Origin of the sequence: Burkholderia sp. AU33423 (genome assembly GCF_002223135.1) — a bacterium.
In the GTDB taxonomy this organism is placed as follows: Bacteria; Pseudomonadota; Gammaproteobacteria; order Burkholderiales; family Burkholderiaceae; genus Burkholderia; species Burkholderia lata_D.
The window spans coordinates 454,161-903,352 of record NZ_NKFH01000007.1 but is presented as its reverse complement, the minus strand read 5'-3'; the positions used below and the strand labels follow the sequence as shown (position 1 = coordinate 903,352).

The following is a 449,192-nucleotide window of genomic DNA, read 5'->3' as shown; positions in this document are numbered from 1 at the left end:
GAATTCTTCGGCTCGGACGCCGATCTCGACACGGGCAGCTATGCGCACGACGTGCGTGAGCGGCTGATCTGGGGCCGCGATCTCGTCCAGGGGCTCGCCGATCCCGCGCGACAGGCCGGGCTGTCGCTGACCTGCACCGGGCACACACCGGTGCGCGCGCCGCAGCGGATCGGCGCGCAGTGGTTCATCGACACGGGGGCATTCGCGCCGGCCGGGCGGCTCACGCTCGCCGAGCCGCGCACCGGGCGCACCTGGTCGATGACGCAGGCCGAGGCGCGCGAGCGCCACGCAGGCGACTGGCCGCTGCCCTGAGGCGCTGACATGCCCTGACGCCCGCAAGCGGGCGCTAGCCGACCTGGTTCAGTTCGAACACCGCATCGACGGCCGAGCCGTTCCAGTTGTATTCGAGGTAGGCCGCGTGATGGCAGTCGCGCAGCAGCGCGGTGCGGAACGCCGCCAGGCACTCGCCGCGCGGGTCGCGCACCGACGGATACACGATGCCCGCGCCACCCGCATTGCGCACCGCACGACCGAGCGCCTGCCCGGCGCTGTAATCGAGCGGGTGCAGCAGCGCCGGATCGCGTTTCGGCCACACGCGCAGGTCGGCCACTTCGCCCTGCGCGATCACCGTATAGAGCCGCATCTGCTGGCGCATCGGCGGCTCCTTCGTCGCTTCCAGGAACAACGCGCTGTGATAACGCGTTTCGGCGATCGCCGTATCGCGCGAACGCGCGCAGTAGAACACGCCATAGCTGCCGTCGGAAAAGCGGCTGCCCTGCGGATTCAGGTGCGTGAACGCGGCCATGATCGGCCCCCAGCCCTGCCCGTAGCGGCGCTCGGCGGGCGGCACGAGATCGAGTGCGCCGACTTCGTTGCGGATGCGGTCGTTGGTCAGCGATTCGAGTGCGTAAAGCGCGTCGAAATCGTCCGCCGAGGCCACGCGGTCGAACAGGTTGATCGCCGGGAAACGGGTGGGGATCACGCGATAGGCTGGCGCCCACTCGACCGCGGTCGTGGGCCATTGTTGTGCTTGGATCGGCATTGTCACGCCCAGCCACCTCGCATCGCGTCGAGATATTGCCGGACGGCGACCAGATCGCCGACGTTGCCGGCGAGCATCCGGTCGAGTGCGCGCTTGCCGCCGAACGGCGCCGCGTCGTTGGGCCGCTTGACCCACGCATCGGCCGCGGCCGGCTGCGGCAGCAGGATCTGCAGCGCCTTGTAGATGCCGAGCAACAGCGATAGCCGTTCGAGCGTATCGCGCGGCAGCCGCGCCGATTCCGGCGTGGCCTTCCACTTGAAGAACGTCGAACGGCCGGGCGACCCGAGCAGCACGATCTGCTCGTCGATCGTCAGTTCCCAGTCGCGTGCGATGTTGAAAAACGCACGCAGGCCGGCCGCCGACATCTGCGCGACCGAGGCCTGCGGCGGGACGGAGTGCGATTCATAGGCGGGCTGTGACATGATCGTTAGTCTCGAAACGAATTTACTAACAAGATTAGTCCATTTTCGTATTTTTGCAAGGGTCGAGACCCGCCGACCGATTCGGCCGTCCGACAAAACGATATTTTTTGTCCATTCTGGACTCGGATTTTATTTTCTGCGTTAATGGCCGTGCGGACACCGCGCGCAGACGCGGTTCGTATCCGTGAAACCGTGTCGCACAGAAACCGGAAGCACCCCGCCAAGGAACGCACCATGAAGAGACTGATTGCCGCTGTTTCGATCGCCCTGCTGGCGGTATCCGCAGGCCCCGCCGTCGCGAAGGACTGGACCACGATCCGCTTCGGCACCGATGCCAGCTACGCGCCGTTCGAGTCGAAGGCGCCCGACGGCAAGCTCGTCGGCTTCGACATCGACCTCGGCAACGAGATCTGCGCGCGCCTGAAGGCGAAGTGCGTGTGGCTCGAGAACGATTTCGACGGGATGATTCCGGCGCTGAAGGCAAAGAAGTTCGACGCGGTGCTGTCGTCGATGTCGATCACGCCGCAACGCGCGCAGCAGATCGGCTTCACGACGAAGATCTACAACCAGCCGACGCGGCTCGTCGTGAAGAAGGGCTCGCCGCTGCTGCCGACGGCCGAATCGCTGAAGGGCAAATCGATCGGCGTCGAACAGGGCACGACGCAGGAAACGTATGCGAAGGCGTACTGGGGCAAGCAAGGCGCGAACGTCGTGTCGTACCAGAACCAGGACGGCGTGTACGCGGACCTGACCTCGGGCCGCCTCGACGCGGCACTGCAGGATGAAGTGCAGGCGGCCATCGGGTTCCTGAAATCGCCGCGCGGCGCGAACTACACGTTCGTCGGCCCGGAACTCGTCGACGAGAAGGTGCTCGGTATCGGCGCCGGCATCGGGCTGCGCAAGGAGGACACCGACCTGAAGGCGAAGATCGACGGCGCCATCCTCGATATGGTCAAGGACGGCACCTACAAGCGGCTCGCGTCCAAGTACTTCGACTTCGACATCTACGGCGGCTGAAACGGCGTCGCGCGCGTACGGGCGCCACACCCGTCGCGCGCGTCCGACCGCCCCTCCCCTCACCACCGGACGGCACCGGCGTCACGCCGTTTGCCGTCGCATCGAATGCTTCGTCCGTCGCGCACATGGCACGACACTTCGCATTTCATTCGGATTGCAGATTGATCCTTCACGTGGACGATGCCTCGCGCGAACGGATATCGTACGGCTTCAGTCAGTAGGCGAAGACCGGGCGTCGCGGTACCGGCGCCCGTGTGCACATGCCCTTGCGAATCGGGTTCGCGTGCAGGAAAGTGCCGACCCGGCGCGGATGACCGGCAATCAGCCGGATCCGCCTCGCACCGGGCGCGCAGAGATGGCCTGTCGATGCATGCCGGCCGGCTGCAAGAACGACGTTCGACCGGCGATGCCCCGAATCACTGCGATCGCGGCCTGCCGGCCGCGGCGTATGGCGATCGATCATTTTTCTTCCCCGTATCAATCTGATGGTTGTTCCGGCAACCGGACGAGACCGGTGCTCCGACGATCAGGCGACGACACTCCGTGCTCGCCGGAACGCAGCTGTCGTGCCGCGCGCCGCCGCCGCATCCCCGCGGACTGTGTCCTGGCCGGTACTGACAGGGTTCGCTGCCGAACCGGGCGGACCGTGCATCGTCGACTTTCGCACACCCACTACCGCAAGGAGCGGGCCAGCGTCGCGCGAGCCCGTCCGGACAAGGGGTTGGCCGGGCAGCGTGGTGGCCGGAACGGGTGCGGAAGACGGGAAGTTACGAATCTGAAACACGCGGCGCGCGGCATGCGCCGGCCGCGTCGCGGCCCTGCCTTGCCGGATAAGGCTGAACAATGCAGCGCGACATTCTTACCGACGGGTAGCCGGCCGTTCACCCCGATTTGCCGCGCAAATTTGCGTGGCCGCCGACGCGAAAATGTTTCATGCGCTTTACATGGCGCAGGCGGCACGGAAGCCGCAGGTTGTCCCCGCATCCATCGGACCGGCGGCATCGCTATACTGCGAAACCGGTGCGCGTCATGTTGGCGTCGGCGCCCTTCGCCGGCGAGTGCCACACCCGTCGACACCGCTCCACACGCCGCCACATCACCCGAACGACCGCACCCGATGATCCGCACCCTCTATACCGCTGAACGCGCCAGGCTGATTCGCTTCGGGGTGTCGGGCGTCGGATCGACCGCGCTGCATGCGCTGATCGCGGCGGCGATGTTCGCGCTGTTCGACGCGACGCCGGTGAGCGCGAACGCGGTCGCGTTCGCGTGCTCGACCGCGTTCTCGTATCTCGCCAACACGCTGTGGAGTTTTTCGTCGCCGGTGACGTGGGGCAACTTCGTGCGCTTTCTCGCCGTCGCGATGGCCGGCCTCGGCATGACGATGCTGCTGGCGCACGGCACCGAGACGCTCGGCCTCGCCCGCGCGTGGAGCATCGTCGCGGTCGTGCTGTGCGTGCCGCCGGTCACGTTCGTGCTGCACCGGCTCTGGACCTATCGCTGAACCGGCTCACGCGTCATGCGTGCGCCGGTTCAGCCGACCCGCTGATGCCCCGCGTCGCCGGACGGCGTGCTGTCGTTCCCGCCGTTGTTGTCGTGATCGTTCAGCCCGTGCTCGATCATCATCCGGTAGAGCGTCACGCGTGAAATGCCGAGTTCGGCCGCGGCCTTGTTGATGCGGTGATCGTTGCGCAGCAGCGCATTCTCGATCGCGGTGCGCTCGGCGAGCGCCCGCGCCTGTTCGAGCGTCACGGGTTCGGTTTCGCCCGGCGTCTCGAGCCCGAGATCGTGCGGCGTCAGCAGCCGGCTTTCGGCCATCACGATCGCGCGCCGCACGCGGTTGATCAGCTCGCGCACGTTGCCCGGCCACTCGTAGCGGCGCATCGCATCGAGCGCGGCCGACGTGAAGCCGCTGATCTTGCGGCCGCTGTCGGACTTGAATTTCTGCAGCACGTAGTGCGCGAGGATGTCGATATCCTTGCCGCGCGCGCGCAGCGGCGGCTCGTGGATGCGCAGCACGCACAGGCGGTGATAAAGGTCCGCGCGGAAGCGCCCGGCCTCGACCGCGCCGTCGAGATCGACGTGGGTAGCCGAGATGATCCGTACGTCGACCGGAATCGACTCCTGCCCGCCGAGCCGCTCGATCTTCCCTTCCTGCAGGAAACGCAGCAGGCTCGCCTGGCTTTCGACCGGCATGTCGCCGATTTCGTCGAGAAACAGCGTGCCGCCGTTCGCCGATTCGATCCGGCCCGCACGCCGCTGGTTCGCGCCAGTGAACGCGCCGCGCTCGTAGCCGAACAGTTCCGACTGCAGCAGGTGATGCGGAATCGCGCCGCAATTGATCGCGATGAACGGCCCCTTGCCGCGGCCGGAGCGCTCGTGAATCGCCAGCGCCGTCAGCTCCTTGCCGGTGCCCGACTCGCCCGAGATGAACACGCTCGCGTCGGTCTTCGCGACCTTGCGGATCGTGCTGAACAGCTGCTGCATCGCCTCGCAGTTGCCGATCATCCCGTGTTCGCCGATCGACGCCGCATAGGCCGCGCCGTCGACGCGATCGAGCGCGGCCATCCCGCGCGCATGGCCGAGCACGTGCGAAATCCATTCGTAGGGCAACGGAAGGGTCACGTAATCGAAACAATAGCTGCGGATCAGTTCGCGCACCGCGGGGCTGATCGTGATGCCGGCCTGCGCGATGGAAATCCAGCCGATCGACGGCTGGCTCAGGCACGCCTTCAGCGCGGGATAGTCGCGCGACGTGAACCCGGTGAAATCGACCAGACCGGCGGCGACGCTCACGCCGGAGGTCATGTTCTGCGCGGCGCCGGCCGTCTTCGCGACGGAGATTTCCCAGCCGAGCCCGCGCAGTTGCGCAAGCAACGGCTCATCGGGCGAGCGCATGATCACGAACAGCTTGCGTCCGTCCTCGGGCGCGGTGACGGACACATGCGACATCTCGGGCACCGCATGCCCGTTTGCGTCAGGTGACCTAGCAACCATCGTTGTTCCCCGCTTGGCGTTGGTATCGCGCTGGCTCGCCGTCACGCGCGACGGACCTCGATCGAACCGACATATTGGCCGCATTTCCGTCCGAATAAAATCCCCCCGTGCAGGAATCGCGCGTGAGGTGGACATTGTCATGAACGGTATATCGATGCGGCGGACGCGCGGCTAGATGGGTGTTATCCCGGTGGCGTACGCGGCGCCCCCCCTGAACGGGCGGCTGCGCGGCGCGCAAAGCCGCGCCGGTGCTGGCGCATGGCGTTCCCGGGCGATGCCGCGCACGCCGGATCGGCTCGCCAGCGCATGCGTGCACAACCGGTCGACGGGCCCGCAGGGCACCCGTGCTGCCGGTTCGAATTGATTTCAGTCAATCGTCAGAGGTGGACGGCTGATGCACGAACGCAACAGGCGCGGCCCGATGCCGCGCATGCCGACGCAGCGGTGCAGCGGCGGTCTCAGCGGCCCGATGCGAGCGGCGCCGGCGCGTTGGCGCGGCCACGGCCGGCCGTCGTGCCGCCCTGTTCGCCGTAGGCGGCGGCGAGCGCATCGACCCGCGCCAGATGGTGGTGATTGTCGTGATCCCACGGATGGAAGCCCGGCCGGAAGAAGCTCAACCATTCGCCGGCGATGCGCGGGAACAGCCCCCGGCGCGGCCCGTACAGGAACGCGATCATCCGCAGCATGCCGCGCACGTGATGGCCGGCGCCGCGATCGCGCCACAGCAGCGTCGCATGCATCAGGAATACGGTCGGCCAGAACGTCAGCGTTGTCAGCAGATACACGCCGATGCGGATCAGGTAACGGCGCAGGCCCGGTTCCATCGCGGCGTTCCATACGTCGAACGACACGGCCTTGTGCTCGGTTTCCTCGAGCGCGTGCCAGATCCACATCTGGCGGTAGCCCTCGACCGAGCCGTCGAGGCGCGTCGGGTCGCGCAGCAGCCAGTCGGCGAGCATCGCCGTGTAGTGCTCCGCCGCGACCGTATGCGCGAGCTGCACCGAATGCGGCAGCTTGCGCTTCATGTAGCCGAGCACCGTCCAGACGCGCTTGTCGAGCTTGCGCGCGGGCAGGTGGTTCGCCTGCATCAACTCGTTGTACTCGATGTGCTCGCGCGTGTGCATCGCCTCCTGGCCGATGAAGCCGAGCACCTGCTGCTTCAGCACGGGATCGTCGATCCGGTCGCGGTAGTTGCGCACCGAATCCATGAAGAAGCGCTCGCCGGCCGGGAACAGCAGCGACAGCGCGTTGAAGAAATGGGTCACGTGCGACCCGAGGCCATGCCAGTCCTTCGCGCGTTCGACCGGCAGGTCGAAGCGCAGGTCGCGGCGCACCGGCATGATCCCGGCTGCGGTGGCGGAAGCGGCTGACTTCATGTTCATCGTTCTCCTGGTTCCGGAGCGGCCCGGCGCGTCGTCCGACGCAGCCGGCGCAGGCCCGGGCGGCGCGGCGCGCACCGCCAAAATCTTGACATCGACAGCTGTAAAGATAGGCCGCCCGCGGCGGCGCACGCAAGCCGCGCGGTAGATGCGCGCTTCCAAACAGGGCACGGTCGAAAAGGTGGAAAAAACGGCGCTCGAACAGCGTCTGGACGGGGCGGGATTCGAACGCGTACGGTGGCTCGCGAGCGACACGCGCTGCGTCGTGCCGTGTCACGCCGACGGCCTGAAAGCCTCGTGCCGCGGGCGTTTCCCGGAAATCGGAGGCACCACGCGGTACGCTGCGGCACGCCCCGGTAGCGCCGATTCATACACGCGTCGCACTCACGTGGTGCAACCGCGGTCGCGGGGCGTGCGAAAAATTCAAACGCGCGTTCCATTTGCGTGTCGAACGATAGCGGCCACGGCGGCCCGCCGCTACCCGCGACACGCGTGCGAGCGGCCGACCGCCGCGAGCGCCGGCCCGCTGCGCGCTCGCCTACAATAGCGGTTTTACCCATCCTTTTTCAGGAGAAGTCATGTCTGTCATCACGACCGAATCGGGCCTCAAGTACGAAGACCTGACCGAAGGCACCGGCGCGGAAGCGCAAGCCGGCAAGACCGTCAGCGTCCACTACACGGGCTGGCTGACCGATGGTCAGAAATTCGATTCGAGCAAGGATCGCAACGACCCGTTCGCATTCGTGCTCGGCGGCGGCATGGTCATCAAGGGCTGGGACGAAGGCGTGCAGGGCATGAAGGTCGGCGGCGTGCGTCGCCTGACGATCCCGCCGCAACTCGGCTACGGCCCGCGCGGCGCAGGCGGCGTGATTCCGCCGAATGCCACGCTCGTGTTCGAAGTCGAACTGCTCGACGTCTGATACCGCACGCGAGCCGCCGGCCGACGCCCTGCCCCATGGCCCACCTTTCGTCCCCCACCATCGCACTGCAACGCTACGACACGCTCGAAGCGTCGGACGTGCACGACTTTCACCAGATCGTGCTCGGCATCGACGGTGCGATGGTGATGGCGGTGGACGGCGTCAGCCAGCGGCTCGACCGGCACGGCGCGTGGCTGGTTCCGGCCGGCGCGCGCCACGATTACGCGGGCCTCGGCGAGAACCGCCAGCTCGTGCTCAATCTTCCCCTCGCGTCGCTCGCGGTGCCGCAGCGGCTGTTCGACAGCGCGCGCGCCGTGGCGATCGATCCGGCACTGACGTCGCTGGTCGCGCAGATCGCGGCCGTCGCCGCGCAACTCGAAGCCCCCGCCGACGACGCGCGGCACGCGGCCGCGCACCGTTTCCAGTGGCAGGCCGCCGCGCGGCTGTGTGGCGCGCTGCTCGACGAACGCGCCATCTCCGCGCCCGCCTCGGGCCTCGATTTCGCGCGCATCGACCGCTGGCTGCGCGCACGGCTCGAGGAGCCGCTGCGTATCGCCGACCTCGCCGCGCACTGCGGCTACGGAATGCGCCGCTTTCATCAACTGTTCGTCGACGCATTCGGTGAAACGCCGCATCGCTACCTGCAGCGGCTGCGGCTCGACGCAGCGGTCGTGCTGCTCGCCGACGGCCGGCATTCGCTCGTCGACATCGCGGGCAGCGTCGGCTTCGCGGATCAAAGCACGTTCACGCATGCGTTCACGAAGCGCTTCGGCGTGGCGCCGGGACGCTGGCGCGGCGAACGGCACTGAACGCCACGCGTCGCCGGTTTTTCCGCGACAGCGGCTACGCCGCGCGCTCGCGCGGTGGCATTACGGCCGGACGGGCTTCGACAACCGTTGTCCGTCCCGCACGAAGCCGTGCCGCGCGTAAAAGCGGTGCGCATCGAGCCGAAGGTCGCCGCTCGTCACCTCCAGTTTCACGCACCCCGTCGACTCGAACCAGATGTGCGCCGCCGCGATCAGTGCGCCGCCGACACCCTGCCCGCGACAGCCTTCGTCGACGACCAGACTGGTGATGCGCCCGAGATTGCCGTGCGCGTGAAATAGCGCAAGCGCATGCAGGCTGATGCAGCCCACCACGCGGCCCGCGACCGTCGCGACCAGGATACGGTCGACCGCGCTCGGCAGCAGGGTTGCCAGCTTGTCGCGGATCATCGCGGGGGTCGCATCGTAGCCAAGCTGGGGCATCAGTCTTGCGATGTCGGCGTGATCTGCGATCTGCGCGTCGCGCGTCATCAGGTTCGAGGAAGTCATCCGGATGGGCCTGTCGAAAGTCGATGTGTGCGGTGTCAGGCATGAGCCGCCGCCGTGCCATGTTAATCGCCGCGCACCGGCACGTATCGGCGCTTCACGTTCCGCTGAAACATTGCATGTCCGTCGCGCCTACGATGGACGCATGGATACGACCCCACCGCCCCTCGCTTTCCCGCCCGCGCTCGCCCGCGTCGTCGCCACCGTCAGCATCGGCTTCGTCGTTACGCAGCTCGACGTGACGATCGTCAACATCGCGCTCGCGCATCTTGCCGGCGACCTGCACTTGCCGGTCGCCGGCCTGCAATGGGTCGTCGATGCGTACACGCTCGCGTTCGCGGTGCTGATGCTGTCGGGCGGCGCGCTCGGCGACCGCTTCGGCGCGCGGCGCCTGTACATCGGCGGCCTCGTGCTGTTCGCGCTGGCGTCGCTCGCGTGCGGCGCCGCGAGCGCGCCCGCGATGCTGATCGCGGCGCGCGCGCTGCAGGGCATCGGCGCCGCGGCGATGCTGCCCAATTCGCTCGCGCTGCTCAACGACGCGTGCCGGCACGACCCGCGCCTGCGCGCCCGCGCGGTCAGCGGGTGGACGGCGGCCGGGTCGATCTCGATCGCGGCCGGCCCGGTCGTCGGCGGGCTGCTGATCGCCGCGCGGGGCTGGCGCGGGATCTTCCTCGTGAACCTGCCGCTGTGTGCGGCCGGACTCGCCGCGACGCTCGCATGGGTGCCTGCGCGCCGCGAGCAGGCCGCGCCGGCCCGCTCACCCGGTTCGCTCGATCTGCGCGGCCAGTTCATCGCAATCGCGATGCTGACCGCGCTGACCGGCGCCGTGATCGAATGGCGGCCGCTCGGCTTCACGCATCCAGTCGTGGCCGGCGGCTTCGTGCTGGCGGCGCTGGCCGCGCTCGCGTTCGTCGCGGTCGAATCGCGCACGGCCACGCCGATGCTGCCGCTGGCGCTGTTCCGCCGCCCTACGTTCAGCGCGGCCGTGCTGTTCGGGATCTGCGTGAACCTCACGTACTACGGCACCGTGTTCGTGCTCGCGCTGTACCTGCAACGCGCACGCGGCGAGTCGGCGTTGCAGGCCGGGCTCGCGTTCCTGCCGCTCACGGGCGGCTTCCTGCTGTCGAATCTCGCGAGCGGACACGCCGTCGCCCGCCACGGCCCGCGCGTGCCGATGGCGGCCGGCGCGCTCGTCGCCGCGCTCGGCTACGGGTCGCTGCATTTCATCGACGCATCGACGCCGCTCGGCGTGCTGCTCGTGCCGTTCCTGCTGATTCCGTCGGGCATGGGGTTCGCGGTGCCCGCGATGACGACGGCCGTGCTCGCATCGGCCGCACCCGGGCGGGCCGGCATCGCGTCGGCCGTGCTGAATACCGCGCGGCAGGCCGGCGGCGCGATGGGCGTGGCTGCGTTCGGCGCGCTCGCCGGCGGCGGCGGCGCGGAGCAGGTCGTGGACGGGTTGCGGATCGAAACGGCCGTGTCGGTCACGCTGCTCATCACCGCCGCGCTGCTCGCGACGCGGGTGCGGCCCGATGCGCATCGTGGCGCGTCGTCCGCGCGTCAGGTCGTGACGGCGGCCGATTGAACAGATGCGGTCATGCGTCGCCGGGGTCGCGCTGGACCAGGTGACGCCACGGAAACACGTTGCCCTTGAAATGCCTCACGTAGCCGCCGCTGCCGGCCTGGATCACCATGAACGACAGTCGTGGATGCAGTGCCTGCAATGCTTCGAGCGCTTCGCGATCGAGACAGGTATTTCTCAGCGTCAGCGTGTGGAGCCGCTGGCCAGCGGGGCTCTTCAGCAAGCGCTCGTAAGCGTCGAACGACGTCACGCTGCCGGCGTCGCGCTCGCGCTTCCACGTCGAATGCAACGCGGTCGATTCAGAGAAATCGAGCCAGCCGAGCGACGACAGGTTGTCGCTGCCGGTCAGATGCTCGATGAACTGCTGCGTGTCATCTCCGCCGCCGATGCACAGTCGCTCGAGATGCGCAAGCGGTAAGTCGAAGAAATGCGCGTCGGGCGCATTCGGCACCGTCAGCTCGGCGAGAAACGGCGCCTTCGCGGCAAAGCGGGCAATCTCGCCGCCCTCCTGCATGATCAGACCGCGGCGCACGATCATCGACTGGTTGTGATCGGCCGGCTCGGTCGGCCGCACATACAGCGAGCGCAGCATCGGGAAACGCGCATCCGAATCGAGCAGCGGACCGAAATCCCATTCGCGCGAGCCGTTGGCGCCTTCGTCCAGACCGCTGAACGCGAGGTCGGTGACGAGATCCGCGACGTCCCGCTCTGCAAGGCATTGCAGCGTCCAGTCGAACGGTTCGTCCCACGCGCCGCCGAAGTACCTGACATGCAGCCCGGCCCGCATCGGCGCGACGGTGACGTGGTTGAAATCGGTCGGCCACAACGGCTCGGCCGGATCGGAATGATCGCGCCCGTCCTCGGCACCCTCGCGCTCACAATAGTCGTGGATACGGCGCTGCAGGTCGAGCAGCCGCCGATAACCGGCAGAATCCAACGGATGGGTCATGGCGATGCGGCTCCGGTCAACGACGATCGCGACAGTCTAGCCGACGGTGCAGCCATCGCGCATGACGCTCAATGGCGCGCCTTGCCGGCTTCGTCGCCGACCTTCCTCACGACCGTCTCGGCCGCCTTCAAAAGCCGCCCATCGTCATGCCGCAGCGCGAGCTTGCGGACCGCGCGCCCCGTGCCGCGGTCGACCAGCACCGAATGCGGCTCGCCGCGCGCGAAGAGGTTCGCCTCGCCCCACTGCCGCAACATCACGATCACCGGAAACAGCCCTTCGCCCTTTTTGGTGAGTGCGTATTCCTGATACGCGGTGCCGTCGGATGCCGGCACGACGTCGAACACGCCGGCGTCCACCAGCATCTTCAGCCGGTCGGACAGGATGTTGCTCGCGACACCGAGGCTCGCGCGGAAATCGCCGAACCGGCGCACGCCGTCGAACGCATCGCGCACGATCAGCAACGCCCAGCGATCGCCGACGATATCGGTCGCCCGCGCCACCGGGCACGGCGAATCCGCAAGACTTTTCTGCCTGGCCATGTTCCTCTCCGCAATCTCGCCGGCCGCCTTCGCGGCAACGCCGGCCATCCATGCGCGGACCTCTCGCCCGCCGCACAACAGGTTGCATTTTAAAACTACTTTTCCTACACTCCACACCAGTTTCAATTTGCAACTACCTTGCACGAGGGAACCCATGGAGTCTTCCTGTCAATCCGGCACCGTTGCATCGAACGTGCCGACACATGCGGCGCATCCGGCCGACGGCGGCCGCCTGTCCGCGGCGCGCGTCACGTTGCTGGCCGTCTGCTGCGCAGCCAGTGTCGCGAACGTCTACTACGCGCAGCCGCTGCTCGATTCGATCGCGCGGGATTTCGGCGTATCGCAGGCGGCCGTCGGCGGCGTCATCACCGCAACGCAGCTCGGCTGTGCGCTCGCGCTGCTGTTCGTCGTGCCGCTCGGCGACCTGCTGAACCGCAAGCGCCTGATCACCGTGCAGCTACTGCTGCTGACGGCGGCCTGCCTCGGTGTCGCCGCCTCGTCGACGCGCGTCGCGCTGCTGGCAGGGATGGTTGCGGTCGGGCTGCTCGGCACCGCGATAACGCAAGGGCTGATCGCGTGCTCGGCCGCGCTCGCGGGCGCCGGCGAACGCGGGCGCGTGGTGGGCGCCGCGCAGGGCGGCGTCGTGGTCGGGTTGCTGGCCGCGCGCTCGCTGGCGGGCGTCGTCACCGACATCGCGGGCTGGCGGGCCGTCTATCTGGTGTCGGGCGCGCTCGCGATCGCGATGCTCGTCGTGCTGTCGCGGCTATTGCCGGACGAGAACGGCCCGCGCGAGCGCATCGGCTACGCGGCGCTGCTGCGATCGATGGTGTCGCTGCTGCGCGATGAACGCGTGCTGCGCGTGCGCGGCGCGATCGCGCTGCTGATGTTCGCGGCCTTCAGCATCTTCTGGAGCGCACTGGTGCTGCCGCTGAGCGCGCCGCCGCACGCGATGTCGCATACGCAGATCGGCGCGTTCGGCCTCGTCGGCGCACTGGGCGCGGCGGCGGCCGCCCGCGCGGGCCGGCTCGCGGATCGCGGACGCGGCGAAGCGACGACCGGCGCAGCGCTCGCGCTGCTCGCGTGCTCGTGGCTGCCGCTCGCATTCGTCGATACGTCGATTGCATGGCTGATCGTCGGCATCGTGCTGCTCGACGTCGGCGGACAGGCCGTCCACGTCGTCAACCAGAGCATGATTCTCGGCACGCGGCCCGATGCGCATGCGCGCCTCGTCGGCTGCTACATGCTGTTCTATTCCGCCGGCAGCGGGCTCGGCGCGATTGCGTCGACGATGATGTATGCACGCGCCGGATGGACGGGTGTCTGCGTGCTCGGCGCGGTCGTGAGCGTGGCGGCGCTCGGCGTCTGGGGCGCGACGCTCGGGCGCGCGTGACGCGTGCCGGCACCGCGTATCGGATGGGAAAGGCCGGCCAGCCCTTCGCGGGCGGCCGGCTTGCGAACCGGCCGCGAACGCGCGCCGGTGCGGCGTTCGGTTCGGCACGCAGGTAGCGTGCCGCGGGGCACTCAACCTGCCGCCTGGATCGCCTCTTCGTACACGCCGGCCACGCGCCGCGCGATCACCGCGTTGTCGAAATGGTCACGTGCATAGCGCTTGCACGCTGCCTCGTCGGGCAGCGTGATCGCGCCCGACAACGCGGCGCCGAGCCCTTCCGCGATCGCATCCGCGCCCGTGGACGGCAGCACGAGATCGTCGGACAGCCCGGCCACCGCCTCCGGCAGCCCGCCCACCGGCGTGACCAGCACGGGCGTGCCGGACGCGAGCGATTCGACGGTGATCAGCCCGAAGCCTTCGAGCGCGACCGTCGGCACGACGCTGACCGTCGCCGCGCGGTACAGCGCCGCCAGATGGTTGTCGGGCACGAAGCCGAGCAGCTTCACGTTGTCCTGCAGCCCGGCCGCATCGATGCGCTGCTGCAGTTCCTCGCCGATCTTGCCCTTGCCGGCGATCAGCAGCAGCACGTCCGGGTGACGGTGCTTGAGGAGGCCGATCGCGTCGATCAGGTCCTCCAGCCCCATGCGTCGCACGAGCCGGCGCACGGCCAGCACGATCGGCCGGTCCTGCGGCAGTTGCAGCTTGTGCCGCGCCTCGGCCGGCGTGAGCGGCGTGTCGAACTGCGCGGTATCGACGCAGCCGGGAATCACGCGCACGCGCGACGGATCGATCCCGTAGCGGTTCGTCAGGATCTGACCGAACGCCTGCGACAGCACGATCAACCGCGACGAGCGCGTATAGACGGCCTGTTCGAGATAGCGCTTCGCGCGCTGGCCGAGCGACGCGGCGCCCTCGACCTGGCTTTCGTCGGCCCACGGCCCCTGGAAATGCGACACCTGCGGAATCCCGCGCGTGACGTCGAGGCCCGGGAACGTGTACAGCGCGAAGTGCGACGAGATCACGTCCGGCCGCTCGCTGCGGATCTCCTCGCGCAGCGCGCGCCGCGCGGCGAGCATCCGGCGCGCCAGCGATTCCGTTGCGGGGCCGAAGCCCTGGATCGCACCATCCGTATCGTCGGCGACTTTCGGCGAGCCGGCGACGAGCCCGCGCACCTCGACGCCCGCGCCCGGCAGCGCGCCGACGAGCGAGTAGTACATCCGGTCGAGGCCGCCCGCGCGCTCGGGGAACCAGTGCATGCCGATCTGCAACGATTTGATCGGCCGGGAAGATTGGGACATCACGTTTGCTCCTGCGTGACTGCATGCTCGGCCCGCTCGAATGCGGACGGCTGCGTGGGTTGGCCGATGCGCCGGTAAAGCGCGACATACTGGGCGCCCATGTGCGCCCAGCCGAAACGGGTCATCAGTTCGCGGGCCGCTTCACCCATCGCGCGACAGGTGTCGCGCGACGCCGCGAGCGAACCGATCGCCTGCGCGAGCGCCGCCGGATCGTCCGGATCCTCCAGCACGATCCCGCATTCGCGCGTGATGATTTCCGCGCCGCCCGCCGTGCGCGCGGTGACGACCGGCAGCCCGGCCGCCATCGCCTCGAGCAGCGACAGGCTCATCGCTTCGTAGCGCGACGGGAACACGTACGCGTCGACCGAGCGCATCAGCGTCGGCATGTTTTTAACCAGGCCGAGGAAATGCACGCGCGAATCGATGCCGAGCGCGCGCGCCTCCTCCGGATACGGGCTGCCGGGCAGATAGCCGGCCACCGCCAGGTGCACGTTCGCCGGCAGCTTCGTCAGCGCCTTCAGCACGGTGCCGAGGTTCTTGCGCGGCGTGCGCAGGTCGCCGACGAACAGCAGCAGGAACGCATCGCCCGGCAGCTTGAACGCCGCGCGGTCGGCCTGCGCACCCGCGAACGCGCCGGCGTCGACACCGTTGTAGATCACGCTGATCTTGCGGCTGTCGATGCCGAGCCCGGCGATCTCGTCGGCCACCTTCTGCGACACGGCCGTGATCGCGCGCGAACGCCGGTACGCCCAGCGCTCGAGCGTGGTGTTCACGCGCGTATAGACGTACTGGTAGGCCGACCACAGCCCCTTCGTCGGCCCGAACGGATAGTACGGACTCTTGAACCAGCCGCCGTGCACGAAGTGCGCGGTATTCACGTCGGCCTTGATCCACGAAATGAAGCCGTTCACGTGCAGCACGTCGTACTCGCTGCGGTGCGCGCGCAGCCAGGCCGCGCTCTTCAGCGCGAACACCTGCTGCTTGACGAGGTTCGACGGCCAGAAGCCGCCGACCTTCACGGGCACCCAGCGCACGCGCGGGTCGGCCAGCAGCTCGGGCGCGACGTGCGACGCGACCAGCGTGACCTCGTAGTTCTCGGCCAGCGCCGCGCGCGCGATTTCGTAATTGACGCGGCCCTGGCCGTCGTTATGTCGCACGACGTGCGTGACGATCGCGATTCTCAATGGTCGCCTCCCCGTAAACGCGCGGCGGCCAGCAGGCGTTGTGCCTTTTGCCAGTGCGCCGCGGAAAGAATCGAAAAAATGGCTGTGAACATCAGCAGGCCGCCCGTGCCGATCAGCGAGTTCGTGAACACGAGCATCGCGAAGGTCGACAGGCACAGGCTCAGGCACGCGCCGACGAACTTGTCCTTGCGCAGCTTGAACGCCGCGCGCAGCGTGCGGCCGAACAGCATCACGACGCCCGAGAGGTACAGCAGCGTGCCGGGCCAGCCGAGCACGAACGGCACGTTCATCACGCCGCTGTCGAAGCTGCCGTACTTGCCGAGCTCGCCGCTGTCGCTCGACAGCTTCGTGGACGCACCCGTCGCGCCCATCCCTTCGCCGGCGACGTCGGTGAACGCCGTCTGCGCGAAGGTGGCGTAGAACTTGTTGCGGTCGTCGTAGCTGCGGTCGTCCTTCAGGTTCGTGATCGACTGCAGACGCGCGCCGAGACGGTCGGCCACCGGCCCGACGGTCAGCAGCGGCACGCACAGGCCGACCAGCACGACGCCGCTGATCAGGATCCGCATCCGCACGCGGTTGTTCGACTGCGCGAGCTGGATCGCGAGCGCGATGACCCAGCCGCCCCACGTCGAGCGCACGAGACACAGCGCGAACGACACGAAGCCGGCCGCCCCGGCGAACCAGCGGATCTTCTGCGGCGCGGCGAACACGAACACCAGCGCGCCCATGATCGCGAACGCGAACGGCCCCGACGAGTTCATCGTGCTGAACACGCGCACGCCGTACGGCACCGGCTCGCCCTGCGAGCCCATGTCGGAGCCGATCATCCACAGCACGTCCCACTGCGGCATCACGAAATACTGCACGACGCCGTACAGGCCCATCACGAGCATGCCCCACATGAAGGTGGACAGCAGCACGTCGCGGTACTCGGGGTAGTCGCGTGCGTTGACCATGATGTGAAAGCCGATCAGCACCGGGTACACCCAGTTCGCGAGGTCGTAGGTCGCGGCCATCACGCCGCTCGACACGATCCCGACGAGGTATGCATACGCGAGCCCGAACAGCATCAGCAGGATCGGAATCCCGCGCCGCTGCGCGAGCACGCGGTAATGCCGGATCAGCCCGAGGCCGGCGATCATCGTCACCGCGAGCGGCGCGACCTGGATCAGGCTCGTCGGCGTGAACGCGCCCTTCGACCAGTCGGCGAGACGCCGCACTTCCGGGCTCAGGAACCACACCCACCACATGAAGCCGACGTAGCGCGCCGGACTCTTGAAATACAGCCAGAGGCCGACCGCGATGGCCAGCACCGGAAACGCGAGCGTCAGCACCTTGCCCTGGTGAATGGCGATCAGCGCGGCCGTGAACGTCCACAGCCCGGCCTGCCCGACCCAGTGCTTCGGTTCCGGAAGCCAGTTGCGTTTGCGCGACGGTGCGCATTCGGCGGCAATCGTACTCATCGATCCGCTCTCACCGCGACGACGGGCGCGAATCCGCGAGCGGCATCGCCACGCCCGCGGCGGCCGGCGTGCGGCGCCGGCGCAGCATGTCGCGCGTGATCCGCACGTGCTGCTCGGCGAACGCCTGCGTGGTCAGGTCGCGGTCGCGCAGGCATGCGGCGGCGGCCTGCGCGCAGGCGAGCGCCGCGACCGGATCGGCCACGAAGCGATCGGCGGCCTGGCGCATCGCCTGCGCGTCGAACGCCGGCACATAGGCGGCCGTATCGTGCGGGAAGTAGTCGCTGAGCCCACCGACGTCGGACACGATCATCGGCTTGCCGACGGCGGCCGCCTCGAGCATCACGGTGATGCCCGACGCATGGAAGTTCGGCCGCAGCGGCACGACGATCACGTCGGCCCACGCGTACAGCTCGTGCTGTTTCGCGAGCCCCGACGCCGAGCCGATCTTCACGTTCGGCGCATGCCACTCGCGCGGCACGCGGCGGCGCGTCGCGAGCCGCACGTCGTAGCGCTCGTCGCCGCCGAACGCGGCGAGGAACGTACGCCAGTCGCGGTCGCGATCGTTGCCGATCGCCGCGATCCGCAGCGGCCGGTTCGGTTGCCATTGCCGCGGCTCGGTGATCGGGAAGTCCTGCGTGTTCAGCCCGTAGTAGACGAACTCGGCGTCGCGCCCGAGATAGCGGCGGCACAGGTCGGCGTTGTCGCGGGCCAGCGTGGTCAGCGCGTCGGCGCGCGCGATCAGCTTGCGATACAGCCAGCGGCGCGGGCCGCCGAAGCTGCCCCACTTGTCGAACAGCCACACGCTCTGCGCGAGCAGCAGCGGGCGCTTGCCCTGCGCGCCGGCGAGCTTCAGGATCAGCGCGGCCGCAAGGTGCTCCTGCTCCGTGTGCGTCCAGATCACGTCGGTGTTCAGCAGCGCGGCGCGATTGCGCCACGCATGCACGACGTCGAAGCCGAGCGCCGCCTTCAGCGCGCGGCGTGCGAGGCTGGCGACGCGGTTCTCGCCGCCGTCCTGCGAATAGGTCAGCCGGAATTCGTCGGATTCGGCATGGTGATAGCCGTACAGGCAGCCGATGTTCTCGCCTTTCCGGTAGGTACGCGGATCGGCGCCGTAAAACAGGTGAACGTGGACGTTCGTTGCAGCTTTCGTTGCAGTCATGCGAGCCCTCCGTGGGTGGCCGCGCGCGAGGCGCGCAGGCCGTTCAAGACGTCACCGGCGGCATCGCCGCACGATGGGGGGCAAGATTCGCGCGGCGGGCATCGCGCGCCCCGCGGCGCACCGCGCGCCAGTGCTCGCGGATCCGCTCGCGCTGCGCCGTATGCAGCGACAGCAGCACGTGCGCGAGGCCCGGGTAGACGCGCGTGCCGACCAGCGTCCACCACCACCACGCGATCTCGCGCCGGACCGGCGGCAGATGCTCGCGCAGGATCAGGTGCATGTTGTACGCGCCGTTGCTGATCGCATTCAGCGACGCGGCATCGCGCCGGTCGTCGTCGAAGCGCTCGGCCGGGAAATGATCGACCGCGATCGCCGGGTCGTAGACGAGCTTCCAGCCGTCGCGCTGCACGCGCATGCTGAAACCCATGTCGTTGTGCACCTGCGCGCCGGCGCCGCGCAGCCGCGTGTCGAAGCGCAGCCGCTCGATCGCGGCGCGGCGGTAGCTCATGTTCGCGCCTTTCAGCATGTCGACTTCGCGCAGGCCGCCGACGCCGAGATGATGGTTGCCGACGATCTTGCCGGACAGCGTGAGCTGGCCGACGCGTTCGCGCGATTCGTCGAGCACGCGGCCCTTCTCGTGCACCCAGTCGCGCCCGCCGACCGCGCCCACGCGCGGATCGGCCTCGAACACCGACTCGACGCGCGCGAGCCAGTCGGGATGCGGCGCCGCGTCGTCGTCGGTGATCGCGACGATGTCGCCGTTCGCCGAGTCGAGCCCCTTGTTCAGCGCGGCGACCTGGCCCGGCACCTCGACCGGCACGATGCGCAGCGGCAGCGCGCCGCCGACCGCCGGATCGGCGAGCCGTTCGTGCGTGGCGTCATCCTCCGGGCGCGCGACGACGATCACCTCGTCGGGCAGCCGATGCTGCCGCTGCAGCGCCAGCAGGCAGCGCGCGAGGTCGGCGGGACGCCGATAGGTCGGAACGAGCACGGAAATTTTCATCGTTGATTCTCCTGTCGGCCGGGCGGGCAACACGCGCTGCCCGCCCGGTTACGTGCGATGCGGATCAGGCGCTCAGGTATTCATGCACGGCCGCATAGCCGCGGCCGTAGCCGCGCGCCTTCGGCGGCACGCCGTTGAAGATCCCGCCTTCCAGATCGACGCCCGCGGTGCGCAGGCGCTTGATCGCGTCGGCGATCTCGCCTTCGGTATGCATGCCCGAGCGCAGCACGAGGAACGTCGAGCCGGCCATGCGGCCGATGATGGTCGCGTCGGTCACCGCCAGTACCGGCGGCGAGTCGATCAGCACGACGTCGTAGCGCTTGCCGAGCCCTTCGAGGTATTGCGGCAGGCGCGTCGACATCAGCAGCTCCGACGGGTTCGGCGGGCGCGTGCCGGCCGAGATGAACGACAGGCCCTGCACCGGCGTCTCGCGCACGGCGTCCTCGAGCGCCGACTGGTCGCTCAGCAGCTCGGACAGGCCTGGCTGCGACGTGAGGCCGAAGTAGCGGTCGAGCAGGCCGCGGCGCATGTCGGCGTCGATCAGCAGCACGCGCTTGCCCGAATGGGCGAGCAGCACCGCGAGGTTGACCGTCAGGAAGCTCTTGCCGATGCCGGGCGTCGGGCCCGTCAGCACGATCACGCGGTTCTTCGCATCCATCATCGCGAACTGCATCGCGGTGCGCAGGCTGCGCAGGCTCTCGACGCTGAGATCCTTCGGACGCAGGCTCGCGAGGATCGGCCGGGTACGGCTGCCGCTCTTCTCGGCCTGCGCGTCGAGCTTCACCTGCTCGGCGCTTTGCGGCACCAGCCCGTACAGCGGCAGGTTGAACGCGCGCTCGATGCGGTCGGGATCCTCGATGCCCTGGAACATGTTGCGGCGCAGGAACACGACGCCCGTGCCGAGGATCAGCCCGAGGAACACGGCAGCCGACAGGATCAGCACCTTCTTCGGCTTGACCGGATCGCCCGGACGCAGCGCCGAGTCGACGAGGTGAATGTTGCCGCCCGTGCCGGCCTTCTGCACCGACAGCTCCTGCACGCGGTTCAGCAGCAGCACGTAGATGTCCTCGGCAACCTTCGCGTCGCGCTGCAGCTGGACGGCCTTCACTTCGGTGGCCGGCAGGCTGCGGAAGCGGTTGCTGAACTTGTCCTTCTCGCCCTGCAGCTCCGCGAGCTGCTGCTTCGCGGCGATCACCATCGGGTGCGAATCGGTGAAGCGCTGCGCGAGCGACGCGAGCTGCAGGCGCTGCGCGGCGATCTGCTGCTCGTACTGCACGCTGCCCTCGAGGTAGACCTTCGCCTCGTCGCTCGCGTTGATCGAGCCCGACGTGCGCTGGTACTGCGTCAGCGCGGCTTCCGCGCGTTCGAGGTCGGCCTTCAGGCGCGGCTCCTCGCCCTTCAGGAAGTCGAGCATCTTGGTCGCTTCGGCCTGCTTCGCGACCACGTGCTGGTTCAGGTACGAGTGAGCAAGTGCGTTCGCGATCGCGGCGGTCTGGTCCGGGTCCTTGCCTTCGAGCGAGATCTGCACGACGCCCGTCTGCTTGCCCTGCTCGGTCACCTGGATGCCGGTCTGGAAGCCGCTGATCGCGTCGAGATCGTTGTAGCGGACCACCGTGAACTGCGTGCCGGGGCGCGCGACGAGCTTCGACACGAGCAGCGTCACGCCGCCGCCCTGCGCCGATTCGCCGACATGGCCCGACAGCAGCCGCATGCCGTTCTGGTCGACGATCGAATAGGTGCCGTTCGGGCCGGCAGTCAGCGTCAGCTTCTTGCCTTCGAGCGCGGGCACGACGTTGATCGAATCGACGTCGGCGATTTCGCCGCCCCACGCGTACGACTTCAGGCCGAGCCACGGCCGCCCCGGTTCACCCGGCGTCGCGACGCGCGCCGCGAGGCTGCCGATCACCGGCAGCGTCTTCGGCACGACCGAGAAATTCAGCTTGAACTGCTCGACCACCGGCGCGACCACGCCGCGGCTCTTGATGATCTCGATTTCCGCGTCGGTCGGCGCCTGCTGCGGGCCGCTGTTGATCATCGCGCCCGTCTGCGTCTGCGTGAGCGCCTGCGACGTGTTGTCGTTGCCCTCGACCCGCACGTGCACGTCGGCCTGGTAGACCGGCTTCGCGATGTAGCAGTAGAGGCCGGCGAGCGCGACGACCGTGACCGCGATGCCGAGCAGCAGCCAGATGTCGTCCATGATCACCTGGAGCAGCTGGCCGAGGACGACGTCCTCTTCCTCGGTTTTCATGGACAGATCCGCGTAGGAGTGTTTCGCTTGCGTGTTCACCATTCGTTCCCGCTTGAGTGGTGCCGGGGCGGAGGCGCCGCCCCGGCGGGCTATCAGCGCGTGATTTGCCGCATGTAGAAGATCGTCTGGATCGTCGGCAGCACCTGCTGCAGCACACGGTTGAACTGCACCGAGCTGGCCGTGCTGACGTAGACGACGTCGAGCGGTTGAAGCGGGAAGCGGCTCGACAGCATCAGCGCATCCGGCTGCGTCATGTCGAGGCGGAACACTTCAGGCTTCGTCGGGTTGTCGCGCATCCCGCGCATCACGTAGATCTTGCGCGGGTTCGCGTCGGTGTCGAGGATGCCGCCGCCCGCGGTCAGCGCGTCGGCGATGGTCAACTTGCCCTTGAGCATCGGCACCGTGACCGGCGTCTTGACCTCGCCCATGATGAATACGCGGCTGTCGCTGCGGTCCGGCACGTTGACGATGTCGCCCGGCTGCAGCATCACGTTCTGCTTCACCTCGCCGCGATCGAGCACGCCGTTCGCGTCGAGCGTGTAGAGCTTGCCGTCGCGCGTCAGGCGCACGCGCTGCAGGTCGGCCTCGTTGGTCGAGCCGCCCGAGCGCGAGATCGCGTCGACGAGCGTCAGCGGCACGTCGCTCACCGCGAGCGGGCCCGGCTGCTTCACCTCGCCCGTCACCTGCACCTTCTGGCTGCGGAACGACAGCACGCGCACGTCGAGCTGCGGATTCTTCACGTAGCGCGACAGCGTGGTGGCCATCTGCTCGCGGATCTGCGCGACCGTCTTGCCGGCCACCTTGATGCGGCCGACGAACGGGAAGAAGATCGTGCCGTCCGAGGCCACCGTCTGGCCGTACGGATCGGCCTGGCCCGGCAGCGCGGTCGTATACGGCTGCTGCAACGCACCCGCGACCGACTGCGTCGTGTTGCCGCCACTCGAGAACGACTGGCCCTGCGGCGTCGTCAGCTCGGGGTGGTCCCACACGGTGACGCCGAGGATGTCCTGCGGGCCGACGCGGTACACGTATTCCGACGGATCGGTATAACGTCCGGGCGGCAGCGGATGGTCCACCTGTGCTTTCTGCAGCTGGTCCATCACCACTTTGGCGTCGATGTAATGAACCGGATAGGTTTCGGCCGCTTGCTGCCGGCCTTCGTCCTTCAGGTTCGACGAGTCGAGGTAGTTGCCGGGCGCGGTTGCACAGGCTGACAGGAAAGTCGTCAGCGCGACGGCAAGCGCCACCGGGCGCATCGGGCGTTTCAGCATAGTTTCTGTAGCCATCCTTGAACCAGACGTTCGATCAGTGAGTAGCTCTCGCGGTAATCGGCCTCGGGGCCGCCGTGCGGATCGGCAATCTCGGCCCCTTCCCACTTGCCGAGCAGGTGGACCTTGCCGCGCGCGAACGGATCGACCGATTCGACGGCCTTGATCTGTTCGCGCTCGCTGACGAGAATCAGGTCGGCGTCGCGCACGATCCGGCGCGACAGCCGCCGCGAGCGGTGGGTCGTCGCATCGACGCCCCGCTCGGCGAGCAGCTGACGCATCACCGGATCGATGCCGTCGCCGTCGTTCGCATGCACGCCCGCCGAGTGGAACGTCGGGCGCGGGCCGCCGCGCGACGCGGCGTGCGACTTGAACAGCATTTCCGCTGCCGGGCTGCGGCAGACGTTCGCGTGGCAGACGATCAGGATGTTCCGGAACATGGCGTCTCGTAACGAGTGACGGGAAACGGGTTACGCGCTCGCGGGCGCGGTGCCCGGCACACGGGCGGCGACAGCCTGGCGCGAGCCCGGCCGGCCGATCGGGTGGTATTCGATGCCCTGCTCGCTCATCGTCTCCGGCTCGTACAGGTTGCGGCCGTCGAAGATCACCGGCGATTTCCACAGGCGGCCGAGCGCGACGAAATCAGGGCTCTTGAAGATCTTCCATTCGGTGACGATCACGAGCGCGTCGGCATCGCGCGCGGCCTGCGCCTCGTCGTCGACGAAGCTCAGGCGCTCGAGCCAGCTCGGGTGATCGGCGAGATCGAGCGCGATCACGCGGCGCGCTTCCTCCTGCGCAACCGGGTCGTACGCGGCGATGCGCGCCCCGCGCGACAACAGCTCGGCGATCAGCTCGCGGCTCGGCGCTTCGCGCATGTCGTCGGTGTTCGGCTTGAACGCGAGGCCCCAGATGGCGAACGTGCGGCCGGTCAGGTCCTCGCCGAAGCGCGCGACGATCTTCTCGGCGAGCACGCGCTTTTGCGTGGCATTGACCGACGACACCGCCTTCAGGATCTGCAGTGCCTGCCCGTGCTCGTCGGCCGTGCGGATCAACGCCTCGACGTCCTTCGGGAAGCACGAGCCGCCGTAGCCGCAGCCGGCGTACAGGAAGTGATAGCCGATGCGCGGATCGGAGCCGATCCCGCGACGCACGGCCTCGATGTCCGCGCCGAAGCGGTCGGCGAGGTTCGCCAGCTCGTTCATGAACGAGATGCGGGTCGCGAGCATCGCGTTCGCCGCGTATTTCGTGAACTCGGCCGAGCGCACGTCCATGTACAGCGTGCGTTCGTGGTTGCGGTTGAACGGCGCGTAGAGCTTCTTCATCAGCTCGCGGGCGCGCTCGCCCGGCACGTCGTCGTCGCAGCCGATCACGATGCGGTCCGGCCGCGTGAAATCGTCGACCGCCGCGCCTTCCTTCAGGAATTCCGGATTCGACACGACCGAGAACATCTGGTCGCCGCCGCGCTTCGCGAGTTCTTCCGCCACCGCCGCGCGCACGCGCTCGGCCGTGCCGACCGGCACCGTCGACTTGTCGACGATCACCTTGAAGCCCGTCATGTAGCGGCCGATGTTGCGTGCGGCTGCGAGCACGTATTGCAGGTCGGCCGACCCGTCCTCGTCGGGCGGCGTGCCGACCGCGATGAACTGCACGTCGCCGTGCGCGACCGCGGCCTCGATATCGGTCGAGAAGCGCAGGCGGCCCGCCGAGCGGTTGCGCGCGATCACTTCCTTGAGGCCCGGCTCGTGGATCGGCACGCCGCCGTTGTTCAGGATGTCGATCTTTGCCTGGTCGACGTCGAGACAGAACACGTCGTGCCCGATGTCGGCCAGACATGCGCCGGTGACGAGCCCTACGTAACCGCTGCCGATGATAGTCAGATTCATGATGTGTCGGACCTCTTGACCAATGATTCGAAATTCGTAAAACCGGAATGCCTGCGTGGCGCGATCTCGGTGCTCAGTACGCGTTGCTGCCGGTGAAGCCTTTCCAGAGCGTCAGCACGACGATCTTGATGTCGAGCCAGAACGACCAGTTCTGCATGTAATACAGATCGAGCTTCACGCGGCCCATCATCTTCTCGATCTGGTCGGTCTCGCCGCGAAAGCCGTTGATCTGCGCCCACCCGGTGATGCCCGGCTTGATCCGGTAGCGGAACATGTAGCCCTTGACCAGATCCTTGTAGATGTCGTCGTGCGCGAGCGCATGCGGGCGCGGGCCGACGACCGACATCTCGCCCTTCAGCACGTTGATGAACTGCGGCAGCTCGTCGAGGCTCGTGCGGCGCAGGAACCGGCCGACCGGCGTCACGCGCGAATCGTTCTTCTTCGCCTGCGTGACCTGCCCCGCCACTTCCTCGTGCACCTTCATCGAGCGGAACTTGTAGATCTCGAACTCGTGCCCGTCGATGCCCTTGCGCTTCTGGCGGAAGAACACGGGCCCGCGCGACGTCAGTTTGATCAGGCACGCGATCACCAGCATCACCGGTGCGAGGCCCGTGAGCGCCACCAGCGCGAACGCCCGGTCGAACACGAACTTCGGCAGGATCCGCACGTCGGTGATCGGCGACGCCGCGAGGTTGATCGCCGGCACGCCGAGCACCTCGACCACTTCCTGGTTGAAGAACGACAGCGTGCGCACGTCCGGGATGAAGCGGATATTCACGAAGTCGTGGCGGAACACCGTCACGATCTGGTGAATCCGGCGCTCTTCCGTGATCGGCAGCGTGAGCCACAGCTCGCTGATCGCGCGGCTGCGCACCAGCCACACCAGCGATTCGAACTGCCGCTCGATGCGCACGTCGTCGAGCGCGACTTCGCCCGGCGCTTCGCTTTCGTCGTACACGCACACCGGGTTGAAACCGGCTTCCGGCCGCGCCCGCATCTGGGCGATCAGCCGCCGCGCCGCCGGCGTCCCGCCGACGATCGCGACCGCCTTCAGGTTGTAGCCGCCGCGGCGCAGTTGCCGCAGCACGACGTGCACGCAGGCCTTCGAGCCGGCGAGCAGCGCCATCGTCACGAGCGCCCAGTAACCCAGCCACAGCCGCGACAGGTCGCCCGACTGATGAAAGCTGAAGCTCAACAGGATGCCCGCGAGCTCGACCACCAGCCACGCGAACGCGACCCGCCCCACCAGCCCGACGAGACGCTTGCCGCGCCACGACTGGTAAATGCCGAAGGCGGGAAAGCACACGACGACGAGCAGGCAATCGAACAGCATCATCGTGCGCTGCAGGTCGTTGAGCCAGATGCTGCCACCGTGCAGCGCGGCGGCGATCAGCGCCCCCGTCACGACCATCGCAATATCGATGACTCTCGCCAGCACGCTCAACATGTCTGCTTCCTCTTTGAACAGGCGTTTGCCGAACAGCTCCTTGTGCGACCCGTGCCGCACATTCGATTCAAACGTTGCATGACGATATTGAAGCGGTAAGAAATTTTCGCCTCAAGCGTACAAGTATTTCGAAAAATAATCGGAAATTATTGCCACTAAGTTTTTGAATTAATTCGGCACGTTTTCCCGAAACGCCCGGAAACCGGGAATATTTCGGAAACTTTACGATTTCCGCTCACCCTTTGCGGGCGGTCAAGACCAGCCGATTCATCGATTTATTTTTTATTTTTTTATTTGCATCGGATGCCCGCGCGGAAAATTCTTCCCGATGAATGCGTGGCGAATATCCGGCAATGGACCCGGTTTTATTGTCGATTTACTTCATGCTACAACGACAGGCATTGACTTCAACCGTGGAGAGTGTCCTCATGAATGCTCCGGCCGTGGCTGCCGAAACGCGCCATTCTTCTTCCACCGCGCCCGCCGCCGGCACGCGCGTCGCCGTGCAACCGGTGATTCTCGCCGGCGGGTCCGGCACGCGCCTGTGGCCGATGTCGCGCGAACGTTTTCCGAAACAGCTGATCGGCCTGCTCGGCGAATATTCGCTGCTGCAATCCACCGCGCTGCGCCTCGACGGCCTGACGGCCGACCATCCGCTGAACGACGACGTGCTGATCGTATGCGGTGAGGATCACCGCTTCACCACCGCCGAACAGCTGCGCCTGACCGGTAAATCCGCGTCGATCATGCTCGAGCCGATCGGTCGCGACACCGCGCCCGCGCTGACGCTCGCCGCGTTTCGGCTGGTCGCCGGCGGCAACGATGCGGTGATGACCGTGATGCCGGCCGACCACGCGGTCGCCGACCTGCCGCGCTTCCATGCGGCCGTCGCGGCCGGCGTGCACTGCGCGATGCAAGGCAAGATCGCGACGATGGGCATCGTGCCGAAGCACGCGGAAACCGGCTACGGCTACATCCGCGTCGGCGTGCCGCTCGGCGACGCCGCCACGGGCAAACTCGACGTGCGCCGCCTCGACCGTTTCGTCGAGAAACCCCATCTCGAACTCGCTCAGCAGTACGTCGCATCGGGCGAATACTGGTGGAACAGCGGCATCTTCATCGTTCGCGCCTCGGTCTGGCTGAAGGCGATCCGCCAGCTCGAACCGGCAATCTACGCGGCCTGTGAACAGGCCGTCGCCCTGGGCAAGGCCGACGGCGATTTCTTCCGCATCGATCGCGAAGCGTTTGCCGCGTCGCCGTCGAATTCGATCGACTACGCGGTGATGGAGCCGCTCGCGAACCTGCCGCAACTGTGCGAAAGCGTCGTCGTGCCGCTCGACGCGGGCTGGTCGGACGTCGGCTCGTGGGACGCGATCTGGCAGATCTCGCCGAAGGACGAAGCCGAGAACGTCGGCCGCGGCCACGTGCTGTTCGAAGGCGCGGAATCGACGTTCGCGCATTCGGAAAGCCGGCTCGTTGCCTGCGTCGGCACGCAGAACCTCGTCGTCGTCGAAACGCCGGACGCCGTGCTCGTCGCGGACATGTCGCGCGTGCAGGACGTGAAGAAAATCGTCGGGCGCATCAAGGCGCAACGCGGCGCGGAAGCGACCGATCACCGCAAGGTGCATCGTCCGTGGGGCCACTACGACTCGGTCGACACCGGCGAGCGCTTCCAGGTGAAACGCATCGTCGTGAAGCCGGGCGCGCAACTGTCGCTGCAGATGCACCACCACCGCGCCGAGCACTGGATCGTCGTGCGCGGCACCGCGCGCATCACGCGCGGCGACGAAACGTTCCTGCTGTCCGAAAACGAATCGACGTACATTCCGCTCGGCGTATCGCACCGCCTGGAGAACCCGGGCAAGATGCCGCTCGAGCTGATCGAAGTGCAGTCGGGCGCGTATCTCGGTGAGGACGACATCGTCCGCTTCGACGATACCTACGGCCGGCAGTAACGCGTCATGCAACAAAGGGCGCCGCTTCGACAGCGGCGCCCCGGGCAACGCAGGCATGGAAAGACGGAACTTCCGCGCAGGCGTCGTGGCACACGACGGCCCGCGCGTTTCAGCGGGTCGGCGATCAGCCGACGCGGTACCCGTACTCGCGGCGCTCCGGCTGCACCGGATCGTTGCGGCTTTCGGACAGCGCGCCCGCATGGCGCTCGGCGATGAAGCGCTGGATGTCCGACTCGGCACGCGCAAGCGCGGACAGGCCGGCCAGCACCTCGCCTTGCGGCTCGCGCGCCGGTTCGTCGCTCGCGCCATGGCGATCGATCCACTGGCGCGCCCAGTCGAGCGCGAACTGCTCGGCTTCCTCGGCATCGGTGAAGCGCGGGCCGATGAGGCCCGAGCGTTCGACGCGCCGGTCGTCCTGCGTAATCTCGGCCCACGCGCGATACATCAGGTTCTGCACGGGCTGCGCGATGCCGCAGATCGTATAGCCGCGATATCGGTCGACTTGCGGTTCGACCGAGGCGAAGCTCGCCGACGACGCATGCGCATGGCGCAGCGCCGCCGACGGCGCACCGGGCACCGCGAACGACACGGCCGACGGATCGACGACTTCGTCGACCGGCCGCGCGCTCATCGACGCGCCCTCGCCCTCCCAAACGTTTGCCTGAGCGACCGGCAATTGCCACGACTCGGGGTTCTGCCAGAACACGCCGCGCAAGCGATCGTTGTCGGGCACGGGTTCGGCACGGCGCGCGGGCACGACCGGCACCGGTGGCGGCGGGATATACGCGAACGTGCGCCCGCTGAACTGGGTCAGCACGTCGATCATCTTCAGCAGCGTGCCGGACGCGAGCCACTCCTCGTAGCGGCGACGGCACGTCGGCCCGGACGGATAGCGGCCGGGCAGCTTCGACCAGGCTTCACCGGTCGTCAGGATCCAGAGCACCGCGTTGGCAACGACGCGCGGTTCGGCTCGTGGACGCCCACGGCGGTTCAGCCGGATGGGTTCATCGGCGATCAGCGTTGAAAGACGAAACCACTCTTCATCGGTAAGCTCATCGAAGAACATAGTAGATCTCTCCACGCAGCCAGGCCGGGGCTGCGATTGGCGGCGCCGTCGCGACACATCGCATCGCGGGGCGGCCAGGTTGCACATTATGTTTATCCGGAGTTGTGCATGCCGGTACGGCACCGCACTTTCACGGTGCCGACATTCCCGGCAATGACGCACAAATCACGGTCTCACTCCAATGTGGGAATTTTTGTGCACGAAGCATACCATCCCTAGGGTTTATCTCAATATGACAATGACTTAATGTTACGCACTGAAACAACCTGCCACGGATGAGTAATGTATTTACGCTTGAATTTTTTTGCGTGATCTTTATGCCCGTCGCTGCAAAGGCCCGCCTGGCGGGGCTCTGCAGCGTATCAACCATGCCTTTTCATGGGCATTTTCGGGCTGCTCCGCCCCCTGTCGGCAACAATCCCGCGCATTGCTGCCGGACATCGGTAAATCAGGGAAAAAATCGTAACAAGATATTCACGAATCGGTAAATCATTCAAATTCGACCGATTTTAATTATCTCCATGCACAATCTTTTTATTGTTTCTCTGCGAGTGATGAAAGCATGGTGACGTGTGGTGCACATTTTTCGCCACGCGCAAACTCGTGACGTCTGTTACATCTTCGGGGCGGCGGGCGGGCGGTCGCGCCACCGCAGGGGCGGTCATTGCGTTTCGGGTCGGAACGGAAAAAGGGAAACCAGTGGGCAGGCGGTGCCGGCCGTGGCAGCGGACGCGTCAGCGCAGATCGACGGCCAGCGACGCGGTCACGTCCGCGTCCACGCGCTGCGGCGGCATCGCGTAGGCCGGATGATCGCACCCGATCGACAACGCCGCCCCGCCCCTGAGCGCCGCGCGCATCGGCGCGTCGAGCTCGAAGCGCACGAAGTGCACGGCCGACGTCTTCTCGGCGTTGTCGCGGACGAGATCCTCGTCCGCGATCGCGTAGACGCGCGCGTGCCCGTCGACCTGCAGGTACACGCGATCCTCGACACCGATCAGCCGCGCGAGCGCCGCGCGCCGTTCGATCTCGTGCTCGTACTCGATCTGCATCGTCGCCTTCAGGTTCGTGCCGTCGGGCACGAGCGGCAGATACGCGTCCAGCTCCCCTTCGATGCCCGCCTGGTCGAAGATCTTCTCGATATGCAGCATCTCCTGGATCTGATAGCGGATCGTCGTCTCGTCCTCGAACAGGAAGCGCAGGTGGTTGCCGAGCGCCACCGCGCGGCGGCGCTTGTACGCGACGAGCCGCGCGTGTTCGGCCTTGCGGATCTTCGCGTACGCCTCGAGCGTCAGCAGGGAATCGCGGGTCAACGTCATGGGAGGTCCTCGTGGGTCGGCCGGCGGCGGCTCAGATGCCGTACGCGCGGCGCAGCAGCGTAAGCGGATGCGCGAGCGGCGCGGACGGCAGCCCCTTGTCGTCGATGCCCTGCACGATGTGATGGCCGGCCAGCGCGCAGTCCGACGACACGACATCCGGCTGCGGCTCGGCCATCGCCTGGAACACGGGCCCGCCGATCCGCATCGCGTCCGCGTGAAATCCCTTCTTCACGCCGAACGTGCCCGCATGGCCCGAGCAGCGCTCGACGACGTTCACGCGCGTGTCGGGCACGAGCGACAGCGCGTCGGCCGTCTTGCGGCCGATGTTCTGCACGCGCGCATGGCACGGCACGTGATACGACACGGTGCCGAGGCCGGTCTTGAAATCGGTCTTCAGCAGTCCGTCGCGATGCCGCGCGATCACGTATTCGAACGGATCCCAGAACGCTTCGGCCACCGCGCGCACCGCTTCGTCGCCGGGGAACATCAGCGGCAGCTCGCTCTTGTACATCAGCACACAGCTCGGGATCGCGCCGATCAGCGCATAGCCTTCGCGCGCATAGCGTTCGAGCACGGGCAGGTTCACGTCCTTCTTCGCGGCCACGCCGGCGAGATTGCCCTGCTCGAGCAGCGGCATCCCGCAGCAGGCTTCGCGCGTGACGAGTTCGTACGGGATCTCGTTGTGCGCGAGGATCGCGAGCAGGTCGTGGCCGATGCCGGGCTCGTTGAAATTCACGTAGCAGGTTGCGTAGATCGCGACCTTGCCGGGCGTGCGTTCGCCGTCGCGCACGGGCAAGCCGTCCGACGGCTTCGCCGTGCGCCGGAACTTGCGCGGCGCGAATTCCGGCAGCCATGCGTTGCGATCGACGCCGAGCGTCGCTTCGAGCGCATGGCGCGCGGGCGGCGTGCGGTTCACCGCGTTCACCGCCTGCGTGACGATCGGAATGCCGGCGAAGTGGCCCAGCGCGTCGGTGTTCGACAGCACCTTGTCGCGCAGCGTCGCTTCGCCGCGCTTGTAGCGCGCGGCCTTGCTGCGCAGCATCAGGTGCGGGAAATCGACGTTCCATGCGTGCGGCGGCACGTACGGGCATTTCGTCATGTAGCAGAGGTCGCACAGGTAGCACTGGTCGACGACCTTGCCGAATGCCGCCTTCGGCACCTCCTCGATATCGCCCATCGGCGTGTCGTCGACCAGATCGAACAGCGTCGGAAACGCGCCGCACAACGACACGCAGCGCCGGCACCCGGCGCAGATGTCGAACACGCGCGTCATTTCCGCATCGATCGCGGCCTGGTCGTAGAACGCATCGGACTGCCAGTCGAGCGGATGCCGGGTCGGGGCTTCGAGACTGCCTTCCTTGTGGGGCATGGGGCGCTCCATCCAGCGTGGCGCGCATGCGCGCCAGCGCCGCCCGCGCGATGCGGGCAGCGATGAACGAACGGCCGGCCGCTTGCCGGTCGCACGGCCCGCCGTGCGGCCCGCGGCGGCCCGTCAGTCGACGAGACTGTCCAGCGCCTTCGTGTAGCGGTTCGCGTGGCTGCGTTCAGCCTTCGCGAGCGTCTCGAACCAGTTCGCGATTTCGTCGAAGCCTTCGTCGCGCGCCGCCTTCGCCATGCCCGGATACATGTCGGTGTATTCGTGCGTTTCGCCGGCGATCGCCGATTCGAGATTCTGCCGCGACGAACCGAACGGCAAGCCCGTGGCCGGATCGCCGACGGCTTCCAGGTATTCGAGGTGGCCGTGCGCATGGCCGGTTTCGCCTTCGGCGGTCGAGCGGAACAGCGCGGCGATGTCGTTCTGGCCTTCGACGTCAGCCTTCGAAGCGAAATACAGATAACGCCGGTTCGCCTGCGATTCGCCCGCGAATGCGGCCTTCAGGTTCTCTTCGGTTTTGCTGCCCTTGAGTTGAGCCATTTGCGCCTCCGTTCGAGTCGGCGCGGCCGCGTGCGACGCCGGGCCGATCAGGTATGTGGGGAACGATGCGTGTGCCGGGGCGCGCGCACCGTGCTCTTCAATCTAGGCGCTCGCGTTCGCATCCCCCAATAGGCTTTTTCAATCCGGGCGATAGTGCTTGGCGGGACGTGGGGCGCTGCCGGCCGCGTACGGTGCGCGGTGCGCGGTTGCGCGGCATTCGCGCGTGGTGCGTCGGGTCACGCGTCCATCGCGCGCCTGAGCAGCAATTCGCGTTCGCGTTCGTTGCGCGTCAGTTCCGCCGCGCGGCGGAACTCGGCCTTCGCCTCGTCGGCACGGCCCAGCTTCGCCAGCAGGTCGCCGCGCACGCTCGGCAACCAGTGATAGCGCACGAGCGCGGGATCGTCACGCAGCGCGTCGACGAGTTCGAGCGCCGCAGCCGGCCCGAACGCCATCCCGACGGCCACCGCGCGATTCAGCTCGACGACGGGCGACGGCGCGACTTCGGCGAGCGCGTCATACAGCGCGACGATCTGCGCCCAGTCCGTATCCGACGCCTGCCGCGCACGCGCATGGCAGGCCGCCAGCGCGGCCTGCAGCGCATACGGCCCGCGCACGCCGCCGAGCTTCGTCGCGCGTTCGAGCGCCGCGAGGCCGCGCCGGATCAGCAGCGGATCCCAGCGGCTGCGGTCCTGGTCGAGCAGCAGCACGGGCCGGCCCTGCGCGTCGGTGCGCGCATGCATGCGCGACGCCTGCAGCTCCATCAGCGCGACGAGCCCGAGCACCTCGCTCTCGTCCGGCGCCAGCCCGGCCAGCACGCGGCCGAGCCGCAACGCCTCATCGCACAGCGCCGGGCGTGTCCAGTCGTCGCCCGAGGTCGCCGCATGGCCTTCGTTGAACACGAGATAGATCACTTCGAGCACCGACGCGAGCCGCGCGGGCCGTGCATCGGCGGCCGGCACCTCGAACGGCACGTGCGCCGCCGCGAGCGTGCGCTTGGCGCGCACGATCCGTTGCGCGATCGTCGGCTCGGGCGTCAGGAACGCGCGCGCGATCTCGCTTGTCGTCAGCCCGCCGAGCAGCCGCAGCGTGAGCGCGACGCGCGCATCGGTCGACAGCACCGGATGGCACGACGTGAAGATCAACCGCAGCAGGTCGTCGCCGATGTCGTCGTCGCGCGCGTCAGCGAGCGCCTCCGCGATGTCGGGGACGACATGCGCTTCGAGCGCGTCCATCTCGTGGCCGAGCTGGTCGCGCTTCGCCGCGTGGAGCGACTCCTGCCGGACACGATCGAGTGCGCGACGCTTCACGGCCGTCATCAGCCATGCGGCCGGGTTGTCGGGCACGCCGTCGACGGGCCAGTGCTCGAGCGCCGCGACGAGCGTGTCCTGCGCCAGTTCCTCGGCCACGCCGACGTCGCGCACCACGCGCGCGGCGCGCGCGATGATCTTGGGCGCCTCGATCCGCCAGACCGCTTCGATCGCACGGTGAGTCGCCTCACGCGTCACGACGCCTGCCCCTCGGCGGACGCGTCCAGCGGCATGGCCATCAGCTCCCATGCGTGGCCGTCCGGATCGTCGAACCCGTGACCGTACATGTTCGGGTACTCGCGCGGCGCCTGCGGCGCGGACCCGCCGGCCGCCAGCGCCTTCGCGACGATCGCATCGACCTCGGCGCGGCTGTCGCACGACAGGCACGACAGGACCTGCACCTGCGTTGCCGGATCGATGATGGTTTTGCCGGTGAACGTCTGGAAGAACGGCCGCACGAGCAGCATCGCGAAGATCGTGTCGCTGATCTTGATGCAGGCGGCCTGGTCGTTGGTATAGGCCGGCACGACCTCGAAGCCGAGCGCCTGGTAGAACGCCTTCGAGCGCGGCAGGTCGGCCACGGGCAGGTTGATGAAGACCATCTTGTGCATGTCGGATACTCCCGGTGAGGTTGGATTCAGGCGGCAATCAATCAGGCGCCGGCGCGGCCGACGTGGAGTTCGCGGAACCGCTCGACCGCGTCGCTCGGCGTGAGGTCGTCGAGTTCGAACAGCGGCCGCACCTCGATCTCGCAATCCATCTCGGCGCCGAACGGCGCGGGAAACCGGCGCGTCCATTCGAGCGCTTCGTCGCGCGAACGCACCTGGATCAGCGTATAGCCCGCAATCAGTTCCTTCGTTTCGGCGAACGGGCCGTCAACCACGGTGCCCTTGCCGCCCGCGTAGCGCACGCGCCAGCCGCTCGCGCTCGGTCGCAGCCCGTTCGCGTCGAGCAGCACGCCGGCCCTGGCCAGTTCCTCGTGATAGACGGTCATGGCTTCGACCAGCCGGTTGTCCGGCAACGCGTCGGACTCGCTGACGGCGTTCGCCCGGATCATGATCATGAATCGCATCGTTCACTCCTTGTCGTCGGTGGAAGGCAGCGCCCATTCTTCGGCGCCTTATCCGGACGACGGCCGGACGACCGCCGGATCGACATATTCCGCGACATATCAGGGTAAATACCGAGTCTCGACCTTCACAGGAAGCACGGGCCGACCGCCCGCACCTCGACCGTGCACCATTGCGCGGCCGGGCACTGGCGCGCGATCTCGATCGCTTCCTCGCGCGTGTCGACGTCGACGATGAAGAAGCCGCCGACCATCTCCTTCGCCTCCGCGAACGGGCCGTCGAGCAGGCGCGTCTCGCCGTCGCGCACCTGCACGCGCGTGCCGCGCTCGGAGCGCTCCAGCGACTCGACGCCGCGCAGCACGCCGCGCGCCTTCAGCGTCTCGGCGAAATCGACCATCCGCGCGTACAGCGCCTGACCTTCGTCCAGTGTGCGTTCGGCGCGCTGCTCGGTCGGCTCGACAATCAACAGCATGTAAGACATGGATTTCTCCTGTGGGAACGGGGCGTGGCGGCGTTCGCTGCGCGATCGGGATGCGCCGGCCGATGCAAAAGCGTAGCAGCCGCCGCGCGGCTTGCATCGTCGGCCGATCGGCAACTGGCCGGACGGCCAATTCGGCCGCTTCCTGACATTTTGCCGTCAAGATGCCTTCCCGAACCGTCGGATTTTCTTCCTGTGGACCGCCCCATGTCACGCCTGCTTGTGCCGCTTGCCGTTGCACCGTTCATCGCCCTCGCCGCGCTCGCCGCCCTCTGTGCCCGGCCGGCCATGGCCGCGCCGCCGGTGAGTGCCGGCTGCGGCGGCGCAACCACGCCGATTGCCGACTTTCGCGGCGCCGGCGGCCCGTCGCCGCTGGCCGGGCAAACGACCTCGATCGAAGCGGTCGTCACCGCGGCGTTCGGTGGCGCGGACGGCCTCGGCGGCTTCTTCGTCCAGCAAGCCGACGCGCAGCGACGGCACCGGCCGGGCGTCCCGGAAGGCGCGTTCGTGTACGCGCCGAACGCACGCGCGAAGGCCGGCGATCTCGTGCATCTCACGGGCCGCGTCGACGAGCGCTACGGCCGGACGCAATTCACGCTGTCGGGCGGCGTAACCGTCTGCGCCCGCGGGCAAAAGGTCGCGCCTGCCACGCTCACGCTGCCCGTCGCCACCCACGCGGTGCTGGCCGCGCTTGAAGGCATGCGGGTGCGCCTGCCGCAAACACTGACGGTCAGCGATACCCACGAACTCGGCCGCTACGGCAGCGTCGTCCTCAGCAACGGCCGGCTGCGCATCCCGACCCACGTCGCACCGCCGGCCGAGGCCGCCGCGATCGCGACCGCCAACGCACGCAACCGCATCGTGCTCGACGACGGCTCGACCCGCCGCGATCCGGCGACCGTGCGCTATCCGCCGCCCGCGCTGAGTGCCGCCAACACGCTGCGCGCGGGCTACACGGTACGCGGCGTCGAAGGCGTGCTCGAACTGCGCTACGGTGCATGGCGGCTGCAACCGGTGGCCGGTGCGGCGCCGGTGTTCGATGCCGCCGCGAACCCGCGTACCGAGGCCCCGGCCCGGCACCCGGATGCCGACCTGCGCATCGTGTCGTTCAACGTATTCAACTATTTCAACGGCGACGGGCGTGGCGGCGGATTCGATGCCCCGGCCAACCGCGGCGCGAAAACGCCCGCCGCGTTCGCGCGGCAGGAGGCAAAGATCGTCGCGGCGTTGCGCGCGCTGCGTGCCGACGTGATCGGGCTGATGGAAATCGCGAACAACGGCCACGGTGAAACAAGCGCCGTACGCCGTCTCGCCGCGCAACTTGGCGACGGCTGGCGCGCAGTCGAGCCCGGCACCGCGCGCCTCGGCCGCGATGCGATCGCAGTCGCGCTGCTGTACGACAGCCGCACGGTCGAGCCGGCCGGGCGCGCCTCGACCGTCGCACTCGGCGGCCGGCACCGCCCGCCGCTCGCGCAGACATTCCGGCGCATCGGCGGCACGCGCGCCTTCACGGTCGCGGTCAATCACCTGAAATCGAAGAACTGCCCGAACGCGACCGGCGCCGATCGCGACCAGTCGGACGGTCAGGGCTGCTGGAATGCGGCGCGCATGCGAGCCGCCGCGCGCGTCGCCGACTGGCTCGCCGCGTCGCCGACCGGCACCACGGCCGACGGCGTACTGCTGATCGGCGACCTGAACAGCTACGCGAAGGAAGACCCGGTGCGCGCGCTCGAGTCGCGCGGCTACGAGAACCTGGTGCCCCGCTTCGTCGGCGATGCTGCGTACAGCTACGTATTTCGCGGCGAAGCGGGCAGCCTCGACCACGCGCTGGCCACGCCGGCGCTCGCCGCGCGCGTGAGGGCCGTACACGTCTGGCACATCAACGCCGACGAACCGATCGCCCTGCAACCCGTGCCTGATTACAAAACGTCCGCGCAACGGTCGATTTATTACGCACCTGACGCGTACCGGTCATCGGATCACGATCCCGTCGTGATCGACGTCGCGCTTGGCGATGGCGGCACGTTGGCAGCCCCGGGCACGAACCGTGCTCGTCGACCAAGCGTCGATTAGTGCATTTGCATCAGCACAAGGCCTGCAACGGCACTATTTACCGGGGGCCCTGGCGACGCGATATTTACCGCACCTTCACCGCGTACCGCAGCCCGGTACGCCGCTTCGCCCGGAATGCGAATTTTTTTCAATCGCCGCGCCGCCCCGTGCGGCGGGACTGTGCGGCAATCCTGCCGACGAATTGAAAATTTGTCTCGAAACAAAATCGGGCCAAGTGAATCACATAGGTTGCTGGGATTCGCCGTATCTTCAAATTTGCCTTGAATCGAAGGAGGATAAACACCATGGCGCTCACCGACTCGATCGAACACAAGCTGGACCGCGGCCTGTCCGACATTCGTCGCACGGGCCGGCGCGTGGGGCGCACGACGCGCTCGGCCGCCCGCGACCTGCATGCCGACGTCACCGACGATCTGCGCGGGCTGGTCGACGAACTGGAAGATCTGCTGAAAAACGATGGCGACGGCGATATCGCCGCGCTGCGCAAGCGCGTGCAATCCAGGCTCGATGAAGCGCGCAGCGCGCTCGACCATGCATCGGGCAGCGCGGCCGCCCGGCTGCGCGAATCGGCCGAACGCGTGTCGCAGGTCGTGCAAGACAACCCGTGGCAAACCGCCGGCGTCGTCGCCGGCCTCGCGTTCGTTGCGGGCCTGCTCCTTGCCCGCCGTTGAACGGAGCCGGCCGCCGCGCGCCCGCCCCGTCCGTCCTCAATCAGACAAACGAAGGAGAAACGCCATGCAGAAGACCTTTGCCATGAAAGCCGCCGCCGCCGTCCTGCTCGGCAGCCTCGCGCTCGCCGGTTGCACGACCACCCCGGACAAACCGGAAGGCGCCGCGGCCAGCGCGTCGAAGCGCCAGTCGATCGACGCCAGCGTCAACGCGACGCTGTCGCGCCTCTATTCGACGGTGCCGGGTTCGCGTGAACTCGTCGCGAAATCGCGCGGCGTGCTCGTGTTCCCGAACGTGCTGCAAGCCGGCTTCATCGTCGGCGGCCAGTCCGGCAACGGCGCGCTGCGCGTCGGCGGCAGCACGGTCGGCTACTACAACACGTCGTCGCTGTCGGTCGGCCTGCAGGCCGGCGCACAGTCGAAGGCGATCGTGTTCCTGTTCATGACACAGGATGCGCTCGACTCGTTCCGCAAGTCCGAAGGCTGGTCCGCGGGCGCCGACGCCTCGGTCGCGGTCGTGAAGGTCGGCGCGAACGGCGCGGTCGACTCCAATACCGCCACCGCCCCGGTCGAGGTGCTGGTCCTGACCAACGCGGGCCTGATGGGCGACCTGTCGGTGAACGGCACCAAGGTCACGAAGCTCAACATCTGACGATGCGGCACGCGGCGTCGCGCCGCGTTTGCTTCCCGGCAGCGCCGCGGCCCCGGCCGCGGCGTTTTCGCATGTGCCGCGCGCAGCGGCTATGATGGCGGCGCCTTTGCGGGCATACTCCGCTTCGGGCCGCCCTGCGTCGCATTTCGCCGCGAACCCGTGACGATCGAGAACCGATCGCGCGCGGGGCAACGAGATTCAATCAAACCACGCATCAATCTGCGCGAACGTCATCCATGGAAAGCGGACACGACCACCAAAAATTCTTCTATTTCCTGCTGGCCGCGGTCACCGTCGGACTCTGCTGGATCCTCGCGCCGTTTTCCGGAGCCGTGTTCTGGGGCACCATTCTCGCGATCCTGTTCCAGCCCGTGCAGCGCTGGCTCGCCGCGCGCTTCGGCAAGCGGCGCAACCTCGCCGCGCTCGTGACGCTGTCGCTGATCGTCCTGATCGTGATCCTGCCGCTCGTGTTCGTCACGGCCACGCTCGTGCAGGAAATCGCGTATGTGTACCAGGAGCTCAAGGACGCCCAGCCGAACTATTCGCAGTATTTCCACGACATCATTCACGCGCTGCCGAGGTCGATCCAGAACCTGCTGCAGAAATACGGGCTGACCAACATCCCGGGCATCCAGAAGAAGCTGACCGACGGCGCCGCGCAAATCAGCCAGTTCGCAGCCACCCAGGCGCTCAGCATCGGCCAGAACACGTTCCAGTTCGTCGTGAGCTTCGGCGTGATGCTGTACATGGTGTTCTTCCTGCTGCGCGACGGCGGCGAGATCGGCCGCCGCGTGCGCCGCGCGCTGCCGCTCGACGAGGAGCACAAGAACCTGCTGCTCGCGAAGTTCACGACCGTCGTGCGCGCAACGGTGAAGGGCAACATCGCGGTCGCGCTCGTGCAGGGCGCGCTCGGCGGCCTGATCTTCTGGATCCTCGGGATCGAGGGCGTGGTGCTGTGGGGCGCGCTGATGGCGTTCCTGTCGCTGCTGCCCGCGATCGGCGCGAGCCTCGTATGGGTGCCGGCCGCGCTCTACTTCCTGATGATCGGCGCGGTCTGGAAGTGCGTGATCCTCGTCGCGTTCTGTGTCGGCGTGATCGGCCTCGTCGACAACCTGCTGCGCCCGATCCTCGTCGGCAAGGACACGAAGATGCCCGACTGGGTCGTGCTGATCTCGACGCTCGGCGGGATGGCGCTGTTCGGCATCAACGGCTTCGTGATCGGGCCGCTCGTCGCCGCGCTGTTCATGGCGAGCTGGGACATCTACGCGCGCGCCGAACAAGGCGAATGACGCATCGCGTGGCCGCGTGCCACGCACCTGCCGGCACGCGCCGTCACGGATGGCGAATGCGGATCACGACGGGCGCCTCGGCGCCCGTTTCTTCATCCGCCGCCAGCATCATCACGCCGCCATACGGGCCCACGCGATACGTGCGGCCCGATACCAGCGGCACGCTTCGATCGTCGTGCGCATCGCGCCACGTTGCACGCACACGCGAAGCGACATCGGGCGAGAACGGCGCACCGTCGGGCCCGACCAGCGCCACATGGGCGCCCGGCAAACGCCGGCCATGGGCATCGAACCGCAGCGTTGCCGCCGCCCCGCCGTTCGCCACCGCTCGTCCCTCGACCACCTCGCCCGGGCGCGCGTCGAGCGTCACGTCGTAGAGATCGACGAGCGCACCCGCGAACCGCACGATGCCGTTCGACGCGACATGCCCGGCCGCCACCGCATTCGACATCGCGAACGCCACGCCCAGCCCGATCGCGGTCTTCCGCACGGCACCGGCCCACCGCACCGTTCGATTGCGCCTCGCCACCGATGCCGCCCGCTTCGCGTCGTTTCGCATGTTCCCTCTCCTCCGCCGTGACCAGAAAAAGAGGCGGCGTGACGCGTCGGTCACGCCGCCTGTCTGCTGGCAATCACTTTAGGGAGAGACGTCCGGACAAGATATGGGACTAGTCCGAAACTAAAGCCCGGTCGTTCGAACGCACCGCGTTCGACACCCGCTCGCAACAGCGTACGAACGGCATCGCACGCTGCGCGGCGGGCCGGTCACGCGCTAGGATCGACGCGCAGCACGAGCTTGCCGCGATGGTCGCCGTCGAACAGGCGATTCAGCACGTCGGGCGCGTTCTCGAGACCGTCCGCAACCGTCTCCTCGGCCTTGAGCCGGCCGTCGCGCAGCCAGCCCGCGAGCGTCTGCACGGCTTCACGGCTCTTGCGATAGTCGAGGATCAGGAAACCGCGCATCGTCAGCCGCTTCGAGATCAGCACACCGACATCGTCCGCCGCGCGCCCGCTGTTGTAGTTCGAGATCACGCCGCACAGCGCGACACGCCCGCCGATCACCATCCGCGACAGCACCGCGCGCATCACCTCGCCGCCGACATTTTCGAAGTTCACGTGCACGCCGTCCGGCGTCGCCGCCTTCAGTTGCGCGCGGAAATCATCGGCCTTGTAGTCGACGGCCGCGTCGAAGCCGAGCGTCTCGGTCAGGTAGCGGCACTTGTCCGCGCCGCCCGCGATGCCGACCACACGTGCGCCGTGGATCTTGCCGATCTGCCCCGCGATCGAGCCAACCGAGCCGGCCGCCGCCGATACCACGAGCGTCTCGCCCGGTTGCACCGGCGTGATGTCCGTCAGCCCGTAGTACGCGGTCAGCCCGCTCATCCCGCACGCGCCGAGCAGCGTCGGCAGCGGCAGGCCCGACTCCGCGGGCAGCTTCACGAGCTGCGCGGCCTGGTCGGCCGGCACGACCGCGTAGTCCTGCCAGCCGACGAGCCCCTGCACGAGATCGCCTTCCGCGAACCCCGCATGACGCGACGCCACCACGCGCCCGATGCCGAGCGCGCGCATCACCTCGCCGATCGCGACGGGCGGCAGGTACTGCGGGACGTCGCTCATCCACACGCGGTTGGTCGGGTCCATCGACAGGTACAGCACGCGCACGAGCACCTCGCCGTCGGCAAGCGCCGGCACCGGCGTCTCGACGAGCGAAAAGTGTTCGCGGCCGACCCGCCCTTCCGGGCGCGTCTTCAGCAGCAGTTGGCGGTTCACGGGTGTGGACACGATGTTCTCCTCCAATCGTTGTGGTTCGGGATGCGCGTCAGACCGCGCACATGCCGCCGTCGATCACGAGTTCGGCGGCCGTCACGAAGCGGCTCTCGTCGGACGCGAGATACACGGCCGCATGCGCGACGTCGTCCGGCTCGCCGAGCCGGCGCAGCGGAATGCCGCGCGCGAGCTTGCGCGTCGCGTCGCGTTCGCCGAGCGACTGGAACAGCGGCTCGACGATCCCCGTGCGGATGAACGCCGGGTGAATCGAGTTGCAGCGCACGTCAATCTCGCGGCGCGCGCAGTCGATTGCGACCGACTTCGTCAGCGACGCGACCGCCGCCTTCGACGCGTTGTACGCGGTGAAATCCGGCTCGACCTTGAACGCGGCGACCGACGAGATGTTGATGATCGATGCGGGATGGCTTTCGGCCAGATACGACAGCGCATGCTTGCAGCCGAGCACGATGCTCTCGACGTTGATCGCCATCACGCGCCGCCATTCGTCCAGCTCGATCTGCGCGGGCGAGCCGATCGAACCGACGCCCGCGTTGTTGACGAGCACCGACAGCCCGCCCATCGCATCGACCGCCTGCGCGAGCAGCGCCTGCCAGCGCGCTTCGTCGCGCACGTCCTGCGTCGCGGCGAACGCGACCGGCGTCGCGTGGCCCGCGTTGAGCTCCTGCGCGAACGCGTCGAGCACCGCTGCGTCGGCGATGTCGGTCACGAACACGCGTGCGCCCTGCTCGACCATCCGGCGCGCGATCGCACGGCCGAGGCCGCCCGCGGCGCCCGTGATGTATGCGCACTTGCCGGCAAGGCGCGGAGAAACGATTGTCATGTGGCCTGCTCCTGTCTTGAATCGTCGTCGCGGAACGCTGCCGAGACGGGGTGTCCGTGCTTTCCGTGCCTTCAGGGCCGCTGCCGGTCGACGTGCACCGGTGGCGGTACGCCGACATGACGACGCGCCGCACGGTTTCCGCGAGTATATCGAGATGAACCTGACGCGTGCCGGACGCGCCGGGCAGCCTGCCCAAGTTGAACGACAGCCAGCGTACGCGAATGCCGCCAATCGATGAAATGAATAATCGTTATAGCCGGTCATAGGCGCCGTTCATGACCTTCGCGTGTCGGCACGCATGTTCGGGCCGGCCGCACCCGCGGATCATGCAGACCGGCCGGATCGTTGATTCAGGGAATGACGAAGCGCGGCGTTCCGCGCAGACGCGAAAGCAGTCGGGAAGAGGAACGGTGTGGAATCGTGCAACCGCCGGGCGAATGCCGGCGGCAAGAAAGCGGCGCCGGGGCGCCGTGACCAGCTACCGTCAGAACCCGTCGCCCGACGGCGCGCGCACGAACGCGCAGAGTTGCGGCGAATGGGTGTCGATCATCTGCTGGAACGGCGCGCGGTGCCCGTACGCGATGCCCGACACGAGCAGCAGGCAGACGGCCGCGACGCGCGGCGAGAATGCACGCTGCCGCGCACTGTCGTAGCCGCGCAGGAACACCAGCGCGACCAGCGCGCCGAGCATCCAGCCGACGATCACTTCCGGAACGGTGTGCGAATGATCGAACACGCGCGCGACGGCCGTGACCGCGCCGACGGCCAGCCCGGCCGCGATGCCGAGCGCCTTGCCCGGCCGGAACGCCTGCCACAGCATCGACAGCGCGACGGTCCACACAGACGTCGACAGCATCGTATGGCCGCTGATCACGCGGAAATCGAATTGCGGCAGCTCGATGCCGCACCCGGCATACAGGATCTTGGTGGCGCCGACGAGGCCCATGCCGGCGGCGAGCAGCACGCCCCAGCGGACGGCGAGGCGCCAGTCGGTCAGCGCGAGCCACGCCGCGCATGTCAGCGCGATCGGCAAGGTCAGCGCGGCATCGCCGACGTTGCTGATTTCACTCCACATAACGGACTTCGGACGACGATCGAAAGGCCGCAGTTTACCGCATGCGCGCCGCGCGGCTGTGTCAGCCTGTGACAGGCTGTATCAGCCCGCGACACCGGTAATCAGCAGCAGGTTCGTGCCGGTGATGACGGCGAACAACGCCCACGCGGCAATCTGCATCCCGCGCCCGATCGTGTGCTCGCCCATCGTGTTGCGATCGCTAACCGAGCGGATCAGCGGCCACATCGCGAACGGCAGCTGCAGGCTCAGCAGCACCTGGCTCCACACCAGCAGCTGCCCCACCGAGCTGTCGCCAAGCCACAGCACGCCGATCAGCGCCGGCACGAGTGCGAGCCCGCGCGTGATCAGCCGGCGCTGGTAGCACGGGATCTTCGTGCGCAGGAAGCCATCCATGATCACCTGGCCGGCGATCGTGCCGGTCAGCGTCGAGCTCTGCCCCGACGCGAGCAGCGCGATGCCGAACAACAGCGCGGCCGCGCCGCCCGCGATCGGCGTAATCAGCTTGTAGGCCTGCTCGATGTCGGTCACGTTGTGCAGGCCCGTCGCATGGAAGGCCGCGCCCGCGACGACCAGGATCGCCGCGTTGACGAGCATCGCGACGAACAGCGACACGCAGGTATCGATGCGCACCAGCGCGAGCGTGTCGCGAATCATCCCGCGCGTGCCGCCGACCACGTGCCGCGTCTGCACGACCGACGAATGCAGGTACAGGTTGTGCGGCATGATCGTCGCGCCGACGATGCCGAGCGCGAGCACGATCGCGTCCTTGCGGTCGTGGCCCGGGTCGCCCGGCACGAGCCCGCCGACCACCGCGTGCCAGTCGGGCGGCGTAATCGCGACCTGCGCGACGAAGCAGAACGCCATCGTCGCGATCAGCGCGAGCACGATCGCCTCGATCTGCCGGAACCCCTTGCCCTGCAGGCCGAGCACGATCACCGTGTCGAGCGCGGTCAGCACGATCCCCCACGCGAGCGGCACGCCGAGCAGCAGCTTGAACGCGAGCGCGCAGCCGAGGACTTCCGCGATGTCGCACGCGATGATCGACACTTCGGCGGTCACCCACTGCACGATGCGGCCGAACCGGCCGTAGCGGTCGTAGCTGGCCTGCGCGAGATCCCGGCCGGCGACGAGGCCGAGCCGCGCCGCGAGCATCTGCAGGAAGATCGCCGCGAGGCTCGAGAACGCGACGACCCATAGCAGCGAATAGCCGAACTGCGAGCCAGCCTGGATGTCGGTCGCCCAGTTGCCGGGATCCATGTAGCCGATCGCGACCAGCAGGCCGGGGCCGAAGAAGCGCTTGAGCTTCTGCCAGCGCGGCGCGCCGGCATCGATCGTGATGCTGCCCTTTACTTCCGACGGGCAAAAAGGGGCGGTGGCGGTGGTGGGGAGGAAGGACATGGAAACCGGGGCTCGAGATCGGGACAGGACGATTCTACGGGTATCCGCCCGATTTTCTCCCGCGTGGCCTCTCACGCGGCGCGATGCCCCTCGGTGCCGTCGCCGGCCCCCTCGCCCGCATCGGCCTGCCTCACGCCACGGGTGAGGATCCTTTCGCGCTCGGTGACGCGGAATTCGGTCGGCGACATCAGCATGCGCTGGCGAAACAGCTTCGCGAGCCGCTCGCCGCTGCCGAACCCGGTGCGGCGCGCGACTTTATCCGCCGGCAGCGTCGTGTGGACCAGCATGTGGCAGGCGCGCTCGAGCCGCACGTGCTGGACGAACTCGGTCGGCGTCACGCCGATTTCCTTCTTGAAGCGCCGCAGGAAGTTGCGCTCGCTCATCGCGGCGGCCTGGGCCGCGCTCGCGATCGAGATGCGGTTCACGCTCTGCGCGCGCAGCCGCTGCGCCGACATCCGGATCGACGGGCTCGCGCTCAGCTCGCGAAAGGCCCACATCGACTGCGTATAGCGCTGCTCGACCGGCCGCAGCAGGTTGCTGGCGATCTCCTGCGCGGCGATGTCGCCGAGCTCGACGCGGAACATGTCGAGCACGGCGGCGAACACGTCGGTTTCGCCGGCCTGCAGCTCGACCGTCGTGGCGACCCGTCGCCCGCCCCGGCCGGGCCGCCCTTCGATCGCCGTCGACGGACGCTGCATGGCCGCGAGCGTGGGCAGGTCCATCCCGTCGACGATCCAGCGCGCATGGCGGCGAATGTCGGAGAGGCGACGCTGCAATGCGTCGTCCCAGTTGACGGTCGCGCGGTCACCGTGAAGATGAAAGAACGCGAGCGCGCGGCGGCCGTGCTCGTCACCGAGCGGATCGGCCGCGATGCTCACGCCGGAGGACGACTGCAACAGCCCCCCGCTTTCGGATACGTACTTCAACTGGTAGTCGGCACTGTGTGCGTGCAGGCGATTCGCCAGGTTGAAAGCCTCGCCAAGACGCGCGGCCTGGGCCAACGAAAATCCCGTACTCAAATAGATAACGACCCATCTCTGATCTGCTGCATTCACTGGCCAAGCCCCCGACTTGTTCGACTTCTTCTAATACCGTCGAACTGTCAGGCTTATATTTGGTTTGAATGCGTGCGACAGGACGGCTATCCCGAAATATGAAGCGACGGCATCTTAGCCGAACGGGTCGCGCCTTTGGCGCGAAATGGCCGACGTGGACAGCATGATGGCGGATTACTACAGGCTGTCGCGGTTTGCTGGCGGCCCGGTGTGGAATTGCCCGGGCCGATATCGCCCATTATTGCGATTGTGTATGTCGCAATCCGCGCATTTCATTACGACTTATTGCGTCGGATATCCGGATAAATGCACAACCGAATATCGGCACAAACGATATTGATTCTTATCTCGTGCCATCGATCGCCACGGAGGAAAGCCCGCCTATCCAATGCCTGCGCATCCTTTAGAATCGGTCCACCCTTCACCACGCCCCCCCGCGCCCCGTGCCCGCCGATCACCGTCTCGACCTGAACCTGTTTCGCGTGCTCGACGCCGTCTACGTGCATGGCGGCATCGGCGCGGCCGCCCGCGCGCTGCATCTCACGCAGCCGGCCGTCACGCATGCGCTCAACCGGCTGCGCGCGCATTTCGACGACCCACTGTTCGTGCGGCAGGGCAACCGCGTCGTCGCAACCGAACGCACGCGTACGATCATCGCGGACGTCCAGCTGCACCTGAAGGGCCTGCAAGGCACCGCGCGCGCACCGTCGGGATTCGATCCCGCGACGCTCGACCTGAGCATCGCGGTCGGCATTCGCGACGTGCTCGAATCGATCGCGCTGCCGCGGATCGTCGCCGCGTTCGCCGACGAAGCGCCCGGCCTGCGGCTCGTGAGCCGCCGCATCGCGGTGGCCGACATCGAGCGCGAACTCGCATCGGGCAATCTCGATCTCGCCGTCGATCGCCGCGTGCCGACCGGCCCGCGCATCGCCACCGAACACCTGCTCGACGATTCGCTCGTCGTCGCGCTGCGCGGCGATCATCCGCTTGCGCACGAACCGCTACGGCGCGGCGACTATTTCGCGGCGCAGCACGTCGCGGTGTCGTCGCTCGGCGAGCCGCAATCGCTCGACGTGCTGCTCGGCAACGACGGCCGCTTCCGCGACATCCGGCTCACCTGCCAGCACTATTTCGCCGCGTGCCAGATCGCCGCGACCGGCAACCTGCTGGTCACGCTGCCGCACACCTATGCGTTGCGGATGGCCGCGCTGCTGCCGATCGTCGTGCGGCCGCTGCCGTTGCGGCTCAAGCCGTTCCCGCTCCTCGCGTACTGGCACGAATCGCGCGACGCCGATCGCGCGCACCAGTGGGTGCGCGAACGTATCGCCGCGCTCGTGCGCAGCAGCGCCAGCGTCACCGACGCATAGCCGCGCGGCGCACGCCGTCCCGATCGGGGCGGTATGCTGACGGCTGCGCGTCACCCTCTTCCCTTTTCCCCACTTTCCGCTGACCGGAGACTTGCCATGTCGCTCATCCATGCCGCCGCCGTCCTCGACGCCGATGCGCCCGACTACGTCGTCCAGCTGCAGGCCGGCACGCACGCGTTGACCGGCGACGAAGCGCCCCGCGAAGGCGGCCAGGATCGCGGGCCGGCGCCGTACGAGTTCGTGCTGGCCGGCCTCGCGCAATGCACGGCCGCGACGCTGCGCATGTACATGCAGCGCAAGACGTGGCCGGCCGCGCGCATCGACGTGCGCACCGAGCTGCATGCCGATCGCGACGGCACGCAATACGTGCGCCGCGTCGTGACGCTCGACGGCCCGCTCGACGATGCGCAACGCCAGCGCCTCGCCGAAATCTGCGAGAAAACGCCGGTCACGCAGTTCATCAAGCGCGGCACGCGGATCGACACGACGTTGAACTGACACGCCACGCACGAAAGCACGCGGCACACGATCGCCGCGCAAAAAGAAACGGGGGGCCGCGCACGATGCGCGGCCCCCCGTTTCGTCGAACCCGTCAGGCGCTTACAGCCCGAGCGCGGACAGGTCGAGCTTGCCGTCCTTCAGCGGCGGGCACCAGAAATACGCGCCCGTCAGCGGCCGCGTGAAGCGGAACAGGCCGTCGACGATCCCGTCTTCCGCGCCGCTCATCCGGCGCATCTGCACGTCGAATGCGCGGAACGAGCAGCCGAACGCGACGAAATAGAGGCCCGCGCGACGCGCGTCCGACCACGGCGACGAGCGACGCAGCATGAATGCCTCGGGCTCGAAGCTTTCCTGCGCGGTGCGCTTCACGTGCGCGAACTCGGGTGCGTCGTCGAGTTCTTCGTTGTCCGAGCGGCGGCGCCCGATGATGTTGTCCATGTCGCCCGACGGAATGCGCTCCATCTGGTCGAAGTCGTGCAGCCATTGCTGGACCGCGACGAAGCTCGCCCCGTCGAGCCCCGCACCCTGCCCCGTCACGATCGCCGCGGCCACCGCTTCGTCGCCTTCCGGGTTCTCCGTGCCGTCCTCGTAGCCGGACAGGTCGCGATCGTTCGAATAGCGGAAACCGTCCACCGCATCCTGCAACGCAAAAGCCGGCGCCAGCGCGCGTTCGATCGCCCGCGCGCGCAACACGATCTCGCCGCGGTCGTCGCCGCGCAGCCAGACCCACACATCGGCCGGCGTCGCCGGCAGCGTGCGGTCCTTCACCGCGAACGCCGGGTATTCGGTCAGGCCCGGCACCGGGTGCCCGAGGTACGCCGCCAGCGCATGCCCGAACCCGACCACCGTGTCGCGTCCGTCGACGATCTCGCGCAGCGCGGCCAGCGCCGCTGCCACATTGCCGTCATTCGAAATCGTGAAAGTGAGGTATCGGGCCGCCGTATCGATCGGGGTCAGGATGCCTTGCTGAACGTCGCTCATCGTTTCCTCAGGAATGTATCGTGGTGAATCTGCGAGGGCCGCGGCGGCATGCGCCGCAAACGCCGAAGTGTAATCGATGCGCGTGCCGGCCCTTGCGCTGCCGCACTGTGGCTGGCCCGCAAAAGAAGGGCCAAAAACCCGAATACTAACCGTATCGACGCTGCAACGCCGCATTCCTCAGACGTTGCGGCGTGCCCGACACTGCTGATAGAATCTTTTCACGTCTTTTCGGCGTCCTTTCAACCGTTCACTTCAGGGGAGGTGCAGATGTTCCGAATGCCAGCAACCTTCCCGAACGTGGTCCCACGGCGTAGCTGATCCAGCCCGCCGTCCGCGCCGGCTCCCGAGTTTTTCGCTGACCCGTCAGCCGCGCCGTTTCCCGACAGCCCGTTTCGTTTTTCGCCCGCGCGTTTCGCGCGGCCCGGCTGTTGCGTTTTCGATGTTCTCCGAACCGGAAAGTCCCGTCGCGCGATGCGCCGGGCAACGATAAATGACCAGAAAAACCTCCCATCTGGGCGGCCAGGCATTCCAGGCCGTCTTCGGCTTCACCTTCCGTTACTGGCGCAAGCAGCCGGCGCGCACCGCCACGGTCGCGAGCCTTGCGCTGCTCGCCGCGCTCGCCGACGTGCTCACGCCACTGTTCGCCGGCCGCCTCGTCGACGCGCTGTCGACCGGCCTGACCGACCGCGCCGCCGCGTGGCATGCGGCTCTCGTCGCGTTCGGCACGCTCGCCGCGCTCGGGCTCGGCGCGACGGTGCTGCGCCAAGGCGTCTACCTGAACATCATCACGCTCACGTTGAAGATGATGAGCGAGATCGCGGCCGCGTCGTTCCATCGCGTGCAGCGCTTCTCGACCGACTGGCATGCGAACAGCTTCGCGGGCTCGACCGTGCGCAAGATCACGCGCGGGATCTGGGCGCTCGACCTGCTGAACGACACCGTGCTGATCGCGCTGCTGCCGTCGGTCACGATGCTCGTCGGCGCCACCGTGCTGCTCGGCACGCACTGGCCCGTGATGGGGCTCGTCGTCGGCGCGGGTTCGCTGCTGTACATCACGGTGACGGTGGCGGTGTCGCTCGGCATCGTCGCGCCGGCCGCGCGGCTCGGCAACCTGTGGGACACGCGCATGGGCGGCGCGCTCGCCGATGCCGTGAGCTGCAATGCGGTCGTCAAGGCGTTCGGCGCGGAAACGCGCGAGGAAGCGCGGCTCGCACGCGTGATCGGTAAGTGGCGGCAGCGCACGCGCCGCACGTGGGTGCGCGGCACGTTGAACGGCGGGTTGCAGGGCGCGATGCTCGTTGCGATGCAGGCCGCGATGATCGGCGTCGCGCTGCGGCTGTGGGCGAACGACGAGGCGAGCGTCGGCGACATCGCGTTCGCGCTGACGATGTTCTTCATGCTGCAGGGCTACCTGCGCGACGTCGGCATGCACATCCGCAACCTGCAGCGCTCGGTGAACGACATGGAGGAACTCGTCGCGCTCGAACGCCAGCCGCTCGGCATCGACGATCGTCCCGGGGCGCCGGCGATCCGGATCGGGCAAGGCGAGATCCGCTTCGAGCACGTGACGTTCCGCTACGGCAACCATTCGGTGCCGCTGTACGACGACTTCTCGATGCGGATCGCACCCGGCGAGCGCGTGGGCCTCGTCGGCCACTCGGGATCGGGCAAGACGACGTTCATCAAGCTGATCCAGCGCCTGTACGACGTGTCGGGCGGCCGCATCACGATCGACGGCCAGGACATCGCGCAGGTAAGGCAGGATTCGCTGCGCAGCCAGATCGCGATCGTCCAGCAGGAGCCCGTGCTGTTCCACCGCACGCTGGCGGAGAACATCGCGTATGCGCGCCCCGATGCAAGCCGCGCCGACATCGAGCGCGCCGCGCGTCTCGCCAGCGCGCACGACTTCATCGCCGCGCTGCCGGACGGCTATGACACGCTCGTCGGCGAACGCGGGATCAAGCTGTCGGGCGGCGAGCGCCAGCGGGTCGCGATTGCACGCGCGTTCCTCGCCGATGCGCCGATCCTGATCCTCGATGAAGCGACGTCGAGCCTCGACAGCGAAAGCGAGCTGCTGATCCAGCAGGCGATGGAGCGGCTGATGGTCGGTCGCACGACGCTCGTGGTCGCGCACCGGCTGTCGACCGTGCGTGCGCTCGACCGGCTGCTGGTGCTCGATCGCGGCAAGGTGATCGAGGAAGGCAGCCACGACGCGCTGATCCGGATCGACGGCGGTATCTACCGCCGGCTGTTCGAACGGCAGGCGCTGGAGCTGGCGAAGGGGCTCGCCGATTCGCCGCGGCGCACGGCGGACGACGATGCCGGGCCGCTGGGGGAGCCGGCCGAGGTGTGACGCAGGCGTGTCGCAACGCGTGCCGGCGGCGCGGTCATCGCCGCCGGCGCGCGTCAGTAAACGGATCCGGATCGAGGCCGTGCCAGGTGCGCGGCCTTTTTTACGTCCGCGCGTCAGGCCTGCCGCCCCGGCGCCGCATGCCGAGGAGTGCCCTTTTCCGGTATCCCTTATCATGTCGACCAGGAAATTTGCGACTAGGGATCGACCATGTTTACAGGAATTGTCCAGGGCGTTGCCAGCATCAAGCGCATCGCCGATCACGGGGAACTGAGAACCTTCAGCATCGAATTCCCGGAGCGCTTTACCGACGATATCGAGATCGGTGCCAGCGTGTCGGTCGACGGCGTCTGCCTGACGGTGACGACCATCCATTCGCCGCAGCTGATCGACTTCGACGTGATGCTGCCGAGCCTGCGCATCACCACGCTGGCCGACCTGACGACCGGCGCCCGGATCAACGTCGAGCGCGCCGCGAAGGACGGCGCGGAGATCGGCGGTCATCCGTTGTCCGGCCACGTGGATTTCACCGGGACCATCCGGCACATCGCAATGTCCGAACACAACCGGATGGTGCGCATCGGCGTGCCGGAGGCGTTCAAGCGCTACGTGTTCGCGAAGGGCTATATCGCGATCAACGGCTGCAGCCTGACGGTGTCCGACGTCAACCGCGACGAAGGCTGGTTCGATGTCTGGCTGATTCCCGAAACGCGCCGCGCGACGACCTTCGATGCGAAGGGCGTCAACGACACGGTCAACATCGAGATCGAGCGCAGCACGCAGGTGGTCGTCGATACGATCCGGGAAGCGGTCAAGGAAACGCTCGGCGAACTGAACGGCGTCGTCATCGCGTTGCTGGCGGAAAAAGGCATCGATATCGAGGAACTGCTGGCGCGGCATGTCGCGCGGCTGCCGAAGCAGTAACGGAGCGGGGGTTTCAGGTCCGTCGCCGAAGCACCGGGATTGGCCGCCCGCCCGCGACCGGATCCGGACGGCCTTCACTCGATGGCATCGACGCCACGATAAAGCTTTCGATGTCGGCCGCCACGTGTTCGGGTGGGCCGTCGCTCGCAAACCGCCTGCAGTTCAAGCGCATGAACGCGGGGAACCGATCGCGGATCTTGCGCATCTCGTCGGCTTCATTCGCATTCAGATACGGCCGGGACATTTGCCGGCCCACGATCAGTTTCGCGCAGCGTTCGAGATTGAACGAAGGCAACAGGAGCGCGGTGAACCGGTCCTCCTCGATGCAATGGCGAAGCGCGGGATAGACCGGCGCGACATCGGCCGGATACAGCATGAAACCGGACGAAACCGCGCAGATCGTGGGCGCCGACATGTCGCGCTTGAGTTGCTCGTACAGCCGGATGTTGTGCGAAGCGTACTCGACATAGCCGCGGTCCCGGATGAAGTCGGCGATGTTCCCGTGCGCGGCCAGGAAGCATTGATCCACGTCGACGAACCGCCAGCTCAGGCGCGCCGCGACGATCGCCCCGACCGTGGTCTTGCCGGCGCCGCCCGGCCCGATCAGATGTACCAGCAACGACACGCCCCCCGTCCGACATCGCATGCGTCACGTTCCCGGAGGAACCGCGACGAACCTGCCTTCTGCGCCCGCATCACTCCGCTTCGGCCTGCGCACCCTTCCCCACCACCACCCGCTGCGCGCGATAAATCCCCGCGTGCCCCGAGAACAGATACGCGACGACACACGCGACGATCGCATACACGCCGATATCCGCGCCGAACAGTTCGATCGCCATGATCGTCGACGCGATCGGCGTATTGGCCGCGCCAGCGAACACCGCGACGAAACCGAGCCCCGCGAGCACGGGCACCGGCAATGCCAGCACCTGGCCGAGCGCGTTGCCGAGGGTCGCGCCGATATAGAACAGCGGCGTCACTTCGCCGCCCTTGAACCCCGACGCGAGCGTGACGACGGTGAACGCGAACTTGCCCGCGAAATCGTAGAGCGGCAACGGGCCATGAAACGCAGCCTCGATCGTCGGGATGCCGAGGCCGAGATACTGCGGCACGTTCAGCGCGGTAGCGGCCGCGGCGACCAGCAGGCCGCCGAGCACCGGCTGCAGCGGCGCATAGCGGACGGCGCGCCTGAACCACGCGGTCAACGCATGCGTCGCAAACGCGAACAAGCGCCCGACCACGCCGAACGCCATGCCCGCGACGACCGTCACGGCCAGCCCCGTCGCCGACACGGCCGGCACGAACGGAATCGCATAGGCCGTGTGATGCACGCCCCACGCGCGGCAGACGACGTCCGCGACGATCGCCGATGCAACGCAGGTCAGCAGCGCGTCGTACCGCACGCGCCCGATCGCGAGCACCTCGAGCCCGAACACGGCGCCCGCGAGCGGCGTGCCGAACACCGATGCGAAACCGGCCGCGATGCCGCCCATCAGCAGCATGCGGCGATGTTCGCGATCGAGACGGAACACCTGCGTGACGCGATCGGCGAGCGCGCCGCCCATCTGCACGGCCGTGCCCTCGCGGCCGGCCGAGCCGCCGAACAGGTGCGTGACGACGGTCGCGACGAGCACGAGCGGCGCCATCCGCTTCGGCACCAGCGCCTTCGGATCGTGAATCTCGTCGATCAGCAGGTTGTTGCCGCGCGCGACGGACTGGCCGAAGCGATGGTAGATCCAGCCGGTCGCGAAACCGGCGGCCGGCAGCCCCCACAGCAGCCACGGATGCGCGACGCGCGTGCCGGTCGCCCAGTCGAGCGCGATCAGAAACAGGGCGGAAGCCGTGCCGGCCAGCGTGCCGAGCAGGGCCGAGAGCGCGAGCCAGCGGCATACATAGCGCACGGTCGCGAGAAGATCGGCAGAAGTCGTGAAAAACATGATTTCCAGATTCGACGGAACATCAAAACCTGGGCGGCAGAAACCCGCATGGACGGCCTGCGACCTCCTGACGACCCAGGAACACGCAGGCATCATCAGCCGGGCTGACCGGCGGTTGAGGGCCGCACCGAGCGCAACGCGCCGAATACGACCGCTGGGAGGCATGCCATCTCCGCTGGCCGCCATTGTACGCGACGCTGCTCACCGCCCGCAATGCGGCCACGGGACAGCATCGCCCGCCCCCAGGACGCCGTCAGTCGCGCAGGGGGCGCGTGATGCGCGAGATCAGCTGGGGCGCGATCCGCTCGAGCGGCAGGATCGCCGACGCCGCGCCGATCGCCGCGGCCGCCTTCGGCATCCCGTAGACGGCGCTGGTCGCCTCGTCCTGCGCGATCGTGTAGCAGCCCTTCGCGCGCATCGCCTTCAGGCCGAGCGCGCCATCGCGCCCCATGCCCGTCAGCAGCACGCCGAACGCCTCGCCCTGCCAGCCGTCGGCGACGCTGTTGAAGAACACGTCGATCGACGGCCGGTACGGCGTCTCGACCGGATACCGCGTATAGCCGAGCACCCCGCGCGGCGACAGGGCCAGGTGATCGTTGGTCGCCGCGAGCAGCACCTCGCCGGCCTGCGGCATGCTGCCTTGCCGCGCGACGCGCACCGGCAGCCGCGTATAGCCGTCGAGCCATTCGGCCATCCCGTACGCGAAGGCCTGGTCGACGTGCTGGACGATCACGATCGCGGCCGGAAAATCGGCCGGCAGCGCGCGCAGCAGCGCGGTGAGCGCGGTCGGGCCGCCCGCCGACGCACCGATCGCGACGAGCGTCGGCTGTCCGCGCGCGGGCGTCGGCCCCGGCGGCACGAGCGCCGCGCTGCGGCTTTCGAGCAGCCGGCCGATCTGGTCGATCTTCGCGAGCAGCGCCTGCGGCGACGCATCGGTCGACAGCCCGAGCGCGAGCGTCGGCGTATCGACCGCGTCGAGCGCGCCGGCGCCCATCGCCTCGTACACCGACGACGTGTTCGCGCTGACGCTCGCCGTCACGATCAGGATCGCGCACGGCGCGCGCGCCATGATCCGGCGCGTCGCGGCGACGCCGTCGACCTTCGGCATCACGAGATCCATCAGCACCACGTCGGGCGGATGCGCGACGCAGAAATCCACCGCCTCGTCGCCGTCGGTCGCGACCCACAGCACGCGATGGTCCGTGCGCAGCGCGATCACGCGGCGCAGCGCCTCCACGGCCAGCGGCAGGTCGTTGACGATGCCGATGTTCATCAGAATTTGCTCCGAGAAACCCCGCCATTGATGGCGGGAAGGAAAGGAATGCTGTTGACAGGCAGCTTCTTCGACGGGTTAGGATCACCGGCATGATCCTTGTCTACCGCTACCGCGTGAAGTCGCTCAACGGACTGCTCAACAAGCAGAGCCGTGCGGTGAACTACGTCTGGAACTTCTGCAACGACACGCAGAAGCACACGCTCAAGTGGAGCAAGAAGTGGCCGACCGGGTTTGATCTGAACGTGCTGACGACGGGGAGCAGCAAGGAACTCGGCATCCACTCCGGCACGATCAACGCGACGTGCGAGCAATATGCGAAGTCGCGCAGCCAACACCGACGCCCTTACCTGCGCTATCGCGGCAGGAAATCGCTGGGCTGGGTGCCGCTGAAGGGCCGTGACCTGAAGCGCGAAGGCGAAGCGTTTCGCTTTGCCGGCAACACGTTTCGCGTGTTCAACAGTCGACCGCTTCCCGGAGGCAAGATCAAGGACGGAACCAACTTTGCGCAGGATGCACGCGGCAACTGGTTTCTCAACATCGTGATCGAGGTGCCCGATGTTCAGGCTCGAGCGATCCGTTCTGGCGTTGGCATCGATCTCGGCCTGAAAGACTTCGCCACACTTTCGACCGGCGAGAGACTGCCTAACGATCGGTTCGGTCGATGCGCGGCCGAGAAGCTCGCGAAAGCGCAGCAGGCGCGAAAGCACAAAAGGCATATCGCGAAACTGCACGCCAAGGTCGCGAATGCGCGTGCCGATTTCCAGCACAAGCTGGCACTCGATCTGGTGCGGCGTTTCGATTACATCGCGGTCGGCAACGTGTCGGCCGCAAAACTCGCCAGAACCAGGATGGCGAAGAGCGTCTACGACGCGTCCTGGTCGTCCCTCCGAAACAAGCTCCGCTACAAAGCGATCGCGCACGGAGTCACGTTTGAGGAAGTCGACGAAAGCGGTTCGACCCAGTCCCGTTCGGCGTGCGGATCGAAAGACAGCACGGCGCGGCCGAAAGGTATCGCAGGACTGAGAATAAGAGAATGGGCCTGCAGTGACTGTGGTGTCGAGCATGATCGTGATATCAACGCTGCGCTGAACATTCTCCGATGCGGACGTGCATCGCCAGGTGTGGGAATCCGCCGCCTTTAGGCGGTGGAGGACGTCAACCGCGCGCGTCCCCGATCAGGTCGTGCACGGCGTCGAGCAACGCCTCGTCGTGGAAGCTGCTCTTCGCGAGGTAGTAGTCGGCGCCCGCATCGAGCCCGCGACGGCGATCCTCGTCGCGATCCTTGTAGGACACGATCATCACCGGCAAGCGCTTGAGCATCGGATCGCCCTTGATCAGCGTGACGAGCTCGATGCCGTCCATGCGCGGCATGTCGACGTCCGTGACGACGAGATCGAACGCGTCGCTGCGCACCGCGTTCCAGCCTTCCATCCCGTCGACCGCGACCGTCACGTCGTAGCCGCGCTTTTCCAGCAGCTTGCGTTCGAGCTCGCGCACCGTCAGCGAATCGTCGACGACGAGCACGCGGCGGCGCCGGTCGGCGAGCGCGAGTTGTGGATCACGCGTGAGCCGCGCGAGCTGCCCGCCGCGCACGAGCTTGTCGACCGAGCGGATCAGGTCCTCGACGTCGACGATCAGCACCGGGTCGCCGTTCTCGAGCAGCGCGCCGGCCGCGATGTTCTGGATCTTGTGCAGGCGGCTGTCGAGCGGCTGCACGACGAGCATCCGCTCGCCGAGGAAGCGGTCGACCGCGACGCCGTACAACTCGGGCTCCGCGCCGACGACCACGACCGCCGTGCTCGTGCGCGCGACGTCGGGCTCGCCCGCGTCGAGCAGCTGGTGCGCGGCGACGAGGCCCGCGCGCCGGCCGTCGAACGGGAAATGCGGCTGCCCTTCGAGCACGTCGATATCGTCGTGCGCGAGTTCGAGCGTGCGGCGCACGTGCGCGAGCGGAAACGCATACGGCTCGCCGCCCACTTCGACGAGCAGGCTGCGGATCACCGACAGTGTGAGCGGCAACTGCAGCACGAAGCGCATGCCCGCGCCCGGCTCGTTGAAGATCCGCACCGCGCCGCGCACGCCGCGCACCATCTCCTGCACCGCGTCGAGCCCGACGCCGCGGCCCGACACGTCGGTCACCGCATCGCGCATCGAAAAGCCCGGCAGCAGCAGGAATTCGAGCAGTTCGGGATCGGACAGCCGCGCGGCCGTCTCGTCGTCGGTCAGGCGCTGGCGCACGACGGCCGCGCGCAGCGCGTCCATGTCGACGCCGGGCCCGTCGTCGATCACGCTGACCAGCAGCGAGCCGGCGCTGTGGCGCGCCTCCAGCGTCACGCTCGCCTCGGCCGGCTTGCCGCGCGCACGGCGTGCGTCCGGCGAATCGACACCGTGATCGATCGCGTTGCGCAGCAGGTGGCCGAGCGGCGCGTCGAGCAGGTCGAGGATGTCGCGGTCGACCTGCGTGCCCTCGCCGACGATCGAGAAACGTACCTGCTTGCCGAGCGAGCGCGCGAGATCGCGGACGATGCGCGGATACGCGCGTGTCGCGTCGCCGAACGGCCGCATCCGGCACTGCAGCGCTTCGTCGTACAACTGCTCGGCGATATGCGTGCTGCGCCGCTCGAAGCGGTCGAATTCGTCCATGCGCTCGGCGAGCGAACGCTGCAGGTCGTTGAGCATGTGCCGCACTTCGTTCATCGACGCGAGCATGCCCGCGTCGAGATCGTCGGCGAATTGTTCGTACATCAAATCGAGCGAGCGGGCCGCGTCGCGCTGTGCGCGCTTCACGCGCAGCATCGACTCGGCGAACGGCTTGAGCCAGCGCGATTCGACCAGCGATTCGCCGGACAGGCTCAGCAGCCGGTTCAGCGTATCCGCACGCACGCGGCGCATCGCACCGGCGCCGGCCACGCGGCCGGCCTGGGCCGGATTGGGCACGCCGCCCGATACGGCAAGCGGCGGCACCGCGGCGCTGGCCCCGACGGGTTCGTTCGCGGCGCCCTCGTGCTCCCGATACGGCACGACCGACGGCGGCACCGGCGGCGGGACCGCGGCCACCGCCTGCATCGTCTGTGCGCCGTCGGCGCCGGTCAGCGCCGCCGCGAACACGTCGATCTCCGTCTGCGTGACGGGCTGCCCCTGCGGATCGCCGACGCGCACCAGCAGATCGACGCCCGCCAGCAGCACGTCGACGTGCGTGGCCGTCAGCGCGATCGTGCCGGCCTGCGCGGCGACGAAGCACTCTTCCATCCGCCCCGCGATGTCGACGCCGAGCGGCACGCCGACGATACGCGCGGCGCCCTTCAGCGAATGCGCGGCGCGCATGCATGCCTCGAGCGCGACGGAATCGGGTTCGCCCGATTCGAGCGCCAGCAGCCGCTCGGACAGCGCCTGGGTCTGCGTGCGCGTCTCCTCGCGATACAGCTCGAGCAGCGACAGGTGGCTCAGGTCGTCATCGCCGCTCATCGCATGCTCCGTGTGACTGCGTCGAACAGACGGTCGTCGTCGAGCAGGCCCACCGACTTGCCGCGCCACGACAGCACGCCGCGCGACAGGCCGGCGCTCGCGCGCCCGACCGTCGCCGGCACGGGCACCCAGTCGGAGGCGCCGAAGCGCAGCACGCCCTCGACTTCGTCGACCGGAAACACGACCGGCTCGCCCTGGTGCGCCGCCACCAGCAGCCGCGTGAAGCGGCCATCGTCACCGCCGTTGCCGCCCTTGCCGGCATCGAGGCCGAGCAGCGCGCCGATCGAGATCGCGATGCGCAGCGTGCCGCGGATGTTGACCACGCCGCGCACGGCCGAATGGCGGCGATGCGGCAGCGAATGAATCGGGCGCGTGCCGGCGATCTCGCGCAGCACGCCGATCGGCAGCGCGAGCCATTCGTCGGCCACGCGGAACGCCAGCGCCGCGTGGTGCGTATCGGCATCGGCGCCGTGCACGTGCGGCGCGCCGGGTGCGCTCATCCGGCGCGTGGCGTCGGCCATCTCGGCGCCGTCGAGCGGGCGCTCGAGCAGCTTCGCCGCGTGATACGCGTACACCGGGCAATTCAGGCAGCGCAGGCAGTCGTTCAGCCGCTCGCACGAGCGGTCGCCGCGCGTGCCGATCCGGTTCCAGCAATCGTCGACGTCGATCGTCGTCTCGTCAATGGCAGCGGCGGCGCGGTTCATGAAGTCCTCTGGTCATCGCGGTGTCGGTCCCAACCCATCGTCTTGTCAGCCGGCCGAGCGCCGTGCGCGCTCGAGCAGCCATTGCGCGCCCGCACGATCGCCGCCGACGTCGAGCAGCGTCGCGAGATGGGTCAGCGCTTCGTGGTGCGTGGGCCGCAGGTACAGCGCCTTCCGGTAGAAGTCGCCGGCTTCCGCGGCGCGTCCGCGCGCGTCCGCGATCAGCCCGTTCAGGTAGAACGCATCGGCATGCGGCCCAACGCGCGCCGAGAACTGCGCGAGCACGCGCTCGGCCTCGTCGAACGCGCCGGCATTCGCCAGCGCCTGCGCATCTTCCAGTGTCGGTGCAGCGCCCTCCGCAACCGGTGCGAGCGGCGCGGCGGGCTCGGCCGCCGTCACCGGCAGGTCACCCCGTGCGTCGAACGCGGCCGCACTCATGGCCGGCGGCGGCGCCGCGAACGGCTGACGCGTGTCGCCGAGCCACGCCGGCGGCGCGACCGCCAGCACCGAGCGCGTCGCCGCGAGCGGCGCGACCGTGAAGCGGTCCGCGCGCCGATACGGCGCTGCCGCCGACAGCGGCGCCGCCGGCCGGGCCGCGAATACGTCGGTCGCCGCACCGGCAGGCTCGCGATGAAACGCGAACGCCAGCGGCACGCGCGCCGAGCGCATCCCGTGCCGCATCGCGACGCCCGTTTCGGCCGGCCCGACGAACAGCATGCCGTCGTCGGCCAGACGCGCGTCGAGCGAGCGGATCACGCGATCCTGCGCGTCGCGATCGAAGTAGATCAGCACGTTGCGGCAGAACACGAAATCGTAGCGAATGCCGGTATCCACGGCCGGTTCGACGAGGTTCGCCTGACTGAACTGCACGCACGCGCGCACGCGCTCGTCGAGCAGCCAGCCGTCGCGGTGCGGCGTGAAGTGCCGCGCGCGAAACTCCGTCGCGGTGCCGCGGAACGCATTGCGCCCGTAGCAGCCGAGCCGCGCGTGCTCGATCGCGCGCGTGCTGAGGTCGATCGCGTCGATCGTGAAGCTGGCCGGGTCGAGCCCCGCGTCGAGCAGCGCCATCGCCGCCGAATACGGCTCCTCGCCCGTCGAGCACGGCGCGCTCAGCACGCGGATCACCCGGCCGGGCAGCGCGGCGAGCCGCTCCGTCGCGAGCCGCGCGAGCGTCGCGAAGGCCTCGCGGTCGCGGAAGAACCACGTCTCGGGCACGACGAACAGCTCGATCAGCGCACGCCGCTCGTCGGCCGATGCGTTGAGCTGCTGCCAGTAGGCGTCGAGCGCGTCCTCCGTGACGGGCGGCCGCGCCGCCGACGGCAGGCGCTCGCCGTCCGCCTGCAGCGCATGCACGCGTTCCGTCAGCGCGCGGGTCAGGAAATCGTTGCCGAGCGAATCGGGGTCGATGCCGGTCTCGCGCAGCAGCCAGCCGCGAAATCGCGATTCGAACTCTTTCATGCGGACTCTCCCCCGTGGCCCGGCAGGCCGTCGAACAGATACAGGCGCGCGACGTCGTCGACCAGGTCGGACACCGATACCTGCTGCACGACGCCATCGGGCGTATTCGCGACGGGCCCGAGCCAGCGCGTGCGCGCGGTCGAGATGCCGCTCGACCGGAACGCCGCGCGGTCGATCCGCATCGTCTGCGTCGCACGCTCGACGATCAGCCCGATCGTGCGCTCGCCGCCCGCTTCGTCCGCGCGGTAGCGGACCATCACGAGCCGCGTCGAGCGCAGCGCATGCGCGCGGCGCCCGAGCGCCAGCATCGGCACGTCGATCACCGGCACCGGCTGGCCGCCGCGCATCAGCAGCCCGGCGATCCATTCAGGTGCGCCGGGCACGGCCTTCGTGACCGCGAGCGGCAGCACCTCGTCGATGCCGGCTGCGTCGAGCGCATAGCGCCCGCCGTCGAGCTCGAACATCAGGAACAGCGCGTGGGCGCCGTTCTGCGGGTCGGCGCGCGTCACGCGTCGACCTTGAAGCGCGACACGCTGGTGCGCAACTGGTTCGCGACGAGCGTCAGGTCGTCGATCGCCTGCGACGACTGGCGCAGCGATTCGGCCGTCTGCTGCGCGGCCTCCGACAGTTGCGACAGCGCCTGCGTGATCTGCTCGGCGCCGTTCGCCTGCGTCTGCATCCCTTCGTTGACCATCTGGAAGCGCGGCGCGAGCGTCTGCACCTCGGCGATGATCTGCGACAGCTGCCCGCCGACCTGCTGCACGTCGAGCATCCCGCGGCGCACTTCCTCGGAGAACTTGTCCATCCCCATCACGCCCGCCGACACCGCCGACTGGATTTCCTTCACCGTCTGCTCGATATCGTAGGTCGCCACCGCCGTCTGGTCGGCGAGGCGGCGGATCTCGGTCGCGACGACCGCGAAGCCGCGGCCGTATTCGCCGGCCTTCTCGGCCTCGATCGCCGCGTTCAGCGACAACAGGTTGGTCTGGTCGGCCACCTTGGTGATCGTCGCGACCACCTGGTTGATGTTCAGCGCCTTCTCGTTGAGGATCGCGAGCTTCGCGTTCACCGAACCGGCCGCGTCCATCACGCTGCGCATCGTCTCGCCCATCCGCGTGAGCCCGCTCTGGCTCACGCCCGCGAGCGTCGCCGACTGCTCGGCCACGCCGGCCACCTCGTTCATCGTGCGCAGCAGGTCGCGCGACGTCGCGAAGATCTCGCGCGAGGTCGCGCCGATCTCGGTCGTCGTGGCTGCGGTTTCGTTCGCGGTCGCCTGCTGCTCGCGCGACGTCGCCGCGATCTCGGCCACCGACGTCGTCACCTGCAGCGACGATTGCTGTGCGCGTGCGACGAGCTCGGTCAGCTCGTCGGCCATCCGGTTGAAGCCCGTCTCGAGCGTGCCGAATTCGTCGCGGCGGCGCAGGTCGAGGCGGCGCGTCAGGTTGCCGGTGCGCATCACGTCGTGCACCTCGACGAGCCGCGCCATCGGGACGGTGACCGAGCGGTACAGCAGGTAGCCGAGTCCGAGCGCGGACAGCAGCATGATCGTCAGCGCGCCGACGAGCACGACCTCGGTGTCCTGTACGGATTCGCGGATCAGCTTCGCGGACTGCTCCGCGAACTTGCGATTCTCCTGCACCAGCACGTTCGCGTTGCGCACGACCTCGGTCCACGCAGGCTGCACTTTCGCGTACGCGGCCACGGCCTCGTCGCGCGATGCGCGGCTCTTCTGCACCGCTTCGTTCAGCAACGGCACGTAGTGATCGTAGGCGCCGCGGAACGCCATGAAGCGCTGCCGGTCGTCGTCGCGGAACGTCGTGTTCTGGTAGTCCACCGACAGCGACTCGACTTCCTTCAGCGCGTCGGCGATCGTCGCGAGATCGTGCTGCGTGGCGTCGGGCCCGGTGTCGACGAAGATCGCGCGTTGCAGCAGCATGAACGATTCGTTGACCGAACCGCGCAGCGACGACGCGAGGTAGACGCCGGGCAGCGAGTCGCGCTCGATGCTGACGGCTTCGGCGTTGATCGCGCGCAGTCGCTCGTACGACACGCCGGCTGTCACCAGCATCAGCACGAACAGCACGCCGAAGCTGAGCAGGATGCGATTGCCGAGCGTCAGCCGGGCAGCGCCGATCGTCGGATGCAGGCTTTCATTGGTCGCGCGGGGCGTCACGGTGGCCATGTTCGTTATGGGCTTTATAAAATCAGCGTTGAAAAAATCCACGCCCGCCTGCGCGCCGGACGGCGCGCCACGAGCACATCAGGGTCTCTCGGGCAGCGCGGCGCCGGCAGGCCGCGCCGCGACATCACCGCTCCGCTTGCGCCGGCAGCCGAAGCGCGACCATGAAGCCGCGCGCCGTATTGCGCATCAGGATCTGGCCGCGATGCCGCGCCGCCGTCGCGCGGACGAACGCGAGCCCGAGGCCGAAGCCGCCGCGCGCCGCGCCATGCGCGGATTCGAGCTGCACGAACGATTCGGTCGCGGCCGTGCGCTGCTCCGGCGCGATTCCCGCGCCGGTGTCCTCGACACCGATCAGCCAGGCGCCGTCCTCGCTGCCCAGCGTGCAGTGCACGTCCGTGCCGGCCGGGCCGTACTTCAGCCCGTTGTCGATCAGGTTCGCGACCGCGCGCGTCAGCATCATGCGGTCGCCCATCGTCACGCATTCGGTATCGGGCACGTGCGCGGCAACCCGGCTGCCGAGCCCGGCCGCCTTCTCCCACAGCTGGTCGACGGCGTCGAGCACGATCTCGTTGAGACTCACGACCTCGTGCGCGCGGCGCTCGGACTGCGCGCGGGTCAGGTGGATGAAGCCGTCGGCCAGCGCGAGCGCGCGCCGCGCATGGCCGGCAATGCGCTCCATGATCGCCGGCATCTCGCCGTGCTCGGTCCGGTAGACATCGAGCAGCGCCAGGATCGACGTCTGCGGCGAACGCATGTCGTGCGACAGGAAATCGAGCGCCTCGTCGCGCTGCCGGGACATCAGGTAAGAATTCGAGTGATAGCGGATTCGGGCAGCCAGCTCCATCGCGTCGGGAAGCTTCACCAGATAGTCGTTCGCGCCAGCGATGAACGCCTCGCGCTTGACGATCGGCTCCTCCTTCGCGGACAGCACGATGATCGGCACGCGAGCGGTGCCGGCGTCCGCGCGCCACGCGCGGACCAGATCGAGGCCGTCGATCTCCGGCATCACGAGATCCTGCAGGATGACTGTCGGCTTCACGTCGCGCGCGACCGCCATCGCCCGGTGCGCGTCGGTGCACACATGCAGGTCGATGTCATGTTCGCTGCGCAGCGCGCGGCGGATCACCTCGCCGACGAACGGTTGATCGTCGACGAGAAGGACCGATAACCCCGATTCAAGACAATCCGAGGCATTATCACCGCTCGATTCTTTCATAAATACAGTTTCAAACGCCGATTCTCCAATCGATTCTTTCATAGGAGTTGTTTATCAGACTTGGGACGCTATCTTATTCCAGCGGTTGAAAAAACCGCCTGATTCCGCCGAATTGGCCTGTCGGCACCGCCTTGCAGGGTTTTGGACGCCGCTTTCTCCCCGTTGGCGACCGTATTACCTCCGCATCCTTTCTCTCAATAAACATAACCGGCTGATTCTAAATGAAATTAGAACACAGCATCTATCTCAATCCGGTTTAGTTTTGCCAAATATGTAGAAAGAGACGGAAACAGTTAAATCGGATCATTTCCGGATTCGAAAGACGATAACGTTTGCGAGACCGGTGCGATAAGGTTTGCATGCGCTGCAAGGCTCGCCGCCGTCGCATTTGAGGGCCGGATGAATATCCGCCCAATCGGCGGGCGCGCGAAAGAAAAAAGCGCGCCGGGCAACGTTTGGCCCGCGCGCGCTTCGGGCCGGCTGACGCCGGCCGCTCGATGGCGAGGTGACGAAGGGGGCGGCCTTACCCGCGCGCGTGCTGCGCGGACACTTCCTGCAGGTCGAGGTCGCGCTCGAGCGCGTGCAGCATCTCATCGTGGATGCGCCCCGAACGGTGCAGGCGCAACAGTTCCGCGCGACCGGCCCGGATCGCGGCCAGCACGACGTCGTAGTGCGCGGCACGCACTTCAGCCGGATACGTCGGCTCGTTCTTCGCCTTTTCCGTCAATTCCGCGCGATACGTGTATTGCTCGAGCAGGCGCGGATGGATCACGACCCCGTTCTCGTCGCGCACGAGCGGCTGGATCGCCGCGAGCTGCGCCGCCTCGACGTACGCCCACGTCTGCGGCTCGGTCAGGTGGTGCGACGCGCGTTCTTCGCGCTGCGGCAGGCGCAGCAGCCGGATCAGCGGCCCGATCGTCGTGCCCTGCAGCAGCACGGTGACGAGGATCACTGCAAACGACGCGACCAGGATCACGTCGCGGCCGGGCATCGCCTCGGGCAGCGACAACGCAATCGCCAGCGTGACGACGCCGCGCATCCCCGCCCAGCTCATGATCGTCGCGGCCTTCCAGTCGGGCGCTTCGCCGCGCCGCGCGATCCCGCGCACCGGCCACTTCAGCGCCTCGACCGCGTAGATCCACACGAAGCGCGACACGATCACCGCCGCCAGCACCGCGAGCATCGGCGGCACCATCGTCGCGAGCACCTGCTCGAAACCGCCGAGCCGGTGGATCGCGCCGCGCAGCGACAGCCCGATCAGCACGAACACCATCGCTTCGAGCAGGAACACGATGACCTGCCAGAACGCGGTGCCGCGCGTGCGCACCGCCGCCGAGAACACCTCGTGCTGATGCCAGCCGACGATCATGCCGGCCGTGACGGTGGCGATCACGCCGGACACTTCGACCATTTCCCCCGCGATGTACGCGATCCAGCCGGCAATCACCGCGACGGTGATCACGAGATAGTCGTCGTCGAGCAGCTTCAGGAACCACACGACGAGCTTGCCGACCGCGAAGCCGACCACCACGCCGCCGAGCCCGAGCTCCGCGAAACCCACGACCGCGTGGCCGAGGCTGAAGGTGCCCGACAGCGCCGCGACGACCGCGAAACGGAACAGCACGAGGCCGGCCGCATCGTTCAGCAGGCTCTCGCCTTCGAGCAGCACCATCAGCCGGCGCGGCAGCGCGACGCGCTCGAGCACGGCCTTCGCTGCCACGGCGTCGGGCGGCGACACGATCGCGCCGAGTGCGAAGCACGCGGCCCACGGCAGCGACGGCGCCACCCAGTGCACGGCGAAGCCGACCGCGAACGTCGTGAACACGACCGCGCCGATCGCGAGCAGCAGGATGCCGCCGACGTTGCGCTTGAACTCCTCCCACACCGAGAAGTACGCGCCGTCCATCAGCAGCGGCGGCAGGAACACCAGCAGCACCAGTTCCGGATCGAGATTGATCGGCGGCAGGCCGGGAATGAACGCGATGCCGATGCCGCCGATCAGCAGCGCGGCCGCGGGCGGTAACCGCAGCCGCTTGGCGATGCATTCGAGCGCGACGATCGCGAGAAATGACAATAAAACCAGCTTGAATGCCGAGACGGGGGACATGAATCGACCTCGTGAAGAATGAATTCGCGCTTTCCGGTGTCGTACCCCGGTCGGCAGTTTCGCGCGATTACATCACGAGGCGAGGCCCGCAGTCGAGCGCGCTCGGGCCGCCCGCCGGTCGCGGCGGTCGCGGCGGTCACGGTGCGGCCCGGCGCCGGCCCAAGGTGCGCGGCACCATGAAAAACGGCACGCGGGCTGGCCCGATCGCCCGCCCGCGTGCCGTCCGCGGCACCGCGCCGCCTGCCTGCGCGTTACCGGCGCCGCACGACCATCAGCCGCGGCTCGGTCATGTCCTCGATCGCGTAGCGGATCCCTTCGCGGCCGAGGCCCGAATCCTTCACGCCGCCGTACGGCATGTTGTCGACGCGGAACGACGGCACGTCGTTGATCACGACGCCGCCGACCTCCAGCTCGTCCCACGCGCGCTGCGCATGCGCGAGCGAATCGGTGAACACGCCGGCCTGCAGCCCGAAGTCGCTGTCGTTCACGCGCGCGAGCGCATCGTCGAACCGGTCGAACTTCTCGAGGATCGCGACGGGGCCGAATGCCTCCTTCCGGTACAGGTCCTGCTCGTGCCCGACGTTTTCCAGCAGCGTCGCCTCGAACATCGCGCCATCGACCTTGCCGCCCGCGACGATCTTCGCGCCCGCCGCGACGGCCGCGTCCATCCAGCCCGACAGCCGGCGCGATTCGGATTCGGAGATCATCGGGCCGACGAACGTCGACGGATCCTTCGGGTCGCCCATCTTCAGCGAACGCGTCTTCGCGATCAGCTTGTCGCGCAACGCGTCGTACAGGTCGGCATGCACGAGGATCCGCTGCACGCCGATGCAGCTCTGGCCCGACTGGTAATACGCGCCGAACGCAAGACGCTCGACCACGTAGTCGAGCTGGTCGCGCTGGTCCGCATCGACGATCGCGGCCGCGTTGCCGCCGAGCTCCAGCACGACTTTCTTCTTGCCGGCCTTCTCCTTCAGCGCCCAGCCGACGGCCGGCGAACCCGTGAACGACAGCAGCTTGAAACGCTCGTCGGTCGTGAACAGGTCGGCGCCGTCGCGATGCGCGGGCAGCACCGAGAACGCGCCTTTGGGCAAGTCGGTTTCCGCGAGCACCTCGCCGATGATCAGCGCGCCGATCGGCGTGCGGCTCGCCGGCTTCAGCACGAACGGACAGCCGGCCGCGAGCGCGGGCGCGACCTTGTGCGCGGCGAGATTCAGCGGGAAGTTGAACGGCGAGATGAACGAGCACGGGCCGACCGGCACGCGCTTCGTGTAGCCCGTGTAGCCCTGCGCACGCGCGGAGATCTCGAGGTTGATGATTTCGCCGTCGATACGCACCGATTCCTCGGACGCCACGCGGAACGTGTCGATCAGCCGCGTCACTTCGCCCTTCGAATCGTTGATCGGCTTGCCGGCCTCGATGCACAGCGCCTCGGCCAGCTCGTCGAAGCGCTCGCGAAAGCGCGCGACGCAATGATCGAGCACGGCCTGCCGCTTGTAGGCCGGCAGCTCGCGCATCGGCTTCGCGGCATCGACCGCCGCGCCGATCGCCGCGTCGATGGCCTTCGCGTCGGCCAGCGCGACGCGTGTCGCGACCTTGCCGCTGAACTTGTCCGTCACGTCCAGATCGGTGTTCGCGTAGACGGCTTCGTTGGCGAGGTAGTACGGATAGGTTTCCTTCAACATGGAACGACTCCTTCCTGTGAACGTGGCATTCAGAGTTGCGCCGACAGGCGCTTGATCTCGCGGTTCAGCACGCGCTCGTTGTCCGAGTAGTCGATCGGCACGTCGATCACGTGCACGCCCGGCGACGAGAAACACTCGCGCAGCAGCGGCTCGAGATCGTCGGCCGATTCGACGCGATGCCCGTGCGCGCCGTAGCTTTGCGCATATGCGACGAAATCGGGGTTCTGCAGCGTCATCGCGAAATCGGGGAAATTCATGTTCTCCTGCTTCCAGCGGATCATCCCGAACGCGTCGTCGCGCAGGATCATCACGACGAGGTCGAGCTTCAGCCGCACGGCCGTTTCGAGCTCCTGCGAATTCATCATGAAACCGCCGTCGCCGCACACGGCGATCACCTTGCGCTGCGGATGCACGATCTTCGTCGCGATCGCCGACGGCAGCCCCGCCCCCATCGACGCGAGCGCGTTGTCGAGCAGCAGCGAATTCGGCTCGTGCGCGCGCCAGTAGCGCGCGAACCAGATCTTGTACATCCCGTTGTCGAGACAGACGATGCCGTCGACCGGCATCGCGTTGTACAGATCGTTGACGATCCGCACCGGGTACATCGGAAAGCGCGAGTCGTGCTGCCCTTTCTGCAGATGCGCGTCGAAATGCTCCTTGATCATCCGGAAGCGTTCGAAATCCCAGTGCGATTGCGGCGTCACCGCTTCCTTCATCTGCCACACCGCGTTCGCGATGTCGCCGACCACCTCGATCTGCGGGAAATAAACAGGATCGACCTGCGCGCCGAGGAAGTTCACGTGGATCACGGTCTTGTCGTCGGTACGCATGAAGAACGGCGGCTTCTCGATCACGTCGTGGCCGACGTTGATGATGCAGTCCGCGTGCTCGATCGCACGGTGCACGAAATCGCCGTCGGACAGCGTCGCGTTGCCGAGCCACAGCGGGTGCGTCTCGTCGATCACGCCCTTGCCCATCTGCGTCGTGAAGAACGGGATGCCCGTCTTGTCGACGAATTCGAGCAGCATCTTGCAGGTGGTCTTGCGGTTGCCGCCCGCGCCGATCATCAGGAGCGGATGGCGCGCGGCCTGGATCGCGTCGACCGCGTGCGCGACCGCCTTCTCCTCGGCCACCGGCCGCCGGCTGTAGCTGCGCGGGATCGGCTTGCCGTCGCCCTCCTCGTGCGCGATGTCTTCCGGCAGCTCGAGGTGCGCGGCGCCCGGGCGCTCTTCCTCCGCGCGACGGAACGCCTCGCGCACGGCCGACGGGATGTTGCCGATCGACACGATCTGCCGCGTGAACTTCGTGAGCGGCTGCATCATGTCGACCACGTCGACGATCTGGAAGTGGCCCTGCTTGCTGGACTTGATCGGCTTCTGCCCGGTGATCATCAGCATCGGCATGCCGCCGAGCTGCGCATACGCGGCGGCCGTCACGAAGTTCGTCGCGCCGGGCCCGAGCGTGGCGATACACACGCCGGTGCGGCCCGTCAGGCGGCCGTAGGTGGCGGCCATGAACCCGGCCGCCTGCTCGTGCCGGGTCAGCACGAGCTTGATCTTCGATCGCCGCAGCGATTCGAGCAGATCGAGGTTTTCTTCGCCGGGAATGCCGAACACGTACTCGACGCCTTCGGCTTCCAGCGCCTTCACGAACAGATCCGATGCTTTCATGGGGACTCTCGGTTGATGCCGCCTGCCCGGCCTACGGACACGCAGCGTTCAGAACGCGCACCGGCCTACGGCACGCGGACGCTTTACCTACTGGACACAAACCACGGCACTGCCCGCCGCGCAACACGCGCTGCGCGGCGGCGCCTCCGGATACCGGAGGACAAACGGACCCGCCCGCGCGCGGCACGCACGCACGGGCGGCAAGGACGTTTTTGATTGTAGACGGATTCGGAAGATCCCGACTTCGGCCGAACGGCCATTTGGCACACAAGCGAAGCGCACGGCCCTACCGTAGCGGCAATGACACTCCACACCTCAGACATGTGAACCATGGTTGACATACTGCAATCCATGCCCTACAGTGCGCCTACGTTCAGCATCCGGACCACCGACGTCTTCGACGCCTGGTTTGCCGGCCTGCCGGATCGCGTCGCGAAGCGCCGCATCCAGGCACGCATCGACCGCCTCTCGATGGGCAATCCGGGCGACTGGAAGTCCGCCGGCTCGCCGGTCGTCGAGATGCGGATCGACCACGACCACGGCCCGGGCTATCGCGTCTACTACGTCCGGCGCGGAACGATCTGGGTCATCCTGCTCTGCGGCGGCGATAAATCGGCGCAACAGGCCGACATCCGCGCCGCGCACGCGATGCTCGCGCATCTCGACATGGAGTAACCGATGGACAAGATCAGCACCCGGCCGTGGGATTCGGCCGATCATCTGAAAACCGAAGACGACATGGCCGACTACTTCGAAGCGTGCCTGCAGGAAGGCGGCGACGATCCGGCCTTCATCGCACATGCGCTCGGCGTGATCGCACGGGCACGCGGCATGTCGCAGGTCGCGCGCGATGCGGGCCTGTCGCGCGAAGGGCTGTACAAGGCGCTGTCGCACGACGGCAACCCCAGCTTCGGCACGATCCTGAAGGTCATCAAGGCGCTCGGCCTGCAACTGCACGGCTCGAAAGCGCACGCATGATGCGCGGGCGCAGCCCGTCCCGCCCGCCGCGCGATACCTGTGGCCGTGTCAGTGCAGCCAGCCGGCCGCCCAGCGCGGCACCAGCGATACCAGATACAACCCGAGCCCGATCAGCCCGCCGACCAGCGTGCCGTTGATGCGGATGTATTGCAGATCCTTGCCGATGTTCAGCTCGATCTGCCGCGACATCTCGCGCGCATCCCAGTTGCGCACCGTGTCGCGGATGTGACGCATCAGGAAATCCGCGAAATCCGGCGCCATCTCGTGCACGGCCTTCTCGACGTGCTCGTTCAGCGACGCACGCAATGCCGGGCTCTCCGCGAGCCGCGCACCGAGCCAGCCGCCGAGCATCACGGCCTGCCGATGCAGCGCCGAATCGGGGCGCGCGAGATCGGCCTTCAGCCACGCGCGCAACTGATCCCACAGGTCGCGCACATACTCGTTGAACGCATCGCCGTCGCGAATATAGCGCTTGATCTCCTCGCCCTTCTCGATGAACGCGGGATCGTGCTTCAATCGCTCGGTCAGCCGCACGACCGTCCGATCGAAACGTTGCCGCAGCTCGTGCTCGGGGTCGGCCGCGACACCTTCCAGCACGCGACTCACCGCGCTCGCGAGCATTCGCGCGCCGTTCTCGCCGAACCACTGCGTCGGCATGATCTTCTCGACCTTCGGGTACTGCGTCTTCAGCCATTCGACGATGAAACCCGCGATCACCTCGCGGTTCTCCTCCTTGTCGAGCACGTCGACCACCTGTTCGATCGCATCGTCGAGCAGCGCCTGGTGGCGGCCATCCTTCGTCAGCGTGTCGAGGATCGCGCCGGCCGATTGCGACAGGTCGATCCGGTCGATCACCGCGCGAAACGCGTCATGGACGAACGACTGGATCCGCGCGTCGTCGGTCATGTCGAGCGCGAAACTCATCAGCTTCGTCACATAGCCGCCGAGCGCCTCGGTGTTCGCCGGCTCGCCGAGCCACGCGCCGAGCTTCTGCGCGGGATCGTGCTGGCGGATCTGCGCAGCGAGCGCATCGGGACCGAGGAATTTCTCGCGCACGAACACCGCGAGGTTGTCGGCGATCTTGTCCTTGTTCTTCGGAATGATCTCGGTGTGGCGCGACACGAACGGGATCGGCACGCGGCGAAACAGCGCGACGACCGCGAACCAGTCGGCGAGCGCGCCGACCATCGCGGCTTCGGCCACGGCCTTGAAGCCGTCGACCCACGGGCCGCGCGGCAGCAGGATCATCGTGACGAACACCGCGACGGCGGCCAGCAGCAGCCACAGCGCACGGCGCTTGCTGCGTTTCAGTTCGAGGGCTTTGTCTGGCGTCATGGGCAACGGGTCGGGCGAGCGATGCCGCTAATATGCACCGGTTGCGGTGTGGCCGACAAACATTGCGACACGCGTCGAGCGTGTCGGACGCCGCCGGATCGGACCGGCGGATTGCACACGGCGCCGGCCGGCATCGTCACCGCATGCCGGGCCGGACGACCGAGCGCCTGCTACATGAACGTCTTCAGGTTCACCGCCGGGTCCGCAAGCTTCACCGGGTCCGGCACCGCCCCCGCCGCGATCAACCGGCGCGATGCGCCGATGTCGCGCCCCAGGTTCGCCGCGACCACCGCGACGATCCTGCCGTCATCCCCCAGCCCGAACGCCGTGAACGACCCGTTCGCCGGATCGCCGCGCACGACGATCGTGCGCTCGCTGCCGAACAGCCCGAGCATCTGCAGGTTGCAGTCGTACTGATCGGACCAGAGCCACGGCAGCTCGGCGTAGGTCTCGTCGGCGCCGAGCAGGTTCGCGGCCGCGACGGCCGGCTGGTTTTCGGCCACTTGCCACGACTCGATCCGCACGTGACGCCCGAGCAGCGGATTGAAGTGCATCGTCACCTCGCCCGCCGCGAAGATCGCGGGATCGACCGTGCGGCAGCCCGCATCGACGCGTATCCCGTTGTCGACATCGAGCCCCGCCGCCTGCGCCAGCTCGACATTCGGCACCACACCGATGCCGACCACGACGAGGTCGGCCGGCACGTCGCCGCGATCGGTCTCGACGATCGCGCCGCCGCCCGGTGCGCGACGGATCGCGCGCGGCAGCGTCGCCATCTGAAAGACCACGCCACGTGCATCGTGCATCCGCCGCGCATACGCACCGACCACTTCCGGCAACGCACGCTGCAGCAGGCGCGGCGCCGGATCGATCACCGTCACGTCGCACCCGAGCTGGCGCGCCGCCGCCGCGACCTCCAGCCCGATGAACCCGCCGCCGAGCACCGCCACGCGACGGCCCGGCGCAAGCTGCGCGCGCAACGCACGCGCATCGTCGACCGTGCGGACGTAGTGCGGCTCGACACCTTCGTCGATCGTGCCGCCGAACATGCGCACCCGCGAGCCCGGCGCGAGCACGAGCCGCGCATACGGGAGCGTCGCGCCGTCGTCGAGCCGCACGCGCTGCGCATCGCGCTCGATCGCATCGACGCGCGTGCCGAGCCGCAGTTCGATGCGCTGCGTGTCGTACCACGCCGCGTCGCGCACGAACGCGCGCTGCTCGCCGCCGTCCGTCAACAGCGCATCCTTCGACAGCGCGGGCCGGTCGTACGGCAGCTCACGTTCCGCGCCGATCATCACGATGCGCGCCGCGGCATCGCGCTCGCGCAGCGCCTCGGCCGTGCGCCGCGCGGCATGCCCGGCGCCGACGATCACGAACGGATCAGCCGACATTGACTTCCACCTGCCCGTCGACGATCCGGATCGGATAGGTCCGCACCGGCTCCGTGATCGGCGCGCATTTCGGCGCGCCGGTGCGGATGTCGATCAGCCCCTGGTGCAGCGGGCATTCGACGCAGCCGTCCTCCACATAGCCTTCGGACAGCCGCGCGTGGCCATGCGTGCAGAGGTCGTGCATCGCGAACAGTTCGTCGCCGATCCGGAACACCGCGATCGGCTTCTGGCCGGCGACGCGCGCCGCCGGTTCGTCTTCGGAGAATTCGTCGAAAGCGCCGAGCGGATGCCACTCGGCGAGCGTTGCTTCGGTCATGTCTGTTCCTTGCTTCCGTATCAGATCGGGGTGGCGAGCAGCGTCTGCACGCGCGACGTGTCGTAGATCACCCGCTTGGTCTTGTAGCGCAGCCCGTCCGGCGTGCGCACGACCGTGTCGTAGTACTTGCCGGCCTGGTACACGTTCGACTCGCCGTTGCTGCGCGTCTGCACGACCACGTAGTTGCTCTCCGTGTCGATCTCGCCGTCGCGTTCCGCGACGATCGTCAGGCCCGACGTCATGTGCCGGTACGTGTGCTCTTCGTAGATGTTCGCGTGCCGCAGCGACACCACGCGGTCGCGCAGCATCCGCTGGTTCGTGCAGTGGACGATCCCGACCGGCAGCCCGAGGTCGGCGTTCTCCTTCGGCACGATTTCGTACGTGCAGTCCTCGGTGAACATCGTCGGCCATGCTTCGAGCCGGTCGTTGTCGAGGTGCCCGATATAGCGGTTCTGGAGCATGTAAATCTCGAACCACGTCTTCATGTCTTCCGTCAGGTTTTCCATCATTCCGCGCTCCCGCTTCAATAGCCCATCAGCTTCTGATAGCCGACCCAGAACTTGCGGATCAGGCTTTCGGTGATCACCGTGTCCTGCTGGTCCGGATTGCCGCGCGACATCTCGATCACCGACGTCGCGTCGCCGTCGCGCACCGTGCCGCGCTGCACGAGCTCGGTCGCCTCCGTGTCCTCCATCGAGATGTAGCCGGCCGGCCCGACGAGGTTCGCCTGCTTGATGCGCAGCGCGCGCAGCTCGGGCGTATCGTCCGCGTAGCCGAAGAAGTGAAAGATCAGTTCGAAGTTGTCCGGGCCTTTCGGCAGGATCTGCCGTGCGACCAGCGTGTTGTGGATCTGCTGGATCACGAGTTGCGGAAAGATCGGCTGGATATGGTTCGTGCAGTCCTCGTCGTATTCCGACACGAGGTCGAGAATCGATTCGTCTTCCAGATGAAAGCCTTCGTCGAACGAGCGAATGTTCTGCTGCTTGTACGCGGCCGACGTATCGTCGCCCGTCTTCGTCACCGTGATGATGCTGTGCAGCCCGTGGTTCGCGTCCGGAATCGAGCGCGCCTTCATCCCGACGCGGAAGATGTTGAAGGTCGTATGGAACAGGTGCAGCATGCTCGCGTGATACGGGTCCTTCACGTTCTCCATGTACAGCTTCCAGTTCGACTTCGAGTACTGGCGCGTACAGCCGAGATACTCGATCGGCTTGTGGAAGATCCGGTCGATCCACGGCCGCATCTGCTCACCGAGATAGTCGGGCAGCGGCATCACGTCGTCGCTGAAGGTGGCGAACACCAGCCCGCGATAGCTGTCGACGCGCAGCTTGCGCAGCCCGTGCTGCTTCGGGTCGAAGTCGGCCGGCATCCCGGACATCCCCTTCTGGCCGCGCCGGAACGGCACGCCAAGCAGGTTGCCCGAGTTGTCGAAGCTCCACTGGTGATAGACGCACGTGTGCGAGCTCGCGTTGCCGCGCGACTTGCGGCACACCTGCGCGCCGCGGTGCGCGCAGCGGTTCACCCACGCGGACAGCGCGCCGTCCTCGGTACGCGTGACGACCACCGGCGTGTCGCCGACGAACGTGCTCTTGAAGTCGCCGGCGTTCGGGATTTCCGCTTCCAGCGCGACGAAGTTCCACGTCGGGCCGCGAAAGATGCGTTCCTGCTCGCGATCGTAGACCGCGCGCGAGCTGAACACCTTGTATGGCACGCGCGAACCGTCGTCGTGCGGAAAGTTCACGTCGGACGCGTCGTCGCGTGCGGCGAAAACGACGGGCGATTCTGTCTGCTCCATGTCGGACTCCTTGTCGATCCGTTGCGTTGAATGCATGGAGCCGATTTTTGAAAAGCTAATATTCGCCGTCTATCCGGAAAGTGCGATTGCGGCGGTGCAATATCCACTTTCGGCGGATTTCTGCGCTAGCATGACGGCACACACGACCCGGCGCACGATCGCGCCCCATTGATCGGATCGAAGCGCACGCCGTCTACACCAAGGCTGATGCCCATGTCCCCAACGTCGTTCGAGCCGCTCGCGCTGCGCGCGCACCGGCTGTTCGAATCCCGCGATCTCGACGAGACGCGCGAGCGGATCTCGCGCGTGATGCAGCCGCATGCGCTGCTGCCGAACGGCCGCACGCGTGGCGCGTCGCACATGGATTTCGTCAGGCTCGGCGGGCTCGGGATCGGCACGATCGCGTTCGGCGACGCGATGCGCGTGCAGGTCGACGCGGTCGACGGCTACTACCTGCTGATGTTCTGCCTGTCCGGCCAGGCCGAGGTGCGCGCGATGGGGCGGCAGCTCGGCGTCGACGGCCAGACCGGCGTGCTGTGTGCGCCTGGCGAACGCTTCGACGCGGTGCTGTCGGCCGATTGCGAGCAGTTCGTGCTGCGCATCGACGCGGCGACCGTCGGCTCGCTGACCGGCGACCCGCGCGCGACGCTCGATCCCGTGCTGCATGTCAGCGACGCCGCGCTCGCCGCGTGGCGCCAGCAGCTGATGCTCGTCGCGCGCTCGCCCGAACTGCTCGAACGCGCAAACGCGAACCCGCGCGTCGCCTCCCAGCTCGAGCACCTGCTGATCGACCTGCTGATCGAAGGCCACCCGCCGTCCGTGCTGCAGGCGTCGCACCGCGACCCGGCGCCGGGCTTCGTGCGGCGCGCGCAGGAATTCGTGAACGCGCACTACGCGCAGCCGCTGCAGCTCGCCGATATCGTCCAGGCCGCCAACGTGCCGGAACGGACGCTGCGCGACGCGTTCCTGCAGTTCCGCGGGATGAGCCCGATGCAATACCTGCGCGCGACGCGGCTCGACCACGCGCGCGAACTGCTGCGCGGCGCGGTGTCCGACCGACGGATCGCCGACGTCGCGCTCGATTGCGGGTTTACGCACCTGGGGCGGTTCGCGATCGCGTATCGGGAGAAGTTTGGCGAATCGCCGTCGGAAACGCTCGACGGCAAGCGGTAACGTCGTCGCGCATGCTCGCGCGCCCGGCGGCTTGCGTAACGGCCCAAGCGCTCACACGACAGCGCATGACATCGCGGCGCCCTCCCCGCATCTGCAGGTGCCTGCCGAAACAGACCGTTAGTTGCGATTTATAGGGACGATGACGATCGTCACCCTGTCGGCACGATCATCTCCCGCGCAATCGCGCAAAACGCGGCCGTCAACGCGCTTTCGCCGTGCAACCGGCGGCTCATGATGATCGGCGACGTCGCGGCCGGCTCCGGCAACCGCCGGTACACCACGCCCTTCACGCGCACGCCCTCCACGCTCTCCGGCACCAGCGACACGCCGACCTGCGCGGCCACGAGCCCGAGCGCCGTCTGCAGCTCGCGCACCTCGTGAACGGCCGCCGGCACCAGCGCGCCATCGCGCAGCGCGGACAGCTGCTGATCGGCAAAGCTCGGCCGCGGTGTGCTCGGATAGACGATCAGCGTCTCGTTCGCGATATCCGCGAGCGTCAGCGGCCGGGCCGGATCGGCAAGCGGATGCCCGACCGGCAGCGCCGCGATCAGCTTTTCCTCGATCAGCGCCTCGCGCACCAGTTGGTCGTCGTCGAAGCGCAGCCGGCCGAACCCCACGTCGATCCGCCCGCCCTTCAGCGCGCCGAGCTGTTCGAGCGTGAACATTTCGATCAGCGACAGCTCGACGTCCGGCTGCGCCTCGCGAAACGCGCGGATCACGTCCGGCAGCGCGCCGTACAGCGTCGACGGTACGAAGCCGATCACGATCCGCTCCGACAGTTGTGCGAGCCGCCGCGTCAGCGGCCCCAGCTCGTCGGCCTGGTCGACCAGGCGCTTCGCCTGCGCATAGAACACCCGCCCCGCATCGGTCAGCTTCAGCGGCCGCGCGCCGCGCTCGAACAGCGGCAGCCCGATCTCGTCCTCGATCGCCTGGAGCTGGCGGCTGAGCGGCGGCTGCGTCATGTGCAGTCGCTCGGCCGCCCGCGTGATGTTCATTTCCTCGGCGACGGCGATGAAGTAGCGGAGCTGACGCAATTCCATTTCATGCCTCAAAGGTATGGAAGTAGTCGGAAAGAGTGTTGGACGACGCGGGGCGGGAATTCCTACCATGTGCACCAACAGGAGGAATCGCATGATAGCAACTGCCGCCACCATCGAACGCATCGAGACGCTGCTCGTCGACGTGCCGACGATCCGGCCCCACAAATTGTCGGTCGCCACGATGAACTGCCAGACCCTCGTGCTGGTGCGTGTTCGATGCACGGACGGTATCGAAGGCGTCGGCGAGGCGACGACCATCGGCGGTCTCGCGTACGGCGAGGAGAGCCCCGAGAGCATCAAGGTCAACATCGACACCTACTTCGCGCCGCTGCTGCAGGGCATGGATGCGACCCGCCCGGGCGCCGCGCTGGCGCGCGCCCGCAAGCTGTTCCAGGGCAACCGCTTCGCGAAGTGCGCGATCGAGACCGCGCTGTTCGACGCGCAGGCGCGCCGCCTCGGCGTGCCGCTGTCCGAGCTGTTCGGCGGCCGCCGGACGGATGCGGTCGATGTCGCATGGACGCTCGCGAGCGGCGACACGCAGCGCGACATCGCGGAAGCCGAGGCGATGCTCGACGCGCGCCGCCACCGCGCGTTCAAGCTGAAGATCGGCTCGAACGCGGTGGCCGACGACGTCGCGCACGTGATCGCGATCAAGCGCGCGCTCGGCGAACGCGGCGACGTACGCGTCGACGTGAACCAGGCGTGGAGCGAAACCGACGCGATCTGGGCCGGCGCGCGACTCGCCGAAGCCGGCGTGAGCCTGGTCGAGCAGCCGATCGCCGCGACCAACCGCGCGGGCCTGAAACGCCTCACGCAACTGGCGCAGGTGCCGATCATGGCCGACGAAGCGCTGCACGGCCCCGTCGATGCATTCGCGCTCGCGCAGGATCGCGCGGCCGACGTGTTCGCGGTGAAGATCGCACAATCGGGCGGCCTGCAGGGTGCGGCGAGCGTCGCGTCGATCGCGGCGGCAGCCGGCATCGAGCTGTACGGCGGCACGATGCTCGAGGGCGCGGCCGGCACGATGGCGTCCGCGCAACTGTTCAGCACGTTTGACTCGCTGAAATGGGGCACCGAACTGTTCGGCCCGCTGCTGCTCACCGAGGAGATCCTCGTCGAGCCGCTGCGCTACGCGGATTTCAAGCTGCACCTGCCGGCGACGCCCGGCCTCGGCATCACGTTCGACTGGGCCCGCATCGAACGGATGCGACGCGACGCCCGCTGATCCCCACACGACAACCGAAACCGGAGACACAGATGAACAAGCAAGCCATCGACGCACTGCTGAAGACCTTCGACGACGCCGCCGAGAAGCCGGGCAACCCGCGCGTGCGCGCGATCGTCAACCGGATCGTGAAGGACATCTGCTACACGATCGAGGACTTCGACGTGCAGCCGAGCGAATTCTGGACGGCGCTGAACTACCTGAACGAAGCCGGCCGCGAATTCGGGCTGATCGCGGCAGGCCTCGGCCTCGAGCGCTTCCTCGACGTGCGCATGGACGAAGCCGAGGAAAAGGCCGGCATCCAGGGCGGCACGCCGCGCACGATCGAAGGTCCGCTGTATGTCGCCGGTGCGCCGGAATCGGTCGGCCATGCGCGTCTCGACGACGGCACCGATCCGGGCCAGACGCTGATCATGCGCGGCCAGGTGCTCGGCCACGATGGCGCGCCGATCGCGAACGCACTGGTCGAGGTATGGCACGCGAACCATCTCGGCAACTACTCGTACTTCGATCAGTCGCAGCCCGCGTTCAACCTGCGCCGCTCGATCCGCACCGACGCCGAAGGCCGCTACAGCTTCCGCAGCGTGCTGCCGGTCGGCTACAGCGTGCCACCGGGCAGCAAGACCGAGCAACTGCTCGACCAACTCGGCCGCCACGGCCATCGTCCGGCGCACATTCACTTCTTCGTTTCGGCGGACGGTTATCGTAAGCTGACGACGCAGATCAACATCGATGGCGATCCGCATCTGTGGGACGACTTCGCGTTCGCGACGCGCGACGGGTTGATCCCGCCGGTGAAGCAGGCCGAAGGCGCGGAAGGCAAACCGTATGGCGTCGACGGGCAGTTCGCGCTGATCGACTTCGATTTCTCGCTGCTCAAGGAAAAGCCGGACGTGCCGGGCAGCGAAGTCGAGCGGGCCCGCGCCCAGGCGTGAGTGGCCTTCCGATTCGACGAACCGATAACGCAAGGAGTGCAGGATGCTGTTTCATGTGGAAATGACCGTCCGTCTGCCGACGGACATGGATCCAGTCAAGGCAGCCACGCTGAAGGCGGAAGAAAAGGCGATGTGCCAGCGGCTGATGAACGAAGGGACCTGGCGGCATTTGTGGCGGATCGCCGGGCAGTATGCGAACGTCAGTATTTTCGATGTCGAAAGCGTGCAGCAGCTGCATGACCTGCTGAGTCAGCTGCCGTTGTTTCCGTATATGGAGATGGAAGTGCGGGCGCTGTGCCGGCATCCGTCTTCGGTGCGGGAAGACGATCGGTAAGCATATGGTCGAGCACTGACAAGAAAGACGGGCGGCCTGCGATTGCCTCGCAGGCCGCCCGTTTCATTTCGTCATCCGCAGCGGTAGATCAGGTTGCCGCGCGCCCTACTTCTTCGTGTCCATCTTGTCGGCGACGTCGTCGCCATACACCTTCGCGACGCGTCGTGCGACGATCGCCTGCATCAGCGTCTTGTCGAAATCGTCGGCGGTTTTCCAGCCGCTGCCGTCCTTGACGAACGTGAAATCGCCCTTCAACTGCAGCATCGACGGCGCGCCGATCGCACCGAGCAGCCGGTCGCGATAATCGATCAGCAACGGACACGACACGTGGTCGCCGTCGATCTGCTTGCAGTCGGCGGCCGGCATGACACCGAGCACGTTGCTCGTCAGCGTCGTCGGCTTGTCGTCGCCGAACATCGGCTTGCCGTAGCGCGGCATGCGCGCCGACACGTTCTTGTCGAGTTGCGCGACGCCCGCCATGAAAGCCGCGCTGATGACGTCGCGGCCGAGCGGTGCGCCGAGCTTCGGATCGAGACCCTGCGCACTGTAGCGAGCCGTCACGTATTCGGGCGGGAACGTCTGCACGACAAACGCGCTCTTGTCCTTGTCGTCGTGCCGGACCACATAGCCGAGCGTCGCGTGCTCGTCGGCGATACTCACGTCCGCCAGGCAGCCGCGCGCCCGATTGGCCTCGTCGTAGCCGACTTCACGTGGGTTGCTGACGTGCGGAAACGACTTGCTGCCCTGTTCGAGCATCTGCATCGGGTTCTTGAGCATCATGTCCCTGCGCGCGTCGAACAACAGCGAATTCAGCGCCTTGGTGGTGCTCGACGCGCCGCACGCGGGCGCCGATGCGGGCCACAACAGGTAGGCGCCCACCGCGAGCGCGGCAGCCAGGACGCCGAAGCCGATCAGCATCTGCTTCTTCTTTTGCTCGCGCTGCATCGATGCGACCGTTTCTTCCAGATGCTGTTTGAAGCGGGGCGGATCGATCTCCTCCAGCATCGTCAGCAGGATGAGTTTCGCGTTGCCGCTCGCGTAGCGGCCGTCCAGCAGCTCATGCGTGGCTTTCGCTTCGGCGTCCGCCGTCGTATAGCCCTCGGCGATCAGCCAGTCGAGCATTTTGCGCGCGGAATCGGTGTCGGGAAGCTCGGCCGGTGCGTCCCTCAGACACTGGGTGACGCGCGCCGCCTGCTCCTCCGTCAGATAGCCGCCGGCTTCGAGTTCGATCAGCAGGACGGCGCGGTTGTCATCGATCGGTTCTGCGTGGCCCGGTGGTTCGAAAGTCATCGTTGTTGTTCTCCGTCGAGACCGATTCGCTGCACAGACCGTGCCGGCTTATTGTGCAGACGAATCGTGTCGATCACCGGAAACTACTTCATTTGGGCGCAGGTGTCGATATGCCCGCGCGTCGCTTTCTCTCGCGGGCCGCGCCATGCATCATCCATGCTCGTGCGCCAGATGCGCCGCAAATCCCACCTTCCCCGGCACGATTTCGTCCTTCAGCGTCAACGCCGGAATCTCGTAATCGCCCGCGTTCTGCCGGCGGAACGGAATCGGCTGCGTCGTCCACAGTTCGTCCAGGCGCTTGCCGAGCGCCGCGCGCGTTTCGTCGAAGCGCGCTTCGTTCATCTTCCCCGTCCGGTAGATCACGAACGGCGGCAGCACATCGAACCCCGGGTAATACAGCACGCCGTGCTGGATCGGAAACAGCACATCGTCGATCGGCCCGTTGATGCCGCGCGGGCTGTAATGCGACTCCCACCCGCCCGTCGTGACGATCACCATCGCGCGCTTGCCGGCAAACGAACCTTCACCATAGCGATCGCCCCAGTGCGTGTCGGAATGCTCGCCCACGCCGTAAGCGAAGCCGCACGCATACACGCGCTCGAACCAGCCCTTCATGATTGCCGGCATCGAGAACCACCACAGCGGGAACTGCAGGATCACCGCATCGGCCCACCGCAGCTTGTCCTGCTCGCGCACGATGTCTTCGCGCTGCGTACCGGTTGCAAACGCGTGCTTCGAGTCGTTCGACGGATCGAAACGCGCATCCGGCTCACGCCCGGTCAAGTCGTCCGCGTCGAATGCTGCCTTCCAGTTCATCGCATACAGGTCGGTCACCTGCACCGTGTGGCTGGCCGCTTCGAGATGCGCGACGGAAAAGTCGCGCAATGCGCCGTTCAGCGAACGCGGTTCGGGATGGGCATAGACGATCAGCACATTCATGTTCGGTACTCCGTGGATTGAATGACAGCAGGATGCCGCCGCCAACGGTATATTTGAAATGAATTCCTGATATTCCAGGTATAGCCATGAATAATCTCAGACGACTCGATCTCAATCTGCTCGTCACGCTGGACGTGCTGCTCGCCGAGCACAACGTCACGCGCGCGGCCGAAAAACTGAACATGTCGCAGCCGTCGGTGAGCGTGCAATTGCAGAAGCTGCGTGACGTGTTCGGCGATCCGCTGCTGCTGCCGGGGCCGCGTGGAATGCGGCCGACCGCGCGCGCGGAAGCGCTGCGCGAACCGTTGCGCGATGCGCTCGAAGCGGTCGAGCGCGCGGTGATTCCGGCCACGCCGTTCGATCCCGCGACCGCGACGAACACGTGGCGTGTGGCCGCGACCGACTATGGCGAATCGACGATCGTACTGCCCGCGCTGAACACGCTGCGTTCGGCCGCACCCGCGACGCGCCTCGCCGTGGTCGAGCTGGTACCGCCGCGCATCGAGCAGGATACCGAACGAAACGGCATCGATCTCGTCTTTCATATGACCGAAGCGTCGCCGCCCGGCATGCGACGCTTGCCGCTGTTCGCCGAGCGTTACGTGCTCATCGGCCGCGCCGGGCACCCGAAGCTGAAGCGGCGCCCGACCCTCGCGCAGTTCGGCACGCTCGAGCACGTGATCGTGTCGCCCGACGGTGGCGGCTTCATCGGCGTGACGGACGAAGCGCTCGCGAAGGTGGGCGCCACGCGGCGCGTCGTGCTGTCGGTGCCGCATTTCCTGTTCGTGATGTCGGCCGTGGCCAGCACCGATCTCGTCGCGATGGTGCCTGAGCGTCTGGTGCGCGACGTGCCCGCGCTGCGTGTCGTGGAAGCGCCCGTCGACGTGCCCGGCTACGAAATGTCGATGCTGTGGCACGAACGCGTGCATCGCGATCCGGCGCATCGGTGGTTGCGGGAGACGATCGCGGCAGCGGTGTAGAGCGGTCGCCTGCCCGGTGCGGGCGCCCGCTTCGATCGCCATCGCACGAAATCCTTCATCCGGGGCTTGAAACCGCGCCGAACACTGTATATATTTACAGTGCTTTTGCACCATTTGACCCGAATTCCGTCATTCACAGACGAACGGACTTTTGTGAGGCGACCATGTTCCAGGCATCCGCATTCGATCCCGAGCAACCCGGCTTCAACCCCGTCCACTTCGAGCGCGCCGCGCAGCGGGCGGTCGTCGATCTGCAGCGTGTCGCGGGCGGCCCCGCGCAGCGGGCGCTCGGCCTGCGGCGCCGCACCCATCCCGCGGCCGTCCGCACGATGAGCTGGCAGGCGCTGCTGAACGTCGAAGAGCTGGCATTCTCGAATGCCGGCTTCCTGAGCCGCAACGATCCGGCCGTCGTCGACGCGTTCATCCGGCTGCGCGACAGCCGCCTGGTCGCCGCGGATGTCGAGGAGCCGGTCGACTGGCGCCGCGACGATGACGACCTGCCGGCCATCTACCTGATCGTCAAGGCGATGCTGGAAGCGGAAGAGGAAGAACGGGCCGAAGCGGCCTGAGCCGTGTGATGGCCAATCGCCGCCACGGTCTGTCGGGGTAGCGCCGCCACGTTGCGTGGCGACGCGGCCGGCGTGGCGGCTCGTTTCAGTCCTGCGCCGGCGAATCGGTGCAGCAGACGGTGAGCCGCGAACGGCCGCGCAGGCGGTTCATCGCCACGCGGCGTACCTTCTCCGTGGCCGTTGCAGCGACCGCCCGTTACAGCCGCGCGGCGAGCCGTGAGCCCTGATCGATCGCGCGCTTCGCGTCGAGTTCGGCGGCCAGTTCCGCGCCGCCGATCAGGTGCACCGAGCGCCCGGCCGCCTGCAGCGGCACGAGCAACGCGCGCTGAGGCTCCTGCCCCGTACAGAGCACGATCGTGTCGGCTTCGATCAGCTCGTGATCGGTGCGCTGCTCGCCGTATGACACGTGCAGGCCACGCGCATCGATCCGTTCGTAGTTCACGCCGCCGATCATCTTCACCTGCTTCATCTTCAGCGTCGCGCGGTGAATCCAGCCGGTCGTCTTGCCGAGCCCCTTGCCGAGCGGCGCGGCCTTGCGCTGCAGCAGCGTCACTTCGCGCGCGGGCGCGGTCGCCTGCGCACGCGTCACGCCGCCACGCGTCGCGGCCGGGTCGGTCACGCCCCACTCGGCCTTCCACTCTTCCAGGTCGAGCGCCGGCGATTCGCCCTCCTGCACCAGATACTCGGCGACATCGAAGCCGATCCCGCCCGCGCCGACCACCGCAACACGCCGGCCGACCGGCTGCCGGCCCGCGAGCACGTCGATGTAGCTGAGCACGTTCGGCCCGTCCTGCCCCGGGATCTTCGGATCGCGCGGCGCGACGCCGGTTGCGAGCACGATCTCATCGTAGCCGCCCGCGATCAGGTCGCTCGCATCGACGCGGCGGTTCAGGTGCAGGTTCACGCCGGTCAGTTCGACCTGGCGGCCGAAGTAGCTCAGCGCTTCGTGAAACTCTTCCTTGCCCGGAATCCGCTTCGCCATGTTGAACTGGCCGCCGATCTCGGCCGCGCCATCGAACAGGTCGACCTGATGGCCGCGCTGCGCGAGCACGGTCGAGCATGCGAGCCCGGCCGGCCCCGCGCCGACCACCGCGATGCGCTTCGGCTGCGCGGCGGGCGTGTATTTCAGTTCCGTCTCGTGGCACGCGCGCGGATTCAGCAGGCACGACGCGATCTTGTTCTTGAACGCGTGATCGAGGCACGCCTGGTTGCAGCCGATGCACGTATTGATCTCGTCGGCACGGCCCTGCGCGGCCTTGACCACGAACTCCGCATCCGCGAGCAGCGGGCGGGCCATCGACACCATGTCTGCGCAACCGTCCGCGAGAATCTGCTCGGCCACTTCGGGACGGTTGATCCGGTTGGTGGTCACGAGCGGAATGCCGACCTCGCCCTTCATCTTCTTCGTCACCCATGCGAACGCGCCGCGCGGCACCGACGTCGCGATCGTCGGCACACGCGCCTCGTGCCAGCCGATCCCCGTGTTGATGATGGTCGCGCCGGCGCGCTCGACGGCCTTCGCGAGCTGCACGGTTTCGCTCCAGTCGCTGCCGTCCGGAATCAGGTCGAGCATCGACAGCCGGTAGATCAGGATGAAGTCGCGGCCGACCGCTTCGCGCGTGCGCTCGATGATCTCGATCGGCAAACGGATGCGGTTCTCGTACGAACCGCCCCACTGGTCGGTGCGCTTGTTCGTATGCATCGAGATGAACTGGTTGATCAGGTAGCCTTCGGAGCCCATGATCTCGACGCCGTCATACCCGGCTTCACGCGCGAGCTTCGCGCAGCGGACGAACGCGCGAATCTGCCGCTCGACACCGCGTGCGCTCAGTTCGTGCGGCGCGAACGGCGAGATCGGCGACTTGATCTTCGACGGCGCGACCGCGAACGGGTGATAGCCGTAGCGTCCCGTATGCAGGATCTGCAGCGCGATCTTGCCATCCTCCGCATGCACGGCATCCGTGATCTCGCGATGCCGCCGCGCGGCGGCCGACGTCATCAGCGTGCCGCCGAACGGCTTGGTCCAGCCGGCCACGTTCGGCGCGAAACCGCCCGTCACGATCAGGCCGACCCCGCCGCGGGCGCGTTCGGCGAAATATTCGGCAAGCCGCGGCAGCGTCTTGCGGCTGTCCTCGAGGCCCGTATGCATCGAGCCCATCAGCACGCGGTTCTTCAGCGTCGTGAAGCCGAGGTCGAGCGGTGCGAGCAGGTGGGGAAAGGTCGTGGTCATGATGATCGTGCCAATTCGTGCCAGTAAGCGATGCGTGACATCGTAGGCGCGCGCCGCCTTGAACGTGAGGGGGCAAACAGCCATAATGCTTGTCATTTCCGGCCAAGACGACATGACCTCCCCTCTCGCCAAGGATCGCCTCGGGCTGCGCCGGCCGACGATTCCGGTCGCCTATCCGCGCCTGATGCTGCAGGCGCTGGCCGCGCGCGGCGTCGACCTGGCCGCCGTGCGCGCCAGCACCGGCCTGCGCGATGCGGTATTGGCCGAACCGGACGCGCGCGTCGCGCCGTCGCAATGGGGGCGGCTCGTGCTCAATGCGATCGAGATTGGCGGCGATCCGGGCATCGGGCTCGCGTTCGGGCTGCTGCTGAAGCCGACCGTGCACGGCTTTCTCGGCTACGCGACACTGACCGCGCGGGACATCCGGGAAGCGCTCTCCGTCACGCAACGCTACTTCCGGATGCGCAACCGCCAATATCGGCTGACCTATGAAGACGACGAACGTGGCGCGACGCTCGAACTGCACGGCGTACAGGCCAGCCCCGTTCTGCAGCATCACGTGATGTTCGAGTTCGTGTTGACCGGGCTTGCGCAGAACATCTCGCAATGGGCCGGACGTACGTCGCCGCCGATCAAGCTGCAGTTCGCGTGGCCGGAGCCGCCCTATTTCGCGCGCTATCGCGATCAGTTGCCGCCGGTCGAATTCGGCTGCGCCGCCAACGCGCTGTGGATCGCGCGCGACGTACTCGACTGGCCGCTGCCGCTCGCCGACGAAGTCGCGCACCGGCAGGCGCTCGTGCAGGTGGAGCGCGAGTATGCGCAGGTGCGTCAGGAGGAAGGCGATCTCGTCGAACGCGTGCGCGCGGAGCTGGCACGCGGCGCCGGCGACTACCCGGGGCCGGAGACGCTCGCCGACGCGCTGCTCGTGTCGACGCGCACGCTGCGGCGCCGGCTGGAGGAAGCCGGTTCGAGCTATCGGCAATTGCTCGACGAAGCGCGGTTTCGCGACGCGAAACAGTTGCTCGCCGCGTCGGATCTCGACCTGAAGACGATTGCCGAGCGGCTGCAATTCACCGACCCGGCGAATTTCACGCGCGCGTTCCGGCGCTGGGCCGGGCAGACGCCGAGTGCGTATCGTGAAGCGGCTGCCGGGTTGACGGGACAGAAGCCGGAAAGCGCACGCTAATCCGCTTCGATCGTCGCATCCAGGCTCGTCGACGAGCGCGCCGTCAGGACTTCGACGAACATCCCGACGAGCGGCTCGACGACGGGCTGCGTGGCCGCGCCCTCACCGATCACGGCGACTTCGGACGCGGGCAGCGCCGGCCATTGCGCGGACGTCGGCAGGATCTTCATGCCGGGCTGCAGGAACGACTTGCCCAGCGCGGTGACCCCCAACCCACCCGCCACCGCGGCCTGCACGCCGGCGAGATTGCTGGCCGTGCAGCCCACCGACCATTCGCGGCGTGCCGCATCCAGGCTTTCGGTCATCACTTCGCGATAGGCGCAAGGCGGCGGCATCATGACGAGGCGCGCAGGGCGGCCTGGGTCGTTCCGGTAGTTTTTCGCGGCCAGCCACACCAGCGGCTCGCGCCAGATCACGCGGCCGCGCAGGGGCGCGCCTTCCTGCTTCTGCCGCGCGAAGACCACGTCGAGCAGGCCGGCCCGATGCGCGTCGGCGAGTTCCTGGCTCGATCCGGTGACGAGTTCCAGCTGAACGGCCGGGAAGCGCTCGCCGAAGCGCGCCAGGATGAGCGGCAATTGCGCGTGCACGAGATTTTCGGAGACGCCGAGCCGCAGCCGCTCGACTCGCGGCGGCTCCCGCCATTCGCGCATGAACGCGTCGTACTGCGCCAGCAACCGCCGCCCGCCGGCGAGCACGCGCTCACCTTCCTGCGTCAGCCTCAGCGAGCGGCTCGTGCGCTCGAACACGCGCACGCCCAGCGCATCCTCGAGCCGCAACACTTTCTGGCTGACGGCCGATTGCGAACGGCCGACGACGTCGGCAGCCGCCGTGAAACTGCCCGTCTCGGCCACGGCGACGAACGCGTGCAGCAAATCCAGATCCAGCATCGTGCCCCATCCATTCGATAATCTTCTAGATCCGAGAAAGATTATTCGCTTATTTTCTTGTTCGCAAGTTCACACAATGACTGCATGTCAGCCGGACTCGATCGCGAGTCGCGGCCGGCAACGGATCAATGACGCTGTTTCAACGGAGCAGGAAGATGAGCAAACGCAATTCGGTGGAGATCGTCGAGCACTTCTGGCGGGAAGTCTGGCAGGCGCGCAACCCCGACGCGGTGGACGCACTCGTCGCCAAGGATTTCGCGATCACGTCGGGGGGCGTGGTCATCCACTCGCGCGCGGCATTCAAGACGTGGGTCGCGGCGTTCCTCGCGAGCATCGACGACTTCCGGTTCGAAGTCGTCGAAACGTTCCAGAACGAAGCGGGCGACCGCGTCGCGAGCCGCTGGCGCGTGACGGGGAAGAACAACGGGTTCATGGGATCGGCGCCGTGCGGGTCGCCCATCGACATGACGGGCACGGCCGTCTGGCACGTGCGCGACGACGGGCTGCTTCAACACAACTGGGTCGAACGCAATGCGCTCGAAGTGCACCGCAACCTGAAGGGGTCACGGCTGTAGCGCGCGGGTGCGGCGAGCCGGAGCGCTCGCCGTACGCGAATTGGTCAGGCCGAACGCGCCGCGTCGCCCAGATCAATCCGCGCACCGCCGTCCCCCTCACCCGCCTCGATCCGCACCTCCCCCGTCGCGGCGACGATCGCGTCGTACACGTCGTCGGTCACGCACACCACCGGCACCGCGATCGCATACAGTTCGGCCGCCACGATCGCGCCGATCGAGATGATCAGGTCGCGCTCCTTCAGCACGATCGCGACCGGCCCCGTGCCGTTGCGCACGGCTTCCGCCAGCACGCTGCTGCTCGAACTCGAGCCCTTCGCGTGCGGCATCACCATCACCTTGCCGGCGAGGCTCGCACCGGCCTGCGGATGCCCGCGATCGACGATCTTTCCCGCGCCCGAGTCGTAGCCGCCCCAGAAGCTGAGCGGCTTGTCGAGCACGAACGGGCGCGCGCATGCGCTGCCCGGCACGAGCGTGTCGCCCGTCAAACCCTTGCGCGTGGCTTCAGTCATCGAATCGCACCTTTCCTTCGTACGCCGAACGCACGCATTCGCGCATGCTGCCGTACGCGACCGTCACGCCGATGTTCGCGGGCGCATACGATGCCCATTTCCCCGAATTGGTCATCACGAGCCCCGACAGTTGCTTCATCACCGGCGTGATGTACGTGCAGGTATCGACGACGATCTGGATGCCGCGTGCCGCAAATTTCTCCGCGAGGCCGGCTTCATCCAGCTCCCACAGGATGAACCGGCTGGTATTCACGTAGAAATCGCAGGCCGGCTTGCCGTCGAACGCGTCGAGCAAGGTATCGAGCGTGCGGAATTCGGCCAGCGAGAAATGCGGCGTGCCGAGCGCCACCGCGACGAGCGCATCGCCGGCCGCGCCGTGGTTCAACGTGCGGCGAATCTCGTCGAGATCGGCCATCGCAACATCGACCGTCCGTTGCGCTACTTGCCCGTGCAAGGCGGCGTCGAGCGTCGGCGCTTCCGGCGTCACACCGACCGCATGGAACAGCGCGACAGCGCCACTCGACGCGGCAGCCGCACCGAGTGCCTTGAGTTCGTCTTCCGTGGTGTCCGCCGGCAGCCCGACGATCGCCGGCACGACCGCGCCCGCGATCCTGCCGATCAGCAGCCCGAGCGCGGCGAAATAGATGTCGCGCGAGGCCAGGCGGCTGAAATCCGGTGCGTTGAACACGATCCGCGCGGCGCGATTCGCTTCGACATGCAGCCCCGCATACGGCGCACGCCCGGTGATCGCGGCGGCCAGGTCGAGAAAATCGCCGTACCGGCTCGTCCGCGCGCCGAGCACCGAATTCGCAAACACGATCGCGTTCGATTCGGCCCATGCGATCTGCTCGCCTTTCGCGGGACGGTTCTTCAGCTGATAGGGCGCGCACGTGAAGCTGGATTCGCAACCGAGCTGCAGATGCGCGTCCATCAGGCGCTGCGCATCGCGCTGAATCGTGCGGTCGCCGTGGTACAGCTCGGGATGGATCAGGTCGAGCGACCCGACGTTCAGCGTGGTCGGCACCGCGACCTTTGCACCGGTGTCGACGAAATACTCGACGAAGTCGAGGCTGGTCTGGCCGTGATAAAGACAGCCGTCGATATGGGCTGACGTGATGTCGATCAGGTGCGGCGCGGACATCACGTGCGCCGTGCGGGCGACGATCCGCATCGCACGCGCGACGCCCTCGCCGAAATCCCCGCGCAGCATGGCGCTGTCGCGGTCACTCAACTGCAGCATCGGTTGCTCCTCTGACGCGTGCCGGCGGCGCCGGTCGGTGAAATCCGTCAGGGGACTCTACAACTGGAAATAAAAACTGTCCAGATCGCCATCGATCCGGACAGTTTCGAAAACCAATTTATGCTATTGAACGCCAGCGAAGCGATCAATGGCTCGGATTCCGCTCCAGTTTGCCGCCAGCCCGTCGTCTAGCGTTCCGCGGTCACACTGAACAGCTCGTCGCGCAGCGCCTTCGCGCGGTCGCGGCCGAACTGCGTCTCGAATTCGTCCTGCGCGGCCTGCCATGCGACTTTCGCTTCAGCGAACGTGCGCTCGCCCAGCTTCGTGAGGCTCAGCGCATGCGCACGCGTATCGTGCTCGGACGCGGCCGTTGCGACGAACCCGTCGCGCTGCAGCGGCTTCAACGCGCGCAGCAGCGTCGTGCGATCCATCACGAGCGTATCGGCGAGTTCGCTCATCAGCAGGCCGGGCTGACGCGTCAGGTTCGCCATGATCGAAAACTGGGCGGGCGTGACGCCAACCGGGGCCAGATGGCGTTCGTACAGTTGCGTGACGAAGCGCGCCGCCTGACGCAGCGCGAGACAGTTGCACGCGTGGGCAATCGAGGTGTCGTTCATGTTTCGCAATTTATATGTGCATATGCATAAAGTCAATGTACACTCGCCGTAACAAGGCCGGCGGCCGGCCCTCGCGTCAAGGAGACGGACATGGACTACATCGACAAGCTGCGGATTTTCCGGTCGGTGGTGGAGATGCGCAGCTTCACGCGCGCCGCCGACATGCACGGCCTCGCACGGCCGGTCGTGTCGCGCGCGGTCGCGGATCTGGAAGCGCGTTTCGGCAGCCGGCTGCTGCACCGGACCACGCGCCAGGTGTCGCTGACCGAAACGGCCGAGCGCATCTACGAGCGCTGCGCGGCCGTGCTCGACGAACTTGACTCGCTCGAAGCGGAAGCGCAGGCGCCGACGCGCGAACCCGAGGGCCTGCTGCGGCTCGTGGCGCACACGACGGCCACGCTGAACCGGCTGGTGCCGCTGATCGCCGGCTTCAAGGCTGCGCACCCGCAGGTGCGCCTCGACGTGACGCTGACCGAGCGCCCCATCGATCTCGTCGGCGAAGGCTACGACATCGCGATCGTCGTACCGTACATGTTGACGAACGAATCGACCGTCGTGCGGCTGATCGAGCGGATTCCGCTCGTGATCGTCGCGACACCCGCCTACCTGCGCGCCCATTCGCGCCCGGTCACGCCGGCCGATCTTGCCGACCATCAGTTCGTGCCGATGTCACCGTCGCTGCGCCGCCCCGCGCTGTCGTTCCGCGTCGACGGCGACCTGCTGACCGTGCCGTTCCGCTTCGACATCTCGTCGAACAGCCCCGTCTTCAATCGCGAAATGGTGACGCACGACTTCGGCATCGGCGTCGTGCCGAAAACGCTCGTCCAGGCCGAACTCGCGTCGGGCGCGCTCGTGCAACTGCTCCCGGATGCCGATCTCGTCGACAAGTTCGTCGAGATCAAACTGGCTTACGCGAACCGCGCGCTGCTGCCCGCGAAGGTCAAGGCGTTCATCGACTACACGGTCGCCTATTGCGACCACGAAGGCTGGATCGTTCCGGCCGCAGCCTGACGCCGATTGGTACAGCCGTGACAACAATCTGATCGCGCCCCGCCACTCGCCTCGGGCCGCATTGCCTTCTAACATGTGTACATGCACAAGATGACGCTCACCGATGACGATTGCTTCGCGGTCCGGCAAGCCGCCCGCCGGATCTCGCAGTTCTACGAGCGCTATCTGTCGCGGGCGGGCGTGACGCCGTCGCAGTACAGCATTCTCGCGCTGCTGCGCGACCGGCCCGGCCTGACGATGGCAACGCTGTCGACCGTGCTGGTGATCGAACGCACCGCGCTGCTGCGCGCGCTCAAGCCGCTCGTCGGCGCGGCGCTGGTGGCCGGCCGGATCGAGCCGCGATGCCGCCGCCAGACGTTCGCGCTGACCGCGCACGGCGAAACGAAGATCGCCGACGCGCAGGTGCACTGGCTCGCCGCGCAGGAAGCGTTCGAGCAGCGGTTCGGGTCGATGCAGGCGGCCCGCCTGAGAGACGAATTGTTCCGGATCACGCACAACCTGCCGGAACGCTAGCCCCTTCCCCGATCGACGACACGCTGTCGGTCGCTTTGATAAGTGCATATACATAGGTGAATCGATGGAAACGACCCAAGCCGCTGCCTCATCCCGTGAAGCAGCCACACTCGACCAGCCCGCGAAGCAACAGCGCCGCGTGCCGTGGATGCGCATCGCGGTGGGTGCCGTCGTCATCGTCGTCGCCGCCGCCGCGCTCGACTGGCTGTTCGTGCTGCGCTTCCAGGAAAGCACCGACGATGCGTATGTCGGCGGCGACGTGACCGTGCTCGCGCCGAAGGTCAACGGCTTCGTCGACAAGATCCTCGTGACCGACAACCAGCGCGTGAAGGCCGGCGACGTGCTCGTGCAGCTCGATGCGCGCGACTACGACGCGAAGCTCGCGCAGGCCAGCGCCGAAGTCGACAGCGCCCGCTCCGCCGTGGCCGAACTCGAGGCGAAGCAACAACTGCAATATGCGGTGATCGGCCAGCATACGGCCGACAAGAATGCATCGTCGGCCGAGCTGACCCGTGCCGCATCGGATCGCGTGCGCTACCGCGAGCTCGTGAAATCCGACGCCGTGTCGAACCAGATCGTCGAACGCGCGGACGCCGATTACTCGAAGGCGGGCGCCGCCGTCGACCGCAGCGACGCCGCGCTGCTCGCGTCGAAGCGGCAACTCGACGTGCTCGGCGCGCAGCTCGCCGATGCGCGGGCCCGCGTGAACACCGCACTCGCCGCGCAGCGCGTCGCCGCGCTCAACGTCGAATACACGACGATCCGCTCGCCGGTCGACGGCTACGTCGGCAACCGCACGGGCCGCGTCGGGATGCTCGCGAACGTCGGCGTGCCGCTGCTGACGGTCGTGCCGGCATCCGGGCTGTGGATCGACGCGAACTTCAAGGAAGACCAGCTGCGCAAGATGCACGCCGGCGATCGCGTCGACGTGTCGCTCGATGCATCGAACACGAAACTGCACGGCCGCGTCGACAGCCTCGCGCCCGCCACCGGCGCGACCTTCAGCGTGCTGCCGCCCGAGAACGCGACCGGCAACTTCACGAAGATCGTCCAGCGCGTGCCCGTGCGCGTGCATCTCGATCCGCAGCCGGGCCTCGACCACGTGCTGCGCCCCGGCCTGTCCGCGGTCGTGACCGTGCACACCGGCCACGCAAACTGAACGGGAGACGACGATGACCACCGCGTTTTCCGGCGACCCCGCGTCGCAACCAACCAAGCAGCGCGTGTTCGCCTTCGCGCTGATGTGCGTCGGCTTCTTCATGGCAACGCTCGACATCCAGATCGTCGCGTCTTCGCTGCGCGACATCGGCGGCGGACTTTCCGCCAGCCAGGACGAACTGTCGTGGGTGCAAACCGCCTACCTGATCGCCGAGATCATCGTGATCCCGATGTCGGGCTGGCTGTCGAAAGTGATGTCGACGCGCTGGCTGTTCGCCGCATCGGCGGTCGGCTTCACGATCACCAGCATGCTGTGCGGCGTCGCGTGGGACATCAACTCGATGATCCTGTTTCGCGGGCTGCAGGGTGCGCTCGGCGCCGCGATGATCCCGACCGTGTTCACCACCGCGTTCGTGCTGTTCCCCGGCAAGCAGCGGCTGATCGCATCGACGACCATCGGCGCGCTCGCCTCGCTCGCCCCGGCGATCGGCCCCGTGATCGGCGGCTGGATCACCGATCAATGGTCATGGCACTGGCTGTTCTACCTGAACCTCGTGCCGGGCATCGCGGTGGCCGCACTCGTGCCGCGCTACGTGCACATCGACGAACCCGACCTCAGCCTCATCAAGCGCGGCGACTATCTCGGCATCATGCTGATGTCCGGTTTCCTCGGCTGCCTCGAATACGTGCTGGAGGAAGGCCCGCGCAAGAACTGGTTCGGCGACGACGCGATCGTGATCTGCGCATGGATCTCCGGCATCTGCGGTTTTCTGTTCATCGTGCATGCATTGACCGCGAAGGATCCGATCGTCGACCTGCGCGCGCTCGTCGTGCGCAACTTCGGGATCGGCAGCCTGCTGTCGTTCGTGACCGGCATCGGGATCTTCGTGACCGTATTCCTGACGCCGCTGTTTCTGGCGCAGGTGCGCGCGTTCAGCTCGCTGCAGATCGGCATGGCGCTGCTGTCGGTCGGCGCGTTCCAGCTGATTGCGCTTTGTGCGTATGCGTTCGCCGCGCGCTTCTTCAGCCTGCGCGCGCTGCTCGTGTTCGGGCTGATCTGTTTCGGGCTCGGCTGCTACCTGTACACGCCGATCACGCACGACTGGGGCTGGCGCGAGCTGCTGCTGCCGCAGGCGCTGCGCGGCATCGGCCAGCAGTTCAGCGTGCCGCCGATCGTGACGATGGCGCTCGGCTCGCTGCCGCAGTCGCGCCTGAAATCGGCGAGCGGCCTGTTCAACCTGATGCGCAATCTCGGCGGGGCGATCGGCATCGCGGTGAGTGCGACGATGCTCAACGACCGGCTGAACTTTCATTACCTGCGCCTGAACGAGCACGTGAGCGCCGGCCAGCCGCAGATCGCATCGCTGCTCGACCGGCAGGCCGCGTACTGGACGTCGGTGGCCGGCAACACGCTGGACACCGCGCAAGCCGGGCTCGCGAACCTGCATCACCTGATCTATCGCGAGGCGCTCACGCTCACCTATGCGGATGCGTACTACGCGCTGTCGCTGTGCTTCGTCGTCGCGCTGCTCGCGGTCGTCTTCTCCAAACCCATTTCCCTGAACGCGCCGCCGCCGGACGCGCACTGAGGTTGAGGTCATCACCATCATGAAAAAACTTCTCGTCGCCCTCGCCGTCAGCGCACTCGCCGCAGGATGTGCGGTGCAGCCCGCGCAGCATCCGGCGCTTCAGGATTCGGTTCGGACGCTCGCGCCGGATGCATGGGACACCGACGTGCCGCGCGCGGACATCGACGCCGCCGCGTGGTGGGCGCAATTCCACGATCCCGCGCTCGACCGGCTGATCGCCACCGTACTCGACGGCAACCTCGATCTGCAGGCCGCCGCCGAACGCGTGAAGCAGGCGCAGGCGCTGACCGTGCAGAAGCGCGCGGTGCTGCTGCCCGAACTCGACGCGACCGCGCATGCGGCCGACGCACGGCAGAACACGCCGCCGCCGCTCGGCTATGTGCGGCAGGCGGGTGCCGGGCTCGCGTTGAGCTGGTCACCCGATGTGTTCGGCGGTGAACGGCTCGATCTGCTTGCCGCGCAAGCCGAGCTCGTCGGGCAGAAGCATGCGGAGGATGCGATGCGGCTCGCACTCGCGGCCGATGCGGCTTCCGCGTATGTCGATCTGCGCTGGGCGCAGCAGGAGTTGAAGATCCTGCAGGACAACGCGAAGATCCGGCAGCATGCGCTCGAACTCACGCGCAAGCGGCAGGCGTTCGGGCTGTCGACCGAACTCGACGTCACGCGTGCGCAGAACCAGCTCGACGCACTCGAAGCGCGGATTCCGCCGACGCAGGCGCAGATTGCGCATCAGCTCAATCTGATTGCGGTGTATTCGGGGCGGACGCCGGAATCGGTCGACCGGCTCGTGTTGGCGCAGGCGGGGGAGATTCCCGCGCCGCCGGTGGGCTCGCCGGGGACGCTGCCTTCGCAGGCCTTGCTCCGGCGGCCGGATGTGCTGACGGCGTATGCGCAGGTCGAGCGACGGGCGGCGCAAGTCGGTGTGGCCAAGGCCGAACGGTATCCGAAGTTTTCGTTGAACCTGACGGACGGGATTCTGGCGGCTTCTTATCTCGGGTTGCCGACGTTGACCGATAACCTGTTCAGTGCGGCGTTGAATGCGACGAGTCCGATCTTCAACGCGGGGCGGATTACCGCCGACATCTCGCAGAGCGAAAGCCGGATGCGCGAGTCGGAACTCGGGTTGCGGCAGACGATGCTGCAGGCGTTGCGGGAAGTCGAGGATGCGCGGGCGAATCTCGTCAGCTCCGACGAGGCGACGCGCAGGCTGGGTAGTGCGTTGGCTGCTTCGGACAAGGCGCTTGGATTGGCGAATCAGCTCTATAAGGGTGGCGCGACGGATTTTCTGGATGTGCTGTCCGCGCAGGAGGTTTATCTGCGGGATTCGGATTCGCTCAATCAGGTCAAGCGCGAACATGCGCTGGCAGCGGTGGCGCTGTATCGGTCGCTTGGGGGTGGGTGGAGCAGGAATGACGCGGCGGGTGGGCCGCCGACGGAAACGGAGGCTGTGGCGAAAAACTAGGCGGGATCACGACAGGGCGCCGGCTTCCATACTTGCCGGCTCCCCGCTCTTCAGCCGCACGATCCGAGACATTGGACCGTCGTCAACGCAATCGAGTAAGCCACGATCCACGCAATACCCAATCCGACGATCACGGTGACGATACGCGTGATGAGCTTGTGCCAGAACCGGATCGCAACGAACACGCCTGCCGCCAACATGAGCACCATGAGGATCGGCCAGATCACGTTCATAGCGAATTACAGCGGCGGCCGCTTCAGCTTCACCCAGCGCTGCACCGACGGCCGCTCCCACTGCGCACGCGCATAGTCGGCGAGACGCTGCGGCACCGGATCGTCGTTCAGCACCAGACGGTTCAGCATCACCGCCAGGTCGACATCCGCGATGCTCCACTCGCCGAACAGGTTCGCCGCGCCCGGCGCGAGCAGCTTGTCGGCAGCCGTGAACAGCTTCTGCGCGGCGGCCCGCGCCAAGCTCGACAGCGGCTCGCTCGACGGCCCGTAGAACAGCACTTCGGTCGACCGCTCCGTCCGAACCGGCATCAGGTCGCTGCGCAGCCACGCCTGCACCTGCCGTGCACGTGCGCGCTGGCGCGGCTCGACCGGATAGAGCCGCGTGCCCGGGAAAGTCTCGTCGAGATACTCGGTGATCGCCGACGATTCCGACAGCGCGAAATCGTCGTGCACGAGCGTCGGCACGCGTTGCGTCAGCGACGTCGCCGCGTAGTCGGGGGCGAAATGCGCGCGGTTGCCAAGGTCGACGGTCACCAGTTCGTAAGACAGCGATTTTTCCTCGAGCGCAACGAAGACCGACATCGCGCAAGGGCTCGTGTATTGCGTATCCGCGTAGAGACGGAGATGACCGGTTTGCACTGCTGGCTCCTTGTGAGTGCGGAGGCCGGCGGCGGCTCGTTGATGCGCCGGCGGGCTCCGGGTGGGTCGATGCGGTTGCGTGACGGTTAGTAGCAGCAGATGCGGCGGTGATTGCAGTTTTGTGTCCGCTGCCGCGGCGAGATCATCCGGCGTCGGGCCAGCGGTATCCGATCACTTCGGCCAACGGGTACGCGAGCTCGCGGACTTCTTCCAACTGGTTGCCGCCGAAGAGATACACCTGTTCGTCGTCGTGACGCAGGTAGAAACCGACGTGCCCTTTCCAGCTCGCGGGATCGTCACGCGTCAAGATCGCGATGCAGCCGTAGACGGGACGTTCCAGCGGCCTCCCCCATTCAAGCCATGAACGCGCAAGGGCAGAGCCCGTGCCACGAATGCCGGCGTGCGTCATGCACCAGTTGACGAAGGACGAGCACCAGGAAATCTTGTCGTCGTAGCCGACCAGGTTCGTCTGGTTGTTGTATTCGACGATGCGAGGGTTGATGCTGCCGGGCGGATGGCGGCGGATGCCGAGTTCGGCCATCGCGACGGGCATCCACGGCGGATGGACGGCGTCCGGTTTGCGCTCAGGGTTGAATGGGGTCACGTCGTTCTCGGGCGAGTGTGTTGTGCGGTCAATCTTCGCATGAATGCGGTGACTGGGGCACCCTGCTTCCTTGTGCTTTCCTTTCGATCCGCTCGTATCATATCGGCAGCCTCCTTGACCTCCCAAGCTGCCATGCGCATCACGCCCCTGCCGCCCCTTCAGTGCCTCATCGCGTTCGAAGCCGCCGTGCGGCATGCGAGCTTCACGCGCGCGGCCGCCGAGCTGCATCTGACCCAAAGCGCGATCAGCCGGCAAATCCAGCAGCTCGAGGAATTCCTCGGCCGCTCGCTGTTCGTGCGCGAACATCGTTCGCTGCGGCTGACGATCGCCGGCGAGCAATACGCAGCGCAGGTGCACCATCTCCTCACGCAATGCGCGGAAGCCACGCACGATGTGATGAAGCCCTACGGCGACCTCGAACTGACGATTGCGTGCTCGTCCGGTGTGGCGCTGCTGTGGCTCACGCCGCGCCTGCCCGAGTTTCGCGCCGCCTATCCGGACATCAAGCTGCGGCTGATCGTGCGCGACGGGCTCGCGTCGATGTCGCCGGCGGAGTTCGACGTGGGCGTCTACTACGTGCGCCAGCAGGCGCCCGCCGAATACACCGCGCGCCGTCTGTTCGACGAGGAAGTGTTTCCCGTCTGCGCGCCGGGTTACCTGGCCGGCCGCACGCTCGCCGCGGCCGATCTCGCGAACGAGACGCTGCTGCGCCTCGAGGACGGGCAGCGTCAGTGGATGTCGTGGTCCGAATGGTTCGACCAGAACGACATCGACCGGCAGAAGGCGCAGCCGCAGGACATCACCATCAACTCGTATCCGCAGATCGTGCAGATGACGATTCTCGGCCAGGGCGTGTCGCTCGGCTGGCGCTACATGATCGACGCGTGCATCGAGGCCGGGCTGCTCATGCGCGTGACGGAAGCATCCGCGAGCCACGGCGGCGGCTACTACGTGATTTCGCCGAACGACCGCGCGCAGAACCAGGCCGCACGCCTGTTCACACGCTGGCTGTTCGAACAGGCAGAGAAACAGACCGCGCCCTGATCGCGATGCATGCGCGTAGCGCATGCGTGCATGCAAATCTTTCGTTTCAGAAAAAAATCGCGCTGTCCTTAGCATGAGTTCACGCGGGGCAGCCGTCCCGTCTTCTGATTCCGATAGAGGAAGAGACCATGCAAGGAACGCTTTCCCCGCGCGCCGCGCCTGCCGTCGATGCGGCAGTGCAGCAGCGTCGCCGCGCCATCGTCGCGACCGTGATCGGCAACGGTCTCGAATGGTTCGATTTCACCGTCTACAGCTTCTTCGCGGTCATCATCGCGAAACTGTTCTTTCCGACCGGCAACGAACTGACGTCCGTGCTGCTGACCGTCGCGACGTTCGGCGTCGGCTTCTTCATGCGGCCCGTCGGCGGCATCGTGCTCGGCGTCTACGCCGACAAGGTCGGGCGCAAGGCCGCGCTGTCGCTCACCATCCTCATGATGGCCGCCGGCACCGCGCTCATCGGGCTCGCGCCGACCTACGAACAGGCCGGTATCGCCGCGCCGCTGCTGATCGTCGTCGCGCGGCTGCTGCAAGGTTTCTCGGCCGGCGGCGAGATGGGCGGCGCCACCGCGTTCCTCACCGAATACGCGCCGACGGAGAAGCGCGCGTACTACTCGAGCTGGATCCAGTCCAGCATCGGCTTCGCGGTGCTGCTCGGCGCCGCGACCGGCACCTTCGTCACGACGTCGCTCGACGCGCAGGCGCTGCATAGCTGGGGCTGGCGACTGCCGTTCCTGCTCGGGATCATCGTCGGGCCCGTCGGCTACTACATCCGCAGCCATATCGACGAGACGCCCGCATTCAGTGCCGTCGAAGCGCAGGCAAAGGAGAGCTCGCCGCTGAAGGAAGTGCTGTCCACCTACCCGCGCGAGACGTTCGCGAGCTTTTCGATGGTCATTCTGTGGACCGTCTGCACCTACGTGCTGCTCTTCTACATGCCGACGTATTCCGTGCGCACGCTGCATCTGCCGCAATCGACCGGCTTCGCGGCCGGCATGGTCGGCGGGCTGATGATCATGTGCTGCTCGCCGATCGTCGGCCGGCTCGCCGACGTGTGGGGACGACGCGTGTTCCTGTCCGGATCGGCGCTCGCCATTTTCGTGCTCGCGTGGCCGATGTTCGCGTGGATCAACCATGCGCCCGGGTTCACGTCGCTGATCGTGTTCCAGGCCGTGTTCGGCGTGCTGATCGCGATCTACACGGGGCCGATCCTCGCGGCGTTCGCCGAACTGTTTCCGACGAAGGTGCTGTCGACCGGGTTATCCGTTGCCTACAACTTCGCGGTCACGATCTTCGGCGGCTTCGCGCCGTTCCTGATCACGTGGCTCATCGCCCGCACCGGCAGCAACATGGCGCCGGCCTTCTACGTGACGCTCGCGGCGGCCGTCAGCTTCATCGGCACGCGCTTCGTGAAGGACGCCAAGCGGGCCGCTTCCGTCAATCGATAAGGATCTCTCTCCATGACCATTACCGTGCTTCAAGGCGGCAACGTACTCGATCTCGAACGGGGCGTGCTGCTCGAACATCATCATGTCGTGATCGACGGCGACCGGATCGTCGAAGTCACCGATCGGCCGGTGGATTTTCCGAACGCGCATCGGATCGACGTGCGCGGCAAGACCGTGATGCCGGGGTTCATCGATTGCCACGTGCATGTGCTGGCTTCGAATGCGAATCTCGGCGCGAATGCGACGCAGCCGAATATTCTTGCCGCGATTCGGTCGTTGCCGATTCTCGATGCGATGTTGTCGCGTGGGTTCACCAGCGTGCGGGATGCTGGGGGTGCGGACTGGAGCTTGATGCAGGCGGTCGAAACCGGGCTGGTGTCGGGGCCGCGGATTTTTCCGTCGGGCAAGGCGTTATCGCAGACCGGCGGGCATGGGGACTTTCGGCCTCGCGGGGACTTGCTTGAGCCTTGCTCGTGCTGTTTCAGGACGGGCGCGATTGCTCGGGTGGTGGACGGGGTCGAAGGTGTGCGGCTTGCGGTACGTGAAGAAATTCAGAAAGGCGCGACGCAGATCAAGATCATGGCGTCAGGTGGTGTGGCTTCACCGACCGATCCGATTGCGAACACGCAGTATTCGGAGGATGAGATTCGGGCGATCGTGGATGAAGCCGAAGCCGCGAATACTTATGTGATGGCGCATGCGTATACGGGGCGGGCGATTGCACGGGCGGTGCGCTGTGGGGTGAGGACGATCGAGCATGGGAATCTCGTGGATGACGCTGCGGCGAAGCTGATGCGTGAGCATGGCGCGTTTGTCGTGCCCACGCTTGTCACTTATGACGCGCTTGCCAAACACGGTGCGGAGTTCGGGATGCCGCCGGATTCGGTGGCAAAGGTGGCTTCCGTTCAGCAGAAAGGACGCGAATCACTGGAAATCTATGCGAACGCCGGCGTGAAGATGGGGTTCGGATCGGATCTGCTCGGGGAAATGCATGCATTTCAGTGCGGAGAGTTCCGGATCCGGGCCGAGGTGCTGGGGAATCTGGAAGCGCTCAGGTCGGCGACGACCGTGGCGGCGGAGATCGTCAACATGCAGGGGCGGCTCGGGGTGGTGGCGGCGGGAGCGATCGCGGATCTGGTCGTGCTCGATGGGAATCCGCTCGAGGATATTGGGGTGGTGGCCGGTCAGGGGGAGCGCGTCGAATATGTGTTGCAGCGAGGGAAGATCGTGAAAGCGCGCGCTGGTTAGGGTTCGCGGTTGCGCGGGTCCCTCCGCGTACGGCGGTCGTGACAATCGTTAAAGGTGAACATCAACACGGACAGGACCTATCCGTGATTTCGTGGGCGGGGCATATCATGAGGTGTAAAGGCCATGGATATGCCGATGAAGAAGAAAAGACAAACTGTAGCGCGTCAGGCAGCGGCCCGAGGGCCGCTGCCTGAACTGCCCAAGGAACTGCTGGACCAGTTGGTCAAGGGGCCGATGACGCCGGCCGAGGTGCAGGACCTGATGCTGGCGTTCAACAAGGCGGTCATCGAGCGCGCGATGGGTGCCGAGATGAATCTGCATCTGGGCTACCCTCCGGGCCAGCCCAAGCGGCCCGGGCAGGCCAACGAACGCAACGGCGCCAGTGGCAAGACAGTCATCACCGATCGTGGCCCAGTCCGGGTCGACGTGCCTCGTGACCGTGACGGCAGCTTCGAGCCGATCCTGATTCCCAAGCACGAGCGCCGTTTCACCGGTTTCGACGAACGCATCATCGCGATGTACGCCCGCGGCATGAGCGTGCGTGAGATCCAGGGGTTTCTGGCCGAGCACTATGGCACCGAGGTATCGCCCGACTTCATCAGCTCGGTCACCGACGAGGTGATGGCCGAAGCGCTGAGCTGGCAGAGCCGCCCGCTCGAGACGATGTACCCGGTGGTGTTCTTCGATGCGCTGCGGGTCAAGATCCGCGACGATGGCGTGGTCAGCAACAAGGCCGTGTATCTGGCTTTGGGCATTCAGGCCGACGGCCAGCGCGACGTGCTGGGCCTTTGGATCGAGCAGACCGAGGGCGCCAAGTTCTGGCTCAAGGTGTTCAACGAACTGAAGACGCGCGGCTGCCAGGACATCCTGATCGCCGTGGTGGACGGCTTGAAGGGGCTGACCGAGGCTATCAGCGCAGCCTATCCACGGACCACCGTTCAGACCTGCATTGTGCATCTGATCCGCAACAGCCTCGAATACGCCAGCTACAAGGACCGTAAGGTACTCGCCGCCGCGCTGCGCCCAATCTACGCGGCTGCCAGCGAAGAAGCGGCTAGACAGGCGCTGCAAGACTTCGCCGACGGACCTTGGGGCGTGAAGTACCCGACGATCGTGCAGTCGTGGCAGCGGGCATGGGAGCACGTCGTACCGTTCTACGTGTTCCCGCCGGAGATTAGACGGGTCGTGTACACCACGAACGCCATAGAAAGTTTGAACATGCAACTGCGCAAGATCATCAAGACGCGTGGCCACTTCCCGAATGACGAGGCGGCGATCAAGCTGCTCTGGCTGGCGCTGCGCAATGTGCTGGCCAAGACGGTGCGGTCCGCCTTCGACTGGAAATCGGCGATGAACCAGTTTGCTATCCTGTTCGGAGACCGATTTATGCAGGCGCGCGGATAACGTGCTGTTCAACCGCCTCGCCCACAAAAATGCGGACAGGTTCACTGCGGTATATGGTTTCGTGCGACACCTGATAGTCCTTGTTGACCGCATACACGTGCTTAAGCCAACCGGCGATCTGCTCAGGTGACCACTGCAGCCCGAGCTTGCTTGCCACGACCTGGGCGAGTTCCCGGTTCCTGACGAGCTTGCAGACTTGGGGGCGACGGGCTCGCTCCCACGCAAGTTCGTCAGCATTGTTCGCCCGATAACCCTGCATACCGCCGTTCCGCTTGAGCTCGCGGCTAATGGTGGACGGAGCACGTGCGAGCCGAATCGCAATCGCGCGAATCGAATCGCCAGCAACCACTGAGCGCGAGATCTCCTCCCGCTCGGCAAGGGTCAGTGCCAAGCTCGAACGGCGCCGTTGCTTTGGCTGTATGCCGCCCGTTTCGGCCAGAATCCCTTGTACCGAGGAATGGTTCCGATCAAACAGCTGGGCGATCTGCTGCAGCGATTCGCCCCTGCGCCAGCGCTCCCACATTAACGCCTTCTGGCTATCTGTATAGTAGATCCGCCGTCTCTGTTTCATTGCAACACTCCTTGCTGCTATGCAGCCTCAAGTGTGTTGCATCGACGGGTTGAATCCGCAGCCAAAAACGGGCATTCATTCGAATAAACGCGACAAAGACGGCTGCTTCCTATTGAACAACGTCGTTCAGCATTACTTGCGCCTCGGACACAAGCTGCGAATATCGCCTCTGCACCGGCAAACGCTTCGCGAAACATTCCTGTCGCTTCTCCTCATCCCCCCGCCCCACCCCACAAGCCGCAATCCCTGGTACCTTCATCTCCCGCCAGAGGACATAAACCCTCTCTCCTTGCTTGACAGAGACTGCCAACGTATTCGGCCCCTCCGGCACCCCATCCTGGCTTTCCCCAAGCAGCAACGCCTTCACCACCGCATCAGCCGGCTTCCGCTTTACCGGTAACTCGGCAAACCGAAACGCCGCTGCATCATCGGCGAACACATCCGTATAAAAGGCCTCGTTATCGAAGATAACGGCAACATCATCCGTGGACTTGATCCCCGCATCCGCCCTCTTCGCCCAGTCCTTCAAAAGCGGAACCGTCGTGACCAGAAGACTCACCTTCCCGTCATCCGACTTCAAGAACAGCCCATCCGGCCCGGGCGTCATCCCATCATCGGGTACAACGCTTTGCACGTTACTCCCCGCCTTCCCGGAAAACCCTTTCGCCCTAACCGTCCCGACAAGCTTAACCAGCCACGCATTCACCTCAGCCGTGTATTTCTTGTCCAGATCCACCTGATCTTCCATCCGCGCCGCCGTAATCGCGTCGACGGCTTTCTTCCGATAGGCGAGATAAGAATCGGTCGGCGACGCAATCACCTTCGCCCCAACCGCAGCCGCCACAGCGACGAGCACCGCCGCCCCCACCCCGATCTTCCACTTGGAAATGCGTTTCATTTTTATAGACGTGACCGAATCCCGCGCCGACATGCAAAAACGGCTGCCGTGACCCCACGGCAGCCGTCCCTCAGAAACGCCCTATTCTAAATCGCGAATCAGACTTTACTCATCCACCTTGAAAGCCGACACCAGCCGGGTCAATTCCGCCGCCTGCTGCTTCAAGCTCGCCGCGGCCGCCGCGCTTTCTTCCACCAGCGCCGCATTCTGCTGCGTCATCTGATCGAGCGACTGCACCGCGTCGCCGATCTGATCAATCCCGGCACTCTGCTCCAGGCTCGCTTCAGCGATCTCGCTCATCATCGCGCTCACGCCTTGAACCTGCGACACCACATCACGCATCACCTTCCCGGCCTCACTCACCAGCCGCGACCCGGTATTCACCGTGCCCGCGCTATGCTCGATCAGCACCTTGATCTCCTTCGCCGCCTGCGCGCTGCGCTGCGCGAGATTCCGCACTTCCGAAGCCACCACCGCAAACCCGCGCCCCTGCTCCCCGGCGCGCGCCGCTTCCACCGCTGCATTCAGCGCAAGAATGTTCGTCTGGAACGAAATGCTATCGATCATCACGATGATCTCGGAAATCCGCTGCGACGCGTCGCTAATCTCCTGCATCGTGCTCACGACCTCACCCACCACCTGCCCGCCGCGCGCCGCCGCATCGGAAGCGCCGTTGATCATCTTCGCGGCCGTCGTCGCCGTCTCGGTATTGTTCCGCACCACGGCTGTGATCTCTTCCATCGACGAAGCCGTGCGCTCCAGGTTGCTCGACTGCCCTTCGGTGCGTTCGCTGAGATCCGCATTCCCCGTCGCAATCTGCGCCGACCCGGTGGCAATCGACGAGGAAGCCGCACGAATGCTGTGCACCAGCGTCGACAGTGACGACACGAACCGGTTGAACGCATCCGACAACTGCCCGATCTCGTCCTGGCTCTCGACCGTCATCCGGCGCGTGAGGTCACCCTGCCCGCTGGCGATCTCCGACAGCAGCGTCGCCGCGCGACGAATCGGCGCGGCAATCGCACGCCCCACCAGCCAGATCACAAGCAGCGCAACACCCAGCCCCACCACCGCCGCAACTAGCGCCGCGCTGCGAATCGCACGCGTCACAGGCCCGAGCAGTTCCGCCTGCGGCACCTCAACGACAACATACGCATTCAACTCCGGAATGAACGACGTCGCGATGAAACGCGCGCCGCCATCACCGGCGTAGCTCAGATACGCATACGGCTGACCAGCCAGCAACGTCGACGACGCATCACCCGGCAACCCCTGCTGATCCTTCATGAAATGCTTGCCGTCGATCAGCGCCGTATCGCGATGCATCATGATCGCGCCGTCGGGACGCACGAGATACGCAAACCCGGTCTCGCCGATCCGGTAAGCAGCGATACCCTTCGCGAGCGCATCGACGGACAGGCTCATGCACGCAGCGCCAATCGGCACGCCGTCTAGTTCGACGCGGCTGTTGATGAACATCATGTAGCCGCCGACCGTCACCTCGCGGTCCATGTTCACGTCGAACGCCTTGCCGGAGGACAGGAAGCCGGTCAGCCACTGATCCTTGTCGGTCACCTTCCGCTGCAGGCCGGATTCGTTGTAGTAGTTGCCGCTCTTCACGGACACCCACTGCACCGACGCCGCCTTCTGCTCGTCCTTCACGTTCTTCGCGAGCTGGATCCAGTTGCGCGTGCCGGCGTCGGGTTCGCCGTCGGCTTCCCATTGCAGCAGGAACGCGTCGCGCGCGAGAATCCGCGACGCGGCGATCGGCCCGGCCATCTGCCGCTGCACGTCGGCGCGGATGCCGTTCACGGCCGTCGGCAGCTCTTCGCGCACGACGCGATCGCGCACCGCGTTGCCGATCAGGCGGATGCTGAGCCCGCTTGAGATCGCGACGAACACGAGCAGGCAACTCGTCATGCTGAGAATCAGCTTGTTCTGTATGGAAAGCTTGCGCCAGAAATGCATGGGGAACCCTCGATAACCGCTCGGTCTGAGCCAGTTTGGGTTATCGGCATGCAAGCGCAGAACCGCATCGCTGATTTCACATGCTCATCATGCGAGATTCGTTATGTTGTTGTCAGGCGGGCATATGCGGCCGCTTATAGATGCGCGAACAACGAAAATTCAGCGCGAATCAATATGCAACGAAGATCGTGACACGCCGGTTTCGCGCCCGCGCGGCAGTATCGTCCCCCGCGACGAGCGGTTGCGTATCGGCCCGCCCGATCGCCGCGAGCCGGTGCGGGGCGACGCCGCGCTCGGTCAGGTAGCGCACGACACTCCCCGCGCGCGCCGACGACAGCTCCCAGTTCGATTCGTATTTCGCGTTCGCGATCGGCACGCTGTCGGTATGCCCTTCGACGAGAATGTCGCCGGTCGCGTGATCGCTCAGTGCCTGCGCGATCTGGTTCAGCACGGGCGACGAATCAGGCAGCAGGCGCGCATCGCCTACGTTGAACAGGATCTTCGCGTCGATGCCGATCTCGACGCCATGCGGCGCTTTCACGAGCGAGATCCGGCCGTTCGACTTCAACGTATCGAGCAAGGCGAGCCAGGGCGGCGAGTGCTCAAGCGTCACGGCAGTAACGGCTGATGCACTCGCGGCGCTTTCGGCATGCCGCGCGAGCGTCTGGTAACGCGCATCGAGCGCGTTGTATTTCGCGAGCTGGAGCACGTACAACGCGAGAAACAGCACCATCAGCGTCGTGATGAGATCCGCGTACGAAATCAGCCAGCGGCCGGATTGCGCGCCTTCGAGTTCGTCGTCGTCGCGATCGGCGGCGGATGCACCGTCAGTTCGAGCAGTCATGCTGTTGGAAGTCCGGGTTCGTCGTACGACACACGCCCATCACGCGAGCGATTCGACCGCGCGCCCACGCACGTCACCGGTCAGGCGCGTCTCGATCGTATGCGGCGACTCCTTGCGCGAAATCGCCAGCAATCCATCGAGATACAGCTTGCGAAACCGCAGTTCGCTGTCGATCTGCGCGCGCAGCTTGCCGTAAAGCGGCAGGAACACGAGGTTCGCGAGCGCCAGCCCGTATAGCGTCGCGATGAACGCGACCGCGATGCCCGGCCCGAGCTGCGCCGGTTCGAGAATATGGCTCGTCACCTGCACGAGCCCGAGCACCGACCCGAGAATGCCGAACGTCGGCGCATAGCCGCCGGCCTGCTGCCACACGCGCGCGGCGGCGAGGCGGCTGCGTTCGTAGGCATCGAGTTCGCGCTGCAGAGCGTCCTCGAGCACGGCGGTCGACACACCGTTCGCCAGCAGTTCGAGCCCGCGGCGCGCGAACGGATGGATGCCGCTCACGTCCATCGATTCGAACGCGAGCAGCCCGTCGAGCTTCGCGCGGTCGCCCCATTCGAGCAGGTCGGACAGGTTCTTGCGATCGACTTCGCGCGCGCGGACGAACGCGAGCCGCAGTTGTTTCACCGCGTCGAAGAAGCGCGCCCAGGTGTTCTGGATCATCACCGCGCCGAGTGTGCCGCCGAGCACGATGACAAGCGCCTCGAACTGGAACAGCATCGAGAAATGCCCGCCTTCCAGCGCGAAGCCGAACACGATCGCCGCGCCGCCCAACACCACGCCGGCCAGAGTCAACAGATCCATGCGCGCCTCCTCGTCAAGCATCCGATGCCGACGCGACAGGCGCAGTGCCGGCCGCCGGCGCCTTCGCCGCGCGTACGGCATCCAGCACGCGCCGCTCGATGTCCTCGATCTCGACCGGATCGAGCTTGAGCTCGCGGCGCATCACCCACGACACCTCGTTGCGCCGCGCCTCGGTCATCACGGAAAACAGCTTGTCGGCCACCGCGCGATCGTCGAGATTCGCGATCAGCTTCGCGAGATCGTAGGTATCGAACGCGCTGATGACGTCGAACAGCGTGCGCTGGTCGATCGACACGAGATCCTCCAGCGCGCGCACCTCTCCACGTCGCGCATTGCGCCGCGAGAAGTACGTCACCCCCTTCTGTTCGACGTAACTGAGCACCTTCGATTTGCGGAACGCGAACAACTCGTCGGCAATCTCGCCGTTCGACAGCTTGTTGAGCAGCATCGTCTTCTCGACACCGATCAGCGCTTCGAGATCGGCCAGCTCGATGAGTTCGAGTTCGCTGTTGATCGACAGGTCGAGATCGTGATCGGCCACCTGCTGCGCGCGATCGATCACGCGCGCGGCGTCGAACGTGACGACCTGGCGCGCATCCGACGACGCAGAATAGTCGACCGCTCCGCCCGCATGGTCCGCCTGCGCCGCCTCGATCGTGACGAGATTGAGCTTCTCCATGCGTCGCAGCATCGCGAGCACGTGCGGCCGCGAGTGGCCGGCGATCGCGCGGCATTTGCGGATCACGTCGGCGAGCGGCACCGAGGTTTCGGCCGCGTGGGCCTGCATCGGCCGGCGCGTCCACGCGTCGCCGCCATCGCGCGCTTCCGCGCCCGCCATCAGCGCCAGCACATGCGCATACGACAGCACGCCCGGCATGAAGTCGGCATGCGTGTAGGTGGCGAGCTGGTCGTCCTTGCGCTTCACGCGACGGATCATTGTTCGCACGATGTGGCGCAGCAGCGCCGACACGCGCTCGATTTCCTCGTCGAGCATGCCGGCCGGCACGACAGTCAGCTGACAGAATGAAAGGGCCTTCGCGGTATGGGCACGCGGCTCGGCCGCGAGCAGCGCCGATTCACCGAAGAACTCGCCGCGGCCGAGCGTCGCGACGACGACGCGCTTGTCGTCACATCGCGTGGACAGCTCGACCTTGCCGTCGGTGATCAAGAAGATGACGGGCTCACCCGCAAAGCCCTCGGAGTAAATGATTTCCCCGGGCGCCGCTGTACGCGTCCACGATTGCTGACGATTCACGTCGATTCCCCTGCTGCGCTGATTTTTTCGGACTGCGCGTCGCACGTCGAAAGCATGTGATCGCGAGTCATCCCCGTGACTCGTTTACGTCATCGGGCTCAACATCCTTTAGGGAATTCGTCCTCGCTTCGAACCGAAATCAAGGTAAAACGTTTGCGGGTTGCGCAGCCACACCGAAAAGCATTTCGATGCCTGCGCGTGTAGTGCAATTGAAAGCGCCGGGCGGACCCGTGCGTCAGAACTCCATATCGAGTTCGTCGATGTCTTCGTGCTCCGCCTTCGCCGCATCGATCCATTCCATCACGAACGGATGCGCGAGCACCTGCATGCAATACTCGGCGATATCGGGTTCCAGTTTCACGTCGTAGGTCAGGAAGCGCGTGACGACCGGCGCATACATCGCGTCGGCGATGCCGATCTCCGCACCGAACAGCCAGGGGCCGCCGTACGCCGCCAGGCACTCGCGCCAGATCGTCACGATTCGCTCGATGTCGTGCTGCGCGCGCGACCAGATGCGGAAGCCGGGGAAATGCGCGCGCAGGTTCATCGGCAGCGCGGAGCGCAACGCGCTGAAACCGGAATGCATCTCGCCGCAGATCGACCGGCAATGCGCGCGGGCCCTCCGGTCTTCAGGCAGCAGCCGCGCCTGCGGCCGGATTTCGTTCAGGTATTCGGCAATCGCGAGCGTGTCCCACACCGTGTTGCCGTCGTGGGTGAGGCACGGCACGAGAATCGACGGCGACAGCAACAGCAACTCCGCGCGCGACGCGGCGTCGATCGGCACGCTGACCGTCTCGAACACGAGCCCGCTCAGCTTCGCGAGCAGCCAGCCGCGCATCGACCACGACGAGTAATTGCGGCGGCTGATGGTCAGCGTCGTCTGTCCTCCGGTGACGTCCATGTCGCTCCCCTGTTCAAAACCGTTCGTGCCCCTGCACCGAAAACAGACGCCGTGTGGCGTCACCCGCACCATGCCGGTGCCGCGCATTCGCCGAACTGGCGCAGCGCCGCACGCAGTCGCGTCACGTGCCGCACGACAGGCCGGCCGGGCAACGCCTCGCGTGCGGCTGCCGTGTGTCGCATGCAGCCTGCGTCGCCGCGCTCCTGAACCGCGTGCAACGCGCGTGCCAGCCGCAGGCTGGCACATCGCTTGCCTCGTTTAACGCAACGCAGCACAACGAGCGACAGCCATGAATCTGCTTGCCTATCCGTTCTATCAATGGTCTGCAGAATGCACGCGCCCGGCGCGCGCATGGGCCGCCGCCGCACGCGCGACGATGTCGCTATGGCCGCCCTCCACCGCGACACCGACCGGCCGCATGCTCGACGCGCTGTGCGAACTGCTCGAATGCTGCGCGTTCTCGCATCGGCGGCCGCCGTTCGGCATCGCGTCGATCGTCGTCGACGGCGAAACGGTGCCGATCGTCGAGGAAGCCGCCGCAGCCACGCCGTTCGGCACGCTGCTGCATTTCCGCAAGGCGTTGCCGGTCGCACGCCAGCCGCGCGTGCTGATCGTCGCGCCAATGTCCGGGCATTTCGCGACGCTGTTGCGCGGCACGGTACACACGATGCTCGCCGACCACGACATGTACATCACCGATTGGCACAACCCGCGCGACATCCCGCTGACGGCCGGACGGTTCGGCTTCGACGAATACGTCTCGCACGTGATCGACTTCATCCACCAGATCGGCCCGGATGCGCATGTGCTCGCGATCTGCCAGCCGACCGTCGCCGCGCTCGCGGCAGTCGCGTTGATGGCTGCCGGCGGCGATCCGGCGCAGCCCGCGAGCCTGACGCTGATGGCGGGCCCGATCGATTGCCGCGTGAATCCGACGAAGGTCAACGCGCTCGCGACGAGCCAGTCGATCGAATGGTTCGCACGGAACCTGATCAGCGTCGTGCCGGCGGGCTTCGTCGGTGCGCAGCGCTGCGTGTATCCGGGCTTCGTGCAGGTCGGCGCGTTCATGTCGATGAATCCCGATCGCCACGCGGCGTCGTTCGCCGACCTGTATTACGAGCGCGCGAAAGGCGACCCGGCAAAAGCCGACACGCTGCGGCACTTCTACGACGAATACTTCGCCACCGCCGATCTCACCGCGGAGTTCTATCTGGAAACGGTCGAGAAGGTGTTCCAGCAATACGCACTCGCGCGCGGCGAGCTGACGGTCGGCGATCGGCTCGTCGAACCGGCGGCGATTCATCGCACCGCGCTGTTGACGATCGAAGGCGAGAAGGACGATATCTGCGCGGTCGGCCAGACGGTGGCCGCGCAGGAGTTGTGTTCGGGGTTACCGCCGTACCTGAAGACGCATCACGTGCAGACGGGCGCGGGCCACTACGGCGTGTTCAATGGCAGCCGCTGGGAAAAGCAGATCTATCCGATCGTGCGCGCGACGATCCACGACAACGAGCCGTACGATCGCACTGCCGGTGCGGAAGACAACGCGGACGGCACGCACTACGTGACGCTGCGCGCGCTGCTCGACGCCCGCGCAGCCGCGCACGATGCAGCGCCCGACACGCAATCGCAGCTCGCCCACTGAAGCCGGACGGCGCTGAAAATGAAACGCCCCGCCGGGGGTGGCGGGGCGTGAGGTGGTGCAGTGTTCGGACGACGCGCGAGGGAGCGGCTCGCGCGTCAGTCTGCGTTACGAACAGGCCTTGCCGTGCGACGCGTGGTAGCCCTTCGCCTTCGCGTCGGCTTCCGACATGTAGCTGCCGTGCTTCGTCTTGCCGTAGTACTTGTCGGTCGAGCAGTGATAGACCTTCGTGCTGTCGTTCGCCCACACCTTGCCCGCGCCGCCGCCCGGCGCTGCCGCCGCGGTCGTTGCTGCCGCGCTCTTCGCCGGCGCGGTGCCGGATGCAGGGGCTGCGGAGGCTGCCATGGCCGGCGCTGCGGCCGGTGCGCTGGCGGCTGCCGCCGACGATGCGCCGTACCAGGTCTTCACACCCTTATGGCCCGCACATGCGCCCTTCTTCGATGCGCCCGAGTAGAACGAGCCGTCCTTGCACAGACCGGTCGTGCCGGCCGGCGCGCTGGCCGGAACCTGCGCGAACGCACCGATCGACATACCCATGCCGGCGACCAGCGCGGCGATCAACATCGTCTTTTTCATAGTCCTCTCCTGATTTGCCTGAATGATGCATGCGTTCCGGGTTTCCCCGGGAAAGTCGCGGTTACCGCACCCAGCGGCACACGCGATGGTGGTGATGATCGAAATGACACACACGGTGCGAATGCGCTTCGGCCAGTGCCGGAGCAAGAACGGCACATGCCACTGCGGTGGCCGTCAGGATCTTCGCAATGCGCTTCATGAAACTCTCCCGGGTAACCCAACCGGTGATCCGGCTGTACCTCCTTAACGCCGGACGTCGACAGGCCGTGCACCGCATCCACGCACAATTGACGATCTTTGACATCGCGGCGCCGTCAACGCATCGAAGCTGACGAATGTCTTTCTTTTCTTTCCGGATCTTCAGCTTCGCGACCATTCGGAATTCGAAAGAATGTGACGCGGGGAAAGCGGATCGCACGGAAACCTCCGTGGAAGGCGCAACAAAAAACCGCCCGAGGGCGGTTTGTCACAAACAGGCGGACGGATGATGCATGCGGCAACACCGCGCAGCTACGCCCCCGCCTCACCCCACGGCGTCGGCGGCGGCACCGCGCACGGCCCTTCGACGTCGATCGACTTGAAATCGGCAGGCCCGACGATCTCCAGGTACTCCATGTCCGGCGAGTAGTCGAACAGGTAGTGGACGATCCCCGGCGCCTGATGCACGCAGTCGCCGGCCGCCACCAGCGTCTCCTGCTCGCCGTACATGAAACGCGCCCAGCCCTTCAACATGATCACGATATGGAACTCGGCCTCGTGGCGGTGCCAGCCGGTGCCCGTCTCCGGTGCATGATTCGCCCGGACGAGTTGCGCGACGACCTTGCCGTTCGTCGCGGCCGCGATACCGAGATCGCGATAGAGGAAGAAGTCGCGCAGGCCTTCGCCGCGATACGCGGTGTCCTGGGGCTTCACATGGGAAAAGGCGGTGGTGGTGGGTGTGCTCATCGCGGTGCTCCTTCGTCGAAGGGATCACATGCGACAAGCATTTAGCGTTCCAGGGTGCGGCGTCCCGGGCAGTCCGCGACGCCGCCTGCCTGCTTACTTCAGCCGCCCGGACAGAAACTGCCCGAGCCGTTCGCTCTTCGGATTCACGAGAATTTCCTGCGGATCCCCTTCCTCCTCGATCTTCCCCTGATGCAGGAAGATCACGTGATTCGACACGTTGCGCGCGAAGCCCATCTCGTGCGTGACGACGACCATCGTGCGGCCTTCCTCCGCGAGCTTCTGCATCACCTTCAGCACTTCGCCGACGAGCTCCGGATCGAGCGCCGACGTCGGCTCGTCGAACAGCATCACTTCCGGCTCCATCGCGAGTGCTCGTGCAATCGCCACGCGCTGCTGCTGGCCGCCCGACAGGTGCGACGGATACATGCCCTCGACACGCGGCGCGAGGCCGACCTTCTCCAGGTACTTGCGCGCCCGCGCGATCGCTTCGTCCTTGCCGACGCCGAGCACGGCCATCGGCGCTTCGATGATGTTCTCGAGCACCGTCATGTGGGCCCACAGGTTGAAGTGCTGGAACACCATCGACAGCTTGGTGCGCATCCGCTGCAGCTGCTTCTGGTCGGCCACGCGCAGCGAGCCGTTGCGGTCGCGCGTGGTCTGGATCGGCTCGCTGCCGATCGTGATCTGCCCCGAGCACGGCTGCTCGAGGAAGTTGATGCAGCGCAGGAACGTGCTCTTGCCGGAGCCGCTCGAGCCGATGATGCTGATCACGTCGCCGGCCTTCGCCTTCATCGACACGCCCTTCAACACCTCGTTGTCGCCGAACTTCTTGTGCAGGTTGTCAACGGTAAGCTTGTACATGCTGGGTCCTTCCTTGCGAATCTTGCGAATGCGTTAATGGCCGCGCGGCGAGAGGTACGCGAGCCAGCGCGTCTCGAGCTTGCGGAACGCCCAGATGAGCGTGAACACGACGACGGCGTACAGCACGGCCGCGATGCCGTAGGCCTGGAACGACATGTAGGTTGCCGAATTGACGTCGCGCGTGACCTTCAGGATGTCGGGCACGGTCGCGGTGAACGCGAGCGTCGTCGCGTGCAGCATCAGGATCACTTCGTTGCTGTAGCTCGGCAGCGAGCGGCGCAGCGCGGAAGGCAGGATGATCCGCGTATAGAGCTTGAAGCGCGACATCCCGTAGGCCATGCCGGCCTCGATCTCGCCGGCCGACGTCGCCTTGATCGCACCCGCGAAGATCTCGGTGGCATACGCGCATTCGTTCAGCACGAACGCGAGCAGCGTGCAGTTCATCGCGTTGCGGAAGAACGTGTCGAGCAGCACGTGGTTGTGCACGACCTGCAGGCTGTAGATGCCCGTGTAGCACATCAGCAGCTGCACGTAGAGCGGCGTGCCGCGGAACACGTACGTATAGAGCCACACCGGGCCGGAAATCCAGCGGTTCGACGATGCGCGCGCGATCGCGAGCGGCACGGCGAGCGCGAAGCCCAGCGCGATCGACACGACCAGCAGCCACAGCGTGATCGCGAGACCGCTGAAGCGGTAGCCGTCGGTGTAGAGATAGCTTTGCCAGTACTGGCTGACGAGTTCGATCACAGTGCGAGCCTCCGGACGCCGACGGAATAACGCTTCTCGAGGTGATGCAGCACGACGTTGGAGACCGTCGTGATCGCGAGGTAGATCGCGCCTGCAGCCAGCGTGAAGAAGAAGAAATCGAGCGTGCTCTTGCCCGCGTCCTGCGACGCCTTGACGACGTCGGCGAGGCCGATGATCGACACGAGCGCGGTGGCCTTCACGAGCACCTGCCAGTTGTTGCCGATGCCGGGCAGCGCGAAGCGCATCATCTGCGGGAACAGGATGCGGCGGAACACGCGCCAGCCGCTCATCCCGTACGCGAAGCCTGCTTCGAGCTGGCCGCGCGGCACCGCGAGGAATGCGCCGCGGAACGTCTCCGTGAAGTACGCGCCATAGATGAAGCCGAGCGTGATGACACCGGCCACGAACGGGTCGATGTCGATCTGGTCCCAGCCGAGCATGTCGGTGAAGTGGTTCAGCAGGATCTGGATCCCGTAAAACAGCAGCAGCATCAGCACGAGGTCCGGCACCGCGCGGATCAGCGTCGTGTAGAAGGTGCCGATCGACTTGAGCACGCGGTTCGTCGACAGTTTCGCGCTTGCGCCGATGAGGCCCAGCACGAGCGACGCCGCGAGCGACAGCACCGCGAGCTTCACGGTTTCCACCGTGCCGGCCCACAACAGCGGGCCAAATCCTTGGAAGATCATAGGAGGGATCCAGAACGATGTGGCTGGATTGTCAATAGCCATTACCCGGGTATCAAACGATATCTACGCACTACCTGATGCAACCTGCTCATCAAGTCGGACGCGTCACGCGAAGCGGGCCGCACCCACGACAGCCGCGGCGCGCACCGCAACCGATGCGCTCCGCATGGAAGATCAGCCGCCGTAGACGTCGAACGCGAAGTACTTCTTCTCGAGCTTCTTGTACGTGCCGTCCTTGATGATGTCGGCGATCGCGTGGTCGATCTTCGCCTTCAAGTCGGCATCGTCCTTGCGCAACCCGATGCCGGCGCCGTTGCCGAGCGTCTTCGGATCGTCGATGTCCTTGCCGGCGAATTCGAAGTTCGCGCCGCGCGGCGTCTTCAGGAAGCCGATGTCGGCCTGCACCGCGTCCTGCAGCGCCGCGTCGAGACGGCCCGACATCAGGTCCTGGTACACGCCGTCCTGGTTCTGGTAAGGCACGACCTGCACGCCCTTCGGCGCCCAGTAGGCCTTCGCGTAGGTTTCCTGGATGGTGCCCTGCTCGACGCCGACCGACTTGCCCTTCAGCGATTCGGCCGTCGGCTGCAGGTTCGCGCCCTTCTTCGTGACGAGGCGCGTCGGCGTGTTGAACAGCTTGTCGGAGAACGCGATCTGCTCGGCGCGCGCCGGCGTCATCGACATCGACGACAGCACGCCGTCGAATTTCTTCGCCTTCAGCGCGGGAATCATCCCGTCGAAGTCGTTCTCGATCCACACGCATTTCGCCTTCAGGCGGGCGCAGATCTCGTTGCCGAGATCGACGTCGAAGCCGACGACCTTGCCGCTTGCGTCCTTCGATTCGAACGGCGGATAGCTGGCGTCGACGCCGAACCGGATCGTCGACCAATCCTTGGCGTGGGCACCGACCGCGATGCAGGCAAGGGCAATACTGAGCGCGAGTTTCTTCATGGCGTTCCTGTCAAAGGCGAACTGGGCGAGGGTCCCGTCGGGCGGCGCCGCCGCAAACCCTTCCAACCCGGAGACCGCCCTTTCCGGCGACGCCCCAAGTTGTACATACAACTTTGCCCTTTCAGCGGGTGCGCCAGCAATCCGTGTTTATCTCTAGTTGTCGGCGGATTGTTTAACGAATGTGAATTTTCCTTTATCTTCAATTAATTACGAATTACAAAAAACTAAACAACAGCTTTCTCCAGACGGTCGCACGCCGCCGTGAGCCGGCTTTCACTTGTCTAGACCTGGCTACGCCGCACCGCGCGGCCCGTCCGCCATCCCGACCGTTTCCAGACCGACCAGCCGGTAGCCGAACTGCAATTCCGTCAGCAGGTGCCGCGGGCGCGCCGGCACCGGTTCGAGCTTCTGCCGCAGGTTCGTCATGTACACGCGCACGTAATGCGCGCGGTCGGCATCATGGATGCCCCACACCTCCGCCAGCAATTGCCGCGCGGCGATCACGCCGCCCCGCGCGCGAATCAGCGCGGCGAGCAGCCGGAATTCGAGACGCGTCAGGTGGACCGGCTCGCCGCCGCGAGCGACTTCGTGCTTGCCGAGATCGACGGTCACGTCGCCGAACCGCACGATCGACGACGATTGCCCGTCGGCCGACACGAACGCCGCGCGCCGCAACTGCGCGCGTGCCCGCGCGAGCAGTTCGGGCACGCCGAACGGCTTCGGCAGGTAATCGTCCGCGCCCGCATCGAGCGCCGCGACCTTCTCCACTTCCTGCTGCCGCGCCGACAGCACGATCACCGGCACCGTCGACCACTCGCGCAGCTCGCGGATGAAGGTCTTGCCGTCGTCGTCCGGCAGCCCGAGATCGACGATCACGAGATCGGGCTTGCTGCTCGACGCATACATCCGCGCCTCGCGGGCCGTCGACGCCTCGCAGGTGTCGAGCCCCTCCTGTTCCAGCGCCATCCGCACGAAACGGCGGATGTCCGATTCGTCCTCGACGATAAGTACGCGCGATCTGATCATGTCCGGCTCTCGTGTTCGATATCGGGTGGCGCGCCCAGTGGCAGGCGAATCTCGAACCGCGCGCCGTGCGGATCGAGCGGCACCGCGCGGATCGAGCCGCCGTGCGCGTTGACGATGCTGCGGCACAGCGCGAGCCCGAGCCCCACGCCGCTGATCGACGATTCCTTGCGTTCGCGCTCGAACGGCTCGAACAGCGGCTCGGTGTTGCGCGCGATGAAGCCGGGCCCGTCGTCCTCGACGAATACGTACAGCGTTTCGCCGAACACGCGCGCCCGCACCGCCACGACCGCGTCCGTGCCCGCGTACTTCGACGCGTTGTCGAGCAGGTTCATCAGCACGCGCTCGATCAGCAGCGCGTCGACGTCGATCAGCGGCAGGTCGGCCGGCAAGTCGGTGCTCACGTCACGGCCAGCCAGCACGCCGGCCGAATGCGCGAGCGCGCTGCCGACGATCTCGTCGAGCATGTGCCATTCGCGATTCAGCCGCACGCCCTCGCTCTGCATGCGCGCGAGGTCGAGCAGGTTCACGACGAGCCCGTGCAGCGCCTCGGCCTGGTTGCGGATGCCGTGCGCGAGCGCGGCCGGCTGGCCGTCGGCCAGCCGCTCGGGCCGCTCCAGTGTCTCGGCCAGCCCGCGGATCGCGGTCAGCGGCGTCTTCAGATCGTGCGACACCGCCGCAAGCAGCGCGTTGCGCAGCCGCTCGCCTTCGATGCGGACCAGCGTGTGCTGCGCGACGCCGACGTAGTGCACGCGTTCGAGCGCCATCGCGATCGACGAGCACAGCGCGTCGATCAGGCGGCGATCGTCGGGGTCCGTGGGGACCGGCTGCGCGTCGCCGAACAGCACGAGCACGCCGCGCACGCGCATCGGCGCCTTCAGCGGCAGGTACTGCGCGGCCGCGCGCTCGAACGGCGGCAGCCCGCACCCGGCGCCACGCGCATTCTCGTAGACCCAGCGGGCAATCGGTGCTTCGACGAACCGGGCGTGCTGCGCCGGCATCAGCTGGTCGTCCGCATCCGGCAGCACGAGTGCGACGCGCACGCCGAGCAGCGGCGCGATCGTGCCGGTGCAGATCGAAGCGATCTGCTCGGTCTCGATCGCCGCCGACAGGTCATGCGCGACCCGGGCCAGCGCCGCCGAACGCTTCTCGTTCGCGCGTGCGGCCCGCGCCTCCGCACGCAGGCGCGCCGCGAGCTGGCCGATCGCGAGCGCGACGGCCAGCATCAGCGCGAACGTGAACACGTACTGCGTATCGGACACCGCGAACGACAGCCTCGGCTCGACGAAGAAGAAGTCGAAGCAGCCGACGCACACGAACGCGGCCCACGCGCCGGCGAGCCGCCCGAGCCGCAGCGCGATCAGCACGACGGTCATCAGGAACAGCATCACGACGTTCGACAGGTCGAACACGCGCAGCAGCGCGCTGGCCGCCAGCGTCGCCAGCGCGCACACGAGCGTGGCGAGCAGCAGCGGCACCGCGTACCGCGACACCCATACGTGCGTGCGCGGGTGCGCTTCGCGCACGGCCAGTGTCGGCTGTGTGTCGGGCCCGGCGCCCGCGATGCGGTCGGCCAGCATCGCGCACGCGCGCAGCACGCCGCGCCAGCGGTCACGGCGCACGCCGTCCCCGCTGCGGCGGGCGGCGGTGTCCCGCGGCCCCGTTGCGCGTCGATTCGCTTCGCTCACGTTCACATTCACATCCATGATCGCTTCCGGCAATTGAAACGCCGAACGGCCCCGCTCACGCCATGCAGGCGTGAGCGGGGCCGCGACGGCGCGTTCGGTCAGATAAACGGCGTCAACAGCATGTCGATCAGCTTGATGCCGATGAACGGCGCGATGATCCCGCCCACGCCATAGATCAGCAGGTTGCGCCCCAGCAGCTTCTCGGCCGGCTCCGCGCGATACTTCACGCCTTTCAGCGCGAGCGGGATCAACGCAACGATGATCAGCGCATTGAAGATCACCGCCGACAGGATCGCCGACGTCGGGCTGTGCAGCCCCATCACGTTCAGCGCGCCGAGCGCCGGGTACGTCGCGACGAACGCGGCCGGGATGATCGCGAAATACTTCGCGAGATCGTTGGCGACGCTGAACGTGGTCAGCGCGCCGCGCGTCATGATCATCTGCTTCCCGACTTCGACCACCTGCATCAGCTTCGTCGGGTTGCTGTCGAGGTCGACCATGTTGGCCGCCTCCTTCGCCGCCTGCGTGCCGCTGTGCATCGCGACGGCCACGTCGGCCTGCGCGAGCGCGGGCGCGTCGTTGGTGCCGTCGCCCGTCATCGCGACGAGATGGCCCTTCGCCTGGTGCTCGCGGATCAGCCGCAGCTTGTCCTCGGGCGTCGCTTCGGCGAGGTAGTCGTCGACGCCGGCTTCCGCCGCGATCGCGGCCGCGGTGAGCCGGTTGTCGCCGGTGATCATCACCGTCTTCACGCCGACCTTGCGCAGCTCGGCGAAGCGCGCGGCGATCCCGTGCTTGACGATGTCCTTCAGCTCGATCGCACCGAGCACGCGGGAACCGTCGGCCACGACCAGCGGCGTGCCGCCGCGTCGCGCGATATCGTTGACCGCCGTCTCGACCGCTTGAGGAAACACACCACCGAGCGCATCGACGTGTGCGCGGATCGCCGACGCCGCGCCCTTGCGCACCTGACGCTCGCCGATGTCGAGGCCGCTCATCCGCGTACGCGCGCTGAACGGCACCGTGATGCTGCCAGCGGTCGCGACCACGTCCAGCGAGAAGCGCTGCTTCGCGAGCGCGACGATCGAGCGCCCTTCCGGGGTCTCGTCGGCGAGCGACGACAGTTGCGCGGCCTCGGCCAGCGCACGCTCGTCCACGCCCGGCGCCGGCCGGAACTGCACGGCCTCGCGATTGCCGAGCGTGATCGTGCCGGTCTTGTCGAGCAGCAGCACGTCGACGTCACCGGCCGCCTCGATCGCGCGGCCCGACGTCGCGAGCACGTTCGCGCGCATCATGCGGCTCATCCCCGCGATGCCGATCGCCGACAGCAGCGCACCGATCGTCGTCGGGATCAGGCACACGAGCAACGCGATCAGCACGGTCAGGCTCACCGCCGTGCCCGACGCGTTCAGCAGCACGCTGAACTGCGAGAACGGCAGCAGCGTCACGCACACGAGCAGGAAGATGATCGTCAGCGCGACGAGCAGGATCGTCAGTGCGACCTCGTTCGGCGTCTTGCCGCGCTTCGCGCCTTCGACCATCGCGATCATCCGGTCGAGGAACGCTTCGCCAGGTTGCGCGGTGATCTTCACGATGATCCAGTCGGACAGCACGCGCGTGCCGCCCGTCACCGACGAGAAATCGCCGCCCGACTCGCGGATCACCGGCGCGGATTCGCCGGTGATCGCCGATTCGTCGACCGACGCGACGCCGTCGATCACTTCGCCGTCGGCCGGAATCGTGTCGCCGGCTTCGACGAGTACGATGCTGCCGGCCGCGAGCTCGTCGCTCGGCACGCGATGGCTGGTGCTGCCGAATTGCTTCGGCTCGTCGAGCACCTTCGCGTACACGCGCTTGCGCGCCGCGCGCAGCGCGTCGGCCTGTGCCTTGCCGCGCCCTTCGGCCAGTGCCTCGGCCGCGTTCGCGAACAGCACGGTGAACCACAGCCAGCACGCGACCGCGAAGATGAAGCCGGCCGGCGCGTCGCCCGTGCCGGTCAGCGCCTGCAACCACAGCACGGTCGTGACGATGCTGCCGAGATACACGACGAACATCACGGGGTTCTTCAACTGCACGCGCGGCGCGAGCTTGCGGAACGCCTCGCGCAGCATGGCCGTCCAGCGCATCGGCGGCACGCCGCCGACCGGCATCGCCACTGGATTGATCGGGGTTTCGATATGGGACATGAGTGACTCCGTGGTTCCTGCTATTGCTTCGCGCCGGCCACGTGGCCGAATGCGCGGTCCAGCGCGAGGTTCAGGTCGAGCACGCGCACGCGCGGTTCGCCGAGCACGCCGAGCTGGCGCGGCAACGCGATCCGGTCGACCAGCGCCGTGACCTGTGCGGCATCGACGCCGCGCGCCTGCGCGACCCGCGCCGCCTGCAGCCGCGCGTTCGCGACCGAGATCTCGGGATCGAGCCCCGATGCCGACGCGGTCACCGCATCCGCCGGCACCGGCGTGCCGGCGGCGAGCGCGTTCTCCTGCCGGTAGGTGCGCACACGCAGCGCGATATCCGCGAGCAGCTTCTTGCTGGTGGCGCCCTGGTTGCTGGCGCCGCTGCCGGCCGCGTTGTACGGCTGGTCGACCGTCTTCGACGGATCGGCCGGATCGGTGCCGACCGTCGCGCTCGGCCGCCCGTGGAAGTAGCCGGCACGCGTGAACTGCTGCCCGATCACCGCCGAGCCGACCGTCGTGCCGCTCTGCTGCACGAGACTGCCGCGCGCCTGCGACGGGAACAGCACGTTCGCGACGACGGTGGTGAGCAGCGGATACGCGATACCCGTGACGAGCATGAACAGCACCGACGACGCGATCACGGGCCGCACGAGGCCGCGCGTCGCCGCGCCGAACGAAGAACCGGGTGCCGGCGCGGCGGCGGCCGCTGCCTGGCGATTGCCTTGCATCATGATGTTTTCCTCAGAACAGTTGGCCGCCCGACATCATCAGGTGCTCGACGATCGGGCCGAGCGCGAGCGCCGGCAGGAACGTGAGGCCACCGACGACCAGGATCACGAAGACCAGCAGGCCGGCGAACAGGCCCGTCGACGTGGACAGCGTGCCCGCGCTTTCCGGCACGCTCTTCTTCGCGGCGAGACTGCCGGCGACCGCGAGCATCGGCAGCAGCGTCAGGTAGCGGCCGATCAGCATCGCGAAGCCGATCGTCGTGTTGAAGAACGGCGTGTTCGCATTCAGGCCCGCGAACGCGGAGCCGTTGTTGGCCGTGCCCGACGTGTACGCGTACAGCACTTCGCTGAAGCCGTGCGGGCCGAGGTTCGCGAGGCTGTCCATCGTCGCGTGCAGCATCGCCGCCAGCGCGGTGAAGCCGAGGATGCTGAACGGATGCGCAAGCACCGCGAGCATCACGAGCTTCATCTCGCGCGCCTCGATCTTCTTGCCGAGGAATTCCGGCGTGCGCCCGATCATCATCCCGACCAGGAACACCGTGAGGATCGCGAACGTGAACAGGTTGATCAGCCCGACGCCGTCGCCGCCGAACACGTTGTTCAGCATCATCTGCGCGATCGGCACGAGCCCGCCGAGCGGCGTCAGCGAGTCATGCATCGCGTCGACCGACCCGGTGGTCGCGGCGGTCGTCACGGTGGCGAACAGGCTCGTCTGCGCGATGCCGAAGCGCATTTCCTTGCCTTCCATGTTGCCGCCCGGCTGCGTGGCGCTCATCTGCTGGTCGACGCCGAGCCCGGTCACGAGCGGATTGCCGTGCTGCTCGGCCGAATAGATCACGGCCAGGAAGCCGACGAACATCACGACGAACGCGGCGAGGATCACCCAGCCCTGGCGGCGCCGGCCGATCATCGTGCCGAGCGCATAGGTCAGCGCGGACGGAATCAGCAGCATCGACAGCATGTGCAGCGTGTTGGTGAGCGGCGTCGGGTTCTCGAACGGATGCGCGGCGTTCATGCTGAAGAAGCCGCCGCCGTTCGTGCCGATATGCTTGATCGATTCGAGGCTGGCCACGGGCCCCATCACGATCTGCTGGCGCGCGCCTTCGAGCGTGGTCGCCCATGCGTCGGACGCGAGCGTCTGCGGCATGCCCTGCCACACGTACACGAGCGCCATCACGAAGCTGAGCGGCAGCAGCACGCGATAGGTCACGCGCGTGAAATCGACCCAGTAGTTGCCGATGTCCACCGCGCTCTTGCGGCTCAGCCCGCGGATGAAGCCGCCCGCGGCCGCGACGCCGGTGGCCGCGCTGACCACCATCAGGAACGTGATGACGGCCATCTGCGAGAAGTTCGACAGGCTGCTCTCGCCCGCATACGCCTGCCAGTTCGTGTTCGTGATGAACGACGCGGCGGTGTTGAACGCGAGGTCGGGGCTTTGCGACGCGCGCTGCAGCGCGTCGAACGGCAGCGTGTCCTGGATGCGCAGCAGCAGGTAGCCGACCAGCATCATCCCGGCATTGCTGAGCAGCAGCACCATGCCGTAGCGCTGCCACGACATCGCTTCGTCGGGATTCACGCCGAGCAGCGCATAGGTACGGCGTTCGACCCACGCGTGGCGCGGGCTCGTAAAGGCGTGCGCGAGCCATTTCCCGACGACGGGCACCAGCGCCAGCATGATCGCGAGAACGATCGCGAATTGAATGAGATTGTTGAACATGTCGACGCTCGCTCAGATCCGGTCAAGGCCGGTGATGAAACCCGCCGTCAAGGCAAAGAACGCGAGCGTGAACAAGATGAAAAGCAGATCGCTCATGACATTCACCGATATTTTCGAATTCCTGTTGAATCGAGCGGATCAATACCGCTCGGGTTTGATCAACGCATGAAACAGATAGATAAAGAGCGCGAGCGACAACGCGCCGGTGATCCACAACATGGCTTTCCCCTTTTTCATATGCGCGGCAACGCCGCGCGATCGTCGGCGCATCGGGCCTTGCCGTGTCGGCGCGGGCCCGTGTGGCGCCCCCATGCTCATCTGGCGAATGGGATGCGACAGTGTAGAAATCCGCGTATCAAAGCGGTGTTCAATTTCCTTACGCGGAGTAAAAAAGCTGTAAAGACGAAAGCCGGTGGCGATGGCGTTTTTATGCGTTCTTTTCAGGGCCAATACGAGTCTATACACCGTATGTTCACCGCGATTCCTAGAATGGGCGACATGTCCAAGACGAGATCTCCGCGGTGCGGAGCACGATCCGACCCGGGGATGCCAGCATGAAACCGACCAGAACCGAAACCGCCGCCTCACGCGATCTGCCGCCCGTTCGTTCGCGGCGTCGGTGCGCTGCCGACGAACTCGTGCTGCTGTCGATCCGCGTCGAATCGGACAACCTCGCCGTCGTGCGGCGCCTGCTGCACCAGGCGGTCGGCACCGCGCTCAACTTCTATACGGCCGCGATCGACAATCGCACCGGGCGCGCATGCATCGAGCTCGAAGTCGCGCGGTCGCAGGCGTCACCCGCCATCCTGTCGATCCTCCGCCTGCTGCCGGCCGCCGAATTCGGCACGATCCGCCTGCTGCAGCACTAGCCGGCCTCCATTGCGGCCGCGCGTGACACGCGTCACGCGCCCGCTCCCCCTTTCATCGATTCGAACGCGCGTTGCCGACGCGAACGCGTGCGGTTCGTCTTCATCACGAGCCGCACACGCTCGCCGCCGGTGCGTGCGCCGGATCGTCGTTCCCGTCGCTACGGGCCTTTCCAGGAAGCACAATCCATGAAAAAAGCAGTCGCCGGTACCCTCTCCCTCGCGTTCCTCAGCGCCGCCGCGCATGCGCAAAGCAGCGTCACACTCTACGGGATGCTCGACGCGGGTATCATCTATACGAACAACCAGTCGGGTAAAAGCGCGTGGCAGCAAGGCAGCGGCCTGCTGTCGAACACGGTCTTCGGCCTGAGCGGCAACGAGGATCTCGGCGGCGGCCTGCATGCGCTGTTCCGCCTCGAAAACGGCTTCAACCTGAACAACGGCACGCAGTCCTACAAGAACACGATGTTCGGCCGCCGCGCGTACGTCGGCCTGCAAAGCGACCAGTACGGCGCGCTGACGCTAGGCCGCCAATACGACGCCGTGGTCGACTACCTCGGCCCGCTCGCGATGGCAAACAACGGCGACGGCAACAACCTCGCGTCGCATCCGTTCGACAACGACAACATCGACGATTCGTTCTACATCGACAACGCGGTGAAATACACGAGCCCGACGCTCGCCGGCTGGCAGTTCGGTGGCCTGTACGGGTTCAGCAACGCGGCCGGCGGCTTCGCGAACAACCGCGCATACAGCGCGGGCGTGTCGTATGCGAACGGGCCGGTCAGCCTCGGCGCCGCGTACCTGCAGCTCAACCGCGGCGGGCTGACGGCCGGCGGTGCACTGTCGACCAACGACGGGCCGAACTTCCCGGCCGTGCGCCAGCGCGTGATGGGCGCGGGCGGCAGCTACGCGTTCGACCAACTGACGGTCGGCGCGCTGTGGACGCATTCGATGTTCGACGAAACGGCCGCGTCTTCGCTGCCCGGCGCGCTGAATGCGCTGCGCTTCGACAACTTCGAGGTCAACGCGCGCTATGCGCTGACGCCGGCCGTCTCGTTCGCGGGCGCCTATACGTTCACCAACGGCCGCTACGACGACGCAACCGGCAGCCATCGGCCGAAATGGCATCAGGTGACGCTGATGGCCGACTACGCGCTGAGCAAGCGCACCGACGTGTACGCGGAAACCGTCTACCAGCACCAGTTCGGCGTGCCGGCGGGCGCGACGCTCGGCTTCGCGAACGTCACGGGGCTCGCGGCTTCGTCGACCAACACGCAGGTGGTCGGGACGGTGGGCATCCGGCATCGGTTCTGACCGCACGCCAGCCGCCCAAGGCCGGCCGCTCTGTGCAATCCCGCATGGACGCGCGCCGGCCGAACAGGGATCATTCGGGAAATCCGGGCCCGCGCGTCCGCGAAACCGGTACACTCGGCGCCGGGCGCGCGCCGGATCGGCATTCGGCGGCGGGCCGCTGCCGACTCTGGAATCGTGATCCCATGACCACACCGATCTATCAGGAAATCAAGGACTTCATCCTCGCGCGCATTCATGCCGGCGAATGGGCGGAAGGCGACCAGGTGCCGTCGGAGAACGAGCTCGCGCGCGAATTCAACGTCGCGCGGATGACCGTCAACCGCGCGCTGCGCGAGCTGACCGCCGAGCAGGTGCTCACGCGCACGCGCGGCTCCGGCACGTACGTCGCGTCGCCGAAGTACGAATCGACGCTCGTCGCGATCCGCAGCATCTCGGACGAAGTCGCCGCGCGCGGCCACGGCTATCGCGCGCAGGTGCTGCAGGTCGGCGCGGCCGTCGCCGATGCGAAGCTCGCCGACGAGCTGCAGATCGACACGGGCAGCCCGATCTTCCATTCGCGCGTGCTGCACTTCGAGAACGACACGCCGGTGCAGCTCGAGGAGCGCTGGGTCAATCCGGCCTGTGCGCCCGAATACGCGTTGCAGGACTTCACGACGACGACGCCGAACCAGTACCTGACGCGCGTCGCGCCGCTGCAGCGCGTCGAATACCGGATCGAGGCCGCGATGCCCGACGCCGAAACGCGCCGCCACCTGACGATGGACGACCGCGAGCCGTGCCTGCTGCTGCATCGGCGCACGTGGTCGCAGGGGATGGTCGCGTCGGTCGCCAATCTGTGGCACCCGGGCAGCCGTTACCGGTTCACCGGGCATTTCTGAGGTGGATGCGCGGGCTTACCGCGCGCCCGGCTGCCCCCATCGCTCGATTGCACTGACGGCCCGCTTCAACCCTTCTTCTTGCTTAATGCACGCGCAGAGTTCGATCGCGCGCGCCTTCGTTTCGTCCCGTTCGGCAAACGCGATGGCCCGCGCCAGTGCGGCGGCGTCCACGCGTCGCCCCGCCACCGGCGCATCCGCCACGCCGAGCCTGTGCAGCCGGTTCGCCCAGAAGAACTGATCGCCCGCGAACGGCACGACGACCGACGGAACGCCGGCCCGCGCGGCCGAATGCGAAGTGCCCGATCCGCCATGATGGATCGCCGTCGATACGCGCGGGAACAGCCAGTCATGCGGCGTATCGCCGATCGCGTGAACGTTCGCCGGCAGCATCGACGCGTCGATACCGCTCCAGCCCGGATAAAACAGCGCGCGCCGGCCGGCGAGCGCACGCGTCAGCGCATCGACCATCGCGGCGCGATCGAAGCCGGCCATACTGCCAAAACCGATGTACACGGGGCGATCGCCCGCTTCGAGAAAGGTCGAGAGGTCAGACGGCGGCGCCCAGGCATGCGCATCGATCCGCCACTGGCCGCACGCCTGTACATTCGACGGCCAGTCGCCCGGGCCGGACAGCAGCGCCGGCGATACGCCGTACAGCATCGGATGATCGGTCCACACATGCTTGCGCGGCGGCAACCCGCACACGCTCGCTCGTGCCGCATTCGTCGCCTTCCTGAACGCCTGCCACAGCAGCGCGTTCACGAACCGGTGGCTCGCGCGATTCAGCCAGCGCGGCAACTTCCCCGGCGGCAGGAACGGCGACGCGAATTCGGCGGTGGGTGTGATCGGGATCGTGCCCGTGCCGATCGCCGGCACGCCGCGATACTCGGCGACCGACAAGCCGACGAACGATGCGAGCCCCGACACGAGAATCGCGTCGCAGCCTTCCGACGCATCCGCGATTTCGCGCATCCACGCAGCCGTGTTCGCATTGGCGATCGCCGCAAGCGCCTTCGACGTGTCGTTGAAACCGCCGCGCCCGCGCACCGCATCGGCCAATGCGCCATCCGGCGCAATCGCCCTGCGGATATCGCCGGACAACGACGCCGACGGTACGCCCAGCACCGCGGCCGACCCGAGCGTCGCCGCATCGGCCAGCAGCCGGACATCGTGGCCGGCATCGATCAGCGCACGGCCGAGCGCCGCAAGCGGGCGCGTGTCGCCTTCGGTGCCGTAGGTGGCGATGACGAGTTTCATGCGTGACTCCTCGTACCCGGCTGGAACGGGTGGATTCAAAAAAATGCACGTCGTATACTAATGCAACTTGTGCACTTTCAGTCAATCCCCCGCCATGACGACTCCGACCGACGATCCGGGCCGCCGCGCACGCAAGCGCATCCAGATGCTCGCGCATCTCGCCGCCACCGGTGCACGCCTGTTCGACGCGCACGGCTATGAAGCCGTCACGATGGAACAGATCGCCGCGCAGGCCGATGTCGCGAAGCGCACGCTGTACAACCACTTTGCAACGAAGGAAGCCGTGCTCGCGCACTGGCTGGAGGGTGAACTCGCACGCGATCTCGCGCATCTGCAGCGCGACGTCGCGCGGCGCAAGACCTTCGCGTCACGCATCGGCTGCGTGCTCGATGCATCGGCTGCGTGGTGCGAGCAGCATCCCGCTTACCTGCTCGCGTATCTGCGCCATCGCTTCCTGAGCATCGGCGCGGTCGAACCGGCAAGCGGTGGGGAGAACGGCAGCGATATCACGCGCGTGTGGCAGCAACTGATCGCGGCCGGGCAGCAATCCGGCGAACTGAACGGCACGCTGCGGGCCGACCAGCTCGCGACGTGGTTCCATCACCTGTATCTCGCGGCGATGCTGCGCTGGCTGACCGTGCCGGGGCTGTCGCTGAAACGGGAGTTTCAGGCGGTCGCGAAGTTGTTCGTCGAAGGCGCGAAAGCGAAAGGCTGAGCGGCGCCGGTGCGCGGTGAGCGATGGCCAGTGGCCGGTCGGGCGCTCGCCGGGTGCAAGCACCCGGGCACGAGGAGCGAGCGGCACGAAGACGGTCGACGCGGCGTTTCCGGCGAATACGGCACGATAGACGCGTCGCGCGGCACAGATGCATTTTTACGACGAACGCACGCATCGCATGCCAAATTTCCCGTGCAGCAGTATGCTGACGTCGTACGGCCGCGCACGACGCCTCGGGTAATCCCTTCGTTTGCACGTTGTCGCGCCGCCGTCGCGACCGCAATCATGCGTTGCAAGGAGGGTTGTGATGGCTACCACGCATCAGCACTTCCACCTCGAACTACGGCACGCCACCGCGCCGACCTATTTCATCAGCTACCTGTTCCCTGCGTTGTTGTTCGTGTACGAACTGCTGCGCATCGGCCAATGGATCCGCGATCACGGGATGCAATTCGCCGCGTTCAAGCAGATGGGTTACGAGTATCTGCTGATGTTGCTGTTCGTCGGACTGCAGATCGTCGTCGAGGCGATCTTCCTGCTCGGCGCCGCGATGCGTCGCGACAATCGCGACTTCGAGCACCGGCTGCCGAACGTGGTCCTCGGGATCGGCCTCTCGATCGCCGTGCTCGCGATCGACCTCGCCATCCAGCTCGCGTTCTGACGACCGGCGGGCGCCTGCCCGCCGGTGGCTGCAGGGCTCAGGCGAGCGCGTCGCGCAGGAACGTCGTCACGGCGGCCAGCACGTCGTCCGTTCGCTCGCGGTGCGGCATGTGCCCGCACTGGCCGAGCAACAGATACGACGACGGCCCCGCGACGCGCGCGGCGATCCGCTTCGGATGCACGTCGGACCCGTATTCGTCGTCTTCGCCGTGAATCGCGAGCGTCGCGCATTGCACGCGCGGCAAGTCGTCGTCGAGATTCCAGTCGCGAAAAGCCGGCGACAGCCACGTGTCGACCCACGCGCGCAGCACCCACTCGGCCTTGTCGCCGTGATAGCGCGCGAGCCGGTCGAGCTGGCCCGGTTCGTCGAACTGCTGCCCCGCGTCGCGGATGCCGGCCAGCGTGCGATCCTCGACGAATGCCTGCGCGGCGATCGTCACGAGCGCGCGGCAACGCGCCGGATGCGCGGCCGCACACCCGACCGCCATTCCGCCGCCAACGCTGTGCCCGAACGCGACGAACGCATCGACGCCGAGCTGCTCCAGTACCGCGACGAACGCATGATCAGCCTCGTCGCGCACGAATGTCGTGCCGAGTACCTCCGGATGACGATCCGAACGACCGAAGCCGAGTCGATCGTAGGCGATCACGTCGCGCTGCGTGGCGCGCGCAAGCTGCGCGGGAAAGTCGCGCCACAGTTCGACGCAGCCGAGCGAATCGTGCAGCAGGACGATCGGTGCGTGGTGCTTCGACGCCCCCGCCGCCTGTTGCGTTGGCCCCCCGCGCCAGCGTTTCGCGAAGAGGCGCCCTTGCGGCGTCTCGACGGTTGTCTCCTCGATCGGGATATCGGTCATGTGTGTGTCGTCTGCATGAAAGCGGCCGCCCCTCGGCGGCCGTATCGGATACTGCGATGTTGGCCCGCCCCCGCACGCAGCGTCAAGCAAGCCCCCACCGCCCGCGCGTTCATTCGGGCTGCGGCGGCAGATACTCCATCTGCGCCTCGTCGTACAGCCGGTAGATCAGCGCCTGCATCGCGCGGAGATCCTCCGATTCGTCGAGCATCCGCATGCTCATGATGATCGGCGACACGAGGTTCGGGTCGTCGAGCGGCTTGTAGCTGATGTCGTCGCGCTTCAGCCCGTACACGCTTTGCGGCACGACCGACACGCCCTCGCCCATCGCGACGAGGCCGAGCGCGATCTGCAATTCGCGCGTCTCGTAGATCTTGCGCGGCTGCAACGCGCGATCGTGAAAGGCCGCGAGCACCTGGTCCGCATAGCTCGGGCGCGGCGCCTTCGGAAAGATGATCAGCGTGTCGTTCACGAGATCGTGCAGCGACAGCACGGGCTTCGCGCTGTCCAGCACATGGCCGACCGGCAGCGCGACGATCATCCGCTCCTCGCGCAGCACGACGCGCCGCACGCTCGGATCCTCGTGGCGGATGCGCCCGAACCCGACGTCGATGCGCCCTTCCTTCAGCGCCTTGATCTGGTCCATCGTCGACATCTCGTGCAGGCTCAGCTCGACCGCCGGATACTCGCTGCGAAAACGCCGGATGATCTTCGGCAGCATCCCGTACAGCGTCGAACCGACGAAGCCGACCGACATGCTGCGCTCGATCTTGCCGACCCGCTTCGTCATCGATTCGAGTTCGGTCGTCTGCGCGAGCAGCTGCACCGCGTGTGAATAGAAGAAGCGGCCCGCGTCGGTCAGCTTCAGCGGCCGCGCATTGCGCTCGAACAGCGGCACGCCGAGCGCTTCCTCGAGCTGCTGGATCTGCCGGCTCAGCGGCGGCTGCGCGATATGCAGCCGTTCGGCCGCCCGCGTGAAATTCCGCTCTTCGGCGACCGCGACGAAGTAGCGGAGGTGTCTCAACTCCATGTTCGATGCCTCCCGCGCAACGATCCGGCGTTCAACCCGCGCCGGATGATGTCGTCACGATACCGCAGGCGGCGCAAACCGCCACGCGCGCGGCCCCGCGCCGCCCAAAGCAAAACGGGAAGCCCGCGGGCTTCCCGTTGTTCGATCGCCGCCGCGACACGGCGGCGCAACGCGCCGTCCGTCACACCTCGGTCGCGTAGAGCGCGTCGCGCTGCGCATCGCTCAGCGAGTCGAGCGGCACGTCCGGCAATTGGTAGCAGATCATCGTGCCGTACAGCTCGGCGAGGCAATTGCTGCCGGCGTCGAGCGCGTAGCCGTCCTCGCCGTCCGGCGCCGGCGGGTACACTTCGCGCCACGCATTGATCGCGGCTTCGAGTCGCACGATGGAAACGGGTCCGGCCTTCCGCTCGGCGGGTGATGCGCTCATGGATTCCTCTCGGTTGCGCGCTCCGCGGGCCGTATCGGCCCGGATGGAACGATGAAAACGCCGGGCGTTTCGCCGGCCGCCGCATGTCGCGCGCGCCGGATGCCGATCCGCGCGGCGCGCCTCGCGCCGGCCGGGCGGTGGCCCGGTAGGGTCGGGCAATATAACCGGCTTTGACCCCGTGCAGGCAAAAGCCGGGCAAAAAAAAACGGGAAGCGCGAGGCTTCCCGTTTTCGTCGTACGTCACGCGGCCACGTGCCGCGCCCGCGTCAACCCGCGGTTTCGCGGTTCGCCACCGGCTGCCGCTGCGCGCCGCGGCTCGCGGCGATCCACGGCGCGATTTCCATGTCTTCGTAGCGCACGAAGCGGCTCTTCTTCAGGAACCGGAAACCGAGCCACACGACGAGGAACAGCGGAATGCCGACATAGGTCGCGGCGACGCCCGCCCAGTCGATCCGGTTCGCGAGGAACGCCTGATAGTCCTGCCCAAGCGCGATCACGAGGCACAGCACGAACGCGAACAGCGGGCCGAACGGGAACCACTTCGACTGGTACGGCAGCTGGTCGAGCGCGTAGCCCTGCTTCACGTAGCCCTTGCGGAACCGGTAGTGGCTGACCGCGATGCCGAGCCATGCGATGAAGCCGGTCATCCCCGACGTGTTCAGCAGCCACAGATACACGGTCTTGTCGCCGTACAGCGACGTGAAGAAGCACAACGCGCCGACGGCCGTCGTCGCGTACAACGCGTTGCGCGGCACGCCGCCCGCCGATAGCTTCGCGAAGATCTTCGGCGCACGGCCTTCGGTCGCGAGGTTGTAGAGCATCCGCGTGGACGCGTACATGCCCGAGTTGCCGGCCGACAGCACGGCCGTCAGGATCACCGCGTTCATCACGCCGGCCGCGAACGCGAGGCCCGCGTGGCGGAACACGAGCGTGAACGGGCTCACGCCGATGTCGGTCACGTCCGTCTTCAGCAGGTTCGGGTCGGTATACGGAATCAGCACGCCGATCACGAAGATCGCGAACACGTAGAACAGCAGGATGCGCCAGAACACCTGGCGCACCGCGCGCGGGATCGTCGTGCGCGGGTTTTCCGATTCGCCGGCCGCAACGCCGATCAGCTCGGTGCCCTGGAACGAGAAGCCGGCGATCATCGCCACACCCATCAGCGCCGGCAGGCCGCCCGCGAACGGTGCGTCGCCGATCGTCAGGTTGCCCCAGCCATTGCTCGGCGCGCCCTTCAGAATGCCGAAGATCATCAGCAGGCCGACGCCGATGAACGCAACCACGGTGACGACCTTGATCAGCGCGAACCAGTATTCGGCTTCGCCGAAGCCGCGCACGGTCAGCGCATTGAGCAGGAACATCACGCCGAGGAACGCCGCGCTCCACCACACGCCCGGCACGTCCGGAAACCAGTAATGCATCACGAGCTGCGCGGCGACCAGTTCCACCGCGATCGTCACGGCCCAGTTGTACCAGTAGTTCCAGCCGAGCGCGAAACCGAAGCCTTCGTCCACGTATTTCGCGCCGTAGGTCGCGAACGAGCCCGACACCGGCATGAACGCGGCCATTTCGCCGAGGCTCGTCATCAGGAAATAGACCATCAGGCCGATCGCCATGTACGCGACCATCGCGCCGCCGGGGCCGGCCTGCGAGATCGACGCGCCGGACGCGACGAACAGGCCCGTGCCGATCGAGCCGCCGATGGCGATCATCGTCAGGTGGCGCGCCTTCAGCGCGCGATGAAGCTTGGGTGGGTTCGCTGACGAACCGGATGGGTCGGATTTCGGAATTGCGGACATAAACGAGACGAACGTTGAGCGGGCCGGCATCCGTAGCCGGCGCATGCGGAATCGGAGCGCGGTGCGCGTCCTGCGATGCATTCGATGCGGCCCCGATACGCGTTGCGCGGCGGGCGCCTGCGGCGAAGCGCGGATTCTACCTGATTCGTCACGAGGAGAGCTCAGGTGGCGCCGCCCGCCGCCGCCGCGGAGATTTCGCAGAATCAAGGGGTTGGCCGCGTCGAAGCGGGCCGTCGTCGCAGGTCGGCTCAAAAAACCCCGCCCCGTGGATGGTTATTCGATTCTCCGATCCGCCCGGTGTTTCGCCACTGTCCCGTCGCAATCCGCCCGATACCGCGCCGGCATGCATAATCGCCAGGTAATCGCGGGATTATTCAGACAATACAACCGATATCGACGATTGATTCAAATCAAATCACCCGCATGACAAGCGGTAACGATGCGTAATGGTTTGGAATCGTCGGTATCCGCATGCATGTTTTGCATGTGCAGGCGAATGTCCGGAATTCGCGAGATAATGCGGCCCGATTCAAAATAAACAGCCACGGAATCGCCCACGACGCGAAATCCGCCGCCCGCCCCCATCGAGGATGAAGTCATTCACGCTGCCCGCCGCGCTGCGCCGCCATACCGCGTCGATCGTGGCACGCATTCTGTCGCCCCGCGGCGTACTCGTGGCGGGGATCGTGCTGCTGATGTTCAGCTGGGGGCTTTCCACGTCGCTTCTAATCGAGGCGCGGCGCGATGCATACGATCATGCGGTCGAAAATGCACGCAACCTGATGCTGCTGATCGAACGCGATATCGCGCGCAATATCGAGCTCTACGATTTGTCGCTGCAGAACGTCGTCGACGGCATTACCGATCCTGAACTGGCGACGCTGCCCCCGCACCAGCGCCACCGGCTGCTGTTCGACCGCGCGGCGACCGGCGAGTATCTCGGGTCGATCTTCGTGATGGATGCGCACGGCAATATCGTGATCGATTCGAGCGCGTCGCCCGCCCGGCAAGGCAATTTCGGCGACCGCGACTATTTCGCCGTGCATCGCGACCAGCTCGCCCAGGGCCTCTACATCAGCCGGCCGTATGCGTCCCGGCTGCGCGGCGGCGCATTGACGATCGCCCTCAGCCGCCGGATCAACCGGCCCGACGGCGCGTTCGCCGGCATCGTCGTCGGCACGCTCAGCATCGACTACTTCCGCGCGCTACTCGACGGCCTGGCGGTCGGCAAGCACGGCAGCGCGGCGATCGTCGAGGACAACGGCACGCTCGTGTCGCGCCTGCCGTACGACCCGCACGTGGTCGGCCTCGACCTGCACAACTCTCCGCTGTTCATCGAATCGCAGCGCGCCCGCGACGGCGCGCTGACCGGGGTCGGCGCGATCGACGGCATCCGGCGCATCTATGTTTACAAGCATCTCGCCGCCCTGCCGCTGATCGTCGACGTCGCGCCCGCCGAGATCGACATCTACACGTCGTGGCGCCACCGCGCGATCTGGACCGTCGTGCTGATGTGCCTGTTCACCGGATTCATCGCGTGGGGGTCGCTGGCGCTGTCGCGCGAACTGAAGCGCCGCCAGGTCGCCGAATCGAAGCTGTACCGGCTCGCGCACACCGATGCGCTGACGGGGCTCGACAATCGCGGCACGTTCGACACGGTGCTCGCGAAGGAGGCGCAGCGTGCGTCGCGCAGCGGCCGCCCGCTGTCGGTGCTGTTCGTCGACGTCGATCACTTCAAGGCATTCAACGACTATTACGGCCATCCGGCCGGCGACGACGTGCTGCGGCGCGTCGCGCAGACCGCGTCGCGCTGCCTGCGCCGCGACAGCGATCATGTCGCGCGCTACGGCGGCGAGGAATTCGTCGTCACGCTGCCCGACACCGATGCGCCAGGCGCGCTGACCGTCGCCGAGGGCATCCGGCGCGCGATCGCGGCGCTCGACATCGAGCACGCGAAAAGCCCGTACGGGCGCGTCACGGCGAGCATCGGCGCGGCGACCGCCACCGACGGCCGCGTGAACGCCGCGACGCTGCTGCGGCGGGCCGACGAGGCGCTGTACCGCGCGAAGTCCGGCGGCCGCAACCGCGTGCTGGAGGCGCAACCGAGCACCGCCGGCGCATGACATCGACGTGATGTGACTTGAAATCGCGCGGCGGCCGGCCGGGCCGGATGACCGCGCGGTGGACAGGTTTCCCGCGTTCGGTTAGCGTGACTTCTGCTGCGCACGCGGCGCGGCGCCGGCCCGCGCAGGCCGCCGTGCGCATTCCGGCCACTCCCGTTCCGCCATGACCACCCCGCTCCCTACCCGGCTGCCGCCGCTCCTGCGCAACGCGCTCCGCCCGCTGCTCGACCCGTACCGCCGCTACCGGCACGCGAAGCTGATCCATGCGGCGCGCGTCTCGCTCGCGATTCTCGTGTCGATCGCGCTGTCCACCGGCCTGAACGTGCCGCACGGCGAGTGGTCGACGATCACCGTGCTGATCGTCGTCGGCGGGCTGCAGCACCACGGCAACATCCGCAAGAAGGCGGCCGAGCGCGCGCTCGGCACGTCGATCGGGGCGCTAGCCGGGCTCGGGCTGATCCTCCTCTACTCGTTCCTGCACGCGCCGTTCGCGATCTACCTGCTGATGGCGCTCGCGTGCGGTATCTGCGCGTATCACGCGATCGGCAAGGCCGGCTACATCGCGCTGCTGTCGGCGATCACGATGGTGATCGTCGCCGGGCACGGCGACAACGAGATCGTCGACGGCCTGTGGCGCGCCGTGAACGTGCTGGTCGGCATCGCGATCGCGCTGGCGTTCTCGTTCGCGTTGCCGCTCTACGCGACCTATTCGTGGCGCTACAAGCTCGCCGACGCGCTGCGCGCGTGCGCGGCCGTGCATGCGCGGCTCGCGGGCGACCGCCAGGTCAGCGACGACGCGCACCTGAAGGAAATGGCCGCGCTGAGCGCGCTGCTCGTGCAGTTGCGCTCGTTGATGCCGTCGGTGTCGAAGGAATGCGAGACATCGATGCCGCAGCTCGAGGCGATCCAGCGCAGCCTGCGCCTGTGCATCGGCTATCTGGAGATCCTGTCGAGCGCGGTGCCGGCCCGCGACGACGTCGCGGCCCGCGAATACATGCGCGTCGACATGAAGGCCGTGAACCGGCGCATCCGCGACACGCTGGTTGGCGCGAGCCGCGCGCTCAAGTTCGGCACGCCGAGCCGGCTCTCGCCGCGCCGCCGGCCGGCCGACCCACCGCACGTCGCGCCGCCGCCGCAGTTGTCCGGCTACGTGTCGATCACGGCCAAGCTGGCCGGGGAAGTCGACCAGCTACGCGAGAAGCTGCTCGACACCGCGCAGTCGTGGAATATCTGACGTCGGCGGGAATCCGGGCCTTGCGCGCCCGTCTTTCATATACCTTTCGGCTCAGCCGATCGGCATCCTGACGGCGGGCCGCCTCGCCCGTCAGCCGATCCGGCCCCGGAAGCACGGCCCGCGGCCGGGCTCGTCGATGCCTGTTTCTGCCGCGATGTCGCACCGGCGAGCGCGGTGTTCTCCACCCGGTTAACCGCCCGCCAGGCCCGCCGCGACAGGCCCGACGACGGTTCCGCGCGAAAATCAGCCCTTGCCCCAACCTCCCGGACAGCCGATACTCGCATATTCCGCGAAATACGATCCCACCGGCTTCAATCCACGGTAATTCCTATGAGCACGATTCTCGAAAGCCTCCCGACCGGCCAGAAGGTCGGTATCGCCTTCTCCGGCGGCCTGGACACCAGCGCTGCACTGCACTGGATGAAACTCAAGGGCGCCGTCCCGTACGCATACACGGCGAACCTCGGCCAGCCCGACGAAGACGATTACGACGCGATCCCGAAACGCGCGATCGAATACGGCGCAGCCGGCGCCCGCCTGATCGACTGCCGCGCGCAGCTCGTCGCCGAAGGCATCGCGGCGCTGCAAAGCGGCGCATTCCACATCACGACGGCCGGCGTCACGTACTTCAACACCACGCCGATCGGCCGCGCCGTGACGGGCACGATGCTCGTCGCCGCGATGAAGGAAGACGGCGTCAACATCTGGGGCGACGGCAGCACGTACAAGGGCAACGACATCGAGCGCTTCTACCGCTACGGCCTGCTCGTGAACCCGGATCTGAAGATCTACAAGCCGTGGCTCGACCAGACGTTCATCGACGAGCTCGGCGGCCGTGCCGAAATGTCCGAATTCATGAACCAGGCCGGTTTCGCGTACAAGATGTCGGCCGAGAAGGCCTACTCGACCGATTCGAACCTGCTCGGCGCGACGCACGAAGCGAAGGATCTCGAAAGCCTCGAAAGCGGCATCAAGATCGTGAACCCGATCATGGGCGTCGCGTTCTGGCGCGACGACGTGAAGATCGCCGCGGAAGAAGTGACGGTGCGCTTCGAAGCCGGCCAGCCGGTCGCGCTGAACGGCGTCGAGTTCACCGACCCGGTCGAGCTGCTGCTGGAAGCGAACCGCATCGGCGGCCGCCACGGCCTCGGCATGAGCGACCAGATCGAGAACCGCATCATCGAGGCGAAGAGCCGCGGCATCTATGAAGCCCCGGGCCTCGCGCTGCTGTACATCGCGTACGAGCGCCTCGTCACCGGCATCCACAACGAAGACACGATCGAGCAGTACCGCGAGAACGGCCGCCGCCTCGGCCGCCTGCTGTACCAGGGCCGCTGGTTCGACCCGCAGGCGATCATGCTGCGCGAAACCGCACAACGCTGGGTCGCACGCGCGATCACCGGCGAAGTGAAGATCGAACTGCGCCGCGGCAACGACTACTCGATCCTGAGCACGAAGTCGCCGAACCTCACGTACCAGCCGGAACGCCTGTCGATGGAGAAGGTGGCGTCGACGTTCTCGCCGCGCGACCGGATCGGCCAGCTGACGATGCGCAACCTCGACATCACCGATACGCGCGACAAGCTGCGCGTGTATTCGCAAGTCGGGCTGCTGACGCCGGGTGAGGCGTCGGCGCTGCCGCAGATCAAGGGCGACGAGAAGTAAGTCGCTTCGCTCGACGCCGTATCGCATCGATGGATGCGGTACGGCCGGGCAGGCTGCGTGGGCGTATCCGCGTCGCACACGCAACCTGCCGCTTCCCCGCCGCTCCGCCGCCTTTCTGCTTTCCGCAATCGCATCGCGTGACGTACCAACGGCACAGCATCGCCGCACCCGTCATGGCAAGCTGCGAGTCTTCCGATTCCTGCGCTCCCCCATGACCGCCCTTACCATCATCCACCTGAACGGCCCGATCAACAGCGGCAAGACGACGATCGGTCTCGCGCTCGCGCGCGTACTGCCCGACGCCCGCTTCATCGACGGCGACGATCACGATGCGCCCGAGGATGCACCATTCGACGTGCAGTGGGCGATCGCGCTCGAACGTCTCGTCACGCAGATCACGAACGCAGGTGAGCGTCATCTGGTCATCGCGTATCCGATCGGCGAAACGGAATTCGAGCGACTGCGCGCCGCCTGCGACGCGCGCGATGCGCGGCTGTTCGTCGTGACGCTCGCGCCGCCCGAAGCAGTCGCGGCGTCGAATCGCGGCACGCGTGCGCTGACAGACTGGGAGCGCAACCGGATCGCCGAGATGTATCGCGAAGGCTATGCGTCGCGGCCGTTCAGCCAGATGGTGCTCGATACGTCCGATGCGACACCCGATGCTTGTGCGGCGCGTATCGCACAACAAGTCGCGGCGACGGAGTCGTAACCGGCACACCTGCCCGCGCCCTTCACGCCGGCACGCGGATACCTCGCATCAGCCAGCGAAAACAACTTCTCCGGCTCGAATAGGAAAACGTTTACTCTTCCGATACTTCTTGCTAGCATCGTCCTCGATCGGCCTGAGCAGTTTCACGGAAAGCCGATCGCAAGCCTTGAAAATCCCGTAATTCCCGGCATCACTTTTCCAGCCTTCGAGCCTTACCTGCTTTCTGTATTTTGGAGTGCTTTCTACAGGCAACCGATCTCGTTTCGACGATCGCGCGCCTTAAAAGGAAAACGTTATCCACAACGTGGTGCCCAGCCACGGACCATCAGAGAGAGACACCATGAAGAACAGGATCATCCCGTGCGTCGTCGCCGTTCTGTCCGTTGCGTGCCTGTCCGCGTGCGGCGGCGACGATCCGGCCAGCCCGGCCGCCGCCGCACGCCAGCAGGCCACCGCGATGGCGCTCAGCCCGTCGAACCCGCCCGGCTCGAACTTCAACCTCGCGCCGTTCACGCTGCAGTTGCCGACCGGCTCGTCCGGCAAGGTCGACACCGTGAGCGGTTCGTCGCTCGCGGGCGGCTACGTGAACCCGACGTATTTCTATACGGACGGCAGCGACGGATCGATGGTGATGATGGACCCGACGCAGGGCTGGACGACGTCCGGCTCGCTGCATCCGCGCACCGAGTTGCGCGAGAACGCGATCTGGCCCACCTCCGGTACCAACCGGCTGAACGCGTCGGTGGCCGTCACGCAGGTGCCCGACCACACGACGATCGGCCAGATCTTCCAGGGCACCGGCCCGAGCAAGCCACTGTGCGAACTGCAGTTCACGTCCGGCGGCGTCGTGCAATTACTGCTCGAAAGCACCAACCAGGGCGGCAAGTCGACGACCACGCCGATCACCACGGTCGGCGTCGGCAAGAAGTTCAGCTACGCGCTGAGCCTGAGCGGCACGACGATCACCGTCACCGCGAACGGCACGACGAAGACCTTCACGATGGATTCGAGCTTCGACGGCGAAAGCTTCTACTTCAAGGCCGGCGACTACGACCAGACGGCCGTGTCCGGCACGCCGCTGACGACGCCCGGCACGATCGTGAAGTTCTATGCGCTGACGCTCACGCATAGCTGATCGCGCGGCACGACGCATGAACGCCGGGCAGGTTCGCGACGCGCGCCTGCCCGGCTATCCGGTGCTTACGAGTGATGCCGCACCCCCGGCACGACCGCTTCCCTCGCGCCCTTGCGGCTCAACATCAGCGTGACGACCGCCGACACCGCGAGCGTGCCCGCCACCACGTAGAGCCCCGCCGCATACCCGCCGGTCACGTGCTTCAACCAGCCGATCGCGAACGGCCCGACGAACCCGCCGAGATTGCCGATCGAATTGATCATCGCGATGCCCGCCGCCGCGCCGGCGCCGGACAGGAACGCGCTCGGCATCGCCCACAGCGGCGCCTTCGCGGCGCTGATTCCGATGTTGACGACCACCAGCGCGAGCACGGTCAGCAGCGCTGTGCTCGCCTGCCCCGCGAACACGAAGCCGATGCACGCGAGGACGCACGGAATCACGACGTGCCACGTGCGCTCGCCGGTACGATCCGAATGCCGCGCCCACACGATCATCGCGACGACGGCGGCGATGCTCGGGATCCCGGTGAGCAAGCCCGTCTGCAGCGCGGTGAAACCGAACTGCTTGACCATCAGCGGCGCCCACAGGCCGAGCGTGTACAGCCCCGCCGACGTGCCGAAGTAGATCAGCGCGAGCGCCAGCACGCGCGGGTCGCGCAGCGCCTGCCATGCGCCGGCCGTATGCCCGGCATGCGTGTGGCGCGCGTCGGCTTCGGCTTTCAGCTTCGCGACCAGCCAGTCGCGCTCGTCCGCGCGCAGCCACGCGGCCTTCGACGGCGCATCGGTCAGGCACCTGAGCACGACGAAGCCGAGCACGACCGCCGGCAGCGCTTCGACGATGTACAGCATCTGCCAGTCGGCGAGCCCGAACATCGGCGGCATCTGCATGATCGCGCCCGACAGCGGCGAACCGATCGCGGTCGAGATCGGCGCGGCCGCCATGAACCACGCGGCGGCCACCGCGCGCTGCTTCGCGGGAAACCACAGGCTCAGGTACAGGATGATGCCGGGGAAGAACCCGGCTTCGGCCATGCCGAGCAGGAAGCGCAGCACGTAGAAGCTCGTCGGCCCGGCCGCGAATGCGGACACGGCCGACACGATTCCCCACGTGATCATCACGCGCGCGATCCAGATGCGCGCGCCGACGCGATGAAGAATCAGGTTGGACGGCACCTCGAACAGGAAGTAGCCGATGAAGAACAGGCCGCCGCCGAACCCGAACGCGGTCGGCGACAGGCCGATCGCCTTGTTCATCGTCATCGCGGCAAAGCCGACGTTGACGCGATCGAGAAAGCTGACGAAGTAAAGCAGCATCACGAACGGAATGATGCGCCACATCAGTTTCCGCGCGACGCGGGTTTCCAGATCCGCTTGCATGTGTCTCCTCCTTCGAGGTCGAGCCGTCGAGTCGTGCTCGGTGTATGAATGCTCGCCGGCGCCGCGACGAAGCGCGTGGGCCGGCGCGCCCGGCTCGCGTCGGGCGCGCGAGTCGCGGGGCAGGAACATCCAGGGACGATGAACGGCCGACGCCCGGTAACCGGTTGCGCTCGCGCGCCGCCGCGGGTCGCTGGCCGCTATGTCGCGGGCCGCCTGCCCATCGCCGCGCGTGTCGTCAGGCGGCGACCGCCGCGTTCGCGACGCGCTCGCACACAGCCGCCGTCACCTGCGCGGTCGTCGCGCTGCCGCCGAGGTCGCGCGTATGCAGCGACGGGTCGGCCGTCACCGCCTCGATCGCCTGCATCACCCGCGCGGCGGCGGCCGTTTCGCCGAGGTGCTCGAGCAGCATCACGACCGACCAGAACGTGCCGACCGGATTCGCGAGCCCCTTGCCCATGATGTCGAACGCGGAGCCGTGGATCGGCTCGAACATCGACGGATAGCGGCGCTCGGGATCGATGTTGCCGGTGGGAGCGATGCCGAGGCTGCCGGCGAGCGCGGCCGCGAGATCGCTGAGGATGTCCGCATGCAGGTTGGTCGCGACGATCGTGTCGAGCGACGCCGGCCGGTTGACCATGCGCGCGGTCGCCGCATCGACGAGCTCCTTGTCCCACGTCACGTCGGGAAATTCCTGCGCGACCTGCTTCGCGATCTCGTCCCACATCACCATCGCGTGCCGCTGCGCGTTGCTCTTCGTGATCACGGTCAGCAGCTTGCGCGGGCGCGACTGCGCGAGCCGGAACGCGAAGCGCATGATGCGTTCGACGCCGGCACGCGTGAGGATCGACACGTCGGTCGCGGCCTCGATCGGATGGCCCTGGTGCACGCGGCCGCCGACGCCTGCATATTCGCCTTCCGAGTTCTCGCGGACGATCACCCAGTTCAGGTCGTCGGGCCCGCAGCGCTTCAGCGGCGCGTCGATGCCGGGCAGGATGCGCGTCGGGCGCACGTTCGCGTACTGGTCGAAGCCCTGGCAGATCTTCAGGCGCAGCCCCCACAGCGTCACGTGATCGGGCACGTCGGGGTCGCCCGCCGAGCCGAACAGGATCGCGTCCTTGCCGCGCAACGCGTCGAGGCCATCGGCCGGCATCATCGCGCCGTGCTGGCGGTAGTAGTCGGCGCCCCAGTCGAAATCCTCGAACTCGAATGCAAAGCGGTCGCTGCCGCGGGCCAGCGCTTCCAGCACCTGCTTGGCCGCAGGCACCACTTCCTTGCCGATCCCGTCGCCGGGAATCGTTGCGATACGGTAGGTCTTCATGCGCACATCCTCGATTGATCGTCAGCGTGGAGGCACTTTACCGAACCGGAAGTACGGGAACCGGTGCTAGACTCAAAGCATCTTTAACTTTGATTCACGAATCCCGACATGGCGGATACCGTTCAGCCGGCCGATCTCGGCTTCTTCTCGACGCTGGCCGCGTCGGGCAGCCTGAGCGCGGCCGCGCGCGAACTCGGGCTCACCGCGGCGGCCGTCAGCAAGCGGCTCACGCAGATGGAGCGGCGCGCGGGCGTGACGCTCGTGAACCGCACGACGCGGCGAATGATGCTGACGCCCGAAGGCGACGTGTATCTCGACTATGCGCGCCGGATCCTCGACCAGATGGACGAACTCGGCGAACTGCTCGGCAGCGCGAAGCAGCGCCCGAAGGGGCTGCTGCGCGTAAACGCGACGCTCGGCTTCGGGCGTAACCAGGTCGGCCCCGCAATCTCGCGCTTCGTCGCGCGTTATCCGGAGGTGTCGGTACAGCTGCAGTTGTCGGTGATGCCGCCGCCGCTCACCGACGACGCGTTCGACGTATGCATCCGCTTCGGCGAGCCGCCCGATACGCGGGTCGTCGCGCGGCGGCTCGCGCCGAACTGCCGGCTGCTGTGCGCGGCGCCCGCGTATCTCGCGCGGCACGGCACACCCGTCACACCGCACGACCTGACGCGGCACAACTGCATCGGCATCCGGCAGGGAGACGAGGGTTACGGAATCTGGCGCCTGACGAGCGGGCGCGGCGCATCACGCCACACGGAGGCCGTGCGGATCAACGGCAACCTGACGACGAACGATGGCGAGATCGCCGTGAAATGGGCGCTCGACGGGCACGGGATCCTGATGCGTGCGGAATGGGATCTGCGCGACTATCTCGCCGACGGCCGCCTGGTCGTCGTGCTGCCCGACTACGAGACGCCGAGCGCCGACATCTATGCGGTGTATGCGCAGCGCCACCAGATGTCCACGCGGATTCGGGCGTTCGTCGATTTTCTGGCGGACGAGCTGGGGCAGTGATCGGGACGCACGAAACGACGTACGTCGATTCAGGAGAGACCAACGTGCGGCTCGGTCAAAAGAGCCAATATTTCAGCTATTTCGTCAAAAAATCGCCAGAATATTGACACTTTCATATGAGCCGGCAGCGCCCGGCCGCCGCCGTCCGCTTCGCCACGGCAACCCGGCGGGATCATCGATCCGCTTCCGCAATCTCGTCGGTCAAGAGAGCGCACCCACGACGATTGCGAACCGTTGACCGCGCCTGACTCGACACTTGCTGGTCAAGCTGCGGCCATCTGGGCGTCCACCTGATCAACCCTGTCCGCGGCGCCCACCGTCGGCCGCCACACCCGTGCGGTGATCATGCCCGCATGGCCGCTCACCGCCGCCTCGAAACGCTCGCCGATCCAGTCGACGAACGCGCGCACACCGGGCGACACATGCGGCCGCTTCACGTAGACGGCCGACACCGCGATCGCGTCGGGCCGCCAGTGCGGCAGCACTTCCCGCAACCGCCCCGCGTCGATCAGCGGCTGCGCGGCGACGCGCGGCGGCTGGATCAGCCCGAGGCCGTGCATGCCGCACGCCAGATACGCTGGCTCGTCGTCCACGCTGACGATCCCGTCCATCCGCACCTTGCGCACCGCGCCATCGACGAGGAAATCGAGTTCGGCCGTGCGCTGCCCCGGCACGGACGACATGCCAACCGCGCGATGCGAGGCCAGATCGTCGAGCGTGCGCGGCACGCCGTGGCGGTCGAGATACGCGGGGCTCGCGCAGGTCACGCGCTCGAGCGCGCCGAGCCGGCGCGCGACGAGCGATGAATCGGGCAGTTCGCCGAGCCGGACACTGCAGTCGATCGCATCGCCCACGCGATCGGCCGCGCGCCCGGATACACCCAGCGTCAGCATCAGATCGGGATGCCGCGCATGAAACGCGCCAAGCGCCGGCAGCACGATCGCGTCCGCGACCGCCGCCGGCAGCTCGACGCGCAGCGGCCCGCTTGGATGCAGCGCGGCGCCGCGAATGCTGGCTTCGAGTTCGTCGACATCGGCCGTGATGCGCACGCAGCGCCGGTAATACGCATCGCCTTCGGGCGTCGCCCGCAGCGCGCGCGTCGTACGCACCAGCAAAGGCATGCCGAGCGCCGTTTCGAGCTCCTGCACGGTCCGCGTCGCGGTGGCCCGCGAAATGCCGAGCGCCTGCGCCGCACGCGTAAAGCTGTTCATTTCGACGATGCGCGTGAAGATGCGCATCGCGCGGATCGGATTGTCCACCGGACACCCCTGCATGTTTGCCGCATGCCGCGGCGCGCTTGCGCGCCGTGCATGCGTATCGAGGAACGCCGCGCCGCCGGCGCGGCAGAGACGGTTCAGCCGTTCGCCGCCACGGCGCCGCGCGCCGGGTGGTCGAGCAGCCGCTGCGCCAGCGCGAGCGCGTCGTCGCGGGTGGCTGCCGCGTTCAGCGGATAGCCCCACACCTTTTCAAACGCCCCCGAAAATGCGTTGAGCGCCACGCGCCGCGCTGCGTCGGGCTCGATCGCGATCATCGCGGGGATCCACTCACGCGACTGCGCGCGGTTGGCCTTGCTCCACTTCGCGAGCTGCTTGCGCAGTTCGTGATCGTCCCCGCCGCGATCGTCGCCGGACGGCGCATCGTCGGTCAGCAGAACGAACGGTTCGCGACGCGCCAGCAACGCGTCGAGCTCGGCAATCAGGCGGGCGGGATCGGTGTGCGCCGAACCGGTGTAACGCAACCAGACAAACGGGAATTCAGTCGTGACGATTTGCATGTCGGCCTCCAGATGAGAACGATTCTCATTTTATGGATCGAGGCCTGCGGCGTCATTTATCGTCCCGGCCAACCGCTTGCTCAATCCGGCCAATCGCGCATGCACGAAGGCGCGGCCTTCATCGTTCAGCGTTGCCGGTCGGTCAGGAATTGCGTCGGCGACTTGCCGGTCGCCTTGCGGAACATCGTCACGAAGCTGCTCGCGCTCTCGTAGCCGAGATCGATCGCGATCTGGTGCACGCGGCGGCCGGTCGTCAGCATCCGCAGCGACAGCGCGACGTGCAGCCGCCGGCGCCAGTCGCCGAGGCTCATCCCGAGCTCCTTCGCCGCGAGCCGCGTCAGGCTGCGCTCGCTGATACCCACGCGCCGCGCGAGTTCGGCCAGCGGCGACTTGTCGGCCGGATCGTCGAGCAGATGGTCGATCAGCTTGCGCAGGCGGCGATCGGCCGGCATCGGCAGGTACAGATCCTCGACCGGTGCCGCGACGAGTTCGTCGAGCAGCGTCGCCATCAGCCGCCCCTGCGGCCCGTCGACGTCGTACAGGTTCGGGAAGCTCGCCGCCTTCAGCAGCAGCTCGCGCAGCAGCGGCGACACCGACAGCGTGCAGCAGCGCGCTGGGAGGTCTAGCGCGGCGTCGGGTTCGACGAGCACCGCGTAGAACGTCGCGCCGGCCGAGCCGCGTGCCGCGTGCGGAACGTCGCCGGGAATCCACACCGTGCATTGCGGCGGCGCGCTCCACACGCCGCCGTCGATCTCGCAGTAGATGACGCCGCTCAACGTGTAGAGCAGCTGCGCCTGCGGATGGCTGTGCCGCTCCAGCCGCCATTCGGGCTCGACGACCGAGCCGCCGAACACGACGAGCGGACGCGGCACGTGGAAGACTTCGTCATCCGCTGCGGGATCGGTGGTCGGTGGAAGCTTGCGCATGAAACGGTGGACGATGGAGGAAGCCGGACGCGCTGCCCGCGCGTCCTTTCGTGCTTATACCAGAAAGGGGCCGGTGCGGCCCTGCCGCCGGGCCGCTGCCCGAGCTGCGTCTGCAGTCGGGCGGCGAAACGAATACAATGCCCCGATCCCCCGCCGCTGCGCCCACCTGCCGGAGCCGCCATGTTCGACCTGACCATGCTGACCACCTTCACGGCCGTCGTCCTGGGCCTGTTCCTGATTCCCGGCCCCGCCGTGCTGCTCGTGCTGAGCCGCACCGTGCAGGGCGGCCGCAAGACCGGCATCCTGACCGGCCTCGGCATCGCCAGCGGCGACTTCGTGCATACGCTGTTCGCGGCGGTCGGCCTGTCGGCACTGCTGATGACGTCGGCGCTCGCGTTCAACGTCGTGAAGGTGGTTGGCGCCGCGTACCTGATCTATCTCGGCGTGCGCGCGCTGATCGAGAAGCCGTCCGATCCGTCGCTGCCGAGCGTGTCGCCGGTCACGCCGCTCAAGGCGTACCTGCAAGCGATTCCCGCCGAAGTGCTGAATCCGAAGACCGCGCTGTTCTTCCTCGCGTTCATGCCGCAGTTCGTGCATCCGGAACGCGGCTCGACGTTCGTGCAGTTCGCGGTGCTCGGGCTGATCTTCGTCGTGCTCAGCTCGCTCTACACGACGCTGATCGCGTGCTCGATCCGCCCGCTCGGCCGCATCGTGAAGCGGCTCACGTGGCTCACGCGCTGGCAGGGCAAGATCATCGGCTCGATCTTCATCGCGCTCGGGCTGCGCGTGGCGGTGCAGCAGCGCTGACGCGCGCGGCCGCATGACGCCTGCCGCCGCGCCCGCCGGCGAAGCGCTCTACACCGACCCGCGCCTCGTCGCGGTCTACGACCTGTTCAACGCGGGCGACCAGGACTTCGCGTTCTACGCCTGCGTGATCGGCGCCGCACGGCAACGCATCCTCGATCTCGGCTGCGGCACCGGCACGTTCGCGCGCCGGCTCGCGGCAGCCGGGCATGATGTCACCGCGATCGATCCCGCAGCGGCGATGATCGAATACGCCCGACGCCAGCCCGGCGCCGACGCCGTGCACTGGCTCGCATGCGGGCTCGACAGCCTGCCGCCCGGCGCACCACCGTTCGATGCGGTCGTGATGACCGGGCATGCGTTCCAGTGCCTGCTGACCGACACGGAAATCGACGCGACGCTGCGCGGCGTGCGACGCGTGCTCGCCGACGGCGGCCGCTTCCTGTTCGACACCCGCAATCCGCGCATCCAGCCGTGGCGTAAATGGACACCGGAACATTCGGCACGCAACGTCGAGTCACGTGAAGCGGGCATCGTCGATCTTCATCATGCGGCGCGCTCGGTGGGGGGTGCGATCGTGACGTTCGACACGCACTACGGCTTCCGTCGCGACGGCACGGTGCTGACGAACACGAGCCGGCTGCGTTTCATCACGCAACCCGACCTGCAGGCACGCATAATCGCAGCCGGATTCTCGTCCGCCGATTGGTACGGCGACTGGCAGCACGCGCCGTTCGACGATGCGACCAGCGCGGAGATCGTCGCGATCTGCCGCGCCTGAGTGCGTGCGCGTGCTGCTACTGCGTCAGCCCGCCACGGGCAGCGTATCCACCGCATACGCATGCCGCAGCGTGCGGCCCAGCACCGGATCTTCCAGCTCGACCTCGAACCGCTCGGCCGGCCGGATGCCGCCGATCGCAGCAAGCGTGCCGCACAGCATCGCGGTGCCGTCGACGAAGCGGCCGTCATGGCGCGCGAACTGCGCGAGCAGATCGTCCGGCGCACGCATCGCGGTCACCTTGCCTTCCTGATACAGCACGCGCTCGCCGTCGATCGTCGCGTATGCGCGCAGCACGAGCTGATCCCAGTGCCCGGACACGTCGTCGAATTTCCACAGCGTGTTCGCGCACGGCTTGCCGCACATCTGCTTCGACACGGTGATCCCGTAAGTCTCGACTTCCCGGTCGGTATGGTCGGACGCGATGCCCACGAAAGTCTCGCCGCCGTCGCGCACCAGCACGAATTCCGCTTCGCCGCTGCTCTGCCCGCCCGATACCTGGATCGCGGGCGACGGATCGAGGCGATCGGCCGCGACGCGGTAGAACACCGGCGTCGTCGCCGGGCGCTTGACGCCGAGTGCCTCCAGCTCGCGGATGTGCTTCTCCATGGCGACCGTGTCGCGGCCGGTCCAGCCCGCGATCACGAGCGTGTCGATCGCGATCGCACGCTCGGTGCGGCCGTCGCGACCGTCGATCGCGAACGTGATGGTTTTCATCGAATGCTCCTCGTGGCGGGCAGCGCACGCGCTGCGCGCTGCCGCCCGCCGTGTGTCGTTATCGGCCGTGCTTACGCCGGGTCGTAGTAGTGGATCTCCAGCAGCACGCAGCCGCCGTTCGACTTGAACGGGCCGTGCCACGCGCCGGGCGGACGCACCGCGTACGTGTAGCCCTTGAACGGCGTGCCGCCGTTGCCGTGCTCGTCGTTGCCGACGGTCAGGTCGCCCTCGACGAGAAACACCTCTTCCCAGTAGTCGTGCACGAACGGCTTCGTCGTATGCAGCCCGGCCGGCAGGCGCAGCAGGCGCGTGCGGCTGCCGCGCTTGCGCTCGGTGTCGAGCGCGCCGGACAGGATCAGTTCCTGCGCGCCGGACGCCGGGTCATAGCCTTCCGGCAGCCGCCAATCGCGCTGCATGTCCAGCGTATGGAATTCGTCGTGAAGCTTGTCGATGGCCATCTGTCTCTCCTGTGGCGATAGCGGGTGAGTCGGACGCACGGCGACGCATCAGGCGGCATGCGGCGTCGACAGTTCCTGGTTCAGCGAATAGCTGCCGAGCATCGAATCGACGAGATGCGACGCACGCTGCCAGTCGTACGTGCGATACGCGTGCCCCTTCGTGACGAACGATGCGCCGGCATAGAACAGCTCGTACTGGTTGTGGCGCGATGCGAATTCGGAGCCGACCGCATCCCACGCGAGCTTGAAGAACTTCACGCGTTCCTCGGACGAACACACGGGCGACTTCTGCGTTTTCTCGATGATGCGCAGCAAGTCGGGGTTCTCGAAGTCGCGCACGCTGGACGGCAGCATGATCATTCCGCCGCCGGCGAGCTCGCGCAGCGTGTTGAGCACCTTCGAATAGAGCTGCTGCGTGACGACCTGCGAGCCGTACAGCATGGTGCGGTCGGGCACGTAGAAGCCGTTGACGACGGTACCCTTCGCTTCCATCCCGTAGACCCATGCCTCGACCATCGACGCTTCGGCCGCGAGCTGGCCCAGCGTTTCGCGCACCTGCGGGAACGTATTCGTGCCGTTGACCTCGGAGATCTTCAACCCGAGCCCGACGAGGAAGCGCAGCTTCGTCATCAGCCGCACCTGGCATTGGTAGTTCTGGTACACGTGCGCGGGCGTCGCGTGGAACTGCTTCGCGCACATCGCCGTGTTGCCGGCGACGAAGATCCGCTCCCACGGCACCTTCACGTCGTCGAAATACAGCACCGCGTCGTTCTCGTCGAAGCGGCTCGACAGCGGGTTGTCGAACACCGACGTCGCGTTCTCCTCGTACGACTTGCGCGACAGGATCTTCATGCCCTTCGCGTTCATCGGCACCGCGAACGACAGCGCGTACATCTCGTCGCCTTCGCGCAGCGGCTGGATGCAGCTGCAGAACACCTCGTTCGCCATGATCCCGCTCGTCGCGAGCATCTTCGCGCCGCGTACCGTGATGCCTTCGGCATCCTGATCGACGATGCCGACCGCGAGGTACTTGTCCTCCTGCTCGTGCGCGGACTTCGACTGGTTCGCCTGCGGATTCACGATCACGTAAGTCAGGAACAGGTCGTTGTCGCGCGCATAGCGGTAGTAGTCGCGCAGTGCGCCCGCGCGTGCCGGATCGTATTGCTCGAACACGTCGGCGCCCATATACATACCCGCCAGGCACGACGCGACATGGTCAGGCGAGCGGCCCATGAAGCCGTAATGCAGCTCCGACCACGCTTCCAGCGCGGCACGGCGTTCGACGAGTTCGTCATAGGACGTCGGCAGTTGCCAGATCCGGCTGACGCGGTTGCCCGAGTCGGGCGAGACGAACGTCATCTTCTCGACGTTCTCGTCGCGCGCCTGATAGTCGTACAGGCTCGCGTAGCTGCGAATCGAATTGCGGAATGCCGCATGCGCGGTCACGTCGCCGACCGGCTGGCCGTTCAAGTAGACCTGCCGCCCGTCGCGCAGCGACGCGATGTGCCGAGTCCCGTTCTTGATCATGGTGTCCTCCAGGGTGGAATGAAGCGTGGGTTGCATTCAGGCCGACGGCGCGTGCATGCCGTCGAGCGTGCGGTAGCGGCCGCCGAAGAAGATCAGCGGGCGCCCTTCCGAACGCGCGCAGTGCCGCGTCACGCGGCCGACGAAGATCACGTGGTCACCGCCGTCGTACTGCGCATAGGGTTCGCATTCGAATGTCGCGAGCGCGTCGGGCAGCAGCACCGCGCCATCGTCATCGGCCGCGTCGGCACGCCAGCCCCACTTGTCGCCGTTCGCCTTCGCGAAACAGTTCGACAGGTGCTGCTGCGTCTCGTCGAGCACGTTGACCGCATAGCCGCCCGCGCCGGCCAGGTCGCCGAGGCTCAGGCTGCGACGGTCGACCGAGAACAGGATCAGCGGCGGATCCAGCGACACCGAATTGAACGATGCGACCGTGATGCCGATCGGCATCCCCTCCTTGCGCGGGGCGGTAATCACCGCGACGCCCGTCGCGAACATCGACAGCGCCGTGCGAAAGCGCCGCTGCGCGTCGGCGCCCGCGCCTGTTCCAGCCTGGTTCTCGCTCATCTCGTCCTCCTTGGGTTGCATCGCCGGATTCCGCAGTGGAATCCGGCCCAACAAGGCACCGTTATTTAGCTTTGTTATTTAGCTTTTATTAAATGTAAACACAAAGGCGGGTTCAAGCTGTCGTAAACCCTGACCTTGAAAGCTTTGTTTGAAAGACAACCCTACTGGCGGGATGGATGTTGCGCGGCGTCCGGGAATGTCCACGTACACTGCGGCTACCCTGTTCCCCGGTGCATTCGGGCACCGCGGGAGACACCGTTTTCCGGAGCCGCATCGATGCAACCCCGTCCGATCTACATGGACTACAGCGCGACGACGCCCGTCGATCCGCGCGTGGTCGACAAAATGGTGCCGTTCCTGCACGAGCAGTTCGGCAACCCGGCTTCACGCAGCCACAGTTACGGCTGGGAGGCCGAGCAGGCCGTCGAGGAAGCGCGCGCACACGTCGCCGCATTGCTCGGCGCCGATCCGCGCGAAATCGTGTGGACGTCCGGCGCGACCGAGGGCAACAACCTCGCGATCAAGGGTGCGGCGCACTTCTACCAGGGCAAGGGCAAGCATCTCGTCACCGTGAAGACCGAGCACAAGGCCGTACTCGATACGTGCCGCGAACTCGAACGCCAGGGCTTCGACGTCACGTATCTCGACGTGCGCGAAGACGGCCTGCTCGATCTCGATACGGTGCAGCAGGCGCTGCGCGCCGACACGATCCTGGTGTCGGTGATGCTCGCGAACAATGAAACGGGCGTGATCCAGCCGGTGGCCGAGATCGGTGCGCTGTGCCGCGCGCACGGCATCGTGTTCCATTGCGACGCGGTGCAGGCGGCCGGCAAGATTCCGGTCGACGTGAATGCGCTGAACGTCGACCTGCTGACGGTGACCGCACACAAGGTCTACGGCCCGAAGGGAATCGGCGCGCTGTACGTGCGCCGCAAGCCGCGCGTGCGGATCGAGGCGCAGATGCACGGCGGCGGCCATGAGCGCGGGATGCGCTCGGGCACGCTGCCCACGCACCAGATCGTCGGGATGGGCGAGGCGTTCCGGCTCGCGAAGGAAGAGATGGAGGAAGAAAGCCGCCGCGTCGGCGCCTTGCGCGACCGGTTGCTGGCCGGCCTGTCGACGCTCGACGAGGTCTACGTGAACGGCGATCTCGCCCGCCGGATTCCGCACAACCTGAACGTCAGCTTCAATTTCGTCGAAGGCGAATCGCTGATCATGGGGATCAAGGGTGTCGCGGTATCGTCAGGCTCCGCGTGCACGTCGGCATCGCTGGAGCCGTCGTACGTGCTGCGCGCGCTGGGCCGCAGCGACGAGCTTGCGCACAGCTCGATCCGCTTCACGCTCGGCCGCTTCACGACCGAAGCCGAAGTCGATAGCGTGATCGCGCAGGTGCGCGACACGGTCGGCAAGCTGCGTGAGCTGAGCCCGCTGTGGGACATGCATCTCGAAGGGGTCGACCTGAATACGATCGAGTGGGCCGCGCACTGAGCACAGCCGAAGCGTCGGGCCGGCCGGCGATCGCGAGCAGGCCTGACGCTCGCGCGCGTCAGCCTTTTTCCTGGCGCGCGATCAGGTGGGCGAGATCGAGCGTCGCGCGATCGCCGTTGGTGACGAGGCGGTCGATCACCGAGCAGAGCGCCTTGAATTCGGTCTTCGTCACACCCTCGAACAGCACGTTGTTGATGCGCTGCTGCGTATCGGCGAACGCCTTCAGCAGCTTCGAGCCGGCCGGCGTGACCGTGAGCCGCATCTTGCGCTTGTCGTCGGGGTCCGAGCGTTTGTCGATCAGGCCGAGCTTCTTCAGCTTGCCGGTCTCGATCGTGACGAATGCGCCGCTCAGGTGCAGGTGATCGGCGAGACGGTTGACGGTCACGACATCGTCGTGCGACAGATGCGAAACCGAGACGAGCAGCGAATACTGGATGCCGGTGAGGCCGATCAGCGAGCCGAAGCCGTCGCGCACCGACAGCAGGCGGGCCGCGAACGGCAGCAGCCCGTTGATCAGATGGCGAAATTCCGTGTCCGTGCCGTCGATCAGGCAGGCCGGGTTGGTAATGGTCAGAACGGACTCCTCTTGCTGCTTGGCCATGACTTCGACGCTCCGTACGGTCATGCGAATTTAGCTTTGAAACGAAATTATACGGCAAAGGCACATCCGCCCCTGGCCCGGCCCGGCCGGTGAATGTGTCCCGATTTCCCGATACAGGAGGCGCGTCCATGCCCTTTCCACTTCATCCCGCATCGGTTCGCGCGCTGCTCGAATGCTATCTGCGCGCGAAGGACCTGAACCGGCCCGCGCTGATCGCCGACTGCTTCGCGGCCGATGCCGAGCTGAGCTTTTCGCTCGCGAACGACGATATCGATTTTCCGCCGCGCGTGACGGGTGCGGCCGCGATTGCACGCACGCTGGTGGAGGAATTCGGCGAGCGGTTCGAGCGCTGCCGGACGTATTACGTTTGCACGGAACCCGAAGTCGACTCACAGGGCGCCAGCGGGATGTCGTGGCTCGTCGTGATGCGGCAGAAGGACAACGGCGCGTTGCGGATCGGGCATGGCACGTACCGCTGGCAGTTCGCGGGCAACGGCGAGAGCGAACACGCCGTGCGGATTGCCGCGGTGCATATTCATATCGCACGGATGGATACGATCGACGATCCGCAGTCGGCGAAACTCGATGCGCTGCACGCGACGTTCGGGTATCCGTGGCTGCCGGCGCACGCGTTCGCGCGCGGGCTCGCGGATGTCGCGGCAGCGCAACCGGAATGGACATTCCTGGCGCCATTCCGGCAGGCAGCCGCGGCCGGTTGAAGCGCGGCCGGGCACGCAACCGCATCACGGCGCGGGCGCTAACTGTCGCGCCCGGCCAGGAGCTGCGCGGCCGTCATCACGCGCGGATCGTCGCTCGTCAGATCCTCGCCGTAATAAGCGATCGTCGCCTGATCGTCGAGCAATAGCGGAATCGCGACCCGCCCGCACAACGTCCGCTCGACTGCTTCGCCGAACGTGAATCCGCACAGATACACGCCGTCGACCACGCAGTTCGTCGCGAACACACGCCCCTGCGCATCGACATAAAACTCGGCGTACCCGAGATCGTCCTCGGCAACACCGATCATCGTCGTCCCGAGTGCCTGTTCCCACGCGGCAATCTGATGATTCTGGTTCGCCAGCGCATGAAACGCGAGCCCCATCCGCGCGCAGGTTTCCCCGCGGCGATCGGCGCGATCCGTTCCCACGATCAACCCGTCGAACGCACGCAGGATCGTATCGCCCGGATGCTCTCCATCGTGCGACGACACCCGGCCCTCTGCATCGCCGCGCCAACCGGCTGCGACAAATAGCGGCCTGACAGCCGAAGGAATTTCGATCAAGACAACGCTCCTGAAGTTTTCACACACGAAACGGCGCGCATCGACGGCCGCCGCCGATGAGGCATCGCACCTACCGGCCCTTCACTGCACCCCGTCGAGCGCCTGCCGCACCCCGTCCCAATCCAGCCCGAACCGCGCGAGATACTTGCGCAGCCGGTCCGCATCGTTCGGCTGCTTCTTGCTCTGCCGCGACACCGCGAACAGCGTGCGTCCCGCCTCCGACAGGCTGGCCGACACGCGGCACACGTCGAGCACGCGTTCGAGCTGCGCACGGTCGAACAGGTCGAGTTCCGCCGCACGCGCACCGAACACCGCGTCGACGCAGGCATCGGACGCACCCGCGCCGCCCGGCGACGACCACGTGCGCGTCAGCCGTTCGACTTCCTGCTCGGCGAGCGCTTCGGTGATCCGCCCGGCATCGGCCAGCGTCGCCATCCGTGTGACCGACGCGGACAGCTCGCGGAAGTTGCCGGCCCACACCGCGCGTGGCGACGCGGCGAACGCGAGATAGCGCCGCTTCGCCTCGACGTTGAACCGCACCTGCTCGCCCTGCTCGCGGCCGAAACGGTCGAGTTCGAATTCGAGGTTCGGCTCGATGTCCTCGCGCCGCTCGGCCAGCCCCGGCAATTCGTATGTCCACAGGTTGATCCGCGCGTAGAGATCTTCGCGGAACGTGCCGGCCGCCACCATCTGCCGCAGGTCGCGGTGCGTGCCCGCGATCAGCTCGAAATCGCTGGTCGCCTCGACGTCCGCGCCGACCGGCAGGAAACGCTTCTCCTCGATCGCCTTCAGCAGCATCGCCTGCTCGTCGAGCCCGAGCTCGCCGATCTCGTCGAGAAACAGCAGGCCGCCGTCCGCCGCGCGCAGCAGCCCGGCCCGCGCCGACTGCGCGCCCGTGAACGCGCCCTTCACGTGACCGAACAGCGTCGACATCGCCGCGTCGCCGCGCAGCGTCGCGCAGTTGATCTCGATGAACGGCCCCGCGAGCCGATGACGGCCGCGCTTCAGCTCGTACACGCGCTTCGCGAGAAACGACTTGCCGGCACCCGTCGGCCCGACCAGCAGCATCGGCGCGCGCGAACGCACGGCCACGCGTTCCAGTTGCTCGATCAGCGCGTTGAAGCGCGCGTTGCGCGTCGCAATGCCGGCCTTCAGGAACGACACCGTTTCGTCGCGCTCGCGCGTGAAGCGCTGCGCGATGCGGTTGTAGCGCGACAGGTCGAGATCGATCACCGACATCGTGCCGGGCCCGCTCAGTCCTTCGTCGGTCTTCTGCGGCGGCGCCGTCTGCGCGAGACGCGCAGGCAGGTAGCGCGCCTCCGCCAGCAGGAACCAGCAGATCTGCGCGACGTGCGTGCCCGTCGTGATGTGGATCAGGTAGTCCTCGCGGTCGAGATCGAACGGATAGGCGCGCGCGAAATCGTGCAGCGTGGCGTAGACCTCCTCGAAATCCCACGGATCGCGAATCTCCATCGGGATGAGCCGCACGTCAGTGTGCGGCGACACACGCTCGAGATCCTGCTTCACGCGGTTCGCGAGACGCGCGTAGTTTGGCGCGTGCAACAGTTCGAGCCGGTCGATCGGCGTGTCGCGCTGCTCGCACAGCGAAATCGTCGGCCGCCAGTTGCGCCAGCGGCGCTGCGAGCCGCCGCCCTGGTCGAGCACGGTACCGAGAAACCCGATCGCAACAGTCTTTCGCATGTTTATCTCATAGGATAAGAAGCGATCCGATTGTATCGAATTTTTCTGATCAAGCCACCGCCGGAGATTCAGATCCATTCCGGACTAAAAATAATTTTCCCTTTTACTTCAATGGCTTGAGATTTTTATCGAGCACCGAGTCACCCGCTGGCACGCTCCTCGCTAAATAGAAAGCGCCGGATGTCCCGCTGGCCCACGAGTCAGGGTTCACCAAGCCCTGCTGGTGCGCCGCCGCCGAACCTGGTTCGTCGCGGCAGCGCATGTCGCCATGGGCAGACGAAGGCAAACGGGCGCGTACTGGAACTTCGCCCGGGTTCGAGTCCCGGGGCGCCCTCCGTTCGGTAGCTCATTTGGGTAGAGCAGCCGGCGCAAGCCGGTGTGTAGCGGGTTCGAATCCCGCTCGAACACTGTCCACAAGGACAGTCTCTTGATAGAAGCAGTACCCGCCGGTGCGGGCCGCAAGGCCCGCCGCGCGTCGGACCGGTTGCGGTTCCGCGCGATCGGCCGGACGGCCGCACGGCCCGCGCGAAGGCGCACAACGACGCGATGCAGGATGCGTCGCCGTGCACTTCGACGCGGGGCCAGCGCGCCGCCCGCCCGGTTGCGTCGCCCCGCGATCCGCACGATGCGTGTCACCCGGCGGTCATTGAAGAAAAGGACAAGAATATGTGGATGCGACATGTCGTGAAAAAGAACGAACGCGCGCTGCTGATGAATGAGGGCGATTTCGTGAAGGTGCTGGAACCGGGCGTGTTCAAGGCCTTCGACCCGCTCAAGCGTTTGTCGGTGCAGACCGCGCGTCTCGACGCGCCGCTCGCCGACGCGGCACTGGCCGATTACCTGCGTCACGACGCGCCCGACGTGCTCGCGCAGCACTTCGTCGCGATGGATCTCGCCGATGATGAAGCGGGCCTGCGCTACGAAAACGACGTGCTCGTCGAGATCCTGGCGCCGGGCACGCGCCGGCTGTACTGGCGCGGCCTGACCGCGCATCGTCTCGAACGCGTCGATCTCGCGCAGGACAGCATGCTGCCGGCCGCGCTCGTGAAGCGCATCGCGCAACCGGCGCTGCGTGCACGCGGCGTGGCGGGCCTGACGGGCGTGCTGCTGGCGCAGGTGCCGGCGTACCACGTCGGCGTGCTGAAGATCGACGGCAAGATCGAGCGGTTGCTGGACGCTGGCGTAGCGGCGTTCTGGCGCTTCAACCGTGACGTCGCGGTCGAACTCGTCGACCTGCGTTTGCAGGCGATCGAAGTCGGCGGACAGGAAATCCTGACGCGCGACAAGGTCGCGCTGCGGCTGAACCTGTCGGCGACGTGGTGCTACGCGGACGTGCTGCATGCGTTCGGCCAGCTGCAGAAGCCGGTCGAGCACCTGTATCGCGAGCTGCAGTTCGCACTGCGATCGGCGGTCGGCACGCGCTCGCTCGACGAGCTGCTGGAAGACAAGCAGTCGATCGACGACGTCGTGATCGCGCAGGTGCGTGCCCGTCTCGGCCATTCCGGCGTGGATGTGCGCAGCGTCGGCGTGAAGGATATCGTGCTGCCGGGCGACATGAAGACGATCCTCGCGCAGGTGGTCGAGGCAGAGAAATCCGCGCAGGCGAACGTGATTCGCCGCCGCGAGGAAACGGCGGCCACGCGTTCGCTGTTGAACACCGCGAAGGTGATGGAAGAAAACCCGACCGCGCTGCGGCTCAAGGAGCTGGAAACGCTCGAGCGCGTCGCGGAACGGATCGACCGCATCTCGGTGTTCGGCGGTCTCGACCAGGTGCTGAACGGACTCGTCAGCATCAAGGGCGCGCAATGAATGGACAGGCACGGCGCACGCGCGCCGTGCCTCGTGAACAAAGTAGCAAGGTGATGAACATGAGTGAAATGGATTACCAGGTCATGGAACTGGCCAACGGCAAGCCGGTGAAGATGTGGACGCAAGGCGTCGCCGTTGAAGACGAAGCACGCGCGCAACTGCGCAATACCGCGCAGATGCCGTTCATCTTCAGCCACGTCGCGGTGATGCCGGACGTCCACCTCGGCAAGGGCTCGACGATCGGCAGCGTGATCCCGACGAAGGGCGCGATCATTCCGGCCGCGGTCGGCGTCGACATCGGCTGCGGGATGATGGCCGCGCGCACGACGCTGACGGCGTCCGACCTGCCGGATTCGCTCGCGGGCCTGCGCAGCGCGATCGAACGCGCGGTGCCGCACGGCCGCGCGCCGGGCCGCCGCGATCCGGGCGCGTGGGGCGACCGCACGCCGGCCGCCGTGACCGAATCGTGGAAGTCGCTGCAACCGGGCTTCCAGCGGATCGTCGACAAGTATCCGAAGCTGGAAAAGACGAACCACTACGCGCATCTCGGCACGCTCGGCACCGGCAACCACTTCATCGAAGTGTGCGTCGACGAAGCGGACCACGTGTGGTTCATGCTGCACAGCGGCTCGCGCGGCGTCGGCAATGCGATCGGCAGCCTGTTCATCGAACTCGCGCAGGCCGACATGCGGCAGCACATCGCGAACCTGCCAGATCGCAACCTCGCGTATTTCACCGAGGGCAGCCGGCACTTCGACGACTACGTCGAGGCGGTCGGCTGGGCGCAGGACTACGCGCGCCGCAACCGGCAGGCCATGATGGATGCAGTGATCGGTGCAGCACGCGGCGTGATCGCCAAGCCGTTCGCGGTCGACGAACACGCGGTGAACTGCCACCACAACTACGTGCAGCGCGAACGCCACTTCGGCGAAGACGTGCTCGTGACGCGCAAGGGTGCGGTGTCGGCGCAGAAGGGGCAGCTCGGGATCATTCCGGGCTCGATGGGGGCGAAGAGCTTCATCGTGCGCGGGCTCGGCAACCCGGACAGCTTCTGTTCGTGCAGCCACGGCGCGGGCCGGACGATGAGCCGCACCGAAGCGAAGCGCCGCTTCACCGTCGACGACCAGGTGAAGGCAACCCAGGGCGTCGAATGCCGGAAGGACGCGGGCGTCGTCGACGAAATCCCGATGGCCTACAAGGACATCGACGCGGTGATGGCGGCCCAGCGCAGCCTCGTCGAAGTGGTGCATACGCTGCGCCAGGTGGTGTGCGTGAAAGGATAGCGCGGTGCGCGGCCGATGGCCGGCGGCCGCGCACAACGAAAGGGAAACGACAACAATGAAAACGGAAAAAATGACGACCGTGCGCAGCGCGCATCCGGTCGATCCGACCGTGCGGGCGCGTGTGATGGCGGAGCTCGCGGAAGTCGAGCGCCGCCACGACGTGAGCGTGCTGTTCGCGTGCGAATCGGGCAGCCGCGGCTGGGGGTTCGCATCACCGGACAGTGACTACGACGTGCGCTTCGTGTATGCGCACCGGCGCGACTGGTACCTGAGCGTCGAACCGCAACGCGACGTGATCGAGCGGCCGCTCGACGACGAGCTCGACGTCAGCGGCTGGGAGTTGCGCAAGGCGCTGCAACTGCTGCGCCGCTCGAACCCGACGCTGCTCGAATGGCTCGACTCGCCCGTCGTGTATCGCGAAGACGCGCGCTGGGCGCCGCGGCTCAGGTCGCTCGCGTCGGCGTTCTTCTCGCCGGTGCGCGGGCGTCACCACTACCTTGCGATGGCGAAGAAGAACTTTCGCGGCTATCTCCAAGGCGACACGGTACGTTACAAGAAGTACCTGTACGTGCTGCGGCCGCTGCTCGCGGTGCGCTGGATCGACATGGGGCTCGGAATGCCGCCGATGCGCTTCGCGGATCTCGTCGACGGCACCGTGCACGAGCCGGCGGTGCGCGCGGAACTCGACGCATTGCTCGCGCTGAAGATGAGCGCGAACGAAAGCGAGTACGGGCCGCGCCGGCCGGCGATCCACGCGCTCGTCGAGACGATGCTCGCCGATGCCGAACACGATCGCGAATACAAGCGGCCGTGGGGCGACGTGGCGATGCTCGATGCGTTCCTGCGCGACGTGGTCGACGGTCGATGAAACGTGAACGGCGCGATGCCTCTGGGTGTCGCGCCGTTTTCCGCATCCGCACTTGTCCGATCAATGCAGGCCAGCAATGAACGTGCCCACACTCTACACATCGTCGTCACGATCGCAGCCCATTGCGGCGGTATACTCGATGCCGTTCGCCAAAGCGCGCCGCCGCATGCGCCGCAGCCTTCGACCTGCCCCGCTTGCTGACGATGCGCTTGCAGCCCGACGTCTTCCGCCCGCCCATCCACAGTCGATACGAACCGTCATGTCGCACCGCCTTTCGCTCGCCATCGCCGCCCTCCTCGCCGTTTCCCCGATCGTTGCCCAGGCTCGCCCGCTCGCGCGGCCGCCGGTCGAACGCGATTTCAAGAACTGGTCGGTCGTCTGCGACAACGGCAACCGTTGCATTGCCGAAAACCACGCCGACGATATCGACGACGCACGCACCCGCCTCATCCTGCGCGTGACGCGCGATGCCGGCCCGGACGCGCAAGCCTCGCTCGACCTCTACGCGTCGGCGCCGCTGGACCTGCGCACTGCACGCGTGGATGGCCGCCCGTTCGATGTAATGGCGGCCCAATGGCATGCGTTCGGCGGCAAGCCGGACGACGACGAAGCCCATCCGTTCCGGGTTCGGACCACCGATCCGGCAACGGTTGCCGCATGGCTCACCGCGTCGCGCAATGCGCAACTGCTGAGCTTCGGCGATCCGGCGTCGGCCCAAACTGCCCGCACGCCGTTGACGGGATTGAATGCCGCGCTGCTGTTGATCGACGACACGCAGGGCCGTGTCGGCACCGTCACCGCGCTGCTGCGCCCGGGCACCCGGCCCGCGTCGTCGGTGCCGGCCGCGCCGGCACTGCCGCCCGCCGTCACGCCGGCACCGGCCGTCGCGAACCTGTCGGCCGCCGAGCAACGCCCGCTCGTCGACGCGGTGTTCGCGAAGTTCGGTGGCGACGTGAAGCAATGTGCGGCCAATGTCGAAGACGAAATGTCGGCGAGCGATCGCCGGAAGGCGTCGCGCGCCGTGGCGATTTCCGCCGACGAAGCGCTGGTCGCGATACCGTGCCAGACCAGCAGCATGTATAACCACACCGACCTGTGGTATCGCGTGCGACGGACGGCACCGTTCACGCCGACGGCGATGAATTTCGGCGAGAACGCGAACGCGGGACTCGATTCGGCATCGTTCACGAACGAACTGACCGAGGCCGGCTACGATCCCGCCAGCGCGACGCTGTCGAGCAAGGTGAGGCTGCGCAGCGCCGGTGATTGCGGTTCGACTGCATCGTGGATCTTCGACGGCCGGCGCTTCATGCTCGGCGATATCGCCACGCACGGCACGTGCAACGGCCTGTTCGACGATCAGTGGCCACGCCTGTATCGACGGGCCGATGCGGCAGGAAACCACTGACGCACACATCGCACCGAAACACACCGGCAGAGATAACGCATAACAAACCGAGGGGCCGAACCATGCATCACCCGTTCATCGGCGCGTCGCGCCACGCGAGCGCGACGCGGCACACGCGCGGCTGGCGCGGCGCGCTTGCGTTCGCGCTGATCGCCATCACCGCATTCGTGTCCGCGCCGGTACGTGCGGCAAACGCCGACGATTCGGTCGAAATCCCGTTCTGGTCGCGGAACTGGACCGGCACGATCGGCAACCGGCATGTCGAAGTCACGTTGTCGCGCGTGGCCGACACGGTATCGGGCTCGTACTGCTACGCGCCCTGCACGTCCGACAAACGCTATCGGCTCGCATTGAAGGGAACGCTCGACGCGCACGGTGTCACGCTGTCGGAACGCGACAGCGGCGCGAAAGCCAACGCCGATCGCGTGACGGGTACGTGGCGCACTGCATCCCTCGACAACGCCGTGACCGGTACGTGGGCATCGCCGGACGGCAAACGCACGCTGCCCGTCTCGCTCGCACCGAAACAGGACGGCAGGCCGTTCCCTTACGACATCCGCCTCGTCGCGGACAAGCTGCCGGACGACAGCGGTTCGTGCAACGACCCGCCGCACGTTTCCGCGATTCGCCTGTACGATCGCGGCCGCCTCGTGCAGACACTGCGGACCGATTCGCAAGGCACCTGCGGCCTGCCCACGCCCGAATTCGCCGACGTGAACTTCGACGGCTGGCCCGACCTGATGCTTGCGCAAGGGATGGGGGCGAGCCCGAACATTCCGTACCAGACGTGGATATACGATCCGAAGACGCGGCATTTCGTCGATGCGCCGCAAGGGCTGCAGGGCATCACGTCGCCGGACTTCGATCCCGCGCACCGGATCATCTGGACGAGCTGGCGCGCGAGCTGCTGCGAGCATGGCGTGACGACCTACCGCTGGCAAGGCAACGACGTGAAGGAAGTCGACACGGCCAGCAGCTACCTGCTGCCCGTGCTCGACGGGAACACGCGTCGTTATTGCTACGTCGTGCCCGGCTACGGCGACGGTTACATCGAGTTTCCGCAGCGCATCGAGCAGACCGACACCGGGCTGCGCTCGACGCTGGGCAACCCGAAGGAGTGCGAGGCGAACGCATCCCCGTGGATGTCGCGCGTGTACATCGATATCTGGAAGCCGGGTGCACCCAGCCACGCGCCGACGCTGGTACGCACCGAAAAGGTCACGTGGAAGCGCACGCAAACCCGCACCGGCATGAAGTTCTGCCCCGATGTTCCGTTCTACGACAACGGCCGCATCCGCCGCATCGTGTTGCGCGACGATCCCGACCAGTGCGAAGAGAAGCATCCCGACAAGAACTAGCGTGCGGTACGACCGCACGCGTGTACCGCCATCACATTACGCGCCGACGATCGAGATCGAGAACCCGTCCCAGCCCTTCTGCCCGACCGTCTGCACGGCGGTCGTCGTGAGGTTCGGCGCGGCCACGAGACGCGCGAACCCGTCGCGCACGCCGACCACGTCGGGCTCGCGATTGTCCGGATCGGCCACGCGCCCGCCGCGCACGACGTTGTCGACGACGATCACCGTGCCGGGCCGCGACAGCTTCAGCGCCGCGTCGAGATAGACAGGGTTGTTGTCCTTGTCGGCATCGATGAAGATGAAATCGAACGGCGCTTCACCCGCGTCGATGAGCCGCGCGAGGCTGTCCTTCGCGCTGCCGACCACCACCGTCACGACTTCCGCGAACCCGGCACGCGCGATGTTCCGCGTCGCGACCTTTGCATGCTCCGGGTTCAGTTCGAGCGTCACGAGCGTGCCGCCCGGCGGCAACGCGCGCGCGAGCCAGATCGTGCTGTAGCCGCCGAGCGTGCCGACCTCGAGAATCCGCCGTGCGCCGCGGATCGTCGCGAGCAGTTGCAGCAGCTTGCCCTGGTTCGGCGCGACGTTGATCGCGGGCAGCCCCGCTGCGTCGCTCGCCGCGAGCGCGGCGTCGAGCGCATCGTCGGACGGCACGAGCGTCGCGGAGAAATACGCATCCACCTGGTTCCAATGATCCTGATTCATCGAGCACCCCTTGTTTGCGGAACATGCATTTTATGCGCCGCATTGCCATAAGCAACAAACCATTCGTTCTAAGAACAGTTGCGCACGTGCTCCTATAATCGCTCGACCATCACAACAACAGACGGAGCACCCATGACCGATCAGGCTGCATCGAACTGGCGCCTCGAAACCATCGCCGTACACGGCGGTTATCGTCCCGACCCGACCACGCGCGCGGTCGCCGTACCGATCTACCAGACCGTTGCGTACGCATTCGACGACACGCAGCACGGCGCCGACCTCTTCGACCTGAAGGTCCAGGGCAACATCTACACGCGGATCATGAACCCGACGACGGACGTGCTCGAGCAGCGCATCGCCGCGCTCGAGGGCGGCATCGGCGCGCTGGCGCTTGCATCGGGGCAATCGGCCGTTACGTACGCAATCCAGACGATCGCCGAAGCCGGCGACAACATCGTGTCCGCGAGTTCGCTGTATGGCGGCACCTACAACCTGTTCGCGCATACGCTGCCGCAATACGGAATCACGACGCGCTTCGCCGATCCGCGCGACCCCGCGTCGTTCGAGCCGCTGATCGACGCGCGCACGAAGGCGATCTTCGCGGAATCGGTCGGCAACCCGCTCGGCAACGTCACCGACATCGCCGCGCTCGCGGAAGTCGCGCATCGCCACGGCATCCCGCTGATCGTCGACAACACGGTGCCGTCGCCGTATCTGCTGCGCCCGTTCGAGCACGGTGCGGATATCGTCGTGCATTCGCTGACGAAGTATCTCGGCGGGCACGGCACGAGCCTCGGCGGCGCGATCGTCGATTCGGGCAAGTTCCCGTGGGCCGAGCATGCGGACCGCTTCAAGCGGCTGAACGAGCCCGACGTCAGCTATCACGGTGTTGTCTATACGGAAGCGTTCGGGCCGGCCGCCTATATCGGCCGCGCACGCGTGGTGCCGCTGCGCAACATGGGCGCGGCCATTTCACCGTTCAATGCGTTCCAGATCCTGCAGGGCATCGAAACGCTGGCGCTGCGCGTCGAGCGCATCAGCGACAACGCACTGAAGATCGCGCAGCACCTCGCACGCCACGAAAACGTCGAATGGGTGAACTATGCGGGCCTGCCCGATCACCCCGACCATCCGCTCGTCGCGCGCTACCTGTCGGGCCGCGCGCCGGGCATCCTGACGTTCGGCGTGAAGGGCGGACGTGACGGCGGCGCGAAGTTCCAGGACGCGCTGAAGCTGTTCACGCGGCTCGTCAACATCGGCGACACGAAGTCGCTCGCGACGCACCCGGCATCGACGACGCACCGGCAACTGTCGCCGGCCGAACTCGCGAAGGCCGGCGTGAAGGAGGAAACGGTGCGGCTGTCGATCGGCATCGAGCATATCGACGACCTGCTCGCCGACCTCGACCAGGCGCTCGCGCAGCTTTGACGGAAACGGGCGTGCCGGCTTGCCGGTGCGCCCTGCATCGACAGTATTGACCTTGAAGCGGCTTCAAGGTGTTCAATCCCCGGTTGATGCCGGGGTAACGCCCGGCGTGTACGAACACCCGTATCGTGCAGCGGGCCGCCAGACGCTGAGCCCGCTGCGGTACGCCAACTGTCCGAGAGGCCTCATGACACCGACTGCGAAGCTCGCGCTGCTCACGTTACCGCCCTTGCTGGCGGCCTGCTTCGGCGCCCTCGCGGCTGCGTGGCGCGCCCCCGGCCCGAAAACGTCGAGCGTCATCCAGCATTTCACCGGCGGCATCGTGTTCGCGGCCGCTGCGCTCGAACTGCTGCCGCAGGACCGCGCGCATGCGCTGTTTCCGGTCGTCGTCGGCTTCGTGCTCGGTATCGCGCTGATGCTCGCGATCCGTGCGCTGTCGGGCGCGATCGAGACGCGCTTCGAGGAGGCGCGGCTGCCGATGAGCCTGATCATCGTCACCGCGATCGACCTCGTCATCGACGGCCTCGTGCTCGGCATCGCGTTCTCCGCCAGCGACGAAAGCGGCATCATCCTGACCGTCGCGCTGACGCTCGAGGTGCTGTTCCTCGCGCTGTCGGTCAGCGCGGCGCTCGCGGCCGCCGGCATCGGCCGCCTGCTGTCGATCGTCGTACCGGTCGCGCTCGCGGCGCTGCTGAGCATCGCGGCCGTGGCCGGCAACGCGGCGTTCGCAGGACTTCCCTCCAATATCTACGCCGCGCTGCTCGGGCTGGGCACCGTCGCGCTGCTGTACCTCGTTACCGAAGAACTGCTGGTCGAAGCGCACGAGGTACCTGAGACGCCGTTCGCGACGGCCGCGTTCTTCATCGGCTTCATCGTGTTCTTCCTGATCGAAGGATCGGTGAAGGCCGGATAAGCCGGGCGCGACGGCGCGTCGGCTACCACGTCGTCGCGCCCGTCGGATACGTATCGACGATGCGCGTGCCGTTGACGGGCGTCACGCCTTCGTTGCGCAGCGCCGCCCACAGGTCGATCGCATGTTCGCGCGACTTGCGGCTGCCGTCGTCGGTCAGCACGTTCAGCGCGATCACTTCGTCGCGTGTCGTCAGTTGCAGCTGCTCCTTCAGCTTGCGTGACTGATGCGATGCGGTGCGGACGTCGCCGAGCACGATCCGCTTCTCGGCCAGAGTCGAGTCGCCGCCCGCATTCGCCGGCACCAACGTCAGCCGGCCGTTGTCGACTTCGCATTGCCCGCGCGTGAACGTCGCGCTCCACTCGCCGGGCGGCACGGCCGCGAACTCGCAGCGCATCCGCTCGTTCGCGCGCCGGCCCACGTCATGCGCCGACGCGTGCGACAACGCTCGCTCCGGCCAGCCGGCCGCCATCGCGGACGTCGACATCAGGCACGCCGCGAGCACGATTCCTTTCGCGAAATGGCGCATGGCACTCTCCTCTTGGTACGGGGGTGCGGCTGACTGGCACCGCGCCGGTCGGCCGCGAATGAACGGTCAACGAACCGCAAAGCGGTTGTCGTGCGCATCGACCAGCGGCGCCATCTCCCCGCGATGCACCGTCGCGCGTTGGATCTCCTGGTTGCGCGCGATGGCGGCCGGGCTCGCCGGGTAGTCGTGATTCGGGCTCGGGATCACGCCGTCATGGCGCGCCTTCACCAGTTCCTGGCGAACCTCCTGCCGAGTCTTCTGCTGTGCGGCCACTGCTTGAGAAAAGGCCGCCATCGACAGTGCGGCAGCGGCGATGACGATCATCGGTCGCGGAATGTTCATGTGGTTCGCTCCTTGCTTGGAAAGCCGTGACAGGAGCGTTCACTTTGAGCCGTCGGCGGTGCGGAATCGTGATCGCAGCATGACGGTTTCGTCACACGCGAACGGCGAACAGCGCACGCTCGACGGCGGCACGCAAACGGCGCAGGCGTCGATCGGCTCGTATGGCTATGGCGGAACGCGCACGCAGGGCATCGTCAATCTCGGGTTGCGCCACCGGTTCTGATCACGGCGGCATGACGCGCGCCGCGTGACAAAAATTTCATGTTCCGATCAGGTTCGCGAAGCGTCGCATCGCTACGATCGGAAACGTAACGGGCAGCGCCCGTTCCAGACCACGCAAGCGGGTCGCTGCCGCACGGCACGTCACGCGTTGGGCCCGGACACGTCGAGTGCCGGGCCTTTTTTTGGGGCCGCGCCCCCGGTGATCAGGGCGTCGAATTTCGCTGCGGAAACAGGCACGTATGCGTCTTCACATACAGGTTCGGATTGCCGCAGCGATGCCCGGCGTAGTCGATCTGCTCGCCGGGCATGAGGTCGGCCGGCACCGGCTTTTTCGCCGTGGCGGGCGCGGTCTGCGCAGTTTGCGCGGTGCCGGAATGTGTCGATGCGCAGCCCGCGAACAACGGGACGATCAGGACTGCGATCAAGGCTAGGCGGATGGCGGGGCGAGGCACTTTTCGGTCCTGTGTGAAAGTCAGAACAGGGCCGCACGCTCTCCATACAGCTATCGCGAACGGCGTGAATGCCGCCAGCCGCGTCGGCCATCGGCAGGCTTCATGTTCCGCTTCCCGCTCATCGCGCCGATGACGCGAACATGACGAATGCGTCATGCCGGTCGCGTCCGAACGGCGCCTCTTCACATCACGCAATCTGACGCATTTTTCATCTCGCGATCACGATCACGCACGGCTGCTTTCGCATACTGGGTCCATGGTTCGCCACCCGGCGGCCCTGATCAAGGAGAGCACTCGATGAAAACCGCAAAACTCGCCGCACTGTTCGTCACCGCCACGCTGTCGCTCGGCATGGCCACACAGGGCGCATTCGCGCAGACGCAAACGCAGGGCAAGACCCGCACGCAGGTCGTCAATGAACTGAAGCAGGCGCAGCACGACGGCGTCGTGCCGGTGAGCAAGACGCAGTACCCGCCGACCGGCGAGCTCGTCGCGCGCAACAAGGAACTGCATGGGATTTCGGTGCATGGCGGCGAGAAAAAGCCGCAGACCGACAACCACGACAACCTGACCGCGCAGAAATGACGCTCGGTCATACGACCACGGGCAGCGCGCCGCGCGCGGCCGCCTCATGGCGAACGCGCGGGCGTGCCCGCCGGCGGTGTCAGGTATGGATGGCCGCCGGCTGGTTCAGCTCGGCCGGCCGCCGCGGAAAGCGCAGCCAGAACGTCGTGCGCCGGCCCGGGTCGCTGTCGACGCCGCATTCGCCGCCGTGATTGTCCATGATCGACCGGACGATCGCGAGCCCCAACCCCGTACCCTGCGCCGAATTGTGCCGAGACGGATCGACGCGATAGAAGCGCTCGAAGATCCGCCCGACGTGCTGGGCCTCGATGCCGGGCCCCGTATCCGACACCGCGATCGTCGTCGCACCGCCCTGCTCCACGCAATCGATCGTCACGATGCTGCCGCGCGGCGCGTAGGCCAGCGCATTCGACAGCAGGTTGCTCAGCGCACGCTGGTACAGCGTCAGATCCGCATCGACCCACGCATGGCCGTCGACCTTCACCGTCACGCCGGCATCCTCCGCCAGCGGCTCGTAGTAGCCCGCGACGCGTCCCGCCTCTTCCGATGCATCCAGGCGCCGCACGCTGATCGACGTGCCGGCCTGTTCCGAACGCGCCAGGAACAGCATGTCCTCGATCATGCGCGACAACCGCTGGTATTCGTCGATGCTCGACTCGATCACGTTCCGGTATTCATCCGCGCTGCGCGGCTGCGACAGCACGACCTGCGCGGCGGCCTGCAGGTTCGTGAGCGGCGTGCGCATGTCGTGCGCGAGATTCGACGAGAACTGGCTGAGCCGCGTGAACGATTCGTTCAGCCGCTCGAGCATGCCGTTGAACGCGTGCTCGAGCTCCTTCAGCTCGCCGGCCGTATCGAGCGCCGGCAGCGGATGGGCGAGCCGGCTGGTCGACATCTGTTCGGCGCGCGCCGCGAACCGCCGCAGCGGGCTCAGCCCGAGCGCCGCGATGCCGTATGCGATCGCGGCCGCGAGCACCACGCCGAACACCTCGATCACGACGATCGTATAAGCGTGCGTGCGCAGCAGCAGCACGTCGGCGCTGCGGTCGTACTGCACCGCGACGCGCACCACAGGCGCACTTGCGCCCGCGCCGGCCAGCGGCACCTTCGTCACCAGATACTGGTGCCGCGCGCCGGGCGGCGCGACGCCGACCGGCACGCGTCCCGCATCCAGCGACATCAGCGGCCCATACGGGCGGAAACCGGGCGTGCCGACCAGGCGCGTTCCCGTGGCATCGAAGATCGCGAGATCCATGTTCGGATGACCATGCAACTGGTCGATCCAGATGTCGGTGTTGCGCGCGACGTCGGCCGTCGAGCGCGCTTCGGCAAGGTGCGCACCCAACGCGGCGGATATGCCGGCCATCTGCTCGGCCGCCGTCGTGTCGACGCGATTGCTCAGCGCCTCGTACAGCGCGACGCCGCTCGACGCGAGGATCACCGACGTCGACAGGATGATCAGCGCGGTCAGGCGTCCGCGCAGCGTGCGCGGCAGCAGGCGCGCGATCATGCCGCGCTGCCGCCGCGCGCCTCGAGCACGTAGCCCATGCCGCGCACCGTATGGATCAGCTTCGGGTCGTACGCGTCGTCGATCTTCGAGCGCAGGCGCCGGATCGCCGAATCGACGACGTTCGTGTCGCTGTTGAAATTCATGTCCCACACCTGCGACGCGATCGTCGCGCGCGGCAGGATCTCGCCCTCGCGGCGCATCAGCAGCCACAGCAGCGCGAACTCCTTCGCGGTCAGCAGGATCGTGTCGCCCTGCCGGGTGGCCTTGCGGCGCGTCAGGTCAAGTTCGAGGTCGGCCACGCGCAGCGTGTTCGAATCGCGCGGCTGGCCGCGCCGCAGGATCGACTTGATGCGCGCGGTCAGCTCGACGAAGTCGAACGGCTTCGCGAGATAGTCGTCGGCGCCGAGTTCGAGCCCTTTCACGCGATCGCCGACGTCGTCGCGCGCGGTCAGGAACAGCACGGGCGTCGACTTGCTGCGCCGCAGGTTCTGCAGCAGCGTCCAGCCGTCCTGCCCGGGCAGCATCACGTCGAGCACGAGCAGGTCGTACTCCTCGGTCTCGGCCTGATGCTGGCCCGTGATGCCGTCCTCGACCCAGTCGACGACATAACCGGCTTCCGTCAGCCCCTTGCGCAGGTACGCGCCCGTCTTCGGTTCATCCTCGACAATCAGAATTCGCATCACGCATTACCCTTGAAGAAACCCAGCCGGCGCAGCACGCCCGAGCCGAAGCCGCCGCGCAACGCCGCGCGCCACGACACCGCATGGCTGACGCGGTACAGCACCGGCAGCACCAGCAGCGTCAGCGCCGTGGACGACAGGATACCGCCGATCACGACCGTCGCGAGCGGGCGCTGCACCTCGGCGCCGGTGCCGGTCGCGAACGCCATCGGCAGGAAGCCGAGCGACGCGACGAGCGCGGTCATCAGCACCGGCCGCAGCCGCGTGAGCGCGCCTTCGCGCACGGCGGCCTCGAGCGGCATCCCTTCGTCGCGCAGGTTGCGGATGAACGAGATCATCACGAGCCCGTTGAGCACGGCCACGCCCGATAGCGCGATGAAGCCGACCGCCGCCGTGATCGACAGCGGAATCCCGCGCAGCCACAGCGACACGACGCCGCCGCTCAATGCGAACGGAATGCCGGTGAACACGAGCAGCCCGTCCTTCACGTTGTTGAACATCACGAACAGCAGCACGAACACCATGAACAGCGCGAGGGGCACGACCAGCTTCAGGCGCTCGCTCGCGCTTTGCAGCTGCTCGAACTGCCCGCCCCACGACACCCAGTAGCCGGCCGGCACGCGCACGTCCTGCTGCAGTTGCTCGCGCGCGTCGGCGACGAACGAACCGACGTCGCGCCCGCGCACGTTCGCGCTGACGACCACCCGCCGTTTGCCGTCCTCGCGGCTGATCTGGTTCGGGCCCGGCGCGACGTCGATCGTCGCCAGTTCCGCGAGCGGCACGTACGGCGCCGCCGCGAGCGGCGCGCTGGCGCCGGCCGCCGGTGCGGGCAGCGCGATCGGCAGCCGCTTGATCGCCTCGATGTCCGAGCGCAGCTCGTCGGGCAGCCGCACGACGATGTCGAAGCGGCGGTCGCCCTGGAACAGCGTGCCGGCCTTCTGCCCGCCGACGGCCGCGGCCACCGAGTCCTGCAGGTCGGCAACGCTCACGCCGTAGCGCGCGAGCTTGTCGCGATCGAGGTTGACGGTCAGCACCGGCAGGCCGGTGGTCTGCTCGACCTTCACTTCGGACGCGCCCGGCACCTTCTGCAGCGCGGCCGCGATCTGCTCGCCGGTCTGGTTCAGCACGGCCATGTCGTCGCCGAAGATCTTCACCGCGACGTCGCTGCGCACGCCCGAGATCAGTTCGTTGAAACGCAGCTGGATCGGCTGCGAGAACTCGTACGCGTTGCCCGGCAGCTCGGCGAGCGCTGCCTCGATCTCGCGCACGAGCTGGTCGCGCGGCTTCTTCGGGTCGGGCCACTGGTCGGCCGGCTTCAGCATGATGTAGCCGTCCGACAGGTTCGGCGGCATCGGGTCGGCCGCGATCTCGGCCGTGCCGATGCGCGCGAACACGCGCCCGATCTCGGGGAAGCGCGCCTTCAGCGTCTTCTCGATCGACTTCTGCATCTCGACCGACTGCGACAGGCTCGTGCCGGGAATCCGCAAGGCGGCAACGGCCAGGTCACCTTCGTTGAGGCTCGGGATGAACTCGCTGCCGAGCCGCGTGGCCAGCACGAGCGTGGCCAGCACGATCACGCCCGCACCGATCATCACGCGCGCCGGGCGCGTCATGAATGCGGCGAGCGCCGGCTCGTACACGCGACGCGCCCAGCCCATCAGCCGGTTCTCCTTCTCCTCGACACGCTCGCCGATGAACAGTGCGACAGCCGCCGGAATGAACGTGACGGTCAGCACCATCGCGGCCGCGAGCGCCATCACGACGGTAATGGCCATCGGGTGGAACATCTTGCCTTCGACGCCGGTCAGCGCAAAGATCGGCAGGTACACGACCATGATGATCAGTTGCCCGAAGATCAGCGCGCGACGCGCTTCCTGCGACGCGCCGAACACTTCCGCGAAGCGCTCGTCGCGTGTGAGCGGCCGGCCTGCGGCGGCCTGCGCATGCGCGAGCCGCCTCACGCAGTTCTCGACGATCACCACCGCGCCGTCGACGATGATCCCGAAGTCGAGCGCGCCGAGGCTCATCAGGTTCGCGCTCACCTTCGCGTTCACCATGCCGGTGAAGGTCATCAGCATCGACAGCGGGATCACGAGCGCGGTGATCAGCGCCGCGCGCATGTTGCCGAGGAACAGGAACAGCACGGCGATCACGAGGATCGCGCCTTCGAGCAGGTTCTTCTTCACCGTCGCGACGGCCTTCTCGACGAGCACCGTGCGGTCGTACACGGGAATCGCCTTCACGCCGGGCGGCAGCGTGCGGTTGACGTCCTCCATCTTCGCGGCGACGGCCTTCGCGACCGTGCGGCTGTTCTCGCCCATCAGCATGAAGACCGTGCCGAGCACGACCTCCTCGCCGTTCGACGTCGCCGCGCCGGTGCGCAGCTCGCGGCCGATGTCGACCAGCCCGACGTCCTTCATCCGCACCGGCACGCCGCCGACGTTGGTCAGCACGATGCTGGCGATATCGTCGACGGTGCGCGCCTGGCCCGGCACGCGCACCAGATACTGCTCGCCGCGCTTCTCGATGTAGCCGGCGCCGACGTTGTCGTTGTTGCGCTCCAGCGCGCGCACGACGTCGGCGAGCGTCAGCCCGTACGACATCAGCTTTGCCGGATTCGGCGCGACGCGGTATTCCTTCACGTAGCCGCCGATCGAGTTGACCTCGGTCACGCCGCGCACGTTGCGGAGCTGCGGTCTAACGACCCAGTCCTGCAGTTCGCGCAGGTCGGCCGCCGTATAGCGCGTGCCGTCGGGCTTGCGCGCATTGGCGTCGGCTTCGACGGTCCACAGGTAGATCTCGCCGAGGCCCGTCGACGTCGGCCCCATTGCAGGCGCGATACCGGCCGGCAGCTTGTCTTTCGCTTCCTGGATGCGCTCGTTGACGAGTTGCCGCGCGAAGTAGATATCGGTGCCGTCCTTGAAGATCACCGTGACCTGCGACAGCCCGTAGCGCGAGATCGAGCGCGTCTGCTCGAGGCCCGGCAGGCCGGCCATCACGGTCTCGACCGGATAGGTGATGCGCTGTTCGGCCTCCAGCGGCGAGTAGCCGGGCGCAGCCGTGTTGATCTGGACCTGTACGTTGGTGATGTCGGGCACCGCGTCGATCGGCAGTTTCTGGTAGCTGAACACGCCGAGCGCGGCCACGGCCGCGACCGCCAGCATCACGAGCCAGCGGTGTGCAATCGCAAAGCGGATCAGGCGCTCAAACATGACGGGACTCCTTGAAACGGGGCACGGTCACCCTCGACGGCCGGGCCGCCCGGCCGGTCATCCGGCGGGCCGGAAAGCGGACCGCATAGTGGGCCGCATAGCGGGCCGCGAGTCGTGCAACGGCGCACAAGTAACGCTCATTCATGCTCCGCGCTCCCCTTGCCGAGTTCGGCCTTCAGCACGAAGCTGTTCGAAGCCGCGTATTCCTGGCCCGGCTTGAGCCCCTTCAGCACTTCGGTCGCCCGTTCGTCGCGCCGCCCCGTTTCGACGGCCTGGGCGACGAAACCCTTCGACGAGCGTACGAAGACGGACGGTGCGCCGTCGACGTCCTGCAGCGCGTCGCTCGCGACCGCGAGCGGCACGCCCTGCTTGCCCGCGTCGACCGACACGTTCACGAACATCCCGGGCCGCCACACGCCGTCCGGGTTCGGCAGCACGACGCGCGCCGGCGCGGTGCGCGTCTGTTCGCCGAGCAGCGACCCCACGTACGCGATCGGGCCGCTCGAACGCGATTCGAACGCGGTCGCGATGACGGTCGCATCGCGACCGACGCGCACGTCGTTCAACCGTTGCGCCGGCACGGCCATCTCGGCCCATACCGTCGACAGGTCGGAGATCACGAACATGCTGGCGTCGGCGGCGATCGCTTCGCCCGGCGTCGCGTGCTTCTCGACGATCGTGCCCGCGAACGGCGCGCGCAGTTCATAGCGGTTCAGCGCGCCCCCGCCGACCGGCGCATTCAGCGCGGCGAGCTTCTGCCGCGCGTTCTGCACGGCGATCTCGGCTTCACGCAACTGCACCTGCGCCTGCTGGTAGTCCTGCTCGGCCGAGATACGCTCTTTCCACAGCGTGCGTTCGCGCTCGTAGGTCGCGCGGGCGCCCGACAGCCGACGCTCGGCCGTCAGCAGCTCGCTGCGCCGGTCGGCGAGATCGGTGCTCGCGATCACGGCCAGCACCTGTCCCTTCGCAACGTTCTGCCCGAGCGACACCGACACCTGCTCGACGATGCCGGCCACGCGTGGCACCACGTGCGCGGTGCGATCCTCGTTGAACTTGATCTCGCCAGGGAGCTGGAACGGCGTCGCGATCTGCGCGGGGCCGGCCTTCGCGAGCGCGATCTTCGAGGTCGCCAGCTGCGCGTCGGTCAGCGCGATCGCGCCGTCGGCGCGCGCAAACGGGAACGATGCCGATTCATTGCCCGCCTTCACGTCGATCGTCGCGTCGAACACGTGCGGCTTGCCGATCGACTGCGCGGATACGAACTTCTGGCCGGCCGCGTCGAAACGCAACGGCTCGTGCGTGCGGTCGTAACGGACCAGCGTGCCGGACACGGTGACGCCCTTGTCGGCCGGCTTGCCGTCGACGAACGGATAGACGATGAGGCGCGCATCGCCAGGCTTCTCCGTCATCACGATTTCAACGGACAGCCTGCCGCGCTTGAGCACGACGCCGCCGCGCTCGCCGGCGGCTTCGGCGGACGAAGCGGCTGCAGCCGCCGATGCGGTCGCGCCGTTGCCGCCGCCGTTGCGCGTGACGCCGAGTGCGCCGATGACGATCCCGGCACTGCCGAGCACGACTGCCGCGATGATCAGGATTCTGCTGCGTGACATGGTGATCCTTCAGGTAAAAGAGGCGTCCGTTGCGCTATTGCGCGACCGGTGCAAGCGACGCGAGCGGCGTACCGACGAGCCGGCCGATGTCGGCGCGAGCCGTATGGGCATCGGCGAGCGCACGCACGTATTGCGACTGGCCCTGGAACAGCGTGCGCTGCGCATCGAGCACGTCGAGGAAGCTGAACTTCCCGAGCTCGTAGCCGCGCGACATCGCATCGAGTGCGAGGCGCGCGGCCGGCAGGATGTCGGCCTTCAGCCGCTGCGCTTCCTGCGCGGCGGCTTCGAAATTCGCGTACGCCTGCGTGAGGTCCAGCCGCAGGCGCGTGCGTTCGCGATCGAGATCGGCATTCGCGCGTTCGGCCTTGTGCGTCGCCTCGAGCAGCGCGCCCTTGTTCGTGTTGAACAGCGGGATCGGGATCGACACGCCGACCACCGCCTGGTTGTCCGGCACGCCGCCCGTGGTCACGCGCTTCACGCCCGCGCTGATCGTCACGTCCGGAATGCGCCGCGCGCGTTCGAGCGACACGGCCGCGTTCGAGCGCAGCATCTCGGCTCGCGCGATCCGCGCAAGCGGCGCATCATCGAGCTGCGCGGTCAGCGCGGACAGCGGCTCGACCGGCGGCACGGCTTCGAGATCGCCCTGTACCGCCAGCCGGCCGTCGCGTGCTTCGCCCATCACCGCGTTCAGCTTCTCGCGCGCGACCTCGACACGGCCGCGCGCGGTCACGACTTCGATCTGCACGCCGGCCGCCGCCACGTGCGCCTTGGTCGCCTCGACCGGCGACACCTTGCCGGCCTGTGCCCGGCGGCTCGCGAGATCCGCAGAGCGCGCGGCGATCGCGGCCGATTCCTCGGTCACCTGAAGCTGGCGCTGCGCGGCGAGCAGCCCGTAGAACGCGGCGATCACGTCGGCGCGCACGATGGCGCCCTGCTCGTCAAGCGATGCATTGGCCGCTTCCCTGCCGTACGACGCGACATCGAGCCGCGCACTGCGCTTGCCGCCGAGTTCGATCGTCTGGTTGATCAGCGCGGTCGACGTGCGTTCGGCGCGACGAAACCCTTCCTGCAGGAACGACACTTCGGGATTGGAACGCGCGCCGGCCTGCATCAGCGCACCGGCCGACGCATCGACGTCAGCGCGCGCGCCGCGCAGCGCCGGATTGTTCCGGGCCGCGACCGATAGCGCATCGGCAAGCGTCAACGCGTTGGAAGGGGGAGCGTCGGGGGGCGGTGCGCCGATCGGCGCGGCGCTGCCGGAGGTGGCCGGCGCGAGCCCCGGCGACAGCGACGGCTGCGCATGCGCCGTCGCGGCCATCGCGAAGACGATGGCCACGGCGAGGTTGAGCTTGAGCATGTTCGGTTCTGCGGTAACGGTTCGCGACCGATGCTACGGTCCGGCCGCAGTGCGAACATGAGGCGAAGATGATATTTCCGTCATGTTGGGGGCGGCCGCGTGCGCGCGTGCGGCGCCCTGCGAGAGCCATGCCCCGCTTCGTCGATCAGGCGGATTCGATGAACGTGCGGCGCGACGGCCGCACGGAGGATGACGGTGACACGGAGAATCGGCACACGTGCGCGGCGATTCCCCGCCGGCGAATCAAACAGCCCCTTGCTTCACCCGCCGGCGCTGCACGAGCCAATCAAGCAATTGCCGTCCGTCGCGCTCGCCGAACCAGCGCGCGTGGCCGATCAGGTAACCGTCGTACGCGATGTCGACGATGGCTGGCGCATCGATGATGCCGCCGAAATAAGCGACTTCCGACAGCGCGAACTCCGTATGCACGATCGGCAGCAGCGCGACCAGCGCCGCGTAGGCTTCGTCGCTCAGCGGTTCGAGCGATTCGTACCCGTCGAGCAGCGCATCGATCTGCGCATACTCGACGCGGCGCGCATCGGCCGGCGCCATCCAGTCGACCGTATTGCGCTCGATCGCGAGCGCGAGGTCCGTCACCGCACAGGTACGATCCGACAACCCGAAATCCAGCACGGTCCGCACCTGCGCGCCGGGCCCCGCCTCGGTCCACAGCAGGTTCGACGCATGCCAGTCGCCATGTGTCCACAACGGGGTAAGCGCGGGCAGCAAAGGCACGAGGCGTGCGTGATACGGGCCGATCGCGTCGGCCACGTCGCCGCGCCAGTCACGCGCACCGAGCGCGCGCACGAGCAGCGGCTGCGTGTCGACCCAGCGTTCGAGTGCGCCCGCCAGATCGGCGGACGACAGCACGCGAAAGCTCGACAGCAGCGTCCGCACGGGCCGCGCCGGCGCATCGTAGCCGGCCGACGCGCGATGCAGCTCGGCCAGCGCGCGGCCGGCCGCGTATGCGTGCGAAGCATGCGTGAAAGGCTGCCACGACATCACGCCGCGATACGGGTCGACGCCGGGCGCCCGTACGTGCACTTCGTAGGTCCAGTCTCCGGATGCGAACGCGGTCGCACCGTCGCGATCGGCAAGAATGTCGACCACCGGCATCCCGCGCTCGCGCAGATGCGCGATGAAGCGATGCTCTTCCTCGAGCCCTTCGACATCGCGCAGGCTCACGTGATGACGCTTGACGAACAGCCCGCGCCCGTCCGTCATCTGCACCAGGACGGCCGCCGCGAACTGCCGCGGGCTGTGCCATGTGAGCCGCGCCGGCTCGCCGGCGCCGTCGATCCGTGCGAGCACCGCCGCCACCTCGTCGTGCGTCATCAGCGGCCAGTCGCGCTCGGCCTGCTCGCCGTCCACACCGAATTGCGGCGGCGCGACGTCACGCGACAGGGATCCGTCCGGCTCGAGGGGGAATGACATGAACGACGTTGCTCCGTAGTTGAATCCGAATCGGCGCGTGGATCAGCGCGCGCCGCCGCCGGTTGCCAGCGCGCCGCCGGCCGCTGCACGCAGCGCCGCGGCCGTGCGGCTCCAGTCGCGCCAGCCGACGACGGCCAGCCCGATGAACAGCGCATAGAGCCCGGCCGTCAGATACAGTTCCTTGAACACGAACATCCCGACGTACACGACGTTCACGATAATCCACAGCCCCCACGACGCGATGTAGCGCCGCGCGGTCCAGTATTGCGCGACGAGGCTGAACGCGGTCAGCGATGCATCGACGAACGGCAGCGCCGCATCGGTCCAGCGCGCCATCATGCCGCCGAGCAGCGCGCTGCCGACGACGGCCGCGATCAGGTCGGGCAGCATCTGCATCGGCCGCACGCCCGTGACGGGTGCGACATCACCGGCCGGCGCCGCGCTGCCGTCGGCCTCGCTCGCCCGCTGGGCGAGCCAGCGTTGCCAGCCGTACACCTGCAGCACCGCGAACGCGCCCTGCAACAGCATGTCCGAGTACAGCTTCGCGTCGAAGAAGATCCAGCCGTACAGCGCGACCGACACGAGCCCGACCGGCCAGCACAGCATGCGCCGCTTCGCGGTCAGCCAGATCGCGAGCGCGCTGACGATCACGCCGGCGATTTCGAGTGGGGACATCGTCTGTGCTCTCCAGGTTGGCTGCCGGGGCCGCGCATCACGCGGCCGGTTCCGGACCGTCAGAAATCATAGGTCAACGACACGCGCGCGGTGCGCGGTGCACCCGGAAACAGGTACGCATCGCCCTGCTGCTCGCCCGCGTCGCGCCAGTAGAACTTGTTGAACAGGTTGTCGACCGACACGCGCAGCACCGTGCGATGGCCGCCGATCTTCGTCGTATAGCGTGCGCCGAGATTGAACACGAACCACGACGGCACGCGCGCGGTGCCCTCCTCGTTCGCATTGCGGGCCGCGCTGTACTCGACGCCGCCCAGCACGTTCAGCCCCGCGACGCCCGGCACCGCGTAGTCCGCATACAGCGACGCGCGCAGCGCCGGCACGTTGATGATCTGGTGCCCTTCGTACGCCGGCGACCCCGAATCGTACGCACGGGCGCGAATCGCCGCGACGCTGGCCGTCAGCCCCAGGCGCTCGGTCACGCGCCCGGCTGCGCCGAGCTCGATCCCCTGGTGCCGCTGCGTGCCGCGCTGCACGAACGTGTAACTTGTGCCCGATGCGTCCGGGTCGGCAAACTGGAACGGCTTGCTGATCGAGAACACGGCGGCCGTGAGGCTCAGCCGGTCGAGCCAGTCGTATTTTGCGCCGACCTCGAACTGGTGCGATTCGACCGGCGGCAGGAACGCATACGCGTTGGTCGCGCGCACGGGCGCCTGGTCGCCGAGCGACAGCGCCTTGCTGTACGACGCGTACAGCGACAGCACGTTCACCGGCTTGTAGACGAGCGCCACTTGCGGCAGGAACACCGAGCGGTCGGTATGCGTCGTGTCGCCGTCGAGGCTGCTCCAGCTGCGCTGGCGCAGCAGCACTTCCTTGCCGCCCGCGAGCACCTGCCAGTGTTCGCCGATGCTGATGCGGTCGAGCCCGAACACGCCGTACTGCCACGCATCGAGGCGCGGATACGACGGGCCGGGCGAATTCGGCGACGGAGAGAACGTCGTGTCGGGCCCGTAGATGTTCTCGCTGCCCACGTAGTCGTACACGGCGTCGGCCATGCTCACGACGCGACGCTGCACGCTCACGCCGAGCGTCAGCTCGTGCCGCAGCGGCCCCGTCGCGAATTTGCCGGTCGTGACCGCACGCAGGTCGTCATTGCGACGATATTCGCCGGGGCTGCGGAAGTCGTAGACGTCGTAGTCGCCGTTCGCGCCGAAGAAGAACGGCGACGTCGCGCCGGCCGTGCAGCTCGCCGCATACGAGCAGCCGTACGCGAACGCGCTGTTGTCGTCGATCATCGTGCGGCTGCGGCCGGCGGCGATGTAGGCCTTCCAGTCGTCGTTGAACTGGTAGTCGAAGCGCGCATTCAGGTTCAGCGCGTCGGTCGTCAGCGGTTTCGCCCACGGTTGCGTGCCGAGCGCCTTCGACGTCGTCTTGACCGACGGCACGACGGTGCCGCCGAGCAGCTGATAACCGGGTGCGGAACGCTGGATCCACTGCTGGAATTCGGCGTTGAGCTGCAGGCTCGCACGCGGGCTGATGTCCCAGTCGGCGGCGATCGAGCCGAACGTACGCCGTCCGTTCGTGCCGTCGATGTAAGAGTGCATGTTCTCCTTCGCGGCATTGATCCGGAAGCCGAACTGATTGTCGGGGCCGAAGCGGCGGCCGAGATCGACGGCCGCCGACGTCGAGCCGCGGCTGTCGACGCCGCCCGTCACGCTCGCGACGTTCGCCGAGCGCTTCGTCACGAAGTTGATCACGCCGCCCGGCGCGACGACGCCGCTGTCGATGCCGGCGAGCCCCTTCAGGATCTCGACCCGCTCCTTGTTCTCGAGCGGCACGTTCTGCTCGCCGGACACCGTCAGCCCGTCGATCCGGATCGCGCTCGCGAGATCGACCGGGAAGCCGCGGATCGCAAAGCCTTCGAAATACCCGACCGGCGCATAGTCGTTGACGACCGATGCGTCATTGCGCACGACGTCGCTCAACCGCTTCGCCTGCTGGTCGTCGAGCTGCGCACGCGTGACGACGCTCACCGACGCCGGCGTGTCGCGCAGCGGCGTGTCGTCGAGCCCCGCGACCGATGCGTTGCGGACGTGCAGCGCATTGCCGCGCTCGCCGCTCACCGTGATCGTCGGCAGCGTCGCGCTGCCGGCTGCGTCGGCGTCCGGCGCCGGCGTGTCGCCCTGCGCCGCGGCGGCCTGGGCCGCGAAAAGCGTGATGCCGAGACCGACGCCAAGCCCGACTTTCGCGCGCCGCCGCCGTGCGGGCGACGCTGTTGTTCTATTCACCGTCATTGTTCTGGATGGAAAACTCGCCACTCGACCCTGTCGAAACCCGTTACGAAGCTGCGAAGCGTGCCCGTGCGCGACATTCATCAGACGAACCGGACGATACGGCACGCAAGCGGGCCGCTCGGTCGGGAAGACGCAGGATGGGACATCGGATTCAGGTGATGCACCGGGAACCGACGCGGCCGTCGACGGTTCGTCGGGGGCGTGTCGGGTGGCCGGCTGCATCGCGCGGTCTTGTCGTGCGGGGGGACGCTTCGAACGCCTCGGTGCGGGCGCGACGCACTTGCGCGCACCGTTCGCTGGAACGGCGGCGTGCCCGTCGCGCGCGACATCGCGGCGCGGCGCGCATTTTACCCCGGGCGGGGCTGACTGACCTGGAATCGGGCGAAACGGAAGGCGGGGAAGGCGGGGAATGGGGACAGCGTGATTCGCGCGGCACGACGACGGTGCCGATGGACGCGTGACTTGCGTCGTGCGCGCCCGCCTCGGTGACCGGCGCCGTTACGCGCCGGCCATACGGCCGGAAACCGGAGCGGGAACGCTCGCCCGCTCGCGATTCATCGGCCGTCCGCTCAGAACCCCTGCATCGTCACGGTCGGATCGACGACCAGGTGCACGACACCGTAGATGACCGCGCCGACGAGCACCGCGAGGATGATCGCCACGAACGGCAGCATCGTGAAGTTGGCGTTCGCGAGATCGGTCGCGTGCGCCTTGCTGTTGCGTACGCCGAAGAAACTCCACAGGACCAGTTTGATCATGCCGAGCAGTTTCATGATTGCGCTCCTTTCATCTATCGGTTGACGCTATCGTCGATCCGACAGGCATCCGAAAAAAGAAGCAGTTGTGCGCGCTTTTCGCGCAGCAGGCCGTCTGCGGCGGCATGTCGCAGGGTGCGTCAGCGGTCGAGCACGAGCGGTTCCGTCCCTTGCGCGGGCCGCGCGACGCACAGCAGCGCGCAACCGGGTTCGACCGGTGCATCGGGCGCCTGCTCGTAGTCGACCTCGCCGGACAGCACGCGCGTCGCGCATGTGCCGCATGAGCCGGAGCGGCATTCGGACGGCACGTCCACGCGCTGCCCTTCCGCGAATTCGAGCAAGGAGCCGTCGGCGGGCGTCCACGCGGCTTCGCGGCCGGTGCGCCGGAAGACGACCGGCACGCTCGCCGCGGCCGGCGTGGCGGACGTGCGCGTCGCGCTGCGTGCCACGCTCGACGGCCCGAATGCCTCGAAACGGATGCGTTCGTCCGGCACATTCAGCGCGCGCAATCCGTCGTACAAGTCGCGCATGAACGCCGACGGCCCGCAGAGGTAGAAATCGTAATCGTCGAACGAAAGGATCCGTTTCAGTTGCGCGATGTCGATGCGGCCGGCATGTGCTGCCGAGCCCTCGTGAGGATGACTGTCGAACCAGTGGAGCGACAAGCGCGCGTCGACGGCCGCGACGCGTGCCAGTTCCTCGGCGAACGGTCGATCGGCTGCTTCACGCGCACCGTGCACGAACACCACGCGGCGCGACGGTTGAGCGTCGGCCAGCGCGCGGCGTAGCATCGCGACCATCGGCGTGATGCCGATGCCGGCCGACACGAGCACGGCCGGACGCGGGCTCGCGAGATCGAACGTGAAGCGGCCGCGCGGCATCTGCGCGTCGAGCGTCATGCCCGCCTGCGCGTGATCGTGCAGCCACGCCGAGACGCGCCCTTCGCGCTTCACGGTGATCCGGTAATGCGTACCGCCCGATGCATCGGAGAGCGTGTAGCTGCGAATCGCCGGCGAATCACTGCCCGGCAACGCGACGCGCAGCGTCAGGTGCTGTCCGGCTTCGTAGGCGGGCAGCACGCCGCCGTCCACCGGTTCGAAATGGAACGAGCGGATCGCGCGCGCTTCGTCGACGATCCTTGCGATGCGCAGTGAGCGCCATGCAGGTGCCGGTGCGATCGCCGATGCCGATGCCGATGCCGATGCCGATGCCGATGCCGATGCCGATTCTGACGCAGATGCAGATGCTGCTTCGGATGCCGATTCGGGTACGGATGCGGACGGCACCACCATCACCACGCCTGCGTTTGCGTTTGCGTTTGCACCGACACCCGCCTCCACCGCCGCGAACTGCGGCGCACGCTCGACCGCCGACCACCGGAACGGCAGCACCGTGCGCATGCGCCGCACTTCCCGCACATGGAACCGCACGACCCGCTGCGCGCCGTCGAACGACGCGACGAGCGGCCCGTCCCACACGATCTCGGCGCGCGCGGCCACATACAGCAGGTCGCCGCGGTCGAAATCGATGAACAGCAGCCCCGCGCGCGGATCTTGCTGCAGGTTCCCGAGCGTATTGAAGAAGCGGTTGCCGCTGAAATCTGGCGTCGTCAGCGTGCGCGCATCATCGACGCGCACGAAGCCCGGCATCCCGCCGCGATGCGACACGTCCGCGCCGCGCGCGGCGCCCGCGTCCGCCGACGTGTTCGCACTCGCGACGAAGAACGTATCGGCCTGCGCCAGCAGCGCGCGATCGGCATCGCTCAATGCATCCGACACGTCCGGCTCGGCGGATGCATCGGCTTCCCGTGCGACGAACGTCGGCTTGCGCCCCTGGATGTACTTCGCACAGTTGCCGAAGCTCTGCTCGACCGCGATCGTCAGCGCGTCACCGTCGACCGCGCGCACGACGCCGTTGACGCGATTGCGCCGCCGCGTATCGAATTCGATCCCGAGGCCGCCGAGCGGCGCACCCGGCTGCCATGCGCCGGCCAGCGGATCGCCCGGCAGCGCGCGCGACGCGATGCGCAGCGTGCGCGCATCGGGCGACGTCACGAACCCCGGCGCGCCGGCCCGCAGCGTCGCCCAGGGCTGGCCGTGCGCATCGACGCCGCCGAGCACGAAGAACGGCAGTTGCACGAAAAACGTCCGGTGCTGGTCCGGCATGAAGCGCCGGATCCCGCGCCGGCCGGCCGAACCCGCGGCCTCCGTCACACCCGCGCGCTGCTGCACGGCGAGCTCGCCCGCGTGAAACGGCGCGGTGTCGAGTTCCCAGCCCGGTACGACGGCGGTCGGTACAGTCGGGGCATTCATCGCGTTCTCCCTGAGCAGGCTCGGCTTCAGTCGGTATTACGCGGCGAGCAGGCCCACGCGCGTCGTCGGCATCGCGACGAAGCCCGGCAGCGCCTCGATGCGCGCCAGCCACGCACGCACGTGCGGATACGGTTCGAGCGACACGCCGCCCTCCGGCGCGTGCGCGATGTACGAATACGCGGCGATATCGGCGATCGTCGGCTGCGCGCCGGCGGCAAACGGCTTGCCGGCCAGTTCGCGGTCGATCACGTCGAGCACTTTGGCGGCCGTGCGCTTGGCGGCCTCCGGGTCGAGCTGCGCGCCGAACACGGTCACGAGCCGCGCGGCGGCCGGCCCCGATGCGATCGGCCCCGCCGCATACGACAGCCAGCGCTGCACGACCGCCGCGCCAGCCGGATCGTCGGGCAGCCAGTGCGCGTCGCCGTAGCGCTTCGCGAGGTAGACGAGGATCGCGTTCGAATCGGCGATCACCGTGCCGCCATCGTCGATCACGGGCACCTGCCCGAGCGGATTGAGCGCGAGAAACGCCGGTTCGCGCTGCGCGCCGGCGGCCAGATCGACGTCGACGGTCTCGGACGGCAGGCCGAGCAGCGACAGGAACAGCCGCACGCGATGCGCGTGCCCGGACAGCAGGAACGAATAGACGCGGATCGGTGCAGCAGGCTTGTTGGCGGCAGACATGGAAACGCTCCGGAATCTCGCGCCGCCGGGAATCGGCGACGCACAACCGCAGCGTAGCGCTCGCCGTTCGTCACCAGAAGACGGATAATCGCGGAAACATTATCCTTTTCTACAGGACAATCCACGATGGCCGATCTGCGCGACGTGAACCTGAACCGGCTGGCGATCTTCGTCGCGGTGGTCGACGCCGGGTCGCTGACAGCCGCGGCCGAGCGGCTCGGCCTGGCGAAGACGGTCGTCAGCATGCACATGCAGCGCCTCGAATCCGAGGTCGGCGCGAACCTGCTGGTGCGCACCACCCGGCGGCTGAGCGTGACCGATGCGGGGCGGGCGTTCTACGACGCGTGCCGCGACATCGTGCGCGCCGCCGAAAGCGCGCTCGATGCGGTGTCGTCCGACGCGGGGCCGCTACGCGGCACACTGCGCGTGAGCGTGCCGATCGACTACGGCGCGCTGGTCGTCGCGCCTGCCGTCGTCGCGTTGCGCGACCGGCATCCGGGGCTCGACGTCGAACTCGTCGCGAACGACCGCGTCGTCGATCTCGTCGCGGATAACCTCGACGTCGCGATCCGCATCGGCCGCCTCGCCGATTCGAACTATCGGGCGGTGCAGCTCGGCACGTACGAGAAATGGCTGGTCGCGAGCCCCACGTTCGTTGCGCGCCATGGGCGGCCGCACGATCCGGATGCGATCGCCGCGCTGCCGTTCGTGATGCTGTCGTCGCTGCCGCACGCGCATACGGTCAAACTGGAAGACGCGAACGGCAACACCGCTTCCGTGCGCTGCGTCGCGCCGATCGTGTCGAACACCGCCACCGCGTGCCGCGCGATCGTGCTCGCGGGCGGCGGCTTCGGGCTGCTGACGGATTTCTCGACCGCCGACGACGTCGCGGCGGGCCGGCTCGTGCGGCTGCTGCCCGCATGGCGCTCGGCGCCGGCCGGGATTCACGCGGTGTATCCGTCGACGCGGCTGCCTTCGCCGAAGGTACGGGCGTTCGTCGACGCGATGAAGGCGAGGATCGGGGAGGCGGCGGGGGCGCCGGTGGGTGCGACGCGAGCGAAACACACGAGCCGCTGATTCCGGATAGCCGGCCGGTCCGGCATGCCCGCCTGCGATCCCGTCCCTTTAACTCACCCCCAATATCCTTTCCACGGGCTTTCTCATTCAAAACGAATGCGCCCTTTATTTTTCCAAAAATCAGTTATTGCATTTCCCGTTTTTCTACTAATCTTGCTCCCAGCAATACACTGATTTGCGTTGACCGAAACGCTTCAATTCCCTGCTTTATTCAATCAAGGAGTCTGGAATGCAAGCCGCCGCAATTTCGTGGCGAACCACGCCGGTGATCCGCGTCTAGACGGCCAACGGCAACAGATCAAGCGTGCCTGGGGCGCGATGATGTTCGCGCCACGATCGGCGCAATGCGAACTGAAATTCGCATTGCGTCGCTTTTTATTCCATCGACATCGTTTTCATCAATTCATCGACACATGAAATCAGAATTGAAAACAATGAAGTTTATTTAAATTGGCTTCCCCAAAAAAATCGCCAGCCATTTATTTATGTAACAGTCGATTAAATCAAGCAGGAAAACGACACGACACCCGGCGCGCTATCGCTTCATTTTTCATTTTCAACCGGCGTCACGAAAGCGCAATGCCTTCCGGTTACCCGATCTCCCGCAGCGTCCCCAGCAGCACCTTCCTGCAACTCGCGACCATCTGCGCCTCCGGATCGCGATAGTCGGTGAGCAGCCACGCCGCGCCGACGTTCGTCATTGCGCCGACGAGCGCGAGCCCGATCAACCGCTGCTCGGTGCGCTCCGCCGGCGTCGCCGCTTCGCGCGGCACGCCGATCGCCGTGATCAGCTTGCCGAAGTCGATCAGCATGCGCTGGTAGGTCATGTCGGTGTCCGCGCTCACGCCCATCACCTCGAGCAGCAACACGCGCGCCGCGCACGGGTCGCGCAGGAACGCGAAGAACGCGGCGAGCCCCGCATCGACGCTCTCGTGCAAATCGCCGCCGCGCTCGGCCACCGCCCGCGCGACCGCTTCGTGCAACTGCTGCGCATGATGCAGATAGGTGTGGCGCAGCAAATCCTCGGTGCTGTCGAACGCCGCATAAAAATAGCGATCGTTCAGCTTCGCTTCCTGGCAGATCGACCGCACGGTCGCCTTGCGGAACCCGACCGTGCCGAACACGCGCGTCGCCGCGCGGATCAGCGCGTCACGCCGCTCCGCGGCCCGCACCTCGGGCGCCACGCCACCATACGACCGGCCCCTTTTTTCCGTTTTTTCCGTTTCGAGTGCTTTCTCCATTCCGCTATTTGACATCAGGACACCCGAAAACTAAAGTGGTGACGAACAACACCACAATAGATGCGCCGCCGGTACAGCGCAAGCGGAACGGGAGGAACGACGGATGAAGGGGTTTTCCGGCAAGGTCGCCGCGATCACGGGCGCCGGTTCGGGCATGGGCCGCAGCCTCGCGGTCGAGCTCGCGCGGCGCGGCTGCGAGGTCGCACTCGCCGACGTCAACGACGTCGGGCTCGCCGGCACGGCGGCCGCCTGCGCGCAGCACGGCGTGCGCGTGAGCACGCGGCGGCTTGACGTCGCCGACCGCGACGCGGTGTTCGCGTGGGCCGATTTCGTGCGCGCCGAGCACGGCAAGGTCAACCTGGTCTTCAACAACGCGGGCGTGTCGCTGGCCGCGAGCGCCGAGACCGCGCGCATCGCCGATCTCGAATGGATCGTCGGCATCAACTTCTGGGGCGTCGTGCACGGCACGCAGGCGTTCCTGCCGCATCTGCGCGCGTCGGGCGACGGGCACATCGTCAACACGTCGAGCCTGTTCGGCCTCGTCGCGATGCCCACCCAAAGCGCGTACAACTCGACCAAGTTCGCGGTGCGCGGCTTCACCGAGGCGCTGCGGATGGAGCTCGAACTCGACGGCGCGCCGGTGAGCGCGACCTGCGTGCATCCGGGCGGCGTCGCGACGAGCATCGTCGACGCGAGCCGCGTCGACACCAGCATCCATGCGCTGACGGGCCAGGACGAAGCGACCCATCGCCGCCAGGCAAACCGCCTGATCAACGCGACGACGGCCGACGACGCCGCGCGGCAGATCCTCGCGGGTGTCGAGCGCAATGCGCGCCGCGTGCTCGTCGGCGCCGACGCGCGCCGGCTCGACCGGATCGCGCGCCTGCTCGGCGCCGGCTACCAGTGGCTGATGCTGCGCCACGTGCGCCGCGCCCGTGCCCGCAACCTCGAACGCGCGCATGCCCCGGCCGCGCTCCCGACCACGCCGACCAAGGACCCCGCATGACCTCGACGACGACCGACCGGCGCGCCGCGCCGCCCACCCCCGGCGCCCGCCAGGACGGTAACGACCTCGACGTGCTGATCGTCGGCGCCGGCCTGTCCGGCATCGGCGCGGCCTATCACCTGAGGCAGCGCTGCCCGTATGCGAGCGTGGCGATCGTCGAGGCGCGCGACGCGATCGGCGGCACCTGGGACCTGTTCCGTTATCCGGGCGTCCGTTCGGATTCCGACATGTTCACGCTCGGCTACAGCTTCCGGCCGTGGCACAGCGACAAGGCGATCTCGGACGGCCAGACGATCCTCGACTACATCCGCGACACCGCACACGCATACGGCATCGACAAAACGATCCGCTACGGCCAGAAGGTGGTTGCAGCCGACTGGGACTCGAACCGCGCACGCTGGACGGTGCGCATCGAGCGCACGCGGGACGGCGCGACCGACACGCTCGTGTACACCTGCCGCTTCCTGTTCATGTGCAGCGGCTATTACGACTACGACGCCGGCTACCTGCCCGACTGGGCCGGGATGGACACGTTCGAAGGCAAGCTCGTGCATCCGCAGCACTGGCCGAAGGACCTGTCGTACGCGAACCGGCGCGTGGTCGTGATCGGCAGCGGCGCGACGGCCGTCACGCTGGTGCCGTCGATGGCGGCCGACGCGCAGCACGTGACGATGCTGCAGCGCTCGCCGACCTACATCGTGTCGCTGCCCGCGCGCGACAAGATCGCGAACGCGCTGCGCCGCGTGCTGCCGTCGCGGCTCGCACACCGGCTCGTGCGCGTGAAGAACGTGCTGCTGACGATGTACCTGTACAACGTGTCGCGCCGCAAGCCCGACCGGACGAAGCAGTTCATCATCCGCGCGGCCGCCAAGCAGGTCGGCCCCGGCTTCGACGTCGCGAAGCACCTGACGCCGCGCTACATGCCGTGGGACCAGCGCGTGTGCCTCGTGCCGAACGGCGACCTGTTCAAGGCGATCCGCTCGGGCCGCGCGTCGATCGTCACCGACGAGATCGAGCGCTTCACGCCGACCGGCCTCAAGCTGAAGAGCGGCCAGCAGCTCGACGCGGACGTGATCGTCACCGCGACCGGGCTGAAGGTGAAGATGCTCGGCGGCGCGCGCGTCACCGTCGACGGCCGCGCGGTCGACCTGCCGGATACCGTGTCGTACAAGGGCATGATGTACAGCAACGTGCCGAACCTCGCATCGTCGTTCGGCTACACGAATGCATCGTGGACGCTGAAGGCCGAGCTGATCGCGCGCTACGTGTGCCGGCTGCTCAACCACATGCGCGCGAACGGCTACGACACGTGCGTGCCGCGGCTCGGCGCCGGCGATCTCGGCAACGTGCCGGCCGTCAACCTGAGCTCGGGCTACATCCAGCGCGCGGCCGGCATCCTGCCGAAGCAGGGGCACAGCAAGCCGTGGAAATTCCACCAGAACTACGTGCTCGATCTCGCATCGCTGAAGTTCAGCGGACTCGCCGATTCGGCGATGCAGTTCGAACGCCGCGCGAAAGCCGGCCCGGCCGCCACGGCGCCGGTTGCCGAACCCGCACTCGAAACCCGCTGAGGCCGACATGACCCCTACGCTCCATCTGATCCAGAACGTGCTGCTCGGCGTCGTCGCGGCGCTCGCCGCGCTCGCGCTGTTTACCGGTTACGTGGCCCGCCGCGTGACGCGCGCGTTTCCGCCCGAAGGCCGCTTCGTCGACATCGGCGGCGACCGCATCCACTACGTCGAATACGGCAACGGCCCGCCGATCGTGTTCGTCCACGGGCTCGCGGGGCAACTGCGCAATTTCGCGTACCTGCCGCTCGCGCGGCTCGCGCAGCAGCATCGCGTGATCCTCATCGACCGGCCGGGCGCCGGCCGCTCGCTCCGCGGCGCGGGTTCGCAAGCGAACGTGTTCGCGCAGGCCCGCACCGTCGCCGCGTTCATCGACGCGCTGAAGCTCGACAAGCCGGTGCTCGTCGGCCACTCGCTCGGCGGCGCGATCGCGCTCGCGGTCGGCCTCAATCATGCGGACCGCGTGAGCCGCCTCGCGCTGATCGCGCCGCTGTCGCACGAGCAGAGCGAGCCGCCGGCGCCGTTCAAGCCGCTGATGCTGCCGTCGCCGCTGGTGCGCCGCTTCGTGTCGTGGACCTTCGCGATTCCGCTGACGATCCTGACCGGCCGCAAGGCCGTACGCCAGGTGTTCGCGCCGGAAGACGTGCCGCGCGACTTCCCGGTCAAGGGCGGCGGCCTGCTCGGGATGCGCCCGCACGTGTTTTACGCGACCGCGACCGACCTGCTGTCGGCGCCGGTCGACCTGCCCGCGATGGAACGTCGCTACCCGGACCTCGCGCTGCCGGTCGACGTGCTGTACGGCCGCGCCGATCCGATCCTGAACTGGCGCGACCACGGCGAAGCGCTCGCGAAGAAATCGGCGCGCGTGCGGCTGAAGGTCGTCGAGGGCGGGCACATGCTGCCGGTCACGATTCCGGAAGCAACGGCCGACTGGCTGCTCGAAGTCGCCGCCGCGCCGGCCGAGGTGGCCGCGCCATCGGCACGCATCGCGTAAGCCTAGACCGCGTAACAGGGCCTGATTCCGTGCCGTGCCGCCGGCGCCGGCGCGAAATCAGGCTTCGTCGTCGGGCACCGACAGTCCGAGCTCCGATATCACCTCCCGCGCGGTGCGGAATGCCTCGACCGCGGCCGGCGCGCCCGCGTACAGCGCGCTGTGCAGCAACACCTCGCGAATCTCGACGAGGCTCGCGCCGTTGTTGAGCGCGCCGCGAATGTGACCCTTCAGTTCCGTGCTGCGGCCGAGCGCCGCCAGCATCGCGCATGTGCACAGACTGCGCGTCTTCAGGTCGATTCCGCCCCGCTGCCACGTGCTGCCCCACGCGTGCTCGTTCAGCCAGTTCTGCAGCGGCCGCGAAAACCCGTCGAGGTCGCGCATCGCGCGATCGACGAACGCCGGGCCCATCACGTCGATCCGCCGCGCCTTGCCGAATTCCCTGTCCTGTTCGCTCATGTCGGTGTCCTGGTGGTTGGAGTCGTGGCCGCTGCCGCGCCGCCGGCGACCGGGGGATTTCGCGCCATGTTCAGCGGGACGGCGCATTTCGTCAAAGACGCGGCCCTCGGTTCGCGGCCGTTCGCGTAACGGGCGGTCGAACGCTACGTAACATCCCGTCGCGCGTTACGGCGCCTGACGGGAACATCGCGGCTCCGACGTTGGCGCACCGTGGGCCCCTGTCGCGCGAAACCGCTCTAATTGCGTTTAAATCGCATCGATATTCCCAATTCCCGCAACAAAGCGCGATGCCGTTTCACGGAACCTGTCATGGCGCGGAATTTGCAGAGATGGCCTGGGACACACTTCCAATGTCGAGGGCAACATGCACAATCTCTTCAAGAAGACGACGGTAACGATGGCCGTCTCATCGCTGCTCGCGCTGTACGGCTGCGGCTCGGTCGACGGACCGACGACCCCGCCGACCATCAAGCCGAGCACGTCAGGGACGGGCGGCAGTTCGGGGACTTCGGGGACTTCGGGGACTTCGGGTACGTCGGGGAGCTCCGGGACTTCGGGATCGTCCGGCACGTCGGGCAGTTCCAGTTCTGGTACTTCCAGCTCGGGTACTTCCAGCTCGGGTACGTCTAGCTCCGGTACGTCCAGCTCGGGCACCTCCAGCTCGGGTACGTCTAGCTCCGGTACGTCCAGCTCCGGTACTTCCAGCTCCGGCACCTCCAGCTCCGGTACTTCCAGCTCGGGTACTTCCAGCTCCGGTACTTCCAGCTCGGGTACTTCCAGCTCGGGCACCTCCAGCTCCGGTACCTCCAGCTCGGGTACTTCCAGCTCCGGTACATCCAGCTCGGGCACCTCCAGCTCGGGTACGTCTAGCTCTGGCACCTCCAGCTCCGGTACTTCCAGCTCGGGTACGTCCAGCTCCGGCACCTCCAGCTCGGGTACCTCCAGCTCCGGCACCTCCAGCTCCGGCACCTCCAGCTCGGGTACGTCCAGCTCCGGCACCTCCAGCTCCGGTACGTCCAGCTCCGGTACGTCCAGCTCCGGTACGTCCAGCTCCGGTACGTCCAGCTCGGGCACCTCCAGCTCCGGTACTTCCAGCTCAGGCACCTCCAGCTCAGGCACCTCCAGCTCGGGCACCTCCAGCTCCGGTACGTCCAGCTCCGGTACGTCCAGCTCCGGTACGTCCAGCTCGGGTACCTCCAGCTCCGGCACCTCCAGCTCCGGCACCTCCAGCTCGGGTACCTCCAGCTCCGGCACCGGCGTCACCCCGCTCGGCAACGTCCTGCAGAAATCCGGCAACCTCGTGACGGCGCTCGGCACGACGGTCGTGAACGGCGGCGCTCAGATCGGCGGCGTGCAGATCCCCGGCACGAACCCGACGACGGCCACCAGTGTCGGCAACGCGGTCGGCAGCCTCGGCAACGGCGTGCAGTCGCTCGGCAACGGCATCGCGGCCGGCCTGGGCTCGATCGGCGTGTCAGCGAACCCGCTCGGGCCGACGCTCACGTCGACCACCGGCCTGTTGACCGGTGCCGGTGGTGCGGTCAACAACCTCGGCAATGCAGTGACGAGCCTCGGCACCGGTCCGCTGTCGCCGCTCGCACCGGCGACGACGCTGGTCGGCAGTCTCGTCAACACGGTCGGCACGGCGGTCAATTCCACCGCATCGGCGCTGAACACGGCACTGAACAGCTCGCCGGTCCAGCAGCTCGAAACACAGCTCGGCAAGGCGATCAACCCGATCACGAATACGCTGACCGGCGGCGTCACGACGCCGGGCGTCACCCAAACGCTCGGCAACGCGACGCTGCTCGGCGCACCGCTCAGCGGCCTCCTCGGCACGCTCGGCAGCGGCCTGGGCCTCGCCGGCACGAAGGTCGGCGGCGCGACCGGCAACCCGGTCGGCGACGGTGTCGGCGGCAGCGTCAACCAGCTCGGCAACACGGTGACCTCGACGGGCGGTCTCCTGTACAGCGGCAGCAGCAGCTCCAGCAGCGGCACCAACCCGCTCGCCCCGATCACCGGCCTGCTCGGCACGTTGACGGGCGGCGTCGGCGGCGGCAGCTCGAGCGGTTCAGGCGGCACCAGCGGCACGAGCGGCACCAGCAGCGGCGGCCCGCTCGCGCCGATCACCGGCCTGCTCGGGACGGTGACGGGCGCACTCGGCGGCATCGGTTCGAGCGGCACCGGCGGGACCAGCGGCACGGGCGGAACGAGCGGGACCGGCGGCACCAGCGGCACGGGTGGCGCAGGTCTCGGCGCTCTGCTCGCACCGGTCACCAACCTCGTCAACTCGCTGACGCCGCTCGGCGCGAGCCTGACCGGCACCGTCACGACGCCGGGCGGCAACGTGTCGGGCACGCTCGGCGGGGTGCTGACGAACGGCCCGGTCGGCACGGTCACGGGTGCGCTGGGGACGCCGTCCGGTTCGGCGGGTGCCACTGGCGGTGCAGGCGGCACGGCGACGACGCCGGGCGGCGGCTCCGTGGTGACCGGCCTGACCGGCGGCTCCACCGGCGCCGGCGCGGGCGGCAGCGGCAACCTGCTGTCGCCGGTGACCAACCTGCTCGGCGGACTGCTGGGCGGCGGCACCAAGAAGTAAGGTTCGACGCATCACGTATCAGAACGACAGGCCAGTGGCCGGGCGCGCATCCATACATAGCCCGGCCGACGGCCGGCGTCACCCGCCAAGCGGGGGCGCCGGCCCTCATCCCGACGAGGACTCGATCATGAACTCCACCATCGACGGCATCGCCGCGGTCCAGGACCGCCCGCCCCGTTCCGCCACGCCGTTGCGGGCCGGCCTGCTCGGCATCACGGCAGGCCTCTTCGCGCTGTGGATCACGCGCGACCAGCCGGGTCTCGACGCGGCCGCGCGCGCGGTCATCGCGAGCCTCGCGATCATCGGCACGATCGCGCTGCACGAACTCTTCATCTCGCGCGCCTACCTGCGCCCGAGCGCGGGGCTGTCGAGACAGGCCGTCCGGCCGCTCGGCATCGCGCGCGTCGCGACGCGGCTCGGCGCGCTCGCGTCGGTCTACGCGGGCATCGGCATCATTTATTGGCTGCTGCCCGAATACCACGGCGCGTTCTATCTGCCGTTCTGGTCGTTGCTGCGCTCGCTCGCGCCGTACGTGATCTTCGCCGCGCCGTTCTACTTCGCGTGGATGGACCGCCACCAGCGCGAGACCGACGACGCGTACCTGCTGTGGGGCCGCTTCCTGTTCCGCCGCGAGCAGCCCGCGAGCTGGAAGCCGGTGCGCGAGATGCTGGCCGGCTGGGGCGTGAAGGCGTTCTTCCTGCCGCTGATGACCGTCTATCTGTCGAAGGACGCCGATCACCTGAGCGCGTCGCTCGCGAACGCGATGCACGCGCCGATGACGATCGCGACGTTCATGTTCATGTACGACCTGTCGTTCACGATGGACCTGATGTTCGGCACTGTCGGCTACCTGTGCACGTTCCGCATCCTCGACAGCCACGTGCGCACCGTCGAACCGACGACGCTCGGCTGGGTGGCCGCGCTGATGTGCTACCAGCCGTTCTGGTCGCTGTTCTCGAACAACTACATCCGCTACCAGGGCTCGATGTTCTGGGACACCTGGCTGCTGTCGGCGCCGACGCTGCGCGTGATCTGGGGCGCGGTGATCATCCTGCTGCTGCTCACGTACGCGCTGTGCACGATCTCGTTCGGGCTGCGTTTCTCGAACCTCACCAACCGCGGGATCATCACGTCGGGCCCGTACCGCTTCACGAAGCATCCGGCGTACATCACGAAGAACCTGTCGTACTGGATGGTGTCGGTGCCGTTCGTCGAGCCGCTCGGCTGGCAGGTCGGGCTCATGCACTGCGCGGGGCTCGTCGCGGTCAACCTGATCTACTACACGCGGGCGAAGACGGAAGAGCGCCACCTGATGCGCGATCCCGACTATCGCGCGTATGCCGAATGGATCGAGCAACACGGGCTGTTCGCGCGGATCAGGCAGGCCTTCGGGCAGCGCGCGCCGGCCTGATACCGTGGCAAAAGGCGGGGCTAGCCGCCCCGCCACTTCATCGAAGCGCCGCGCGGCCCGACACCACAGCGCGTCGCTGCGCGCATGCTCAGTCGAACGAGACGCTGCTGTCGCGCCCGTCACGCGTGCGACCGGTCGCACGCGTCAGCCCCTGGATCGCGACGAAGCTCGCGAGGCCCATACCGAAGCAGCAGGCCGCCAGCGGCCATGCGGTAGCACCGTCGAAGACCAGCGTCGCGAGCGTGCCCACGCCGGTGACGATCACGCCCTGCACCGCGTAGTAGAGCGCAACCGCCTTGCCGGCGGCATCGCCGAAATCGCGCAGCGCGCCGTTCGCGGACACCGACGACATCAGCACGATACCGACCGCTACCAGCCACATCGGCATCACGAACGTCGCGAACGACGGCTTCGCCAGGACCGTGCAGACGGCCAGCACGATCGCGCCCGTCATCATCGTGAGCGCCCCTCGCGCAACGCAGCCGGCCTCGCCCCACCTCGACACGAACGTCCCTGCGAAGCGCGACGCGACGACCATCACGATCGCGACGGTCGCAAAGGCCACGCTGAACGCCACGCGGGAATAGCCCGCCCCGCCGACCAGCACGCGCGGCGCGCTGGAGAAGAACACGAAGAACGCCCCCATCGCGGCGGCAAACGCGAGCGTATGAACCTGAAAGGGCCGGCTGCCGAGAATCGATGCGACGGACGGCCCCTGCCGGTTCGCCGTCCGCGGCCGCGTTTCGTGCCAGCGTGGCCACGCACGGCCGCACGCGAGCAGCCCCAGCAGGCCGAGCGTCGCGAAGATCGCGCGCCATCCACAGGCCGTCGCGATGGCCGCGCCGAGCAGCGGGCCCAGTGCGGGCACGAACGCCAGCATCGCGCCGAACTGGCTGTAGATCATGCGGCCTTCAGGACGATCGGCGTAGACATCGCGAACGGTCGCGAACGTGGCGACGAGCGCGGCAGACGCGCCCAGCGCCTGCAGCACGCGCAGTGCGACGAACAGACCGCCGCCGGTGGCCATCGCAAGTGCCAGCGAAGCCGCCGCAAAACACAGCGCACCGCCGAGCACCATCGGCCGTCTGCCGACGCGGTCCGACAACGGGCCGAAGAGCATCTGGCCCAGGCCGAGGACGACCATGTAGACGCTCAGCGTCAACTGGACGATGGCCGGCGACGTGCCCAGCGCGGACGGCATCTCCGGGATCACCGGCAGGTAAACGTCCATCGCCAGCGAAGCGAGGAGATCGAAAGGCGCCATCAGCAGCAGCGCCGACGGCAACGAATAAGCCCAGACGGGCGTGGATTGTTCAGGCATGACGAGGCATCCGCTCAGAAAAGGGAATCTGGCGGCGATCTGCCTGGTCAGCGAGGGACAACGGGAGATCGCCGCAACGACCGGTTGACGAAGGTCGTTGCGGCTTAGCGATCCGTGGACGGGCCGGCTCCCATGGAGGAATCCTTGCGGTGTGCGTTGACTGCGCAGTGTAGTCGGTTCGACCGGGCGGCACCAGCCGCGTGGGCACGGCCCGGCGGCGGCTGTCAGGCCGGCCCGCGTCGCCCTCCGCTCAGGCGGCGGCACACGCTCATGCGGCCAATTGTCGCTAAACGACGCGATTCCCCGCCTTTCGTCGCTTTTCTCACCCAGTCCGATTGCCCGCCGTAATCACGTCGCGTATGGTGCTGCCCGTCCGCGTGCGATACAGCGCCCGACCCGCGCGCTGCCGCCCGGACCTTCGACCGTCGTCCCGCACGACGGCCGCGCGGGCCGTGCCCGCCGCTCACCGTCTCCGCGATGCCGCCCGTCGGCGCCGCGCATTCATGAGGAGAGAGACGTGATCCACAAAGTCCTGATCCTGTTCGCACTCTGCATCGCGGGCCTCGCCGCGATCGCCGCCGGTTCCAGCACATCCCCAGCTGATTCGCGGCCCCGGCTCGCTTCGCCGAGCCCGGGGGCCGCAGCCATTCCTTTCCCCGTTTGCGATGAACCACTTTCTCGGACCGCCCGGGACGGGCGACCTTTGCCATGCGTATCGACGTACAGCATTCCCAGCACGACATCGACGATGAACTCGACACGCTCTACGCGCGTCTCCACCAGCCAGGCCATCGCCTGTACGGCCTGCCGGCCGTCGCGCTCGGCCGCTCCGGCCTGATCGTCCGCCACCGCGAGGCGGACGGCGAGTACTTCCTGTATGTCGAAGATCCGGCCGCGCGCCAGCTCGCCGGCTATACGGTGTTCAACCGCCTGCCCGAAATCCCGCGCCGCGCCGACCGCTACCTGCGCGCGCCGCATACGCGGCTGCGCGGGTCCGCGCAACGCAAGGGGCTGGCGACGACGCTGTATCGCTGGGGGCTCGACGCGGGCCTGTGCCTGATCAGCGGCGCGCGCCAGTCGGTCGGCGCCGCGCAGTTGTGGACGGCGCTCGCGCAGGATTACCGGCACGGCTTCGTCGATATCGACGGGCGTGCGCTGCGTTATCTCGGCGAAACCGTCGCCGACGACGTGCATGGCGCGCTGCATACGCGGCGGCTGATGCTCGGTCATGGATGGGAGATCGGGGCATTCGCGCGCGTGGCGGGGATGGCCGGTGCCGCCCGAACACCGGTGCGATAATCCGTGCGACCCGCGCGACGCTCACTGCCGCGCCACGCGCCAACCGACACGCCCATCGATGACCACTGATTCCCGAACCGACTCCGACCGCCACATCGACATCATCGCGCTGTGCGGTAGCCTCCGCGCGCAGTCGTACAACGCCGCGCTGCTCGATGCAGCCGCGCTCGTCGCGCCAAGCGGCATGCGCATCATGCGCTTCGATCGTCTCGGCGAATTCCCGCTGTTCAATCCCGATACCGAATATCCGTCGCCCGCCGCGGTGCGCGACCTGATCGACCGCGTGAATGCCGCCGACGGCCTGCTGATCGCAAGCCCGGAATACGCGCACGGCGTTACGGGCGTGATGAAGAATGCGCTGGACTGGATCGTGGGATGCGAGGCCGTCGTGTACAAGCCGGTCGCCGTGCTGAATGCGTCGCCGCGCGCGACGCATGCGGACGCGGCGCTGCGGGAAACGCTGTCGGTGATGTCGGCGAACATCGTCGAGCGTGCGTCGATCACGCTGCCGATCCTCGGGAGCCAGCTCGACGCGGCGGGGATCGCCGCGCATCCGCCGTTCGCGTCGGCGCTGGCCGATGCGTTGCACGCGCTGCGCACGGCAATCCATGAGGCAGAACCGGGCCGGTAGCCGCCCGCGTTCGTCTGTGAACGCGCGCGGCGTTACCGCGCCTTGGCGCGCGTCACCTTCTTCGCCGGTTTGGCCGTCTTCGCGCGCGGCGCTTCCTTCTCGGGCTGCGCGCCGCCGCCGGCGAGATCCTCGAGCCAAGCGAGCGCGTCGACATACGACAGGAACTGCTGCAGATAAGCCGGCGACAGCTCGCGCATCGTCGCGAGCGACCGGTGCACGAGGCTGTTCGAATTGAGCGGCCCGGCGTTGCGCGGCACCTGGTCGAGCGACTGACGGTACTGCTGCTCCGTGCGGACCTTCGACCATATCGTGCGGAAGTAGTCGACCAGCTCGGGATCGAGGCCGCGCCGGTCGGCCTGCGCATCGCGCGCGAGCCGCTCGACGAGTTCCGCCAGCGCGCCGCGCATGGGCGCACCTGCCGCGCCGCTTGCCGTTGCCGTTTTACCGGCGCGCGCCACGACCTCGGCAAAGCCTTCGAGCAACGTCGCCAACCGTGCGTCGAGCAACGCGCGCGCATCGCCTTCTAGCGCGGCCGCGCGCCGTTCGAGCGCGTCGATCCGGTGAAAGCGCACCGGATCGAGCCGGTCGGCGCCCTGCTCGCGCCATGCGTCGAGCGTCGCGCGAACGTGCGTCGCGTCGCCGGTCACTTCGCCTTCCCTCCGTTCGAAGCCGACTTGCGCGGTACCGGCGCGATCTCCACGCGACGGTTCTTCGCGCGGCCTTCATCGTCCGCATTCGAGCTGACCGGCTGCTCGGAGCCGAACGCAGCCGCGAACACCGACGACGCCGGCACGCCGGCGTCGATCAGCGCACGCGTGACCGTCAATGCGCGCTTGGCCGACAGCTCCCAGTTGTCCGCGAACTGGCGGTTGCCCGCATGCACCTGCTGGTCGTCGGCGAAGCCGCTGATCATCAGGATCTCGTCACGCGTCTTCAGGTACGCGCCCAGCGGCGCGGCCAGCGTCTTCAGCAGGTCGCGGCCCGCGGGCTGCAACTGGTCGGAATTCAATGCGAACAGCACGTTGCCGCTGATGCCGATGCGGCCGTTCACGAGCGTCACGCGGCCGGCCGCGAGCGGCCCGGCAAGCGCCTGCTCGAGCGACTTGCGCTGCTGCGCCTCCTGCTGGCGCGCGCGCACGGCTTCCTCGAGCTTCGACGTGAGCTGAAGCTGCATGCCGATCACGCCGACGAGGATCAGTACGAACGCGCCGAGCAGCACCGACATCAGGTCGGCGAACGCGGGCCATACCGGCGCGGAGGACGCGCCGCCGTCGATTTCGTCGTGCATGCGTTACGCTCCGACGCTCGCCCGCCGGCCGGCGAGCTGCTGCAGGTCTTCGACGATCTGCTTCTGCGACATCATGCTCAGGTCGATCACCTCGCGCGCCTGCGCGACGTAGTACTCGAGCTGCTCGTCGCTGCGCGCGAGCGACTTCTCCAGCGCGGCCTCGATGCGTTGCAGATGCGTCAGCAGCTTGTCGTTCGACTCGCCGAATACCTGCACGGCCATCCCGAACGCATCGCCGAGGCTCGCGACCTCGACCGCGCCCGCCGTGACTTGCGCGGCCACCGAGTCGAGCTTGCGCGTTTCGGCATCGACGGTGTCGTTGAAGCGCGCGCCGACGCGGTCGAGCAGGTCGGCCGACGTGCTGACGAGCGCGTCGATCGCGGTGCGCTGTTCGGTCGATGCGTGGTTGACTGCGCCGAGCAGCGTTTCGAGCGTCGCGAGCAGGCGGCTGCGCTCCTCGAGCATCGCGGTGTCGTGCACCAGGCTGTCGGACAGGCGCTGGCGCAGCTCGGCGACGACGTCGGCCGCGGCCTTCGGCGCCTCCGAGGCAGCCTGCACGAGACGCGCGATCTCGTTGATCGTGTCGCTCGCGTGCACCTGCGCCTGCGCGGTGATGTCCTTCGCGGTGCGGGCCAGCGTGTCGCAGATGTCCTGCTGGCGCGTCGCGGCCTGCGCGGTCGTCTGCGCCCATTCGTCGCGCAGCGCGGCAGCCATCGCGGCGAGCGAGTCGTTCCATGCCGCGAGGCGCTGTTCGTCGCGCGCGGCCAGCTGCGTCTGCAGGCCGGCATGCGAATCGCGGATCGTCGACAGCAACTCGTTCGAGCGTTGTTCGAACGTCGATGCCTGTGCGGTCAGGTCGCGCGTCGTTTGTGCGAGTGCATCGCAGATTTCCTGCTGGCGGCCCGCGCTGTGCACGCCTGCGCGCTGCCATTCGTCGCCGAGCTTCGTGGCCATCGCGGCCAGCGAGTCGTTCCACGCAGTGAGGCGCTCTTCGTCGCGTGCAGCCAGTTGCGTCTGCAGGCCCGTGTGCGAATCGCGGATCGTCGACAGCAGTTCGTTCGAGCGTTGTTCGAACGTCGATGCCTGTGCGGTCAGGTCGCGCGTCGTTTGTGCGAGTGCATCGCAGATTTCCTGCTGGCGGCCTGCACTGTGCACGCCGGCGCGCTGCCATTCGTCACCGAGCTTCGTGGCCATCGCGGCCAGCGAGGCGTTCCATGCGGCGAGGCGTTCCTCGTCGCGCGCAGCCAGTTGCGTCTGCAAGCCCGTGTGCGAATCGCGGATCGTCGACAGCAACTCGTTCGAGCGTTGTTCGAACGTCGATGCCTGCGTGGTGAGATCGCGCGTCGTTTGTGCGAGTGCGTCGCAGATTTCCTGCTGACGGCCCGCACTGTGCACGCCTGCACGCTGCCATTCGTCGCCGAGCTTTGTGGCCATCGCGGCCAGCGAATCGTTCCATGCTGACAGGCGTTCTTCGTCGCGCGCAGCCAGTTGCGTCTGCAGGCCCGTGTGCGAATCGCGGATCGTCGACAGCAACTCGTTCGAGCGTCGTTCGAACGTCGAAGCCTGCGCCGTGAGATCGCGCGTCGTTTGCGCCAGTGCATCGCAGATTTCCTGCTGGCGGCCTGCGCTGTGCGCGCCGGCGCGCTGCCATTCGTCGCCGAGCTTAGCGGCCAGCGCGGCCATCGAATCGTTCCACGCGGCGATGCGCTGTTCGTCGCGCGCCGCCAGGTCGGCCTGCAGCCCGGCGTGCGACTCGCGCATCGCGGCAAGCGCCGCGCTCGAATGGCGTTCGAACGTCGCGGCAGCCTCCCCCAGCGCGCGCGCATGCTGGCCGGCCAGCGTCTCGCCGACTTGCTCCTGGCGCGACAGCGCATCGCGCCACGCATCCGACAGGCGGCTTTCAGTCGATTCGAGGCGCGTCGCCACGCCGTCGAGCAGGTCCGTCGAACGCTGCGAGAACGTGTCGGTGAACTGGCCGAGCGTCGTCTGCAGCTGCTGCGCGACGGCATCGCCCGCGCGGCGCTGTTCGTCGAGCGCGCGGTTCCAGACGGCCGTCACGTTGCCGGTGGTCTTCTCGAAGCCGTCCGTCAGCCCGTCGAGCTGACGCTGCACGGCGCCCGTCACGGTATCGCGCAGCGCGGCCATCTCCTGCGCGAGCCCCGTCATCGTCGCGGCGACGACCGGCTGCAGCGCGGCACCGGCCACGCGCGCGCTTTCGGCGGCGCTTTCCTTCAGCGCGTCGCCGACATTCGACGCGAGGCCCGCATACGCGCGCTCGGTCCGGTCGAAAAACGCCTGCTGGCTTTCGATCTGGCGATCGTGCAGTGCGACGCTGCGCGCCTCGAGCGTCGTCATCATCGTCTGCAGCCGGTCGACCAGCGCCGGCATCACGTCGGCCTGGCGCTGCAGCAGCCGGAACGATTCGTCGCGCTGGTGTGCGGACGAATGCACGCGCAGCGTCGTCGCGATCTTCGCGTCGAGCTGCTGGGCCGCGTCGATCCGCTCGCGGCGCACCAGTGCGGACAGCAGCCCGAGCATCGCGGACGTCGCGACGCCGGCAATCGACGTGCCGAATGCGAACCCGAGGCCCTTCACCGGCGCGATCAGCGATGCGCGGATCGCGTCGAGGTCGGTCGCGCTTTCGAGCGCGGCGCCCGTGCCCTTCAGCGTGACGACCATCCCGAGCAGCGTGCCGAGCATGCCGAGCAGCACGAGCAGGCCGACGAGGTAAGGCGTGAGCGACGGGCCCGGCAGCGCGACGCGCGCGCCTTCGACCCGCGCGCGCACGGCGCCGCGCAGGCCCGGGTGCAGCGTGTCGAGCCACGTGTCGAGCGTCGCGGGCGGCTCGGTCAGGCCGGCGACCGCGCGCGACAGCGTGGCGGTGGCCTGCCGGTAGCGCAGCAGTTCCCATGCGCCGGCGACGTAGCACGCGGCGATCAGCAGCGTGACGGCCGCCGCCAGCGGGTTCGACGCGACATAGCCGACGCCGATCCAGCCCACAGCGAGCAGACCGGCGACGAAGACAACGAGATCAAGGCGAATTCTGGACATAGCGTGTTGATTAGCTGGTGCGAAGGGCCGCGAGCAGCCCGTCTACCGTTTGAAACCGGACTTCGAGTTCGGCGAGCAGGACGCTTTGCATCTCGTCGCGAAACGTATCGAGCCATGCACCGGGCACGATCGCCGCGACGGCCGTGCCATCGGCCACCACCGCGCCGTCATCGGCCGGATCGGCCGTGGCCGTGGCCGTGGCCGTGGCCGTGGCTGCGGCTGCGGCTGCGGCCGCGGATTCGGCGTCGGCCAGCGCCTGCCGCTCCGCGTCGCGCAGCCGCCCGAAACGGGTGCCGAGCAGCGCGGGGATGGGCGACAGCAGGCTGCGCTCGCGCGCGCCGAGCACTCGCTCCATGATCGCGTCGAGCGTCGCGAGCCGCGCCATCCCGGACGAGCGCGCGGCGACCGCAACCCGCAGGCGGCCGCGCAACTGGCCGATCGCCGTTTCCATGTCCTGCTGCAGGGACAGATAACGCTGGCGGAAGTCCGCGAAATCGGCCGTGTCGGCGGCCGGCGGCGGCGGATCGCCGGGCCGGCGCCGCGCACGCGGCCGGTTGGTGGCCGTGATCGCCTGCGCGAGCTCGTGGCGCACGCGCGCGCAGTCGCGCTCCGCGTCGTAGCCGCGCACGCCTGCCGCGACGCCGGGCGGGCTCGCGTTCAGCGCGGACGACAGCGTGATCGCGTCGGTCCAGCCGAGCCACTGGCTCAGCCGGTCGGACAGCGTCTGCCGGGATTCCGCGACGTCGGCATCGGCCAGGCGCGCGAGCAGCCGGACGAGCGTCGGGCCGCTCAGCGCCGGGCGCGGAGGTGCTTGCACCATGCTGCAAACCGTCAAAAAAGGCAGCAGTTTACACGCCGCCGGGCGGTCGGCCGCCAGAATCGGGGAAGCGGCGCCGATCGGCGCGGCGCGCGATACACGCGAACGCCCGCCGCGCAAGGCTCGGCGGGCGACCGGGGGCTGCTGCGGCGACGGTCCTGCCGGGCCCTTGCCCTTGCCCTTGCCCTTGCCCTTGCCCTTGCCCTTGCCCTTGCCCTTGCCCTGGCCCTTGACCTCGCCCTCGCCCTCGCCCTTGGCCTCGCCCTTGACCTCGCCCGTCGCCCGTCCCCCGTCCCCCGTCCCCCGTCCCCCGTCGCCCGTCGCCCGCCGCCCGCCCATCGCAAAATATCGTCCGACGATACCGGCCGCGTTGCACTAACATCAAAGCACCCGTCGAGCCACGCGTGCCGGCCGCGGGCGGCGCCGCCGAGACCTGGCGCCACCGACCCACGAACAACAGACGGGCCCGGCCCGAACGCACACGATGCTTGCCAATCTCGTCACGCGCCTGCGCGACCTTTTCGGCAAACCGCCGACCCCGCAGGCCTTCGCCGAACGCCTGATCGCCACGCTGCGCGCGTCGGGCGACACACGCACCTGGCGCCATGAGGACGAGAAGGGCTGCCTCGTCCAGTCGGATGTGCCGTCGAACATCATCAACCTGCACAACCTGTTCCACGACTACGCGGCCGCGAAGCCGTCCGAGCGGGACACCGTGCTGAAGCGCCAGGCGAACGCGATGCTGCAGCACGAGATCCCGACGAATTTCGCCGCCGCGCGCGCGAAGCTGCGCCCCGTGATCCGCAGCGCGACCGAGCGCTACGTGACGGCGCTGCAAACGGCCGGGCAGTTCGGCATAACGGAGCTGGCGTTCCGGCCGCTGTGCGAGAACATCGAAATCGGCATCGCATACGATGGCGAGCTCAACATCGCGCGCCTGCCGACCGCGACGCTCGACCAATGGGGCGTCTCGTTCGACGAAGCCTGCGACATCGCGATCGGCAACCTGCGGGCCGAATCGTCGACGCCATGGGCCGCGCTGCCGAACGGGGTATTCCTGTCGCAATTCGACGACTCGTACGACGCGGCGCGGCTGCTGCTGACCGACCTGCTCCACCGGCAGCCGATCGCCGGCGCGCCGGTCGTGATGGCGCCGAACCGCGCGGTGCTGCTGCTCACCGGCGACCGCAACCCGGCCGGGCTCGCCGCCATGGTCGACCTCGCCGAACAGGCGCAGGCGCAGCCGCGCCCGCTGCCGCCGCTGATGCTGCGCTGGGACGGCGCCGCCTGGCGGCGCTTCGTGCCGGCAGGGCTCGAAGCGAAGCTGCATGCGCTGCGCATCGGCGAGCTCGCGGGCGACTACCAGGATCAGCGGATGCTGCTCAGCGACGTGCATGAGCGCGACGGCACCAATATCTTCGTGGCGACCTATTCGGTGTACAAGCGCCAGGACGGCAGCCTGTTCAGCGTCGGCGTGTGGAGCGAAGGCGTGCCTTCCCTGCTGCCCGAGACGGACATCGTCGCGCTCCATCGCGGCTCGACGGGGCAGTCCGCCTACGTGCCGATGGCCGAACTGCTGCGCACCTGCGGTGACCTGATGACGGCCACCGGGCATCGCCCCGTGCGGTATGAAGTGAAGGAATTTCCGGACGACACGCGGTTCGCGGCGCTGCTGGCGCGGTTCAGCGAAACCTGACGCCGATGCGCGTTCGCGCGGCGCGCGCGGACGGCCGGCCACGGGAATGGCCGGCCGCCGTGCGATGCAGATCGGGAATGGAAGCGGTCAGATGCGGTCAGATGCCCGCTTTCGGGGCATTCAGGATCAGTCGCAGCCCGAGCAGCGTGATCGCGCCGGCGGCAATGCGGTCGACCCACTTCTTCGCGCGCAGGTAGAGCTCGCGCGGCCGGCGCGTGGAGAAGCACAGCGCGACGATCGTGTACCAGCCGAACTCGACGCCGAACACGAGCGGCGGCAGCGCCAGATAGCACCACAGCGGCGGATGCTGCGGAAGCAGCGCCGCGAAGATGCTGCCGTACCAGATCGCCGTCTTCGGGTTGCTGAGCTGGGTCGTCAGGCCCGTCCAGAACGACTTGCGCGCGCTGCCGCCGGCCATCGCCTGCGGATCGTCCATCGCGATCGGCCGGTCGGCGCCGCGCCAGATCTTCGACGCCATGTAGATCAGGTACGCGCCGCCCGCCACCTTGAGGCCCACGTACAGCCATTCGACGGCCTGCAGCAGCGTATAGAGCCCGGCCAGCGCGACGCCGCCGAACACGATGCCGCCGATGCCCATGCCGAGCGCGGTGGCGAGCCCGTCGCGGCGCGACAGCCCGATCGAATTGCGGGCAACCAGCACGAAGCTCGGGCCCGGAATCATCGCGCCGAGAAACAGCGCAGCCAGGATGGCGAGTACGGCAGCCGATGCAGTCATCGAAGTCTCCTTGGTGAGCGACGCCGAATCGCCAGCGCCTGCGTGTCGTGTCCGATGGTCGAGCCGATGATTCTGGCACGCTTCGCGCATGGCCGAAAGCGGCTTTGCGCTGCTATGCTGGCCCTCTTTCCCGTCATTCGCGCCGCCCCCCATGATCGAGATTCGCGCCGCACGCTATCCCGACGATGCCCGTGTCGTCGAGGCGATCTTCCGCGAGTACATCGCCAGCCCGACCGTCAGCCTCGAATTCCAGGACTACGAGCCCGAGATCGCCGCGCTGCCCGGCAAGTACGCGGCGCCGCGCGGGCTGCTGCTGCTCGCGTGGCAAGGTGAGCGCGCGGTGGGCTGTGCGGCGTTTCGCGAGATCGACGCGACGACGTGCGAGATGAAGCGCGTCTATGTGCGCCCCGAAGCGCGCGGGCTGAACCTCGGCCGCCAGCTCGTCGAACGGCTGCTGCACGACGCGAAGGCGGCCGGCTATGCGCGCATGTGCCTCGACGTGCTGCCCGAATTCGTCGCCGCCCGGCAACTGTATGCGTCGCTCGGCTTCACGCCCGCGCCGCCCGTCGCGTTCAACCCGGTGCCGGGCACCGAGTTTCTCGGGCGGGACTTGTAACCTCCACGCCATCGGCACCGCTTCCTTCCTTTCGACCGGACACCCCGTGATGCGCGTTTCCCGCCTGCCCTTCGTGCTCCTCCCGCTGCTCGCCGCACTTTCGTTCAACGCCCGCGCCGGCGACCTGCCGAAATCGGTCGCCGCGCAGTTGCCGCCCGGCTACCAGCCGCTGCTCGCGCATGCCGGGCCGGATCTCGACAACGGGCGGCACAGCTTCCTCGTCGTCGTGCATCGGGCGGTCGATACGCGCGAGCAGCCGTCGCCGCGTCCGCTGCTGATCTTCGAGGAACAACCGGATCACGCATTCCGGCTCGTCGCGCGCAACGACCAGGTCGTGCTGCGCGCGAACGAAGGCGGCCAGTGCGACCCGTTCGATCCCGACGATGCCGCCGACAACGGCTTCGCGATCAAGGGCCGCTATTTCACCGTGCAGAACGTCGTCGCGTGCGGGCAGCACTGGAGCGACTACGTGACGTTCCGCTACGACCCGCGCACGCACGGGTGGCTGTTTTCGAACCGGATCGTCACCCAATCGTTTCCGCTCGACGACCAGCCCGACCACGTCACCGTCACGCGCGCCGACGAGCACCGGCCGGTGTCGTTCAGTCAGTGGCAACGCAAGAACTGACGTGGCCGGTGCAACGCGCGGAGCGCGGTTGCATCGCACGCCGGCCGGCGCGGGTACGGCCGGACGCAGTCACCTCCCGCTTCTCCCGCACTCGCGAGCACACCCCAACAGGGCTACCATAAGCGCTCGCCGTCGCGCGACCATGCGCCGGCCTCGCACGCGGCTCGCCCGCACGCGTTCCCTCGCTGCACCCGCACTGGAGGACGACATGACGCAACACTTCGACGCGATCGTCATCGGCACCGGTCAGGCCGGGCCCCCACTCGCCGCGCGGCTGTCCGCCGCCGGGATGAAGGTCGCGATCATCGAGCGCGGCCGCTTCGGCGGCACCTGCGTGAACACCGGCTGCATCCCGACCAAGACGCTGATCGCGAGCGCATACGCCGCGCAGCTCGCACGGCGCGCCGGCGAATACGGCGTGTTGGTCGGCGGCCCCGTCACCGTCGACATGAAAGCCGTGAAGGCGCGCAAGGACCAGATCTCCGGCCGCTCGAACCACGGCGTCGAGCAATGGGTGCGCGGCCTCGCGAACACCACCGTGTTTCAGGGTCACGCCCGCTTCGAGCAGGCCAACACGGTGCGCGTGGGCGACGACGTGCTCGAAGCCGGGCGCATCTTCATCAACGTCGGCGGGCGCGCGCAGGTGCCGGCCATGCCGGGCCTCGACACGGTGCCGTACCTGACCAACTCGACGATGATGGACGTCGACTTCCTGCCCGAGCATCTCGTGATCGTCGGCGGCAGCTACATCGGGCTCGAGTTCGGCCAGATGTATCGCCGCTTCGGGTCGAAGGTCACGATCGTCGAGAAGGGCTCGCACCTGATCCGGCGCGAGGACGAAGACGTGTCGCAGGCGGTGCGCGAGATCCTCGAGAAGGAAGGGATCGACGTGCAGCTCGACGCGACCTGCCTGAGCGCGCGGCGCGACGGCAGCGGTATCGCGGTCGGCCTCGACTGCGCGGGCGGCGGCCGCGAGGTCGCGGGCTCGCACCTGCTGCTCGCGGTCGGACGCGTGCCGAACACCGACGATCTCGGGCTCGACCGCGCGGGCGTCTCGACCGACGCGCGCGGCTATATCGAGGTCGACGAACAATTGCGCACGAACGTGCCCGGCATCTGGGCGCTCGGCGACTGCAACGGGCGCGGCGCGTTCACGCACACCGCGTACAACGACTACGAGATCGTCGCGGCCAACCTGCTCGACAACGATCCGCGCAAGGTGTCCGATCGCATCGCGGCGTACGCGCTGTACGTCGATCCGCCGCTCGGCCGCGTCGGCATGACGCTCGCGGAAGCGAAGCAGACGGGCCGCCGGCTGCTCGTCGGCACGCGCCCGATGACACGCGTCGGCCGCGCGGTGGAAAAAGGCGAGAGCCTGGGCTTCATGAAGGTGATCGTCGACGCGGACAGCCACGCGATCCTCGGCGCATCGATCCTCGGCGTGACGGGCGACGAAGTCGTGCACGGGATGCTCGACGTGATGGCCGCCGGCGCGCCGTACACGACGATCAGCCGCGCGATGCACATCCACCCGACCGTGTCGGAGCTCGTGCCGACGCTGCTGCAGGATCTGCATCCGGTCGAATGACGGCACGGGCGGCGGGCTGCGGCGCATCGGCGTCGCACGGGGGGCGAGCGCGCGAAGCGCTTCATCGTCGACGGGCTCGCGGCCGGCGCGCTGAAGCCGCTGATCGATCGCACGTTCGCGTTCGACGACATCGCGGAAGCGCATCGCTACATGGAAGCCGGTGCGCAGGTCGGGAAGATCGTCGTCACGGTCTGAACGGTGTGAGGCGGGCGGGCCGCTTGTCTGTAAACAGCGGTACGCCCGCCCCCCGTTCAGCTTTCGAAATACCGCGGCCGGTCGATATCGGCCAGCAGCCCCGGCTGCGTCGGCGCCCAGTCGAGCGATGCACGCGTGCGCTCGCTCGTGGCCGGCGCATCCAGCCCCGCGAACATCGCGAACCAGCCGAAGTGTTCGCCGGCTTCAGCCGCCGTCTTCGCGACGACCGGCACGTTCAGCCGCCGGCCGATCACTTCCGCGATGTCCCGGAACCGCACGCCGGTATCGTCGACCGCGTGATAGCGCGCGCCGGCCGCACCGCGTTCGATCGCGAGCCGATAGACGCGCGCCGCATCGAGCCGGTGCACGCCCGGCCAGCGGTTGCCGCCATCGCCGAGATAGGCTGATACCCCCTTCTCCCGCGCGAACGCGATCAGGCGCGGCACGAAACCGTGATCGCCGTCGCCATGCACCGACGGCGGCAGGCGCACGACCGACGCGTGCACGCCGCGCGCTTCCAGCGCGACCGCGGTCGCTTCGGACGCACGCGGATAGGTCGACGACACCGGCACGTGCGGATCGTCCTCCGTCGCCGCGCGCCCGGGTGCGACGAGCGCGAGGCCCGACGTGACGACCAGCGGCCGCGCCGAGCCCGCGAGCACCGCACCGATCGTCTCGATCGCGCGGCGATCGAGCTCGCAGTTCTGCGCGAAGCGCGAGAAGTCGTGATTGAATCCCGTATGGATCACCGCATCGGCGGCTTCGGCTCCGCGCGTGAGGCTGTCGAGATCCTCCAGCGACCCGCGATGGACATCGGCGCCCGCCGCCGCGACCGACGACGCGGCCGCATCGGACCGCGCGAGACCGAGCACCGAGTGCCCGGCAGCAACGAGTTCGGCCACGACGGCAGCGCCGACGAAGCCCGACGCTCCAGTAACAAAGACACGCATGTTCAATACCTCCGGATGGCAGGGAGGCTTACTATCTGTCGATCGCCGCGCACCGTGAAGTCGTGACGGTTTACCGGTAAACGAACTAACAGGCTATGGCTGACGCCCCTGACAACCTGCTCGGCGCATACCTTCGGGCCCGCCGCGAGAAACTCGACCCGGCCGCGCTCGGCCTCCCGGCCACGCGCCGCCGCACGCCGGGCCTGCGGCGCGAGGAAGTCGCCCAGCGCGCGCACGTGAGCACCGCGTGGTACACGTGGCTCGAACAGGGGCGCGGCGGGGCGCCGTCGGCCGACGTGCTCGACCGGCTCGCCCGCGCGCTGCTGCTGAACGACGCCGAGCGCGAGCACCTGTTCCTGATCGGCGTCGGCCACCTGCCGGAAGTGCGCTATCACGCAGCCGACCATGTGTCGCCGCGCGTGCAGCACGTGCTCGATTCGCTCGACGCGAGCCCGGCGATCGTGCGCTCGGCGACGTGGGACGTCGTCGCGTGGAACGACGCGGCAGCCGCGACGCTGACCGACTACACGACGCTGTCGCCGGAACGGCGCAACATCCTGCGGCTCATCTTCGTCGATCCGCACGTGCGCGGCGTGCAGGCGAACTGGGAACGCGTCGCGCGGTTCGCGGTGGGCGCGTTTCGCGCCGACGTCGCGCGCGGCGGTGCGACACAGGCCGTTCAGGCATTCGTCGACGAGATGCGCGCGGCGAGCGCGGAGTTCGACGCGCTGTGGCGCGACCACGATGTCCGCTCGCACGAAGAAGGAACCAAGGAGATCCACCATCCTGCCGTCGGGCGCATCGCGCTCGAATACTCGGCGTTCGCGGTGAGCGGCCGGCCCGACCAGACGCTCGTGATCTTTACGCCGGAAACGGCGGCCGATCGCGCGCTCGTCCGGTCGCTGGTGGCCGCGCGCGCGCAAGCGCTGGCCGAGCAGATGCCCGTCGCATGACGGCGCGCGCTTCATCTGACGAATGTGCCGTCGCGCCGTATCCCCCGCCGCCGCCAGCGCCCCCGTCGCCCCGCTGCACCCCATCGCATTCCGCACTGATTCCCAGTCGAATATTTAATTTTCACCTGGCGTAGCGCGCGCTTACCCTTTCGGCATCGCATCACAGGGCCACCGGCCCCTCCCTGGAGCATTCCGATGTCCGACCCCGGCACCGCGCAAGCCGTCCACCGCCCGCATGCGGCTTCCGTGTCCTATGGCGCGCTCGCGCTGCTGGTGCTGGCCGGCCTCAACCTGCGTCCGTTCCTGACCGCGTTCGGCCCCGTGCTCGACGTCGTGCGCGCCGACACGGGCCTCGGCTTTCGCGCGGCCGCGCTGCTGACCACGCTGCCGTTCGTGCTGATGGGTGTCGTCGCCGGGGTCGGCGTCGGGCTCGCGCGGCGCGTCGGCGAGCCGCGCGCGCTGACAGTCGCGCTGGCGCTGATCGCCGCAGGCTGCACGGCGCGCCTGTGGACCGGCGGCAGCGCCGGCCTGATCGGCACCGCGATCGTCGCGGGCGCCGGCGTCGCCGTGATCCAGGCGCTCGTGCCCGGCCTCGCGAAACGCTGGTTCGTCGACCGGCTGCCGCTCGCGATGGGCCTCTACTCGGCCGCGCTGGTCGGCGGCGGCGCCTTCGGCGCGGTCGCGAGCCCGTGGCTCGCCGCGCAGGGCGGCTGGCATCTCGCGCTCGCCGTGTGGGCCGTGCCCGCGCTCGTCACGCTCGCGCTGTGGCGGGCGAAGGCGCCGCGCGACGCCGTGCGCGCGACGGCCGTATCCGTTCCGCTCACCGCGTTCGCCCGCATTCCGCGCGCGTGGCAGCTCGCGCTGTTCTTCGGGCTCAGCAACAGCGGCTACGCCAGCCTCGTCGCGTGGCTGCCCGCGTTCTACCGCGGCATCGGCATGAGTCCGCAAGCGAGCGGCAACCTGCTCGCGTGGATGGCGCTGTTCCAGGCGACCGGCGCGCTCGCGATGCCGATGCTCGCAAAGCGCTCGCCCGACCGCCGCGCCGCGCTGTGGCTCACGCTCGCGCTGCAGGCGGCCGGCTTCGTCGGGTTCGCGACGCTGCCCGCGGTCGCGCCGTGGCTCTGGGTCGCGAGCGTCGGCCTCGGTCTCGGCGGCTTCTTCTCGATGAGCCTGATCGTCACGCTCGACCACCTGCCCGATGCCCGGCTCGCCGGCGCGCTCGCCGCCTTCGTGCAGGGCATCGGCTTCCTGACCGTCGCGGCGAGCCCCTGGCTGATCGGCTGGCTGCGCGACGCGGGCGGCGGCTTCGCGATCGCATGGTGGATGCATCTCGGCGTGATCGCCGCGATGGCCGCGCTGAATGCCGCGTTCGCGCCCGCCGGCTACCGGCACAGCATGGTGCGCATCACCGGCGCCGCCCGCTAAAGCCTCCCTTCGAATCCGGACGTTTCGCCGGCCGCTTACGGCGCGACGTCCAGCCGTCCGCGCATGGCCGGGCGCGGGCAGTCACGCCCATCGGCCGCTGGTTCGCTGCACGACAAACAACATCAATCGGTATTGGAGACAGACATGAAAAAACTCGTTCTGGCCGTTGCGCTCGCGCTGACGGCCGGCGCCGCCGCCGCGAAAGACCCGGCGGTGCTGCGCCTCGGCGTCGACCCCAGCTATGCGCCGTTCGAATCGCTCGCGCCCGACGGCAAGCTCGTCGGCTTCGACATCGATCTCGGCAATGCGATCTGTGAACGGATGAAGGTGCGCTGCGTGTGGGTCGAGAACGCGTTCGACGGGATGATCCCCGCGCTGAGGGCGCGCAAGTTCGACGGCGTGCTGTCGTCGATGAGCGTGACCGAGAAGCGCCTCGCGCAGATCGCGTTCACCGACAAGATCGACAACGTGCCGCCCCGGCTCGTCGCGCGGCGCGGCTCGAACCTGCAACCGACGCCCGAATCGCTGCAGGGCAGGAGCGTCGGCGTCGAGCAGGGTTCGACGCAGGAGACTTATGCGCGCACGTACTGGGAGCCGAAGGGCGTGATCGTCCGCACGTACCAGACGCAGGATCTCGTCTACCAGGACCTGCTGTCGGGGCGGCTCGATGCGTCGCTGCAATCGTCGGTGCAGGCCGACCTCGGTTTCCTGAAAACGGCCAAGGGAGCGAACTTCGAATTCGCGGGGCCGGCGCTGCATGACCCGAAAACGCTCGGCGTGGGTTCGGCGATCGGCGTACGCAAGGATGACGACGCGCTGCGCACGCAAATCAACCAGGCGCTTGCGAGCCTGATTCAGGACGGGACGTACCAGCGGATCGCGAAGAAGTATTTCTCGTTCGACATCTACAACTGACGGGAACGAACGGACAATGCAAAGCGGTGTCACGCATGCGTGCGCGACACCACTTCTTCGTTGACCGAATGATATCGACTACGCCGCTCGCTGCAACAGGTCGGTGGCGAACGACTTCGCATGCGCGACGGCTTCCTGCGCGTCGCCGAACACACCGAGTTCATCCCAGTGTTCTTCGGCCGCGTACGTTCCCTTCACGGCGAGCGCCCGCTGAACGCTCAACTGCGCGGCGTATTTGCCATCCTGCAACGGCCGGGCCGTTGCAACCACCTTGTGCGGCGGGCTGGCCCGCTCCGGCTGAACCAGTTCGACGGCGCCACCGGCCACGTCGACATACATCAACTCGTTCCTGGTGTTGCAGTCCGGGCAGTAGAAGCACCACCCTGCACCCTCTTGGTGGGGCCTGACCTGCCCGCGAGCCAGCACGGCGCGGCATGCAACGTTTTCGCAGATGAACGGCATGGCAGTCTCCGAAGTTGTTTGTCGGAAATCCTAGCATGTCCGTCCGCCGTCAACCACCGGCATCGGCGAGATTGCCTTGCGGTCGATCAGGTTCGGGCTTATACGCCCCTGGCGCGGCTCGCACGCAGGTCGACCGGGCGCTCGCAAGCTGCTCGTCAGCCGGGATACACTGTCTGCCCGACCCACGAACCAAGCCCTCCTCCATGTTGATCCGCGTTGCCACGCCGTCCGATGCCATCCCGCTTGCCGAACTGAAACGCGACACGTTTCGCGAAACCTTTCTGCAAGAAGGATTCAATATCGACTACCCGCCGCACGATCTGGCTGCATACGAGACTCAAGCCTACTCGGTGGAAACGGTCACGGGCCAGCTCAACGATCCCCAGTGCCGCACGTGGGTCGCCGAAAGCGACGACGGCCGGCTGGTGGGGTATGCACACGCGGGGCCGTGCAAACTCCCGCACCCGGAGGTTGCCGACGGTTCGGGGGAGATCCATCAGATCTACCTTCGGCGCGGTACGCAAGGGACCGGCGCCGGACGCGCGTTGTTCGATTCCGCACTGGATTATCTGGCCACGGAACGCCCCGGCCCGGTGTGGCTTGGCGTGTGGTCCGGCAACGCGAAGGCCATCGCCTTCTATGAGAAAGCCGGTTTCAGGAAGGTCGGCACGTACGATTTCAAGGTCGGTGAAGCGACCGATCTGGAGTTCATCTACCGTCGTTGACGCCATGGATCGAGAACCGGTGCGATTGACACGCTCCGGCCGATCGCGCTACCTTGCGTTCATGCAGCGCGATCCGATTCCCCTCGCAAGCGTCACGACCACGACGACCATCGCCAACGGCGGGTCGTCCGGAATGCGCGCGCGGTAATCGTCGCGGTTGCATGCACCAGGAGCCCCGCCGGCAAGCGACGGGGCTTCTCGCGTTTACGGCGCCCCGCTAGTTCGTCGGCATCACGTACACCAGCCAGGAGTCGCCATGAACGAAGTCGATCGTCAAAGCCACAGCCACGCACGCGAGGTGCTGCTCGTCATCTCGATTCAAACCCTTCCGGGCAAGCGTCACGAGCAGATTGCCGCCTATGAGCGGCTGGCACCCACGGTTCGGGCAGAACCAGGGTGCCTCCAGTACGACCTGCATCCCGTCGTCGGCGACGAGAACGGCTTTGTGCTGATCGAGCGCTGGGCATCGGCGGACGCGTTGGCCGCGCACGACGTGACGCCTCACATGATCGCCAACGATGCGCAAAGCCCGACGTTCCGGGCTGCGCCGGCGAAGGTGGTGCGGCTGGCACCCGGCAGTCTCGCTTGAGCGGAACACGAGCCGGCCCGAACCGGGCCGGCGTTGCGGAACGGTCGCCGTACGCCGGCTGCCGCGTGCCCGCTCAGTAGCGGCTGCGCCCCCACAGCGTCTCCGGCTCGTCGAGCAAATGACGCAACCCGCTGCGCTCCAGCATCGTTTCCGACACCTCCACGACGCGCTCGAGAATCGCCTCCTCATCGACCGACAACACGCGCCGCCCCTCCATCAGCACCCTTCCGCCGACCATCGTCATGCACACGTCGGCCGCGTTCGCGAAGCACGTCACGCGATACACCGGCATGTTCATCGGCATCATGTGTGGCCGGAACAGGTCGACGAGGATGATGTCGGCGAGCTTGCCGGCTTCGAGCGAACCGACTTCGTGATCGACCGACAGCGCCTTCGCCGCGTCGATCGTCACCATCTCCAGCACCTTGCCGTGCGGCAGCACGTCCGGGTCGCGGAAATGCCGGCGGTGGTAATGCATGCACTGCCACATATGGCGGAACATGTCGTAGCCGCGATCGGGCGCCGCGCCGTCCGACGCGATCGCCACCGTCACGCCCGCATCGATCAGCTCGGGCACCGGGCAGCGCCCGATGATCGACATGATCGCGCTCGGGTTGTGGACGATCGCGGTGCCGGTCTCGACGCATGCAGCGATGTCGTCGTCGGTCAGGTCGATGCTGTGCGACATGAACGACGTCGGGCCGAGCAAGCCGAGCTCGCGATGCGCGAACGCGAGCGTGCCCGCGCGGTGGCCGTCCTGCGTGAACGTCAGCCCGCGCTCGCGCGCCAATGCGCCGTAGCGCGCGGCCTGGTCGCGGAAGTCGCGCTCGTACTGCGCGAGTTCCGGGTCGTGCTCGGGCCCGTACACAGGCAGCGTGAGCGCGATGCGGATCCGGCCGCCGGCATCGCCGTGGCATTCGTCGATGATGCTGTTGCACACTGCGTACATCGTGTCGAAGTCGATGTCGCGCGTGTCGCTGCCGTCCGGCGTGTGGCGCGTATAAGCACGCGGCGCGGGCGGACGCGACGGGCCGACCGCGACGATCGAGCGCGTGCCGGTGCGCACGACCGCATCGCAATGGCGCCGTGCATAGACCGGATCGTCGACGCGCATGATCGAGTTGCCGCCGCCGAGCAGCGACACGCCCGTCGTCACGCCGGCCTTCAGCCGCTCGAGCGCGGCAAGGTGCGATTCGGTTTCCCAGAACGCCTCGTCCGATGCGCGCGTGTAGATCGTCTCGGCCGCGGCCGACCACGCGTCGCCGTCCGCGCCGCCGATCGTGCGCAGCATCGCGTGGCCCGCATGCGCGTGGGCATCGATCAGGCCCGGCAGCACGGCCTTGCGACGCGCGTCGATCGTGCGTGCGGCGCGGTAGCGGGCCTGCAGTTCATCGGTGCCGCCCACGGCGACGATACGATCGCCTTTCACGGCAACCGCGCCATGCTCGATCACGCGCCGCTGCGGGTCCATTGTGATCACGCAGCCATTCGCGATCAGCGTGTCGATCGCTTCGCGGCTGTCCGCTCGGTTGTCCTCGATAGTCATCGCACAGTGTCCTGTTGTCGTTCGATTGATTTCATTGCCGTCCAGCCGTCACGCGGAACCGACCGGCGCTGCAACCCGCGCCTTCAGCCTGCGCTGCCCCGCGCTGATCACGATGAACACCACCGCATTCACCGCAAGCGCGACGAGCCCGGGATTGATCGACGTCAGCGTGGTCGACGCGCCGGGGAACAGCGACGCGAGCGTCACGCCATAGTAGTTCGTCATCGCGATCACCATCGCGCCGGCGGCGATCCCCGCGAACGCGCCTTCGCGCGTGCCGAACGGCCGCTTCAGGAAGCTCGAAGCAAGCATCGGCACGAGCTGCGTGAGCAGGCTCGACGAGAAGATCGCGAGCGTGACGAACGTCGCGCCGCCGCGCAGCACGAAGTAGACGACCACCAGCGTGAAGATCGGCAGCGCGATCCGCGCGACGCGCGTCACCTCGCGGTCGGTCGCGTTCGGCGCGAAACCTTCGCGGTAGATGTTGCGCGCGATCGTCGTCGACGCGTTCAGCATGATCAGCGAACCCGGCACCAGCGCGGTCAGCAGGCCCGTGCCGCCGACGATGCCGACGAACCACGCGGGGAACGTCTGCTTCACGAGGCGCAGCAACGCAAGATCGGCCTGCGCGCCTTCGAGCCCGTGCACGGTCATCACGGCCGCGAAGCCGACGAGGAACAGGAACGCGATGAGCACCTGGTACAGCGGCATCAGGATCACGTTGCGGCGCAGCGCGCGCTCGTCCTTCGCGACGTAGATCGCGGTGAACCCGTGCGGATACAGGTAGTAGCCAAGCGACGTGAGCAGGATCGTCGAGTTGTACCAGCTCAGGTTGAAGCCGTGCGCGGGCATGCGCAGCAGTTCGGGATGCGCGGCGTCGATCTTCGCGAACATCGCGCCGAGGCCGCCGTAGTAATGCATCGGCAGGTACAGGCCGAGGAAGATCGCGATCGCGAGGATCAGCACGTCCTTGAAGATCGCGATGCTCGCCGAGCCGTGGATGCCCGACACGACCATGTACACGGCCATCAGCGTCGCGGCGATCCAGATCGCGGCCGCCTGCGGAATCAGCCCGTACGACATCTCCGACACGATCACGCCGAGGCCGCGCAACTGGATCATCAGCAGCGACACCATCGCGAACACCGCGACGACCGACACCAGCACGCCGATCGCGCGGCTGTCGTACTTCGCCGCGAAGTAATCGGCGAACGACACGAGCCCGCGCGCCTTCGCGTAACGCCAGACGGCCGGCAGCATCCAGTAGCCGATCACGAACGCGAGGCAGCCGTACGACAGGATGTAGAACGCGGGCACGCCCTTGCTGTAGGTCCAGCCGCTCGCGCCGAGGAACGAGAACGTCGAGAACGCCTCGCCGGCCATCAGCAGGAACGTGAGCAGCGAGCCGAAGCCGCGCCCGCCGACCGCCCACTGCTCGAGCGTGAGCTTGCGGCCGCGACGCGCCATCACGCCGATCGCCAGCGCGAACACGGCGAACGCCGCGATGATGAGGATCGATGCGTTCATCGCGCGTCTCCCGAGCGGCCGGCGCGGGCCGCGTCGCGCTCGTCGAGATGGAACAGGATCGCGAGGATCGCGGCGGTCGCGGCCATCCAGACCAGGTTCCAGACGAGCAGGAACGGCAGCCCGAACAGCAGCGGCCGCACCTCGGCGAGCGAGCCGCCCGTATACATCCCGACGAACGGCAACGCCGCCAGCAACAGTTTGAGTTTCATGAGTGCCTCCTCCGGAAGACGCGCGTATGCGTCAGAACATCAGAACTTCTGGCGGATGCCGACCACCACCGCCACCTGCGACGTCGTCGTCGACGCGCTGTCGGTGCCGTCGATCCACGCCTGGCCGGCACCCGACGACGCCTTCTGGTAGAAGCCGTTCACGTACACGTCGGTGCGCTTGGACAGCAGGTACTGCACGCCGGCCGATACCTGGTGGTAGTGGCCGCTGTCGCTGGCGCGCGCGACCTGCGTATAGGTGTAGCCGGCCGCGGCCATCAGCGCCGGCGTGATCATGTAGCGCAGGCTGCCTTCGTAGTTGTTGAAGCGCAGCGCGCCGCCCGTCGCCTGCCCGAAGTTCGAGCCCGTGTACAGCAGGCCGAGCGTGGCCGGCCCGATCGCGTAGCTGCCGCCCGCGCCCCAGATCTGCTGGCGGATCGCGTTCCCGAGGCTCGCACCGAACACCGATTCCGACGCCGGATAGTAGTTATCCGAAGCAACGGCGCCGCTCGTGCTGACCGCGGGATGGTTCACGCGCGCATACGCGGCGCCCGCGTTGAGCGGCCCGTTCACGTACGTGACGCCCGCGCTCCAGCTGTTGTCGTTCGCGAAGCCGGTCGAGTTCGAGAAGCCGTACACGAGGTTCGCCTGCAGGCCCGCGATCGTCGGCGACACGTACTTCACCGCGTTGTTGGTGCGGAACGTGTTGTTGATGTCGTCGTTGTCGAACGGGTGCGTCGAGTACTGCGCGAGGAAGCTGCTCATCTGCAGCGAGCCGAGGATGTCCTGCGTCGAGTTGTACTGGCGGCCGAGCGTCACCGCGCCCCAGTTCGCGCCGCTCAGGCCGACCCACGCCGAACGCCCGAACATCCGGCCGCCCTGCCCGAGCGCGCCGTTCGCGACGTTGAAGCCGTTCTCGAGACGGAAGTTAGCCTTCAGGCCGCCGCCGAGATCCTCGGTGCCGATCAAGCCCCAGCGCGGTCCCGATTCGTTGCCGCCCGTGAATTGCCACAGAGCGTGGCCCTTCGCGTTGTTCGTGTAGGTCACGCCCGCGTCGACGATCCCGTACAGCGTCACCGTCGACTGCGCGTGCGCGGCGCCGGCAAACAGCATGGCAACGGCTGCGCCCACGCCTGCGGCGCCCGTCTTCCCACCCTTCCTTCGCACCATCTCCGTCTTCTCCTTCTCCAAACCTGTTCATCGATGTGTTGTGTTTTTTTGATCCCGCCCATACGCGCCGACCGGGTTGTATAGACAGTCGCTGGATGGTATCCAGCCGCAATCACATCAAGAAATGAAATGTTCAACTGAGCGGCAGTTGAAAATCGAATGGCGGGGAGATGAGCGGAGGCGGTGCGCCGCTGCAAGAGAAACGAAAGCGCGCATGTCCGCTGGACGCGGCGCGCTTTGCTCAGACGTGAATGGCCTGCGTAAGCAAGCTGACGAAACGGCGACGCGTGATGCGCCTATGCGGTTTTCCCTGACAGCCCGTGCATCGCACTATCGCAGTGCGAAGCGGGCCGATAGCCGACGCGATCGAGGCGCGGCGACGCAACGCCGCCCCCTCTCGTCGGGCACGCCCGGTTGCAGCGCGCTAGCGCAGCCGGTCGACGACCGCGCGCGCCACCTTGCTCAACGCATCGCCACGTTCGAGCGCCGCACGCGGCCGTGTCGCGGCGCCTTGCGCGTCGAGCGCGCGCGGCGCGAAGTCCGGCGACGACGAGAACTTGACGATCGTCAGCGCGTGCTTCGGATCGACGAGGATCGACTGGCCGAACCGCCCCGCCGCCGCGACCGAGCCGTCGCCGTCGTTCACCTGGTACCAGTAGTCGCGATACGCATAGCCGTCCTTGCCCGCGATCACGTTGCCCTGTGCGAACAGCGCCGCGTTGTGCGCGGGCTGCAGTGCCGCGCGAATCGTCGCGGCGGGCAGCGCACCGCGTGCCCCGCCGAGCCCCGTGCGCACGCGCTCGGCGAAGCGTGCGGCATCGCGCAGCGTCGTGTACAGGCCGCCGCTCGCCATCGCCATCGCATTGCGGTCGACAACGACGTACGCATCGTCTTCCGCGAAATCGCGCCACAGCCACCGCTCGACCAGCGCGCTCCACGACTGCCCCGTCGCGCGCTGCATCGCCCACGCGACGGCTTCCGGCGAACCGTTCTGGTAAAACCACGTGCTGCCGGGCGCCACGTCCGGCACACGCTGCACGGTCAGCAGGAAGTCGGCGATGCTGGCCGGCGCGCCTTCACGGTGCGGCACCAGCCCGACCGCGCCGAACAGCCCGAGATCGGGCGGGATGCCCGGTGCGTACGCGGTCGGCACTTCCATGTCCAGGTTCTGCTGCAGCGTCGCGCCGCCGAACGGCGTGTCGGCGAGTTCCGGCACCGTGCGCGCGAGCGGCGCGCCCGCGTCGAGCACGCCGGATTCGATCATCTGCGCGGCCAGCAGGCCCGTCACCGATTTCGTCATCGACGCCCACGCGTGCGGCTGGTCGGGCCGGAAGCCGTCGAAGTAGCGCTCGTAGACGATCCGGCCACGCTGCACGACGATGAAGCCGTCGGTATGCGTTGCGCGCAGGTAGGCGTCGAGCGTCAGCGTCTCGCCGCCGATCGTCACGGGCAGCGTGTCGAGGCCGGATGCCGGCTGCTCGGGCAACGGCATCGGCGAAGCCGCGTGCCGGATGCCGGCCGTCGGCGCGAGCAGCCGCGTATTGCCCAACGCCCAGCGCAGGCGCGCCGGCGTGAATGCGTTCGCCTTGTTGACGACCTGGTCGGCCGGCGGCGGGAAGCCCTGCATCATGCCCGGTGTGACGGCGTCGATTGCAGCGGGCGCAGCGGGCGCGATCGCGGCGAGCGCGAGCCCGCCGGCCAGCACGACGGTGTCGGCCAGCCGGCGAGCGCGCCGGGTAGCGGTAAAGCATCGATGAATTCGCATCGAATCATGTCTCGTAGTGGAAAGAAAGCGACCTTGTGCCTGGCAATCACGGCTGCTGGCCGTCGATGCGCAGCAGGTTCGACACCGACGCGACCCCGTCGACACGCCGTGCGACCTCTGCCGCGAGATTCACCTGGTTCGTATCCGTGACCGAGCCGCTGAGCGTCACGCTGCCGTCGCGCACCCGCACGAGGATGCGCGTGACGTTCAGGTTCCTGGTGCGCGCGAGCGCCGTGCTGACGCGGCGTTTCAGCTTGCGGTCGGCCGCCTTGCGTTGTGCCGGCGACAGGTCGGCCGGCGCAGGCACCTGCGCCGATGCCTGCACGGCCGCTTCCGCCGATGCCTGAATCGCCGCGCTCGCGGCGGCGGGTTGCGCGTGGACGGCGACGGTCCAGCATGCCGCCGTCAGCAGCGCCGCGGTCAGTCGGGATGAAGTCCGCATGATCGATTCACACTCCTGAAAAATCGTTGAAAAAACTCAGAACTGCGTCATCAGCCCGATCGACACACCGGTCGTCGCGCTCGCCCCGCGCCGCAGGTTCAGCGCCGCGATCGTCGCCGGATCGCGCATGTACGCACCGGTCATCCCGTTGCGATCGACCTCGACATACAACTCGGTGCGCTTCGACAGGAAGTACTCGGCGATCGCGTAGGTCGTCAGCTTGTGACCGTCCGCGCCCGACACGTTGCCGAGATTGCGTGCGCGGTCGTAGACCGCGGCCGCGCTCAGCTGCACCGACGGCAGCGGCTGCACGACGATGCCGAACGACGGGATATCGTCGCGCCGCGACCGCGCACCGGCCTTGTTCGCGCTGACGTTCAGCGACGCGTAGCTCAGGTAGAAGCGCGCACGGCCGAGCTGCAGCGTGCCGCCTGCCTGGATCGTCTGCGCCGACTGCGAGCCGTCGGGGCTGTACGTCTTCGCATACGACACGCCGCCCATCAGGTCCGAATACGTGTACATCGCCGCAGTCGAATAGCTGGTGCCCGCATGCGAACTGCCCGCGACGCCGCCGGGCGAATAGTTCGCACCGAACCGCAGGCCGCCCACCTGCCCGAGATACTTGATCGTGTTGTTGAAACGCGAGTCGAGCGTGAAGAAGTTGCCGTCGAACTGCACACCCGGCTCGACCGCGAGCGATTGCCCGCGCCCGCCGAGCGGATCGAGCGCGATGCCGAGGTCTTCCGCGACGTTGAACTGGCGGCCGAGCGTCAGGCGGCCGAAATCGCCGGCCAGGCCGACATACGCGGCCTGAGAAAACAGCGTGCCGGACGTTTTTAGCGCACCGGTGCCGCTGTTGAACGCGCCGTCGAGCACGAACAGCGCCTTCAGCCCGCCGCCCAGATCCTCCCTGCCGCGAATGCCGAACTCGTTGCCCGCGATGATGTTGTTGTTGAACCCGACCTGGCTGCCGCCCGGCAGCCCGTTGACCCAGCGCACGCCGCCGCCGATCCGGCCGAACAGCGTCACGCTCGACTGCGCGTGCGCGCTCCCCCACAGCGCGCCGATCAGCGCCGCCGCGATCATCTTCTTCATGTCTCCTCCTGCCGCGTCGTCGCGCGGCGTATCGTGGTACTGCTCCTGTCGAAAGGCGCAGCGGCCCGGCTGGCGGGCCGCACGCCGAATGCGATGCAATGCGAAGCGATGTGCGCGGCAGGCGCTAGCGGCCGCACGCGCCGACCGGCGGCGCAGCGCACTCCGTGTCGCCCGCGAGGCGCCGCAGCGAACGCTGCGGATCGAGGCACCAGGCGCCGAGCAGGCCGCACGCGATCAGCACGACGCCGCACACGACGCTCGCCTGTTCGAAGCCGCGCGCGACCGACGCGCCGCTCGCCTCGATCAGCATCCCGGTGACGACCGGCGCACCGAGGCCCGCGAGCGACGCGAAGCCGTTGCTGAGCGCGAGCACGCCGCCGCGCTGCGCGTCCGGCGTCACCTCGGCGAGCATCGCGGGGCCGATCGAGTACATCGTCAGCGTCAGGCCGCTGCCGACCGTCAGCAGCACGAGCTTCGCCGCGCGCGGCAGCTCGGGCACCGGCAGCATGGCCAGCATGGCGCCGGCGATGGCGAGCGTGACGGCGATGAACGTGCCGCGTCCGTGCCGCGACGGCATGCCGCGCGCAAGCAAGGTTTGCGACAGCCAGGCCAGCGCGAGACTGAGCGGCGACGTGACCGCGACGAACAGCGCGAACATGCGCCCCGCCTCGTGCGGCCCGAAGCCGAGCCCGAGCTGCAGGTAGGTCGGCATCCACGTGAGCGTCATCGCGAGAATCCAGTTCGCCGCGAAATGGCCGAGGAAGTTGCCGAGCACCGTGCGGTCGGTCAGCAGCCGCCCGTACGGCACGCGTTCGCCGCCGGCCGCGCGCGGGCCGCGCGACAGCGTGCCCTCCTCGCCGGCCACCGCCCACGCGAGGCACCACACGGCCCCGAGCACCGCCAGCACCGCGAAGTTCGCGCGCCAGCCCCAGTGCGACGTGACGACCGGAATCGCGAGCCCCGCGATCAGCAGCCCGAGCGCGCTGCCCTGGTGCAGCAGCGCGACCGGGAGATTACGCCGCGTATCGGGAAACCATTTGTAGATCGCGTGCGTCGCGACCGGCGACGCCGGCCCTTCGCCGATGCCGAGCAGCACGCGGCACGCGATGACGACCCAGATCGAGCTCGCGGCGAGCATCGGCAGCTGCAGCAGCGCCCATGCGGCCGCCATCGCGAACAGCAGCCATTTCGCGGGCCAGCGGTTCGCGGCGATGCCGCCCGCGACCGCCGCGACCGCGAACAGCCAGTTGAGGCTGCCGCCGATCACGCCGAACTGCGTCGGGCTCAGATGCAGGTCGCGCATCATCGGCACCGACACGAGGCCGAGCACGACCTTGTCGAGAAAATTCACCAGCATCATCAGCGCGAGCATCGTCGCGATGGACCACGCCCGTCCGGGGCGGTACTGCGCACCATTCGTCATGGCTGTCTCCTGTTTGTTTATCGTCGGCGGCCGGTGGCGTCGCGCTATCCGCCGCCGTGCTCGCCGGGCGCCGGCACCCGGTCGTCACCGTCCGGCAGGCCGAGCGAGAACTTCACCGGGAAGCGCACCGCGAGCGACCGGTCGGCCGCCACCTCGCGGGCGACGCCGCGGGCGCGCACGTGCGGATCGTCGAACACCGCGCCCGCGTCAGGCACGCACGACACCGGCAGCCCGAGTGCGCCGAGCACGCGCATCCAGTCGTCCTGCGTGCGGGTCGCGAAGGTCTCGCGCAGCAGCGCGCCCAGCGCGTGCCGATGCCGCTGCCGGCCCGCGCGCTGCGCGAAGCGCGGTTCCCGCAGCGCCGGATACGCGTCGCCGAGCGCATCGGCAAACACGGCCCAGAACTTGTCCTCGAGCGTCGCGAGCACGATGTGCCGGCCATCGGCGGTCTCGAACAGGTCGTTGTCGGGCATCACCCAGCGCGCCGCGTCGGGCGTGTCGCGGCCGGTGCGCAGCGCCCACGCGGCCGGTGCGGTCCACGCGAAGATCGCGTCGTGGATCGACACGTCGAGATGCTGGCCGACACCGCTCGCGCGGGCGCTCATCACGGCGACCGCCAGCGCGAGCGCGGCGTGCAGCGCGGCCGCGTGATCGGCCAGCCGCACGCGTGGCCGCGAGACGGTGTCGTGCAGCTGCGCGGGCACCGACCAGTAGCCGGCATCGGCAAGGAAGTTCAGGTCGTGGCCGGGACGGTTCGCATACGGGCCGTCCTGCCCGTAGCCGGTGATCGAGCACAGCACGACGCGCGGGTTCACGTGCGCCAGCTCGTCGTAGCCGAGCCCGAGCCGCGCCATCACGCCGGGCCGGTTGCCTTCGACCACCGCATCGGCGTCGCGCACGAGATCGAGAAAGCGTGCGCGGCCGTCGGGCGTCTTCAGGTCGAGCACGATCGAGCGCTTGCCGCGGTTGAACTGCGCGAACGTGTCGGCGCCGAACTGCCGCAACGCGTCGCCGCCCGGCGGCTCGACCTTGATCACGTCCGCGCCGAGCTGGCGCAGCAACGCGCACGCATGCGGCCCGGGCAGCAGCTGGCCGGCATCGACGATCCGCACACCGCGCAGGCACGACCAGGCCGGCGCGTCGCCATCTGCGGCGGGCCAGGCGTCGTCGCGCGCCGTCATGCGCCGCCTCCCGCGCCGGCCGGTTCGAGAATCGCCTTCGCGATCGTGTTGCGCTGGATCTCGCTGGTGCCGGTCAGGATCCGGAACATCCGCAGCTTGCGGAACGTCTGCTCGACCGGATGGCCGCGCGTGACGCCGACGTTGCCGTGGATCTGCACGGCCTTGTCCGCGACCTCGAAGCAGCGCTCCGACACGTAGAGCTTGCAGGCGGCAGCCGTCATCCGCAGGTCGGCGCCCGCATCGGCGAGCGCGGCCGTATGCGCGATCATGCTTTCGCACGCCCACAACGCGGCGGCCATGTCGGCGAGCATGTGCTGGATCGCCTGGAACCGCGCGATCGGGCCGCCGAACTGCCGGCGCGTGCGCGCGTAATCGAGCGACGCCCGGTACGCCGACATCGCGAGGCCGAGCATCGTCGGGCAATGCAGCAGCCGGTTCACGTTGATGCGCGACATGCCGAGCCGGAAGCCGTTGCCGACGCCGCCGAACACGTTCTCGCGCGGCACGCGCACGCCGGAGAAGCGGATGTCCGCGTCGATATGCTGGCCGGACATCGGCACGTACTCGTGCTGAACGCTCACGCCGGGCAGGTCGAGATCGACCAGCACGGCCGTGATCTGCGGCGGCGTCGCGGTGGCGTCGGTCACGCACATCACGATCGCGAAATCGGCGAACGGCGCACCGCTGATGTAGTGCTTCGTGCCGTTGATGACGAGCGAATCACCGTCCTCGATCGCCGTCGTGCAGATGCTCATCGCGTCCGAGCCCGAATGCGGCTCGGTCAGCGCGAAGCACGTCGATTTCTCGCCGCGCATCACCGGCTTGAAATAGCGGTCGAGCTGCGCGGGCGTCGCGTACTTCAGCATGTTGCCGACGCGCGGCGGCCCGCCGAGTTCGCCGAGCACGTGCGGCGCGAGCGCGGCGCCGCTCGCGGCGAGGTCGGCCTTCAGCGCGCACACCTCGGCGATCGACAGCCCCTGTCCGCCGATCTCGACGGGCAGGCTCGCGGTATAGAAGCCGAGCGCGGCCGAGCGTTGCCAGACGCGACGCAACACGTCGCGCGGCCACACGTCTTCGGAGTCGAGCTTGAGCTCGCGCTCGATCGGACGCAGTTCGTCGTCGACGAAGCGCAGCACGGCCGCGCGCAGCGCGACGAATTCAGGGCGTTGCAGATGATCGAACATGGCGAATTCCTTCAGTTGACGCGGCGCGCGACACCGCGCCAGTACTGCTCGCGCACGAGCTTGCGGGCGACCTTGCCGTTCGCGTTCTTCGGCAGCTCGGCGACGAAATCGATGGAGCGCGGCAGCTTGTAGTCGGCCAACTGCGCGCGGCAGTGCGCGACGAGATCGTTCGCCTGCGCGTCACGGCCGGCACGCAGCACGACCACGGCCTTCACGGCCTCGCCCCACTTGTCGTCGGGCACGCCGACGACGCAGGCCTCGAGCACGCCTTCGTGCCGGTAGAGCGCCGCTTCGACTTCGGTCGGATACACGTTGAAGCCGCCCGAGATGATCATGTCGTGCTTGCGGTCGACCAGATAGATGAAGCCGTCGCGATCGGTGCGCGCGAGGTCGCCCGTGTGCAGCCATCCGTCGACCAGCACCTCGCGCGTCAGCTCCGGCGCATTCCAGTAGCCCTGGAACACGTCCGCGCCGCGAATCACGATCTCGCCGATCGCGTCACCCTCGACTTCGCGCCCGTCGGCATCGACCACGCGCACCTCGGTTTCGCCGAGCGGCCGGCCGCACGACGCGAGCCGCTCGCGGTCGTGCAGCAGCGCGTACGCGTGATCGGCGATACCGAGCCGCGTGACGCCCGACGTCGATTCGCTCGCGCCATAGCCTTGCGACAGCACGGGGCCGATGCGCGCCCACGCTTCCTCGATGCGCGCCGGCGCCATCGGCGCCGCGCCGTAGCCGAGCACCTTCAGGCTGCGCAGGTCGGCCTGCGCAAGCTCGGGCGCGTTCAGCAGCATGTTGACCATCGCCGGCACCATGAACGTGTGCGTGATGCGCTGGCGCGCGACCTCGGCGAGGAAATGCGCGGGCTCGAACGCGTCGAACAGCACGAGCGTCGCGCCGCAGAACAGGTACGGCTGCATCAGCATCCCGGACGCATGCGTGATCGGGCCGATCAGCGCAAGGCGATCGCCGGGCTGCGCGGGGCGGTCCATCCCCAGCACGATCTTGCGCAGCGACGCGAGCCGGTTGCCATAGCTCTGCATCGCGGCCTTGATGCGCCCCGTCGAGCCGGACGAGAAGTGCAGCACGGCGAGATCGTCCGGCGCCGGCAGATGGTCGGGCGGCGTATCGCTGCCTTTCGCGACCAGCGTGTCGTAGTCGAGATAGCCGGCCACCGCGCCGCCGATCGACACGAACCGCTCGACCGACGCAAAGCCCGGCGAGTCGGGCGTGTAATCCGTGTAGCCGCGCCCGCCGATGAACGCGGCCGGTGCGCAGTTACCGACGACGTCGGCGGCCTCGGCCGCCGTGAAGCGCGGATTCAGCGCGGCTTTCACGAGGCCGGCCTTGTACAGCGCGCATTCGATCTCGACGAGTTCGATGCAGTTGCGCGCCTGGACGGCGATGCGGGTGCCGGGCGCGAAGCCGAGGCCGCGCAGCGCATTCGCGAGCCGCGTCGAGCGCTCGTCGAGCTGGCGGTACGTGACGGCGCGGTCGCGGTGGATCACGGCGGACTGGCTGCCCCAGTAACGGGCCGCGCGCCGCAGGAAGTAGGCGAAGCTCAAAACGATTCTCCTGGTCGAACAGTGCCGTCAGTCTGTAAGATGCCCAGGCATCACCACAATGCATCACCGGATATAAAGTCATAACCGACAGGAATCCCCCGATGGACACGCGCGATCTGGAGTACCTGCTGGCCGTCGAGCGGCACGGCAGCATCGGCAAGGCCGCCGAGGCGCTGGGGCTGTCGCAGCCGGCGCTCACGAAAGCCGTGCAGCGGCTGGAGGCGCAAGTCGGCGTGACGCTGTTCGAGCGCACCGCGAACGGGATGACGCCGACGCCGGCCGGCGCACGCTTCGTCGCGCGTGCGCAGCGGATCGCACTCGAATTCGACGACGCGATGCAGGAGATGCGCGCGATCCGCGGCGGCGAGCAGGGCGTGGTGCGGATCGGCTACTCGCCGACCGTGCCCAATGCGTTCGTGCTCGGTGCGTGCCGGCAACTGATCCGCGAACGGCCGGCCGCGCGACTGCGGCTGCGCTGCCGGCTCGCGCGCGAACTGCTCGACCTGCTCGCGGCCGGCGAGCTCGATCTCGTCGTCGCGCCCGAACCGCAGCAGCAGGACGACGGGCTCGACACCATCGCGCTGTTCGACGACCGGCTGACCGTGCTCGCCGATGCCGCCCACCCGCTGCAGCGCAAGCGCGGGCTCACGCTCGCGGATCTCGCCGATCAGGAATGGCTGCTGCCGGAAGCGACGATTCCGGTGCGGCACCGGATCGACGACGCGTTCCGCGCACGCGGCCTGCCCGCGCCGCGGCTGCGCATCGAGACCGATTTCGGCAATACGTCGCTGCTGCAGCTGTTGCGCGGCACGCCGCTGCTGTGCGTCGGCGGCGCGGATGCGCTCGACCAGGTGACCGGATTGCGCGCACTCGACCTGCGTGCCGGTGAACTCGAACTGGACCGCCGCATCGGCGCGATGCACCGCGCGGGCGCGTACGTGCCGCCGCTGGCGCAGCGGATGATCGCGCTGCTGCGGGAAAGCGTGGGGTAGGCACGGGAAAGCGCCGCGACCATCATCAGCGGGAGTGATGTCACTCCCCTTTTTCTGCGGATTTGACCGGGGGCACGGTGCCGACAACACTAGCCCGCAGTGCTGCACAGACGGCACGCGCCTGCCTCCCCCTTCAGAGTCCGCCATGGTCCCGACCGACATCATGCAATCCCCGAGCGCCGCCCGGCCGCTCGCCGACCGGCAGTTGCGCCGGATCGTCATCGCCTCCGTCGCCGGCAACGCGATGGAGTGGTACGACTTTTTCGTGTACGGCACGGCCGCGGCGCTCGTGTTCGGCCATGTGTTCTTCCCGCCCGGCGCGTCGCCGCTCGCGGGCAGCCTCGCCGCGTTCGCGGCCTTCGCGCTCGGCTTCGTCGCGCGGCCGCTCGGCGGGATCGTGTTCGGCCACGTCGGCGATCGCTACGGGCGCAAGGCGTCGCTCGTGTGGACGCTGCTGATCATGGGCGCGTCGACCTTCGCGATCGGCCTGCTGCCGACCTATGCGCAGGTCGGCGTGTGGGCGCCGGCCGCGCTCGTCGTGCTGCGCCTGCTGCAGGGCATCGCGTCCGGCGGCGAATGGGGTGGCGGCGTGCTGATGATCAGCGAGAACGCGCCGCCGGAACAGCGCGGCTACTACGCCGCGTGGAGCCAGCTCGGCGTGGGCGGCGGCTTCGTGCTGTCGTCGGCCGCGTTTCTCGCCGCGCAGGCGCTGCCGGACGACGCGTTCCGCACCTGGGGCTGGCGGCTGCCATTCCTCGCGAGCATCGCGATCTTCGCGATCGGCATCTATATCCGCCGCCATCTGCCGGAAAGCCGCGACTTCGAACAGGCCGGCAAGCGCGGCGCGCACACGCACCTGCCGATCGTCGAATGCCTCCGTCGCCATCCGAAGGAAATCCTGCTCGCGATGGGGCTGCGCGTGGCCGAGAACGGCGGCGCGTACATCTTCCTCGCGTTCTCGCTCGTCTATGGCAAATACGTCGGCATCCCGAACGGCGTGATGCTGACCGGCGTGATGATCGCGATGATCGTCGAGATGGGCGCGATGCTCGCGTGGGGCCGGCTGTCCGACCGGATCGGCCGCAAGCCCGTGTACCTGATCGGCGCGCTGAGCCTCGTCGCGTGCGCGTTCCCGTTCTTCTGGCTGCTCGATACGCGCGTGACGCCGCTCGTGTGGCTCGCGCTCACGGTCGGCACGGCGGTGAGCCATGGCGCGATGATCGGCACGCTGCCCGCGCTCGTCGGCGAGCTGTTCAGCACCGAGGTGCGTTACTCCGGTGTCGCGCTCGGGCATGAGGTCGCATCGATCTTCGCGGGCGGGATGTCACCGCTGATCGCGACTGCGCTGCTCGCGCGCTATCACGCGTCGTGGCCCGTCTCGCTGTTTCTCATCGCGCTCGGCCTCGTGACCGTCGCGACGCTGTGCGTGATGCGCGAGACGCATGTCACGCCTGACGCCGGCACGCGCGGCGATACGGTGTGAGCGTGCTGCACGCGCCGGCCGCACCCGTGCCGTTGCCCTTTCCGCTGGGTGAGCGACTCAACGGCTCGCGGTGCCACGTGCGCGCTTTCGTGGCACCGCGAACGCGCGCGGCCGCGACGTCCGGGCTAATCGCGCAGGTGGAGCCGCCCGCCGTCGAACACCGGCGCCAATCCCAGGTGATCGAGCAGTCGCGCGAATTCACCGAGCCGCTGCCGCATGTACGCGGGCACGTCCACGTCCGCATAGTCGTGGAAGCCCGCACCCGTGCGCACGCCATCACGCCCGGTTTCCATGTTGCGCACGACGCTCTCGGCCGGCGCGAAGCGCGGGCCGATCTCGCCGGCCAGGTACTTCGACGCGTAGTACAGGATGTCGCAGCCGCCCCAGTCGATGAATTCGAGCAGCCCGAGCACCGCGAAGCGTGGGCCGAAACCGGTGCGGATGGCCGTGTCGATGTCCTCCGCGCTCGCGACGCCTTCCTCGACCATCCGCGCGGCCTCGTTCATCGCGAGCGCCTGGATGCGCGGCACGATATAGCCGGGCGCCGGCCCGCAGATCACCGGCTTCTTGCCGACGCGTTCGAGCAGCGCGGCGAGCGCATCGACCACCGACTGGCCGGTTGCGTCGCTGCGGCTGATCTCGACGAGCGGCATCAGCAATGCAGGGTTCAGCCAGTGCGCGTTCAGCATCCGTTCGGGGTGCACGACATGGCGCTGCAATTCGGTGACGACGAACGTCGACGTGGTCGATGCAATCGTTGCGCACGCATCGACACGCTCGCCAAGCCAGCGCAACGCGTCGGCCTTCGCGTCGAGCACTTCGGGCAGTGCCTCGAACACGACGTCTGCATCATGCATGGAATCGGCAGCGCCATCCCGAGAAACGATCGCGATGCGCGCGACAACCGCGTCGGCCTGTGCGGCATCGATACGGCCGAGCGCGAGCTGCGCGTGCAGCGGCCTGGCGATCTCGTCGCGCGTGCGATCGTCGAAGGCGCGTTGGCCAGCCGCATCGCGCCGCTTGAAGTCGATCAGCGTCACATCGATTCCGGCAAAGGCAAACACGAGCGCGATCCCCTGCCCCATGCGTCCCGCGCCGAGCACGTGTACACGCGTCACATCGGCGGCCGCGCTCATGCTGATACTCCCGCGACTCCGTTGTCGAGCAGCGCACGCATCGCGTCCTTCGACAGCGCCGCGATCCCGAGCCGCTCCAGCGTGCGCCCTTCCGCATACAGGTCGCGCACCGCGACCGCACTCGCGATGCTCAGCAGGCCCTGCGCAACCGGCGTCGGCACGCCGGCCCAGCGCCCGCACGACACGATGAACGACAGCCCGAGCCGGGTGTCTTCGAGCACGTAGCGATGGGACCGCAGATCGATCTTCTCGCGCCAGTCGCCGCTATCGGTCAGCTTGCCGTGCGCGCCGCGCCCGTACATCCATTCGTCACCCTCGGCCGCGTAGTGATCCGCGAGCGGGAAATGCGGCGCGCGATAGCCGAGCGCTTCGCGCACCGCGATGCGTTCGGCATCCAGCGCGTTCGTCACGCGGCGGATCGACGGCTGTGTGCCTTCGTTGTGAATGTCCCATGCGTCGAAGTGTTCGAGCGGCCCGGCGTTCATCAGGATCAGCGGCGGATGGATCACCGGCCCCGCATTCATCAACGCACCGGACAACGCATCCTCGACCGGCTCGACCGACGGATAGCCCGCGCGCAGCACGTCGAATGCCCAGCCGGCCGCATTCGCGGGAAATACACCGGTCGGCAGACGCGTCGCGTACGCGCTGATCACGACGTCGTTGTCGCCATGCTTGCGCACGAGGTACGGCAGCGTGCCCGTCTCGGCGAATGCGACGCGCGAACGGTTGCCGGCATCGGCCGCCGCCTGTGCGAACACGAAGCTGCCGAACGTGCCGGGCGGCAGGAACACGACCTGGCCGTCCTCCAGCAGCGGCGCGACCTGCGCGGCGAGCGCGTCGTGCGACGTGGCAGGCAGCGGCACCACGACGAGTTGCGCCCCGCGCAGCGCGACCGCGAGATCGCCAGTCAGGCGGATCGCACCCGGCGCATCGCCGAGCGGCACCGCACGCGTGCCGCGATAGTCGGTCACGTTCAGCACGCCGAGCTCGCGCAGCCGCGCATGCGGCTCGCGGTCGCGCCGCCACCACGTCACGTCGTGGCCCTTCTCGAGCAGGTCGATCGCCGCCGCATGGCAGCCGTGGCCGCCGCCCAGAACACATACCTTCATCGTCCTCTCCCGGTGATTGAGTGTTTCCGAGACTACGCGGCCGCCCCCGCCGTGTCGCTTCAGAACGCGCAACGGCACGCCCGTTCGCGCAACGCAATCGCGGCGATGCGCATGCCGCCGCGCCCGCCGCATCCGCTACGAGGTCCGTGAATGGATATCGCCCTGTCCCGCCATGCGCCGAACCGGCTCGGCACGCTGCACGCCCCCGACGAAGTCGAACGCGCGGTCGCGCACCGGCTCGGGCCGCACCGGATGGCTGCACGCGGCCGCGACCCGTTTCATGCGGAGCTGTACGAAGTGCCGCTGCATCACGGCGCGCTGCTCGAGCTCTGCTACGGCCGCGAAACGCGCATCGATTTCGGCGACGATGCCGAACACTTCCTGTTCAGGCTGACGCTCGCCGGCGCATGCGAGCTGCAGGCCGGCAGCGTCATTGCGCGCGCCGGCCCCGGCGATCTGACCGTGTCGTCACCGGCACTCGCGAGCCGCCTGAGCACGAGCCCCGATTGCCGCAACCTCGTGCTGCGGCTCGAACGCGGCGCGCTCGAACGCAAGCTGCAGGACATGCTGCAGGCGACGCTCAAGCGCCCGCTGCAGTTCGATCTCGCGGCCGGCGGTGCCGGCGCGGGCGCCGCGCTGCTGCTGCCGACCTTCGAATACCTGTGCCGGCTCGGCGCGCAGCCCGGCATCGGCACGGTCGCGACGACCTTCGGCGCCGACCTCACCACGTGGCTGATGTCGTTGCTGCTCACGCACCTGCCGCATTCGTACAGCGATGCGCTCACGCGCGGCACGCCGCCGCTGCCGGCGCACGTGCGTCGCGCGTGCGATCACGTCAACGCGCACCTCGGCGAACCGCTCGCACTCGCCGCACTGGCGGCCGTCGCGGGCGTCGCGCCGCGCACGCTGCAGCACGCGTTCCGCGCGTTCCTGCACACCACGCCGGCCGCCTACGTACGCGAATGCCGGCTCGCCGCCGTGCACGCGGCGCTGCAGCGCGGCGACGCACGCAGCGTGACCGACGTGCTGATCGCACACGGCATCCATGGCTTCGGCCATTTCGCGAAGGCGTATGCGCGGCGTTACGGCCACGTGCCTTCCGTCACCGCGAGGCAACCCCGATGACGCACGCCGCACCCGGCCGCCCAGCGGCCCCGGCCCGCGCCGAATCCGCACCGCACGACAACGACCCGTCCGAACTGCGCGTGCAGGATCTCGATCTCAACCTGCTGAAGACGTTTCGCGCCGTGTACGAAGAGCGGCACGTCGGCCGCGCGGCGCTGCGGCTCGGCGTCACGCAGCCGTCCGTCAGCTACGCGCTCGGCCGGCTGCGGCTGATGTTCCGCGACGCGCTGTTCGTGCGCACCGGCACCGGCGTCGAGCCGACGCCGCGCGCGCAGCGGCTCGCGCTGTCGGTCGACAAGGCGCTCGCGATCCTGCAGGACGTGCTCGACGAAGGCTCACGCTTCACGCCCGACAACACGCAGCGCGTGTTCCGCCTGCACATGAGCGATTTCGCGGCGAGCGCGTTCCTGCCGACGCTGCTCGCCGCCTTCGACCGCCGCGCGCCGGGTGCGGTGATCGAGACGCTGCACGTCGACGAATGCCAGCTCAATGTCGCACTCGAATCGGGGCGTATCGACTTCGCGCTCGGGCATTTCGCCGATGCATCGAGCCACTTCCAGCGCACCGCGCTGCTGCACGAGCGCTGCGTGCTGCTGATGCCGCGCCGCACCGCGCAGCGCGTCGCGCTGCCCGACGACTACGTGCTCGATGGCGACGCGCCCGATACGCTGCGCTTCGTCGCGGTCACATCGCATCCGCAATCGATGCAGTTGCTGGAACGGCACGGGCTGATGCCGCGCGTGCGCGCGGCGCTACCCGATTTCATGGTGGTGCCCGCGCTGCTGCGGGACGGCGACTATGCGCTGATCCTGCCGGAGACGATCGCGATCACGTTCGCAGCGCGGCAACCGTGCGTGCTGTACGAGATCGCCGGTGCGAGCGAATGGGCCGTCAACGCGTACTGGCACAGGCGCTTCGACGCCGACCCCGGCCATCGCTGGCTGCGTGCGCTGCTGCTCGAACTGTTCAACATCGGCGAGCTGGCGCCGTTCGACGCATGGCTCGCGCCGCAGCCGCCCGCCTGCGCATAGGAGAGCGAACGGCTCGAGCCGAGCAAGCGCGCACCGGCGCGGGCCGGTCAGAACGCCGTGAGAATGCCCGCGACGATCGAAGTCGCGGTCGCGCCCGGCTTCGCGACCGCGACGCCGCCACCCGCCGCGCCGTTCACGACGAAGCGTGCATGCGCGCCGTTGCGCACCATCGCGGCGCCCGTGTACAGCACCGTGCGCTTCGACAGCGGATAGTCGAGGCGGATGCCGTACGAATCGGCGTTGCCGTCGCTGTCCGCGACCTTGCGGTAGTGGCCGACGCTCAGCAGCAGCGACGCGCGCCCGATCGGCACCGTCGCGCTCAGTTCCATGATGTCGCTGTGCGGATACGCGCTCTGGCTATCGATCGCGGTCGCAACGTCGGGGCCGCCGCGATGGCGCATGTACAGCGCGGCCACCTTCACGACGCTGAAATCGTACGAAATCGCGCCCAGCGTGTAGTTGCCGTTCGCGGCCGGGCTCGTGGCGCCGAGCGCGGACGCAGCCACCGGGCTGAACTTCTGCTGCATATAGTCGACGTCGACCGACAGGCCGCCGCGCACGTAGTTGAGCCCCGCGCCGTACGTATCGCCGAGCGTCGCCGGCTGTCCGGCCGCGCCGTTGGTGCCGCGCGCGGCCATCGCGCGCAGCATGAAGCCCGCATAGCGCGGCGACGTGTAGCGCATCGAGTTGCGCACGCGCAGGAACGCGGGCCCGACGAAGTTGTTCGTCGCGTTGCCCCACGCGAGCCCCGCGCCGAGGCCCGGCAGGCTGTACGTGACGAGCGTCGTGTGCAGAATCGTGTAAAGCTCGCCGAACTGCACGCCGCCGAACGGCCCCGTGATGCCGACCCACGCCTCGCGGCCGAACAGTGCGCTGCTATTCGACAGTGCGCCGCTTGCCGCGTTGAAGCCATCTTCCAGCTTGAAGATCGTCGTGTAGCCGCCGCCGAGATCCTCGACGCCCTTCAGCCCCCACTGCGACGCCCACAGGTTGCCGCTGCCCATGCGCGTCACGTGGTTCGGTCCGGCGTTCGCGTATTCGATCGCGGTGTCGACGCGGCCGTAGAGCGTCACGCTCGATTGCGCGAAGGCGGGCAGCGCCGCGCAGGCAAGCAGCGCGGCAAGCGGTACGGCAAGCCGGTCGGCCCGCCCGTTCGGTTGGTTCATCGTCGTCGTCCCGTAGAGTTTTCGGCGCTGGTCGGCGTCGCGCCGCGTGGCATGAAGCGCGTTCGCCGCGAAGGGCCAACGCTGCCGATCAAAAACGGGCCGAGTCTAGAAACGACAATTTCGGACGTCGACGCAATGCGCTCTATAACGCTTATAGATGCGCCGCATGACGCATGCGCGCCCCGCCGCAGGCGCGCCGCGCGGCGGCCGGCGCGCGCGACCCTGGTGTTTTCTTTATCCGGGTCGGTAAATGCCCGTGTGGTGCGGCTGTCACTCCGGCTATGGCGGCCGAATTTGGCCGACTACGCTGCGTCTCCGACACGTGCCCACGCACGCTCTCGCGCCGCGACGGCGCCCGGCCCGCCAGGCCGCTGCCGCGCGTTTCCACCGCCCGCTCCTGGAGAATCCGCATGTCCGCATCCACGGCCCGCGCTGCCGACGGCAAGCGCTATACGTACGAATGGTATGTCGTCGTCATCTGCATGCTCGCGTACGTCTTTTCGTTCGTCGACCGCCAGGTCCTCGTGCTGATGATCGAGCCGATCAAGCGCGACCTGCACTTGTCCGACACGCAGTTCAGTCTGCTGAACGGCTTCGCGTTCTCGCTGTTCTATGCGGTGATGGGGCTGCCCGTCGCCTATCTCGCCGACCGTTACGCGCGGCCGCGGATCATCTCCCTCGGCATCGCGCTGTGGAGCGTCGCGACCGCCGCGTGCGGGCTCAGCCAGCATTTCGTGCAGATGTTCATCGCGCGGATGGGCGTCGGTGTCGGCGAAGCCGCGCTGTCGCCCGGCGCGTATTCGATGCTCGCCGACTACTTCCCGAAGGAGAAGCTCGGGCGCGCGATCGCCGTGTATTCGCTCGGCTCGTTCATCGGCGGCGGCGTCGCGTTCCTGATCGGCGGCTACGTGATCGCGCTGCTCAAGCATGCGAGCGCGTTCACGCTGCCGGTGGTCGGGCAGGTGCATGCGTGGCAGGTCACGTTCCTGATCGTCGGACTGCCGGGGATCATCGTCGCGCTGCTGTTCGCCGCGACCGTGCGCGACCCGCAGCGCAAGGGGCTCGCGCAGGATCGCTCGGGCGCCGTGCGGCGCGTGTCGATGCGCGATTCGCTGCGCTTCGTCGGCACGCATCGCGCGACCTTCTCGTGCCACTACCTCGGCTTCTCGTTCTACGCGATGACGCTGTACTGCCTGCTGAGCTGGACGCCCGCGTTCTATATCCGACACTTCGGGATGACGGCCGTCGAAGCCGGCTATACGCTCGGCATCGTGCTGCTGGTGGCGAACACGGCCGGCGTGTTCTGCGGCGGCTGGCTCAACGACTGGCTGCTGCGGCGCGGCCGCGAGGATGCACCGATGCGCGCCGGTGCAATCGGCGCCGCGTGCATGGTGATCCCCGCGACGCTGTTCACGCAGCTCGACTCGCTGCCTGCGTCGCTCGCGATGCTCGTCGTCGCGATGTTCTTCGCGTCGTTCCCGATGCCGACGTCCACCGCCGCGATGCAGACGCTCGCGCCGAACCAGATGCGCGCGCAGATCTCCGCGCTGTTCCTGCTCGTGTCGAACCTGATCGCGCTCGGGATCGGCACGACCGTCGTCGCACTGTTCACCGACCGCGTGTTCGGCGCGCCGGCGGCGGTCGGCCATTCGATGTCGATCGTCAACGTCGCGGCAGCCACGCTGGCTGCGGTGCTGCTCGCCGCCGGGTGCCGGCACTATCGCCGCAGCCTCGACCGCGAACGCGGCCATGCGTCGGCAGCCACGCCGCACACGGCCGAGACGGGCAGCGCGATCGCCGCGCGCTGAATATCGGACGCAATCGGTCGCAATCGGCCACCCGACCATCATCCATCCCGCTGATTCAGGCATCGCTTTTTAATCGATTTGATTTATGCGATGCCCGTCCCTATTCTCGATCGCATGACGGCGTGGTATCTGCCGCGCCGCGTTTCCCCTACCCCACGGATTGACCCATGCAAGCGAACCGCCACCAAGTCCGGATCGACGCGCTGATCGACGCGGCCCAGGACATCCGCTGTTTCCGGGTTTCGCGTGTCGATGGCCAGCCATTCGACACGTACGAACCGGGCGCCCATATCGATGTGACCGCGCCGTCCGGCATCACGCGGCAATACTCGCTGTGCGGCGACCCCGACGAGCGCGGCAGCTACCTGTTCGCGGTGAAGAAGGAAGCGCAGTCGCGCGGCGGCTCGCGTTCGCTGCACGACGACGTGCAAGTCGGCGCCGAGCTGTCGATCGGCGCGCCGCGCAACCTGTTTCGTCTGACGGATGAAGCGAGCGAGCACGTGCTGATCGCGGCCGGCATCGGCATCACGCCGCTGCTGTCGATGGCGTATGCGCTACGCCAGCGCGGCGCGCGCTACCGGTTGCACTACTTCGCGCGCAGCCGCGAGCACGCGGCCTTCGTCGCCGAACTGTCGGCCGAGCCGTTCGCGTCGCACGTGACGTTCCACTACGGCGTCGAGCCCGACGCGCTCGCGGCCGAGCTGGGCCGCTGCGTCGAATCGGTCGACGCGCACGCTCACGTCTACACGTGCGGCCCGGGGCCGTTCATGGATGCGGTCGTTGCGGCAGCCGCGACACGCTTGCCTGAAGATTCGATCCATCTCGAACGCTTCGCGGCGGAACCGGCCGCCGCCGGTACGGGCAACGCCGATGCCGGCACCGGCCCGGCCGCCGACGGTTTCGAGGTGCGCCTGCAGCGCAGCGGGCAATCGGTACGCGTCACGCCCGACACGTCGATCGTCGACGCGCTCGCGCGTATCGGCATCGAAGTCGACACGTCATGCGGCGAAGGTGTGTGCGGCACCTGCATGGTGCCCGTGATCGACGGCGAGCCCGATCATCGCGACCATTGCCTCAGCAAGGCCGAGCGCGCGAGCAACACGGTGATCTGCTGCTGCGTGTCGCGTGCGCGCTCCGCGGTGCTCGTGCTCGATCTTTGATGCGCGCGGTACGCGCGGCGTCCGTTCAAAACGCCGCACGTCGTCGAATCGCTCGACGACCTCGGGCAGCAATGCACGCATCCAGCGCGCTGCCCTCGTCCCCATGAATCACACGTCGTCGAACCGCTCGACAAGCTCGGCCAGCAACGTGCGCATCCACGCATTGCCTTCGTCTTCGTGAAAATGCTCGTGCCAGTGCATCGTCACCGGCGCGGGCGGGAGCGTGACGGGCAGCTCGTACAGGCGGAACGCATTGTCGCGGTTCAGGATCTGCGCGAGCCGCTTCGGCAGCGTCGCATACAGATCGGTGACCGACAGCACGCTCGGCAGCGCGACGAAGTGCGGCACTTCGAGCGCGATGTTGCGGCCCACGCCCTGCGCGCGCAGCGCATCGTCGAGCGCATGGTGGCTGTGCTCGACCGATTTCACGTTGACGTGCGCGGCGCGCACGAACTGCTCGAGGCTCAGCGCGGCGCCGCTCGGTACCCCGCGCCGGCGGCCCGTCATGCACACGTAGGTTTCCTCGAACAGCACCTGGTGGCGCGTGCGCGGCATCAGCTCCGGCAGGTTGCCGATTGCGAAATCCAGCCGGCTCGCGCGCAGCGCTTCCTCGATCTCCTCCACCGGCAGCGGCTGCACGCTCAGCGTCACGCGCGGCGCGCGCTCGCGCAGCGCCTGGCAGATCGCCGGCAGGTACGCCATCTCGCCCGCATCCGACAACGACAGCCGGAACGTGCGCGTGCTGGTGGCCGGGTCGAAGCGCTCCGCATAGCGCAGCGCCACGCGCACCATGTCGAGCGCCTTGCCGACGATGCCCGCGAGTTCGAGCGCGACCGGCGTCGGCTGCATGCCCGAGCGCGTGCGCACGAACAGCGGATCGTCGAACAGCGTGCGCAACCGGCCGAGCGAGTAGCTGACGGCCGGCTGCGACAGCGCGAGCCGCTCGCCGGCCTTCGTCAGGCTGCGCTCCTCGACGATCGCCTGGAACACACGCAACAGGTTCAGATCGAGATGATCGACCGATGTCATCGTAGCCTCCATCATTTGCCGTATTTATTGACTGGCCAATTTTAGATCAATTTGACGGATATGTAGTGGAAGACGAGACTGGGTACTCGACACCGCGCGCGACGCGGCCCGATTTCGCGACTCTTTCCCCACGACAACGATGAGCGACATTTCCTATCAGACGATCGACACCAGCGCGTTGCATGGCCTCGCGCAACCCGACCGCATCGCGCCCGCGATGTATCACGATCCCGCGCTGTTCGAAGCCGAGCTCGACCGCATCTTCTACCGCACCTGGATCTGGGTCGCGCACGAAAGCGAGCTGCCGAACCCGGGCGACTTCATCACGACGACGATCGGCCGCCAGCCGGTGATCGTCGTGCGCGACAAGACCGGTGAAATCAACGTGCTGCAGAACCGCTGCCGCCATCGCGGCGCGACCGTGTGCGAATCGCACAAGGGCAACGCGAAGGGCTTCACGTGCCCGTATCACAGCTGGTCCTACGCGCTCGACGGCACGCTGCGCGCGCTGCCGTACGGCGACGGCTACGAAGGCGTGTGCGAGAAAGGCGACCTGCCGCTCGTGAAGCTGCGCGTCGGCGTGTACCAGGGGCTGATCTTCGCGAGCTTCAACGACGCGATCGAGCCGCTCGAGGATTTCCTCGGCGGCGCGAAGCCGTGGATCGACCTGTTCATGAAACAGGGCGCCGGCTACCCGATCAAGGCGAACGGCGAGCACAAGTTCAAGTTCAAGGGCAACTGGAAGATCCAGCTCGAGAACACGACCGACCTCTATCACTTCCCGGTCGTGCACAAGTCGTGGATGAAGTCGATCGACGACGAGACGGCCGCCGCGATCACGAGCTTCATGACGAGCGAGGACGCGTTCTGCCGCGGGCTCGGCAACGGTCACAGCCTCGCGGTGCTGATGCCCGAGCTGATCGACCTCGACGAAGACGACGGCGCGCCGCTGGCCGAGCGCTTCGCGCCGCTCGCGGCGAAGCTCGCCGAGCGCCACGCGCCGGACGAAGTGCGCCGCATCGTGCGTTCGCTGATGGGCGTCGGCTTCAACCTGAACCTGTTCCCGAACCTCGCGCTGTCGATGGCGTTCTTCCGCGTGCTGCGGCCGATCTCCGCGAACGAAACCGAGATCCGCCACGTCGCGCTCGCGATGGACGGCGGCCCCGACGAAGCGAACCGCGAGCGGCTGCGCATCCACGAACACTTCCAGGGCCCGTTCGGTTTCGGCAGCCCCGACGACGCGGAAGCATGGGAGCGTGTACAACGCGGCGCGCATGCGGGCCCCGACGTACCGATCCTCGTGAATCGCGGGCTGAACCGCGAGACGACCGCCGCGAACGGCGAAAAGACCGCGCATGCGACCGACGAGACCGGCATGCGCGAGGCCTACCAGCAATGGCGCAAGATGATGGAGCAACAATAATGGACGACCGCAACGCCCTCTTTTCCGAGCAGACCTTCGCCCGCGCGGTCGAATTCGTGTGGCGCGAAGCCGAGATGCTCGACCGCCGCGACTATCGCGCGTGGCTCGACCTGTGGGACCCGGCCGGCCACTACGTGGTGCCGATCGACCCCGACACGACCGACTTCGCCGCGACGCTGAACTACGTGTTCGACGACCAGGACATGCGCGAGAAGCGCGTGCAGCGGATGGTGTCCGGCTATTCGGCGTCGGCGGCCGACGCGGCGCGCACGGTGCGCACCGTGTCGCGCTTCACGCTGGAAAGCGGCAGCGCCGGCACCGTCGAGCTGAAGTCGGCGCAGGTCGTCGTCGCGTACAAGCGCGGCGTCGCGACGCTGTTCGCGGCCGATGTCACGCACAAGCTGCACGTCGATGCGGAAGGCGAGATGCGGATCGCCGAGAAGGTCGTGCGCCTGATCGATTCGACCGAAACGCTCAGCGCGATCGGCTTCCTGCTGTAAGCGGCCGCCGGTTCGCCGGCGCAACGGTGAACCGGTCACCTTCACCTGTGAGCGGCCACCGGTTCGCCCATCGCCAACGCAAAGGTGAGTCGGCCACCTTCACCTGTAAGCGGCCGCCGGTTCGCCATCGCCAACGCAACGGTGAGCCGTCACCTTCACCTGTAAGCGGCCACCGGTTCGCCATCGCCAGTGCAACGGTGAGTCGGTCACCTTCACCTGTAAGCGGCCACCGGTTCGCCGTCGCCAACGCAACGGTGAGCCGGTCACCTTCACCTTTCCGGACGACCATGCCCACACTCGAAGTTTTCCTGCCGGCCGGCCACGACGACGCCCGCAAGGCCGAACTGATTGCACGGCTGACCGGCGCGACCGTCGATTCGATCGGTGCGCCGATCGAATCGGTGCGCGTGCTGCTGACCGAATTGCCGACGACGCACATCGGCCTCGGCGGCCGCAGTGCCGCCGACGGCGCGCCGCCGTCGCTGCCGGTGATCGTCGCGATCCTGATCGCGGGCCGCACGGATGAACAGAAACGCGCGCTGATCGCCGCACTATCGGAGACGAGCGCCAGCGTGCTCGACGCACCGCTGCAAGCCACCCGAGTGATGATCAAGGACATTCCGAACACCGACTTCGGCATCGGCGGCCAGACCGCGCGGGCGCTGGGGCGCTGACCATGCGCGGCGTGCGAGCCTGCCCGCTCATGCGCGACGACCGCCGGGTGGCGGCAGCATCGCGCACGCCCCCGCGACTACGCGCTTGCATCCGCCTTCATCCCGGCGAGCGGCAGCGTCACGCGGCAGTCGAGCCCGCCGCCCTCGGCCGGGCTGGCAGCGATCCGGCCGCCGTGGCGCGTCACGATGCTCTTGCACAGCGACAGCCCGATTCCGTTCCCACCGGCCTTCGACGACGAGAAACCGTCGAACAGCCGGTCGTGCGCACCGGCCGCGATACCGGGGCCGTTGTCGATCGCGCGCAGCTCGGCATGCCCGGCCACGTTCGCGGTGCCGAGCGTCAGCGTGCGCGGCACACGTTCGCAACCGACGAACGCCTCGATCGCGTTGAACGCGAGATTCAGGATCACCTGACCGATCAGCACGCGCTCGCAGCGGATCGGCAGCGGTGCATCGGCCTGCACGATCGTGACCGTCACACCGGCCTCCTTCGCGCGCAGCTCGATGAAATACGCGACGTCTGCGAGGATGTCGCGCAGGTCGGCGAGCGCGACGACCGGCTCGCGCTTCACGATGAACTCGCGCACGCTCTTGATGATCAGCGCCGCATGCTCGGCCTGACGGTCCGCGCTGCGCAGCCCCCAGATCGCGTCGTCGATGGCGCCGCGCGCGTTCAACCGCTGCACCGCACCTTCGATGAAGTTGCGCACGGCCGCGAGCGGCTGGCTCAGCTCGTGCGCGATCACGCTCGCCATCTCGCCCATCGCGTTGTAACGGCCCGCGTGTTCGAGCATGCGCGCTTCCGCGCGGCGGGTGTCCTCGATCGCGACTTCATCGCTCACGTCGCGGAACTGCACCAGCAGCCCGTCGAGATCGCCCTCGATCTCGACCTGCCGGCACAAGATGCGCAGCCAGCACGTCGAGCCGTCGCGCCGCACGATCCGGTAGCGCTGCGGCGCGGACGGATACGCGGACGGCGCATCGCGCAGTTGCGCGACGAGCCGGTCGCGGTCGGCCTCGGAGCAGTAGTCGAGCACCTCGCCGAGCGCTTCGTCGGGCGCGAGCCCGAGCACGCGGCGGCCCGACTCGCTGATGAACTGCACGCCGCCGTGCGGCGTGAGGACCGCGATGCCTTCGTCGAGGTCCTGCATGAATTCGCGCAGCCGCGCCTCGTAGCGGCGCAGTTGCTGGCGCACCGCCTCTTCCGCGCTGATGTCGCGGAACTGCACCATCACGACGTCGCGCCCGCGCAGCGGCACGTAGGTGGCGGTCGCCTCGGACAACATGTCGACGCCCGTGCGCGACCGGTAGCACCACTCGTACACCTGCGGCCCGTCGACGAGCGCGCGATCCCACGCGCTCACCGCGATCTCGCGCTGGTATTTCGGCTCGGGGCGCGTCATGTCCGGCGCCTTCAGCGGCAGCAGCTCCTCGACGGAAAAACCGAGCGCGATGCACGCGGCGCGGTTCGCCCACACGATCGCCTTGGTGTGCGCGTCGTGCAGCAGCACGCAGGTCGTCAGCGCGTCGAGCAGCCGGTGGAAATCGTCTTCGTCGGGGAAACTCATGATCGGCTTCGGATGAGGTCGCGCGGCATCGCGCGACCGGAAACCCAACATAGCACCGGCGCGCGCCGCCCGCATCTGAAGATTTCTTTAGTGCGGCACGGAACGTCACCAGTCGCACGGCCCAACGCACCAATTGCTGCGCGTTTTCGGCGTTTCTAGACTGGCTGCATCGTCGTGACCACCCCGCATTCGAACCCCCATCCGCCCCCAGGAGACAGCCATGCCCCACGCCGCCCTCGCCCTCGACACCGCACCGAGCGCTCCCCACGCGGCCAGCGAACCGGCCGCCCGGCTGTCGCCGCTCGACGCCGTGATCGAGACCGTCGCCGCGCGCCGCGAAGAATTCGACCGCCTGTCGCACGTGCCGCGCGACGTGATCGCGCTGTTCAAGCAGGCCGGCATCTATCGCGCGGGCACGCCACGCCGGTTCGGCGGCGATGCGCTCGCGCCGACCGCGTTCCTCGACATGATCGAGCGGATCGCGACCGCCGACGGCTCGGCCGCGTGGGTCGCGAGCTTCGGCTCCGCGAACGTGTATCTCGCCGCGCTGCCGCTCGACACCCAGGCCGAGCTGTATGCGAGCGGCCCCGACCAGGTGTTCGCGGGCGGCCTGTTCCCGGTGCAGCCGGCCCAGGCCGCAGCAGGCGGCTGGCGCGTGAACGGCACATGGAAATTCGCGAGCGGCTGCAAGGGGGCCGACTGGCTCGGCGTCGGCATCGCCGTGCCGGGTGCGCAGGACGCCGCGCCGAACAAGCCGCGCACGGCCGTGTTCCGTGCCGATCAGGTCGAGATCGTCGAGAACTGGAACGTGGTCGGCATGCAGGGCACCGGCAGCCACGACCTGCGCGTCGACGACCGCTTCGTGCCCGAAGCGTGGACCTTCATGCGCGGCGGCGAGCCGACCGTCGACGAGCCGCTGTATCGCTATCCGACCGTCGCGTATGCGGCGCAGGTGCTGGCCGTCGTGAACCTCGGCCTCGCACGCGCCGCACTCGACGTCGTGAACCGCATGTCGGGCGGCCGGCAGACGACGACCGGCGCGCCGCGCCTCGCCGATCGCGCGTACTACCGCATCGAACTCGCGAAGGCCGAAGCGCAACTGCGCTCGGCGCGCGCATTCTTCTACGACGCGACCGACGGCGTGTGGCAATCGATCCTCGCCGGCAATCCGGTGACGCCCGAGCAGGTCAGCCTGTTGCGGCTCGCGGCCACGCAGATCGCACGCGAAGGCGCGAGCGTCGTCGAACGCGCGTACCGCCTCGGCGGCACGGCGGCGATCTATCGCACGCACCCGCTGCAGCGGCTGCTGCGCGACGCGATGGTCGTCACGCAGCACGCGTTTCTCGGCGAAGGCAACTTCGACGGCGCCGGCGCGGTGTTCACCGGCGTCACGCCGTTTCCCGGCTATCTGTAACCTGCATCGACCGAATTGTTTTTGAACACGCATGAAGCCGAAGCGCCGTCGCCGGCCGGTTCATGCGCACCACCGATTCCTCTGGAGAACCTGATATGTCCGATTCGAATCCGCTGCCGCTGCGCGTCCTGTTCTGCTGCGGCGTGTCGCAAAACTTCTTCGACCTGCCGCGCGAGAAGATCGGCGAAGTGTGGCAGGCGTACGGCGCGATGCTCGCCGCCGTCGAAGCGATGCCCGGCGTGCGCGTGCTCGGCGTGATGGATGACGACCGCCTCGTGGTCGGCCAGGCCGACGGCGCACCGTGGACCTTCTACATCATGGCCGACGTCGCCGACTTCGACACGACGGTCGCCGTGTGCAACCTGTATCGCACGACGCCGGTCGGCGAATACAACCTGTGGCGCTACGGCAAGATCGAAGCGCGCGTCGGCCGTGCGCTGACGGTGCCGCCGGCCGCGAAGCCCGCGGCGTGAGGCGCGCGATGACCGACCTGTCCCCCGGCCTGATCGATGCGCTCGCGCAGCGCCTGGCGGCGCTCGACGCCGAGCGCGCGGTGCGCGCGACGATCACGCGCTACATGGCGCTGTGCGACGTGCCCGAGGATGCCGGCGACGGCCCGTCGCTCGCCGGTCTGTTCACGCCCGATGCCGTGTGGGAAGGCATCGGCCCGCAGTATGCGCAAAAGTTCGGCCGCCTCGAAGGCACGGACGCGATCGTCGCGATGCTGGGCCGCTACCTGCCGCCCGATCCGCACTTCTCGGCGAACCTGCATTTCCTGACGTCGGAGTCGATCGAGATCGGCGCCGGCAACACGAGCGCGCGCGGCCGCTGGATCATGCTGCAGGCGTCGCGCTACGCGGACGGCTCGGCCGAGTTGATCGCCGCGCGGCTGACCGTCGATTTCGCGCCGGCCGCTAACGGTTCTGCGTGGCTGATCCGCCATTTCCGCACCGAACGCGTGCTCGACGGCCCGTGGCCGCTCGCCGCCGCGCCACGGTCCTGATTCCCGATGCTTTCCAACGCTTGCTCACGATACCGACCATGACAGGCTTCATCGACACCTTCACGCTCGGCGGCCCCGGCCCCACGATCGCGATCAAGGACACGATCGACATCGCAGGCTATCCGACCCGCGCGGCGAGCCGAGCGCTCGCCGATGCACCTCCCGCCACGCAACACGCGGACGTCGTCCGCCTGCTGCTCGACGCAGGCTGGCAGATTGCCGGCAAGGCGAACATGCACGAGCTTGCGTTCGGCATGACCGGCATCAACGACTACACGGGCACGCCCGTCAATCCGCAGGACGCGACGCGCATTCCGGGCGGCTCGTCGAGCGGTTCCGCTTCGCTCGTCGGGCTCGGTACGGTCGATGCGGCGCTCGGCACCGACACGGGCGGCTCGATTCGCGGGCCGGCTGCCTGCTGCGGCGTGGCCGGGCTGAAGCCGACGTTCGGCCGCGTGTCGCGGCGCGGCGTCGCGCCCGTCGACACCACGCTCGATTGCGTCGGGCCGTTCGCGCGCGACATCCGCACGCTGGTTGCGGTGATGGCCGCGATTGCGCCGGGTTTCGATCGTACGCAAGCGACGGCCTCTGCCGCAGGCTGCACGATCGCGCGCATCACGGTCGACGCCGATCCGGCCATCGCCGCCGCGCTCGACGCGGCCGTACGCGCATCGGGCCTGCATTCGCACGCGGCCGTGCTCGACGACATGCCGGCGTCGTTCGCCGCCGGGCTCACCGTGATCAACGCGGAAACGTCGCGCGCGTTCGGCCATCTCGTCGAAACCGGCAAGCTCGGCGCCGACCTCGATGCGCGATTGCGTGCGGCCGCAACGACCACGCCCGCGGCATTGAAAGAAGCCGAAGCCGTACGCGCACGCTTCACCGCGCAGGTAGACGCCGCGCTCGAACACGCGGACGTGCTGGTGCTGCCGACGCTTCCCGCGCTGCCGATGACGCTGCAGCAGGCGCGCGATGGCGTATCGGTGATCGCGATGTCGTCGCTGATCCGGCCGTTCAACCTGAGCGGCCATCCGGCGCTCAGCCTGCCGCTGCCGCTCGCCGGTTCGCCGCTGAAGGCCGGCCTGCAGATCGTCGGGCGCAAGGGCGCGGACGAGCAGGTCTGCGCGATCGCGGCACACTTCGAAGCGGCACTCGCCGCATGAACCACGATGCGGGCGCGGCGGCATCCGGCACGCGCTCGCGAACCACGGAAGCACACACCATGTCAGACCGAGTCGTCCTCGTCACCGGTGCCGCGCGCGGGCTCGGCGCCGTCATCGCCGAACGTTTTCATGCGGCCGGCTACCGCGTCGCGCTGGCCGATATCGCCGCCGACGCCATTCAGGCGCACGCACGCGAACTCGACCCGAGCGGCGAACGCGCGATCGCGCTGCCGCTCGACGTCACGTCGAAACGCGATTTCGAAGCCGCGCGCGATGCGCTCGTCGCCCGCTGGGGCACGATCGACGTGCTCGTGAACAACGCGGGCGCATCGAAGGTCGTGCCCGCGATGGAGATCACGGCCGAGCAGTTCGGCCAGGTGATCGACGTGAACCTGCGCAGCGTGCTGTTCGGTTGCCAGGTGTTCGGCCAGTACTTCGCGACGCGCGGCGCGGGCCGTATCGTCAACATCGCGTCGCTCGCCGGACAGAACGGCGGCTCGGCGACGGGCGCGCACTACGCGGCCGCGAAGGGCGGCACGCTGACGCTGACCAAGGTATTCGCGCGCGACCTCGCCGCCCAGGGCGTGACCGTCAACGCGATCTCGCCGGGCCCGCTCGATCTGCCGATCGTGTATGAAAGCGTCGCGCCGGAGAAACTGCGCCAGGTGCTCGCAAGCCTGCCGGGCGGCAAGCTCGGGTCGGCCGGCTTCGTCGCGGATGCAGCCGTGCTGCTCGCATCGGGCGACGCGCATTTCGCGAACGGCGCGTGCTGGGACATCAACGGCGGGTTGTACATGCGCTGAGCGCCGAGTACCAAGCACCGCATGCAGCGCCTCGCCGAACCCCGGCGAGGCCCTATCGCGACGACTCGCCGTCGTCGCCCCACACGACCATCACGTCGCGCACGAGCGCGGCGATCGACGTCGCGCCGAGCTTCTCCTTGATGCTCGCGCGATGCACGTCGACGGTCTTCACGCTGATCGACAGATCCGACGCGATCTGCTTGCTGCCCTTGCCGTCCACCACGCCGCGCAGCACTTCCTTCTCGCGCGCGGTCAACGCATCGAGCCGCTGGCGCAGCTCGCGGTGACGCTGGCTCACCGCATGCCGCTGCTGCGCGAGCCGCAGCGCGCGTTGCACGCGCTCGAGCATCTGCTGCGAGTTGTACGGCTTCTCGACGAAATCGATCGCGCCGTTCTGCAGCGCGCGCACGGACATCGGGATATCGCCGTGCCCGCTGACGAAGATCACCGGCAGCGTCGCGCCGCGCGCGTTCAGTTCCGCCTGCACGTCGAAGCCGCTCTTCTCCGGCATCCGCACGTCGAGCACCAGGCACGCGGGCAGGTTCACGTCGAAGCGCGCGAGAAAATCGGTGGCGTTCGCGAATCCTTCGGACGCGATGCCGACCGATTCGAGCAGCCACGCGAGCGACGTCCGCATGCCGTTGTCGTCGTCGACGATGTATACGATCGGTGCGGGTGACGTCATCGCGGGTGTCTCACTGAATATCGGTATCGGTATCGCACGCGCCGCATACGGGGCCGGGTGCCGGCGCGTCGCGCGCGTCGTTCGCTGGGGGTGTGCGGCACATCATAACGAGCCGAAAACCCGCTGAAAACCCCTTCAAGTGCCGCATGAACGTGCAATCCCGATTTTTTTCGCGCGGTGCGCCGCGCATCTAGGTAGAACCTTTAGACGTGTTGGCGAGAACGCCATCTCCATCGTCAATCGTGCGAATGGTCGCCGGCATTTTCGCGTCGTACGCTTGGGTCATCGTCGGCGATTCGGCGCTGCACCGGCAGTGCCACGCGATCGCCGCTTTCGTCCAACCAGGAGCGCCCATGTCTTCCACGACCGATATCCAGCGACCGGCACGCGTCGAGCCGAGCGACGCGCAGAAGGCCTTCCGGCACGCGATGGCCCACCTCGGCGCGGCCGTCAACGTGATCACCACCGCCGGGCCGCACGGCCGCTGCGGCATCACCGCGAGCGCCGTGTGCTCCGTCACCGACACGCCGCCGACGCTGCTCGTGTGCCTCAACCGGTCGAGCGCGATGCGCGCGACGTTCGAACGCAACCGCCACGTCTGCATCAACGTGCTGCCGGCCGAACACGAGCAACTCGCACGGCATTTCGCGGGGCTCACCGACCTGCCGATGGCGCGGCGCTTCGACCTGCCCGTGTGGGATCGCGGCGAGCAGGACGTGCCCGTGCTGCGCGATGCGCTCGCGAGCCTGCAGGGCACGATCGCCGACATGAAGGAAGTCGGCTCGCATTCGGTGATGTTCATCGAGGCGACGTCGATCCGCGTGCGCGACGACGGCGACAGCCTGATCTACTTCAGCCGTGCGTTTCATCGCGTGTCGCGCACGGCGTGCGTGCGGTGAACGGCGCGTTCAGCGCGTGATTACGCGGCGGCTCGCAACGCGCGCTGCCCGGCCGCGAGCGCGGCGCCCGCGAACAGCGTCAGCGCCGAATACACGAGCCCGCGCGCGAGCCCTGCACTATCCGACACCCAGCCGATCGCGACCGGCCCGGCGATCTGCCCGAATGCGAAGACCGTCGTGAACGCGCTGATCCCTTTCGCCCAACCGTCGGGCGGCAGGTTGTGGCGCACGAACGCCGTCGTCGATGCGACGGCCGACAGGAACGTCGCGCCGAACAGCACGCCCGACGCGAACGCGGCCACCGGATGCACGAACATCGCCGGCATCAGCGTCGCGATGCCGAGCAGCGCGTTGAGCACGGCGAGCGCCTGCCCGCCGCGCATCCGGTCGAGCAGCCCCGACCACAGCCGCGCCGACACGACGGTCGCGACGCCGAGCATCACGTAGAACGCGGCAACCACCGTGCCGCTCATCCCGGCGCCGCGCAGCAGCGCGACGATGAAGGTCATGTAGCCGATATAGCCGACGCCGAACAGGCCGTAGCCGGCCAGCGCGGGTGCGAAGCGCGCGGGGCTCGCGGTCGCGGCCGCCGTCGCATCGCCGCGCGGCGCAGTCGGTGCCGCGTGCACGCGCTCGATGCGGCGTGCGGCCGACACGGCCACCACCGAGAACAGCATGCACGCGAACGCGAGCGCGAACCACGCGGGTTGCCAGCCGTGTACGCCGTGAGAGAGCGTCGCCGGCACGAGCAATGACGATGCGACGATGCCCCATCCCGTGCCGCCGTAGTAGAGCCCGAGCAGCAGCCCCGCATCGCGCGGCGACGCCGATGCGAGCCGCGCGGCCAGCACGCCGCCGCTGATGAAGATCAGCGCGCTGCCGACACCGGTCGCGAGCCGCTGCACCAGCAGCGCATGCATGCCGGACGTGAGCCCGCACGCGGCCATCAGCAACGCGGTCAGCACGCATCCGGCCGCCAGCAGCGAGCCTGCTCGCCAGCGCCGCGACAGCACCGGAAACGCGAGCGCACCGACCAGGTAGCCGGCCGCGTTCGCCGTGTTCAGCGCGCCGGCCTGCGCGAACGTCCAGCCGAGATCGGCCTTCATCGGCGGCAGCAGCAGCGCATACGAAAAGCGCGCGAGGCCGAGCGCGATCGCGCTGCCGAGCGACAGGCAGATCGCGAGCCGCCACGCGGCGATGCGACGGGGGTCACGTTCCGGGAAGGTGCCGGTCGCGCCGGTGTCCGGCCGCGACGGGCCGGCCTGCTCCGGTTGCGGCGCTGCGCGCATCGCGTGTCTCCTTGGTCGTTCGAAGCCGCGGCAAGTCGTGACGGCGGAACCGGTGTTCCGCACGTGGCAATCCCGACTTTCGAGGCTTCCGATTCTGTCGACGATCATACTTGAGCCGTCGCGGGCCGGCATGCGTTGGCGGCAGGAACCCGGCCGCGGCAGCCGGATCGTCGATGCATCGCGCGCCGCAAGCCATCGCGGGCGCACGTCGGCCGCTTGCCCGCGCTACCCCCGCAATCCCGCGATGAAGGCCGTGAACAAAGCGCGTCCCTCGGGCCATTCCGCCAATCCCGCTTCCGTATTCAGATGGCCGCGCGGGCCGAGCAGCAACGGCGTCGCACCCCGCTCGCTTGCCCATGCAATGCCGCGCCCGGCCGGGTCGTACCCGTCGTCCGAACTGGCGATTGCCAGCACCGGCAAGCCGCCGAAATCGCCCTCCGGCACATGCGCGAACGCCCTGGCCGCAGCCGGAAAGCGCGGGCCGCCCGGATCGGGCACCGCCACGAGCCACGCAGCGCGCACGACGCGCGTGGACGCCGCACGCCAGTGCGCGAACAACAGGCAACCCAGCGAATGACAGATCACCACCGGCGGCGTCGCGGCTTGCGCAACGGCTTCATCGAGCGCCGCCATCCAGTCGCGCAGGTCGGGCGCATCCCATGACGCAGGCGCCATGCGCGCGGCGCCTGGAAGCGCAGCCTCCCAGTGGCTCTGCCAATGATCCGGTCCCGAGTTGCCGATCCCCGGCACGATCACGATCGTCTGGTCCATCTCCGTCTCCATGAATAAGCGAGCTCGCAGTCTGGCCTGCCGGAAACCGGCCGGGAATGGCAAGTCATCGGATATTGAGACAATATGCCGATGAATTAACGGAGCGGGAAAGCGGACATGTCGAACGGAGAGCTCGATCGCCTGGATCTGTCGATCCTCGAGGCGCTTCAGGAAAATGCGCGGATGCCGCTGTCCGAAGTGGGCCGCCGCATCGGCCTGTCGCAGCCGGCCACGTCGGAGCGCGTCAAGCGGCTGGAAGAACGCGGCATCATCGCCGGCTACGGCGCACGGATCGACCCGGCCGCGCTGGGGCTGGGGATGATGGCCATCATCCGGCTGAAGACGACGCACGAACACATCAAGCCCGCGCTGCGCGCGTTCGCCGAGATGCCGCACGTCATCGAGGTCCACCGGATGACCGGCGAGGATTGCTTCCTGCTGAAGGTCCTGGTGCCGACCCCGGGACAACTCGAAACCATCATCGATGCGATTGCCCGCTTCGGCGCGGTCACGACGTCGCTGGTGCTGCGATCCGAGCCGGCCAAACCGCTCGGCAAGGCGCTGCTCGGTTGACACGGGCATCGGGCCGCTGACGCGCCGCCGATGACCGGCGACGCGTTCGCGCGCATGCAAGGTCACCGCCAACACCACCGGTCGCGGCGATTGAATTCCTGATGAAAAATCGCCGAATGCAATGCAACGCATGAGATTCCGGTCATTGAAAAAATGACGTCGAATCCGTCATTCTCTTTATCGGTGTTTTAGCGCACGCGACCCGCAAATTCCCCGTGTTTAGCACGTCTCGGCTAAAAACCTTGCAACGCATTGCATTCGTAAATTCCTCAGACTAATATCAACGCCACTCGTCGCGCATTCACGAAATACGTGATGAGGAGTGGCAACTTTTTAGCCGCGCTTTCATGTTGAATCACTCATGTTCACCACAGGAGAATTGACATGCAGGACACCCAGCAGATCGAATTGCTTGACTGGATGCAGGAAGACACGCACCCCGAGGCCGTCGACATGATGGTCGAGGACGCCGTGGTGCCGTTCGGCACCGCGCTCTGGCCGGTCTGAGCGGGCCACCCGTTCTCGCGGAAGGGCCTCGGCCCTTCCGCCGTTTCCGGAGACACGCATGCTGAACCTGCACCGCGCACTGGGCTTCCACCCCGCGCTGCGCGACAAGCTGGCGCGCGGCGAGTCGGGAAAACTGCTGGTCGGCCATGACACCCGCAACCGCGACATCGCGTTGCGCGCGTTTTCCGCCCTGCCCGATTCGCTCGACGCGACCACACTCTGCCTCGAAAGCACCCCACCCGCCGATATCGCCGCCGCGCTCGATCGCGCCGATCTGTTCGTGCTGCTGTACGACTCGTCGTGCCTGCCGACACCGTCGCCGAGCGGGCCGCCGTTCCTCGCCGCGATCCGTCCCGCGATCGTCGAGCACTGGAGCAAGTCGGTCCTGTTCAAGGATTACGGCCCGCATCTCGACGAGGCATTCGCCGAATCGCTCGACGACATCGCGGCGCGCAACGGGCGGCTGATCGACGCGGCCGCGCGCGCATCGCGGATCCGCTTCATCGATGAAGCCGGCAACACGCTGACGGGTTCGCTCGCGCCGGACCAGAAATGGACGAGCGTGGACGGAATGGGCAACCTCGACGTCGTGCCCGGCGAGATCGCGACACACGTCACCGACCTCAACGGCTCGGTCGTCTTCAGCGGCACGTTTCTCGGCACCGTGCCGTTCGCGATCAAGTACAAGGTGGCCGAGCAGCTCGCCACGTTGCGGGTCGAGAACAGCATGATCGTCGGATTCGACACGGACAACGATGGCTTCCGCCGCGATTTCGCCGCCTATCTCGACCGGCATCCGAATCACCGGCGGATCGAGGAATTCGGCATCGGCACGAACCTCGGGATTCGCGGGCTGTACGGCCGCAACGCGGGATTCGAGGAACGCCATCCGGGCCTGCATCTCGGGCTCGGCGGCGGCGAAAACGGCAGCCACCATCTCGACCTGATCTTCGCGCGCGGCACGCTCGCGCTCGACGACCGGATCGTGTTCGACGGCGCGTTCGCCGTCTGACGAAGCGGCTGCGTGCTCAGGCTTCGGCGGCCGCCGTGTCGCCGAGCCACTTGTACATCACGAGGCTGTCGACGAAGCCGAGCCGCGCGTGACGATACGCACGCGGCAGGCGCCCGACGATTTCAAATCCCAGCTTCTGCCACAGCGCGACCGCCACCTCGTTCGTCGACACCACCGAGTTGAACTGCATCGCGAGAAAACCGCGCTCGCGCGCGACCTGCTGCGAGTGCTCGCACATCAGGCGCGCGACGCCGCGGCCGCGCGCGGCCTCGCTCACCATGTAACCGCAGTTGCTCACGTGATTGCCGGGGCCGCCCGCGTTCGCCTTCAGGTAGTACGAGCCCAGGACCACGCCGTCCTCTTCGGCGATCCACGTGCACAGCGGCGCATCGAGCCACAGTGCGCGCGCCGCTTCCTGTGTCGGCGCCGCATCGAATGCATAGGTTTCCTGAGCGGCGACGATGGCGCGGTAAGTCGGCCAGAAGCGCGGGAAATCGTCGTCGGTCATCGGGCGAATCGTGATCATGCGGAGGCTCTCGTGATGGGAATGTCAGCAGGAATGCCAGCGATCGTACCGTGATTCAGGAACGGCCGCTGTCTCGTTGCGCCGCGCTGCGATACGCGCCCGGCGGCACGCCGTACCAGCGCTTGAACGCCTGCGAGAAGCTCGACAGGTCGCTGAAGCCGAGCCGCTCCGCGACTTCCGCGAGCGACAGGCGCGCGTCGCCGAGCAGCGTCTCGGCCATCGCGCCGCGCGCCTGCGCGAGCAGTGCGCGGAACGTCGTACCCTCCTCCTGCAGCCGGCGCTTGAGCGTGCGCGGGCTCGTGTTCATCAGCCGCGCCATGTCCTCGAGCGAGAACGGCGCGTGGCCGGGCGTCGCGCTCAGGTACTGACGCACCATCTCCGACGTGCCCACGCGCGCGCGCCGCGCTTCGAGCAGCTGGCCGCACATCTGCTCGCACATCGACACCGTCAGCGGATTCGCGTGCGGCAGCAGCCGGTCGAGAAACACGCGGTCGAATGCGAGGCTGTTCGCACGCGCCGAGAAGGCAGGCTCGACGCCGGCGATGCGCGGCACCGGCATGGTCGGCGTGCGCGCCGCCTGCACCGCGAAGCGCGACAACGCGAACGTGTCGTCGCCGATTTCCTGCAGCAGCACGGCCGCGGCCGTCATGTCGCGCTCGACGAGAAAGCGGCTCAGCGTGCCATCGAGTTCCGGCGCGCCGAAATTGAGCACGCACGTGTCGCCTTCCTCGCGGTACGTGATCACCGTGAACGCATAGGTGAGCGGCAGGAAGCGCAACGCCAGCGCGAGCGCGTCGCGCGCGGTCGCGCTCGCGATCAGCCCGTAGCCCCACACCCCGTACGCGGAGAAGTGATAGCGCTGGCCGACCTCGAACCCGAGGCCCGGCGCACGCCCGAGCGCGCGCAGCAGGTTGCCGGTCAGCCGCAGTTCCTGCGCGGCCGTCACCTCGACCTTCGGATCGTCGAGCTGCGCGTTTGCGAGCCCGGTGCCGGCCAGCAGCGTCGCGTGCGGCACGCCGCGTTCGTCGCCGAAATCGACCAGCAGCCGGGCGCTGGCCGGACTCCGGGTGAAATCCCAGAAGCTCATGCGGAGAAACCCTCGAAGCGCCGATTTGGCCCAAATACTAAAACAATTGTCCCGAAGCAGCATTGGTGTTTTCCCATGCGGCCAGCACCATCGGCGTCATCCAGTCGTCATCCGAACGACGCCATCGCCTTCCGGAGGAGACACCATGCGACCGAGTCGCCCGACCGATCCCACCGCCCGCTTCGCATGCCGGCGCGACGCTTTCGTCGCGTTCGCCCGCGCCCCCGCCCCGCCGCTCGCGCCCCGCCTGCCGCACACCGGCCGCCCAGGCACGCTGCCGCGCCCCGCTTGATCCATCGACCCTCAGAGGACGAATCCATGAGCAAGACTTTCGACTACATCGTCGTTGGCGGCGGTTCGGGCGGCAGCGTCGTCGCCGGGCGGCTGACCGAGGACCCGGCCGTGACCGTCTGCGTGCTCGAGGCCGGCGGCCGCGGCGACGGCACGCTCGTCAACGTGCCGACCGGCGCGGTCGCGATGATGCCGACCCGCATCAACAACTGGGCCTTCGACACGGTGCCGCAGCCGGGCCTCGGCGGGCGCATCGGCTACCAGCCGCGCGGCAAGGTGCTGGGCGGGTCGTCGGCCATCAACGCGATGGTCTATATCCGCGGCCATCGCGTCGACTACGACGGCTGGGCCGCGCTCGGCAACGAGGGCTGGAGCTACGACGACGTGCTGCCGTACTTCCGCCTGAGCGAGCACAACGAGCGCTTCGACGATGCGTGGCACGGCCGCGACGGCCCGCTGTGGGTGAGCGACCTGCGCACCGGCAACCCGTTCCATGCGCGCTACCTGGAAGCCGCGCGGCAGGCCGGCCTGCCGCTCACCGACGATTTCAACGGCGCGCAGCAGGAAGGCATCGGCATCTACCAGGTCACGCAGAAGCACGGCGAACGGTGGAGCGCGGCGCGCGCGTACCTGCTGCCGCACGTCGGCCGCCGCGACAACCTGACGGTCGAGACGCATGCGCAGGTACTGCGCATCCTGTTCGACGGCACGCGCGCGATCGGTGTCGAGGTGCGGCAGCGTGGCGAGGTCCGCACGCTGCGCGCGCGGCGTGAAGTCGTGCTCGCGGCCGGTGCGCTGCAAACACCGCAGTTGCTGATGCTGTCGGGCGTCGGCCCGGGCCGCGAACTTCAGCAACAGGGCATCGCCGTGCACGCCGACCTGCCCGGCGTCGGCCGCAACCTGCAGGATCATCCGGATTTCATCTTCGGCTACCGCACGCGCAGCGTCGACACGATGGGCGTGTCCGCGGGCGGCGGCCTGCGCATGCTGCGCGAGCTGGCGCGTTTTCGCCGTGAACGACGCGGCATGCTGACGTCGAATTTCGCGGAAGGCGGCGGCTTCCTGAAGACGCGCGCCGGGCTCGATGCGCCGGACATCCAGCTGCACTTCGTCGTCGCGCTCGTCGACGATCATGCGCGCAAGCTGCACGCCGGCCACGGGCTGTCGTGCCACGTGTGCCTGCTGCGGCCGCGCAGCCGCGGCTCGGTCACGCTGAACAGCGCCGATCCGCTCGCCGCGCCGCGCATCGATCCCGCGTTCTTCGACGACCCGCGCGACCTCGACGACATGGTCGCGGGCTTCCGCCTCACACGACGGCTGATGGAAGCGCCGGCACTCGCCGGCTGGACCACGCGCGACCTGTTCACCGCGAACGTCAACACCGACGATGAAATCCGTGACGTGCTGCGGCGGCGCACCGACACCGTGTATCACCCGGTCGGCACATGCCGGATGGGGCACGACGCGCTCGCCGTCGTCGATCCGCAACTGCGCGTGCGCTGCCTGCAGGGGTTGCGCATCGTCGATGCGTCGGTGATGCCGACACTCATCGGCGGCAACACCAACGCACCGACGATCATGATCGCCGAGAAGGCCGTCGACCTGATTCGCGGCGTGTGCCGCACGACCGCACAACCGCAAGGCGCAACCGTCAGGACAGCGACGGATCTCGATACCGTTCCCGCATCGTGCACCGCGCACGAAGCCGTCCAGCCGGAGGCAACCCGCCATGTCGTCGCGTGACGCAGCCCACCTGACCGAATCCGCCGCCCCGCTTGCGGCGATCATCATCGGCGCCGGCTTCGCCGGCATCGGCATGGCGATCGCGCTGCAACGTGCGGGCATCCACGATTTCGCGATCGTCGAACGCTCGCACGACGTCGGCGGCGTGTGGCGCGACAACCGCTACCCGGGCGCCGCCTGCGACGTGCCCTCGCACCTGTACTCGTTCTCGTTCGAGCCCAATCCGGCGTGGTCGCGCGTGTTCGCGCCGCAGCCGGAAATCCATGCGTATCTGCAGCATTGCGCGCGCAAGTACGGCCTCGCACGCTACCTGCGTTTCGGTGCCGAAGTCGCGCACGCACGCTACGACGAGGCCGCCGCGCTGTGGCGCGTCACGCTCGCCGACGGCACGACGCTCAGCGCCGCCGTGCTCGTCAGCGGCACCGGGCAGTTGAGCCGCCCCGCGATGCCCGACTTGCCCGGCATCGACACGTTTCGCGGCCGCGCATTCCACTCCGCGCACTGGGATCACGACTATTCGCTTACGGCCAAGCGCGTGGCGGTCGTGGGCACCGGCGCGTCGGCGATCCAGTTCGTCCCGGCGATTGCTGGCGACGTGAAGCAGCTGGTCGTATTCAGCGTTCGCCGGCCTATGTGATGCCGCGCCCCGACCGCGCGTACCGCCCGTGGGAGAAGGCGCTGTTCCGCCGGCTGCCGTGGGCGATGAAACTGCATCGCGCATCGATCTACCTGCGCTACGAATCGCGCGCGATCGCGTTCACGCGTCTGCACAAGCTGATGAAGGTCGCGGTCGGCCGGCCGTTCCACACACTGCTTGCACGCGATGTGCCGGACCCGGCGTTGCGCGCGCAACTCACGCCCGACTACCCGATCGGCTGCAAGCGCATCCTGCTGTCGAGCGACTACCTTGCCGCGATGAGCCGCGACAACGTCGAGCTCGTCACGCAGCGGATCCGGCGCGTGACGGAGGACGGCATCGAGACCGTCGACGGCGTGCACCATCCGGTCGACGCGATCGTGTACGGCACGGGGTTCGCGGCGACCGAGTTCCTGTCGCCGATGCGCATCACGGGCCGCGATGGGGTCGACCTGAACGACGCATGGCGGCGCGGCGCGCAGGCGTATCTCGGGCTCACCGTGCCCGGTTTTCCGAACTTCTTCATGCTGTACGGCCCGAACACCAACCTCGGCCACAACTCGATCGTCTACATGCTCGAAAGCCAGATCGCGCACGTGATGCGCTGCCTGCGCACGATGCGGCGCGACGGTGCGCGCGAGATCGACGTCGACGCGCGCCGCTACCGGCGCTTCAACGTCCATGTGCAGCAGCGGCTCGAAGGATCGGTGTGGAGCAACTGCAAGAGCTGGTACGTCGACGCGTCGGGACACAACAGCACGAACTGGCCGGGCTTCACGCTGACCTACCGGTGGATCACGCGCTTCACCGGGATGTCCGCCTACCGCTTCACGCACCCGTTGCCCGAGTCGGTCGCACCGGCGCGCGACGTGGTGATCGCGCCGCCCGCCGGCCGGCTGGAGGCACTGACCGCCGCATCGCTGCGCGGCTTCCTGCGGCTGGCCTTCCGGCCGCTGATCGGGCCGCCATTCGGCGCGCGCATGCAACGCCGCGTCGTCGCGCTGCTGTCGCCGCTGATGCCGGGTACGGGCGGCACGCTGCGCTACCGCACGTCCGCGCATCGCGTGCCGGTCGAAGTCGTGGCGCCGAAACGCGGCGACGCGGGCGGCGCGATCCTCTATCTGCACGGCGGTGCATTCTGTCTCGGCGGGCCGCATACGCATCGCGGCGTGACGACGCGGCTCGCGAATGATGCGGGCCTGCCGGTGTGGGTGCCCGACTACCGGCTGGCCCCCGAGCATCCGAGCCCGGCCGCGCTCGACGATACGCTGGCCGTCTACGACGCGATGCGCGCGCAGGGCCACGCGCCGCACCGGATCGTGATCGCCGGCGATTCGGCCGGCGGTGCGCTGGCGCTGGCACTGGCCATCGCGCTGCGCGAGCGCGGCGAGCCGGCCGCCGCCGCGCTGCTGCTGATCTCGCCCGTGACCGATCCCGCGCTCGGCGGCGCGACACTGGCTTCGCGCCGTCATGACGATCCGATGATCCGTCGCGGCTGGCTCGAACAGGGGCTGCGCTGGTACCACGGCGCCGGTTCGGCTGCGGCCCGCGGCCCGCTCGACACCGACCTGCGCGGCCTGCCGCCGATGCTCGTCCAGGCCGGCGACCAGGAGGTGCTGCTGTCGGATGCGCAGCGGCTGGCCCGTCATGCGCAGGCCTGTGGCGTGCCGTGCCGGCTGGAGGTTCATGCGGCGCGCTGGCATGTGTTTCATCTGCAGGCGTTTTACCTGCGGTCGGCACGGGAGGCGTTGCGGACGCTGGCGGGGTTTGCGGCGGAACGGGTGGCGGCGACGGCGTGACGATGAAGCAGTCACGCGCCGCGATCGGGGCCGTGGTTCACGGCTTCCCCGATCGGGCGCACGGTGCACGCGCCGTCACCCGGCCCGCTTGCCGCGAAGCGACACCGTCTTGCAAAAACCGGCCGTTTATTTTTTTCCGTCGCATGCGGCCGTCATGATCTCCCGCAAGCCCTGGCGCGCCGCCGGGGTTTCCCCCTCGAGGAGACATCATGAAAAGAAGGCACACCCTCAACACGCTGGCGCTGCTCTGTTGCGTCGGCATCCAGTCCGCGACGTCGGCGTTCGCCGACGAGCCGAAGAAGGTGGCGTTCGTCGACACCGGCAACACCGGGCGCAGCGTGATGGCCGAAGCGATCGCCGGCCAGTTGATCGCGCAGCGCCACGCGCACATCGCGGTGATCTCACGTGCGGTCGACGAAGATCCGTATGACGAAAAGCCCGAAGAAAACGGCGTGATCCTGATGAAGCGCCGTGGCATCGACACGTCCGCGCACCGTTCGGTGCAGTTGAACGCCAACGACATCAAGCATTCCGACGTGATCCTGACGATGACCGACAAACACAAGGAGAAGGTGCTCGCGCTCTATCCGTCGGCCGCCGGCAAGGTGTTCACGCTGGCCGAGTATGCGTCCGGGAAGCACGTCGACGTACCCGACGCGTGGGGCAAGCCGATCGATTTCTACGAATCGGTCACTGCGCAGCTCGACACGTACATCCCGGCGGCGCTCGACAAGATCGCGACGGCCGCGCCGGCGAAGCAGTAATGTCAGGAGGCCTGTCGGCTCGCCTCGCGCGACGCGCCGGCACCGACAGGTTTGCTGTTCACGTTGTTCCCCCCATACACCCCCGCCACCGCGCGTGCCCGTCACCGGGCCATTGACTTTGGCCATCCGGCCGAATCGTCACCCTGCGCACCGGATGAAAGAATGATCTTCGTCCGGAAACCCGGCTTCGCGGCCTGACATCCCGCACTTCGAAGGCACCGTATGCGCAGCAACGCGTATGCAGTGTCGTGTGTTGCCCCAACTCGGCAATGCGCGCACGGCCCCGCGCGCACCACCCGGCAGATCGCGCAACCACGCCATTCACCCTACTTCCTTTTTGTAGCTTATAAGTTACAATGCTCTCCAAGTTCGAACTTCTTCGCTATCAGCGCGACGATGGTCGCGAGCCCTTCACCGAATGGTTGAACGCCGTGCGCGACAAGCTTGCGCAGGCACGGATTCGCGAACGCCTGCGCCGCGTGCAGACAGGCAACTTCGGCGATTGCGAGCCGGTCGGCGAAGGCGTGATCGAACTGCGCGTCCACGTCGGCGCCGGCTATCGCGTGTATTTCGGGCGGTACGGCGGCGCACTGGTGCTGTTGCTTTCAGGTGGCGACAAAAGCAGTCAGCCCGACGACATCAGGCGCGCAAAGGAACACTGGTCGAACTGGAAACGGAGGCAAACATGACCAAGCTCAAAGGTGCGGTATCGCACCACGACGCGGAAGTCGCCGAACTCGGCGCCGACCGCGAACTCGCGGTGGCCTATCTGCGCGTCGCGATGGAGTCGCTCGACGATCCCGACAACCGCGCGGCCGGCCTGCTCGCGCTGCGTACGGTCGCGGAAGCGTACGGCGGGCTCGGCGCCGTCGCGGCCGAAGCCGGCATCAGCCGCGAATCGCTGTATCGCACGCTCTCGCCAAATGGCAACCCGACACTGAAAACCCTGCTCGCGGTGCTCAAGACCGTCGGCCTGCGCCTGTCCGTCGTCCCTGCGCAGCCGGCGCACGCGTAAGCGGCACACCACCCGCTCACGGCCGCACCATCCACACCAGCAGCATCTCCGCCGGCGCGTTCGTCATCCCCGCCGGCGAACGCTCGATCGCCGGCTCGACCGACAGCGCCTTCGCAATCGTCGCCGCATCGTCGATCGTCGTCGTGCGCACGATCGTCATCAGCCGCGCCGGCCGGTGCAGCGTCTCGCGATACAGCGCGCCGTACCACAGCGGCCGCATGCCGAGCGCGTCCTGCAACACGTACGGATAGCGCCACAGCCGCAGCACGAGGCGGCTTTCCGGCTGCCCCGGATCGACGCGCACGAACACGCGGCGCGTGCTTTCGCCGTGCGTGTAGCGCGGCAGCACCGGCAGCGCATCGGCCGGCGCCTGCGGCAGCAGCCAGCGCAGCGCGGTGGCCGGCGACCACGGCGCCGCGCGCTGCCAGCCGGCCTGCGCGAGATGCCGGTCGAGCGTGTCCGACGTCGCGCTCCATTGCAGCGGCAGATATTCCTCGCGGTCGCCGCCGATCTCGGTGCGCCGCACCGGCACGCGCTGCCACCCGCCACGCAGCCACTGGTCGACGGTCATCGCGACCACGTCGCCGACATGCGGGCGCGCCGCGCGGTCGAGCTGCCATTGCGCGGGAACCGTCCATACGCCGGCCGTCGCGAGCACCACCGTCACTGCAACGAGCGCGCCCCTCGGCTGCACGTGCTCGCGCACGCGCCAGTACGCATAGGCGCCGGCGAGCAGCGCGAACCAGGCGAGCCCGAGACTCCAGCCGCCCAGCAGGCCCGACAGCCACGTGTCGCCCACATACAGCCGCGCGAAGCCGCCAAGCACGATCCACAGCACCACCGCCGTCACGACCGGGATTTGCCACCGCGCGGGCCGGTCTTGCGCGAGCACCCAGCCGAGGCCGCTGCTCGCGAGAATCGCGAACGCGGCTTCAGCGTCGGGCAGCGGCACGTGCAACGCACCGGGCGGCAGGCTCGCGGGCGTTGCGCCGGGTATGCCCGCGCCGAACACCGGCACGAGCACGACGGCGACGCCGACCGTCACGAGCCACCACGCGGCCGTCAGCCAGCAGCGATGGATCATCAGCCAGACGAGAAACGCGGCCGCGACGATCAGCCCCGTATCGTGCCCGTGCAGCACGGCAAGCGCGCGCATCGTCGCGTCCACCGGTGGCGTGCGCAGTTGCTGCATGAACGCATACAGCGCGATGTCCACGTGCATCAGCGGATCGTTCGCGACGACATCCTGCACGATCCCCGCGAACAGCCACACGCAGCCGATGAACAGCAGCGCGAGCACCGGCACCGCACCCGGCAGGCCGCGCACGTGAGCGATCGCGTCGTGCAGCCGCGCGCCGAAACGCGGCCAGCGGTGCGCGCATGCGTGCACGCCGTCGACGAGCGCACGGCGCAGCAGCGGCCAGCCGCGCCGCAATGCGACCCGCACGCCGATCCACACGAGTGCGACCAGCGCCGCGACGACCAGCAGGATCACGGCGACCCGCACGCTGATCGCCGCGGCCAGCGCGGCCGACGCCCCGAACAGGATGCCCGGCGCGACGTGCACGGGCGCCCAGATGAGCGCCGAGACGACGTTGACCGGATAGAACGACCGGCGCGGCAGCGTCGCGCAGCCGACCACGACCGGTACGACCGCGCGCACCGGCGCCAGAAAACGCGCGAGCACGATGCTCTTCATGCCATGACGCAGCACGAACTCCTCGCCGCGCGCGAAGGCGGCCGCATAGCCGAAGCGCGCCCATGCGTTGCGGATCACGCCGCGATAGTGCCGCCCGAGTTCATAGCTGATCCCGTCGCCGATCACGGCGCCGACCGCCGCGACACCGATGGTCGTCCAGGCGTCGAGCGCGCCCGCGCCGATCAGCGCACCGGCCGCGAACATCACGGCGCCGGCCGGCACGACCGTGCCGATCAGCGCGATCGCCTCGGCGCAGGCCGCCATGAACACGATCGCGAGCACGAGCAGCGGATGTGCGCCGATCGCGCCGATCCACGCGTGGATCGTGTCGCTCATCGCACGCGCCTCGACGGAGCGACCCGGCGTGCGAACACCGGGCCGGTGATGGCATGGGGAATGTTCATCGGGCGGTGCGCGCGGTCGCGCCGGCGTGATGGATCAATCGAACTCGTGCTGCCGCGCGTCGGCCTCGAGCGGCGCGTCGTGGTAGCCGACCGTCGCGATCTCCTGCAGATAGCGCGCGAGAAACGCACCGATCGAGCCGGCGGCCTCGTACTGATGCACGTGGCGAAATTCGTGGGTCAGCAGGCGGCGCGTGTCCTGCCCGCGCAGCACATACACCGCATGGCCGAGCGTGAGCCCGATCGTCCCGGGCGCCAGGAGCCCCGAGTCGCGAGCGATCGCGGCGAGCGACGGCACCTCGGGGAACGGCATGCGGTCGACGGTCACCATGCGGATCCGCTCCGGCTGCACGACGCCCACCGTGCGCGCGTCGTCGGCTTGCGCAGGCGTCAGCGGCGCACCCTGCGCGATCCCGCGCGCCGCCTCGGCTTCAGCCCATGCGACGGCGGCGGGCAGCGCGGACGGCAGGATATCGGCAAGCTCGATCATTACGGGGCTCCTCGGGGGATTGCAGTGGCATCGGGCACCAGTTTAGTCCCGAATCGCGACGGTTCGCGGGGCGGCTCACGACGCGCCGCGCCGCCTCTTCACCGTCTCAATAATAATCAGGGAATACCCTGACTCCCGCCGGCTCCGCCGCAACCCTTTTCCCGGTGATTATTTCGTTTCAGTACACATTCCGCGACCGGATATCTCGAAAATTTCCCGGATGTGTACCGTTTTTTGATTCGGCGGAATATATTGATCAGAAGAACGGCCGCGGCGACCACCGGACAACAGTGCGCAGCGTCATCCCGAAGAGGATCGCTAGATGATCAGGGTAATTCTGGCTGACGATCATGCAGTCATGCGGGACGGACTGCGTTACATCCTGGAAACGGCCGGCGGTTTCGAAATCGTCGGCGAGGCGAGCGACGGCTCGGCCACGCTTGCGCTGGTCGAGCGCGGCGCCGCCGACGTGCTGCTGCTCGACCTGTCGATGCCCGCGCCGACCGGCATCGAGCTGATCCGGCTGGTGAAACGCCAAGCGCCGTCGCTGCGCACGCTCGTGCTGACGATGCATGCGGAGGCGCAATACGCGGCGCGGGCGTTCAAGGCCGGCGCAACCGGCTACCTGACGAAGGACAGCGCGACCGCCGAGCTCGTCGAGGCGGTCGGCAAGGTGGCCGCGGGCGGCGTCTACGTGAGCCCGTCGGCGGCCGAGAGCCTCGCGCTCACGCTGCGCACACCGGCCGCGACGCTGCCGCACGAACGGCTGTCCTCGCGCGAGCTCGACGTGATGCGCCGCATCGTCGCGGGCCAGACCGTCACGCAGATCGCGACCGCACTCGCGCTCAGCGCCAAGACGGTCAGCACCTACAAGACGCGAATCCTCGAAAAGATGGCGCTGCCGCACGAAGCCGCGCTGGTCCGCTACGCGGTGCGCCACGAACTCGACCCGGGCGGCGACGCATGACCGCCACCTTCGGCTTCCCGCCCCCGGACGACGACGACCCGGACGCGTCGCGCCTGTTCATGTCGTCGCTGCCGCCGGGCCGGCGCGAGCGGCGGCTCGCGCTCGCGACCGTGCTCATCTCCGCCGTGATCTTCGCCGCGCTTGCACCGTTCGCGGGCAGGCCGCTTGCGCCGGGCTGGGCGTTCATTCCCGTGTACCAGTCGGCGATCGTCGTCAACGACATGGTGACGGCCGGCCTGCTGCTCGGCCAGTACGCGATCCTGCGCGAGAAGCCGCTGCTCGTGCTCGCGGGCGGCTACCTGTTCACGGGTTTCATGGCCGGCACCCACATGCTGACCTTTCCCGGGCTGTTCGCACCGACCGGCCTGCTCGGCGCCGGCGACCAGACCACCGCCTGGCTGTACCTGTTCTGGCACGGCGGCTTTCCGCTGGCGGTCGCCGCATACGCACTGCTGCGCGCGAAGTCGCGTGCATTGGGCCCGATCCCGGCCCCGCAGCGCCGCGCGGCGATCCCCATCGTGCTGTGCATCGCGGCCGCGAGCGGGGCGACGGTCGCGCTCGCGCTGCTCGCGACCGCCGGCCACGACTTGCTGCCGCGCATCATGAACGGCAACCGGATGGCCACGACGATGACGAACGCGATCACGATCGTCTGGGGGCTGAACCTGGTCGCGCTGATGCTGATGTGGCAGCGGCGGCGGCGCCATTCCGTGCTCGACCTGTGGGTGATGACGGTGCTCGTCGCGTGGCTGTTCGACATCGCGCTGTCGTCGATGCTGAATCACGGGCGCTACGACCTCGGCTTCTACGCGGGACGCGCGTACGGCCTCGTTGCGTCCGGCGTCGTGCTGTTCGCGATGCTGTTCGAGAACGGCCGGCTGCATGCGCAGACGGTGCGCGCGCTGGCCGGCGCGCGCTACCAGCATCTGCTCGTCGCACAGAAGAGCGCGCAGCTCAACGACGCGAACGAACGGCTCGAACAACGCGTCGCCGCGCGCACCGCGCAACTGAGCGCGTCGAACCGCGACCTGCGGCGCGAAGTCGAGGACCGCGTGCGTGCCGAACGGGCGCTGCAGGCGTCGCGCGAAGAGCTGCGCGAGATCGCCGCGATCAGTGCGAGCGCGCGCGAAGCCGAGCAGCGCCGCATCGCGCGCGAGCTGCACGACGAACTCGCGCAGACGCTCGCGACGCTGAAGAACGATCTCGAATGGCTGATCGACCGCGTGCCGCAGGACGATGCGCAGCTGGCGCGCAAGATCGCGGCGATGCACTCCCTGGCGCGCGGCGCGGTGGCCGCGACGCGCCGCATCGCATCGGACCTGCGCCCGCTGATGCTCGACGATCTCGGCTTCGCCGCGGCGATGCAGTGGCTCGTGGAGGATTTCCGGCACCGTCACGGCATCGAATGCACGCTGCATGTCGAGCCGCCCGAGCTGCAGCTCGACGAGCCTTACGCGACGGCGGTGTTCCGCATCGCGCAGGAAGCGCTCGCGAACGTCGCGCGGCACGCGGCCGCGTCGCATGCGAACGTCGAACTCGTGCATGCGAGCAATGCGATCGAACTGACGATTCGCGACGACGGCGCGGGATTCGATCCCGGCGTACCGCGCAAGTCGGGATCGTTCGGGCTGGTCGGGTTACGCGAGCGCGCGTATCTCGTCGGCGGCACGCTGCGGATCGCGACGACGCTCGGCGAAGGGACGACGGTCGAGGTGGAGATTCCGCTGTCGCCCGTGAAGGTGACGGCCGCGCATGGTGGGGTTGGGGCGCCGCGCGGGTAGGTTCCGGCGAAGACGATGTTGCAGGCGGGTGCCGCAATGATGCCCCGCCGCTGGCCGGTCAGTGGTAGTCGTCGTCGCGTTGATGACGATCGGCCAGGATCGTGACGCGTCAGCCGTTCAGACCGTCAGCTTGTGAAATGCCCCTGCCCCATCCGCCAATCCCTGCGCGCTACACCCGGTGACGGCAACCGCATGGCGCTACAATCCTTCGCCGTCACCATCCCGCATCCTTGCGGGCTAATGCGTCAGCCGATCGTATCCCCGTTCACCACAATGAAAACACTCCGCAGCTACGCACTCATCTTCTGCGCGGTCGCAGGCGGCTGGCTTGCCGTATCGCTGCTGTGCTGGCCCATCCTGCTCGCACTGCAGGCCCTGACGACGACCGTATTCATCCCGCATCCGGCCGGCAGCTACATCGGGCTAGGGTTCGTATCGACCGCGCGGCTCCTGGATTTTCCGACGAGCTTCGTCGGCGCGTTTTCGGTGCCGTTCATGAACATGCCGCTCGGGTTCATCGCGATCGCGTGGTGGTTCGGCACGGCGCTCATCCTGCAGCCTACCTACGCACGCTACCGCGTCATGGTGCCCGGCCGCCCGTCGGCGCGGGCCGTCCTGTGGCGCGGCGCCCGCTCGTGGCTGATCTTCACGACGGTGCTCCTCGTCATCGCGACGCCCTTCCTGCGGCGCTACGAGATCGTCACACCGGACCACCTCTACGTGCGACACCTGTTCGACTGGCACGAGCGCGCGTATCCGCTCGCGTCGCTGAAGGAGATCCGTGTCGACAATCCCGGCACCAGCCGCGGCATCATCACATGGAACTTCATCTTCGACGGCGACGACTTCACGACGGCCGCCCCCGACATCCACGCGCTCAAATACCTGCTGTCGAACACGCACGCCACAGCCAACTTCACGGTCGTCGGGAACGAGGTGATGAAGCGGTAACGCCGCGCGCCGTCACGCGCGCGCCGCCACCATCCCCCGCTCCGACCGCGTCCACGCGACCAGCGCGCCGATCCCGAGCAGCGCGAGACACACGATCGGCACGATCATCGGCCCGAACGCGGTGCCCGTCACCTTGCCGGCAAACGGCATCAGGTTCTGGCTGAAGAAGCCGCCGAGGTTGCCGATCGAGTTGATCGCCGCGACGCTCGCCGCCGCCCGCGCGCCGGTGAAGTAGCGCGGCGGCATCGACCAGAAGCACGGGTACAGTAGCGGGATGCATGCACCGCCGAGCACCAGCGCGATGAAGCGCAGCGGCGTCGACGGCAGCACGAGGCTCAGCAGGAAGCCGAGTGCACCGAGCGCCGCGACGATCGCGATCGTGCGCAGGATGCTCTTCGCGCGGCGCAGCTTCGCCGGCAGCCACAACAACAGCAGCACCGCGAGCGCCCACGGCAGCATGCTCAGGAAGCCGTTCATGCTGCTCGACACGCCGAACGATTTCACGAGCGTCGGCAGCCAGTAGGTCACGCCGTACAGCGACGTCGACATCAGCATGTAGGTTGCCGCGAACAGCATCACGCGCGGATCGAGCAGCGCCTTCCACGGCTGCCCATGCTCGGCCTGCGCGGGCTTCTCGCGTTCGAGCGCGGCCTCGACGATCTGCTTCTCGCGGTCGTCGAGGAAACGTGCGTCGCGCACCGACGCGGGCAGCACGCGGAACACGACGACCGCGACGATCACCGCCGGGATGCCCGTCGCCACGAACACCCACTGCCAGCCCGCGAGCCCCCACACGCCGTTCAGGCTCAGCAGCACGCCGCCGACCAGCGAGCCGAGCATGTTCGCGAGCGCGCTGCCGAGCGTGAAGATGCCGAGCACCTTCGCGCGATAGCTCTGCGGGAACCACAGCGTCAGGTAGTAGATCACGCCCGGATAGAAGCCGGCCTCGGCGATGCCGAGCACGAAGCGCAGCGCGCAGAACGCGGGCATCGACGTCGTGAAGCCCATCAGCACGGTGATGAGCCCCCACGTCAGCATGATCCGCGCGAGCCACACGCGTGCGCCGTAGCGATGCAGCGCGAGCGTGCTCGGCACCTCGAACAGCAGGTAGCCGATGAAGAACAGCGACGACGCGAGCCCAAACGCGGCTTCCGTCATGCCGAGGCTGTGCACCATCTGCAGTTTCGCGAAGCCGACGTTCTGCCGGTCGATGAACGCGATCAGGAACATCACGACGAGGATGGGCAGCAGGCGCCGCGCCATCTTCGACATGATGCGCTGCTCTTCGGTGGACGCGGGGTCCAGGGTTTCGGTGGCGTTCACTTGAGGCTCCTTGCGTGAAACGGTTGCATAGCGGTTGAATCGGCGCTGCGCGCGACAATCGCGCGGGCGCGGGGCATGTCGATGAAAGGGCGCGGCCGCATCAACCCGACCGGAAGTCGTCGAGCATCGGCGCGAACATCTCGTGCCACGCCCGCGGCTTCGCCTTGATCGTGCCGGCGAGGTACAGGAATTCGACGTAGTCCATCAGCTGGTTCGGCAGCACCGAGAAGCGCGTGTCCGGCGCCGCGAGCATCCGCATCACGTCGTCGTGCGACACGCCGACGCCCGACGACGACGCATAAAGCGCGGCCGCCGCGCGCGGGTCCTGCGCGATCAGGCGGTTCGCTTCGTCGAGCGCGCCGAGAAACGCGATGGCCAGCGCGGGCTCCGTATCGACGAGCCGCTTCGGCGCGAACACGACGTCGAGCGTCATCGGGCCGAGCACGTCGACCGAATTCACGACGCGGTGAATGCCCGGCTGCCGCAGCTCGAGCGTCGAGAACGGCGGCGACGTGAAGTGCGCGGTGACGCCGTTCTCGCGGCGGATCAGCGCCTGCATCGCCTGCGGATGCGGCAGGTTCACGGTGATCGAATCGAGCTGCGCGAAATGCTTCGGGCCGAGTTGCCGGCTCGCGACCATCTGCAGCACCACCGCCGACAACGACGTGCGGATGCCCGGCACCGCGATCCGGTCGGCCGGCGTGAAGTCGCGCAGCGACACGAGGCCCGGCCGGTTCGCGTTCAGCGACAGCGACGTGGTCGACAGCCCGCTGATGCCGATCACCTCGACGTTCGGAATGCCGCGCGCCCGTGCCCACAGCTCGATGAAACCCGGCGCGCCGGCCCCGGCGAAATCGAGCGTGCCGGCCATCATCGCGTCGTTGACGGAATTGCCGCCGTCGAGCAGCACCCAGTCGACCGCGACGTCGCGCACGCCGTGGCGCGCCGCGTGCCGCTCGAACAGCCGCTGCTTCTCCATCACGAGCAGCGGCAGGTACAGCACGCCATAGCCTTTGGAGATCCGCACCGTGCGCGGCTTTGCGCGCATGAGCGACGGCGCGGCGAGCACGCCGAGGCCGGCGGCGATCAATGCGCGGCGGCGCGGCGACATCGTCATGCGTGCACCGCCATGCAACGGGCGGCAAACGGCCACGCGAAGGCCCGCGTCGCGCCATGCCGCGCGTTCGTCGTGCCCGTGACATGCTGCATGTTGCCGTCTCCTAGAATATTTCTGGTATTAATGCCGTCCTTGCGTGCTGCATCCGGCTCGACACAGGTTATCGAGCGAGTCTGAGAAAATGCTGACATCCCGGCCTCGGGAAAACCCCTAACCCACCCACCTGCGAAACGGCACCATGCGCATTCTCGTCGTGGAGGACGATGCCGAAATCGGCGCGGCGATCCGCAGCCGCCTGGCGCGGCTCGGCCATGCCGTCGATCTCGAAACCGACGGCGCGACCGCGCACGGGCTGCTGCGCGTCGAGCGCTTCGACCTCGTCGTGCTCGACGCGAACCTGCCCGGCATGGACGGCTTCACGGTGCTGCGCCACCTGCGCGCATCGGGCAGCACGACGCCCGTGCTGCTCGTCACAGCGCGCTCGGCGATCGACGACCGCGTAAGCGGCCTCGGCCTCGGCGCCGACGACTACCTGGTGAAGCCGTTCGACTACCGCGAGCTCGATGCGCGCGTGCAGGCGCTCCTGCGCCGCAACAGCGGCCACGCGAGCGACGTGCTGACGCTCGGCGGCCTCGTGATCGACCGCAGCAGCCGCCTCGCGGAACTCGACGGCCAGCCGCTGTCGCTGTCGCGCCAGGAATTCGCGCTGCTCGAGATCCTCGCGAGCCGCCCGCAGCGGATCTTCTCGAAGGACGAACTGCTGAACCAGCTGTTCAGCTTCGGCAACGAGCCGACCACGAACGCGGTCGAGCAATACGTGACCCGCGTGCGCAAGAAGCTGCAGGGCAGCTCGGTCGAGATCCGTACCGCGCGCGGGATGGGGTATCAGATTGCGGCGCACTGACTGGTTCCCGAAGACGCTGTTCGGGCGCACGCTGCTCTTCATCGCGCTCGTCGTCGCGACCGGCGCACTCGCGCTCGCGGCGATTGCACGCTACTACGCGGGCGTCGCGGCCGAACGCGCCTACGACCAGTTGCTTGCGGGCGCATCGATCCAGGTCGCGGAAAACCTCTACGTGCAGGGCGGCGTGCTCGCGCTGAATCCGCCGGTGGCCGCGCTGTCGACGCTGTCGCGCTACGACCTCGTCTACTACAAGGTCGTCGATTCGCGCGGCGTCGTCGTAGCCGGCTACAACGATCTCGCGAGCCCCGCGACGCTCGCCGCCGCGAAGCAGGGCCCCGCGTTCGCGAATGCCATCTACCAGGGGCACCGGGTCCGCACCGCGACCATCGCACGCTACATGCCAGAGGAAAGCACGCCGGGCTGGGCGCTCGTCACCGTTGCGCAGACAACCAATGCGCGCCAGCAGCTGACGAACGACATGAGCATCAAGGTATGGACGCTGATCCTGCTGATGAGCGTGCTCGCGATCGGCGCGAGCGGCCTCGCGATCCGGCGCGGCCTGCGCCCGCTCGCGCAGATCGGCACGATCATCGCCGCGCGCGACCCGGCCGACCTGCGGCCGGTGGCTGTCGACACGCCGAGCGAAATCGACGCGATCATCGGGTCGATCAACGGGCTGATGCGCCGCCTCGCCGAGCGGATCAACGCGATGCAGCGCTTCATCGCCGACGCCGCGCATCAGATGCGCACGCCGCTCGCGCGGCTCGACGCGCAGATCGAGCTGCTCGACGGCGAAGCCGATCCCGCGCGCCACGCGGCACGGCTCGACGCGCTGCGCGCAACCTGCTCGGACGTCGGGCGGCTCACCGGCCAGCTCCTCAATCATGCGATGGTGATTCATCGCACCGAGGCCGTGCCGCTGCAACCCGTCGAACTCGTCGCGCTCGCGAAGGAGGTGCTCGGCCGCACGATTCCGCTCGCGGGCGAGCGCGATGTCGCCGTCGCGTTCGCGAGCGACGCGCCGCTCGCGTGGATCGACGGCGACGCGATCAGCCTGCAGGAAGCGCTGTCGAACGTTCTGCACAACGCGCTGCTGCATGGGCATGCGGACGATATCGTCGTCTCGGTCGCGACGCAGGGCAACGCCGGCGATACCGTGACGCTGACCGTCACCGACAACGGCCGCGGGATTCCGCGCGAGCACTGGGATGCCGCGCTGCAACCGTTCGTGCGAATCGCGCCGGACGGCAGCGAGCGGCGCACGGGGTCGGGCCTCGGGCTCGCGATCGTGCAGGAAGTGATGAAGGCGCACGGCGGGCGCGTCGGGTTCGCGTTTCCCGAGGCGGGCGGGTTCGCGGTGGTGCTGACGTTTCCGCGGGCGGTGGCGACGCACGCGAATCGCGCGTGAAACGAAGTGCCAGGCGCCCGCTACACTGCCACCGCCTCCCCGCCGAGATACGCATCTCGCACGCGTTCGTCGTCGAGCAGCGCCTTCGCAGGCCCTTCGAGCACGACGCGCCCCGTCTGCAGCACGTACCCGTAGTGCGCGATCTCCAGCGCGAGGCTCGCGTTCTGCTCGACCATGAACACCGTCACCCCTTGCCGGTTGATCGCATCGATCAGTTCGAGCACCTTGTCGACATAGAGCGGCGACAGCCCCATCGTCGGCTCGTCCATGCAGATCAGCTTCGGCCGCGCCATCAGCGCCCGCGCCATCGCGAGCATCTGCTGCTCGCCGCCCGACAGCGTGCCCGCGCGCTGCGTCAGCCGTTCACGCACACGCGGAAACAGGTCGAGCACCCGCTCATAGTCCTCCGCCACTGCCGCGCGGTCGTTGCGCGTGTACGCGCCCATCAGCAGGTTCTCGCGCACGCTCATGTCGCCGAACAGCCGCCGCGCCTCGGGCACGGCCGCGATCCCGCGCCGCACGCGCTGCGGCGTGGCGAGCGCCGTCACATCGTCGCCGTCGAAGCGCACGACGCCGCGGCGCGGCCGCATCAGCCCGAGAATCAGCTTCATCGTCGTCGACTTGCCGCTTGCGTTGCCGCCGAGCAGGCTGACGATCTGCCCGCGGCCGACTTCGAAGTTCACGTCGAAATGCACCTGCACCGGCCCGTAGAACGTGTCGAGGTGTTCGAGTTTAAGCAGCGCGTCGGTCATGGTCGTGTCGGGTCCGATAGAAAGTGCGGTCATGCGGCCGCCTGTGCCGTGCGGTCGGCCGGCGCGCCGCCCGCATGCCGGCGGCCGAGGTACGCCTCGATCACGCGCGGATCGTGCCGCACGTCGCGCGGCGCGCCTTCGGCGATCTTCACGCCGTTGTCGAGCACCATCACGCGGTCGGACACGCGCATCACGAGTTCGAGCTTGTGCTCGATCAGCAGGATCGTCAGGCCGCGCGCCTTCAGCGACTGGATCAGTTGCAGCATCTCGGCCGTCTCCGTCTCGTTCATCCCGGCCGTCGGTTCGTCGAGCAGCAGCAGGCGCGGATGCAGCGCGAGCGCGCGGCCGATCTCCACGCGCCGCCGGTTCGCATACGACAGGCTGTGCGCCGGATGATCGATGCGCGGCGTCAGCCGCTCGCCGAAGCCGGCGACGATCGCGCGCGCCTCGTCGCGCAGCGCGGCTTCCTCGCGCCGCACCGATGCGGGCCGCACGAGCGCGCGCAGCACCTCGGCCGCCGCGCCGAGCGCGGGCCAGCCCGGCCGCGCCGCGCGCAGCCGCGCATGCGCGCCGATCAGCACGTTGTCGAGCACGCTCAGGTTGCCGAACACGCGGCCGTGCTGGAACGTGCGCGCGATGCCGAGCGCCGCGAGCCGTTCGGGCGCCGTGCCCGTGATGTCGCGGCCGTCGAACGTCACACGGCCGGCATCGGGCCGGTCGGCGCCCGCGATCAGGTTGAACAGCGTCGACTTGCCCGCACCGTTCGGGCCGATCACGCTCAGCAACTCGCCGTCGGCGAGCGTCAGGCTCGCGCCGTCGAGCGCGGTCACGCCGTCGAAGCGGCGCGTCAGGCCCTGCACGTCGAGCAAAGGTCGATGGGTGGTCATCGCATTCCTCCTCACACCGTGCCGAGCAGGCCCTGCGGCCGGAACCGGACGAGCAGCAACAGCACGAGGCCGTAGATCAGCATCCGGTAGTCGGCCGCCCAGCGGAACAGCTCGGGCAGCCCGATCAGCGCGATCGCGCCGGCGATGCCGCCGAGCACGTTGCCGAGCCCGCCGAGGATCACCATCGTCAATGCGAGGATCGACACCTGCGAATCGAAGGTCTGGTGATTGATGTAGCTGTACAGGTGCGCGGCGATCCCGCCGCTCACGCCGGCCGCGACGCCGCCAACGGCAAACGCGATCGCCTTGTAGCGGTTCGGCGCGATACCGTGCGCGCGGGCGGCGACGTCGTCCTCGCGCACCGCGCGCAGCGTGCGGCCGAGATGCGAGCGCAGCAGCCGCACCTGCACGAGCGCGAACACGACGAGCACCGCGAACGTGAACCAGTACGCGGCACGCGCGGTCGTCGCCCACGGCAGCGGCGCGATGCCGGTGATGCCGAGCGGGCCGCGCGTGAGGCCGTCCCAGTTCAGGATCACGAGGCTCACCACTTCGCCGATGCCGAGCGTCGCGATCGACACGTAGTGCCCGCGCAGCCGGAACGCCGGATAGACGAGCAGCGTGCCGAGCACGGCGGTGATCACGCCCGCGCACGGAATCGTCACGGCTGGCGACCAGCCGAGATCCGACGACAGCAGCGCCGACGCATACGCGCCGATCACCAGCAGCGCCGCGTGGCCGAGCGAGATCTGCCCGACCGTGCCCGCCACCAGCGTGAGGCTCAGCGCGAGCAGCCCGTACAGCCACGCGTTGGTCAGCGTCTGTAGCACGTACGGCGATGCGCAGAGCCACGGCAGTACGGCCGCCAGCGCGACCAGCGCGACGAGTACCGGGCGCGGCACGCGCACGGCCTTCGCGGCCGCGAGGAAAGTACCCGTCATCGGCTCGGGCGGCAGCGCGCGGTTCGCGCTGAACAGCCCGTTCGGCCGCCACACGAGGAACACGATCAGCAGCCCGAACGCGAACAGGTCACGATAGCTGGTGCCGAACAGCGCGACGCCGTAGCTTTCGACGAGACCGAGCAGCAGGCTGCCCGCAATCGCGCCCGGCACGTTGCCGAGCCCGCCGATCAGCAGCGCGACCACGCCCTTCAGCGTTGCCTGGAAGCCCATCGCCGGATCGATGCTGTTGTAGTACATGCCGACCAGCAGCCCGCTCACGCCGCCGAGCGCGCATGCGATCGCGAACACGGTCTGGTTCACGCGATCGACGTCGACACCCATCTGCAGCGCCGCGTCGCGATCCTGCGCGGTCGCGCGCACGGCCCAGCCGAGCCGCGTGAAGCGCAGGAAGCCATACAGCAGCGCGGCCGCCGCGATGCCGATGCCCGCGATCAGCAGGTCGAGCGAGCCGAGCGTTGCGCCGGCAATTCGCAGATGCCAGTCGGGCAGCGGCGTCGGCACCGCGCGCGGGTCCGCGCCGAATGCGAGCTGCGCGAGCTGGTCGAGGATGAAACTGATGCCGATCGTCGCGAGCAGCGGCGCGATGCGTGCCGCGTGCCGCAGCGGCCGCAGCCCGATCCGTTCGATCGCGACGCCGAGCGCGCCGCAACCGATGACGACCGCGGCAAGCGCGACCGGCAGCGGCAGCCCGAAGCGCGTCAGGCACAGCCAGCCGATGAACGCACCGACCATGTAGACCGAGCCGTGCGCGAAGTTGATCAGGTGCGACACGCCGAAGATCAGCGCGAGCCCGACCGCGAGCAGCGCGTAGATGTTGCCGACGATGAGGCCGTTGAGCGTGTAATCGAGCCAGGAAGCCATCACGATGCGTCCGTTACGTGCATGCTGTTCAGGGCTGGGGTCAACGCGCGGCGAGCTGCGGCTTCGCGCCATCCCATAGCGCCCACTGCCCCTGCTTCACGACCAGATACACGGTGCGTGCGCCCGCGACGCGGCGCGTCTGCGTATCGAAGCGCACCTTGCCGAAGATCACGCTCGGCACGTCGCTGATTTTCGCGAAGCCGTCGTGCGCGGCCTGGCGTGTCGTGCCGTAGCGGCGCAGCACCTCGGCCGACAGGATCAGCGCGTCGTACGCACGCGCGACGAACGAATCGGGATCGGCATGGAATTTCGCGCGATAGCGCTGCACGAACGCCTGCACCTCGGGGCGCGGTTCCGCCGGGAAGAAGTTCGATTCCGTATAGACGCCATCGACGGCCGCGCCGCCCAGCTCGAGGAATTTCGGCGAATACACGGAGCCAACCGCCGCGATCGGCAGCGTGACGCCCGACGTGCGCGCCTGCCGCACGATCTGCGCGCCGTCCGCGTAGTACGAGATCAGCACGATCGAATCGGGCTTCGATTCACCGATCCGCACGAGCGTCGAACGGAAATCCTTCTCCGTCGGCTGGTAGCCTTCGGCCGCGACGACCTGCGCGCCGAGCCCGGCCACCGCCTTCGCGAAGATGTCCTTGCTGGTGCGGCCCCAGTCGGTGTTCAGGTACAGCACCGCGATCCGCTTGAAGCCGAGTTCCTTCACCGCGTAGCGTGCGAGCAGCGGCTGCTCCTCGGCCTGGCTCAGCGCGGTGCTCCACAGATAGTCGCCGCCCTTCGTGAAGTCCGGATGCGAGTTCGTGAAGCCGAACTGGGTCAGCTGCCCGCGCTGGTAGATCGGCGACGCGGCCATCGACGTCGCGCTGGAGAAATCGCCCAGCTCGATCGCGATGCGCGGATCGGCGACGAACTTCTGCGCGATCGCGACGGCCTGACGCGGGTCGCTGCGGCTGTCCTGGAAGTCGACTGCGAGCGGCCGGCCGTGAATGCCGCCGCTGCCGTTGATCTCGTCGAGCGCGAGATCGAAGCCGCGCTTCCATTGCTCGCCGTACTGCGCGTCCTGGCCCGTGAGCGGCCCGCTCACGCCGATCACCACCGGCTCGCCCGACACACCGGCCGCGAGCGCACCGCCCGTCGACAAGCCCCATGCGGCAGCGAGCGCCGCCACCGTGCCCAGCACGCGCCGCCATGCGCCGCGTGCGTCGTTCCCCGAAACGTTCATGCGTCCCCCAGCTTCAGTCAGTCGAAAAGAGTGAGGGCATGTAACCATCCGGTTCAGGACGATCCAACGAAGTTTTGCGCATATCGATATCGTGCGCGGCGCGAAGCGCGTGATGCTCGCGAACGGCCATCCGCACACCCCGTGTCGCGCGATGCATCGGCATGCATCGCATCGCGTTGATTCGATTGGCGTTTCGTTCACCTCACCGGTCGCTACCGATGCTCACGCGCGCACCACCGGCCATCGCGACGATCAGGCGCTTCGAAGTTTTTGCGCTGTCGATAGCAAGAATCATTATATGAATCACGCATGCTCGTGCTCCTACAATGCGCAAATCGCATCATCGGAACGCGTCATGGAGCTGCATCAACTCGAAGCCTTTTCCGCAGTCATGTCGGCCGGCAGCGTAACCGGCGCGGGCGAACTGCTCGGCCGCTCGCAGCCGGCCGTCACGCGGCAGATCCAGGAACTCGAAGCCGATCTCGGCTACGCGCTGTTCGACCGGCACGGCCCGCGCGTCACGCCGACGCGGCGCGCCTTCCTGCTTTACGAGGAAGTCGAACGCTCGCTGGTCGGCCTGCGTGCGATCGAGGCACGCGCACGGGCGCTCGGCGATGAAACCGCCGAATCCGTCCGCATCGCGGCGACACCTTCGCTCGCGGCCACGCTCGTACCGGCCGCGCTCGCCGCGCTGCCTGACCACGCGCACGCGCCGCACTACCAGTTGCGCAGCGAATCGGCCGAACATGTCGTCCACGAGGTGCTGGCCGGCACGGCCGATGTCGGCGTCGTCACGCTGCCGATGGCGCATGCTGGGCTCGACGTGCACTGGATCGCGCAGACGCCGTGCGTCGCCGTGCTGCCCGCCGGCGACCCGCTCGCGGCGCAGCCACGCATCGCGCTGCGCGATCTCGCGCAACGCCGCATCGTGACGGTCGCGAACCGGCACCGGCTGCGCCAGCGGATCGATGCGGCATTCGCGGCCGCGCGGGTCGACGCGCGCGTGTTCATCGAAACCAATGCATCGCTGAATGCGGTCATGGCCGCGCGCGCGGGCATCGGGATCGGCATCGTCGATCCGGCGACGGGTATCGCGCTGCCGGTGGACGGCGTCGTCGCGCGAGCGCTCGACGTCGACATCCCGTTCGCGTTCGGCGTCGCGACACCGGCCGGCAAGACGCGCACGGCGGCCGTCGATGCGCTGCTCGACGCGCTGCGCCGCACGACGCACGCGCTGCTCGACGACGTGATCTTTCATGAAGCGGCCGCGCACGACGCGCTGTTGCGTGGCGATCGGCTGCGCAGCGGCCGCACGCCGCCCGCGCCTCGCCCGACCCGCCCCCGCCGTTCGCGCAAGGAGGCCGCATGACGACCTCGCTCGACGCACTCGAAGCCCGGCTCGCGCAAGACCTGCGCTGGCTCGACCTGCCCGCGCCGTCGTGGGTGCCGCCGCGAGAGGCAGACGGCACACGCGTGCTCGACGTCGCGATCGTCGGCGGCGGCATGGCCGGGCTCGCGGCTTCCGCCGAACTGCGCCTGCTCGGCATCGACAACCAGTGCGTGATCGACCGCGCGCCGGCCGGCTACGAAGGCCCGTGGGTCACGTTCGCGCGGATGGACACGCTGCGCTCGCCGAAACAGCTCGCGGGCCCCGCGCTCGGGCTGCCTGCGCTGACGTTCCGCGCATGGTTCGAAGCGCAATACGGCCGCGACGCGTGGGACGCGCTCTACAAGATTCCGCGCACGCAATGGATGGACTACCTGCGCTGGTATCGGCGCGTGCTCGACCTGCAGGTGCGCAACGACACCACGCTCGTCGCGCTGCGTCCGCGCGACGACGGCCTGCTCGCACTCGATGTGCGCGGCAACGGCGAAGCGCAGACGCTGCTCGCGCGGCACGTGGTGCTCGCCACCGGCCGCGACGGGCTCGGCGGCCCGTACGTCCCCCCCGTCGCGCAACGCGCGCCGCGCACGCGCTGGGCCCATTCGTCCGAGCCGATCGACTTCGCGGCGCTCGCGGGCAAGCGCATCGGCGTGGTCGGCGCGGGCGCGTCCGCGTTCGACAATGCGGGCACCGCGCTCGAAGCCGGCGCCGCACGCGTCGACCTGTTCTTCCGCCGCACGGACATCCCGCGCATCAACAAGCTGACGGGTATCGGCAGCCCGGGCCTCGTGCACGGCTACGCCGATCTCGACGATGCGACGAAATGGCGCTTCATGCACTACGCGCTGACGTCGCAGACGCCGCCGCCACGCGACAGCGTGCTGCGCGTGTCGCGTCACGAACATGCGCATTTTCATGCGGGCAGCCCGATCGAGACGCTCGCCGAACACGCCGACGGACTCGACGTGACGACGCCGCGCGGTCGCTACACGGTCGACTTCCTGATCTTCGCGACCGGCTTTCATTCGGACTGGACGACACGCGCGGAATTCGCGTCGTTCGGCGCGCAGGTGCGACGCTGGAAGGATCGCTACCGACCGGAGCCGGGCACGTGGATCGACGAGCTCGCCGAGTCGCCCGATCTCGGCCCCGCGTTCGCGTTCCAGGAGCGCGAGCCCGGCGCGCGTGCGGCCATCACCCGAATTCACTGCTTCAACCATGCGGCGAGCCTGAGCCACGGCAAGCTGTCCGGCGATATCCCGGCCATCAGCGCGGGCGCCAAGCGGCTCGCGCGCGGGATTGCGAGCCGGCTGTTCGACGCGGACCGCGACCGCCACTACGACGCACTCGTCGCGTACGCGAATGCCGAACTGCAAGGCGACGAATGGCGCGACGCCAACGCATGAGCGCACGTCCATCGATCACATTGACGACGAAGGGAACCCGAAACGATGACTGAATCCATCACGCCGGCCGATGCGCCGGACACGATCGATGCGGTGGCTGGCCTGCGCGATGGCGACGCCGTCGCCGCGCTGCGTCGCGCACGCGACAAGGTGCTGCTCCATACGCGGCTGAGCGAAGCGGCGCTGTTCGATCCCGCGTTGCCCGATCTTTCGTTGATCGAACGACTGCACGCGGCGCGGTATGTCGCACACCAATCGAATGCGCGGGCATTGGCTGACATTTATCGCGCACGACTGATCGATGCAGGCGGCACGCTCGACGATATCGCACGCGCGGACGCCGATGCATTCGACACCTTGCCCCGCCGCATCGGCGCGATCCTGACGCATGCACGCCTGCTGACGCGCGCCCCCGTCGATGCACGCCCGTCCGATCTCGACGCGCTGAAGTCGGCCGGACTCACGACGCCCGCGATCGTCGCGCTGTCGCAGCTCGTGGCGTTCGTCGCGTATCAGTTGCGCGTCGCGGTGGCCGCGCAGGCGCTTCAGGCACGTGCTGCAACGGAGGCCGCATGACGACGACCGCTCACGGCTTCACATCCGACACGCTCGGCTGGCGGGCGTGGCTCGACACCGTTTCGCTCGATACCGCGACGCCCGACCAGCTGGCCGTGCTCGAAGCGAGCCACCCGCAAGCGAAGACGTCCGACTATTACCTGCTGCTCGTCCATCTTCCCGAGATCCTGCGGCAACGCTCGGGCGTATTCAACGCGATCATGTACGGCCCCGGCGGGGTGTCGCGCGCGGAACGCGAACTGGCGAGCACGGCCGTGTCGCGCGTGAACGGCTGCGTGTACTGCGCGTCCGTGCATGCGCAGCGCTTTACCCAGCTCGCGAAGCGCACCGACGCGATCGAGCAGGTGTTCGACGATCCGGCGACGGCCGGCACGACGGCACGCGAACGCGCGATCATCCGCTATGCGATCGCGCTGACGGAGCGGCCCGATACGGTCGACGCGAGCGATATCGCCGCGCTGGAAGCCGAAGGGTTGACGCGTGAGGAGATTCTCGACCTGTCGCACGCAGTCGCGATCTTCGCGTGGGCGAACCGGTTGATGCTGACGTTGGGCGAGCCGGTGTTTCCAGAATCGGCGACCAGCGCCTGACGCCCGCGCAATCCTGAGCGCTGACGCAGGCGCCGCCTGCCCGCGTCACGCCTTGTGCGTCGACAGCAAAATACTCGTCTCGGTATTCGCGATCCCGTCGATCAGCCGGATCGCGCCGAGCACGCGATCGAAGTGCTCGAGCGAATCGGCATGCAGCTCGGCGACGAGATCCCAGCGCCCGTTGGTGCTGTGGATCGACGCGACGTTCGGATGCCCGCGCAGCACCTTCACCACTTCCGCGCCGCGATTGCCCTGCACGGCGATCGACATCAGCGCGCGGATCCGGTGCCGTTCGGCCGCCGGCTTGAGCCGCACCGTATAGCCAACGATCACGCCGTTCTTCTCCAGCCGCGTCAGCCGGTTCTGCACGGTCGCGCGCGCGACGCGCAATTCCTTCGCCAGCGCGACGACGGGCAGTCGCGCGTTGTCGCGCAGCAGCGCGATGAGCTGCCGGTCGACATCGTCGAGCGTGATCATGAGCGGAGCTTCCTGTTGAACGTGAACCGGCCGCAGTGTGCCGGAGCCTTTGCATGCCGACCCGTGCAACTTGGTCAAAATGCCATATCTGGCCAGCAATTTGCCAAGTCTATCGATAAATCTGCCACTTTTGCCGTCTTTTTGTTGGCTCGACTCGCGGAAATAATGACTCTATCGACCGGCTGACCCGCCGCGCCGCTGCTTTTCCAGAAAGCCCGATGTGCGCCGAAGCCCCGCCCGGTCGATCAGAACGCCGGACACCCGTACCGGCCACGAATATGGAGACAGACCGATGACCCGCTTCCTCGACGTTCCCGCCACCGCCCGCCTGATCGCCCAAACCGGCGTCACGACGTTCCTGCGCGAACTCGTCGACACGCTGCGCGCCGATTACCTGCACTGGGCCGACTTCGACAAGTCGCCGCGTGTCGCGTGCCACTCGCGCGACGGCGTGATCGAACTGATGCCCGTCGCGAACGCGTCGCTGTTCGCGTTCAAGTACGTGAACGGCCACCCCGTCAACGCCGCGCGCGGGATGCACACGGTGATGGCGTTCGGCGCGCTCGCCGAAGTCGATACCGGCTACCCGCTGCTGCTCGCCGAACTCACGCTGACCACCGCGCTGCGCACGGCCGCGACGTCGGTGCTCGCCGCCCAGGTGCTCGCCCGCCCCGATTCACGCACGATGGCGCTGATCGGCAACGGCGCGCAAAGCGAATTCCAGGCGATCGCGTTCCACACGCTGCTCGGCATCAACGAAATCCGCGTGTTCGACGTCGATCCCCACGCGACCGACAAGCTCGTGCAGAACCTCGCCGCCTACCCCGCGTTGCGCGTCGTGCGCGCCACGTCGACCGCCGACGCCGTGCGCGGCGCCGACATCGTGACGACCGTCACCGCCGACAAGGCGTACGCGACGATCGTCACGGCCGACATGATCGAGCCCGGCATGCACCTGAACGCCGTGGGCGGCGATTGCCCGGGCAAGACCGAACTCGAAGCCGGTGTGCTGCATGCAGGCCGCGTGTTTGTCGAATTCGAGCCGCAGTCGCGCATCGAGGGCGAGATCCAGCAGATGCCGGCCGACTTCCCCGTCACCGAGCTGTGGCGCGTGCTGCAGGGCGAGACGACTGGCCGCGAACGCGCGGATGAAGTCACGGTGTTCGACTCGGTCGGCTTCGCGCTCGAGGATTACTCGGCGTTGCGCTACCTGTATGCGCTCGCGCAGCAGCACAACGCGGGCGTCGAGATCGCGCTGATTCCGCCGGCCGTCGACCCGAAGAACCTGTTCGCGCTGATCGACGACCCGGCCGCGATCGCGCAGGGCCACGCGGCGTACGTGACCGAAGCCGTCGCCGCGTTCGCGCGCTGACCGTCATCCCCGGGCGGCCCGTGCGCCGCCCGGCCCCTTGCCTTTCGCTCCTGCCTTCCATGAATCTCGTATCGATCCAGGCGCCGGCCGCCGTCGTGATGATCCGGCCGCACCGCTTCCTGCCGAACCCGCAGACCGCGGCCGACAACGCGTTCCAGCGCACGGCCGGCCGCGGGGCGAACGACACGTCGTCGGTATCGGCCGCCGCGCGCGACGAAGTCACCGCCGCCGCGCAGACGCTCGCCGATGCAGGCGTGCGCGTGCACGTGTTCGACGACCACGGCGAGCGCGACACGCCCGACTCCGTGTTCCCGAACAACTGGTTCTCGACGCATCCGGGCGGTCATATCGCGCTGTATCCGATGCACAGCCCGAACCGCCGCCGTGAGCGGCGCGCGGACGTGATCGAGATGCTGAAGGCCGAGTACCGCGTGCAGGACGTGATCGACTACTCGGGCCTCGAATACGACGACGTGTTCCTCGAAGGCACCGGCGCGATGGTGCTCGACCACGTCGCGCGGATCGCGTACACCGCGCGTTCGCGCCGTGCCGATCCGGTCGCGCTCGAACGCTTCTGCACGAACTTCAATTTCGAGCCGATCTGCTTCGATACGGCCGATGCCGACGGACGCCCGATCTATCACACGAACGTGATGATGAGCGTCGCGACCGAGTTCGCGATGGTCGGCCTCGAACTCATCGCCGACAGCCGCCGTCGTGAAGAAATCGCGCAGCGGCTCGCCGAAACGGGCCGCACGGTGATCGCGCTCGATGCATCGCAGATCGCGAATTTTGCGGGCAATACGCTGGAATTGTCGGGCAAGGAAGGGCGTGTGCTCGCGTTGTCGCGGCGCGCGTACGACTGCCTCACGCCGGTGCAGCGCGCGACGATCGAGCGTTCGGCACGGCTGCTGCCGCTCGACGTGCCGACGATCGAACTGGCCGGCGGCTCGGTGCGCTGCATGCTGGCGGGGATTCATCTTGCGCGGCGGGCGGCCATACAGAACGCACTGGACGTGCCTGCAATCGAATTGGCCAAACCGCAGCGTGCGCGGGAACCGCGGACCTGACATTGAGAGGCGAAAAGCCCGCAACGTTTGTTGTTTGATACGCCAGTGCGGAGCAGTCTCGGTACGGCTGCCACCGAGCGCAGCAAACGGCGCTGCCACCGGTACCGACACGCACGTCTGTGCGGCCGTCGCGGTCAGTTGGTCGAGCAGGTGGGCTTATCAGGCTCCGTCCTCGGCAGGCGTCATGTCGATCAGCCGGAGCAAGCTGGTACGCAATGCCATGGTCGGTCGGGACATGTTCGATGCGCGCTCACGTCAACGACGCGCGCAAATCGGTCAGTGTGATCATGACTGTCATAGGGTCAAGCGGCGACGGCTCGAATCCGACCTGCAGATAGAAGCGCTGCACGTCGGCCGACAGTGCATGTGCGAGCAGCCCGCGAATCCCGATGGTGTCGGCCGCCTGCATGACCCGTAGCCCGGCGTCACGCAGCAGCCCGCGGCCCAGTCCGCGGCCCTGCCAGGCCCGGTCTACCGCGAGCCTGGCCAACACAACGACCGGTACGGGATCCGGCATGTTGCGGCGAAACCGTCCGGGCGCGGCCGCGACATCCACCGCACCAGACGCTAGCGCGTAGTAGGCAACGACGCGCTGGTCATCACACACCACGAAGGTACGTGACGCACCGCTCACATGGTTACGCAGGGCTCTCCGCTTGAGCCAATCGTCCAGGCTCGGCTCACCCGAATCGAAGGCGTCCAGGGCGCCCGCCTGCGCATGTTCCAGCGTAATCGGGGTGGGCGCGCGCAGCGTCATGCGACGGGGCCGGCCGAGCCGTCCCACGGCGCGGGCGTCTGCATCGTGCGCCGCAACTGGGGATTCGGCGCCGGTGACGCCTCGAGCCGCGCGACGAACGCGGCATACGCGTCGGGACTGGCGCGCACCAGCGTCGCATCGAGCAGGGTTTCCTCAGCGGCCGCGCGAGCGGCGGACAGGATGAAGTCGGTGCGGTTCTGCCCGCGTGCGGCGGCCGCGCGATCGATCAGGTCGCGTTCGTCAGGCTGCACGCGCAAGTTCAGGGTGTCGCGCTTGGTCGGGGGGCTATGGGTAGCGGACATGGAGGAGCCTCCGGTCAACAAGAGTTCTTGGATACCCATATTGTACTGACATTGTCAGTACAACTCCACCAACTATCAAGGTTCAGAACGCGGTCTACGTGTTTGGACACGTTAAACACAATGCCGCTAATACCCTTTAGCGGCATTGAAAGCATCGAAAGAAAAACCCGGCCGGGGCATACAAGGCGGGAACAGAATCCGTCTGCGAGTATCGCGCCCTGTTCAGGCGCATAGTTGGCAAGCGGCTAGGCGGCCGGACCGGCCCAGCTAAGTTGCTTGCATCTTCACTACCCTGTCCGAACGATGCCTAAACGTGTGGCAGTACGCGCTCACCTCACCAGCAGCTTCAACCCCGCCGGCAGCGTTTCGCCGAACACGCGCACCGTGTCGGCTTCGTCGAATGCGATTGCCTCGCGCACCATGTCGATCCACGCCGCCGACGCATTCGCGGCCGACAGGCGCTTGATCACGGCCTCGCGTGTGTCGTCCGGCAGATCGCGCGAACGGTCTCCGGTCATCCGCGCGATCTGCGCCGCCGCGAACGCGGCAGGTTCAACCTGTTTCCAGTCGAGCGCAAACAGCGCGTCGAGCCAGCCGGTGGCGACTTCCGCCGGCACGACACTGTGCGCGCTGCCGTAGAACGGCCGGCGCGCACCGATGCGCCCGAGTGCCCACGCACAGAGCGCACGCTCGGCCGGTTTCTGCAATTGCGCGATCAACCGCTCGGCCAGCTCGACCTTGCGCTCGACGGGCAACCGTTCGAGCGACGCGGACAGCCGCGTCATGTCGGCCGGCCCGACCTTGCCTGGATCGAACGGCAGCTTGCGCCGCTTGTCGTCGGTCGGTTCGAGGAATGCGATCGCGTCGCGCACCTGCGTCTGCGCGTCGTCGTCGAGGCCACCGGCCACGCGCCGCCACAGCGTCCACCACTCGGACCACACCTGAGCGTCGGTCACGTATTGAATCCCGTCGTCGAACAGCGGCCACAGCTGCTCGATGCGCCACGCGTCGAGCGGATGGCCGAAGCCCGGGCGCAGGCAATAGCCGGCAAGGTTCAGCCACGCGCGCTCGTGATCGGCCGAGCGGCGCCGCCGCCGCGCCCGCGCGAGCAATGCATCGAACAGTTCGCGTGCGAGCGCGACGTCCCACGCTTCGCGCGCGCCGAGCACCTGTTCAAGTTGCGCGCGCAACCGACGCGTGTCCTTCGGCGTGACGCCCGCGACCTTGCTGCCGAACGAGCGCTCGATCAGCTCGATCGCCTGGTCGACACGCGGATGTCGGGTAGGCGAGGCATCGTCGCCGTGAACCGGCGCGTCGCCGCGCAGCTGGAATTCGAGCCGCCAGCGGCGCGACGCATCGTCGGTCGCGATGCAGTGCATTTCGAGCGTGCCGACCTCGGTCAGCGACGCGGTGAGCTTCACCGGTGTTTCGCGCGCATCGCCGCCCGCTTTCGCGTCGACGACTGTCGCGATCGGCGGCAGCCGCACGAAATCGCCGCCGTCGAGATCGACGAGATCGCCGGGCCGATACGCGGTGTCGGCCACCGTCGACACGAGGTGGAAACGCACCGGCTGCCCGAGTTGCAGCGCGAACGTGCGATCGTCGAGCCGGATCTCGTGGCCCTCCTCCGTGCCGCGCGGCAGCAGGCACACGCCGCGCGCGGCCGCGCCTTCGGCGCCATCGTCGAGCACGAGGAAATAGCTGCGCGCGGAGCCGCCGCCGATGCGCGGCGCATGCCCGGCGCGCGCGAGCCCGTAGGCCACCGCGCCGCGCGCGACCGCGACGTCCGGATGCGCGTTGTGCAGCACGTCGAGCGGCGCGCCACGCCACGCGCCGAGCGTCTGCGCGAGACGGCCGGCGAGCGCGCCCGCGCGGAACACGCCGCCGTTGAGCAGCAGCGTATCGGGCAGCGGGCCTTCCGCATGACGGTTCAGGAACGCGGCGACGTGCCGCGTGACGGCCGCGTCGCTTGCATACGGCAGCCCGAATTCGACGATCGCGGCGCGCGCACGGCGCGGCAGTTCGCCGGCCTCGACCTGCGGAAAGAAACCGTCGACGACGATCTGCTCGACTTCCTGCCGCGTCAGCTCGGCCGAGCGCGCGCCGCCGACGAGCTTGCTGCCCGCGCCGAGCAGCGTGACGTTGACGGATTCGGGTGCATCGTCGCCGAGCAGCCGCTCCTTCGCGGCACGGCAACGCTCGACAAGCTGCGACAGGCTCGCGGCGGACAGCCGCGTGCCGGGCTCGGTCAGCCGCGACTCGACCAGGCGCGCGAGCGCGAGGTCCATGTTGTCGCCGCCGAGCATCAGGTGGTTGCCGACACCTACGCGCGTGAACGTCGGCTCACCGTCGTCGCCCGGCGCGACATCCACCAGCGTGAGGTCGGTCGTGCCGCCGCCGACGTCGCAGATCAGCACGCGGCGCGCGGCGGCAAACGACTCGCGCAGCGTGTCGCGCTGCCCGTACAACCAGTCGTAGAACGCGGCCTGCGGCTCTTCCAGCAGCCGCAGCGCGGGCAGCTTCGCCCGCCGCGCGGCCTCGACCGTCAGTGCGCGCGCGCCGTCGTCGAACGACGCGGGCACCGTCAGGATCACGTCCTGCTTCGCGAGCGGCGCATCGGGAAAACGGGTGTCCCACGCGTCACGCACATGCGCGAGATAGCTCGCGCTCGCGTCGACCGGCGACACCTTGTCGACGCCGTCGGCCGCGCCCCACGGCAGGATCGCCGCGAGCCGGTCGACCGACGCGTGCGACAGCCAGCTCTTCGCGCTCGTGACGAGCCGGCCCGGCACCTGCGCGCCGAGCGTGCGCGCGTAGCGGCCGATCACGGCCGGCGTCGCACCGGCCGCGCTCGCTTTCGCGTGGGCCGCCCACGGCAGCCGCAGCGTGTCCGGCGGCAGCTCACCCGCCGCCGGGTGATAGCGCACCGACGGCAGCAGCGGCTGTGCCGCCACCGCGCCGGGGCCGACCAGCTGCTCGACGTCGAACACGCGGATCGCGTCGGAACCGGCCTCGACGTACGCGACGACCGTATTGCTCGTGCCGAGGTCGATCCCGACCGTATAGCGCTTCATCGCGCTCAGGCGGCGCCGCGCACGTCGAACTCGACCTTCCAGCGCTCGTCCGTGCCGCTCGGGATCGCCTCGAGTTCGAGCGTGCCGGCTTCAGTCACGCGCGCATGCAGCTTCACGGGCACGACCTCGCCGACCGTGCGCCCTTCGGCGGGCAGCGTCGCCTGGATTTCTTCCAGCTCCTGCAGCTCTTCCGGCGACCAGTAGTCGAGCAGCGTGCCGACCTGGTCCTGGCGGCGCACCGACGAACCGAAGAAGCGGAACTGCACCGGTTCGCCGACGACGAGGCCGAACTCCTGCGGCGGCAGTGCCGCGTCCGAGCCTTCCTCCATCCCGAACGGCGCGACGCACAGCGCCTGCACCGGCGGTTCGAGCCCCGGCACGGCCGGCATCGCCGATTCGATCGCGACGTAGTACGCACGCGCCGTGCCGCCGCGAATGCGCACGCCACGGCCGCGCTTCACGTAGCCGTAGTACGCCGCGCCGCGCGCAACCGCGAGATCGAGATCCGCGCCTTCGAGCAGGCGCGCGGGCGGCGCGCCTTCGGCGGCGAGCCAGCTGTTGAGCGTATCGAGCACGCGCTGCGTGAGCAGCGTCGACTTGAACACGCCGCCGTTGAACAGCACGGCGGTCGGATGCAGGAACGTCGCGCCCTGCGGCAGCGTGCGCTGCACGCCTTCGAGCGAGTCGAGCGCCGCGACCTGGCGGCCGAGGAACGCCGCCAGATGGCGCGTGATGCCGGCATCCTGCGCATACGGCAGGCCGAGCTGCGTCAGGCCGACACGGGCGCGGCTCACCGGACGCGCGGCCGCATCGACTTGCGGGAAGAAGCCTTCGAGAATCGTCTGCGTGAGTTCCGCGCGCGTCAGCTCCGTGCGGATCGACCCGCCGATCAGCTTCGAGCCGCGGCTCGGCACGACGAGCGGCACCGCGTCGGTCGTCGGGTCGGACAGCAGCGTTTCCTTCGCGGAACGGCATGCGTACGTGAGCGCGCGCAGTTGCCACGGATCGGCCTGCGTGCCCTGCTGCGCGAGCTTGCGCGCCACGATATGCGCGAGCGCGAGATCCATGTTGTCGCCGCCGAGCAGGATGTGCTCGCCGACGGCCACGCGATGCAGTTCGAGATTGCCGTCACGCTCGACCACCGCGATCAGCGACAGGTCGGTCGTGCCACCGCCGACGTCGACGCACAGGATCAGGTCGCCGACCTGCACCTGCTTGCGCCAGCCGCCCTGGCTCTTCTGGATCCAGCTGTACAGCGCGGCCTGCGGCTCTTCGAGCAGCGTCATCCGCGAGTAGCCGGCAGCGCGGGCGGCCTCGGCCGTCAGTTCGCGCGCGGCCGGGTCGAACGACGCGGGGATCGTGACCGTCACGTCCTGGTCGGCGAACGGCGCGTCGGGATGCGCGTGGTCCCACGCTTCGCGCAGGTGCGTCAGGTAGCGGATCGAGCTTTCCAGCGGCGACACGCGCGACACTTCCGGCGGCGCATCGCTCGGCAGGATCGCCGCACGGCGGTCGACGCCCGGGTAGCACAGCCAGCTCTTCGCGCTCGACACGAGGCGGATCGGCGTGCCGGCGCCGCGCGTGCGCGCCATTTCGCCGACCGCGAAGCCGCGCGAGGCCGTCCACGGCAGCGTCAGGTCGCCCTGCGTGAGTTCGCTTTCATGCGGCAGGTAAAGGAACGACGGCAGCAGGTCGCGCGACTCCAGCGCGCCGGGCGCGGTGAGCTGCGCGATCGGCAGCACCTGCTGCGTGATGGTTTCGCCGTCGCTCGCGGCGCTGTCGACGTACGACAGCGCGCAGTGGGTGGTACCAAGGTCGATACCGATCGAATAGCGCGGATCGCTCACAGTTCCACCTCCGCCGGTGCGACGACCGAGGCGTCGTGGCTGCCCGTCAGCTTCGGCAGGCGCACGTCGGCGACACGCCAGCCGCGATGGCTGACCGTGCCCGTGAACGGCGCGGCGCCGACCACGTTGCCGGTCACGCGCACGGCCGTCGCGTCGAAGCCGGCCGGCAGCGTCACGCGGCTGCCTTCGGCTTCGTCGCGCACCGGCACGATCGTGAAGTGTTCGCGCAGCGCGGCACGGCAGCCGTCGTGCACGAGGCGTGCGGCCGCGCCGATGTCGGCGTCCGCGTAGCCGGCGATGTCTTCCTCGACGAAGTCGATGAAGCGCGCATCGCGCTGCAGCAGGCCGAGCAGTTGCAGCGCAGCCTGCGGGCTCGCTTCGCGCAGCTCGGGCGCCGGCGCCTTCACGGGTGCGGCGGCAGGCGCCGGGGCCGGGGCAGCGGCGGGTGCCGGCGCGACCGGTGCCGGGGCGCCATCGCGCACGCGCAGCACGCCGGCCGCGAACTCGCGGTTGCCGAGCACGGAGAAGAACGTGCCGACGGCCAGCGACAGCCGGCCGAAGAAGGACAGGTTGGATTCGGGCATGAGGTCTGGACTCCTGTGGGCTCGCGACATGGCGAGCGTTTCTTGCCTGGGCGCCCGGCGGCGGCGTGCGGATTGCGCACTGCCGCCGCCCGGCGCGTGATTCGGTCGCGCCCTCTCGGGTGCGGAAAACCCGTATTTTGCCCTGTGGCGGGCGAACGGGGCAGAAGTTGGGGGACAGAACATCGCGGTGCAGCGTTTTCGGCCGCGCACGACGGCACGTCGGGTGCGATCGGCCGCGATGCTGCGGCGCGTCAGCGCGGCTTGCGCCGCTTCGCGTGCTTCGCCTCGAAATCGCGCGACAGCATGCCGAGCGTGACTTCGCCGAAGCGGGCGAGCAGCGTCGTCTCGGCCTCCTTCAACGTGGCCGACAGGTGCGCATTGACGGCCTGCTCGACCAGGCATTCGGCCTCGTCGTCGGTCACGAGATCGGAGAACAGCGGCGGCTCGCCCACCGCACGATAGACGTCGAGCAGCGTGATGTCGTCGAGCGCGACGCTCAGCACCCAGCCGCCGCCATGCCCCTTCTCCGACTGCACGTAGCCGCGGTCGCGCAAGCCGCCGAGCAGGCGCCGCACGACGACCGGGTTCGTGCACAGCATCGTCGCGATCGCTTCGGACGTCATCGGGCCGTCGACCTGATCCATGTGGATCAGCGCATGCAGCATGCGCGACAAGCGGCTATCGGTTCTCACGAGCGGTGCTCCCCTCTCTCGAAACTTTTGAAGTTGCGTGAATGATACCATCGCCCTATCATGCAACTTCTCGTGTTTCGTGAGTTGCATTGAGTTGAGTTGGCCACCCTCGGAGCACGTCCGTCATTCACGCAGGTTCAGGAAAGGAGTGGGTGCATGCATGACCATCATGAAGTGATCGTGATCGGCGGCAGCTTTGCGGGGCTGTCGGCCGCGATGCAGCTTGCGCGGGCGCGCCGCCGCGTGCTCGTGATCGACGCCGGCCGGCCGCGCAACCGCTTTGCCGCGCACGCGCACGGCTTTTTCGGGCAGGACGGCAAGCCGCCCGCGCAGATCGTCGACGAAGCCGCCACGCAGCTCGCCGCGTACCCCACCGTGCAGCGGATCGCAGGCGACGTGCGCACGGCCGAGCGCGATGCGGAAGGCCGCTTCCACGTGACGCTGGCCGACGGCAGCCGCGCGAGCGCCGACCGGCTGATCCTCGCGACCGGCATCCGTGACGCGTTGCCCGCGCTGCCGGGGCTTGCGGAACGCTGGGGCGTCAGCGTGCTGCATTGTCCGTACTGCCATGGGTACGAGGTGAGCGACCAGCGGCTCGGCGTGCTCGCCACGCATCCGCTGTCGGTGCATCAGGCGATCCTGATTCCGGACTGGGGCCCGACGACGTGGTTCACGCAGGGCGTGGTCGAAGCGAATGAAGAGGAAGCCGCGTTGCTCGATGCGCGCGGCGTGCGCATTGAGCGGTCGCCGGTCGTGGAAATCCTCGGCGATGCGCCGCGGATCGATGCGTTGCGGCTCGCCGACGGGCAAGTCGTGCCGATCGATGCGCTGTTCGTCGGCGCGCACACGGCGATGGCGAGCGATCTCGCGCAGCAGCTCGGCTGTGCATTCGACGACGGGCCGCTCGGCCCGGTCGTGCGTGTCGATGCCTTGAAGCAGACGAGCGTCGACGGCGTATTCGCAGCCGGCGACGCGTCGACGCCGATGAGCAACGCGACGTTCGCGTCGGCGTCGGGTGTGATGGCCGGGGTCGCCGCGCACCGGTCGCTGATTTTCGGGCTCGGCCGGTAACGGTGCGTGGCATCGCGGGCCGTGTCATTCGAAGCGCCCAAACAATCCGATTCGATGCGCGACCGACGCGATCCACAGCCGCATCGATGGATTCGCGTCGCGATGTGCGGTTTAATGCTCGACACATCCGGCATTAAGAGACATGAAATGCTCGACCTCGACGACCTTCGACTCGTACGCGCGATCGGCACGTCGCGCTCGCTGGCTTCTGCCGCGCGATTGCTCGATCTCACGCCGCCCGCGGTCACGATCCGCCTGCAGCGGATGGAAGCGCGATTGAACGCACGGCTCGCCGTGCGGCAACCGAAAGGGATCGCGCTGACCGACGAAGGGCAACGGCTGTACCAGGAAGCCGTCGACATCCTCGAGCGTGTGGAGGCGCTGCCGGTCAGCATCTCAGGCGACCACGGCGATGTGCGCGGCACGCTGCGCGTCGTCGCCCCGCTCGGCTTCGGCCGAAAGTACGTCGCGCGGATCGTGCGCGACGTGCAGCGCGCGCATCCGAAGCTCGACATCGCGCTCCACCTGTCGGAGAGCCCGTTGACCAGCGCATCGGGCGCCGACGCGGTCGTTCATGTCGGCAGCCTCAAGTCGTCGTCGTGGATCGGGTATCCGCTCGCGCCCAATGAACGCTTCCTGTGCGCGAGCCCCGCCTATGCACGCCGCATCAAGGAACTCAACCATCCCTCCGACCTGGCCCGCTACGACTGCCTGTGCCTGCGCGAGAACGACGAGGACATCCCGCGCTGGCGCTTCTGGCAAGGCGGCGACGTCAAGGGCGAACCGCGCCGGTCCGCCGTGATCCGCGTCAGCGGCGCGCTGTCGTCGAACGACGGCACCGTCATCACGGAATGGGCGCTGGCCGGGCTTGGGATCGTCGAGCGCTCCGAGTGGGACGTCGCGCCGCTGCTGGCGAACGGCAAGCTCGTCCGGTTGCTGCCCGACTGGCACCTGCCGCCCGCCCCTGTGACAGCGCTGCTGCCGTCGCGCACCGGCCGCTCCGCGCGCCAACGGGTGTTTCTCGAAGCCGCGACGCGGTTCCTGAGCCCGCCGCCGTGGCGCGGCAAGGCGTGAGCCGAGGCACGACCCGCACGATCCAGTCGATTAAGCAGCGTTTAATGCTGGATTAGCCATGCGTTAAACACGGGGCCCGGCGACACCCCTACAGTGTTCGCATCGGCAACCCTCCGAGGCAACGCATCGTGGACCTTCAAACCCTCAACACCCCGGCCGCCCTGATCGACGTCGGCCGCATGCAACACAACATCGGCCGCATGCAGGCGCATCTGGATGCGCTCGGCGTCAGGTTCCGGCCACACGTCAAGACCACCAAATGCACGCACGTCGTCGATGCCCAGATCGCGGCCGGCGCGCAAGGCATCACCGTGTCGACGCTCAAGGAAGCCGAACAGTTTTTCGCGCACGGTATCCGGGACATCGTCTACGCCGTCGGCATCGTGCCCGCGAAACTCGGCCAGGCGCTCGCGCTGCGCCGGCAGGGCTGCGACCTGAAGCTGGTCGCCGACAGCCTGCCGGCCGCGCACGCGATCGCCGAATTCGGGCGCGCGCACGGCGAGCGCTTCGACGTGTGGATCGAGGTCGACGTCGACGGCCACCGCTCGGGGATTCCGCCCGACGCCGACCTGCTGATCGACGTGGGCCGCGCGCTCGTCGACGGCGGGATGATGCTCGGCGGGGTGCTCGCGCACGCAGGCTCCAGCTACGAGTACAGCACGCCCGACGCGCTGGCGGCGATCGCCGAGCAGGAGCGCAGCCGCACCGTGCGGGCGGCGGACCGCCTCCGGGCCGCCGGGCTGCCCTGCCCGGTCGTGAGCATCGGGTCGACACCCACCGCGCTCGCAGCGGAACACCTCGAAGGCGTCACCGAAGTGCGCGCCGGCGTGTATGTGATGTTCGATCTCGTGATGCACAACATCGGCGTGTGCGATCTGTCCGACATCGCGCTGTCGGTGCTGACCACCGTCATCGGGCACCAGGAAGAAAAAGGCTGGGCGATCGTCGACGCAGGCTGGATGGCGATGAGCCGCGACCGCGGCACGCAGCGCCAGGCGCACGACTTCGGGTACGGGCAGGTCTGCACCGAACACGGCGACGTGCTCGGCGACTATGTCATGAGCGCCGCCAACCAGGAGCACGGGATCGTGTCGTGCTCGGGCTCGCCCGACGCCGGCATCGCGCAACGGTTTCCGATCGGCACCCGCCTGCGCATCCTGCCGAATCACGCGTGCGCCACCGGTGCGCAACATCCCGAATATCAGGCGATCGGCGAAGACGGCGGCGCGCAGACGTGGCCGCGCTTCTACGGGTGGTGAACCTGACCGCGCATCCGCGTCGCCTCTTCGACGAATTGACTATTTGTCCAGATTTGGACAAAATTTAAACAACCCCGATTAACCTGGCGCCGAAAGCGCTTGCCAGAACATGCCGACCGACGACCGACTCCTGCTTCTCGACCGCGATACCGTCGCGCCCGCCCTCCAGGCCGCGCAAGTGACGGCGGCCGTTCGCGAAGCCTTCGTGCTGCATAGTCAAAGGGCCGGACGCGTGTTCCCGGTGGTGCGCGAGAAGTTGCACACCGGCGGCGTGTTCGGCATCAAGTCGGGCGATGTCGCGAATCAGGATCTGCTCGGTTTCAAGGCGGCCGGATTCTGGCCCGGCAACCGCGGGCTCGGCGGCGAACCGCATCAGGCCACCGTCGCGCTGTTCGACCCGGCCACGGGCCGACCGCTGTGCATCATGGACGGCAATGCGATCACCACCGCGCGAACCGGCGCCGCCGGCGGCCTCGGGCTGCAACTGCTCGCGCGTCGCGACAGCGCGCGAATCTGCGTGTTCGGCACGGGCGTGCAGGCGCGCGTCCAGCTCGATTACGCACTCGGGCTGCTGCCGCAACGGTGCACCGTGCAGTACGTGAACGTCAGCGGCGAGCCCGACCCGGTGTTCGAATCGGCCTTCCGGGAACGATGCACGATCGGCGTGGCGCGTGACCGGAACGACGCGGTGGCCGATAGCGACGTGGTCATCACGGCAACGCCTGGCGGCGGCCCGCTGTTCGATGCGGACGCGGTCCAGCCGGGCACCCACCTGACCTGCGTCGGCGCCGACACCGCCGGCAAGCGCGAGCTGCCGGCAGGCGTGCTGGAACGCGCGCGGATTTTCGTGGACGATCACGATCAGGCGCGCAGCATCGGCGAGTGCCAGTGGGCACCGGATTTGCCACGCACGGAAATCGGTGACATCCTCGCCGGAACCGCGACGGTCGACCGCGCGCCGCACGAGATCACCGTCTTCGACATGACCGGGCTCGCGCTTCAGGACCTGACCGTCGCACGCTTCCTGTATCGGCAGGCCCTCGAAAACGGCACCGGAATCTCCATTCCGTGGCCCTGGTAAACGAAACTCCCCGTCAACCTCCATGCGTCTCACCCAAGTTTCCGCGCTCTCGTTCGACCTGGACGACACCCTGTGGCCGTTCGGGCCATCCGTCGTACGGGCCGAAGGGGAGCTTCGCACGTGGCTGATCGAGCACGCGCCCGGTACCGAGCGGGTGCTGCCCACCCAGCAGGCGCTCAGCGACTTGCGTGAGGAATACGAACGATTGTGCCCCGACCTCGCCGGCGACTTCCGTGCGATGAGAATCGGCTCGATCCGGCTTGCGCTGGAGCGCGCGAACGAAGATGTCGCGCTCACCGACCGTGCGTACGCGGCCTTCTATGCCGCGCGCAACCGGGTCGAATTCTATGACGATGCGTTGCCGGCGCTCGCGTGGTTGAGTGCGCGGTTTCCGTTGATCGCGGTGACCAACGGCAACGCGGATCTGCGGCTGACCGGCGGCGGCGAATTCTTTCGTGCGACGCTCAGTGCGCAGGCGTTCGGGGTCGCGAAACCTGAGCCCGGGATATTTCATGCCGCGGCGGAAGCGCTCGATGTGCAGCCGGCGGAACTGCTGCATGTCGGCGACGATTATCACCTCGATATCGTCGGCGCATTGAACGCGGGGCTTCAGGCGGCGTGGGTGGTGCGCGATACGCATCCGGAAGCGGAGCATGTGCAGCAGCAGGCCGCGACGCCGCATCTCACGCTCAGCGACCTGTCGATGCTGTGTCGCATGCTCGGCGGGCCTGACGACATGGCGTGAGCACCTGCGTGCGCCGCGTTCGCGACGCACGCTTCACCATCCTGAAACGCGGCGAGACTGCCGCTCGCCGACTGCACACACGTAGCGGTCGGCCATGCCGATGCAACGCATGACCGGCCGCCGCCCGTTCACGCCGCCTTGCGCGCGTCCGCGATCCGCTGCGGCGCCTTCGGCCGCGCATACAACCGTTCGAGATACGCACGCAATTGCGGAAACGATTCGATCAGGTTGCACTCGCCGGCCCAGTCGATCAGGTAAGCCGTCACGCAATCGGCCACCGTCAGCGTGTCGCCGACGATGAACTCGCGCCCTTCGAGATGCATGTCGAGGATCGCGGCCATCGTCCTGAAATCCTCACGCGCCAGTTCGATGTCGGCCGGCGAGCGCTTCTCCGGCGGATAGATGAACGAGTGCCGCGTGATCCGCCACAGCGGCTGCTCGAGCTCCGTCACCGCGAACATGACCCACCGGTAAGCCTCGGCCCGCAGCGCCGGATCGACCGGCAGCAGCGCCTTCTCCGGGTACTTGTCCGCGAGATACAGCACGATCGCGGCCGATTCGGGAATCACGAGGTCGCCGTCCACCAGCACGGGCACCTTGCCGGCCGGATTGAGGCGCAGGAATTCGGGCCGCTTGTGTTCGCCCTGGAGCAGGTTTACCGAGATGAACTCGAAATCGGCATCCAGCTCTTTCAGCCCCCACAGCGCGCGTTGCGAGCGGGTGCCGGCAAATCCGTAAAGCTTCATCGCCAGTCTCCATCCAGAATGTCGGGAAAACTTCCATCTGCCGGCCACGGCGCATCGCCGATACACGACGCGTGGCCTCGCGCGTCGTTCACGCGCCGGGAATCGCCAGCACCGGCATCACGTCGATCGCCACGCCCGGAAACAGCGTGAAATGCGGATGGCCTTCGAACAGCGCGGCCGCGGCTTCGTGCGAGGCCGCCCGCACGACGGTGAAGCCGCTCATCGCGTTCGCCGTGTCCTTGACGCCGGCGGCATCGATGGTCTTCGTCTTGCCGAGCGGCCCGCCCATCTCGACGATCGCGTCGCGATGCCGGTCGACCCACGCATGCCATGCAGCGATGCCGTCGCGCTCGCGCGTGCGCCGCTCCTCGTCCGGCAGCGCCATCCACGCCTTCATCGCCGGGCTGTCCTTGGTCCCGAGAAATACCGCGAGATACAACTGCTGTTGCGCACTCATGCTGTCCCCTCCGGTGACGGACGCGACGGGCTGCCGCGTCTCGACCTTGACACGATAGGTTGATATCAACACAATTGCAACATGGCACGAAAAGAAAAGCTCCCTTTCGAAACGACGCTGATGGTGCGCGATTGCTGCCTGTGCCTGCACATGCAGCGCGCGGCGCGTAATCTTGCGCGGATCTTCGACGATGTGCTGCGCCCGCTGGATCTCACCAACGGCCAGTTTTCGCTGCTGATGTCGCTGAACCGGCCCCAGCCGGCGCCGATGAAATCGGTCGCGTCGCTGCTCGCGATGGACCGCACCACGCTCACGGCCGCGCTCAAGCCGCTCGAGCGGCGCGGCCTGGTCACGATCATCCAGGATCCGGACGACCGGCGCAGCCGCCTGCTCGAACTGACGCAGGCCGGCCACGACCTGCTGGCCGAAGCGTTTCCGCTGTGGCAGCAGACGCATGCCGAGATCGAACGGCCGTTCGCGCCGGGGGAAGTCGATCAGTTGCGCGGCCAGTTGCGCGCGCTGTCGGTCGATCCGGCCGCGCGCGATTGAACCGAACCGGCGCGCGGATCGCTGCGGCCAGGCGGCTTACTTCCGGCCCTTCTTCGGCAGCAGCAGTTGCGCGAATTCCTGCAGGAAGGCCACGGGCCCATGCGCATGCAGCGCCTGCCCGCTGCTCAGCGCGCCGTCGATCACGGTCGCGAGCCGCAGTGCGAAGGTTTCCGGGTCGTCGACACCCATCGCATCCGCCAGCTCGGTCAGCCGGCGCCGCAATTCCTGCTTGTGCGCGACGGCCACCTTGCGGGCCGGATGGTTGCCGTCCGCGTATTCGGCGGCGATGTTGATCTGCGGGCAGCCGCGATAGCCGGGGCGCGCAATGCGCTCGCCGATCCATTGCAGCTGCGCATCCAGTTCCTCGCGCGGCGTGCGCCGGTACTGCGCGGCCACCGCATCCCAATGCGCCCAGAAATCGGCGTCCTCACGCAGCAGGAACGCTTCGATCAGGTCGTCCTTCGTCGTGAAGTAACGATAGAGGCTCGTCTTCGCCACGCCCGCCTGCGCGACGATCAGGTCCACGCCGACCGCGCGCGTACCCTCCCGATAGAACAGCTCGCTGGCCGTTTGCAGAATGCGTTCGCGCGTATCGGGCGCGTTCCCTGGTGTGCCTGTTTCCTTTTTCATCCCGACCCGGCCGTGCTGGCCGCCCCTACCGCAACAGTGATCGGATCATAGCACCGCGTGCTTGACGACGCTACAGGTCTGTACTATAAAACAGACCGTTCTGTAGCGGAGTGGATCATGGACGATCGAATGACGGTTGCAGTCTATGGCGCCACGGGTCATACCGGGCGGTTCGTCGTCGCCGAACTGGCGCGGCGCGGCCTGCGCGCGATCCGTATCGGGCGCGATGCCGCGCGGCTCGCGAAAGACGGCGGCGATACGGCGCTCGCGCTCACGCGCGTCGCCACGATCGACGATCCGGCCGCGCTCGACGCCGCGTTGCGCGGCGCGGATGCGGTGATCAACTGCGCGGGCCCGTACCTCGATACCGCGTTGCCGCTGGCCGATGCCGCGCTGCGGGCCGGCGTCCCCTATCTCGACCTGACCGCCGAGCAGCCGTCGGTGCTGGCGCTGGCCGAACACAGCGATGCGCGGGCGCGCGCCGCGGGCGTGACCCTCGTGCCGGCCGCGGCGTTCTATGGCGGCCTGGCCGACCTGCTCGTCACGGCCGTCGTGGACAAGCACCAGCCGATCGAGCGCGTCGATGTCGCAACCGGGCTCGACCGCTGGCATCCGACCCGCGGCACGCGCGTGACGGGCGAACGCAATCGCGCGGTGCGGCTCGTTCAGAAGGACGGGAAGCCAACGCCGGTGCCGTCGACCGCACGCGAACGCGCATGGCCGTTCCCGCCGCCGATCGGCCGCGTCGACGTGACGCTGCTGCCGTTTTCGGAAGTGATGACACTGTCGCGTCACCTGCGCATCGATACGATCGAATCGTGGCTCGCCACCGTCGCGCTGCGCGACGTGCGCGATGCCGCCACGCCGCCGCCCGAGCCGACCGACGAGATGGGCCGCTCGGCGCAGCAGTTCGTGATGGACGCGATCGTCGTGCAGGGCGGCACGACGCACCGCGCGACAGCGTCCGGGCAGGACATCTACGCGGTCAGCGCACCGATCATCGTCGAGGCAGCCGTGCGCCTGATCGCGGGCGACACCGCGGTGTCGGGCGGCGTGCGCAGTCTCGGCGAGCTGTTTGACGCGCGCGATTTCCTCGCGGCGCTCGATTCGGTGGCAGTATCGTTCGGCACGACAACCGATCCGGTTTTCAACCAGGAGACACAGGCATGAGCAGCAATGAAAAGGGTGCGCATTTCCGGTCGCTTCACCGCGCGGGCCAGCCGCTGGCGCTGTTCAACGTGTGGGACGCCGGCAGCGCGCGCACGGCGGCCGATGCGGGCGCCGTCGCACTGGCGACCGGCAGCTGGTCGGTCGCGGCGGCCAACGGTTTCGTCGACGGCGAGCAGATGCCGCGCGCGCTGATGATGGAAGTACTCGAGCGGATCACGCGCGCGACCGACCTGCCCGTCACCGTCGATCTCGAAAGCGGGTACGGCGAGCGGCCGGAAGATGTCGCCGAAACGATCGCGCTCAGCATCAAGGCCGGCGCGATCGGCTGCAACCTCGAAGACAGCTTCCCGGCGACGGGCGAATTGCGCGACGTCGACGCAGCGGCGGCCCGTCTCGCGGCAGCACGGCAGGCTGCCGATCGCGCGGGCGCCGACTACTTCATCAACGCGCGCACCGACGTGTTCTTCACGGCGCCGGCCGACACGCACGACGAACGCCTGCTCGACGCCACGCTGGCCCGCGCACGCGCATATGCCGCGGCCGGTGCCGATGGCCTGTTCGTGCCGGGGCTGCGCTCGCCGGCGCTCATCCGTGCGCTGACGGCCGCGTCGCCGCTGCCGGTGAATGTGATGCGCGTCACGGAAACGCCGACGCTCGCCGAATTCGCGGAATACGGCGTGGCCCGCATCAGCCACGGGCCGTATCCGTACCTGCAGGCGATGAAGACGCTGGCGGAGATGGTCAGGCAAGGCGGCTGACGCGAGTCTCATCGCGATCCAGGGCCGGCCGGCATCGCGATGCCGGCCGCAAGCCGCACCGGCCGTCACAGATCGCCGGGTTTCTCCCAGACCTTGACGTGCTCCATCGCCCGCTCGACGTCGTCCATGTCGTCGGCACCGAGCGACCGATCGAATTTCGCGGTGATGATCTTTCGCACCTCCGCCAGCCGCCGGGTCACGCGGCCCTCGTCGATGAACCGGTTGGTTTCCCGCGCATAGTCCGGATCCGGGCCGGCAGCGGCTGCCGGACCAGCGTGATAGTAGCGGCCGATATTGCGCAACGAGATGAGGATGTACTCGATCTCCGCGAGCACACGCAACGCCTCCTCGCCGGACAGTTCGATCGATTCGTTATCCTTCTTCATCTCGCGTTCCGTCGTGCGCATGCGTCGGTTGCCTCGCTATTTCCGGACGTCGATACCGTTGCGCCCGACGGTATCGTCGAACTCGATCTCGCGAACGTCGAATGCGGGATCGGGTGCCCTGCCGGCCAGCACCTGAAAAAGATCGCGAACATATTTCTCCTTGTCGGTCACGTCGTCCAGCGGAATCGCGTGCGGCACGATGCCACGCCAGTGCGCCAGCCATGAACCCGACACCAGCACATACTCCAGTGCGTCGACGACGCGCGACCGGGATTCGGCGCCGTATTGCCCGAATCGGGTTTTCATCTGCTGGAGCAGCCACGCCCGCCCGTCATCGGAGTTGATGTAGAAATCGTCCAGCTCGTCATCGGTCATGATGAGCAAGCACGTGTACAGCGACGACAGATAGTTGAAGTTGATTACCGTCTTCATTGAGCCAAGCGCATTCACGAATGCAGTTGTTGCGTAGAAAAATCCGGGAAGCCCGCCGCGCCGCGCATGCTAACGGCCAACGCGGCCGCGTCCGCCCCCCAGCACCGGCCAACGATCGCCCGCCCTTTCCGGCCACCGGCGCCAGCATCGCGCCACGGATGCTCGCACATCATACGATCGCATGCGCGCGCCACGCGAATCGGCCCGCTGAACCCGGGTGTGCCGCGCGATCGATTCGCGCCGTTCGCAGCCCCATCACGCCAGGTGATTACATCCAATGTAATTGGCGCACGTCACGTCCGCTCCTACGCTTCGGGTGTCGCGCCGCCATTCCGGCGGCGCTCATCGCCCAGGAGACATCATGTCCGCCTATCCGCTTCACACCATCGACTCCGCGCCGGCCGAATCGAAGCCCGTCCTCCAGCAGCTCCAGCACACCTTCGGCATGATCCCGAACATCGCGGCGGCCATGGCCGCGTCGCCGGTGCTGATCAACGGCTTCATCGGCCTGTTCGAGCGCGTGCATGCGAGCAGCCTCACCGAGCCGCAGATCCAGACGCTCCTGCTCACCAACGCGGTCACGAACGCGAGCGAATGGCCGGTCGCCTTTCATACCGCGCTTGCGCTGAAACAGGGTGTGACCCACGCCGACGTCGATGCGATCCGCCGCGGTGGCCTGCCCGCCGATGCGACGCTGGCCGCGCTGTCGGCCACGGCACGCAAGCTGATCGACACCCGCGGCCGCCTGCCCGATGCCGACCGGCAGGCGTTCCTCAACGCCGGCTTCAGCGCCGAACAGTTGCTGGAAGTGATCGCGGTGGTCGCCGCATCGACGATCACGAACTACGTCGGCAGCGTGACGAAGCCCGCGCTCGAAGCGCCGTTCGACGCATTCGCATGGCAGGCGAACGCCGCGTGAGTCCGATATAGTCGATCGCGTCGCTCACGGAACGTCCAGGGAGGCACGATGAACGCCAGTCGCCGCGAACCGCACGCGCCGCCGCACGCACTCGGCCAGTTGCTGCGCTACTGGCGCGACGTGCGCGGCGTGAGCCAGCTCGACCTGTCGCTCGACGCGGGCATCTCGCAGCGCCAGATCAGCTTCATCGAAAGCGGACGCAGCGTGCCGGGCCGCGACACGCTGCTGACACTCGCGCAGACGCTGGACGTGCCGCTGCGCGAGCGCAACGCGCTGTTGCTCGCGGCCGGGTATGCACCCGTGTATTCGGAAGCGCCGTGGGATGCGCAGGAGATGCAGGGCGTGATCGGCGCGCTCGAACGGGTCGTGCGCCAGCACGATCCGTTTCCGGCGATCGTGATGGATCGCCACTGGAACGTGCTGATGACCAACGACGCGGCACCACGCTTCTTTGGCTGCTTCATCGACATGGCCGCGCGCGACGGCCCGCGCAACCTGCTGCGCCTGATGTTCGATCCGCACGGCATGCGGCCGTTCCTGGCTGACTGGGAGACGGTGTCGCGCAGCCTGCTGCAGCGCGTGCAGCGCGAATCGGTCGGCCGCGTGATCGATGACGACACACGGCAGCTGCTCGACGACCTGCTCGCGAGCCCCGATGCGCCGCGCGACTGGAAAACGCCGCCGACACCGGCCGCCGCGCCGTCGCTGCCGGTCATCCCGATCGGCTTCGTGCATGAAGGCGTCGTGCTGCGTTACTTCTCGCTGGTCACGACGGTGGGAACGCCGCAAAGCGCCGCCGCGCAGGAACTGCGCATGGAATGCATGTTCCCCGCCGACGACGCGACCGAAGCGCGCCACCGGCAGTTGCTCGACACGCACGCACCGGTGCGCTGAGCGGCGGGCCGGGCGGCCCGCCGGTGCCGGTCATTCCGCCAGCGCGGACACCACGCCGACACGCTTCGGCACGCCGGTCACGATCGTCGCAACCGCGACGGCCAGCACGACGGCTGCCGCAACGAACACGCCGGCCGCTCCGTTCGCGTCGAACACGACGCCACCGGCCGCCGCGCCCGTCGCGATCGCGAGCTGGATCGCCGCGACGATCAGCCCGCCCGCGCTCTCGGCTTCATCGGGCACGGTGCGCGTGACCCATGTCGACCAGGCGACGGGCACGCCGCCGAACGCCATCCCCCACAACGCGACGAGCACCGCATCGATCATCGGCGCACGGCCGAGTGCGACGAGCGCGACGCCGAGCACGACCATCAGCGCGGGCATCCCGATCAGCATCGGCCGCAACCGGTGTTCGAGCACGCGGCCCGCGAGCGACGTGCCGACGAAGTTCGCGATGCCGTAGCCGAGCAGGATCGCCGACAGCCCGTTCACGCCGACGCCCGCGACCTGTTCGAGGAACGGCCGCAGGTACGTGAAGAACGCGAAGTGCCCGGTGAACACGAGGATCGTCGCGAACATGCCGAGGCCGACGGTCGGCCGGCGCAGCACGTCGATCAGCGTGCGCAACCGGGTCGTGCCGCTCGGCGGCATCGACGGCAACGTGAGGATCTGCGACACGAACGCGATGCCGCCGAGTGCGGCCGCGATCAGGAACACGTTGCGCCAGCCGATCAGGTGGCCGAAGTAGCTGCCCATCGGCGCGGACGCGATCGTCGCGACCGCCACGCCGCTGAAGATGATCGACAGTGCACGCGGCACCATCGACGTCGGCACGAGCCGCATCGCGGTCGCGGTCGCCATCGTCCAGAAGCCGCCGAGCGCGATGCCGAGCACGACGCGGCCGATCAGCAGCATGGTCAGGTTGGGCGCGAACGCGACCGCCAGGTTCGACGCGACGAGCAGCACCGAGAACACGAGCAGCACGCGCCGACGGTCGATCGTGCGCGTCAGCGCCGAGATCAGCAGGCTCGTGACGAGCGCGACCGTCGCGGTGGCGGTGACGGCCTGCCCGGCCACGCCTTCGGTCACGCCGAGGCTGTCGGCCATCGGCGTCAGCAGGCTGGCCGGCAGGAATTCGGCCGTGACGAGCCCGAAGACGCCGAGCGTCATCGCGAATACCGCGCCCCAGGCCGGTTCGCGGGGGGCCGCCGTCGAGGCGGCCGTGGAGATTCCGGGATTCATGCGTGGTTCCGTGTCGGTTAGGGAAAGTACTGATGAGAGCGTATCGTAAGGAACCACGTCAGGACGGTCTATGACATACAATCCGTTCTTGTTGATCGATCGTCCGAATCTCGCCATGTCCGAGCCCCTGCTTCCCCCCATCCCCGACGTGCACGACCTCGTCAGCGAGCTGCTGCTGGGGATGCGCCTGAGCGGCGTCCAGTACCGCCGCATCCAGGTCGCGCGGCCGTTCGGGCTGAATTTCGGCCACGTGACGGGCCGCGCGCAGTTCCATTTCGTCGGGCGCGGGCCCGTGCTGCTGCGCGACGCGTCGGGCGACACGATGCGGCTCGAAGCCGGCGACGCGATCCTGCTGCCGCACGGCGGCATGCACGCGCTGGTTTCCGACCCCGATGCACCGTGCCGCGAGATCAACGGCTTCGAGGTCGCGAAGATCTGCGATACGGTCGCGTCGGTGGCATCGGCCGGCGTGTCGCCCGCCCGTTGCGCGACGACCGAGCCGGGCGCCGGCGATGCGCTGATCTTCAGCGCGTGCATGGAGCTCGATCTCGGCGGCATGCAGCCGCTGGTCGGCACGATGCCGGAGTTCATGCACGTCGGCACGCTGCTCGCGCGCTACCCGGAAATCCGCCCGATGCTCGATGCAATGGAGCGCGAAGCGTGCTCGGCCCGCGCGGGTTTCGCGGGCATCCTCGCGCGGCTCGCGGATGTGGTCGCGGCGTTCATCGTGCGCGGCTGGGTCGAATGCGGATGCGGTGATGCAACGGGCTGGGTGCAGGCGCTGCGCGAACCCAAGCTCGGCCGCGCGATCGTCGCGCTGCATCGCGATCCAGGCCGCAACTGGAGCGTGGCGGAACTCGCGACCGAAGCAGGCGTGTCGCGTTCGGTGTTCGCCGAACGCTTTCTCGCAGCCACGGGGATGACGCCGGTGCGCTACCTGACCGAGCTGCGGATGCGGCTCGCCGCGCAATGGATCACGCGCGACCACGAGACGATCGAGGCCGTCGCGTACCGGCTCGGCTACGGCTCGCTCGCCGCGTTCAGCCGCGCGTTCAAGCGCGTGGTGGGCAAGCCGCCGGGCGCCGTGCGCGCGGACGGCGAGGTGCGTGTCGAAGCGTAATGCGTGACGTGGCGCGCGTCACGCCTCACGCGTGATGCCGGCCGCGGCCGCCAGGCGTCGCTCCCGTTGCCTTCACACGTGATGCCAGCGCCGTTCAGTCACTGCGCGCTTCCAGCTTGTCGACCAGCGCCGTCGCGCACTGCACGGCAAGCGCCGCGCACTGCTCCGCATCCACGACTGCGCCGCTTGCGACGGTGCCCTGCACGATCCGGCCCAGCAAATCCTTCGAGAGATCGGCGATCTCGTAGTCCCGTTCCGTCATGATGTCCCTCCTGCGCGTCGACCGATCGCATCGATGCGCTCACGTTCCCTGCCCGTTCAATGCCCTTTCGCCCGCACGGCGATCTGCGCCTGCGTGTCGCGTTCGATGCGCTCGAGCGACGCGCGCAGCGCCGTGAATTCGTCCGCCGTACACACCTGACGGCCGAAATCCGCCGTCATTCGCCGCGTGACCTGCACGACGCGCGCGGCCGCGTCGAATACGTAATGCGACGTGAAGTCGACGAAGCGGTCGTGCACGGCCGTATCGGCCGGCAGGTCGGTCACCGCGACGTCGGCCGGCAGCGCGATCTGGCCGGTCTCGTCGAACGTGCCGCCGATGCAGCCCCACGGCTGCGTGCGCACGGGCTCGGCGAGCCAGTTCTCGACCTGCGTCGCGATGCCGCCCGTCACGCTCGACAGCGCGGGCAACGCGGTCGTGCCGTCGGGCCACACGAAATGATCGAGCGTGCCCGACATCGTCACGTCGAACGGCCCGTCGGTGACGCGCCGGTCACTGGTCGACAGGTGTGCGCGACCGCGCAAGCCGCTTTGCCGCAGCCGGTTGTTCGCCAGCTGCGCGATGCCATCGGGCGTCGCGCGGCGAAACAGGTTGCGTTCGAGTTCGGCCGTCCAGCCGTCGTCCTCGGTGTACGCGTGAAAACGCGTGGCGCCCGGCCCCGCGGCGTCGATCTCGACCCGCGCGATGCGGCCGCGCGGTTGCGTGGCCGGCGTGCGCGACAGCACGCCCGTGTCGACCAGCAGCGCGGGACGGTCCATCACGATCGGCGGCAGATAGCCGAATGCGATGCCGGCCGTCGTCGTGTCCGCATAGCGCGCGAGATCGGGCAGCCACGTGATCGCGTGATTGATCGCGCCGCCGCCGTAGCCCGGCACCGACGGCAGCGTATAGACCGACCCGAGATTGAGTAGCACCGGTTCGCTGCGAATGCCGACCGCCGCGAGCAGCGCGCCGAACAGCGCGACATGATCCTTGCAGTCGCCGTAGCGGTTACGCAGGATGTCCGTCACGCGATGCGGCGCGGCGGCCGTTTCGCCGAGAAACAGCCCGACGTAGCGGATGTTCGCCTGCACCCAGTCGTACAGGATGCGCGCCTGGTCGCGCGGATCGGCGACACCCGCGGTGAGCGTGCGCGCCAGCTGCGCGACGGCCGGATCGTCCGCACCCGGATCGACGGCCGCGTTGCGGTAGCGCGCGGCGAACGCCGCATAGTCGGGCAGCGTCGAGACGACGAGCCGGTCGCCGTAGGTCGCGTAGCCGACCGCGCCGCTTTCGATGCGGTCGTACGGGCCGTGCCGGTAGTCGAATTCGTAGCGCGTGCGCCCGTTCGCGGTGACCGGCGGCAGCGCGACGTAGCCGCGCGCATCTGCGTACAGCGGCATGTCGGCCGGCACGTCGAAGATCAGCCGCTGGCCGTCGACCGGCTCCCGCGACGGCTCCACGGTATAGCCGAAGTAGCCGCGGTTGACCGGCTTCGTGCGGGTCTTGCGGAACGCCACGCGCGTGCTCGATCCAGCTTCGACACCGGGAAACACGACCGTGCGCAGCAGCCCGTCCTGGAACGTCGGCGCGCCGGCCGAGCGCGGCTCCTGCACGTCGCGGATACCGTTCGCGCCGACCGGATGCGCGACCCCGTCGCGGTCGATCGTCTCGGCCGCGAGCAGGTCCACCTTCTCGAGATTCTTGTCGAACCACACGTAGCGCTGCGCGACCGCGTCGATGCCGTTCGCATTGTTCGCACGCAGCGTCGAGTCGTCGTGCTCGTCGAGCGAACCGTCGTGCTGGATCACGAATTCGTGGACATCGCTGACGAGCGTGACGGGCGCTGTGTCGCCAGCATCGACCGTATCGGCCGCAGCCGGCCGCACGGCCGCGACGACGCCGAATGCGACAGCGCACGCAAACGCAAAACCGGTCGGTCGGGAAAGAAAACGCACCACGTCGCGCTCGTTTCGGAACATGGCGGCAACACACCGGCACGGACGATCCGCGCCGCGCTCACGCGCGCCTGTCGCACGCCGCCTTGCAGCCCAGTGTGGGTGACGCATCGGCGAGCGTCAAGCGACGCGCGGCGATGCGGCACGGTCGCGCCGCGAGGCGCCGCACGCACGCGCAATTGACGGCTGGCGCAACCTATAATCAAATCAGGTCACATTGCGTGCGCGATCTCGCCAGGACAAGCGCCGTCTCGACGAACGCGGCGTGCCCAACATGGGCAAGGAGGCATCATGGCCGTGATCAACAGCGATTTCGAAACCGGCTTCCTCGTGGTGCTATTCACGCTGCTGGGCGTGATCCTGTTCGGCGCGCTGCTGACGAAGCTGCATCTCGGGCGGTGGCATCCGAAACTGATCGGCGCCGCGATCGGCGCGCTCATCGGTATCCTGCTGGTCGAAGCCGTGCCGATGCTGACGTGACGGCGATCCGCCGCGCACGGCGGGATGCGCGGCGCGGCCTTCATTCATCCGATCAAATGCCGCGCAAGCCCGCTCATCCGATCCGTGAGGTCGGACACGAACGCCCGCGCGCCGGCGGCTTCATCCCCGCAGGCTGACCCCAACCACGGCGCTCACCTGGAGCGCAACCTCCTCCCGATCGGAGGCGACATGGTGGAACACGACCTCGTCTCGCCCCTCGTCCTGCTTGCGGTCGTCATGCTTGCCGCGCTGTTCTTCGCGGAAGGGCGCAGCCGTAATCGGATTCGCGACCAGTTGCAGCGCAAGCCCGCACGGCGGCCGCGTTCGCATACGCATCGTCATCCGTAACGCGCCGACGCAGTGCGCCGCACGGAAGGCCGGCCGTCATGCGCGCGTCGTTCGAGCGTACGACGCAAGACCGCCGGCGGAGGTTCGACCCGCAGCGGGCACGACACAAAACCGCGTGCGGTCCTGCCGCACACCGCTACCCGACGTTCATCGGCAGCAGCACCATCTGCTTGCCCTCGACGTGCAGGCGCGCCTGCAGCTCGACGGGCGTCTGGTTGTGCAGCCAGGCCGTGAGGAAATTCACGCGCCGGAAGATCAGCTTGCTCGCGAAGCACACGGCGTTCGGGTATTCGTCGAGCGTCGACGAAGCCAGGTTCATGAATTCGACGACGGGGTTCGTGCCGAACGCGATCCGGTAGTCGGCCGCGATGCCGTTGCGGCGGCAGTGCGCGACATAGTAGTCGAGCGCTTCGGTGATCGCGTGCCGCAACCGTTCGAGATGCTCGTGACCGTCGTACGCCTTCGCGTCGACTTCGCCGACCGCGAGGAAGATCACGTTGCGGAAGTGCCCGGGAAACAGCCGGTTGACCCACAGCAACGCGTGCATGCTCGCGCCGCGATGCTTGCCGACCAGCAGCACGGCCGTCGGCTGCGACGGGTCGGGCTTGCCCGGCGCGGTGGCCTCGTCGACTTCGGGCGTCTTCCCCGAGAACAGCGCGTCTTCCTTCGCGAGCTGTGCACGCGTATAGGCGTAGTGGCGGTTGATCATGAAGCACAGCGCGATCACCGCGCTCGTCACGAGCACCGTGAGCCAGCCGCCCGCCGTGAACTTCTCGATCAGCGTGATGACGAGCACGGTTGCCGTCACGCTCAGCCCGAGTGCCGACAGGAAGAAGTGCTTGAACCAGCCCTGCTCGCGGCGATGGCGCCACCAGTACGTGCACAGCCCGAGCAGCGACAGGCTGAACGTGAGGAACACGTTGATGCTGTACAGCACGACGAGCACGTCGACGCTGCCGTGCGTCCACAAGAGGATCAGCAGGCTCGACAGCCCGACGACGATGATGCCGTTCTGCCGCACGAGGCGCGTCGACAGATCGCGGAAATGGCGCGGCACCCACGAATCCGACGCCATGTTCGACAGCACGGCCGGGCCGTCGAGGAAGCCTGTCTGCGCGCCGACCATCAGCAGCCCGGCCTCGAACGCGAGCACGGCCGCGAGCAATGCGTGGCGCGCGAATGCCGAGCCGAGCCCGAGATGGTCGATCACGCTGCCGAACACGACCGCGTTGAGCGTCTGGCCTTCGACGGGCCGTGCGTGCCACAGCATGTACAGCAGGATGATGCCGCCGGCCGTGAACGCGAGCGACGTCGACATGTACCACATCGTCACCTTGCCGTTCGGCACGCGCGGATCGGCGAGCATGTTCACGTTGTTCGACACCGCCTCGAGGCCCGTATAAGTACCGCCGCCGAGCGAGAACGCGCGCATCAGCAGCGCGAGCAGCACGAACAGGCCGAGCGACTGCGACATGCCGTGCGCTTCGTGCACGGCGTCGGGCACCACCATCGCGAGGCTGCTGCCGTGCACGGCGACGCCATACACGATCAGCCCGAAGTGCAGGATCACGAAGCCGATGAAGATCGGCAGCAGCACCATGATCGATTCGCGCATTCCGCGGAAATTGAGCCCCGTCATCATCAGGATCAGCACGATCTCGGTCGTGAGCTTGAACGCCTGCGCGCTCACCGGCAGCAGGCTGAAGAACGCGTCGACGCCGCTCGCGAGCGACGTCGTGACGGTCAGCACGTAATCGACCAGCAGCGCCGCGCCGGATACCAGCCCCGGCTTCGAGCCGAGCAGCGATGTCGCGACGCGGTAGCCGCCGCCGCCCGTCGGGAACAGCTCGATCACCTGGTTGTAGCCGAGCGCGATGATGAACACGGTCGCCGCCGTCGCGAGCGCGAGGAACAGCGCGAGCGCATGGTGCTGGCCGAGCGCGAGAAACGCCTCCTCCGGGCCGTAGCACGACGACGACAGCCCGTCGGCGCCGAGCCCGACCCAGGCCAGCAGCGGCGTCACGGCGATCGCATGCCGCGTGCGCGGATCGAGCGGGTCGAGCGGCTTTCCGACGAGCAACTGCCACACTTTCTGGAACGTGGTCATGGTCCCCTCCCGGCATGCCTGGCGCCACGCGCGGCGTGATCCTTTAACGCTAATCGACGCACGGGTGCGGCGCCAGTCCGCATCTTCCATAGGAGCCGCACAGCGGCCCGGCACCGCTTTCAGCATGTAAGCGGACAACGCTGGCGGCCACGCGCCGGATCGGCCGTTTACACGCATTCGCGCAACGCGGCGAACCTGCGCGGCACCCTTTCCGGCCGCCTTCGCACACCTGCCGGCCCCGCCCGACGCACTGTCCGACGCACCGCCCACCTTCGCCCGATACCGGCCCGCCCCGCTCGCCGCCGCCCTCCCCGCCCGCACCGATGCGACCGCCACCCGCGTCCCGGTCGTGCGTGGTTCCTCGCAATTCGACTTTTGTGCGCGCGCAACAATGGCGATGCCTCGCGCCCGGCGCCCTGCAGGACACTCGCCTCCCGCTCGGCACCGGGCACGACGGTCTTCAAAAACCACATCTCACGAGGACATACCATGCAACTCCAATCCCATCCCGCGTGCCGCCCGTTTTATGAGGCCGGCGAACTCACGCAACTGACTGCCTTTTATGAAGAGGGACGTAATGTCATGTGGATGATGCTGCGATCGGAGCCGCGGCCGTGCTTCAACCAGCAACTCGTTACCGACATCATCCATCTCGCGCGCGTCGCACGCGACTCGGGCCTGCCGTTCGACTTCTGGGTGACGGGCTCGCTCGTCCCCGAGCTGTTCAACGTCGGCGGCGACCTGAGCTTTTTCGTCGACGCGATCCGCAGCGGCAAGCGCGACCTGCTGATGGCCTATGCGCGCTCGTGCATCGACGGCGTATACGAGATCTACACGGGCTTCGGCACCGGGGCGATCTCGATCGCGATGGTCGAGGGCAGCGCGCTCGGCGGTGGCTTCGAGGCCGCGCTCGCGCATCACTACGTGCTCGCGCAGAAGGGCGTGAAGCTCGGGTTTCCCGAGATCGCGTTCAACCTGTTCCCGGGCATGGGCGGCTATTCGCTCGTCGCGCGCAAGGCCGATCGGGGCATTGCGGAGGAACTGATCTCGACCGGTGAAGCACACGCCTCCGAGTGGTACGAGGATCGCGGGCTGGTCGACCAGACGTTCGATGCGGGCGACGCGTATCTCGCGACGCGCACCTTCATCGACGTGACGAAGCCGAAGCTGAACGGGGTGCGTGCGATGCTGCGCGCGCGCGAGCGGGTGTTCCAGCTGACGCGCTCCGAGCTGATGGACATCACGGAAGCGTGGGTGCATGCGGCGTTCACGATCGAGCCGAAGGACCTCGCGTACATGGAACGCCTCGTGATGCTGCAGAACCGGCGCGTGTCGAAGCTGCGCACGGTGTAACGCGGCGGGCGCCGCCGCTGGCCGGCGGCGCCCGTTCATGAACGAAGCTCAGGCGATCAGCCTGAGCTTCCTCGTCTCCGCGAGCCACGCCTCGAACGCCTGTGCCGGCATCGGGCGGGCGTAGTAGTAGCCCTGCGCGTGATCGACGTCGAGCTGCTTGAGGAATTCGGCTTCCGCATGCGTTTCGACGCCTTCGGCGACCACCGCGAAATTCAGCGCCTTCGCGAGCGACACGACCGAGCGCACCAGCGCCTGCGAGCGCGGATTGCGGTCGATGCCCGTGATGAAGCTGCGGTCGAGCTTGATCGCGTCGAGCGGCAGGCGCGACAACTGCGACAGCGACGAATAGCCGGTGCCGAAATCGTCGAGATGGATCTCCGCGCCGAGCTGGCGGAACTGTCGCATCAGCCCGTTGGCCGCATCCTCGTCCTCGATGAAGCAGCTCTCGGTCAGCTCGATGTCGAGCAGGCCGGGCTTGAGCCCCGCGGCGTCGAGGATCGACGCCAACTGGTGCACGATGTTCATGTCCTGCAACTGCCGCGCGGACACGTTCACCGCGATCCGGATGCCGAGCCCCTTCGCCTTCCATGCGGCGGCCTGCGCGGCCGCGGTACGCATCACCCAGCGCCCGAGCGGCGCGATCAGGCCCGACTCCTCCGCGAAGCGGATGAACTCGACCGGCGCGACGAGCCCGCGATCAGGCGACTGCCAGCGGATCAGCGCCTCGACACCGTGCACGTCGCCGGTCGCGATATCGACGACCGGCTGGTAGTGCAGCACGAACTGCTCCTCTTCGAGCGCCTTGCGCAGGTTCGTGTCGAGCCACATGTACTTCGCGACCTTCTGGTTCATCTCCAGCGAGAACACGCGATACGTATGCTTGCCCTCCTCCTTCGCGACGTACATCGCGGTATCCGCGCTGCGGATCAGCGTCTCGAGGGAATCGCCGTGCTGCGGATGCATCGCGATGCCGATCGAGCAGCTCGTGTAGACCTCCATCAGCCCGAGATGAATCGGCGTGCGCAGCCGTTCGAGAATGATCTGCGCGGTCGCCTCGAGCAGCGGCCGCGTGCCGTGCTCGAACAGCACGAGGAATTCGTCGCCACCGAGCCGCGCGAGCGTCGCGCCGGACGGCAGGCAGCCGCTGATGATCTTCGATACGTCCTGCAGCAGCCGGTCGCCGGTGATGTGCCCGTAGTGATCGTTGACGCGCTTGAAGTTGTCGAGATCGAGGAACAGGATGCCGACCTGCCCGCGCGTCTCGGCGGTCTCGGCGGCGATCGCCGCGTGGATGCGCTCGCTGATCGCATGGCGGTTCGGCAGGCCGGTCAGCACGTCGGTGTTCGCAAGTTCGATGAGCCGCTGCTGCGCGTTGCGCTCCTCGGTGATGTCGATGCCCGAGCAGATCAGGAACTGCTCCTCGACACCGCTGCCGCTCTGCACGAACTTGTTGCGGAACTGGAACAGGCGCGGCCCGTTGACCGTGTTGATGTAGCGCTCGACCGCGAACGAGTGGTTGCTCGCGAAAAAGCCCGTGATGTTGGTGCGCGACTGCGCGCCCTGCTCCGGGCTCATGAACAGCTCGAACGCGCTGCGGCCGATCACGTCGACCTCGCGCTTGCCCGTCACTTCCTCGCACAGGCGGTTGAAGCGCTGCACCCTCCCGTTGCGGTCGAGGATCACCACGAGCGAATTCACTTCGGACACGACCTGCTCGGCGAACGCGAGCCCGTGCGAGAGATCGCCCGCGACGGATTCGGCATCGGAATAGGCGCAAGCCGTGCCGGCCCAGTCGGTCGTGTCGACCTTCCTGCCGACGAGGTGGAGCTTGACCGGTTCGCCGAACAGCGCGATGTCGAGCACGAGGTGCGACGTGACGCCGGTCAGCGCGCGGACACACGCGGCCTGTTCGCCCGTCAGTGCAACGGCGACGTTGGTCAGGCCGCGGACGGCCGCCAGTTCGAGTGCGTTGCTGTCGCTGCCGAGACGCCAGCAGGGGCTGCGCGTACCGACGTGCGCCTCGAGCACCGCGCTATCGTTTTCGTCATCCATGGAGACGCCCCGATCCAGAAAAAAACGCACAGTGTAGACGGAGGCGGGCCGGCCGACCGCCGCTCCGGGCCGCGCGTCATGCGCGCCCGGCAAGGCGGCCGTGAGTGCCGTGATGATGGGCCTCGTCCCGTACTTTGTTTCCCGCTAATGCGACCCGGCGTTCGCGCGTCATGCGCGCAGGTGCTGCCTAACGAATGATGAGAGCCATCTTATCAAATGACGATCAGGAATGGCACTCACAATTAGAGCAGAGTGTCAAGGAATTGGGACTCGATTGGCAAGCCGGATTTTTCATGATTGGCAGGCTGATCCATCGCGGTTGCGGCGGTGCGCAACGGGTTCGGCGAGTCGGGCTGAGTGCCCCGCCAGGCGGGCGTTTGCGGCCGATTTCAGGATTCGGCGGCAGCGCATTGGCAGGCGCGTGGAGACAGGGTCGGATCGCCTTCCGACGACCCGGCTTTCCGTCGATTTTGATTCCGTTCGTGCGTCAATGCGCGGCTTTATTCCACAGTCCGTTGCAATGCGGTTCGAGCACCGGCGCGGCGCGCCGGCACCGGCTGCACGGCTCAGCCCGCCGCGCCGTATCCGCCGCCGCCCGGGGTTTCGACGACAAATACGTCGCCCGGCGCCATCTGCGCGCGGCCGATATGGTCGAGCGCCTCGACCGTGCCGTCCGCGCGCTCGATCGTGTTGCGGCCGAGCGCGCCGGCCTCGCCGCCCGCCGCGCCGAACGGCGCGTGGATCCGGTTGTTCGACAGGATCGACGCGGTCATCGGCTCCAGGAAGCGAATCCGCCGCACCGCGCCGTCGCCGCCGCGCCAGCGCCCGCCGCCGCCCGACCCGGCGCGGATCCGGTGCGAGTCGAGCCGCACCGGGTAGCGCCATTCGAGCACCTCCGGATCGGTGAGCCGCGAGTTCGTCATGTGCGTCTGCACCGCGCCGACGCCCGCGAACCCGTCTCCGGCACCACTGCCGCCTGCAATCGTCTCGTAGTACTGGTAGCGATCGTTGCCGAATGTGAAGTTATTCATCGTTCCCTGGCTCGACGCGACGCAGCCGAGCGCGCCGTACAGCGCGTTGGTGATCGCCGACGAGGTCTCCACGTTGCCCGACACGACCGCCGCCGGATACTCGGGGTTCAGCATCGAGCGCGCGGGCACGATCACCGTGAGCGGCTTCAGGCACCCGGCGTTCAGCGGGATGTCGTCGCCGACCAGCGTGCGGAACACGTACAGCACGGCGGCCATGCACACGGCCTTCGGCGCGTTGAAGTTGTTGTCGAGCTGCGCGGACGTGCCTGTGAAATCGATTTCCGCGCGCCGCGCCGCCCGGTCGACGCGGATCGCGACGCGAATCTCCGCACCGTTGTCGAGCGGATAGCGGTACGCGCCGTCCTGCAGCGCGCCGATCACGCGCCGCACGGCTTCTTCCGCGTTGTCCTGCACGTGCCCCATGAACGCGAGCACGACGTCGCGGCCGAACTGCGCGACCATCCGGCGCAGCTCGTCGACGCCCTTCTGGTTCGCGGCGACCTGCGCGCGCAGGTCGGCCATGTTCTGCTCGACGTTACGCGCCGGGTAGCGGCCCGATGCGAGCAGCGCGCGGGTTTGCGCATCGCGCAGCGTGCCGGCCGACACGAGCTGCCAGTTGTCGATCAGCACGCCCTCCTCGTCGATGTGGGTCGAGTCGGGCGGCATCGAGCCCGGCGTCGTGCCGCCGATGTCCGCGTGGTGGCCGCGCGAACCGACGTAGAACAGCGGCGCGTCCGAGCCGTCCGCGAACACCGGCGTGATGACCGTCACGTCCGGCAGGTGCGTGCCGCCGTGATACGGGTCGTTCAGCATGAACACGTCGCCGTCGCGCATGCGGCCGCGGTTGCGCTCGATCACCGTGCGGATGCTCTCGCCCATCGAGCCGAGGTGCACGGGCATGTGCGGCGCGTTCGCGATCAGGTTGCCGTCGCCGTCGAAGATCGCGCACGAGAAGTCGAGCCGCTCCTTGATGTTCACCGAGTACGCGGTGTTCTGCAGCCGTAGCCCCATCTGCTCGGCGATCGACATGAACAGGTTGTTGAAGATCTCGAGCCGCACCGGATCGGCATCGGTGCCGAGCGAGCGGCGCGTCGGCAGCGGCGTCGTGCGTGTCAGCACGAGGTTGCCCTGCGCGGTCATCTGCGCACGCCAACCGGGCTCGACGACGGTCGTGCCGTTCTTCTCCGCGACGATCGCGGGGCCGTCGATCGCGTCGCCGGCCAGCAGCGTGTCGCGCACATAGAGCGCCGCGTCGTGCCATTGGCCGCCGGAATAAAAGCGCACCGCGGAATGAGCGCGCAGCGCGGCTGCGTCGCCGTTGCCCTGGCTGCGCGGCGCGAGCGGTGCGATCTCCACCGGCGCGTCCGAGCGGCCGATCGCCTCGACCGACGCGAGCTCGGCGACGAGCGGCGTGCCGGGCATCAGGAACGCGTAGCGTTGCCGGTAGGCGGCCTCGAACGCCTGCTGCATCGCTTCGACGCTGCCGGCCGGCACGTCGAGCGCCGAATCGGTGCCCTGGTAGCGCAGGTGCACGCGCCGCTCGGTCGCGATCCGCTCCTGCGGCACGCCCTGTTCGAGCAGCGCGCCGACGGCTTCGTCGGCCAGCCGGTCGAGCGCGGCATTCAGCGCCGGCAGCGAATCGTCGGACAACACGGCCTCGACCGCGCGCTCGCGCATCGCGGTCTGGTCGGCGAGGCCCATTCCGTATGCGGACAGCACGCCCGCCAGCGGATGCGCGAACACCTGCGTCATGCCGAGCGCGTCGGCCACGCCGCACGCGTGCTGGCCACCCGCGCCGCCGAAGGTCGTCAGCACGTAGCGCGACACGTCGTGGCCGCGCTGCACGGAAATCTTCTTGATCGCATTCGCCATGCTGCCGATCGCGATTTCCAGGAAGCCTTCGGCGAGCGCCTCGGGCGTCTTGCGCCGCCCGGTCGCCGCGTGAATCTCGTCGGCAAGCGCCGCGAACTTCGCGACCACGCCATCGCGGTCGAGCGGTTCGTCCGCGTGCGGGCCGAACACGCGCGGGAAATGATCGGGCTGGATCTTGCCGAGCATCACGTTGCAGTCGGTCACCGTCAGCGGGCCGCCGCGCCGGTAGGCCGCCGGCCCCGGGTTCGCGCCGGCCGACTCGGGCCCGACGCGCAGCCGCGCGCCGTCGAAGCCGAGCACCGAGCCGCCGCCCGCGGCCACCGTATGGATGCTCATCATCGGCGCGCGCATCCGCACGCCGGCCACCTGCGTCTCGAACACGCGCTCGAACTCGCCGTGATAGTGCGACACGTCGGTCGACGTGCCGCCCATGTCGAAGCCGATCACGCGCTCGAAGCCGGCCGCCTGCGCGGCGCGCACCATCCCGACGATGCCGCCGGCCGGGCCCGACAGGATCGCGTCCTTGCCCTGGAACGCGTCGGCGCGCGTCAGCCCGCCGCTGCTCTGCATGAACTGCAGGTTCACGCCCGGCATCTCGTGCGCGACCTGCTCGACATAGCGGCGCAGGATCGGCGACAGGTACGCGTCGACCACGGTCGTGTCGCCGCGCGACACCATCTTCATCAGCGGCGACACCTCGTGCGACACCGACACCTGCGTAAAGCCGATGCGGCGCGCCAGGTCGGCCAGCGCGCGTTCGTGCGCGGTATAGCGATAGCCGTGGATCAGCACGATCGCGAGCGCACGCACGCCCGAGTCGAACACGCGGCGCAGCGACGCTTCGGCCCCCTGCGCATCGAACGGCACGACGATGTCGCCGTGCGCGCCGATCCGCTCGTCGATCTCGACGACGGTCTCGTACAACGCGTCGGGCAGCACGATGTCGAGATCGAACAGGCGCGGCCGGTTCTGGTACGCGATGCGCAGCACGTCGCGAAAGCCGCGCGTCGTCGCGAGCGCGGTGCGTTCGCCCTTGCGTTCGAGCAGCGCGTTGGTCGCGACCGTCGTACCCATCTTCACCATGTCGACGCGCTCGGGCGTGATCGGCTCGCCGGCCGCGAGGCCGAGCAGGTGGCGGATCCCGGCCACGGCCGCGTCGCGGTACTGCTCGGGGTTCTCCGACAGCAGCTTGTGCGTGACGAGCGTGCCGTCGGGCCGGCGCGCGACGATGTCGGTGAAGGTGCCGCCGCGGTCGATCCAGAATTGCCAGCGCGCAGTGTCGGAGGGAACGGGGGAAAGGTGTCGGTCAGTCATGATGTCGGGTCGATGCGTCGTGGAATCGAGGGATGAGCGCCGCCGCACGGCGCGCGTCGCGCGCCGTGTCACGGGGTCGGTCAAAGGGGAAGAAAAACGAAGGGCGAGCCGCCCTTGCCGCTTATGCGGCGTCGAGTTCGCGGCCGCGTGTCTCGGGCAGCGTCAGCGCGGCGACGATCACCACGCCGTATGCGGCGACCGCGAAGATGCCGATGCTCGTGCCGAGCCCGTATTGCTTGGACAGCGCGCCGATCAGGAACGGGAACAGCGCACCGATCGCGCGGCCCACGTTGTAGCAGAAGCCCTGGCCGGAGCCGCGCACGCGGGTCGGGAACAGTTCGGTGAGGAATGCGCCCATCCCCGAGAAGATGCCCGATGCGAAGAAGCCGAGCGGGAAGCCGAGCCACAGCATCGACGCGTTGGTCAGGTTCAGCGACGTGTATGCGAACGCGATCACCATCGAGCCGACCGCGAACAGGATGAAGTTCGGCTTGCGGCCCAGACGGTCGGTCAGGTACGCGCTCGTCAGGTAGCCGACCCACGAGCCGAAGATGATCATCGCGAGATAGCCGCCGGTACCCATCACCGTGAGGTGCCGCTCGGTCTTCAGGAAGGTCGGCAGCCACGTCGTGATCGCGTAGTAGCCGCCCTGCGCGCCGGTCGTCAGCAGCGCCGCGCGCAGCGTCGTCGTGATCAGCTTCGGTGCGAAGATCTCGGTCAGGCTCGGCGCATCGGCCACTTTCGCCTGCGCGGCCTTCTCCTTCTCGTAGACGTCCGGCTCCTTCACGTAGCGGCGGATCGCGACGACCAGCAGCGCGGGCGCCAGCCCGACGAGGAACAGCGCGCGCCACGCCTGCTCGGCCGGCAGCACCGAGAACAGCAGCGCATACAGCAGCGCGCACAGCCCCCAGCCGATCGCCCAGCCCGACTGCACGAGGCCGACCGCCCTGCCGCGATCGCGGGCGCGGATCACTTCGCCGATCAGCACCGCGCCGGCCGTCCATTCGCCGCCGAAGCCGAAGCCCATCAGCGCGCGCGCCGCGAGCAGCTGGTGGTAGTTCTGCGCGAGCCCGCACAACGCGGTGAACACGGCGAACCACAGCACGGTGAGCTGCAGCGTGCGCACGCGGCCGATCCGGTCGGACAGGATGCCGGCGATCCAGCCGCCGGCCGCCGACGCGAGCAGCGTGATCGTGCCGATGAAGCCCGCGTCCGCGAGCGAGATGCCCCAGGTCGCGACGAGCGTCGGGATCACGAACGACAGCATCTGCGTGTCCATCCCGTCGAGCATGTAGCCGACCTTGCAGCTCCAGAACGCGCGTCGCTCGCGCGGCTGCGCGTCCCCGTACCACGAGAACAGGCCGTTGCGCTCGGGGCTCGCGGGCTCCGCGGCGTGCGCCGCGAGGGTCTTGCTTTCCATGGTGGTGCTCCTGTCGTTATGCGCCGTCAAATGATTGTCGCGCGTGCGGCGTGCCGTGCGGGTCGGGTTGTCGTCGTCCGGGCTCAGAACACGGCCAGCGACGCGTTCGTGATGTCGGTCATCAGCATGTGGCCGGGCGTGTGCGCGATCGCGATCGGCAGCTTCGCGTCCATCAGCGCGGTTTGCGGCGTCACGCCGCATGCCCAGAACACCGGCAGCTCGCCGTCGCGGATCGTCACCGCGTCGCCGAATTCGGGTGCGTTCAGGTCGGCGATGCCCAGTTCGCGCGGATCGCCGAGATGGATCGGGGCGCCGTGCACGCCCGGAAAACGGCTCGTGATCTGCACCGCGCGAATCGCGTCGGCGCCGCGCAGCGGCCGCATCGACACGACGAGCTGGCCGCCGAAGATCCCCGCGCGGCGATTCGGAATCGACGTGCGGTACATCGGCACGTTGCGCCCCTCCTCCACATGACGCAGGCCGATCCCTTCGCGCGCCAGCATGTCCTCGAACGAGAACGAGCAGCCGATCGCGAATACGACGAAATCGTCGCGCCACAGTGCTTCGAGCGACTCGACGCGTTCGGTCAGGCGGCCGTCGCGGTAGACGTTGTAGCTCGGCACGTCGGTGCGGATGTCGAGATCCTCGCCGAGCACGTCGACCCGGAACGCGCCCGGTTCGCCGACGCCCAGCAGCGGGCAGGCTTTCGGATTCGCCTGACAGAAGCGCAGGAAATCGTGCGCATACGCATCGGGCAGGATCGCGAGGTTCGCTTGCGCGTACGGGCCGCAGTGGCCGGCGGTCGGGCCGCGGAACGCGCCGTGGCGCACGGACTGGCGGAATTCGGAAGGCGTCATGAGGTTCTATCGCAGATCGGTATGTCGTCGGGATGACGGTGGCGTGTCATCGGATACAGCGAAGAGTAGAAAAGAAAAAATTTTGTCGCCAACGAGTTTTTTTGCGCTTCGTGTATAGAATTTCTTAACGGGTCTCGGGGTTTTCCCCGGCTCCGTTCACTTTTCCTCACCGGCAAAGTGCGCGCTCACCCTCCGTCCGCCCGCCATGAACACGCGTTTTCTCGAAACCTTCGTCACGCTCGCGAAGCTGCGCAACTTCCGCACGACGGCCGCCGCGCTGCACGCGACGCCGGCCGCGATCTCGCAGCGCCTGAAGGCGCTCGAGGACGAACTGCAGACGGTACTCGTCGACCGCGACAGCCGCGAATTCCGGCTCACGCCGAACGGCGAATACCTGCTCGGCTATGCGAAGGCCGTGGTCGAGGCGACGCAGGAGCTGCAGGCCGCCGCGTCCGGCGAGAGCGCGCTGCGCGGCAAGCTGCGGCTCGGCGTGATCGAGACCGTCGTGCACAGCTGGCTGCCGCACTACCTGCGGCGGCTGGCGGCCGACTATCCGCAGCTCGAGATCGACCTGACCGTCGACGTCAGCGTCGTGCTGCAGCGCCGTCTGATGGCCGGCGAACTCGACCTGATCATCCGCGTGGAAGGCAGCGACGAGGCGTCGGTCGTATGCGATGCGCTCGCGAACTATCCGGTGCGCTGGATCGCGCGCGCGGGGCTGCTGCCGAACACGCGCACGGGTCTCGCGCGGCAGGTGCTGCGCCAGCCGATTCTCACCTACGGGCGCGGTACGGCGCCTCATCGCGCGCTCGAAGATATCGTCCGCACGCTCGCGCATGCGCACGGCGTGCCGTTATCGGACACGCGCATCACCGGGTCGCCGTCGATCTCGGTGATCGTGCAGCTCGTGCGCGACGGTTTCGGCGTGGCGGCGATTCCGGTGCTGTTCGTCGATGCGTTGATCGAAAGCGGTGAAGTCGTCGAGCTGCCGCTGCAGCCGTCGCCGCCGTCGATCGTCGTGTCGATGTCGCGGCGGGCCGATGCGCCGCGGTTCGTGCATGGCGCATCGATTGCGGCGCGGGCGGCTTGTCATGAGTATTGCGAGAAGAGCAAGCGGTTGCTGGTCGAAGCGCTTTGATGCGGTGCGGGCCGGCGGATGGCGAGGCCGGGCATCGATCACCGCAAGGCCATCGACGCGCCGACGTCGGTCAAGAATGCGATGTTCCCGATCGGGCAGCGCACGGCGCAGGCGGAGCCGAAAGACGGCAAAGCGCAACGCGCCGACTGAATCCACATCACCATAAAGTCGAAGGGCGCGGCATCAATCAGCCTGGGGCTCTCCTGCTTCAGTGCGACCGCCCCGTATCCGTCCCCGGCGCGAACTCGATCCCCCGCAGCACTTCCGCGAACTTCGCAGTCCGCAGCACGGCGAACTGCTCATGCGCAGCCGTCGCCGCGCTCGTGTTCTTCAACACGTCACGCACTGCAACCAGCCGGTTCGGATCCGCGCCGACGTCGCCGTTGCCGCTGACCGTCGACGTAATCGCCCAGATCGTCACCGTGCCGTCGCGGTCGACGCGGCCCGTCAGGTTGCGCAGGCCGGCCGTCGCCGGTGCCCACGGCAGGCCCGTGGCCGAATTGTTGCCCGCCGGATTATTCATCCGTGATGCGAAAGAAATGAATCAGACAGCCAATCAGGCGGATTGGCCCGCATGCGGCTGCGTGAGCTTGCCGTCGCCATACTCGCGCAACACTTTCGAAATCACGACGCGATAGCCGTCCAGCCAGCGCGCCTGCTTCGTCTTTGCCTCGAGATGTGCCGGGTGCTGCATCAGCTGGTGCAATGCCGCCTCCGACTCCCAGTAATAGACGTTCTGGATCAGCCCCGATTCGGCGTTCTCCCACGTCTCCTCGCCGAGATAGCCGGGCGTTGCGCGCGCCATGTCGGCGATCTGCCGGTCGAGCCGGTGGAATTCGTCGTCGTATTGCCCGGCGCGGAAAATGAAGGTCGACGCGTACATGCCTGCTCCATCGAAAGCAATTGAAAGAGCGCCGATTGTAAGGCACGTGCGGCAGGCCGCCGTCGTTACGTGGCGAGCGTATCGCGGTCGGGCAGGTCGGCGAGCCACGCGTCGATGCGCGGTGCGTCCTCACGGGGGCCGGCCGCGGGCGCCGGCATCGCAGCCAGTGCGTGCCGTGCCCGTTCAAGCGCCTGCGCGAAGCCGCGCAACTCGCGCGTCGCGGGCCGGTCGTCGGCATGCCGGCGCGCGAGTGCTGTTTCAATGTTCATACCGATCAACGCGAGTTGCGCGTCGATGAACGCGATGCAGCGTGTGCGGCAATATGCGGACACCGGTGCGACGGCCAGCAGGACCGGCACGATCGACACGGTCAGGTAGCCGCCGGGCGCAAGCCGCGACAGTGCATGACGCACATCCTGCCCGCCGTCGGTCAACGATGCGAACACGGCATCCCGCCACACCGCGCGCTCGAACACGAGCGCTTCGCGATACGCGTCGAGCGCCGCACGGTCCGCGACCTGTCCGGCCGTCACCAGCGGAATCGGAAATGGTGATTCAACGGACGATTGCGTGCTCGCCGTTTCGACGATGCAGTTCGCGCCGAGCCATCCCGCATCGTCGCGCCGCGCGGCCAGCACGCGGGACTGCAAGCGGTCGGGCAGCATCGGATCGAGCGGCACCGCGCGGCAGATCGACGGCTTGTCCGCATGCACGCTGCAGCGTCCGTCGTCGGCCAGCGCCGCGCAACGGCCGAGCGACGGATAGTCGTAACCCTGCAGCGTCAGCGCGATCCATTCGCTCCCCGGGCCGCCGGCGCGATGAAACAACCGCGCCGCCAGCGCATCGGAAGTCGCGACGTCATCCGCATCGAGCGCGTGTTCGCGGCCGCCCGCCCACCAGCGCTCGCCCGCTCGACGCTTCGGCACGCGGCGGATCGTCAGCGCACCGACGAAGCGATGCCGATGCCGGAACAGTTCGCGCAACGACAGCGTCGGTGCGCTGTTGCAGCAGCGTCCGCATGCGTTGCACGCGAGCAGCCAGGTGTCTACCACGGCCGCCGCACCGAATCCTGGTAGCGCGTGAGGATGAAGCGCGCGACGTCGTCCGAGTGATACGCGGCGACGAGCTGCGCGACCCACGGCTTCGCGCGATCGGCATCGCGCACCGTCAGCACGTTCGCATACGGCGAGCGCGCATCCTCGATGCTGATGCTGTCGCGCGCGGGCTGCAGCCCGACGCGCGCGGCATCGTCGCTGTCGATCGCAACGAACGCGGCCGTGTCGAGCGCAGCATAAAGGCGATCGCGACGCAGCGCGACGAGCTTCAGCCCGAGCCGGTTGCCGGTCACGTCGCGCAGCGTCGCACGCAGCCCCGCCCGCTCGCGCAGCGTCACCAGCGTGTCGTTCTGCAGCAGCACGAGCGCGCGTGCCATCCCGCGCGGATCGGCGGGAATCGCGACCGTCGCGCCGGGCTGCAGTTCGTTCAGGTTCTTCAGCGTGCGCGAATAGAGCGCCATCGGCAGCGTGACGGTCGGCGCGACTTCGGTCAGCGCGTAGCGTTTCTGCGCGCGCGTCGCGGCAAGCTGTTGTGCATCCTCGAAGCTGGCGGCGTCGATCCGGCCGTCGGCCAGCGCCGCATCGATGCGCGATGCATCGTCGAATTCGACGACGTCAATGCCGAATCCTCGCGACGCGGCGACCCGCTTCACTTCGTCCAGGATCTGCGCATGCACACCGCGCGTCACGCCGACGCGTACCGCCGGCGCGGCCGATTCGGCGGCAACGGCCAAACCCGAATGAACGACCGCGCACGCCGCCATCAGCCACGCGCCCACGCAAACCATGACGCGCTTCATGACGCATCCCTCAGAATCGTGCGAAACCCGATATGCGACGCGCCGAGATCGGCTTCCTGCTGTTCGCGCGACGACGCGCGATAGCGCACGCAGTAGTCCCGCGAGCACAGGAACGAGCCGCCCTTGATGACCATCGGCGTATCGTGCCGGCGCGTCGGCGGCGCGACGGCCGCCGTGTCGCCGTTCGTATGCGACTGATGCGGGCCCGTGTACGTGTCCTTGGTCCATTCCCATGCATTGCCGATCATGTCGTAGAGCCGGAACCCGTTCGCCGCGTAGCAGCCGACGGGCGCGAGCCCCGCATGGCCATCCTCGGCCGTGTCGAGCACCGGGAACACGCCCTGCCAGTAGTTCGCGGCCGGCTTGCCCTGCGGATCGCGCGGCGCCGCGTCGAGCGATGCGTCGTCGCGGCCGGCCTTGCCCGCGTATTCCCATTCGGCCTCGGTCGGCAGGTCGCGGCCGAGCCAGTGCGCATACGCGAGCGCATCGCGCTGCGTGACGAGCGTGACGGGCAGGTTGCCGAGCCCGTCGACACCGCTGCCCGGCCCGCGCGGATGACGCCACGACGCGCCCTTCACCCACGACCACCATGCCAGGTCGCGCGCGTTCATCTCGTCGCGCGTCGGCACATGGAACACGGCCGCCCCATCCTGCTGCTCGGCCTCGGTCACGTAGCCGGTCGCCTGCACGAACGCGGCGAACTGCGCGATCGTCACGTCGGTCTGGTCGATCCAGAACCCGCCGACTCGCGTGCGGCCGTCGCCCGCCGGGCGCTCGTCCGCATAGCCGCGCGTGCTGCCGAACACGAACGCGCCGCCGCGCAGGTGCACCATCCCGGCCTTCGGGTCGTCGCGCCATCCGGCCGGCAGCCCCGAATAGCGCGCGCACTGTCGCTCCGAGCCGAGCGGTGCGAGCGCGCGGCCGCGGTTCGCGTCGTCGAATGCGCCGCCCGCCGGTGCGACGGGACTCGCATAGCCGGCCGCGAACGCGGCGGCGAACAGCGTGCCGGCCAGCGCCGCGCCGATGGTCCAGAACCGGAACCGCATCGTGTCGCTCCCGGGCTCAGTAGTAGCCGCGCGGACGCAGCGGTTCGACACCGCCGACGTTGCTCATGTAGGTCTTCCACTGGTCGACGAGCGTGCTGATCACCGACGGGTTCTGCGCGGACACGTCGGTCGTCTCGCCGCGATCCGCCGCGAGGTCGTACAGCTGCCAGTGACCGTCGAGCGGCCCGAGCGGCGGCTCGGTCCACAACGCCTTCCAGCGGCCGTCGGCGCTGCGCAGGTACGCGCGGCCGTACGCTTCGTCGCCGAACGGCGCGGTATGCACCTCGCCCGTCGCCGTGCCCGTCAGCACCGGCAGCAGCGACTGGCCGGTGACCGGATACACGTAGCGGTTGTTGTAGATCACCTTGCCCTTGTTCTGGTCGACGCCCGTCAGCGTGTTGACGAGCGGCGGCGCCGGCTGCGACGGCGGCGTGACGCCCGCGACCGCGAGGAACGTCGCCGTGTTGTCGGTCACGTGCGTGAACGCGCGCAGCGTCGGCAACTGCTGGGTCTGGCCCGGCAGGCGCACGATCGTCGGCGTCGAGACGCCGCCTTCGGCCGAATAGCCCTTCGTGAGCCGGAACGGCGACGCGCTCACTTCGGCCCAGCGCAGCCCGTACTGCAGGCGCTGCGCGTTCTGCTTGCCGTTGTCGGTGCCGAGCGTCGAGTAGATCGGGTCCTGCCCGTTCGCGGTGTCGGTCGCCGTCGGGTCGGCGCCACCGTCGATCGGCCAGCCTTCCGCGCCGTTGTCCGACTGGAACATGATGAACGTGTTGTCGTATTCGCCGATGTCCTTCAGGTGCTGGATCAGCAGGCCGATGTTGTAGTCGAGGTTCTCGACCATCCCCGCATAGATCTCCATGTAGCGCGCCTGTGCCTTGCGCTCGGCCGGCGACAGGCTCGACCACAGCTTGTCGACCTTGCCGGGGCCGTAGTCGCTGTAGCCGTCCGCGGCCGAATGCACCGCGCTGATGTATTTCGCGGCGGCCGTGCCGTTGTTCGCGGTCGCGGGTGATGCAGCCGTCGTTTCAGGCAGGCCGTCGAACGGCTTGAAATCGGCGGGGATCAGGCCGAGCGCCTTCTGCCGCGCGATTCGCGCGTTGCGGATCGCGTCGTAGCCGGCGTCATACACGCCCGCGTACTTGTGCAGCCACGGCTCGGGCACCTGCAGCGGCCAGTGCGGCGACGTATAGGCCGCGTATGCGAAGAACGGCTTGCCGTCGCGCTGGTTCGAATCGATGTATGAGATCAGCTTCTGCGTATAGAAATCGGTCGAATAGAACACGGCCGGGCTGCCGCCCGTGCCGCCCGGCTGCCCGGGCTGGCCAGGCTGCACGTAGCGGCCGTCTTCCGTGTAGTTCGACGAGCCGGCCGGCTCGTGCGCGAAGTGATTCGTCGCCGCGCCGCCGAGCAGCACGTAGCTGCGCTCGAAGCCCCACTGGTCGGGCGTCTGCCCGCTGCCCGTCGCGCTGCCGACGATCCCCGAGCCGATGTGCCACTTGCCCGCGATGTACGTGTGGTAGCCGGCATCCTTCAATAGTTGTGCGAACGACAACGCACGGTCGTTCAGGTAGCCCTCGTAGCCGGGCAGCCCGCGCCGTTCGTCGGTCGGTACGCCCATCGTGCCTTCGCCGACGAGATGGTGGTCGGTGCCGGACACCAGCATCGCGCGCGTGATCGCGCAGACGGTGCCCGTGTGATGGTTCGACAGGATGCGGCCCGACGCGACGAGCGCGTCGAGGTTCGGCGTATTGATCTCGCCGCCGAATGCATGGACGTCGGAATAGCCGAGATCGTCGGCCATGATGTACAGGATGTTCGGGCGTTTCGCGGCCTGCGGCGGCGTGGTGTTCGCCGGTGGCGACGGGGTATCGCTGTCGACGCCGCCGCACGATGCGAGCGACAGCGCGCCGGCAATCGCGGCGCAGACGACACGGAAACGAAAAGCATGTAACGGCGACGCGGACTTTTTCATTGTTCTGAACGCTCGATCTACGGGATCGGCGATCTTAGCGTCGCATGCGCGGCACCCAAAGTCCGATTCGTCACATGCTAACGGGGTGGCGGAATATGCGCGCAAGCAGAATACCCGCCATCAGCGCGCACACATGTGCGCGCCCGCGATGCGCGCCGAAACCGGCCGCTGCCGGGCGCCGCCCACGGCGCCCGATGCGTCGACGTCGGCGTCAGCTGCGCCCGCCGAGACTGCCGCCGCCGTCCACGGCCAGCACCTGCCCGGTGACGAAGCCGGCTTCGTCCGACAGGAAGAACGCAATCGCCGCGGCCACATCGTCGGGCGTGCCGAGCCGGCGCGCGGGAATCGTCCATCGACAGCACGTCGATCTCGCAGCAGAGTGGCGGCTGGAACACCGTCACGATCAACCAGGGCACGCCGAGCCAGTCGGCGATCGGCAACAACGCGCCCGCGTCAATCATCCGACGCCAGCATGCGCGGTATCTCGTCGACGAGCGCATCGATGACGACACGCACCTTCGACGGCACCTGGCGCGATGCCGACCGCACCGCGAACACTTCGGCGCCCGACACGCTGTTGCTGTCCATCACGAGCGCGAGGCGGCCGTCGCGCAGGTAAGGCGCCATCAGCCAGCAGGGCAGCCACGCGAGGCCCGCGCCGGCGGCGGCCGCATCGGCGATCGCCTGCAGGTCGTCGAGCCGCAGGCGGCCGGCCGGGCGATGGTCGTGCACCGCGCCGTCCGCGCCGACGACCCGCCACGGCGTCGGTTGCCCGCCGCGCGAATACGCGATGCCGACGTGCGACGCGAGTGCATCGAGCCCCGCCGGCCGGCCATGACGATCGAGATACGCGGGCGACGCGCAGATGCCCATGCGCTGCACGCCGAGCTTGCGGCCGACCAGCGCACTCGTATCGGCCAGCTCGCCGATACGCACCGCGATGTCGAAGCCGTCGTTGACCAGGTCGGCCACGCGATCGCTGAACGACACGTCGATCTCGAGCCGCGGATGGCGCTCGACGAGGCGCCGCATGACGGGCGCCACGCACTGCCGCCCGAACAGCACGGGCACGCTGACGCGCAGCCGCCCTGCCGGCTCGCGCTGCCCCGCGTCGAGCGCGGCCTCCGTCTCGCCGAGTTCGGCCAGCAGCCGCCGGCACTGCTCGTAATAGACGAGCCCCTCATCGGTCAGGCCGAGCTGTCGGGTCGTGCGCTGCAGGAGCCGCGCGCCGAGGCGGCGTTCGAGCCGCGCGACGACCTTCGCGACGGCCGAGCGCGTGACGCCGAGCCGCAGCGCGGCCGCCGCGAAGCTGCCCGACTCCACCACGTCGACAAATTCGGCCACGCCTCTCAGCCGCTCGTCCATGCCATTCCGCTCCGGTTGGGCCATAGGGTTGTATCCACACTGGCGACAGTCATCGGCCAAATTCTCGCCAATGCGTCCCCGTGCGCAACACTATGATAGTCCGCTCTATCTCGAAAAAGGAGTCGACATGCACGCATGGCAAGTGAAACCGGGCGACGGCGTGGCCGGGCTTCGGCGCATCGACGCGACACGCCGCGCGGTCGGGCCGACCGACGTCGTCGTGAAGATCCACGCCGCCGGGCTGAACTACCGCGACCTGATGTTCGCGCGCGGCGACTATCTCGGCATCGGCACGGACGCGCTGATCCCGGTGGCCGACGGCGCCGGCGAAGTCATCGAAGCCGGCCGCGACGTCACGCGCTTCAAGCCGGGCGATCGCGTGGTCAACACGTACTTTCCGCACTGGATCGACGGGCCGCCCACGCCGCAGAAAGTCTCGGGGTCGCCCGGCGCGCAATTCGACGGCGTGCTGGCCGAGCATTTCGTCTCCGACGAAGCCGCGCTGGTCGCGATTCCCGCGCATCTGAACTATGACGAGGCGGCGACGCTGTCGTGCGCCGGGATTACCGCGTGGAACGCGCTGTTCGCCGACGGCGGCCTGCGGCCCGGCGCGACCGTCGTGCTGCTCGGCACCGGCGGCGTGTCGATCGTCGCGCTGCAGCTCGCGCACGCGGCGGGGCTGCGCACGATCGTCACGTCGTCAAGCGATGCGAAGCTCGAGCGCGCCCGCGCACTCGGTGCGGACGCAACCATCAACTATCGCGCGACGCCCGAATGGCAGCACGAAGTGCTGCGGCTTACCGGTGGTGCGGGGGCGGACCTGGTCGTCGAAGTCGGCGGCAAGGATACGCTGCCGCGCTCGGTCGCCGCGACGAAGCTGGGCGGCATCGTGTCGGTGATCGGCGGCCTCAGCAGTTTCGCCGGCCCCGAACTCGGGCTGCTGTCGCTGATCGGCGGGATCCGGCAGCTGCACGGGATCATGGTCGGCAGCCGCGCGATGCTCGACGATGTCGTACGCCTCGTCGACGCGAAGCAGATCAGGCCGGTGGTCGATCGCGTGTTCGGCTTCGACGAAGCACCGCAGGCGTATGCACACCTGCAGTCGGGGCAACACTTCGGGAAGGTCGTGATCCGCGTCGCGCAGTAAGCGCTTCGAGGCGGCAGGCAGTCCGGCCCGCCGCCTCGTCTGTCATCGCGCCGTCAGAACTTGTGGCGGATCCCCGCGTGAACCATCAGCTGCTTCGAGGTCGACGACAGATCCGCCGCGCCGGGAATATAGGCCTGGTCGAGCGATGAGCCCGTCGCATCGCCCGCGATCCGCTGGTACGCGCCCATCAGGTACACGTCCGTGCGCTTCGACAGGTTGTAGTCGGCCATCAGCCCGAGCGAATGGATCTTCGGCTTTGCGCTGCCCGTCGTCGCGTCGTAGCGCACCGTCGTGTACACGTACTGCGCACCGACGAACAACGCCGGCGTGAACTGGTATTTGCCGTTCACCTCGAAGTTCTGGTACTTGATCGACGACACCGTGCCACCCGCGAGCGGGCCGGTCACCGGCTCGATCGTTTCGTCGCCGAACAGGTAGCCGACGTTCGCGGTCGGCCGCGTGACGTTGCTGTTCGTGTACGCGAACCCGACCGTCGCAGGCCCCGCCGTGTAGTTGATGCCCGCACCGAAGATCCGCAGCCGCGCCGATGCAAAGTTCGCATCGGCGCCGACCGACCCCGAGCCCGCGATCGCGCCGCCCGACGTCGCGCCCGGGTTGTCCGCATTCAGGAAGGCCGCGCCGACCAGCAGGCCGCCCTGCTCGTACTGCGCGCCGACGCTCCACTGCCGGTTGTTCGCGAAGCCCGTGTCGTTGCTGAAACTGTACGTGCCGCCGAACGAGAAACCGGCGAAATCCGGGCTCGCATACTTCACCGTGTTGTTCACGCGAAACGTGTTGCCGGTGTTGTCGTTGTCGAGCGGATGCGAGAACGGATAGACGCCCCAGCTGCCGTTCGCGGTCGTCGGCGCGAGATAGTCGACCACCGCATCGTATTGGCGGCCGAGCGTCAGCGTGCCGAACCGCGCGCTGCCGAGCCCGACGTACGCCTGCCGCCCGAACATGCGGCCGCCCTGCGCGAGCGTGCCGTTGTTCACGTTGAAGCCGTTCTCGAGCTGGAACAGCGCGCTGTAGCCGCCGCCCAGGTCCTCGGTGCCCTTCAGCCCCCAGCGGCTGCCTTGCGCGAAGCCGCTTGCCATCTGCCACGCACTGTGGCCGCCGACGTTGTTCGTGTAGTCGATGCCCGCATCGACGAGCCCGTACAACGTGATGCTGCCTTGCGCGAATGCGAACACGGGCGCTGCACACAGCGCCGGAACCGCCACGAAAGCCAATCTCCAGTTCATTCGTTTTCCTTATTTATATTTTCGTGACCGCCCGTTTCCGGGCGTCGCCGCTTACTTCGCGCCGTAAATGTCGAAGTCGAAGTACTTCTTGTTGATCCGCTGGTACGTGCCGTTCGCGAGGATCGTCGCGAGCGCGCGGTTGAAGGCGTCGCGCAGGTCGTTGTCCTGCTTGCGCAGCCCGAGCCCGTCGCCCTGCCCGAAGTACTTCACGTCGTCGATCGCCGCGCCGACGAACGCGAAACCCTTGCCCTGCGGCTTCTTCAGGAAGCCGTCGCTCGCCGCGATCGATGCCTGGAACGCCGCGTCGAGCCGGCCCGTCATGAGATCGGCGTAGACCTGATCCTGGTTCTGGTACGACACGACCTGCACGCCGGCCGGCTGCCAGTTCGCGACCGCGTAGTCGGCCTGCGCGGAACCCTGCTCGACGCCCACGCGCTTGCCCTTCAGCGCGTCGGCCGTCGGCAGCAGCGGCGAGCCCTTGCGCGCGATGAGGCGTGCCGGCGCATTCGAGATCCGGTTCGTGAAGGCGATCTGCTGCTGCCGCTTCGGCGTGATCGTCATCGACGACGCGATCACGTCGAACTTGCGCGCGAGCAGCCCCGGGATCATCCCGTCGAAACTCGACTCGACCCACACGCAGCGCGCACGCAGCTCCGCGCACAATGCGTTGGTGATGTCGATCCCGAAACCCGTCAGCGTGCCGTCGGGCAGCTTGTATTCGAGCGGCGGGTAAGTCGGATCGACCGCGAGGCGGATCTCCTTGCCCGCCCAGTCGCCCGCATGCGCCGCCCCTGCCGCCAGCGCCACCGCGAGCGCCGCCATCCGTTTCCACTGCTTCATTGCCAGTCTCCTTCCTTGTGTGAATCGTCAGTCAAAATCGTGCCGGCACGTCACGCGAGGTAGCGCTCCGCCAGTGCAATCCAGTAGCTCGCGCCCGTGGCGAGGCACGCGTCGTTGAAGTCGTAGCCGGGGTGGTGCAGCCCGCATCCGGCGGCGCCGTCGCCGTTGCCGATCGACAGGTAGCTGCCCGGGCAGGCGTTCAGCATGAACGCGAAGTCCTCGCTGGCCGCGATCGGCCGCAGATGCGGGATCAGCGCGCCATCGCCGCCCCATTCGCGGGCGACGTCGCGCGCAAACGCGGTTTCCGCGGCGTGATTGACCAGCACCGGGTACTCGTGCCGGTAGTCGATCTCGGCGGTCGCGCCATAGCTCGCGCCCTGCCCGTGCACGATCTCGCGAATGCGCCGTTCAAGCAGCGCCCGCACGTCCGGCGACAGCGCACGCACGCTGAGCGCCAGATCCGCATGCGGCGGAATCACGTTCGATGCGGTGCCCGCATGGATCGAGCCTGCCGTCACGATCGCCAGATCCTGCGGGTTCACGTTGCGCGACACGACGGTCTGCAGCGCCATCACGATCGACGCGCACACGACCACCGGATCGATCGTCGTATGCGGCGCCGCGCCATGCCCGCCGCGCCCGGTCACGCGCACCCGCACCTCGTCGGCCGACGCCATCGCGGGGCCGTCGCAGAAACCGAGCACGCCGGCCGGCAGGCCCGGCACGTTGTGCATCGCGAACACCGCATCGCACGGAAACTGCTCGAACAGCCCGTCGTCGATCATCCGCTTCGCGCCGCCGAGCCCTTCCTCGGCCGGCTGGAAGATCAGGTTCAGCGTGCCCGTGAAGCGTTCGCGCCCGGCCAGGCAATGCGCCGCCGCGAGCAGCATCGCCGTATGGCCGTCGTGGCCGCACGCATGCATCACGCCGTCGCACCGGCTCGCGTGCGGCAGCCCGGTCGTCTCGCGGATCGGCAGCGCGTCCATGTCCGCGCGCAGCCCGAGCCGCTTTCCGGGGCCACGCGTCAAGGTGCCGACCACGCCCGTGCCGCCGAGCCCGCGCGTCACCCGATAACCCCACGTTGTCAGCAAGCCGGCCACGAGGTCGCTCGTCGCATGTTCCTCGAAACCAAGCTCCGGATGCGCGTGCAGCCGGCGGCGCAGCGCGATCATCTCCGCCTCGATGGCCGCCATTTCCGGATGGATGTGTTTGTGGTCCAACCCCGATTCTCCTCGATGGTTTCCGGTTGCCGATCGCCCGAATGACCGATCGTGGTCGCATCGTAGGCAGCGAAAATCCCGGCGAACAGCCGCGGTTTCGTTATGATGACAACCTTTCGTTGTCGGGTAGCGCACCATGAGCACGATCAAGCTGCATCAGCTGCAGGCGCTCGTCGCGAGCGCCGAGGCCGGGAGCATCCGCGGCGCGGCGCGCACGCTCGGGCTGTCGCAGGCGGCCGTCACGCGGGCGCTGCGCGAGCTGGAGGCCAGCGAACGCCTGCCGCTGCTGGTCCGCGCGCCGGAGGGGATCGGCTTCACCGAATACGGCAAGACGCTGCTCACGCACGCGAAGCTCGTGCTGAAGCAGCTCGAACACGCGCAGAGCGATCTCGAGCGCATGCGCGGCCGCGTCGAGGGCCGGTTGAGCATCGGCGTCACGCCGTGGCTCACGATGACCTTCCTCGCGGAAGCGGTGCTGCGTTTTCGCGAGCAGATGCCCGACGTGCGCCTCGAACTCTACGAAGCGCTGATGGCCGTCGCGCAGCCGCTGTTGCGCGACGGCAGCATGGACTTCGCGCTCGGGCACGTGCAACCGGGCGGCACGCAGGAATTCGCGTTCGAGCCGATGCTGCGCTACGAGACAGCGGTGATGGTGCGCGCCGGCCATCCGCTCGAGCACGCGCGGTCGATTCACGACCTGCTCGACCACGACTGGGTGCTGAATTTCGCGGCCGACGGACAGGGCGCGCTCGTCGATTACCTGTTCACGCGCCACGGCGCCAAAATCGACGAGCGCCGCATCGTGCGTGCGCAGTCGGTGGCAATGCTGCAGACGATGCTCGAGCAGGCCGACATGTGCACGTGGTGCCCGACGATCCTCGCGGCCGTGCCGTCGTTCGGCGAACGGATGCGCGCGTTGCCGCTGCAGGAGACCTTCGAGCCGCACGACCTCGGGGTCGTCACGCGGCGCAGCAGCACGCTCAGCGACGCCGCGCGCTGCTTCATCGACTGCCTGCTGCACGTGATCCGCCGCCATGCGCGCTCGGCACGCAAGGCGGATCTCGCGCTGTTCAGGACGCTGTCGCTGCTGATCTGACGCGCGGCAAACGCGGCAAACACGGCTCGCCGCCGCGCCGCCCGCGCCTCATGCGCGTGCTGCCCGTCAGATCTTCGCTGTCAGCGTGATCCCGACCGTGCGCGGATCGCCGTACAGCACCGGATACGCGCCATACGACGGCAGCAGCTCGAGCTTCTTGTAGACCTTGTTGGTCAGGTTCGTCACGTAGCCCGTCACGATGTACTTCTGGTTCGGCGTCGTGTAGGACACGTGCGCGTTCAGCACCGTGTAGCCGCCCTGCCAGAGCTGCGGCATCGTCTGCCGCGTCGCGCTGAAGTATTCGCGGCTGCGGTAATTCACGTCGCCGCCGGCCGTCAGCGCGCCGAACGACACCGGCACGCGATAGTCGAAGCCCGCGTTGAGCGTGGTATGCGGCGAACGCGCGAACGAATTGCCGACGGCGGTCGGCACGTTGCGGAACTCCGTATAGCGCGTGTTCAGCAGCCCGAGGTTCGCGAACAAGTAGAGGCTGTTGACCGGCTGCGCCTTCAGCTCCAGCTCGAAGCCGTCCGCGCGCCCCTGCCCCGCATTCGACAGCGTCGACACCGGCGGGCCGCCGAACGGGTTCGGCGCGAGCGCGAACACCTGGATGTCGCGATAGTCGTAGTGGAACACGCTCGCGTTGACGATCAGCCGCTTGTCGAACCACTCGCTCTTGATGCCGACTTCGTAGTCGGTCAGGTACTCGGGCGACACGGTCGACACCGTGCTCTGCGTATACGCGTTGCCGTTGTAGCCGCCCGACCGGAAACCGCGCGCATAGCGGAAATACGCGCGCACGTTGCTGCTGAGCGCATATTCGGGCGTGAGGTCCCAGGTCGGCGCGCGCCACGTGTTCGTCTGGTTCTGCCGCGCGCTGACCGCCAGCGGCGACGACACCGACGACGGATCCCACCAGCTGCCCGGATTGCTGAACGTCACGTTGCCGGTGCCCTGCAGCCCGGTCAGGTTGATGTTCTTCCGCTCGATCGTGTAACGCAGCCCGCCCGTCACGTTGAAGCGGTCGGTGAACCGGTACTTCACGCTGCCGAAGATCGCCGCGCTCTGCGTGTGCTGCGTGAGGTCGGTCAGGTGGTAGAACGCGGGCGACGGCGAGCCCGGCAGGCCGCCGCCGGCGCCCTGCTCGGCCAGTTGCTCGGTGAACAGGTGCGTGCCGACGAGCCAGCTGAGCCGGTCGCTCTGCGGCGACTCGAGCCGGAATTCCTGCGAGAACTGGCGGCTCGACAAGCGATCGTGCGAGCGTGCGGCGTCGAACGCGGAATAGTCCTCGTCGTCCTGGTACCAGCGGTGCAGCCCTTCGAACGCGGTGATCGACGTCAGTGTCACCGCCGGGTTGATGCGCCAGTGCGCGGTGAGCGACGTGCCCCAGGTCGAGATGTGATCGCTCGACGGCGCGTTGAGCGACACCGTGTACGGATCGCTCGACCCGACGAAGCCGAACTGGTTCGCGCCGCCCGGCCCCGCGCCCTGCGCGTGCCATGCATTGCCGCCGCCCGTGTAGTTGCGGCCGTGAATGTTGAACAGGAAATCGGTATCCGAGGTCGGCACGGCCAGCACCTGGAAACGCACCGCATTGTCGTGGAAGCCGCCGAAGCGCCCTTGCTGCACGGTGTTCGTGTAGAAGCTGTCGGCGTTCTCGTGATACACCGACACGCGCGCGGCCAGCACGTCGTTCTTGCCGATCGGGCCGCCGATCGCGGCTTCCGCGAGCCGGCTGTTGTACTGGCCGAGCCCGATCTTGCCGTAGCCGCTCACGTCGAAGGTCGGCTTCTGCGACGTGATGCTGAGCGCGCCGCCGACGGTATTCTTGCCCCACAGCGTGCCCTGCGGGCCGCGCAGCACTTCGATGCGATCGAGGTCGAACAGCGGGAAGCCCTGCCCGAACACGCTGTTGATGTAGACGTCGTCGAAGTACACGCCGATCGGGCTCAGCGACAGGTCCGACGGATCGTTGCTGCCGACACCGCGCAGGAACCAGCGCGGCCGCTCGCGGCCTTCGGTCGACTGGCCGGTGAAGTTCGGCACATATTTCGTGACGTCGTTCACCACGCGCAATTCGTTGTTCCTGATCGTGTCGCCGCTCAGCGCACTCACCGCGACCGGCACGTCCTGGATGCTCTCCTTGCGGCGGCGCGCGGTCACCGTCACCGTGCCGAGGTTCGCCTCGCGTGCGGCCGTGCCGCGGTTCGCGCGGGCTGCCTTCGGCGCGACCACGGTGGTATCGTCCGCGCCCTGTTGTACCGGATTCGCGTCCGGTGCCGCCGTCGCCGCGCCATCTTCCGCCCACGCGGGCACCGATACGGCTCCGCCCGTCAGCAGTCCCCCCAGCGCGGTGACGATTAGTTTTTTCCTGAACATCGATGAGTCATCCTGTTTGATCGGTTGAACGCTCGTGCGTGCACGACGCACGGGTGACCTATTGCAATTCGGATGCCAGCATCGAGAAGCCCGTCGCACGGAGCTTCCAACGCACGTGCGGTGCGGGTGTTGCTGCATGCGCATCTGTGACGGGAAGCAAACTGCTTGTCACGCAACACCGTGTGGATCCCGCAATACCCGATCCGATGGTCGTCAGGAGAGCTTTGCAGTCACGGACTGCGACACCTCGCGCCGCCCCGTCGACACGCGCAACGCGAACGCAACCAGCACGACGACGGGAAGCCAGCACAGAAACACGCCCGGCAACCCGACGACCGGCACGAGCGCGCTGCCGGCCAACGGGCCGCAGAACGCCCCCGTCATCGACGCGAGGTTGTAGAGGCTCGACACCTGGCTCTTGTCGGCCGGATGACGGCCGAGACTTTGCATGTTGACGAGATGCAGCAGCGACGACCCGGCGCACAGCACGACGAGCCCCGCGCCGACGGTCCATGCGTCATGGGCGAGACCCAGCGCGAGCAACCCGGCCATGCCGCCGGCAAGACTGAGCGCGTGGCAGCGGCGCGCGGTCATCCGTTGCGCGACGTGCCCGAGCCCGAACAGCGCGATCACCGCGACGACGCCCTGCAGCGTCAGCAGCGCGACGGCTTTCGTTTGCGACAGCCCGAGCGACTGGATCGCCAGCACCACCGTATACGCGCCGGCGAGCGAACGTGTCGCACTGTTCACGGCTTCCAGCACGAGCTGCTCGCGCACGTCGTGACTCCACGCGAGCGCCAGCAACGCGCGCAGGCCATCGGGTTCAGGCAGCGCACCGCGCGCCGCGGGCTCCGCATCGCCGAGCAGCGTCCGGCTGAACAGCGCCATGCCCGCGAAGCTCGCCGATGCCGCGCAGAACGTCGCGACCGCGCCATGCGCGCCGATCAGCCCGCTCGCGAGCCACGGCCCGACCATGCCGGACCCGATCGACATCGCCGCGCGGTACCAGCCGGCGCGCGCGAGGCCGATCTGCGCGAGACGCGCGAGGAACACGCCGTTGATCGACACGATCCGGAACGGGATGCACAGCCCGATCAACACTTGCGTGAGCGCGATCAGCGGCCATGCGCCGGTAAACGGCACGACGAGATTGAGCAGCATCGGCCCCATGCTCGCGACGAAGTACACGCGCCGCGCGCCGTAGCGCGCGACGAGCAACCCGGCCGGCAGCGTCATCAACGCGATGCCGAGCGGTTCCATCGCCGCGATGATGCCGAGCCGCGCGCTGTCGACGCCGAGCGCGAGCGCGTACAGCGTCGTCGCGAGCTGGGCCATGCTGATCGTCGTGCCGCTCGCGAGCGCCAGCAGCATGAAGCCGCCGGTGAAGCGCTCGCGCCGCCATGCGTCGGCGACGCGTGCCGGCGCGTTCACCGCGCGGCGTCGCGAGACAGCGTCGCGATGCCGTCGAGCGCGCGCCGGTCGATCCACGCGCGCACGTCGAAGTCGGCCGGCAGGAATCGCCATTCGACGAGGAAGCGCTTGAAATCGTCGAGCGCGGCGATCGACGCTTCGTCGAGATCCGTGCGCAGCCGCCGGTGCACGTCCGCGCCGTACGCGAGCCGCAGCCAGTCATGGCCCGATCCCGTCTCGCGGCCGAGATAGCCGAGCACTTCCTGCTCGTGCTCGCGCGCCCAGCCTTCGACATCGGTCACGCGCGCGAGGAAGCGGCTGACGATGTCGGGATGCCGTTCGAGGGTCGACGCATTGACGGTCAGCGGTCGTGGCGACCCGTTGTTGATGCGGATCTGCGGATCGGGATGAAAACCGATGTCGACGACTGCCTGCGCGCCGATCAGGTGCGCGGTTTCGAGCCCGAGCGACCCCTTCACGTAGATCGCGTCGACCTCGCCGCGCACGAGCGCGGCCGCTTCGGCCGCATAGAGCCGGCGGCTCGACAGGCTCGCGGGATGGCTGAAGGCCGCGTCGCGCGTCACCGGTGTCGATACCGGTGCGCGCAGGTTCGATGCGGGCACGTCGATCCATTCGACGTCGGCGGGGCCGAGCCCGTCGAGCGACAGCGCACTGACGAAGCCGCGCAGCGCCGCCGCACGAAAGATGTCGATGCGCTCGCCGTCGCGGCGCGGCAGGCCGATGCGGCGCCCGCGCAGGTCCTTCGGCCGCTTCAGGCCGCGTTCCGGCAGCGCGACGATCGCCTGCGCCTCGTCGACCCAGGTCAGGGCGACCACGCGCGTATCGGCGCCGGCCGCGCGCGCCCACAGCGCGGGAATGCTGCCGCCCTGCCGGAATGCGTTGTCGAGCGAATGATCGACGTGCGCGTGATGCAGCGCCGCGTGCTGGCTCTCCTGAAGCGCGCGCACGGTGATGCCGTCGCCGGCGAATTCGCTGTCGAGCCAGCCGAGATGCGCGGCGATGCCGAGCGGCGTCGGCACCGGACAGCGTGTGTACCAGATCGACTGGACGTTGGAGGAAGCCGTGATGCTCATGGATGCGTTCGTAGAGGGAGTCGTGAACCGCGCGTCAGCCGCGCGGCGCGGTGAGCACCGACAGCCGCGTGATGCCCGCATGCTCGATCGCGGCCATCAGCTTCGCGACCGTGCCGTACGGCACGTGCTCGTCGGCCTGCAGGTCGAGCGCGACGTCGGGCCGGCCGGCCTTCAGCGCCGCCAGCTCGGCCGGCACCGCGGAGAGCGCGACCACACGCTTGTCGAGATACACGACACCCTTGTCGTCGACGCTCACGGTGACGTTCGGCTTGCGATCGGCCGGTGCCGTGGCAACCGTGTTCGGCAGAGTCACGTGCACCGCGTTGTTCAGCAGCGGCGCCGTGACGATGAAGGCGACGAGCAGCACGAGCATCACGTCGACGAGCGGCGTGATGTTGATTTCGCTGAGCACGTCGTCGTTGTCGGAGGACGAGGAGAAAGCCATTATGCGAACGCCTCCTGACGGGTGTCGTCGGCACGGCGTGCCGGCGCGGGCGCGGCGGCGGCCGGCACGCGGAAGCCGGCCTTCTGCGCGAGCGTGACGAAATCAGTGGCAAACGCATCGAGATCGGCCGACGCGGCCTTCACACGGCGCACGAAGAAGTTGTACGCGAGCACGGCCGGCACGGCGACCGCGATGCCGATCCCGGTCGCGACGAGCGCCTCGCCGATCGGCCCGGCCACGACGTCGATGCTCGCCGACGCGCTGTGCGTGATCGCGGTCAGCGCGTGGATGATGCCGAACACGGTGCCGAACAGGCCGACGAACGGCGCGGTGCTGCCGATCGACGCGAGCACCGCCAGCCCCGCCTCCTCGCGCCGGCGCGCGTTGTGGATCTGCTGCCGGAGATGCCGTTCAAGCAGGTCGTGGCGGCTCCAGCTGTGTTCGAGGTCGTGCGCGCTGCTCTCGTCGGCGCGCCGCAGCGCGTCGAAGCCCGTCGCGGCGAGTTCGCCCACCGGGCTGTTCGCGCCGTCGAGCGCCGCGGCCTCGTGGAAGCTGTTCGCCGCCCAGAACGCGCTGACGTAACGCCGGTTGCGCGCGCTCGCCCGCAGGCTCTGGATCGCCTTCACGACGATCAGCGTCCACGTGACGACGGAGAAGACGACGAGCAGCCAGAGCGCGCCCTGGACGATGAAGGTGGTCGGGATACCGTTCATGATGTGAGTTCCTTGAAAAATGTGGCGGGCCGCCCGGCGGGTCAGCCCAGCTTGAAATCGATCGGCACGTTGACCCAGCCGTCGACCGCTTCGTCGCCGCGCTTCGCGGGCACGAACGTCCAGCGCTTCACCGCGGCCACCGCCGCGGTGTCGAGCATGCGGCGGCCGCTGCTCGTGCGAACCTCGACGGAATCGGGCGTGCCGTTCGCGAGCACGTGCACGCGCAGCACGACGCGCCCTTCCCAGCCCTGGTCCTGCGCGAACGCCGGATAGTCGGGCGCCGGGTTGCGCAGGTAGGCCGCGTCGCCGATCGGCGCGGTTTCGCGCACCGGTGCGGCGGGCGCCGCGGGCGCGGGAACCGGCACGGCTGGCGCGGCGGCGGCCGGTGCCGCCGTCGCAGGGGCCGCCTCGCGGGTGACTTGCGGCGCGGCAGCGGGCGCAGGCGCCCGATGTGCGACGGCCGCACGCGGCTTCGGCGGAGTCGGCGCCTGCTTCAGCGGCTTCGGCGGCTTCGGCGGTACTGCCGGTGGCGGCGGATGCGCGGCCTGCGGCAACGGTTCGGGCGGCCGCGTCAGCTCGACCGTCATCGGCAGCGGCCGCGGCGGATGCACGGGCGGCGCGGCAGGTGTGTGCGCGGCCAGCAGCGCGACCCCCGCATGCAGCGCCGTGACAGCAAGCGCAATCGCGCCCGTGACGCGCCACGCGCCCGGCCTCGCCGCTCGCGCATCCGGCCGCGCCGAAGGCGAAGCGGACGGCGGCCGCGCCACCGCCGCCGTCCTGCCCGACTCCGCGCGCGGCGCGGTACGCGCTGCATGCCGGCGTGCCGGCGGCACGCCGTATTCGATCGTCAGACCTGTCATGCTCGACTCCTTGCAATGACGCGCCGCGACGCGCTACGCGACCCACGCATGGCGTTGCCGGTCGATGCGCGTGAACGGCGCCGGGTCGATCCACGCGCGCGCATCGAAATCCTGTTCGAGAAAGCCCCACTCGACGAGGAAGTCCTTGAACGCGACCAGCCCGTCGATCGACGTCTGCGCGAGCCCTGTCTCCAGATGGCGGTGCACGTCCGTGCCATACGCATAGCGCACCCACTCGTCGGACGCGCGCGTCTCGCGGCCGATATACGCAACCGTCTCCGCCGGATGGCGCGCGGCCCAGTCGCCCGCCCCCACCACCACCGACAGGAAGCGGCTCACGAGATCGGGGCGCGCGTCGATCAGCGCGCGGTCGACGGTCAGCGTGCGCGGCGTGCCGTTGCCGATCCGCACGAGCGGATCGGGGTGCGCGCCGAGATCGATGACGACCTGCGCATCGATCAGATGCACGGTCTCGAGCCCTTCGACGCCTTTCACGAACACCGCGTCGACTTCGCCGCGCACGAGCGCCGCGATCTCGAGCCCGTACTCGTGCGGGCCGCGCGTAAACGATGCGGGCCCGGTGCGGCGTTCGCGTTCGTCGGGCAGGTCGACCCATTCGGCGTCGCCGTGCCCGAGCCCTTCCAGTTCGAGCGCGCTCAGAAAGCCTTTCAGCGCGGCCGCCCGCCAGAAGTCGATGCTGATCGGATGGCGCGGCAACCCGAGCCGCCGGCCGCGCAGATCGCGCACCGAGCGAATGCCGCGATCGGGCAATGTGACGATCGCCTGGAATTCGTTGGTCCACGACAGGCCGATCACGCGCGTATCGGCGCCGCGCGCCCGCGCCCACAGCGCGGGAATGTTGCCGCCCTGCCGGAATGAGTGCGGCAGGCTGTGATCGAAATGCGATTCGCGCTTGCCGGCATCCGCCGTCTCCTGCAGCGAATTCAGCGTGATGCCGTCCGGCCCGAACTCCTCGTCGAACCAGCCGCGGTGCACGGCGATGCCGAGCGCGGTCGGCACCGGGCAGCGCGTGTACCAGAGTGCGTCGCAGGCCGTGGCCTGCGCAGCGAGTGTCGTCATGGCGAATGTCCTTGTCGATGTCGTTGGATGGCGCGGGAAGGCCGCCGCGCTCATGCGCCGGCCACGCGCAGCGCCGCCTGCGTACGGCGCGCGTTCAGCGTGCCGTCGACGAGCGGCAGCACTTCCTCGCCCACGCGGTACGCCTCCTCGAGATGCGGGTTGCTGGCGAGAATGAACGTCGACACGCCGATGTCGACGTATTCCGCGAGCCGCTCGGCCACCTGCTCGTGGCTGCCGACGATCACGCAACCGGGGCCGCCGCGGATCTGCGACATCCCGGCCCACAGGTTCGGGCCGACGATCAGGTCGTCGAAGTGCTGCGTGTTGCCCTGGTGCAGCGCGAACTGGCGTTTCGCGCCCACCGATTCCGACGCTTCGCCGCGCCCGCCGAAGCCGTTGCGCGTCACGTCGCCCACCGTCGCGAACATCTGCCGCAACTCGGCCCACGCCTGCTCTTCGGTTTCGCGCGCCAGGATGTCGATGCGCATGCCGAAGCGCAGGTCGCGCTCGGCGTGCTGCCGGTCGAGCGCGCGGCGCGCCGCATCGATCACTTCCTTCTGCTTCGCGAGCGGCTCGCCCCAGCTCAGGTGCACGTCGCCGTGCTTCGCGGCAACCGCGAGCGCGGCATCGCTCGCGCCGGCCAGGTAGATGCGCGGCGGCTTCTGGCCGCTCAGCGGCGGCAGGAGGCCGCCGTCTTCGACGCGGTAGAAGCGGCCGTCGAACGTGAACGGGGCGCCGGCCGCGACGCCCTTCACGACATCGAGGAATTCATCGGTGCGCGCATAGCGGCTGTCGTGATCGATGAAGTCGCCGTATGCGCGCTGGTCGGGGCCGCCGCCGCCCGTGACGACGTTCCACGCGACGCGCCCACGGCTGATCCGCTGCAGGCTCGCGGCCATCTGCGCCGCATAGACCGGATGCACGAAATGCGGCTGCAGCGCGATCAGGAGCCGCAGCCGGCGCGTCTCGCGCGCCAGTGCGGCCGCCACGACCCACGGTTCCTCCGTAAAACGAAAGATCGGAATCAGCGCGCCGTGGAAGCCGGCGATATCGGCCGCGCGCGCGACCTGCGACAGATAGTCGATGTAACCGAAATCGTCGTCATCGACTTTCGGCGCGACGCGCGATGCGCGCTGGCGGTTCCATTCGCCGCGCGTATGCAGGTCGTGTGCGCGCCGGCCGTCGCCATGCATCGGCAGGCGCCACAGAAATTCAACAGCCATCGGAGTTCTCCTGGTCGGGCCATTCGGATTGCGTGCGGCATCGGCGTGCCGCGCGTGTACTGCGCTGTAAAGCACGCGGTGTGCCAACGCGCTCGCCACGGCGCGTGCACGGCCGCCGGCGAACCTGCGCAGTGCCTTGCACACCGGGCATCAGCGGCAATCGGATCGCAGCCGCTCGCGCTCGCCCATGCCATCACGACACGCCCGTACCGCACTGCTGCGCCGACCACACCGCTGCTGCGCGCGCAACAGCGGCCGACGCGACTGTTGCTGACGCAACAGCCCATGCGTCGATACACGCATCGCCCGTCCGGCGCGATGCCCGCGCCACGTGCGGCCGCGACGTTTCCGTTCACTGGCCCGGAACTTGCAACGTTGACCGGCCCGCGCGTGCGACACCGACACCGTGCGCGACCGGGCTTCAACCATGCTTACGCAGAGAGGGAATCTCACCCATGACAGACAGGCCCGATTCGTCATCGGACAAGCAGCAAACGTTCTGGTACGCCCGATCGCCCGTGCCGACCCCGCTCGGTATCGCCGTGCATCTCGGCTGGCTCAACGGCGAGACGTCGGCCGACGGCGTCGCGATCCGCTCGCCGCGCGGCGCCACGCGGCACGACGTGTCGTCGATCAGCGATCACACGCTCGCGCAGTCGTTCCGCCAGGGCGGCAGCATCCCCGCGATGTGGGCGCGCTCGAACGGCGCGAATACGCGTGTGATCGGGCTGTCGTGGGTCGACGAATCGCAGTTGATCCTCGCGCGGCCCGAGTCGGGCATCCGCTCGGTGAAGGCCTTGCGCGGGTGCCGCATCGCGATCCCGAGCCGCCCCGATGACCGCATCGACATCTTTCGCGCGTCGGCGCTGCGCGGCTTCGTCAACGCGTTGAGCCTCGACGGGCTGACCACGCGCGACGTCGAATGCGTCGACGTGCGCGCACGCACGCTGCAGGCCGTCGGGCCGGCGCGCGCGGCGGACCTGTTCGCGTCGCCGCACGGCTTTTCGAGCCGCGCGCTGTACGCGGCCGAAGCCGGCGCGCTGCTGCGCGGCGAGGTCGACGCGATCTACGTGAAGGGCTCGACGGGCCTCGAGATTGCGCAGCTGATCGGCGCGCACGTCGTGATCGACATCGGCTTTCATCCGGAGCGCACGATCCGCAACAACAACGGCACGCCGCGCCCGCTGACCGTCAACGCGGACGTGCTCGCGAATCATCCGGACATCGTCGCCGGCTTCCTGAAGCTCGTGGTCGCGGCCGGCGACTGGGCCGGCACGCATCCCGACGAAACCGCCCATTACGTGGCCGGCGAAACCGCGTCGTCGATCGACTGGGTCCGCGCCGCGTATGGCAACCAGCTGCACCGGCATCTCGGCGTCAATCTCGACGACGAATCGGTCGCCGCGCTCGACGACTTCAAGACCTTCCTGCACGACCACGGTTTTCTCGAAGCCGACTTCGACGTCGCCGACTGGATCGACCCGCGCCCGCTCGCCGACGTGCTGCGGCCGTCGCTGCAGAAGCGCGCGTGAGCCCCTTTTCCGCCTACCGTTCCGGATCATCATGAAACACACGCTCTCCCTCGCCTCGCTGCGCTGCCCGCTGCGCGCGCTGTTCGCCGCGCTGCCGTTCGCCGTGGCATCGCTCGCCGCACCGGCCGCGCATGCGGATGACGCGCCCAAGGTCGTGCGGATTGCCGTCGTCGCCTATTCGAGCGGCGGCAAGACGCAATACGCGGGCGCGTCGGCACTGATCGACGCCGACAAGTCGCTCGAGAAGGCGCTCGCCGCGCGGCACGTGAAGCTGCAGTGGGTGCCCGTGTCGACCGCGGCGGTCGGCACGCTCGTGAACGAGGCGTTCACGAACGGCAGCATCGATTTCGCGGGCTACGGCGACCTGCCGTCGGTCGTCGTCAACGCATCGGGCACGCATACGCGCCTGATCGTGCCGGGCGGCGTGGGCAGCAATACGTATCTCGTCGTGCCGGCCGGCTCGACCGCGAAGTCGATCGTCGATCTGAAGGGCAAGCGCATCGCGCTCAATCGCGGTCGGCCGTGGGAAGTCACGTTCAGCAAGCTGCTCGCCGAGAACGGGCTGAAGCTGTCCGACTTCAGGATCTACAACCTCGACCCGCAGGCCGGTGCGGCGGCCGTCGCGGCCGGCCGCGTCGACGGCTTCTTCACCCTGTCCGATGCGTATTCGCTCGTCGACAAGCAGGTCGGCAAGATCGTCTGGTCGACCAAGACCGCGCCCGACGACTGGAAAATGCGCGCGGAACTGTGGGCGTCCGACGATTTCGTGCGGCGCTACCCCGACATCACGCAGCTCGTCGCGACGGCCTACGTGCGCGCCGCACACTGGATCTCGCAGCCGCAGAATCGCGACGCGTACGTGAAGATCCTGAGCGCGTCCGGCCAGCCGGAAAGCGTCGTGCGCCGCGAATACGCGGATGAGGCGACACCGTGGAAGGAGCAATGGACGCCGCTCTTCACGCCCGCGCTGACCGGCCACTACCGCGACGTCATCGCGTACAGCCGCCAGGCTGGGCTGACGTCCACGCCGGTCGACGTGAACGCGCTGCTCGCGCCGACGTTCGTGTCGACCGCGCTCAAGCAGCTCGGGCTCGACGGCTACTGGCGGGCCGACGCGGCGCGCGTCGCGAGCCGCTGATGCCGATGCATGCCCTCGCGTCGAACGGCACGCGCGCGTTCCGCCCGCCCGGACTCGCACGACTCGGCGGCATCGCGCTGGGGTGGGCCACGCCCGTCGCGTTCGTCGCGCTGTGGTGGCTCGCGAGCGCGCAGCGCTGGTTCCCGCCGCAGCTCGTCGTGCCGCCGGATCGGCTCGCGGCAACGCTGCGCACGCTGCTCGACACAGGCGAACTGCGCGACAACCTGCTGATCACGCTGCATCGTCTCGCGCTCGGCTTCGCGATCGGCGCGACGGGCGGTGCCGCATTCGGCATCCTGCTGGCGCGCAGCCGGCTGTTCGCCGACTACCTGCGGCCGACGTTCGACCTGCTGCGGCAGGTGCCCACGCTCACACTGATTCCGCTGCTGATCCTGCTGATCGGCGTCGACGAGCCGCTGAAGCTCGTCGTCGTCGGCAAGGCCGTGTTCTTTCCGGTCGCGCTCGCCGCGTACACGGGCGTGCACGACGCGCCGCGCGATCTCGTCGAGATGGCGCGGCACTACGGGCTCGGCCGCTTCGCGCTGCTGCGCGACGTGCTGCTGCCAGCCGCGCTGCCGCCGCTGCTGACCGGCGTGCGGATCGCGCTCGCGCTCGCGTGGCTCGCGCTCGTCGCGGTCGAGCTGCTCAGCGCCGACAGCGGGATCGGCCAGATGATGGAACTGGCGCGGCAGATGCTGCGGCTCGACGTCGTGCTCATCGACGTCGCGGTGATCGGGCTGATCGGCTTCGCGATCGACCGGTCGATCGCGCTCGTGCAACGCTACGCATTGCGCTGGCAGACGCCCGCGCGCTGAACGTACAGGTATCCGAATGACCGTCGCCATCCCCTCATTCTCGTTCGCCGCGCTGCGCCGTCGTGCGCGCGGCCTCGTCGTGCCGGCCCTGCTGGTCGCCGCGTGGCAATACGCGTCGTCCGGCGACGCGGCCCATCAATACGCATTCGTGCCGTTGCAGCAGGTGGGCGCCGCGCTCGTCGAACTCGCGCGCAGCGGCGAACTCGCGACCGATCTCGGCGCGAGCCTGCGCCGCACGACGCTCGGCCTGGCGGCCGGTGTCGCATTCGGGCTCGTGTTCGGCGCGGCGATGGCGCGCTCGACGCTCGCGCGCAAGCTCGGCGAGCCGGCGTTCCAGGCGCTGCGCTACGTGCCGCTGCTCGGGCTGATACCGCTGCTGAGCCTGTGGGCCGGCACCGGCGAATTCGCGAAGGTTTTCATCGTCGCGCTCGCCGCGTTCTACCCGATGACCACCGCCAGCTTCGACGGGCTGCGCCGCGTCGATCCGCGCTATGTCGAACTCGCGCAGTCGTATCGCCTGACGCGCATCGGCCTGTGGCGCGACGTGCTGATCCCGGGCGCACTGCCCGACCTGTTCGCGGGCGTGTTGCAGGCCGTGCCGTTCGCCTGGATCACCGCGACCAGCAGCGAGCTGCTGTTCAACGCGGGCGCGGGTGTCGGCAGCCTGATGCAGAACGCGCAGGCCGGCGCGCGCGCCGACGTATTGCTGGTCTGCGTGCTGGGGGTGACGGCGCTTGCCGTCGGCATGAGTGCGCTATGCGAGCGAATCGCGCGGCGCGCGCTGCGCTGGCGCGATCACGCCTGACGGCGCAGCCGCGCGTCGCCGTCGCCCGCGTCGCGCGGCTTCAGGATGCCGAGCTGCGCGAGCCGCGCGCGCACGATGTTGCGCGACTGGTCGAGCAGGCGCGACATGCGCAGCTGATTGTGCTCGCTGTAGTCGAACACGCTGCGGTAGACGGTGTCCTCGATGTGCTGCCACAGCGCCGGCGTGCCGAGATCCAGCAGCTCGATCACCGCGTGGCGCAGCGCATCGGTTGCCTCGGCCACGTCGCGCGCACGGCGCGGCGGTGCCGCCGCCGTGCTGCGCGGATCACCGGCATCGGGCGCAAGCGACAGCGCGGAAAACTGCAGGTCGCTCACGTCGATCGCGCCGCCCGCGCAGATCAGCACCGCGTGGTGGATCACGTTTTCGAGTTCGCGGATGTTGCCGGGCCACGCGTGCGCATGCAACCGGGCGCGCGCGGCGTCCGTCAGCGTCGGCGCGGTCACGCGCAGCCGCTTCGCATAGGTGTCGATGAAGTGTTCGATCAGCGGCGCGATGTCGCCGGGCCGCTCGCGCAGCGGCAGCAGGCTCAGCTTCACCACGTTGAGCCGGTAGTACAGATCCTCGCGGAAATTGCCCGCGCGCACCGCGGCTTCGAGATTCACGTTGGTGGCCGCGACGAGCCGCACGTCGATCTTCACGGTCTTGCGCGAGCCGACCGGCGTCACTTCGCGCTCCTGCAGCACGCGCAGCAGCTTCACCTGCGCGGACAGCGGCAGGTCGCCCACCTCGTCGAGAAACAGCGTGCCGCGATTCGCGGATTCGAACCAGCCGGGCTGGCTGTTGATCGCGCCGGTAAACGCGCCGCGCTCGTGGCCGAACAGCTCGCTCTCGATCAGCGTCTCGGAGAACGCGCCGCAGTTGACCGCGACGAACGGGCCATCGTGGCGCTCGCTCAGCGAATGCACGAGGCGTGCGATCAGCTCCTTGCCGGTGCCGCTCTCGCCGGTGACGAGCACGGTCGCGTCGCTGGGCGCGACGAGCTGGATGCGCTCGAGCAGCACCCGCGATTTGGGATCGTCGAACGTCAGCGCCTTCGCACGAATCGTGATTGCATGCGAAGTCGGGTCCGGCAAGCTGAAGATGGCCATGGCACGACCGGCGTGTTGAACGGGGAAGGTTCGACGATAGCAAGGCGCGCGCCGGCCACGAACCAATTCATCGAGCTATCGGTATGACGGCGGCCGGATTGCGCCGGACGCCGCGCGGCGTCACGCGAGGCCGGTCATTTTCCATTGCTGCTCGAGCGCGCCCGGCCCGAATTCGAGCGAGCCGCCGAGCGGTTCCGCGAGCGCCTGGAAATATGCGGCCTCCTCGAGAATCAGGATGTACTTCGACACGTCGAGGATCGATTTGCCCCAGAACGTCGCGCCGCCGTTCGCCTCGATGATCGCCGGCACCTCGGGGTCGCGGCGGATCGTGTCGACGATGAAGCGCGGCTCGCCGGGGCGGCGATCGACGTACACCGGAATCTCGCGGGCGCGCGTGTAGCGCGCGGCCGGCGCATAGCAGATCGGCAGCGGCCGATGTGCGCTCGCCCAGGCGCCGAGGTACGGACCGTGCACGTGGATCACGACGCCGACTTCCGGCGCCTCGCGGAACACGTCCGCATAGCGCGGCCCGTTGCCGCCCGCGCGCGCGTCGCCGTGCAGCACGTTGCCGTCGAACGTCACGACGACCGGCTGGATCTCCTGCGACGCGGCCCAAGGGCTCGGTGCCGACAGCGCGACGATGAGTTCCGTGCCCGGCACGCGCTGGAACGCCTGGAACGTGTTGGTCGCGGACAGCGTGCGCGTGTCCTTCAGCACGCGTTCGGCCTGCGTGAATTCGCGCGTGGCGCGCTCGACGAATGCCACGAGTTCGCCGCTGTCGATGGTTGAGGTGACGGACATGAGGACGGTTTCCTTGATCGGATGGACGGATGGGCTCGCATCGCGATGTCGTAACACCGCGACGCACGGCCACCGGATCAGCAGCAATCGTGCCAGCCGGGCAGCCATGCGTCGAAGGCCCGCGCCACGGTGCGCGTGCGCCTTTTGCACGACGCGTGCCGTGCGATCCTCGCGTGCGCCTCTGTTGCGGGAGCAACAGCCTGCCGGCCCGGATTGTTGCGCGACGCGCAGCCGGTCCATGCGGGGACGGCCCGACGCGCCGCGCGATGGCCTGTCACACCGTGCGTCGCCTCTGCCACGCGCGCGCTGGTTCGAAACTTGCGTCGTGGTCAGCCCGCGCCGCGCACTGTCCGGCACGTCCGATCCGACTTCACCGACACCCATCCGACCATGACGCTTCTCCCCCTGCGCGGCCATGCCGCGCGCACGCTGCTGGCTTCGACGCTCGCCGTCTCGTCTCTCCTCTCGCATGCGGCTTCCCCCGGCCGCGTGCCCGCACCCGATCCGTTGCAGGGCGACGGCCGCGTGTCCGCGTTCTACACGTGGGACCGCGACATTCCGGCGACGCCCGGCGTGCTGCTGCGCACCGAGCCGCTTCCGGCGACGCTCGGGCTCGCGAGCGCCGGGCGCCAGCTGCGCATCCTGTATGCATCGACCGACGGCGTCGGCGGCCGCACGCCGATCGCCGTGTCGGGTGCGCTGTTCGTGCCGCGCGGCACGCCGCCTGCCGGCGGCTGGCCGATCGTCGCGTGGGCGCACGGCACGTTCGGGATGGCCGACATCTGCGCGCCGTCGTGGTTCGGCCGCTCGTACCGCGACGTGCGCTACCTGAACGCGTGGCTTCAGCAAGGGTTCGCGGTCGTCGCGACCGACTACCAGGGGCTCGGCACGCCCGGCCCGAATCCTCAGCTCAACAACCGCTCGAACAGCTACACGCTGCTCGACAGCGTGCGTGCGGTGCTCGGCGGCGTGCCGGGCCTCGCGAACGAGGTCGTGCTCGTCGGCCAGTCGCAAGGCGGCTCGGCCGTGTTCGCGGCGGCCGGCTACGCATCGGCCTATACGCCCGAACTCGCGATCCGCGCGACCGTCGCCACCGGCACGATCTACAACGCGTCGCCCGCTACGCTCGCGTCGCTGCCGAAGTTCGAGAGCGCGTACCGGCGCGATCCCGGGCGCGTCGATCCGACGCTCGCGTACCAGTTCTACTCGGTGCTCTCCGCGCAGCAGATCGACCCGTCGCTGCGCGCGGACGAGGTGCTGACCGACCAGGCCTTGCCGATCCTCGAACAGTCGCGCATCAGTTGCCTTGCATCGCTCGAGGACGACGCGGCGCTCGCGCACCTCACGCACGCGAACACCGTGAAGCCCGGCGGCGATGCGCGGCTGAAGGCATGGTGGGATGAATACCTCAAATACCCGACGCTGAAGATCGCCACGCCCGTCTTCATCGGCGCGGGCGCGGACGACGGGCTCGCGCCGCTCGAACTCGCGCTCGCGAAGGACGCATGCGCGGCCGGCACGACGGTCGAGGCGCACCTGTATGCGGGCCGCGAACACAACGGCACCGTGAACGCGTCGCTCGCCGATTCGATCCCGTTCGTGAAGCGCGTGCTCGCCGGCGAGACGATCCGCCCGGTCTGCACGCCCGCCGCCCAGCAGGCCGTGTCGCAGTAGCGGGGCGACGCGCTTTTGCACGACGGCGCGAATGCATTTCGGAATCCGTTATTGGATTGCGCCGCCGCGCATTTTTATACTCGTCAGCACTCTCTGTTAAAGAGTGCCAGCCCATTTCAACAGATCAGCACAGGACGAACCAATGAGCCTACGCCCCTTGCACGACCGCGTGATCGTGAAACGACTCGACCAGGAAACCACCACCGCATCGGGCATCGTGATCCCCGACAGCGCGGCGGAAAAGCCCGACCAGGGTGAAGTGATCGCCGTCGGCCCCGGCCGCAAGGATACGGACGGCCAGCGCATCGTGCCCGACCTGCAGGTCGGTGAACGCGTGCTGTTCGGCAAATACGCAGGGCAAGCCGTCAAGGTGGACGGCAACGAGTTTCTCGTGCTGCGCGAGGAAGACATCGTCGCGGTCGTCAATCAATAACGGAGCGCAATCATGGCAGCGAAGGAAATCATTTTCAGCGACGTCGCACGGGCCAAGCTGACGGAAGGCGTGAACATTCTCGCGAACGCGGTGAAGGTCACACTCGGGCCGAAGGGCCGCAACGTCGTGCTCGAGCGCAGCTTCGGCGCGCCCGTGGTCACGAAGGACGGCGTGTCGGTCGCGAAGGAAATCGAACTCGCGGACAAGCTGCAGAACATCGGCGCGCAGCTCGTGAAGGAAGTCGCGTCGCGCACCAGCGACGCCGCCGGCGACGGCACCACGACGGCCACCGTGCTCGCGCAGGCGATCGTTCGTGAAGGCCAGAAATACGTCGCGGCCGGGCTCAACCCGCTCGACCTGAAGCGCGGCATCGACAAGGCCGTCGCGGCGGCCGTCGACGAGCTGAAGAAAATCAGCCGGCCGACCACCACGAGCAAGGAAATCGCGCAGGTCGCGACGATCTCCGCGAACGGCGAGGAATCGATCGGCCAGCGCATCGCGGAAGCGATCGACCGTGTCGGCAAGGAAGGCGTGATCACCGTCGAGGACGGCAAGTCGCTCGCGGACGAACTCGATGTCGTCGAGGGGCTGCAGTTCGATCGCGGCTACCTGTCGCCGTACTTCATCAATAACCCCGACAAGCAGATCGCCGAGATCGAAAGCCCGTACATCCTGCTGCACGACAAGAAGATCTCGAACATCCGCGACCTGCTGCCGGTGCTCGAACAGGTCGCGAAGTCGGGCCGGCCGCTGCTGATCATCGCGGAAGATGTCGAAGGCGAAGCGCTCGCGACGCTGGTCGTGAACAACATCCGCGGGATCCTGAAGACGGTGGCCGTGAAGGCGCCGGGCTTCGGCGACCGTCGCAAAGCGCTGCTCGAGGACATCGCGATCCTCACCGGCGGGCAGGTGATCGCCGAGGAAACGGGCTTGACGCTCGAGAAGGCGACGCTCGCCGAACTCGGCCAGGCGAAGCGCATCGAGGTCGGCAAGGAAAACACGACCGTGATCGACGGCGCGGGCGATGCGAAGAACATCGAGGCGCGCGTGAAGCAGATCCGCGTGCAGATCGACGAAGCGACGTCGGACTACGACCGTGAAAAGCTGCAGGAACGTGTCGCGAAGCTCGCGGGCGGCGTGGCGGTGATCAAGGTCGGCGGCGCCACCGAGATCGAAGTGAAGGAGAAGAAGGACCGCGTCGACGACGCGCTGCACGCGACGCGCGCGGCCGTCGAGGAAGGCATCGTGCCGGGCGGCGGCGTCGCGCTGATCCGCGTGCGGCAGGCGATCCGCGAGCTGCAGGGCGTGAACGCCGACCAGAACGCGGGCATCAAGATCGTGCTGCGCGCGCTTGAGGAACCGCTGCGCCAGATCGTCACGAACGCGGGCGAGGAAGCGAGCGTCGTCGTCGCAAAGGTGGCCGAAGGCTCGGGCAACTTCGGGTACAACGCGCAGACGGGCGAATATGGCGACCTCGTCGAATCGGGTGTGCTCGATCCGACCAAGGTCACGCGTACGGCACTGCAGAACGCGGCGTCGGTCGCGGGGCTGCTGCTGACGACCGATGCGACCGTGTTCGAAGCGCCGAAGGATGCGGTGCCGGCGGCGGCGCCGGGCGGCCCGGGTGCGGGCGGGCCGGGGTTCGATTTCTGACGGTGTAGCGCGTGTGCCGTGTGCCGGTTCGCCGGCATGCGCGCGATCTTGCAGACTCCCCGTGTCTCGCAGACTCCCCGTGCGCGTGGCGATAAAAGTCGTCACGCGTTTTTTCATTGGATTGGCGAAGCAGAGCGACGTGCCAACCCGCCAGCTCGCTCGGGTAAGATGAAAGCCCGTCCCGTCGCGCTGCCCTCCACGCCATGTCGACCACCCTCACCACCTTGCTTCCACTCGCCGGCGTCCTCTTGCTGAGTGTCGCCAGCCCCGGCCCGAACTTCGTGATCGTCACGTCGACCGCGGTCGAGTCGCGCCGCGCCGGTGTGATGACCGGCGTTGGCCTGGCCGCCGCGTCCGGCACCTGGGCGGCAATTGCGATCGCCGGGCTCAGCCTGCTCGTCACGCATGTCGCATGGGTGCACACGGCGCTGCGGCTGGCGGGCGCCGCCTACCTGATCTGGCTCGGCCTGAAAATGATCGTGACCGCGCGCAAGCCGTTGCCCGTTGCCGCACCGGCCGCCGCGTCCGACTGGCACGCCGCGAAGAAGGGCTACGTCGTCAGCATGACCAATCCGAAATCGGTCGCGTTCTACGGGAGCATCTTCGCGTTGATGGTGCCGGCCCAAGCGTCGGCGTGGCTCGATCTTGCTGTCGTCACGCTGTCGGTCGCCATCTCGGCTGCGTGGTATTGCACGATGGCGCTGCTCGCCTCGCACCCGTCGGTGCGCGCGCTCCTGGTTCGTCGCAAGGCCGTGCTCGATACGACGGCCGGGCTGCTGCTGATGGGGGTCGGCGGGCGGATGCTCGCCGGACGTTGATCCACCCGGCTTCCGCTCACTCGTCGAACCTTCACCGCGCCCCGCCATGCCGACCGTACAAACCATTCTCGACGACTACGAACGCCTCCGCTGGAACGGCAACGATCCGATGTCGCAGATGCTGGCGCTGCGACGCGACAACCCGGCTGCGCTCGCCGACCTCGTGATCGCGTCGTTCGATCGCGTATTGCCGCATGCGACGTTCCTCAGTGCCGCGCTCGACCTGATGGACGACACCGCTTTCGCGAAAGTCGCCGCCGAAGCGTGGCAAGACGTCCGCAACGGCGCATGGAACGAGCGGCTCGCGAGCGTGTTGTCGAGCGTGGTGATGCAGACGCCGCAGGTGTTTTCTGGTCACTGGGACGCGTTCCTCGACATTGCCGCCACGAAGCGGTCATCGCGCCTGTATTACGACGGAAACGCGTGGCGGATGCTCGATCCGGCGACGATCGAAGCATGGCGCGGCCTGCTTGCCGACGCGCCTTCCGGCAGCGACACGGCACACGAACGCGCCATCGCTCTGCTTTATTCGCGAGACCCTGCGGCCGTTCGCGACGCGGCAGCGTGGCTGTTTCCGGACGATCCCGAGAAGCGCTTTAACTGGCTCATGTCCGCCGGCTACGTTCAGGAACACGACACGTTGCGCGCGTTGCACGGCGAAGCACCACTGCATATCGACTTCGGCCTGACGCTGGGCGCGCCGATACGCCGCGCCCAGCCGAAGTGGAACCGCGAGATTCACGCGCATCACCCAACCTGGCACGCGCGCGATTCGCATCGATTGGGGGCTCGCTTCGGCGGCGTGTCGTCGCATCGATGCGGCCTGTGTCACGAGCCGCTGCATCGATTGCTGACACTGCCGCAACCAGCCGCGGCAGGCATCGACAGCACGACCCCCGTGTCGTTCGACACCTGCCTGTCGTGCGTTGGCTGGGAGAGCAATGGCCCGATGTTCCACCAGCACGACGACGCCGGAAACGCCTGTGCGCACCCGGCTCAGCAACGTGACACCGCGATCCAGCCGGACTGTCCGGCGGCCCCATTCCTGGAGGAAGACGTTGCACTTTTCGCCGCACCGGCACGCTGGACGCGGCAGGAATGGGGCATGTCGAACAGCCGGCAGAACCTGAGCCGTGTGGGCGGCGCCCCGTCGTGGGTACAGTCCGCGTGGTATCCCGACTGCCCGGATTGCGGCCGCAAGATGCCATTCGTCATGCAGCTCGATTCCGGCCTTCCCCAAACGGACGGCGGCGAATGGCTGTGGGGTAGCGGCGGTGCGAACTACACGTTCTGGTGCGCGCCGTGCCGCACCAGCGCGCATTTCTGGCAGTGCACGTAGTACACGGCGCGATCCCGCACGGACCACGCAACCTTTACGACCTTTTTACTTGCGCCTGCGCATGCGTTCACTAGAATGTGTTCGCAATCCATCACCGAGTACGCACATGCGCATCCGAAGTCCTCGCCCTCCGAGTTGCTTTTCTGCCTGACAGGCAGGACGCCTGCGTCTCTTTTCCCGAGCCACCGTCCTGCCAGCAGGCGGACGGTGCGCGCCGTAGTCCTTCCCGTGCACGCTTGAACACGACGTCGATGCGTTAGCCGCGCATCGCGCGATGCAAGCGTGTTCGCGCGGAAATTTCCGTATCACGACGCGCCATCGATCCGCCGCCGCGGCAACGTTCGATTGGCATGCCCACGTCAGACAGGTCGATCCGATCGAATTGCTTTGCATACCTGATTTACCAAACGGATATTCCCGATACCGGAGCCCGATCATGTTCGAGATCGACAAGCAATACACCCGCGAATTCATCCACACCGCCTGCGGCGGCAGCAAACAGGCGTTCCTGCCGACGAAGAACGGCAAGGTCGTGGCCGCGTGCCTGCGCACGGACCTCAACCCGCACGCGCCGGACGTGATCCTCTGCGACGGCAGCGCGTCCGCGCGGGCGGCCGGCAGGACGCTCGCCGCGCAACGCGATGCGATTCCGGTGTTCATCCGCATGGCCACGGACGCGTACCGCTTCGTCGGCCAGTACGTCGTCAGCGAATCGCTCACCGCACCGCTCGACTGCGCGCCTTACGTGCGCAACAGCAGCTTCACGTCCGGGCAGATCTCGCGCGTGCTCAAGCTCAAGCGCTGCTGACCCGCTTGGCGGGCGCGTCGCGCGCCCGGTCCCGGTCAACTTTCATACAGGAGCCATCATGCTTGGCCTGACGTTCTGGAAACACGTGATCGGTGCGCGGACCGATGCAATCCGCGATGACAGGGCGGCTGCACACGACCGGCACCGACGGGTGTCGAGAACGCTCGTGCTGACCAGCGCCGCGGTGGCGTTCGCGGCGATCGCGTTCGGCGCGCCGGTGGTCGGCATTTCGGTGTTTCTGCTGACGACGCTGCCGTTCGTGCTGTCCGGTACCTGAAGCGGTACGTGTCGGGCCCGGTTCCACCGGCAATCGATACACAATTTTAATGCCGGGCCCGCGCGTATCTAACACCGTCTTTACGCGGTTTTATCTAGGATTTCCCTGTCATCCCGACACGGAGAGATCCGCATGCAAACGCAGCAGGCCGCCGTCGGCGGCCAACCCGACCTTCCCTACCGACGCGGCGGCGCACCGTTCGCGACCCGGCTGGCCGACGCCTGCCCGCCGGACAACATCCTGCTCGACGTACCGGTCGAAAGCGCGATCCAGTTGTTCGACCTCGTCGCGCGCTATATCGAGCGCAGCAGCGGCGTATCCGCGGAACGGATCAGGACCGAACTGACTAAGCGCGAGCAACTCGGCTCGACCGGCCTCGGCCAGGGCGTCGCGATTCCGCATGCGCGTGTCGCCGGTCTCCGCTCGGCCATCGCGCTGTTCGTTCGCGCGCAGTATTCGTTCACCTTCAACGCACCGGACCGCAAGCCCGTGCGCGAGTTCATCGTGCTGGTCCTGCCGCAGGAAGACAACCGCGCGCATCTCGAACTGCTCGCCGACGCGGCGCGGTGTTTCAGCGAACGCCCGTTCCGGCAGGCATCGCGCGACGCGCAGACGCCCGACGAGATTCACCAGTTGATGCAACGCACGCACTGATGCCGCATTGACGCCGCACCCTGCGGCGACAGGCACTCCCTTCATCCATTCGGATTCCCATGTTCCCAGACCCTGAAAGTCCCACTCTGACGTCGCGGCGCGTAGCCGGCCTGGCGCGCTCGCTGCCGTTCATGCAGGCCCTGCACGGGCAGACCGTCGTCATCGTCGATGGCGGCGCCGCGAGCGATGCACGCGCCCGCCAGGCGTTCGCGCAGGATGTCGCGCTGCTCGCGCTCACCGGCGTTCGACCGATCGTTGTCCAGAGTGTGCCGGCCGCATCCGGCACGCAATCGATCCACGCCGTTCACGCGGCGATGGCGGGCGTCAATCATGAACTGGTGCGCCTGATCGGCAGTCACGGCGCCAAGGCAATCGGCATCGACGGCCACGACGGCGGCCTGCTGGTGGCGAGCGCGAATTCCGACCGCACCGACACGAGCGCGGTCGCACGGTTCGACGGCACCGCGTTGAACGCGTTTCTCGAGAACGGACTGGTGCCCGTCGTGATGCCGGTCGCCCCGGACGACGCAGGCCACGATCACCTGCTGCGCGCGGAACGGCTCGGCAGCCTCTTCGCGCAGCGCACGGGCGCCGTCACGCTGGTGATGATGGTCGACAGCGCGCTGCTGCGCGAACTCGGCGAGCTCGCCGGGCTGTACGGCATCACGGAACTCGAGCACTGGCTGGCCGAGCACCCGGCCGCCACGGCGGCGCCGTGCGTGTGGGAAGCGCTCGATGCGCTCGCGCACGGCGTGCAGAACGTCCACCTTGCCGATATCGGTCAACCCGAATCGCTGATCGACGAACTGCTGACGGAAGAAGGATCGGGGGTCGTGTTCTGCCGTCGCGGCAACACCGACCTGCTGTCGGAAACCCGCCGCTACTTCGCGGATTCGGCCAGCGTGCTGCGTGACGGCTTCAGCGTCGAGCAGAAGCAGGTCGTGCGGTTCTGATTGTTGTCGTGATCAAGCGCTTGCGGCGACCCACTCGGGCCGCCGCAAGCGAATGGCGTCAGCGCCGCGTCGCGAGACGCCGCACGACGCTCACCAGCGCGTCGACTTCATCGCACGTGTTGTAGAACGCGAGCGACGGCCGCACCGTTGCCTCGAGCCCGAACCGCCGCAGGATCGGCTGCGCGCAGTGATGCCCCGAGCGCACCGCGATGCCCTCTTCGTTCAGCGCCTGCCCGACTTCCTCGGTCTCATAGCCCTTCAGCACGAACGACAGCACGCTCGCCTTGTCGCGCGCGGTGCCGACGAGCCGCACGCCCGGCACCGGCGCGAGCACGCTCGTCGCATACGCAAGCAGGTCGTGCTCGTAGCGCGCGATGTTCTCGATGCCGACCCGGTTCACGTAGTCGAGCGCGGCGCCCAGCCCCACCGCATCCGCGATGTTGCCTGTGCCGGCCTCGAACCGGTTCGGCGGCGGCTGGAACACCGTGCGCTCGAACGTCACGTCCGCGATCATGTTGCCGCCACCCTGCCACGGCGGCATGTCGTCGAGGATCGCGCGCTTGCCGTACACGACGCCGATCCCGGTCGGCCCGTAGATCTTGTGCCCGGAGAACACGAAGAAATCCGCATCGAGCGCCTGCACGTCCACGCGCATGTGCGAGATCGACTGTGCACCGTCGACGAGCGCCTTCGCGCCCGCACGATGCGCGAGCTCGACGATCTCCTTCACCGGCACGACCGTGCCGAGCGCGTTCGACACCTGCGTGACGGACACGATCTTCGTGCGGTCGCTGAGCAGCTTCCGGTATTCGTCGAGCAGCACCTGCCCCGAATCGTCGACCGGAATCACGCGCAGCTTCGCGCCCTTGAGCGCGGCAAGCTGCTGCCACGGCACGATGTTCGCGTGGTGCTCGAGATGGGACACGATGATCTCGTCGCCTTCGCCGACGTTCTGCACGCCCCACGTCTTCGCGATCAGGTTGATCGCCTCGGTCGTGCCGCGCACGAACACGATTTCATCCGACGACGATGCGCCGATGAAACGCCGCACGGTGTCCCGCGCGCGCTCGTATGCGTCCGTCGCGCGGCCGGCCAGCGCATGCGCGGCGCGGTGGATGTTCGAGTTCTCGTGCGCGTAGAAATACGCGAGCCGCTCGATCACGGCCTGCGGCTTGTGCGTCGTCGCCGCATTGTCGAACCACACGAGCTGCTTGCCGTTCACGCGCTCCTGCAGGATCGGGAAATCGCGGCGGATCGCATTCACGTCGAACGGCGGATGCGCGCCGCGATGCAACTGGCCTTGCGGCTCGGCTGCGTGCGTATCGTCGATGAAGTAACGCGGCACGTCGCCGCCCGATGCACGCGACACCGGTACGTCGCGATGCACGGCGAGCAGTTCGCGCAGCGCGTCGTCGCCCGGCAGCCCGAACGCTTCCGGCGATGCAAGGCCGTTCGACGGCACGACGATGTCCTGCGGCGTCGCCTGCCAGTCCTGCAGCGAACCGTCGGTGAAGTAGTACGGCGATGCTTTCGCCGCGCCTTCCGGTGCGGGCGCATTCACTGGCGGCACGCCGAGCGCCGCGCCGCCGACGCGCGGTTCGAGCGCGGGCGCAATCGACACGACGTTGTCGGGCAGCCCGTTCTGCGCGGCCGCATGCGGCGCCAGCGCGGGTGCGCGGTTGCCGAGCGACAGCACGTGCGTCGGCGCGGACGGCGCGAGGTTCGCACCGGGCACCTTTCCTTGCGGGAGTGCGAGACCCGGCACGCCAGTGCCCGCACCACCCGGGCCCGCGAGCGGCGAACCGCCGGGTACCGGGTTGCTCACCGACGCGAGGATCGGCGCGGCGGCCGGCAACGCCGACGGCACGCCGCCGACCGCGCCGCTGCCCGCCGACAGCCCGGGCGCCGTGGCCTGCCCGGGCGGCGTCGCGAAGAACTCGGACGCAAGCCGCGCAAGCGTCGCCGGGTCGGGCAAGCCGGCCGGCAGCGGCGCGTGCGGCAGCGCGTGCGCGTCGCCGCCGGCCAGGCCGGGATTAACGGTAGGTGTCGGGATAGTCATGGAACTTGGCGATTTCGACGTCATCGAGGACAGCCAGCGCATCCGGCGAATGGACCGCGAGCGAGCAATACAGCGAGATCAGGTACGACGCGATCGCCTGGTTGTTGATCCCCATGAAGCGCACCGACAGGCCCGGGCCCTGCTCGCCCGCGACGCCCGGCTGATAGAGGCCGACCACACCCTGGCGCTTGTCGCCGACGCGCAGCAGCAGGATCTTGGTCTTGCCGTCCGCGACCGGCACCTTGTCCGACGGAATCAGCGGAATGCCGCGCCACGTGAGGAACTGCGAGCCGAACAGGCTGACCGTCGGCGGCGGCACGCCGCGCCGCGTGCATTCGCGGCCGAACGCGGCGATCGCGAGCGGGTGCGTGAGGAAGAACGCGGGCTCCTTCCACACCTTCGTCAGCAGTTCGTCGAGATCGTCCGGCGTCGGCGCGCCCGTCAGCGGGAAGATCCGCTGGTCGTCGGTCACGTTGGCCAGCAGCCCGTAGTCGGGGTTGTTGATCAGCTGGCTTTCCTGCAGCTCCTTGATCGTCTCGATCGTCAGGCGCAGCTGTTCCTTGATCTGGTCATGAGGACTGCTGTAAAGATCGGAGATCCGCGTATGCACGTCGAGCACCGTGCTCACCGCGTTCAGGAAATACTCGCGCGGCTGTTCCTCGTACGGCACGAAGGTCTGCGGCAGCACGCTTTCGTCCTCGAGCTGCGTGCACGCGGCACGCACGGCTTCCGGGTTCTTCACCTGGTTCAGCCGATAGATGCCGGCCTCGACCGGCACCCATTGCAGCAGGTGGGTCAGCCAGCGCGGCGTGATCGTGGAAAGCTGGGGGACGGTCTTGGTAGCGTTCGCTAGTTGGCGGGCGGCGTGATCGCTCAGCGCGGCCGTGCCGCTTGCAACGGTCGACATGTGTGGCTCCGGGTTCTTTAGATGAAAAACGGGATTGCTTATGACGCTCGGTGATTATCGGAAGCACGCCCCTGCCGGCTCAACATGCTATAGCCGTCATGTCGCGTGCAACCGAAAGGGAAACGGAACGGGGCAGCTTCAGGTGACGTACGCGCCCGGCAGTAGCGTCGAGATCGACACGTCGAACGCGCGCGCGATCTTGTCGGCGGTGACGATCGATGCGATCGCCTCGCCGCGCTCGATCTCGCCGACATACGAGCGGTTCAGCCCCGCATGCTCGGCCAGTTGCTCCTGCGACCACGTGCGCGCTTCACGCAGCTTGCGCACGTTGGCGCCGAAGTGATGGATGAGGTCGCTCATCGCGCCTCCTAGGCGACGCGCGCCGCCGCGCGCGGCGCGGCGTTCGCTTCGCTGCGCAGCACGGCCTGCGTGATGTTTGCGCCGGCCGGCACGTCCTGCGTGAGCCACACGTTGCCGCCGATCACCGCGCCGCGCCCGATCGTCACGCGGCCGAGGATCGTTGCGCCCGCATAGATCACCACGTCGTCCTCGACGATCGGATGGCGTGCGAGCCCCTTCTCCAAGTGGCCTGCCGCATCGCGCGGGAAGCGCTTCGCACCGAGCGTGACGGCCTGGTACACGCGCACGCGCTCGCCGATGATCGCCGTTTCGCCGATCACGACACCCGTGCCGTGATCGATGAAGAAGCCCGCGCCGATGCGGGCGCCCGGATGAATGTCGATGCCCGTTTCCGCATGCGCCTGCTCGGCGATGATCCGTGCGAGCAGCGGCAGGCCGAGCCCGTACAGCTCGTGCGCGAGCCGGTGGTGGATCATCGCGAGGATGCCCGGGTAGCACAGCAGCACCTCGTCGACGCTGCCGGCCGCCGGATCGCCGTGGAACGCGGCCAGCACGTCGCTGTCGAGCAGCCGGCGAATCTCGGGCAAGCGCGCAGCGAAGGCCTGCACGGCCGTCGACGCCACTTCATCGACGTTGTCGACCGGCCCGTCGGCATTGCGCTGTCGCGCCGCATAGCGCAATTCGAGCTTCACCTGCGCGAGCAGCGCATTCAGCGCCGCGTCGAGCGCATGGGCCACGTGGAAGTTCTCGCTCTCCTGGCGCAGGTCGGGCGGCCCGAGCCGCATCGGGAACAGCACGCCTTTCAGCGCGCCGATGATCTGCGCGAGCGCCTCGCGCGCCGGCAGGTCGCGCCCGCCCGGTTCGAGCGAGCGCCGCTGCTTCTCGCGCCATGCGCGGCGCACGCTCTGCAGCGATTGAACGATGTCGTCGATGTCGAATGCGGCCATGCTGCTTTCTCCCGTAACGGCCGTGAATCAGTCCTGTGCCCACGGCAGGCCGCGAAAACGCCAGCCATTGCTGCCGCCGCGATGCTGCCGCTCGTCGAGGTCGCCCTCGAACCCTTCGAGCACGTTGAATACCTGCGTAAAGCCCCCCTTCGTCGCGGCTTCGGCTGCCTGCGCCGACCGGTTGCCGCTGCGGCACAACAGCAACACGACAGCTGTCTTGCCGGTCTTTGCTTCCAGTTCGCGCACGAAACGCGGGTTGCGTGTCAGGCTCGTCCCCGTTGCCCACGGCACATGCAGCGACTCCGGCACGTGGCCGACGAATTTCCGTTCCTCGGCCGTGCGTACGTCCACCAGCAATGCGTCGCCGGCGGAGAACAGCGCCCACGCGGCTTCCGGCGCGACGCCGCCCGCATAGGGCGCGCCGGCCGCCGTAGCCGCTGCGCGCGCGTCTTCGAGCGCCTGCTGCGCAGCGGTTCGTTCTTCCAATGCAACCGTCATGACACTTCCTCGTTTTCGTTGATTCGTATGATCAAAAAACACCGGGAATGCGGCCGTTGCAGCTTGCATGCTGTCTATAGCCGTCAGCGCCACTATGCGAGCGAGGAAGAGCAAGCAGAACCAATAAAAATTCATTTCCTAATCAGCGCCGCGAGGAATGCAATAGCAGACGTGCGCTATCGGGATGGGCTCGCCGGCGAGGAGGACGGGAAGGTGGGTGGCCGTTCGATGTCACGCATCGAAAGACTTTGAAAGGGATCGCGGGAGACGATCAACGCGGCGTGCGGCGCGTTGCAACGGAATCCGAAATGGCATGCATGCACGGGCGTGCATGCATGGACGACTCAGGAAATCAGGCGGGTGGTCGGAATGCATCGACGCGACGCCGGACGGGCATCGCCGATGCACTCACGCTTCCGCGCGTCACACCACCGGGTCGACCGGCGCGACCGGCACGCCGCGCGCTTCGATATCGCGCCCCGCGAGCAGGCACAGATCCTCGCGATGATGCGCAGCGACCACCTGCACGCCGACCGGCACGCCATTCACGAGCGCCGTCGTGACGGCCAACCCCGGCAGCCCCATCGCCGGCAGCGCGCGCAACGTGAGCTGCGCCTCCCACACGCGATCGAACCCGTCCGGCCCCTGCCGGTCGAGATCGTCCGGGAACGGCAGCTCCGACGACACCGGCAGCAACACGACCGCATACGCGTCGAGAAACAGCCGCCACTGCCGCGTCAGCGTCGTGCGCCGGACGAGCGCGCGGCTGATCACGTCGGCCGGCAGGTCGCGCACCTTGCCGCGCACCGCGTCAACCACGGCAGCCGCGCCAGGATCGCCGTCTTTCACGACCGCGTTCGTCAACGCGTCGAAGCCATCACCGAGCCAGAGTTGCTCCTGCAACAGTGCCGCCTCGCGCATCGGCGGTGTGTCGTCGATCTCGTCGACGGTCCAGCCGGCATCGATCAACCGCCGTGCGGCATCGCGCAATGCGGCCTCGACCTCGGGCACGACCTGCAAGCCCCCCGGCCGCACGCACAGTGCCGCGCGCTTCGGCACCTCGCGCCCGTCGAACGGCACCGCCACGTGCCACGGGTCGCGCGGGTCCGGCGCGGCGAACGCACGCAGCGCGAGCGAGAGATCGTCGATCGTGCGTGCAATCGGCCCCGCCGTCGACATCAGCTGCGCGCCGATCGCCCGCTCGGGCGATGACGCATTGAACGCCGGCACGCGACCGAGCGACGGACGAATGCCATGCACACCGCACGCGTAGGCCGGATAACGCACCGACCCGCCGATGTCGGTGCCGACGGCAAGCGGGCCGATCCCGGCGGCCACGGCTGCCGCCGCGCCGCCACTCGATCCGCCCGGCGTCAGCGACGGATGGCGCGGATTGCGCGTGTGGCCATGCACGAGATTCGACGTGAACCAGCGCAACGCGAACGTCGGCGAATTGGTGCGGCCGAGCAGGATTCCGCCGGCCTTCCTGATGTTGCCGACCACCGGGCTGTCGGCGTGCGCGATCAGGTTCTCCTGCAGGCGCGTGCCGTTGGTCGTCGCGAATTCCGCCTGGTCGACGTTGATCTTCACGGTCACGGGCACGCCCGCGAGCGGCCCCGGATCCTCGCCGCGCGCGATCGCGCGATCGACTTCGTCGGCCTGCCGCCGGACATCGTCGGGCCGGTATTCGACTACCGCGTTGATCGCCGGATTCACCGCATCGAGACGATCGAGCACCGCATCGGCCACTTCGCGCGCGGACACGTCACGATGCCGCACGCGTTTCGCGAGTTCGGTTGCGGGCAGTTGCCAGAGTTCCGTCATGACTTCTCCTTGTGGAAGGACATCACACTCACTCATGGCGCCGCGCTTCCCCACGAAAGCGTGGCGCCGCGTTCACTCACTGCGTATCGTGCTTCGCGCGCTCGGCCGCCGCGATGATCGCGTCGGCCACGGCCTTCGGCTGGCTCAGCATCGACACATGGCTGCCGTTCACGCGCGTGACCGTCGCGCCGATCCGCTTCGCCATCGCTTCCTGCAGCGTCGGGTCGATCATCTTGTCCTGCGTCGCGACGACGAACGTCGACGGCTTCGCATGCCACGCGGCCTGCGTGACCTTCTCCGAGATGCAACCGCTATACCACGGCCCCTGGGTCGCCGCAACGATGCGCTGCTGTGCGGGCGGCAGGTCGGGCGCGAAATCCTGTGCGATCGCCTTGTCCGACAGCGTCGCGAAACCGCCCGCGTCCTTGCGCAGCTCACCGGCCCACGCGGGCGCCGGCAGCCCCTGCGTGACGTCGGCGATCGACTGGCCGTTGTCGGGTGCGAACGCGGCGACGTACACGAGCGACTTCACCTTGTCGTCGTTGCCCGCCTCGCTGATCACGACGCCGGCCCACGAATGGCCGACCAGCACGACCGGCCCCTTCTGTTCGTCAACTGTACGCTTCGTTGCGGCCGCGTCGTCGGCGAGCGAGCTCAGCGGATTCTGCACCGACACCACGTGCAGCCCGCGCGCCTCGAGCAGCGGAATCACGCGGTTCCAGCTCGACCCGTCGGCGAACGCGCCGTGCACGAGCACGACGTTCGTGCCCTTCAGGTCTTCTTTCGGCGCGGCCTGTGCCGCCACCGCACCGAACAATCCGCCGATCACCGCGGCGGACACCAGAACGCGTTTCATCAAACCGGCCATCGTCATGCTCCTTGCTCTGTTGTGTTTTTCACATGTAGTGCTGCAGTGGTGGCCGCGCCCGCCTGCGGCGAGCGCGGCAGCAAATCACGAATGCGCGTACAGGTCGTCGGCGGCATTCCGTGCGGAGCGCGATTGAGCGGCATCGTGATGGCTGGCAGGCGTCGACGCATCGGCCACGTTGTCGCCTTGCGATTTCGACGGGCCGTTCTGGTCGGAACGCGCGACCTGCTGCGCGGCGACGGCGTTCTCTGCAGCCGCGATATCGTTCGGGTAGTTCGCTTCGCTGCTGGCCGGGCTGTAGCCGGCCTTCTCCAGGCGGACGAGTTCGGCGCGCACGTCGGCGCGCGTGAGGCCGTGGCCGGTATCGGCGAACGACAAGGCGGGGATGGCAGCGAGGACGGCAACGGCGAGGATTCGAGCGGCTTTCATGAGGGTTCTCCGTGAGAGAGGTAGGTCAGTCGATCATTCGGCATCCGATCCAGATCGTCTGGCATCGAACGTTTCCTGCATGTCGACAGTAGAACCCGCGCACGTATCTGCCATGTTTCCGAAACCGGGGCTTTCTGCATGCCAGTTTTTCAGGAACGGCCGCAGATACAGTGCGATACAAACCGGGCTGCCGCATCGTTCACGGCCCCGTCTGCCGATGGGCTACCCCCAAACCCACCCACCATGAAAAAAGGCGTGCCACGCATGGCACGCCTTTCCGTCGCCCCCATCACACCACGCACGTCACGGCGCAAGCCGCGTGAACACGTAGTCGTGATTCTTCACACGCGCCTGGTGGCACGCAAAGCACGTCTGATGCTGGCCGATATCGGCCGGTACGCCGTTGATGAAGCGTCCGAAACCCCAGCCGCCCGTCGACGCATAGCGGCGCGAGTCCTTTACCATCACCTGCACGGTCGTCGCCTGGCCCGGCACCGTCGCCGGCGCGAACTCGTCGGACTGCTTGCGCTTGTACGCGAGCTTCACGAGGATCGTGCCGTCCGGGAACGGCAGCGTCGCCTGTTCGAGCGCACGGATCGCAACGGGGTTGCCGAGCACCACGCGCAGTTCGTCGAGTGGTGCGGCTTCCTCGGCCGGCGCGACCATTTCCCACTTCCGGTAGCCGGGCGGGATCGTCACGCCATAGATCGGCGAAGCGGCGGCGGCGGCCGGCTTCGGCTGCTCCGCGAATGCGGCCGGACCGCTCGCCGACCACGCGCCGGCCAGCAGCACGCCCGCGACGAACGCACGGCGCGCGCCGCGACGGACCATACCCACGCGCGCCCGCATCACAGATGCTCCACTTGCAGGATCGCATCCGCGAACGCCTGCGGTGCTTCCTGCGGCAGGTTGTGGCCGATGCCGCCGGAAATCGTCCGGTGCTGGTACTTGCCCGTGAACTTCTTCGCGTACGCGGCCGGTTCCGGATGCGGCGCACCGTTCGCGTCGCCTTCCATCGTGATCGTCGGCACGGTGATCGCGGGGGCGGCTGCGAGACGCCGCTCGATGTCGTCGTACTGCGCCTCGCCCTTCGCGAGCCCGAGGCGCCAGCGATAGTTGTGGATCACGACGGCCACGTGATCGGGATTCTGGAACGATGCGGCCGAGCGAGCATAGGTTTCGTCGGAGAACTGCCACTTCGGCGATGCGAGCTGCCAGATCAGCTTGTTGAACGCATCGCGGTTCGCCGTGTAGCCCAGCACGCCGCGCTCGGTCGTGAAGTAGAACTGATACCACCACTGGAACTCGGCCTGCGGCGGCAGCGGCTTGGCGTTCGCCGCCTGGCTGCCGATCAGGTAGCCGCTCACCGACACCAGCGCCTTCACGCGCTGCGGCCACAGCGCCGCGATGATGTCGGCCGTGCGCGCGCCCCAGTCGTAGCCGCCGAACACCGCGCGGTCGATCTTGAGCGCATCCATCAGCGCGATGATGTCGACGGCCGTCACGGCCTGCTGGCCGTTGCGCACCGTGTCGGCCGAGCGGAACGTCGTCGATCCGTAGCCGCGCAGGTACGGCACGATCACGCGATAGCCGGCCGCGACGAGCAGCGGCGCGACTTCCGCGTAGCTGTAGATGTCGTACGGCCAGCCATGCAGCAGGAACACGACGGGGCCGTTCTTCGGCCCGAGGTCCGCATACCCGACGTTGAGCACGCCCGCGTCGATCTGGTGGATCGTGCCCAGCGACGCGACGCCGGCCGAACGCTTTGCGGGCGGGGCATCGGGCGCCGACTGCGCATGCGCCAGGGCGCTGAAGCCGAGGTCGGCGAGGCTCAGGCTTGCGAGCGTCGTACCGAGGATCAGGCGGCGGCGGGTGTTCACGGTTTCAGGCATGACTCGTTCTCCAGTGTCGATCGCTAAGGAAGGGGGCCCGCGGCGCGCAGGGGCGCTCGGGAATCGGCGTTCGCAGCGGCGGCGGCGCCGGCACTGCGCTGCCGTGTGAATCGCTTCACCGGATTTATATCCGAACCGCCTGGAGGCTTTGTATCCCAACGTATCTGTGCGCGAACACGACACACGGGGATTCAAAAATCGTGCTGGAAAGGCGCATTTTCGGGGAATCGGCCCGCATTCCCCCCTTCAACCACGCGGACGCACGAATCCGCTCACACCTTCCGATCCGGCAGGATATGCGCACGGATCGACCGTCCCCGCCACGACAGGTGATCGATCCGCGCGCGCAGCGTATAGAGCGCCACCGACGACAGCGTGCTGAACCTGAGCAGCGCGATCGGGTTACCAATCCCGGCCGGCACCCGCTCGATCGAATCGAACAGCGGGAATCCATACCGGGTCAGGAATGCGCCGACCTCGTCGTCGCGTGCGTGTTCTTCGACATTGATCAGCAACAGTTCGGCCATGACGGCTCCTTTCTTGATTCGACCGCCGTCACCGGATCAGCCGGCGCGTATGGTGCGCGATCATCAATTCTTCGTTGGTCGGGATCACCCACGCCGGCACGCGACTTGACGCCGTCGTGACCCGCGGCCCGCCGGCATGGTTCGCGTCGGCGTCGATCTCGACGCCGAGCCAGGCCGCGCGGCGCATCACCCCTTCGCGAATCGCCGGCGCGTGCTCGCCGATCCCCGCCGTGAAGACGATCGCGTCGATGCCTTCCATGGCGGCGGCGAGCGACCCGAGTTCGCGCGCGATGCGGTAGATGTATAGCTCGATCGCGAAGCGCGCATGCGGATCGTCGCTCGCGAGCAGCGTGCGCATGTCGCTCGACAGGCCGGACACCCCGAGCAACCCGGAGCGCCGGTAGATCAGATCCTCGACGGCGCGCACGTCCATCCCGAGTTCTTCCATCAGGAAGAGCACGACGCCCGGGTCCAGGTTGCCGCAGCGCGTGCCCATCGGCAGCCCGTCGACGGCGGTGAACCCCATCGTGCTCGCGACGCTCTTGCCTGCAACGAGCGCGCACATGCTCGCACCGTTGCCGAGGTGGGCGACCACCGTGCGCCCGCGCGCCGCCTGTGGCGCGACGTCGGGCAGCACGCTCGCGATGTACTCGTACGAGAGCCCATGGAAGCCGTAGCGGCGCACGCCCCGGCTGGTGATCGACTCGGGCAGCGCGAACGCCTGGGTCACCGCGGGCTGCGTGCGGTGGAATGCCGTGTCGAAACAGGCCACCTGCTCGATACCGGGCTGCACCGCTTCGAGGATGCGAATCGGCGTCAGGTTGTGCGGTTGATGCAACGGCGCGAGCGGCGTGAGCTTTTCCAGTTCGGCCACGATCTCGGGCGTGACGCGCACCGGGCCGCTGAAGCGTTGCCCGCCATGTACGACGCGATGGCCCACCGCCGCGAGACGATGCCCTTCCTGGTGAGCCTCCAGGAACGCGGCGATCTGCTCGAGCCCTTCGTGATGGCCGAACGCCTCGGCGCCGGCCCATTGCTGCTCGTGCCGTTCCCCGTGATGGTCGACGGCGCTGAAGTGTGCGGTGGCCGTGTAAAGACCGTCGACCTGGCCGTGCACGATCAGCCCGAGCGTGTCGCCCTGCACGTCGAATGCGGAAAACTTGATGCTCGACGAGCCGGCATTCAACACCAGAATCACGTCTGCCATGGCATCACCCCGCGCGCGTGGCCGCTTCACGCCGCACGTTCGCGACGAGCATCGCGACCGCGCATGAAGCCAGCCGGGTGATCAACGAATCGGCGCGACTCGTCAGGATGATCGGCACGCGCGCGCCGAGCACGATCCCTGCGGCGTCCGCGCCGGCCAGGAACGACAGGCTCTTGGCGAGCATGTTGCCTGCTTCGAGGTCCGGCACCATCAGCACGTTCGCGTGCCCGGCCACCGGCGAATCGATCTGCTTGATGCGCGCGGCCTCGGGATCGATCGCGTTGTCGAGCGCGAGCGGACCGTCGACGAGCGCGCCGGTAATCTGCCGCCGGTCCACCATCTTGCACAGCGCGGCGGCTTCGAGCGTCGACGGCACTTTCGGGTTGACCGTCTCCATCGCCGACAGGATCGCCACGCGCACCTGCGGAAAGGCCAGCGCATGCGCGAGATCGATCGCGTTCTGCAGGATGTCGACCTTGTCCTCGAGCGTCGGCGCGATATTGATCGCCGCGTCGGTCACGATCAGCGGATCGGCATGCGCCGGCACGTCCATCACGAAGCAATGGCTGATGCGCCGGCCCGTGCGCAATCCTGCATCGTGACGCACCACTTCGGCCATGAGCTCGTCGGTGTGCAGGCTGCCCTTCATCAGCGCGGCCGCCCGCCCGTCGCGGACGAGCCGCACCGCCGCGGCTGCCGACGCCTCGCTGTACGGCGCATCGACGATCTCGTAATCGCTGATCGACAGCCCGCTCGCCGCGGCGGTCGCTTCGATACGGGCACGCGGGCCGACCAGGACCGGTTCGATCAGCCCCTTGCGCGCCGCCTCCAGCGCCCCTTCGAGCGAGCTTCGATCGCACGGGTGCGCGACGGCCGTCGGCATCGGCGCCAGCGTCCGGCAGTGTTCGATGAGGCGGAGATATTTCTCGTGTCTGTTTTCCATCGAGGTTCCTGGCTGTCCGTCACTGCACATGATCGAGGGCCGCCACCGGCCCCTTGGCCGGCCGCTTCGCGGGCGACGCACCCAGCACCGCGCGGATGCGTTGCAGGGCCATCCACTGTTGCTCGCTCACCGACGCGCTCTGCACGCGCGGATCGCCCAGCAGCTTGTCCAGCAACGTCAGCAGCCGCTGGCGGTCCTCTGGCCGGGCCAGCAGGGCCGGCAGCGTGGCGACGGCCTGCTGCGGCTCGTAGGTCGCGATGATTTCCTGTTCGCCGTAGATGCGCCGCCACTGGTCGGGCGGCAGGTCCGGCAGATACTCGGCGTAGGTTTCGGCAAGTTCACGCTCGGTCGCCAGTTGCGCCAGCGGAAACGGTTCGCCGCTGCGTTCGAGCAGAAACGCTGTGCGCGCAACCGCTTCGGTGTAGCCACCCTGGTCGATCGACGCAAGCGCGTCCTTCACGAACGGCAGGTCGCGAGGGTCCGTCGCCACCGGCGAAGCGGCATGACGGTCGCGATACTGTTCCGCGAAATGAAGCATGAAGGGCTGCGTGTACATCGTGAAGAACAGCGACTCGGTGCCTGCATCGCGCATCGCGCGGAAAAAATCGAGCGACGCGCTGACGATGTCTGAGCCGCGACGTTCGAGCTTGCGCCACGGTTCAATATCGTCGGCCGGCTGGCGGTTCGCCCTGACGGTGTCAGCGGCCGGCTTCAGCCAGCCAAGCCATGGATTCAGGTCCGAAAACGCCCAGCGCTGAAAGCGCAGCGGATGAAAATCGCGCAGCAGGCGCGCCGTGGCTTCGTTCGAGGCCTGCTGCACGAACGGCTGAAGGAACAGCTCATAGGCGCGCTGCGTGAATTCGGACAGCTCGGCGACGGCCTCGAACGCATGTTCGTCCTTGCGCCCGAAGCGGTTGAAGTGCTGCGCGATCTCTTCGAGACGGTGCTCGGCGAAGGTGACCTCGTAAGCAACTTTCCCGTCGGCGCCTTTCACTTCCTCGATCGACATCGCATAGAGGCCGGGCGGCAGCGTTTCGACGGCATCCAGCACGCTGACGATCTGTGCGTGCTCCTTCTTCGCGACCTTGCCCGACACGAAGATGCCGAGATGCCCGACATCCTCTTCCATCAACCCGATGATCACCTGCCCGCGCGACTTGATCTCCTCCGTGCTGCCGTAGATGTCCGCGACCCAGTTGAACGCCTGCTGCGGCGGCGTGATGTTGTCGCCCATCGACGCGAACAGGATGATCGGCGAGCGGATCTCGCGCAGGTCGAACGCCTTGCCCGCTCCGTCCCGCACGTCGCCGGACCAGAGCTTGTTGCCGATGAACAGGTTGCGCGTGATCCATTCGATCTCTTCGCGGTTCATCAGGTAGTAGCCGCCCCACCAGCGCTCGAACTCGAGGAAGCGCGGCGGTTCGGTGTCGATGTTGTCGTACACGTGGTAATACTTGTCCCACAACGTGTTCGCCGGGTTCAGGTTCTCGAAGTTCTGCACGAGATACGCGCCGTCGAACTTGCCGTTGCCGAGGTCCGACGAGAGCGACGCGAGCCAGGTGCCGCCGAGCAGCCCACCGGCATAGCGCATCGGATTGTCGCCGGGCCCTTCGCTCCACGCGCCGCTCCAGTACGACATCGGGGCGCCGTTGATGACGATCGGGCCCGTATCGTCCGCCGACGAGCTCGCGAGCATCATCGCGGCCCAGCCGCCCTGGCAGTTGCCGACGATGGCCGGCTTGAGGCTGTCCGGATGCAGCGCCCGCACTTTCCGGACGAACGCCTGTTCCGCCGCACACACATCGAGCAGCGTCTGGCCGGGCTCGGGTTCCTGGAAGAACACGACGAAGTACACGGGATGACCCGCGCGCAACGCGACGCCGACCTGCGAATCGTCCTTGAAGCCGCCGATCCCGGGGCCGTGCCCCGCGCGCGGATCGATGATCAGGTAAGGCCGCTTGCCGGCGTCGACGATCACGCCGTCCGGCGGCTGGATGTGAACGAGCGCGTAATTGACGGGGCGCTCGAACTGCCGGCCGTCGAGCACGACGTCGTAGTCGAAATGCAGCACCGGCTTGAGCCCCTGGCCCGCGCGCTCGACGTATTGCGTGCCGCGCTCGCGCAGCGTGTCCCAGAACAGCAGCGAGCGCTGTACGGCGTCGACCGCGTAATGCCATGCGCTCAACGGCGAGAGCGCTGTGACGAAGGGCGCGGCGCCCGGGTCGTGGCTGAGGCTGTCGCCGCCGTCGAATGCTTCGCTCAACCGCTTTCCATACTGCTCCAGCGCGTGCTGCGTGCGCTTTTGCAGGACGTGGACAATCTCCGCGGCGATCTCATGACTGCGCGCCAGTTGCGTGGCAGCATCCATAACACTGTTCTCCAGAGGGGCAAGGTGAATCCCGACGCATTCCGGGAGCGGCCGTCTCGCGTCAGCCGAGCACGTGCATCCCCGCGTCGATGTAGTGAACGCCGCCGGTCATCGCGCGTGCGGCATCGCCGGCGAGAAAGGTGCACAGCGCGCCGACGTCGTCGATGTCGAGCGGCCGGCGCAATGGCGCACGCCGTGCGGTGTCGTCGAGCAGGTGATCGAAGTTCGGCAGCCCGGAGGCCGCTCGCGTGGGCAATGCACCGGGCGAAACCGCATGCACGCGGATGCCTGCCGGCCCCAGTTCGACGGCCAGGTAGCGAACGGCAGCCTCCAGCGCCGCCTTGACCGGCCCCATCACGCCGTACTCGGCAATGACCTGGTCGGCGCCGATATAGGTCATCGCCATCAGGCTGCCGCCGGACGTCATCAACGGCTCGGCAAGCTTCGCCATCCTGATGAACGAGTGGCAGGAGGTATCCATCGCGAGTGCGAACCCTTCCGGCGAACTGTCGACGACCCGCCCGTGCAGGTCGGCCCTCGGCGCATAGGCAACGGCATGCAGCAGAAAATCGAGGCTGCCCCACTGCTCGCCGATCGTGTCGAACACTTCGCGCATCTGGTCGGTCCGGCTGACATCGAGCGGCATCGCGATCGCCGGCTTCAACTGTTCCAGCAGCGGCTCGACGTACGGCAATGCGCGCTCGGACTGCCAGGTCACGGCCAGTTCTGCCCCCGCTGCATGAAAGGCGCGCGCACATCCCCAGGCGATGCTCTGCTCGTTCGCCAAGCCGACGACGATGCCTCTTTTGCCTTCAAGCGACCGCATGCCATTGCCGGACACGCGCGACTCGCGCACGTCGTGATTCGTCATCGCGAAACCTCGGATCGTATTTTTTCACCGGGCGAAACCGTGAAAGGGCCGATTGGCCTTTCTGCCGTGAATCATTGTATTGAGGGTTTCAAACCATCAGACAATTCATGCGATATATTGTTGATTTTTGTCAAAATCGCTTTTAAATCAGATAATTACGATGGAATGTTTCGATCCGGCAGGATGAATTTCATCGATATGTCATTCAATCGCGTGCGAAAACGCGTGTTACTTCTGCAGGCAGAAATGAAGTAACCACCGTTTCCGCGATAAAACAGAAGCGAACGCGGGCCGCATGACCGCCGGCCCGCGTTCGCCCGCCCGTCTCGCGCTTACACGCGCCGCAACGGCCGGAACCCGGCACGCACTTCACGCGCAAACAGCTCCGGCTCCTCCCATGCCGCGAAATGGCCGCCCTTGTCGACTTCGTTGAAGTAGATCAGGTTGTGATAACTGCGCTCGGCCCAGCTGCGCGGCGCCTGGTAGATCTCGCCCGGAAACACCGTAATTGCAGCCGGCAGCGAGATGTCCACCGCGTTGAAGTTGTTCGAGTGATCCTCCCAATAGATCTGCGCGGCGGACGTCGCGGTATTCGTCAACCAGTACAACGAAATGTCGTCGAGAATCTCGTCGCGCGGAATCGAGCGTTCGGGCACGCCGCCGCTGTACGTCCACTGCGAGATCTTGTCGTACATCCACGCCGCCTGCCCAGACGGCGAATCGGCGAGCGCATAGCCGACCGTCTGCGGGCGCGTGACCATCATCGCCGAGTAGCCGCAGTTGTCGCGATAGAACGTCGCGAGCTTCTCGTACGCGGCCTTCTCCTTCGGCGACAGCGAAGCCGGCGCGGGCGCATCGGTCGCGAGCAGCGTCGCGATATCCGGCGGCACCGTCGCCGGCATGTTCACGTGAATCCCGGCCAGGCCCTGCACGCGCTGCATCGCCATCCGGTGCGAGATCACCGAGCCGCAGTCGCCGCCCTGCGACACGAAGCGCGTATAGCCGAGCCGCGCCATCAGCTCGCCCCATGCGCGCGCGATGTGGTCGGAACCCCAGCCGGTCCGCGTCGGGCGGCCCGAGAAGCCGAAGCCCGGCAACGACGGCACGACGACGTGAAACGCATCGTCCGCGCTCGCGCCATGCGCGGTCGGATCGGTCAGCGGGCCGATCGCCTTCAGCAACTCGAAGATCGAGCCCGGCCAGCCGTGCGTCATGATCATCGGCATCGCGTTCTCGTGCCGCGATCGCACGTGAATGAAATGAATGTCGAGCCCGTCGATCTCCGTGATGAACATCGGGAAACCGTTCAGGCGCGCCTCGCCCTTGCGCCAGTCGTAGTCGGTGCCCCAGTAACGCAGTAGCGCCTGCATGCGGGCAAGCCGCACGCCTTGCGATTCGTCGGCGACGGTCTCGCGGCCCGGCCAGCGCGTCGCGGCAATGCGGCGGCGCAGGTCGGCCACGGCGTCATCGGGAATGTGCGCGGTGAACGGGCGTATGCCGCTCGCGCCGGTCGCCGCATGCAGCGCGGTGGGCAGCATCGCCGAGACCCCGGCGGCCACGGAGGTGGCCAGCAGGTGGCGACGCATCGGGGAAAACGGTGTGGAAGACATCGTTCGGCATCTCCTTTCGTGAAGTGGAAAGTGAACATGCCGCGCGCGGGCAATGCGCCCGGGCTTTCAATCCGGCGCGCCCGCGTCACGCGGCGTCGCCCATTTGAAAGGTCTGATGTATCCCGTATTTGTCTGATTTGTACGCGTTTGTAGCGGCTGCGCGGCGAGCGGCCCGGCTTCTGCGGCCGCCCGCCGGCGCGACGCTCAGAGCGCCTTGACGATCGCGCCGTCGACGCGAATGTTCTGCCCGGTGATGTAGCCCGCGCCGTCCGACAGCAGGAACGCGACCGTCTTCGCGATCTCGCCGGTCTTGCCGAAGCGGCCGGCCGGAATGCGCGCGACGATCTCCGGCGTTTCCGGCCAGCTGTCGATGAAGCCCGGCAGCACCGCGTTCATCCGGATGTTCTCGGCCGCATAGCGTTCCGCGTAAAGCCGCGTCCACGCACTCAGCGCCGCGCGCAACGCCGACGAAACGGGCATCGGCTGCTCGGGCGCATCCGCCGCGAAGCTGGAGATGTTGACCACCGCGCCGCCGCCCTGCTTCTGGAAGATCGGCGTCACACGGCGCATCACGCGCACCACGTTCAGCAGGATCAGGTCGAGCCCCGCGTGCCAGTTGTCGTCGGTGATCGCCAGCAGCTCGCCCTTCGGCGGGTGCCCGGTGTTGTTCACGACCGCATCGATGCGACCGTAGCGCGCCACCGTTTCCTGCACGAGCCGGTCGATGTCGGCTTCTTCCGTCACCGAACCCTGGATGCCGAACCCGCCCAGTTCCTCGCCGAGCGCCACCGCGCTGCCCGACGGCGACATCAGCGCGACGCGATAGCCCGTCGCCGCCAGTTCGCGCGCGATCGCCGCGCCCATGCCCTTGCCTGCCGCCATGATCAACGCTACTTTTTCTACAGTCACGATGTGCTCCTCGTTCGAATCCTGCCGCCGCGCAGCCGCCGTTCGGCGCGCCATGGTGGTAATGTAGGCGCATCCATCCCGACTGTCGAACCAGTATTTCTGCCTCCAGCCGATAGTTTTTCTACAGCCTGACGATGCCGCCTCGCCCCTCCCGACTGCCGCCGCTGAATGCGCTTCGTGCGTTCGAAGTGTCCGCGCGGCACCTCAATTTCCGCGCCGCCGCCGACGAGATCGGCGTCACGCAGGGCGCCGTTGCGCAGCAGGTGCGCCACCTCGAGGACGTGCTCGGCCTGAAGCTGTTCGAGCGCCTGCCACGCGGCCTCGCGCTGACGCACGACGGCGCCGCGTATTTCTCCGACGTGCAGCGCGCGCTGCATGCGATCGCCGACGCGACCGACAAGCTCGTGAAGCGGCGCGCGGCGCTGACGATCAGCACGACGCCGTCGTTCGCGTCGAAATGGCTGATCCCGCGGCTTGCGCAGTTCACCGAAGCGCATCCCGACTACGACGTGCGCGTGATCGCCGACCCGCAGATCGCGACGTTCCGCCACGACGGCGTCGATCTCGCGATCCGCTATGGCAAGCCGCCGTTCGGCAAGCATCTCGCCACGCATGCGCTGTTCCCGCTCGACGTGTGTGCGGTGTGTAGCCCCGCGCTGCTGGCCGCGCCCGCGTCGCCGCGCGCGCTCGCGGGCCACGTGCTGCTGCACGACGCGCACGACCTGTGGCCCGAGTTCCTCGCCGCGATGCCCGAGCCCGTCGACATCGATCCGCACAAGGGGCTGCGCTTCAACCAGACGTCGCTCGCGATCGATGCGGCCGTCGCCGGCCAGGGCATCGCGCTCGCCACCGATCCGCTGGTCGAGCGCGACATTGCCGCGGGCAGGCTGTGCAAGCCGTTCGACTTCGCGTTTCCGCTGTCGGTGGGGTTCTATCTCGTGTATCCGGCCGAGCGGCGCGACGACGATGCGATCGTCGTGATGCGCGAGTGGATGGCCACGCAGGCCGTGTCGGACGGGCGCCCTTGAGCGGGCTTCGGCAGCGTCAGGGCGCGACCCAGCGGCCTTCGTAGCCGCCTTCGTGCAGGTCGAATACCGCGCGGCGATGGCCGGGGCGCGCGAGTTCGAGCCAGTCGATGCGCGTCACGGTCACGTGGAGCAGGCAGAAGTTGTCGTAGCCGTCGCCGGTTGATGCGGCGCTGTCGACATGAGCGGCTTCCGGCGACGCGACCGGCGTACCCGGCGGCAACGGTGCGCGATACAGCAGCAACGTATGCGGACGGCTCGCTTGCCAGACCGCGCGCCGTTGCGCTTCGTCGTCGCAGATCGATGCCACACCTTCCAAGCGAATCTGCACGAGCGCATCGAGATCGTTGGCGACGAGCGCGATGCGCGGATCGCGGCGCAGCTCCGCGACCTTCTCCGAACGCGCATCGGTATGAAACGACAGCACGCGATCGGCGCGGCTCACCTGACGCAACACGATCGTGCGCACCTTCGGCGCGCCGTCGACACCGAGCGTCGCGGCCTGCAGCATCGTGAACGGCGAGCGCTGCGCACTCACGCCGGATTCGAGGCAGGACCACAGGCGCTCGTAGGTTCGCGCGAGCGATTCGGAAGGGGAGTCGGGCATGACGAAGCGGCGATCGTGCGGGTTGCGATCGCGCCAGCTTAACCGTTTGCCCCGGCGACGGCACGCGCGCGACGCGCCGGCCGTCGCCGGGCGGCTCAGTTGTAGCCGCGTACGACCGGTGCCGCGTCGCCGAGGTCGGCCGCCGGCTCCGCGCCGAAGCGGCCGAGCACGTCGGCCACATACTGCGGCCCGGCGCTGATCTGCGACGACCGGTGCGCAACCGGCCGGTTATCGCCCGCGCCCGGCGCTGCGCCCATCGATACGGTGTCGTTGACGGTGATAGTCATGTCGGTGTCTCCTCATGCGGCCAGCGCCGCACCATACGCGCGCACGAGGCGCGCAACGCCTTCCCGGATCGCGTCGACGTCCGGCGCGGCGAACGACAGGCGCAGCGAGGCCGCGTCGACGTTGTCCGCGAAGAACGCCTTGCCCGGCACGAACACGATCTTGTTCGCGATCGCCTGTTGCAGCAGCACGTCCGACGACACCGCACCGATCCGCGCCCACACGAACATCCCGCCTTCGGGACGATGGAATTCGATCGCATCGCCCAGGCCGTCGCGCAACGCGTCGCACATCGCGTCGCATTTGCGCTGGTACGCGGCCGTGATGCGCGGCAGATGGCGTTCGAGCGCACCGTCGGCCAGATACTCGGCGGCCGCCGCCTGGGTCCACGGCGTGCTGCACAGATCGACCGTCTGCTTCGCGATCACGCAGCGCCGCGCGATCTCGGCCGGCGCGATCGTCCAGCCCACCCGCAGCCCCGGCGCGACGATCTTCGACAGGCTCGCGAAATGCACGATCCAGTCGCGCGCGCCGTCCACTTCATCGGCGAGCGCCAGCATCGACGGTACGGCTTCGCCCGCGAAACGCAGGTCGCCGTACGGATCGTCCTCGATGATCAGGAAACGGTATTGCACCGCGAGACGCAGCAGCTTCAGCCGGCGCTCGCGCGTGAGCGTCGCGCCCGTCGGGTTCGCGAAGGTCGGGACCGTGTAGAGCAGCTTCGGCTGCGCGATCGCGCCGGACGCCAGCTGTTCGCCGAGACGATCGACGTCGAGGCCCGCGCCGTCGACCGGAATCGTCACGATGCGCGCCTGCTGCAAGCGCATCGCCTGCAGCGTCGCCGGGTAAGCCGGCTGCTCGGTCAGCACGACGTCGCCGGGCGACACCATCACGCGCAGCAGCAGGTCGAGGCCCTGCTGCGAACCGGTCGTGACGAGCAGTTCGGCCGGTGTGCACGCCACGCCGCGACGCCCCATCAGCGCGATCAGTTGCTGCTTCAGTTCGGCGAGGCCGTCGGTCGGACCGTATTGCAGGCAGCGCACGGGCTGCGCGTACGCGCGCTCGGCGGCTGCGTTCAGGCCGTCGACGTCGAACAGGTCGCTGGCCGGATAACCGCCCGCGAAGGAAATCATGCCCGGTTCGGACAGGTACTTGAACAGTTCGCGGATCGGCGAGCCGGCGGGATTCTGGAATGAGGGAGTGAACGCGTACATGTCGTCGTGAGCTGGATGGCGCGGACGGCCGGGATAGCCGCCCGATACCGGCCACCGCGGCGCTTCTGGCGCCACGGCGGTGAAATCGAGCCACGATTGTCGATAGTCATTAAGGCCGCGGCAAACGATATCTATGCACTAGGTCTTGCGGTTTGGTCATCACATGGGGCGTGAGCGGAAGCAGCGAAACGCGCTGTGCGCCAGCGTTTCGACACTGGGTTCCGCGCACGTGTTGCCAGCGGAAAGCCAATCCGCCCGATTGTTTCGTTTCGCCACGCGCTCACCCTGCTCGCCCCGCTCAGCCGGGATCCGGCCGAATCAGTGCGCCGGCCCCGCAGGCGCGGGCGGCGGCGGCTTGGGCTTCCACGTCGAGAGCGCGCGCGTGAGGTCGTCCGACACGTAGTGCGGACCGTCGAACAGATAGACCGAATAGCCGCGATACACCACCAGTTGCGTGCTCAGCTCGTCGGCGCTGGCGGCGCGAAACCCGCCCCGCTCGGCAGGCCGGAACGCCTCGGCGATCACCCGCACGCGTTGCTTGCCCAGTTTTGAAACGAGTTCGTCGAGGTAGCTGCGCGCGACGTACGGCTCGCGGGCATAGACGCCGCACCCATCCTGGAAGAACACGCCGACGTCCGCGGGCAGCCACGCTGCGAGCCAGTCCGCGAGCGCTTTTCCGCCGATGTTGGTCTGGTCGTACACGCTCACCCAGAGCGGGCGCGGCAGCCGTTGCAGGACTGCGGCGAGCTTGGGCGCGTCCTGCCAGGTCGGATCGATTTCGACCGGGAAGTAGTAGCCGGTCACATGCAGCGGGACCGTTGCGCGCGCCACTTCCAGCGACTGGTCGGCGAGCGTCGACAGATGCGTGCGCGCACGTTTTTCGTCCTGGTAGCCGGCGAGGCCCAGGATCACGTTTCGGGCCCATGGCTCACGACCGATACGTTCCCAGTCGGGCAGGTGCGCAGCAGGCTGGAAGCGGGTGTTGGCGATGAACGCGGTATCGTCGACGACGGTCCATTGAATCAGCAGATCGTGTATGCCGAGTATCTGCCAGTTGCCGACGGGATTCGTCGTCGTGTTGTCCACCTGCCAGACGATGCCGTCCGCGTGCACGTCGTGCGCGGTCCAGCTGCAGGCGGCCACGACGAGCGATGCGCCGATCGCCGCGAGCGTCGCCGCGCGAGGCGAACGCGGCGCGTCGGTAAGCGGGCCTGGCGGCCCTGCGAGCCGAAGCCGGCCCATGCGCCGTCGAATCCTGCGCCAGGCCGGGATCGCATACGTGGTCATCGCTGGCTCCCTGGAAGCATGCCTGCGCGTCATCGTAGCCGATCAAATGCAAACGTGCGACCCGCGTTGTCAATGCGGGTCGCACGGGGTTGTCGCTACGTCGGCGTCACTTGGCCGTCGCGCCGTCCACCCACGTGTAGCCGAGATTCGTAATGCCGGTAATCATGCTCTGGAAGTCCTGATACGCCGGCAATCCGAGATCCGGTTCGAGCCAGTACGGATGGAAGAAGAACGACGCGAAACCGTCCCGCACCGCCAGGCCATACTGGGCATTGGTCACGATTTGCTGCCACGTGTAAGTGATGCACGAGAACGGGTCAATATTGCAGATGTTGTACTGCACGCTGCCCAGGTTTTCCGGAATGATCCGCTGCCCGTAGTAATCGGAGTTGATGATGTACGGGAAAAACTGCCCGGCCGAAAAGTCCTGGTTGGCCGCACCCGTGCCGATGCGGGGATTGGTCGACGTGTAATACACGGCCCGCTGGAACGTGGTCGGGAACGTGAGCGCCGTGGCCGACGAAGCAGCCGGCGACATCTGGTACTGCGGTGCAGCCCAGCCTACGACCTTGTAACCGTTGAGCGTGAACTCGAGCAGGCCGTCGGCCATTCTGCCTTCCGCCCATTGGACGGAGTCCTCATCAACCGGCCGGTTCTGCACGGCGTACCAGAACTCGTAGTCGCTGCCGCTGACTGCAGTCAGCAGGTTCGGCGTCGAATCGTACTGGTGCGTATAGCCGTGCATCACGATCGATCCGCCGCGCAAGAGCGCGTAATTCAGCGCTCGCTTGAGGCCCGTCGCCTGCGCCAGATGGATCGTCTCCGGCACGCCGCCGTTGTAGTAGCCGTTCGGATCCGTATACAACGGGATGGTTGCCATCGTGAACGGGATCTTCTTCGAGTACATGTAGTTCGTCAGCAGCTGCATCGAACTCGTGGTCGTATGCGCGTCGAGGTCCTCCAGGCGGACGAGCGCACGATGATTCACCGGTGCATTGGTCTGCAGGATGTCGTGCAGGATGTCGCAGATCACCAGGTAGCGGTCCGTCGGTCCGATGTAGGAAAACGGCATGTCGGCGAAGTACCAGAAGTTGCCCGAGCGCATGACGTACGGCGCCGTTGCGCCGCTCTTGCTGTTCTTGATGGTGACGAGCGCCTGCGCCTTGGTGGCATCGACGACCTGGGTCAGTCCGATATCCGGATCCGCACTGATGACGCCGGTCGACGCGTTGTAGGCGTAATACTTGACCATCGGCAGGTTCTTGTACGTGACCGTGTCGTAGAAGCCGGGATTCGGATTGCTCGACGAAGGCGTCGCGTTCATCCCGGCAAGGCCCACGAAGCTGAACCCGAAGGTCTGGTTGAACGTGAAGGCCGTGTTCCAGGCCAGTTGCCACAGGTTGTACTTGAACCAGACCACCGTCTTCTTGGTGGTCATCACGTCGCTCATGAACGCGGTCGGAATCGGGTTGTTGTAGTAATCGCCGATATAGAACGTGGCATCGTGATTCCCGACCATGCCGGCCGTGTAGTTCTGGATCGGAACCAGATCGACCGTCGTATTGAAGTGACCCAGCAGGTTCCTCAGCATGATGCTGTACATCAGGCCCAGCTTCGAAAACGGATCGTTGGCCGGATTGTCGTACAGGATGAGCGTATGGGCAGTGGTGGCCTGCGCGTATGCGGTGCCCGGCAATGTCATTTGCGCGAGTCCCGCAAGCAGGGCGATGACGAGCAAGATCCTTTTCATGACCGTTTCTCCCTATTCACGTTCCACATTGCCATTGAGTTTCTTGACGGAATTCTTGCTGAACTTCGGGCGGCCCGTTTCCTTGTACGCCTTTTCCCAATCCTCGTCGGACATGCCGGCTTTCACGTTGACCTGCGCCGAACCGTTCGGCAGCGGAGGCGGCTTGATCTTCTGGGCAGAGGAGTTACTCGTCTGCTGCGCACCCACATCCTGAACGCCGACGGCGAAGACGAGTGTCGTGATCAATGCGGCGATTGATCCGGCGGCGCTCAACCCGTTTCCAAAAGATTGATTGCGATGCGAAGGCATGATTTTCATCCTTTGATATGCAAAATAAATTCATCTCGTTAGCGAAACGATTACGTCGAATCACCATCCGGAATCGGGGCGCCATGTCGTGAATATTTTGATGCGCAAATGAAACCAGACAAATAAATCCGGTAGGAGACGGTTTGATATTCAAGCTAGAACCGTACCATCCGTCGCAAATGGGCATAGCGCCAAGGCGCGGAAATTAGCGCATCGAGGCCCTTAAAAATTGCGTCGATAAAACGTTTCAGGCGTGCAACGCGGCGGTGTCACGAATTTAATCGGACAAACACGCGAAACCCGTTCATGCACCCCGGGTGAAACCTGTTGTGCCCCACGCTTCGCAAGTCGCGATGCGACGATCGTCGCGGACGGCACGCTCGCACGCGCAACAGCGACCGACGCGCCCGATATTCGGTTCAACGCCAATTCATCCCGCCGGTCACCGCCGGCATCGCGTAACGATGTGCAGCGGGCGGCAGCCGGGCACGTGCCGAGGGTCCGAGAACGATGTGTCATCGGGTCGATCCGCCTCGTGTTTCAGCACTGAAACATTTGGCTCGGATTCGGCGGGTAGATCCTGTGCTGCGGTCCGCGACGCCCGCAACGTCAAGGGTCGCGCGGCGATGGCGCACGACTTGCTACATGAGCACTGTGTTGCGAAGTCGATGCGCGGGGAGCCATGCGCGTGCGCCGGGCGGAAAGCGGCTGCAAGCGTTGAAGGATGCAGTGACGGAGGCAGGCAGGCGGAAATGGGCTGTCGAAAAGTCATCCACTGAACACGTTGCATCGTTGGCGATGTGACGCGGCTGCATCGAGGAAGCTCGCGCCCTGCGCGGCGCTTTTTCGAGCGGCAGGCATTCGCGTGGCCCACACCACGCAGTGGACGTGACGGGGGCGACGAGGACGAGTGAACGTTTCGTCTTGCGTCGGCACGAGCGGAAATAATCAAATACAAGACAACAGCGCGGAAAAGATGATGGACAACATGGTTTGGAGTGCGTACTTATATGCGCTTGACATCGTCACCATTGTTACCGCAATCGTCATCCTGGTCAGCACACTGGATGACCTCACGCTGGATGCCTGCTATTGGTCCTTTGAAATCGGGCGTATCCTGCGCCGCGAAAAATCGCAAACGATCGATATCGGCATGCTGCGCGCGCTGGAAGAGCGGCATCTGGCGCTGATGGTGCCGGCGTGGAAAGAATATGACGTGATCGCCAAGATGATCGAAAACACGTTGGCGACGCTCGAGTACGAGCGATACGTGATATTCGTCGGCACCTATCACAATGATGCCGAAACCACGGCCGAGGTCGAACGGATGGTCCGCCGGTATCCGGGCCGGGTCACACGCGCGACCGTCATGAACGACGGGCCGACCTGCAAGGCGGACTGCCTGAACTGGATCGTCGAAGCCATCCTGCGCTACGAAGCGGTCCATCACATTCAGTTCGCGGGTGTCGTCATGCACGACTGCGAGGACGTCATTCATCCGGTCGAACTCAAGTACCTCAACCACGCGGTGGCGGATAGCGACCTGGTCCAGCTTCCCGTGCTGTCCTTGCCGCGGAAATGGAACGAGTTCGTCGCCGGCTGCTACCTCGACGACTTCAGCGAAACGCACCAGAAGGACGTACCGGTGCGCGCCCGGCTGACCGGCATCGTCCCGGGCGCGGGCGTGGCGTCCTGCTACAGCAGGCGCTCGATCGAAGCGGCGATGAAGGAACGCAACGGTTGCCCGTTCAACACCCGTTCGCTGACCGAAGACTACGACTTCAGCTTTCGGCTGCGGGACCTCGGCATGAAGGAAACTTTTGCCCGTTTCCCGCTTTCGGATATCGCACGCGACACCGGCGGCCAGCGTGCAACCGGCAACGTCGTCAACCGAAACCTGCTGGCCACGCGCGAGTATTTTCCGAAGACATTTCGCACCGCGTACCGTCAGCGCGCGCGCTGGATTCTCGGCATCGCCTTTCAGGGCTGGGAGCAGCTCGGCTGGAAAGGCAACCTGCTCACCCGCTATATGTTCTTCCACGATCGCAAGGGCATCGTGACATCGTTGTTTTCGGTGATTGCCTATGCCGTGCTGCTCAACTTCCTGCTGCTTGCGGCGCTCCAGCGCGCCGGCGTTGTCCTCCCTGCCGGCGCATCGGCCAGCATGGGAAGCTCGTGGGTCACGCCGCTGCTGTGGGTGAATGCCGCCATGCTGTTTGCGCGTGCCGGGCAGCGCTATCACTTCGTCAGCAAGCTGAACGGCCCGCTCCAGGGGCTGCTGTCGATTCCGCGGATGTTCGTCAACAACCTGATCAACTTCTACGCGGTCTGCCGTGCGTGGCGCATCTATCTCGGCCATCTCGTGAGCGGCAAGCCCATCGCGTGGGACAAGACCAGTCATACCTACCTGTCGAACATGGAGCTCGGGAAGGCGCGCCTCAAGATCGGCGAGATCCTCGTCGGTTGGGGCGTGGTCACGCTGGAGCAATTGCAGGCGAGCCTCGAGAAGCAACTGACCTGCGGCAAGCGGCTGGGCGAATTGTTGATCGAAGGTAGCGAGATCTCGGCCGAATCGCTTGCGGATGCGATCGCCGAGCAATCCGAGCTGCCCCGGGTGAGCCTGGGCAACGTCGCGGTGGGCCACTTCGCGGATTCGCTCGCATTCGAGCTGCAGTACGCGTATCGGGCCGTCCCGTTTTCAACAGCGGACGACGGCACGTTGAACATCGCGGTCGGGCGGCCGCTGACGCCGGACGAACAGGATGTCGTGCGGCGCGGCGCCCGGGCGAAGGTGGCCTATTTCATTGCCAGCGATTTGGAGATTACCGCCGAGCTCGCCCGCCACTCGCGCTTCGTCGAACTCACGCGCATGCGCGACGGCGACCCGGCCGCGCAGCAAGGTGCTCCCGCGCAAAGACCGTCGGGAGAACACGCATGAAGCATTCGAAACTCCGGATCGCGGCCCGCCTCAAGCGCTGCGCACGGTTGAGCGCACTGGCGATCGCCGTGTCGCTGGCCTGGCAGGGGCCGGCATCCGCCGCGCAGCCACTGACGCCCAAGGCCTACAAGCTCGCCGACAGCGCCTACAAGGCAATCAATGCCGGCGACCTGCCCCTCGCGGAAGGGTATGCATCGCGCGCCATCAAACTTCAGCCCGGAAGCGAACAGCTCGGGCTGCTGCTCGTCGACGTATACAGACGGGAAGGGAAAGTCGACGAAGCGGACTCGATGGTGGAATCGCTGATCGTTCGTTTTCCGAAGAGTGCGGCGGTACGCGCGCAGCATGGCTACCTGGCGCAGCGCCAGATGCGCTACGACGTTGCCTGCCGTGATTTTGCGGCCGCCGTCGCGACCGGGAAATGGAGCAAGGAACAGCAGCGCAACCTGCGTCTCGCCTGGTCGGACAGCGCGCTCGCGGCGAAGCTTCCGCATGAAGCCGGCATCGCGCTGGCGCCGCTGGCCGATGAGAAATCGGCCGTGATCCAGGTGCGCATCGCGCAGATGAGCCTGCAGGCAGGCGACCGCGACACCGCCATCCGCATGGCCGACCTGGCGGCCGGCGACGCGACGACCGACGGCGAGCGCAACATGGCCGCATCGATCGCGGCGCAGGCGCGGCAGGACGATCAGGCCGCCGACGCGCCGGTCGACAATACCGCGCAACAGAAGTTGCAGGACGCCTATGACCTCCTGCGCGAGCACAAGGATCGCGAGGCGCTCGACGCATTTCAGGCGGGATTTTCCGGCGGTGCCGGCAATGCGATGAACTACGCGGACGCGGGCTACGCCGCCAAGCGAATCGGGCTGAACCAGGAGTCCATCGATCTGTTCGAGCACAGCCTCGACGCCGATGAAAACGAACACGCCTTCGATGCGCAACGCAAGTTCGGCTATCGGCGGGAGGTAGAGCAGCTTCAGCGCAGCTGGGGTTTCGTGCTGAGTGTGCCGTACCAGTCGGCCGCGTTCGGTCCGCAAGGCACCATCAGCGTGCTGCAGCCGGGTGTGGAAGCGTATTGGCAGCCGCCGAAGATCGGCTATCAGAACGGCCGCATCTTCCAGTTCTTCGTGCGCGGATACGGCACGGCCTACGACGGATCGGGCAACACGACCGGACTGCCGACCGTGCAGGGTTCGGTGGGCGCGCGCTACAAGCCGCTGCCCGACCAGAACGTCGTGCTGACCGCCGAGCGGCTGTTTCACGTCGGCAGCCAGTCGATGACGGACTGGCTGATGCGCCTGGGCTATTCGTCGGAAGGCGGGACCGACCTGAGGGTCACCGAGCCGAGCTGGCGCAGCTGGCAGGCATACGTCGAAGGCGCTTACTTCATCAGCGCGGGGCGATACATCATTTATTCGGAGTTGCGTTACGGGCACACCTGGCGTTTGCCGATGATCAGCGACCGGCTGACCATCTACCCGCACGCCGCGGTGGCCGGCGATCACGACAATCGGCAGCCGGACAAGACGGCAATCGGTGCCGGGCCGGGCATCCAGCTTCGATACTGGTTTCGCGAAGGCCGCTATAGCGCGCCGGCAAGCTATCTGGATGTCACGGTGCAATACCGGTTCGGGGTGACGTCAGCGGCACGCGCACGTGGTCTCGTGGTACGCGCGACATTGTGGTTCTGACAGCGACGCTGACGCTTGCTCATGGATGGCGCATTTCGCTTAGTTGGGCGCCTTGAGCGTGATGATCGTTTGACGCAACAGCTGGAAATACGAGCTCGTCGAATACGGCACCATTTGCTCGGCGTAGTTCCACCAGAAGAATCCACCGATGAAACGCGGATCGTTCATGGTGTTGACCATCGGGTAGTACGTCTTGATCAGGTTCTGCTGCACCGACGCCGGCGCGGCCGTATCCGAGGTACCGATTTCGCCGAAGCCGACCTTCGCGTTCGGGAAGATGCTTTCCAGCGCCGCGAAATCGTTCTTCCACGTCGGATTCAACCCCGGGCAATCCTGGTACGGGTAGTAGCTGAACAGTGCGTAGTCGGCTTGCTGGCGGACCGTCGAGGACAGGAACGCGGTCGGCCACGTCTTCCAGTAATCCTGCGGCTTCTCCCAGCAGTTGTTGCCCTTGCTGTCGTCGTTGTAGTACAGCGTGATGGCCGTCTTGCCGCCGTTCGATTTGACGATCTGGTTCGCCGCGGCAACCATCTGACCGATCTGCTGCTCCTCCGAGTTGACCACCGTGTTGGTGCCGCTCGGGTCGGTACGCAGCCATTCGCCGTTGATTTCGTTCGCGATCTCCCAGACGTCGACCGTGTTCTTCAACTGCGACACCAGTTCCTGCGTTCTGGCCTTGTACGTGGCGAGATCCGTAGGGAAATAGTAAGAATCGTAGACTTCGCCCATCACGTATGCGACGGCGTGCAGGCGCAGCAGCGGTGCGTAGTAGTCGGCGGCCGACGTACCCGGATCGAACACGACACGCACGGTGGGCTTGTACGGCAGGTTCTGCAGCGACGCGACGATGGCGTCCAGCTTGGTCAGGTCGTCGAGGGTCACGCCGTAGACGGGATTCTTCAGAGGTTCGACCTGGGCTTCAGCGGGCCGGGATAAAGGCAGGAGCCCGGCATAAGCGACGCAGGCGGCGATGGCCGTGCGCGAGAGATTTTTCGTCAGTTTAATCAAAACACTTCCCGTCATAAAGTAAGAAGAAGCGCGATTTTAGACGAAAATAAAAGGTAATTATCGGAAGATATCGAGGGTGGCGAGCCCCAGAAAGATCGTTAGGATCGGTATCGAAAGAGGATGCGGCAGGATGTCGCGCCGAGGAAGTTGTTACGTGATACTTATTAAATGCACTGCAGCATCGGCGCGGGAAGCCGGTGCGGAAGGAGAAGGCGGCGGGTGCGTATAAGGGTAAAGCCGAGGTCCGGGTGGCTGCATGCAAACGATTGCCGACGTCCGAAGCAGGCCTCAGCCGACCCGCCACTGACACACGCGGCGCGACGACACGAACCACCCACGACACCCGCTCCCCAGGCGACCGGTTAGCGGAACCGGCTACCACCCGGATTCCGCTACGCGGCGCCTTGCGGAGCCGCCACGCCCCGCCTTCATTGCCTGCTCAGGCAGACGCGCCGCGATTCGCCTCGATCACCGTCAACGCCGCCATGTTCACGATCCGGCGCACCGTCGCGCTCGACGTCAGGATGTTCACCGGCGCGTTGACGCCCAGCAGGAACGGCCCCACCGCCACGTTGCTGCCCGCCTCGGTCTTGAGCAGGTTGTACGCGATATTCCCCGCATCCACGTTCGGGCAAACCAGCAGGTTGGCAGCGCCCTTCAGCGGCGACATCGGCAGCAGCTTCGACCGCAAGCCCTCGTCGAGCGCGCAGTCACCATGCATCTCGCCGTCCGCCTCGATATCCGGCGCCTGCTCGCGGACGATCTCCAGCGCCCGGCGCATCTTCACGCCCGACGCCGCGCTCCCCGACCCGAAGTTCGACCGCGACAGCAACGCCGCTTTCGGCGTCAGGTTCAGCCATTCCATCTGACGCGCCGCGGCAATCGTGAATTCCGCGATCTGCTCCGCGTCGGGATTGTCGTTGACGTGCGTATCCACCAGCGCGACCGTCCGCTGGTCGAGCAACAGGATGTTCATCGCCGCATAGGTCGACGCACCCGGCTTCTTCCCGATCACCTCGTCGACGAACCGCAAGTGGTTGTGATACTCGCCCACCGTCCCGCAGATCATCCCGTCCGCATCGCCGAGCTGCACCATCATCGCGCCGATCAGCGTCAGGCGGCGGCGCATTTCCACGCGCGCCATTTCCTTCGAGATGCCGTCGCGGCACCGCAGTTCCCAGTACTTCGTCCAGTACTGCGGGAAGCGCTCGTCATATTCCGGATTGGTCACTTCGACATCCTGCCCGAGCCGGATCCGCAAGCCGAAGCGCTCGATGCGCGCCAGCAGCACCTCGGGGCGTCCGACCAGGATCGGCCGCGCCAGCTTCTCGTCGACGATCACCTGCACCGCGCGGAGCACGCGCTCGTCCTCGCCTTCGGTAAAGACGATCCGCGCCTTGCCGCCGTCGCGCACCAGCCGGCGCGCCGTCGCGAACAGCGGCTTCATGAACGCGCCGGAATGGTAGACGAATTGCTGCAGTTGCTCGACGTACGCGTCGAGATCGGTCAGCGGGCGCTTCGCCACGCCGCCTTCCATCGCCGCCTTGGCCACGGCCGGCGCGATGCGGACGATCAGGCGCGGGTCGAACGGCTTCGGAATCAGGTATTGCGCGCCGAACGCCACGTCGTACGCACCGTAGGCCGCCGCGACGACTTCGTTCTGCTCCTCCTCGGCCAGCCCCGCGATCGCGTGAACCGCGGCGATCTCCATTTCACGGGTGATCGTCGTCGCACCGACGTCGAGCGCGCCGCGGAAGATGTACGGAAAGCAGAGGACGTTGTTGACCTGGTTCGGGTAATCCGAGCGGCCCGTCGCGATGACAACGTCGTCGCGCGTCGCGTGCGCCAGTTCCGGGAAAATTTCCGGGGTGGGATTGGCCAGCGCGAGAATCAGCGGGCGCGGCGCCATCGCCTTCAGCATGTCGGCGGTCAGGATGCCGCCGACCGACAGGCCCAGGAACACGTCCGCGCCGCCGATCACGTCGGCCAGCTTGCGCGCCTCGGTTTCCTGCGCGAAGCGCGACTTCGCCGGGTCCATCAGCGTGGTGCGGCCGCGATAGACGACGCCCTCGATGTCGGTCACCCAAACGTTTTCAACCGGCAACCCGAGGTCGACCAGCAGGTCCAGGCAGGCCAGCGCGGCCGCGCCGGCCCCCGACGTCACGACCTTCACTTCCGAAATCGACTTCCCGACGACCTTCAGCCCGTTGATGAACGCGGCCGAGACGGTGATGGCGGTACCGTGCTGATCGTCGTGGAAGACGGGAATTTTCATGCGATCGCGCAGCTTCTGCTCGACCGTGAAGCACTCGGGCGCCTTGATGTCCTCGAGGTTGATGCCGCCGAAGGTCGGCTCGAGACCGGCGATGATGTCGACCAGCTTGTCCGGATCGGTTTCGTTGATCTCGATGTCGAAGACGTCGATCCCCGCGAACTTCTTGAACAGCACCGCCTTGCCTTCCATGACCGGCTTCGACGCGAGCGGGCCGATGTTGCCCAGGCCGAGCACGGCCGTGCCGTTCGTGATCACGCCCACCAGGTTGCCGCGGCTCGTGAAACGGTGCGCCTGCAGCGGATCGGCGGCGATGGCCTCGCACACGCCCGCCACGCCCGGCGTGTACGCCAGCGCGAGATCGCGCTGCGTCACCAGCGGCTTGCTGGCGACGACCGAGATCTTCCCCGGGGTCGGAAATTCGTGATAGTCGAACGCTGCCTGTTGCTGTGTCTCAGTCTGTTTCATGTTTTTCGATCCGGGCACGGGCGCCAGGCCAGTCCCGGCGCGATCCATGAAGGGGATTCTAGGGGTCTGTCATAAGGTGTTGATTCTGTTTTAATATCGGTCCATCACTTTTTCATGATGCATACGTGACCAGTCAATGACTTTTGACGCAAACGACGTGGTCAGGCGGCTGGGCGCCCGCTTGAAGATGCGGCACCTGGTGCTGTTGCTGCAGATCCAGCAGCACGGGTCGCTGACGCGCGTCGCGGAGCACATGGCCAGCAGCCAGCCCGCCGTGACGAATGCGCTGTCCGAGCTGGAGAGCATGTTCGGCACGCCGCTGTTCGAGCGCTCGTCGCGCGGCATGCGGCCCACCGCGCTCGGCGCGGTCGTGCTCGAACGGGCGAAGGCGATGATCAAGGATCTCGACCACCTCGCCCGCGAAATGGAGGCCGTCGCCGCCGGGCACGCGGCCCACCTGCACATCGGCGTGATTCCGTTCATTTCCGGACAGATGCTGTCGGCGGCGCTCAAGCGGCTACAGGCGCGCATGGAGCGGCGCCTGACCGTGACGATTCACGAGGGCACCAGCGATCAGCTGCTGCTGCAACTCAGGGACCACGGCGTCGACATCGTGATCGGGCGGGCCTCGTCGGCGATCGACCTGGGCCAGGTTTCCTTCGAAGTGCTGTACCAGCAGCAGCCGCGCATGATCGCGAGCCGGCGCCTTGCCGCGAAACTGGCCCGCACCGCGCTCGACTGGCACAAGCTGCACGCGCTCGACTGGATTCTCGGCGCGCCGCATACGCCGATGCGGGAACAGGTCACCGACCTGTTCCTGTCGGCCGGCATCGCGCCGCCCGTTCCGATCGTCGAGAGTTATTCATCCAAGCTGATCGGCGAAATGATCGCGTCGAGCGACGAGGCCGTCTCGATCGTGCCCGCCGATATCGCGGAAGAACTGGTGCGGATCGCCGGCGTGGCGATCGTGCCGTACACGCTGGTGTGGACGCTTCCGCCCATCGCGCTGTTTACCCGCGCCGCCGATTCGCGCTCGCCGGCGCGGGATCTGCTCGTCGAGGCGCTGCGCGGGGTGTGCCGGGAGACTTACGGGGACGCGCAGCGGTAGGCGGCTACTTGCTGGCGGCGAGGCGCCGCAGAATTTCCGCACGCTCGGCGGTCAGCACGTGGTCCGCGCCCTCGCCGCGGTCATAGCGCCTGGTGGTCTGGTAGGAAAACCGCTTCCTGTACTGGCTGATGGCGGGATCGAACACCCATGCATCGACGTCGAACAGGTGCGCTTCGAAATGGCTCTCGCCCTTGCCCCACACATAGTCCGCGCGAACGAACACCGGATAGGGCGACACTTCCGGCACCTTCCACATCGCGCGGTCGGCCTGCTCGGTCTGGGTGACTTTCGGCATCACGTTCTCGATCTTGCCGTTCGCGCCGTAACGCAAGACCGCCACGCGCTCCAGCATGCCGCTGCCACCGCCGGAGAACATCCCCGAGAAGAACACCCAGGAGCCGCCCGACGCAATCGGCAACCGTTCGGATCGAGGATCCAGCCCGAACTGGTACTGCACCTGCGTCGAGCCATCGGGAAGCGGCGCGGGCGGCATCTCGAAGCACGGCGCATGGTCGGGGAGTACGCAGAGTTTCACGCCGGACAACGGGAGGCCGTCGTTGTCCGCCCGGCCCTGCGCCTGAGTGAAACGCGGGAATGCAAGTTCGGTGGATGCGGCTTGCACTTCCACGACGCCCATGACAGAAAAGCCCAAGATCACAGTGAGCGTCTTGTCGATCCAGCGCATGCCCCCACCCTCTCTCATTTTTTTGAATGACGCAGATTGTCGATGATCTGGCCGGTTATTGCCAAGAATCATCACCGGTTTCATTCCATACGCCGCTTGCGAAGCACGACCTCCAGCATCTCGGCCGGCGCAAGCTCTCGTCCGTCGTACGCTGCGCCGAAATAGGCTTCCGGCCAGAAGATGAGGTCCGAAATGCGGTCATCGCCGGTGTTGACCGACAGACATCGAACCCAGTAGTCGATCAGCGTCTCGTCTCCGCGACACGCGCAGACTGCATCAAGCAACTCCAGAAGCTCCGGCTCCGACAGATCGGTCGGTACGGCATGCCAGTCGATTGCCAGCCGCTTCGCAAATTCGTCGGCACTCGTCGAACCAAACGCGCCGAGCACGTCGATTTGATCGATGGCGTTGCCAAGCAATCGGGAAATCTGCTGCACCTTCGCGACGTAGTCGTGTCCGTTCTCGTGCAGCAGGAACACCGCACTCGTCAACGGCAGCAGCAATTGAAGCTTGTCGTGGTCGACGGGGTCGCGCAGTTCGGCTCGCATGCTTGTTCTGGTTCTGTTGATGCAACGACTATTTGGACCCTGCAATCGCAGCAACGCAGAGCGCATGATTGGCGATCTGTTCGCGGCCGTAGATTTGCTCACACTGCATCAATCCCGCATATAGATGGTCGAACGTGGGCATGTCGACCGCCACCTCTTTCAAAGCTTCGTATCCTCGCACGCACCGGTTACGGTCAAGGTAGTAAGTAGTCGGCGAGTGTTTCACACCAGGAAATGCGGGAAAGACTCTCGCCAATTGCTGCGAAGCGATCGGCGAACCCGGCAGAATCGACGACGTGCTTGCGACGAGAAAATCGTCGAAGCGCATCAAGGCGGATACGGCAGCCTGCACGCAAAGCTCGGAGGCTTCCTCACGCGACTCGTCAGGGGACGGAGCCGGAAAACTGAAAATCATGCCCAGACCAAAGCGCGGTTTGGGCTGGCCAAAGAATGGCGGTTGAGAAAAGGGAAACTGTGCGGATGCATCGAACGCATACATCACGAGAACCACAAGCAGCAGATATTTTCGCAAGGGCAAGTATTCCGATTCGAGATGGGTGTCGAGTCAGCCAGATGCCAACTCGATTCCAGGTACTGCGTGATTTGCCTGAACGCTAACCCACGGACAAGTAAATTCCGGCGCCAGCATCAACGATGAACAAGAGCGCAATGACGAGGCAGGCAGTTCGCCATGGGCCACGCAGGCGAGTCGCCCCGAAATACACTCCAACCGCGCCGACACAAAGCGTCACGGGCCAGTATTCCATGCCAGTTCCAAGCACGACGAGATAGAAAGGCCAATCAATGGTGATTTCACTCATCGCGGAATGCCCGGTTGCGTGCGTGTCGCGTGCGTTCGCTCATGTCTTGGTTTGAATGACAGCGATCAGTCGCCCGAAGCGCTCCCGTCCGCCTGATGACACACCACCTCGATATTGTGCCCATCCGGCCCGATGACGAACGCCGCGTAGTAATTCGCGTGATAGTGCGGCCGCAGCCCCGGCGCGCCATGGTCCTTCCCGCCTGCCGCCAGCGCCGCGCGATAGAACGCATCGACTTGTTGCCGGTTGTCGGCCACGAACGTGATGTGAAGATGCGCCGGTTTCTCCGACGTCTGGAACAGGCACAACGAAGGCTTGCCCGGCGGAGAAATCTCGATGCCGTACGACGGCTCGCCCTCCCCCTGCTCCACGACGCAAAGCGGTTCAAGTGCGCTCAGGAAAAACGCCTTGCTCGCTGCAAAGTCGGTCACGCCGAATTTGACATGGTCAAACATGACTCCCCCTCGGATAGATGGGTCTGCCGGCACCCGGATGGAATGTGGAAATCACCGCGATGTTGCCACACGCAGCCGTCGCCGGCATCCCCTGCGCGACCGAACAAGAAAGGCCCGACACAGTCGGGCCAACGAGCGGGATATAAGGTCCGTGCAAACGCAGTCGCCGTCAGAACCGGCAGCGGCGGTCTTCATACAAGCCGCGGAGACGACCAACGCCGCAACGGGCCCGATCAACGCGTGCCGCGCAAATGCAGCGTGAACCATTCCACTGCCGCCTGGCTGGTTGCGTCGAAGTGCTCGATATACGGCGTGAAGTGCCCACCCTTGATCATGAGCAGCCGCTTCGGCTCCAGCGCACTTCCCCACGCGTTGAGGCAAAGGTCGGTGGGCGTCAGCAGATCCTGGTCGGCCACGATCATCAGCAACGGGGTGGGCGAGATGCGATCGACATACTGGCCCGGCTCGTTCTCGCGCGACAGCTCGGCGCTGCGCAGCGTCACTTCGTTCTTCCAGTTCGGGGCGAACCGCGCTGCCGACTCGGTGAAGAACCGGTATGCATCCGCACCGGCCATCGCACAGGCGGTCGCGGGATCGGCGCTGACAGCCGGCAACATCGCCGGCGCGCCGCCCGCGAATCGCTGCCTACGATCTTCATCGAAGCGAGCCAGCGCCGCCGGCACCAGATCGGAACGCGTACGGCGCAACGCCGATTGATAGCCGCTGATCGTCGGCACCTGCGACACCACGCATTTGACGCGCCGGTCGATCGCCGCGACTTCGAGCACGTGACCGCCGCTGTAACTGGTGCCCCAGATGCCGATGCGTTCGGCGTCGACGTCCGGGCGGGTGAGCAGATAGCTGATCGCATCGCGATAGCCGCGCTTCTGTTGCACGGGGTCGATCTCCTGCCGCGGGTACCCGTCGCTCGCACCGAAATTCCGGTGATCGTAGAGCAGCACGCCAAAGCCGCCGGCAGCGAACACCTCGGCATAGCGGTCCAGATATTGTTCCTTTACGCCGGAGAAGCCGTGCGCCATCACGATGGCCGGATACGTTGCGGTATCGGCGATGCGCTGCGCCGGCTCGTAGTACCAGCCTCGCAGCGTGGCACCTTCGGACTGGAATTCGATGTCGTGTCGCGTCATGTCGGCTTACCTCGTTCGGTGAGTGATTCGATGACCGACACGATAAGCGTGCGCGCCACGCCCTGCGTTTGCTGGAAAGACGTTTGCTACGCGGAATCGGACAGTTTCGCGTAAGCGCTGGGCGTCATGCCGGCAAACCGGCGAAACACGGTCGAGAAGGCACTCGTGGTTTCGTAGCCGAGTTCGGCCGCGACGGCGATCACGGAGCGGCCCGATGCCAGCAGCGGGCGCGCGGCCGAAATCCGGGCCTGCTGGCGCCACTGGCTGAACGACAGGCCGGTTTCGGCGGTGAACAGTCGGGCCAGGGTCCGGCTCGACGCACCGACTTCATCGGCCCATTCCGTCAGCGTTCGCTGGTCGGCCGGATTCGCCAGAATCGCGTCGCAGACGCGGGCAAGGCGCCGGTCCTGGCCGGACGGCAGCCGCAACGGTTGCTCGGGTGACCACTCGATTTCGGCGAGCATGAGCTGGATGACGAGATCATCGCGGCCGTCGGGAGGGATGTCGACCGGGAAAGACGACGCACGCACGATCAATTCACGCAGCAGCGGCGACACGTTGACCAGGCTCGGCTGATCCGGGGTTGCCGATCGGTACGCTTGCGGGTCGACGTAGGCGGTACGCATTTCGAGCTGCCCGTGGGCGCGCATCGCGTGCGGCAGGTCGGGCGGAATCCAGAGTGCGCGATGCGGCGGGATCATCCAGAGCGACTGGCAGGCGATGACTTCGGCGATGCCGGTCGTCGTGTAGACGAGTTGGGCACGCGGGTGACGGTGCTCTGCGACGACGAAGCCGTCGGGGAAGGCTTTCGGCATGACGGCGGCGATGCCGGGCGCGTGCTGGTAGTCGCGCGGGTCGGTGCTCTTCGTGACGGGTGCGATGCCGGCCCGCTTCGGTGCCGCCGCCGCGTTTTGCCCGATCGCTTTACCGTGGCCGCGCCCTTCGACCTTCATCGCTCGTCCTCTCGTTTGTGCGGAATCGCCCGGTCGTGAGATCCCGGCGAATCGGACAGATGATACGGGAATGTCGAGGCCCGGGAATCCCGGAATGAAGCAGCGAATCGGTGACGGGATCTCGCTGCCGATTCGCTGCGCCGCACACTCGATACGTCGCACTGAACTTCCGGTCTCGCCGGTTTCAGCGGCATGCTTCCGCGATCTTGGAAGTTCGATTCCGTGCTGCTATCGTTGTGCACCTTTTGACGATTTCGGAGCGGGAGATACATGCCCTTGATCCTGCGTCGCGCGATTGCTGCGGATGCCGCGGAGGTGGCCGAAGTCTATCTACGGTCACGCAACACGCTGGCATCCTATGCGCCACTCGCGCACTCAGAAGCCGCCGTCCGCGATTGGGTGGCCAACCTGCTTGTTCCGTCGGGCAACGTTACCGTCGCCGTGAGCGACAGCCGCATAGTCGGCATGGCCGCACACGTTGTCACTGACGGCGTGGCGTGGCTTGACCAGTTGTATGTGTGCCCTGAATTCCAGCGACAAGGGATCGGTGCTTCCCTCCTGGAATCGGTGAAGTCGCAGACGGTTGGCAAGCTCCAGCTCTACACGTTCCAGATGAATCGCGATGCCGCTGCGTTTTATGAGCGGCACGGGTTCGTTGCGATCGCATACAGCGATGGAAGCAGGAATGAGGAGGGCTGCCCTGACGTCTTGTACTGCTTGACCCGGTAGCGCACGAAACGCCCGTCTGCCCTGCGCAGACAATCGCTTCCCCAAGGGCCACCGGCATTGCCCTTGGAGCATGCGCATCAACGTAGCGGCCCACACCCCGCCACCCTTTTGCTCAACGACTGCTCAGCTTGAGTGCCCCTCGTCGGCGACGCCGGCAAGCCACGCCGGGAAGCTCCCCGCAATGCGCTCGCGCCGCGCGTCATCATGCCAGACCCGAATCACTTGTCCGGAGCAACCGCCTTCCGCGGGATCGAGGTCGATACACAGGTGATTGCCGCTGCCGTCGTGCGTGAATGGAATCCACTTCAGGTTGTACCAGTCGTCCCCGATGCCTGGATCCGGTTCCGATTCCACACCGTCGAAATCGCCTCCGTCGACGAGACCCTTCCAGATACGCCATTGCGCAAGGATCTCGCGCGCGCTCAGCAGCGCATCACTTCCGGAAAATTCATCCCCCGAATCGGCCTGGCCATCGTGAATGCGCAGGCTGTCGACGAATGCGTCAGGCAGCCGCGTTCCCAGCGCAGTCCGCAAGGCTGCGATCGCGTCGTCGGACGCCGGCCCGTTGAGCCCCCCCGGCAGACGTGACGCATCGGCGGCGAAGGCTGCTTCGAGCCGTTGCCATGTTTCGCGAAGATCGATGCCGCGTGCGTCGCCGATATCGCGGGTCGACACGCGGGCGTCGACCACCGGCGACGGTGGTGACGCTGCGTCGACGGATGTCTCCGCCACGGAGCGCGGCGGTTCATTGGCGAGGTCGCGGTCGAGACGCAGGAACAGCACGGACGAACCTGCTGCCATGGGACCTTCCGCAGCGGGGATCGCGACGAGCACATCGGCACGAACGACGCCGCCGATCAGCCCGTCGCTTTCGGACGGCAACAGGCGGACGACCAGGTTTCCGTCGACGCCACGATGCAGATTGCCCCATCGCATCGCGTTCAGTCCGGCATCGCGCTCGACGCCGTGGTCGACGATGCCGGACTCCCAATGAGGCCCCGGCGCTGCAGCATGCTCGAGCAAATCGAGCACGCGCGGCATGATCGCGTGCATCAGCATCGCCACTGCGCTCGTGTGGCCCGGCAGGTTGATCAGCGTGGCCTGATCGTAGCTGGTCAGGACCGTCATCCCGCCTTGCGTACCGTCCGGGCGCGTGAGCGTCAGAATGGTTTTCTTCGGCGGCGAGCGATCGTCGCTGCGTCCGAAGTTGAAGCAATCGGCTGGCGTTTGCTTGATGTCGACAGTCGTTTCGTCGTAGGCGTACACCAACGGCATATTCAGCCCCAGATTCCGAAAGGGCGGCACGGCAGGCAGCCCGGCACCGACGATCAGGTCGTAACGCTGCGCGAGCTCGGCCAGTTTCTTCTTGAACGCGTATTCGTTCTGCTGCACCTCAAGCGGCGGCCGTGCCATGTCCGGCGGCTCGATGTACTCGACCGAACCCACCTCGTATCCCCAGCGCTGCAATACCGCCCGGATGTACGGTCCGCTCGTGTCGGGCCGCTGCCAGCGCTCGCGCGCGGTGCGGGGTACGCACTGCTCATACCCGACGATCACCACGCCGATGCGCGGCCGCTTCGTCACCTCGATGTCGCGTACGCCTGCGGCCGTCAGCGCGATCTGCCGTTCGGCCGTTATCCGGCTGCCCCTGAGCAGGAGCAGGCTGCCTTGCCGAAATTCGCTGCCCGGTGCGATCACATGCTGGCCGGCGGATAGCGGCGCGTGCAGCAACAGAAACGATCGAGCGCCACGGTACGAAACCTCGAGGTCGCTTTTCGGCACGACGGTGTCGGCATTTTCCGGCAGCGGGAAACAGGGTGGGACATCGACCGCACACTGCGCGCCGATTGCGCGAGCCGCCGGACTGCCGGCCGGCGACGCCAGCGCGCGCCGGCTGAACTGGAAGTCCAGCTCAACCGGTGCGCCACGCGTCGCATGCGCGGTATCGGATGCACGCAACGCATAGCCTTCGACCGCAGCAAGCGGAACGGGCGGAACATTCTCGGGGGCGAAAACGTCCGCCGCCGTCACGCGCGTCAGCGCATCCTCGACCGGAATCGTCTCGGATTGCATCGCGCCCGGCACGACCCGTCGGCAGAGCTTGTAGGGCTGGTCGAGCCAGAAGGGGAAGTTCTCGTGATCGTTCATGGTGATGGGTGTTGTCATGCCGTGGTTCGAAGGATGCCTGCGAACCGCGGCACAGGTACGGTTATCGTCGCCCGTGGCTTAACGTTTTGCCGCAGGCTGCGGAGAACCGACATCGACGTAAAACTGCTCCTGGTCGAGCACGCGCTGATTCAAATAGAAATTGCCGAGGAAAGCGCCCGCACGTCGATTATCACTCGCATCGATACGCTTGACCGATACTTCCGGATCCCTCGATGCGCCTTCCTCTGTCGAGGCAAACGGATACTCGTCGCAATCGCAATCGGACGGCGTTTCGTCCGGATCACCGGTGAACGTGCACTGGCCAGTGACCGCGCCGAATTTCGCGACGCATTGCTGTTTGGACGTGTCCCGATTGGCCCGCCGGAGTGCTGCGTCGCGGGTGCGTGTCAGCGGCTTGGACGCAAAGGTATCCGGAAAGATCGTGCCATCCCCCATCGGTACGAACTTGCCGGGACGGCCGGCAGCTTGCGCCTCGCGTATATGGATCGCGGATTCGTCGACGTCGGGATTCGTGGCGACGATGGTACGCAGAACGGCCGGTGCGTCCGCGTAGACGCATCCTTGCGAGTTGCTCTTGACGAGCGCGACGTCACATCGAATGTTGGGAATATAGCCGGCGCCCGCGTAGGGATTCATGCTTGCGCCGTTCTCGAACGAGTCTCCCGATTTGGCCACCCGGTACTCGAGCGTCGGACTGAACCTGAGCGGATTACCGGATCCCATGTTGGGCGTGATCATCACCGATAGCTCGTTGGACAGCCCGCCAAGGGCGAGCGGCACGCCGGCATTGGCCGCAACCGTACAATCGGAGCCGCATTCGACGATCGGCTTGATCATCAGGCCGGGCGGATTGCCGGACAGGACGCGCGTGCGGAAGCGGAACGTCACCGGCCATGCGAGCTGGTTCGACGGATTGTCGGAATACGCATAGGCATCAATCGCCACTCGGCCGATTTCATTGTTCTGGCCGTCTATCGCGACATAGACGAGCGGCTCGGTTTTCTGGCAGTAACTGGTCCGGCTCAACAGCGCATTCTTGCTCGTTTCGGTCCGGACCGTCGTGCAGACGGGCGAAACGTCCGTGGCGCTTTCCGCGTGGGCAGGCATCGCCGTCGCAAGCACCAGCGCACCGGCAAACAGCCGGCCAAACAGCATTCGATGCATCACATCCCCTCCTGAAAATTCATCAATCGAAATGATTTATTTTGTCGCGGCTCAATTTGAATCTCGATTCGATTGAAAACAAACTGTTATATTTGTCAGGAAGATGTAAATTATATTAACAAGACCCTATCCCGATCGTTTCTTTTTCATAAACGATCCAATCCAATTCGACAGTTATTGAATCGTTTTTCGATCCAAGCAGATCTCGACGCGGTTCGCCACGAGGCTGGGCATGGATGGTGTTTTGAGCCCCCCGTACGGCGACTCCAGATCAATCGGCTCCAGTTTCCCGAGTGGTCAAATTACTTTGAAACTATCGCATCAACAATTTCATCTGAAGCCGCCAATTTAAAAACGCATCAAGATCCATTTCATTTTCCTTGCAATGACTGGCGAATGATGTAGGCTTGCCGGCGCTGCCATGAACTTCTTGCAAACCCTCTCCGCGGTGCATTTAACCATGCGCAATTTATTAGATCGTTCTGCGTCGAATTCGATTCAATACTCCATTGGCATCCTGCTGATTACAGCCAGCCTTGCCGAAATCGCGCATGCGGCGCCAATCGAGACGTCGTTGCAACGCTCGATCGGGCAGGCGCTCGCATCCCGATCGGCCAGGACGTTGACACTGCCGGCCCGGTCGGACGACAGCCTGGTCGAGGCAATAAAAACCGACGACGCTTCCGGATGGGTATTTGGCACTGCGACACAAATCCTGCGCGAGGATGAATCCGGCGATCCCGTCACGAAGCTGTTCATTGCGCGCAACGTGAATGGCCGATGGATCTCGGGTGTGGAGGGCAGCAGCCAGTTCGGAGAATTGCTCGATGCGGCGCCCCCCACGTTGCTCGCGGCCGACGAGCGGAAAAGTCTGGCGTCGAGACGCGCATCGCTTGCGCCACGATCGGCTGCCTTGCCGCAACCGGGCCTTGCGTTGCCGTGGGAACCGAATGCCGGGTGGTATTGGACGGGCGGTGCACACGGCTGGTCCGGACAAAGCAGGCCGTATAACTCCCTCGATTTCTCGGGCGGCAACGGCCGCGTGCTGGCGGCGCGAGACGGCTATCTTTACAAGAGCTGCGAGCGCGACGGCAGCGCCATCGTGAAGGTGGTTCACGACAATGGCTATGCGACGACTTATTACCACATGGTCCAGCTGACGTCGCTGAACAACGGTACGCGGGTCCGTCAGGGGGAATATCTCGGCAGCGTCGGAAACGGCCTGCCGTGCGGCGGACAAACGACGGGGCCGCATGTTCACTTTTCATTGAGCAAGGATGGCAATGACGTGTCCGTCAATGGCATGACGATCGGCGGCTGGCAATTCTTCGAAGGCACTTCGCCGTATTCCGGATACGCGGTTCGCAATCAGCGACGCGTCTCTCCGCAGGCATGGCTGGTCAACTACGGGAGCGCGGATTCCGGCGATCCGTCCACGCCCGTCAGCGCGCGTGTGCAGGCACCGGGTCCGGCGAATCTGCGCAGCGCGCCATCATTGTCGGCGCCGGTCGTCGGTTCGCTCGAGAATGGGCGCACCGTGCAGCTCGCTTGCCACCAGTACGGCGATTCCGTGAATGGCAACTGGGGCGCCACACGGCTTTGGTATCGACTCGACTCGAATCAATGGATATCCGACGGATTCGTCTACACGGGCAGCAACGACCCTGTGGTGCCCGAATGCGTGAATTAGCGCGGGCGCACCGCGACAGGGACTACGACGCCCCAACGTCACGCAATGCGCAGAAACATCCCCGCCTTCTCGGGCAGCAGCGACGGTTTAAAACCGTAGCGCTCGTAGAACTTCGGTGTCCCGTGATCCGCCATCAGGCTGACGTAGGCGGTCGGCGGCGCATGCTCGTGAACGTAGCCCATGAGTGCCCGCATGATCAGGTCGCCTACGCCTTTCTTCTGGTGAGCGGGCAACACCGCGATATCGACGATCTCGAAGAAACAGCCGCCGTCACCGATTACCCGGCCAATTCCGATCGGGACACCATCGCAGTAAGCCACGACGCTAAAGAGTCCATTCTTCAACCCGATCGTCGCGGCCTGTTCCGACTTTCTGCTCAGCCCCGCAGCAAGACGAATGCCGATGTAGTCGGATACCGACGGGACTTCCTGCCGAACGACGTATGCCATGCGAACCCTTCAGGTTGACCGTACAGGCCAATGGACCGACCTCGCTGCGCATGAGTCCATCGAGCCATGAACCCGAACGCGCGCATCGGACAAGACCATGACCATCAATCCAGCGAGACAGTAGACCACGGTCGCACATACCCACCGTCCACTGCCTCGCCCACTCCGCGAAGCGCCTTAAAGAATCCGGTTCAACGCATCCGAGAACCGCCCAACCGCGCCATCGACATCATGCAGCTTGTCGAGGCCGAACAGTCCGAGACGGAAGGTCTTGAAATCCTCCCCCTCGTCGCACATCAGCGGCACGCCGGCCGCGATCTGCAACCCAACGTCGGCAAACTTCTTCCCGGATCGAATCCCGTCGTCGTCCGTATAACTGACCACGACACCCGGCGCCTCGAAGCCTTCGGCCGCCACGCTGCGGAAACCCTTCTCGGCCAGCAACGCACGAATCCGCTTGCCCAGCTCGAGCTGCTCCTCTTTCACCTTGTCGAAGCCGTACGCCTCGGTTTCCTTCATCACGTCGCGCAGCGTCGCAAGACTGTCCGTAGGCATCGTCGCGTGGTAAGCGAACCCGCCGCCTTCATAGGCTTCCATGATCTGCAGCCACTTGCGCAGATCGCACGCGAAGCTGGTACTGGTCGTGCCATCGATGCGTTCGCGAGCAAGCTCGCCGAGCATCACCATCGCGCAGCACGGCGACGCGCTCCAGCCCTTCTGCGGCGCGCTGATCAGGATGTCGACGCCGCTCGCCTGCATGTCGACCCACACCGTGCCGGACGCGATGCAATCCAGCACGAACATGCCGCCGACCGCATGCACGGCATCGGACACCGCGCGCAGATACCCGTCGGGCAACATCATCCCGGACGCGGTTTCGACGTGCGGCGCAAAGACCAGATCCGGCTTGTGCGCGTTGATCGCGGCGACCACTTCGTCGATCGGGGCCGGCGCATAGGCGGCCTGCCGTCCCGCCTCGACCGGGCGCGCCTTCAGCACCGTCGTTTCGGACGGAATGTTGCCCATGTCGAAAATCTGCGACCAGCGGAAGCTGAACCAGCCGTTGCGGATGACGAGGCACTTCTTGTTGGTGGCGAACTGCCGCGCGACGGCTTCCATGCCGAACGTCCCGCTGCCGGGGACGATCACGACGGACTTCGCGTTGTAGACCTTCTTCAGCGTGCCGGAGATGTCGCGCATGACGCCCTGAAAGCGCTGCGACATATGGTTGACCGAGCGATCGGTGTACACCACCGAATATTCGAGGAGCCCCTCGCGGTCAACATCGGGAAGTAAACCTGGCATGCTCGCCTCCAGTAAAAGATGAACGATGGAATCTGGGCGAGCAGTGTCCGTGATGCGATACCGCGATGCACCCATGCAATTGCGTTATTTTCTCGACGAAAGCAGATTCTAACGAAGGCCGCGCGCCGCTTGGGGCATATTTTGTCGGCTGCCCGGCGCAGGTGTGACGTGGCGCCGCCGCCGGCCGACGCGCCGCTCTGCAACGGCGCCGCCGCGGCCCCCGGCTGAATCGTCCGCCCGGTGGCCGTCCATGCCGGCCGTTGCAGCGCACGACGCCCGCGAAGCCCTGTTCCACGTATGGATAAATGGCACGTCCGCCGCGTGCCGCCTACCATGTCGGCTCCCCCTTCACGACAGAGTCTTCGATGATCCCCAACCGAGCATCATCACGGCAGCCGTCGGCCGATCCCGCGCTTGCCGAGCGCATCGATGCGGTACTGTCCCGCCAACTCGACACGCAACGCCTCGTCGGCGTGGTCGTCCTGGTCGCACGCGACGGCGAACTCGTCTATCGCCGCGCGGCCGGGTTCGCCGACCGCGAAGCCCGCACGCCGATGCAGGAGGACACGCTGTTCAGGCTCGCGTCGGTGACGAAGCCGATCGTCGCGGCAGCCGCCATGGCGCTCGTCGCACAGCGCAAGCTGTCGCTCGACGACGACGTCACGCGCTGGCTGCCCGAATTCCGTCCGGCGCTGCGTAACGGCAGCGTGCCGGTAATCAAGGTGCGCCACCTGCTCACGCATTCCGCCGGCCTCGGCTATCGCTACGCGGAAGCCGACGCGACCGGCCCGTATGCACGCGCAGGCGTCTCCGACGGGCTCGACGGCGCATCGATCACGCTCGCCGAAAACATGCGCAGGATCGCGAGCGTGCCGTTGCAGTATGCACCCGGTACCGGCTGGAACTATTCGCTCTCCATCGACGTCGTCGGCGCGGTGATCGAGGCCGTCAGCGGGCTACCGCTCGCCGATGCGGTCGATGCGCTCGTGCTCCGCCCGCTCGGCACGCGCGACACGGGATTCGTCGCACGTGACGCCGCGCGGCTCGCGACGCCTTACGTCAACGACACGCCGCGGCCGCACCGGCTCGCCGAGAACGAAGCCGTGCCCATCTACGAAGGCTCCGTCGGCGTGACGTACTCGCCATCGCGCGCGCTCGACCAGGATGCGTTCGCATCAGGCGGCGCCGGGATGGTCGGCACCGCCGGTGACGTGCTGAATGTGCTGGACACGTTGCGCGCGGGTGGCGGCGCCATTCTGCCGGCCGACCTGGTCGACGAGATGGGCCGCATCCACACCGGCAACCTCGCGTTGCCCGACCTGCCCGGCGCGGGGTACGGGATCGGTTTTTCCGTGTTGCGCGACCCGCGCGCGGCGCTGTCGCCGGAGTCCCCGGGCACGTGGCGCTGGGGCGGTGTCTACGGTCATTCGTGGTTCGTCGACCGCGCACAAGGGCTCACCGTCGTGTCGCTGTCGAACACGCTTTACGAAGGGATGAACGGACCGTACACGCTCGATCTGCGCGACGCGATCTACGGCGTCGGCTGACACGCGCAATGTAATTGCACGCGCAACAAAAAAAGCCCGACACAGTCGGGCCAATGAGTTGAGACACAAGGAGAATCCCGCCCACCACACCGGGCGGGTTACGCCGCGCTACACGACGTTCTTTTCGACGATCGGCCGGTTTTCCAGCACCCGCGCCCAGCCGAGCGTCGACAGGTCGAGCGTGTCGTAACGCCCGCCCAGAATGAGTTCACTGACGCCGCGCCCCGTCGCCGGCCCCTGCTGCAGCCCGTGGCCGCTGTAGCCGTTCGCGAACACGACGTTGTCGAGTTCCGGGTGATACCCGATGATCGCGTTGTGGTCGAACACGTTGTACTCGTAGTACCCGGACCAGCAGTTCTCCACGCGCAGCGCCTCGAACGCCGGCACGCGGTTCGCGAGCGTCGGCCAGATCACCTCGTCGAACAGGTCGTGGTCGACTTCGTCGAGCGGCAGGTCGTCCGGGTCGCGGTCCGGGCTCGGCGACGTCCCGCAGATATACGTGCGCCCCTCCGGCCGGAAATACACGCCGGTCGGGTCGATCAGCAGCGGGCAATCCGTGAGCTTCGCCGGCGACGACACATTGAAGATGCTGCGGCGCCGCGCATACACGGGGATGTCGATACCCATCATCGACGACAGCGTGCGGGTCCACGCGCCTGCCGCGTTGACGAGCGTGTCGCACGCATAGCGTTCGCCGTCGGCCGTGACCACGTGCGTCACCTTGCGGCCGTCACGCACCACCTCCTTCACATCCGACGGCACATAGCGCGCACCGAGCGCCTGCGCCTTCTTGCGCAGCGCCTGCACGAGCCCGTAGCCGTCGAACCAGCCTTCGCCGCTCACGCCGTACGCCCCCGACACGAGATCGTCGACGTTCAGCCACGGAAACTTCGCGCGCAGCGCATCGCGATCCATCAGCCGGATGTCCGCGCCGAGGCTCGTCTGCAGCGCGTGGTTCTCGCGCAGCGTCGCATCGCCGGCCGGCGTCGCGAGGAACAGGTAGCCGCCTTCGTGCAGGTCGATCGACGGCTGGTGGCCATCCACTTCGAGGCGTTCACCGATCGTGCGCAGGAACTCGATGCCGAACAGCGACATCTCGATCGACAGCGGCGTCGAGAACTGCTGGCGAATCGACGCGGCCGACAACGCCGACGACGATCGCGCATAGGTGGGGTCGCGCTCGATCACGGTCACGGAAACCGTGGGATCGGTGGCGCGCAGGAAATAGGCGATCGAGCTGCCGATCACACCACCGCCGACGATGACGACTTGAGAACTCACGACTGACTCCAGTTGCACAGATTGGGCGCGGCCAGCCGGCCCCGCCCGTGGGTTGTTCGTGCCGCGTCACGCGCGGCGTCGCGTGGGCAGACCGGTGCGGCTGCCACCGATCGCTGATGGCATTTCAGCACGTCCGGCATCGCCGCGAAAGTCCGCGCGCGGGTTGTGTTCAATCCGCCGATTTCGTCGTGACGGGCTGCCACGCGGCGTTCTTCACCTCATACAGCGTCGAGCTCGGGTTCTTCAGGTCGCCCGTGTTCGTGAACGCGATCGTGCCCGTGATGCCGTCGAAGCGCGTGCCCTTCAGCGCGCCGTTGAAATCGGCCGGCTTCGTCGAGTTCGCCTTCTGCATCGCGTTGATCGCGATCCACGTCGCGTCGTACGCGAACGGCGCGTACGCGAGCATGTCGATGCCGTACTTCTGCTTGAATTTCGTTTCGAACGCCTTGCCCTTCGCGAGACGCGCCAGCGGCTGCCCGTATTCCCACACGGACGCGCCTTCCGCCGCATTGCCGGCCAGCTTGATGAAGTTCGCGTTCATCACGCCGCCGCCCGCGAGGAACTGCGCGCGGATGCCGAGCTGGCGCATGCGCTTCACGAGCATCGCGGCCTGTGCGTCGAGCCCGCCGAAGAACACGAGATCGGCGTTGGTGCTCTTGATCTTCGTGAGCTGCGCGCTGAAGTCCACCGCCTTGTCGTTCGTGAATTCGCGCGCGACGATCGTGCCGCCGTTCACCTTCACCGACTTCTCGAATTCGTCGGCTTCGCCCTGGCCGAACGCGGTGCGATCGTCGATGATCGCGATGCGCTTCGCCTTGGTCACGCTCGCCGCATAGGCGCCCGCGTTGCCGGCGTTCTGCGTGTCGGTTGCGATCACGCGGTACACGGTGCCGAGCCCGGCGCGCGTGATGTCGGGATTGGTCGCCGACGGCGTGATCATCGGAATGCCGGCCTTCGCGTAGATCTTCGACGCGGGCAGCGTCGTGCCCGAGTTGAAGTGGCCGATCACGACGGCCACCTGCGCATCGGCGAGCTGCTGCGCGGCCTGCACGCCGGTGCGCGGATCGCTCTGGTCGTCCTGCGACGCGACGACGAACTTCACGGGCTTGCCGCCCACCGTCGTATGCGCGGCATTCGCTTCGTCGACGGCCATGCGCACGCCGTTCTCGATGTCCTTGCCGTAGGCGGCGCCGCCGCCCGTCAGCGGGCCGGCCACGCCGACCTTGACGACCGTCTCCTGCGCGTGAACCGCGCCCGTCTGGAGCGCGAGGATCGCGGCGGTCAATGCGACGCCGGAAAGCGAACGAATGCGGAACGTCATGACAATCCTTGTCCTGGGGGCCGGGATGCAACGCGCGACTGCCGCGCGTCGGCAACCTCCCGCGTGCCGGTCATGTCGTCCGCCTGCGGAGCATCATGCAACGCCCCTGCCGGCCGGTCGATCGCCGCGGCTCCGTCTCCGAAGAGCCTTTCATCGCGAAAGAGGTGAATGGATTGTGGGTAGCCAATACCCGTGCAGCAAACGAAATATCGGAACTATGTTGTGAGGATTTGTCATCAAGTTCCGCGTTCGCGGGCGGCCCGCGGCCCGCGCAACGGCGGGCCGCGGGTAAATCGCTACCGTGGAATGCCGCGCCGGCGCCCGGCCATCAAGGCCGGCCGTGGTCATGCCGGCGGCGCATCATCGTTGCAATGACGCCCGGCCGGCCATCGCGACGCCCACGGCGCCGCGTCATCGGTCAGTGCCGATCGGTGCCCGTCTGCTTGCGCACCGCATCGGCCGCCTCGCCGGCCTGCTCCTGCATCCTGCCGGCCTCTTGTTCAGCGACGCCTTCCGCTTCCGTCTCGCGGTCGCCCGTGACCTTGCCGAGCGCTTCCTTGACCGAACCCTTGACTTGTTTGAGCTTACCTTCGATGCGATTCCTGTCCATGGTCGTCTCCTGCGATGGTGGGGGAGAGCCGACGATGCAACGGCCTGCGCCGCACCGCCGAGTGGACAGGATCGCAAGCGGGCGCCGCGCGCGGCAGATGCGAATGCACCAGCGCCTCTGGTGCATTCGTACCGGCGGCGTCAGTCCTTGTCCTTCGCGCCGCCCTTCTCGCCACGCACGCCGTTCGCTTCGGCCGCACCGACGATCCCGCGTTCGCGCGCCCAGACGATCGCCTCGCCGCGGCTGTGCACGTCGAGCTTCGCGTAGATCGTCGCGACGTGATTGCGCACGGTGTTCGGCGCAAGCCCGAGGCGGCCGGCGATTTCCTTGTCGGCGAGACCATGGCACAGCAGGTCGAACACGTCGCGCTCGCGCGCGGTCAGGTCCGACAGCTGCGCGCCCGCATCCGGCGCATTCGCGCGCCGCACGTTCGCGAGCTTTTCGATCAGCGTGCGGCTGAACCACGACGCATCCTGCATCGCCGTTTCGATCGCGTAGACGAGCTCCATCTCCGTGCGCTTGCGATCGCTGATGTCGAGCAGCGCGACGAGCAGGCAGTCGCGCCCGTGAATCGCGACGGGATCGGCCGACACGACGCAATCGCGCACGTCGCCTTCGCGCGTGCGGATCTGCACGTCGGCGTTGCGCACGTTGCCGTCGCGTGCGAGCCGGCCTTCGATGCGCTGCCACGCGCCGCGTTCGGCCCACAGCCCGATCTCGTCCGCGGATTTGCCGAGCAGGTCGTCCTGCGCGTGGCCCGTCATCGCGGCGAACGCGTCGTTCACGTCGAGCAATTCGAAGCGGTCTGCCGTGACGATCGCGGTGGCGACCGGTGCCATCCGGAACGCCGTCGCAAAGCGTTCCTCGCTCTGCCGCAGCGCGCGCTCGGCCTGCTTGCGCGGCTCGAGATCCATGAACGTGAACAGCATGCACGCCTCGTCGTTCATGTCGATCGGCTGCCCGGCGACCACCACGGCCTTCGTGCTGCCGTCCGCGAGCTTCAGCACGGCCTCCATCTGCGGGATCGTCGCGCCTTCGCCGAGCCGCTCGATCGCGAGGTCGCGCCGGTCGGCCTGGTCGAGCACGTCGATCTCGTACACCGAGCGGCCGAGCACGTCTTCACTCGCGTAGCCGGTCATGTCGAGAAAGCCCTGGTTGACCTTCACGTAGCGCAGGTCGTCGAGCCGGCAGATCACGGCCGGCGCCGGGTTCGCATTGAAGGTGCGCTCGAAACGCTCCTCGGCGCTCGCCCATTCGGTCGCGTCGTGCAGCACGAGCGCGAGGCAGTCGGGCTCGCCGGCCGCATTCGTCAGCACGAGGCTGCGAATGCGGTGAACCCAGCTCACGGTTTCGTCGGCGGCCGATTCGACTTCGACCGTCACGTCGCTGAACTCCTCGCCCGCGATCACGCGATCCATCGGATAGTGGCCGTCACGCACCGGGTGGTTGTTCCGGTAGCGCAGCCGGAAGCGCTCGCGGTAGTCGGTGACGGTCGCGCCGAGCGCCGTCAGCTCGGTCACGCCATGCATCGCGAGCGCGGCTTCGTTCGCCCAGACGATCCGCTGGTCGGGCTCGATCAGGATCACGCCCTCGGTGAGCCCCGCGATGATCTGGTGCAGTTGGCGCCGGTCGGTATGCGACTTCAGCGCCTGTTCGTTTACCTGTTCGTTCATCGAATGGTTGTCCATGTCGTCAGCATGAGCGTCGGCCCGGTTGCCGCTTCGTCGACACGCGCCGGCCCGCGCGTGTGGCGATGATCGCGTGCCGCACCGGTGCACGACAGGCGCGGATGCACTATTCGTCATAGTACATTCGTACGGCCTGCCCTACCGTGCGGTGTCCCGCCGATCCCGGAAGCATCCACCGCGCCTGCCTTCCGCGCGCCGCCCCAAACGGGCCCGCCTCTCCCTCCACGACGCCCCGTGCAAACGCACTAGCCGATCAGGTGAATTTGCGTGATGTCCGTGCAAGTTTGCATCGGTACGCTGGTGTTGCATCGGCGCTCATGCGCTGCCTTCCGACCCGCAGAGGAGAAGCACGATGAAGCTGCATCAGACACCCGATCCGACGCGGCCGGAGCCGGCCCCGGACAATCCGCCCGAACCGTCGCCCGGCACCGATCCGCCGGTTCCGCTGCCGCCCGACGTGCCGCGCCCGGACATGCCGCCGCGCGAGCCCGGCTACGACACGCCGATCGCCCATTGATCCGGGCACGCGCCGTGCTCAGTGGTCAATCCATTCACCACGCCAATCGAAGGAGAACATCAATGAACAAGACCTCGCACCTTTCGACGCTGCTCGCCGCCAGTGCGGCTTTCCTGCTTTGCGCCGCACCGCTCACGAACGCACAGGCACAGGCCTCGTCTACCGACAGCGGCATGACGGCCGAATCGAACCAGCCTGTCACCGACACGTGGATCACGACCAAGGTGAAAGGGGAACTCGCGACCACGGAGGGCGTGAAGAGCACTGACATCAGCGTGAAGACGGTCGACGGCGTCGTCACGCTCACCGGCGTGCTGCCGACGAAGGTCGCCGTGAAGAAGGCTATCGCCGTCACGCGCGCGGTCAAGGGCGTGAAGCACGTCGACGCATCCGGCCTGAAGGCAAAGGCCTGACCTCCCGGCGCGGCAACCGCCGCGCTTTTATCCCTGCATGACAAGGAGCACACGATGAACGAGGACAAGATCAAGGGCCAGTGGAAGCAACTCTCCGGCAAGCTGAAGGCCAAGTGGGGCAAGTTGACCGACGACGACCTGAAGGTGGCCGACGGCAATCGCGAGTATCTGACCGGCAAGATCCAGGAGCGTTACGGGATCGCCCGCGATGAAGCCGAGAAGCAGTTGAAGGAATTCGACCGCGAGCTGTAACGCGATAGCGCTTCAATACAACCGCCGCGGCGCCAACGGCGTCGCGGCCATCAGGACGACGACATGGGTAAATACCTGATCGCCTGGCTGCTCGGCGTGCCGGTCGGGCTGCTGCTGCTGTTCTATCTGATCACGCATATCTTCTGACCGTGTCCGCGCGATAAAGCCGAACAATACGACTCGCTTTTAGAGGCCAGTTCAAAAACCTTGCTCAGCTCGCCTGAAGACGTTCCAGCAGACGAGCGAGCAGCCAAGTTTCAAGAATGCTTCGTGAATGTCGGCACGTCGCTCGAAGCGCGTGCGTAGACGACGGAAATTATGGAGCCAGGAGTGCGTACGCTCGACCACCCAACGATACTTGCCGAGCCCGCTGCCGTGTTCGGTCCGGCGCTTCGCGATCACGGGCCTGATGCCGCGCTCACGCAGCGCACGTCGGTGTCGTGTGGAATCGTAGCCGCGATCGGCGTAGACGACGCCGGGCTTCTGAAGTGGTCGGCCACGGACACCGCGAATCGGCGGAATTGCATCAACGAGCGGCAGCAACTGCGTGACGTCGTTGGCGTTCGCGCCGGTCAGGATCGCGACGACGGGAACGCCGTTGGCGTCTACGAGGATGTGGTGCTTGGAACCGGGTCGCGCACGATCCGTGGGGTTCGGGCCAGTTTTTCGCCCGCCCCAACGGCGCGCACGGACGACGAATCGACCGCAGCGTATGACAGATCGATCTGGCCGGCCGCACGCAACTTGTCGAGCAGCAACTCGTGCAGTTGGTCCCATACACCAGCCTTTTGCCAGTCGTTCAATCGCCGCCAGCAAGTTGCGCCCGAGCCGAAGCCCAGCCGAGTCGGCAAGTGGTTCCAGCGGATTCCCGTTTTGAACACGAACAGGATGCCGTTGAGCGCCGCACGATCGCAAACGCGCGGACGACCAGGATCGCTCTTCGCACGAGGCTTCGCGGGCGGCAGCAATGGTTCGATCAGTATCCACAGTTCGTCGTCAATGATCGGCGCTTCCATCCTTGGGCTTCCGTTGTTCTGGTGCCCAAGGTTAACAGCTCGCCGAGGAAGTAAACAGCCCCCTCACGGGGTTTTTGAACTGACCTCTTAGGGAGATGACCAATGAAATTCCTTTCCATTTCGGCAGCCTGCATCGCGTTGCTGACCGCTTCGATCCCGGGACATGCAGCAGGATGCCTGAAAGGCGCGGCCGTGGGCGGAGTCGCCGGCCATGTCGCAGGACACCACGGGGCGATGGGTGCCGCTGCGGGTTGCGCAATCGGCCATCACCACGCAGCAAAGAAAGCCAAGGCGGCAAGCGCGGCAACGGCCGCGTCGCAATGAATGCGTCACGACGACGCCGGTCGACGTTCTTCGGAACGGCCGGTGTTGCGCCGCGTACGCGATGCCACCGGTCATGACATGACCACCGGATTTACAACAATTTCGCCAATCCAAGGGGAAGATCGTACATGGATATGCATGGCTTGATCGTATGGCTGATCATCGGCGCCATCGCCGGCTGGCTCGCGGGCGTACTCGTCAAGGGCGGAGGTTTCGGCCTGGTCATCGACATCGTTGTCGGCATCGTGGGCGCGGTGATCGGCGGTTGGCTCGCCGGGTTGCTCGGTATCGGCTTCAGCGGGATGCTCGGTTCGATCGTCATCGCGCTCATCGGTGCCGTGATCCTCTTGCTCGTGATCCGCCAGTTCCATCGCGCAACGTGACAGGTCATTCAGCGCGCCGGACTCACGGCTGGCGTGCGGAGGAAGCGACAAGAAGCGTCTCATGTCAAATGGACGAGCCCGGCGTTCGACACCGGGCTCGCCACACTTAGTGCCCCTTGTAGAGTTCGAGCAACTGGCTCTGCAAGGCCATCATGGCCTTGTCATGCTGCATTTGCAGCTTCGCCATTGCTTCGTTGTGCTCCATTTCCATCGCCATCATTTTTTGCTGAATGCCGATGGCCTGAGTGCGTTGCTCGGGTGTGAGCTTGTCCATCATCATCATGGTCCAGTCGCTGGTATGCGACATGTAGGTGCCGCTGCGACCAATGCCGCCACCGTCTGCCTGTGCCGCACCGGCGACGAGCAGGAACGGAACGGCGCCACACAGCATGAGCTTGCGAATCGGGTTCATCCGGGTTCTCCTGTCAAGAAAGGACGTCGGGAAGCGCCCGTGTCGCATGCACGGGTTTCCTGAGCGTGGGTCATGAACTGCCAGCTGACATCAAGACCTCGTCCAATCAATCGACCAGGTGATCGAAAGGCGTCTCCCTGACAAGTGCTACGACGAATCGGCTGATGAATGATGGTTCGACTGGCGAGACGTTTGTCGTCCCGTACCGGCGGATATGACACGGCTCGATGAGATTTTCGGGGTCGCGTAATCCCGCGCGCCCGGCCGTGGCGTCCACGACGGCCCACACCCGACATGGCAAACGCCCTGCATTCGCAGGGCGCTTCAGGCCGCGGTGCATGCGTGCGCCGGCCAATCGGTCGCGACCGGCGCAGCCCCCGCTTTCCTTTCGTTACTTCGCCGCGTTCGCCGTCATCTTGAAGATGCCCTGCGCGTTGCCCGCATCGAAACGCAGGTCGGTCACCCAGCGGCGCGCCGCCTGGTCGAACGTGCGCTTGCGCGTGATGAACTCGTAGAACGAACCCGGCACGTTGCGCTTCACCGTGCCGCCGTCGCGCGTGCGGAATTCGCGCTCGACGGTATCCGCGCGATACGCGGTCTGGAACACGCGGCCCGAGCGCGAGCGTTCGACTTCCGGCTTCATCGGCCGGCCCTTCGCCTTCTCGTCGTCGGACAGCTTGAACACGTCGGCGACGCGGTCGGTCGCGTGATTGAACGCATTGCCTTCGGTCGCGATCCACGCCATTTCCGCCGATTCCATCAGCAGCGTCTCGTAGTCGAGTTCGCTCGGCACGTCGTGCTGGCGTGCGAACGCGCCGACGATCTCCGGCAGCAGCGCGTGCGCGGCCTCCGGCGACAGCCAGCCTTCGCGCTCCACTTCCCACAGCAGCGCGACGGCCGCCGGCGACAGCGGATCGCGCGACGTGCTCACGACGTTCGTCACGGCCTGCTGGAATTCCTTCGAGAAACGTTCCGGATGCAGCTCGCTGACGAAGAACTGCGCGATTTCGTCCGGTGCGTCTTCATGTGCATACGCGCGGCCCGTCATGCCGAGCTTGTCGAGCGGGTAACGGCCGTTCAGGCGGAAGCCGAGCGGACGCAGGATGCGCGTGAACGCGGCCTCGCCCGGCGGCAGCGCGCCGGTGTGCGGCCAGCGCACCGTGCGCAGCGCGCCGTGGTCGAAATAGACCGAGCCGCCGCTTTCGACCGCGTCGGCCGTATACGCACGGCCGTTCGCCGAACGTTCGAGCAGCCCTTCGAACAGCGCCATGTTCATCGCCTGCGCGATTTCCGCGCGCGTCACGACGCCGTCTTCCCATTCCTCGAGGATGGCCGGCATGTTCAGGGTCGAGAACAGGGCGTCGGTCTTCGCCTGTCCCAGCAACTTCGTCAGCAAGCTCTCGATATTCGGATTGCGCATCAGGATTCTCGTCTCGGGGGACCGCCGGCAAACGTGCCGGCAACTCGTCGGCCGGCCGCCCCACGGGCGCCTGACCTTGCGTGGGGAGCATTATTCAAAGGGTTGCAGCCGGGCGTAAAGCGAGATTAAATTGATATGTGATGAGTTTTTGGAATTATTGGCCGTTCGTTGCCCGCCCTTCGCGCTCACGCTGCGGGAGCCCCGTTCGTCAGACAAATCAAGCATCATGCGTAAATTCAAGATTCCCAACATGGGCGCGCTCGTGGCTTTCGAAGCCGCCGCGCGCCACGAAAGCTTCACGCACGCGGCCAAGGAGCTGTTCCTGACCGAAAGCGCGGTTTCGCGCCAGATCGCGACGCTCGAAGCGAGCCTCGGCGTGCGGCTGTTCGCCCGCGTGAAGCAGCGTGTCGTGCTGACGCGCGCCGGCAAGCTGTACGGCACGCAGGTGCGGCGCGCGCTGGAGGCGCTCGACCGCGACACGCTGTCGATCATCGCGCACGGCAGCGGCGGCGGCTACCTGGAGCTGGCGGTGCTGCCGACCTTCGCGTCGCACTGGCTGATCCCGCGCATCAAGAGCTTCTACGACCGCACGCCCGACGTGCGCGTGAACATGGGCAGCCGCACCGACCTGTTCTCGTTCGAGGACACCCACTTCGAGGCCGCGATCCACTACGGCAAGCCGACCTGGCCCGGCACGTCGTCCGACTACCTGTTCGGCGAGGAAGTCGTGCCGATCTGCTCGCCGGCGCTGCTCGACGGGCCCGTGCAAAGCGTCGAGGATCTGCTCGCCTACCCGCTGCTGCACTCGACGACGCGCCCCGGCGCGTGGGCGCAGTGGTTCGAGACGCACGGCGTCGAGGACATCCGCACGATGCAGGGCGTGCGCTACGAGCTGCACACGATGCTGATCAGCGCGGCCGCGGCCGGGCTCGGCATCGCGCTCGTGCCGAAGTTCTTCGTCGAGGAACAGTTGCAGCAGCTCGGGCTGGTGGTGCCGTGCGACGCGGCGACGGTCGGCGATTCCGCGTACTACCTCGTGTATCCGACGGAGCTCAGCCACAGCAAGCCGCTGGAGCTGTTTCGCGGCTGGCTGCTCGAGCAGGCGAGCGCGTATGCGGCGCCCGGTTTCGACGCGGATGGCGGCGATCTGGTGGACGACGAGGACGTCGAGTAAAAGCGTGGCCGCGCCAGCCTCATGGCGCGGCGGCCTCGCACGCGTATCGCGTCGGCAGACTGGCCTTCACCACCTTCACCAGCCGCGCGTGATCGGGCTCTTCCAGCCCTGGGCACACGGTTTCCAGATCGCGGATCACGACCGTTGCACGCCCGTCGAAGCGGCATACGCCAACGGGCTGCGCGGCGGGGAGCCGCAGACTGCGCCGTGCATCGCGCTGGTTCGTGAACCGGATCACACCCGCGCGTTGCGAACGGTCCGGCAGGCGCCGCGCCGATGCGTCGTCCTCCTCGAACCACACGTCCTCCCCGCTCTCTTCGTCGCCGTAATCGACCAAGTAACGGCCCGACAACGTGATCGCACGGCCGACGTACACCGAATGGCATTCGGGTTCGGCGTCGGCCGGGATCGTCTGCGCGTGCGCCGCGGCCGCGCCACAAGCCAGCCACCACACCGCGCACAGCACGCTGGCGCGGCCGATCAGGCTCGACACATCAATCGATTGGCGGATCATGGGCAGTGAGGTGCGGGTCATCGTGACGAAGACTCGCATTGTCACCCGGCGTAGGCATCACGTGCATTACATGTGCCACTTCACCGTGGCGGTCAGCGTGCGCGGATCGCCGGGCATGTTGTACAGGTCCGCGTTGCCGTGCGCGGCGATGAAGTAGCGGCGATTGAACAGGTTGTCGAGCGTGAGCGTCACGTCGACCTTCTTGCTGCGATAGCCGGCGCCGAGGTTGAACACGGTGAACGACGGCAGCGTGACGAGATCGCTCGCCGACGTGTAGCGCGTGTCGCCTGCCCGCAACGTGCATGCGCATGGCGCTCTGCATTCCTGACGAATGCCTTTCTGTTTCGTGCTTTTGCGTGGCTTATGCGTAATAAAAACGAAAGAAATTCTTCGGCCGCATCAGGCGATGAAGGGCCAGGCAATAGGCGGAATTCGGGAGACGACGACGAAAGGACTGGAGAGGATGACAAAACATCCGTCGAAGCGGACGGCGCGCATTCGAAGTCCGGTGCGCGCCGGACCGGGCAACCCCGACCCGGCGCTCCGGGCAGCCGACCTCGCATCGGCAGCGCGGCGGACCTTCTTCCGTTCTTCACTACATATGCTCTCAGGCTCACTTCATTTTTTTCTTCACCGCGCCGGGCCATTATCCGCTGAAACCAGCCCGTTTGAAACGTTTGCGAGCGCTGTTGGCGGCTTATACCAAGCATTCGGCAACAGTCTTTCTGAATGCTTACGGTGCATGCGGCGCGATTCGGCAATTCTTGCATTCACGCCGGCGTTCCTTTTTAATGGAACTGGTTCCAATTATTGAATCGGCCATGGTCATGCGTGACGTGTCGTCGTCCGCGCGTCATGATGCCGATTCAGGATCGAGGATTTCCCAGCTCAGGATTCGCATCGCCCGTCCTTCCCGGACACCCCGTCAAACGAGACCGTCATGCCCGATTCCGCCTCCCTGCAGCAGCTGTTTCCCGCCTTTCAGGACATCCCCGCCGAGTACCGGCTCACTTCGCCGATTCACCAGCGCGTGTCGCTCGTCGACGGCGAGTTGCGGCCGTGGGACGGCGCGACCAAGACTGTGCTGTCGCCCGTGTGCGTGCGCCAGGCTGACGGCAGCGTCGAGCAGGTCGAGATCGGCAGCTACCCGGTGATGGGCGAAACGGAAAGCGACGCGGCGCTCGACGCCGCGGTGCGCGCGTACGACGCCGGCCGCGGTGAGTGGCCGACGATGAAAGTCGAGCAGCGCATCGCGTGCATGCAGGACTTCATCAAGCGGATGGTCGCGCAGCGTGAACTGGTGGTGAACCTCATCATGTGGGAAATCGGCAAGAGCCTCGCCGATTCGCAGAAGGAGTTCGACCGCACCGTCACGTACATGACGCAGACGATCGACGCGCTGAAGGAGCTCGACAACGCGAATTCGCGCTTCGTGATCGCCGAAGGCACGATCGGCCAGATCCGCCGCACGCCGCTCGGCGTCGTGCTGTGCATGGGCCCGTACAACTACCCGCTGAACGAGACCTTCGCGACGCTGATCCCCGCGCTGCTGATGGGCAACACCGTGGTGTTCAAGCCGCCGCAGTACGGCACGCTGCTGTTCGAGCCGCTGCTCGAAGCGTTCCGCGACGCGTTCCCGAAGGGCGTGATCAACACGATCTATGCGCCGGGCGCGGTGGTCGTGCCGCACATGCTCGCGTCGGGCAAGATCAACGTGCTCGCGCTGATCGGCTCGAGCAAGGTCGCCGATCATTTGAAGAAGCAGCACCCGAAGTCGCACCGGCTGCGCGCGATCCTCGGCCTCGACGCGAAGAACGCGGCGATCGTGCTGCCCGACGCCGATCTCGACCTCACCGTGAAGGAATGCCTGCTCGGCGCGCTGTCGTTCAACGGCCAGCGCTGCACCGCGCTGAAGATGCTGCTCGTGCATCGTTCGATCGTCGACGAATTCCTGAAGCGCTTCACCGCCGCGCTCGAACAGCTGAAGATCGGCATGCCGTGGGAGAAAGGCGTCAGCATCACGCCGCTGCCGGGCATGCATCGCACGGCCTACATGACGGACGCGATCGACGACGCGAAGGCCAAGGGCGCGCAGGTCGTCAATCATTCGGGCGGCGAGTTCAGCAAGACGCTGTTCTATCCGGCCGTCGTGTACCCGGTGGCGGAAGGGATGAAGCTGTATCGCGAGGAACAGTTCGGGCCGATCATTCCGGTGGCGACGTTCGATGACGTGGACACCGCGCTCGACTACGTGACGACGTCGGATCACGGCCAGCAGGTCAGCATCTTTGGTTCCGATCCGGCGCAGATCGGCGCGCTCGTCGATCCGCTCGTGAACCAGGTGTGCCGCGTGAACATCAACTGCCAGTGCCAGCGCGGGCCCGACGTGTTCCCGTTCGCGGGCCGCAAGGATTCGGCCGAGGGCACGCTGTCGGTGAGCGATGCGCTGCGCGCGTTCTCGATCCGCTCGATGGTCGCGGCGAAGCAGACCGACAGCAGCAAGCAGCTGCTCGATTCGATCGTGTCGGATCACCACTCGAAGTTCATCAATACGGGCTTTATTTTCTGAAGCGGCTCTGATTCGGGTGCCCTCCGCCGCGCGTCGGTGCGGCGGAGTCATCGGGTTGAGTGCGCGCCCCACCTCGTCCGCCTCCGGTCAGATCGCACCAGGCCTCGCGCGCAGACTGTTCAGCAGTGTGTCCCATACTTGCAACGCGCCCGCTTCGTCGACCGGCGAGGTGGCCTTCTCCGGTGGCAAGTCGTCACGCGCGGGTGCGCCCAGCAGCAGTTCGACCGATGCATGCGGCTGCTCCACCGTCGCGGGATTCCCTGGCGCGAGCAGGTAGAAGCGATAGACCGTGACCGCGCCATCCCTGAGCGCAAACAGCACCTCCTCCGCGTCCATGCCGGCGACCTGCCGTTTGCCTTGGCGCAGGATGCTGTAGCGTCCCGGCATGCGATTGAGTGTCGCGCGCAGCGCGCGCAGATTGCGGGTGAGCGGTTGCTCCAGATCTACGTCCACCGCATCCCGCAGCTTGATCACAAGCAGCGCCGGTCGGCCCGGCATCAACGCGAACGACTGGCTGACTTCTTCCGAGTAGGTCGACGGGCCCGTGACGATGCCACCATCGAAACAGAAACCCGATTCCGTCGGCACGGTCCAGTTGTCGCGTACCTTGATGCGGCGGTAGGTGTCGTCATAGATGCTTTCGGCGCGGTCCAGCACATCCGCACCGATCAAGCTCGTCGTCCGGATGAGCGTGCGGTTCGCGAACAGATAGCCTTCCGTATAGAACGGCAAGGCGACAGCTTTCACCACCGCATCGTTGAAGACGAAAACCCGTGAGTGCGACACCGGAGAGAAGGCCTTTTCCAGCGACATGCGTCCCGTCTGCTCCTGCAGATCGACGGGATTCACCCGCTGTTTAGTGCGCAGTTCTTTCTCCCGCGCCGCGACTTTGGCGTCGTAGTCCTCCACTGACACGTCGTGCGTCGTCACCAGCTTTTCACCGCGGTATTCGTAAAGCTCGTTCGAGATCTCGCTCGAGACAGGCCGGTCGAACATCAGGCGACCGATGCACCACGGACGCAATTCCGATAACAGCGGATTGTTCATCCCGGATTCCACGGAATACGCAAACGAGCAGGCACACAGCCCCGCCAGCAAGAGCAGTGAACAAACGAAACGCACCATCACGATCCTCCCCGCACATCGATATCTTTCATGATCTGCGCCATCTTGCCGAGAAGCACCCGGCGCGTCCATGTTCGGCGCGAAGAAAGCCTCGTCACCGTTGTCTTTCGTGACGATAGGCGAGCCCATGATGCCCGATATGACAATCCTGGGGATCATGGGGTGCAGATCTTGACGTTCGTCGATGGGGGCTGCAAGTTCCGAAGCGGGCCGTTCGTGAGAAAGCCGCTGCACGCGCCGGTGCAGCGGCTTTTTTGCACCCGCGCGTGATTACGCCCGAATCGGGAACGTCAACGCGTCGAGATCGAGCGGGCCGCCCGTCAACTGAACCGGGCCTTCGTCACCGATCAGCACCGTATCGGAATGACGGAAGCCGCCGACACCCTCGATATAGATGCCCGGCTCGATCGTCAGGCACATCCCCTTCTCGATCGGCCGGTCGTAGCCTTCGGCAAAGAACGGCGCCTCGTGCGCGGTGACACCCATCCCGTGCCCGGTCCGGTGCAGCATCCGGTCGCCCATTCCCGCGCGACGGAAATAGTCGTTGACCTTGCGATCGACGTCGCTCAGCAGCGCGCCCGGCATCGCCGCGTCGAACGCGAGCCGCCGCCCTTCCGACATCACGTCGAACGCGCGCCGTGCCGCGTCGGGCACGTGGCCAAGGAAGAAAGTCCGCTCGACTTCCGCGCCGTAGCCGTTCATCACCGCATTGACGATCGACACGTGCGGGCCGCCCTCTTCCATCCGCATGTCGATGTTGCTGAAGTTGTGCGGATCGTGCGACACGCTGCCCGGCTGGAACACCGCGACGATCCGCGTGGCCAACGGGTTCAGCGTCGGATCGTCGGCCAGCAGCCGCTGCATGATGAAGCCGCGAATGCGCGACGACATCTCCGCCATCCCGAGGCCCGGGCGCGCTTCGTTCAGCAGCAGGTTGTGCGCGTCGGTGGCGATCCCGCACGCATACACGTGGCGGCCGATCTCGTAGTCGGACTTGATCATCCGCACGTCGTCGATGATGTCGATGCATACACGCTCGCCCGGCGTCTGCGCATAGACCTGCAACGGACACACCGACTCGACGCCGACACGTTCGCCCGCCCCGAACAGCGCCTTGAACCGGTCGCTCCATTCGCGCCCGGCCGGCGCCGGAAATTCGAAATACGGAATCAGCTCGAGTTCGCCGATCGAGCGCGTCCGCACATGCGGCTGCTCTAGCTGCGGCACGACGAACTGCGGCGGGCCGCTGCGCGAAATGACCAGCACGAACGGCCGCTCGTGGACGATGTTCGCGAAGTTCGTCAGGTAGTAGATGTTGTCCGGCGAGAACGCCACATAGCGATCGAGGCCGGCTTCCGCCATGCGGGCGCGCACGCGGTCGAGGCGTCCTTTGAGTTCCGCCTCGCTGGGCGGTGCGAAAGTGGGTGTGAACTTCATGCGTGATTTCTCCTGTTGAGAGTGACGGGACGGCCGATCATTTCCACGCCTCCATATATCGACATTTCATTCGTTATCCTCTATTTCAGCGATACGGATCGAAACCGAATCCGGCTCGCTTATTCGCTCGGCATGCGTCGAAACCCGAGCAGCGCGACCAGGCTCACGACCGACATCGCGACGATGTACAGCGCCGGCGACGCCTTGTTGTGCGTGGTCGCGATCAGCCACGTGACGATCAGCGGGGAAAAACCGCCGAAGACCGTCGTCGGGATGTTGTACGACACCGCGAGCCCGGTGCTGCGCACCGCGGCCGGAAACGCGCGCGCGGCCAGCGCGGGCACCAGCCCGACGAGCACGCCCATCGGCGCGGCGGCAGCGGCCTGCATGATCAGCAGGTTGCGCAGCGAAGGGCTCGCGATGACCCACATATAGAGCGGCAGCGTGATCGCGGACAGCACGACGATCGCGGCGGCGACCATCGCGACCGGCCGGCGCCAGACGTCGCCGAGCAGGCCCGCGAGCGGCGCGATCGCGACCATCACGATGCCGGCGACCGTCGTGCTCATGAACGGCGCGGACATCGGCAACCCGAGTTGCTTCACCGCGAACGTCGGCATGTAGATCAGGACCATGTAGAACGCGGCCGTACTGACGATCGTCACGCCGCTCGCCGCGAGGAACGACGCGAGATGCTCGCCGAACAGGCGCTTGAGCACCTGCGCGACCGGCAGCGCTTCGCCGTGCACGAACGCGTCGGTTTCCGACACGCTCCTGCGGATGTAGAAGCCGACCGGGCCGATCAGCAGGCCGACCACGAACGGCACGCGCCAGCCCCAGCTTTCGAGCTGATGCGGGCTGAGCGACGTCGTCAGGATCGTGCCGATCGTGCCGCCCAGCACGATGGCCAGCATCGTGCTCGACATCTGCAGGCTCACGAAGAAATGGCGTCGATGCGGCGGCGCCTTTTCCGCGAGAAACGCGACGGTGCTGCCGAACTCGCCCGATGCCGCGAAGCCCTGCACGAGCCGCGCCAGCACGAGAATCGTGGCGCCGAGCCAGCCGGCCTGCGCATACGGCGGCGCCACCGCGATCGCGGCCGTGCCGGCCAGCATCAGCCAGATCGTGACGGACATCGCCGCTTTGCGGCCGTACCGGTCGCCGTACAGCCCGAGCACGACACTGCCGAGTGGCCGCACGACGAACCCCACGCCGAAGGTCGCCGTCGCGAGCAGCAGCGACCCGACCGGCCCGGCCACCGGAAAAAACAGCTTCGCGATCACGCTGGCGAAATAGCCGTAGATCACGAAGTCGAACCATTCGAGCGCGTTGCCTGCCGCGGCCGCCGCGACGTCGCGCATCGTGCCTGCCCGTGCAGACGGCTGCGGCGCAGCCGAACGGCGATCGAGCGCGATGGCGCCCGCCGGATTCACTGCATCCTCTTTCATCGTTTGTCTCCTCCCTCTGCTGGCTGCAGCGGTTTCGTGCTCATGTTCGATGCGCACCGTTACCGCGTCCAACGGATTTCCGGAATATGATCATCACCAACGTGAATAACGGTGCGAGCGCGGCGCGCGACTTCGTCGCGGCGCCAGCCGGCTCTCCGCAAGGGCAAACGCGACCTTGCGCGAACGGCCCGCGGCCCGGACACTGGCCGCCACGATGTTCCGGCTCCCGACGCCACGCGCGGGATGCCGGCACCCGAATGGGAGATGTGCGATGAAGGATGTGTTCCGTCAGCTCGACCTCAACCTGCTGCGCGTGTTCGCGGCATTGATGGCCGAAGGCAACGTCACGCGCGCCGCCGAACGGCTGGCGCTTTCACAGTCGGCGGTCAGCAATGCGCTGCGCAGGCTGCGCGAATCGCTCGGCGACGTGCTGTTCGAGAAGACCGTCACGGGTGTGCGGCCGACCGCGCGGGCGCGCGAGCTGTGGTCGGCGGTCCAGCCGCACTTCGACGCATTGAAGCAGGCGATCTCGCCGGACCAGTTCGACCCGCAAGCGCATCGGGGCACCTTCACGATCGCGATGTCGGACTACTCGGTCGAGCGCATCATGCCGCGCCTCGCGCAGTACATGGGCACGCATGCGCCATCGATGCGGATCGAGCTCACGCCGTTCAGCGTCGCCGACTTGCCGGCCATGTTCGACCGCGGCGGCGTCGACCTCGCGATCGGCGGCTATCTGAACGACTCGAGCCCGAGCAGCGGCGTGCGCACGCACGAGATGTGGCCGATCCACTGGAGTTGCCTGATGCGCAAGGATCACCCGCTCGCGAAGGGGCCGCTCACGCTGAAGCGCTTTCTCGCCGCGCGGCATCTCGACGTCGGGTTTTCCGGCATGCGGGTGCCGGTGTACGACAGCCTGCTTTCCGCGCACGGCCTGCAGCGCAATCTCGTCCTCACGCTGAATGCGTACTCGCCCGCGCTGGCGATCATCCGGGAGTCGGATTTCATCGGCGTGCTGCCGACCACGCTGCTCGATCTGTCGATCCACGAAAAGGAACTGGTGTCGCGGCAACCGCCGGTGCGCATGCCCGCGCGGCCTTACTGCGTGATCTGGCATCAGCGCTGGGACAGCCATCCCGCGCACCGCTGGCTCCGGCAGACGATCGTGTCGCTGTTCACGCGTCCGGCGGAGCAGCCGGGTAACGCCACCCGCTCGACGGCCCGGCGCGCCGCCCGCTAGATATGCGGGCGTGCCGCGTCAGACGTTCGACACCAGCAGCCGGATCCCCGCCACGCCGAACACGACGGCGAGACACGCTTCCATCGCGCGCCGGCCGCGCACGTACAGCCGGCGCGCGCCGTCCATCGAAAACACGAGCGCATAGCCGCCGAACACCAGGCACCCGATCACGATGCAGCCCGGCACGACGCCGCCGTGCGACGCACCCGCGCCGTTCGACGACAGCGCGACGATCGACACCCACACGAGGATCGCTTTCGGATTGGTCAGATGCAGCATCGCGCCGCGTACAAAGAAGCGCGACAGCCGCTGCTCGCCCGCTGCGTTCAGCGATGCCGCCGCCTTGCCCGACCACGCCGTGCGCCCCGACTTGAACGCGAGCCACAGCAGGTACAGCCCGCCGAAGAGCTTGATCGCGACCAGCAGCTTCGACCACGCGAGCAGCGCGGCCGACACACCGAGCGCCGCCACCGTCGCCCAGAACATCGACCCCGAAATGACGCCGAGCGCGAACGCGAGCGCCGCCTTGCGGCCCTGGTTCGCGGCGACCGACATGATCGCGAGGTTGCTCGGCCCGGGGCTGGCCGTCCCGATGAAATAGGCCGTGTAGGCCAGCAGCAGGTTGGCCGAGAAAAAGGCGTGGACGCTCATGTCGAACCTCGCAGGGATGATCAGGGGATTGTTGGCAAACGCGCGCTGTCTGCCCATGGACAATTGCTCGACAATTCGCTGGGCCAGTTGGACGGGGCGCGCAACCGGATCGCCATCGGCAAAATCCGTCTCGGATTTGAAACATCCGTCACATTCGCCGGTGGCTTTCGCCGGGCATGGCGGACATCCCGTTCCCCCGCTTCCGGCGGGCCGAACGCTTGACCGGTGCAGGCGGCACGCGTGGGCCGGTCCGTTTCGTCAGACTGCCGGGGAACGCGCCACGCAATTTCTCCCGGCGTTACGTTACATCCGTGAAGCATTTCGCCTCGTCGAGCCGCTCCGCGCACTCGATCTGCATCGCGCCGCGCCGGTAGACCGCCTCCTCGGTCCCTTCCCCCACCCAGTACCGGCGGGACTCTCCGCCCTCGTCGCATCGCCGCTCAACAATACTCAACAATCGTCTCGCGCCGCTGGTACGAAACCTGCGTCCCGTTCGGGTGACCACCGCGCCGATCACCGCGCGGACACGAACCCACCGTCGGGCGCATCCAGCGGATACACCCGAACGATCCGAGCAAGTGACGAGGCCCCTTCATGGATGCGCTGCCCAATTCGTCCGACACGTCGTTCCAGCTCTTTCTCGCGAAGCTGCTCGAACAGCCGTTGCCCGACTGGACCGAAAAACAGCAGATGGAACTCGAGATGGCACGCTCGTTGTCCACCGAAATGGTTCACCTCGCCGAGGACATGCGCGGCCGCACGCCCGATCTCGCGCGCTGCCTCGTGCTGCTCCGCTACGCGAAAGTGCTCGACTTCATGCTGACGTCGCTCGCCGCGCACCGCGACATTCATCCGCAGACGCTGCGCACGCTGTTCCGGCTCGCGAACCTGAAAGTCGACGATGCGTATCCGGCCTGAGCCGGCGCCATGCATCGGCTGCCGCGGGCGTCACGCACGGCCACGGCGGCCCTTCCCGATTCGCGGCACGCGCATGCCCGATGACCTCGCCGCATGATCCCCGGGAACCCGTTCGGTTCCGAATAGCCGCCCGCGTGCTTTCGTCTGCTTCCGGCAACTCGCCGGGCTGATGCCGTGCATCAGCGTGGCGGACGGCCCCGCCCCGCAAACGGAGGTACAATCGCGCGCCATGAATGCACTTCGCCGCTTCCTGCTCCGGCAAGGCGTCGCGCGACAGCTTCTGTGGGGATTCCTCCTCGTGACGCTGCTGTCCCGCGCGCTGATGTCGGGCGCCGTGATGCTCGATCCGGACGGTCCGGATGCGGGCTCGGTGGTGCTGTGTTCGGGCCGCGGCCCGCTGATCGTCAACGTGGCCGCGCTGGCTGCCCGCTTCGATGCCGGCGCGCCGATCACACCGGCCAACGACGCGCTCGCGCTCGCCGATGCGCTCAAGCATGACGGGCATGCCGACAACACGGCGTCGCCCGGCAGCGGCGACAGCCTGTGCGCATTCGGCGCCGCGCTGTTCACCGCGTTGGCGTCGTTCGTGCTGCTGGTGCTGCTGTTTCCCGCCGCCGCGCCGCGGCGCTTCCGGATTCACTTCGACCGTATTCCCGTCGTGCGATCGATCTTCGACGATCGCCCACCCTCCCGCGCCCCTCCCCTGTCCTGCTGACGGTTCTGCCCCGCGGCTCGTGCACGTCGACGTGCGCGGGCCTGCATGCCGTTCGTCCTACACGACCTGATTCAAGCGTTCACCCGCCTGCCCGCCTCGCGCGGGCGACGCCGTCCTGCGCCTCTTCCGCGCATGGCGCCGCGCCGCCCGTGCCATCGATGCGCGCCGGCGGGCGCAACGCGCGTTGACGTCCGCCGGCCCGCGCCGGCGTGGCCGCTCAACGAACACGAGGAGCTGACACCATGTCGACCACCGTCGAACGGGCGATCTCGCCCGCCCAATCCGCCCACGCCGGCTACCGGACACTGTGGCGCTGGCACTTCTATGCCGGCCTGTTCGTCATGCCGTTCCTGGTGGTTCTCGCGATCACCGGAACGCTCTATTGCTTCCAGCCGCAGATCGAGCCGCTGCTGTATCCGCACCGGCTCGTCGTCGAGCCGCGCGCCACGCCGCGGCTCGATTCCGACACGTTGCTCGCGCGCGCGCGCACCGCGATGCCGGCCGGCGCGACGCCGGTGTCCGTCCAGGTCTCGACCGCGCCGGACCGCAGCGCCGAATACGTGTTCCGGCTGCGCGACGGCAGCCGCGAGAGCGTGTACGTGAACCCATACGACGGCAGTGTGCTCGGCACACTGAGCGTCGAGAATCGCTTCATGCAGATCGACCGGATGCTGCATCGCAAGCTGCTGCTCGGCAAGACGGGCGAGTTGCTGATGGAGCTCGCCGCGTGCTGGACCTTCGTGATGATCGGCACCGGCATCGCGCTGTGGTGGCCGCGCGGCACGGCGCGCGTCGGGCGGGCACTGCGCCCCGACCTGTCGCTGCGCGGCCGGCCGCTGTGGAAAAACCTCCACGCGACGGCCGGCATCTGGCTCGCGGCCGGCACGGTCGCGTTCATCCTGACGGGGCTGCCGTGGTCGGGCTCGTGGGGCAAGAACTTCAAGGCGCTGGCCGCGACCGTGAACCTCGGCGCGCCGGAAGGCGCATGGGGCGGCGGGTCGGTACGCTCGACGCGCCCGGGTGCCGCCGCGGCGCCCGCGCCAGCCGAGGCTGCCGCACCGTCCGGCCATCACCACGAATCCGGCGAGTCGATGCCGGGGATGGTGATGGACGACCTGCCGTTGCCGCAAACGCCGTGGGCGGTCGGCAACGTGCCCGTCCCGCATTCGCCGTCGGCGTCGGCGTCGGCGTCGGCGCCGACGCCGGCACCGCTGCCGCTGGCCCGCGCGATCGCGATCGTCGCCGGCCTCGGCGTGACGAGCGGCTACACGCTCGCGCTGCCGTCCGGCGCGGACGGCGTGTTCACCGCGTCGTATTTCCCGGACGACCCGAAAGCCGAGCGGACGATCTACCTCGACCAATACAGCGGGGCCGTGCTGAAGGACATCCGCTATGACGACTATGGCGCGGTATCGCGCGCCGTGTCGTACGGCACGTCGCTGCACATGGGCCGCTATTTCGGGCTCGCGAACCAGATCGTCTGCGCGGTGCTGTCGCTCGGGCTGGCCGCGATGGCCGTCACGGGCACCGTGATGTGGTGGAAGCGCCGTCCTGCGGCCAAGTTGGGGGCGCCGTCGCGCGAACGCGGCGCGCCGCCGATGCGCGGCTGGATCGCGGGGCTCGTGCTGCTCGGCGTCGTCTTTCCGCTGATGGGCGCGACGATCGTCGCGGTCTGGTTGATCGACCGTCTGCTGTTCGGCCGTGCGGCACGCGCGGCGGCCTGATTCATCGCGCGCCGGCGTAAGCGGCGCGACGACGCGACAAGCCCGGGCCACCGCGTGGCTCGGGCTGTTCGCGCTCGTGCTCGCGCTCGTCGCGCCGCTGATCTCGCAACTGCGCGCTGCCGCGCCCGATGACGGCCTGCCGGCCGCGCCGATCTGCTCGGCCACCGGCAACACACTCATGGCGCACGCGGCATCGCATGCGCCGTCCGATTCGCTGGCCGATTCTCCATCCGACAGGCATTTCGACCGCTGCGGCTATTGCGGCCTGCTCGCCGGCCATCCGCCGCTGCAGTACGCGGTGTTCCTGTCCGCCTCCCCGGCCGTGCAGCATGCGCCGCCCGCGCCGCTGATCCCCTCTGCCCGCCACCCGGCGAAGCGCTACGCGCTCGCCGCGCGCGGGCCGCCTTCCGCCCGCGCCTGACGCCCCTCGCGACCGCGCCGCCGCACACCGCGCGGCGCCGTCCGCTTCGCCTGCCCGCCCTGCCGGTGCCCGATGCCGAACCCGCGCGCGTGACCACGCGCGGCGGCCGGCGCCGCGCATGGCGCGCATCGTGTCCGACTCGTCATCGTCACCATAACCATACGTACAACGACATGTTTACCTCAACCCGTATTGCCGCCGCGCTATCCGGCGCGATTTCCGTTCTCTTCGCGTCGGCCGCCTGCGCGCAAGGCGCCGACGCGCCCACCGATGCACCGGCCGCGTCGACGCTGCCCGCGATCCACGTCAACGCAACCCGCGAGATGGACTCGCTGACATCGACATCGACCGGCAAGCTGAAGCGCACGCTCGAGCAGACGGTCGGCTCGGTGGGCTTCGTCGATGCCGACAGCTACCGGAACACCTACGCGTTCACGCTGCGCGACGTGCTGAAGGACGTGCCCGGCGTGTTCGTCGAGAACCGCTACGGCCAGGAGCTGCGGCTGTCGATTCGCGGCTCGGGGATCGCCCGCTCGTACCACACGCGCGGCCTCGAGATCCTGCAGGACGGCATCCCGACCAACCTCGCGGACGGCAGCGGCGACTACTACCAGATCGATCCGCTCGCGCTGCAGGCGGTGCAGGTCTACAAGGGCGGCAACGGCCTCGCGTACGGGGCGTCGACACTCGGCGGCGCGATCGACTTCATCACGCCGACCGCCGATACCGCCGACGCGCCGAACATCGTGCGCGTGGAAGGCGGCAGCTACGGCACGGTGCGCACCAGCGCGCAGATCTCGCGCGTGCTCGGCCCGCTCGACTTCCTCGCGAACTTCAGCGTCAATCACGCGGACGGCTACCGCGATCATTCGAAGGGGCAATACGAGCAGTTCAACGCGAACGTCGGCTACCGGTTCAGCCCGACGGTCGAGACGCGCTTCTATGTCGGCGTGTACGTCGTCGACCAGTTGCTGCCCGGCACGCTGTCGCTGTCCGACGCGCTGAACAATCCGACCCGGGCCGCGCCGAACGCGATATCGGGCGACCAGGCGCGCAACACCCGCACCGAGCGGATCGCGAACCGCACGACGGTGAAGCTCGATTCGGGCGAACTGCAGTTCGACACGTGGGCGATCCACAAGAGCCTCTATCACCCGATCTTCCAGGCGCTCGACCAGGACGGCTGGACCTACGGCTTCGCGCCGCGCTACACGGGCCACCTGACGCTCGGCGGGATGCGCAACGACCTGATCGTCGGTGCGCGCTTCTTCGGCGGCCGCACGCAGGCGAACCAGTACGTGAACGTCAACGGCAACAAGGGCGCGCAGACGCTCGACTCGACGCAGACGGCGTTCAACTACGAGGCGTACGTCGAGAACCGGCTGTTCTTCGTGCCGACGGTCGCGCTGATGACGGGCGTGAAGGTGCTGCACTCGGTGCGCGAGTACATCGACAACGGCGGGCTGCCGCGCGACCCGAACTACAAGTCGACGAACGCGAGCTACAGCGGCGCCAATCCGAAGCTCGGGCTGCTGTGGCAGCCGGATGCGAACACCCAGGCCTACGTCGACATCACGCGCAGCCAGGACGTGCCCGACTTCACCGACCTCACGCAGACCTTCTCGAACACGACGCGCTTCACGCCGCTCGCGGCGCAGCACGCGTGGACCCTCGAGTTCGGTACGCGCGGCTCGCGCGAGCGCGTGAGCTGGGACGTGACCGCCTATCGCTCGCTCGTGCGCGACCAGCTGCTGCAGTACACGACGAACCCGGATGTCCCGGCGTCGACGTTCAATGCGAACAAGACGGTGCTGCAAGGGATCGAGGCCGGCGCGTCGGTCGAGTTGCTGCGCAACGTCACCGGGCGTGGCGCGGGCGACAAGGTCACGCTGTCGGGCATCTGGAACCTGAACGACTTCCGCTTCAAAAACGACCCGCAGTACGGCAACAACCGGATCGCGGGCGTGCCGCTGAACGTGCTGCGCGCGACGCTGGGCTACGCGCGGCCGAGCGGCTTCCACATCGCGGCGACGCTCGACTGGGTGCCGTCGGGCGCGTGGGCCGACGATGCGAACACGTTGCGCGTGCCGAGCTACACGCTGCTCGGGCTGCAGGCCGGCTACGACTTCCGCAATGGCCTCTCGCTGTTCGTCGACGCGCGCAACCTGACCAACAAGCGCTATGTGAGCGACATCAGCACGGTCGCCGATGCGCGCACCGCGAATACCGCGATCTTCTATCCGGGCGAAGGCCGCAGCGTGTTCGCCGGCATGCGGTACGCGTTCTGATGCCCGGCCTGACAAGAAACACCGCATTGAACAGATTCAAAGGATACCGAAACATGAAGTTCAGATTGATGCTGCCTGCCGCCGTCCTCGCGGCCTTCTCGCCCGCCGGGCAAGCACAGGAAAGCGATGCCGCGAGCACCGGCGCGACGCTCGCGCCGATTCGCGTCAACGCCCAGAAGATGACACCGCTCACGCAGCCGCTCGACACCGGCAGCCGTCTCGGCCTGACTTCGCTCGAAACGCCCGCGAGCGTCGAGCAGATCGATCGCAAGACGCTCGACATGCGCGGCGACAGCGCGATCGTCGACGCGGTGAGCCGCGCCGCCGGCATCAGCGCATCGCCGCATCCGGGCAACGGCGGCTCGGAGCTCGGCGCGCGCGGCTTCGTCGGCGCGTCGTCGGTCACGCAGCTCTATGACGGCGTGCGCCCGTACGGCGCGATCGGCATCACGTTTCCGTTCGACACGTGGTCGGTCGACCATATCGACGTGCTGCGCGGCCCGGCGTCGGTGATCTACGGCGAAGGCGCGATCGGCGGTGTCGTCAACATCGTGCCGAAAAAGCCGACGCGCGGCGCGATCCGGAACGAGCTGCAGGTCGGCGGCGGCACCGAGGGCACGGCGCGGGTCGCGTTCGGCAGCGGCGGCGCGATCAACGACAAGCTGTCGTACCGCTTCGACATCAGCGGCAACCGTTCGTCGAACTGGGTCGACCGCGGCAATTCGCGCAACCTGTCGATCTCCGGCGCGCTGCGCTACGACGTGACGTCCGACCTGTACGTGACCGCGTCGTACGCGCAGGGCTTCCAGCATCCGATGCAGTATTTCGGCGTGCCGCTCGTGAACGGCGCGCGCGATCGCGCGCTCGACAAGAAGAACTACAACGTCGGCGACAGCGACATCGCGTTCCGCGACAGCTGGGCGACGGTGTCGGCGAACTGGCAGCCGAGCGACAGCCTGAACGTGACGAGCACGCTCTACCGGATGAAGAGCAACCGCCACTGGAAGGATGCGGAGTACTACACGTACCTGCCGTCGACCGCGCAAGTGCGGCGCAGCAGCTTCACGGAAATCTTCCACGACCAGGAGCAGTACGGCAACGTGACGGCGGCCACCGTCACCACCGCGCTGCTCGGGATGCGCAACACGTTCTCGACGGGCGTCGAGTTCAATCACACGACGTTCCAGCACGACAACAACTCGCCGTATTCGGGCACGTCGACGGTCGATCCGTTCAACTTCGATCCGGGCAGCTTCATCAACACGGCCGGCACCTATCCGAAGTACCGCAGCCAGGCGAACCAGTACGCGCTGTTCGCCGAGAACCGGCTGGAGATCACGCCGCGCTGGTCGGTGATCGGCGGGCTGCGCTACGACCACGCGAGCGTGAACCGCGACGATCTCGTGAACGGCGGCGCATTCACGAAGGTGTTCGCGAACACGGGCTGGCGCATCGGCACCGTGTACGACGTGCAGCCCGGCCTCGCCGTGTACGGCCAGTACTCGGTCGCGGCCGATCCGATCAGCTCGCTGCTGTCGCTGAATGCGTCGAAGGCGAACTTCGCGCTCGCGACCGGCCGGCAGATCGAGATCGGCGTGAAGCAGTCGTTCCTCGGCGGCAAGGCGGAATGGACGCTGGCCGCGTACCGGATCGTCAAGAGCAATCTCCTGACGGCCGATCCGCTGAATCCGAACCAGTCGATCCAGATCGGCCAGCAGTCGTCGCGCGGGCTCGAGGCCACGGTCGGCGCGGAGATCGCGAAGGACTGGCGCGTCGACGCGAACGTGTCGATCCTGCGCGCGAAATACGACGACTTCCAGCAGACGTCCGGCGGCACGACGGTATCGCGCGCGGGCAACGTGCCGGTGTCGGTGCCGCAGCGGCTCGCGAACCTGTGGGTGAGCTGGCGCTTCGCGCCGGACTGGACGGGCATCGCGGGCGTCAAGTACGTCGGCAAGCGTTTCGCCGACACCGCGAACCAGCTCGTGATGCCGTCGTACACGACCGTCGACCTCGGCCTCGCGTGGAAGCCGCGCAAGGACACGACGATCACCGCGCGCGCGTACAACGTGTTCAACCGGCGCTTCGTGCAGTCCGCGTACTACAACGAGACGCAGTACCTGCTCGGCAACGACCGGCGGCTCGAAGTGGTGGCGAACTACCGGTTCTGATGCGGTGCGGTGCGCCGCCCCCGCCGCCCGTGCGCAGGCACTGCGGCGGGGACATTCATCGCTACCTCACCGCGAATGCGCGGCCACTCACGCAACCGCATGAACGCCGTGGCTCGGCGAACAGCGGCCCGACGAACCCCTCGCCGGGCCGCATGACCGCACGTCACGCACGCGTGCCCGCCGCGCGCCCCGCCATCCACTTCCGGTAGCGCCGTGTCTGGCACTGCGCGGCCAGTTGCTGCCTGACCAGCGCGCGCAGCGGCGACACCTGCGGGTGCGTGCGCCGGCCCTCGCTGAGCCGCGTGAGCTGGAACTTGACGACGGCCATGTTGGCCAGCGCGCCCAGCGCCTTGTTCTTCCAGCGGATCGGTTCCAGCACCGGCGCGCTGTCCTTGCCGGCCCGCCAGTCGCGCGGCAGGTTCGGCTCGATCGACAGCGCGGTCGCGATGCCGACCATCGCCACGCCGCTGTCGACCACCTGCTCGGCAACCACGCGACGCCGGATGCCACCCGTGACCATCAGCGGCATCCGCGCGACGGCCGTGATGTCGTGCGCGAATTCGAGGAAATACGCTTCGCGGGCCAGCGTGCGCCCGTCGCGCGCCTCGCCCTGCATCGCCGGCACTTCATAGCTGCCGCCCGACAGTTCGACGAGATCGACGCCGAGCGGATTCAGCAGTTCAACCACGCGCTTCGCATCGTCCGCGCTGAAGCCGCCGCGCTGGAAATCGGCCGAGTTCAGCTTGACCGCGACCGCGAATTCCGGCGACACCGTCGCGCGCACGTCCCGCACGATGTCGAGCAGCAGGCGTGCGCGATTCTCGATGCTGCCGCCCCACTGGTCCTGCCGGCGGTTCGTCAGCGGCGACAGGAACTGGCTCAGCATGTAGCCGTGCGCCGCGTGGATCTCCACGCCGGTGAAGCCGCTCTGCTCCGCGAGTTGCGCGGCACGCACGAAGCGCCGCTGCACGTCGGCGATATCGGCCGGCGTCATCTCCTTCGGCACCGGGAACTGCTTCGACAGCGCACCGAGCGCGAGCGGCACGGCCGACGGCGCGAGCGTCGTCTGGCCAAGCGCCGCCTGCATCTGGCGCCCCGGGTGATTGATCTGCATCCACACGTGCGCGCCACCCGAGCGCGCCACCTGCGCCCAGCGGCGGAAGCGGTCGAGATGCGCATCGCTCTCGAGCACGACGCCGTTCGGCCCCGTCATCGCGCGACCGTCCACCATCACGTTGCCGGTCAGGATCAGGCCGACCTGGCCATCGGCCCACGCCTGGTACAGGCGCAGCAACGCATCGGACGGTGCGTGGTTCGCATCGGCCATGTTCTCTTCCATCGCGGCCTTGGCCAGACGGTTCGGAATCACCGCCCCGTTGGGCAGTGTCAGCGGTGTAAACAGGTTCATGGAGGGCACCCTCGATTGACGATGCCCAACGATAACTTTAAAGTCAACTTCAAGGTCAAGCCCTTTGGAGCACTGCATGAAAATCGGCGAACTGGCGAAGGCGAGCGGCCTCGCGGCGTCCCGCATCCGCTTCTACGAAGCGAGCGGGCTGCTCGAACCGGCCCGTCGGCAGGCCAACGGCTATCGGGAATACGGGTCGGAAGCGTTGATGCGGCTCGCGATCATCGACCGCGCGCAGCGCGCGGGCTTTACGCTCGACGAGATCCGCGCGGTGTGTCCGCCCGATCTCGGCGCGTGGCCGCGCGACGAGCTGCTGGTCGCGCTGCGGCACAAGGTCGACGAAATCGTGCTGCTCGAACAGCGTCTGGCGCAGAACCGGCAACATCTGGAGGTGCTGATCGACGAGATCGAGAAGAAGCCGGAGGGCGAGGATTGCGCGGAAACCGCGCAACGGATGCTCGACCGGCTGAGCGCGCAGGCCGATGAAGCGCCGGCGTCGGCACAGGCACCGCTACCGGCCCCGCGGCCGACACGCAAGCGCGCATGACTGGTTACACTGCGTCACCTGAAAAAACCTCAACCCGCGCGGCGGCGAGTCGAGTCGACGCGCGCGCGCCGGCTTCCGCGGCGCGACTTCAAGACCCGATTCGCATGACGATCCCCGACATTAAAGGACTCTTCGTCGCCGCACTGCTGACGTTCGGCATCGGCAGCGCTTGCGCCAGGACGTGCGCCGATACGCCTGCGTCGTTCGCGTGCCCCGACGCCCCCGAGCTTCCGGCAGACATCGTCGCGCAGTTACCCGCCGGCTACGAAGCGATGGATGCCGCGTCAGGGCGACTGACCGACAGCCCCCATGTCGGCTATGTCGTCGTCGCGCATCGGGCCGACGACTCGACGCGCAAGGCGTCGCTGCGTCCGCTGATGATCTTCCTGCCGGGCAAGGACGGGCACTACCGGCTCGCAGCGCGCAACGACACCGTGATCATGAAAGCCGACGAAGGCGGGATGGGCGACCCGTATCTCGACGGCGTCGCCGAGAACGCGCTCACGATCGAACCGCGCACCTTCACGGTCGAACAGGGCGTATTCGCGGGCCATGACCACTGGCGCGACCGTGTCACGTTTCGCTACGACAACGCGCATCGCACGTGGGTGTTCCATCGCGAGGTGTTCCGGAACTGGCGCTTCAACGACGACCCGAACGGCGACGCGCTGAAAGCCGACCCGGTGCGCGTCACGCGCGCCGATGCGGCGAAAGCGGTCACGTTCGAAGCGTGGCGGCCGGGTTACTGGTGCGATTCGGCCGAGCGGCGAGGCAGCGATCCGGCTTGCAGCAACGCGCATTGACGGCGACGCCCCGCCGCCGCGCCGCGACTGACGATGCGTGCGGACAAGCGGTATGCGCGGACGCTGCCGTGCCGCACGCGCGGTGAGTCTGCCGGAGCGCGCCTGCCCCCTTTCGCAGCCGCGCAGATTTGCTTACGTCGCAGGTAATCGACGCGCGCCGCCCGCGCCGCGATGATGGCTCCATCGACGCACGAACCGCATCACATCGAGGAGCCAGCCATGACCGCCTACGCCATCGCCCACCTGCACGACGTCGAGATGTGCGACGACATCCTCGAATACCTCGAACGCATCGACGGCACGCTCGCGCCGTACGACGGTCATTTCGTCATTCACGGCGCGCGGCCGGACGTACGTGAAGGCGTGTGGCGCGGCGACCTGATCGCGATCGCGTTTCCCGATCTGGACACGGCGCGCGCGTGGTACGAATCGGATGCGTATCGGCAGATCCAGCCGCTGCGCGCGCGGCACGCGAGCGGTCCGCTGATCCTGATCGACGGCGTCGACGAGCGGCACAAGGCGACCGACATCCTGCGCTGAGGCGCGACGCCCGCGACGCTTACGACGCGTTGCGCTCCATCGGCTCGCCGACGACGAACCCGCCGCCCTGGAACCGCTGCGCGGGATCGTCGTAGTCGGCGGTCGGCGCCGTCACCGGAAACAGTCCGGCGAATTGCTCGGAGCTGTCACGCGGACGGAAGCCGAGGAAGCCGGCCTTCGTGTTGTCCCACCACTTCACCGGGTTGTCCGACGCGCCATACACGATCGCGTGCCCGACGCGGTTCGTCAGCAGCGAGCAGCGCACCAGCTCGATGAAGTCGCGATAGCTGAGGAACGTCACGAGCATGCGCGGATTCTTCGGCACTTCGAACGATGAGCCGATCCGCAGGCACACGGTCTCGATCCCGAAGCGGTCGAAGTAGTAGCGCGACAGCGATTCGCCGAAGCACTTCGTCACGCCGTACAGGCTGTCGGGGCGCAGCGGCGAATCGGCGTCGAGCACTTCCGTGACCGGATGGAAGCCGATCGCATGGTTCGAGCTCGCGAACACGACCCGCTTCACGCCGTGCTTGCGCGCAGCTTCGTACAGGTTGTACGTGCCGGTGATGTTCGCGCCGACGAGATCGTCGAACGGCGCATCGACCGAAATGCCGCCGAGGTGGACGATCGCGTCCACGCCGTCGACCAGCTGCATCACCGCGGCCCGGTCGGCCAGGTCGACGACGCGGGTTTCTTCATGCGCGGCCGCGTCGCCGAGCGTCGCGATGTCGCTGACGCGCACGACGTCGGCCCAGTCGGCGAGCGCGCCGCGCAACTGGCGGCCGAGGTTGCCGGCCGCGCCCGTCAGCAGCAGGCGCCCGAACGGTTTGCGCGCGCCGGTGGATGAGGCGTTCATTGACTCTCCTTGAATCTGACCTGAAATCTGACTGAATCGGAAAACGTTTTCCAACTATACGCGGGCGCACTGCAGAACGTCAATGGCCGAACCCGGTCGCAGCCATCCGCACTTTCCCGATATCGACGCGTGGCCGCGCGCGCCCTTTTTCTGCCACAATCCGGCCTTACGGAACGAAAACGTTACCCTTCGAATGAAAAAAGTTTCCCCGACGATCCGCGACGTGGCGGCGGAAGCCGGCGTGTCGGTCGCGACGGTATCGAAGTACGTGAACGGCACGCAGCGCTTCTCACCGACCGTCGAGGCACGGCTCAAGGAGGCGATCGACCGGCTCGGCTACCGTTCGAATCCGCTCGCGCGCTCGATGATCACCGGCCGCACGCGCACGATCGGCCTCGTGATCCTCGACATCAGCAACCCGCACTTCACGAACGTGGTGAAAGGCGCGAACCGCGTCGCGCTGCAGCACGACTACACGCTGCTGCTCGTCGATACCGAAGAGAGCCAGGCGCGCGAACGCTCGCTGATCGAGGCGCTCGCGCAGCGCGTCGACGGGCTGATCGTCAGCACGCGGATGCCGGATGAAGAAGCCGGCTGGATGCTCGATCTCAACAAGCCGCTCGTGCTGCTGCGTCGCAGCCCCGGCTTGCCGATTCCGAGCGTCGGCATCGACAACCGGCTGTCGACCTACATGCTCGCGCGCCACCTGCTCAATCTCGGCCACACGCGCATCGCGTATCTCGGCTTCGGCACGGCACGCGTGAACGACGAGCGGATCCAGGGCGCGCGCGACTGTCTCGCGGAAGCCGGGCTCACGCTCGACGTGCACGATGCGCATGCGCCGACCGCCGAAGCCGGCGAGCGTGCGTGTTCGCGCGTGATGCTCGGGCCGCAGCGCCCGCAGGCCGTGATCTGCTACAACGACCTGATCGCGCTCGGCTTCATGAAGGAGGCCACGTCGCTCGGCTTCCGGCTGCCGCAGGATGTGTCGGTCGCCGGCATCGACAACGTGCCGTACGGCGAATACGCGGCGCCCGCGCTGACCACCGTCGACATCCAGAGCGAGAACATGGGCGAGCTCGCGATGCAGAAGCTGATCGACGCGCTCGCGGGCCGCACCGATGCGAGCTATTCGACGTTCGAGCCGCGGCTGATCATGCGCGCGTCGACGGCCGCGGTCGGCTGAGTTCCCTGTTTTCGCGCCTGCAAAAGAAAGCGCGCCGCCCAAGGGCGGCGCGTTCGTTTGCCGACACGCGATTACACGATTACGCGTCGAGCTGCGCAGGCTTCATCTTCGGCGTGAGCACGTGCATCACGCCCAACGCGATCAGGTAGGCCGACGCACCGATCGCGAACAGCACCCAGTAGTGGCCCGTACGCTGCAGCACCTGGCCGATCACTTCCGAGAACAGCACGCCGCCGATCGAACCGGCCATCCCGCCGATGCCGACCACCGATGCCACCGCGCGGCGCGGGAACAGGTCGGACGCCGTCGTGAACAGGTTCGCCGACCAGCCCTGGTGCGCGGCGGCGGCGAGCCCGACGATCAGCACCGCGGCCCACAGGCTCTGCACCTGCGACACGAACGCGATCGGCAGCACGCAGCATGCGCAGATCAGCATCGCGGTCTTGCGCGCGCCGTTCACGCTCCAGCCTGCGCGCAGCAGCATCGACGACAGCCAGCCGCCGCCGATGCTGCCGACCGTCGTCAGCGCATAGATGCAGACGAGCGGCAGGCCGATGTGCTGCATGTCCATCCCGCGCGATTCGTTGAGCCACTTCGGCAGCCAGAACAGGTAGAACCACCACACCGGGTCGGTCAGGAACTTGCCGATCAGGAACGCCCACGTCTCGCGCTTGCGGATCAGTTCGCCCCAGCGCGGCGCGCCGGCGTTCGCGTTCGCCGCGTCGAGCGCTTCCGCTTCGTCGCGCGGCTCGTCGTACTCCGCGGCGAGCGCGCGCGTATCGGCCTGGCGATAGAGCACGAGCCAAACCGCGAGCCACACGATGCCGATCGCACCGACGATCACGAACGCCGCGCGCCAGCCGTAGGCCACCGCGATCGCCGGGATGATCGCCGGCGCGAACACGGCGCCGATGTTCGCGCCCGAGTTGAAGATGCCGGTGGCGAGCGCGCGTTCGCGGCGCGGAAACCATTCGGCCGTCGTCTTGATCGCGGCCGGGAAGTTGCCGCCCTCGCCGATCCCGAGCAGCGCGCGCACGAACGCGAAGCCCATCACCGAGCCGACCGCCGCGTGCAGCATCGCGGCGATGCTCCACACCAGCATCGCCAGCGCGTATGAAATGCGCGTGCCGAGCCGGTCGACGATGCGTCCGAAGCCGAGCAGGCCCAGCGCGTAGAACGCGGAAAACGCCATCACGATGCGGCCGTACTGCACCTGGCTCCAGCCGATGTCGTGCTGGAGCATCGGCGCGAGCAGGCCGAGGATCTGCCGATCCATGTAGTTGATGACGGTCGCGAAAAACAGCAGCGCACAGACGGTCCAGCGGTAGCGGCTGGCGGCAGCGCGCACGGCGCCGACGACGGCAGATTGCATGATTGTCTCCGATTCGCGGCCGCGCCCGTCGCGCCGCACGATGTTCGTTGACCGGCGACCGGCGCCGGGGCGGACGGCGGCGCGCCTGTCGCGCACGACCGATTCCGTCGATCAATCTGGAAAACGTTTTTCAAAGGATAGGTCGTGCGCCAGTGCCCTGTCAGTCGGGGATTTCGATGAGTCATCTCAAATTGGCTGCGGCAAAAGAGACGACTGTTTCACTACATGGCATTAACCGTTTTTCCGGGATTTTCCTGACCGGCGCGCGCGAGGACGGCCGCCGAGACACATGTCCGATTCCAGCCAGAATCGGCGGGCGGGATGGTTTACAGTCGTCTCATGCGCCTCGATCCCGACACCTGCTACGACGCCCTGCTTTCGCGGAACCGCCGCTTCGACGGCTGGTTCTTCGTCGGCGTCGCGACGACGGGCGTGTATTGCCGCCCCGTGTGCCCGGTGAAGCCGCCGAAGGCGCAGAACTGCAGCTACTACCCGAGCGCCGCGGCCGCCGAGAAAGCCGGCTTTCGACCCTGCATGCGCTGCCGCCCCGAGCTCGCGCCCGGCCACGGGCTGCTCGACCTGTCCGGCACGCTCGCCGACGCGGCCGCCACGCTGATCGAGGACGGTTTCCTGAACGCCCATTCCGTCGATGCGCTCGCGCAGCGCGTCGGCGTGACCGAACGCCACCTGCGCCGGATCTTCGGCGCGCAGTTCGGCGTGTCGCCGGTCGAGTTCGCGCAAACGCACCGGCTGCTGATGGCCAAGCGGCTGCTGACCGATACCGCGCTGCCGGTGGCCGTCGTCGCGTCCACGGCCGGGTTCGGCAGCGTGCGGCGCTTCAACGACCTGTTCCTGCAGCGTTACGGCCTCAATCCACTCCGGCTGCGCAAAGGAGCCCGCGCGTCGGCCGATGGCGACATGACGTTTCCGCTGCCGTATCGCCCGCCGTTCGCCTGGGACGACCTGATGCGCTTTCTCGCGCAGCGGCAGATCGACGGTGTCGAGCGGATCGATGCGCAGGGTTATGCGCGTGTCGTCGAACTGCCGAACGGGAACGGGAGCACCAACGTCGATAACGGGCGCGTGGCCGGCTGGTTGTCCGTCGCGCACGTGCCGCAGCGCTTCGCGCTGGCCGTCACCGTATCGCCCGCGTTGACGCCGGTCGTACCGGCCGTGCTCGCGCGTGTGCGGCGGCTGTTCGATCTCGACAGCCGCCCCGACGTGATCGACGCGCATCTCGGCGAACTCGCGAGCGGCTCGCCGGGCCTGCGAGTCCCCGGCGCGTTCGACGGCATCGAGATCGCGATCCGTGCGATCGCGGGCGAACGGCTTGCGGCGACGCATGCGGGCACGCCGGTGCTGGCACGCATCGCCGAACGTTTCGGCACATCGATCGAAGGCGCGCCGCCTGGCCTCACGCACGCGCTGCCCGCCGCCGCGACGCTGGCTGCCCTGCCGCCTTCCGCCCTCGAAACGATCGGCATCGCGCGCGAACCCGCACAGGCGATCGTGTCGCTCGCCCGCGCAGTCGACGACGGCACGCTCTCACTCGAACCGATGGCGCCGCTCGACACGACGCTTGACGCACTGCGTGCGCTGCCCGGCTTCGACGAGCACGCGGTGCAGTACGTCGCGATGCGCGCGATGGCCTGGCCGAATGCGTTCCCGGCCGACGATGCGTGGCTGCCCGCGCGCACCGAACGCGCCCGTGTGCCATCATCCGCGCCGCATGCGGCGCGCTGGGCGCCGTGGCGCGCGTATGCCGCACTGCACGTGTGGCGCCTTCATGGAGATGTGTTGCGATGACACCCGCTCACCTGATTCCGAGCCCGCTGGGCGACATCGCCGTACGCATCGAGGACGATGCGCTGACCGGCCTCTACTTCGTCGGCCAGAAATACTTCCCGCCGGTTGCGATCGTGACCGAAGCGGACGCGCTCGCGATGTCGCCGCTTGCGCGCCAGGTCGCGGAAGAAGTCGCCGAGTACTTCACCGGCATGCGGGAAACGTTCTCAGTGCCGATTCACCTCCGCGGCACCGCGTTTCAGCGACGGGTATGGAAGGAACTGCTCGCGATTCCGTTCGGCGAACTCGTGACGTACGGCGACATCACCGAGCGCGTCGGGTTGCCGATGAGCGGCGCGCGCGCCGTGGGCGGTGCGGTCGGCCGGAACCCGGTGTCGATCATGGTGCCGTGCCATCGCGTGGTTGGCGCGTCGGGCAGCCTGACCGGCTATGCGGGCGGCATCGATCGCAAGCGCGCGCTGCTGTCGCTAGAAGGTGCGGGGTTCGCGCGCGGCGCCCACCATCCGGTGCAGCAAGCGCTCGCGTTCTGAGTAGTAATACGCGACCGCGTCACGCGTTCAGCACGGGCCGGCGCGCTTCACGCTTCGCATACGCGCCGGGCGTCACCTGGAATTTCGCCTGGAACAGCGCGATGAACGACGACGTCGAGTCGTAGCCCAGTTGCGCGGCCACCGCGCCGATCGGCTCGCCCGCATCGAGCAGCGGCAGCGACGCCAGCAGCCGCACCGCCTGCCGCCATTCGGTAAACGACAGCCCCGTGTCCTGCCGGAACAGCCGCGACAGCGTGCGTCGCGTCGCGCCGACCTGATGCCCCCATTCGTCGAGATTGCGCGTATCGCCGGGATCCGCATGCAACGCACGCGCGATTTTCAGCAGACGCGGATCGCGCGGCAGCGGCACCGTCAGCGGCGCCTGCCGCATCCGTGCGATCCGGTCGGCGATCAGGCAGACGAGCGCACCGTCCGGCCCCGTCTCGTCGTAATTCACCGGCAATTCCGCCATGGCGAGCACCAGCTCGCGCAGCAGCGGCGTCATGCAGAGGATCGCGCAATCGTCGTGCACGTCGTCGCGCGCGATCGCGGCATCGAGATACAGGCTGTGGAACGCGACACAGTCGCGCGTCGACACTGCATGCGGCACGTGCGGCGGAATCCACATCGCATAGTGCGGCGGCAGCAGGTGCCGGCCCGACGGCGTCGATACCTCGAGCACCCCGCTCGTCGCATACATCAGCTGCGCCCACGGATGACTGTGCGCGTCGATGCTCACGTTGCCGGGAATCCCGAACGCACGCACGTACAGCGGCCTCGGCAGGCGTGCCATCCGCGGCACCGCGTAAGGATCACCCGATTGTCCCGCCAGCACCATAAGACGTCCTCCGAAGGTCATTGCACGAACGAGCGCGATGCTACCGTGGCGGCTCTTCCTTCACACGGCTTCCGTTCATGAGCGCTCATACCCGCACCACCCGCAAGACCGTTACCGCGATCCGTTCGACCAAGGGCATCGGCAGCCTCGTGTCGCTGACCGCGTATTCCGCGCCGATGGCGAAGCTCGTCGACGAGGTGGCCGACGTGATCATCGTCGGCGACTCCGTCGGCATGGTGCTGTACGGGATGCCCGATACGCTGCGCGTCACGCTCGACATGATGATTGCACACGGTGCAGCCGTCGTGCGCGGGGCCGCGCAGGCCTGCGTCGTCGTCGACCTGCCGTTCTCGACGTACCAGGAATCGCCCGCGCAAGCGTATCGCTCCGCCGCGCGCCTGCTCGCCGAAACCGGCGCACAGGGCGTGAAGCTCGAAGGCGGCAGCGAGATGGCCGACACGATCCGCTTCCTGACCGAGCGCGGCATCCCGGTGATGGCGCACGTCGGCCTCATGCCGCAGCAGGCCAACGCGACGGGCGGCTTCCGCGCGCAGGGGATGGACCCGCGCTCGGCCGCGCAGGTGTTCGACGCCGCGTGTTCGGCGGAACGGGCCGGCGCGTTCAGCGTCGTCGTCGAAGGCACCGCCGAAGCGCTTGCGCGCCATATCACCGAAACGCTCACGATCCCGACGATCGGCATCGGCGCATCGCCCGCGTGCGACGGGCAGGTGCTCGTGACCGAGGACATGATCGGCGCATTCGATGCGTACACGCCGCGTTTCGTGAAGCGCTATGCCGATGCGAATGCGGTGATGCGCGACGCGATCCGTCAGTACGCGCACGACGTGCGGCAGCGTGTGTTTCCGGAACCGGCGCATTGCTTCGGGTATGGCAAGCCGCTGCAACTGGTGGGCGCGGCTGACGCGGCTGCGTGATGACGTGATGACGTCGCGAAGGCATTCGCGAACGCATGGCGAATGATCGCGCGATCACCTCATACGCGCTTGCGCATCGCGTGCGTGACTCGCGCGTTCGCTTCGAACTTCGCGCGATGCGTCGAGAAGAACGTCCGCACGTTGCGGACGTTCGATGCGCCGGTGAACAGCCGCCGCGCGAATTCGTCGTATTCGGCGACGTCGGCCAGATCGGCCACCACCACGAAATCCGGCCCCGGCGACACGCGATAGCACTGCGTGACGGCCGGCTCCGCGCATACGTACGCTTCGAACGCGTCGTAGTCTTCGGCTGTCTGCCGGTCGAGGCTGATCTCGATCAACGCGGTGACGGCCGTGCCGATCGCCACCGGATCGAGCACCGCGACTTGCCGGCGGATCACGCCGGCTTCCGTCAGCCGGCGCACGCGACGCATGCAGGTGGGCGGTGACGACAGCGCCCGCTCGGCCAGTTGCAGGTTCGACACCGATGCGTCGTCCTGCAGGATCGCGAGGATGCGCAGGTCGAGATCGTCGACGGTGATGCCGGCCATTCGCGGCTCCTTCCGGTCAGGGCATGAAATTTAATTTCAACATGATAGACGATCTACCATTCGTTTCATTTATCATTGTATTTTGAAATTTAATTCCATTTGGCTCGCCCTACCATCGCTCTCACTGATCCAGACAGGACATTTACGGAGCTCGATATGTGTGGAATTGTCGGGGCGGTCGCCCAGCGGGACATCCTGCCGAACCTGGTCGACGGCCTGAAGCGGCTCGAATACCGCGGCTACGATTCGTGCGGCGTCGTGGTGTACCGCGACCGGGCGCTGGCGCGCGCCCGCAGCGTCGATCGTGTGGCCAACCTGCAGCGCGAGATCGCCGAGCATGCGCTGTCGGGCTACACCGGCATCGCGCATACGCGCTGGGCCACGCACGGCGCGCCCGTCACGCTCAACGCCCATCCGCACTTCTCGCCGAGCGACGCCAATGCGCGCATCGCGCTGTCGCATAACGGGATCATCGAGAACTGCGATCAACTGCGTGCCGAACTGCAGGCGCATGGCTACGTGTTCGCGAGCCAGACCGACAGCGAGGCGATCGCGCACCTGATCGATCATCTGTACGACGGCGACCTGTTCGATGCAGTGCGGCGTGCGGTCG

419 protein-coding genes, 1 tRNA gene, 6 pseudogenes and 1 riboswitch (2 of these 427 cut by a window edge) are annotated in these 449,192 nt (G+C 67.4%); of the genes and pseudogenes, 177 read left to right on the top strand and 249 right to left on the bottom strand.

The window, feature by feature from the left end:
* Window positions 1–312, top strand: partial view of a metallophosphoesterase gene (locus CFB50_RS22655; RefSeq protein WP_089447328.1) — the final stretch only. It extends 420 nt beyond the left edge of the window; 312 of the gene's 732 nt are visible here — the last part of the coding sequence; the start codon falls outside the window, past its left edge; it ends in the stop codon at window positions 310–312.
* Between the two features lie 34 nt (window positions 313–346).
* Here CFB50_RS22655 and CFB50_RS22650 read toward each other — a convergent pair whose 3' ends face one another.
* Both CFB50_RS22650 and CFB50_RS22645 read right to left on the bottom strand, forming a co-directional pair.
* A complete protein-coding gene (locus CFB50_RS22650; RefSeq protein ID WP_069251061.1) occupies window positions 347–1,042 on the bottom strand; it encodes an RES family NAD+ phosphorylase in 696 nt (231 codons plus the stop codon).
* Between the two features lie 2 nt (window positions 1,043–1,044).
* Window positions 1,045–1,464, bottom strand: a complete 420-nt coding sequence (locus CFB50_RS22645) for an MbcA/ParS/Xre antitoxin family protein (RefSeq protein ID WP_089447327.1) — start codon at window positions 1,462–1,464, stop codon at window positions 1,045–1,047.
* A 234-nt stretch (window positions 1,465–1,698) separates the two neighbouring features.
* Between CFB50_RS22645 and CFB50_RS22640 the strand changes: the two genes are divergently transcribed.
* Window positions 1,699–2,481 (top strand): ABC transporter substrate-binding protein, encoded by a 783-nt coding sequence (locus tag CFB50_RS22640; protein WP_069251060.1) that lies wholly within the window; start codon window positions 1,699–1,701, stop codon window positions 2,479–2,481.
* Between the two features lie 1,117 nt (window positions 2,482–3,598).
* Entirely contained in the window at window positions 3,599–3,985 is a 387-nt protein-coding gene (locus tag CFB50_RS22630) for a GtrA family protein (protein WP_069251058.1), read from the top strand.
* 29 nt (window positions 3,986–4,014) lie between these two features.
* Here CFB50_RS22630 and CFB50_RS22625 read toward each other — a convergent pair whose 3' ends face one another.
* Both CFB50_RS22625 and CFB50_RS22620 read right to left on the bottom strand, forming a co-directional pair.
* On the bottom strand, window positions 4,015–5,478 hold the full coding sequence (locus tag CFB50_RS22625; RefSeq protein ID WP_089447326.1) for a sigma-54 dependent transcriptional regulator: 1,464 nt from the start codon (window positions 5,476–5,478) through the stop codon (window positions 4,015–4,017).
* A gap of 458 nt (window positions 5,479–5,936) precedes the next feature.
* On the bottom strand, window positions 5,937–6,854 hold the full coding sequence (locus CFB50_RS22620) for a metal-dependent hydrolase (protein ID WP_089448396.1): 918 nt from the start codon (window positions 6,852–6,854) through the stop codon (window positions 5,937–5,939).
* Window positions 6,855–7,435: 581 nt separating this feature from the next.
* On the opposite strand from CFB50_RS22620, the gene CFB50_RS22615 reads away from it, so the two are divergent.
* Window positions 7,436–7,777, top strand: coding sequence for an FKBP-type peptidyl-prolyl cis-trans isomerase (locus CFB50_RS22615; RefSeq protein ID WP_006479474.1), 342 nt, complete (start codon window positions 7,436–7,438; stop codon window positions 7,775–7,777).
* Window positions 7,778–7,812: 35 nt separating this feature from the next.
* Window positions 7,813–8,586, top strand: a complete 774-nt coding sequence (locus CFB50_RS22610; RefSeq protein WP_089447325.1) for an AraC family transcriptional regulator — start codon at window positions 7,813–7,815, stop codon at window positions 8,584–8,586.
* A 60-nt stretch (window positions 8,587–8,646) separates the two neighbouring features.
* On the opposite strand, the gene CFB50_RS22605 is transcribed toward CFB50_RS22610, so the two are convergent.
* Window positions 8,647–9,090, bottom strand: coding sequence for a GNAT family N-acetyltransferase (locus CFB50_RS22605; RefSeq protein WP_089447324.1), 444 nt, complete (start codon window positions 9,088–9,090; stop codon window positions 8,647–8,649).
* Window positions 9,091–9,232: 142 nt separating this feature from the next.
* Here CFB50_RS22605 and CFB50_RS22600 point away from each other — a divergent pair, with 142 nt between their 5' ends.
* Complete coding sequence (locus tag CFB50_RS22600; RefSeq protein WP_089447323.1) at window positions 9,233–10,672, top strand: MFS transporter; 1,440 nt, start codon at window positions 9,233–9,235, stop codon at window positions 10,670–10,672.
* Window positions 10,673–10,682: 10 nt separating this feature from the next.
* Here CFB50_RS22600 and CFB50_RS22595 read toward each other — a convergent pair whose 3' ends face one another.
* Together CFB50_RS22595 and CFB50_RS22590 are read right to left on the bottom strand one after the other, a co-directional pair.
* On the bottom strand, window positions 10,683–11,618 hold the full coding sequence (locus CFB50_RS22595; protein WP_089447322.1) for a hypothetical protein: 936 nt from the start codon (window positions 11,616–11,618) through the stop codon (window positions 10,683–10,685).
* A gap of 68 nt (window positions 11,619–11,686) precedes the next feature.
* The gene (locus CFB50_RS22590) at window positions 11,687–12,157 is read right to left on the bottom strand and encodes a winged helix-turn-helix transcriptional regulator (protein ID WP_179254214.1); all 471 of its coding nucleotides are present in this window, start codon (window positions 12,155–12,157) and stop codon (window positions 11,687–11,689) included.
* Between the two features lie 154 nt (window positions 12,158–12,311).
* On the opposite strand from CFB50_RS22590, the gene CFB50_RS22585 reads away from it, so the two are divergent.
* Window positions 12,312–13,547: an MFS transporter gene (locus CFB50_RS22585; RefSeq protein WP_089447320.1), complete on the top strand. Its 1,236-nt coding sequence runs from the start codon at window positions 12,312–12,314 to the stop codon at window positions 13,545–13,547.
* A 131-nt stretch (window positions 13,548–13,678) separates the two neighbouring features.
* Here the strand turns inward: CFB50_RS22585 and CFB50_RS22580 are convergent, their stop codons facing one another.
* From CFB50_RS22580 to CFB50_RS22535, 10 genes are all read right to left on the bottom strand, one after another.
* Window positions 13,679–14,845 (bottom strand): glycosyltransferase family 4 protein, encoded by a 1,167-nt coding sequence (locus CFB50_RS22580; protein WP_069252877.1) that lies wholly within the window; start codon window positions 14,843–14,845, stop codon window positions 13,679–13,681.
* Entirely contained in the window at window positions 14,845–16,029 is a 1,185-nt protein-coding gene (locus CFB50_RS22575) for a glycosyltransferase family 4 protein (protein WP_089447319.1), read from the bottom strand. The genes CFB50_RS22580 and CFB50_RS22575 overlap by 1 nt, the downstream gene beginning before the upstream one ends.
* Complete coding sequence (locus CFB50_RS22570) at window positions 16,026–17,492, bottom strand: glucose-6-phosphate isomerase (protein ID WP_089447318.1); 1,467 nt, start codon at window positions 17,490–17,492, stop codon at window positions 16,026–16,028. Before CFB50_RS22570 ends, CFB50_RS22575 begins: the two co-directional genes overlap by 4 nt.
* Window positions 17,493–17,502: 10 nt before the next feature.
* Entirely contained in the window at window positions 17,503–18,651 is a 1,149-nt protein-coding gene (locus tag CFB50_RS22565; RefSeq protein WP_089447317.1) for a glycosyltransferase family 4 protein, read from the bottom strand.
* 43 nt (window positions 18,652–18,694) lie between these two features.
* The gene (locus CFB50_RS22560) at window positions 18,695–19,654 is read right to left on the bottom strand and encodes a glycosyltransferase family 2 protein (protein ID WP_069251047.1); all 960 of its coding nucleotides are present in this window, start codon (window positions 19,652–19,654) and stop codon (window positions 18,695–18,697) included.
* A gap of 64 nt (window positions 19,655–19,718) precedes the next feature.
* Window positions 19,719–21,944 carry a polysaccharide biosynthesis tyrosine autokinase gene (locus CFB50_RS22555; protein ID WP_089447316.1) on the bottom strand — a complete coding sequence of 742 codons (2,226 nt, stop codon included), beginning with the start codon at window positions 21,942–21,944 and terminating at the stop codon, window positions 19,719–19,721.
* A gap of 50 nt (window positions 21,945–21,994) precedes the next feature.
* Window positions 21,995–23,173, bottom strand: coding sequence for a polysaccharide biosynthesis/export family protein (locus tag CFB50_RS22550; RefSeq protein WP_069251045.1), 1,179 nt, complete (start codon window positions 23,171–23,173; stop codon window positions 21,995–21,997).
* A complete protein-coding gene (locus tag CFB50_RS22545) occupies window positions 23,167–23,610 on the bottom strand; it encodes a low molecular weight protein-tyrosine-phosphatase (RefSeq protein WP_011355867.1) in 444 nt (147 codons plus the stop codon). Before CFB50_RS22545 ends, CFB50_RS22550 begins: the two co-directional genes overlap by 7 nt.
* 30 nt (window positions 23,611–23,640) lie before the next feature.
* Window positions 23,641–25,053: a UDP-glucose dehydrogenase family protein gene (locus CFB50_RS22540; protein ID WP_069251043.1), complete on the bottom strand. Its 1,413-nt coding sequence runs from the start codon at window positions 25,051–25,053 to the stop codon at window positions 23,641–23,643.
* Window positions 25,054–25,126: 73 nt separating this feature from the next.
* Window positions 25,127–26,500, bottom strand: coding sequence for an undecaprenyl-phosphate glucose phosphotransferase (locus CFB50_RS22535; protein ID WP_069252876.1), 1,374 nt, complete (start codon window positions 26,498–26,500; stop codon window positions 25,127–25,129).
* 428 nt (window positions 26,501–26,928) lie between these two features.
* On the opposite strand from CFB50_RS22535, the gene CFB50_RS22530 reads away from it, so the two are divergent.
* Window positions 26,929–28,455 (top strand): mannose-1-phosphate guanylyltransferase/mannose-6-phosphate isomerase, encoded by a 1,527-nt coding sequence (locus tag CFB50_RS22530; protein ID WP_089447315.1) that lies wholly within the window; start codon window positions 26,929–26,931, stop codon window positions 28,453–28,455.
* Between the two features lie 124 nt (window positions 28,456–28,579).
* On the opposite strand, the gene CFB50_RS22525 is transcribed toward CFB50_RS22530, so the two are convergent.
* The 8 genes from CFB50_RS22525 to CFB50_RS22490 all read right to left on the bottom strand — a co-directional run bounded on the left by CFB50_RS22525 (window position 28,580) and on the right by CFB50_RS22490 (window position 35,610).
* The gene (locus CFB50_RS22525) at window positions 28,580–29,521 is read right to left on the bottom strand and encodes a transposase (protein WP_089447314.1); all 942 of its coding nucleotides are present in this window, start codon (window positions 29,519–29,521) and stop codon (window positions 28,580–28,582) included.
* Between the two features lie 734 nt (window positions 29,522–30,255).
* The gene (locus CFB50_RS22520; protein ID WP_089447313.1) at window positions 30,256–30,837 is read right to left on the bottom strand and encodes a DUF3501 family protein; all 582 of its coding nucleotides are present in this window, start codon (window positions 30,835–30,837) and stop codon (window positions 30,256–30,258) included.
* A gap of 31 nt (window positions 30,838–30,868) precedes the next feature.
* Window positions 30,869–32,206 carry a heterodisulfide reductase-related iron-sulfur binding cluster gene (locus tag CFB50_RS22515; RefSeq protein ID WP_089447312.1) on the bottom strand — a complete coding sequence of 446 codons (1,338 nt, stop codon included), beginning with the start codon at window positions 32,204–32,206 and terminating at the stop codon, window positions 30,869–30,871.
* A gap of 123 nt (window positions 32,207–32,329) precedes the next feature.
* Window positions 32,330–32,752 (bottom strand): rubrerythrin family protein, encoded by a 423-nt coding sequence (locus CFB50_RS22510; protein ID WP_043177896.1) that lies wholly within the window; start codon window positions 32,750–32,752, stop codon window positions 32,330–32,332.
* Window positions 32,753–32,988: 236 nt separating this feature from the next.
* A complete protein-coding gene (locus CFB50_RS22505; protein ID WP_089447311.1) occupies window positions 32,989–34,257 on the bottom strand; it encodes an RNA polymerase sigma factor in 1,269 nt (422 codons plus the stop codon).
* A complete protein-coding gene (locus CFB50_RS22500; protein WP_089447310.1) occupies window positions 34,254–34,670 on the bottom strand; it encodes a VOC family protein in 417 nt (138 codons plus the stop codon). The genes CFB50_RS22505 and CFB50_RS22500 overlap by 4 nt, the downstream gene beginning before the upstream one ends.
* A 41-nt stretch (window positions 34,671–34,711) precedes the next feature.
* Entirely contained in the window at window positions 34,712–35,131 is a 420-nt protein-coding gene (locus tag CFB50_RS22495) for a YciI family protein (protein WP_089447309.1), read from the bottom strand.
* 125 nt (window positions 35,132–35,256) lie between these two features.
* A complete protein-coding gene (locus tag CFB50_RS22490) occupies window positions 35,257–35,610 on the bottom strand; it encodes a YciI family protein (RefSeq protein WP_069251035.1) in 354 nt (117 codons plus the stop codon).
* Window positions 35,611–35,814: 204 nt separating this feature from the next.
* On the opposite strand from CFB50_RS22490, the gene CFB50_RS22485 reads away from it, so the two are divergent.
* The 4 genes from CFB50_RS22485 (at window position 35,815) to CFB50_RS22470 (ending at window position 40,289) form a co-directional block, all read left to right on the top strand.
* Window positions 35,815–37,680, top strand: coding sequence for an ExeM/NucH family extracellular endonuclease (locus tag CFB50_RS22485; RefSeq protein ID WP_089447308.1), 1,866 nt, complete (start codon window positions 35,815–35,817; stop codon window positions 37,678–37,680).
* A gap of 284 nt (window positions 37,681–37,964) precedes the next feature.
* Window positions 37,965–38,351, top strand: a complete 387-nt coding sequence (locus tag CFB50_RS22480) for a DUF883 family protein (RefSeq protein WP_069251033.1) — start codon at window positions 37,965–37,967, stop codon at window positions 38,349–38,351.
* Between the two features lie 64 nt (window positions 38,352–38,415).
* Window positions 38,416–39,000 carry a BPSL1445 family SYLF domain-containing lipoprotein gene (locus CFB50_RS22475; protein WP_069251032.1) on the top strand — a complete coding sequence of 195 codons (585 nt, stop codon included), beginning with the start codon at window positions 38,416–38,418 and terminating at the stop codon, window positions 38,998–39,000.
* A 236-nt stretch (window positions 39,001–39,236) separates the two neighbouring features.
* Window positions 39,237–40,289: an AI-2E family transporter gene (locus CFB50_RS22470; protein WP_089447307.1), complete on the top strand. Its 1,053-nt coding sequence runs from the start codon at window positions 39,237–39,239 to the stop codon at window positions 40,287–40,289.
* A gap of 43 nt (window positions 40,290–40,332) precedes the next feature.
* Here the strand turns inward: CFB50_RS22470 and CFB50_RS22465 are convergent, their stop codons facing one another.
* The 7 genes and pseudogenes from CFB50_RS22465 to CFB50_RS22440 all read right to left on the bottom strand — a co-directional run bounded on the left by CFB50_RS22465 (window position 40,333) and on the right by CFB50_RS22440 (window position 46,371).
* On the bottom strand, window positions 40,333–40,848 hold the full coding sequence (locus CFB50_RS22465) for a thioesterase (RefSeq protein ID WP_089447306.1): 516 nt from the start codon (window positions 40,846–40,848) through the stop codon (window positions 40,333–40,335).
* A 206-nt stretch (window positions 40,849–41,054) separates the two neighbouring features.
* Entirely contained in the window at window positions 41,055–42,071 is a 1,017-nt protein-coding gene (locus CFB50_RS22460) for an NADP-dependent oxidoreductase (RefSeq protein WP_089448395.1), read from the bottom strand.
* 37 nt (window positions 42,072–42,108) lie between these two features.
* Window positions 42,109–42,897 (bottom strand): SDR family oxidoreductase, encoded by a 789-nt coding sequence (locus CFB50_RS22455; RefSeq protein WP_069251028.1) that lies wholly within the window; start codon window positions 42,895–42,897, stop codon window positions 42,109–42,111.
* A gap of 484 nt (window positions 42,898–43,381) precedes the next feature.
* On the bottom strand, window positions 43,382–43,972 hold the full coding sequence (locus tag CFB50_RS22450; protein ID WP_089447305.1) for a phosphatase PAP2 family protein: 591 nt from the start codon (window positions 43,970–43,972) through the stop codon (window positions 43,382–43,384).
* Between the two features lie 81 nt (window positions 43,973–44,053).
* The gene (locus CFB50_RS22445) at window positions 44,054–45,370 is read right to left on the bottom strand and encodes an Nramp family divalent metal transporter (RefSeq protein ID WP_089447304.1); all 1,317 of its coding nucleotides are present in this window, start codon (window positions 45,368–45,370) and stop codon (window positions 44,054–44,056) included.
* A pseudogene (locus CFB50_RS40540) lies at window positions 45,319–45,435 on the bottom strand (helix-turn-helix domain-containing protein); the annotation flags it as partial. The pseudogene CFB50_RS40540 and the gene CFB50_RS22445, both read right to left, overlap by 52 nt.
* Window positions 45,436–45,441: 6 nt before the next feature.
* Complete coding sequence (locus CFB50_RS22440; RefSeq protein WP_373452967.1) at window positions 45,442–46,371, bottom strand: helix-turn-helix domain-containing protein; 930 nt, start codon at window positions 46,369–46,371, stop codon at window positions 45,442–45,444.
* Between the two features lie 497 nt (window positions 46,372–46,868).
* Here CFB50_RS22440 and CFB50_RS22435 point away from each other — a divergent pair, with 497 nt between their 5' ends.
* Together CFB50_RS22435 and CFB50_RS22430 are read left to right on the top strand one after the other, a co-directional pair.
* The gene (locus CFB50_RS22435; protein ID WP_089447303.1) at window positions 46,869–47,792 is read left to right on the top strand and encodes a LysR family transcriptional regulator; all 924 of its coding nucleotides are present in this window, start codon (window positions 46,869–46,871) and stop codon (window positions 47,790–47,792) included.
* A gap of 96 nt (window positions 47,793–47,888) precedes the next feature.
* The gene (locus CFB50_RS22430; protein ID WP_089447302.1) at window positions 47,889–48,290 is read left to right on the top strand and encodes an OsmC family protein; all 402 of its coding nucleotides are present in this window, start codon (window positions 47,889–47,891) and stop codon (window positions 48,288–48,290) included.
* A gap of 102 nt (window positions 48,291–48,392) precedes the next feature.
* Here CFB50_RS22430 and CFB50_RS22425 read toward each other — a convergent pair whose 3' ends face one another.
* On the bottom strand, window positions 48,393–49,274 hold the full coding sequence (locus tag CFB50_RS22425; protein ID WP_089447301.1) for a Dyp-type peroxidase: 882 nt from the start codon (window positions 49,272–49,274) through the stop codon (window positions 48,393–48,395).
* A gap of 490 nt (window positions 49,275–49,764) precedes the next feature.
* On the opposite strand from CFB50_RS22425, the gene CFB50_RS22415 reads away from it, so the two are divergent.
* Both CFB50_RS22415 and CFB50_RS22410 read left to right on the top strand, forming a co-directional pair.
* The gene (locus CFB50_RS22415) at window positions 49,765–51,627 is read left to right on the top strand and encodes an ABC transporter ATP-binding protein (protein ID WP_089447300.1); all 1,863 of its coding nucleotides are present in this window, start codon (window positions 49,765–49,767) and stop codon (window positions 51,625–51,627) included.
* Between the two features lie 207 nt (window positions 51,628–51,834).
* Complete coding sequence (locus tag CFB50_RS22410) at window positions 51,835–52,548, top strand: riboflavin synthase subunit alpha (protein ID WP_089447299.1); 714 nt, start codon at window positions 51,835–51,837, stop codon at window positions 52,546–52,548.
* Window positions 52,549–52,561: 13 nt separating this feature from the next.
* On the opposite strand, the gene CFB50_RS22405 is transcribed toward CFB50_RS22410, so the two are convergent.
* From CFB50_RS22405 to CFB50_RS22395, 3 genes are all read right to left on the bottom strand, one after another.
* A complete protein-coding gene (locus tag CFB50_RS22405; RefSeq protein WP_256979203.1) occupies window positions 52,562–53,173 on the bottom strand; it encodes a shikimate kinase in 612 nt (203 codons plus the stop codon).
* A gap of 70 nt (window positions 53,174–53,243) precedes the next feature.
* Window positions 53,244–54,485 carry a voltage-gated chloride channel family protein gene (locus CFB50_RS22400; RefSeq protein ID WP_089447297.1) on the bottom strand — a complete coding sequence of 414 codons (1,242 nt, stop codon included), beginning with the start codon at window positions 54,483–54,485 and terminating at the stop codon, window positions 53,244–53,246.
* A 79-nt stretch (window positions 54,486–54,564) separates the two neighbouring features.
* Window positions 54,565–54,668: riboswitch (Fluoride riboswitch) on the bottom strand.
* A 70-nt stretch (window positions 54,669–54,738) separates the two neighbouring features.
* The gene (locus tag CFB50_RS22395; RefSeq protein ID WP_089447296.1) at window positions 54,739–55,758 is read right to left on the bottom strand and encodes a chemotaxis response regulator protein-glutamate methylesterase; all 1,020 of its coding nucleotides are present in this window, start codon (window positions 55,756–55,758) and stop codon (window positions 54,739–54,741) included.
* A 92-nt stretch (window positions 55,759–55,850) separates the two neighbouring features.
* Between CFB50_RS22395 and CFB50_RS22390 the strand changes: the two genes are divergently transcribed.
* Complete coding sequence (locus tag CFB50_RS22390) at window positions 55,851–56,903, top strand: RNA-guided endonuclease InsQ/TnpB family protein (protein WP_089447295.1); 1,053 nt, start codon at window positions 55,851–55,853, stop codon at window positions 56,901–56,903.
* 13 nt (window positions 56,904–56,916) lie between these two features.
* Here CFB50_RS22390 and CFB50_RS22385 read toward each other — a convergent pair whose 3' ends face one another.
* From CFB50_RS22385 to CFB50_RS22340, 9 genes are all read right to left on the bottom strand, one after another.
* A complete protein-coding gene (locus CFB50_RS22385) occupies window positions 56,917–59,226 on the bottom strand; it encodes a hybrid sensor histidine kinase/response regulator (RefSeq protein ID WP_089447294.1) in 2,310 nt (769 codons plus the stop codon).
* A complete protein-coding gene (locus tag CFB50_RS22380) occupies window positions 59,223–59,930 on the bottom strand; it encodes a chemotaxis protein CheW (protein WP_089447293.1) in 708 nt (235 codons plus the stop codon). Before CFB50_RS22380 ends, CFB50_RS22385 begins: the two co-directional genes overlap by 4 nt.
* 45 nt (window positions 59,931–59,975) lie before the next feature.
* A complete protein-coding gene (locus CFB50_RS22375; protein ID WP_089447292.1) occupies window positions 59,976–61,385 on the bottom strand; it encodes a CheR family methyltransferase in 1,410 nt (469 codons plus the stop codon).
* Window positions 61,382–61,894 (bottom strand): chemotaxis protein CheW, encoded by a 513-nt coding sequence (locus CFB50_RS22370; protein ID WP_089447291.1) that lies wholly within the window; start codon window positions 61,892–61,894, stop codon window positions 61,382–61,384. The genes CFB50_RS22375 and CFB50_RS22370 overlap by 4 nt, the downstream gene beginning before the upstream one ends.
* The gene (locus tag CFB50_RS22365; RefSeq protein ID WP_089447290.1) at window positions 61,891–63,567 is read right to left on the bottom strand and encodes a methyl-accepting chemotaxis protein; all 1,677 of its coding nucleotides are present in this window, start codon (window positions 63,565–63,567) and stop codon (window positions 61,891–61,893) included. The genes CFB50_RS22370 and CFB50_RS22365 overlap by 4 nt, the downstream gene beginning before the upstream one ends.
* 124 nt (window positions 63,568–63,691) lie before the next feature.
* Window positions 63,692–64,825, bottom strand: a complete 1,134-nt coding sequence (locus CFB50_RS22355; protein ID WP_069251012.1) for a hybrid sensor histidine kinase/response regulator — start codon at window positions 64,823–64,825, stop codon at window positions 63,692–63,694.
* 481 nt (window positions 64,826–65,306) lie between these two features.
* Complete coding sequence (locus CFB50_RS22350; protein ID WP_089447289.1) at window positions 65,307–66,890, bottom strand: Na+/H+ antiporter; 1,584 nt, start codon at window positions 66,888–66,890, stop codon at window positions 65,307–65,309.
* 251 nt (window positions 66,891–67,141) lie between these two features.
* Window positions 67,142–68,575: an aldehyde dehydrogenase family protein gene (locus CFB50_RS22345; protein ID WP_089447288.1), complete on the bottom strand. Its 1,434-nt coding sequence runs from the start codon at window positions 68,573–68,575 to the stop codon at window positions 67,142–67,144.
* Window positions 68,576–68,604: 29 nt separating this feature from the next.
* Entirely contained in the window at window positions 68,605–70,245 is a 1,641-nt protein-coding gene (locus CFB50_RS22340; protein WP_089447287.1) for an acetolactate synthase large subunit, read from the bottom strand.
* Between the two features lie 351 nt (window positions 70,246–70,596).
* Between CFB50_RS22340 and CFB50_RS22330 the strand changes: the two genes are divergently transcribed.
* The gene (locus tag CFB50_RS22330) at window positions 70,597–70,920 is read left to right on the top strand and encodes a type II toxin-antitoxin system RelE/ParE family toxin (RefSeq protein WP_373452982.1); all 324 of its coding nucleotides are present in this window, start codon (window positions 70,597–70,599) and stop codon (window positions 70,918–70,920) included.
* A 3-nt stretch (window positions 70,921–70,923) separates the two neighbouring features.
* On the top strand, window positions 70,924–71,223 hold the full coding sequence (locus CFB50_RS22325) for an addiction module antidote protein (protein ID WP_069251007.1): 300 nt from the start codon (window positions 70,924–70,926) through the stop codon (window positions 71,221–71,223).
* A gap of 48 nt (window positions 71,224–71,271) precedes the next feature.
* Here the strand turns inward: CFB50_RS22325 and CFB50_RS22320 are convergent, their stop codons facing one another.
* From CFB50_RS22320 to andAc, 5 genes are all read right to left on the bottom strand, one after another.
* Window positions 71,272–72,558: a DUF445 domain-containing protein gene (locus CFB50_RS22320; protein ID WP_089447284.1), complete on the bottom strand. Its 1,287-nt coding sequence runs from the start codon at window positions 72,556–72,558 to the stop codon at window positions 71,272–71,274.
* A gap of 170 nt (window positions 72,559–72,728) precedes the next feature.
* Window positions 72,729–73,949, bottom strand: coding sequence for an anthranilate 1,2-dioxygenase system ferredoxin--NAD(+) reductase (gene andAa, locus CFB50_RS22315; RefSeq protein WP_089447283.1), 1,221 nt, complete (start codon window positions 73,947–73,949; stop codon window positions 72,729–72,731).
* Window positions 73,939–74,265, bottom strand: a complete 327-nt coding sequence (andAb, locus tag CFB50_RS22310; protein WP_006479527.1) for an anthranilate 1,2-dioxygenase ferredoxin subunit AndAb — start codon at window positions 74,263–74,265, stop codon at window positions 73,939–73,941. Before andAb ends, andAa begins: the two co-directional genes overlap by 11 nt.
* A gap of 20 nt (window positions 74,266–74,285) precedes the next feature.
* Window positions 74,286–74,774, bottom strand: coding sequence for an anthranilate 1,2-dioxygenase small subunit AndAd (gene andAd, locus CFB50_RS22305; protein WP_069251004.1), 489 nt, complete (start codon window positions 74,772–74,774; stop codon window positions 74,286–74,288).
* Window positions 74,775–74,788: 14 nt separating this feature from the next.
* Window positions 74,789–76,060, bottom strand: coding sequence for an anthranilate 1,2-dioxygenase large subunit AndAc (gene andAc, locus CFB50_RS22300; RefSeq protein ID WP_089447282.1), 1,272 nt, complete (start codon window positions 76,058–76,060; stop codon window positions 74,789–74,791).
* A 213-nt stretch (window positions 76,061–76,273) separates the two neighbouring features.
* Here andAc and andR point away from each other — a divergent pair, with 213 nt between their 5' ends.
* Window positions 76,274–77,233: an anthranilate 1,2-dioxygenase regulatory protein AndR gene (andR, locus tag CFB50_RS22295; protein ID WP_069251003.1), complete on the top strand. Its 960-nt coding sequence runs from the start codon at window positions 76,274–76,276 to the stop codon at window positions 77,231–77,233.
* 149 nt (window positions 77,234–77,382) lie between these two features.
* On the opposite strand, the gene CFB50_RS22290 is transcribed toward andR, so the two are convergent.
* Entirely contained in the window at window positions 77,383–78,273 is an 891-nt protein-coding gene (locus tag CFB50_RS22290; protein ID WP_089447281.1) for a LysR family transcriptional regulator, read from the bottom strand.
* 91 nt (window positions 78,274–78,364) lie between these two features.
* Here CFB50_RS22290 and CFB50_RS22285 point away from each other — a divergent pair, with 91 nt between their 5' ends.
* From CFB50_RS22285 to catC, 3 genes are read left to right on the top strand one after another with little or no spacing between them, the layout of a single operon-like run.
* Complete coding sequence (locus tag CFB50_RS22285) at window positions 78,365–79,498, top strand: muconate/chloromuconate family cycloisomerase (protein WP_089447280.1); 1,134 nt, start codon at window positions 78,365–78,367, stop codon at window positions 79,496–79,498.
* 32 nt (window positions 79,499–79,530) lie between these two features.
* Entirely contained in the window at window positions 79,531–80,433 is a 903-nt protein-coding gene (gene catA, locus CFB50_RS22280; protein WP_089447279.1) for a catechol 1,2-dioxygenase, read from the top strand.
* A gap of 43 nt (window positions 80,434–80,476) precedes the next feature.
* Window positions 80,477–80,767, top strand: coding sequence for a muconolactone Delta-isomerase (gene catC, locus CFB50_RS22275; protein WP_011355923.1), 291 nt, complete (start codon window positions 80,477–80,479; stop codon window positions 80,765–80,767).
* A gap of 105 nt (window positions 80,768–80,872) precedes the next feature.
* Here the strand turns inward: catC and CFB50_RS22270 are convergent, their stop codons facing one another.
* Entirely contained in the window at window positions 80,873–82,057 is a 1,185-nt protein-coding gene (locus CFB50_RS22270) for a hypothetical protein (RefSeq protein ID WP_089447278.1), read from the bottom strand.
* A gap of 150 nt (window positions 82,058–82,207) precedes the next feature.
* Window positions 82,208–82,996: an NAD(P)H-dependent oxidoreductase gene (locus CFB50_RS22265; protein ID WP_089447277.1), complete on the bottom strand. Its 789-nt coding sequence runs from the start codon at window positions 82,994–82,996 to the stop codon at window positions 82,208–82,210.
* Window positions 82,997–83,082: 86 nt separating this feature from the next.
* On the opposite strand from CFB50_RS22265, the gene CFB50_RS22260 reads away from it, so the two are divergent.
* Complete coding sequence (locus CFB50_RS22260) at window positions 83,083–83,976, top strand: LysR family transcriptional regulator (protein WP_069250997.1); 894 nt, start codon at window positions 83,083–83,085, stop codon at window positions 83,974–83,976.
* A 164-nt stretch (window positions 83,977–84,140) separates the two neighbouring features.
* Complete coding sequence (locus tag CFB50_RS22255; protein WP_039344831.1) at window positions 84,141–84,545, top strand: DUF2471 family protein; 405 nt, start codon at window positions 84,141–84,143, stop codon at window positions 84,543–84,545.
* 196 nt (window positions 84,546–84,741) lie between these two features.
* Here the strand turns inward: CFB50_RS22255 and CFB50_RS22250 are convergent, their stop codons facing one another.
* On the bottom strand, window positions 84,742–86,775 hold the full coding sequence (locus CFB50_RS22250) for an NADPH-dependent 2,4-dienoyl-CoA reductase (RefSeq protein ID WP_089448393.1): 2,034 nt from the start codon (window positions 86,773–86,775) through the stop codon (window positions 84,742–84,744).
* 85 nt (window positions 86,776–86,860) lie between these two features.
* On the opposite strand from CFB50_RS22250, the gene CFB50_RS22245 reads away from it, so the two are divergent.
* The gene (locus CFB50_RS22245; RefSeq protein WP_089447276.1) at window positions 86,861–87,961 is read left to right on the top strand and encodes an AraC family transcriptional regulator; all 1,101 of its coding nucleotides are present in this window, start codon (window positions 86,861–86,863) and stop codon (window positions 87,959–87,961) included.
* Here CFB50_RS22245 and CFB50_RS22240 read toward each other — a convergent pair.
* Window positions 87,958–88,848: a LysR family transcriptional regulator gene (locus tag CFB50_RS22240; protein WP_089447275.1), complete on the bottom strand. Its 891-nt coding sequence runs from the start codon at window positions 88,846–88,848 to the stop codon at window positions 87,958–87,960. The two genes, CFB50_RS22245 and CFB50_RS22240, sit on opposite strands and share 4 nt — an antisense overlap.
* Window positions 88,849–89,003: 155 nt before the next feature.
* Here CFB50_RS22240 and CFB50_RS22235 point away from each other — a divergent pair, with 155 nt between their 5' ends.
* Window positions 89,004–89,423 carry an ester cyclase gene (locus CFB50_RS22235; RefSeq protein ID WP_089447274.1) on the top strand — a complete coding sequence of 140 codons (420 nt, stop codon included), beginning with the start codon at window positions 89,004–89,006 and terminating at the stop codon, window positions 89,421–89,423.
* A 44-nt stretch (window positions 89,424–89,467) separates the two neighbouring features.
* Here the strand turns inward: CFB50_RS22235 and CFB50_RS22230 are convergent, their stop codons facing one another.
* From CFB50_RS22230 to CFB50_RS22220, 3 genes are all read right to left on the bottom strand, one after another.
* Window positions 89,468–89,932, bottom strand: coding sequence for an aconitase X swivel domain-containing protein (locus CFB50_RS22230; RefSeq protein ID WP_089447273.1), 465 nt, complete (start codon window positions 89,930–89,932; stop codon window positions 89,468–89,470).
* Complete coding sequence (locus CFB50_RS22225; protein WP_089447272.1) at window positions 89,925–91,172, bottom strand: aconitase X; 1,248 nt, start codon at window positions 91,170–91,172, stop codon at window positions 89,925–89,927. The genes CFB50_RS22230 and CFB50_RS22225 overlap by 8 nt, the downstream gene beginning before the upstream one ends.
* Before the next feature lie 188 nt (window positions 91,173–91,360).
* Window positions 91,361–91,789: a MarR family winged helix-turn-helix transcriptional regulator gene (locus CFB50_RS22220; RefSeq protein WP_089447271.1), complete on the bottom strand. Its 429-nt coding sequence runs from the start codon at window positions 91,787–91,789 to the stop codon at window positions 91,361–91,363.
* 90 nt (window positions 91,790–91,879) lie between these two features.
* Between CFB50_RS22220 and CFB50_RS22215 the strand changes: the two genes are divergently transcribed.
* The 5 genes from CFB50_RS22215 to CFB50_RS22195 all read left to right on the top strand — a co-directional run bounded on the left by CFB50_RS22215 (window position 91,880) and on the right by CFB50_RS22195 (window position 97,522).
* Complete coding sequence (locus CFB50_RS22215) at window positions 91,880–92,800, top strand: LysR family transcriptional regulator (RefSeq protein WP_069250989.1); 921 nt, start codon at window positions 91,880–91,882, stop codon at window positions 92,798–92,800.
* Window positions 92,801–92,881: 81 nt separating this feature from the next.
* Window positions 92,882–93,313 (top strand): MarR family winged helix-turn-helix transcriptional regulator, encoded by a 432-nt coding sequence (locus tag CFB50_RS22210; RefSeq protein ID WP_089447270.1) that lies wholly within the window; start codon window positions 92,882–92,884, stop codon window positions 93,311–93,313.
* Window positions 93,314–93,377: 64 nt separating this feature from the next.
* Window positions 93,378–94,472 (top strand): HlyD family secretion protein, encoded by a 1,095-nt coding sequence (locus CFB50_RS22205; protein WP_089447269.1) that lies wholly within the window; start codon window positions 93,378–93,380, stop codon window positions 94,470–94,472.
* 13 nt (window positions 94,473–94,485) lie between these two features.
* The gene (locus tag CFB50_RS22200; protein WP_089447268.1) at window positions 94,486–96,060 is read left to right on the top strand and encodes a DHA2 family efflux MFS transporter permease subunit; all 1,575 of its coding nucleotides are present in this window, start codon (window positions 94,486–94,488) and stop codon (window positions 96,058–96,060) included.
* Between the two features lie 19 nt (window positions 96,061–96,079).
* Entirely contained in the window at window positions 96,080–97,522 is a 1,443-nt protein-coding gene (locus CFB50_RS22195; protein ID WP_089447267.1) for an efflux transporter outer membrane subunit, read from the top strand.
* A 50-nt stretch (window positions 97,523–97,572) separates the two neighbouring features.
* Here the strand turns inward: CFB50_RS22195 and CFB50_RS22190 are convergent, their stop codons facing one another.
* The 3 genes from CFB50_RS22190 to CFB50_RS22180 form a co-directional block, all read right to left on the bottom strand.
* Window positions 97,573–97,755, bottom strand: coding sequence for a hypothetical protein (locus CFB50_RS22190; protein WP_089447266.1), 183 nt, complete (start codon window positions 97,753–97,755; stop codon window positions 97,573–97,575).
* A 6-nt stretch (window positions 97,756–97,761) separates the two neighbouring features.
* The gene (yfcF, locus tag CFB50_RS22185) at window positions 97,762–98,394 is read right to left on the bottom strand and encodes a glutathione transferase (RefSeq protein ID WP_089447265.1); all 633 of its coding nucleotides are present in this window, start codon (window positions 98,392–98,394) and stop codon (window positions 97,762–97,764) included.
* A 142-nt stretch (window positions 98,395–98,536) separates the two neighbouring features.
* Window positions 98,537–98,947 (bottom strand): TIGR02594 family protein, encoded by a 411-nt coding sequence (locus CFB50_RS22180; RefSeq protein WP_069250982.1) that lies wholly within the window; start codon window positions 98,945–98,947, stop codon window positions 98,537–98,539.
* A gap of 183 nt (window positions 98,948–99,130) precedes the next feature.
* Here CFB50_RS22180 and CFB50_RS22175 point away from each other — a divergent pair, with 183 nt between their 5' ends.
* The 4 genes from CFB50_RS22175 to CFB50_RS22160 all read left to right on the top strand — a co-directional run bounded on the left by CFB50_RS22175 (window position 99,131) and on the right by CFB50_RS22160 (window position 104,139).
* A complete protein-coding gene (locus tag CFB50_RS22175) occupies window positions 99,131–100,042 on the top strand; it encodes a LysR substrate-binding domain-containing protein (RefSeq protein WP_089447264.1) in 912 nt (303 codons plus the stop codon).
* A 128-nt stretch (window positions 100,043–100,170) separates the two neighbouring features.
* Window positions 100,171–101,487: an MFS transporter gene (locus tag CFB50_RS22170; RefSeq protein WP_089447263.1), complete on the top strand. Its 1,317-nt coding sequence runs from the start codon at window positions 100,171–100,173 to the stop codon at window positions 101,485–101,487.
* A 12-nt stretch (window positions 101,488–101,499) separates the two neighbouring features.
* Window positions 101,500–102,735: a metal-dependent hydrolase family protein gene (locus CFB50_RS22165; RefSeq protein ID WP_089447262.1), complete on the top strand. Its 1,236-nt coding sequence runs from the start codon at window positions 101,500–101,502 to the stop codon at window positions 102,733–102,735.
* Window positions 102,736–102,864: 129 nt separating this feature from the next.
* Window positions 102,865–104,139: an IS256 family transposase gene (locus CFB50_RS22160; RefSeq protein ID WP_373452981.1), complete on the top strand. Its 1,275-nt coding sequence runs from the start codon at window positions 102,865–102,867 to the stop codon at window positions 104,137–104,139.
* A gap of 43 nt (window positions 104,140–104,182) precedes the next feature.
* Here CFB50_RS22160 and CFB50_RS22155 read toward each other — a convergent pair.
* The 7 genes and pseudogenes from CFB50_RS22155 to CFB50_RS22125 form a co-directional block, all read right to left on the bottom strand.
* Window positions 104,183–104,710, bottom strand: a pseudogene (locus CFB50_RS22155) (transposase); the annotation flags it as partial.
* A 109-nt stretch (window positions 104,711–104,819) separates the two neighbouring features.
* Window positions 104,820–105,608, bottom strand: coding sequence for a hypothetical protein (locus CFB50_RS22150; RefSeq protein WP_179254213.1), 789 nt, complete (start codon window positions 105,606–105,608; stop codon window positions 104,820–104,822).
* Between the two features lie 105 nt (window positions 105,609–105,713).
* Window positions 105,714–107,576, bottom strand: coding sequence for a methyl-accepting chemotaxis protein (locus tag CFB50_RS22145; RefSeq protein WP_089447260.1), 1,863 nt, complete (start codon window positions 107,574–107,576; stop codon window positions 105,714–105,716).
* A gap of 169 nt (window positions 107,577–107,745) precedes the next feature.
* Window positions 107,746–108,420: an OmpA/MotB family protein gene (locus CFB50_RS22140; RefSeq protein WP_089447259.1), complete on the bottom strand. Its 675-nt coding sequence runs from the start codon at window positions 108,418–108,420 to the stop codon at window positions 107,746–107,748.
* 39 nt (window positions 108,421–108,459) lie between these two features.
* Window positions 108,460–109,224: a flagellar motor protein gene (locus tag CFB50_RS22135; protein WP_089447258.1), complete on the bottom strand. Its 765-nt coding sequence runs from the start codon at window positions 109,222–109,224 to the stop codon at window positions 108,460–108,462.
* A gap of 13 nt (window positions 109,225–109,237) precedes the next feature.
* On the bottom strand, window positions 109,238–110,479 hold the full coding sequence (locus CFB50_RS22130) for a cyclic nucleotide-binding domain-containing protein (protein WP_089447257.1): 1,242 nt from the start codon (window positions 110,477–110,479) through the stop codon (window positions 109,238–109,240).
* A 235-nt stretch (window positions 110,480–110,714) separates the two neighbouring features.
* Complete coding sequence (locus tag CFB50_RS22125; RefSeq protein ID WP_089447256.1) at window positions 110,715–111,380, bottom strand: glutathione S-transferase family protein; 666 nt, start codon at window positions 111,378–111,380, stop codon at window positions 110,715–110,717.
* A 289-nt stretch (window positions 111,381–111,669) separates the two neighbouring features.
* Between CFB50_RS22125 and CFB50_RS22120 the strand changes: the two genes are divergently transcribed.
* Window positions 111,670–113,025 carry a polyhydroxyalkanoate depolymerase gene (locus CFB50_RS22120; protein WP_089447255.1) on the top strand — a complete coding sequence of 452 codons (1,356 nt, stop codon included), beginning with the start codon at window positions 111,670–111,672 and terminating at the stop codon, window positions 113,023–113,025.
* Between the two features lie 105 nt (window positions 113,026–113,130).
* Here CFB50_RS22120 and CFB50_RS22115 read toward each other — a convergent pair whose 3' ends face one another.
* The 13 genes from CFB50_RS22115 to kdpF form a co-directional block, all read right to left on the bottom strand.
* Entirely contained in the window at window positions 113,131–113,598 is a 468-nt protein-coding gene (locus CFB50_RS22115) for a DUF3761 domain-containing protein (RefSeq protein WP_069250966.1), read from the bottom strand.
* Between the two features lie 61 nt (window positions 113,599–113,659).
* A complete protein-coding gene (locus CFB50_RS40135) occupies window positions 113,660–113,797 on the bottom strand; it encodes an HHHH-motif protein (protein ID WP_167347852.1) in 138 nt (45 codons plus the stop codon).
* A 311-nt stretch (window positions 113,798–114,108) separates the two neighbouring features.
* Complete coding sequence (locus CFB50_RS22110) at window positions 114,109–114,543, bottom strand: cupin domain-containing protein (protein ID WP_089447254.1); 435 nt, start codon at window positions 114,541–114,543, stop codon at window positions 114,109–114,111.
* 93 nt (window positions 114,544–114,636) lie between these two features.
* Window positions 114,637–115,404: an ABC transporter ATP-binding protein gene (locus CFB50_RS22105; RefSeq protein WP_089447253.1), complete on the bottom strand. Its 768-nt coding sequence runs from the start codon at window positions 115,402–115,404 to the stop codon at window positions 114,637–114,639.
* 33 nt (window positions 115,405–115,437) lie between these two features.
* A complete protein-coding gene (locus CFB50_RS22100; protein ID WP_011355969.1) occupies window positions 115,438–116,151 on the bottom strand; it encodes an ABC transporter permease in 714 nt (237 codons plus the stop codon).
* Window positions 116,148–116,837, bottom strand: coding sequence for an ABC transporter permease (locus tag CFB50_RS22095; protein WP_089447252.1), 690 nt, complete (start codon window positions 116,835–116,837; stop codon window positions 116,148–116,150). Before CFB50_RS22095 ends, CFB50_RS22100 begins: the two co-directional genes overlap by 4 nt.
* Window positions 116,838–117,011: 174 nt before the next feature.
* Window positions 117,012–117,785 carry an ABC transporter substrate-binding protein gene (locus CFB50_RS22090; RefSeq protein WP_011355971.1) on the bottom strand — a complete coding sequence of 258 codons (774 nt, stop codon included), beginning with the start codon at window positions 117,783–117,785 and terminating at the stop codon, window positions 117,012–117,014.
* A 291-nt stretch (window positions 117,786–118,076) separates the two neighbouring features.
* Window positions 118,077–118,811, bottom strand: a complete 735-nt coding sequence (locus tag CFB50_RS22085) for a response regulator (RefSeq protein ID WP_089447251.1) — start codon at window positions 118,809–118,811, stop codon at window positions 118,077–118,079.
* A complete protein-coding gene (locus CFB50_RS22080) occupies window positions 118,808–120,514 on the bottom strand; it encodes a DUF4118 domain-containing protein (protein ID WP_089447250.1) in 1,707 nt (568 codons plus the stop codon). Before CFB50_RS22080 ends, CFB50_RS22085 begins: the two co-directional genes overlap by 4 nt.
* 80 nt (window positions 120,515–120,594) lie before the next feature.
* Complete coding sequence (gene kdpB / locus CFB50_RS22075) at window positions 120,595–122,643, bottom strand: potassium-transporting ATPase subunit KdpB (RefSeq protein ID WP_089448391.1); 2,049 nt, start codon at window positions 122,641–122,643, stop codon at window positions 120,595–120,597.
* A 56-nt stretch (window positions 122,644–122,699) separates the two neighbouring features.
* Window positions 122,700–123,401 (bottom strand): potassium-transporting ATPase subunit KdpC, encoded by a 702-nt coding sequence (kdpC, locus tag CFB50_RS22070; RefSeq protein WP_179254212.1) that lies wholly within the window; start codon window positions 123,399–123,401, stop codon window positions 122,700–122,702.
* A 10-nt stretch (window positions 123,402–123,411) separates the two neighbouring features.
* On the bottom strand, window positions 123,412–125,115 hold the full coding sequence (kdpA, locus tag CFB50_RS22065) for a potassium-transporting ATPase subunit KdpA (protein ID WP_089447249.1): 1,704 nt from the start codon (window positions 125,113–125,115) through the stop codon (window positions 123,412–123,414).
* Between the two features lie 138 nt (window positions 125,116–125,253).
* Window positions 125,254–125,580, bottom strand: coding sequence for a K(+)-transporting ATPase subunit F (kdpF, locus tag CFB50_RS39830; protein WP_217481555.1), 327 nt, complete (start codon window positions 125,578–125,580; stop codon window positions 125,254–125,256).
* 89 nt (window positions 125,581–125,669) lie between these two features.
* Here kdpF and CFB50_RS22055 point away from each other — a divergent pair, with 89 nt between their 5' ends.
* The 3 genes from CFB50_RS22055 to hutC all read left to right on the top strand — a co-directional run bounded on the left by CFB50_RS22055 (window position 125,670) and on the right by hutC (window position 128,176).
* Window positions 125,670–125,984 carry a hypothetical protein gene (locus tag CFB50_RS22055; protein ID WP_083266060.1) on the top strand — a complete coding sequence of 105 codons (315 nt, stop codon included), beginning with the start codon at window positions 125,670–125,672 and terminating at the stop codon, window positions 125,982–125,984.
* 186 nt (window positions 125,985–126,170) lie between these two features.
* Window positions 126,171–127,298, top strand: coding sequence for a porin (locus tag CFB50_RS22050; protein ID WP_089447247.1), 1,128 nt, complete (start codon window positions 126,171–126,173; stop codon window positions 127,296–127,298).
* Window positions 127,299–127,480: 182 nt separating this feature from the next.
* Window positions 127,481–128,176, top strand: coding sequence for a histidine utilization repressor (gene hutC, locus CFB50_RS22045; RefSeq protein ID WP_089428141.1), 696 nt, complete (start codon window positions 127,481–127,483; stop codon window positions 128,174–128,176).
* Between the two features lie 15 nt (window positions 128,177–128,191).
* Here the strand turns inward: hutC and CFB50_RS22040 are convergent, their stop codons facing one another.
* Window positions 128,192–129,433 (bottom strand): glycosyltransferase, encoded by a 1,242-nt coding sequence (locus CFB50_RS22040; protein ID WP_089447246.1) that lies wholly within the window; start codon window positions 129,431–129,433, stop codon window positions 128,192–128,194.
* A 94-nt stretch (window positions 129,434–129,527) separates the two neighbouring features.
* On the opposite strand from CFB50_RS22040, the gene CFB50_RS22035 reads away from it, so the two are divergent.
* Together CFB50_RS22035 and CFB50_RS22025 are read left to right on the top strand one after the other, a co-directional pair.
* Window positions 129,528–130,148: a TetR/AcrR family transcriptional regulator gene (locus CFB50_RS22035; protein WP_089447245.1), complete on the top strand. Its 621-nt coding sequence runs from the start codon at window positions 129,528–129,530 to the stop codon at window positions 130,146–130,148.
* 307 nt (window positions 130,149–130,455) lie between these two features.
* On the top strand, window positions 130,456–130,809 hold the full coding sequence (locus CFB50_RS22025) for a hypothetical protein (protein ID WP_089447244.1): 354 nt from the start codon (window positions 130,456–130,458) through the stop codon (window positions 130,807–130,809).
* A gap of 37 nt (window positions 130,810–130,846) precedes the next feature.
* Here CFB50_RS22025 and CFB50_RS22020 read toward each other — a convergent pair whose 3' ends face one another.
* The 5 genes from CFB50_RS22020 to CFB50_RS39590 form a co-directional block, all read right to left on the bottom strand.
* A complete protein-coding gene (locus CFB50_RS22020) occupies window positions 130,847–131,662 on the bottom strand; it encodes an alpha/beta fold hydrolase (protein WP_089447243.1) in 816 nt (271 codons plus the stop codon).
* A gap of 109 nt (window positions 131,663–131,771) precedes the next feature.
* Window positions 131,772–132,689, bottom strand: coding sequence for a LysR family transcriptional regulator (locus CFB50_RS22015; protein WP_069250953.1), 918 nt, complete (start codon window positions 132,687–132,689; stop codon window positions 131,772–131,774).
* A 181-nt stretch (window positions 132,690–132,870) separates the two neighbouring features.
* Window positions 132,871–133,116, bottom strand: coding sequence for a DUF3717 domain-containing protein (locus CFB50_RS22010; RefSeq protein WP_043178075.1), 246 nt, complete (start codon window positions 133,114–133,116; stop codon window positions 132,871–132,873).
* A gap of 266 nt (window positions 133,117–133,382) precedes the next feature.
* Complete coding sequence (locus CFB50_RS22005) at window positions 133,383–134,918, bottom strand: amino acid permease (protein ID WP_069250952.1); 1,536 nt, start codon at window positions 134,916–134,918, stop codon at window positions 133,383–133,385.
* 405 nt (window positions 134,919–135,323) lie between these two features.
* A complete protein-coding gene (locus CFB50_RS39590; RefSeq protein ID WP_179254211.1) occupies window positions 135,324–135,518 on the bottom strand; it encodes a hypothetical protein in 195 nt (64 codons plus the stop codon).
* Between CFB50_RS39590 and CFB50_RS22000 the strand changes: the two genes are divergently transcribed.
* The 5 genes from CFB50_RS22000 to CFB50_RS21980 all read left to right on the top strand — a co-directional run bounded on the left by CFB50_RS22000 (window position 135,509) and on the right by CFB50_RS21980 (window position 141,784).
* Window positions 135,509–137,041, top strand: coding sequence for a GGDEF domain-containing protein (locus tag CFB50_RS22000; protein ID WP_089447242.1), 1,533 nt, complete (start codon window positions 135,509–135,511; stop codon window positions 137,039–137,041). The genes CFB50_RS39590 and CFB50_RS22000 overlap by 10 nt on opposite strands.
* 163 nt (window positions 137,042–137,204) lie before the next feature.
* A complete protein-coding gene (locus CFB50_RS21995; protein WP_089447241.1) occupies window positions 137,205–138,275 on the top strand; it encodes an FUSC family protein in 1,071 nt (356 codons plus the stop codon).
* Between the two features lie 330 nt (window positions 138,276–138,605).
* On the top strand, window positions 138,606–139,940 hold the full coding sequence (argG, locus tag CFB50_RS21990; RefSeq protein ID WP_069250949.1) for an argininosuccinate synthase: 1,335 nt from the start codon (window positions 138,606–138,608) through the stop codon (window positions 139,938–139,940).
* A gap of 211 nt (window positions 139,941–140,151) precedes the next feature.
* Window positions 140,152–140,649, top strand: coding sequence for a shikimate kinase (locus tag CFB50_RS21985; protein WP_089447240.1), 498 nt, complete (start codon window positions 140,152–140,154; stop codon window positions 140,647–140,649).
* Between the two features lie 340 nt (window positions 140,650–140,989).
* Complete coding sequence (locus CFB50_RS21980) at window positions 140,990–141,784, top strand: polysaccharide lyase family 7 protein (RefSeq protein ID WP_089447239.1); 795 nt, start codon at window positions 140,990–140,992, stop codon at window positions 141,782–141,784.
* Between the two features lie 65 nt (window positions 141,785–141,849).
* Here the strand turns inward: CFB50_RS21980 and CFB50_RS21975 are convergent, their stop codons facing one another.
* Window positions 141,850–143,160 carry an MFS transporter gene (locus CFB50_RS21975; protein WP_089447238.1) on the bottom strand — a complete coding sequence of 437 codons (1,311 nt, stop codon included), beginning with the start codon at window positions 143,158–143,160 and terminating at the stop codon, window positions 141,850–141,852.
* A 235-nt stretch (window positions 143,161–143,395) separates the two neighbouring features.
* A complete protein-coding gene (locus tag CFB50_RS21970) occupies window positions 143,396–144,478 on the bottom strand; it encodes a tartrate dehydrogenase (protein ID WP_089447237.1) in 1,083 nt (360 codons plus the stop codon).
* Window positions 144,479–144,586: 108 nt separating this feature from the next.
* On the opposite strand from CFB50_RS21970, the gene CFB50_RS21965 reads away from it, so the two are divergent.
* Window positions 144,587–145,495: a LysR substrate-binding domain-containing protein gene (locus tag CFB50_RS21965; protein WP_089447236.1), complete on the top strand. Its 909-nt coding sequence runs from the start codon at window positions 144,587–144,589 to the stop codon at window positions 145,493–145,495.
* A gap of 263 nt (window positions 145,496–145,758) precedes the next feature.
* On the opposite strand, the gene CFB50_RS21960 is transcribed toward CFB50_RS21965, so the two are convergent.
* The 3 genes from CFB50_RS21960 to CFB50_RS21950 all read right to left on the bottom strand — a co-directional run bounded on the left by CFB50_RS21960 (window position 145,759) and on the right by CFB50_RS21950 (window position 148,195).
* Window positions 145,759–146,754: a LysR family transcriptional regulator gene (locus CFB50_RS21960; protein WP_256979200.1), complete on the bottom strand. Its 996-nt coding sequence runs from the start codon at window positions 146,752–146,754 to the stop codon at window positions 145,759–145,761.
* A 95-nt stretch (window positions 146,755–146,849) separates the two neighbouring features.
* Window positions 146,850–147,269 carry an ATP--cob(I)alamin adenosyltransferase gene (locus CFB50_RS21955; protein ID WP_089447235.1) on the bottom strand — a complete coding sequence of 140 codons (420 nt, stop codon included), beginning with the start codon at window positions 147,267–147,269 and terminating at the stop codon, window positions 146,850–146,852.
* Between the two features lie 125 nt (window positions 147,270–147,394).
* Window positions 147,395–148,195: an AraC family transcriptional regulator gene (locus CFB50_RS21950; protein ID WP_089447234.1), complete on the bottom strand. Its 801-nt coding sequence runs from the start codon at window positions 148,193–148,195 to the stop codon at window positions 147,395–147,397.
* Between the two features lie 180 nt (window positions 148,196–148,375).
* On the opposite strand from CFB50_RS21950, the gene CFB50_RS21945 reads away from it, so the two are divergent.
* Together CFB50_RS21945 and CFB50_RS21940 are read left to right on the top strand one after the other, a co-directional pair.
* Complete coding sequence (locus CFB50_RS21945; RefSeq protein WP_089447233.1) at window positions 148,376–149,002, top strand: LysE family translocator; 627 nt, start codon at window positions 148,376–148,378, stop codon at window positions 149,000–149,002.
* A gap of 13 nt (window positions 149,003–149,015) precedes the next feature.
* A complete protein-coding gene (locus tag CFB50_RS21940) occupies window positions 149,016–149,780 on the top strand; it encodes a class I SAM-dependent methyltransferase (RefSeq protein WP_089447232.1) in 765 nt (254 codons plus the stop codon).
* Window positions 149,781–149,804: 24 nt separating this feature from the next.
* On the opposite strand, the gene CFB50_RS21935 is transcribed toward CFB50_RS21940, so the two are convergent.
* From CFB50_RS21935 to CFB50_RS21920, 4 genes are all read right to left on the bottom strand, one after another.
* Window positions 149,805–150,494 (bottom strand): DUF2848 domain-containing protein, encoded by a 690-nt coding sequence (locus tag CFB50_RS21935; protein ID WP_089447231.1) that lies wholly within the window; start codon window positions 150,492–150,494, stop codon window positions 149,805–149,807.
* Window positions 150,495–150,565: 71 nt separating this feature from the next.
* Entirely contained in the window at window positions 150,566–150,952 is a 387-nt protein-coding gene (locus tag CFB50_RS21930; protein ID WP_089447230.1) for a cupin, read from the bottom strand.
* Between the two features lie 48 nt (window positions 150,953–151,000).
* Complete coding sequence (locus CFB50_RS21925) at window positions 151,001–152,479, bottom strand: 4-hydroxyphenylacetate 3-hydroxylase family protein (RefSeq protein WP_089447229.1); 1,479 nt, start codon at window positions 152,477–152,479, stop codon at window positions 151,001–151,003.
* Window positions 152,480–152,515: 36 nt separating this feature from the next.
* Window positions 152,516–153,064 (bottom strand): flavin reductase family protein, encoded by a 549-nt coding sequence (locus CFB50_RS21920; protein WP_089447228.1) that lies wholly within the window; start codon window positions 153,062–153,064, stop codon window positions 152,516–152,518.
* 255 nt (window positions 153,065–153,319) lie between these two features.
* Here CFB50_RS21920 and CFB50_RS21915 point away from each other — a divergent pair, with 255 nt between their 5' ends.
* Complete coding sequence (locus CFB50_RS21915; protein ID WP_089447227.1) at window positions 153,320–154,531, top strand: IscS subfamily cysteine desulfurase; 1,212 nt, start codon at window positions 153,320–153,322, stop codon at window positions 154,529–154,531.
* 58 nt (window positions 154,532–154,589) lie between these two features.
* Here CFB50_RS21915 and CFB50_RS21910 read toward each other — a convergent pair whose 3' ends face one another.
* Window positions 154,590–155,132: a MarR family winged helix-turn-helix transcriptional regulator gene (locus CFB50_RS21910; protein WP_069252868.1), complete on the bottom strand. Its 543-nt coding sequence runs from the start codon at window positions 155,130–155,132 to the stop codon at window positions 154,590–154,592.
* Window positions 155,133–155,260: 128 nt separating this feature from the next.
* On the opposite strand from CFB50_RS21910, the gene CFB50_RS21905 reads away from it, so the two are divergent.
* Window positions 155,261–155,851 (top strand): nuclear transport factor 2 family protein, encoded by a 591-nt coding sequence (locus CFB50_RS21905; RefSeq protein ID WP_089447226.1) that lies wholly within the window; start codon window positions 155,261–155,263, stop codon window positions 155,849–155,851.
* Window positions 155,852–155,889: 38 nt separating this feature from the next.
* Here CFB50_RS21905 and CFB50_RS21900 read toward each other — a convergent pair whose 3' ends face one another.
* Together CFB50_RS21900 and rtcR are read right to left on the bottom strand one after the other, a co-directional pair.
* Window positions 155,890–156,342, bottom strand: coding sequence for an SUKH-3 domain-containing protein (locus CFB50_RS21900; RefSeq protein WP_256979196.1), 453 nt, complete (start codon window positions 156,340–156,342; stop codon window positions 155,890–155,892).
* A 153-nt stretch (window positions 156,343–156,495) separates the two neighbouring features.
* On the bottom strand, window positions 156,496–158,115 hold the full coding sequence (gene rtcR, locus CFB50_RS21895; protein WP_089447224.1) for an RNA repair transcriptional activator RtcR: 1,620 nt from the start codon (window positions 158,113–158,115) through the stop codon (window positions 156,496–156,498).
* Window positions 158,116–158,450: 335 nt separating this feature from the next.
* On the opposite strand from rtcR, the gene CFB50_RS21890 reads away from it, so the two are divergent.
* The 6 genes from CFB50_RS21890 to CFB50_RS21865 all read left to right on the top strand — a co-directional run bounded on the left by CFB50_RS21890 (window position 158,451) and on the right by CFB50_RS21865 (window position 164,841).
* Window positions 158,451–158,523, top strand: a tRNA-Cys gene (locus CFB50_RS21890).
* Between the two features lie 258 nt (window positions 158,524–158,781).
* Entirely contained in the window at window positions 158,782–159,924 is a 1,143-nt protein-coding gene (locus tag CFB50_RS21885) for a slipin family protein (RefSeq protein ID WP_089448389.1), read from the top strand.
* 59 nt (window positions 159,925–159,983) lie between these two features.
* A complete protein-coding gene (locus CFB50_RS21880; protein ID WP_089448388.1) occupies window positions 159,984–161,207 on the top strand; it encodes an RtcB family protein in 1,224 nt (407 codons plus the stop codon).
* Window positions 161,208–161,262: 55 nt separating this feature from the next.
* The gene (locus CFB50_RS21875; RefSeq protein WP_089447223.1) at window positions 161,263–162,075 is read left to right on the top strand and encodes a nucleotidyltransferase domain-containing protein; all 813 of its coding nucleotides are present in this window, start codon (window positions 161,263–161,265) and stop codon (window positions 162,073–162,075) included.
* Window positions 162,076–162,334: 259 nt separating this feature from the next.
* Window positions 162,335–163,483 (top strand): DUF1176 domain-containing protein, encoded by a 1,149-nt coding sequence (locus CFB50_RS21870; protein WP_179254210.1) that lies wholly within the window; start codon window positions 162,335–162,337, stop codon window positions 163,481–163,483.
* A 62-nt stretch (window positions 163,484–163,545) separates the two neighbouring features.
* Window positions 163,546–164,841 (top strand): XAC2610-related protein, encoded by a 1,296-nt coding sequence (locus CFB50_RS21865; RefSeq protein WP_089447221.1) that lies wholly within the window; start codon window positions 163,546–163,548, stop codon window positions 164,839–164,841.
* A gap of 36 nt (window positions 164,842–164,877) precedes the next feature.
* On the opposite strand, the gene CFB50_RS21860 is transcribed toward CFB50_RS21865, so the two are convergent.
* Complete coding sequence (locus CFB50_RS21860; protein ID WP_089447220.1) at window positions 164,878–165,546, bottom strand: O-methyltransferase; 669 nt, start codon at window positions 165,544–165,546, stop codon at window positions 164,878–164,880.
* A 132-nt stretch (window positions 165,547–165,678) separates the two neighbouring features.
* On the opposite strand from CFB50_RS21860, the gene CFB50_RS21855 reads away from it, so the two are divergent.
* Window positions 165,679–166,974, top strand: a complete 1,296-nt coding sequence (locus CFB50_RS21855) for an O-acetylhomoserine aminocarboxypropyltransferase/cysteine synthase family protein (RefSeq protein WP_011356015.1) — start codon at window positions 165,679–165,681, stop codon at window positions 166,972–166,974.
* 184 nt (window positions 166,975–167,158) lie between these two features.
* On the top strand, window positions 167,159–167,884 hold the full coding sequence (locus CFB50_RS21850) for a ZIP family metal transporter (RefSeq protein ID WP_089447219.1): 726 nt from the start codon (window positions 167,159–167,161) through the stop codon (window positions 167,882–167,884).
* A gap of 22 nt (window positions 167,885–167,906) precedes the next feature.
* On the opposite strand, the gene CFB50_RS21845 is transcribed toward CFB50_RS21850, so the two are convergent.
* A complete protein-coding gene (locus CFB50_RS21845; RefSeq protein WP_089447218.1) occupies window positions 167,907–168,410 on the bottom strand; it encodes a hypothetical protein in 504 nt (167 codons plus the stop codon).
* A gap of 66 nt (window positions 168,411–168,476) precedes the next feature.
* On the bottom strand, window positions 168,477–168,752 hold the full coding sequence (locus tag CFB50_RS21840; RefSeq protein ID WP_089447217.1) for a DUF4148 domain-containing protein: 276 nt from the start codon (window positions 168,750–168,752) through the stop codon (window positions 168,477–168,479).
* A gap of 97 nt (window positions 168,753–168,849) precedes the next feature.
* Between CFB50_RS21840 and CFB50_RS38905 the strand changes: the two are divergent.
* Window positions 168,850–168,975: pseudogene (locus CFB50_RS38905) on the top strand (porin); the annotation flags it as partial.
* A 202-nt stretch (window positions 168,976–169,177) separates the two neighbouring features.
* On the opposite strand, the gene CFB50_RS21835 reads toward CFB50_RS38905, so the two are convergent.
* Entirely contained in the window at window positions 169,178–169,582 is a 405-nt protein-coding gene (locus CFB50_RS21835) for a hypothetical protein (protein WP_235986535.1), read from the bottom strand.
* A gap of 141 nt (window positions 169,583–169,723) precedes the next feature.
* Here CFB50_RS21835 and CFB50_RS21830 point away from each other — a divergent pair, with 141 nt between their 5' ends.
* Window positions 169,724–170,011, top strand: coding sequence for a DUF4148 domain-containing protein (locus CFB50_RS21830; protein WP_089447216.1), 288 nt, complete (start codon window positions 169,724–169,726; stop codon window positions 170,009–170,011).
* Between the two features lie 79 nt (window positions 170,012–170,090).
* On the opposite strand, the gene CFB50_RS21825 is transcribed toward CFB50_RS21830, so the two are convergent.
* From CFB50_RS21825 to CFB50_RS21775, 11 genes are all read right to left on the bottom strand, one after another.
* Window positions 170,091–171,521, bottom strand: coding sequence for a heavy metal sensor histidine kinase (locus CFB50_RS21825; protein ID WP_089447215.1), 1,431 nt, complete (start codon window positions 171,519–171,521; stop codon window positions 170,091–170,093).
* Window positions 171,518–172,201: a heavy metal response regulator transcription factor IrlR gene (gene irlR, locus CFB50_RS21820; protein ID WP_039349341.1), complete on the bottom strand. Its 684-nt coding sequence runs from the start codon at window positions 172,199–172,201 to the stop codon at window positions 171,518–171,520. Before irlR ends, CFB50_RS21825 begins: the two co-directional genes overlap by 4 nt.
* Window positions 172,201–175,413: an efflux RND transporter permease subunit gene (locus tag CFB50_RS21815; RefSeq protein WP_089447214.1), complete on the bottom strand. Its 3,213-nt coding sequence runs from the start codon at window positions 175,411–175,413 to the stop codon at window positions 172,201–172,203. The genes irlR and CFB50_RS21815 overlap by 1 nt, the downstream gene beginning before the upstream one ends.
* A gap of 137 nt (window positions 175,414–175,550) precedes the next feature.
* Window positions 175,551–177,023 (bottom strand): efflux RND transporter periplasmic adaptor subunit, encoded by a 1,473-nt coding sequence (locus tag CFB50_RS21810; RefSeq protein WP_089447213.1) that lies wholly within the window; start codon window positions 177,021–177,023, stop codon window positions 175,551–175,553.
* A 34-nt stretch (window positions 177,024–177,057) separates the two neighbouring features.
* Window positions 177,058–178,380: a TolC family protein gene (locus CFB50_RS21805; RefSeq protein ID WP_089447212.1), complete on the bottom strand. Its 1,323-nt coding sequence runs from the start codon at window positions 178,378–178,380 to the stop codon at window positions 177,058–177,060.
* Between the two features lie 243 nt (window positions 178,381–178,623).
* Window positions 178,624–179,814, bottom strand: a complete 1,191-nt coding sequence (locus CFB50_RS21800) for a phosphotransferase enzyme family protein (protein ID WP_089447211.1) — start codon at window positions 179,812–179,814, stop codon at window positions 178,624–178,626.
* Window positions 179,815–179,856: 42 nt separating this feature from the next.
* On the bottom strand, window positions 179,857–180,489 hold the full coding sequence (pnuC, locus tag CFB50_RS21795) for a nicotinamide riboside transporter PnuC (RefSeq protein WP_089447210.1): 633 nt from the start codon (window positions 180,487–180,489) through the stop codon (window positions 179,857–179,859).
* Between the two features lie 59 nt (window positions 180,490–180,548).
* Window positions 180,549–182,780, bottom strand: a complete 2,232-nt coding sequence (locus CFB50_RS21790; protein ID WP_089447209.1) for a TonB-dependent siderophore receptor — start codon at window positions 182,778–182,780, stop codon at window positions 180,549–180,551.
* 569 nt (window positions 182,781–183,349) lie between these two features.
* Entirely contained in the window at window positions 183,350–183,553 is a 204-nt protein-coding gene (locus tag CFB50_RS21785; RefSeq protein ID WP_043178166.1) for a DUF2970 domain-containing protein, read from the bottom strand.
* Between the two features lie 122 nt (window positions 183,554–183,675).
* The gene (locus tag CFB50_RS21780) at window positions 183,676–185,847 is read right to left on the bottom strand and encodes a pyridoxamine 5'-phosphate oxidase family protein (protein ID WP_089447208.1); all 2,172 of its coding nucleotides are present in this window, start codon (window positions 185,845–185,847) and stop codon (window positions 183,676–183,678) included.
* 36 nt (window positions 185,848–185,883) lie between these two features.
* Window positions 185,884–186,528: a glutathione S-transferase family protein gene (locus CFB50_RS21775; RefSeq protein ID WP_069250915.1), complete on the bottom strand. Its 645-nt coding sequence runs from the start codon at window positions 186,526–186,528 to the stop codon at window positions 185,884–185,886.
* A 126-nt stretch (window positions 186,529–186,654) separates the two neighbouring features.
* Here CFB50_RS21775 and CFB50_RS21770 point away from each other — a divergent pair, with 126 nt between their 5' ends.
* Both CFB50_RS21770 and CFB50_RS38900 read left to right on the top strand, forming a co-directional pair.
* The gene (locus tag CFB50_RS21770; protein WP_089447207.1) at window positions 186,655–187,605 is read left to right on the top strand and encodes a LysR family transcriptional regulator; all 951 of its coding nucleotides are present in this window, start codon (window positions 186,655–186,657) and stop codon (window positions 187,603–187,605) included.
* A gap of 180 nt (window positions 187,606–187,785) precedes the next feature.
* Window positions 187,786–188,022: a hypothetical protein gene (locus CFB50_RS38900; RefSeq protein WP_144020681.1), complete on the top strand. Its 237-nt coding sequence runs from the start codon at window positions 187,786–187,788 to the stop codon at window positions 188,020–188,022.
* 173 nt (window positions 188,023–188,195) lie between these two features.
* Here the strand turns inward: CFB50_RS38900 and CFB50_RS21765 are convergent, their stop codons facing one another.
* Window positions 188,196–188,846, bottom strand: coding sequence for a TetR/AcrR family transcriptional regulator (locus CFB50_RS21765; RefSeq protein WP_256979191.1), 651 nt, complete (start codon window positions 188,844–188,846; stop codon window positions 188,196–188,198).
* A gap of 103 nt (window positions 188,847–188,949) precedes the next feature.
* On the opposite strand from CFB50_RS21765, the gene CFB50_RS21760 reads away from it, so the two are divergent.
* From CFB50_RS21760 to CFB50_RS21750, 3 genes are read left to right on the top strand one after another with little or no spacing between them, the layout of a single operon-like run.
* Entirely contained in the window at window positions 188,950–189,852 is a 903-nt protein-coding gene (locus CFB50_RS21760) for an SDR family NAD(P)-dependent oxidoreductase (RefSeq protein ID WP_089447205.1), read from the top strand.
* Window positions 189,849–191,423 (top strand): flavin-containing monooxygenase, encoded by a 1,575-nt coding sequence (locus CFB50_RS21755; protein WP_089447204.1) that lies wholly within the window; start codon window positions 189,849–189,851, stop codon window positions 191,421–191,423. The genes CFB50_RS21760 and CFB50_RS21755 overlap by 4 nt, the downstream gene beginning before the upstream one ends.
* Window positions 191,424–191,430: 7 nt before the next feature.
* Window positions 191,431–192,414: an alpha/beta fold hydrolase gene (locus tag CFB50_RS21750; protein WP_089447203.1), complete on the top strand. Its 984-nt coding sequence runs from the start codon at window positions 191,431–191,433 to the stop codon at window positions 192,412–192,414.
* A gap of 57 nt (window positions 192,415–192,471) precedes the next feature.
* On the opposite strand, the gene CFB50_RS21745 is transcribed toward CFB50_RS21750, so the two are convergent.
* Complete coding sequence (locus tag CFB50_RS21745) at window positions 192,472–192,870, bottom strand: carboxymuconolactone decarboxylase family protein (protein ID WP_089447202.1); 399 nt, start codon at window positions 192,868–192,870, stop codon at window positions 192,472–192,474.
* 246 nt (window positions 192,871–193,116) lie between these two features.
* The gene (locus CFB50_RS40130; RefSeq protein WP_373452966.1) at window positions 193,117–194,124 is read right to left on the bottom strand and encodes a highly repetitive protein; all 1,008 of its coding nucleotides are present in this window, start codon (window positions 194,122–194,124) and stop codon (window positions 193,117–193,119) included.
* 46 nt (window positions 194,125–194,170) lie between these two features.
* Between CFB50_RS40130 and CFB50_RS21735 the strand changes: the two genes are divergently transcribed.
* Together CFB50_RS21735 and CFB50_RS21730 are read left to right on the top strand one after the other, a co-directional pair.
* The gene (locus CFB50_RS21735) at window positions 194,171–195,469 is read left to right on the top strand and encodes a collagen-like triple helix repeat-containing protein (RefSeq protein ID WP_089447201.1); all 1,299 of its coding nucleotides are present in this window, start codon (window positions 194,171–194,173) and stop codon (window positions 195,467–195,469) included.
* Window positions 195,470–195,596: 127 nt separating this feature from the next.
* Window positions 195,597–196,880 carry an isoprenylcysteine carboxylmethyltransferase family protein gene (locus tag CFB50_RS21730; protein ID WP_089447200.1) on the top strand — a complete coding sequence of 428 codons (1,284 nt, stop codon included), beginning with the start codon at window positions 195,597–195,599 and terminating at the stop codon, window positions 196,878–196,880.
* 88 nt (window positions 196,881–196,968) lie between these two features.
* On the opposite strand, the gene cml is transcribed toward CFB50_RS21730, so the two are convergent.
* Window positions 196,969–198,201, bottom strand: coding sequence for a CmlA/FloR family chloramphenicol efflux MFS transporter (gene cml / locus CFB50_RS21725; RefSeq protein WP_089447199.1), 1,233 nt, complete (start codon window positions 198,199–198,201; stop codon window positions 196,969–196,971).
* A 708-nt stretch (window positions 198,202–198,909) separates the two neighbouring features.
* Between cml and CFB50_RS21720 the strand changes: the two genes are divergently transcribed.
* Together CFB50_RS21720 and CFB50_RS21715 are read left to right on the top strand one after the other, a co-directional pair.
* On the top strand, window positions 198,910–199,500 hold the full coding sequence (locus CFB50_RS21720; protein ID WP_089447198.1) for a histone acetyltransferase: 591 nt from the start codon (window positions 198,910–198,912) through the stop codon (window positions 199,498–199,500).
* A 58-nt stretch (window positions 199,501–199,558) separates the two neighbouring features.
* Window positions 199,559–200,131, top strand: a complete 573-nt coding sequence (locus CFB50_RS21715) for an NADPH-dependent FMN reductase (protein ID WP_089447197.1) — start codon at window positions 199,559–199,561, stop codon at window positions 200,129–200,131.
* A gap of 32 nt (window positions 200,132–200,163) precedes the next feature.
* On the opposite strand, the gene CFB50_RS21710 is transcribed toward CFB50_RS21715, so the two are convergent.
* Genes CFB50_RS21710 through CFB50_RS21695 form a run of 4 tightly spaced genes read right to left on the bottom strand, consistent with a single transcriptional unit; the run spans window position 200,164 to window position 205,290 of the window.
* The gene (locus CFB50_RS21710) at window positions 200,164–200,778 is read right to left on the bottom strand and encodes a DUF2894 domain-containing protein (protein WP_089447196.1); all 615 of its coding nucleotides are present in this window, start codon (window positions 200,776–200,778) and stop codon (window positions 200,164–200,166) included.
* A complete protein-coding gene (locus tag CFB50_RS21705; RefSeq protein WP_069250901.1) occupies window positions 200,775–201,419 on the bottom strand; it encodes an OmpA family protein in 645 nt (214 codons plus the stop codon). The genes CFB50_RS21710 and CFB50_RS21705 overlap by 4 nt, the downstream gene beginning before the upstream one ends.
* Before the next feature lie 3 nt (window positions 201,420–201,422).
* A complete protein-coding gene (locus CFB50_RS21700) occupies window positions 201,423–204,470 on the bottom strand; it encodes a DUF802 domain-containing protein (RefSeq protein ID WP_089447195.1) in 3,048 nt (1,015 codons plus the stop codon).
* Between the two features lie 10 nt (window positions 204,471–204,480).
* On the bottom strand, window positions 204,481–205,290 hold the full coding sequence (locus CFB50_RS21695) for a DUF3348 domain-containing protein (protein WP_089447194.1): 810 nt from the start codon (window positions 205,288–205,290) through the stop codon (window positions 204,481–204,483).
* 481 nt (window positions 205,291–205,771) lie between these two features.
* Between CFB50_RS21695 and CFB50_RS21685 the strand changes: the two genes are divergently transcribed.
* Window positions 205,772–206,983 (top strand): hypothetical protein, encoded by a 1,212-nt coding sequence (locus tag CFB50_RS21685; RefSeq protein ID WP_069250898.1) that lies wholly within the window; start codon window positions 205,772–205,774, stop codon window positions 206,981–206,983.
* 97 nt (window positions 206,984–207,080) lie between these two features.
* Here the strand turns inward: CFB50_RS21685 and CFB50_RS21680 are convergent, their stop codons facing one another.
* Window positions 207,081–207,719, bottom strand: a complete 639-nt coding sequence (locus CFB50_RS21680; protein WP_069252865.1) for a LysE family translocator — start codon at window positions 207,717–207,719, stop codon at window positions 207,081–207,083.
* Between the two features lie 151 nt (window positions 207,720–207,870).
* Between CFB50_RS21680 and CFB50_RS21675 the strand changes: the two genes are divergently transcribed.
* The 4 genes and pseudogenes from CFB50_RS21675 to CFB50_RS21660 form a co-directional block, all read left to right on the top strand.
* Entirely contained in the window at window positions 207,871–208,335 is a 465-nt protein-coding gene (locus CFB50_RS21675; protein ID WP_069250897.1) for a GNAT family N-acetyltransferase, read from the top strand.
* 49 nt (window positions 208,336–208,384) lie between these two features.
* Entirely contained in the window at window positions 208,385–208,963 is a 579-nt protein-coding gene (locus CFB50_RS21670; protein WP_089447193.1) for a hypothetical protein, read from the top strand.
* Window positions 208,964–209,171: 208 nt separating this feature from the next.
* Window positions 209,172–210,551 (top strand): FAD-containing oxidoreductase, encoded by a 1,380-nt coding sequence (locus CFB50_RS21665; protein WP_089447192.1) that lies wholly within the window; start codon window positions 209,172–209,174, stop codon window positions 210,549–210,551.
* Between the two features lie 36 nt (window positions 210,552–210,587).
* Window positions 210,588–210,746, top strand: a pseudogene (locus tag CFB50_RS21660) (zinc-binding dehydrogenase); the annotation flags it as partial.
* Between the two features lie 56 nt (window positions 210,747–210,802).
* Here CFB50_RS21660 and CFB50_RS21655 read toward each other — a convergent pair.
* The gene (locus CFB50_RS21655) at window positions 210,803–211,696 is read right to left on the bottom strand and encodes an SDR family oxidoreductase (protein ID WP_069252864.1); all 894 of its coding nucleotides are present in this window, start codon (window positions 211,694–211,696) and stop codon (window positions 210,803–210,805) included.
* 95 nt (window positions 211,697–211,791) lie between these two features.
* Here CFB50_RS21655 and CFB50_RS21650 point away from each other — a divergent pair, with 95 nt between their 5' ends.
* From CFB50_RS21650 to CFB50_RS21640, 3 genes are all read left to right on the top strand, one after another.
* Entirely contained in the window at window positions 211,792–212,649 is an 858-nt protein-coding gene (locus CFB50_RS21650) for a helix-turn-helix transcriptional regulator (protein ID WP_089447191.1), read from the top strand.
* A gap of 195 nt (window positions 212,650–212,844) precedes the next feature.
* A complete protein-coding gene (locus tag CFB50_RS21645; protein ID WP_089447190.1) occupies window positions 212,845–214,074 on the top strand; it encodes a cyanate transporter in 1,230 nt (409 codons plus the stop codon).
* 144 nt (window positions 214,075–214,218) lie between these two features.
* Window positions 214,219–214,989, top strand: a complete 771-nt coding sequence (locus CFB50_RS21640; protein WP_089447189.1) for an ABC transporter substrate-binding protein — start codon at window positions 214,219–214,221, stop codon at window positions 214,987–214,989.
* A 78-nt stretch (window positions 214,990–215,067) separates the two neighbouring features.
* Here CFB50_RS21640 and CFB50_RS21635 read toward each other — a convergent pair whose 3' ends face one another.
* Complete coding sequence (locus CFB50_RS21635; RefSeq protein WP_089447188.1) at window positions 215,068–215,451, bottom strand: hypothetical protein; 384 nt, start codon at window positions 215,449–215,451, stop codon at window positions 215,068–215,070.
* Between the two features lie 203 nt (window positions 215,452–215,654).
* On the opposite strand from CFB50_RS21635, the gene CFB50_RS21630 reads away from it, so the two are divergent.
* Window positions 215,655–216,176, top strand: coding sequence for a GNAT family N-acetyltransferase (locus tag CFB50_RS21630; RefSeq protein ID WP_089447187.1), 522 nt, complete (start codon window positions 215,655–215,657; stop codon window positions 216,174–216,176).
* A 256-nt stretch (window positions 216,177–216,432) separates the two neighbouring features.
* Complete coding sequence (locus CFB50_RS21625; protein WP_089432224.1) at window positions 216,433–216,765, top strand: putative quinol monooxygenase; 333 nt, start codon at window positions 216,433–216,435, stop codon at window positions 216,763–216,765.
* A 73-nt stretch (window positions 216,766–216,838) separates the two neighbouring features.
* Here the strand turns inward: CFB50_RS21625 and CFB50_RS21620 are convergent, their stop codons facing one another.
* From CFB50_RS21620 to CFB50_RS21570, 11 genes are all read right to left on the bottom strand, one after another.
* Window positions 216,839–218,311 (bottom strand): amidohydrolase family protein, encoded by a 1,473-nt coding sequence (locus CFB50_RS21620; protein ID WP_089447186.1) that lies wholly within the window; start codon window positions 218,309–218,311, stop codon window positions 216,839–216,841.
* 48 nt (window positions 218,312–218,359) lie between these two features.
* Window positions 218,360–219,838 carry a sodium:solute symporter family protein gene (locus CFB50_RS21615; RefSeq protein WP_069250888.1) on the bottom strand — a complete coding sequence of 493 codons (1,479 nt, stop codon included), beginning with the start codon at window positions 219,836–219,838 and terminating at the stop codon, window positions 218,360–218,362.
* On the bottom strand, window positions 219,835–220,047 hold the full coding sequence (locus CFB50_RS21610; RefSeq protein ID WP_069250887.1) for a DUF3311 domain-containing protein: 213 nt from the start codon (window positions 220,045–220,047) through the stop codon (window positions 219,835–219,837). The genes CFB50_RS21615 and CFB50_RS21610 overlap by 4 nt, the downstream gene beginning before the upstream one ends.
* A 39-nt stretch (window positions 220,048–220,086) precedes the next feature.
* Complete coding sequence (locus CFB50_RS21605; RefSeq protein WP_069252862.1) at window positions 220,087–221,214, bottom strand: porin; 1,128 nt, start codon at window positions 221,212–221,214, stop codon at window positions 220,087–220,089.
* Between the two features lie 424 nt (window positions 221,215–221,638).
* Window positions 221,639–222,979 carry a serine hydrolase domain-containing protein gene (locus CFB50_RS21600; RefSeq protein ID WP_089447185.1) on the bottom strand — a complete coding sequence of 447 codons (1,341 nt, stop codon included), beginning with the start codon at window positions 222,977–222,979 and terminating at the stop codon, window positions 221,639–221,641.
* 46 nt (window positions 222,980–223,025) lie between these two features.
* Window positions 223,026–223,421, bottom strand: a complete 396-nt coding sequence (locus CFB50_RS21595; RefSeq protein ID WP_089447184.1) for a BON domain-containing protein — start codon at window positions 223,419–223,421, stop codon at window positions 223,026–223,028.
* Between the two features lie 36 nt (window positions 223,422–223,457).
* Window positions 223,458–224,516: a porin gene (locus CFB50_RS21590; RefSeq protein WP_089447183.1), complete on the bottom strand. Its 1,059-nt coding sequence runs from the start codon at window positions 224,514–224,516 to the stop codon at window positions 223,458–223,460.
* A 124-nt stretch (window positions 224,517–224,640) separates the two neighbouring features.
* Window positions 224,641–225,939: an MFS transporter gene (locus tag CFB50_RS21585; protein WP_089447182.1), complete on the bottom strand. Its 1,299-nt coding sequence runs from the start codon at window positions 225,937–225,939 to the stop codon at window positions 224,641–224,643.
* Between the two features lie 44 nt (window positions 225,940–225,983).
* Window positions 225,984–227,120 carry a CaiB/BaiF CoA transferase family protein gene (locus CFB50_RS21580; RefSeq protein ID WP_089447181.1) on the bottom strand — a complete coding sequence of 379 codons (1,137 nt, stop codon included), beginning with the start codon at window positions 227,118–227,120 and terminating at the stop codon, window positions 225,984–225,986.
* Window positions 227,117–228,304, bottom strand: coding sequence for an acyl-CoA dehydrogenase family protein (locus CFB50_RS21575; RefSeq protein WP_069250881.1), 1,188 nt, complete (start codon window positions 228,302–228,304; stop codon window positions 227,117–227,119). Before CFB50_RS21575 ends, CFB50_RS21580 begins: the two co-directional genes overlap by 4 nt.
* A gap of 11 nt (window positions 228,305–228,315) precedes the next feature.
* On the bottom strand, window positions 228,316–229,869 hold the full coding sequence (locus CFB50_RS21570) for an AMP-binding protein (protein ID WP_089447180.1): 1,554 nt from the start codon (window positions 229,867–229,869) through the stop codon (window positions 228,316–228,318).
* Between the two features lie 101 nt (window positions 229,870–229,970).
* On the opposite strand from CFB50_RS21570, the gene CFB50_RS21565 reads away from it, so the two are divergent.
* Both CFB50_RS21565 and CFB50_RS21560 read left to right on the top strand, forming a co-directional pair.
* Complete coding sequence (locus tag CFB50_RS21565) at window positions 229,971–230,861, top strand: LysR family transcriptional regulator (protein ID WP_069250879.1); 891 nt, start codon at window positions 229,971–229,973, stop codon at window positions 230,859–230,861.
* Between the two features lie 145 nt (window positions 230,862–231,006).
* Window positions 231,007–232,344 carry an MFS transporter gene (locus tag CFB50_RS21560; protein WP_089447179.1) on the top strand — a complete coding sequence of 446 codons (1,338 nt, stop codon included), beginning with the start codon at window positions 231,007–231,009 and terminating at the stop codon, window positions 232,342–232,344.
* Window positions 232,345–232,469: 125 nt separating this feature from the next.
* On the opposite strand, the gene CFB50_RS21555 is transcribed toward CFB50_RS21560, so the two are convergent.
* On the bottom strand, window positions 232,470–233,480 hold the full coding sequence (locus tag CFB50_RS21555; protein ID WP_089447178.1) for a 3-hydroxybutyryl-CoA dehydrogenase: 1,011 nt from the start codon (window positions 233,478–233,480) through the stop codon (window positions 232,470–232,472).
* The gene (locus tag CFB50_RS21550; protein ID WP_089447177.1) at window positions 233,477–234,592 is read right to left on the bottom strand and encodes an NAD/NADP-dependent octopine/nopaline dehydrogenase family protein; all 1,116 of its coding nucleotides are present in this window, start codon (window positions 234,590–234,592) and stop codon (window positions 233,477–233,479) included. The genes CFB50_RS21555 and CFB50_RS21550 overlap by 4 nt, the downstream gene beginning before the upstream one ends.
* A 150-nt stretch (window positions 234,593–234,742) precedes the next feature.
* On the opposite strand from CFB50_RS21550, the gene CFB50_RS21545 reads away from it, so the two are divergent.
* Together CFB50_RS21545 and CFB50_RS21540 are read left to right on the top strand one after the other, a co-directional pair.
* Complete coding sequence (locus CFB50_RS21545) at window positions 234,743–235,717, top strand: AraC family transcriptional regulator (RefSeq protein ID WP_089447176.1); 975 nt, start codon at window positions 234,743–234,745, stop codon at window positions 235,715–235,717.
* On the top strand, window positions 235,714–236,748 hold the full coding sequence (locus CFB50_RS21540) for a LysR family transcriptional regulator (RefSeq protein WP_089447175.1): 1,035 nt from the start codon (window positions 235,714–235,716) through the stop codon (window positions 236,746–236,748). Before CFB50_RS21545 ends, CFB50_RS21540 begins: the two co-directional genes overlap by 4 nt.
* Before the next feature lie 47 nt (window positions 236,749–236,795).
* On the opposite strand, the gene CFB50_RS21535 is transcribed toward CFB50_RS21540, so the two are convergent.
* The gene (locus CFB50_RS21535; RefSeq protein WP_089447174.1) at window positions 236,796–237,914 is read right to left on the bottom strand and encodes a porin; all 1,119 of its coding nucleotides are present in this window, start codon (window positions 237,912–237,914) and stop codon (window positions 236,796–236,798) included.
* A 410-nt stretch (window positions 237,915–238,324) separates the two neighbouring features.
* Between CFB50_RS21535 and CFB50_RS21530 the strand changes: the two genes are divergently transcribed.
* Window positions 238,325–239,722, top strand: a complete 1,398-nt coding sequence (locus CFB50_RS21530) for a spinster family MFS transporter (protein WP_089447173.1) — start codon at window positions 238,325–238,327, stop codon at window positions 239,720–239,722.
* A gap of 167 nt (window positions 239,723–239,889) precedes the next feature.
* On the top strand, window positions 239,890–240,882 hold the full coding sequence (locus CFB50_RS21525; protein WP_089447172.1) for a PDR/VanB family oxidoreductase: 993 nt from the start codon (window positions 239,890–239,892) through the stop codon (window positions 240,880–240,882).
* Window positions 240,883–240,990: 108 nt separating this feature from the next.
* Here CFB50_RS21525 and CFB50_RS21520 read toward each other — a convergent pair whose 3' ends face one another.
* Window positions 240,991–241,911: a LysR family transcriptional regulator gene (locus tag CFB50_RS21520; RefSeq protein WP_089447171.1), complete on the bottom strand. Its 921-nt coding sequence runs from the start codon at window positions 241,909–241,911 to the stop codon at window positions 240,991–240,993.
* A gap of 139 nt (window positions 241,912–242,050) precedes the next feature.
* Between CFB50_RS21520 and CFB50_RS21515 the strand changes: the two genes are divergently transcribed.
* The 3 genes from CFB50_RS21515 (at window position 242,051) to CFB50_RS21505 (ending at window position 244,508) form a co-directional block, all read left to right on the top strand.
* Window positions 242,051–243,334: an aromatic ring-hydroxylating oxygenase subunit alpha gene (locus CFB50_RS21515; protein WP_089447170.1), complete on the top strand. Its 1,284-nt coding sequence runs from the start codon at window positions 242,051–242,053 to the stop codon at window positions 243,332–243,334.
* Window positions 243,331–243,834, top strand: coding sequence for an aromatic-ring-hydroxylating dioxygenase subunit beta (locus CFB50_RS21510; protein ID WP_089448386.1), 504 nt, complete (start codon window positions 243,331–243,333; stop codon window positions 243,832–243,834). The genes CFB50_RS21515 and CFB50_RS21510 overlap by 4 nt, the downstream gene beginning before the upstream one ends.
* Window positions 243,835–244,121: 287 nt before the next feature.
* The gene (locus CFB50_RS21505) at window positions 244,122–244,508 is read left to right on the top strand and encodes a tautomerase family protein (protein ID WP_089447169.1); all 387 of its coding nucleotides are present in this window, start codon (window positions 244,122–244,124) and stop codon (window positions 244,506–244,508) included.
* 77 nt (window positions 244,509–244,585) lie between these two features.
* Here CFB50_RS21505 and CFB50_RS21500 read toward each other — a convergent pair whose 3' ends face one another.
* Complete coding sequence (locus CFB50_RS21500; protein WP_089447168.1) at window positions 244,586–246,151, bottom strand: sensor histidine kinase; 1,566 nt, start codon at window positions 246,149–246,151, stop codon at window positions 244,586–244,588.
* Window positions 246,152–246,296: 145 nt separating this feature from the next.
* Here CFB50_RS21500 and CFB50_RS21495 point away from each other — a divergent pair, with 145 nt between their 5' ends.
* From CFB50_RS21495 to CFB50_RS21475, 5 genes are all read left to right on the top strand, one after another.
* The gene (locus CFB50_RS21495; RefSeq protein WP_069250866.1) at window positions 246,297–247,490 is read left to right on the top strand and encodes an acyl-CoA dehydrogenase family protein; all 1,194 of its coding nucleotides are present in this window, start codon (window positions 246,297–246,299) and stop codon (window positions 247,488–247,490) included.
* Window positions 247,491–247,585: 95 nt separating this feature from the next.
* Window positions 247,586–247,963, top strand: a complete 378-nt coding sequence (locus CFB50_RS21490) for a hypothetical protein (RefSeq protein WP_011356094.1) — start codon at window positions 247,586–247,588, stop codon at window positions 247,961–247,963.
* 8 nt (window positions 247,964–247,971) lie between these two features.
* Window positions 247,972–248,493: a nuclear transport factor 2 family protein gene (locus CFB50_RS21485; protein WP_089447167.1), complete on the top strand. Its 522-nt coding sequence runs from the start codon at window positions 247,972–247,974 to the stop codon at window positions 248,491–248,493.
* A 38-nt stretch (window positions 248,494–248,531) separates the two neighbouring features.
* Window positions 248,532–249,656 (top strand): amidase, encoded by a 1,125-nt coding sequence (locus CFB50_RS21480; protein ID WP_089447166.1) that lies wholly within the window; start codon window positions 248,532–248,534, stop codon window positions 249,654–249,656.
* Window positions 249,657–249,715: 59 nt separating this feature from the next.
* Window positions 249,716–250,459: an SDR family NAD(P)-dependent oxidoreductase gene (locus CFB50_RS21475; RefSeq protein ID WP_069252859.1), complete on the top strand. Its 744-nt coding sequence runs from the start codon at window positions 249,716–249,718 to the stop codon at window positions 250,457–250,459.
* Between the two features lie 52 nt (window positions 250,460–250,511).
* On the opposite strand, the gene CFB50_RS21470 is transcribed toward CFB50_RS21475, so the two are convergent.
* Complete coding sequence (locus tag CFB50_RS21470) at window positions 250,512–251,144, bottom strand: response regulator transcription factor (protein ID WP_043178278.1); 633 nt, start codon at window positions 251,142–251,144, stop codon at window positions 250,512–250,514.
* A 353-nt stretch (window positions 251,145–251,497) separates the two neighbouring features.
* Here CFB50_RS21470 and hpaC point away from each other — a divergent pair, with 353 nt between their 5' ends.
* Window positions 251,498–252,043: a 4-hydroxyphenylacetate 3-monooxygenase, reductase component gene (gene hpaC, locus CFB50_RS21465; protein ID WP_089448385.1), complete on the top strand. Its 546-nt coding sequence runs from the start codon at window positions 251,498–251,500 to the stop codon at window positions 252,041–252,043.
* Between the two features lie 20 nt (window positions 252,044–252,063).
* Here the strand turns inward: hpaC and CFB50_RS21460 are convergent, their stop codons facing one another.
* Window positions 252,064–253,332, bottom strand: coding sequence for a YbfB/YjiJ family MFS transporter (locus tag CFB50_RS21460; protein WP_089447165.1), 1,269 nt, complete (start codon window positions 253,330–253,332; stop codon window positions 252,064–252,066).
* A gap of 225 nt (window positions 253,333–253,557) precedes the next feature.
* Window positions 253,558–254,103, bottom strand: a complete 546-nt coding sequence (locus CFB50_RS21455; protein ID WP_089447164.1) for an RBBP9/YdeN family alpha/beta hydrolase — start codon at window positions 254,101–254,103, stop codon at window positions 253,558–253,560.
* A 117-nt stretch (window positions 254,104–254,220) separates the two neighbouring features.
* On the opposite strand from CFB50_RS21455, the gene CFB50_RS21450 reads away from it, so the two are divergent.
* The 3 genes from CFB50_RS21450 to CFB50_RS21445 all read left to right on the top strand — a co-directional run bounded on the left by CFB50_RS21450 (window position 254,221) and on the right by CFB50_RS21445 (window position 256,195).
* A complete protein-coding gene (locus tag CFB50_RS21450; protein WP_011356102.1) occupies window positions 254,221–254,676 on the top strand; it encodes an Lrp/AsnC family transcriptional regulator in 456 nt (151 codons plus the stop codon).
* A 384-nt stretch (window positions 254,677–255,060) separates the two neighbouring features.
* On the top strand, window positions 255,061–255,183 hold the full coding sequence (locus CFB50_RS40125) for a hypothetical protein (RefSeq protein ID WP_006766865.1): 123 nt from the start codon (window positions 255,061–255,063) through the stop codon (window positions 255,181–255,183).
* Window positions 255,184–255,241: 58 nt separating this feature from the next.
* Entirely contained in the window at window positions 255,242–256,195 is a 954-nt protein-coding gene (locus CFB50_RS21445; RefSeq protein ID WP_089447163.1) for a leucyl aminopeptidase, read from the top strand.
* Window positions 256,196–256,211: 16 nt separating this feature from the next.
* On the opposite strand, the gene CFB50_RS21440 is transcribed toward CFB50_RS21445, so the two are convergent.
* Both CFB50_RS21440 and CFB50_RS21435 read right to left on the bottom strand, forming a co-directional pair.
* Window positions 256,212–256,721, bottom strand: coding sequence for a GNAT family N-acetyltransferase (locus CFB50_RS21440; protein WP_089447162.1), 510 nt, complete (start codon window positions 256,719–256,721; stop codon window positions 256,212–256,214).
* 55 nt (window positions 256,722–256,776) lie between these two features.
* Window positions 256,777–257,808 (bottom strand): AraC family transcriptional regulator, encoded by a 1,032-nt coding sequence (locus CFB50_RS21435; RefSeq protein ID WP_089447161.1) that lies wholly within the window; start codon window positions 257,806–257,808, stop codon window positions 256,777–256,779.
* Window positions 257,809–258,126: 318 nt separating this feature from the next.
* Between CFB50_RS21435 and CFB50_RS21430 the strand changes: the two genes are divergently transcribed.
* From CFB50_RS21430 to CFB50_RS21410, 5 genes and pseudogenes are all read left to right on the top strand, one after another.
* On the top strand, window positions 258,127–259,842 hold the full coding sequence (locus CFB50_RS21430; protein ID WP_089447160.1) for a GMC family oxidoreductase: 1,716 nt from the start codon (window positions 258,127–258,129) through the stop codon (window positions 259,840–259,842).
* Window positions 259,829–262,278 (top strand): annotated as a pseudogene (locus CFB50_RS21425) (flavin-containing monooxygenase). Before CFB50_RS21430 ends, CFB50_RS21425 begins: the two are co-directional and overlap by 14 nt.
* 209 nt (window positions 262,279–262,487) lie before the next feature.
* Window positions 262,488–263,042, top strand: coding sequence for an arsenate reductase/protein-tyrosine-phosphatase family protein (locus tag CFB50_RS21420; protein WP_089447159.1), 555 nt, complete (start codon window positions 262,488–262,490; stop codon window positions 263,040–263,042).
* 356 nt (window positions 263,043–263,398) lie between these two features.
* Complete coding sequence (locus CFB50_RS21415; protein WP_048020341.1) at window positions 263,399–263,731, top strand: type II toxin-antitoxin system RelE/ParE family toxin; 333 nt, start codon at window positions 263,399–263,401, stop codon at window positions 263,729–263,731.
* Entirely contained in the window at window positions 263,728–264,057 is a 330-nt protein-coding gene (locus tag CFB50_RS21410; protein ID WP_011356110.1) for a helix-turn-helix domain-containing transcriptional regulator, read from the top strand. The genes CFB50_RS21415 and CFB50_RS21410 overlap by 4 nt, the downstream gene beginning before the upstream one ends.
* A gap of 16 nt (window positions 264,058–264,073) precedes the next feature.
* Here the strand turns inward: CFB50_RS21410 and CFB50_RS21405 are convergent, their stop codons facing one another.
* Together CFB50_RS21405 and CFB50_RS21400 are read right to left on the bottom strand one after the other, a co-directional pair.
* The gene (locus tag CFB50_RS21405; protein ID WP_089447158.1) at window positions 264,074–266,092 is read right to left on the bottom strand and encodes a VTT domain-containing protein; all 2,019 of its coding nucleotides are present in this window, start codon (window positions 266,090–266,092) and stop codon (window positions 264,074–264,076) included.
* Between the two features lie 102 nt (window positions 266,093–266,194).
* Window positions 266,195–266,647, bottom strand: coding sequence for a hypothetical protein (locus tag CFB50_RS21400; RefSeq protein WP_089447157.1), 453 nt, complete (start codon window positions 266,645–266,647; stop codon window positions 266,195–266,197).
* A 322-nt stretch (window positions 266,648–266,969) separates the two neighbouring features.
* On the opposite strand from CFB50_RS21400, the gene CFB50_RS21390 reads away from it, so the two are divergent.
* The 3 genes from CFB50_RS21390 (at window position 266,970) to CFB50_RS21380 (ending at window position 270,346) form a co-directional block, all read left to right on the top strand.
* Window positions 266,970–267,614, top strand: coding sequence for a response regulator (locus tag CFB50_RS21390; RefSeq protein ID WP_069250853.1), 645 nt, complete (start codon window positions 266,970–266,972; stop codon window positions 267,612–267,614).
* Window positions 267,611–269,395 (top strand): sensor histidine kinase, encoded by a 1,785-nt coding sequence (locus tag CFB50_RS21385; protein ID WP_089447156.1) that lies wholly within the window; start codon window positions 267,611–267,613, stop codon window positions 269,393–269,395. Before CFB50_RS21390 ends, CFB50_RS21385 begins: the two co-directional genes overlap by 4 nt.
* A gap of 273 nt (window positions 269,396–269,668) precedes the next feature.
* Window positions 269,669–270,346 carry a hypothetical protein gene (locus CFB50_RS21380; protein WP_089447155.1) on the top strand — a complete coding sequence of 226 codons (678 nt, stop codon included), beginning with the start codon at window positions 269,669–269,671 and terminating at the stop codon, window positions 270,344–270,346.
* 12 nt (window positions 270,347–270,358) lie between these two features.
* Here CFB50_RS21380 and CFB50_RS21375 read toward each other — a convergent pair whose 3' ends face one another.
* Window positions 270,359–271,669 (bottom strand): MFS transporter, encoded by a 1,311-nt coding sequence (locus CFB50_RS21375; RefSeq protein WP_069250850.1) that lies wholly within the window; start codon window positions 271,667–271,669, stop codon window positions 270,359–270,361.
* A 100-nt stretch (window positions 271,670–271,769) separates the two neighbouring features.
* Window positions 271,770–272,786, bottom strand: coding sequence for an ABC transporter substrate-binding protein (locus CFB50_RS21370; RefSeq protein ID WP_089447154.1), 1,017 nt, complete (start codon window positions 272,784–272,786; stop codon window positions 271,770–271,772).
* 238 nt (window positions 272,787–273,024) lie between these two features.
* On the opposite strand from CFB50_RS21370, the gene CFB50_RS21365 reads away from it, so the two are divergent.
* Both CFB50_RS21365 and CFB50_RS21360 read left to right on the top strand, forming a co-directional pair.
* Window positions 273,025–273,690 carry a response regulator transcription factor gene (locus CFB50_RS21365; RefSeq protein ID WP_089447153.1) on the top strand — a complete coding sequence of 222 codons (666 nt, stop codon included), beginning with the start codon at window positions 273,025–273,027 and terminating at the stop codon, window positions 273,688–273,690.
* Entirely contained in the window at window positions 273,677–275,098 is a 1,422-nt protein-coding gene (locus CFB50_RS21360; RefSeq protein WP_089447152.1) for a sensor histidine kinase, read from the top strand. Before CFB50_RS21365 ends, CFB50_RS21360 begins: the two co-directional genes overlap by 14 nt.
* Before the next feature lie 20 nt (window positions 275,099–275,118).
* Here the strand turns inward: CFB50_RS21360 and CFB50_RS21355 are convergent, their stop codons facing one another.
* The 4 genes from CFB50_RS21355 to CFB50_RS21340 are packed head-to-tail and all read right to left on the bottom strand — an operon-like array spanning window position 275,119 to window position 279,794.
* Window positions 275,119–275,883 carry an ABC transporter ATP-binding protein gene (locus CFB50_RS21355; RefSeq protein WP_089447151.1) on the bottom strand — a complete coding sequence of 255 codons (765 nt, stop codon included), beginning with the start codon at window positions 275,881–275,883 and terminating at the stop codon, window positions 275,119–275,121.
* Entirely contained in the window at window positions 275,880–276,737 is an 858-nt protein-coding gene (locus CFB50_RS21350; RefSeq protein ID WP_089447150.1) for an ABC transporter ATP-binding protein, read from the bottom strand. Before CFB50_RS21350 ends, CFB50_RS21355 begins: the two co-directional genes overlap by 4 nt.
* An 11-nt stretch (window positions 276,738–276,748) precedes the next feature.
* Window positions 276,749–278,560 carry an ABC transporter permease gene (locus CFB50_RS21345; protein ID WP_089447149.1) on the bottom strand — a complete coding sequence of 604 codons (1,812 nt, stop codon included), beginning with the start codon at window positions 278,558–278,560 and terminating at the stop codon, window positions 276,749–276,751.
* 40 nt (window positions 278,561–278,600) lie between these two features.
* Complete coding sequence (locus CFB50_RS21340) at window positions 278,601–279,794, bottom strand: ABC transporter substrate-binding protein (protein ID WP_089447148.1); 1,194 nt, start codon at window positions 279,792–279,794, stop codon at window positions 278,601–278,603.
* 355 nt (window positions 279,795–280,149) lie between these two features.
* Here CFB50_RS21340 and CFB50_RS21335 point away from each other — a divergent pair, with 355 nt between their 5' ends.
* The 4 genes from CFB50_RS21335 to CFB50_RS21320 are packed head-to-tail and all read left to right on the top strand — an operon-like array spanning window position 280,150 to window position 283,750.
* Window positions 280,150–281,163: a LysR family transcriptional regulator gene (locus CFB50_RS21335; RefSeq protein ID WP_089447147.1), complete on the top strand. Its 1,014-nt coding sequence runs from the start codon at window positions 280,150–280,152 to the stop codon at window positions 281,161–281,163.
* On the top strand, window positions 281,160–282,584 hold the full coding sequence (locus tag CFB50_RS21330) for an NAD(P)-binding domain-containing protein (protein ID WP_089447146.1): 1,425 nt from the start codon (window positions 281,160–281,162) through the stop codon (window positions 282,582–282,584). Before CFB50_RS21335 ends, CFB50_RS21330 begins: the two co-directional genes overlap by 4 nt.
* 45 nt (window positions 282,585–282,629) lie before the next feature.
* Complete coding sequence (locus CFB50_RS21325; RefSeq protein ID WP_089447145.1) at window positions 282,630–283,160, top strand: CMD domain-containing protein; 531 nt, start codon at window positions 282,630–282,632, stop codon at window positions 283,158–283,160.
* Window positions 283,157–283,750, top strand: coding sequence for a peroxidase-related enzyme (locus CFB50_RS21320; protein ID WP_089447144.1), 594 nt, complete (start codon window positions 283,157–283,159; stop codon window positions 283,748–283,750). The genes CFB50_RS21325 and CFB50_RS21320 overlap by 4 nt, the downstream gene beginning before the upstream one ends.
* Window positions 283,751–283,795: 45 nt before the next feature.
* Here the strand turns inward: CFB50_RS21320 and CFB50_RS21315 are convergent, their stop codons facing one another.
* A complete protein-coding gene (locus CFB50_RS21315) occupies window positions 283,796–284,227 on the bottom strand; it encodes an Lrp/AsnC family transcriptional regulator (RefSeq protein WP_006479718.1) in 432 nt (143 codons plus the stop codon).
* Window positions 284,228–284,519: 292 nt separating this feature from the next.
* Between CFB50_RS21315 and CFB50_RS21310 the strand changes: the two genes are divergently transcribed.
* On the top strand, window positions 284,520–285,599 hold the full coding sequence (locus CFB50_RS21310) for an ornithine cyclodeaminase (protein ID WP_089447143.1): 1,080 nt from the start codon (window positions 284,520–284,522) through the stop codon (window positions 285,597–285,599).
* Between the two features lie 59 nt (window positions 285,600–285,658).
* A complete protein-coding gene (gene ctlX / locus CFB50_RS21305; RefSeq protein ID WP_089447142.1) occupies window positions 285,659–286,669 on the top strand; it encodes a citrulline utilization hydrolase CtlX in 1,011 nt (336 codons plus the stop codon).
* Window positions 286,670–286,919: 250 nt separating this feature from the next.
* On the opposite strand, the gene CFB50_RS21300 is transcribed toward ctlX, so the two are convergent.
* The 6 genes from CFB50_RS21300 to CFB50_RS21275 form a co-directional block, all read right to left on the bottom strand.
* Window positions 286,920–287,426, bottom strand: coding sequence for a GNAT family N-acetyltransferase (locus tag CFB50_RS21300; protein ID WP_089447141.1), 507 nt, complete (start codon window positions 287,424–287,426; stop codon window positions 286,920–286,922).
* Window positions 287,423–287,728, bottom strand: coding sequence for a type II toxin-antitoxin system TacA family antitoxin (locus CFB50_RS21295; protein ID WP_089447140.1), 306 nt, complete (start codon window positions 287,726–287,728; stop codon window positions 287,423–287,425). The genes CFB50_RS21300 and CFB50_RS21295 overlap by 4 nt, the downstream gene beginning before the upstream one ends.
* Before the next feature lie 329 nt (window positions 287,729–288,057).
* Complete coding sequence (locus CFB50_RS21290; protein ID WP_089447139.1) at window positions 288,058–290,802, bottom strand: Hsp70 family protein; 2,745 nt, start codon at window positions 290,800–290,802, stop codon at window positions 288,058–288,060.
* Window positions 290,803–290,807: 5 nt separating this feature from the next.
* Entirely contained in the window at window positions 290,808–292,649 is a 1,842-nt protein-coding gene (locus tag CFB50_RS21285; protein ID WP_089447138.1) for an Hsp70 family protein, read from the bottom strand.
* Window positions 292,646–293,233, bottom strand: a complete 588-nt coding sequence (locus tag CFB50_RS21280) for a DUF2760 domain-containing protein (protein WP_069250834.1) — start codon at window positions 293,231–293,233, stop codon at window positions 292,646–292,648. Before CFB50_RS21280 ends, CFB50_RS21285 begins: the two co-directional genes overlap by 4 nt.
* A 251-nt stretch (window positions 293,234–293,484) precedes the next feature.
* On the bottom strand, window positions 293,485–293,925 hold the full coding sequence (locus tag CFB50_RS21275; protein WP_041493382.1) for an Rrf2 family transcriptional regulator: 441 nt from the start codon (window positions 293,923–293,925) through the stop codon (window positions 293,485–293,487).
* 156 nt (window positions 293,926–294,081) lie between these two features.
* Between CFB50_RS21275 and CFB50_RS21270 the strand changes: the two genes are divergently transcribed.
* The 5 genes from CFB50_RS21270 (at window position 294,082) to CFB50_RS21250 (ending at window position 299,155) form a co-directional block, all read left to right on the top strand.
* Window positions 294,082–294,996 (top strand): NAD(P)/FAD-dependent oxidoreductase, encoded by a 915-nt coding sequence (locus CFB50_RS21270; RefSeq protein ID WP_089447137.1) that lies wholly within the window; start codon window positions 294,082–294,084, stop codon window positions 294,994–294,996.
* 114 nt (window positions 294,997–295,110) lie between these two features.
* Entirely contained in the window at window positions 295,111–296,070 is a 960-nt protein-coding gene (locus CFB50_RS21265) for a LysR family transcriptional regulator (protein ID WP_089447136.1), read from the top strand.
* A 128-nt stretch (window positions 296,071–296,198) separates the two neighbouring features.
* Entirely contained in the window at window positions 296,199–297,329 is a 1,131-nt protein-coding gene (locus CFB50_RS21260) for a DSD1 family PLP-dependent enzyme (RefSeq protein WP_089447135.1), read from the top strand.
* A gap of 109 nt (window positions 297,330–297,438) precedes the next feature.
* A complete protein-coding gene (locus CFB50_RS21255) occupies window positions 297,439–298,410 on the top strand; it encodes an ornithine cyclodeaminase family protein (protein WP_069250830.1) in 972 nt (323 codons plus the stop codon).
* A 22-nt stretch (window positions 298,411–298,432) separates the two neighbouring features.
* Window positions 298,433–299,155 (top strand): HAD family hydrolase, encoded by a 723-nt coding sequence (locus tag CFB50_RS21250; RefSeq protein ID WP_089447134.1) that lies wholly within the window; start codon window positions 298,433–298,435, stop codon window positions 299,153–299,155.
* 128 nt (window positions 299,156–299,283) lie between these two features.
* On the opposite strand, the gene CFB50_RS21245 is transcribed toward CFB50_RS21250, so the two are convergent.
* Together CFB50_RS21245 and CFB50_RS21240 are read right to left on the bottom strand one after the other, a co-directional pair.
* Window positions 299,284–299,901, bottom strand: a complete 618-nt coding sequence (locus tag CFB50_RS21245; RefSeq protein WP_089447133.1) for a glutathione S-transferase family protein — start codon at window positions 299,899–299,901, stop codon at window positions 299,284–299,286.
* Window positions 299,902–299,989: 88 nt separating this feature from the next.
* Window positions 299,990–300,358: a hypothetical protein gene (locus tag CFB50_RS21240; RefSeq protein ID WP_011356150.1), complete on the bottom strand. Its 369-nt coding sequence runs from the start codon at window positions 300,356–300,358 to the stop codon at window positions 299,990–299,992.
* Between the two features lie 81 nt (window positions 300,359–300,439).
* On the opposite strand from CFB50_RS21240, the gene CFB50_RS21235 reads away from it, so the two are divergent.
* A complete protein-coding gene (locus CFB50_RS21235; RefSeq protein WP_046549281.1) occupies window positions 300,440–300,907 on the top strand; it encodes a MarR family winged helix-turn-helix transcriptional regulator in 468 nt (155 codons plus the stop codon).
* A gap of 36 nt (window positions 300,908–300,943) precedes the next feature.
* On the opposite strand, the gene CFB50_RS21230 is transcribed toward CFB50_RS21235, so the two are convergent.
* The gene (locus CFB50_RS21230) at window positions 300,944–301,537 is read right to left on the bottom strand and encodes a TetR/AcrR family transcriptional regulator (protein WP_089447132.1); all 594 of its coding nucleotides are present in this window, start codon (window positions 301,535–301,537) and stop codon (window positions 300,944–300,946) included.
* A gap of 117 nt (window positions 301,538–301,654) precedes the next feature.
* Here CFB50_RS21230 and CFB50_RS21225 point away from each other — a divergent pair, with 117 nt between their 5' ends.
* A complete protein-coding gene (locus CFB50_RS21225; protein WP_089447131.1) occupies window positions 301,655–302,707 on the top strand; it encodes a saccharopine dehydrogenase family protein in 1,053 nt (350 codons plus the stop codon).
* Complete coding sequence (locus CFB50_RS21220) at window positions 302,704–303,465, top strand: isocitrate lyase/PEP mutase family protein (RefSeq protein ID WP_089447130.1); 762 nt, start codon at window positions 302,704–302,706, stop codon at window positions 303,463–303,465. Before CFB50_RS21225 ends, CFB50_RS21220 begins: the two co-directional genes overlap by 4 nt.
* Before the next feature lie 65 nt (window positions 303,466–303,530).
* Here CFB50_RS21220 and CFB50_RS21215 read toward each other — a convergent pair whose 3' ends face one another.
* Both CFB50_RS21215 and CFB50_RS21210 read right to left on the bottom strand, forming a co-directional pair.
* A complete protein-coding gene (locus tag CFB50_RS21215; protein ID WP_218829173.1) occupies window positions 303,531–303,872 on the bottom strand; it encodes a hypothetical protein in 342 nt (113 codons plus the stop codon).
* Between the two features lie 15 nt (window positions 303,873–303,887).
* Entirely contained in the window at window positions 303,888–304,301 is a 414-nt protein-coding gene (locus tag CFB50_RS21210; protein WP_144020679.1) for a hypothetical protein, read from the bottom strand.
* A 343-nt stretch (window positions 304,302–304,644) separates the two neighbouring features.
* Here CFB50_RS21210 and CFB50_RS21205 point away from each other — a divergent pair, with 343 nt between their 5' ends.
* Window positions 304,645–305,202, top strand: a complete 558-nt coding sequence (locus CFB50_RS21205) for a carboxymuconolactone decarboxylase family protein (protein ID WP_089447128.1) — start codon at window positions 304,645–304,647, stop codon at window positions 305,200–305,202.
* Between the two features lie 48 nt (window positions 305,203–305,250).
* Window positions 305,251–306,096 carry a helix-turn-helix domain-containing protein gene (locus tag CFB50_RS21200; protein WP_089447127.1) on the top strand — a complete coding sequence of 282 codons (846 nt, stop codon included), beginning with the start codon at window positions 305,251–305,253 and terminating at the stop codon, window positions 306,094–306,096.
* Between the two features lie 30 nt (window positions 306,097–306,126).
* On the opposite strand, the gene CFB50_RS21195 is transcribed toward CFB50_RS21200, so the two are convergent.
* Window positions 306,127–307,338, bottom strand: a complete 1,212-nt coding sequence (locus tag CFB50_RS21195; protein WP_069250822.1) for an MFS transporter — start codon at window positions 307,336–307,338, stop codon at window positions 306,127–306,129.
* Window positions 307,339–307,408: 70 nt separating this feature from the next.
* Between CFB50_RS21195 and CFB50_RS21190 the strand changes: the two genes are divergently transcribed.
* A complete protein-coding gene (locus CFB50_RS21190) occupies window positions 307,409–308,458 on the top strand; it encodes an AraC family transcriptional regulator (protein ID WP_089447126.1) in 1,050 nt (349 codons plus the stop codon).
* A 94-nt stretch (window positions 308,459–308,552) separates the two neighbouring features.
* Here CFB50_RS21190 and CFB50_RS39580 read toward each other — a convergent pair whose 3' ends face one another.
* Window positions 308,553–308,720 carry a hypothetical protein gene (locus CFB50_RS39580; protein WP_166894101.1) on the bottom strand — a complete coding sequence of 56 codons (168 nt, stop codon included), beginning with the start codon at window positions 308,718–308,720 and terminating at the stop codon, window positions 308,553–308,555.
* 56 nt (window positions 308,721–308,776) lie between these two features.
* Window positions 308,777–310,678 carry a DUF3857 domain-containing transglutaminase family protein gene (locus CFB50_RS21185; RefSeq protein WP_373452980.1) on the bottom strand — a complete coding sequence of 634 codons (1,902 nt, stop codon included), beginning with the start codon at window positions 310,676–310,678 and terminating at the stop codon, window positions 308,777–308,779.
* A 288-nt stretch (window positions 310,679–310,966) separates the two neighbouring features.
* Between CFB50_RS21185 and CFB50_RS21180 the strand changes: the two genes are divergently transcribed.
* Together CFB50_RS21180 and CFB50_RS39575 are read left to right on the top strand one after the other, a co-directional pair.
* On the top strand, window positions 310,967–311,155 hold the full coding sequence (locus CFB50_RS21180; protein WP_069250820.1) for a hypothetical protein: 189 nt from the start codon (window positions 310,967–310,969) through the stop codon (window positions 311,153–311,155).
* 189 nt (window positions 311,156–311,344) lie between these two features.
* A complete protein-coding gene (locus tag CFB50_RS39575; RefSeq protein WP_179254201.1) occupies window positions 311,345–311,503 on the top strand; it encodes a hypothetical protein in 159 nt (52 codons plus the stop codon).
* A gap of 136 nt (window positions 311,504–311,639) precedes the next feature.
* On the opposite strand, the gene CFB50_RS21175 is transcribed toward CFB50_RS39575, so the two are convergent.
* Window positions 311,640–313,610 carry an APC family permease gene (locus tag CFB50_RS21175; protein ID WP_089447124.1) on the bottom strand — a complete coding sequence of 657 codons (1,971 nt, stop codon included), beginning with the start codon at window positions 313,608–313,610 and terminating at the stop codon, window positions 311,640–311,642.
* Between the two features lie 489 nt (window positions 313,611–314,099).
* On the opposite strand from CFB50_RS21175, the gene CFB50_RS21170 reads away from it, so the two are divergent.
* Window positions 314,100–314,963 (top strand): crotonase/enoyl-CoA hydratase family protein, encoded by an 864-nt coding sequence (locus CFB50_RS21170; protein ID WP_069250818.1) that lies wholly within the window; start codon window positions 314,100–314,102, stop codon window positions 314,961–314,963.
* A gap of 48 nt (window positions 314,964–315,011) precedes the next feature.
* On the opposite strand, the gene pdeR is transcribed toward CFB50_RS21170, so the two are convergent.
* The 4 genes from pdeR to CFB50_RS21150 all read right to left on the bottom strand — a co-directional run bounded on the left by pdeR (window position 315,012) and on the right by CFB50_RS21150 (window position 323,509).
* A complete protein-coding gene (gene pdeR / locus CFB50_RS21165) occupies window positions 315,012–317,015 on the bottom strand; it encodes a cyclic di-GMP phosphodiesterase (RefSeq protein ID WP_089447123.1) in 2,004 nt (667 codons plus the stop codon).
* 566 nt (window positions 317,016–317,581) lie between these two features.
* A complete protein-coding gene (locus tag CFB50_RS21160) occupies window positions 317,582–321,232 on the bottom strand; it encodes a hydantoinase B/oxoprolinase family protein (RefSeq protein WP_089447122.1) in 3,651 nt (1,216 codons plus the stop codon).
* Window positions 321,233–321,353: 121 nt separating this feature from the next.
* The gene (locus CFB50_RS21155; RefSeq protein WP_089447121.1) at window positions 321,354–322,652 is read right to left on the bottom strand and encodes an MFS transporter; all 1,299 of its coding nucleotides are present in this window, start codon (window positions 322,650–322,652) and stop codon (window positions 321,354–321,356) included.
* 83 nt (window positions 322,653–322,735) lie between these two features.
* The gene (locus tag CFB50_RS21150; protein ID WP_069250814.1) at window positions 322,736–323,509 is read right to left on the bottom strand and encodes a putative hydro-lyase; all 774 of its coding nucleotides are present in this window, start codon (window positions 323,507–323,509) and stop codon (window positions 322,736–322,738) included.
* Window positions 323,510–323,714: 205 nt separating this feature from the next.
* On the opposite strand from CFB50_RS21150, the gene CFB50_RS21140 reads away from it, so the two are divergent.
* Entirely contained in the window at window positions 323,715–324,647 is a 933-nt protein-coding gene (locus CFB50_RS21140; protein ID WP_069250813.1) for a LysR family transcriptional regulator, read from the top strand.
* A gap of 208 nt (window positions 324,648–324,855) precedes the next feature.
* On the opposite strand, the gene CFB50_RS21135 is transcribed toward CFB50_RS21140, so the two are convergent.
* The 8 genes and pseudogenes from CFB50_RS21135 to CFB50_RS21100 all read right to left on the bottom strand — a co-directional run bounded on the left by CFB50_RS21135 (window position 324,856) and on the right by CFB50_RS21100 (window position 331,771).
* Entirely contained in the window at window positions 324,856–325,170 is a 315-nt protein-coding gene (locus tag CFB50_RS21135; RefSeq protein ID WP_256979187.1) for a hypothetical protein, read from the bottom strand.
* Window positions 325,171–325,203: 33 nt separating this feature from the next.
* On the bottom strand, window positions 325,204–325,530 hold the full coding sequence (locus CFB50_RS21130; RefSeq protein ID WP_089447119.1) for an antibiotic biosynthesis monooxygenase family protein: 327 nt from the start codon (window positions 325,528–325,530) through the stop codon (window positions 325,204–325,206).
* A gap of 65 nt (window positions 325,531–325,595) precedes the next feature.
* Window positions 325,596–326,582: a YkgJ family cysteine cluster protein gene (locus tag CFB50_RS21125; RefSeq protein WP_089447118.1), complete on the bottom strand. Its 987-nt coding sequence runs from the start codon at window positions 326,580–326,582 to the stop codon at window positions 325,596–325,598.
* Window positions 326,576–327,385, bottom strand: a complete 810-nt coding sequence (locus tag CFB50_RS21120; RefSeq protein ID WP_089447117.1) for a MetQ/NlpA family lipoprotein — start codon at window positions 327,383–327,385, stop codon at window positions 326,576–326,578. The genes CFB50_RS21125 and CFB50_RS21120 overlap by 7 nt, the downstream gene beginning before the upstream one ends.
* Window positions 327,382–328,431, bottom strand: a complete 1,050-nt coding sequence (locus CFB50_RS21115) for a formylglycine-generating enzyme family protein (RefSeq protein ID WP_089447116.1) — start codon at window positions 328,429–328,431, stop codon at window positions 327,382–327,384. Before CFB50_RS21115 ends, CFB50_RS21120 begins: the two co-directional genes overlap by 4 nt.
* Window positions 328,432–328,447: 16 nt before the next feature.
* A complete protein-coding gene (locus CFB50_RS21110; RefSeq protein ID WP_089447115.1) occupies window positions 328,448–330,406 on the bottom strand; it encodes an arylsulfatase in 1,959 nt (652 codons plus the stop codon).
* A gap of 211 nt (window positions 330,407–330,617) precedes the next feature.
* Window positions 330,618–330,755 (bottom strand): annotated as a pseudogene (locus CFB50_RS21105) (SDR family oxidoreductase); the annotation flags it as partial.
* Between the two features lie 104 nt (window positions 330,756–330,859).
* Window positions 330,860–331,771: a LysR family transcriptional regulator gene (locus CFB50_RS21100; protein ID WP_089447114.1), complete on the bottom strand. Its 912-nt coding sequence runs from the start codon at window positions 331,769–331,771 to the stop codon at window positions 330,860–330,862.
* Between the two features lie 127 nt (window positions 331,772–331,898).
* On the opposite strand from CFB50_RS21100, the gene CFB50_RS21095 reads away from it, so the two are divergent.
* Window positions 331,899–332,918, top strand: a complete 1,020-nt coding sequence (locus CFB50_RS21095; protein ID WP_089447113.1) for a zinc-dependent alcohol dehydrogenase family protein — start codon at window positions 331,899–331,901, stop codon at window positions 332,916–332,918.
* A 53-nt stretch (window positions 332,919–332,971) separates the two neighbouring features.
* Here CFB50_RS21095 and CFB50_RS21090 read toward each other — a convergent pair whose 3' ends face one another.
* The 3 genes from CFB50_RS21090 to CFB50_RS21080 are packed head-to-tail and all read right to left on the bottom strand — an operon-like array spanning window position 332,972 to window position 336,174.
* The gene (locus tag CFB50_RS21090) at window positions 332,972–334,162 is read right to left on the bottom strand and encodes a porin (protein ID WP_089447112.1); all 1,191 of its coding nucleotides are present in this window, start codon (window positions 334,160–334,162) and stop codon (window positions 332,972–332,974) included.
* Window positions 334,163–334,213: 51 nt separating this feature from the next.
* The gene (locus CFB50_RS21085; protein ID WP_089447111.1) at window positions 334,214–335,002 is read right to left on the bottom strand and encodes an ABC transporter substrate-binding protein; all 789 of its coding nucleotides are present in this window, start codon (window positions 335,000–335,002) and stop codon (window positions 334,214–334,216) included.
* 50 nt (window positions 335,003–335,052) lie between these two features.
* On the bottom strand, window positions 335,053–336,174 hold the full coding sequence (locus tag CFB50_RS21080) for a M20 aminoacylase family protein (protein ID WP_089448383.1): 1,122 nt from the start codon (window positions 336,172–336,174) through the stop codon (window positions 335,053–335,055).
* 184 nt (window positions 336,175–336,358) lie between these two features.
* On the opposite strand from CFB50_RS21080, the gene CFB50_RS21075 reads away from it, so the two are divergent.
* A complete protein-coding gene (locus CFB50_RS21075) occupies window positions 336,359–337,318 on the top strand; it encodes a LysR substrate-binding domain-containing protein (RefSeq protein ID WP_089447110.1) in 960 nt (319 codons plus the stop codon).
* A gap of 66 nt (window positions 337,319–337,384) precedes the next feature.
* Here the strand turns inward: CFB50_RS21075 and CFB50_RS21070 are convergent, their stop codons facing one another.
* The 8 genes from CFB50_RS21070 to CFB50_RS21035 all read right to left on the bottom strand — a co-directional run bounded on the left by CFB50_RS21070 (window position 337,385) and on the right by CFB50_RS21035 (window position 346,522).
* On the bottom strand, window positions 337,385–339,697 hold the full coding sequence (locus tag CFB50_RS21070) for a TonB-dependent receptor (protein ID WP_089447109.1): 2,313 nt from the start codon (window positions 339,695–339,697) through the stop codon (window positions 337,385–337,387).
* 213 nt (window positions 339,698–339,910) lie between these two features.
* Complete coding sequence (locus CFB50_RS21065) at window positions 339,911–341,128, bottom strand: MFS transporter (protein WP_089447108.1); 1,218 nt, start codon at window positions 341,126–341,128, stop codon at window positions 339,911–339,913.
* A complete protein-coding gene (locus tag CFB50_RS21060) occupies window positions 341,125–342,201 on the bottom strand; it encodes an ABC transporter substrate-binding protein (protein ID WP_089447107.1) in 1,077 nt (358 codons plus the stop codon). Before CFB50_RS21060 ends, CFB50_RS21065 begins: the two co-directional genes overlap by 4 nt.
* Before the next feature lie 34 nt (window positions 342,202–342,235).
* Window positions 342,236–342,646 (bottom strand): ExbD/TolR family protein, encoded by a 411-nt coding sequence (locus CFB50_RS21055; protein WP_089447106.1) that lies wholly within the window; start codon window positions 342,644–342,646, stop codon window positions 342,236–342,238.
* Window positions 342,646–343,359 (bottom strand): MotA/TolQ/ExbB proton channel family protein, encoded by a 714-nt coding sequence (locus tag CFB50_RS21050; protein ID WP_089447105.1) that lies wholly within the window; start codon window positions 343,357–343,359, stop codon window positions 342,646–342,648. The genes CFB50_RS21055 and CFB50_RS21050 overlap by 1 nt, the downstream gene beginning before the upstream one ends.
* Window positions 343,360–343,400: 41 nt before the next feature.
* Entirely contained in the window at window positions 343,401–344,219 is an 819-nt protein-coding gene (locus CFB50_RS21045) for an energy transducer TonB (protein ID WP_089447104.1), read from the bottom strand.
* Window positions 344,220–344,252: 33 nt separating this feature from the next.
* Window positions 344,253–345,299: an ABC transporter substrate-binding protein gene (locus CFB50_RS21040; RefSeq protein ID WP_089447103.1), complete on the bottom strand. Its 1,047-nt coding sequence runs from the start codon at window positions 345,297–345,299 to the stop codon at window positions 344,253–344,255.
* Between the two features lie 50 nt (window positions 345,300–345,349).
* Window positions 345,350–346,522 (bottom strand): LLM class flavin-dependent oxidoreductase, encoded by a 1,173-nt coding sequence (locus CFB50_RS21035; RefSeq protein ID WP_089447102.1) that lies wholly within the window; start codon window positions 346,520–346,522, stop codon window positions 345,350–345,352.
* 455 nt (window positions 346,523–346,977) lie between these two features.
* Here CFB50_RS21035 and CFB50_RS21030 point away from each other — a divergent pair, with 455 nt between their 5' ends.
* From CFB50_RS21030 to CFB50_RS21015, 4 genes are read left to right on the top strand one after another with little or no spacing between them, the layout of a single operon-like run.
* Entirely contained in the window at window positions 346,978–348,054 is a 1,077-nt protein-coding gene (locus CFB50_RS21030; RefSeq protein ID WP_089447101.1) for an ABC transporter substrate-binding protein, read from the top strand.
* A gap of 31 nt (window positions 348,055–348,085) precedes the next feature.
* Entirely contained in the window at window positions 348,086–349,192 is a 1,107-nt protein-coding gene (locus CFB50_RS21025) for a PhnD/SsuA/transferrin family substrate-binding protein (RefSeq protein ID WP_089447100.1), read from the top strand.
* The gene (locus CFB50_RS21020; RefSeq protein WP_089447099.1) at window positions 349,192–350,007 is read left to right on the top strand and encodes an ABC transporter permease; all 816 of its coding nucleotides are present in this window, start codon (window positions 349,192–349,194) and stop codon (window positions 350,005–350,007) included. Before CFB50_RS21025 ends, CFB50_RS21020 begins: the two co-directional genes overlap by 1 nt.
* Window positions 350,008–350,023: 16 nt before the next feature.
* Window positions 350,024–350,812, top strand: coding sequence for an ABC transporter permease (locus tag CFB50_RS21015; RefSeq protein ID WP_089447098.1), 789 nt, complete (start codon window positions 350,024–350,026; stop codon window positions 350,810–350,812).
* Here the strand turns inward: CFB50_RS21015 and CFB50_RS21010 are convergent.
* A complete protein-coding gene (locus CFB50_RS21010; RefSeq protein ID WP_089447097.1) occupies window positions 350,803–351,921 on the bottom strand; it encodes a sigma-54 interaction domain-containing protein in 1,119 nt (372 codons plus the stop codon). The genes CFB50_RS21015 and CFB50_RS21010 overlap by 10 nt on opposite strands.
* Window positions 351,922–352,041: 120 nt before the next feature.
* Complete coding sequence (locus CFB50_RS21005; RefSeq protein ID WP_089447096.1) at window positions 352,042–352,722, bottom strand: class II aldolase/adducin family protein; 681 nt, start codon at window positions 352,720–352,722, stop codon at window positions 352,042–352,044.
* A 390-nt stretch (window positions 352,723–353,112) separates the two neighbouring features.
* Here CFB50_RS21005 and CFB50_RS21000 point away from each other — a divergent pair, with 390 nt between their 5' ends.
* The 9 genes from CFB50_RS21000 to CFB50_RS20960 all read left to right on the top strand — a co-directional run bounded on the left by CFB50_RS21000 (window position 353,113) and on the right by CFB50_RS20960 (window position 361,331).
* Entirely contained in the window at window positions 353,113–354,396 is a 1,284-nt protein-coding gene (locus CFB50_RS21000; protein WP_089447095.1) for an alpha/beta fold hydrolase, read from the top strand.
* Between the two features lie 142 nt (window positions 354,397–354,538).
* Window positions 354,539–354,829: a co-chaperone GroES gene (locus CFB50_RS20995; RefSeq protein WP_011694564.1), complete on the top strand. Its 291-nt coding sequence runs from the start codon at window positions 354,539–354,541 to the stop codon at window positions 354,827–354,829.
* Window positions 354,830–354,841: 12 nt separating this feature from the next.
* A complete protein-coding gene (gene groL, locus CFB50_RS20990) occupies window positions 354,842–356,482 on the top strand; it encodes a chaperonin GroEL (protein WP_089447094.1) in 1,641 nt (546 codons plus the stop codon).
* A 203-nt stretch (window positions 356,483–356,685) separates the two neighbouring features.
* Complete coding sequence (locus tag CFB50_RS20985; protein ID WP_089447093.1) at window positions 356,686–357,300, top strand: LysE family translocator; 615 nt, start codon at window positions 356,686–356,688, stop codon at window positions 357,298–357,300.
* 46 nt (window positions 357,301–357,346) lie between these two features.
* Window positions 357,347–358,639: a hypothetical protein gene (locus CFB50_RS20980; protein ID WP_089447092.1), complete on the top strand. Its 1,293-nt coding sequence runs from the start codon at window positions 357,347–357,349 to the stop codon at window positions 358,637–358,639.
* Window positions 358,640–359,075: 436 nt separating this feature from the next.
* Window positions 359,076–359,447 (top strand): DUF6697 family protein, encoded by a 372-nt coding sequence (locus CFB50_RS20975; RefSeq protein WP_043178447.1) that lies wholly within the window; start codon window positions 359,076–359,078, stop codon window positions 359,445–359,447.
* Window positions 359,448–359,505: 58 nt separating this feature from the next.
* On the top strand, window positions 359,506–359,724 hold the full coding sequence (locus tag CFB50_RS20970; RefSeq protein WP_011356211.1) for a hypothetical protein: 219 nt from the start codon (window positions 359,506–359,508) through the stop codon (window positions 359,722–359,724).
* A 132-nt stretch (window positions 359,725–359,856) separates the two neighbouring features.
* Window positions 359,857–360,378 (top strand): PTS sugar transporter subunit IIA, encoded by a 522-nt coding sequence (locus CFB50_RS20965; RefSeq protein ID WP_089447091.1) that lies wholly within the window; start codon window positions 359,857–359,859, stop codon window positions 360,376–360,378.
* Between the two features lie 59 nt (window positions 360,379–360,437).
* Window positions 360,438–361,331, top strand: coding sequence for an amino acid kinase family protein (locus tag CFB50_RS20960; protein WP_089447090.1), 894 nt, complete (start codon window positions 360,438–360,440; stop codon window positions 361,329–361,331).
* A gap of 58 nt (window positions 361,332–361,389) precedes the next feature.
* Here the strand turns inward: CFB50_RS20960 and CFB50_RS20955 are convergent, their stop codons facing one another.
* From CFB50_RS20955 to fabI, 15 genes are all read right to left on the bottom strand, one after another.
* Window positions 361,390–363,390 (bottom strand): family 2A encapsulin nanocompartment cargo protein cysteine desulfurase, encoded by a 2,001-nt coding sequence (locus CFB50_RS20955; protein WP_089447089.1) that lies wholly within the window; start codon window positions 363,388–363,390, stop codon window positions 361,390–361,392.
* Entirely contained in the window at window positions 363,365–364,297 is a 933-nt protein-coding gene (locus tag CFB50_RS20950; RefSeq protein WP_021156739.1) for a family 2A encapsulin nanocompartment shell protein, read from the bottom strand. The genes CFB50_RS20955 and CFB50_RS20950 overlap by 26 nt, the downstream gene beginning before the upstream one ends.
* Before the next feature lie 138 nt (window positions 364,298–364,435).
* Entirely contained in the window at window positions 364,436–364,657 is a 222-nt protein-coding gene (locus CFB50_RS20945; RefSeq protein WP_011356215.1) for a helix-turn-helix domain-containing protein, read from the bottom strand.
* Window positions 364,658–364,665: 8 nt separating this feature from the next.
* Window positions 364,666–365,604 carry a serine O-acetyltransferase EpsC gene (gene epsC, locus CFB50_RS20940; RefSeq protein WP_089447088.1) on the bottom strand — a complete coding sequence of 313 codons (939 nt, stop codon included), beginning with the start codon at window positions 365,602–365,604 and terminating at the stop codon, window positions 364,666–364,668.
* 27 nt (window positions 365,605–365,631) lie between these two features.
* Window positions 365,632–366,102, bottom strand: coding sequence for a rhodanese-like domain-containing protein (locus tag CFB50_RS20935; RefSeq protein WP_089447087.1), 471 nt, complete (start codon window positions 366,100–366,102; stop codon window positions 365,632–365,634).
* Window positions 366,103–366,525: 423 nt separating this feature from the next.
* Window positions 366,526–367,926, bottom strand: coding sequence for an amidase family protein (locus CFB50_RS20930; RefSeq protein ID WP_089447086.1), 1,401 nt, complete (start codon window positions 367,924–367,926; stop codon window positions 366,526–366,528).
* Window positions 367,927–368,002: 76 nt separating this feature from the next.
* On the bottom strand, window positions 368,003–368,794 hold the full coding sequence (locus CFB50_RS20925; protein WP_089447085.1) for an alpha/beta fold hydrolase: 792 nt from the start codon (window positions 368,792–368,794) through the stop codon (window positions 368,003–368,005).
* 84 nt (window positions 368,795–368,878) lie between these two features.
* The gene (locus tag CFB50_RS20920) at window positions 368,879–369,223 is read right to left on the bottom strand and encodes a DUF4148 domain-containing protein (RefSeq protein ID WP_089447084.1); all 345 of its coding nucleotides are present in this window, start codon (window positions 369,221–369,223) and stop codon (window positions 368,879–368,881) included.
* A gap of 303 nt (window positions 369,224–369,526) precedes the next feature.
* Entirely contained in the window at window positions 369,527–370,072 is a 546-nt protein-coding gene (locus tag CFB50_RS20915) for a cytochrome P460 family protein (RefSeq protein ID WP_089447083.1), read from the bottom strand.
* Window positions 370,072–371,115: an alpha/beta fold hydrolase gene (locus CFB50_RS20910; RefSeq protein WP_069250783.1), complete on the bottom strand. Its 1,044-nt coding sequence runs from the start codon at window positions 371,113–371,115 to the stop codon at window positions 370,072–370,074. The genes CFB50_RS20915 and CFB50_RS20910 overlap by 1 nt, the downstream gene beginning before the upstream one ends.
* A gap of 272 nt (window positions 371,116–371,387) precedes the next feature.
* Window positions 371,388–371,642: a hypothetical protein gene (locus CFB50_RS20900; protein ID WP_089447082.1), complete on the bottom strand. Its 255-nt coding sequence runs from the start codon at window positions 371,640–371,642 to the stop codon at window positions 371,388–371,390.
* A gap of 28 nt (window positions 371,643–371,670) precedes the next feature.
* Window positions 371,671–372,849 (bottom strand): acetate/propionate family kinase, encoded by a 1,179-nt coding sequence (locus CFB50_RS20895; protein ID WP_089447081.1) that lies wholly within the window; start codon window positions 372,847–372,849, stop codon window positions 371,671–371,673.
* 4 nt (window positions 372,850–372,853) lie between these two features.
* A complete protein-coding gene (locus CFB50_RS20890; protein WP_089447080.1) occupies window positions 372,854–373,792 on the bottom strand; it encodes a phosphate acetyltransferase in 939 nt (312 codons plus the stop codon).
* Between the two features lie 19 nt (window positions 373,793–373,811).
* Window positions 373,812–376,160 carry a DUF3141 domain-containing protein gene (locus tag CFB50_RS20885; RefSeq protein WP_089447079.1) on the bottom strand — a complete coding sequence of 783 codons (2,349 nt, stop codon included), beginning with the start codon at window positions 376,158–376,160 and terminating at the stop codon, window positions 373,812–373,814.
* Window positions 376,161–376,221: 61 nt separating this feature from the next.
* The gene (fabI, locus tag CFB50_RS20880; RefSeq protein ID WP_089448382.1) at window positions 376,222–376,986 is read right to left on the bottom strand and encodes an enoyl-ACP reductase FabI; all 765 of its coding nucleotides are present in this window, start codon (window positions 376,984–376,986) and stop codon (window positions 376,222–376,224) included.
* On the opposite strand from fabI, the gene CFB50_RS40120 reads away from it, so the two are divergent.
* Window positions 376,900–377,286: a hypothetical protein gene (locus CFB50_RS40120; protein ID WP_256979362.1), complete on the top strand. Its 387-nt coding sequence runs from the start codon at window positions 376,900–376,902 to the stop codon at window positions 377,284–377,286. The two genes, fabI and CFB50_RS40120, sit on opposite strands and share 87 nt — an antisense overlap.
* Before the next feature lie 77 nt (window positions 377,287–377,363).
* Here the strand turns inward: CFB50_RS40120 and CFB50_RS20875 are convergent, their stop codons facing one another.
* Together CFB50_RS20875 and CFB50_RS20870 are read right to left on the bottom strand one after the other, a co-directional pair.
* Window positions 377,364–378,641, bottom strand: coding sequence for an epoxide hydrolase family protein (locus CFB50_RS20875; RefSeq protein ID WP_089447078.1), 1,278 nt, complete (start codon window positions 378,639–378,641; stop codon window positions 377,364–377,366).
* Window positions 378,642–378,845: 204 nt separating this feature from the next.
* Window positions 378,846–379,550, bottom strand: a complete 705-nt coding sequence (locus CFB50_RS20870; protein WP_089448381.1) for an SDR family oxidoreductase — start codon at window positions 379,548–379,550, stop codon at window positions 378,846–378,848.
* 134 nt (window positions 379,551–379,684) lie between these two features.
* Here CFB50_RS20870 and gcvA point away from each other — a divergent pair, with 134 nt between their 5' ends.
* Window positions 379,685–380,578 carry a transcriptional regulator GcvA gene (gene gcvA, locus CFB50_RS20865; RefSeq protein WP_089447077.1) on the top strand — a complete coding sequence of 298 codons (894 nt, stop codon included), beginning with the start codon at window positions 379,685–379,687 and terminating at the stop codon, window positions 380,576–380,578.
* Between the two features lie 16 nt (window positions 380,579–380,594).
* Here the strand turns inward: gcvA and CFB50_RS20860 are convergent, their stop codons facing one another.
* From CFB50_RS20860 to CFB50_RS20835, 6 genes are all read right to left on the bottom strand, one after another.
* The gene (locus CFB50_RS20860; protein WP_089447076.1) at window positions 380,595–381,182 is read right to left on the bottom strand and encodes a pyridoxamine 5'-phosphate oxidase family protein; all 588 of its coding nucleotides are present in this window, start codon (window positions 381,180–381,182) and stop codon (window positions 380,595–380,597) included.
* Between the two features lie 95 nt (window positions 381,183–381,277).
* Window positions 381,278–381,469 carry a hypothetical protein gene (locus CFB50_RS20855; RefSeq protein ID WP_089447075.1) on the bottom strand — a complete coding sequence of 64 codons (192 nt, stop codon included), beginning with the start codon at window positions 381,467–381,469 and terminating at the stop codon, window positions 381,278–381,280.
* Window positions 381,470–381,481: 12 nt separating this feature from the next.
* A complete protein-coding gene (locus CFB50_RS20850; RefSeq protein WP_089447074.1) occupies window positions 381,482–382,681 on the bottom strand; it encodes an aminotransferase-like domain-containing protein in 1,200 nt (399 codons plus the stop codon).
* 318 nt (window positions 382,682–382,999) lie between these two features.
* Window positions 383,000–383,968, bottom strand: coding sequence for a hypothetical protein (locus CFB50_RS20845; protein ID WP_089447073.1), 969 nt, complete (start codon window positions 383,966–383,968; stop codon window positions 383,000–383,002).
* Between the two features lie 106 nt (window positions 383,969–384,074).
* On the bottom strand, window positions 384,075–385,718 hold the full coding sequence (locus CFB50_RS20840; protein ID WP_089447072.1) for a DUF2334 domain-containing protein: 1,644 nt from the start codon (window positions 385,716–385,718) through the stop codon (window positions 384,075–384,077).
* Window positions 385,719–385,730: 12 nt separating this feature from the next.
* Complete coding sequence (locus CFB50_RS20835) at window positions 385,731–386,027, bottom strand: hypothetical protein (protein ID WP_069252847.1); 297 nt, start codon at window positions 386,025–386,027, stop codon at window positions 385,731–385,733.
* Between the two features lie 979 nt (window positions 386,028–387,006).
* Between CFB50_RS20835 and CFB50_RS20830 the strand changes: the two genes are divergently transcribed.
* Complete coding sequence (locus CFB50_RS20830; protein ID WP_256979179.1) at window positions 387,007–388,965, top strand: glycosyl transferase family protein; 1,959 nt, start codon at window positions 387,007–387,009, stop codon at window positions 388,963–388,965.
* A complete protein-coding gene (locus CFB50_RS20825; RefSeq protein ID WP_089447070.1) occupies window positions 388,962–390,656 on the top strand; it encodes a bacteriophage N4 adsorption protein A in 1,695 nt (564 codons plus the stop codon). Before CFB50_RS20830 ends, CFB50_RS20825 begins: the two co-directional genes overlap by 4 nt.
* A gap of 39 nt (window positions 390,657–390,695) precedes the next feature.
* Here the strand turns inward: CFB50_RS20825 and CFB50_RS20820 are convergent, their stop codons facing one another.
* Complete coding sequence (locus CFB50_RS20820) at window positions 390,696–391,679, bottom strand: hypothetical protein (protein ID WP_069250762.1); 984 nt, start codon at window positions 391,677–391,679, stop codon at window positions 390,696–390,698.
* A gap of 424 nt (window positions 391,680–392,103) precedes the next feature.
* Window positions 392,104–394,404 carry an NADP-dependent malic enzyme gene (locus CFB50_RS20815; protein ID WP_089447069.1) on the bottom strand — a complete coding sequence of 767 codons (2,301 nt, stop codon included), beginning with the start codon at window positions 394,402–394,404 and terminating at the stop codon, window positions 392,104–392,106.
* A gap of 136 nt (window positions 394,405–394,540) precedes the next feature.
* Between CFB50_RS20815 and CFB50_RS20810 the strand changes: the two genes are divergently transcribed.
* Window positions 394,541–395,512, top strand: coding sequence for a LysR substrate-binding domain-containing protein (locus tag CFB50_RS20810; protein ID WP_089447068.1), 972 nt, complete (start codon window positions 394,541–394,543; stop codon window positions 395,510–395,512).
* Window positions 395,513–395,516: 4 nt separating this feature from the next.
* Here the strand turns inward: CFB50_RS20810 and CFB50_RS20805 are convergent, their stop codons facing one another.
* The 6 genes from CFB50_RS20805 to CFB50_RS20775 form a co-directional block, all read right to left on the bottom strand.
* On the bottom strand, window positions 395,517–396,197 hold the full coding sequence (locus CFB50_RS20805; RefSeq protein ID WP_089447067.1) for a hypothetical protein: 681 nt from the start codon (window positions 396,195–396,197) through the stop codon (window positions 395,517–395,519).
* An 80-nt stretch (window positions 396,198–396,277) separates the two neighbouring features.
* Window positions 396,278–396,745 carry a hypothetical protein gene (locus CFB50_RS20800; protein ID WP_089447066.1) on the bottom strand — a complete coding sequence of 156 codons (468 nt, stop codon included), beginning with the start codon at window positions 396,743–396,745 and terminating at the stop codon, window positions 396,278–396,280.
* Window positions 396,746–396,773: 28 nt separating this feature from the next.
* On the bottom strand, window positions 396,774–397,277 hold the full coding sequence (locus CFB50_RS20795) for a hypothetical protein (RefSeq protein ID WP_144020678.1): 504 nt from the start codon (window positions 397,275–397,277) through the stop codon (window positions 396,774–396,776).
* Window positions 397,278–397,631: 354 nt separating this feature from the next.
* On the bottom strand, window positions 397,632–398,021 hold the full coding sequence (locus CFB50_RS20785) for a VOC family protein (RefSeq protein ID WP_089447063.1): 390 nt from the start codon (window positions 398,019–398,021) through the stop codon (window positions 397,632–397,634).
* 233 nt (window positions 398,022–398,254) lie between these two features.
* Window positions 398,255–399,169, bottom strand: coding sequence for an alpha/beta hydrolase (locus CFB50_RS20780; protein WP_069250755.1), 915 nt, complete (start codon window positions 399,167–399,169; stop codon window positions 398,255–398,257).
* An 86-nt stretch (window positions 399,170–399,255) separates the two neighbouring features.
* Window positions 399,256–400,122 carry an AraC family transcriptional regulator gene (locus tag CFB50_RS20775; protein WP_083266046.1) on the bottom strand — a complete coding sequence of 289 codons (867 nt, stop codon included), beginning with the start codon at window positions 400,120–400,122 and terminating at the stop codon, window positions 399,256–399,258.
* A gap of 270 nt (window positions 400,123–400,392) precedes the next feature.
* Between CFB50_RS20775 and CFB50_RS20770 the strand changes: the two genes are divergently transcribed.
* Entirely contained in the window at window positions 400,393–400,851 is a 459-nt protein-coding gene (locus tag CFB50_RS20770) for a GNAT family N-acetyltransferase (RefSeq protein ID WP_069250754.1), read from the top strand.
* Between the two features lie 123 nt (window positions 400,852–400,974).
* Here the strand turns inward: CFB50_RS20770 and CFB50_RS20765 are convergent, their stop codons facing one another.
* Window positions 400,975–403,017, bottom strand: coding sequence for an SMI1/KNR4 family protein (locus tag CFB50_RS20765; protein ID WP_231937887.1), 2,043 nt, complete (start codon window positions 403,015–403,017; stop codon window positions 400,975–400,977).
* Between the two features lie 60 nt (window positions 403,018–403,077).
* A complete protein-coding gene (locus CFB50_RS20760) occupies window positions 403,078–404,184 on the bottom strand; it encodes a NucA/NucB deoxyribonuclease domain-containing protein (protein WP_231937886.1) in 1,107 nt (368 codons plus the stop codon).
* 460 nt (window positions 404,185–404,644) lie between these two features.
* On the opposite strand from CFB50_RS20760, the gene CFB50_RS20755 reads away from it, so the two are divergent.
* Entirely contained in the window at window positions 404,645–405,874 is a 1,230-nt protein-coding gene (locus CFB50_RS20755; RefSeq protein ID WP_089447062.1) for a peptidoglycan DD-metalloendopeptidase family protein, read from the top strand.
* Between the two features lie 38 nt (window positions 405,875–405,912).
* Here the strand turns inward: CFB50_RS20755 and CFB50_RS20750 are convergent, their stop codons facing one another.
* Both CFB50_RS20750 and CFB50_RS20745 read right to left on the bottom strand, forming a co-directional pair.
* Window positions 405,913–406,323, bottom strand: coding sequence for a GNAT family N-acetyltransferase (locus tag CFB50_RS20750; RefSeq protein ID WP_089447061.1), 411 nt, complete (start codon window positions 406,321–406,323; stop codon window positions 405,913–405,915).
* A 177-nt stretch (window positions 406,324–406,500) separates the two neighbouring features.
* A complete protein-coding gene (locus tag CFB50_RS20745; protein WP_089447060.1) occupies window positions 406,501–407,628 on the bottom strand; it encodes an aminotransferase class V-fold PLP-dependent enzyme in 1,128 nt (375 codons plus the stop codon).
* Window positions 407,629–407,993: 365 nt separating this feature from the next.
* Here CFB50_RS20745 and CFB50_RS20740 point away from each other — a divergent pair, with 365 nt between their 5' ends.
* The gene (locus CFB50_RS20740) at window positions 407,994–409,175 is read left to right on the top strand and encodes a serine hydrolase domain-containing protein (protein WP_089447059.1); all 1,182 of its coding nucleotides are present in this window, start codon (window positions 407,994–407,996) and stop codon (window positions 409,173–409,175) included.
* Between the two features lie 108 nt (window positions 409,176–409,283).
* On the opposite strand, the gene CFB50_RS20735 is transcribed toward CFB50_RS20740, so the two are convergent.
* From CFB50_RS20735 to CFB50_RS20720, 4 genes are all read right to left on the bottom strand, one after another.
* Window positions 409,284–410,456: an NAD(P)/FAD-dependent oxidoreductase gene (locus CFB50_RS20735; protein WP_069250747.1), complete on the bottom strand. Its 1,173-nt coding sequence runs from the start codon at window positions 410,454–410,456 to the stop codon at window positions 409,284–409,286.
* Window positions 410,457–410,625: 169 nt separating this feature from the next.
* Window positions 410,626–411,777 carry a branched-chain amino acid ABC transporter substrate-binding protein gene (locus CFB50_RS20730; RefSeq protein WP_069250746.1) on the bottom strand — a complete coding sequence of 384 codons (1,152 nt, stop codon included), beginning with the start codon at window positions 411,775–411,777 and terminating at the stop codon, window positions 410,626–410,628.
* A gap of 418 nt (window positions 411,778–412,195) precedes the next feature.
* Entirely contained in the window at window positions 412,196–412,387 is a 192-nt protein-coding gene (locus tag CFB50_RS20725) for a CsbD family protein (RefSeq protein ID WP_069250745.1), read from the bottom strand.
* 140 nt (window positions 412,388–412,527) lie between these two features.
* Window positions 412,528–414,060: a helix-turn-helix transcriptional regulator gene (locus CFB50_RS20720; RefSeq protein ID WP_089448380.1), complete on the bottom strand. Its 1,533-nt coding sequence runs from the start codon at window positions 414,058–414,060 to the stop codon at window positions 412,528–412,530.
* Between the two features lie 367 nt (window positions 414,061–414,427).
* Between CFB50_RS20720 and CFB50_RS39570 the strand changes: the two genes are divergently transcribed.
* The 3 genes from CFB50_RS39570 to CFB50_RS20710 all read left to right on the top strand — a co-directional run bounded on the left by CFB50_RS39570 (window position 414,428) and on the right by CFB50_RS20710 (window position 415,257).
* Window positions 414,428–414,592 (top strand): hypothetical protein, encoded by a 165-nt coding sequence (locus CFB50_RS39570; protein WP_174947367.1) that lies wholly within the window; start codon window positions 414,428–414,430, stop codon window positions 414,590–414,592.
* Between the two features lie 62 nt (window positions 414,593–414,654).
* On the top strand, window positions 414,655–415,005 hold the full coding sequence (locus CFB50_RS20715; RefSeq protein ID WP_069250744.1) for a BON domain-containing protein: 351 nt from the start codon (window positions 414,655–414,657) through the stop codon (window positions 415,003–415,005).
* 54 nt (window positions 415,006–415,059) lie between these two features.
* Window positions 415,060–415,257, top strand: a complete 198-nt coding sequence (locus CFB50_RS20710; protein WP_069250743.1) for a CsbD family protein — start codon at window positions 415,060–415,062, stop codon at window positions 415,255–415,257.
* Window positions 415,258–415,455: 198 nt separating this feature from the next.
* Here the strand turns inward: CFB50_RS20710 and CFB50_RS40115 are convergent, their stop codons facing one another.
* Together CFB50_RS40115 and CFB50_RS40110 are read right to left on the bottom strand one after the other, a co-directional pair.
* Window positions 415,456–415,971, bottom strand: coding sequence for an IS5 family transposase (locus CFB50_RS40115; RefSeq protein ID WP_256978984.1), 516 nt, complete (start codon window positions 415,969–415,971; stop codon window positions 415,456–415,458).
* On the bottom strand, window positions 415,863–416,273 hold the full coding sequence (locus CFB50_RS40110) for a transposase (protein WP_256978861.1): 411 nt from the start codon (window positions 416,271–416,273) through the stop codon (window positions 415,863–415,865). The genes CFB50_RS40115 and CFB50_RS40110 overlap by 109 nt, the downstream gene beginning before the upstream one ends.
* A gap of 102 nt (window positions 416,274–416,375) precedes the next feature.
* Here CFB50_RS40110 and CFB50_RS20700 point away from each other — a divergent pair, with 102 nt between their 5' ends.
* Together CFB50_RS20700 and CFB50_RS20695 are read left to right on the top strand one after the other, a co-directional pair.
* Window positions 416,376–416,597: a hypothetical protein gene (locus CFB50_RS20700; protein ID WP_083266045.1), complete on the top strand. Its 222-nt coding sequence runs from the start codon at window positions 416,376–416,378 to the stop codon at window positions 416,595–416,597.
* 128 nt (window positions 416,598–416,725) lie between these two features.
* Complete coding sequence (locus CFB50_RS20695) at window positions 416,726–416,980, top strand: GlsB/YeaQ/YmgE family stress response membrane protein (protein WP_069250742.1); 255 nt, start codon at window positions 416,726–416,728, stop codon at window positions 416,978–416,980.
* Between the two features lie 106 nt (window positions 416,981–417,086).
* Here the strand turns inward: CFB50_RS20695 and CFB50_RS20690 are convergent, their stop codons facing one another.
* Both CFB50_RS20690 and CFB50_RS20685 read right to left on the bottom strand, forming a co-directional pair.
* A complete protein-coding gene (locus CFB50_RS20690) occupies window positions 417,087–417,392 on the bottom strand; it encodes a hypothetical protein (RefSeq protein ID WP_089447058.1) in 306 nt (101 codons plus the stop codon).
* A gap of 391 nt (window positions 417,393–417,783) precedes the next feature.
* Window positions 417,784–418,812 carry a DUF1338 domain-containing protein gene (locus CFB50_RS20685; RefSeq protein ID WP_089447057.1) on the bottom strand — a complete coding sequence of 343 codons (1,029 nt, stop codon included), beginning with the start codon at window positions 418,810–418,812 and terminating at the stop codon, window positions 417,784–417,786.
* A gap of 226 nt (window positions 418,813–419,038) precedes the next feature.
* Between CFB50_RS20685 and CFB50_RS20680 the strand changes: the two genes are divergently transcribed.
* Entirely contained in the window at window positions 419,039–419,986 is a 948-nt protein-coding gene (locus CFB50_RS20680; protein ID WP_069250739.1) for a LysR family transcriptional regulator, read from the top strand.
* A gap of 19 nt (window positions 419,987–420,005) precedes the next feature.
* Here CFB50_RS20680 and CFB50_RS20675 read toward each other — a convergent pair whose 3' ends face one another.
* The gene (locus CFB50_RS20675) at window positions 420,006–420,539 is read right to left on the bottom strand and encodes a hypothetical protein (RefSeq protein WP_231937885.1); all 534 of its coding nucleotides are present in this window, start codon (window positions 420,537–420,539) and stop codon (window positions 420,006–420,008) included.
* 27 nt (window positions 420,540–420,566) lie between these two features.
* Window positions 420,567–420,797 carry a TonB-dependent receptor gene (locus CFB50_RS20670; RefSeq protein WP_256979171.1) on the bottom strand — a complete coding sequence of 77 codons (231 nt, stop codon included), beginning with the start codon at window positions 420,795–420,797 and terminating at the stop codon, window positions 420,567–420,569.
* Window positions 420,798–420,963: 166 nt separating this feature from the next.
* Here CFB50_RS20670 and CFB50_RS40630 point away from each other — a divergent pair, with 166 nt between their 5' ends.
* Window positions 420,964–421,314 carry a hypothetical protein gene (locus CFB50_RS40630; protein ID WP_240158856.1) on the top strand — a complete coding sequence of 117 codons (351 nt, stop codon included), beginning with the start codon at window positions 420,964–420,966 and terminating at the stop codon, window positions 421,312–421,314.
* Between the two features lie 126 nt (window positions 421,315–421,440).
* Complete coding sequence (locus CFB50_RS20665; RefSeq protein ID WP_089447056.1) at window positions 421,441–423,069, top strand: NADP-dependent glyceraldehyde-3-phosphate dehydrogenase; 1,629 nt, start codon at window positions 421,441–421,443, stop codon at window positions 423,067–423,069.
* 87 nt (window positions 423,070–423,156) lie between these two features.
* Here CFB50_RS20665 and CFB50_RS20660 read toward each other — a convergent pair whose 3' ends face one another.
* The 3 genes from CFB50_RS20660 to CFB50_RS20645 form a co-directional block, all read right to left on the bottom strand.
* Window positions 423,157–424,116, bottom strand: a complete 960-nt coding sequence (locus CFB50_RS20660; RefSeq protein WP_179254208.1) for a T6SS immunity protein Tli4 family protein — start codon at window positions 424,114–424,116, stop codon at window positions 423,157–423,159.
* Between the two features lie 348 nt (window positions 424,117–424,464).
* A complete protein-coding gene (locus CFB50_RS20650; RefSeq protein ID WP_089447053.1) occupies window positions 424,465–425,631 on the bottom strand; it encodes a M24 family metallopeptidase in 1,167 nt (388 codons plus the stop codon).
* Window positions 425,632–425,750: 119 nt separating this feature from the next.
* Window positions 425,751–427,079, bottom strand: a complete 1,329-nt coding sequence (locus CFB50_RS20645; protein WP_069250733.1) for an MFS transporter — start codon at window positions 427,077–427,079, stop codon at window positions 425,751–425,753.
* A 271-nt stretch (window positions 427,080–427,350) separates the two neighbouring features.
* On the opposite strand from CFB50_RS20645, the gene CFB50_RS20640 reads away from it, so the two are divergent.
* Complete coding sequence (locus tag CFB50_RS20640; protein WP_069250732.1) at window positions 427,351–428,319, top strand: LysR family transcriptional regulator; 969 nt, start codon at window positions 427,351–427,353, stop codon at window positions 428,317–428,319.
* 18 nt (window positions 428,320–428,337) lie between these two features.
* On the opposite strand, the gene CFB50_RS20635 is transcribed toward CFB50_RS20640, so the two are convergent.
* Window positions 428,338–428,970 carry a LysE family translocator gene (locus CFB50_RS20635; RefSeq protein WP_069250731.1) on the bottom strand — a complete coding sequence of 211 codons (633 nt, stop codon included), beginning with the start codon at window positions 428,968–428,970 and terminating at the stop codon, window positions 428,338–428,340.
* On the opposite strand from CFB50_RS20635, the gene CFB50_RS38870 reads away from it, so the two are divergent.
* From CFB50_RS38870 to CFB50_RS20595, 7 genes are all read left to right on the top strand, one after another.
* Entirely contained in the window at window positions 428,959–429,192 is a 234-nt protein-coding gene (locus CFB50_RS38870) for a hypothetical protein (protein WP_144020675.1), read from the top strand. The genes CFB50_RS20635 and CFB50_RS38870 overlap by 12 nt on opposite strands.
* Window positions 429,193–429,564: 372 nt before the next feature.
* Entirely contained in the window at window positions 429,565–429,888 is a 324-nt protein-coding gene (locus tag CFB50_RS20625) for a hypothetical protein (RefSeq protein ID WP_021162626.1), read from the top strand.
* Between the two features lie 229 nt (window positions 429,889–430,117).
* The gene (locus tag CFB50_RS20620) at window positions 430,118–430,603 is read left to right on the top strand and encodes a hypothetical protein (RefSeq protein ID WP_069250730.1); all 486 of its coding nucleotides are present in this window, start codon (window positions 430,118–430,120) and stop codon (window positions 430,601–430,603) included.
* A gap of 242 nt (window positions 430,604–430,845) precedes the next feature.
* Window positions 430,846–432,327: a PepSY-associated TM helix domain-containing protein gene (locus tag CFB50_RS20610; protein WP_089447051.1), complete on the top strand. Its 1,482-nt coding sequence runs from the start codon at window positions 430,846–430,848 to the stop codon at window positions 432,325–432,327.
* Entirely contained in the window at window positions 432,305–432,748 is a 444-nt protein-coding gene (locus CFB50_RS20605) for a DUF2946 domain-containing protein (RefSeq protein WP_069250728.1), read from the top strand. The genes CFB50_RS20610 and CFB50_RS20605 overlap by 23 nt, the downstream gene beginning before the upstream one ends.
* 173 nt (window positions 432,749–432,921) lie before the next feature.
* Window positions 432,922–435,036 carry a TonB-dependent receptor family protein gene (locus CFB50_RS20600; protein WP_089447050.1) on the top strand — a complete coding sequence of 705 codons (2,115 nt, stop codon included), beginning with the start codon at window positions 432,922–432,924 and terminating at the stop codon, window positions 435,034–435,036.
* Window positions 435,037–435,089: 53 nt separating this feature from the next.
* Entirely contained in the window at window positions 435,090–437,207 is a 2,118-nt protein-coding gene (locus CFB50_RS20595) for a TonB-dependent receptor (protein WP_089447049.1), read from the top strand.
* 163 nt (window positions 437,208–437,370) lie between these two features.
* Here the strand turns inward: CFB50_RS20595 and CFB50_RS20590 are convergent, their stop codons facing one another.
* The gene (locus CFB50_RS20590) at window positions 437,371–438,615 is read right to left on the bottom strand and encodes an NADH:flavin oxidoreductase/NADH oxidase family protein (RefSeq protein ID WP_089447048.1); all 1,245 of its coding nucleotides are present in this window, start codon (window positions 438,613–438,615) and stop codon (window positions 437,371–437,373) included.
* Between the two features lie 76 nt (window positions 438,616–438,691).
* On the opposite strand from CFB50_RS20590, the gene CFB50_RS20585 reads away from it, so the two are divergent.
* The 3 genes from CFB50_RS20585 to CFB50_RS20575 all read left to right on the top strand — a co-directional run bounded on the left by CFB50_RS20585 (window position 438,692) and on the right by CFB50_RS20575 (window position 440,505).
* Window positions 438,692–439,162, top strand: a complete 471-nt coding sequence (locus CFB50_RS20585) for a MerR family transcriptional regulator (RefSeq protein ID WP_069250724.1) — start codon at window positions 438,692–438,694, stop codon at window positions 439,160–439,162.
* Window positions 439,163–439,266: 104 nt separating this feature from the next.
* Window positions 439,267–439,965: a hypothetical protein gene (locus CFB50_RS20580; protein ID WP_069250723.1), complete on the top strand. Its 699-nt coding sequence runs from the start codon at window positions 439,267–439,269 to the stop codon at window positions 439,963–439,965.
* Window positions 439,966–440,184: 219 nt separating this feature from the next.
* On the top strand, window positions 440,185–440,505 hold the full coding sequence (locus tag CFB50_RS20575; RefSeq protein WP_069250722.1) for a DUF1330 domain-containing protein: 321 nt from the start codon (window positions 440,185–440,187) through the stop codon (window positions 440,503–440,505).
* 19 nt (window positions 440,506–440,524) lie between these two features.
* On the opposite strand, the gene CFB50_RS20570 is transcribed toward CFB50_RS20575, so the two are convergent.
* Entirely contained in the window at window positions 440,525–441,361 is an 837-nt protein-coding gene (locus CFB50_RS20570) for an NAD-dependent epimerase/dehydratase family protein (protein WP_069250721.1), read from the bottom strand.
* An 82-nt stretch (window positions 441,362–441,443) separates the two neighbouring features.
* Between CFB50_RS20570 and CFB50_RS20565 the strand changes: the two genes are divergently transcribed.
* Window positions 441,444–442,547 carry a LacI family DNA-binding transcriptional regulator gene (locus CFB50_RS20565; RefSeq protein WP_089447047.1) on the top strand — a complete coding sequence of 368 codons (1,104 nt, stop codon included), beginning with the start codon at window positions 441,444–441,446 and terminating at the stop codon, window positions 442,545–442,547.
* Between the two features lie 79 nt (window positions 442,548–442,626).
* Here the strand turns inward: CFB50_RS20565 and CFB50_RS20560 are convergent, their stop codons facing one another.
* Complete coding sequence (locus CFB50_RS20560) at window positions 442,627–443,919, bottom strand: MFS transporter (RefSeq protein ID WP_089448378.1); 1,293 nt, start codon at window positions 443,917–443,919, stop codon at window positions 442,627–442,629.
* 321 nt (window positions 443,920–444,240) lie between these two features.
* Between CFB50_RS20560 and CFB50_RS20555 the strand changes: the two genes are divergently transcribed.
* Both CFB50_RS20555 and CFB50_RS20550 read left to right on the top strand, forming a co-directional pair.
* Window positions 444,241–445,725: a DNA-3-methyladenine glycosylase 2 family protein gene (locus tag CFB50_RS20555; RefSeq protein ID WP_089447046.1), complete on the top strand. Its 1,485-nt coding sequence runs from the start codon at window positions 444,241–444,243 to the stop codon at window positions 445,723–445,725.
* Window positions 445,722–446,255, top strand: coding sequence for a methylated-DNA--[protein]-cysteine S-methyltransferase (locus CFB50_RS20550; protein WP_089447045.1), 534 nt, complete (start codon window positions 445,722–445,724; stop codon window positions 446,253–446,255). Before CFB50_RS20555 ends, CFB50_RS20550 begins: the two co-directional genes overlap by 4 nt.
* 19 nt (window positions 446,256–446,274) lie before the next feature.
* On the opposite strand, the gene CFB50_RS20545 is transcribed toward CFB50_RS20550, so the two are convergent.
* Entirely contained in the window at window positions 446,275–447,093 is an 819-nt protein-coding gene (locus CFB50_RS20545) for an AraC family transcriptional regulator (protein ID WP_089447044.1), read from the bottom strand.
* A 77-nt stretch (window positions 447,094–447,170) separates the two neighbouring features.
* On the opposite strand from CFB50_RS20545, the gene panB reads away from it, so the two are divergent.
* A complete protein-coding gene (gene panB / locus CFB50_RS20540; RefSeq protein ID WP_089447043.1) occupies window positions 447,171–448,028 on the top strand; it encodes a 3-methyl-2-oxobutanoate hydroxymethyltransferase in 858 nt (285 codons plus the stop codon).
* Between the two features lie 59 nt (window positions 448,029–448,087).
* Here the strand turns inward: panB and CFB50_RS20535 are convergent, their stop codons facing one another.
* Window positions 448,088–448,579, bottom strand: coding sequence for an Lrp/AsnC family transcriptional regulator (locus tag CFB50_RS20535; RefSeq protein ID WP_089447042.1), 492 nt, complete (start codon window positions 448,577–448,579; stop codon window positions 448,088–448,090).
* A 156-nt stretch (window positions 448,580–448,735) separates the two neighbouring features.
* On the opposite strand from CFB50_RS20535, the gene glmS reads away from it, so the two are divergent.
* Window positions 448,736–449,192 carry the start of a glutamine--fructose-6-phosphate transaminase (isomerizing) gene (glmS, locus tag CFB50_RS20530; RefSeq protein WP_089447041.1) on the top strand. It continues 1,373 nt past the right edge of the window, so only the first 457 of its 1,830 coding nucleotides appear in the window; the start codon lies at window positions 448,736–448,738; its stop codon lies off the right edge, out of view.

What these genes read in the sequence shown, in the direction of transcription:
- CFB50_RS21615 (WP_069250888.1), bottom strand. Translation starts at nt 219,838, where the DNA reads ATGAACGCATCGATCCTCATCATCGCGGCGTTCGCCGTGTTCGCGCTG.
- CFB50_RS20715 (WP_069250744.1), top strand. Translation starts at nt 414,655, where the DNA reads ATGAACAAGACCTCGCACCTTTCGACGCTGCTCGCCGCCAGTGCGGCT.
- CFB50_RS22540 (WP_069251043.1), bottom strand. Translation starts at nt 25,053, where the DNA reads ATGAATCTGACTATCATCGGCAGCGGTTACGTAGGGCTCGTCACCGGC.
- CFB50_RS20885 (WP_089447079.1), bottom strand. Translation starts at nt 376,160, where the DNA reads ATGGATGCTGCCACGCAACTGGCGCGCAGTCATGAGATCGCCGCGGAG.
- CFB50_RS21515 (WP_089447170.1), top strand. Translation starts at nt 242,051, where the DNA reads ATGAGCGACATTTCCTATCAGACGATCGACACCAGCGCGTTGCATGGC.
- CFB50_RS22550 (WP_069251045.1), bottom strand. Translation starts at nt 23,173, where the DNA reads ATGCTGAAACGCCCGATGCGCCCGGTGGCGCTTGCCGTCGCGCTGACG.
- CFB50_RS21280 (WP_069250834.1), bottom strand. Translation starts at nt 293,233, where the DNA reads ATGCCCGAATCCAACCTGTCCTTCTTCGGCCGGCTGTCGCTGGCCGTC.
- CFB50_RS20730 (WP_069250746.1), bottom strand. Translation starts at nt 411,777, where the DNA reads ATGACGTTCCGCATTCGTTCGCTTTCCGGCGTCGCATTGACCGCCGCG.
- CFB50_RS22615 (WP_006479474.1), top strand. Translation starts at nt 7,436, where the DNA reads ATGTCTGTCATCACGACCGAATCGGGCCTCAAGTACGAAGACCTGACC.
- CFB50_RS21550 (WP_089447177.1), bottom strand. Translation starts at nt 234,592, where the DNA reads ATGAAGGTATGTGTTCTGGGCGGCGGCCACGGCTGCCATGCGGCGGCG.
- CFB50_RS21010 (WP_089447097.1), bottom strand. Translation starts at nt 351,921, where the DNA reads ATGGCCATCTTCAGCTTGCCGGACCCGACTTCGCATGCAATCACGATT.
- CFB50_RS21850 (WP_089447219.1), top strand. Translation starts at nt 167,159, where the DNA reads ATGACACCGACTGCGAAGCTCGCGCTGCTCACGTTACCGCCCTTGCTG.
- CFB50_RS22290 (WP_089447281.1), bottom strand. Translation starts at nt 78,273, where the DNA reads ATGGAATTGCGTCAGCTCCGCTACTTCATCGCCGTCGCCGAGGAAATG.
- CFB50_RS21675 (WP_069250897.1), top strand. Translation starts at nt 207,871, where the DNA reads ATGATCGAGATTCGCGCCGCACGCTATCCCGACGATGCCCGTGTCGTC.
- CFB50_RS20835 (WP_069252847.1), bottom strand. Translation starts at nt 386,027, where the DNA reads ATGCCTTCGCATCGCAATCAATCTTTTGGAAACGGGTTGAGCGCCGCC.
- CFB50_RS21315 (WP_006479718.1), bottom strand. Translation starts at nt 284,227, where the DNA reads ATGATCACGCTCGACGATGTCGACCGGCAGCTCATCGCGCTGCTGCGC.
- CFB50_RS20845 (WP_089447073.1), bottom strand. Translation starts at nt 383,968, where the DNA reads ATGACCACGTATGCGATCCCGGCCTGGCGCAGGATTCGACGGCGCATG.
- CFB50_RS22490 (WP_069251035.1), bottom strand. Translation starts at nt 35,610, where the DNA reads ATGTCTTACATGCTGTTGATTGTCGAGCCGACCGAGCAGCGCGCCGAA.
- CFB50_RS22085 (WP_089447251.1), bottom strand. Translation starts at nt 118,811, where the DNA reads ATGATCAGATCGCGCGTACTTATCGTCGAGGACGAATCGGACATCCGC.
- CFB50_RS21620 (WP_089447186.1), bottom strand. Translation starts at nt 218,311, where the DNA reads ATGACTATCGAGGACAACCGAGCGGACAGCCGCGAAGCGATCGACACG.
- CFB50_RS20965 (WP_089447091.1), top strand. Translation starts at nt 359,857, where the DNA reads ATGCAAACGCAGCAGGCCGCCGTCGGCGGCCAACCCGACCTTCCCTAC.
- CFB50_RS21475 (WP_069252859.1), top strand. Translation starts at nt 249,716, where the DNA reads ATGTCAGACCGAGTCGTCCTCGTCACCGGTGCCGCGCGCGGGCTCGGC.
- CFB50_RS20915 (WP_089447083.1), bottom strand. Translation starts at nt 370,072, where the DNA reads ATGCGGGCGCGCGTGGGTATGGTCCGTCGCGGCGCGCGCCGTGCGTTC.
- CFB50_RS20825 (WP_089447070.1), top strand. Translation starts at nt 388,962, where the DNA reads ATGAAGCATTCGAAACTCCGGATCGCGGCCCGCCTCAAGCGCTGCGCA.
- CFB50_RS21435 (WP_089447161.1), bottom strand. Translation starts at nt 257,808, where the DNA reads ATGAGCTTCTGGGATTTCACCCGGAGTCCGGCCAGCGCCCGGCTGCTG.
- CFB50_RS21705 (WP_069250901.1), bottom strand. Translation starts at nt 201,419, where the DNA reads ATGCACGACGAAATCGACGGCGGCGCGTCCTCCGCGCCGGTATGGCCC.
- CFB50_RS21370 (WP_089447154.1), bottom strand. Translation starts at nt 272,786, where the DNA reads ATGACGATGTCGCCGCGCCGCCGCGCATTGATCGCCGCCGGCCTCGGC.
- CFB50_RS20805 (WP_089447067.1), bottom strand. Translation starts at nt 396,197, where the DNA reads ATGCGCTGGATCGACAAGACGCTCACTGTGATCTTGGGCTTTTCTGTC.
- CFB50_RS21925 (WP_089447229.1), bottom strand. Translation starts at nt 152,479, where the DNA reads ATGATCAAGAACGGGACTCGGCACATCGCGTCGCTGCGCGACGGGCGG.
- CFB50_RS21830 (WP_089447216.1), top strand. Translation starts at nt 169,724, where the DNA reads ATGAAAACCGCAAAACTCGCCGCACTGTTCGTCACCGCCACGCTGTCG.
- CFB50_RS21420 (WP_089447159.1), top strand. Translation starts at nt 262,488, where the DNA reads ATGAAAAGAAGGCACACCCTCAACACGCTGGCGCTGCTCTGTTGCGTC.
- CFB50_RS21405 (WP_089447158.1), bottom strand. Translation starts at nt 266,092, where the DNA reads ATGAGCGACACGATCCACGCGTGGATCGGCGCGATCGGCGCACATCCG.
- CFB50_RS22400 (WP_089447297.1), bottom strand. Translation starts at nt 54,485, where the DNA reads ATGTTTTTCACGACTTCTGCCGATCTTCTCGCGACCGTGCGCTATGTA.
- CFB50_RS39580 (WP_166894101.1), bottom strand. Translation starts at nt 308,720, where the DNA reads ATGACGGAACGGGACTACGAGATCGCCGATCTCTCGAAGGATTTGCTG.
- hutC (WP_089428141.1), top strand. Translation starts at nt 127,481, where the DNA reads ATGACCACACCGATCTATCAGGAAATCAAGGACTTCATCCTCGCGCGC.
- CFB50_RS22215 (WP_069250989.1), top strand. Translation starts at nt 91,880, where the DNA reads ATGGACTACATCGACAAGCTGCGGATTTTCCGGTCGGTGGTGGAGATG.
- CFB50_RS21240 (WP_011356150.1), bottom strand. Translation starts at nt 300,358, where the DNA reads ATGAGTGCGCAACAGCAGTTGTATCTCGCGGTATTTCTCGGGACCAAG.
- CFB50_RS22465 (WP_089447306.1), bottom strand. Translation starts at nt 40,848, where the DNA reads ATGCGAAACGACGCGAAGCGGGCGGCATCGGTGGCGAGGCGCAATCGA.
- CFB50_RS21825 (WP_089447215.1), bottom strand. Translation starts at nt 171,521, where the DNA reads ATGATCGCGCGCCTGCTGCCGCGCACGCTGCGCGGACGCCTGACCGCG.
- CFB50_RS21055 (WP_089447106.1), bottom strand. Translation starts at nt 342,646, where the DNA reads ATGGCTTTCTCCTCGTCCTCCGACAACGACGACGTGCTCAGCGAAATC.
- CFB50_RS21295 (WP_089447140.1), bottom strand. Translation starts at nt 287,728, where the DNA reads ATGTCCGCTACCCATAGCCCCCCGACCAAGCGCGACACCCTGAACTTG.
- CFB50_RS21320 (WP_089447144.1), top strand. Translation starts at nt 283,157, where the DNA reads ATGACGACGACCGCTCACGGCTTCACATCCGACACGCTCGGCTGGCGG.
- CFB50_RS21685 (WP_069250898.1), top strand. Translation starts at nt 205,772, where the DNA reads ATGCTTGCCAATCTCGTCACGCGCCTGCGCGACCTTTTCGGCAAACCG.
- CFB50_RS21035 (WP_089447102.1), bottom strand. Translation starts at nt 346,522, where the DNA reads ATGGCTGTTGAATTTCTGTGGCGCCTGCCGATGCATGGCGACGGCCGG.
- CFB50_RS22605 (WP_089447324.1), bottom strand. Translation starts at nt 9,090, where the DNA reads ATGACTTCCTCGAACCTGATGACGCGCGACGCGCAGATCGCAGATCAC.
- irlR (WP_039349341.1), bottom strand. Translation starts at nt 172,201, where the DNA reads ATGCGAATTCTGATTGTCGAGGATGAACCGAAGACGGGCGCGTACCTG.
- CFB50_RS22545 (WP_011355867.1), bottom strand. Translation starts at nt 23,610, where the DNA reads ATGTTCCGGAACATCCTGATCGTCTGCCACGCGAACGTCTGCCGCAGC.
- CFB50_RS40125 (WP_006766865.1), top strand. Translation starts at nt 255,061, where the DNA reads ATGCAGGACACCCAGCAGATCGAATTGCTTGACTGGATGCAGGAAGAC.
- catC (WP_011355923.1), top strand. Translation starts at nt 80,477, where the DNA reads ATGCTGTTTCATGTGGAAATGACCGTCCGTCTGCCGACGGACATGGAT.
- CFB50_RS21325 (WP_089447145.1), top strand. Translation starts at nt 282,630, where the DNA reads ATGACTGAATCCATCACGCCGGCCGATGCGCCGGACACGATCGATGCG.
- CFB50_RS22055 (WP_083266060.1), top strand. Translation starts at nt 125,670, where the DNA reads ATGAAACCGACCAGAACCGAAACCGCCGCCTCACGCGATCTGCCGCCC.
- CFB50_RS21485 (WP_089447167.1), top strand. Translation starts at nt 247,972, where the DNA reads ATGACCGACCTGTCCCCCGGCCTGATCGATGCGCTCGCGCAGCGCCTG.
- CFB50_RS21650 (WP_089447191.1), top strand. Translation starts at nt 211,792, where the DNA reads ATGGCTGACGCCCCTGACAACCTGCTCGGCGCATACCTTCGGGCCCGC.
- cml (WP_089447199.1), bottom strand. Translation starts at nt 198,201, where the DNA reads ATGCCTGAACAATCCACGCCCGTCTGGGCTTATTCGTTGCCGTCGGCG.
- CFB50_RS22120 (WP_089447255.1), top strand. Translation starts at nt 111,670, where the DNA reads ATGAATCTGCTTGCCTATCCGTTCTATCAATGGTCTGCAGAATGCACG.
- CFB50_RS20755 (WP_089447062.1), top strand. Translation starts at nt 404,645, where the DNA reads ATGCGCAATTTATTAGATCGTTCTGCGTCGAATTCGATTCAATACTCC.
- CFB50_RS20560 (WP_089448378.1), bottom strand. Translation starts at nt 443,919, where the DNA reads ATGCAATCTGCCGTCGTCGGCGCCGTGCGCGCTGCCGCCAGCCGCTAC.
- CFB50_RS21345 (WP_089447149.1), bottom strand. Translation starts at nt 278,560, where the DNA reads ATGGCTTCCTGGCTCGATTACACGCTCAACGGCCTCATCGTCGGCAAC.
- CFB50_RS22585 (WP_089447320.1), top strand. Translation starts at nt 12,312, where the DNA reads ATGGAGTCTTCCTGTCAATCCGGCACCGTTGCATCGAACGTGCCGACA.
- CFB50_RS39590 (WP_179254211.1), bottom strand. Translation starts at nt 135,518, where the DNA reads ATGACTTCATCCTCGATGGGGGCGGGCGGCGGATTTCGCGTCGTGGGC.
- CFB50_RS22230 (WP_089447273.1), bottom strand. Translation starts at nt 89,932, where the DNA reads ATGACTGAAGCCACGCGCAAGGGTTTGACGGGCGACACGCTCGTGCCG.
- CFB50_RS21190 (WP_089447126.1), top strand. Translation starts at nt 307,409, where the DNA reads ATGACATACAATCCGTTCTTGTTGATCGATCGTCCGAATCTCGCCATG.
- CFB50_RS22480 (WP_069251033.1), top strand. Translation starts at nt 37,965, where the DNA reads ATGGCGCTCACCGACTCGATCGAACACAAGCTGGACCGCGGCCTGTCC.
- CFB50_RS21970 (WP_089447237.1), bottom strand. Translation starts at nt 144,478, where the DNA reads ATGAAGACCTACCGTATCGCAACGATTCCCGGCGACGGGATCGGCAAG.
- CFB50_RS40110 (WP_256978861.1), bottom strand. Translation starts at nt 416,273, where the DNA reads ATGGAAGCGCCGATCATTGACGACGAACTGTGGATACTGATCGAACCA.
- CFB50_RS21835 (WP_235986535.1), bottom strand. Translation starts at nt 169,582, where the DNA reads ATGACGCATTCGTCATGTTCGCGTCATCGGCGCGATGAGCGGGAAGCG.
- CFB50_RS22535 (WP_069252876.1), bottom strand. Translation starts at nt 26,500, where the DNA reads ATGTTGAGCGTGCTGGCGAGAGTCATCGATATTGCGATGGTCGTGACG.
- CFB50_RS20780 (WP_069250755.1), bottom strand. Translation starts at nt 399,169, where the DNA reads ATGACGCGACACGACATCGAATTCCAGTCCGAAGGTGCCACGCTGCGA.
- CFB50_RS20850 (WP_089447074.1), bottom strand. Translation starts at nt 382,681, where the DNA reads ATGTACGCGTTCACTCCCTCATTCCAGAATCCCGCCGGCTCGCCGATC.
- CFB50_RS20925 (WP_089447085.1), bottom strand. Translation starts at nt 368,794, where the DNA reads ATGGCCGGTTTGATGAAACGCGTTCTGGTGTCCGCCGCGGTGATCGGC.
- CFB50_RS22320 (WP_089447284.1), bottom strand. Translation starts at nt 72,558, where the DNA reads ATGACGCCAGACAAAGCCCTCGAACTGAAACGCAGCAAGCGCCGTGCG.
- CFB50_RS21000 (WP_089447095.1), top strand. Translation starts at nt 353,113, where the DNA reads ATGACGCTTCTCCCCCTGCGCGGCCATGCCGCGCGCACGCTGCTGGCT.
- catA (WP_089447279.1), top strand. Translation starts at nt 79,531, where the DNA reads ATGAACAAGCAAGCCATCGACGCACTGCTGAAGACCTTCGACGACGCC.
- CFB50_RS21965 (WP_089447236.1), top strand. Translation starts at nt 144,587, where the DNA reads ATGGCGGATACCGTTCAGCCGGCCGATCTCGGCTTCTTCTCGACGCTG.
- CFB50_RS21730 (WP_089447200.1), top strand. Translation starts at nt 195,597, where the DNA reads ATGAACTCCACCATCGACGGCATCGCCGCGGTCCAGGACCGCCCGCCC.
- CFB50_RS20830 (WP_256979179.1), top strand. Translation starts at nt 387,007, where the DNA reads ATGGACAACATGGTTTGGAGTGCGTACTTATATGCGCTTGACATCGTC.
- CFB50_RS20890 (WP_089447080.1), bottom strand. Translation starts at nt 373,792, where the DNA reads ATGGAAAACAGACACGAGAAATATCTCCGCCTCATCGAACACTGCCGG.
- CFB50_RS21110 (WP_089447115.1), bottom strand. Translation starts at nt 330,406, where the DNA reads ATGAAAAAGTCCGCGTCGCCGTTACATGCTTTTCGTTTCCGTGTCGTC.
- CFB50_RS21415 (WP_048020341.1), top strand. Translation starts at nt 263,399, where the DNA reads ATGCTCTCCAAGTTCGAACTTCTTCGCTATCAGCGCGACGATGGTCGC.
- CFB50_RS21585 (WP_089447182.1), bottom strand. Translation starts at nt 225,939, where the DNA reads ATGACGAATGGTGCGCAGTACCGCCCCGGACGGGCGTGGTCCATCGCG.
- CFB50_RS21785 (WP_043178166.1), bottom strand. Translation starts at nt 183,553, where the DNA reads ATGAAACTGCTCGGCATGATCAAACTGGTCCTGTGGAGTTTCTTCGGC.
- CFB50_RS21400 (WP_089447157.1), bottom strand. Translation starts at nt 266,647, where the DNA reads ATGATCGAGCTTGCCGATATCCTGCCGTCCGCGCTGCCCGCCGCCGTC.
- CFB50_RS20565 (WP_089447047.1), top strand. Translation starts at nt 441,444, where the DNA reads ATGGCCGAACCCGGTCGCAGCCATCCGCACTTTCCCGATATCGACGCG.
- CFB50_RS21700 (WP_089447195.1), bottom strand. Translation starts at nt 204,470, where the DNA reads ATGTCCAGAATTCGCCTTGATCTCGTTGTCTTCGTCGCCGGTCTGCTC.
- argG (WP_069250949.1), top strand. Translation starts at nt 138,606, where the DNA reads ATGAGCACGATTCTCGAAAGCCTCCCGACCGGCCAGAAGGTCGGTATC.
- CFB50_RS21015 (WP_089447098.1), top strand. Translation starts at nt 350,024, where the DNA reads ATGACCGTCGCCATCCCCTCATTCTCGTTCGCCGCGCTGCGCCGTCGT.
- CFB50_RS22025 (WP_089447244.1), top strand. Translation starts at nt 130,456, where the DNA reads ATGGCTACCACGCATCAGCACTTCCACCTCGAACTACGGCACGCCACC.
- CFB50_RS20710 (WP_069250743.1), top strand. Translation starts at nt 415,060, where the DNA reads ATGAACGAGGACAAGATCAAGGGCCAGTGGAAGCAACTCTCCGGCAAG.
- CFB50_RS22365 (WP_089447290.1), bottom strand. Translation starts at nt 63,567, where the DNA reads ATGGCCACCGTGACGCCCCGCGCGACCAATGAAAGCCTGCATCCGACG.
- CFB50_RS21495 (WP_069250866.1), top strand. Translation starts at nt 246,297, where the DNA reads ATGCCCCACGCCGCCCTCGCCCTCGACACCGCACCGAGCGCTCCCCAC.
- CFB50_RS21120 (WP_089447117.1), bottom strand. Translation starts at nt 327,385, where the DNA reads ATGAAGCGCGTCATGGTTTGCGTGGGCGCGTGGCTGATGGCGGCGTGC.
- CFB50_RS22135 (WP_089447258.1), bottom strand. Translation starts at nt 109,224, where the DNA reads ATGGATCTGTTGACTCTGGCCGGCGTGGTGTTGGGCGGCGCGGCGATC.
- CFB50_RS21140 (WP_069250813.1), top strand. Translation starts at nt 323,715, where the DNA reads ATGAACACGCGTTTTCTCGAAACCTTCGTCACGCTCGCGAAGCTGCGC.
- CFB50_RS39570 (WP_174947367.1), top strand. Translation starts at nt 414,428, where the DNA reads ATGAAGCTGCATCAGACACCCGATCCGACGCGGCCGGAGCCGGCCCCG.
- CFB50_RS22170 (WP_089447263.1), top strand. Translation starts at nt 100,171, where the DNA reads ATGCAAGGAACGCTTTCCCCGCGCGCCGCGCCTGCCGTCGATGCGGCA.
- CFB50_RS21745 (WP_089447202.1), bottom strand. Translation starts at nt 192,870, where the DNA reads ATGAGCGAACAGGACAGGGAATTCGGCAAGGCGCGGCGGATCGACGTG.
- kdpC (WP_179254212.1), bottom strand. Translation starts at nt 123,401, where the DNA reads ATGATGCAAGGCAATCGCCAGGCAGCGGCCGCCGCCGCGCCGGCACCC.
- CFB50_RS21385 (WP_089447156.1), top strand. Translation starts at nt 267,611, where the DNA reads ATGACCGCCACCTTCGGCTTCCCGCCCCCGGACGACGACGACCCGGAC.
- CFB50_RS21290 (WP_089447139.1), bottom strand. Translation starts at nt 290,802, where the DNA reads ATGAAGCGCTATACGGTCGGGATCGACCTCGGCACGAGCAATACGGTC.
- CFB50_RS22190 (WP_089447266.1), bottom strand. Translation starts at nt 97,755, where the DNA reads ATGAACGTGATCTGGCCGATCCTCATGGTGCTCATGTTGGCGGCAGGC.
- CFB50_RS39575 (WP_179254201.1), top strand. Translation starts at nt 311,345, where the DNA reads ATGGTGGAACACGACCTCGTCTCGCCCCTCGTCCTGCTTGCGGTCGTC.
- CFB50_RS21525 (WP_089447172.1), top strand. Translation starts at nt 239,890, where the DNA reads ATGCAAGCGAACCGCCACCAAGTCCGGATCGACGCGCTGATCGACGCG.
- CFB50_RS20775 (WP_083266046.1), bottom strand. Translation starts at nt 400,122, where the DNA reads ATGAAGGTCGAAGGGCGCGGCCACGGTAAAGCGATCGGGCAAAACGCG.
- hpaC (WP_089448385.1), top strand. Translation starts at nt 251,498, where the DNA reads ATGTCTTCCACGACCGATATCCAGCGACCGGCACGCGTCGAGCCGAGC.
- ctlX (WP_089447142.1), top strand. Translation starts at nt 285,659, where the DNA reads ATGAATCTCGTATCGATCCAGGCGCCGGCCGCCGTCGTGATGATCCGG.
- CFB50_RS21095 (WP_089447113.1), top strand. Translation starts at nt 331,899, where the DNA reads ATGCACGCATGGCAAGTGAAACCGGGCGACGGCGTGGCCGGGCTTCGG.
- CFB50_RS22205 (WP_089447269.1), top strand. Translation starts at nt 93,378, where the DNA reads ATGGAAACGACCCAAGCCGCTGCCTCATCCCGTGAAGCAGCCACACTC.
- CFB50_RS21870 (WP_179254210.1), top strand. Translation starts at nt 162,335, where the DNA reads ATGTCGCACCGCCTTTCGCTCGCCATCGCCGCCCTCCTCGCCGTTTCC.
- CFB50_RS21940 (WP_089447232.1), top strand. Translation starts at nt 149,016, where the DNA reads ATGACGCCTGCCGCCGCGCCCGCCGGCGAAGCGCTCTACACCGACCCG.
- CFB50_RS22560 (WP_069251047.1), bottom strand. Translation starts at nt 19,654, where the DNA reads ATGAAAATTTCCGTGCTCGTTCCGACCTATCGGCGTCCCGCCGACCTC.
- CFB50_RS21070 (WP_089447109.1), bottom strand. Translation starts at nt 339,697, where the DNA reads ATGTTCAGGAAAAAACTAATCGTCACCGCGCTGGGGGGACTGCTGACG.
- CFB50_RS20765 (WP_231937887.1), bottom strand. Translation starts at nt 403,017, where the DNA reads ATGACAACACCCATCACCATGAACGATCACGAGAACTTCCCCTTCTGG.
- CFB50_RS21655 (WP_069252864.1), bottom strand. Translation starts at nt 211,696, where the DNA reads ATGCGTGTCTTTGTTACTGGAGCGTCGGGCTTCGTCGGCGCTGCCGTC.
- CFB50_RS21100 (WP_089447114.1), bottom strand. Translation starts at nt 331,771, where the DNA reads ATGGACGAGCGGCTGAGAGGCGTGGCCGAATTTGTCGACGTGGTGGAG.
- CFB50_RS22645 (WP_089447327.1), bottom strand. Translation starts at nt 1,464, where the DNA reads ATGTCACAGCCCGCCTATGAATCGCACTCCGTCCCGCCGCAGGCCTCG.
- CFB50_RS21625 (WP_089432224.1), top strand. Translation starts at nt 216,433, where the DNA reads ATGAACGAAGTCGATCGTCAAAGCCACAGCCACGCACGCGAGGTGCTG.
- andAb (WP_006479527.1), bottom strand. Translation starts at nt 74,265, where the DNA reads ATGACCGAAGCAACGCTCGCCGAGTGGCATCCGCTCGGCGCTTTCGAC.
- CFB50_RS21955 (WP_089447235.1), bottom strand. Translation starts at nt 147,269, where the DNA reads ATGCAAATCGTCACGACTGAATTCCCGTTTGTCTGGTTGCGTTACACC.
- CFB50_RS20720 (WP_089448380.1), bottom strand. Translation starts at nt 414,060, where the DNA reads ATGAACGAACAGGTAAACGAACAGGCGCTGAAGTCGCATACCGACCGG.
- CFB50_RS22450 (WP_089447305.1), bottom strand. Translation starts at nt 43,972, where the DNA reads ATGTGGAGTGAAATCAGCAACGTCGGCGATGCCGCGCTGACCTTGCCG.
- CFB50_RS21460 (WP_089447165.1), bottom strand. Translation starts at nt 253,332, where the DNA reads ATGCGCGCAGCGCCGCAACCGGAGCAGGCCGGCCCGTCGCGGCCGGAC.
- CFB50_RS22530 (WP_089447315.1), top strand. Translation starts at nt 26,929, where the DNA reads ATGAATGCTCCGGCCGTGGCTGCCGAAACGCGCCATTCTTCTTCCACC.
- CFB50_RS22610 (WP_089447325.1), top strand. Translation starts at nt 7,813, where the DNA reads ATGGCCCACCTTTCGTCCCCCACCATCGCACTGCAACGCTACGACACG.
- CFB50_RS20760 (WP_231937886.1), bottom strand. Translation starts at nt 404,184, where the DNA reads ATGCATCGAATGCTGTTTGGCCGGCTGTTTGCCGGTGCGCTGGTGCTT.
- CFB50_RS40630 (WP_240158856.1), top strand. Translation starts at nt 420,964, where the DNA reads ATGACAAAACATCCGTCGAAGCGGACGGCGCGCATTCGAAGTCCGGTG.
- CFB50_RS21480 (WP_089447166.1), top strand. Translation starts at nt 248,532, where the DNA reads ATGACAGGCTTCATCGACACCTTCACGCTCGGCGGCCCCGGCCCCACG.
- CFB50_RS22175 (WP_089447264.1), top strand. Translation starts at nt 99,131, where the DNA reads ATGCGCATCACGCCCCTGCCGCCCCTTCAGTGCCTCATCGCGTTCGAA.
- andAc (WP_089447282.1), bottom strand. Translation starts at nt 76,060, where the DNA reads ATGGAGCAGACAGAATCGCCCGTCGTTTTCGCCGCACGCGACGACGCG.
- CFB50_RS21590 (WP_089447183.1), bottom strand. Translation starts at nt 224,516, where the DNA reads ATGAAGAAGATGATCGCGGCGGCGCTGATCGGCGCGCTGTGGGGGAGC.
- CFB50_RS22395 (WP_089447296.1), bottom strand. Translation starts at nt 55,758, where the DNA reads ATGAACATCGGCATCGTCAACGACCTGCCGCTGGCCGTGGAGGCGCTG.
- CFB50_RS21815 (WP_089447214.1), bottom strand. Translation starts at nt 175,413, where the DNA reads ATGTTTGAGCGCCTGATCCGCTTTGCGATTGCACACCGCTGGCTCGTG.
- CFB50_RS20820 (WP_069250762.1), bottom strand. Translation starts at nt 391,679, where the DNA reads ATGACGGGAAGTGTTTTGATTAAACTGACGAAAAATCTCTCGCGCACG.
- CFB50_RS22260 (WP_069250997.1), top strand. Translation starts at nt 83,083, where the DNA reads ATGAATAATCTCAGACGACTCGATCTCAATCTGCTCGTCACGCTGGAC.
- CFB50_RS20970 (WP_011356211.1), top strand. Translation starts at nt 359,506, where the DNA reads ATGCTTGGCCTGACGTTCTGGAAACACGTGATCGGTGCGCGGACCGAT.
- CFB50_RS21910 (WP_069252868.1), bottom strand. Translation starts at nt 155,132, where the DNA reads ATGGCCAAGCAGCAAGAGGAGTCCGTTCTGACCATTACCAACCCGGCC.
- andAa (WP_089447283.1), bottom strand. Translation starts at nt 73,949, where the DNA reads ATGTCGGCTGATCCGTTCGTGATCGTCGGCGCCGGGCATGCCGCGCGG.
- CFB50_RS21995 (WP_089447241.1), top strand. Translation starts at nt 137,205, where the DNA reads ATGACCACCCCGCTCCCTACCCGGCTGCCGCCGCTCCTGCGCAACGCG.
- CFB50_RS22570 (WP_089447318.1), bottom strand. Translation starts at nt 17,492, where the DNA reads ATGAGTACGATTGCCGCCGAATGCGCACCGTCGCGCAAACGCAACTGG.
- andR (WP_069251003.1), top strand. Translation starts at nt 76,274, where the DNA reads ATGTCCCCAACGTCGTTCGAGCCGCTCGCGCTGCGCGCGCACCGGCTG.
- CFB50_RS21410 (WP_011356110.1), top strand. Translation starts at nt 263,728, where the DNA reads ATGACCAAGCTCAAAGGTGCGGTATCGCACCACGACGCGGAAGTCGCC.
- CFB50_RS21025 (WP_089447100.1), top strand. Translation starts at nt 348,086, where the DNA reads ATGAAACACACGCTCTCCCTCGCCTCGCTGCGCTGCCCGCTGCGCGCG.
- CFB50_RS21760 (WP_089447205.1), top strand. Translation starts at nt 188,950, where the DNA reads ATGAAGGGGTTTTCCGGCAAGGTCGCCGCGATCACGGGCGCCGGTTCG.
- CFB50_RS21980 (WP_089447239.1), top strand. Translation starts at nt 140,990, where the DNA reads ATGAAGAACAGGATCATCCCGTGCGTCGTCGCCGTTCTGTCCGTTGCG.
- CFB50_RS21235 (WP_046549281.1), top strand. Translation starts at nt 300,440, where the DNA reads ATGGCACGAAAAGAAAAGCTCCCTTTCGAAACGACGCTGATGGTGCGC.
- CFB50_RS20770 (WP_069250754.1), top strand. Translation starts at nt 400,393, where the DNA reads ATGCCCTTGATCCTGCGTCGCGCGATTGCTGCGGATGCCGCGGAGGTG.
- CFB50_RS22015 (WP_069250953.1), bottom strand. Translation starts at nt 132,689, where the DNA reads ATGGAGTTGAGACACCTCCGCTACTTCGTCGCGGTCGCCGAAGAGCGG.
- CFB50_RS21695 (WP_089447194.1), bottom strand. Translation starts at nt 205,290, where the DNA reads ATGGTGCAAGCACCTCCGCGCCCGGCGCTGAGCGGCCCGACGCTCGTC.
- CFB50_RS21200 (WP_089447127.1), top strand. Translation starts at nt 305,251, where the DNA reads ATGAACGCCAGTCGCCGCGAACCGCACGCGCCGCCGCACGCACTCGGC.
- CFB50_RS22040 (WP_089447246.1), bottom strand. Translation starts at nt 129,433, where the DNA reads ATGAAACTCGTCATCGCCACCTACGGCACCGAAGGCGACACGCGCCCG.
- CFB50_RS22265 (WP_089447277.1), bottom strand. Translation starts at nt 82,996, where the DNA reads ATGAATGTGCTGATCGTCTATGCCCATCCCGAACCGCGTTCGCTGAAC.
- fabI (WP_089448382.1), bottom strand. Translation starts at nt 376,986, where the DNA reads ATGCGGTCGCTTGAAGGCAAAAGAGGCATCGTCGTCGGCTTGGCGAAC.
- CFB50_RS21220 (WP_089447130.1), top strand. Translation starts at nt 302,704, where the DNA reads ATGAGCAGCAATGAAAAGGGTGCGCATTTCCGGTCGCTTCACCGCGCG.
- CFB50_RS21600 (WP_089447185.1), bottom strand. Translation starts at nt 222,979, where the DNA reads ATGCGAATTCATCGATGCTTTACCGCTACCCGGCGCGCTCGCCGGCTG.
- CFB50_RS21245 (WP_089447133.1), bottom strand. Translation starts at nt 299,901, where the DNA reads ATGAAGCTTTACGGATTTGCCGGCACCCGCTCGCAACGCGCGCTGTGG.
- CFB50_RS21455 (WP_089447164.1), bottom strand. Translation starts at nt 254,103, where the DNA reads ATGGACCAGACGATCGTGATCGTGCCGGGGATCGGCAACTCGGGACCG.
- CFB50_RS20550 (WP_089447045.1), top strand. Translation starts at nt 445,722, where the DNA reads ATGACACCCGCTCACCTGATTCCGAGCCCGCTGGGCGACATCGCCGTA.
- CFB50_RS22415 (WP_089447300.1), top strand. Translation starts at nt 49,765, where the DNA reads ATGACCAGAAAAACCTCCCATCTGGGCGGCCAGGCATTCCAGGCCGTC.
- CFB50_RS22010 (WP_043178075.1), bottom strand. Translation starts at nt 133,116, where the DNA reads ATGAGCGCATCACCCGCCGAGCGGAAGGCCGGACCCGTTTCCATCGTG.
- CFB50_RS20600 (WP_089447050.1), top strand. Translation starts at nt 432,922, where the DNA reads ATGTTTACCTCAACCCGTATTGCCGCCGCGCTATCCGGCGCGATTTCC.
- CFB50_RS20640 (WP_069250732.1), top strand. Translation starts at nt 427,351, where the DNA reads ATGAAGGATGTGTTCCGTCAGCTCGACCTCAACCTGCTGCGCGTGTTC.
- CFB50_RS22250 (WP_089448393.1), bottom strand. Translation starts at nt 86,775, where the DNA reads ATGACCACGACCTTTCCCCACCTGCTCGCACCGCTCGACCTCGGCTTC.
- CFB50_RS21505 (WP_089447169.1), top strand. Translation starts at nt 244,122, where the DNA reads ATGCCCACACTCGAAGTTTTCCTGCCGGCCGGCCACGACGACGCCCGC.
- CFB50_RS20810 (WP_089447068.1), top strand. Translation starts at nt 394,541, where the DNA reads ATGACTTTTGACGCAAACGACGTGGTCAGGCGGCTGGGCGCCCGCTTG.
- CFB50_RS21575 (WP_069250881.1), bottom strand. Translation starts at nt 228,304, where the DNA reads ATGTTCGATCATCTGCAACGCCCTGAATTCGTCGCGCTGCGCGCGGCC.
- CFB50_RS22485 (WP_089447308.1), top strand. Translation starts at nt 35,815, where the DNA reads ATGTCACGCCTGCTTGTGCCGCTTGCCGTTGCACCGTTCATCGCCCTC.
- panB (WP_089447043.1), top strand. Translation starts at nt 447,171, where the DNA reads ATGAGCGCTCATACCCGCACCACCCGCAAGACCGTTACCGCGATCCGT.
- CFB50_RS20595 (WP_089447049.1), top strand. Translation starts at nt 435,090, where the DNA reads ATGAAGTTCAGATTGATGCTGCCTGCCGCCGTCCTCGCGGCCTTCTCG.
- CFB50_RS21500 (WP_089447168.1), bottom strand. Translation starts at nt 246,151, where the DNA reads ATGCGGGCGGCGCGCGCCGGTGCTATGTTGGGTTTCCGGTCGCGCGAT.
- CFB50_RS21610 (WP_069250887.1), bottom strand. Translation starts at nt 220,047, where the DNA reads ATGAAACTCAAACTGTTGCTGGCGGCGTTGCCGTTCGTCGGGATGTAT.
- CFB50_RS21580 (WP_089447181.1), bottom strand. Translation starts at nt 227,120, where the DNA reads ATGACGGCGCGCGACGACGCCTGGCCCGCCGCAGATGGCGACGCGCCG.
- CFB50_RS21390 (WP_069250853.1), top strand. Translation starts at nt 266,970, where the DNA reads ATGATCAGGGTAATTCTGGCTGACGATCATGCAGTCATGCGGGACGGA.
- CFB50_RS22390 (WP_089447295.1), top strand. Translation starts at nt 55,851, where the DNA reads ATGATCCTTGTCTACCGCTACCGCGTGAAGTCGCTCAACGGACTGCTC.
- CFB50_RS21605 (WP_069252862.1), bottom strand. Translation starts at nt 221,214, where the DNA reads ATGGTGCGAAGGAAGGGTGGGAAGACGGGCGCCGCAGGCGTGGGCGCA.
- CFB50_RS22325 (WP_069251007.1), top strand. Translation starts at nt 70,924, where the DNA reads ATGGACAAGATCAGCACCCGGCCGTGGGATTCGGCCGATCATCTGAAA.
- CFB50_RS21780 (WP_089447208.1), bottom strand. Translation starts at nt 185,847, where the DNA reads ATGAATGCCCCGACTGTACCGACCGCCGTCGTACCGGGCTGGGAACTC.
- CFB50_RS20900 (WP_089447082.1), bottom strand. Translation starts at nt 371,642, where the DNA reads ATGGCCGAACTGTTGCTGATCAATGTCGAAGAACACGCACGCGACGAC.
- CFB50_RS22375 (WP_089447292.1), bottom strand. Translation starts at nt 61,385, where the DNA reads ATGAAAGAGTTCGAATCGCGATTTCGCGGCTGGCTGCTGCGCGAGACC.
- CFB50_RS20585 (WP_069250724.1), top strand. Translation starts at nt 438,692, where the DNA reads ATGAAAATCGGCGAACTGGCGAAGGCGAGCGGCCTCGCGGCGTCCCGC.
- CFB50_RS21365 (WP_089447153.1), top strand. Translation starts at nt 273,025, where the DNA reads ATGCGCATTCTCGTCGTGGAGGACGATGCCGAAATCGGCGCGGCGATC.
- CFB50_RS22445 (WP_089447304.1), bottom strand. Translation starts at nt 45,370, where the DNA reads ATGTCCTTCCTCCCCACCACCGCCACCGCCCCTTTTTGCCCGTCGGAA.
- CFB50_RS20840 (WP_089447072.1), bottom strand. Translation starts at nt 385,718, where the DNA reads ATGAAAAGGATCTTGCTCGTCATCGCCCTGCTTGCGGGACTCGCGCAA.
- CFB50_RS21595 (WP_089447184.1), bottom strand. Translation starts at nt 223,421, where the DNA reads ATGCGGACTTCATCCCGACTGACCGCGGCGCTGCTGACGGCGGCATGC.
- CFB50_RS21975 (WP_089447238.1), bottom strand. Translation starts at nt 143,160, where the DNA reads ATGCAAGCGGATCTGGAAACCCGCGTCGCGCGGAAACTGATGTGGCGC.
- CFB50_RS21445 (WP_089447163.1), top strand. Translation starts at nt 255,242, where the DNA reads ATGCTGAACCTGCACCGCGCACTGGGCTTCCACCCCGCGCTGCGCGAC.
- CFB50_RS21340 (WP_089447148.1), bottom strand. Translation starts at nt 279,794, where the DNA reads ATGAACGTTTCGGGGAACGACGCACGCGGCGCATGGCGGCGCGTGCTG.
- CFB50_RS21130 (WP_089447119.1), bottom strand. Translation starts at nt 325,530, where the DNA reads ATGTACGCGTCGACCTTCATTTTCCGCGCCGGGCAATACGACGACGAA.
- CFB50_RS22125 (WP_089447256.1), bottom strand. Translation starts at nt 111,380, where the DNA reads ATGGACGTCACCGGAGGACAGACGACGCTGACCATCAGCCGCCGCAAT.
- CFB50_RS21060 (WP_089447107.1), bottom strand. Translation starts at nt 342,201, where the DNA reads ATGAGCATCACGGCTTCCTCCAACGTCCAGTCGATCTGGTACACACGC.
- CFB50_RS22340 (WP_089447287.1), bottom strand. Translation starts at nt 70,245, where the DNA reads ATGAAAGCATCGGATCTGTTCGTGAAGGCGCTGGAAGCCGAAGGCGTC.
- CFB50_RS21755 (WP_089447204.1), top strand. Translation starts at nt 189,849, where the DNA reads ATGACCTCGACGACGACCGACCGGCGCGCCGCGCCGCCCACCCCCGGC.
- CFB50_RS20985 (WP_089447093.1), top strand. Translation starts at nt 356,686, where the DNA reads ATGTCGACCACCCTCACCACCTTGCTTCCACTCGCCGGCGTCCTCTTG.
- CFB50_RS20725 (WP_069250745.1), bottom strand. Translation starts at nt 412,387, where the DNA reads ATGGACAGGAATCGCATCGAAGGTAAGCTCAAACAAGTCAAGGGTTCG.
- CFB50_RS21950 (WP_089447234.1), bottom strand. Translation starts at nt 148,195, where the DNA reads ATGCGCAAGCTTCCACCGACCACCGATCCCGCAGCGGATGACGAAGTC.
- CFB50_RS22355 (WP_069251012.1), bottom strand. Translation starts at nt 64,825, where the DNA reads ATGAAAGAATCGATTGGAGAATCGGCGTTTGAAACTGTATTTATGAAA.
- CFB50_RS22500 (WP_089447310.1), bottom strand. Translation starts at nt 34,670, where the DNA reads ATGCACAAGATGGTCTTCATCAACCTGCCCGTGGCCGACCTGCCGCGC.
- CFB50_RS20980 (WP_089447092.1), top strand. Translation starts at nt 357,347, where the DNA reads ATGCCGACCGTACAAACCATTCTCGACGACTACGAACGCCTCCGCTGG.
- CFB50_RS20910 (WP_069250783.1), bottom strand. Translation starts at nt 371,115, where the DNA reads ATGCCTGAAACCGTGAACACCCGCCGCCGCCTGATCCTCGGTACGACG.
- CFB50_RS21800 (WP_089447211.1), bottom strand. Translation starts at nt 179,814, where the DNA reads ATGTCATTCCCCCTCGAGCCGGACGGATCCCTGTCGCGTGACGTCGCG.
- CFB50_RS21905 (WP_089447226.1), top strand. Translation starts at nt 155,261, where the DNA reads ATGCCCTTTCCACTTCATCCCGCATCGGTTCGCGCGCTGCTCGAATGC.
- CFB50_RS22270 (WP_089447278.1), bottom strand. Translation starts at nt 82,057, where the DNA reads ATGACTTTCGAACCACCGGGCCACGCAGAACCGATCGATGACAACCGC.
- CFB50_RS21985 (WP_089447240.1), top strand. Translation starts at nt 140,152, where the DNA reads ATGACCGCCCTTACCATCATCCACCTGAACGGCCCGATCAACAGCGGC.
- CFB50_RS22145 (WP_089447260.1), bottom strand. Translation starts at nt 107,576, where the DNA reads ATGCATTTCTGGCGCAAGCTTTCCATACAGAACAAGCTGATTCTCAGC.
- CFB50_RS21805 (WP_089447212.1), bottom strand. Translation starts at nt 178,380, where the DNA reads ATGCTCAAGCTCAACCTCGCCGTGGCCATCGTCTTCGCGATGGCCGCG.
- CFB50_RS22620 (WP_089448396.1), bottom strand. Translation starts at nt 6,854, where the DNA reads ATGAAGTCAGCCGCTTCCGCCACCGCAGCCGGGATCATGCCGGTGCGC.
- CFB50_RS21560 (WP_089447179.1), top strand. Translation starts at nt 231,007, where the DNA reads ATGGTCCCGACCGACATCATGCAATCCCCGAGCGCCGCCCGGCCGCTC.
- CFB50_RS20700 (WP_083266045.1), top strand. Translation starts at nt 416,376, where the DNA reads ATGAAATTCCTTTCCATTTCGGCAGCCTGCATCGCGTTGCTGACCGCT.
- pnuC (WP_089447210.1), bottom strand. Translation starts at nt 180,489, where the DNA reads ATGTCCCCACTCGAAATCGCCGGCGTGATCGTCAGCGCGCTCGCGATC.
- CFB50_RS20645 (WP_069250733.1), bottom strand. Translation starts at nt 427,079, where the DNA reads ATGAAAGAGGATGCAGTGAATCCGGCGGGCGCCATCGCGCTCGATCGC.
- CFB50_RS22600 (WP_089447323.1), top strand. Translation starts at nt 9,233, where the DNA reads ATGGATACGACCCCACCGCCCCTCGCTTTCCCGCCCGCGCTCGCCCGC.
- CFB50_RS21005 (WP_089447096.1), bottom strand. Translation starts at nt 352,722, where the DNA reads ATGTCCGTCACCTCAACCATCGACAGCGGCGAACTCGTGGCATTCGTC.
- CFB50_RS21030 (WP_089447101.1), top strand. Translation starts at nt 346,978, where the DNA reads ATGACAGACAGGCCCGATTCGTCATCGGACAAGCAGCAAACGTTCTGG.
- CFB50_RS22240 (WP_089447275.1), bottom strand. Translation starts at nt 88,848, where the DNA reads ATGCTGGATCTGGATTTGCTGCACGCGTTCGTCGCCGTGGCCGAGACG.
- CFB50_RS20855 (WP_089447075.1), bottom strand. Translation starts at nt 381,469, where the DNA reads ATGACTATCACCGTCAACGACACCGTATCGATGGGCGCAGCGCCGGGC.
- CFB50_RS22000 (WP_089447242.1), top strand. Translation starts at nt 135,509, where the DNA reads ATGAAGTCATTCACGCTGCCCGCCGCGCTGCGCCGCCATACCGCGTCG.
- CFB50_RS21945 (WP_089447233.1), top strand. Translation starts at nt 148,376, where the DNA reads ATGTTCGACCTGACCATGCTGACCACCTTCACGGCCGTCGTCCTGGGC.
- CFB50_RS20690 (WP_089447058.1), bottom strand. Translation starts at nt 417,392, where the DNA reads ATGAACCCGATTCGCAAGCTCATGCTGTGTGGCGCCGTTCCGTTCCTG.
- CFB50_RS22590 (WP_179254214.1), bottom strand. Translation starts at nt 12,157, where the DNA reads ATGGCCAGGCAGAAAAGTCTTGCGGATTCGCCGTGCCCGGTGGCGCGG.
- CFB50_RS20975 (WP_043178447.1), top strand. Translation starts at nt 359,076, where the DNA reads ATGTTCGAGATCGACAAGCAATACACCCGCGAATTCATCCACACCGCC.
- CFB50_RS20680 (WP_069250739.1), top strand. Translation starts at nt 419,039, where the DNA reads ATGCGTAAATTCAAGATTCCCAACATGGGCGCGCTCGTGGCTTTCGAA.
- CFB50_RS22625 (WP_089447326.1), bottom strand. Translation starts at nt 5,478, where the DNA reads ATGGTTGCTAGGTCACCTGACGCAAACGGGCATGCGGTGCCCGAGATG.
- CFB50_RS22210 (WP_089447270.1), top strand. Translation starts at nt 92,882, where the DNA reads ATGCACAAGATGACGCTCACCGATGACGATTGCTTCGCGGTCCGGCAA.
- CFB50_RS20650 (WP_089447053.1), bottom strand. Translation starts at nt 425,631, where the DNA reads ATGAAGTTCACACCCACTTTCGCACCGCCCAGCGAGGCGGAACTCAAA.
- epsC (WP_089447088.1), bottom strand. Translation starts at nt 365,604, where the DNA reads ATGGCCGCATTCGACATCGACGACATCGTTCAATCGCTGCAGAGCGTG.
- CFB50_RS21430 (WP_089447160.1), top strand. Translation starts at nt 258,127, where the DNA reads ATGAGCAAGACTTTCGACTACATCGTCGTTGGCGGCGGTTCGGGCGGC.
- gcvA (WP_089447077.1), top strand. Translation starts at nt 379,685, where the DNA reads ATGCCGCCTCGCCCCTCCCGACTGCCGCCGCTGAATGCGCTTCGTGCG.
- CFB50_RS22525 (WP_089447314.1), bottom strand. Translation starts at nt 29,521, where the DNA reads ATGTTCTTCGATGAGCTTACCGATGAAGAGTGGTTTCGTCTTTCAACG.
- CFB50_RS21770 (WP_089447207.1), top strand. Translation starts at nt 186,655, where the DNA reads ATGGCCGATCTGCGCGACGTGAACCTGAACCGGCTGGCGATCTTCGTC.
- CFB50_RS22150 (WP_179254213.1), bottom strand. Translation starts at nt 105,608, where the DNA reads ATGAAACGCATTTCCAAGTGGAAGATCGGGGTGGGGGCGGCGGTGCTC.
- CFB50_RS20920 (WP_089447084.1), bottom strand. Translation starts at nt 369,223, where the DNA reads ATGAAAGCCGCTCGAATCCTCGCCGTTGCCGTCCTCGCTGCCATCCCC.
- CFB50_RS21380 (WP_089447155.1), top strand. Translation starts at nt 269,669, where the DNA reads ATGAAAACACTCCGCAGCTACGCACTCATCTTCTGCGCGGTCGCAGGC.
- CFB50_RS40120 (WP_256979362.1), top strand. Translation starts at nt 376,900, where the DNA reads ATGAAAGGCGCGCGCACATCCCCAGGCGATGCTCTGCTCGTTCGCCAA.
- CFB50_RS21040 (WP_089447103.1), bottom strand. Translation starts at nt 345,299, where the DNA reads ATGACGACACTCGCTGCGCAGGCCACGGCCTGCGACGCACTCTGGTAC.
- CFB50_RS22180 (WP_069250982.1), bottom strand. Translation starts at nt 98,947, where the DNA reads ATGCCCGTCGCGATGGCCGAACTCGGCATCCGCCGCCATCCGCCCGGC.
- CFB50_RS22020 (WP_089447243.1), bottom strand. Translation starts at nt 131,662, where the DNA reads ATGACCGATATCCCGATCGAGGAGACAACCGTCGAGACGCCGCAAGGG.
- CFB50_RS21885 (WP_089448389.1), top strand. Translation starts at nt 158,782, where the DNA reads ATGTGGATGCGACATGTCGTGAAAAAGAACGAACGCGCGCTGCTGATG.
- CFB50_RS21150 (WP_069250814.1), bottom strand. Translation starts at nt 323,509, where the DNA reads ATGACGCCTTCCGAATTCCGCCAGTCCGTGCGCCACGGCGCGTTCCGC.
- CFB50_RS20935 (WP_089447087.1), bottom strand. Translation starts at nt 366,102, where the DNA reads ATGACGGTTGCATTGGAAGAACGAACCGCTGCGCAGCAGGCGCTCGAA.
- CFB50_RS22050 (WP_089447247.1), top strand. Translation starts at nt 126,171, where the DNA reads ATGAAAAAAGCAGTCGCCGGTACCCTCTCCCTCGCGTTCCTCAGCGCC.
- CFB50_RS22350 (WP_089447289.1), bottom strand. Translation starts at nt 66,890, where the DNA reads ATGTCCCCCGTCTCGGCATTCAAGCTGGTTTTATTGTCATTTCTCGCG.
- CFB50_RS21180 (WP_069250820.1), top strand. Translation starts at nt 310,967, where the DNA reads ATGGCCGTGATCAACAGCGATTTCGAAACCGGCTTCCTCGTGGTGCTA.
- groL (WP_089447094.1), top strand. Translation starts at nt 354,842, where the DNA reads ATGGCAGCGAAGGAAATCATTTTCAGCGACGTCGCACGGGCCAAGCTG.
- CFB50_RS21300 (WP_089447141.1), bottom strand. Translation starts at nt 287,426, where the DNA reads ATGACGCTGCGCGCGCCCACCCCGATTACGCTGGAACATGCGCAGGCG.
- CFB50_RS21880 (WP_089448388.1), top strand. Translation starts at nt 159,984, where the DNA reads ATGAGTGAAATGGATTACCAGGTCATGGAACTGGCCAACGGCAAGCCG.
- CFB50_RS21535 (WP_089447174.1), bottom strand. Translation starts at nt 237,914, where the DNA reads ATGAACCAACCGAACGGGCGGGCCGACCGGCTTGCCGTACCGCTTGCC.
- CFB50_RS22470 (WP_089447307.1), top strand. Translation starts at nt 39,237, where the DNA reads ATGGAAAGCGGACACGACCACCAAAAATTCTTCTATTTCCTGCTGGCC.
- CFB50_RS21635 (WP_089447188.1), bottom strand. Translation starts at nt 215,451, where the DNA reads ATGCCGTTCATCTGCGAAAACGTTGCATGCCGCGCCGTGCTGGCTCGC.
- CFB50_RS22225 (WP_089447272.1), bottom strand. Translation starts at nt 91,172, where the DNA reads ATGCTGCAGTTGAGTGACCGCGACAGCGCCATGCTGCGCGGGGATTTC.
- CFB50_RS20695 (WP_069250742.1), top strand. Translation starts at nt 416,726, where the DNA reads ATGGATATGCATGGCTTGATCGTATGGCTGATCATCGGCGCCATCGCC.
- CFB50_RS22345 (WP_089447288.1), bottom strand. Translation starts at nt 68,575, where the DNA reads ATGTTGAAGGAAACCTATCCGTACTACCTCGCCAACGAAGCCGTCTAC.
- CFB50_RS21450 (WP_011356102.1), top strand. Translation starts at nt 254,221, where the DNA reads ATGTCGAACGGAGAGCTCGATCGCCTGGATCTGTCGATCCTCGAGGCG.
- CFB50_RS21680 (WP_069252865.1), bottom strand. Translation starts at nt 207,719, where the DNA reads ATGACTGCATCGGCTGCCGTACTCGCCATCCTGGCTGCGCTGTTTCTC.
- CFB50_RS21080 (WP_089448383.1), bottom strand. Translation starts at nt 336,174, where the DNA reads ATGATCGCGCTGCGCCGCCGGCTGCACGCGCATCCGGAGCTTGGTTTC.
- CFB50_RS20570 (WP_069250721.1), bottom strand. Translation starts at nt 441,361, where the DNA reads ATGAACGCCTCATCCACCGGCGCGCGCAAACCGTTCGGGCGCCTGCTG.
- CFB50_RS20950 (WP_021156739.1), bottom strand. Translation starts at nt 364,297, where the DNA reads ATGTCGACCGTTGCAAGCGGCACGGCCGCGCTGAGCGATCACGCCGCC.
- CFB50_RS22245 (WP_089447276.1), top strand. Translation starts at nt 86,861, where the DNA reads ATGCTTGTCATTTCCGGCCAAGACGACATGACCTCCCCTCTCGCCAAG.
- CFB50_RS21750 (WP_089447203.1), top strand. Translation starts at nt 191,431, where the DNA reads ATGACCCCTACGCTCCATCTGATCCAGAACGTGCTGCTCGGCGTCGTC.
- CFB50_RS21160 (WP_089447122.1), bottom strand. Translation starts at nt 321,232, where the DNA reads ATGACTGACCGACACCTTTCCCCCGTTCCCTCCGACACTGCGCGCTGG.
- CFB50_RS21215 (WP_218829173.1), bottom strand. Translation starts at nt 303,872, where the DNA reads ATGCGCACGACGGAACGCGAGATGAAGAAGGATAACGAATCGATCGAA.
- CFB50_RS40135 (WP_167347852.1), bottom strand. Translation starts at nt 113,797, where the DNA reads ATGAAGCGCATTGCGAAGATCCTGACGGCCACCGCAGTGGCATGTGCC.
- CFB50_RS20685 (WP_089447057.1), bottom strand. Translation starts at nt 418,812, where the DNA reads ATGCGCAATCCGAATATCGAGAGCTTGCTGACGAAGTTGCTGGGACAG.
- CFB50_RS21775 (WP_069250915.1), bottom strand. Translation starts at nt 186,528, where the DNA reads ATGTCTGCCGCCAACAAGCCTGCTGCACCGATCCGCGTCTATTCGTTC.
- CFB50_RS20625 (WP_021162626.1), top strand. Translation starts at nt 429,565, where the DNA reads ATGGATGCGCTGCCCAATTCGTCCGACACGTCGTTCCAGCTCTTTCTC.
- CFB50_RS22640 (WP_069251060.1), top strand. Translation starts at nt 1,699, where the DNA reads ATGAAGAGACTGATTGCCGCTGTTTCGATCGCCCTGCTGGCGGTATCC.
- CFB50_RS21045 (WP_089447104.1), bottom strand. Translation starts at nt 344,219, where the DNA reads ATGACAGGTCTGACGATCGAATACGGCGTGCCGCCGGCACGCCGGCAT.
- CFB50_RS22160 (WP_373452981.1), top strand. Translation starts at nt 102,865, where the DNA reads ATGCCGATGAAGAAGAAAAGACAAACTGTAGCGCGTCAGGCAGCGGCC.
- CFB50_RS20875 (WP_089447078.1), bottom strand. Translation starts at nt 378,641, where the DNA reads ATGTCTTCCACACCGTTTTCCCCGATGCGTCGCCACCTGCTGGCCACC.
- CFB50_RS22410 (WP_089447299.1), top strand. Translation starts at nt 51,835, where the DNA reads ATGTTTACAGGAATTGTCCAGGGCGTTGCCAGCATCAAGCGCATCGCC.
- CFB50_RS21715 (WP_089447197.1), top strand. Translation starts at nt 199,559, where the DNA reads ATGACCACTGATTCCCGAACCGACTCCGACCGCCACATCGACATCATC.
- CFB50_RS22385 (WP_089447294.1), bottom strand. Translation starts at nt 59,226, where the DNA reads ATGAGCGGCGATGACGACCTGAGCCACCTGTCGCTGCTCGAGCTGTAT.
- CFB50_RS20960 (WP_089447090.1), top strand. Translation starts at nt 360,438, where the DNA reads ATGTTCCCAGACCCTGAAAGTCCCACTCTGACGTCGCGGCGCGTAGCC.
- CFB50_RS22455 (WP_069251028.1), bottom strand. Translation starts at nt 42,897, where the DNA reads ATGACAATCGTTTCTCCGCGCCTTGCCGGCAAGTGCGCATACATCACG.
- CFB50_RS20800 (WP_089447066.1), bottom strand. Translation starts at nt 396,745, where the DNA reads ATGCGAGCCGAACTGCGCGACCCCGTCGACCACGACAAGCTTCAATTG.
- CFB50_RS21640 (WP_089447189.1), top strand. Translation starts at nt 214,219, where the DNA reads ATGAAAAAACTCGTTCTGGCCGTTGCGCTCGCGCTGACGGCCGGCGCC.
- CFB50_RS22235 (WP_089447274.1), top strand. Translation starts at nt 89,004, where the DNA reads ATGAGCAAACGCAATTCGGTGGAGATCGTCGAGCACTTCTGGCGGGAA.
- CFB50_RS21865 (WP_089447221.1), top strand. Translation starts at nt 163,546, where the DNA reads ATGCATCACCCGTTCATCGGCGCGTCGCGCCACGCGAGCGCGACGCGG.
- CFB50_RS20785 (WP_089447063.1), bottom strand. Translation starts at nt 398,021, where the DNA reads ATGTTTGACCATGTCAAATTCGGCGTGACCGACTTTGCAGCGAGCAAG.
- CFB50_RS20660 (WP_179254208.1), bottom strand. Translation starts at nt 424,116, where the DNA reads ATGAACAATCCGCTGTTATCGGAATTGCGTCCGTGGTGCATCGGTCGC.
- CFB50_RS22650 (WP_069251061.1), bottom strand. Translation starts at nt 1,042, where the DNA reads ATGCCGATCCAAGCACAACAATGGCCCACGACCGCGGTCGAGTGGGCG.
- CFB50_RS20620 (WP_069250730.1), top strand. Translation starts at nt 430,118, where the DNA reads ATGAATGCACTTCGCCGCTTCCTGCTCCGGCAAGGCGTCGCGCGACAG.
- CFB50_RS20610 (WP_089447051.1), top strand. Translation starts at nt 430,846, where the DNA reads ATGTCGACCACCGTCGAACGGGCGATCTCGCCCGCCCAATCCGCCCAC.
- CFB50_RS21670 (WP_089447193.1), top strand. Translation starts at nt 208,385, where the DNA reads ATGCGCGTTTCCCGCCTGCCCTTCGTGCTCCTCCCGCTGCTCGCCGCA.
- CFB50_RS20955 (WP_089447089.1), bottom strand. Translation starts at nt 363,390, where the DNA reads ATGACTATCCCGACACCTACCGTTAATCCCGGCCTGGCCGGCGGCGAC.
- CFB50_RS21195 (WP_069250822.1), bottom strand. Translation starts at nt 307,338, where the DNA reads ATGAATCCCGGAATCTCCACGGCCGCCTCGACGGCGGCCCCCCGCGAA.
- CFB50_RS20895 (WP_089447081.1), bottom strand. Translation starts at nt 372,849, where the DNA reads ATGGCAGACGTGATTCTGGTGTTGAATGCCGGCTCGTCGAGCATCAAG.
- CFB50_RS21530 (WP_089447173.1), top strand. Translation starts at nt 238,325, where the DNA reads ATGTCCGCATCCACGGCCCGCGCTGCCGACGGCAAGCGCTATACGTAC.
- CFB50_RS22565 (WP_089447317.1), bottom strand. Translation starts at nt 18,651, where the DNA reads ATGACTGCAACGAAAGCTGCAACGAACGTCCACGTTCACCTGTTTTAC.
- CFB50_RS22595 (WP_089447322.1), bottom strand. Translation starts at nt 11,618, where the DNA reads ATGACCCATCCGTTGGATTCTGCCGGTTATCGGCGGCTGCTCGACCTG.
- CFB50_RS21020 (WP_089447099.1), top strand. Translation starts at nt 349,192, where the DNA reads ATGCCGATGCATGCCCTCGCGTCGAACGGCACGCGCGCGTTCCGCCCG.
- kdpA (WP_089447249.1), bottom strand. Translation starts at nt 125,115, where the DNA reads ATGTTCAACAATCTCATTCAATTCGCGATCGTTCTCGCGATCATGCTG.
- CFB50_RS20815 (WP_089447069.1), bottom strand. Translation starts at nt 394,404, where the DNA reads ATGAAACAGACTGAGACACAGCAACAGGCAGCGTTCGACTATCACGAA.
- CFB50_RS22520 (WP_089447313.1), bottom strand. Translation starts at nt 30,837, where the DNA reads ATGACGTTGACCCGCGATTCCCTGCTGACGCTCGAGGCGTACGCGAAG.
- CFB50_RS22285 (WP_089447280.1), top strand. Translation starts at nt 78,365, where the DNA reads ATGATAGCAACTGCCGCCACCATCGAACGCATCGAGACGCTGCTCGTC.
- CFB50_RS22425 (WP_089447301.1), bottom strand. Translation starts at nt 49,274, where the DNA reads ATGAGCGACGTTCAGCAAGGCATCCTGACCCCGATCGATACGGCGGCC.
- CFB50_RS22380 (WP_089447293.1), bottom strand. Translation starts at nt 59,930, where the DNA reads ATGAACCGCGCCGCCGCTGCCATTGACGAGACGACGATCGACGTCGAC.
- CFB50_RS21170 (WP_069250818.1), top strand. Translation starts at nt 314,100, where the DNA reads ATGCAACTCCAATCCCATCCCGCGTGCCGCCCGTTTTATGAGGCCGGC.
- CFB50_RS21205 (WP_089447128.1), top strand. Translation starts at nt 304,645, where the DNA reads ATGTCCGCCTATCCGCTTCACACCATCGACTCCGCGCCGGCCGAATCG.
- CFB50_RS22115 (WP_069250966.1), bottom strand. Translation starts at nt 113,598, where the DNA reads ATGAAAAAGACGATGTTGATCGCCGCGCTGGTCGCCGGCATGGGTATG.
- CFB50_RS22035 (WP_089447245.1), top strand. Translation starts at nt 129,528, where the DNA reads ATGACGACTCCGACCGACGATCCGGGCCGCCGCGCACGCAAGCGCATC.
- CFB50_RS21845 (WP_089447218.1), bottom strand. Translation starts at nt 168,410, where the DNA reads ATGCGCCATTTCGCGAAAGGAATCGTGCTCGCGGCGTGCCTGATGTCG.
- CFB50_RS21790 (WP_089447209.1), bottom strand. Translation starts at nt 182,780, where the DNA reads ATGACGGTGAATAGAACAACAGCGTCGCCCGCACGGCGGCGGCGCGCG.
- CFB50_RS22330 (WP_373452982.1), top strand. Translation starts at nt 70,597, where the DNA reads ATGCCCTACAGTGCGCCTACGTTCAGCATCCGGACCACCGACGTCTTC.
- CFB50_RS22110 (WP_089447254.1), bottom strand. Translation starts at nt 114,543, where the DNA reads ATGAGCACACCCACCACCACCGCCTTTTCCCATGTGAAGCCCCAGGAC.
- CFB50_RS20745 (WP_089447060.1), bottom strand. Translation starts at nt 407,628, where the DNA reads ATGCCAGGTTTACTTCCCGATGTTGACCGCGAGGGGCTCCTCGAATAT.
- CFB50_RS22515 (WP_089447312.1), bottom strand. Translation starts at nt 32,206, where the DNA reads ATGCCCCACAAGGAAGGCAGTCTCGAAGCCCCGACCCGGCATCCGCTC.
- CFB50_RS22510 (WP_043177896.1), bottom strand. Translation starts at nt 32,752, where the DNA reads ATGGCTCAACTCAAGGGCAGCAAAACCGAAGAGAACCTGAAGGCCGCA.
- CFB50_RS22630 (WP_069251058.1), top strand. Translation starts at nt 3,599, where the DNA reads ATGATCCGCACCCTCTATACCGCTGAACGCGCCAGGCTGATTCGCTTC.
- CFB50_RS21090 (WP_089447112.1), bottom strand. Translation starts at nt 334,162, where the DNA reads ATGAACTGGAGATTGGCTTTCGTGGCGGTTCCGGCGCTGTGTGCAGCG.
- CFB50_RS21920 (WP_089447228.1), bottom strand. Translation starts at nt 153,064, where the DNA reads ATGCAACCCAAGGAGGACGAGATGAGCGAGAACCAGGCTGGAACAGGC.
- CFB50_RS22430 (WP_089447302.1), top strand. Translation starts at nt 47,889, where the DNA reads ATGTCGCTCATCCATGCCGCCGCCGTCCTCGACGCCGATGCGCCCGAC.
- CFB50_RS21335 (WP_089447147.1), top strand. Translation starts at nt 280,150, where the DNA reads ATGGAGCTGCATCAACTCGAAGCCTTTTCCGCAGTCATGTCGGCCGGC.
- CFB50_RS21840 (WP_089447217.1), bottom strand. Translation starts at nt 168,752, where the DNA reads ATGAACATTCCGCGACCGATGATCGTCATCGCCGCTGCCGCACTGTCG.
- CFB50_RS21810 (WP_089447213.1), bottom strand. Translation starts at nt 177,023, where the DNA reads ATGTCACGCAGCAGAATCCTGATCATCGCGGCAGTCGTGCTCGGCAGT.
- CFB50_RS20580 (WP_069250723.1), top strand. Translation starts at nt 439,267, where the DNA reads ATGACGATCCCCGACATTAAAGGACTCTTCGTCGCCGCACTGCTGACG.
- CFB50_RS21230 (WP_089447132.1), bottom strand. Translation starts at nt 301,537, where the DNA reads ATGAAAAAGGAAACAGGCACACCAGGGAACGCGCCCGATACGCGCGAA.
- CFB50_RS21545 (WP_089447176.1), top strand. Translation starts at nt 234,743, where the DNA reads ATGGATATCGCCCTGTCCCGCCATGCGCCGAACCGGCTCGGCACGCTG.
- CFB50_RS22255 (WP_039344831.1), top strand. Translation starts at nt 84,141, where the DNA reads ATGTTCCAGGCATCCGCATTCGATCCCGAGCAACCCGGCTTCAACCCC.
- CFB50_RS21855 (WP_011356015.1), top strand. Translation starts at nt 165,679, where the DNA reads ATGACCGATCAGGCTGCATCGAACTGGCGCCTCGAAACCATCGCCGTA.
- CFB50_RS21355 (WP_089447151.1), bottom strand. Translation starts at nt 275,883, where the DNA reads ATGACCGCACTTTCTATCGGACCCGACACGACCATGACCGACGCGCTG.
- kdpB (WP_089448391.1), bottom strand. Translation starts at nt 122,643, where the DNA reads ATGCCGGTCGGCGGCGTGCCGCCGATGCGCTGGACGGCCATGCTGCGC.
- CFB50_RS20545 (WP_089447044.1), bottom strand. Translation starts at nt 447,093, where the DNA reads ATGGTGCTGGCGGGACAATCGGGTGATCCTTACGCGGTGCCGCGGATG.
- CFB50_RS21720 (WP_089447198.1), top strand. Translation starts at nt 198,910, where the DNA reads ATGCGTATCGACGTACAGCATTCCCAGCACGACATCGACGATGAACTC.
- CFB50_RS21255 (WP_069250830.1), top strand. Translation starts at nt 297,439, where the DNA reads ATGCCGACCGACGACCGACTCCTGCTTCTCGACCGCGATACCGTCGCG.
- CFB50_RS20535 (WP_089447042.1), bottom strand. Translation starts at nt 448,579, where the DNA reads ATGGCCGGCATCACCGTCGACGATCTCGACCTGCGCATCCTCGCGATC.
- CFB50_RS21490 (WP_011356094.1), top strand. Translation starts at nt 247,586, where the DNA reads ATGTCCGATTCGAATCCGCTGCCGCTGCGCGTCCTGTTCTGCTGCGGC.
- CFB50_RS21540 (WP_089447175.1), top strand. Translation starts at nt 235,714, where the DNA reads ATGACGCACGCCGCACCCGGCCGCCCAGCGGCCCCGGCCCGCGCCGAA.
- CFB50_RS22140 (WP_089447259.1), bottom strand. Translation starts at nt 108,420, where the DNA reads ATGACTGCTCGAACTGACGGTGCATCCGCCGCCGATCGCGACGACGAC.
- CFB50_RS21440 (WP_089447162.1), bottom strand. Translation starts at nt 256,721, where the DNA reads ATGATCACGATTCGCCCGATGACCGACGACGATTTCCCGCGCTTCTGG.
- CFB50_RS22165 (WP_089447262.1), top strand. Translation starts at nt 101,500, where the DNA reads ATGACCATTACCGTGCTTCAAGGCGGCAACGTACTCGATCTCGAACGG.
- CFB50_RS21175 (WP_089447124.1), bottom strand. Translation starts at nt 313,610, where the DNA reads ATGACCACGTTCCAGAAAGTGTGGCAGTTGCTCGTCGGAAAGCCGCTC.
- CFB50_RS21860 (WP_089447220.1), bottom strand. Translation starts at nt 165,546, where the DNA reads ATGAATCAGGATCATTGGAACCAGGTGGATGCGTATTTCTCCGCGACG.
- CFB50_RS22105 (WP_089447253.1), bottom strand. Translation starts at nt 115,404, where the DNA reads ATGTACAAGCTTACCGTTGACAACCTGCACAAGAAGTTCGGCGACAAC.
- CFB50_RS21050 (WP_089447105.1), bottom strand. Translation starts at nt 343,359, where the DNA reads ATGAACGGTATCCCGACCACCTTCATCGTCCAGGGCGCGCTCTGGCTG.
- CFB50_RS21350 (WP_089447150.1), bottom strand. Translation starts at nt 276,737, where the DNA reads ATGACCACCCATCGACCTTTGCTCGACGTGCAGGGCCTGACGCGCCGC.
- CFB50_RS22005 (WP_069250952.1), bottom strand. Translation starts at nt 134,918, where the DNA reads ATGTCCGCAATTCCGAAATCCGACCCATCCGGTTCGTCAGCGAACCCA.
- CFB50_RS22080 (WP_089447250.1), bottom strand. Translation starts at nt 120,514, where the DNA reads ATGGATGTGAATGTGAACGTGAGCGAAGCGAATCGACGCGCAACGGGG.
- CFB50_RS20945 (WP_011356215.1), bottom strand. Translation starts at nt 364,657, where the DNA reads ATGAGCGACCTCATCCATCACTTCGGCGCCAACGTGCGCAAGCTGCGT.
- CFB50_RS20860 (WP_089447076.1), bottom strand. Translation starts at nt 381,182, where the DNA reads ATGCCCGACTCCCCTTCCGAATCGCTCGCGCGAACCTACGAGCGCCTG.
- CFB50_RS20750 (WP_089447061.1), bottom strand. Translation starts at nt 406,323, where the DNA reads ATGGCATACGTCGTTCGGCAGGAAGTCCCGTCGGTATCCGACTACATC.
- CFB50_RS21270 (WP_089447137.1), top strand. Translation starts at nt 294,082, where the DNA reads ATGCATGACCATCATGAAGTGATCGTGATCGGCGGCAGCTTTGCGGGG.
- CFB50_RS21470 (WP_043178278.1), bottom strand. Translation starts at nt 251,144, where the DNA reads ATGACGTCACCCGCACCGATCGTATACATCGTCGACGACGACAACGGC.
- CFB50_RS20635 (WP_069250731.1), bottom strand. Translation starts at nt 428,970, where the DNA reads ATGAGCGTCCACGCCTTTTTCTCGGCCAACCTGCTGCTGGCCTACACG.
- pdeR (WP_089447123.1), bottom strand. Translation starts at nt 317,015, where the DNA reads ATGGATGACGAAAACGATAGCGCGGTGCTCGAGGCGCACGTCGGTACG.
- CFB50_RS21765 (WP_256979191.1), bottom strand. Translation starts at nt 188,846, where the DNA reads ATGGAGAAAGCACTCGAAACGGAAAAAACGGAAAAAAGGGGCCGGTCG.
- CFB50_RS21915 (WP_089447227.1), top strand. Translation starts at nt 153,320, where the DNA reads ATGCAACCCCGTCCGATCTACATGGACTACAGCGCGACGACGCCCGTC.
- andAd (WP_069251004.1), bottom strand. Translation starts at nt 74,774, where the DNA reads ATGATGGAAAACCTGACGGAAGACATGAAGACGTGGTTCGAGATTTAC.
- CFB50_RS22095 (WP_089447252.1), bottom strand. Translation starts at nt 116,837, where the DNA reads ATGATCTTCCAAGGATTTGGCCCGCTGTTGTGGGCCGGCACGGTGGAA.
- CFB50_RS20675 (WP_231937885.1), bottom strand. Translation starts at nt 420,539, where the DNA reads ATGCGAGTCTTCGTCACGATGACCCGCACCTCACTGCCCATGATCCGC.
- CFB50_RS21265 (WP_089447136.1), top strand. Translation starts at nt 295,111, where the DNA reads ATGCTCGACACATCCGGCATTAAGAGACATGAAATGCTCGACCTCGAC.
- CFB50_RS22200 (WP_089447268.1), top strand. Translation starts at nt 94,486, where the DNA reads ATGACCACCGCGTTTTCCGGCGACCCCGCGTCGCAACCAACCAAGCAG.
- CFB50_RS21155 (WP_089447121.1), bottom strand. Translation starts at nt 322,652, where the DNA reads ATGGAAAGCAAGACCCTCGCGGCGCACGCCGCGGAGCCCGCGAGCCCC.
- rtcR (WP_089447224.1), bottom strand. Translation starts at nt 158,115, where the DNA reads ATGCGAAAGACTGTTGCGATCGGGTTTCTCGGTACCGTGCTCGACCAG.
- CFB50_RS21935 (WP_089447231.1), bottom strand. Translation starts at nt 150,494, where the DNA reads ATGAAAACCATCACGTTCGCGATCGACGGTCGCGACGGCCGCACCGAG.
- CFB50_RS21875 (WP_089447223.1), top strand. Translation starts at nt 161,263, where the DNA reads ATGAAAACGGAAAAAATGACGACCGTGCGCAGCGCGCATCCGGTCGAT.
- CFB50_RS21520 (WP_089447171.1), bottom strand. Translation starts at nt 241,911, where the DNA reads ATGACATCGGTCGATCATCTCGATCTGAACCTGTTGCGTGTGTTCCAG.
- CFB50_RS22580 (WP_069252877.1), bottom strand. Translation starts at nt 14,845, where the DNA reads ATGTCCCAATCTTCCCGGCCGATCAAATCGTTGCAGATCGGCATGCAC.
- CFB50_RS21075 (WP_089447110.1), top strand. Translation starts at nt 336,359, where the DNA reads ATGAGCACGATCAAGCTGCATCAGCTGCAGGCGCTCGTCGCGAGCGCC.
- CFB50_RS20740 (WP_089447059.1), top strand. Translation starts at nt 407,994, where the DNA reads ATGATCCCCAACCGAGCATCATCACGGCAGCCGTCGGCCGATCCCGCG.
- CFB50_RS21085 (WP_089447111.1), bottom strand. Translation starts at nt 335,002, where the DNA reads ATGAAGCAGTGGAAACGGATGGCGGCGCTCGCGGTGGCGCTGGCGGCA.
- CFB50_RS20575 (WP_069250722.1), top strand. Translation starts at nt 440,185, where the DNA reads ATGACCGCCTACGCCATCGCCCACCTGCACGACGTCGAGATGTGCGAC.
- CFB50_RS21135 (WP_256979187.1), bottom strand. Translation starts at nt 325,170, where the DNA reads ATGAATAATCCGGCGGGCAACAATTCGGCCACGGGCCTGCCGTGGGCA.
- CFB50_RS20995 (WP_011694564.1), top strand. Translation starts at nt 354,539, where the DNA reads ATGAGCCTACGCCCCTTGCACGACCGCGTGATCGTGAAACGACTCGAC.
- CFB50_RS22555 (WP_089447316.1), bottom strand. Translation starts at nt 21,944, where the DNA reads ATGGTGAACACGCAAGCGAAACACTCCTACGCGGATCTGTCCATGAAA.
- CFB50_RS22195 (WP_089447267.1), top strand. Translation starts at nt 96,080, where the DNA reads ATGAAAAAACTTCTCGTCGCCCTCGCCGTCAGCGCACTCGCCGCAGGA.
- CFB50_RS21630 (WP_089447187.1), top strand. Translation starts at nt 215,655, where the DNA reads ATGTTGATCCGCGTTGCCACGCCGTCCGATGCCATCCCGCTTGCCGAA.
- CFB50_RS22495 (WP_089447309.1), bottom strand. Translation starts at nt 35,131, where the DNA reads ATGCGATTCATGATCATGATCCGGGCGAACGCCGTCAGCGAGTCCGAC.
- CFB50_RS20665 (WP_089447056.1), top strand. Translation starts at nt 421,441, where the DNA reads ATGCCCGATTCCGCCTCCCTGCAGCAGCTGTTTCCCGCCTTTCAGGAC.
- CFB50_RS21250 (WP_089447134.1), top strand. Translation starts at nt 298,433, where the DNA reads ATGCGTCTCACCCAAGTTTCCGCGCTCTCGTTCGACCTGGACGACACC.
- CFB50_RS21115 (WP_089447116.1), bottom strand. Translation starts at nt 328,431, where the DNA reads ATGCGGTTCCGGTTCTGGACCATCGGCGCGGCGCTGGCCGGCACGCTG.
- CFB50_RS21645 (WP_089447190.1), top strand. Translation starts at nt 212,845, where the DNA reads ATGTCCGACCCCGGCACCGCGCAAGCCGTCCACCGCCCGCATGCGGCT.
- CFB50_RS21930 (WP_089447230.1), bottom strand. Translation starts at nt 150,952, where the DNA reads ATGGCCATCGACAAGCTTCACGACGAATTCCATACGCTGGACATGCAG.
- CFB50_RS21225 (WP_089447131.1), top strand. Translation starts at nt 301,655, where the DNA reads ATGGACGATCGAATGACGGTTGCAGTCTATGGCGCCACGGGTCATACC.
- CFB50_RS20930 (WP_089447086.1), bottom strand. Translation starts at nt 367,926, where the DNA reads ATGACGGAACTCTGGCAACTGCCCGCAACCGAACTCGCGAAACGCGTG.
- CFB50_RS20555 (WP_089447046.1), top strand. Translation starts at nt 444,241, where the DNA reads ATGGTTTACAGTCGTCTCATGCGCCTCGATCCCGACACCTGCTACGAC.
- CFB50_RS22090 (WP_011355971.1), bottom strand. Translation starts at nt 117,785, where the DNA reads ATGAAGAAACTCGCGCTCAGTATTGCCCTTGCCTGCATCGCGGTCGGT.
- CFB50_RS22220 (WP_089447271.1), bottom strand. Translation starts at nt 91,789, where the DNA reads ATGAACGACACCTCGATTGCCCACGCGTGCAACTGTCTCGCGCTGCGT.
- CFB50_RS21665 (WP_089447192.1), top strand. Translation starts at nt 209,172, where the DNA reads ATGACGCAACACTTCGACGCGATCGTCATCGGCACCGGTCAGGCCGGG.
- CFB50_RS20590 (WP_089447048.1), bottom strand. Translation starts at nt 438,615, where the DNA reads ATGAACCTGTTTACACCGCTGACACTGCCCAACGGGGCGGTGATTCCG.
- CFB50_RS21310 (WP_089447143.1), top strand. Translation starts at nt 284,520, where the DNA reads ATGACCCGCTTCCTCGACGTTCCCGCCACCGCCCGCCTGATCGCCCAA.
- CFB50_RS22475 (WP_069251032.1), top strand. Translation starts at nt 38,416, where the DNA reads ATGCAGAAGACCTTTGCCATGAAAGCCGCCGCCGCCGTCCTGCTCGGC.
- CFB50_RS21330 (WP_089447146.1), top strand. Translation starts at nt 281,160, where the DNA reads ATGACGACCTCGCTCGACGCACTCGAAGCCCGGCTCGCGCAAGACCTG.
- CFB50_RS21555 (WP_089447178.1), bottom strand. Translation starts at nt 233,480, where the DNA reads ATGAGCGCGGCCGCCGATGTGACGCGTGTACACGTGCTCGGCGCGGGA.
- CFB50_RS21565 (WP_069250879.1), top strand. Translation starts at nt 229,971, where the DNA reads ATGGACACGCGCGATCTGGAGTACCTGCTGGCCGTCGAGCGGCACGGC.